Here is a 332,042-nt window from a genome sequence, read left to right as displayed (position 1 = left end):
CCCCGATGCATCGCCCGGGCGGATCGCAAAAACAGGACCCAAAACGCCCATGGCCGCGTGCACCAGACAGAGCGCGGGAGAACTCGGCTCCCGCGCGCGACGCGTACACACACGCACCAACGGTCGGCTCAATCCCGCCGCAGCACCGCGTTGAACACCAAAAACGCCAGGCCGACCAGCACGAAAAAGCCGATGAACATGCCACCCTGCTCAACAGCAAGGCGTTCCCACCCCGTCATGCTTGCTTCGCCCCTTTCCTGCGGTCTAATCCTCATCGGAACCGGCGGCGACTCGTGCGACCGTGGCGACCTCTTCGCCCTCGGGCACATTGATGAGTTTCACGCCTTGGGTGAGGCGCCCCAGGGTCGAGATGTCCGCCACATGGATGCGAATGGTGACCCCCGCGTTGGTGATGATCATCAGGTCGTCTTCATCCTGCACCATCTTCAGACCGATGACCGCCCCATTCTTTTCGGTGCAGTTCACGGTGCGGATGCCCTTGCCGCCACGCGTCTGCACGCGATAGTCAGACACGGGCGTCTTCTTCCCGTAGCCGCGCGTAGTCACGACTAACACATCCGCGTCTTCGTCCACCACATCCATGCCGACCACCTCGTCGCCCTCGGCCAGCTGGATGCCTTTCACGCCAGTGGCGCTGCGTCCCATCGGACGGACATCTGTCTCCGTGAAGCGGATGGACATACCCTTTTGCGTCGCCAGGATGATGTCCCGCTGCCCGTCTGTCAATCGAACGCCAATCACCTTGTCGTCGTCCCGCAGGTGAATGGCAATCAATCCGGACTTACGGATGTTCTCGAATTCCTTCAGGCTCGTCTTCTTGACGATGCCCTGTTGGGTCGCAAAAAACAGGGACTTGCCGTGGGCCTCTTCCGTGTCGAGGCTGGGCATAGGTATGACCGTCGAAATCTGCTCCCCCGATTCCAGCTGCAGCAGGTTGATGATGGGAATGCCTTTCGCCTGCCGGCTGAACTCCGGGATCTCGTAGGCCTTGAGACTGTACGCCCGCCCCTTGTCGGTGAGAAACAACAGGGAATCGTGTGAGGATGTGATGAACATGTGTTCGACAAAGTCCTCTTCCCGCGTCCCCATCATCGTCATGCCCCGGCCACCGCGGCGCTGCGTGTGATAGGTGGCGACCGGCAGGCGCTTCACGTAGCCCGCGTGCGTCAGCGTCACCGCCACGTCCTGAACGGGAATCAGATCTTCTTCGTTGATCTCCCCTTCGGCGGCGACGATGCGGGTCCGCCGCTCATCCCCGTACTTGTCACGGATTTCCAGCAACTCCTGGCGGATGACGCCCAGCAGCTTCTGTTCGTCCGCGAGGATGCCCTGCAGTTCCGCAATCAACGCCAGCAGCTCCTGATACTCGTTCTCAATCTTCTCCCGCTCCAAACCGGTCAGGCGCTGCAGCCGCATGTCGAGGATGGCCTGCGCCTGCTCCTGGCTGAGTCCAAAGCGACTCATCAGACCATCACGTGCCTCTTCGGTCGTGCGGGAGCCGCGGATGAGGGCAATCACCTCGTCCAGGTGGTCGAGCGCCACCCGTAGACCTTCCAGGATGTGCGCCCGCGCCTGGGCCTTTTGCAGGTCAAACTCGATGCGCCGGCGGACCACGTCGCGCTGGTGGTCAATGTACAGGCGAATCATGTCGGCCAATCCGAGCACCTTCGGCTGGCCGTCCACCAACGCCAGATTGATGATGCCGAAGTTGGTCTGCAATCCGGTGTGCTTGAACAGGTTGTTGAGCACCACCTGCGGCCGCACGTCCCGGCGCAATTCAATCACAATGCGCATCCCGGTTCTGTCCGATTCGTCGCGCAAATCGGTGATGCCATCTATCTTCTTGTCCCTGGCCAGCTCCGCAATCTTCTCAATCAACCGGGCCTTGTTCTGCTGGTACGGGATTTCGTTGACCACGATGCGGGTCTTCCCGCCTGACATCTCCTCAAATTGCGTCGACGCGCGCACTGTGATGGATCCGCGGCCCGTGAGATACGCTTGGCGGATGCCGTCCCGCCCAAGGATGATGCCCCCCGTCGGAAAGTCGGGCCCCTTCACAGCCCGCATCAATTCCTCCAGCGTGACGTCTGGATTGTCAATCATCATCACAACGCCGTCAATCACTTCGCGCAGGTTGTGCGGCGGGATGTTGGTCGCCATGCCCACCGCAATCCCGGACGATCCGTTCACCAACAGGTTGGGGAACCGAGACGGCAGGACCAGCGGTTCTTGGTCACTCTCATCGTAGTTCGGCCCAAAATCGACCGTTTCCTTGTTGATGTCGCGCAAAAGCTCCATCGCGATGGACGACATGCGCGCTTCGGTGTAGCGCATCGCCGCCGCCGCATCGCCGTCCACCGATCCGAAGTTGCCATGCCCGTCGACCAACGGATAGCGGGTCGAAAAATCCTGCGCCAGCCGCACCAGCGCGTCGTAGACGGCGGCATCGCCGTGCGGGTGGTACTTGGCCAGCACGTCGCCGACCACGCGCGCCGACTTTTTGTGCGGCTTGTCCGGCGTCATGCCCACCTCGTACATCGCGTACAAGATGCGCCTGTGGACCGGCTTCAATCCGTCGCGCACATCCGGTATGGCCCGGCTGACAATCACGCTCATCGCATAGTCGATATACGAATTGCGGATTTCCTGGGTGATGTCGACCGGTAGGACCTTGTTCGCAAACTCCTCCGCCAAACTGTGTCACTCCTCGCCGCTTGTCCTGCCTTAGATGTCCAGGTTGCGCACGTACTTGGCGTGTTCCTCGATGAACTCTCGCCGCGGTTCCACCTTATCGCCCATCAGGGTGCTGAAAAGGACATCGGCTTCCATGGCGTCTTCCATCGTCACCTGGAGGAGCGTGCGAAATCCGGGATCCATCGTCGTCTCCCACAACTGTTCCGCGTCCATCTCGCCGAGACCTTTGTAACGCTGAACAGCAATTCCGGTACGGCCGATCTCCTGCAGCGTCGACTCCAACTCCCTGTCCGTGTACGCGTAGCGGACCGTCTTGCCCTTTTGAATCTTGTACAGAGGCGGCTGGGCGATGTAGACATACCCCGCGTCTATCAATTCACGCATAAAGCGGTAAAACAGGGTCAACAACAGCACCCGGATGTGGCTGCCGTCCACATCCGCGTCCGTCATGATGACAATTTTATGGTAACGCGCCTTGGCAATGTCAAACTCGTCTCCGATGCCCGTGCCAATCGCGGTGATGATGGATCGAATTTCGGCGTTGGACAGGATCTTGTCCAGCCGCGCCTTTTCCACGTTGATAATCTTCCCCCGCAGCGGCAGGATGGCCTGAAAGTTTCTGTCCCGCCCTTGCTTGGCCGATCCGCCCGCTGAATCGCCCTCAACGATGTACAATTCGCAGACGGACGCGTCTTTGGACGAGCAATCGGCCAGCTTGCCCGGCAACGAACTGACCTCAAGGGCGCTTTTCCGCCGCGTGACTTCGCGCGCCTTGCGGGCCGCCTCGCGTGCTCTCGCGGCCGTGATCGATTTGTCGACAATCCTGCGCGCAACCGACGGGTTCTGCTCCAAAAACGCGTAGAACTTGTCGGAGAAGAGGCCATCGACGATGCCGCGCACCTCGCTGTTGCCCAGCTTGGTCTTCGTCTGGCCCTCGAACTGCGGATCGGGAACTTTAACGCTGACAATCGCCGTCAGCCCTTCCCGGACATCATCTCCGGTCAGGTTGCTCTCGTTGTCCTTCAGCAGATTCATCTTGCGTGCGTAGTCGTTGATCACGCGGGTGAGCGCCGCCTTGAAGCCGGCCTCGTGGCTTCCGCCCTCGTGCGTGTGAATGTTGTTGGCAAACGAATACAGGACCGCCGCGTACCCGTCGTTGTACTGGAGAGCAATCTCCACCGACACGTCCTGGCGGACACCTTTGACAAACACCGGGTCTTCGTGCAGCACGTCCTTGGACTTGTTGAGAAACCGGACAAACTCCGAGACTCCGCCGGAGTAGCAATATGTACGGGACTTGCCCTCGCACTCGTCGTTGTACACAATCTCCAACCCGGCGTTCAGAAACGCCAACTCGCGCAAGCGCCCTTGGAGAATGTCCGATTGAAACTCTGTGGTCTCCGTGAAAATCTCCGGGTCAGGCCGAAAGGACACAATCGTCCCCGTGTGATCCGTTGTGCCAACCACCTTCAAATCGTACAACGGCACGCCCCGTTCATACTCCTGCACGTGAACCTTGCCATCTCGGTGCACTTCGACGCGCAGCCACTCCGACAGGGCGTTGACCACCGACGCGCCCACGCCGTGCAGACCGCCGCTCACTTTGTAGCCGCTGCCGCCAAACTTGCCGCCAGCGTGCAGCACGGTCAGCGCCGTCTCCACCGCGGGGCGGCCGGTTTGGGGGTGAATGCCCACAGGAAACCCGGCACCGTTGTCTTCTACGGTGATACTGTTATCGGCGTGCACCGTCACGACAATCCGCGTGCACCGACCCGCCAACGCCTCGTCCACGGAATTATCTACGATTTCCCAGACCAAATGGTGTAAACCCCGAGAACTGGTGGATCCGATATACATTCCGGGACGTTTGCGGACCGCCTCCAGTCCTTCCAGGACTTGAATTTGCGATTCGTCATACGTCTGTTCCGGCAAACGAGTCCCCTCCGTCCAACTGTCCTGCCCGCTTTTTTAAGGTCAAGGAGGATATGGGTGAAACATACACGGTATCTGCGGTGACGATGCAGGATTTCACCTCGCCGACCGCCTCGTCCTCAGCCGCGGCGAGCGAGACCGGCAGACTCTCCATGAGGTTGGAGGTCTGTGCGTTGAAGATGCCAACCACGTCGCGCAGGCGCACCATGGTGTCGCTCCCGATGTGCAGGAACATGAAAAAAGCACCTACCCCTCCATCTGTATTATACCAGAACGAACATGAAACAAACGTGAACGTCCGGTGAGCTTCTCGGCCAGTTGGTAGAGGCCGGTGCTGGTGACCAGGGTTTGCACCTTGTCGCTCATGGACAACAGAAGCTGCCGCTGCCGGTTATCGTCGAGCTCCGAGAGCACGTCGTCGAGCAGCAGCACCGGATACTCCCCCACTTCCCGCCGAATCAGCTCAATCTCGGCCAAACGCAACGACAGGGCAATGGTCCGCTGCTGACCTTGGCTGGCGTGGGCCTGTACCGGGCGGTCGTCGAGCAGCAGCACCAAGTCGTCCCGGTGCGGGCCGACGCTCGTGTAACCAAGTTGGGCGTCACCGCGGACCCGGGCTACCAGTTGCTCATGAAAAGCGCTGGCAAGGGCGCCAGCATCCAGTGCCCCCTCCTGTTCACCGCCAAGATGCGCATGCCCCTGCAGAGCGGGCTGATAACGAATCTCCAACTGCTCGCGGCCGGAGGAGATGCTGGCGTAGATTTCCCGCGCAATGTCGCGCAGAAGACTGACGAAGCGATGGCGGCGGAGCATCACCTCGGTACCGTGTTCGACGAGCGGATCGTCAAAGGCAAGGATGGAATCGACATCCAAGGCCGGCCGCTTCAACAAGTGATTGCGCTGCTGAAGGGTGCGGTGGTACAGGCTCAGGTGATGCAGGTAACGGGCATGGGTCTGCCCCAGTTCCATGTCGATGAAACGGCGGCGAACGGCCGGACCGCCCTTGACCAGCTGCAGGTCTTCCGGTGCAAACAGGACAACCTGGAAGCGCCCGACGAAGTCGCTCATCCGCGATTGCAGGACGCCGTTGACCTGGGCCTTCTTGCCGTACCGGCCAAACTCCAGGTGCAACTTCAAAGGCCTTGACTGCTGGGCGACAACGGCGGCCAACTCGGTGCGCTCCGCGCCGTGGCGGATGAGATCCCCGTCGCGGCTGGTGCGGTGCGATTTGCCTACGGCGAGAAGGTAAATCGCCTCCAGGACGTTGGTCTTGCCCTGCCCGTTTTCGCCCAGCAGCACATTGACACCCGGAGAAAACTCCAGTTGCTGCCGGGTGTAGTTGCGAAAGTCGGACAGAGTCAGCTGTTCAATCACCATGATGGGCCGATTCCTCAATCACGTACACTTGGCCGGCCACCTGCACCCGGTCCCCCGGACGCAATTTGCGGCCCCGCCGCTGCTCGCGCTCCCCGTTGACGAGCACCGGAACTTCCTGCAGGAAGACCTTCGCCTGGCCGCCGGTGGCGATGGCCTGGACGCGTTTGAGCAGTTGGCTCAGGGTGATGTAGTCCGTTTCGAGACGGACGCGGGACATTTCTCTCACCTCGTCAGCATGGGCGAAATCAGCTGCAGACCATCATCCTGCCCCTGCCTGCGAATGACAAACGGCTGTTGGGACCCGTTGAACTGCACCTGCACCTCCGGTGTCTCGCACACCCGGAGGGCGTCAAGGACGTAGCGGGCGTTGAAGGCGATGGTGAGGTCCTCCCCTTCTTTGGCCACAATCGGGAGGCTCTCCGAGACGTTGCCGACCTCGGGCGAACTGGATGCGATGGTCAGAGAGTCATCGCTGACGCTGAGGCGCACCATGTGGTTTTCGCGTACCGGCGCAATCAGGGCGGCACGATCCACCGCGTTCGTCAAAAGTTCCGCATCGACGACCACCTGTGTGCGGTGGTCGCTGGGAATGATGCGGCTGGTGTCAGGATACGCACCATCGATAAGCCGCGTGTAAAACAGAGTGGTGGCCTGCGCGAACAGGCAATGGCTGTTCGTGAACTGGACGGTGACGGGCAATTGTTCGTCGGGCAGGATTTTCAGCAACTCAAGCAAAGACTTCCCCGGAATGACGGCATCCCATTCCGTCGCCTGGGCCGTCGTGTGCTTGACGCTGCGGGTGGCCAGGCGCAGGCCGTCAGTGGCGGTGAAGGTGAGGGTGTCGGCAACCGACTGGACGTGGATGCCCGTCAACGTCGGCCTTACCTCCGTATTGGCCGTGGCGAAGACGGTGGATTTGATAAGAGCGGATAACAAATCGCTTGTAACGGTCAATGAGGCCGCGCCCAGGAAAGCCGGCAAGCGAGGGAATTCGGCCGCGTCGATGCCGTGCAGATGAAACTCGACCTGATCCGAGCGAATGGCCGTCATATAGTTGTGCGTGGTCTCGATGGTCACCGGGCGGGCCGGCAGTTTGCGGACCGCGTCGAGAAAGTACCGGGCCGGCAGCACAATGGCGCCTGGTTCGTCGATGTGAATTTTGGTCTCCTCATCCGTCCAGTTCTGAATCCCCAGTTCCAGATCATAGGCTGTGGCAGTGAGGCGTTCGGCGGATGCTTCCAAGAGAATTCCGGTCAAGACCTGCCGCGGGGAGCGGACGGCGACCGCCTTGGATACCGTGCTGAGCATGTGCAGGAGGTCCTGCTGCGAAATGGTGAGTTTCATCCGGTGCTCCAACTCCTTCTCCGTCCCGTGTCTCGCGTCTGGCGTGACTTGGCGCTGTAGGTAGTAGGTGTATAGAGTAGATCAAGTCACTAGTAGTAATCGTAATAGTTCCGGTGAATATGTGGATAAGTGCATGAAATACTTTTCTGGCAAGAAAAATGCCTGTGTATAACATGTGGACAAATGACGGTGTAAAGTGTGAGGTTGTCCACATGTGGAAAAGCTGCCTGTGCAGAGACCATCGACGGATTCGCCGCTGATCATCCGCACAGGGTGCGAATGGCCTCCGCCAGCCGGTTGACCGTGGTCTGGAGACTGGGATCCCGCTGAAGACTTTGGCTGATACGGTCACAGGCGTGCAGCACCGTGGTGTGGTCGCGGCCACCGAACTCCTCGCCGATGCGCGGCAGCGACAGTTCCGTCAGCTCGCGCGCCAAGTACATGGCCAGCTGGCGTGGCAGCACGACATTCTTGGTGCGCCGCTTGGCTTTCAGTTCATCGACCTTGAGGCCGAAATGATCGCCAACCACCTTTTGGATCTGCGCGACAGTGATGGTGCGCTGCTTGTCCGGACGGATCATGTCCTTGAGCGCTTGTTCTGCCAATTCGACGGTGATGTCCTGATTGACCAGCGACGAGTACGCGATGACCCGAATCAGGGCGCCCTCCAGCTCGCGGATGTTGGAGTCGAACTGGGTGGCGATGTAGTAGTACACGTCGCTCGAGATGTGCAGGCCATCGGCTTTCGCTTTGCGCTGCAGGATGGCGACGCGGGTCTCCAGGTCAGGTGTCTGGATGTCCGTCAGCAGGCCCCACTCGAAACGCGAGCGCAACCGGTCTTCCAGGGTCTGAATCTCTTTGGGCGGCCGGTCACTGGAGATGACAATCTGTTTGCCGTTTTCGTGCAGGGTGTTGAAGGTGTGGAAGAACTCTTCTTGTATTCCTTCTTTCTTCGCCAGGAATTGAATATCGTCAATCAACAGGACGTCGATGGAGCGATAGTGGTTGCGAAAGTCCCGGGTTGTGTTGTCGCGGATGGCGTGGATGAAGTCGTTGGTGAACCGCTCCGACGTGATGTACAGCACCTTGGCGTGCGGGTGGTTCTGCTGCACGAAGTGGCCAATGGCGTGCATCAGGTGGGTCTTACCCAGACCCACACCGCCGTAGATGAAGAGCGGGTTGTAAGCGTTTGCGGGCGCTTCAGCGACGGCCAGGCAGGCGGCGTGCGCAAACCGGTTGCTGGCTCCGATGACAAACGTCTCAAAGGTGTAGCGCGGGTTTAGGCGAGAGGGTTCGGAGCTGGAAAACGTGTCTTCTTCTTCCTCCGCAGGTAGGATGGTTTGCCTCTGGCGGGCTTCCATTGCTGGCAAATCCGGGTTGGTGGTGAAGCGCAGCATGAAGTCCTGACCGGTGGCGGCCAGCAGCAGGTCGTGAATCTGGGCGGTGTAACGCTGTTCCAGCCAGCTGCGGGAAATTTCAGTTGGGCAGAGCACCGTGATGAGGTTCTTTTCCTCGTTGTAGTCGATGATCTGCGTCTCGCCGAACCACGTGTCGTAGCTGGGGCCGCTCATGGTGGACTGCATGTGCTCCAGAACGTGCTCCCAGGCGCGATTGAAAAAGAGGGCATCGTACTCGGAACTCATCGACGCGAGAAACCTCCCCTTGCGGATTGACCAAGAGAAATACCGGTGGGAATGAGAAAAGGCGAAGCATGCGGTTGTGGATTTCGGTGCCCACTTGTCAACAGGTTGGCTAGTGTGAACAAACTTATCCACAGGGTGTGCATAAGTTTGTGGATAAAGTTCAGTTATACACAAGTCCGCTACGCGTGGCACCGCAGATTATAGCAGAGCTTGTCGAGGAAAGGCAATCGTGGTCGAGAACTTATCCACAAGGTGAACAGTATGCACGGGGTCTTCCGCACAGGGTGTGGGGATGTGGATAAGATGTGGACAGGTTGTGAATGGAGGGGGAAAAACGAAATAGGCGAAATAGCGAGTTGTGGATAATTCTGTGGATAAGGCGGATAAGACGGGGGCCTGGGGAGAGGGGATTGCGAAACGGCCGGGCGGGGCGTGCCTGGACCGGGATTAGGGCCACAGGCGTAGGAGAAGCGGGGTGAGGAGCACGCCGAGGAGAGCCGCGAGAACCATGGCGAGGGTGGAGGCGGTGCCCGCTTCCAGACCGAAAGCGAACGCCCGGTTGGTGCCAATGCCGTGTGCGCCCATCCCCATCAGGATGCCCTGGCCGATGGGGGAGCGAATGCGCAGGATGCGAATCAGCCACGGGCCGACGGTGGCCCCGAGGATGCCGGTCCAAAGGACGAATACAGAAGTCAGGACCGGGTTGCCGCCGATGGCCTGGGATATCTGCATGGCTATCGGAGTCGTGACAGACCTGGGCGCCAGACTGAGGGCCACCGTGCGCCCGAGGTGGGCCGCCTGGGCGAGGCCAAAGGAGGACCAGATGGCGCTCACGCTGCCGGCTGCGAGGGCGCACGCGATGGGCGCGGCGCAGCGCAGGAGCAGCCGTCGGTGGCGATACAAAGGGATTGCGAAAGCGACGGTCGCGGGCTGAAGAAAGGCTGTCAACCAGTGGGCGCCCGCGATGTAACGGGGATAGGGCACCCCCGCCGTCACCAGGATGAGGATGAGCGCGCCCGGGCAGGTCAACATCGGCGACAGAACGGTCAGCGGCCAGCGCATATAGAGCCGCCGGCACAGGAAATACAGAGCGACGGTCAGTGCGAGATAAAGGATTCCGGTCATGGCTGCCTTCCTTCCTTTTCGGGTGGAGTCTTTGCAGCGGTCTCTGTGGGCGGGGTGGACCGTCGCAAGGAATTGGAGCGCGCCGCCAGGATTGATTCGGCGGCAGATCCGGCAACGGGTAATCCGGCCGGGTGGGGAACGCGCTCGGCGATCAGACCGGACAGGCCCATCACGAGCAGCGTGCCGATGGCCATGACCGCGAACAAGCGCCAGCCATCCGCCCAGACCAAATGCCGGTACTGGATAACGCCGACAGCCGATGGAACGAAGAACAACAAGAGCTGGGCGAGCAGCCAATTGGCCCCCTGTTCGAACCAAGCCAGGCGGACGACGCGCAGGGACAGCAACAGAAACAACAGCAGGCAGCCGACCATGCTGCCCGGCAGAGGAATGTGCAGGTACGCGACAAGCAGGTTGGAGACTCCGTCGATGGCCCACAGCGCGGCCACCTGCAAACCTATGGTGGCCGCACGCAGTGCAATGCGCATAGGCGATTTCCCTCCTCAAGGCGGCATGTTGCGTGTGCAAGCGCGGTTGCATGTTGGTTGAATGATGAAAACGCCGCCCAGCGGGAAACACGGCGGCTTCACGGGAAAATCTAACGCAGCTGCCACCATTCGTCCAATATATAATGGATGTGACTTTGATTCGAATTACGAATGATTGCAGGGGATGCAGCGTGGAACTTCGTCACTTGGAATATTTCCTCGCCGTTGCGGAGGAGCGTCACTTTGGCCGGGCGGCGCAGCGGCTGTGCATGACGCAACCGCCGCTAAGCCAGCAGATCCGCCAGTTGGAGCGGGAGGTGGGGGCGCCGCTTTTCCTGCGCGGCCACCGTGGCGTCGAGCTGACGGCCGCTGGCCAGGTGATGGTAGAGGAGGCGCGTAAGGTGATTGCCGCGGCCCGTCACGCGCTGGAATCGGCGCGGCGCGCCGGGCGTGGCGAGATTGGCCGGTTGTCGGTGGGATTCGTCGGTTCGGCGACGTACGACATCCTGCCGGCGGTCCTGCGCGAATACAGCGCGCGGCATCCGGGTGTGGCGGTATCCCTGTTCGAGTTGTCCACCCCTGATCAAGAACAGGCGCTATCACGCGGAGTGATTGACGTTGGGTTGGTGCGGCCCCCGCTTGGCTCGCGGGGGCTGGTGGTGGAGGTGGTGCAGGAATCTGATTGCGTGCTGGCGGTGCCCCGCCAGCACGCGTTGGCGCAGGCGCCGCTCATCCGGCTGTCCGACCTGAAAGACGTCGCTCTGGTGGCCTTGGCCCGCAGCACCTGGGAGGGGTTGTACGACGCTGTGATTGGGCTGTGCCGCGACGCCGGCTTCAGCCCGGCCATCCGGCAGGAGGCCAAGGAGTTCCAGACGGTGATTGGTCTGGTGGCCGGGGGTCTCGGTGTGGCCTTTGTGCCCCGATCCGCTCGCAACCTGCACGCGCGCGAAGTGATCTATCGGGAGTTGTCCGGTCCGGCGCCCAGAGCGGCGATGGGGCTGGCGTGGCGGCGGGGAGACGAGTCGCCGAGCGTGCGCGCGTTTATCGAGGTGGCGCGGGCGGTGGGACGGACGGACCGCTTGGGTTGACAGAAGGGAATGCACATCGGTATAATTTTGCGCAGTGTGTCTTTGCAAAAGGGGGTGGCTTGGGTGAAGCCGACCTACAATCCCAATGTACGCAAGCGCAAAAAGGTGCACGGGTTCCGCAAGCGGATGAGCACGAAAAATGGCCGCAAGGTGCTGGCGGCTCGGCGTCGCAAGGGAAGAAAGGTTTTGTCCGCATGAGGCCACCGAGGTGGCCTTTTTTGTTGACGAGCTGACTTTCGGGCGGATGGTGCAGGAGAGGAGCGCCGGCGGCCCAAGCGAGGCGGATGTGGCGTGGATGCGGTGCATCGGTTAAAACAAAATCGCGACTTTCGCCGTGTGTTCAACCGTGGCCGTTCTGCCGCGGCGCGCCGCCTGGTGGTATACTGGTGTCCAAACCGGCTGGGCACATTCCGGGTGGGTTTTTCGGTGAGCAAGAAGGTCGGAAAGGCGGTCGAACGCAACCGGCTCAAGCGCCTCTTGCGCGAGTGCTTTCAACTCCGCCAGGAAGAGTTGGCGGGGCAGAGCGTGGACTTTGTCGTGGTGTGCCGTCCTGCCGCTGCTGGCGCCAAATTCCAAGAACTGAACGAAGAATTGACGAAGTTGCTCCGCAAGGGCAAGTTCATGGTATGATGAGGCTGAACAAGCTGGGGGTTGCCAACCAGTGAAAACGTTGTTGGTTGCGCTGATTCGATGCTACCAAGCCGTGATCTCCCCATTGTTGCCGGCGCGCTGCCGTTTTTATCCAACGTGTTCCGAGTACTGCGCAGAATCAATAGCCCGATTTGGGGTGGTTCGAGGCGGCTGGTTGTGTGCCATTCGCCTGGCCAAATGCGGACCGTGGCATCCTGGCGGGATTGATCCAGTTCCGACACGGAAATAGGAGGACGTGTGGTTGGCTCAAACGTCGCATTCGCATCGTAAATGGCTGTGGTTGACAAGCGGATTGCTCGTGCTGCTGGTCTCTGGCTGCGGCATGTACCCGAGCGCTCCGGGCAAGTGGCCGCAGGGGGCGTGGGGGGACATCCTGCAATTCGTCTCCCACCTTCTGGACATCTTCGCCCAGTTTTTCGGCGGCGACTACGGCCTGGCGCTGCTGGTTCTGACGGTATTGGTGCGGCTCTTGATTATGCCGTTTTTCCTCAAGCAGCTTCGTTATTCCAAGGCGATGCAGCAGATGCAGCCCGAAATGGCGAAGATCCGGGACAAGTACCGGAATGACCCGCAGAAAATGCAACAGGAGATGCAAAAGCTGTGGCAGCAGGCGGGGGTCAATCCGATGGCCGGGTGTTTGCCGATGGTCCTGCAACTGCCCGTGCTCTACGCGCTGTTTGGGGCGATTGAAGGCAATGTGAACATGAGCCACAGCACGTTCCTCGGTATTTTTCAGCTGGGGCAGCCGGACCACTACTTTATTTTGCCGTTTGTCGCAGCGGTCACAACGTTTTTGTCGTCGCGGGTGATGATGATAGGGCAGGACATGCAGCAGAAGTGGATGCTGTTTGTGATGCCGGTGTTCATCTTCCTGATGGCCACCCGTTTTGCTTCCGGCCTGGCGCTGTACTGGGTGTACACCAACCTGTTTACGGCGGTGCAGGCGTATTTTGTGCGGGTGAGGCCGCAGGCGAAGTCCCAGCCCGCGGCGGCGACGGCCGGCGGCGCGGGAGCGGTGGCGCCAGAGACAAAGCAGCCCAAGGCCAAGCAGGCGAAAAAGAAGGCCGGGGATGCGGAGGCCGCTAATCCAGGCGGATTGACAACCGAGAAGAAACCGCAGACGCAGAAAAAGTCCGCAAAGTCGGGGAAGACCGGCAAAAACCGGAGATAGGATGGATATATTTTTGTGAGGGGATTTCCAGACGATGAAGCGGGTTATTGCGACGGGGCGGACGGTGGAGGACGCCATTGCTTCCGCGTTGGTGCGGTTGGGTGCCACCCGTGAACAGGCGCGGGTGAAGGTTCTCGCAGAGCCGGTAAGGGGTTTGTTTGGTTGGTTTGGCGCCCGCGATGCCGAGGTGGAGGTGACAGTGGCCTCGCCGCCGGAAGAAGAGGCGGTGGAGTTTCTCACCGAGGTTCTGGAGAAGATGGGCGTATCGGGCAGCGCTCGTGTGCGCCGCGGCAGGGACCGGAAACCCGGAGGCCACGGGGATTGGCGTGATCGGCCGGGGCGGGACGAGGTCATCGAGTTGGAGCTGGTCTGCACAGAGAGGGACCTGCCCGTGGTGATTGGACGCCACGGCAGCACGTTGGACGCGCTGCAGGCCCTGGTCAACGCGGTAGTGAACCAACGCAGCGAACGGCGGGTGAGGCTTGTCCTCGATGCAGGCGGCTACCGGCGTCGGCGTCAGGAACAGCTCTTGCAGGCGGCGGACAGGGCCGCGGCCAAGGCGCTGCGGACACGCCAGCCCGTGTCTTTGTGGCCGATGCCGGCGCCCGAGCGAAAGCTGGTGCACACGCGCTTGCAGCGGCGGGGCGACGTGCGCACGGTCAGTGAAGGGGAGGATCCGCACCGGAAAGTGGTGGTCATTCCGCTCAAACTGCCGACGCGGGTATGGCCGGCGGCGGATTCGACATCGGCGACCAAAGAGTGACGCGGCCGCAGACGATGAGCGGCCGGCGTGTGGATAAATGGAAAGGCGGCCCTTCTCGTGCTGGGAGAAGGGTTTTGTTCGTAGATGGCTTGCGGAGGGGGTGTGGTTGTGGAGACGGATACGATTGCCGCGATTGCCACCGCTCCCGGTGAGGCGGCGGTTGGCATTGTGCGCGTGAGCGGGCCGGATGCGCGGCGCATTGCCGATGGCGTTGTGCGCACGCCCAGCGGGCGGAAGGTTCTGTGGCGGGAGAAGGCCCTGGTCTACGGGCGGGTGGTCCACCCCCAATCGGGGGAGACGGTGGACGAGGCTATCATCTTGTGGATGCCGGGACCGAAGAGTTACACGGCGGAAGACGTGCTGGAGCTTCAGGTGCATGGCGGGATGCGCCTGGTGCAGAGTGTGCTGGGGTGCGTCCTCGACGCCGGAGCGCGCCTGGCCGAGCCTGGCGAGTTTACGCGCCGCGCGTTTGTGAACGGGCGGATTGACTTGTCGCAGGCGGAGGCAGTCATGGATCTCATCCGATCGAAGACGGAGCGCGCCTCCAGATCCGCTTTGCAGCAGGTGCGTGGCCGGTTGGGCGACAAAGTGCGCGACCTGCGGCAGCGGCTGCTGCGGCTGCAGGCGCAGGTGGAAGTGACGATTGATTACCCGGAGCACGACGTGGAGGATGTGGCGGCCCAACAGGTGTGGGAGACGGGGCAGCAGGTCCTGGCCGAGCTGGATGAGCTGTTGGCCGCATCCCGCTTGGGCCAGGTGCTGCGCGACGGGCTGTCGACCGCGATTGTGGGCCGGCCGAACGTCGGCAAATCGTCGTTGATGAACGCGCTCCTGCAACGGGAAAGGGCCATCGTCACGGACATTCCGGGCACCACGCGGGATGTGTTGGAGGACTACGTGAACGTGCGCGGGATACCGTTTCGCCTCCTGGATACGGCCGGCATCCGCGAGACCGGGGACGTGGTGGAGCGCATCGGCGTGGAAAGGTCGCGGCAAAGCCTCCAGGAAGCCGAGTTGGTGCTGTTGGTTCTGGACGCCTCGGAGCCGTTGACGGAGGCGGACAGGCAACTGCTGGCGGAGACGGCCGGATTGCGCCGCATCGTGGTCTTGAACAAGGCCGATCTGCCGCTTTGCATCCATCCTGACGAGGTGGCTCAGGCGGTGGCCGGCGGCCGTGTGGTGAAGGTGTCGGCGCGCGAGCTGCAAGGCATGGCGGATTTGGCGGAGGCGATGGCTGAAGCGGCCGGTTGGGGCAGCGCCGAGGACTTGACCTACATGACCAACGAACGCCAGTCGCGGCTTTTGCGGTCCGCCCGGGAGGAGCTGCAGGCGGCGGTAGACGCGGCCCGGATGGGGGCGACGCTGGATGTTGTGGCAGTGCAGCTGCAAGCGGCCTACGCAGAGCTCGGGTTGGTGATTGGCGAAGAGGTCGGCGAGGAACTGCTGGACGAGATCTTTTCCCAGTTTTGCCTCGGCAAGTGAGGCCAGTGGAAGGGGTGATTGAATGCGCTATTTCGCGGGTGAATACGAGGTGATTGTTGTCGGCGCCGGGCACGCCGGGTGCGAGGCGGCGTTGGCGGCGGCGCGGATGGGGTGCCGGACGCTGCTGTTGACCATCAACCTGGACACGATAGCGTACATGCCGTGCAATCCGTCCATCGGCGGCCCGGCCAAGGGCATCGTGGTGCGCGAAATCGACGCCTTGGGCGGGGAGATGGCGCGCAACATCGACCACACTTACATCCAGATGCGGATGCTCAACACCGGCAAAGGGCCGGCGGTGCAGGCGCTGCGGGCGCAAGCGGACAAACGCCTGTACGGAGCGTTGATGAAACATAAGTTGGAGAATCAAGCGAACCTTGACCTGAAGCAGGGAATGGTCGAAGAACTGCTGACCAAAGGGGACCGGGTGTACGCGGTGGTGACCAAGACCGGCGCCGAGTACCGCGCCAAGGCGGTGGTGCTGACCACCGGCACTTACCTGCGGGGCCGGGTGTTCATCGGCGAGGTCTCGTATGACAGCGGCCCGTATGGGCAGATGCCGGCAGTCAAGCTCACCGACAGCCTGCTGGACATCGGATTTGAGCTGGTCCGTTTCAAGACCGGCACGCCGCCGCGCATCAATCGCAATTCCATCCGTTTCGACGCCTTAGAGGAGCAGCCTGGGGACGAACACCCGGGTCACTTCTCCTTCGACGTGGATGTCCCGGAGCGACCGCAGGTGTCGTGTTGGTTGACGTACACCAACGAGTACTCCCATTCCATCATCCTTGAGAACCTGGACCGGGCACCGATGTATTCTGGGGAGATCAAGGGCACAGGCCCACGGTATTGCCCGTCGATTGAAGACAAGGTGGTGCGTTTTCGCGACCGTCCGAGCCACCAGATATTCCTCGAGCCGGAAGGGCCGGATACTGCGGAGTGGTATGTGCAAGGCCTGTCCACCAGTCTGCCGGAGGATGTGCAGCTGCGGGTGCTGCGGACGATTCCGGGGCTGGAGCAGGTGGAGATGCTGCGGCCCGGTTACGCCATTGAATACGATGTCATCGTCCCGACCCAATTGTGGCCGACACTGGAATCCAAATTGGTGGAGGGATTGTTCACCGCCGGCCAACTGAACGGCACGTCGGGCTACGAGGAAGCGGCCGGGCAGGGAATTGTGGCGGGCATCAACGCGGCCCGCAAAGCGCAGGGCGAGGCGCCGATTGTGCTGGCGAGGTCTGACGCGTACATCGGCGTGATGATTGACGATCTGGTGACCAAGGGTACCAAAGAGCCGTACCGTCTGCTCACCTCACGCGCCGAATACCGGCTGCTGCTGCGTCACGACAATGCCGATTTGCGATTGATGGAGATTGGGCGGCAGGCGGGGCTATTGGCGCCGGAGAAGTATGAGCGGATGATGGAGAAAAAGCGGGCGGTGGCGGCGGAGTTGGAACGGCTGGCAAACACGCGGGTGCGGCCGGAGGTGGCCAACCCCGTTCTGGCCGCGGCCGGATCGCGCCCAATTGCGGACGCGGTGAGCTTGGAGCAGCTGTTGCGCCGGCCGGAGGTCGAGTACGCCCACATCGAGCAGATGGAAGGAGAGGCACAGACGCCCCGGCTGCCGCAAGAGGTGCGGGAGCAGGTCGAAATCCAGGTCAAATACAGCGGGTACATTCAAAAGCAGCTGCAGGACATCGAACGCCTGAAGCGTCTGGAAGAAAAGTCAATCCCATCCTCACTGAACTACGAGGCGGTGCGCGGGTTGTCGTCGGAGGGCCGGGAGAAATTGATGCAGGTGCGCCCGATGACGGTTGGGCAGGCGGCGCGGATTCCTGGGGTGACTCCGGCCGACATTTCCATCCTGCTGGTGCATCTGCAGCAGGCGCGGGGCAAGGCTGTCAATGACTGACGCGCGGATGCGCTTGGAGGCGCAGTGGTCACAGGCGCAGCGAGCGGCGTTTGCCCGCTATTTTGAGCTGCTGGCCGAGTGGAACGAAAGGATGAACCTGACGGCGGTGACGGAAGAGGCGGAGGTATACGTCAAGCACTTCTGGGACAGTCTCGCCGTTTTGGGTGTGCCGGAGTTTTCGGAGGCGCTCATGGGCGCGGGGAACATCGCCGACGTGGGCACCGGGGCGGGTTTTCCGGGGCTGCCGCTGGCAATTTGCCGGCCGCAGGCGAGGGTGGTTCTGATGGACGCGCTGCAGAAGCGGACGAAATTCCTGCAGGTGGTGGTGGACGAGCTGGGGTTGTCCAACGTCGAGGTGGTGCACGGGCGGGTTGAAGACCTGGCGCGCGCGCGTGCGTGGCGTCAGCGCTTTGACGTGGTGGTGTCGCGAGCGGTGGCTCGGTTGAACGTGTTGCTGGAGCTGACGGTCCCCTTGGCCCGCCGAGGTGGCCTGGTGGTGGCGTACAAAGGGCCGCAGGTGGACGAGGAGCTGGCCGATGGGCGGCGAGCGGCGGGAAAACTCGCGGCGAAGGTGGAGCGCGTGGTGCGCGCCGAGCTGCCGGAAGGGGCAGGGGAACGGGCGCTGGTGCTGGTGCGCGTGTTGGGCCAGGTGGCGCCCTCCTATCCGCGCAAGGCGGGAACACCCCAACGGCGGCCGCTCTGAGGGGTATGGAGTGTCGGATGCTGGCGCTTGCCGGCAACCTTTGTCGAGGGGCAGGAATTTGGCTGCGGCCGTGGAAATGGTGGTAGAGACACTGGTGTGGGGCGACTTCTGCAGGTGCGGCGGGGAGCCGCCGTGACGGATAGAGGGGTTGCGCATGAGGGAAACATGGGGAAGATGGTTAGGCACAAAGGATGAATCAACCAGCACTGCGGTGGTGCAGATAGGTGTCGATGAGATAGTCTCCAATCCGTTCCAACCGCGCACCGTGTTTGATGAAGAGAGTATCTCCGAGCTGGCCCGCACCATCCAGACCCATGGGTTGATTCAGCCGCTGGTGGTGCGGCGGCACAACGGCCGTTACGAGCTGATCGCCGGCGAACGGCGGCTGCGGGCCGCGCGGATGCTGGGTTGGACGACTGTCCCGGCCATTGTCAAGGAGATGAATGACGCCCAGACCGCTTCGGCAGCGTTGATTGAGAACCTGCAGCGGGAAGGGTTGACTCCGATTGAGGAAGCCGTCGCCTATCAACAGCTGCTTGAACTGCATGGATTGACGCAAGAGAGCTTGGCGCAACGGCTGGGCAAGGGCCAGTCCACCATCGCCAACAAGCTGCGTCTGCTTCACCTGCCGGAGGTGGTGCAAGAGGCGCTGCGGCGTCGCCAGATCACCGAGCGGCACGCGCGGGCGCTGTTGGCCCTGCCTTCGGAGGAGTGGCAGGTAAAGCTGTTTGAGGAGTGCGTAGAACGGGGTTGGAATGTCAAACAGATGGAGGAACGGGTGCGGCAGACGCTTGCCCGTCTTGAGCACGCTCCGGTGCGGCGCCCGCGTCGGCGCGGTCTGTCCAAGGATGTGCGATTGGCGGTCAACACCATTCGCCAGTCCCTGAGCATGATAGAGAAGTCGGGGCTGTCGGTGGTGTGCGAGGAGCAGGACGACACGGACTTCTATCAGTTCATCATCAAGGTGCCGAAGGGAACACCGGCAAACAGGCCGTCCTCGTCCGACGGATAGGCGCCGTGGCTGGGTGGATGCACAAGGATGCCAGGATGCGTGCGGGCAAGGGTGACCAGCCTGCTTTTTTTTTTGTGTTTCTTCCGGAGCTGGCGCGGGCGGGGTGGTGTCCCCCATGTTTCTGTTGGAGATGCACCTAGAAATAATATAGGTGAAGCCAGAGATTGTGAGATTCGGCGATCAAGCAGGTTGGATTTGAAGTAGAATGAATGGTAGCAGCGATGTCGTCGGGAATCGCGAATGAGGAGGGCGCTTTGTGGCCAGCGGGCGGATCATTGCAGTTGCGAATCAAAAAGGCGGCGTCGGTAAAACGACGACCGCGGTGAATCTAACGGCTTGCATGGCTGATTTGGGGAAGCGGGTGTTGTTGGTCGACATTGACCCACAGGGCAACTCGACCTCCGGCATCGGTGTGAATAAAGCGGACGTTCATTATTGTGTGTATGATGTCATTATCAACGATGTGCCTGTGGAGCGGGCCATCCTGCGCAGCGACGTGCCGAATCTGTCCGTGCTGCCGGCCACCATTCAGTTGGCGGGCGCCGAAATCGAATTGGTGCCCACCATATCCCGGGAGGTGCGGCTGCGGAGGGCGGTGCAGCCGCTGCGCAAGGAGTACGATTACATCATCATTGATTGTCCGCCTTCGCTGGGACTGTTGACCGTCAATGCGCTGACGGCAGCGGATTCAGTGCTCATTCCCATCCAGTGCGAGTATTACGCGCTGGAGGGGCTGAGTCAGCTGTTGAACACCATCCGGCTCGTGCAGAAACACCTGAACACGTCACTGGAAGTGGAAGGGGTGTTGCTCACCATGCTTGATGCACGTACCAATCTGGGGATCCAGGTGATTGAAGACGTCAAAAAATACTTTCGCGACAAGGTTTATCATACAGTCATCCCGCGCAACGTCCGTCTGAGCGAGGCTCCGAGCCACGGCCGGCCTATCATTCATTACGACGCCAAATCCCGTGGCGCGGAGACGTACATGGACCTGGCAAGGGAAGTGATTGGCATTGACTAAGCAGCAGAAGGGTTTGGGGAAGGGGTTGGGGGCGCTGCTCCCAGAGCTGAACATCTCGGAACAGGACCAGGTGTCAACGGTCGCGATCCGGGACCTGAGGCCGAACCCGTACCAGCCGCGCAGGGTGTTCGACGAGGATAAGTTGGGCGAGTTGGCCCAGTCCATTCGCGAGCACGGGATCATTCAGCCGTTGATCGTTCGCCGCAGCCGCATCCGCGGTTACGACATTGTGGCTGGGGAACGGCGGTTCCGGGCCGCTCAGATGGCAGGGCTGACGGACGTGCCCGCGGTGGTGCGCGAGTTTACCGATGTGCAGCTGATGGAGATAGCGGTCATTGAGAATTTGCAGCGGGAGGACCTGAACGCGATTGAGATTTCGGAGGCGTACGCCAACCTGATTGAGAAATGTCATTTGACGCAGGAACAATTGGCCAAGCGGGTTGGCCAGAGCCGTTCTCACGTCGCCAACATGCTGCGCTTGTTGCAGCTTCCCGAGGAGGTGCGGGAGTTGGTTTCACGTGGAACATTGTCGATGGGACACGCCCGGGCATTGTTAGCTGTACCCGATGAGAAGCGGCAGGTGGAACTGGCCCGCCGGGTGGTGGCGGAAGATTTGAGCGTGCGGACTTTGGAAACGCTCGTGTACCGTCCCACTGTTTCACGTGAAACAAGAAATAAAAAGCCGCTGCCAAGCCATTATAAGCGGTACGAAGAACAGTTCCGCGTTCGGCTGGGCACCTCTGTGCGCATACGACCGGGCAAGAAGCGGGGGAAAATCGAGATCGACTATTTTTCGGACGAGGACCTCGAACGAATCCTCAGCTTGGTCGGAGCGGAAGGTGAATCCTGAAGCGAGACGGTGGCGGCCCACGCGGGCGCGGCGACGGTCATTGATCTTCGTTCCCCGTCTCGTTTTCATCTGACCGCATAGGTTTTCTAGCGACTTTCGAATCGAACATTGTATACTGTGGACTCATCCGGTGGGAGAGAGGAGAAAACGGGTTTGTTGAACGGGCTTACATTGACGGAAGCCGAGCTCTATGCAGGTGCGGTCGGCGTGCTGGCGATTGCGGCCATCACTGTCTCCATCGTCGCGCTGGCCCGCCTGTCTGGTCTGCGGCGAAGGTTTCAAAAGTGGAAGTCGATTCACTCTAGTGCCGACTTGGATGCAGTCTATGAACAGACTCTCGAGGCGGTGAAACGCATGCGGCAGGAGGTGGACCGCCTGTCGGAGGAAAACCGGGCTCTGCGCCAGGCTTTGGCCGGCAAACTGTCGACCGCGCGGCTGGTTCGTTTCAACGCCTTTGCGGATGTAGGCAGTGATTTGAGCTTTTCGCTGGCCTTGCTTGACGATGACCGCAACGGGGTCGTGTTGTCGTCCATCTATGGACGCGACGAATCCCGGGTTTACGCCAAGCCGGTGCAGGCGGGGACTTCCTCGTATCCGCTCACCGAGGAGGAGCAGATGGCCATAGAAGGCCGCGAGTTGAGCGTGCATCGGTAAAAAGCGTGGAGCCCGCCGCAGGACAGCCGGCGGGCGCTTGAATTCATGGCACCATGTTCGTCTCGCTGTACGTGCGTCGCATCCAGACGGTGATCTGGCGTCTTGACGCCAAGCGAGCGAGACTTCTCCGCACAGCTTCAACGACCACGTCGCACATCCGCATGACAATCCCCAGCCGCGTGTTCTGCAAAACAAAATACTCCATAAAACCGGAGACATTGACCACACCTGTGAGGGTGTAGGCACCAAATTCGGGCAGCGTCTTTTTGACGCCTGCGCCTGGTCGGAGCGGACCGCGCTCCAGGATGATGTGGCCTACATGCTCGAACTTGCCCAGGCAGGCGTCGATGGCGATGATCAACGGATCGTCCTGATGGTGGCAGTGAATTCGGTTCAACACGTCGCTTAGATTGACGGCGTGGACCGGCTCATCCAGCGTGCCGTAGATGGTCACATTCGGCATGTCGACGGACGCCTGCAACCGCGATCCCACAATCGGCCCGAACGCATCCCCTGTGGATCGGTCTGTACCCACGCAGACGAGGACAATGGGGCGATCCTCTGCTGTGGCGAACACCTTGTCCAACACGCAGCAGAGTCGCTCTGCCGCTTGCTCATCGTCGTACGCCACCCGAAACAACTGGCCAAAACCAGGATCGGGATTCGAGTTGTGGTCCACATCAAATCCCCCTCGGCTGGAATAATCCCAGTATACGTCGACGTAATCTCAACTATACCTAGCAGGGCATGGACCCCACGGGCATAGCCTGGCGAGGGATCTCATTCAGGCTGCTCGACAATCGGCGACGAAGGGGATGCAGGACACACGTGGTGGATCTCGTCTTGTTCCTGGAAATTGCGTGGTGTAGTGTCTTTTTCGGCTGCCGCGGGCGCACGCGGGCGTTCCTGTGTGCCGGCGGGATGGTGGTGGCCGGATATGTGGCGGCACAAACCGACGACTGGTTGGCTGGGGTTCTGGTGCCGCCCGACAGTCGTGTTTTCGCCTGGATGGTTCAGCAGGTGGCGGCGCCACCCAACTCCGTGGCTGTGTTGTCCGCGTTTCTGCCGACTCGTGCGGTGACCGTTTACAATCCCCCAGGGCAGTGGCTGGCGGTCTCGCTGTTGCGTGGGCTGTTCTCGACAGCCATCACGCTGGCTGTGTTTCTGATGTTTGTCATCATGTCGTATCTGCTGGACGTGTACCGGCGTGCACCAGATGCGAAAGGACGGTTCCATGGCTGGTCGCTGGCGACCTTGTTGGTAGGCGCCGGATGCGGCATGTACTGCGCGTTTCTGAGCGCTGTGACAATGGCTGACTTGAGCTTCCTGCGGCCCTTTTCGTTCCTCGCCGCGCATGCCTCCGGGTCGCTCGGAGTGCACGCGGCGGCTGCTGTCTGCGAGGCCCTGCGCCGCGGCTGAACGTGCCGCACTCGGATGTGCTATAGTAGACAGGGAATCTGTCGGTGCGAGAACAACCGCATGTGGAGGTTGAACTGGTGGCAGGCGCGTCCTCGGCCTTGGCAACCCGAGTCAATACGTATCTTCAGCAGCATGGTGGGGAATTCTTCAAGCCGCCTCTGAACATTGTCACCCACATTGTCGAAGTTGTCATCCTGTTTTTCGTAATGAAACTGGCCAATCGCATCCTCTCGCGGGTGCTGAATCGGGTGCTCGATTCTCGTGCGGTGCGGATGGACGAGCGTCGGAAGAGCACGATGCACTCGTTGATGCAGAACGTTCTCCGCTACACCCTGTATTTCGTCTGGATATTGTGCGCCCTCGAGACTTTCAACTTTCACGTCGGAGCCCTTTTGGCTGGGGCCGGGATTGCGGGTCTGGCCGTTGGTTTTGGCGCGCAGAGCCTGATCAAGGACATCCTGACGGGCTTTTTCATCCTGTTTGAAGATCAATACGCGGTGGGGGATTATGTGACCATCAATGGCATCACCGGCGAGGTGGTCCAGATGGGGCTGCGGCTGACTCATATTCGGGTGTGGACGGGGGAATTGGAAATCGTCCCGAACGGACTCATCCAGCAGGTGACGAACCACTCGCGTCATAACAGCATCGCTGTTGTGGACATTGGTATTTCCCGCATGTCGGACCTCGAACGCGCGCTGGCCGTGTTGGAGGATGTGATGCGGCGGGTGGAGGATGAGAGTCAGGATGTGGTGGGCCCAGTGGCGGTTGCTGGGGTGCAGAGCCTCGACGCGCAACAGATCCTCATTCGCGCCACCGCCGAATGTGCGCCGTACACCCATTTTGGCGTGCAGAGACTGGCTCTGCAGAGGGCGGCGCAGGCCCTTGCCGAGGCAGGGATTGACATGCCTGCTCAGAGATCCGTGGTCACGCTGCAAGGCAGCGAGCAGCGTGAGGGTGTGCTGGGGAGGGAAGGATGAGATGAGCGCCGAGTACGGGCTGGAGGACGTCGTACAACTGAAAAAGCCGCACGCCTGCGGCGAGAACCGCTGGCGCATCATCCGCATGGGAATGGACATTCGCGTCAAGTGTGAGAAGTGCGGTCACAGCGTGTTGATTCCCAGGGCGCGGTTTGACCGGGTCTTCCGCCGCGTGCTGGCGACCAAAGGCGAGCAGGCAGAATGAAAGGAGCCCCTGCTCGCGGGCTCCACATAACATGAGACCGGTAATGACAGAGCTGCGCCCCCGCCCTGGGGCGCTTCGCGCCTCGCCCGCAGGTTCAGGCGCAAGTCGTGAATTCGCGCTTTGAGGCCGGCTGACGCATTTCTGCGGCCAACCCACGCACAACCAATCGGCGGCCTTTCAATCTGCGCATAAGCCGCTTCAACATACCGACACCTCCTCATGCACGAACGTCTAGTCTCCATCATAGCCAAAATCGACGCCACTGGCTATCGGCATCAACAGGTGTGACACGCGGTCTCATGGGACTGAATCCGTCCATCTCCGATCCGCTTGCACGTTCGCACCATAGCAACTGGATTTGTACCCGGCGTTATTGTGTCCCATGGCTACATTTCCTATAATGAGCCAAGCGGACTGATGGAAAGAGGTGTGGAAATGCCACTTCGCGCAGGGATTGTCGGTCTGCCGAACGTCGGCAAATCGACGCTGTTCAACGCGATTACCAATGCGGGCGCGGATGCGGCCAACTATCCGTTTTGCACCATCGATCCGAACGTCGGCGTAGTCGAGGTGCCGGATTCCCGGCTGCAGGGGCTGGCGGACGTGGTGCATCCACGCCGGATTGTGCCCACGACGTTCGAGTTTGTGGACATCGCGGGCCTTGTGGCCGGGGCCAGCCGCGGGGAAGGCCTGGGAAACAAGTTCCTTGGCCACATCCGCGAGGTGGACGCGATTGTTCACGTGGTGCGCTGTTTCGAAAATGGGGACATCACGCACGTCAGCGGCAAAGTGGACCCGGCTCGGGACATGGATGTCATTAACCTGGAACTGATTCTTGCTGACCTGGAGACGGTCACCCGGCGCCTGGAGCGGGCGCGCAAGAACCAAAAGAGCGGCGACAAGCGGTATGTGCTGGAGGCGGCGGCCCTGGAGCGGCTGGGGCAGCACCTGGAGGCCGGTCAGCCGGCCCGGACTTGCCCCTTGTCCGAAGAAGAGGCGCCGCTGTTGCGCGACTTGCACCTCCTGACCGCAAAGCCGGTCCTGTACGTGGCCAATCTGGGCGAGGACGAGTTGACCGAAGCCGAGACCCATCCCCACGTACGGACAGTGCGGGAGCGGGCGGAGGCGGAAGGAGCCGAAGTGGTCCCCGTTTGTGCGCAGTTGGAGGCCGAGGTTGCCGAGTTGGAGGGGGAGGACCGACGCGCCTTCTTGGCCGACCTGGGGCTTGCGGAAGCGGGCTTGGACCGGCTCATCCGCGCGTCCTATCACCTGTTGGGGTTGATCACATATTTTACGGCTGGGGAGCCGGAGGTGCGCGCTTGGACCATCCGACAGGGCACGCGGGCGCCGCAGGCAGCCGGTGTGATTCACTCCGACTTTGAAAAAGGGTTCATTCGCGCGGAAGTCGTCGCCTACGCGGACTTGGTGCAGGCTGGCTCCTTCGCGGCGGCGCGCGACGCAGGCAAGCTTCGCTTGGAAGGCAAGGATTATGTGGTGCAGGACGGAGACGTGATGCACTTTCGCTTCAACGTTTGATGGAATCCTCTTGTTAGAAATGGAACATTTGGAATTCGAGTGGGTTTTGTCTTGTGTTCGTAGCGTGGCCGTAGTAGAATGAATTCTTGGCACGTCCACATGAATGACGGCCTATCCTTGCTCTGCACACGGATGCAGGGCCGATGTCCAGAAGGAGGTGACTCGCATGCGCCAGTATGAGACCATGTACGTGCTGATCCCTGACCTTGAGCCGGAGCAGACGTCGGAGCTGGTATCTAAATACCAGGCCCTTGTCACCGAACGCGGCGGCCAGATTGACGAGTTGCAGGAAATCGGCAAGCGCCGCCTGGCGTACGAGATCAAGAAGTACCGTGAGGGTTACTACGTGCTCATGCGCTACACAGCGGACACGAGTGTCTCCAAGGAGCTGGAGCGCGTGCTGAGAATCGAGGACGCTGTGCTTCGATACCTCACCGTGCGCTTGGGCGAATAGATCCAAGTGGAGGGGTAGGTATGCTGAATCGGGTGATTCTGATTGGTCGTCTGACGGCGGATCCCGAGCTGCGCTACACCAACAACGGCACCGCGGTGGCTTCCTTCACACTGGCTGTGGACAGGATGCGCAACAACCAGAACGGGGAGCGCGAGACGGACTTCATCAACATCGTCGTGTGGCAGAAGCAGGCGGAGATCTGCGCGCAATACCTGCACAAGGGCAGGTTGGCGGCGGTGGATGGCCGTCTGCAGATCCGCAGCTATGAGAACCGGGAAGGGCAGCGTGTGCGCGTGGCCGAAGTGGTGGCGGAGAGCGTGCGCTTTTTGGATCGCGGAATGGATACGGCGGCCATGCCCAACCGGCCGGCGGCCGCAGCGGCCATGGGGAATCGTCCAGCAGCTCAGCGTACACCCAGCTTCGACGACGATCCGTTTGCCGATGACAGTGAGATGATAGACATTTCGGATGATGACCTGCCGTTTTGAGGCGGAAATCTGATCAGTCGGCCCGAAGCGGGCTGCGGTCGCAGACGGGGGTGAAGACGAATGCCGCGTAGAGGTCGTGGTGGCAAACGGCGCAAGGTGTGTCAGTTTTGTGTGGACAAAATTGACCAAGCGGACTACAAGGATGTCGCGCGTCTGCAGAAGTTCTTGACAGAGCGCGGAAAGATCCTGCCGCGGCGGATAACCGGCAACTGTGCGCGCCATCAGCGCCAGGTGACGGTGGCGATTAAGCGGGCACGCCAGGTGGCGTTGCTGCCGTACACAACCGAATGAAACCAGTTGTTGACGAAAGGCAACGATGCAAGGGGAACGCAGGCCGTTCCCCTTTTTTATGCCAACCCCAGTCGGAATCGCGGCGCTTGTCTGGCAGGATTTCCTCTGCATCGGGTGGAAGTAAAACACGGATTGCAGCCGTTAGGGTACAGAGCCGGAAGGAGGGTGTGCGTGGCGAGAATGGAACCCCATATGCACATCGCCCGTCGAATTCGCTCCATCGAATCCGCGAAGATAGAGGTGCTGCGTCACGTCACCGATTTATTCGAAGGACTTCAGACGGGGGACGAGCGCACGTACTCCCAGGCGCTGGCCGGCCTGGTTGGCACGGCGTATCTGATTGGCCAACAGGTAGGCATCCCTCCGGACAAAATGGACCAAGAGGTCGTGCGCCAACTCCCGCGCAGCGCGACGGGCAGCACGTCCGAATTGGCGGAGCTGGACGCAGTGCGCCGCCATTTTGACGTGAAGAGGTGAGAGCATGAACCGGCACGACAGCATGACCCGCGAGTACGTCTGGGCGGGAGTCTGGTTTGTCGGGTTGGTTGCCCTGAGCCTCACCCAAGTGGGCTCTGCTTGGAGCGGTTGGCTGTTCCCTATCCCGATAACGATGGTGTACTGTCTCGCTTCGCCCGGCCCGGCCGTCGTGGTGGCGGTTTTAGCCGGGCTGGCTTTGCTGGTGTCCGGGTTGAGAGGGTTGGCGGTTCTGTTTGTCGCTTGGATGATCTCGCTGGCGTGTATCCTGGGGGAGGCCCTGAGCCGGCGGGACAGTGTCTACAAGGCTTGGGTCAACGCGACGCTGAGCACGCTCATGCTGGAACTCGCTATTCTGGCGTCGTTCGGTGGGCGCACGGCAGACCTGTTCGAGTCGCTGCGCGGCCTGTGGATGCGCTGGTTGGACAACGGCCATGGGGTGAGCATTCCCGGCGCGGGCGGCGGCGCGCTTGTCGATGCGGCTATCGCCTGGCTGCAGGTGATGCTGCCTGGGGTGCTCGTGGTGCTGGCCTTTCTGTTGGTGGTCGTCTATTGGGGCTGCACGCGTTATCTGCTCAGGAGGCAGCGTCCGGCTGAGGGAGGGTTTGCTCACTGGCGGCTGCCACGCTCGGTCGTCACTGTCTACTTGTTGGCGTTGGCCTGCGTGTTGTTGGGTGTGTTTTCATCCCTGCCGCTGATGGGGCAGTTCGCGCGCAACGTGGTGTTTTTGGCCGGTTTTTTCATCGGCGTGCAAGGGTTGGTCTGTCTGACCCGGGGCATGGCGGGCGGCCGCCTGCGGGCGCTCTGGCTGAGCCTGCTGGTGCTGTTGGCCTCCGTCCGGTTGGTATCCGATTTTTACGTGCTCGTGGGCATCCTCGACGTCCTTAGATCGCCGCGCGGCCCCAAGGTGTAACCTCTGCCATCGTGTTTTGCGGCTGTGGACGGTAGAATGGAAGGTGGATGTGAAGGGGGTTTTCTGTTGTGAAGGTGATATTGCTGCAGGACGTGAAAGCTCAGGGGAAAAAGGGTCAAGTGATTGAAGTCTCGCCAGGCTATGCACGGAATTTCCTGTTTCCAAAGAAACTCGCCGTCGAGGCGACAGAGGCCGAGTTGCAGGCGCTGGCCGCGCGCAAACAGGCGGAAGAAAGACGACTGGCTCAGGAATTGGAGGCGGCAAAGCGGCTGCAGGCGGACTTGAATGAACGGAAAGTGGTCGTTCGGACGCAGGCGGGGGAAGGCGGGCGCCTGTTCGGGGCGGTGACGTCGAAGCACATCGCGCAGGCGCTGGCGTCCATGGGATACAAAGTCGACAAGCGAAAGATTCACCTTTCGGAGCCGATTAAGCACTTGGGCGCGCAGCGGGTTGAAGTGAAACTGCATCCGGAAGTCGCGGCCACCATCGTGGTCCACGTCGAGGCCGAGGCGTAGGCCGCGCGTGCGAGGGGAGCCATCATGCCGGATGTAGGAGCACCTGTTCAGAGTGGCCAGTCGGAAGACAGTCTGCTGCGTCTGCCGCCGCAGCACATCGAGGCCGAGCAGGCGGTGCTCGGCGCCATGTTAATCTCCGCCGACGCGGTCGCGGAAGCGGTCGAGTGGCTGCAGGCGGACGACTTTTACCGGCGCTCTCACCAGTTGATCTTCGAGGCCATGCAGCAACTGTATGAACAAGGGCAACCGGTGGACGTGGTGACCACCACAGCCGCCCTGCAGGCGCAGGAAGGCCGACTGGAGAGCGTGGGCGGCGTCGAGTACCTGGCCGAGTTGGCGGGCGCCATGCCGACCGTGCTGCACGTCGGCCATTACGCCAACATCGTGCGCGAGAAGGCGCTGCTCAGGCGCATCATCGCGGCCGCGCAGGAGATCGCCGAGGCCAGCTACCGGGCCGAGGAGGACGCCGGCAGCGTCTTGGCGGACGCCGAGCGGCGCATCCTCGAGTTGTCGCAAAACCGCCGCGTGCGCGATTTCACCCATATCAGCGACGTCCTCGAGGCGACGTTTGAGCGCATTGAACAGTTGTACGCCAGCGAAGGCAAGCTGACCGGCGTTCCCACCGGGTACAGCGAGCTGGACCGGATGACGAGCGGATTGCAAAAGTCGGACCTGATCATCTTGGCGGCCCGCCCCTCGGTCGGAAAGACCGCCTTCGCACTCAACGTGTCCCAGAATGTGGCGGTGCGGGCAGGGCTGCCGGTGGCGATTTTCAGCCTTGAAATGTCCAAGGAGCAACTGGTGCAGCGGATGTTGTGCGCCGAGGCGTACATTGACGGTCACAAGCTGCGCAACGGCACCTTGGAGGACGACGATTGGCCGAAGTTGTCGATGGGTGTCAGCGCGCTGGCGGGATCGCCCATTTACATCGACGACACCCCGGGCATCACGGTGCCGGAGATGCGGAGCAAGTTGAGGCGGCTGAAGTCGCAGGTTGGACTCGGCCTTGTGACCGTGGACTACCTGCAGCTCATCCGCGGTCGGCGCACGAACAGCGACAACCGGCAGCAGGAGATCTCCGAGATCTCCCGCTCGCTCAAGCAGCTGGCGCGGGAGCTGGAGGTGCCGGTGATGGCGCTCGCCCAGCTGAGCCGATCCGTTGAGCAGCGGCAGGACAAGCGGCCGATGCTCTCGGACATCCGGGAATCGGGCAGCATCGAGCAAGACGCCGACATCGTCGCCTTTCTGTACCGGGACGATTATTATGATCCAGAGTCCGAGCGCAAAAATATCGTCGAGGTATTGATTGCCAAGCAGCGCAACGGCCCCACCGGCAAAGTCGAACTGGTGTTTCTGAAAAACTATAATAAATTTGTCAACCTGGAGAAAGTACACACGGACTGATGGACGAATCATTGCCTTTGTTGACCCGCAAGGCGCGCCAGGAGCAGTTGCGGCGCAAACGGCGGCGCCAACGCCGGCGCAGACGCCGCCGACGCTGGCGGGTTCGCTGGCTGCGAGCGCTGCGGACTACCCGCTTTTGGACGAACGCCCTGTTTGTCTGCGTGGTGCTCTTGACGCTGACGTTCTGGGCGCGGTTTGCGTACGTGTACCACGTGCCGCCGGGGCTCAGGACGGGGCCGCTCAGCCGCGTCACGGCCTATGTGACGCTCAAGCCGTGGTGGTTTGGGCCGCCCACCTTCGATTTGGAGGATTACATGAAGGAGACCGATGTGGCCGGCTCGGTTTCCGACACGGAGCTGCTGCTTGCCAATCTGGGCCCGTTTCGGGCCATTGTCGAACATCCGGACCTGGTATGGGCGTGGTACACCGACGGATCGAACGGGCCCGTGTGAGCGATAATCTCCGCCGGCGGGTCGGCAATCACGGGTCGGCAATCATGCTTGGCGGCGGTGCGGAGCCGGGGCGAGTTGACGTTCGGGAAAGGAGGCTCATCCGCGTGGCGCTCATCCTGGTCGTGGAAGACGAAGAGCCGATTGCGAACATCCTCAAGTTCTCGCTGGAGCGCGAAGGCCATGAGGTGGTGGTCAGCTACGATGGCGTGGACGCCGTGGAGAAGGCGAAGCTCCACAATCCCGACCTGATGTTGCTGGACCTGATGCTTCCGGAGAAGGACGGCTTTGAGGTCTGCAAGGAGGTGCGCCAATTCAGCATGGTGCCCATCATCATGCTGACGGCGCGGGACTCGGAGCTGGACAAGGTGGTCGGCCTGGAAATCGGGGCCGACGACTACGTGACCAAGCCGTTCAGCACGCGGGAACTCTTGGCGCGCGTGAAGGCGAACCTGCGCCGCCACTGGCACCAGGGCGCGCAGGCGGGGGAACAGCTGGCGCTGGGCGACGTGCTCATCGATTTGGAGCAGTACCAGGTGCGCCGCGGGGATGAGCTGATTCCGTTGACACACCGCGAATTTGAACTGCTGGCCGTGCTGGCCGCCCGGCCGGGCGTGGTCTTCACGCGCGACCAGTTGCTCTCCGAGGTGTGGGGATCTGATTACGCGGGGGACGAGCGCACGGTCGACGTGACGGTGCGCCGGCTGCGCGAGAAACTGGAGCAGGACCCAAGCCACCCCGAGTATGTGTTGACCCGTCGTGGCGTCGGCTATTACGCGCGGAGGTAAGCGCATGTGGCGAAGCATACGCCTCAAATTCGTCGTCATCTATCTGCTCCTGATGCTGTTCACCCTGCAGCTGATAGGCGCCTACTTCGTGCGCACCTTGAACGCCTCCCTGGTGCGCGACGAGGTGCGCGGCGTGCAGAAGCAGGTGTCCCTGCTCGCTGCCATCGTCAAGCCTGAACTCACCTCGGGCGGGGGCCGGTCCGGGGACAAGCCGGGTGATGCCTCTTTATTGTCTGTCTTTCCCCAGCCTCAGGGCGGCGCCATCTACCTCCTCAACAGCAAGGGCGTGGTCGAAGACACCTCCGCCGGCAGCGCCCTCATCGGCCAGAAGCGAATTGACTCGGTGGCCACCCAGGCGCTGGTCGGGCATAAGTCGGTTTCCGCCGTCCGCTACGATCCGTCCGCGGACCAACACCTGCTGGCGGTCGCGATGCCGCTCTTTCAAGGGGATCGCTTCATCGGCATTCTCGAAGATGTCGTATCCATTCAAAGCACGTACTCCACGATGCGCCAGGTGACCACTATCTTCTACACCGGGAGCGCGCTGGTGCTGGCCTTCACGGCGCTGCTCGGGATTGGCCTGTCGCGCACCATTTCGCGCCCGATTCTGGATGTCACGCGGCAGACGGCGCGCATGGCCAAGGGGGATTTCAGCCGCCGCGTGCAGGTGGTGAGCGACGACGAGCTCGGCCAGTTGGGGCACGCGGTCAACGACCTGGCGGACAAGCTGCAGACAGCCCTGTCGGAAAACCTGCGCGAGCGCGAGCGGCTGCGCGCCATCATCACCTACATGGGCGACGGTGTGCTCACCTTCGACCGGGACCTGCGTCCGGTCTACGCCAACGAGGCGGCGTTGCGCTGCTTGCCGCGGGGGGCGGAGGACTTCTCCCGCGCAGGCAGGCTGCTCGGGGTGCAGAGGGAGTCGCTCGCGCCCGCGCAGGAGGAGTGGAACTGGGTGCGCGAGCTGGACGGGGCGCTGTTGCACGTGCACCTGACCGCAATCCAACGGGAAGCCGATACGGACGGGTACGTGGCGGTCATCCGCGACGTGACAGAACAGGAGCGGCTGTATCAAAAGCAGCGGGAGTTCGTGGCCAATGTGTCGCACGAGTTGCGGACGCCGCTCACAAGCATCAAGTCGTACCTGGAGGCGCTGGGGGAGAGCGGGGACCTGGATGAGCAGACCCGCCGCACCTTTCTTGACGTGTGCAGGCAGGAGGCGGACCGAATGGTGCGCATCACCCAGGATCTGCTGCAGCTCTCGGGCCTGGAGACGCAGGGCATCCGCTACGTGGAAGGCTGGGTGGACGCCGAGGAATGGCTGACCGCCGCGTGCCAGCGGCTGGAGATGCAGGCGAGACGGCAGGGAGTGGCGCTGGACCTGCGTCCGGTGCCCCAGCTGCGGTTTCGTGGCGACAAGGATCTCCTCGACCGAGTGCTCGACAACGTCATCGGCAACGCGATCAAGTACACGGCGGCTGGCGGCCAGGTGCGCGTGAGCGCGGAGTGCGAGCGGGACAAGCTGCGGGTGTGCGTGGAGGACACCGGGATTGGCATCCCGGAAAGCGATTTGCCGCACGTGTTCGAGCGCTTCTACCGGGTGGACAAGGCGAGGTCCCGGCGCAGCGGTGGCACCGGTCTTGGTCTGACGCTGGCGCGGGAGATCATCGACCTGCACGGGGGCCGCATCGGCATTGAGAGCAAACTCGGCCAGGGAACGAAGGTGTGGCTGGTGCTGCCGCTGACAGAGGGGGAACCGGCATGACAGCAAAACGTTTGCAGACGTTGGTGTTGAGCGTACTGGTGTTAATCAGCCTGGTTCTCAGCTACCTGTTGTGGCGCGGGGCCTGGTTGAGCAGCCCGGAGCCTGGACTGACTGCGCCGACGGTGCGCGACGTCTCCCCCTATCCGCAGGTGGACCAGGTGCTGGGACCGGTGGAGGTCGACGTGCAGCGCTTGCAGCCGGCGGGGGCAGCATTGGTTCCTATCGGATCGGCAGTGTACCGGCAGTGGGTGGGCGTACTGCATTCGTTGAAAGTCGAGCGCCTGCGCCGCGAATCGGCGCCGCCCGCGCACGCGACGGTGGACATTGTGTTCCACTTTGGCCTGGAATTGACGCGCTCGGACATCTCCCGCTGGCTGCCTGCCCTGCGCCTGTCGCCGCTGGACGTGTCCGGGGACACGATGGAGCTGTACCAAATGGCGGCGGACGGGCCGGTGCTGCTGATGGTGACGGGTGGGTCCGACGGGTATACGGCGGAGACGGACGTGGACCGGAAGCGGTTTGCGGAGCTGGTGGCCGGCTCGGTGCAGCGTTACCCGGCCGTGGTCTGGCAGGACGGGCAGGGCGACACCTCCTACCTGCCAGCGCAGGGCATGGAGATGGAACGCCTGTCTGTCAGTGTGGACAAGCCGCCGCTCTTGCCGTTGGTACACTCCTTTTTTGTGAATCCAGGAGCCCTGACGCGCATTCAAGAGAGCCGGCGCAAGGTCATCTGGACCGACGGGACGCGGGCCGTGCAGTGGGATCCAGAGGCGAGCGTGCTCACCTTTGACGATCCGAACACCTCCGCGCCAGCGACAGAGCAGACGGAGTTGCAGACGGTAATCTCGTACATTCGCAGCCACGGCGGCGCTCCGAGCGGGGATGTGCTGTTTGACAGCGACGACAGCGCGTGGCCGGGGATGCACACCTATCAGCTGAGGCCCCAGTTCGCCGGGTATGTGGTGTTTGGCAGCCGGTGGACGCAGAAGATAGAGGTGGACAGCGGCCAGGTGGTGCATTACCAGCGGCCGCTGGGCAACCTGACGGCTGGCGCAGAGAAGCAAAAGGTGACGGTTATGGGGGCGAGCGAGCTGCGCGAGGTGCTGCGTGACGTGGCGCCCAAGACGCGGCTCAGTGCGTATACAGCGCGCCTGGGCTACTGGGCCGTGCCAGACGGGGACGGGCAGATGGAGCTGGAACCAGCCTTCGCGGTGTGGCGGGACGGGGTGTCTGTGGGCGTCATCGACGCGGTCTCGGGTCAGGTGCTGGAGGGGATGAAGCGGCCATGAACTGGGAGACAGCGAAGACCTGGCTGATTGGCATGTTTCTCATTCTGGACGTGTTGCTCGGCTGGCAGTACGCCAGCGCACGCGCGGAAATGCGCGGGTACAGTGAATCGTATAGCGACCTGTTGGCAAACACGCGCACGCTGCTGGCGGAGCACAACTTCAGTTTGGCCGCCTCCGTTCCGACCAAGCACGCGGATATGGCCTCGTTTTCGGCGAGCTTGGGTGGGGCGAGCCCGGCCGAGGCGGCGAAGGCGGCCTTTGCCGGCAAGCCAGCGAGAGAGAGTGGACGGGGGCAAGTGGCGGGGGTGGACGGATCGGTCAAAGGGCTGGGACAGGGGACCTGGGAGGTGGAATACAGGCGGCCTGTGCCGTTTGAGAGCAAGCATCCGGAACAGCTTTTGGATAGGGTGGTGAGCGGGAGCTCGTACGCGCTGGACAGGGGCGCGGGGGCAGGGGGCGTGTTGGTGTTCGACCAGTTGTATGGGGGAAAGTACCCAATTTTCGACGCGAGTGTACTGGTCGATGCGACGAACCAGGCGATGACGGGCTACCAGCAGACGCTGCTGACCAAGATTCGCGCGACGAGCAGTCCGAAGCCGATTATCTCGGCGTTGGATGCGCTGAACAGCCTGGCCAATTCGGTAGACAAATCCAGCCAGGAAAAGGATAATACGATTGTCGGAATCGACCTCGGGTACCTGGGCAGCCCCTCGGGGTCCGCGGCGGGGGGCGGGAAGCGATACTGGTTCCCGGTGTGGCGGATTGTCACGGACGCGGGGGTCTATTATGTCAATGCATTCACGGGAGAGTTGAACTTGTGACAGGGTCTTGGAGCGGCCGCAAAAGGGGGATACATAGTGCTCGAATTTACGGTGCTGGCGAGCGGCAGCTCTGGCAACGCGTTATACATACGAACGGACAGGGTACAGGTGCTGTTGGATGCGGGCATCAGTGGCCGGCAGTTGCAGCAGCGGATGCGGGCTGCGGCAGGCGCTGAGTGGGCAGGCTTGGACGCGGTGTTGCTGACGCATGAGCATGTGGATCATGTGCGGGGGCTGCGGCAGGTGTTGCGCTCCTGCACAGCGCCCGTGTATGCGACGGAAGGCACGTGGCACGAGGTGGCGGCAGCGGACTCGGCCGCCGCGGAGGAGAGCGGGCGTGTGCACAGGGTGCGTGCGGGTGAAGGGTTTTCCATCGGGGACCTGCGCGTGATCCCGTTTGCTGTGTCGCATGACGCGGAGGAGCCGGTGGCGTACCGGTTTGACACGGACGGGGCGAGTCTGGCGGTGGTGACCGACTTGGGGTACATGAGCGACGGCATCAAGTCGGTGATTCAAGGGTGCGACGCTTACGTGCTGGAGGCCAACCACGACGTGGAGATGCTGCGCGCTGGTCGCTATCCGTGGAGCGTGAAACGGCGCATCCTCGGCGACAAAGGCCACCTCTCGAATGACGATGCGGCGTTTGCGTTGTTGGACGTGCTGGCGGACAGGCGCGTCGATGTGTACCTAGCGCACTTGAGCGAAGAGAACAATCTGCCCGAATTGGCGGAGCTGACGGTCTCGAGCGCGCTCGGGGAAATGGGTGTGGACTGCCTGGAGCGGGTTCGCCTGCACCGGACCAGCCGGCGAGAGGCGACGCGGTTGCACCGTCTGGGCTGCGGGGACATGGAATATGACGGAAGGGACCATAATAAGGAGAGTGAACGTGCCAACGGATAGGACACAAGCGGGTGCTTGGGTGAGCCTTGAATGAGCGCTGTACGGTCGCGAATGGCGCGGGTAGATGCAGGAAAGGCAGGCGACGGAGATGGGCTTTTACAAGGACAGCGGAGATTTCCACACGAACCGGGCGGACAAGTCCGCAGGGGCATGGCGGTGGCTGGCCGCCATAGTGGTATCCGCGCTGGTGGGATCCGTTGCCACGCTGGCCGCGTATCCCGCGTTGCGGGGGCAAGGAGCGGTAGCCACAGCCGCGGACGCGGCGACTGCGACCAGAACGACAGCCCCTTCCCTGCCGGCGGCGGTGAACGTGTCGGTGAACGACGGCATCGTGCAGGCGGTGAAGCGAGCCAAGCCGGCGGTGGTGGGCGTGGTGAACTACAAAGAGGTGGAGGACTTTTTCAGCCAGCAGTCGAAGCTGAAGGCGAACGACGTGGGCACAGGACTGTTGTTCCACAAGGACGGCAAGTACGGCTTCATCGTGACCAACAACCATGTGGTCGACGGCGGCGCGAAGGTGGAGGTCGTGTTTGCCAAGGGCAAGCATGTCACAGCCCAGGTGGTGGGGACGGACGAGTTCACGGACCTGGCGGTGCTGCGGCTCCCGGAGAAGTATGTGCGGGGTATCGAGCCCGCACAGTTCGCGAATTCGGAGCGGATAGAGGTCGGCGAGCCGGCCATTGCCATCGGATCGCCCATGGGGCTGGACTTTGCCGATTCGGTGACGGCCGGAATTGTGAGCGCGAAGCGGCGCATCATGCCGGTGCAGACGCCGGATGGTGAGCAGGTGCTGGATTACCAGGCGGTGATTCAGACGGACGCGGCCATCAACCCGGGCAACAGCGGGGGGCCGCTGTTGAACATCAACGGTCAGGTGATTGGCATCAACAGCAGCAAGGTTGTCGATCCGACGGTGGAAGGCATGGGCTTCGCGATCCCGTCCAACGAAGTGAGGGCGATTGCATCCGAGATCCTTGCCACCGGGCATGCGGACCACCCGGCGCTCGGCGTTGCAGGCTACTCGCTGCGGGCGGTGCCCGAGCAGTGGTGGCCGGACGTGCCGGTGGATTACGGGATCTTGGTGCAGGAGGTGCAGTCTGCTGCGGCTAAGCGGTCGGGGCTGAAGGCGGGCGATGTGATAGTAGCCATCAACGGCAGGACGGTGCAGACGATGCCGGACCTGCGGACATACCTGTTCCAGGCGAAACCGGGGCAGGTCGTGACGTTGACTGCGTATCGCGGGCACAAAAAGCTGGAGTTCAAGGTGACGCTCGGGAAGATGGAGACCCCGAACACGACCGCGGGCGCTTCAGGTTCCGGAAGCGGCGCGGACAATCCGTTCTCGGTGCCGAGCGGGTTTTTGAACTAAGGGAGCGCGGAGACATCGTGCAGGTTACGGTCATCGCAGTAGGGAAGTTGAAGGAGAGGTATCTGCGGGAGGCGCAGGCGGAGTACGGCAAGCGCCTCTCTGGTTATGTCCAGCTGCGGATTGAAGAAGTGGCGGACGAGCCGGCCCAGGAGAGCGCGGGGGACGGGGAGCGGCTGCGTGTCCTGCGCGTGGAGGGAGAACGAATTGCACGCCGGTTGCGGGAACGGGACGCGGTGGTGGCGTTGGACAGAGGGGGAGAGGCGCTGTCATCGGAGGCGTGGAGCCGTTCCTACCAGCGCATGGCCGGAGGCGGGTACGGGAGATTGGTGTTTTTGATTGGCGGCTCCTATGGCCTGGATGCGTCCCTGCTGAAGCGCGCCGAACTATGCTGGAGCTTTGGCCCGCTGACCTTGCCGCACCAGTTGGCGCGCATTGTACTGTTGGAACAACTCTATCGAGGCATTCGGATTGCCCGCGGGGAGCCGTATCATAAGTAACATGCGCGGTTTGTAACATGTCTGATGCGGCTTGGCCAGGAATCCGTACGTGTGTCTGCATGGCGCGTATGTCGCCGAGTCACGAAAAGGCCTGTTCCCCAATCAGGGGGGCTTCCTGGAGTGGTTCCCGGTAAGCGGTGGGCATCCTGACGGTCTATCAGTAAGCCCCTGCGGGTTTCCGCTCCCTTTCCTCCACTTCCTCGCTGCCAGGCCATTGGGTTACAGGCACATCACCGACCTGGGCAGGGCTGAGTTGGCTGTCCCAGTTCGGGCTGCGATTCGAGGTTACCGAATAGAATGAAGGGCGTGATTTGACGCGTTTTTCAGCGCTCGGTTGCTGGTTAAATGTTAAAGTTTAAGTCTTATGGCTTAAGCTCTAAGGTTTAACATTTGAACTGTAAAGTTTAAAGTTCAACATGCTAGGGTTCTAAGATTTAAAGTTTGAAGTGTAACGTTCAAAGCTTCAATTTGTGCGTTGGCGAGTGGACGAGAATCTCCTATACTGTGAAAGTAAGAACAGTGGGTTGGAGAGGGGAGCGCACTTGGCCAAATCGCAAGCACTGAACACGACGATCGCATTGTCCATAGACAACGGCAGCAGCCACATCAAGGGAATCTACGACACGCTTGAGAACGCCTTTATCTTCCCGAATGTGGTCTCCCAGCCGGTTGGGGAGCGGTTTCTCCTCACCGAACAGGGGAACCCGCTGGACTTTCTCGACGTTCGCATCACGTCTCCAGCCATCACAAGCGAGCAGTACCGCCACGTCTACGTGGGCAACTTGGCCATTGGGGACGAGGGGGTTGTCTACGAGATTGTCGGGGACAAGGCGGCCCAAAAGAAGGCGCAGCGACCGGAGACTATGGTCACACTGCTGACGGGGGCGGCCTACGCGGTCGCGCACAAGCATGAGGCGGACATTCGGGCCGGAGTGAACCGAATCAAGGCGCACGTGTACCTCGGCACAGGCCTCCCTATCAGCGAGATCGCCAAGTTCCGGGCGGAGTTTGCCGCCAAGATCACCAGCGGCGTGCACTCCGTCACGTTCGTGACGACGCCGGTCTACAAGGGTGTGACTGTCGAACTGGAGTTCTCGCTCCCCGTGGACATCGGCATTGACGACGTCTCCGGCGTCTACGACATCGAAGCGACGTCGAATTCGCCGCTGTCGCACAAGGGGTTTGGCATCGCCGACGTGGGTGGCGTGGATATGGACATCGCTTTCTTCCGGCCTGGATTGGAACTGGACCAGAGGCACTCTGTGGGTACCAAAATCCACTTGAACGACGCCCTGGAAAGCATCCGCAACGAAGTCAACGCCGAGGGAGAAGAACTGATAGCGAGCACAGCGGAACTGACCGACATGCTGGTGCACAAGGAATACGAGATCTACGCCGAGGGCAAAGTTGTGTTCGACATGACCAACCTGGTGAACCGGCACATGCGCATCCTGGCAGAAAAGGTGCTCAAGTCGGCGCGCAACGCGTGGAAACACGTGCGCTACGCGAACGAGTTCTGGTTCATCGGCGGCGGGGCCATTGTGCTGCAGCCCTGGATAGAAAAGCTGAACGCGGAGCTAGGCTTACCGATTCGCTTTGACGCGGCGGAGTACAGTCAGTTCCGCAACGCGCGCGGCACCTTTCTCCTGCTCTCCCACGCCCTCGAAACCCTGCCGCAAGCCGCGGCCGCCGCAGAGCCGGAGGCAGAGCCAGTGGCCGCTGAAGCCAAGGACGGGAAGGATGCGGGTTGAAAAAGCGCCGCTCTACCGTCTACGTGCGTCCTGGCAAGGACATTACGCTCTATATCCCGGCCGAAACACCGCCCGAGGTCATTGACTACCTGAACCGGCTCAAGGATGAGGGCAACTTTAGCCAGGGTGTCGTCGACATTCTTACGGAATACGTGACGGCTCACCTGGGACGCCAGCAGTTGAACGCCGGGGCGCCCAGCCCGGAGGCGCCGCAGGCGCAGGTTCATTCGTCCGCGGCGGCCGCTTCTGCCGTGGCCGCCGATGGAGCGGCCTCGCCAGGCAGCGATGGGACGGCCACCAGCGACGTCCGCGAGTTGGCGTCCGGGGCGCCGCATTCGGCCACAGCCCAGGCGGCCGACCCCGCGCATGCGCACAGCGCGGGTGAACCGGTCGCATCCACGGATAAGCTCCACGCGACTCCATCCGCTGTGGAACCTGCGCTTCCCACTCCCGCTTCAGCTGCGCCGGCAGCGGAGCCGCAGGCATCGCCGGTCCCGGAGCGGAAAAAGCTGAGTCTGGCGCAGATTTTCCGCCAGGCCCAGCGCAACGCCGGCCGATTGACCGACGGATAGGGCTTCTCAGCGCACCACCAATACCGGACGGGCGGCCCGGTTCAACACGCCGTGGCTGACGCTGCCGAGAATCACCCGGTCAATGGCGGACCGCCCGTGCGAGCCCATGACGATGAGGTCCGCGTTCTCCTGTTCCGCTAAGCTGCAGATGACCTGTACCGGATGCCCAGTGGGCGAGCGGAACGTGGCCCGGTCCAGCACTCCGTCCAAGGCCTTCTGCGTGCGCTCCCAGAGATTCTGCGCCTCTTGGTCCAGGATTTCAAACACGCTGGGTGGCACTGGCCCTCCGCCCGCGAAGGCGGGCGGATTGACGGCGTAGACGACAATCAACCGCGCTTCCGGGTAGTGCCTCAACAGGTCCGCGGCCGTCGCGACCGCCTTCTCCGACGGCTTTGATCCGTCGATTGCAAGAATCACTGTGTTCATCCCGCATTCCTCCCGTGTGTTCGATACTGTCTTGCCGACGCCAGTGCTCCCAGGTTCCGGAGAGGGACCGGGCACGTCCGGCACCCTAACGGGCCAAGAGCACGTCGACATCCAGATGCTGGAGCACCGCCCGCGCAACCCTGCCGACCGGCACCCGTTCCGCCAGCGCCCGGCCGTGCCGGCCCAGGATGACCAGGTCGACCGCTTCTTCGCGCGCCGCCTGCACGATGATTTGGCTCGGTACTCCTATCTCGTGACGCAACCGCACTCGTCCCGGCCAGTGGGAGAAGTGCTCGCGCACCAGCCTTTCCAACGCTTCGACGGTTTCCCGCTCCGGCTGCGACAGGTGCCGTGTGCTGCCCAGGTTTGAGCGCTGATAGAACGAGGTGTGCCCCTGGCTCACATGCAGGATGATGAGTTCCCTGTCTGGTGATGTGCGCAACACGTTCTCTGCGGCGTGAACGGCCCGGGCACTCAAATCTTTGCCGGAAACGGCCCACATGACCCGCATGTTCTTCCCTCCGCTGATCCGCTATGCGCGATTGGGCGGTCGCGTCTGGGCGCCCCAGGCTCCGCCGCTGGCCGCCCTTCTTCCGCTTGCGACTCCCGAATCCTCAGGCTGTCTTGCCCTTCTGCCGCGGCGCCACCCCCCACGGGCCGCTGCCGCGACCGGTCCACTGGGCCGCTTTCCGCCGCAGGTACGGGATCACCCAGTGGTCCAGCCCCACTGCTGCCGCGTTAAACCCGGCGACCAGAAGCAGCACCTGCCAGACCAGCATGTTCGGGTTGGTGCTGGTGGTGCCCGCCAGCAGGTAGGCCAGGTTCATCGCCGCGCCGAAAAAGGCGGCGGCGGTGGTCAAGCAGCCGAGGACGAGGCCGATGCCCACCAAAAGCTCACCGTAGCTGACCAGATAGCTGAAAGCGGTCGCGTGCGGCAGGGCGAACCCACGCAGGAACGAGGCGTACCAGCCCTGGACCGCCGGATGGTCCCCCTGGCTGAGTTTGACCGCATTGCCCAGGAAACCGGAGATGGCCGTTCCCGCTTTCGCCCCTGTCCATACGGGCGATCCGATTTTCTCTAAGGCCGCACGTATCCACTCGACACCAATCCACACCCGCAACACTGTCAGCAGCCAACGAGCGTATACATGATTGCGAAGCCAAGCCACCATGACCGTTCGCCTCCCCAGGGAAGGTTGTTGACGCAGGGCTCCTTGCGCAACCTCATCATGCCGCAGGCGGGGCCGGCGGCACAGACTCGAGCAGACCAAATCGAAGCGCAGGTCAGGACTAGTCCATCAGGGTTCCGACCCAGTCCGGACGGGCCTTGGGCCGTCTTCGAGCCTTGGCGTACAGTACAGTCAGGGTGGCTTCGCGGAACTCCGAGAGGTGTTCTATTATAGATTTCATCTGTTATAATACTGAAAACGACTCATGGCCGCTGGGCCGCCGCGGAGCGGGATCGCCGCCGCCCTTGCCAAGGTGGCGCCGCGCGGCAATGGCCAGGGCGGAGAGTGCGGGAGGTCGGCCAGGATGAAACTGACTGTCACGCCGGAAGCGGCGCAGTGGTTCCGGCGCGAGTTCGACCTGCAGGACGGGGATGCGGTGCGCATCTTTGTGCGGTACGGGGGCGGATCGGTCGTGGACCCGGGCTTCGCCCTGGGCGTGTGCGTGGAGACGCCGAAATCGGTCGCCGCGATGGTGGAGCAGGAGGGCACGCGCTACTTCGTGCGCAGCGGGGATGCCGCCTTTTTCGAGGGGCGCGAGGTGCGCGTGGTCTACAACGACCAGGAGGACGAGGTGGAGTTGCTTGTGAACAGGTGTCCTGGCACGGAATGAGGGCGGTCGAATCGCCGCCCTCACTTGTCCGCTTGGTCCAGCACATACCCCTCGCGCACCGCGTAAGCGGCCGCCTGCACGCGATTGGCGAGATGCAACTTCTCCAGGATGCTGCGAATGTGGTTGCGAACCGTGTTTTCACTGATGTACAGCGCTTGTGCGATGTCCCGGTTGCTGGCGCCGGTGCTCAGATGCCGCAGCACGTCCATCTCCCTCTCGGTCAACCGGTCGACGCCGTTAGGCCCGCCCGCAGCGCGCTCGCTGCGGCGGCCGTCGACCGTTGGGCTCGGCGCGGACATCTCGGCGATGATGCGCATCGCCAGGTTGGCGGGGACCACTGGCTCCCCGCGGCTGACGCGCTGGAGCGCATCCATCAGCGTGGCCGGGCTGGCGGTCTTCAGCACGTATCCGTCGGCACCCGCCTTGATGGCGTCGAACAACATCGACTCCGCTTCGCTTACAGTCAGAATGAGGATGCGGACGTCGGGCCACATGGCTTTGATCTTCCGCGTCGCCTCCAGGCCGTCGCAAACCGGCATGTTGATGTCCATCAGCACCACGTCCGGGACGTGCTCCTGCACCCGTTCGATGGCCTGCTGTCCGTTCTCCGCTTCCACCACTGCCGCCACGCCCTCCATGTGGCTGACAATCGACTGCACGCCTTTGCGGAACAGGGCGTGGTCATCCACCAGCAGCACCCGCAATCCGGGGCTTTTCTCTTGGTCCGCCACTTCGTTCATCTCCTCCCGGCGCGCCGGCCGCTACCCGGATGACACCGGGGGCGGGGCGCCGCCGCTTCTTGCACCATCGTACCCCAGGCACAACCTGTCGCGCAGGCAGGAAACAGCCATTTTTCATGGTAACGTGCAACTAGTCCGACCGGACTATGGCGGAGGATTTTCACAGATCCGCCGTTTCCCATACGGTATAATCAAGCCAGACAAGAAAGAGGGCTGCCGCACCGGCCGACAGGGGGTGAGGGAGACGTGCTGCAAGACGCCCTCAACAATCTGCAGAGCGCGCTGGACGCGCTGCTCACCATCAATCGCGCACTGGACGAGACGCTGATTGTCGCCATTACAGACAAACAGGGGCGCATCACGTTCGCCAACAAGAAATTTTGCGACATTTCCAAGTATACCAGAGACGAACTGATTGGACAGACGCACCGCATCATCAACTCCGGCTACCACCCGAAGGAGTTTTTCCGGCAGATGTGGCGCACCATCGGCAGCGGCCAGATCTGGCGCGGGGATATCCGCAACCGGGCCAAGGACGGATCGTACTATTGGGTGGATACCACAATTGTCCCCGTGCTTGACGAGCGCGGGAAACCGTATCAATACGTGTCGTTTCGCGTGGACATCACGGAGCGCAAGCGGGTGGAGGAGCACCTGCGGCGCTTGGACAGGATGGACGCGGTGGGGCAGTTGGCCTCCAGCATCGCCCACGAGATCCGCAACCCGCTGGCGGCCATCAAGATGGCGGTGCAGGGGTTGCAGCTGGACACCGACTCGGCCCAGGCGGACGTCCTCGACATGGTGGTGGCGGAACTGGACCGGATTGACAAGATTGTCGACCAGTTCATGTACCTGTCGCGCACGCCGGAAACGCACTTTCAAGTCCTCGACATCCGCCCGGTGCTTGACCTGGCCGTCAGGCTGATGAGCCTGCCGGCGCGCAAGCAGGGCGTCAGCATCGACTGGTCAAGCCCCCATCCGGTCGGTTTGGTGCGGGCCGACGCCCATCAACTGCAGCAGGTATTCATCAACCTGCTGAAGAACGCCATAGAAGCGATGCCGGACGGCGGCACGATTGCGATACGGCTGCAGGCCCAGGAGGGGCAGGCGTGGGTGCGCATCCAGGACCAAGGCTGCGGCATCCCGCCGGAGGCGCTGGCCCGCATCGGGGAACCGTTTATGACGACGAAACCCAACGGCACCGGGCTCGGTCTGACCGTCTCGCACAAGATCATTGAGGAGCATGGAGGCTCCATCCACTTCGACAGCCAGCCGGGCCAGGGTACCACGGTCGACATTCGCCTGCCACTGGTTCAGCCTGCGTAGCGGCCCGTCGACGGACGCTGCGGCGTCCGGTGCCCAGACGGCCGCCGGCGGCTGGCCTCGACTGCGAGCGGGGCTGTGAGTACCGCCTCCCCTGCCCGCCAATCGGCGGCGGAATCCTGGCGCCGGAACTGGTGCTTGCTCAGCAGCCGCAGACTTCTCCGGTTATCCCACAGCACACGCGCCACCGCGCGGCGATAGCCGTTTGCCGCGGCGGATTGCATGAGTTCGCTCAACAGCAGGCTGCCGATGCCACGGCCCTGTTCGGCGTCCGCCACGAGCGCGGCCAGTTCCACCGTCTGTGCGTCGACGGCTTGGTAGGAGCCGATGCCGACCATGCGCCTGCCCTGCAGGCAGACAAGCGTGCGGGAGGCGCGGCTGGGCTGCGGCAGGAGGCTGTCGACCAGGCGCTCGTCCGGTGCACGGACGGATCGGAAAAAGCGCAGGTACAGGCTCTCCGGCGATTCATGCTGCAACAGCTCCCGCAGGCGCCGGCGCTCGACAGGAGTGCGGCGGGCGGGGCGAATCTCCACCAGGCGTCCGTCAGCCAGTGTGCAGCGGCGAGCGGGTGTGGACAACGCTCACACCTCCTGCCGGGTCGGGGCCAGCATGGTGCCGGCGTTGCGGTAGCGGGCGTGCCAGGACAGCGCCTGTTCAATGAGGTGCGGCGTCTGGCCGCCGCGCCGGCACGCGGCCGCGAAGTAGGCGGCCAGTGCATCCCTGTAGGCCGGGTGGGCGCAGCGCTCAATCAACGCCCGCGCCCGCTCGCGCGGCGCCAATCCGCGCAGGTCGGCCAGCCCTTGCTCGGTCACGACGATGTCCACGTCGTGCTCGGTGTGGTCCACGTGGGCGACCATCGGCACGATGGACGAGACCCGCCCTCCCTTGGCCGTGGACTTGGTGAAGAACACGGACAGCAGGGCGTTGCGCGCGAAGTCGCCGGAGCCGCCGATTCCGTTGACAATCTCGGTGCCGCCGACATGGGTCGAGTTCACGTTGCCGTAGATGTCCACCTCCAGCGCCGTGTTCATGGCGATCACGCCGAGGCGGCGGATGACCTCCGGGTGGTTGGAGATCTCCTGCGGACGCAGGATGAGATGCCGGCGGTAGGCGGGCAGGTCGTTCATCACCCTCCTGGCGCGCTCTGGCGTCAGGGTGATGGAGCAGCTGGAGGCGAAGCGCAGCTTGCCGGCGTCAAACAGGTCGAACGCGCCGTCCTGCAGGACTTCCGAGTACATCTCCAGGTCCTGCAGCGGGGAGGCCGCGAGGCCGGACAACACCGCGTTGGCCACCGCGCCCACGCCTGATTGCAGCGGATACAGCGTCTTCGGCAAGCGCCCCCGCCGCACCTCGTGTTCGAAAAAGTCAACCAGGTGTTCAGCCATCCGCTTCGTGTCCGCGTCGGCGGGAGCGATTTCGACAAAGTGATCGTCCCTGTCGGTCACCACAATCCCCACGATCTTGTCCGGCTTGACTGGGATATAGGGCGTGCCGATGCGTTGGTCCACCTGGCACAGGGGAATCGGCTGCCGGTGCGGTCGCGGCCCGGGGATGAACACGTCGTGCATGCCTTCCAGCGACTCCGGTTGGTGGACGTTGAGCTCGACCACAATCCGGTCCGCGATCTGCGCGAAGGTCGGTGAATTGCCGACCGAGGTGGACGGCACGATGCAGCCGTCCTCCGTGATGGCGACCGCCTCCAGGATGGCGACATCCAGCCGCCCGAGTTCACCGGCGCGAATCCACTCTCCCATCTCGCCCAGGTGTTGATCCACATACATCACGTCGCCGCGATTGATGCACGCGCGCATGTGCGATTCCGATTGGAAAGGCAGGCGCCGGGCTATCACCCCGGCATCGGCCAGCACGCGGTCCACCTCTTCGGCGACAGACGCGCCCGTCCACAGGTTGATGCGCAGCCGCTCCCCGGTGCGCTGCGCCCGTTCGGCCAGCGCCATCGGCACCGCCTTGGCGTCGCCGGCCCGCGTGAATCCGCTGATGCCCACGGTCATGCCATCCTGAATATAGGCCGCCGCTTCCTCAGCCGATAGGATGCGTGACCTCAGCTGTGGGTTGCGAATCCTGTCTTCGTACATGGTGCCACCACCTGTGCCCGGGATTTGACTGCACGGCCGCCTGGCCGCGGTGCCACGCGTTTGGGCTGAACCGCGCGCGGCCATTCGGTCGTTTCACGTTCAGGCTAGCAGACGATGGCCGCCGCAGCATGACCCGCTTGAGCGAAGCCGCCGCCGGCAAAGATCAGTTCAACCGGCCGGTCCCTCTGATGCGCCTGGATGGTGGTCGGAGGCGGTCCATCCGGGGGGCGGGGGCCCGGATGGCCCATTGACGCGGGCCATTAGGACGGATAGAATACCTACTATACAAATCAAGATAATGCAGATGTGTGTCTACCGACTCCGACTCGACCACGAGAGGGGACATACTGGGTGTCCCTGCCCTTGGTTTGCCTCTTTTTGGGTTTTGCAGGCCGGGAAGCAGGCGGATCCGTTGGAGGGAGAGGACAAAATGCGCAAGTATCTGACGGGGGTCGTGACGCTGGGCTTGGTGCTCGTGAGTGGCTGCGGGACGGCAGCCAACTCCGGTAACAACGCGAGCCAAAGCAGTGGCAAGGCGAGCAGCCAGGCAAAAACCGTGACACTGACGTTCGGATCGTACAGCACGACGAAACAGGTCTACGAGGATCAAATTTTTCCGGCGTTCCAGAAGTACTGGCGGGCGAAGACAGGGCAGAACGTGAAGTTCGACGCCTCCTTCGACGCCTCGGGTGCCGAGGCGCGGTCCATCGTCAACGGCTTGCCGGTGGACGTCGCGGCATTGTCCCTGGCGGACGACATCGACAAGATTCAACAGGCCGGATTGATTACGCATAACTGGCAAGCGGACAAGTATCACGGCATGGTCACGGATTCGATTGTCGCCATTGGCGTCCGCAAAGGGAATCCAAAACACATCCACACTTGGTCGGATTTGACGAAGCCTGGTGTGGTCGTGGACCTGCCGAATCCGGAGACCTCCGGCGGGGCGAAGTGGGACATCGCAGCGATTTACGGGGCCGGCCAGGAGACGGGCAACGGCAAGGGCCTGCTGGCCTCGATTGTGAAGAACGTAAAAGTTCTGGATAAATCGGGCGAGGCTTCCATGAGCACGTTTGAGAGTGGGGTCGGCGACGCGGTGGTTGGCTACGAGGACGACATCCTGCGCGAGAGTCATCACTTGAAGTCGTTTTCGGAGGTTGTGCCCAGTTCCACATTGTTGATTGAAAATCCGGTAGCGGTGGTGGACAAGAACGTCGACCGACACGGCAACCGCAAGGTGGCGGAGGCGTTTGTGCAGTTCCTGCGTTCACCGGAGGCGCAGAAGATCTTTGTCCGCAACGGTTTCCGCCCGGTCAACCCGGCGGTCAAGGTGCCGCAGACATACACGACGCCGCCGCACCTGTTCACCATTGAATCGCTTGGCGGGTGGAGCAAAGTGGACGACAAACTGTTCTCTGACAATGGCCTCTTCAACCAGGTGTTGGCGGCCAAGAAATGAGTGATGCACATGACGACAAACCTGGCCACACCGGGATGGCGATGGATGGCCGGGGTGGTTTGTGGTTATCTGCTGCTGTTGGTGGTCTGCCCGGTTGGAGCCATCGTTCGGCAGGCGTTTTCCGGCGGGGTAGGGGGATTCTTTCAAGCGCTCGCCAGCCCGATTGGCGCTCATGCTCTGCTTTTGAGCTGTTGGACCGCGGCGGTCGCGGCGGTTGTCAACGCGGTCATGGGCACATGCACCGCGTATCTCATCGCCCGCAAACACCTGCCGGGGCGAAGGGTGGTCAGCGCCCTGATTGATTTGCCCCTGGCCGTGCCGACCACCGTCGGCGGCTTGATGTTGGTCCTGGCGTATTCGCCCGCCACGCGCATCGGGGGCTGGCTGGCGGCTCATCACGTAAATCTCGTCTATTCCCGCATCGGCATCGTGCTGGCGATGGCGTTTGTCACCTTCCCGTTCGCGGTGCGCACGGTGGAGCCTCTATTGGACTCCCTGGACGCGTCGGTGGAGGAAGCGGCTTTCACGTTGGGGGCGTCGCGCCTGCGCGTGTTTTGGCAGGTGCTGTGGCCAACGCTTTGGCCGGGGGTCGTGACCGGGCTGTCTCTTTGCTTCAGCCGCGGATTGGCCGAGTTTGGCGCCGTCGTTCTGGCGTCCGGCAACCTGCCCTTGCACACCGAGGTGGCGCCTGTGTACCTGTACGGGCTGTTGGAAAACAACGAAACCAGCGGGGCGGCCGCCGTGTCGGTGGCGCTGCTGGTGCTCTCGGTGCTGGGATTGGTGGTGCCGCTGTGCCGGCCGCGCCAGTGGTGGAAGCGCCTGGCGGAGCCGCGCGGCCGCAGGGCGCGCAACCATGCACGGGTGGGAGCGGCCAGGGTATGAAGATGCGAATGGCTCTCAGCGCTGGCGTGTACCTGTGGTTTTTGATTCTCATTTTGATCCCGGCCATCACCATGGTCGAGGGCGCGCTGTCGCACGGAGTGAACGGATTTTTTGCGCAGGTGCTGCAGCCGGAGGCTGTGTCTGCGCTGCGGCTGTCGTTTCTCATCACGGCGTTGACGCTCCTCATCAACCTGCCGCTTGGGGTCATCACCGCCTTGCTCATTGCGCGCAGGTCGTTTCCCGGTTGGCAGGTGGTGAACGCGGTGGTGGACCTGCCCTTCGCCCTCTCTCCGGTGATTGCGGGGTTGGCCCTGCTCCTGGTGTACGGGCCGAACACGCTGCTCGGCGCCTTCCTGCAGAATCACGGCGTGAAGGTGATGTTTGCCCTGCCGGGGATGGTGCTGGCGACGCTGCTGGTCACCTTTCCGCTGGTGGTGCGGGAGTTGGTGCCGCTGCTGCGCCAGCTGGGGCTCAGACAGGAAGAGGCCGCGTGGACGCTTGGGGCGTCGGCGTGGCGGACGTTCTGGTTGGTCACGCTGCCGCGCATCCGCTTCGGCCTGGGGTACAGCGCGGTTTTGACGATTGCGCGGGCCTTGGGCGAATTTGGCGCGGTCCTGGTGGTGTCGGGGAACCTGGTGGGCGTCACGCAGACCGCAACGCTGTATGTGTACCAAGCCACTGAAAACAACGACCTGCAGGCGGCCGACGCCGTGTCCACCGTGTTGGCTCTGGTCTCGTTTGTGATTCTCATCCTCATGCAGGTGTTCAAGGGTCGGGGGGAAGGACGGATCTCATGACGATTCAGGTGACAAACCTTGTCAAGCGGTTTGCGTCCGGGACGGCGGCGCTGCAGGATGTCAGCTTTTCCGTACGTGAGGGGGAAATGATAGGGCTGCTCGGTCCCAGCGGCAGCGGGAAGACGACGCTGTTGCGCATGATTGCCGGGTTGGACAGGCAGACCGCGGGGGAAATCCGCATCCGCGGCCAAGTTGTCGACAACCTGCCGGCCCAGCGGCGCGGGGTCGGTTTTGTCTTCCAGAACTATGCCCTCTTTCAACATATGACGGTATTCTCCAACATCGCCTTTGGCCTGCGGGTGAAGCGTTTGGGAAAGCGGGAGATCCAGGACCGGGTGATGCGCCTGTTGCGGTTGGTGCGCTTGGAGGGGTACGAAGACCGCTACCCACACCAATTGTCCGGCGGCCAGGCGCAGCGCGTGGCGCTGGCCCGCGCTCTCGCTCCGGAGCCGAGCGTGCTGCTCTTGGACGAACCGTTTGCCGCCGTCGACACGAAGATCCGCAAAGAGTTGCGCCGCTGGGTGCGGCAGATTCACGATGAGATCGGCATTACGAGCATCTTTGTCACGCATGACCAGGAGGAGGCGCTGGAGATAGCGGACAGAGTGCTGGTCATGCACCAGGGCCGGGTGGAGCAGTTCGCGACCCCGCAGGAGGTTTGGGAACGGCCCCTGAGCCCGTTCGTGGCCGGCTTTCTCGGGGATGTCAACGAGGGCGCAGCGACGGTGCGCGACCGGCAGGTGCGGCTGTGGGGCCACACCTTCCCCGCTGGCGAGTTCGCCGACGGGGAGCGCGTGCGGGTGTTCGTCCGGCCGTCCGACATTGAACTGGGGCCTGCCGCACCGGATGCCGTCCCGGCTCAGGTGCGCGAGGCGGTGTGGGCCGGGGAACGGACGCAGGTAAGGGTGCAGCTGGCGGACCAATCGACCCTGCAGGTGTCGTTGCCAAGCGACCGCAGCGTGGACCTTACACCCGGTCAATCGGTGTCTATGTGCATCCGCAAGTTCCAGATATTTGCCGAAGCGTAAAATCCACGCCTCGCTTTGTCTCGGCCGCCTTGCTCTCCTCGCCATTCGCAAGACAGTTCATGATATAATGAGATTAATTTCCCATACCAGGTTCTCGTGAGGAGCAGTGCGGAAAGTGAGCCGTCGAGACACTGTCCTGGCTGCAGTGGTCAATCTGACGCGGCAACGTGGGGCGCAGACGCGGGCATCGGACAGCGAAGGGTTCACCACCGCGGAAATCGCCGATGTGGCCGGGTGTTTGCGCGCCAACTGCAGCGCCGAATTGAATGCGCTCGTACGCGCCGGCCTGCTGGCCAAACGGCGGGGACGGCCGGTGCGCTATTATTTGACTGGGGAGGGCCTGGCCTCCACCGGTCTGTCCGGGCTGCACGGGCCTGTCGAAGGTGTTGGCGCGCCCCTGAAGAAACCGCTTACGTCCACGCGGTCGGATGTTTCGTCGCGGCGCCCGCACCTGGAGGATGACTTCGACTGGGGAGTCGGCGCCGAGAGAAGCCTGCGCGATGCCGTCCAGCAGGCCAAAATGGCCCTTACCTACCCCCCGCATGGAATGCATATCCTCCTGTTGGGCGAGACAGGGGTGGGAAAGTCGTCGTTTACGGAGAAGATGCACCGTTACGCCGCGTCGTTTGGGGTGTTGGACGAGGACGCCCCGTTGGTCGCGTTCAACTGCGCTGAATACGCCAACAATCCGGAGATTCTGTTGGATCAACTGTTCGGGCACGCCCGCGGCGCCTACACAGGCGCCCATCAGGACCGGCCCGGCCTTGTGGAACGGGCCGATGGCGGCATGCTCTTTCTCGACGAGGTGCACCGGCTGCCGCCCCAGGGCCAGGAGATGCTGTTCCACCTGTTGGATTACGGTGAGTTCCGGCGTATCGGCGAGACCGAGGTCTGGCGCAAGGCACGCGTGCTGCTGGTGGCCGCGACCACGGAGTCGCCGGAGTCGGCGCTGCTGGCGACATTTCGCCGCCGCATTCCGGTGGTGATTCGCCTGCCCGCGCTGCGGGATTGGGAGCTGAGCGACCGGTTTGATCTCATCTACCATCTCTGCCTGGAGGAGGCGCGCAGTCTCGGCCGCCCACTGCATTTGCCCGGGCCGTCGCTGGATATCCTGCTGTTCTCCCACTTCGCGTCGAACATCGGGGAGTTGAGGAACACCCTGAAGCTGGCCTGCGCGCGGGCGTACAACCGAGCGCTCAGCCGCAGGCCGCCCGCCGACGGGCAGGCGCCGGCCCCTGCGGAGCCAGGTTCTCAGGAGGCCATTGAGATCCTGCCGGAGCACCTGGTCACCGCCCCGGCTGACGGCGCCAACCGGCCGCTCTTCCGCACTCTGATGCGATCCGTAGACATGCGGGTGGACCCGGTCGTTGACCGGCCGCCGAGCTTCCCGATGATGGAGGCGGATTCCATCTACGTCAAACTGGATCGGCTCAGCCGGACGCTGCAGGAATTGGGGTTTGCGACGGAGGAGATCCTCGACGTCCTGGAGCGGGAGCTGAAGCGGCAGCGGGCGCCGTCCGGGGAGACCCCCGTGTCGGTTGACGAACTCCGGCAGTTTGTGGGCGAGTCGTTTTACTCCGCCGTTTGCCGGGCCTGGGAGGAAATTGAGCCGGAGTTTCCGTATCCGGACACCCAGGCCGCTTTCCTGCGCGTCGCCATGCACCTGTTCGGCGTGGTCCGATCCGACAGCACGGTGTCAACCGCTGCGTCTTCATCGCGTCCATCCTCGTTCGACATCGTCGAAGGGGTGCGCAAGGAGTCGCCTCACGCCTACCAGCTCTCGCAAAAATTTCTCGGCGCCTTCGAGACCTTCAGCGGGGTACAGCTGCCGCCCGAGGAAACCGCCATTGTGGCCATGCTGTTTCGCCCGTCCACCCCCGAGCAGGGCAAGGCGGTCGCGATAGTGGTGGCCCTGTTCGGCGATTCGGTTGCAACGGAGATGGTGCGGACCGCGCTGCAGCTGGTCTGCGACGAGGATATCGCGGCATTAAACATCCCGGTGCAGACACCCCAGGATGTCATGGAGACGATGCTGAACAAGACCCTGGAGACGGTGGACACCACCCGCGGCGTCCTTGTGCTCACCAACGTTCCACGCCTGGCGGAACTCGACGGGGCCACGGCGGCAGGCGGTGTGCCCGTCCGCGTCGTCACGCGGCCGGATCTGCACACGGTGGTGAGTGCGCTGCACATCCACCGGGATGACCGGCTGGAGTTGGACGATATGGCGGCATGGCTCAAGGCGTACAACCGCTCCCGGTCTTTGCCGACGTCGCAGACCACGCGCGTCGTCTGGGCCTGCTGCCTGACCGGGAAAGGAACGGCGCGGGCGGTGGAACGGTTGATTCGCGAGGCGCTCCCGGACGAGCTAAGGGGACAGGTGCGCGTGGTGGCGAAGGAACTTGGCCCCGCCCAGGGCCCGGACCTGGAACCGGAGGCGAATCTGGCGGCTGTGGTGGGGTCCATCAACCCAGGGCTGGTGGGGGTCCCGTTCTTCTCCGTGGAAACCCTGTTCAGCCGCGAGGGGATCTCCCAGCTCCTCGGCGTCCTGTCTCTCGGCCAGGCCCCGGCGGCGCCTGAGCGGGAGAATCAGGAGACCGGGGGCGCCGCCGATACAGACCCGTCGCCCAACCGGGATGCTTCAGCCAAAGCGGACGCTTCAGCGGCGCCCGTGCCGGGCGCCGGGGCCCCCCGGCCCAACCGCGCCAGCTCCGCCAGCGGCAACGGAGCGGGGGACTCTGCTGCGCTGTCCGAGTCCGAAGCTGAGGCCGCCCCGGCGCCGGACGAGACGACGGCCCGGCTGGAGCAGCACGTGCACAATCTCCTGAAGCGCAATTTGGTGTTCGTCAACCCGGACCTGGCGCTGGAAGTCGTCCGCGAAATGTGGCGCCGCATCGTCGAGGGGACGGCGGAGAGCGCCCTCAATGCGGCGCTCAGCCCGGAGACCTATGCCCGGTTTTGCCTGCATACCGCGTACGTGATTGAACGGTGTGTGCGCAACGAGCACGTCCCGCACCCGTACGCCGGCCAGATCGCGGCCCGCTATCCGAACGAGTGGCATCAGCTGCAGGCAGCGTGGGAACCGGTGCAAGAGACGTTTCGCGTGTCCGTGCACCCGGACGAGCTGGCCTACCTGTTCGAGCTGGTCTTCTCCGATCACGAAGTCGAGGTGTTTCAATCGTGAGCGGCCAGCAGAGTCTGTTCGTAAGAGTGGACGACCGGCTGATTCACGGCCAGGTGGTGACCACTTGGGTGCGGAGTCTGGGTGTGCGGACCATTTGGGTGATGAGTGATCGGGCGGCCAATGAACCGATTGAAGTGGTTCTGCTCAAATCGTCCGTCCCGTCCCATCTTGACCTGGAAGTGTTCACGGTGGAACAGACCGTGGACGCTTGGCAGCGGCGCCGTCCATCCGGCCCCGTGCTGCTGTTGGCGGAGTTCCTCCAGGACGTTCTGTATCTGTGCGAGAGAGGTGTGAACATCGACCAAATCAACCTCGGTGGCATGCGCTACAAGCCGGGGTACGCGGCGCTCAGCAAGGCGGTGTACGTCGGCGAGGCGGAAGCCGCCGCGCTGCAGGCCCTGGAGGCGCGCGGCGTGGAGGCGTATATTCGCGTGGTGCCGAGTGACACAAAAGTGGACGCCTACGAACGGCTCCGGCAAAGGTGGCATTGATGGATGGCGGTCTGGCAGGTCGCCGCGGTGGCCTTGATTGCCGCCGTGGCCGGAATTGAGAGCGTCTTGGACGAATGGCAGTGGCACCGGCCGTTGTTGGCTTGCACCCTCATCGGGCTGGTGCTCGGGCATGTGGGGACCGGCATGGCCGTCGGCGCCACCCTGGAGCTGACCGCGCTGGGCTGGATGAACATTGGCGCCTCACAGTCGCCGGACACGGCTCTGGCCAGCGTGATCTCGGCCGTGCTCGCCATCAGGGCGGGCAACGACGTGAACCAGGCCATCGCGATTGCCATCCCGTTGGCGGTCGCCGGCAATCTGCTCACCGTCTTGGTCCGCACCCTCACCATTTACTTTCAGCACCTCTCGGATCGCATGTCTATCGACAATGAACGGACCGCCCTGTTCCGCTTGAACTTCGCCGCCCTGTCCCTGCAGGCGCTTCGCGTGGCCGTGCCCAGCGTGTTGTTCACCATCTTTGTCAGCCCAACGATGATGGACAGGCTGTTCAACTTCCTGCCCAAAACCCTGACCGACGGCTTCACGGCGGCCAGCGGCTTCATCGTCGTCGTCGGGTACGCCATGGTCATCCGCTCGCTGCAGGTGGACAAGCTGATGCCGTATTTCTTCCTGGGGTTCTTGGCCGCCGACTTTTCCCATATCACGCTGGTCGCCATGGGCATCCTGGCGGTCGCCGTGGCGTGGCTGCATGTCCGCGTTTGGGCTCGGCACGATGCGCCCGGAGCCGATTTGCCGGCGGAGGAGGAATCGGCGCCCGCGTCCATTCGCCGCCTACCGTCTGCCGTCCTCTGGCGCGTGTTCTGGCGCAGCCAATTCCTGCAGGCCTCCTGGAACTACGAGCGCATGCAGGGGCTGGGTTACGCCTACATTGTGGAGCCGACGCTCAACTTTTTCTTTCCCGAACCCGAGGTGCGTCTGGCGCGCAAGCTGCGGCATGTCGAATTTTTCAACACCCAGCCGTACGTGGCCAACATCGTGGTGGGCATCAACCTGGCGCTGGAGGAACGGCTGCAGACGGGAGAGCCCAGATACGACCGGCTCGTCACGTCCATCAAGCTGGGCATGATGGGCCCTCTCGCTGGCGTCGGAGACTCCATCTTCTGGGGGACGTTGCGTCCGCTACTGGCCTCGGTCGGCGCCACCATCGCCCTGACAGGCAACCTCCTGGGCCCCATCTTGTTCTTTGCCGGCTGGAACATCCTGCGCCTGGCTGTGCGCTGGAGCCTGCTCCAGTACGGGTACCGGCTGGGCGTGCGGATTGTGAACGTCATCTCCACCGGCGTGCTGCGCCGGGTCACCGAAATGGCGACCATCGTCGGCCTGATTGTCATGGGCGCCCTGGTCGCCGACTGGGCGAGCATCCACTTCGCCATCCACTGGCAGGTTGGCCATGGCCAGACGATGAGCCTGACCCAACTGTTGAACGGGCTGTTCCCGAAGCTGCCTGAACTGTTGCTGGTGCTCGGGGTATTATGGCTGCTGCGCAAAGGCTGGAGCAGTGTCTGGGTTATCTTGCTGCTGTTCTTCCTCGCCATCGTCGGCGTCTACGCCCACGTGCTGTCCGCCTGAATCCGCCACCCCCATTGGTCTCCTGCCCCCCCATTCTCCATCTGCCTGCTTTGATCTGTCTCAATCTGTATTGAAGTGTATCGTTATGTATCAAGGCGATCCGTACGCCTTCGGCCATCCTGCCGGCATCCACCTTTCATCTGTATTGGCACGGCACTTGCTTAATACTGTCAGTAGAGCATCAATCCATTTCATACTCTTGATTCGAGGGGGCTGTCGAATGAAGCCAAGGCTATGGACAGCCGCAGGCATCGCCGCGATGATAACGCTTACGGTCACCGCCTGCGGCTCGGGCTCCGGCAACAACAGCGGAGGGAACAACACGTCATCCGGCGGATCCAGCGGATCCGGCGGAGCCAAGGGTACGATTGCCCTGCTGTTGCCGGACACCACATCCTCTCCGCGTTGGGAGACACAAGACAAGCCAGACTTTGAAAAAGAGGTCAAGAAACTGGACCCCAACGCCAAAGTGCTGTATGAGAACGCGCAGGCCAGCAGCAGCACGCAGCAACAGCAGGCGGAATCCGCCATGACCAACGGCGCCAAGGTGCTGGTAATCTGCCCGGTGGATTCCAAGGCGGCTGCGACCATTGTCAACGAAGCGCACCAGCAGGGGGTCAAGGTAATCTCGTACGACCGCATGATCACGAACTCACCCGTCGACTACTACGTCTCCTTCGACAACGAAAAGGTGGGCGAGCTGCAGGGACAGTACATCGCCGACCACACGAAGAAGGGCGGCACCATCGTGATGATTGACGGCGCCGCGACCGACAACAATGCGCTGCAGTTTAAAGCCGGCGCTCACAAGGTGCTCGACCCGCTGATTAAGAAGGGAACTTTCAAGCTGGGCTACGAGTCCATGACACCGGATTGGGACCCGTCCAACGCTCTGCGCGAGATGGAGCAGGCGATGACGCGGTTGAACAACCATGTGGACGGCGTCCTGGCTGCCAATGACAGCCTGGCGGGGGCGGTCATCCAGGCGCTCAAAGCGCAGGGTCTGGCCGGCAAGGTGCCGGTGACAGGCCAGGATGCCACCAACGCGGGGCTGCACGACATCATGCAGGGCACCCAGTCCATGACCGTGTACAAAGCGGTTCCCAAGGAGGCTTCCGCCGCAGCGCAGCTCGCTGTGGACCTGCTGGCCGGGAAGAAGCCGGCCTCCTCGCTGGTGAGCGGTTCCGTGAACAACGGGACCAGGGACGTGCCCGCCGTCCTGTTGCAGCCGGTGGCTGTGACCAAGTCCAACATCCAGAGCACCGTCATCAAAGACGGATATACGACCATGGACCAGATTGAGCACCCGTCCTCCTGAGCGGTTTCCGGCCTCTCCGCATGGGGAAGGCCAGACAGGCACAGGGCAGGGGGCGCGGACAAACAGCTTGGCTGCTACGACCGCGCCCCCGCGGGTTTACCATCAACAGGATTAAGGTGGTTTGACGATGGCAGAGACAGTACAGACGCAGAGCGGACAGGACAGGGACACGCCTCCCCTCTTGTCGGTGCGGCACTTGAAAAAACGGTTTGGCGCGGTGCAAGCCCTGCGCGACGTATCGCTGGACGTGCACAGGGGTGAGGTGGTCGCGCTCGTAGGCGACAACGGCGCCGGGAAGTCAACCACCATCAAGATCATTTCCGGGGTCGAGGTCCCCGACGAAGGGGAGATCTTCTTCGAGGGCAGCCGCGTCACGCTGTCCACGCCGGCTGCCTCTGAGGCGCTCGGCATTCAGACCGTGTATCAGGACCTGGCCCTGTGCGACAACCTGGACATCGTGTCCAACCTGTATTTGGGCCGGGAGTTGTATCGGACCATCATCCCGGGTGTCATCCGGGTGATGAACCACGCCGAAATGGAGAAAAACGCGATACCCGTGCTCAAGAGACTCGGCATCAACTTGCCTCCGTTGAACACATCGGTGGCCAGCCTCTCTGGTGGGCAGAGGCAGACGGTGGCCGTGGCCCGCGCCGTGCTCTGGGGCTCGAAACTGGTCATCCTGGATGAACCCACGGCGGCGCTCGGCGTGGCGCAGACGCGGGCGGTGCTCGACTTGGTCAAACGCCTGGCTGAGTCCGGCGTCGGGGTGTTGGTCATCTCCCACAACCTGTCGGACGTGTTCGAGGTCGCCGACCGCATCGTCGTTTTGCGCCTGGGGCAAACGGTCGCCAATTACGTCACATCCGAAGTATCCGGAGAAAAGGTCGTCGCTGCCATCACCGGCGCCACGGAAGAGGAGGTCGTTCCCTGATGAAGGTCGTCGCCGCCGATTCGGCCAATTCAACTGCAGAGGCTTCCGGGCGCCGTCTTCTCGCGGACCGGCTGAGGCTCCGGTTTGCATCCGGCGATCTCGGCCTCATTCCGGTGATCATCGCCTTGGTTGTCATCTGGATTGTGTTTGAGCTTATCAACAGCCACTTCCTCACCGGCCGCAACATCTCCAATCTCATTTTGCAATCGGTCGAGATTGGCCTGTTGGGCATTGGGGAAACGTTCATCCTGCTGCTGGGCGAGATAGACCTGTCCATCGCCGCAGTGAGCGGTGTCGCCGCCGCCATCCTGGTCCTGCTCTCTTCAGCGGGGGTGAATCCTTGGTTGGCGATTGTGGCGTCCCTGGCAGCGGGAGCGGTTCTGGGCGTCTTCCAGGGGGTCTGGGTGACCTTGGTGGGTGTTCCCGCTTTCATTGTCACACTGGCAGGTTCCCTCGGGTACCAGGGGTTTCTGCTGGCCATGTTGGGCGACGCGGGAACGGTTCCGATTGAAAACTCCACCCTGCTGGGCCTTGCCACCACCTACGTGTCCGGTGTGTACGCGTGGATCTTGGCGCTGCTCGGCGTGCTGCTTTATCTGTGGGTGCTCCTGCAGCGGCGGACGTCGCGGCTGCGTTACGAGCTGGACCGGGTTCCGGATTTGGGGTCCATCGGGGCGCGCGTGATAGCGCTGGCGGTGGTCAGCGCGCTCATTGTCCTGGCTCTCAACACGTACCGGGGCATCCCGGTGGCCGGGCTGGTGCTGATTGCGCTCATCCTCGTATTTTCGTATGTCACGCAGTCCACGCGTTTTGGGCGTCACGTCTATGCCCTGGGCGGGCACAGGGAGGCGGCGCGCAGGGCCGGCATCCGCGTGAAACACGTCCGCATCGCCGTCTTCACCCTGGCCGGGGTGTTCGGCGCCGCCGGCGGCATCATGGGCGCTTCGCGCCTGGGGTCCGCCTCGCCGGCATCGGGCGGCGGCGACCTGCTGCTGGACTCCATCGCGGCCGCCGTGATCGGCGGGACCAGTCTCTTTGGCGGTCGGGGCAGTGTTTGGAACGCGCTGGCCGGGGCGCTGGTCATCGGCAGCGTCGAAAACGGCATGGACCTGCTCAGTGCCCCGTCGAGCACGAAGTATTTGGTGGAAGGCGGCATCCTGCTGGTGGCCGTCACCATCGACACCTTGACGCGCCGCCGCCGCGCCAAAGCCGGGCGTTGAGGGGCGCCGTACTTAGGCTGGCTGCCGCGGCGCGCGGGTCCGCCCCCGCCGCGGCGGCGTTCACTTTGTGGTGTTGGTTTCCCATGCGCGAATTGAAAACGGTTGGGTGATAAGCTTTTGGCTCACCAAAAATTGTTCTATCGATGTCAAAGACCGCACAGCATCGCCGGGGAATGGCTTTGTGGCGTAGTCGGATATGGGCACCGACTCTTTGATAATGCTGACAGGGTATCCGTTGGCCCGTGACGCGAATTGATAGTATTGATTCGGATGCTGTTTGATGTCGGCCAGCGACGCTTGCGTCAAGCGCACCCACGCCTCGGCGAAGTGCGGATGACTAGCAAGAAAGTGGGGTGCGCCGACAACCACCGTGGTCCCGGTCAAGTTGTGCTTCGACGCTTGGTCGATGACTGGGAACCCCAGTTTCTCCAGTTGCGGACCGGTGTAGGTGGGTGCGGCGTAAGCGGCGATGCGACCGGACTGAAGCGCAGCCTGGGCATCCTCAGGATAGATGGGCACGACCTTAACGTCTTGTGAAATCCCCTCTTGTTGCAACAGCGTCAATAAGTAACGGCTCATGTAGGATCCTGGAGAGGTGGCGACTGTCTGGCCCTTGAGGTCGGCAACGGTTTTCGGCCCGTTATGTTTGGCGACCAGCCAGACATCCATGTCCATGGTCAAGAATTCAATCAACTGGCTCTTGTAGCCGTGCGCCCGCGCATTGACGGCGGGGGTGTCGCCGAGTTCCCCCACGTCGACCGATCCGCCCTGCATCGCCGCAGTCAGGTCCGGCCCGTTGACGAACGGTATGAACTGAATCCCCGACACACCCAGTTCGGACTCGTATTTCTTCAGCATCCCAGTGTGCTCGGCCCAACCAATCGGATCGGCCGGGGTGGTGCCTTTGGAGGTGATGAAGCCAAACCGGAGCACCTTGCCCTGGCCGGATGCCTGATGGGGGGAGGAAGCGCCCGCGGTGGACGCGGTCGTCTGGGACGCCCCGCAGGCGGTCACAGCAAGAGCGGCGCTGACGGCTGTCAGGGGCAGGAGCAGGCTGAGGCTATTCTTTCTTCTCCCCATGGTCCAGTATCTGAATTGACTCCTTTGTGGGATGATGCGCTTAAGGTGCATGAAGTCCGACTCCTTTTCGTTCTGTTTGTGCTCGCGGTCGTTCTTCGGCCGCCTTGGTTGCCTGGAACACCTTGGTCTCCCCAGGCAGCGGCAGACGGCCGGCAGAGCCGGGTCCCCAGCCGACAGCGGCGCGATAGCTGCCGAGGAGGTCGAGCTCGGCGACGGCGCGCTCCTCGACTCCCACGGTCTCGTCCGCATGCGGCGCCACGTACATCGCGTCCACCGGGCAGTACAGTTCACACATGAAGCAGGTCTGGCAATCGGATTGGCGTTCTATCGTCGGCACCTCTCCCTTCTTCTGGCTGAACACGTTCGTCGGACAGACGGCGACGCAAAGGCCGCAGCGCGTGCAGAGGGTTTCGCTGATGAGTTCAATCACGACGGCACCACCTCAAGGGGGTGCTGTACGGGTTCTGTATGAATGTGAATCTCATCCAGTCCGCTGACCACCAAGCGGTGCTGCTGCTCCTCATCGGCGGTTTGGAAATCCGTTCGTTTGTGCATGCCACGTGTCTCGGTTCGTTCCAGAGCGGCCGTGTACATCCACCGGGCCGTCGCTGTCATCGCCTCGGCTTCGCGCCGCTTCTGGAGCGATCCGGTGGGTGCACGTTCGTATCGAATCGTATGCCAAACCGCGTCCAGGCGGCGTAACGAATCATTCAGGTTGCGCTCGCATCGAAACAGGTTGCGGTCGCACGGCATAACCTCCTGTTGCACGGCAGAAATCACCTCGCCCGTGGATCCGGCGCTTTCGCTCGCCGCCTGTCGCGGCCCTGCCCCTGCATCCCATAACGGCGCCGGCCGGCGGAGGTGATGTTTGTCGCCCAAGCGATGCGCGTACCTGGCGGCCGATTGGCCGGCCCAGTAGCCGGACGACATCGCCCAAGCCGCATTGTGGCTGCCGCCGCCGGTAAATCCGCCGCAGATCAGCTCTCGGGTGGCCGCGTCGCCTGCGGCGTATAGACCCGGCACCCCGGTTGCGCATGTCTCATCCACCAAGCGAATGCCCCCAGTCCCGCGCACGGTGCCTTCCAAGCGGAGTGTAACCTCAAAGCGGTCCTGAAACGGGTTGATTCCCGCGCGGTCAAACGGGACAAAGAAATTCGGTTGGGCCTGCCGCATCCAGGTCTGCATTTCCTCTGATGCCTTGTCAATCCGGGCGTACACGGGCTGTGACAAAAGCGTCCTGGCGATGACGGATCTGCCGCGTTGCGATCCCGCGCCTTCGATGACCTCTCCCGATTCGTAATAAAATGTCGCCCAGTTGTAAAACAGAGTCTTCGTTACGGATGAGAACTTGGGGCAAATGGCGTACGCGTTGGAGAATTCCATACCGGACAACTCGGCCCCAGCCTCCGCCGACATCAACAGTCCGTCTCCTGTGAGCACATTGCAGCCCAGCGCTTTGCTGAGAAACGCGCATCCACCCGTGGCGATGACCACCGCCCCAGCGATGACAGTCCAAGCTTGGTCCGTCTGGGTGCGGATGCCTGTCGCGCCCCCGACGCCGTGCTCATCGACAAGCAAGGACAGGGCAGGGCTGTGGTCGAGGATTTTTACACCCGATTGCAGAACTTTGCGCCGCATCAGGCGCATATACTCAGGCCCCCGCAGGCTGCGGCGGAAGGGGCGGCCGTCGTCGTCGGTGGGGAATGGATAGCCCCAGTCGGCAATCGTGTTGACGTTGGCGTAGGTCTGCTCCAAAACCCGTTCCATCCAGACCCGCTCCGCCAAGAATCCCCCGAGCGCGTAACGGCTGCCCATCGCCGCCCTGCGCTCCTCCGGATGGGGTGGAACATACCAGACACCCGTGCCGGAGGGGGCGGTTGCCCCGCTCGTGCCGCAATAGCCTTTGTCCACGAGGATGACCCGGGCTCCTTGCTGCGCTGCAGCGACGGCGGCCCAAGTGCCCGCCGGCCCTCCGCCAATCACAAGCACGTCGGCGTGCAGTTCAACGGGAGCGTCATCGGTGACGCTGTGGGTGTTTGTACGCGGCAAATTCGTCCACCTCCAAAGCTGTTCGTTGGCCGGGACAGCAAAAAAGGCCGGCCACCGCGCGTAACGCGCGGTGAGCTCGGCCTCCGGCTGACCAGTCGGTCCCAAGCACTACATGGTATGTGACTTGTTTGCATTATTGGTTTGACGCGAACTATAGCATATGACAGAGAAGGCTGTCAACGAAAAAGTACAGTATACACATAGGAAAACCAAATATTGCTCATACCGGCTCACGACACCAAGGTGTCCGGGGCGTGCAGCTGCCCGGGTTTCACGCGGCGGACGTGCATCAGTACCATCAGCGCCAGGGACCCGACGAAGAACAGGCCGTGTACGCCGAGATTGACCCACGCGTCATGATGGCTCGGGAACGCAATCAGGTTGCGCAGGCCCGAAACCGCATAGGTCATCGGCAGATACGGATGAAGGGCCTGGAAGAACGAGGGCACCAGCTGGATGGGGAACGTTCCGCCCGACGATGTCAGTTGCAAGATGAGCACCACAATTCCGGCCACCCGCCCGGGGCCCGATTTGAGCACGGACAACAGCATGCCGATGACCGTGATGTCGGTCAGCGAGACACCGATGGAGAACAGGTAGAACCCAGGCACCGTGGTCACCGTCAGTCCCAGCCCGTACAGGACGACGGTGGCCGCGATGACCGCCTGCAGTACGCCGATGCTCCACAGCACGCACAGTTTCCCCAGTGTCACTGTCAGCGGCGAGACGGGGGACAGGCGCCACCGCGCCTCGCGCAGTGGCACCAAGAAGTACAGCAGCAGGGCGCCCACCCACAAACTGAGCGGCAGGAAGTAGGGGGCCAATCCGGGGCCGTACTTGCCCACCGGGTTTATCGGTCGCGTCTGCGCAACGACCGCGCCGCTCATCACGTCCGCCTGTTTCTCCGGCTGGCTCACCTTGCCCGGCACCGCGTCCTTCAGCTTGCCGGCCAGTTGATTCTGGGCGTCGTTCAGCTTCGCCATCCCGGAAGCGACCGAGCGGCCGCCTGAAGCTGCGTCGTCCAATCCGGAGGCCAGTGAGTCCGCCCCGCTGCGCGCACTGACGAGGCCGCCGTGCAGCTGGCTGGCGCCTGCCTGCAGCTGCCCCGCCGCCCCGGCAATTTGCGCCAACGAGGTGTGCGCGGTCGTCAGCCCCGTCTGCAGCTGTTCCAGCGCTCCGTCCAGCTGGCCGACGCTTTGGCTGAACTGGCGGGTGGCGCCGGCGGCCTGCCCTAGCTGGTTCGACAACTGGCCTAAGCCTTCTGTCAGCTGCGCCTGACCAGCCGTTTCCTGATTGAGTTTGGAGGCGAGCGTGTGCGCGCCGCTCTGCAGCCGCCCCAAACTGTCGTCGAGCTGTTGCGATCCGTCCCGCACCTGTTTCAGGGCGGAGAGGGCGGCTGTGACGTGCGGATCGTCCGCAGGCGCCTGCTCGAGGGCGGAGATGGCCGCTTCAATGCCGGACTGCACCTGGGCGGCGCCGCTGACGGCCTGGCCCAGCCCGGTGTTCAATCCGCTCGCGCCGCTGGCCGCGTCCGCGCTGCCCTGTTGCAGCTGCCGGCTGGCCGCTTGCATCTGCCTGGCGCTGCTGCTGGCCTGCTGCATGCCTCGGTCCAGCTGGCTCGAGGGCCCGGCAGCTGGCGCTATCTGTCGCCGAATCTGGCCGACGCTGCCGGCGGCTTGGGCGATGCCGGCGTTGACCTGATTGGCGCCGCTGGCTGTCTGCCCGGCGCCGCCGGCCAACGATTGGCTGCCCCTCTCCAGCTGGGCCAGCGCGGCGGCGAGCTGGTGCGCTCCGTCGTCAGCCTGATTGACCCCTTGGCTGAGCCGCCGGCTGCCGCTGACCAATGGCTTGCCGGCGCTGGCGATCTGCCCGGCGCTCTGCGCCGCCTTGCTGATGCCGCCGGACGCTTGGCCGACCACATCCAGCAGGCGGGAGATGAACTGCCGGCTGAACTGCTGCTTCAACTGCGCCGCGACGTCGTCCTCCACACGGGAGACAATCTGCCCGGCCAGATAGTTCTGGCCCTGGTTGGGGATGAAGAGCAGTTTCGCCTTGTGCGGATGGTCGCTGTTGACGCTGAGGACATCCCTCGTGAACGAGCGCGGGATGTCCAATTCCATGTAGTAACGGCCATGTTCAAGACCGTCTTGCGCCTGGCTGGCGCTGACCCGGTGCCACTCCAGCGTCTGCCCGTCGACGAGTGATTTGGCCAAGTCGGCGCCGTAGTTGACGTGTCGGCCGTCGAGCCGGCCCCCTTTGTCCTCGTTGACCACCGCCACCGGTAGACGGTCGAGGTGGCCGTACGGATCCCAAAACGCCCACAGGTACAGCGCGCTGTAGAGCAAGGGCAGCAGGCACATCGCCAGCAACCCCACGCGCATCAGGCGGTTGCGCCAGATGCGCTTGGCCTCAACGCGAATCACGGCCCACAGGTTCACCCCGGTGCACCTCCCCCTTCGCGATGTCCACCACCACGTCGGCCGCCGCCGCGTGCGCGCTGTCGACTGTCGTGTACAGGACGCCGACGCCTTCCGCCGCGATTTTGCGGAGCAAGGCGGTTGTCTGCGACCACTGCTCAACCGACAAGCCCTGGTCCGGCTCATCCAGCAGCACAAACTGCGGCCGGTGCACGCAGGTAATCGCGAGGGCGGCGCGCAGGGCCGTGAACGCGTCGAGGTCCTTGATGCGCCGGCGGGCGGCCGCCTCCAAGTCAAAACGGCGCAGCTCGTCGGCGACCCGCTGGCGGACAGCGGGGACCCGGTACAGGCGAGCCTGGAAGGTCAGGTGCTCCTGCACGGTCAGCGTGTCAAACAGCGGCGCCAGGACGGGGATGGGCCCCAGTCCCACCTCGCGCCACCCAGGGGGACGCGCGCTGTCGGCGTCCGGGCCAATGCCCACGCGGCCGGCCGCCGGCTTGAGTTGGCCGGCTGCGCACAGGAGCAGCGAGGACTTGCCGCTGTTGGAAGGGCCGACGATGGCCGCCGTCTGACCCTGCGCGAGAGCAAAGGACAGGTCTTCGCAAAAGCGGCGGGCAGGCGGCCCGAGCGTAAGGCGTTGCACGAACAACGGCAATTCAACCACCTGGCTTTCTCAGCCTGGACGCAAATCCGCCAGGACAAAATGACATAGTGTCAGTTTTGACGTTGAGCATCATACCACAGTATGTGAAAAAGTCCAGTCCCCTATCGGGACTGGACTTTTCCGGCAGGTGGTGGGCGGGGAGATCCCTACGCGGCCGATCCGCCCTCTTTCATGTCTGTCGACATTTGCTGCCGGCGGCGCGAGGAGATCACAAACGGAAAGAAGAGGATGCCGCAAAAGATGAGCCCTATGCCGAACAAGAATGTGTGTAGATCGGCGGTGCCCGCCTTGACCACCCAGGACGAGTAGATGACCCCGAGCGCCGCGATGACCAAGTCGCCGATGCGCTGCCTGCCCTGGCCGCCGTAAGTCTCTCCCGATATCGTCAGCTTGAGCTGGTACACGGTGGCGATGATGTAGGGAACCAGATAGGACAACGTGGCCACGAAGGTGACAAAGTCGAACGCCTTGGCGATAGAGTGCGAGATGGTTGAGAAGATGAACGCCTGTGCCATGGTATTGGTGATGGCCAACGACACGACCGGCGACTTGCGCCGGTTCTCGCGCCCAAACACACCCGGGAACAGCCCCTGGCGGCTGGCCTGGTACGCCACTTCGGCGCTGAGCAATACCCATCCCACGGTCGATCCGGCCAGACACACGATGCCCACGAGCGCCATCACGTAGCTGCCAGCCGGTCCGATGGCGACCGACAGCGCGTCCACCAGCGGCTTGTCGGTGTGCACCAGCTGCGACTGCGGCAGCACGCCCATGGTCAGAATCGAGATGCTCATGTAGATGATGACCGTCAGCACCAGCCCGAGCACCGTCGCCCGCTTGATGTCTCCCCGTCTGCGCGCCCGCGCCGAGAACACCACGGCCGACTCGACCCCGACAAACGCCCACAAGGTTGAAACCAGCGCGTGCCCCGCTTGGCCAAACAGGCCCAATGTCTGTCCGCCGTCGCTCTTGACTGCGGCGAACGGGACGATGTTCGCCTTTTGGAAGACGAACAGGCTCGCCGCGATGAAAAACACAAATCCAATCACCTTCGCGCTGGTCGCGACCAGGTTCAAGCGCCCCGCGCTTTCCACACCCCGCAGAATCAGCCCGTGCACCAGCCAAAGCAGGGCCGTGCAGACGAAAAACGTCACCAGGTTGCCCACGCCCACCGTGAACGGTCCCGCGAAAAACAAGGGCGTTGCATCGTTAAGGATGGGGAAAAAGGTGGACAGATAGCCGGCAAACGTCGTGATGATGGCGACGTTGCCCGCCCAGTTGGCCACCCAGTAGCCCCACGAAACCAAATAGCCGGCCAGCGTCGACGCGGTAGATCCGTCCCGAAACAACGCTTTGGCGTACATCTGCGGCCCACCGGCGAGTTCCGGCTTGCGCATCGCCAGGTTGCCGAAGACCAGGGCAATCATCATTACCCCCGCGCCGGTGAGCGCCCAGGCGAGGACGCTCCCGGCCGGGCTGGCCACCTCCGCCAACTGCCTGGGCAGCATGAAAATGCCTGATCCCACCATGTTGCCGACGACCAAGGCTGTCAGCAACCAAACGCCAAGCTTGCCGTCACGCATTGCGTAGACCTCCTGAAAAGCGGTCAGAGGTCGAACCTCTTTCGCCTGTTAAAGAAGTAACGTAGTACACTATACAACCTCGCGATGCGCACGGCAACGCTCAGCGACTGGGAATTGCAGTAAGCCGAGGATGGCATGAGGCAAGGCAGTGTCCGGAAGTCGCCCTCACTGTCGGCGGCGGTTGAAGTCGAAGCCGACGGCATTGAGGAAGGCCCGCGCCAGCACTGTATGCCCAGCCAGGTCGGGATGCACGCGGTCAAGCGCGATAGACGACGGGTACGTGTATGCCCACAGTGTGTCGAAAGCGGCCTGGGTATCGACGAACACGGCGTTCAAATCGTCCGCCACCCGCTTCACAATGCGGCCGTACTCGTCCATCCGCCGGCGCATCGCGTCTTCCTTGTTAGGCTCCAGGTAAAACGGTGTCATCAGGACCAGACCGGACAAGCGGTCGCGCACCTGACCGAGCAGGGTGCGCAAGGTCTGCTCGTACTCCTCAGGCAGCACGTGCGACTCGGGTTGCAGCGGGTGGTCAAACTGGCGCCAGACATCGTTGATGCCAATCATCACCGACAGCCAGTCCGGGTGGAGGTCCAGCACGTCCGTCTGCCAGCGGGTGGCCAGGTGGCGCACGGTGTCGCCGCTGGTGCCCATGTTCACGACGCGGATGCCAAGATCCGGATAGGCGGCGCGCAGCCACCCGTCCACGAGCGCCACGTAGCCGCTGCCCAGCGCCTCCGAGGAGCCTTCGCCGACCGGGCGCTGGCGCCCGCAGTCCGTGATGGAATCCCCAATCATGACCAGTTTCTGTCTCGCCTGCAGCCGCATATGTATATTCCTCCCTTTCGCCAATCGACAAATCTCTGTACTTTCCGACGTACTTTTCGACGCCCTGCGGGCTGTCTCCTGCCACTGCGCAGCCGTGTCCTCGCATGGATTCGCCTGCCGCAGCGAACCCTGAATGTAGGCAAACTCCAAGGAGGTGAACTTGATGGCGCATGTTGCCCAATCGGGCCTGCGGCGGCTCACCGCATGTGCGCTGCTGGCGGCTTTGGCCGCAGCTGGCTGCGGCGGCCAGGGCGGCGGTACGCAAAACCGTACGGCCAGCAGCGGCATGGCCGGCCGTTTCGGCAACTCCCTGACCCAGCCGGCGCCCCAGACCTCGACCGCTGTGGGTGGCTTCGTGGCACGCGTCACCGGCAAGGACTACAACGCCCACACCCACACCGCCCGCCTGCGGCTGCAGCGCGCAAGCGCCGTGGCGCCCGCTCCCCGGCCGGCGGGGACGGGGCAGGTGGAGGACACCGTGGACCTGTCGGATCGCTTTGGAATCATCAACTATGTCACCGCCAACTTTCCCACCCAGGACGTGCGCCACGTCCAGTTGATCTTTGAACCGGCGGGACCGCGCCGGACGCCGACGGGCTCGTTGGCCAGTCCGACAGCGGCCACGCAGTACGTGGTGACCAACCACGGCTGGGTCAGCTACCACCAACAACCGGGCATCGGCAGCGCCGTGCTGGGGCGATTGCAACCCGGGGACAAGGCGCCCTTGCTCCGCAAGGTGGGCGACGCGTGGTACGAGATCCGCTGGCAGGACCAAACCGTCTACATCACCGCCAACCCACAGTACACCCATATCATCAGCGACAGCTTGGGTGGGAGGACGGACGGATCGACCACCATCGACGTGCCGGCCGACCAAGCGGCGCCCGTCCCCCCGAGTCCGGCGACGACGCGGGCCAACGCGGGAACGCTGGGACACGCCGGCCATGCTGGCGCCGGCAGTACCGGCGTGGGGAACGTGCCGTCGGACATCCAAGGACGTGGGACGACCGCGCGCGTGCCCATCCCGCCGCCCGGGTGCACGCTGGACCCCAACCTGCGCCCGCTGGCTGGGACGAACGCCTCCGTCGAGGACAAGACGGACGCCGTCCTCTCGGTGGCCAAAAGCGAGCTCGGCACCCCCTATGTGTGGGGGCACAACGAGGACGAGGGACAAACCGGGTTTGACTGCAGCAACTTTGTCGAGTACGTGTTCCACCACGCCCTTGGGTACCGGTTCACGACGGCCAGCCGCAAGCAGTACCAGTCGGTGGGGGTGACCATCCCGGTGGACCAGATGCAGCCTGGCGACATCCTCATCTTCAACCAAGGCGGCCACGTCGGGATTTATGCCGGCAACGGGCAAATGATCCAAGAGGGCGGCGGCCTCGGCAAGGTCGGGTATTTAAGTGTGCAGCCGGGCAGTTACTGGCGGGGCCACCTCACAGTTGTGCGGCGGATGTATTGACCAGGGAAGCGGGCGCCGGCCCGGTGCATCCGGGAACGGACGCCGCGTCGGCAAGGCGGGGGATGTCGCCCGTGCCGCGCCGCTCCCAGACAATGAGGGTGCCGTCCCAGGCGGGTCTGGCCTCCGGCGCATCGCTGCGGAAGTGGGCGCCGCGGCTCTCCCTGCGCAACTGAGCCGCCCGCAAGATGAGCGTGGACAGGGTGACAGCCGGCGAATCCGGGTGGCGGGCGGCCAGGGCGGCCACTTGTTGCAGCCCGGCGGCGAGGGAGGCATCGTCGCGCACGATGCCGCCGGCGGTCCAGAGGACCTGGCGCACCTTGTTCAGCAGCGGCTCATCGTCCGGGCGGACTTCCACCTGTTCTTCTGCCTCGGGCAGGCCTGCACTGGCGGATCCGGCGGGCGCCCCGTGGGCACGCGCGTTCCGGTACGCTGTCATCCCCTCTCCGATCCGTCCGTCCACGTCCCCGCCTTCCGCGCCGCGCCAGTAAGCGGCACATTCGTGGGCCATCAGCAGGCACTCCAGAAGCGAATTGCTGGCCAAGCGGTTGGCTCCGTGCACCCCGGTGCAGGCGGCCTCGCCTAGCACGAACAACCCGGGCAGCGAGGTGCGCCCGGACAAGTCCGCCCGGATGCCGCCCATGAAAAAGTGGGCGGCCGGCGCGACGGGAATGGGATCTCTGGCGGGATCCATGCCGCATTCCGCAAGCCGCTCGGCGATGGTCGGGAAGCGGTCGGCGAATCCGGCCACCGTCCGTGCGTCCAAAAACACCCGCCCGCGGGTGAGCAGGCGCTGGTGGATCTGACGCGCCACCACATCGCGCGGTTCCAGGTCTCCGCGGGGGAAGGCGGCCATCAAGGGCTCGCCCCGCTCGTCGATGAGGCGGGCGCCGGCGCCGCGGACCGCCTCTGAGATGAGGAAGCGGGGGTTGCCGGGCACGTCCAGCACCGTGGGATGAAACTGCACAAACTCCATGTTGGCCGCTTCTGCCCCGGCCAGATAGGCCAGCGCGATGCCGCTGCCCACGGCACCTTGTGGATTGCTCGTGTAGGGGTAGAGCTGGCCGATGCCGCCGCTGGCCAGGATGACGGCGCGGCGCGCGTAGACAACGGCGGTCCGCCCCCCGCGCAGGCCGGAAACGCCGACGACACGCCCCCCGCACAAGAGCAGGCCGCGCACCTGCATGTCGGTCCAGCGGGCCAGATTCGGCTGGCGTGCGGCCGCTTCGCGCACGGCTTGGAGCAAGTGGCGCCCCGTGGCGTCCCCGCCGGCGTGCCAGATGCGCGGCTGCGAGTGAGCCCCCTCCAGGCCGAGCCGCACCCGTCCCGCCTCATCTCGGTCAAAGGCCGCGCCGATGCTGGCCAACCACGCCATCAGCTGCGGCGCCCGCTCGGTCAGGCGCTCGACCTGGCGGGTGTCGCACAGCCTCTTGCCGGCTGCGAGCGTGTCCAGCGCGTGCAGGCGCGGGGAGTCGTCACCCCGCGCGGCGGCGGCCACGCCCCCCTGCGCAGCCCACGAGTTGCTGCCCTCCGGCGGACTCTGGGAAACCTGCAGGACCTCGGAAAACTCGGCCAGCAGCCAACTTGCGGTGGTGCCGGCCAGCCCTGATCCGACCACGACAAAATCGCACACCTCGCGGGTCATAGTTCCACATCCAATCCCACATCGACGCTGACCGCCTGATGGGTCAGCGCTCCCATCGAGACGTAGTCGACGCCCGTCCGCCCTATCGCAGGCAGGCGTTCCAGGGTTACGTTGCCCGACGCTTCCAGCGGCACTTTGCCGGCCGTGATGGCGACCGCTTGGGCCAGCGTGTCGTTATCCATGTTGTCGAGCAGGATGATGTCCGCCCCGGCGGACAACGCCTCGCACAATTGTTCCAGGGTGTCCACTTCCACCTCAATCTTCGGCGCCAGGCCAATTCTTTGCCGGGCCAGAGCGACGGCAGCCGCCACCCCACCCGCCAGCGCGACGTGGTTGTCTTTGATGAGCACCATGTCGTCCAGTCCGTGCCGATGGTTGACCCCGCCGCCGACGGCAACGGCGTACTTCTCAAGCGCCCGCCAGCCGGGGGTGGTCTTGCGGGTGTCGAGCAGTTTCGTCCGTGTGCCGGCCAACTGTTCGACTGCCGTCCGGGTCAGCGTCGCCACCCCGGACAGGCGCGCCAGGAAGTTGAGCGCGGTACGCTCGGCGGTCAGAATGGAGCGGGCCAAACCTTCCACCCGGCACACCTGGGTCGTCCCCTCGACGTCCGTTCCGTCTTCGACCAGCCGGGTGACAGTGACGTTCGGATCGAACGCCGCAAACACGGCTTCCATCACCGGCAGCCCGGCCACGCGAGCGGGGCCTTGGACGCGAATGGTGGCAACAGCCGACAGGTCCGCCGGCACAATGACTTCCGAAGTGAGATCGCCACGGCCCGCGTCTTCCGCCAACGCCAGTTGAATCAACGATTGCACAGCTGCCCGTTGCCCGAGTCGAGTCAAGCCCATCGTCCCCTTTGCGCTGTCAGATCATTTGTAGAGAGATCGGGGATAAGACCGCTCCCGTCTGCGACACTTGCGAACACCCGTTGTTGAACCTGTATATACAATAGTCTTTACAGTCCTCCGGAGCAAGGCGTGCTATTGGCTGTCCAAGTGGGATCGCCCGTTTTTGGCGGCTGCCGGCGCATTTGGCGAACCGGGACCATAGAGTGAGGTGAGGCTCGCACGAGCGCTCGGCAGCGACAGAGGAGGGTGAGACGTGCAGAAAAAAGGTGGAAAGAAGCCGCGCAAGAGAGACCGTGCTCAGGCGCTCCAAGCCGCACCGGAGTCCCAGCCGACCTCTGCGGCGGCCGCGTCCGGCAGCGGGTCCGCGCTGGATACGCTGAAGCAGAACCTGTCGGGCAAACGCAAGGCCATCTTTGAAATTCTCGAGGACGTGAAAAAGGTCAAGCCGGAACAGTGGCAAGACCCGAAACACGTGGAACAGATGGCGAAAAACTTTGCCGACAGGCTGGGGCTGCCGGTCCCGGAGCAGCGCATCAAGCAGTTCGTGAGCGCCTACAAGGACGCCACGAAGAGCGGCCCCACGGCCAATGTCGATGAACTGGTGCACAAGTACGGTCATCACGTTGACGATAAGACGTTGAAGGAAATCAAAAAGTTTGTCCCGAAAAACGTCAAGTAAGCGGCAGAGAGAAGCAGGGCCGGCGTTCCGTTGGTCCTGCTTCGCTTTGTGCGGATGATCGCCGGGGCGTCAGGAGCGCGCGTCCGGCCCTCTGCCGTACGGGGGGGAACCTGGGTAGGGCGGGGCGCCGGGGTGCGTCTGTGCGGGGCTGGCCGGTCCAGTCTGGCTGGCGGGGCTGACCGTGTTCCCCTGGCCGCCGTCAGACTTCCCGCCCCCATCCCCTTCCTTGAGCACCCGGCTGCCCAGAGGCGAGTTGAGGAACGCCATCAGGATGTTGGTAAAGTCTTCGGTGTTCAGGTTTTTCCCGCGGTTCTTGATGATTTTGTCCAGCACCCCGCTCTCCCGCAACGAGTTCGAGGTGACATAGAGTGTATCCAGCAGCCGATCCGCCTGCTGCAAGTAGTTCAGCCCATTCTTGACGAAGTTGCGCAGCGTCCCCACGGTCTTCAACGACTCTTGGAGGTTCTTCGGGGACAACAGTTTGGCCAGGTCCCTGTTGGCGGGCCTTGTATTCACCCCGGCGCGCTCCCTGCGGGGCGCGGGCAAACCGCCTTTCGCTCCGCTTTTGCCCTTTCTTTTGGCCGCGGTCCTGCCGGTTGTCTTGGCGCTTCTGGCGGTGTTGCGGGATGCCTGCGCCATCGCCAGCACGAGGTCGGTCGCGAGTGCCTCCATCCCGTCAGCCCGCGGCGCGCGGCGCGTGCGGCTGCACGGGCTGTGGCGGGTGCGCCGTCTCCGCGCGCGGACTCCTGGGCGCGTTCGCCGGGATGTTGTCGTGCGCATGTCAAACCCTCCCATCTTCCGCACACAGGCCAACTTCTGTTTGCAGTGTATGGATGAGGGCCGGCAAAGGTGATGAAGAAGAAATTCGGCGCATCCAAATGGATGCGCCGAAACGCCAGGATGGACGGTGGGGTCTCAGGCCAACTCGCGGACGAAGCGGCCGATGCGCTCCAGTGCCGTCTCCACTTGCTCGTACGCGACGGCGTAGGAGAGGCGGATGTTCTCCGGAGCTCCGAAGGCGCCCCCAGGCACGGCGGAAACCAGCTCATGCTCAAGCAGCAACTCACAAAACGCGTTGGCGTCCGTGATGACCTGCCCCTTGTACGTCTTGCCGAACAGCGACGCGATGTTGGGGAAGGCGTAGAACGCGCCTTCGGGAACTTGGCAGGTGATGCCAGGCAGCTCGCGCAGCCCGGCCACCAGGCGGTCGCGGCGGCGATGGAATTCTTCCACCATGCCCGGGTCGAACGCCGACAGCGCGGCGATGCCGGCCGCCTGGGAGACAGAGGACGGGTTTCCGGTGGCGTGGCTCTGCAGGCTGGCCAACGCCTTCGCGACGTCGGCCGGCGCCGCCACGTAACCGAGCCGCCAACCGGTCATGGCAAACGCCTTCGAAAAACCGTTGACGACCAGGGTCCGGTCGGCTAGCTGGGGGTAGAGCGCCAGCAGGCTGACGTGTTCGACACCGTAGACCAGTCGCTCGTAGATCTCGTCGGTGACCAAGAAGATGTCCGCATCCAGCAGGACTTCGCCCAGCGCTCGCAGCTCGGCTTCGCTGTACACGGCGCCTGTCGGGTTGTTCGGCGAATTGAGCAGAAACGCCTTGGTCTTCGGGGTGATGGCTGCGCGCAGCTGGTCGGCCGTGATCTTGTAGCCGCTCTCTTCCCCGCACGGAACGATCACCGGGTTCGCTCCGGAAAGACGAATTTGTTCTGGATAAGAGACCCAATAAGGCGCCGGCAGAATCACCTCATCCCCAGGCTCGCAGATGGCCAAAAAGATGTTGAACAGGGAATGCTTGGCCCCGGACGAGACGATGATTTGCTCCGGCTGATAGGACAGGCCGTTCTCGACCATCAGCTTGTGCGCGATGGCCTTGCGCAGCTCCAGCAGCCCGGCGGCCGGCGTGTAGCGGGTCTGGCCGCTGGTGATGGCGCGCACGCCCGCGTAAGCGGCCGCAACCGGCGTATCGAAGTCCGGTTCGCCGACGCTCATATTGATGACCGGCTTGCCCTCGCGGATAAGGGCTTTGGTTTTTGTATCGACACTGATGGTGGCAGACGGCGCAATCTGGCGGACGCGACTTGATAGGCGTTGTTCCATGTGACACGCTCCCTCGCTAGGCTGCCCCTAATTTTAACATAGAAGCAAAGCGTATTAGGAGAGGGTGCTATCACATCGTTCCACAGCGTCCAAACTTGCCACGGCCGATGGAATTGTGTTTATCACGGCTTATGGGAGCCATATCAAGTTTTCCGCGCTACGCGATGAAGGCTCTGAACCAATGCTCCGTGCTGCTGTCGCAAGTCGGCCTCAGAGCGTTTTCGAAGGGAGTAGAAGGCTTGGCAAGAAAGTTTCAGGAACAACGTGGCGTCGCATGACCAAGCCTACGAAATCGTGGTATAGTCGAAGTAGAGGCTCATGTCTTATGGCATGATCAGCACTGATGCTTGATTGGGCACTCACCTCCCGAACGTAGGGGCCTGCGGACCGCGCTGCGGGTACCGGGAGGTGAGGCCCATGGAGCGTAGGTTTCTACTTGAACTGAAGATTCCGCTTCCGGCGACGCATCTGATGTTGTTACAGTTCAAGATGGAAATCGTCCTGAAAAAGGACAACAGCCACTCCGTCTAAAGGTTGGCCGACCTTCGGAGTGACTGCCTTCTGTTCTTAATCGGCCCGAGCGTTTGGTGCTGCAGGCCCCGTCCTACTGCCTGTCAGGTTCCCCCTGGCGGGCAGTATTACATTGTGCGTTGCTTTCAGTTACATTATGCCTCAATCATATCTGCGTGTAAACCGTTCGCAGGCGCCATATTCGTTGAGTGCTGGCAATGCGTTGCCCGGGCCCATTCCGCCAGCGGCCCTGGCAGGTCACGGGGCAGGCGCTGCGCGCTCCGCCCCGCCCCCTACGCGCCCCACAGCCGCCGCCACCAGGGTCGATTCGGCGGCTGGGGCGCGATGGACGCGTTGTGCAGCGGACAGAACGTTGTGGGTTCTGTGCCAGGCAGAAAGTAGTCGGTCTCGGTGCTACGGCAGCCCGGAGTGGCCAGCAGGCCGGAAGAGACGTCTATCGTTGCCCGTACAAGACCTGGAGGCGGGGTGTACCAAGGGCCCGGCAGGCGCTGTTGGGCGACGCCCATGAACTTCGCCCATATCGGCGCCGCCAGGTGCGATTCGCTGCGTGTAAGCGGGCGGTTGTCGTCATAGCCCACCCAGACCGCGCACACCACGCGCGGGGTATAGCCGACCATCCAGGCGTCCGTGTCGGTGGTGCCTGTCTTGGCCGCGGCCGGGGCGTGCAAGAAGCGGGTGAGCGGGTACGCCGTCCCGCCCGGTTTCAGCACGCTCGTCAGCAGGTCGGTCAGGATGAAGCTGCTGCCCTCTGACAACGCCCGCTCGCGCCCTGGCGCGGGGGCGCGCAGCTCTCCACCCGGGCGCGACACCCGCGCAACCGTGTGCGCGTGCACGCGCATCCCGCCGTTGGCCAGCGCCGCGTAGGCCGTGGCCAACTCCAGCGGGCTGGTGGGAAAGACGCCGAGCGCGAGTGACGGATAGGGCGCAAGCGGGGCGCTTATCCCCATCTGCCGCGCTGTCCGCACCACTGCCTGCGGCCCAACCTCAAGGTTGGTGGTCACCGCGTAGACGTTGTCGGAACGGGCCAGCGCCTCGCGCAGGGTGAGCGGCCGGTGCGCGTACATGTCCCCGAAGTCGTGCACGGTGTAGCGCCGCTGTGCGCCCGTTTCCTCATCCCCTTGGTCCTGGTAGAAAAAGGTCGTCTCCTCGCTGTCGACCTCCCGCGCCGGAGACCAGCCCCGCTCCAGCGCCGCCGCGTACAGGATGGCCTTGAAGGTCGATCCGCTCTGCCGCATGGCGAACGCGCGGTTGTACGCGCTCTCACGGTAGTCGCGGCCGCCGACCATGGCCAGAATCGCGCCCGTTTTAGGGTCCATGGCCACCAGCGCCGCCTGCAGACGGCTGCGGGCGGGCAGGGTGGTCGCCAACGCCTGCTCCGCCGCCTTTTGCAGCAGCGGATCGACCGTGGTGGTGATGCGGACCCCGCCTTGTTCGAGCAGGGCGTCCGTGAGGTGGAAGCGGCGTTTCGCTTCGGCCATCGCCACCTGCACGGCGTAGGGGGCCGGCGGGGCGAGCCGGGGCCGCGGTTGGAGGTGGAGCGGCTGGCGGTACGCCTCGGCCGCCGCGGCGGGGGTGAGGAAGCCCGCCGCCACCATGCGCTCCAGCACCTGATGCTGGCGCGTCTTGGCGGCCATGAAGCTGCGCAACGGCGAGTACAGTTCGGGGCCTTTCGGCAGGCCCGCCAGCAGGGCTGATTCGGCGAGCGAGAGCTGGCGGGCCGGCTTGCCGAAGTATAGTTCCGACGCCGCCTCCACGCCGTACGCCCCATGACCGTAATAGATGACGTTCAGGTACTTCTCAAGGATGTCCGCTTTGCTCGCGTGCAGTTCCAGCTGCAGGGCGTAACCGGCCTCGCGCAGCTTGCGCCACAGGGTGCGATCCTGGCTGAGAAAAAGGTTTTTGGCGAGCTGCTGGGTGATGGTCGATCCGCCCTCGACCACGCGTCCGTGCGCGACGTCCACCCACAGGGCGCGGGCCAGCGCGGTCAGATTGAGGGCGTGGTGGCGGTAAAAGTCGGCGTCCTCCACGGCCAGCGTGGCCTCCTGCAGGGCGCGCGGGATGTCGGAGAGCGGGACCTCGCGATGCACCGGCCCGCGCGTGGACCAATTGGCGAGCACCTGCCCATCGGCCGCGGTGATGGCGTTGCTGCGGGCAAACGTCCCGGCGGGCAGCGGCGTCTGCCGCAATGCCCACAGTGTCGCCGACATGCCGGCGAAGCCGAGGCAGACGGGCGCCAACAGGCAGGCCAGCAGCCGGACGGGCGCCCGCCGACGCGGCTGCGCGCCGTGTGGATGGGCTGAAGGATTTGCGTGCATCGGCACCAGCGTCAACCCCCATGTCCTCTTGCGGATTGGTCATGTGGAAACAATTGTATAGTGCCCGGCGGGACGGGAATGATGCGTGCGGAGAATCCGGTGTTCGCCTGGGGCGCGGACAGGAAGCAAGCTGACTATCGCAGCGCACATCGTGGTTCCACGGGGGATTGGACAACTATAAAAATTATGATTTGAACAAATAATTGTTGATTTATTGCTTGAGTAGGAATAAGATCAAAGAAACAAGATTTCTTGTTTCAAAACAGAATCCCATAAAGGAGATACAGGTCATTCAACATGCTACATGATACGGGCGAAGCCTGGAACCGAGTCATGACAAGGTCACTGGATGACTTTCTGGTCGTGGCGAAAGCGTTGTCCTCGGATCTCAGAGTGTCATTACTGAAAGAATTATTGAAGGGTCCAAAAAATATCACGGAAATATCCGCCATATTCGGAATACCTCCATCTACGGTTGCGATAAACGTAAAAAAATTAGAGGATGCGGGACTGATTCGCACGGAGTTGGTCCCAGGAACGCGCGGCACGCAGAAAGTTTGCGCGGCAGTGCTGGGGCGGATTGTAGTAGATATCTACAGTCCACCTAAAGAGCAGGGAAATCACGCCCTGGTTGAGATGCCTGTTGGGCACTTTTTTGAAGCCTGTGTAACCCCGACATGCGGCATGCTCAGCAGCCGTTCCATCATTGGCGAAATCGATGATCCAGCCTCGTTTTTTGAGCCCGAACGTACAGAGGCAGGGTTGATTTGGTTCCGCAAAGGATATCTGGAGTACCGTTTTCCAAAACGGGTGCCGAATGGCGCGGCTATCACGAATCTCGAGTTATCCATGGAGATCTGTTCAGAAGCGCCCCTGCACAATCCAAACTGGCCATCAGATATCACTCTCTCGATAAATGGCATTGAAGTGGGAACGTGGACCAGTCCAGGAGACTTCGGAGGGGAAAGGGGGTTGTTGACTCCGTCCTGGTGGGGAACCGGGAACACCCAGTTCGGGTTGTTAAAAACTTGGCGTGTCACTCAGCATGGCGCTTTCATCGATGGGAGGCAGATATCCGATGTGGACATTGAGAGCCTGCGACTCGACGACCACCCGTATGTCGCAGTGCGGTTGGAAGTCAAAGAAGACGCCTTGAACGACGGTGGACTGAACCTGTTCGGAAGGGGATTTGGAAATTACGACACGGACATCACTATGCGTCTGGACTACGACAGGTAGTTCATATGGTGGTCTTGCAATTTTGGGGCGTGGAGGGGTTTGCGATGAAGGTCGCGGGGAAGACTAAGGTTCTTGTCGCCGGAGTGCTCATTGCCGGTACACTAGCTACCGCCTGCAGTCCGTCCCAGACGCAAAGCGCGGTCCATCAATCTGGGACGACTATCGTGTTCTGGGATCTATTCGGCGGCGCTGACGGCACCACCATGAACCAAATAGTTAAAAAGTTCAATCAAACGCACCCTTCGATCCATGTACAGGAAGAGACTCAGGACTGGGGCCAATATTATACAAAGCTCATAACAGCTGTGCTTGGGGGTAAAGCACCGGATCTCGCGATTTCGCACGTTGATCACATAGGCATCCTGAAGACACAGGGGGTCATTGAACCATTGGACAAGGAGGCGGCCTCAGTCGGAATAAAGTGGTCGCAATTCTTTGAGCCCCCGATGAAGGATGCCGTCATAAATGGCAAACACTACGCGATTCCTCTGGACATCCATACGTACCTATTGTTCTACAACAAAAAAGTGTTACAAAGCGCGGGCATCTCCCCTAGCCAATTGAACATCAAGAGTTACAACGATTTCGTGAGCATTTGCGACAAAGTTAAGGGACACGGCTACGTCCCCTTGTCGTTCGGTGAAAGTGGCTGGGGACCGCTGGCCATTTGGGAGACGTTCTATTATCAAATGGGTGGCACAAGTTTACTCAATAAGGCTGGGACCAAAGAGACATTTACCGATGCGACCAACGACGCGGTGGCTATCAAGGCGATGCAAAAGCTCTACGACCTGTACAACACCTCGCACATCATTCCGTCGAATATTTCCAATCCGGATGAACTGTTCAAGTCTGGCAAGGCCGCCTTTTGTATTGAGGGGACATGGAGCGTGGACGACTTTCACAAAGCGCTGGGAGACCAACTCGGAGTGGCCCAGATGCCGGTCTTTTTTCAACAACCGGCTGCTTGGGCGGATTCCCATACATTCGTCCTGCCTGTGAATCCCAATCGGACACCGGAGCAAACCAAAGACGCGATGGTTTTTGTCAAGTGGGTCGAGGATCACGCGTGGATGTGGGCGAAAGCGGGGCACATTCCCGCGAATAAGACCGTACAAAACACGCCTCAATTTAAAGCGCTTCCATACAGGCGCAATTACGGCTCGCAAGCGAGTTTTGTCAAATATTTTCCTATGACCGGCACCGTTTGGATGATGAGTGACAACGAGATCCTAAACGAACTGCAGGGCATACTTCTCAAACAAACGCCGGTGGCACAGGGCGTACAAGAAATGGGTCAAATCCTGGATCGCCAGTTGCAGGAATAAAAAGCATCACCCAGTTGTGTCGACGCGTTTGGTTCAATGGGTGAAGGTGGGGGATAGTTATGGTAGGTGTGCGTAAGTACATGCCCAGTTACCTGCTCATGCTGCCGTTTCTCATACTGTACTTGCTGTTTACGTTTTATCCGATTGTACGTGGATTTATCATTAGTTTACAGAAATTTTATGTACTTGGGACAAAGGAATTCGTTGGGCTTGCGAACTATAATTATCTACTTCATGATTCAACATTTTTATCATCCGTTTGGCATACCGTGATTTTCGTTGTCTTTTCCGTCCCGCTGCTCGTTATCATTCCCTTTTGCCTTGCGCTGATTGTGAATGCACCCATCAAGGGAAGGAAAATCTATCAGGCGGTCTTCTTCCTGCCCATGATATTGGGTGTGTCCGTCGTATCGAGTGTTTGGAGCGCGATGCTCGGAAACTACGGGGGATTGGTTGATGCCGTCCTAAACGCCATAGGGATTCATCAAGAAATTAACTGGACAGCGCAGAGTACGCAACTGGCATGGATTTCCGTCCTGGCGGTTACCGTTTGGTGGACTGCAGGCTTCAATATGGTCCTGTACCTGGCGGCGCTGCAGGACATTCCCAAGGAACTGTACGAGGCAGCAAGCCTGGACGGAGCCAGCGGGTGGGCCAAAACGTGCTTTATTACCCTCCCCAGTGTGAAGCGCGTAACGATTCTTGTTGTGTTTCTCCAGTTCATTGCTTCCTTCAATGTTTTCGGGCAGATTTTTCTTCTCACGGGGGGAGGTCCTGCCGGGGCGACCACCACGATTGTGAGCTACATCTATGAAAAGTCATTCAGTGAATTTCTGTTTGGTCCCGGAGCAGCGGCTTCATACATTCTGTTTTTCATCCTGCTGATTGTATCACTCATCCAACTGAGGCTAATGAGCAAAACAGAGTAATCGCCTTCAAGAAAGTTGGGAAACCGTGACCCGAAAAGGAGGAGTGGCAAACATGCAGGTGCGAGAAGCGATGCCAACGTCCCCGGCTCCTGTATCAGCGCGTGCGGATAGCGCGTTAAGAATGGGCCGCTTGACGAGAGTGTTGTTGTACCTTGTGGCCATTGTCCTTTCCATCCTGTGGGTGGTGCCCTCTCTGTGGATTCTCTTGGTTTCATTTAAGCCCCAAGGCAGCAATGTGCTGAATGTTGCTTCTTGGTTTCAGGCTCCGTACTCTGTCGGCAACTACGTTTACGCATTTACCCATGCTCCGATTTTGTTATGGCTGCTCAATAGCTTCCTTGTCGCACTCATTGTCACGGTGCTTGTTCTCCTGTTGTCAGTCCTCTGTGCGTTCCCGATTTCACAAAATCGCTTTCCCGGTCGCGGATTGGTGGTTTTTTTGCTCGCTCTGGGTCTGATGGTCCCGGGAGAGGCGCTGCTGATTCCGTTTTATTTGCTGTTTCGGTCTCTGCATATGCTGGATGGGTATGGGGCGTTAATTTTGCCGAGTATCGCTGTGCCGTTCGGCGTCTTGCTGGTAAAGCAATTTTTTGACGGCCTTTCTCGGGAGTATTTTGAAGCTGCCAGAATGGATGGCTGTGGCGTGTTGAGAATGATTTTTATGATAGCCGTTCCGTTGGCCCGCCCAGCGTTGGCGGCCCTCGCTATTTTTACGTTCCTTGGCTCATGGAACAACTTCCTGTGGCCCTACATCAGCATCACTTCTCCTAACGTGATGACGGTTCCGGTCGGCATACCCTTTTTTAACTCGTCCTACCACACCGACTACACCCTGCCGGCCACTGCCGATGTCATTGTGTCGATCCCAGTCTTCATCGTGTACGTTCTTTTCCAGCGGCACATTATCAGGGGATTTGCATTCTCCGGCTTGAAATAAGGCGTCATCAAGGCGTAGTCGGCCGGGTTGGGGGGATGGAGAGAGGTGTACTCCGGCGGACTCCACCTGCTAGATAGCGCGATCAACAGAAGGAGAGTTGACAGCATGGGCATTCCCGAGAGCGACATTCTGAACACGACGAACATTCCGCGGCCAGAGTATCCGCGGCCGCAACTGGTTCGAGCGGATTGGTTAAACCTAAACGGAACATGGGAATTCGAAATGGATGGCGGCCGGACGGGCCGGGAGAGGAATTTTCCCGCCAAGAGCAGCTTTTCGCAAAGGATTCTGGTGCCTTTTTGCCCGGAGAGTAAGTTATCTGGAATTGAATACAAGGACTTTATGGCCGCGGTGTGGTACCGACGCACCTTCACCTTGCCAAGGGAGTGGGAAGGGAAACAGGTCTTCATTCACTTTGGTGCTGTGGACTATGAAACGGAGGTTTGGATTAACGGTAAATCTGTGGGTACGCATCGCGGCGGGTATTCATCTTTCTCTTTCAACATCACGCACCTGGTGCACCCGGGTGAAAACGTGATTACCGTCTGCGCCGAGGACGACAACCGTTCCCGTCTGCAACCCCGCGGCAAGCAGAGCGCTCTACTATATTCGCACGGCTGCGATTACACGAGGACGACGGGCATTTGGCAAACGGTATGGTTGGAATGTACGAACGAAACCTACATCTCTGGGTTGAGATACTTTCCCGATCCAGCCAATGCCTGTGTTCATGTTGAGGTGGGCGTTGCTGGACGCATCCAGTATGACGAAGACCTCCAGATTCACGTGAAATACAAAGGCAGGGCGGTCGGACAAGGCGCTGCGAAAGTGGGAATGAACAGCATCCGCATCACGATTCCACTATCTGAGGTGCATTTGTGGGACGTGGGCAAGCCTCGTCTGTATGACGTTCAGTTGACACTCTCTTGCCGCGGTGATGTCCGGGATCGCGTGGAAAGTTATTTTGGATTGCGCACGGTGTCGCTTGGCGAGAAAAAGATTCTCATTAACGGCAGACCCGTGTTTCAACGCCTGGTCTTGGACCAGGGATATTATCCAGACGGCGTCTACACGGCCCCAACCGATGCGTCCCTTCGTCGAGATATTGAGCTGGCCATGGAGCTTGGTTTCAACGGGGCACGACTGCATCAGAAAATGTTCGAAGAAAGATACCTCTATTGGGCCGACCAGCTGGGATATATCGTATGGGGGGAGCACGCAAGCTGGGGGCTGGATATTTCAACCGCAGTGGGACTGGAGCGATTTTTGCCCGAGTGGCTGGAGGGGATTCGGCGTGACTTCAACCATCCATCCATTGTCGGATGGTGCCCGTTCAACGAGACCTGGGACAGCATGTCGGCAAACCATGCCCGCCAGGATGACGAGGTATTGCGTATTGTCTACAACGTAACGAAGGCGTTCGATTGCACGCGGCCGGTCATCGACACGAGCGGGAACTTTCATGTGATGACGGATATCTTCGATATCCACGATTATGAACAGGACCCAGAGACGTTTGCGGAAAAATTTGCGCCGATGAAAGATGGAGGGGCGGTTTACAACACATTTCCGGAGCGCCAACGGTACGAGGGACAACCGTATTTCGTCAGCGAATACGGAGGAATCTGGTGGTATCCGGAGCAGGCGGATGACAAAGGCTGGGGGTATGGCGAGCGACCTAGGTCAAAAGAAGAATTTTTGCGACGCTATGAAGGATTAACCACAGCTTTATTAGAAAACCCAGCTATATGCGCATTTTGTTACACGCAATTATACGATGTGGAGCAAGAGGTGAACGGTCTATACACGTACGACCGTAGACCAAAGTTTGATGCGGAAGTCATCCGGCGCATCAACACGCGGGTTGCAGCGATTGAGAAACAACCATGAGCAAGCGGCGGGGGGTGAGAAGTGTGAGGGACCTCGCCAAACCGGGCGGTAGGCCCCCGGTTCGGGAAGGTCCCTCGCCTCACGATTGGGGGTCATAAGACACCTTGTTTGGGAATGCGGCCATCAAGGGCTGCAGTTCAATAGACTTGCGCAGGTCTACGTTGTCTGTAATGAGTCCATTGTTGCGCGACCATTGAAGAATCGCCTGCAGTTCATTGTAATCACCTCGCGTGAATCGCAACATGAAATCATAATCGTGTTCAATCTCAAGCAGTACCTCAGACTTGGGGATGTTCAGCTCGTTGTAGGCAATGTCCGCGGCTTGATTCGGATGTTCTCTGATAAACCGGTCAGCATCGTTGAGTGCTTTGAGGATGTTGGAGACGACAGTGGGATGAGAGGCAACAAATGATTCGTCTCCGACGAGATACCCGACCATGCGGAAATGAATGGCCGATAAGTCAGCCAGTTTCTTGACTCCGGGAAGTTTTTTAACCTTGCTTTCAAACGCCTTGTTGACCCATATGGCGTCGACATCGCCCTTGGCGAATGCCTCGACCAATTCGGCTTCAGAGGTGAGCGGCTCCAGTTTTACCTGGCTCTCGCCGACGTGGTACTGATTCAAATACCGTGCCCAGATGTACTCGTTCACAGTGCCGCGCTGTACACCGAGTCTTTTCCCTTTTAGGTCCGATGGTCTTGATATCGGGCTCCTCACGTACAGGATCTGATCACCGGAAGCTGGGGAGGCGATAACGGATGTCACTTTCATGTTTCCCTTGCCCAGGCGCGTGAGTAGGGCGAAATCCATCGCTTCACCAAAGTTGGCTTGCTTGGTAACGACGGCGTTGAGCGTGTCGATGCCAAAAGAATAGGTGGAGAGTTGCACATGGGCGCCGTATTTATCGAAGTATCCTTCATCCTGAGCAACTCGGAAGGGTAGGCTAAAACTCGACGAGTCCACGCCGATGGTTACAGTCGTGTTGTCTGCTGACGTGTTGCTGCCTGACGATTTTCCCGCCGGCTCGGCACCGCATCCAAATGCGGACGCCGAGATCATCGAGATCGTAACTACAGCGAGCAATCGCTTCATCCATGCGCGAGTGTCGATTGTCGGCGCGTGAGGCATGAGGACTCCCCTTTCTTAAACACAGTTGTGCTGACTGTGAAGAGTTCATTATGGCAGTTGCATCTCACCTTATAGCCGCATCTCGGCAGTCGCGCCATCCATGACGCCGTACCGTTTGAGAAAGACACGGCTGAGCACAGTGATGAGACGGTCTGCGACGAAGCCCATAAGGCCGAGAACGAACAATCCGACGAATATCCAATCGGTTTGAAAGTACAGCCTGGAGGTCCAAATCAGGTAACCCACGCCTTGTTGTGCGGCGAGCATCTCGGCACCGACGATGGCGGCGAACGAATTTCCCATGGCCAGCCGCATACCGTTTACCATGAACGGCACGGTTGCGGGTACAATTACGTAGAGGAAGATCTGAAACCTGGTCGCGCCGAGACACATGGAAGCACGGATCTTCTCTTCGTCCACCCGAACAACCCCCATCATCGTGTTCAACGCCACGATGAACAGCGTGGTGTAGGTGATAAGGGCAACCTTGAACCCTTCTCCAATGCCAAACCACATCATGAACACGGTGACAAACGCAATGGCGGGAATGAATCGGAAGAAATTGATGAAAGGTTCAATCATATGTCTCAAGACTTGAGACGTGCCGATAATCAAGCCCAGGGGTATTCCCACAAGGGTTCCCAAAAGCCAACCGGCGAGAATGCGCAGGGAACTAATGCCAATATCTTTTAGCAGCGCTCCGTTGCTCCACAATCGGATGGCGCCATCAAAAGTTTGCACTGGACTTGGAAAGAGATCCGCGTTGTGATACCCAAGAGCAACCAATTCCCAGATGACGAGCACCGCCAGCCACGACAGGATACCTCGTTCCAATATCCACTTGAAGAGAGCGCGTATGGCTGTGGTCATGGCAGTCCCCCCAATTTCGTCAGTGAAGGTGGGAATGCACCGACTTGGACGCCGTCAGATCTTCCCGTGACGTTAAAATGGGAGGCGATATCTTTGTACAATTCGACAAACTCAGTGCTTGTGGCGTCGCGAGGGTATGGCAAATCCACATGGTAAACAGCTTCTATGTGGGCCGAGGGGCTTCGCGACATCACGCCAATTTTCTGGCCAAGCAGGATGGCCTCGTTCAGGTCGTGCGTTACGAAAGCCACCGTCTTGTTCGTATGTAGCCAGATACGCACCAACTCCGCTTGCATGACGGATCGCGTCTGGGCATCAAGGGCGCCGAACGGTTCATCCATCAAAAGGATTTCTGGGTCATTGGCCAGAACTCGCGCCAGTTGCAACCGCTGCTTCATCCCTCCAGACAGTTCATGTGGGAATTTTGTCTCGTGTTCAGACAAGCCCACCATGTCAAGGAAACGGTTCGAAATCAACCTTCGTTCTTCGCGCTTCATGTGCTTCATCTTCAAGCCAAATTCCACGTTTTGGCGGACGTTGAGCCACGGGAAGAGAGACGCGTCTGGGTGTTGAAAAACCATCCCCCTGTCCGGCCCCGGACGGCGAACGGGTTGGTCGTGCACAAAGATGTCTCCGCGGGTTGGTTCGACAAATCCCGCCATCATGTTGAGGAGAGTGGATTTTCCGCACCCGCTTGGACCCAGGAGAATGAAGAACTCGCCCTGACGAATTTCGAGTTTAACGTCTTCGAGAACGAAGTCCGCCTCCACCGAATCACCGTACTTCTTGCTTACGCCGTTCGCACGGATGGTGATTTGTTGAAGTTTCCTTTCACTCACTCTTCGTCCCCCAATCCGCAGACTGTGTTCACAGGTTTGCAAGGCCAGTTTGGCTCTTCTCCGTGTCGGCAGACGTAGCACTTGCCCACGCGGAGAAACAAAAAATGGAGGCCCTGCTTGTTGGGAGCCTCCAGTGGTCTGGTTGGCAGGTCAGCTGTGGAACAGAGCTGACTGTGAAATTCAATATTTCCTATTTGAAAACTCAAGTAATCACTATTTTGAAGAGTCGACGGTAATTTGTCAACCGGTTCTTCCAAAATCACGTGGCGAACGTTTACATCCTTCATCCCGGGTGCTCAGCCTGATCTATTGACATTTGTGGCCTTCACGTTCTAATATAATCGCAATCCTATGAGGTTTATGGGTTTTTCACAAACGCGCTGACCGGTCAGCCGGAGGCTAGAAGACCACCTTGCGTGGGATTCTGGCCTCCTTCATTTTTGGACTCGGTCCGGCAGTTCCGAGGGGGTGGACGGAGGGATTTCAGAAGGAACAGGCATGGAAGCATCTCGGGCCGTCGCCACTCATATCAGAATTCACAGGAGGAGGTTTCATCGGAATGAGCCAGGATGTCGGCAAGGAATGGAACGCGAAGGAGCCTGAAATTGTGCCGGTTGCGGGACGCATTGGAGCCGAAATTCGAGGCATTCGTCTGTCTAAAGACCTGGATCCGTCCGCCATCGAGTTTATCCACCAGGCACTCCTGCGGCACAAGGTGGTTTTCTTTCGCGGGCAGCACCACCTAGACGACGCCGAGCAAGAAGCTTTCGCCAAGCTGCTTGGTGAGCCCGTCGCGCATCCGACCGTCCCGACTCGTGAAGGGAGCAACTATATCTTTGAATTGGATTCGGATCATGGTGGAGGTCGGGCGAATTCCTGGCACACGGATGTGACGTTTGTCGATGCCTATCCAAAGTTTTGCATCCTGCGCGCGGTCAAGGTCCCACCTGCCGGAGGAGACACGGTATGGGCCAATACCGCCGCAGCATACGAGACGTTGCCGTCTGAACTGCGAGACCTAGCCGACAAGTTGTGGGCGTTGCATACGAACGATTACGATTACGGCGCCCAACGCAATGATTTCTCGTCGGAGGCGTTGAGGCACCACAAGGAAGTCTTCACCCGGCGCTTGTACGCCACTGAACACCCGGTTGTCCGGGTTCATCCAGAAACCGGCGAACGCACGCTTGTGCTCGGTCATTTTGTGAAAAAGATCCTGGGTCTGTCCTCCGTGGATTCTGCCCATGTGTTCTCCGTGCTCCAGGGACATATCACGCGCCTTGAAAATACGGTCCGTTGGCGGTGGTCCGACGGCGATGTCGCGATTTGGGACAATCGCGCAACCCAACACTATGCCATTAACGACTATGGTGAACAACACCGAGTGGTGCGAAGGGTCGCGGTCGTGGGCGAAGTCCCGGTTGGCGTAGACGGCCGGCGGAGTATCGTGCGAGACCATGGCGCGCCTGCGCCCGCTAGGGCAGCCCAGGCGATTTAGCCGGGGGCACCACTTTGGCAAATTGGCCAAAGAGTCTGTCCGGTCCGCGGGCGTCTAGCCGGGAAACCACGCCGTTTATCCCGCCGTCAGCCTGCGGACGGCGCCGCACGGATCTTTCTGACCCTGTGCCACCACGCGCCGAGGATGGCCGCCAAGAGCAACAGAGCGCTCAAATAGGCTATGGCCCACCGTGTTAAACAGGGAAGACTCACGCTCCTCCACTACGCGCAGCGACCTACTGGCGAGAACATACCCGCCGCCGTTGCCGCCGTAGCTGACGACCACCGCGGCAATGCGGATGCCTGGTGCCGGCTGCCAGGTGATGCAATCCTCATGGTGCTGGCGAGTGAATCCCAAGACCCCTTGCGGGAGTGGCGGCACCTGTCCGTTTACATACCCGGTTGACTGTACGGACTTCTCCTCCCGGTTGTAGACAATCAGGAACGGTTGAAGGCTTTTATGCAGGTCCACCGGCGCAGGTAAATTTGCGTTTGCGCCGAGAGGCTCCCCATTTCCCAAGCGCTGGGCGAGGGACTGCCGCCATTTCTATCTGAGGATAGTTTGCTCCGGTCAACATCCTCTCAGCCCCCAATCCGCCTGCAACGAGAGCCGTCGTCTGCTGGTCGCGGCGATGCGTTCCAGCGTCTCTACTCGTTGCTGCAGCCACTCCCGGCCGGCATTCGTAATGCGATAGGGGCGCCTTCGTTCTTCCATTTCGCAGGCGGCGATGAGCCCGTGCTTCTCCAAGCGAGTGATGGCCCCGTACAAGGTGCCGGGTTCCAGTCGAGTCCCGGAAAAGGCGCGAATGTCCTCCATCATCGCGTAGCCGTGCTTCGGGCCGTCCGATAGGCTGACGAGGATGAGCAGGGGCGGATCGGAAAAACGGGTGCTCAGGTCACGATTCACAGAATCTCCCTCTTCCGGACCGGATTATTACGCATCACTTACTAAGTCAAACAGAATACTATCGCGATCCGCTCGCCGTGTCAATGCGATTCTCCTGAATATGCTCCGCCCAACGCCCGTCATCCACCGCCGATGAAGAAGATATTCGATCTCATTTCTAAAAACTAATGCTTGCAGTTAGTTAACACTAACTATAGAATAGTCGTAGCTAAACATGACCACAGAGGTCAACATTATCCGGCCAAGCCGTGGAACGTAGAGGGGGAAGTTCCTTTGCTTCGAAACAAGAAAAGGGTTGTTCAACTCACCGTGAGCGCGCTCGCCCTAGTGGGTATGATAAGCGCCTGCGGCCGTGACAACGTGGGCTCCAAGAATACTGCGCAAGCTTCACATTCATCGGCCGACGCTGCAACCCGCACCATCCAGACGGTGAAAGGCAAGGTGCAGATTCCGGCCCACCCCAAACGCATTCTCACCGATTACTACGCCGGTGAACTGTTGAGCGTGGGCGGCCACGTCATCGGCGCGGCGCCGCTGGAGTTCACCAACCCGTTCCTGAAGGACAAGCTCAAAGGCGCGGTGGATGTCGGGGATCCCATCAACGTCGAAAAGGCGTTAGCGCTCAAGCCCGACCTCATCGTGACCGACAGCGACAAGAACTACGACCAGCTGTGCAAGATTGCCCCGACGCTGTACATACCTTACGGCACCGCGCACAACATTGACGAAACTGTTCACTTGTTCAGCCGCATTGTCGGCCAGACCAAGCCCGGCGAGCGGCTGTTGGCGGAGTACCGGGAAAAGGCGGCAGCCGGGCGCAAGGCCCTCAAGGGCGTGGTCGCTCCCGGCGCCACAGCGGGCTTGTACGAGATCACGGACAAGGGAGACCTGTGGGTGTTCGGCCCCAACTGGGGGCGCGGCGGCCAGGCCATCTACAACGCCTTGAAATTCAAGTTGCCGCCTAAACTCGCGGCCAGCAACAAGCAGTACCTGCAACTGTCGCTGGAGGCCTTGCCGCAGTACGCGGCCGACTATATGTTCCTGACCTCGTACGATCCGGAGCACAAAGGTACGGCGCTGAAGAACCTGCGTCAGTCGCCTGTCTGGAAAGACCTGCCGGCTGTCAAGGAGCACCGTGTGTTCTACAACGACTTCAATACCTTCTATCCGTATGATCCCATCTCCATCACGAAGCAGATTGACCTGTTTGTGGACATGCTGAAGCAAAACGCGAAGGAGAACAAACCGGGGCAGGGGCAAGGGAGGTAAGAAGCGTGCGTGTGAACCTGGCGACGGATGACGACCGACATCTGATGACCGATGGCGACACGCAAGCGAACATCCAGGAGCGTACAGCCGCCATCCTGGGCCGGAGGCGATTGGCAGGTCCGGCCGTGCTGTTGGGCGGATTGCTGCTGCTCGTGGCAGCCGCCGTGGTGTCCCTCTGCGCGGGCGCGAGTCATCTTTCGTTGGGGACCGTCTGGCACGTCGTGATGGCGGGCCGGCAGGACACCATGGCCGGGCAAATCGTCCTTGGCCTGCGCTTGCCGCGCACCCTGTGCGCTGTTCTGGTCGGTGCCGCGTTTGCGGTGGCCGGCGCCATGATGCAGGGACTGACGCGCAATCCGTTGGCGGATTCCGGGCTGCTTGGCCTGAACGCAGGCGCCGGATTCGTCTTGGCGCTTTGTTTTGCCCTGTTTCGCGGGCTGCCGTACGTGTACCTGGCACTGTTCTCTTTCCTGGGCGCGGCGGCCGCCGCCGGATTGGTGTATGGCATTGGCTCTTTATCCAAGGCGGGGTTGACCCCGGTGCGGTTAACCCTGGCCGGCGCGGCCATCGGTGCCCTGTTCACCGCGCTCAGCCAGGCCATCGCCATTCGCTTTGAGGTCGGGCAAGACCTCGCTTTTTGGTCGGCAGGCGGCATATCGGGCGCCACCTGGCTGCAGGTGAAGCTGCTGCTGCCCTGGGTCTGCGGCGCCCTGGTGGCTGCGCTCTTCCTGGCGCGCTCCATCACCGTCTTGAGTCTGGGCGATGAGCTGGCCGTCAGTCTCGGTCAGCGCACCCGCTGGGTGAAGCTGGGCGCGGCCCTGACGGTGTTGGTCCTGGCAGGCAGTTCTGTCTCGGTGGTGGGCTCCATCAGCTTTGTGGGACTGATTGTACCGCACGTGGTGCGGTTTTTGGTGGGCGTAGATTATCGCTGGGTGATTGCCTGCTCGGCCGTATTCGGGAGCTTGCTGGTGCTCGTGGCCGACATTGCCGCGCGCTTGGTCAACCCGCCGTATGAAACGCCGGTGGGCGCCCTGATTGCCCTCATTGGGGTGCCGTTCTTTCTGTTCCTGGCGCGCAGGCGCGTAGGGAGGCTGGCGGAATGACCATTCGCTCCTTGTGGTCCGGCTCGTCGCAGTCACGGACGCGCAGGACGCGCACAGTCATGATCGCGCTCATGCTGCTCTTGGTCGCGGCATTGTTGGTCAGCTTGGACACCGGCTACATCCGGATGTCACCCGTGGAGGTCGTGCGTACCTTTGCCGGGGCGGGATCGACAGAAGACGAGCTCGCCCTGTACTCGTTCCGGCTGCCGCGGCTCCTCATCGCCGTGTTGCTCGGCGTCGGGCTGGCTGTCTCCGGGTGTGTGCTGCAGGGCGTGTCGCGCAACGCCCTGGCGGACCCGGGGATTCTCGGCATCAATGCGGGGGCGGGACTGGTGGTGATGCTGTTCACGTTCCTGTACCCAACCAACGATGCTGTGCCTACCTGGCTGCTGCCGTGTCTCGCCTTTGTCGGCGGAGGCTTCGCCGGGTGGCTCACCTACGCCTTGAGTTACCGGCACGGTGGTGTCTCCCCGGTGCGTCTTGTCCTTTCCGGTGTCGCCGTGGCGGCCGGGATTGACGCCGCGATGATTGTGTTGACCGTGCGCCTGAGCCCAGACCGGTATCAGTTTGTCAGCGAGTGGCTGGCCGGTAGCATCCTGGGTTCCAGCTGGGCGTTTGTGCTCGCCCTTCTCCCCTGGCTGTTGGTCCTGTTGCCGTTTGTGTACAGCCAGGCGGCCGTGCTCAACGTGTTGAACCTGGGCGAGGAGATGGCCGCCGGCCTGGGCATCCGGGTGGAGCGGGCACGCATCCGCCTGTTGGCGGGCGCGGTGGGCCTGGCTGCGTCCGCGGTGGCCGTAGGCGGGGCCATCAGCTTCGTCGGTCTTATCGCCCCGCACCTGGCGCGCCGCTTGGTGGGATCGAACCATCAGTCGCTGCTGCCAGCTTCCGCGCTGGTCGGGGGACTGTTGGTCCTGGTGGCCGACACGATTGGGCGCACTGTGCTCCAGCCTTCCGAGATCCCGACGGGTATCGTGGTGGCGGTGGTGGGCGCACCCTACTTCCTCTACTTGCTGGCGCGCTCAGAGACGTGAGGCTATCAGCGGGTCTCGGCCGTTGATGCGAGAAGAAGACAAGGAGGCGAAGGAGTTGGACAGACTGACGGCGCGAGGGGTGGCGATTGGATATGGCGGCGCGCTCATTGTCCAGGACTTGAACCTGACGATCCCGACCGGCAAGGTGACCGCTCTGGTGGGCCCGAACGGGTCCGGCAAATCCACGGTGCTGAAGACGTTGGCGCGAATCCTGCGCCCGCAGGCAGGGGAGGTCATCCTGGACGGCAAGGCCATTCACGCGCAGCCGACCCGGGAGGTGGCCAAGAAGCTCGCCATTCTGCCACAAAACCCAAGCGCTCCGGAAGGGCTGACGGTGGCGGAGCTTGTGGCCTATGGTCGGTTCCCGCACCGGCGCGGGCTGACCCTGACCCCATCGGATCGACGCGTCATCACGAGTGTGCTGGAGCTGACGGGCATGGACCCGTTTGCGGATCGTCCCGTGGATGCGCTGTCCGGCGGGCAGCGGCAGAGGGCGTGGATAGCCATGGCGCTGGCCCAGGAAACGGACATCCTGTTTCTCGACGAACCGACGAGCTTTCTGGACATCACGTACCAGTTGGAAATCCTGCAGCTGCTCCGGCGTCTCAACCGGGACCACAACCGCACGATTGTCATGGTGGTGCACGATTTAAACCTGGCTTCCCGTTACGCCGACCATATGGTGGTCCTCAAGTCTGGCCGGGTGGTCACGGAGGGCGCACCGAAGGCGGTCATCCGCCGCGAGGTGCTGCGCGATGTGTTCGGGGTGGAGGCGGACATCGTCGCGGACCCGAGGACGGGCGTACCGCTCTGCCTGCCCTTCGACCTGGCGGCGGGTGCGGGGCAGGCGTCGGTCCATCCTGCACCGTCAGAGGCCGAGTCTCTCGATGCTCTTGAAGCGGCCGAGGGTGGTGTTCGATGACTTGGGACGCTGAGCGGCTGCGAAATGACGCGCGCCTTCACCTGGACGTCCAGGGCCGGCAGGACGCGATGCTATCCATGCCAGCCCGGGAACTGCTGAGTCCAGAGGGCGCCGAGCGCTTGTTGACTGAGTACGCGGCTTGCATCCGGGCCCGGACTTTGCAGCCGGCGGCCGCGTATTTCAGCGGTTGGTTGGCCGACGTCGCGCTGGCGCAACAGTTTCTCCTCAGCATTGGCAACCGGAGCCTCGATTTGTCGTTGGACAACCTGCAAATTGAGTTGTACCAGGCGGAAGGCTATTACGCCTTCTCATTCCGGCTTCACCGTTGGGCAGAGAGCGCCCTGCCGGAGGATGCGGCGTCTCGCATGAAGGAGCTCAGGCGCGTTCTCGGCCAAGTCTACGCCGGGACGATGCGGCCGCTGCTGGAATCCCTGGCTGCGACATCGTCTTTGCGGGTCGGCCAGTTGTGGGGCCAGCTGCCTTCTCGTTTCTACATGTTTCGGGAGGTTCTATTCGCAAAGGCAAAGGACCAAGACACACAGCGCCGCGTGCAGGAAGACTTAGACGCGTTACGGGCTCTGCCTTCGGCAGTGTTTGGCAGGAACAAGAATCCATTTTCCGTTCGCATCCGGCTGATTGAAGACGGGACAGACGCCACTCGTTGTATTCCCATAAGGACGAGCTGCTGCCTGTACTACCAGACCGAAGGAGGGCAATATTGCTACACCTGTCCGCGCCTGCGCCCCGAGCAACGGCAGGCTCTGCGAGAGCGAGCGCGGGGCGGTTGAGCGAGGCTGCCGCGCGCGGTCTCCAGGCGTGTCCTGATTGGGAAGGGGAGGGAGGGCGCCGGACTCCCACGCTGCCATACGAATAGGGGCCGAGTGACGGCCCCTCTGTGTTTTGTAGAGAGAGGATCATTTAGTCCTCAATGCTTGAAGACGAACGAGGTAAGCACTCGTGGCCATGATGGCCAACGCATTGACCGGGTGCAGTGCCTCGACAAAAGGTTGGTTGATCTGTAACAGCAGGGGCTGGATGGACAAAAGCACGAACAGCAGTACGGAAAAGCCAATGGTCTTACGACCTGTTCTGCCCATCAAGGCGAACAAAACCAGCAGTGCAGATACCGCCCATAACAGTACGCCTGTCACTCTGTGCATCTGGAAATCTGTGGCATGGAATATCCCTGTACCTGCGAGAAAAAACTCTACAATTACACCTATCAGTATCAGGGTGCTGAGACCTTGATGCACAGCCGAGCCTATCCGTTTCATTTCACCTACTCCTTTGGTTGGGTCAAATCCTGACCATCCCTCCACGCGCCTGGTCTCCGCATTTTTCAAACCCATGCCGTCAGGCAGTTACTTTTTCAGGGCGTCTTTTAACTTCTGATACTCCGACTCGTCAATCTCGCCGTTGGCCAGCCGTCTTCTCAGGATGGCCTCGGCATCGTCAGGCCATCGCCGGTGGCAACGTCCGCAGGCGCCGAAGGCAAATGCGCGGACGATGAAAAACACAAGGATGAGAAACAGAAGCAGCGCCCCGAAGCACCAAAAACCGTGATGTCCCCACCACATGAGTGAGACCTCCTTCGATACGTTGTGTGCTCTGTTCCGTCCAGCACGCTACGAGCATAGGCGATGAATGTCTCAAACAAAGGAGCAGAAAGTCACGAAACGATCAACGACCGATCACAGTCCGTGTCATAACGCCAACATGGAAGCAAACAGCCACCGGCAGAGTGGTAAACTGACCATAGTTTCGGTGCGTGTGGCATCTGTGAACAGGAACCAGACGGCGGGGGACCGATGTATGGATCCGTTGCAAACGGTGTTGGTCGTGGACGATGATGAAGCCATCGTGGAATTGATGCGGGATTTTCTGGAGAACGACGGGTTTCACGTGGAAATGGCGCATAATGCGCATCAGGCGTGGGCGGTGGTGCGCGATAAACCGGTCGATTGCATCCTTCTGGATGTGATGATGCCGTGCCAGAACGGGTTTGAGCTGTGTCGGCAGATCCGAACCGAAAGCGACGTGCCCATTCTGTTCATCAGCGCGCGTGATGAGGACGTGGACAAGATTCGAGGGCTGGGGCTGGGCGGAGACGATTACATCGTCAAAACGGCTTCGCCAGCCGAGGTTGTGGCGCGTGTGAAAGCCGTGTTGCGCCGCTATCGTTCCCCGCAGACTTCCCGCAGGACCATCTTGCAGTACGGGCGGCTGCAGCTGGACCTGTCGGCGAGAGAAGTTCGGGTGGACGGACAGGAAGTCTCCCTGACCCCTAAGGAGTATGATTTGTTGCGCCTGTTTGCGGAGCATCCCCGGCAGGTCTTCACCTACGACGATTTGTTGGAAAAATTCTGGAGCGGGGTGGGGGATAAACACACCGTCAGGGTCCACGTCGCCCGGATTCGGGAGAAGATTGAAATCGATCCGAATAATCCGCGATACATCGTGAACGTGTGGGGAGTTGGGTATCGGTTTGAGGGGATCCCGAAATGAGGACAGTGCGGATCCGCAAGTACATGGTGGTCGGCGTACTTTCGATTGTCGTCTTCCCATGGCTGGTCTATTGCCTGGTACTGCAGCCGTGGTCGCAATGGCACAGTCCACGGCGGCAAGTTGCGCTCAACCAGGTCATGAACGAGATCGTCAAGAACCCGGAGGACTGGAAGAACCCTGCGTGGCAAAACCATTTGCGGGAGCAATTGGCGGATGCCCGAATGGAAGCGACCATCCTTTCGCCGTCGAATCACGAGGTCTTTTCATCCGGTCATCGGCATGGGCCACAGTGGATGCCGAGCCAACAGACTACGGTGGTCGAGAACGGACAGGTCCTGGGCACCGTGCGGGTCTTTGCGTCCACCACCAACGTAAACAGCGCGGTCGCCGCGATTTCCGCCCTGGCCGCGGTGATGCTCGCGATTTCCTTTGTCGCGTTCCAAATGGGTCGGCAGGTCGTCAAGCCTCTTGAGTCCATGAGCCGCGCCGCCCGACAAATCGCAGAGGGAGATTTCGATTTTCGTCTGCCGGTTTCCCGTGTCACGGAAATCGCTCAGGTGCGCAGCGGTTTTGAGATTATGGTCGCGGGCCTCCGGGAATCCTTTCAAAAACAAGCCAGATTGGAGGAGGAACGACGCTTTTTCATCGGCGCGATTGCCCATGACTTGCGTACACCCTTATTCGCTCTGCGGGGTTACCTGGAGGGTTTGGAACAGGGCATCGCCAACACCCCGGAAAAGATGGCGAAGTATGTGGCGGTGTGCAAGGAAAAGTCCGACCAGCTCGACCGTCTCGTCTCCGATCTGTTCGCCTTCACGAAGCTCGAGTTCATGGAGCAGACTCTCCACTACGACAAGGTGGACTTTGCCTCTGTCCTGGAGGGGTCTGTGGACAGCCTGCGTCCGCAGGCGCAGGACAAGGCCGTGTCTATCATCATGCAGCGGCCCGCCTATGAGTGCGTGGTCCGGGCAGATGCGCATTTATTGGAGCGTGCGATAAATAATCTGCTGGACAATGCACTGCGGCATACGCCATCTCGTGGCGAGATTTTCGTAAAGTGGTATAAAGCACCCGGAAAGATCATTGTCTCGGTCAGGGACACGGGGCCAGGTTTCTCTGGTGAAGAGCTGAATCACGTGTTCGATCCGCTGTACCGAGGCGAAGTCTCAAGGAACCGGGCGACGGGAGGAGTGGGGCTCGGACTCACTATCGCCCGACGCATATTCCGAGCCCACGGCGGCGATCTCGTTGCAACGAACCATCCGCAGGGGGGCGCCCTGCTTACGGGATGGGTTCAGGACGTTTAATCCGGGACCCGCATCAAGTTGGAGGATGGATTTCGCCGGCGCCGGGCCCCGCCTCGTCGGTGTACTTCGTCGGTGTACTTCGTCGGCGTGGTGGTATTAGTGACCCGCCTCGTGCTTGCGTCCGGAGAGAAAGAGTCCGGGAACCAACGCGAGTACGGCGAACCCATCAACGACCAGAAGGCGGCCTAAAAGTCTGTTTATAACACAGATTCATTAAGCAGTAATTGATTGAGTCAATTCCGTATTCGTTAAGAGCCGGTCGTTTGTATCAACCAAACCAAGTTTGTATGCTTTGACGAGATCCGCTAGGACTTTATCACCGATGGACTTACCATACTTCTGTCCAATCAATTGAGCAGACTTTACTAAGTAAGATGGTACCGTGGTTTTGTGACTGGATCGTACCATCTCATTTTTATCGAGTAGCTCCGCAAATTGGTTGTAGTTAATTGTAGGTTGTTTTACTGTTTCATGATCAAGCTCATGAATCCGTATATCTGCCACAATTGAAAGCAAATTGTAAGCATCCATAGTTGGGTCATTAGTTGATTCATTTGAATTCGAGATCACAGCAGAAGTTTGTGGTGCCGTGCTTGTATTGGTAGACGGGTTTATATCAACATCAATGTAATCATAATACGTGTTGTAAGGAAAAACCAAACTCCGGCAAGAAGTAAAAATGGTATCCAAACTATTTTGAGGTACTTGATTTAGTGTGAAGCCTCGATATGCAATCCAGCCCCATACTATACCTGCCGAATCTGTAAGAGGAGTGTCATCAGCAGCTATAAAACTTGTTAGTGTATTTCCTTCATAGGATAACTGAATGGTAGTGTCGTCCCCGCTACCATCTTCAAAGAGCGCGAAATAGCCTGTAGTCCCAGTCATAGGTTGAGCAGCTACATGTGGAGTGGGATCTCCATAAGGATAGTAGTAGTCCCATACATATCCTGCACCATCGGATGTGCCTGCGTAAAATGTAAAACTGGTTAACGGTGGAGCAGGTTCAGCAGAAGCAGTGGCAGTCAGTAATCCGATCGATGCAATGCAACTGACTAATCCGCAAATAACCTTGGATTGTTTCACGATTAATCCCCCCATTGCATCTGTCCTGAAGGACACACAGGATTTCTAGCCTTGAAGAGATTGATTGATACTGCCAGCCTGGGTGACAGATTGAATCAGTTGATCAATAAGATTCATCACGTGTTCTCTACCTTGAGTGTAACCTGCAACATTCTCATCATTGAGCACTGACTGCTTCATTTGATTTAAAAAGTCCCCGACGCTCAAATTCGATTGTTCATAAATATTCACGTATCCTGGATCAGTCGGACCAAGGATGGTGAGTTTACCGTCAACAACACGTGTGTTGGCTTTTGCCTGCATTCCCAATATCGTTGCCGCAATAGCAAATTTGTCGCTTTGGGATAATTTACTATAAGCTTGTTGCAATGTTTCAGGTGCGTCCTTTGGTGGGAACGACAACGTCGGGTCCCCAGATAGTTCGAGTGTGTCATTGATGACATTCGAAAATGTCGATCCCATCGCCGACGACGCTGATGATCCCTGAGCCCCTGTGGTTGTCGTGAACGTTTGTGGAATCCATTGTGTATTCCAATTCACTTGCATTTAAGGAACCTCCTCGCCAAGTTTGGTATCATGTACTAACGCGTATAGCTTCGCTACAAATATCGAATATCCTCCTGGATTTGGTGATTCTGAAAGCGTGCCGATGTGTTTGACTGGCTGCTATTATTGCCATCCTTGGGTCGCTTGGCTACAACCACTTGTATGCCACAACTACATTTGGGAATAGGAAGTGGCAGGGGCCTGTAAGCGTTTTATAACCGGGGTGATTCCGTACGGTAGAGGGCTTTTCGCTTGGTGCCTATATACAGGAGCAATGCTGTGGTGCGTAAGCCGACCGACAGCTTGCAGTCCGAACGTGTCATCGCCCGGTCCATGATGTCCACTCATCCGGGCCGATCTGAGACGCTCGAATCGGGTGCTGGTCCCATGACAAACGTACGAATGCCACCGAGCAACTCGAAATCCTCCTGTTCCAGGGAGGTAACGATCTATTGGATTCCACTGGATTCCAGGCCGGCTGGCGAAATTCTTGTCGAAAATAGAAATGTCCTCAACAGTGGGCACGAAATACGGGGGCTAAACTCGTCCTTGCGGCCATTCGCTGACATGGCCCCATCGTATCCGACTACGTCCCGGACACCGGCGATCTGCGCAGCGACGTCCTGGCCCTGCTCCGGCACGTGTCCCAGCGTGTACAGGCCATTGGCATGAGCACATTGCACGGCCTGATGGCCGAATACCTGGACGATGTTCCGGTCTCGGCGTATCTGTATATCCGACAGGTGAGTATGGAAACGATGATGACCATCCTGAAACGCGCCGCCGCTCGGGGAGAGGTCCGCGTGGACCACATCACGCCGCGGATGGCGTCTCTGCTCATGGACTTGGTCCGCCACGAGCTGTTCTTTACCAACTTGGAGCTGCCAGAAGAGGCCATCGTGGAAATTGTGGACGACATTTTCCTGCTTCTGGTCCGCTTGCGAGGATGAATGCGGTATGATTCGGAATGGGGGTGATTTTTTGACTCATCCTGCGGTGCTGTGCGACTACAATCCGGCCTGGGCGGAGGAGTTTCTCGCAGACAAGAACCGTATCCTCGCTGCCATTGGGAGCCGCGTCCGGAGAATCAAGCACGTGGGCAGCACATCCATCCCTGGCATGCCGGCCAAGCGCATCATCGACATTGCCGTGGCGGTGGACGATTTGTCGCTTGTTGATAATGAGGTCTCACCCGATTGGCCGACATTGGCTACGAATACGTACCGAAGCGGGAACTTCCCCACCGAAGATTCTTCACGGCGGGGTCCTTGGGGAGCCGGAACTTATCACCTGCATGTATATGAGCTGCAAAGCGAGGATTGGGTAAATTATCCTGCTCTTTCGCGACTACTTGGTCAAACATCCGGAGGCAGCGCAGGCGTACAAGAGGCTGAAGGCAGAGTTGGCGAGTGTGGCGCCGGACAGGCAGACGTACACGGACAGAAAGGCGCCGTTTATCCAGTCGGTGCTCGCGGCGGCGCGGACGGAGAAGATCCATCAGGAATCGTGATGTAGTCTAAAAAGTGGACACAGCGAATCGAGAATGTAAGAATATAGTCGATTCGAGGTGTCGACTCCCATGGCGCAGCACTATGACAAGGACTTTAAAACTCACGTAGTGGGAATGGTTTTGGAAGAGGGCAAGTCTGCGACACAGGTTGCTCGGGAGTTGGATATTCCGGTTAAGACGGTCTACGGGTGGATTGCAAAGTATAAGGAAAACCCGGAGCACCCATTCGTGGGCAGTGGGCATCTGCGGCCGGAGGACCAGAGGATTCGTGACATGGAACGAGAGCTCCGTGAGCTTCGTGAAGAGAATGCCATTTTAAAAAAGTCATTCGGTACTTTGCGAACGACCGGAGGTAAAGTACCGGTTTATCCATGAACACCGGTTTGAATTTCGAGTGCAGAAGATGTGTGACGTGCTTGGCGTGTCACGGAGTGGCTACTATACGTGGCTAAGGCGTCCTGTCAGTGGCCGCGCAAAGCGGCGGCGGCAGTTAACACGCCGGATTTACCCGATCTTTGTTCGAACCAGGCGGCTGTATGGGAGCCCGAAGATCACACAGCTTCTTCACCGTGAAGGGGTACGAGTCGGACAGAAGACAGTGGCTCGTATCATGCGGGAGCATGGGCTGAGAAGTCGCGTTGTGCGCAAATACAAGGCTACGACGGACTCCAACCACGCTTATCCAGTACATGACAATCGGCTGAACCAATCTTTTGAAGCCGAACGACCCAACCAGATTTGGATGGCTGACATCACGTACGTTCCCACAGAGGAGGGATGGCTGTACGTTGCAAGCATCATGGACCTGTTTACACGCAAAATTGTCGGCTGGCACGCGGATTCGAGAATGACGAAAGCGCTGGTCATTAAGGCACTCGAGCAGGCCGTTTGTCGCGAGAGACCGAAAGGCCTGGTGCTCCATCATTCTGACCGAGGTAGCCAATACGCATCGCATGATTATCAGCAAAAACTTCGGGAATACGGAATGATCCCGAGCATGATCCGGAAGGGAAACTGCTACGACAATGCGTGCATGGAGTCATTTCACAGCGTGTTAAAGCGCGAGTTGGTGTATCAAGAGAAGTTTAAGACGCGTGATGAAGCGAAGCGACGCATATGGGAATATATTGAGGTCAGGTACAACCGCCAGCGGATTCACTCGTCGCTGAGATATATGACGCCTATAGAATTTGAGAAAGCCTACAACCAGAAGAGGGTATCTCTTGCTGGTTGAAACCGACCCGGTACATTACAGAACATTCAGTTCCCTGCATTCTCGATTTTTCTGCGTCCTTTCTATTGACATAGCACCATCGTGAGGGGTGGTTGCCATGGGAGGTTACGGTGAAGCCGGTGGCGCTGACTTTGCGGAATTCGACGTTGTGGAATTCCAGGCTCCTCAAGACGAGAGCGACCTGGTTGAATTTCTCACCGCGTCGGCGTGGCCGTTCCACGTCTTGACTCGGCCATCTCCCGCGGACGTTCGCAGGTGGATGGATGGGTGGATGAGCGACACGGGAACGCGTGTGTTCTGGTTAGGTGTGCAAGAGCGCAAGGTGGGCCTCATTCGGCTGCATGATCTCGAGGACGATACGGCGATGTTTGACCTTCGCATCCGTCAGGGGGAGCGGGGCAAAGGGTATGGAACCCAGGCGCTATTATGGCTGACCGAGTTTGTTTTTGCCGTGTATCCGCATGTCAGGCGGGTGGAGGGTGAAACCAGGCAGGACAATGCCGCGATGAGGAGAACGTTCCGCAAGTGCAACTACGTCAAGGAGGCCCACCACCGGGTCGCGTGGCCGAAAGCGGACGGAACGTATGCCGATTCCATCAGTTACACTATGCTTCGGAGTGATTGGGCTCGCGGAACCGTGACGCCGGTGCAGTGGGACGATGAGGTCCGCCAGAAGCCGTTCGACGGGACGGGCCGACTGTCGGAATTACTGTTTGATTTTCGGAGTTTCTTCACCCAATATCAAACTGCGTGGAACGACTGTGACGCGGAACGCGTGAGCGCCTTTTGTTCTCCGGAATTGCGGGCTCGCTGGGCATATCCCGGAAACCAGATTTCCGATTGGGGCTATGACGAAGCCTACAGCGGTTGGCGCGAAGCGTTCCAGTCATACGCGGGAAGAAGCCCAAAGTGGCACTTCCACGAGGTTGTCGTCACTCCGGTCGATGAAGACGAAGTCCTCGCGGTGTATTGGGTGACGTTTGAACTGGATGGAAAGCCCACGAAGGAGGTCAATCTCTTCGTTGAAACGTTCCGCAGGGAATCGGCCGGCTGGCAGTTGATCCGCAGCTACGTTGAATCCTCTCTCTCAAAACAGCACGTGGAACTACACTGTGACCTCTAAAACTGCAGGTCATTAGTGTGTACAAACGAATATGCTTTACGAAGGAAAACAAGAGCCAAAAGATGATCAGACTGATCAACTTTTTGTGCTATAATCACAGATAACGAGTCGTCAGGATGAGCGGAAAAAGGGTTCCCGGTAAGGCAAGGGAGTGGCCATCTGGATGCGGACCGTGCGACTGTCACAACTGAGCGTCAACGCCGAGGCGGAGGTTCAGGACCTTGCGGGGCCACCGCAGTTTCGCAACCGCTTGTTCTCGCTCGGCATTACGCCGCGCAGCCGGCTTGTACTGGTGCGGCGCATGCCGCTCGGTGGGCCGCTGGAGATTGAAGTGCGCGGCACTCGGTTGGCCATCCGGCGCCACGACGCGGATAGGGTTTGGGTCTCCGTAGTAGGCTGACCGACTGGATTGAGGCAGGCTGTCGGGGACGCGGGAGTGGACGTTGGGTTGTTGGACGGTTCGCTCAGTGGATAGAGATCGGGGGCAGCTAGCGTGAGAGTTGCACTGGTGGGGAACCCGAACGTGGGCAAAACCACACTGTTCAACGCGCTGACGGGCGCTCATCAAGAGGTTGCCAACTGGCCGGGAACCACTGTGGAATACATCATCGGCAAAGTGCGTTCGGGAGCGGCGGGAGACCTCATAGAGTTGGTGGATCTCCCGGGCACGTACGCGCTGACAGCCTACGCGCGCGATGAACTCGTGACGCGCAACTTCCTGTTGTACGAGCCATACGACGCTGTGATTGTGGTCGTCAACGCGGCGAGTTTGGAGCGCAATCTGTTTCTCGCGCTCGAGGTGTTGGAACTGACGCCGCGCGTCGTAGTGGCCTTGAACATGGTGGACGTGGCCGAAGACCAGGGCATTACCGTGGATGCGGCCGCCCTGTCGCGGCGGCTCGGGGTGCCTGTGGTGCCGACGGTGGCGGCGCGGGGCGTGGGCCTCACGGAGCTGGTGGCGTGGATGGAACGCATCGGCGGGCGGGAAGTTGTCCCCATCAACACCTGGGTGGTCCCGTATCCGGAGGAGCTGCGCGAGGTGTTGGATCCGCTCGCGTCGCAGTTGGCCGCTGCGGCCCCGGGGCCCGGCATCGCCCTGGGTGCAGGGGATACTCGCGCCCGGGGCCTCACCGCATCGCCGGTGGTGGCGGGCGCACAGCCGGCCGCAGGTGTCGGCCGCTTCCGCCCTGAGTGGATGGCGCTGCGGCTGCTGCAGGGCGACGAAGAGGTGACGCGCGAGGTGCGCGTCATCCCGCAGGGCCAGGCGGCTGTGCAACTTGCGCTGTCCTGCTGCGCGCAGCAAGCGGGTGTCCAGGTGGAGCTGGGAAATCAGGCGTTGGCCCTGGAACCGGCGGTTCTTGAGCGCCTGCGCGCCCAGCACGAGGAGTTCGAGATGCGCATCGCCGACGCAAAGTACAACCACATCGCGAATCTTCTCGCCGACTGTGTGCGGCGGGATCCGCTCGCCAAACAGACCTTCAGCGAGCGGCTGGATAAGGTGTTGCTGCATCGGTTTTGGGGCTACCCGGCGATGGCGGTTGTATTTTTTGCTGCCTTTTGGCTGTCGTTTGTGGCCAGCGCGCCTCTCTCCGATTGGGTGGGCAACGGCATGGGGTGGCTAGGACAGCTTGTCGCCAAGGGGTTGGCGGCTGTAGGGGCCCCAACCTATGTGCAGAGCCTGACGGTCGACGGAGTGTTTGCCGGCGTCGGGGCGGTGTTGTCGTTTGTTCCCTACATGGCCATCTTCTTCGCCATCTATCAGCTTCTCCAGGACAGCGGCTATATGGCGCGGGCATCGGTGTTGGTGGACCGGTTGATGCAGGGGATTGGCCTGCATGGGAAAGGGTTTTTCGCGCTGGTCTCGGCGTACGGGTGCAATGTGCCGGCGATGGCGGCGACGAGGGTGATGGAAAACCATCGGGATCGCCTGTTGGCCAATTTGGTGATCCCGTTCATTCCTTGCAACGCGCGGCTCGGTGTTATGGCGGTCATGACGGCGGCGTTTTTCCCGGGCACGCGCGGCGCGTTTGTGATGATGGCGCTCATCCTCATCAGTCTCGGGGTGGTGGCGGGATCGGCTATGCTGTACCGCCGGACGGTGCTGCCGACCGATCCAGCGCCGCTGCTGATTGAGCTGCCGAGCTATCACGTGCCGTCCATGCGCAATATCCTGATTCCGACCTGGCACCGTGTGTGGATGTTCATCAGCCGCATCTGGATGTTCCTGATTTGGGCGACGCTCCTGACGTGGGCACTGACGTACTTCCCCATGGGCGCGCCGGTCGGTCAGTCGTACGCGGCGCAGGTAGGGCACTGGCTGGAGTCGGTGGGGCGGTGGTACGGGTTCGACTGGCGCCTGATGATTGCCATATTGTTCGGCTTTGTCGCCAAGGAGACGACGCTCTCCACCCTCGGCGTGCTGTATGGGGCGGGGACGGACGGATCGCTCGGGCATTTGCTGACACAAGCGATGACGCCGCTGGTGGCGTTCACCTACCTGGTGGTCTACATGCTGTATGTGCCCTGCTTGTCCACGGTCATCCAGATGCGTCGCGAGAGCGGCAGCTGGAGGTGGACGGCGGCTGGCATCATCGTGAACGTGGCGGTGGCGTTTGGGCTGGGGCTGCTGCTGGAACGCGTCGGGATGGTCTTCGGGCTGCAGATATGAAGCGAGTAATGCCGGTTGGCCGGCTGGGTGAGAGGGGCTACGGCGGTGCTGTCAAAGATCGAAGCGGCGTTTACCCAGTGCAGGGTGTGGACGATGGACGAGCTGGCGTCGTTTGTCGGTGTGTCGCCGGAACTGGTGCGGGCGGGGATTGAACAGCTCAAGCGCATGGGCCGCCTGAGGGAGAACGCGGTGGGGCAGATTGAGCACTGCGCCAACCCGACGCACCACTGCAACCGCTGCGCGTTCCAGGGCCTGTGCATGGAGGACGAGACGTCGCTGCGCAAGGTGGCGCACGCCTATGGGCGGGCCGGGGATGTGGCGAGATGACGGATGGCCACCGCTGCAGTGCGGGGGTTATGGAGGCGGATATAGACCCGTCCCTTCAAGAGCAAACCATGAAGTGCCGCAAGCCTCAATCGGGGATTGCAGCACCATGAATCCCTATTTCACCCTGGTTCCTGAACCAGAAAGGCAAAGAAACGTCGACTCCTTGGGTACGAGTCAGTTCTTGCGGAAGGCTTCAACCCGAACCAAGTGCTCCAGGGCGATCCGGATGTGTGCGAGTTTGAAGAGCCTCCACTCCTACACGGTCTGACTGCCGACAATGGACGTGTCTCCTCCGAACTCTGCCGCACCTGTCACATTCTCACCTTCACAGTTTGGTATAATACGGACGGCAATTTGACTGCACTGTGCTAGGAGGCGCGCCCATGCCGAAGCCGGAACTGTGGTTCACCGAGCTGCAGAACGAGAACCTGTCGCTCGGACTTCGGGTCAACCGGACCCTTCACAGCGAGCAGACGGAGTTTCAGTCGCTCGCCGTTTACGAAACCGCCCAATATGGTAACCTGCTTGTCCTCGACGGTTGCGTGATGACCACCGACAAGGACGAGTTTGTCTATCATGAAATGATTGCCCACGTGCCGATGCACACGCATCCCAATCCCAAAAGTGTCCTGGTGGTTGGCGGCGGCGACGGAGGCGCGGTGAGGGAGATCCTCAAACACCCCTCGGTCGAACGCGTCGTGCTGGCGGAGATCGACGGGCGCGTCATTGAAGCGTCCAAGCGATACTTCCCGCACATCGCAAAGGGCCTCTCGGATGCCCGCGTCGATGTGCAGGTGACCGACGGCATCCGCTACGTCGAGCAGCACCCCGGCGAGTTTGACGTCATACTGGTGGACTCGACGGATCCCGTCGGCCCCGCGGTCGGTCTCTTCGCCAGGACGTTCTTCCAGGCGGTCCACCGGGCGCTGCGTGAGGACGGCCTGTTTGTCGCCCAGACCGAATCTCCGTTTACCAACCAGGACCTCATTCGCCAGGTCTTCAGCGACGTCTCGAGCGTATTCGCGAAGACGCACCTGTACCTGGCGTATGTCCCGACCTATCCAACCGGCATGTGGAGCTTCACCATCGGCAGCAAGGAGTATAACCCGCTCGCGCCCCAGCCGGCCCGCGTGACGGATTGCAAGTATTATTCGCCGCAGGTGCACCAAGCCGCGTTCGCCCTGCCGCCCTTTGTCGAGGAGTTGACTCGGGGATGAGCCATCCCTGGGCACCCGGGCAGCCGGGCGGCATCGGCCGTCCGTTTGACCCTGCGTACAGCGGCAACGTGTTCATCGCCGCCAGCGACGACTTCGCCGCCGCGCAAGCGGTCATCTACGGCATGCCCATGGACTGGACGGTCTCCTTTCGATCCGGCACGCGTCTCGGACCGGCCCGCATCCGCGAGGTCTCGATTGGGCTTGAGGAGTACAGCCCATACCTCGACCGCGACCTCTCGGACATCCGGTACTTTGACGCCGGGGACATCCCGCTGCCTTTCGGCAATCCGCAGGCGAGCGTGGAGAAGATTTACCAGTACGTGCGCACGTTGTACACAGCCGGCAAGTTTCCGCTCGGCTTGGGCGGTGAGCACTTGGCCTCCTGGGGCGCCCTGCGCGCCGCCTGGGAGGCGTACCCCGATTTGCGCGTGGTGCACCTGGACGCGCATACGGATCTGCGTGAGTCGTACGAGGGCGAGGCGTACTCGCACGCCACCGTCATCCGCAAGGTGTGCGATGCCATTGGCCCGGAGAAGGTCTACCAGTTCGGTATCCGCTCCGGAACGCGCGAGGAGTTTCGGTGGGCCCGCGAGCATACCCACTTTTTCCCATTTGACGTGCTCACGCCGTTGCGACAGGTGTTGCCCGAGCTGATGGGCCACCCGGTGTACGTGACCTGGGATATCGACGTGTTCGATCCTGCTCACGCCCCCGGCACGGGCACGGCCGAGCACGGCGGCATCACCCCGCGCGAAGGGTTTGCGGTCATGTGCGAGTTGGCGAAGCTGAACGTGGTGGGATTCGACCTGGTGGAGACCTCGCCGCTGATCGATCCGTCCGAGCAGACGCAAATCCTGGCGGCGAAGCTGGTGCGTGAGGCCCTGCTCGCGTTTGTTCACACAGCGTAGGCTTCCTGCAGCCGTTCGGGCGCGTGAGGACAAGGCTGGCGGCTCAGGCGGAAACGGCAGGGCCTCGGCAACGGAAAAGGCCGCGGATGGCGCATTGCCGGCGGATGGACAAGGGGTAGATTCAGCATGTGGTGGTATGAGGAAGGCGCCCCCGAACGGCGCGTGCGCATCCGCTGGCGGCGCGTCGAGTCGGGTTCCGACGCCCTCGAAGCGTGCATCGAAGACGCACGGTGGCGGCAGAAGGGCGGATCGCACTGGTTTGTCTATCAGGAGCCGGTCGAGGCCGCACAGGGCGGGCCGGCCGGGCAAAGCGCCCTCAAGCTGGAGCCGGGCGCGCTGACCTGGGCGCGCCGGGGGCCGGTCACCTGGACACACCGCTTTGTCCCCGGCCGCACCACGTATTCCGAGCTGCGTGTGCAAGGGCGGGCCATCCCGGTCGCCGTGGCCGTGGAGGCCATGGACGTGCGGCTGCGCCCCGACGGCGGGGAGGCGCGCGTCCGCTGCCGGATGGGGCTGGGGCGGGACGCGGACCCAGCGCAGGCCAATCGGATTGACCTGGTGTTCACACTGGAGCCGCTGGATGCGTGCGCGAGCGCGCGTGCGAGCGAGGGTTCGGAGGATGCGCGATGAGCGAGCGCGAAAACACACCGGTCCAACCCCGGTCCGCGCGGGGGCCACAGCGTGGCCCGGCCCGCGCCGACGGCAGGCGGGCCGGCGGCACGCGCCCCGTCGAGGACTTCGTTGCGGGGAAGTGGCGTGCCGAAAGCGCCGCGCGCCCAGCCAACGAGCGGGAGGCCCTGGATGCGGAGCGCGCGCGCCTGATGGAGCGCATGCGCGCCGAGGTGGCGCGGGAAGTGGGCCTGCACGAGTACCTCCTCGGCGATCTCGGCCGCGCCACGACGGCGCAGTGCGGGAAATTTGGCGCCCTGTTGCGCCAGCGCGCCGACGAGTTGCTGCGTCGGCGGGCAGGGACAGAAGGCATCAACAGGGCTGATCCTCACCACTGAAACTGTCCTGCCGCGGCGCGCAACTGACCGGCCATGCGGCTGATCTCGTCCACCGTCGAGGCCACTTCTTCCATCATCGCCACCTGCTCTTCGCTTGCGGCGGCGACTTCCGCCACCGATTGCGACTGCACATCGGCCGCCTTCTGCAGCACCGGCATCTGTTCCGCAACCCGTTCGGTGTGGCTGCGGATGGCTTGCGCCGCCGTTTCGATGGTCCGCATCCCATCCTGGAGTTCCAGCACGTCCTGGGCCAGTCCCAGAAACGTGTTTTCGGAGGCGCGCACCGCTTGCGACGTGTGAACCACCGTGCCCGCCGCCTCCTCCATGGATGCGGCCGCCGCTTGCACGTGGCTGACCATGTCGGTCACCACCTGGCGCACGGTATCCGCGTCGCGGCGCGATTGTTCCGCGAGTTTGCGCACCTCGGCCGCGACCACGGCGAAGCCTTTGCCTTCGCCGCCGGCCCGCGCCGCCTCGACCGCGGCGTTGAGGGCGAGCATGTGCGTCTGCGCCGCGATGGACTGCATCGCCTGCACAATGTCTGTCACCTGGTGGGCGGATTGTTCCAGCGCCTGTGTACTCTGCCGCACCCGCGCCACCGCCTGCTCCATTTTCTTCATCTGGTCCGTGGCTGCGGACATCTGCGCCTTCCCTTGCTCCGCGTTCTCCATCATGGCGGAGGAAAGGTCTTGCGTCTTGGCAATCAAGGCCTGGATGGACGCCACACTCTGCATGGTCTCCTGCATCGCGGAGACGGTTTGGTTGGTCAGGGCTCTCTCCTCGTCCACGGCCGTCATGACTTGCGTCATCGCGGACGCGTTTTGTTCCGAGGCCTGGCTGGTGGTATGTGCGCTTTCACGCAGGGACTCTATCCCGTCGCTGATGTCGCTCGCCGCCTGCTGCATCTGCTCCAGGATGCGGCGCACACCCGCCTTTGCCTCCTGAAGCGCTTGCACCACTTGAACCAGGTCGGTGCGACCCGCGGCGTCCAGGTCCCGCGCGCGAAAGTCTCCCGTTCTTATGTACATCATTTCGTCATAGAGCGCCTGAATCGGTCGAAACAAGGCCCGGAACCGCCATTGGATGAGCAGAGCGAGGATGACGATGAGCAGAATGACAGAGGCCACGGACCAGGCCAATCCATTGTCATGTTCCCGATAGGCTATCCGGAAAAAGATGGCGTCGGCGGCGATGGCGCCAGCTGAAGCGCCCAGCCAATACAGGGTCACTTCACTGCGGACCCGGTGAAATCGTTGCGGTAATGGTTTGTCTTTTGCATGTTCTTCCATTTGACGACCTCCTCTTTTGCAAGGCCCACTGGACAACCGGTGATTGCGCCCAGTTCGTGCGCACCGCACGCACCGTCAGGGTACCTGGGAATAGCCCAACAAACCAGGTGAGACCGGGCTATTTTCCTGCTTCGGTTGCAACTAGTTCGAATGGACTATCCTAACAGCGGATCCAACCAGCGTTCAAACCCAGACAGCGCCCCAACCTGGTTCGCGTGGACGCCCGGACGCCTGGGGCCGCTGCCTGCTCAGTTCACATTCCAGACCGCCAATGGTATGGTAGAGTCAAGAGTCTGACGAAGGCAAGGGGGGCGAAGCCAGATTTTCTCCTTGGCTATTCAGGAGAAGTGTTATACCATAACCTAAACCGACCGGTCGGTAGGTTGTTCGGCAAACGTTTATCATCCCGGCACCGTTCGCCCCGCTTCATGCGTGCCGGCGGAGGGGAGGCATCCGCGTCGTGGTTTGGTACATTGTGCAAGGAATCATTTTTCTCCTCTTGTTTGCTGGGGCCGTGTATCTGTTTGTCAAGGCAGTTGCGGATCGCGTCCGTTATGTGCTGGCAGGGGCTCCGGACGGCAGCCGCCTGGGGGATACGGGCCAGCGTGTGCGGAGTTTTGTCGTGAACGTGCTGCTTCAGAAGAAGGTGTTGGCCCAGCCGTCGGGTTTGGCCCACTTTTTTATCTTTTGGGGGTTTTTGGTCCTGGTCTTCGGGGACCTCGATTTCATCGTCTTTCACCTGACCCGTTGGCATTTTCCGTGGGGGAACTCGAACGTCTACCTATTCATCCAGGAACTTCTGTCGCTGTGCGTGCTGGCGGCTGTCATTGTCGGGCTCATCCGCCGCTATGGACTGAGGCCGATGCGCCTTGACGGGGGCCTGGAAGGCGGCCTTATCCTCGGGCTGATTGGGCTCATCGTCCTGACCTATCTGGTGGCCACTGGGGCGGACGTCGACCTGGAGGGCAAGGCCCCGGGCTGGTGGTCCCCGGTGGTCAGTGCCATCGCCGGGGGATTCAGCGGCCTCGGGCGGGGCGCCTTGCTCGCCATCGCCGAGGCCTGCTTCTGGATCCATGTGTTCTGCATTTTCACTTTCCTCTATGTCATCCCGCGCTCCAAACACTCGCACATGCTGGGCGCCATGCTCAACTGGTACTTTCGCCGCCTGGGCCCTCCCAAACTGCGGCCGCTCGACCTGGAGGACGAGAGCGTCGAGGAGTTTGGCGTCGGGCGGATTGAGCAATTCACCTGGAAGCAGCTGTTGGATGGGTATGCCTGCACCGAGTGCGGCCGCTGCCATATCAACTGCCCGGCGACACTGTCGGGGAAGCCGTTGTCGCCGAAGTACCTGATTCTCAAGATGAAGGACGCGGTAAACCAGCAAGGTCCCGGCATGCTGGCCAACCTGGCGGTCGGGGCGGAGCCATTGACCCATCAGTCGCTGTTTGAGCTGGGGGTTTTCAGCGAGGAGGAGGTCTGGGCCTGCACCACCTGCCGCGCCTGCGAAGAAGCGTGCCCGGTGGCCAACGAACATGTGCAGGACGTCATTGATCTGCGCCGCTACCTGGTGCTGACCGAGGGCAGGGCCAGCCCCGAGGTGAACAAGGTGTTCACCCATCTGGAACGGCAATCGAACGAGTGGGGCATCAACCGCCGCGAGCGGGCCGCCTGGGCCAAAGACCTGCCGGTGCGCACGATGGCGGAGGTGAACGGGCAGGCGGAATACCTGTTCTTCGTCGGCACCGCCGCCTCGTTCGACCAGCGGGCGCAGAAGATTGCCCAGGCGTTCGCCAAGGTGCTGCTGGCCGCCGGCGTCGATTTCGCCATTCTCGGCGTCGAGGAGGAGTCGGACGGAGACTCGGCACGCCGGCTTGGCAACGAGTTTTTGTACCAGGAGTTCGTGCAGCGCAACATCGAGATCTTCCAGGCCTACGGCGTAAGGAAAATCATCACGACCGATCCGCACGCGTATAACACTTTCAGGAACGAGTATCCGGACTTTGGCTGGCAGGCGGAGGAGGTCTGGCATAGCACCCAGTTTGCGGCGAAACTGATTCAGGAGGGGCGCATCAAACCGGAGCGGCGCGTTGAACAGGTGGTCACGTACCACGACTCGTGCTACCTGGGCCGCTACAACGGCATCTATGATCCGCCGCGCTACATCCTCGAATCCATTCCCGGCGTCCGCTTGGTGGAAATGGAGCGCAGCCGGCAGCACAGCATGTGCTGCGGCGCCGGCGGCGGCGGGATGTTCAAAGAGGAGACGGGGACGCGCATCAACGTGATGCGGGCGGAGCAGGCGCTCAAAACCGGCGCCACCGTGCTGGGCACCGCCTGTCCGTACTGCATGACGATGCTGATAGACGGCACCAAGGCGCACGGCGCGGAGGATAAGATGCAGACCTACGATGTGATTGAGCTGCTGGCGATGTCGCTTGCGGGCACAGAGGCGGTGAACCCGAAGGAGGAAACCGCCTGAGGCGGATTGCGGTTGTGGCCTATGCGCAAACGCCGTTTGGCGCTGGACGGGGCGCATTTTGGAGGCGGTGAGCGATGGACTTTCAGTTCACACCCGAGCAGGAGCGGATGCGCCAGCTGGTGCGGTCCTTCGCGCGCGAGGTGGTTGCCCCCCGCGCACAGGAAATCGATGAACGGGACGAGTTTCCGCACGACCTGGTGCGGCAGATGGGGGAGATTGGGCTTCTGGGCCTGCCCATCCCGGAGGAATGGGGCGGCGTGGGCGCCGATTTTGTCTCCTACATCGCGGCTATGGAGGAAATCTCCTACGCTTCGGCGACGCTCGGAGTCATTCTTGCGGTGCACACCTCGGTCGCGACGCTCGCGATTCTGTACTTTGGCAGCGACGAACAAAAGCGGCGGTACCTGCCGCGGCTGTGCTCGGGCGAGTGTCTCGGCGCGTTCGCGTTGACGGAGCCGGATGCAGGCTCGGACGCGCGATCCATCCGTACACGGGCGGTGCGCGAAGGGGACACCTACGTGCTCAACGGCAGTAAGGTGTTCATCTCCAATGGCGGCGTGGCTGGCGTGTACTGCGTGTTCGCCGTGACGGATGGGGCTCAAGGCAGTCACGGGGTGACGGCGTTCCTCGTGGACAAGGACACACAAGGCTTTCGTGTCGGCAAGAAGGAGCGGAAGATGGGGCTGAACGGGTCGGCCACGTGCGAGCTGTTGTTCGAAGACGCTCGCATCCCGGCGGCGCAGCGACTCGGCGGCGAGGGGGAAGGGTTTGCCATCGCCATGCGCCTCCTGGATACGGGCCGCATTGGAATTGGTGCGCAGGCGCTCGGCATCGCCCGGGCGGCGCTCGACGCCGCCCGCGCCCACACCAAGACGCGGCGCCAGTTCGGCAAGCCTTTGTCCGAGTTGCAAGGGGTGCAGTTCATGCTGGCCGACATGGCGACGCGCGTCGAGGCGGCCCAGTGGCTGGTCTATCATGCCGCCTGGCTGCGCGACAAGAGGCAGCCGTGCGGGAAGGAGGCGTCGATGGCGAAGCTGTTTGCCTCCGACACCGCGATGCAGGTGACGACCGACGCCGTGCAGTTGTTTGGCGGCTACGGCTATATCAAGGACTATCCGGTGGAGCGGTATATGCGCGACGCCAAAGTGACGCAGATTTACGAAGGGACCAATCAGATTCAACGCATGGTCATCGCCCGCCACTTGACGAGGTGATCTTGGAGGCGGTGGGCGTCTGAAAAAATTCCTTCAGAGGGACGTGTGACAGGACGCATCGTGTGTTATAATGCTCATATTTGAGTTGACATAGTCAAGCCCCGTCGAACGGCGAGGAGGAATAGGCATGGCTGTGGCGCTGTCCAAGTCGCAAGACGAGATTTTGCAGATGCCCTTGGTCGAGCTGGCATGGGAGATCCTGCGCGTCCGCAAGGAACCGTGTTACTTCCGCGACCTGGTGGCTGAGGTTCAGGAGCTGCGCGGCATGACTGACGAAGAGGTGATGGAGGTCATCGCGCGGCTGTACACCGAGATCAACATCGACGGGCGATTCGTCTGCCTCGGGCAGAACACCTGGGGGTTGCGGCGCTGGTATCCGGTGGACAGAACCGCGGAGAAGGCGCTCTCCAACAAACGGTTTGTCCGCAAGAGCGGCGATGCGTTCAGTGACGACGACGAAGACGTCGATGTGGACGAATACGAGAACGATGAGGACGTCCTGGAAGACGATGAAGTCGCCGTGGACGACGAGGACCTGGAGGATGTGGACCTCACCGACGAGGACCAGGATTCGGACGACATAGAGACGGACGACTTGGACGCAGACAGTGACGAGGACCTCGGCGAAGACGAGGCCTCAGAGCTTTTGACGGAAGAAGACCTGGATGAGTCGCTGGATGGCGAAGACAGCAAATACTGACAGCAAATACTGATTGGAACCCTGGCTTGGTGCGCCAGTTTGCGTTCCAGCTGCGGCTGGGACGCTGTTTTTGTGAGAGAGGAGCAGAATGATGGCGAAGTTCATCTTTGTCACCGGAGGCGTTGTCTCGGGCTTGGGGAAAGGCATCACGGCCGCCTCGCTGGGCCGCCTGTTGAAGAGCCACGGCCTGAAGGTGACCATCCAAAAGTTCGATCCGTACCTCAACGTGGACCCGGGCACGATGAGCCCGTACCAGCACGGCGAGGTGTTCGTCACCGACGACGGGGCGGAAACGGACCTGGACCTGGGCCATTACGAGCGGTTTGTCGATGAAAACCTGAGCGCAGCCAACAACGTGACCAGCGGCCAGATTTACTGGTCGGTGATCACCAAGGAGCGGCGCGGCGATTACCTGGGCGCCACGGTGCAGGTGATTCCGCACGTCACCAACGAGATCAAGGAGCGCATTTTGCAGGCGGCGGCCCCGGGCATCGATGTGGTCATCACGGAGATCGGCGGGACCGTCGGCGACATCGAGAGCTTGCCGTTCCTTGAGGCCATCCGCGAGATGAGGACCGAGGTCGGCCGCGACAATGTTCTCTACATTCACGTCACCTTGGTCCCGCTCCTCCCGTTGACCGGCGAGGTCAAGACCAAGCCCACCCAGCACAGTGTGGCGGAGTTGCGCAGCATCGGCATCACGCCCAACATCATCGTCTGCCGCACGCAGGTGCCCCTGTCGCTCGAGGTGAAGAAGAAAATCGCCCTGTTCTGTGACACCGACGTGGAATCGGTGATTGAAAACGGGGACGCGGAGGTGCTCTACGAGGTCCCCTTGATGTTGCGCGAGGAGGGGCTGGACACGATTGTCCTTCGCCACTTCGGGTTCACTCCCGCGGTGCCCGACCTGGACGAGTGGAGGCGCATGGTGGCCCGAATCAAGGACCTCAAGCGGCGGGTGACGATTGCGGTGGTGGGCAAGTATGTGGCGCTGCCGGACGCTTACGCGAGCGTCATTGAAGCGCTCCGGCACGGCGGCTTTGAGAACGCCGCGTCGGTGGACATCCAATGGATTCACGCGGAAGAGGTCACCGAGGAGAACGTGGCCGAGTTGCTGGGCGGCGCCGACGGCATCCTGGTGCCCGGCGGCTTCGGCGACCGCGGCATCGAAGGCAAGATCACGGCTTGCCGTTACGCCCGCGAGCACAAGGTTCCGTACTTCGGGATTTGTCTGGGCATGCAGATTGCCGTCATCGAGTACGCCCGCCACGTGGCCAACCTGAAGGGAGCGCACAGCGGCGAGTTCGACGCCCACACCCCGTACCCGGTGATTGACCTGTTGCCAGAGCAAAAGCAGGTGGAGGACATGGGCGGCACCATGCGCCTGGGCGCCTACGAGTGCCGGCTTGTGCCGGGCAGCCGCGCAGCCCAGGCGTATGAGAGCCCGGTTGTGCGGGAGCGACATCGCCACCGCTACGAGTTTAACAACGCTTACCGGGACACGCTGACGGCTGCCGGCCTGTGCATCAGCGGCACGTCGCCGGACGGGCGGCTGGTCGAGGTCATCGAACTGCCGGATCATCCGTGGTTTGTCGCGGTGCAGTTCCACCCTGAGTTCACCTCCCGTCCCAATCGGGCGCAGCCGCTGTTCCGCGAGTTTGTGGCGGCGGCCCTGCGTTATCAGGAGCAGCCAGCGCAATCCTTGCGCCAGGTCTGAAGAGGGCTGGCACCGCTCTCTACCGGGCGGGCCGGGTGCAGCGCCTTGGCAGCGAACGGGACCGGATGACCGTACGGCCCGGATGTCGATCCGCCCGCGTCCCCGGCGAGGCGCGCGAGACGGTGCGCAATTTTCGCCTGTTTCAGTCCGTCCGCGGTTCGCGTTTGGGAGGATTTTCTGCCCTGCATCTCGAAATGTTGGAGATACCGACTGTCCTGAGGGAGGAATGGGGGGCTCCGCATTACATCGACGAGGGCGCCCGCAGGTCAGGACAGCCCCATTCGGGTTCTCTGGCCGTGCAGCGCGCCCGCTAAAGGGTGGGTTTCATTGGGCAAGAAAATCCTGATTGTGGATGACCAGTTCGGCATCCGTGTGTTGCTGCAAGAGGTGCTCAGCAAGGAAGGCTACCAGACGTTGCTCGCGCACAATGGACCGACGGCGTTGGAACTCGCAAGGACGGAGTCGCCTGACCTGATCCTGCTGGACATGAAAATTCCGGGCATGGATGGCCTCGAAATCCTTCGTAACCTGTGCAAGTTGGAGATCCCCAGCAAGGTCGTAATGATGACCGCGTACGGGGAACTCGACCTCATTCAAGAAGCGATGGAAATGGGAGCGCTTGCCCACTTTACCAAGCCGTTCGACATTGAGGAGCTGCGGCAGGTGGTGCGCTCATACCTGAACGAGGAGGACCATTCATCGTAGTTTTCGCGATGGACACGCGTGGCGCAGAGCGGGGCGGCAATGCCCGGACGCGACAGACAAGAAGGAACGCGTCGCAGGCGGGGGGCCGGCCGGACGCCGAGGCGTGGAAATCGAAACACCGCGCATACATAACCGACTCGGGCCATGCCTATGCCCCAGGGTTTTTCCCTGCTGCGTCAAGAAATGATATGATAAGTGCGGACTCTTGAGTGAGGTGACTTGTGCATGAAGATTTTCATCGATACAGCCAATGTGGCGGAAATCCGCAATGCGGCGGAGATGGGCATCCTGAGCGGTGTCACCACCAACCCGAGCCTCGTCGCCAAAGAGGGCCGTGACTTTATCGAAGTGCTGAAGGAGATTGTGCAGATTGTGGACGGTCCCATCAGCGCCGAGGTGGTCAGCCTAGACGCGGATGGGATGGTGGAGGAAGGCCTGCCGCTGGCTGAAATTCACCCGAACATCGTGATCAAGGTACCGCTGACGGCGGAGGGGCTCAAGGCGGTCAACCGGTTCGCCAAGCGCGGGATCAAGACCAATGTGACGCTGGTTTTCAGTGCCAACCAGGCGCTGTTGGCCGCCCGCGCCGGTGCGACGTTTGTCAGCCCGTTCATCGGCCGTCTGGACGACATCAGCTTCAACGGCGTCGAACTGATCTCCGACATCAGCACCATCTTTGACCTGCACGACATCGAGACGGAGATCATCGCCGCCAGCATCCGCCACCCGATGCACGTGACCGAGGCGGCCAAAGCGGGGGCGCACATCGCTACCTGCCCATACGCGGTCATCGACCGGATGATTAAGCACCCGCTGACCGACCAGGGCATCGAGCGCTTCCTGGCCGATTGGAGCAAAGTGCAGAAGAAGTGAGCCCTGGGGCACCAGGGCATGTAAGCATGGCCCCAGGCGCACCGGCAGGCGGGTCCGGGCGCGAACGCGCCGCCGGCTGGGGCACAGGCAGCGGCAGGCCCCTGGGGTTCGCCGCTGTTTTTGCATACATAGGAGGTGGACCGAGTGGACGCCAATCAGTTGATTGAGTTTATCCGCAGCAGTGAAAAGAAGACGCCCGTCAAGGTGTACCTGAAAGGGGACCTGGCCGGTCTTCATTTTGGTGAGGGCGTACGCGCGTTTTTGGGCGCCTCGCTGGGCGTGGTGTTCGGAGAATGGAAGGACATCGAGCCGGTGCTCAGGGCCGAGGCCGAGCGGATTGAGGATTTTGTCGTCGAATCGGACAGGCGCAACTCCGCCATCCCGCTGCTGGATTTGAAAAACATCCGGGCGCGCATTGAACCGGGCGCCATCATCCGCGACCAGGTTGAAATTGGCGACAACGCGGTCATCATGATGGGCGCGGTCATCAACATCGGGGCGGTCATCGGCCCCGGGACGATGGTCGACATGAACGCGGTCATCGGCGGGCGCGGCTTGATTGGCGCCAACTGCCACATCGGGGCGGGTGCCGTCGTGGCGGGCGTGATTGAGCCGCCGTCCGCCAAGCCGGTGGTGGTGGAGGACAACGTGCTGATTGGCGCCAATGCGGTCATCCTCGAGGGTGTCACTGTCGGCCGGGGATCCGTTGTGGCGGCTGGCGCCATCGTGACCGAGGACGTGCCGCCCGGTGTCGTGGTGGCCGGGGTGCCGGCGCGCGTCATCAAGAGCATCGGCGACACCGACCCGGCCAAGATTGAAATCAAGCAGGAACTGCGCCAGCTCTAATCCCCGCACAGGAGCGATGCACCATGGATTTCATCCAGATCCGCCGCCGTCTGCATCAGATCCCCGAGCCTGGGTTCGCCGAGCAGCGCACCCAGGCCTTGCTCCTTGAGGTCATCCGCTCCCTGCCGCAGGAGCACCTAGAGGTCAAAACCTGGCGCACCGGCATCCTGGTACGCGTGCGCGGGCGCTCCCCGCGCCGCACGCTCGCCTATCGCGCCGATATGGACGGGCTGCCGGTGGCGGAAGAGACCGGCCATTCCTTTTGCTCCCAGCATGCGGGGTACATGCACGCCTGCGGGCACGACGTGCATATGACGATTGCCCTGGGGGTTCTCGCCGCCGTTGCCGCCGAGCCTCTGGCAGACGACCTGTTGGTCGTGTTTCAGCCGGCCGAGGAGGGGCCGGGCGGCGCCCGCCCGATGCTGCAAAGTGCCGAATTCCAGGCCTGGCGCCCCGATGAAATCATCGCCCTGCACGTCGCTCCCGAATATCCGGTGGGCACCGTTGCCACGCGGCCGGGGATTTTGTTCGCCAATACCTCCGAGCTGTTTATCGATCTCCACGGCACCGGCGGGCACGCGGCCTTCCCCCATCGGGCGAACGACATGGTGGTGGCGGCTTGCCACCTGGTGACTCAACTGCAGACGATTGTGGCCCGCAACGTCGATCCCCTCGATGCGGCGGTCATCACCGTGGGCCGCATCCACGGCGGCAGCAAGCAAAACATTATTGCCGATCACGCCCGTCTTGAAGGCACCATCCGCACCCTGTCGGCGGAGACGATGAAAATCGTGAAATCCCGCGTCGAGGCGTGCGTGCGCGGCATCGAGCAGAGTTTCGACTGCCGCGCCGGCATTGACTACGGCGCCAATTACCGGCAGGTGGACAACGACCCCCGCCTGACCCGCGCGTTCCTCGACTGGGCCGCGCAGTCGCCTCAGGTGCGGGCGGTGGAGTGCGACGCGGCCATGACCGGCGAGGATTTCGGCTATTTTCTGGAGCGCATCCCGGGCTTTTTGTTCTGGCTCGGCGTGGACTCGCCTTACGGCCTGCACCACGCCCGCATGGATCCGTCCGAAGATGCGATTGCGGTGGGCATTCGCGTGGTCAGTGAGTACCTGCGCTGGCGGGCCGGTCAGCCGTAGCGTCGGCGCATCCACGCCGCCCACCAGCCGTTTCCTTCGCACCGACGCCGGCTGCGCGGCCGGGTACGCGTGCCTCACGTGCCCGGCGGCGCGTTTGGCGCCCTACCTGCCGCGGCAGCCTGTCTTCCCCGCGCGCCGCTGTGCGTGCTTGCCTTACGCCCGCAGCCGGGCCACAAAGCGCTCCATCCGATTCAACGCCTCGGCCAAGACCGCTTCGTCGCAGGCGTAGGAAATCCGTACATAGCCTTCCCCGTACTCCGAAAACGCGTCACCCGGGACCACGGCCACTCCCGCCTCCCTCAGCAGCCGGTCCGCGAACTCCCACGAGGACAGCGCAAACGGGTGGATTGACGGGAAGAGATAGAAAGCGCCGCCCGGACGCGCCACCTCCAACCCCATATCCACCAGGCGCCGGAAGGCGTAGTCCCGGCGCCTGGCATACGTCTCGCGCATCGGCCGGGAGTCGTCCGCCCCGTTTTGCAAGGCTTCGAGCGCCGCGTATTGGCTGACGCTGGAGGCGCAGGAGACGTTGTACTGGTGGACCTTGAGCATCTCCCGCGTCAGGTAGGCGGGGGCCAACGTGAAGCCGATGCGCCAACCGGTCATCGCGTGCGATTTGGACAGGCCGTTGATGACCACCGTTTGTTCGCGCAAGTCGGGGAAACAGGCGATAGAATGGTGCTCCCCGTCGTAGATCAGCTCGGAGTAGATCTCGTCGGCCAGGATGAACAGGTCCCGTCCTTTTAGGACCTCAGCGATGGCCGCCAATTCACTGCGGCTGAGGACGGCGCCGGTGGGGTTGGCCGGATAGGGCAGAATCACACACCTCGTGCGCGGGCTGATCGCCGCCGCCAGCCTGTCCGGGGCGAGCTTGAAGCCGGTGTCGCGGGTGTCGATGTACACCGGCCGGGCGCCGCACAGGCGTATCAGCGGATCGTACCCGGGGTACGCGGGGCCGGGCAGGATGGCCTCGCTGTCCACATCCAGGATGGTGCGCAGAGCGATGTCAATGGCCTGCGTGGCGCCGAGCGTGACAATCATCTCGGTGTCCGGGTTGTAGTGCAGGCCGTAGCGCGTGGCAAAGAAACCGGCTGCGGCGCGGCGCAGTTCGAGAATCCCGGCGTTTGCGGTGTAAGTCGTGCGGCCGGCATCTATCGCCCGCTTTGCCGCTTCGCCGACGTGGGCGGGAGTCGGGAAGTCCGGCTGCCCTATGGTCAGCGAGATGGCGTCCGGGAATTCGCGCATGCGGTCAAAGAAGCGGCGGATACCGGAGATTTGGATGTCCCGCACGCGCGGGTTGATAAGGTGTTCTTTGGTCTGTGTCAAAGTGGCATCCCCTCTTGTCCCATCTATCCTATCTTTAATTACGGCAATGGTCCGCACAATTCCTTTTCTCGCTTACTGCTGGCCGGGGCGGTGGCTTCCAGCGGCGTCCCTTCTTGAGAACGATATGTCACAAAACGAGAATTATGTTGTACTATATAAGAGCGTGCCTTGCAAAAGGTCCGTGTAATTCGAGCCAGGATAGGAGACGGATGCGGATGGAACGCGAACTGGCGCTGGAGATTGTGCGGGTGACCGAGATGGCGGCGTTGGCCTCCGCCCGTTGGATGGGCACCGGCCGCAAGATGGAGGCGGACGGCGCGGCGACATCGGCCATGCGGGCGATGTTCGACACCGTGCAGATGCGCGGCACGGTGGTCATCGGCGAGGGGGAGATGGACGAGGCGCCGATGCTGTACATCGGGGAACAGCTGGGCTGCGCCAAGGCGCCCGAACTCGATGTCGCGGTCGATCCGCTCGAGGGCACAAACATTCTCGCCAAGGGACTGTGGAACGCCATGGCGGTGGTCGCGGTGGCCCCGCGCGGCACGCTGCTGCACGCCCCGGATATGTACATGCAAAAGATTGCTGTAGGGCCGAGCGCCAAGGGGCAGATTGACCTGGACGCGCCCGTGGCGGATAACCTGCGCGCCGTGGCCAGGGCGCAGGGCAAAGACATCGGCGACGTGGTGGCGGTGATTCTGGACAGGCCTCGCCACCAACAGCTTATCCACGAGGTGCGGGCGGCTGGGGCGCGCATCAAGCTGATCAGCGACGGCGACGTGGCGGCCGCCCTGAACACCGCGTTCCCGGACACGGGCGTCGACATCCTGTTCGGCACCGGCGGAGCCCCGGAAGGGGTCTTGGCGGCCTGCGCGCTCAAGTGCCTCGGCGGCGAGATGCAGGCGCGGCTTGTGCCGGAGGACGAGGAGCAGCTGCGTCGCTTGCAGCGGATGGGCATTCCCGACGCCAGCCGGGTGCTGACGATGCAGGACCTGGTGCGGGGGGACGATGCCATCTTCGCCGCGACCGGCGTCACGGACGGGGAACTGTTGCGGGGCGTGCGCTTTTTGGGCAACGGGCGTGCGCGCACGCATTCCCTGGTGATGCGCGCCCAGACCGGGACGGTCCGGTTGGTGGAGGCCATTCACGACCTGAACCGGAAGCCTGTGCAGGCGGACCAGGCCGTCTAGCGGAATCATTCTGCCGCGCTGCAGCATAGGATCCAATTGTGCGGGTAAACATGATATAATGCAGAAGGCTCGACGCAGGAGGCAGGGTGCCCTTGTTTTGTGCCATTTTTGTGATGCTGCAGGCAGCCGGATCGGGCCGTGGGTCCGCACTCCGAGCGGATTGCTGAATGTGGGGGACGCCTATTGGACATACGCGACCTTGAATCAAAAAAGTTGACAGAACTCTACCAACTCGCGCGAGAGTTCCAAATCCCGTATTACGGGTCGATGAAGAAGCGCGAACTCATCTTTGCGATTTTGAAAGCCCAGGCCGAAAAAGACGGACTGATGTTCGCAGAGGGCATCCTGGAAATCATGCCAGACGGCTACGGGTTCCTGAGGCCGGTCGGATACCTGCCAAGCGCGGAAGACATCTACGTAGCCGCGTCCCAGATTCGAAGATTTGACCTGCGCACCGGAGATTTGGTCTCTGGGAAGGTGAGACCGCCGAAGGAAAATGAACGGTACTTCGGGCTCCTGCACGTGGAAGCTGTCAATCAGGTGAGCCCTGAGCAGGCTGCCGAACGACTTCACTTCCCCGCTCTCACTCCATTGTTTCCTCAGCGACGGATGATCCTTGAAACAGCGCCGGACCGAATCGCCACTCGCATCATTGACCTGTTCACCCCCATCGGGTTCGGACAGCGCGGTCTGATTGTGGCGCCGCCGAAGGCCGGGAAGACGGTTCTGCTCAAGGAAATCGCTAACAGCATAGCGGCCAATCATCCGGACAGCGAGCTTTTGATTTTGCTGATTGACGAGCGTCCCGAAGAAGTGACTGACATGCAGCGCTCGGTCAAAGGTGAAGTGATTGCGTCCACGTTCGACGAAGTGCCGGAGAACCACATCAAAGTGGCGGAGCTGGTGCTCGAGCGGGCTCTGCGTCTGGTGGAACACAAGCGGGATGTCGTCATCCTCCTGGACAGCATCACGCGCCTGGCGCGCGCCTACAACCTGGTGGTGCCGCCGAGCGGCCGCACGTTGTCCGGAGGCATCGATCCGGCCGCGTTCCACCGCCCGAAGCGCTTCTTCGGTTCCGCCCGCAACGTGGAGGAAGGTGGGAGTCTCACCATCCTGGCCACCGCCTTGGTGGAGACCGGATCGCGAATGGATGACGTGATTTACGAAGAGTTCAAGGGAACGGGCAACATGGAATTGCATCTGGAGCGCAGGCTGGCGGAAAAGCGCGTGTTCCCGGCCATCGACATTCGTCGCTCGGGCACTCGCCGGGAGGAGCTCCTGCAGAGCCGCGAGGAGTTGGAAAAGGTGTGGGCCATCCGCAAGTCGATGGGGGACAACCAGGACTTCACCGAGATGTTTATCCGCAAGTTCAAGCACTACAAGACAAACGCCGAGTTCCTGGGGAGTTTGGAACTTCGCAAAGAGAAAAGGGCCTGAGGGCCGCCTCTTCATGAATCCTCCACAGTGGACAATCTGATTGCGAGACGAAATCACCGCAAAGGCTTGTTGGCGGCGGTGGATGCAGACGGTCGTGGGCAGCGTCGCGCACGCTGGCAGCAGCGGTATGCCGTGGTACGCCAAGGGCAGGGAGCGTCCGGGTGTCATCGGGGCCCGCGGCGGGCGAGGGGGACGCCGTGGATCTCCCCACTCGCGCACCCCTGCAGCCCGCCCTGGGATGGCCGCTCCCTGGGGCGGGCTGTCCATTTCGGTATGTGCGTCGGGCATGCGAGTGGGGACGCGAAAGGTCTATAGTCTCACTGTGGCACGGCCGGTGTGTTCAGCCACTCGGGCTCCTCCAGGTCTCCGGCAGGTTGCGGGGAATGGATGGCCAGCTTTTCTGGCCATCCCAGATCCCGGTTTGGCTGTGGGGTGGCGAACGCGGTCATCCCGCCAAACACCATGCTGACGACTGCGCCGAGCAACACACGAGTCCACTTGTGCATTTCCATTTCCCCTTCCCCTGATATAGAAGTTTCATACAAAATAAGCATATAGATATTCATTTCCTATATCAATGAAATTTAGGATAAGTAAATTTCTTTTTGGCAAATCGATCGCAAACGGCGATGGGAGGTACTGGGGCGTGGAGGGAGTGCGTCTCTGAGGTTACGAAAAGATGCGATAACCGGCCACGGCCGGCCGGTTATCCGCGCTTCCAATGATCAATTTCCCACCTGGCATGGCGTTGTCCGCCGCGGGATGACACCGCCGCGGGAGCCGAGGGCGCATATCAGGTGGACGGTTTGAGCACGTCGTGGTCCACCCAACGCTCGCCGTTGAGTTCGCTGATGATGTTCACCGCGACGCGGGCGCCGTCTCCCGAGGTGATGATGGTGTGCACGCTGGTGCCGGCGACGGTGCCGGCGGCCCAGATGCCGGGGATGTTGGTCCGGCCCTCTCTATCCACAACAATCACCGTTTTGATGCGCGGTTCCGTGGCCGGCTTGGTCTCTAAGCCCACCTCTTCGGCTAGGTCGGTCCACAAGCCGGTCGCAAACAGGACGTGCCTGGCCTCAAAGCGTCCGTCTTCGGTGGTCAGGGCAAACCCTTCCGAGAGCCGTTCTATGCCGGTCACCTTGGCCTCAACGATGGTGGCCCCGAAGCGCCGGACCTGCTGCTTGCCCTGGTCCACCAGGTCGGGACCGGTGATGCGGTCGATGCCGTAATGGTTTTCAATCCAAGCCCTGCGGGTCACGCTCTGGCCGCTGTCGAACACCAGTGTCTTCTTGCCCGCCCGGGCGGCGAAAATCGCGGCGCTGGCGCCCGCGGGGCCGGCGCCGATGATGGCGATGTCGTACATTTTCACCCACTCCTCTCCTTTTGGATGTCTTCTATTCTGAAGAAACTTTACGCCGTTTTCCAGTATGTTCGGGCAACATGTCCGCGCTGATGATGGCGGCCTAGTGACAAACTCGCTTCGGCGTGATATACTGACCGTTAGTGTGTCAGGAACGAAAGAGGTGAGCACGGAATGAAGACAGGCATCCATCCGGATTATCATATCACGACGGTGACCTGTGCGTGCGGGAACTCCTTCGAGACGGGGTCCGTGAAGGAGAACCTGCGCGTTGAAATCTGCTCGAACTGCCACCCGTTTTTCACGGGCAAGCAGAAGTTTGTCGATTCTGGCGGACGCGTTGAGCGCTTCAACCGCAAGTATGGTCTCAACCAAAAAGAACAACAGTAGCCTGCTTCGGCAGGTTTTTTGGGAGCGGCCGCGCCGCTCCCTTATCGACGTTGCCCGGAGAACGCCCGCTTCTTCGGGCGTCTGTGTCTTTGCGTCCGTATGGAGACACGTGTGAAAGAAGCGGCGCCACCACATCGCCAGGCCGCGGCCTGGGCGCGTGGGAGTGGCAGCCACGAAGCGGAGAGGGGGTGTTCACCGTGTTTGACCGGCTGGACGCGATGGTCAAGCGCTACGAGCAGTTGAGCGCCTTGCTTTGCAGCCCGGACGTGATACAGGACGCCGACAAGCTGCGGCAATATTCCAAGGAGCAGGCCGACCTGCGCGAGACGGTGGAGACGTACCAGGCGTACCAGCGCGCACAGGCGGACCTGCAGGCGGCCAAGGAGATGCTGAATGAGCGCCTGGACGACGAGATGCGCGCGTTCGTCAACGAGGAAATCGAGCAGCACACAGCCCAAATAGAGCGGCTGCAACAGGACCTGCAGATCTTGCTTCTGCCCAAGGATCCGAACGACGACAAGAACGTCTTCCTTGAGGTCCGCGCCGCCGCCGGCGGCGAGGAGGCGGCGTTGTTCGCCGGCGACCTGCTGCGCATGTACACCCGCTACGCGGAGCGATGCGGGTGGAAGACCGAAGTCATCGATGCGCACTACACGGACATCGGCGGGCTGAAGGAAGTGACGCTGTCCATCCAGGGACGCGGCGCCTACAGCCAGCTCAAGTTTGAGAGCGGCACGCACCGGGTGCAGCGCGTGCCGGTGACCGAATCGGGCGGACGCATCCACACCTCGACGGCTACGGTGGCCGTCCTGCCGGAAGTGGAGGACATCCAAGTCGAGATCCACGAGAAGGACCTGCGCATCGACACCTTCTGCTCCACCGGACCGGGCGGGCAAAGCGTCAACACCACCCAGTCCGCGGTGCGCATCACCCACATGCCGACCGGCATCGTCGTCTCCTGCCAGGATGAGAAGTCGCAACTGAAAAACCGCGACAAGGCGATGCGGGTCCTGCGGGCACGGCTGTACGAGAAGTATCAGCAGGAGCAGCAGGCTGAAGTGGCCGCCAACCGGCGCAGCCAGGTGGGTACGGGCGACCGCAGCGAGCGCATTCGCACGTACAACTTTCCCCAGAGCCGCGTCACTGACCACCGCGTCGGCTTGACGCTGCACCGCCTGGAGGCGGTGCTGGACGGGGACCTGGACGAAATCATCCAGGCCCTCATTGTGGCGGAGCGGACGCAGATGCTGGAGGCGGCGGAAGCATGACGGATTGTCCAACGGGCGGCGCGCAGCCCGCGACAGTGCAGGAGGCCCTCGCCTGGGCCTCTTTTTGCTTGGCCCGGGCCTTTGCGGGCAAACACGTGGACGCGGCGGAGGCAACGGCCGTGGCTCGGGCCGAAGCGGAACAGCTGCTGCTGGCGGCTGCCGGGTGGAGCCGGACGGAACTCTTGGTCCGCCTGCGCGACCGGCTGGCGGCGGGCGTTTGGGACCGGTTTGCCGAGACGGTGGAGCAGAGGTGCAGCGGCCGGCCGCTGCAATACATCCTGGGCGAGGCCTGGTTTTACGGGCGCAGTTTTGCTGTCAATCCGGGGTGCCTGATTCCGCGCCCGGAGACGGAGGTGTTGGTGGCTTGCGCCATTCGTTGGCTGCGCCGCCACCCGGGCGCGCGCGTCCTCGACATCGGTGCCGGAAGCGGCGCCATCGCCATCACGCTGGCCCTTGAGTGCCCGGAGGCGGAGGTCCACGGCGTCGACATCTCCGAGGCCGCGCTTCGTGTCTGCAGGATGAACGCCCGGCGTCTCGGCGCCCGCGTGTGGTGGCATCATGCGGACGCGTCGGCTTTCCTGCGGGTGCACACGGGCCGCTGGAACGCCATCGCCAGCAATCCGCCCTACATCCCGAGCCCAGAGGTGGACCAGCTGGACGAGGAAGTGCGCCGGTATGAACCGCGCCTGGCCCTGGACGGCGGCCGGGACGGGCTCGACTTTTACCGGCGCCTGGCCAAGGATGCGAGCGCCGCTTTTGCGCCAGGTCCCGCGGCCTTGTGGCTCGAAGTCGGCAGCGGGCAGGCGGGGGCGGTCATCGACCTCATCCAGCGTGACGGAGGACACCTGTGGACGGGTTGGCAGTTTGACGCTGTTCCAGATCTGCGCAACATCCCGCGCGTGGTGGTGGGGGAGCGCGGCGCCACAGCGTCCTTGCTTTCGCCATGGTGACGCCCGGCCGCCAGCCATGCCAGGGCTGGGATGGCGGCTGCATGAGGGGGCAGCCGGGCCGGACGACCGGTTCCCCCGTTTAAACCTATCAATGCCTGGGCACACTGGTGCTAGACATGATAGGAACGGGGGATGCCGGATGCGTGCACGGCGATTGTGGGTGTTTCTGGCGTTGGTGGCGGCGTTGGTGGCGGCAGGCAGGATGCTGACTCATCTCCCCACCCGGGACAACGGCGAACTGGCGGAGCTGGCGCTGGCCGCCCCGCACGCCAAGCCGATCCCGCACGGGGCGCTGCGGCTGCGCATTCTCGCCAACAGCGACAGCCCAGCGGATCAAGCGCTGAAGCGCGAGGTGCGCGACGCGGTGGTGGTGCAGGTGGCCAAGTGGCTGGAACCGGCTAAAAACGAGCAGCAGGCAGAGTCCATCCTGCGTCAGCACCTGCCTGAGGTCCAGGCGCTGGCGGCTCACGTTGTGGAAGCGCACGGATTTCGGTACCATGTGAAAGCAGACATGGGGCGTGTTCCGTTTCCCACCAAGGTCTACGGCAACCAGGTGTACCCGGCTGGCGTGTATGAGGCCCTGCGTATCACCATCGGGCAAGGCGCCGGGGCAAACTGGTGGTGCGTCTTGTTCCCGCCGCTGTGTTTCGTCGATATCGCGGACGGGGACGCCGTTCCCAACACCGGCGGCTTCCCGGACTTGCCGCCGCTGGAGACGGTGGAGATCCCGAACGCGGACGGCGGGCAGACGAAGGTGGCCGTACGGCTGGCCTCCCTGGACTACGGTGAGGAAGTGTGGCGGGCCGTCCAGCACTGGTTTTCGCAGTTGAACTGAGGAGGCATCATCATGGCCAAGGTGTGGCAGGTCCATGCGGACGGCGATGCGCAGGCGGTCCCGCGCGAGGCCGCCGCGACTCCGCCTGCGGACGGTCCCACTTCGAATCTTGCAGAGGATACATACGCGAAGGACGATGCGGGCAAGCCCTCCCCAATCGGAGCTCAGAACGTGTCGGCCGTCGGCGCCCTGACGGAGGCGGCGCAGGTGCTCAGAGACGGCGGTCTGGTCGCCTTTCCGACGGAGACGGTATACGGCCTGGGCGCCAACGCGATGCTGCAGTCGGCAGTGGAGCGCGTTTTCGCGGTCAAAGGCCGGCCGGCGGACAACCCGCTGATTGTCCACATCGCGGATGTGGCCCAATTGGCGGATGTCGTCGCTGCCCCCGGGACGCTGCCGGCACCGGTCCGGCGCGCGATGGAAGCGTTTTGGCCGGGGCCGCTGACGCTGATTCTGCCGGCGTCGGAGCGCGTGGCCGAGGCGGTGCACCCGGGGACGGACACCGTCGGCGTGCGCATGCCCAACCATCCGGTGGCGCTGGAACTGATTCGCCGCGCCGGGTGCCCGGTGGCTGCGCCCAGCGCCAACAAATCGGGCCGCCCCTCGCCGACACGGGCGGCGGACGTGATGGAGGATTTGGGCGATGACATCGACGGCGTGGTGGACGGCGGGGCCTGCCGTTTGGGCATCGAATCCACCGTGGCGCACGTGACGGAGGACAAGGCGGTCATCTATCGCCCGGGTGGGGTGACGCGGGAGCAGTTGCAGGCGGCGCTCGGGATCCAGGTGGAGTTTGCCCCGCACCTGCTCGACGCCGAGGCCCAAGGGGACAAGGTGCCCTCTCCCGGCATGAAGTACCGTCACTACGCCCCGGACGCCCAGGTGCATGTGTGGTGGGGCGACGGCGCGAAGGTGCTGGTGGCGATGATGGAGTTTATCGACGCCCACCCGGGCAAGCGCCTGGCGGTCATCTCGGAGCGCCCGTTCGCCGGCCGCTGCAAGGCGTGGTCGCCTGCTCCAGGTGAGCGATACGAGACAGCCCTGGCGCACCACCTGTACCGGCTGCTGCGCGAGTTCGACCGGCATCAGGTGGACTACATCCTCGTCCAGGGCGTGGCCCCGGAGGGCGTTGGCGCCGCCGTCATGAACCGGCTGCAAAAGGCGGCCGAGGGCCGTCTCCACAAGGTCTGACGGCGACTTGATTCAGCCTGGGAAGGGGCGGATGTACGACGGCACCACTGCGGGTTCGGCGGGGGGCGTCGTGGCTCCGCGCAGGGGCAGTCCAAGCGCCTGCCAGAAGGCCGGGGCAGGCACGTAAATGCGCCCGCCGATGACCAGCGGCTGGGCGCGCAGGTTGGTGTCTTCGCCGTCAATCTTGACCAGGATGCCGCGCGTGCGCACCGTCACCGTCCGCTGCTTGGCCGTGTAGGCATGGACGCTGGGCAGGATGAGACGGGGCCTGGCGGCGGCCGGCTTGCTCCCTGCCGCGCCGGGGATGCCGGCGGCGATGGCGTCCTCCGCGGCGGCCTGCGCCTTGGCCGGGTCCTGGCTCAGATCCCAGGCCGCGACTTCGGGCGTCGTCACATCTGCTTCCCGGTTGGTTTCATCCCACGTCATTGTTTCTCCTGCCGCTCGTGCGAGGTCGGCTACAGGCGCGTAAATCCAGCCCGACCAGGCGAACCCGGAGACTTCGCTGATTCCCCCGCGCCCGTGCTCAATTTGCAGGCGAACGGGCGTCACCGGCGTGCGAAACGTCGCGAACGAATCGTTGTTCCACGGGCGGAGCAGCAGCCGCACCGACTTTTGTTCCACAAAGCCTGTTTTCCCCTCGGGCGTCACCACTTCCAACCACGATCCCGATTTGCCAATGACCACATCGGCTTGATCCCCGTGCAACCAGGAGATGCCGTTGGACCCTATGACGGACTGGGAGCGGACGATGGCCCCTTTGGGGGCGAGCGCGTAATACATCGGCTGGTGCCAAAGCGGGCTGTCGAGGGTGGTCAGCACCGCGTCCGCCAGCGCTTTTTGTCCACGCGCATTGGGGTGCATGTCGTCTTCCTGTAGGCGCACGTACTCGGCCTGCCTGTGGTTGAACTGCTCATAGGCGCTGGCGACCAGGCAGTGGGTCTGCGCGGCGGTGTTGAGCACAGTCTGGTTGCCGGCGGCCAACAGCGGCTCCGCAATGTCGTGCAGGATGGTGCCGTCGGGGAACGGATTGTACAGGTCGATGAGGACAATCGGCGCGTCGGTCTGCGCCTGCACGCGCGCTACAACCTGCGGCAGGGTCCGCGCGTAGGCGGCCAGGGCCGCCGAAAACAAGGCGGCATCGCTGCGCCCAGGCAATCGGCGGCCCGACAAGGCGTTGGTGAGCACGTCGTTCGCCGCGTGCAACAGGTCGTTGCTGCCGACATCAATGAGAACCACGTTGGCTTGCCGCAGAGCCGCTTTCAATTTGGCGCTGTTCAGTTGCCGCAGCAGGTCCTGCGAGGTGGCGCCGGGGACGGCCAGGTCCTGCACCCGGTAGCCGAGCCGCCGGCCGACCATATACGGGAAGGCATCGGGGGACGGGTGGCCGCTCGAGGCGTCGGGCAGCTGCCAGCCGAAGGGAATGGAATCCCCAAGGGCCACCAAGGTTTTCGGTTTCGCGGATGCCAATTGGCGGGGAATAGGGACGGTGCTGACCATGCAGGCGGCAAACACGGCGCCAGCCGCCAGCACAGCGCAGCCGGCACGCGCCCAGCCCATCCAGGTCCTGGCTGGGCCGCGGAGCGTCGCGTCTCCGCCCGGTCGGCGCATGGACTGCCTGCCGCGCGGCGTCCGTCGACTGAACCGCATCCTCCACACCCCTCTCCGTCTGTCTCTCTCGTTTCGACGTGTGGTGCTTTCATTCTACGGGCGCGGCGAGGCCTCGTCAAAACTCCGTTTCCGGGTACGCCCTCGCAATCATGTCCAGCTGGACAGGCGCATACAATCTGTAGGGTCTTGAAGAGGGGGATGGCGGTGGCCAATCACATCCACGACCTGATGGAAATCTTCGTCATGTCGCTGGCGCTCGGCATGGACGCGTTCTCGCTGGCGCTGGGCCTCGGCCTGCAGGGGCTGAAGCGGGACACCGCGGTCCAGTTGATGCTGTCCATCGGCATCTATCACGTCATGTTCACCGTCTTCGGGCTGTTGGCGGGCATGGTCCTGCAGGGCCTGATGGGCAATGTCGCCAAGTGGTTTGCCGCCTTGGTCCTGATCGGGCTGGGCGTGCACATGGTCTATGCCACCTTGTTCAAATCGCACGCCGATCCGCTCGTCGGCAGTTCGCTGACCGCGGTCACCGTCTTTGCCGCTTCCGTTTCGCTCGACGCGCTTTCCGTCGGGTTCAGCCTCGGGCTTCGCACCACCGGCTTCGGAGTCACCGCCGCCGTCAGTTTCGGGGTCTGGGGAGCCGCGATGTGCGGGCTGGGTCTGCTCATCGGCAAGCGCGCAAGCCGCTGGATTGGACTCTACGGCCAATTGCTCGGCGCCGCCATTCTCATCGGCTTTGGACTGCGCACCTTCATCCATTGATGCGCTCGGAAGGCCACGTTTACCCGCTCCCCGGCGCGTCCCGTCCTGCTTGCAGATTGCCTGCAAAAATGCGCACAGTATACTGGAGGTAGGCGCTTTGGCTTGCAGGAGGGAGGAACGGCCGTGCGCATCGTTTTCGTCTGTACAGGCAACACGTGCCGCAGCCCGATGGCGGCGCGTCTGCTGCAACAAGCGGCTCGTCAAAGGGGGCTCGATTGGGAGATCGAGTCAGCCGGGCTGTACGCGATGGCGGGGTCGCCGATGACCGAGCAAGCGGCCCAGGCGCTGCGCCGCCGAGGCGTGGCCGACACGGCGCACCGCGCACAGGTGGTGGACGCGGAGCTGGTGGCGCGGGCGGACTTGGTTCTGGCGATGACCAGCCAGCACGCTGCGGAACTGAAGCGCCGGTTTCCCGAGGCCAGTCAAAAAATCCATGAACTGGCCAAGTTCGCCGGCCACTCCAGCGCCGATGTGGCCGATCCGTTCGGCGGCGACGAAGCGGCCTACGACCGCTGCGCGCAGGAGATTGAACGGCACTTGCGGGATGTGTTGGAAAAATTGGCGCCTGGCCGCGAGCCGGTGAGCGCCGACAGCGAGGAGACAGGACATGAAGATTGCGATTGCCAGTGATCACGCCGGGTATCGGTTGAAGCAGGCGCTGCTGCCTGTGCTCGAGGAGATGGGGATGGATTACGACGATTTGGGCACCGTGGACGAGCAGTCGGTCGACTACCCCGATTATGCCCTCAAGGTGGCCACCGGGGTGGCGCGCGGCCAGTACGATCGCGGTGTCCTGGTTTGCGGCACCGGGTTGGGCATGTGCATCAGCGCCAACAAGGTGGACGGGATTCGAGCGGTCACCGCGCATGACACGTTCTCCGCGGAGATGGCCCGCCGGCACAACAACGCCAATGTGCTGACGATGGGGGAGCGCGTCGTCGGCCCGGGCCTGGCGGCGGAGGTCATGCGGGTTTTCTTGACAACCGAGTTTGACGGCGGCCGGCACGCCCGCCGCGTGGATAAGATGACCGGGATAGAGCGCACCCACGGCGGTTGCTGAGGAGGATTGCCGGTGGCCGATTTGCAACCGTTAAGGGACAAACCCATGGGAGATGAAGGCGTCTTGCCGCCTGTGGCCCATCCGTACGCCGCACCCACGGCGAAACGCGCCTGCACGGAACTGCCGCCCGGCGGGGGGGAGACGGCCGACGCGCCGCTGGACCTGGAGGCTGTCCGGCGCGAACTCGCACTGTGTTTGGACGAGCTGCTCCAGGCCGCGGCACTGGGGCCGGACGGGCTTTTGGTGGTTGGCGCCTCGACCAGCGAGGTGACGGGGCGGCGCATCGGTACCGCCACTTCGCTGACAGTGGGCCGCGCCCTGGTGGATACGGTGTTGGACGTGGCCAAGGGCACCGGCTGCGCGGTCGCCTTCCAGTGCTGCGAACACCTCAACCGCGCCCTCGTCCTACCTCGTGCGGTCGCGCAGCGGCGCGGCTATCGCGAGGTCAGCGCCATCCCCGTGCCTGGCGCAGGCGGGGCGCTGGCGGCTGTGGCCTTCGCGCGGATGGAGGAAGCCTGCCTGGTCGAGGCCGTCGAAGCGGAGGCTGGCATCGACATCGGCGACACGCTCATCGGCATGCACCTAAAGCCCGTGGCGGTGCCCGTGCGGCCGAGCCGGCCGCAGGTGGGGCGCGCCCACGTCACCATGGCGCGCACGCGGCCGCCTTTGATAGGCGGTGCCCGGGCCGTTTACGACCCGGTGGAGGCGCGCCGGCGTCTGGGCCTGGACCCCGAAAGATAGGAGCGGCCGCTCGGCGCACTGGCGTCTGGAGCCGGCTGAGTGGACAAAAAAATCCCTGCCAGTGGGCAGGGGACATGGGGGGTTGAAGCGGGTGTGCTCCGTGGGGTTGGGTTCCGGCAGCACACCGGGAATTGCCTCCCTCGCCGCTAACGATACGACGGGAACATCAAAATTTCCTTGAAAACGGATCAGCGCAGGGGGCCTTGGCGCTGGCTCGGGAACGGCCGGGCGCCTGGCCGCTCGTCTTGCATCGCCCGGAGGCGTGCCGCGGCCGGATCGACCGCGGCCGCAGCGGCAGCCCGCTGCCGCTCCCGGGCCGCGCGCTCAATCGGCAGCACCGCGTACAGCCCCGCTATCAGCACGATGACGGCGCCGCAGAACCAAAACGGAGCGTTGGGGCCAAAGCCGTCCCACAACAGCCCGCCCACGTACGGCCCGAGCGCCGACCCCATGCCCTCAACCGTCATGAACACGCCCCACACCGTCGCCTTTTTGTCCGGGTCTATGGAGTGGTCGAGCACCGAATTCCAGGCCGGCAGGATGAACGCGTAGCAGATGCCGACCACGCCGACCATGATGAAGGTCGCGAAAATGCGGTGGTAAAACGGATAGATCAGCAGGCAGGCGGCGCAGATGGCGAAGGCCGCCACCAAGAACCAGCGCGATCCAAACCGGTCCACCACACGCCCGCCGGGAATCATCAGCAGCACGGCGAAGGCGCCCCCGAAGATCAGCAAGCCGCTGTACATGCCGGCGCCCAGGTGGAGAACGACGCGCGCGTACAGGGAGAGGATGGGCACCAGCGTGGAGACGGCGAAGGTCTGGGCGAACATGCCGGGAAACAGGAAGGAGACGTCGCGCACATTGCGCCACAGGTCCTTCAATCCGGCTCGCGAGAGCCCCGATGTCGGTCCCGGCCCCGCCCGATGGGGGGCGGGGGCGGCCGTTGGGGCGCCGTGCGGGCGGCGGACCAGCAGCCAAATGACCGCGAAGGCGGCGCATTCGGCCAGCACCATCGCCCAAAAGGCGATGCGGTAGCTCTGCTCGACGACGAAATTGATGAGCACCGGTCCCAATCCCGCCCCCGCCAGCCAGAACATGTACATGTAGCTCATGAACGTGCCGCGTTTTTGCTCCGGGCTGGAAATGCCGATAGCCGCCACGGCGGACGGCCACACCGGCGTCACGCCGAGTCCGAACAGCGCGGCCGTGGCGAGCAGCATGCCGACGCTCGCGGCCCGCATCATGCCGTACATGGACACGGCGGCGAGCGCGAAGCCGGCGAGCAAAACCGGGCGCGGCCCCAATCGGTCCACCAGCCACCCTATCGGCGAGCGCAGGATGTTGTCGACAAAGTAGTGAACCGACAGGGCGAGGGTCACCCATTCCACTTCAAACCCCAACACCGTGCTGCCGTAGGTCGGCAGGACCGAATACACCAGCGCCCCACGGACGAATTCGGACAATGTCAGCGACAACAACACGCCGAGCAGAAACGGTTGCAACAACTCCGGCTCGAGCCAGCGCGAAAGCGAAAATCGGGATTCCTTGCGCACGCTCTTCCCTCCTGCTCTGCCACATCGCTGCCTACAGTCTGCCCGCAACACCGACTGGAATTACCATGCCAGGCGGTGGGGTTTGGTATAATGTCACCAAGCTGCCATGTTCGCTACGGCAGCCGCCGGTTCCTGCCGCGTGTTGTTGAAAAAAGAGGAGCGTGTGTTGTTGGGACAGGTGCATGTTCTGGATCACCCGCTGATCCAGCACAAATTGACGTATATTCGCAGCCGTGATACGGGCACCAAAGAGTTTCGGGCATTGGTCCAGGAAGTGGCCATGTTCATGGCCTATGAAATCACGCGCGACCTGCCGCTGGTGGAGACGACGGTGGAAACGCCGGTGGCCACGGCGACCAGCCGCGTGATTGCCGGCAAGACCCTGGCGCTGGTGCCGGTCTTGCGTGCCGGCTTGGGAATGGTCGACGGTATCCTCAACATGATTCCCAACGCCAAGGTCGGTCACGTGGGGCTCTACCGTGACCCGGAGTCGCTGCAGCCGGTCGAGTACTACTGCAAACTCCCCGCCCATCTTGAGGAGCGGGACGTCATCGTGGTCGATCCGATGCTGGCCACGGGCGGATCGGCCGCCGCCGCCATCACCGCGGTCAAGTGCCGCGGGGCCGCCTCGGTCAAGCTGATGTGCCTGGTGGCGGCGCCGCAAGGGATAGAACGGGTGCAGGCGGCGCACGCGGACGTGGACATCTACTGCGCGGCGGTGGACGAGGGGCTCAATGATCATGGATACATCGTGCCCGGGCTGGGAGACGCCGGGGACCGATTGTTTGGGACGCGCTGAGGCGGCTATGGGGAAAGCGCTGGTGACGGACCGCCCGGTGCGGGTGATGACGGTCTTTGGCACGCGGCCGGAAGCGGTCAAGATGGCGCCCTTGGTCAAGGAGCTGGAGCGCCACCCAAACGTGCAGTCGCTCGTCTGTGTGACCGCGCAGCACCGCGAGATGCTTGACCAGGTGCTGAAGGTGTTCGACATCACGCCGGACAACGACCTGGACATCATGGAACCCAATCAAACGCTGGGGACGATAACGCGCAAGGCGCTGGCCGGACTGGAGGAGGTCATCGCACAGCGGCAGCCGGACATTGTGTTGGTGCACGGAGACACCACGACCACCTTTGCCGCCGCCTTGGCCGCGTTCTACCAGCGGGTGGCCGTGGGGCACGTCGAGGCCGGCCTGCGCACCTACGACAAATACAGCCCGTACCCGGAAGAGATGAACCGCCAGCTGGCCGACGTGCTGGCCGACATGTACTTCGCTCCGACGCTGTGGTCGGCGAAGAACCTGTGGCGTGAGGGCAAGCCGCCGGAGTCGGTGTATGTCACCGGCAACACGGCGATTGACGCGATGCGCACAACCGTCCGCCGCGAGTATCGGCACCCGGTGCTGGAGCGGCTGCCGGAGGGCGCGCGCATCGTCTACATGACCTCGCACCGACGGGAGAACCTGGGCGCGCCGCTGCGCCACATCTGCGAAGCCGCGCGGGCGCTGGCCGACCGGTTTCCGGACGTGCATGTGATTTACCCGGTGCACCTCAATCCGCGGGTGCGCGAGACGGTGTTTTCCATTCTGGGCGGACACCCGCGCATTCACCTGCTGCATCCGCTTGGGGTTGTTGACAACCACAACTTCATGGCCCGCGCCGCGTTGATTCTGACCGATTCCGGCGGCATCCAGGAGGAGGCGCCGACGCTGGGCGTGCCGGTTCTGGTCCTGCGCGACACGACCGAACGGCCGGAGGGGATTGCGGCGGGGACGCTGCGGTTGGTCGGCACGGATCGCCAGCACATCATCGCGGAAGCCGCGCGCCTGCTTGAGGACCCGCGGGCTTACGCCGATATGGCGTGCCGGACCAATCCGTATGGCGACGGGGAAGCGTCGCGGCGCATTGTGGCGGCGATTTTGCACCGTTTCACCGGCGCGCCAAGGCCGACCCCGTTTGTCCACCGCCCGCACCGGCGCGCGTAGATCCTGCCGGTTGCCGGCGGGGCGCGGGCGGATCGGCTCCCAGATGAGGGGAGCCGCCGCCAAGGGAAGCCCCGTCGGTGCTCGGTCGGGTGCGTGTGGAGCCCGCCGGGTGGCGGGAGGAGCTGAGCAGCGACAGGGGAGACGAAAATTTCTTAAACTAAAATATTGGGGTATAAAATGAAAGGAGACGGCCGGATCAGAAGGAAAACGGCAGAATTATGAACAAACCGCCGGTATTCCCCGTTTTCGGCCCGATATCAGCCTTCGCGCGTTGACACAATGGAGTGTTGTTCGATAGTATTAGCGAGGGTTCCGGCTTTATCGCGGCGCAGCCCAGGCAAAAGACAAGCGGCACGCCGCAGCTCAGTACCATACCCCACCAGAGTCGATGGGTGGTGACAGCCGTAGCGGACAATGACGGAGAGCAAAGGCAGGCCAGTCCCTGGAAAACGTTTGCGTTTTTCTCGGGTGCGTCCCTGCAGTTGGCGGTCTGCATCGTTGTCTTCGGCTATTTGGGGCAGCGTTTGGCTGTCCACTGGCACCACGCATGGGTGACAGCCGTCGGCGTGTTTTTCGGAGTGTTCGTCGGCGCGTCCGGGCTCGCGTTCCTCGCCAAACAAGTCCTAGGAGATAAGTTATGAACGACATGCAGCAACTGGATGCACGGATACGTTGGATTGCCTATGTGGGTGCCGCAGGGTTGCTGTTGACGGCAGCGGTCTGGGCGGTTGCCTTGCCGTGGCGTTCGGTCATGAATGGTCTCCTGCTCGGTGAGGCGGGCGGTGCCTACGCAGTCTACAGCATGATCCGCTACGGCCACCGGCACGGTGGCTTGGAGGGCAAGGCCCTCTTCGCGTCGGGGATGCTGGGGATGTTCACGCGCTTGGCGGTATTGGCAGCGGTGATGGTTGCAGCCGTCAAACTGCCGCACGTCAATCCGTATGCCGCGCTGGTTGGCTACTTACTCGGTTTTGTCCTGGTGTTCGCGGGACTTTACGGATACGCCAGAAATCGTGGCGAGACTCCAAGGGAAAAGTAGGTGACAGCAGAGTGACGCCGTTCCCTACCCTATTCAAGGGAACCATGTGGGCGACCAACCTGACCACGGTCGCCATGACCATCCTGGCCGGTCTGCTGGTGCTGGTGTTCGTCCGTTTGGGCGTGCGCCGTATGGATATGCGCAGCCCGCGCGGGATGCAGAACGTTGTGGAATGGGCAGCGGATTTCGTCACCAACATGGCGCGCGAGACGATGCCCAATGAGCGGATTGTGCAGTGGGTGCTACCGCTCGCCTTCATGATGCTGGTGTTCTTATTCTTCGCTAACTGGCTCGGGTTGATTTTTGTCGTCGACTTGAAGATTGGCCACCCCATTCCTTGGCTTGGCATCACCGCCGAGGACATCGCGAAGGCTCATCAAAGCGGCAAGGAGTTCGCCATTGAGCTGTTCAACTCGCCCACGGCCAACATGAGCATGGCCCTCGGGCTGGCCATCATGGTCTGGGTCATCAGCCACGCCATCGGCCTTCGGCACCCGTTGCAATGGCTCAGGCACTACAAGAACCCGATGGCCATTCTGGAGGAGATCACGAATCCCTTGACGCACGGCATGCGTCTTTACGGCAACATCTTTGCCGGTGAGGCTTTGATTGGCGTGCTCGCGGGAGCCCCGATGCTGTTTGGCTTCATTCCGTGGAGTTTGCCGCTGCTTGTGGTCTGGGTGTTCTACAGCGCCTTTGTGAGCACGATTCAGGCCTATGTGTTCACCATTTTGATGACGCTGTATATCGGCAACAAGGCGCACGGTGATCACAACCATCAGGCGACGGCCTGACCCGGTTTCGGGAGCGGGCGGGAGCGCCCGTCCGCGGGCTGATTGCGAAAGGTTGTATTCATACACATCATCATCACACGCAAAGTGCAAGGAGGACAATGTTTCATGAGCCAAGTTATGGTCCAAGCCCTGTTTGATATCGCGGTGGCGTTGCTGTTGGGTCTGGCTGCCGTCGGTTCCGGTGTCGGTGACGGTCTGGTGATGAGCAAGTACGTGGAGGGCGTGGCCCGTCAGCCAGAGGCGCGCGGTTCCATCTTCGCCAGCGCTCTCTTGGGTGTCGCGTTGGTTGAGGCCTTCCCGGTCATCGCGCTGGCCTTCGGCATCATCATCCTGTTCACGCAGGGCGTCCTGTAAGCGGGCTGCGTGACGGCGTGACGGTGTTGGGGCAGAAATCGGGAAGGGGTGACGCAGGTGTTTGAATTCGGCACGATGATTGTCACGCTCCTGGCGTTTCTCATCATGCTGGCCATCGTCATCCGCTTCGGCTTCAAGCCGCTCAGCAACATGATGGAACAACGCCGTCTGTACATTGAGCGGCAGATCGCGGAGGCGGAAGAGGGTCGGGCGCAGGCCGAGCGGTTGCTGGCGGAACACCGCGAACTGGTCGACCAGGCCCGCAGGGAGTCCAAGCAGATGGTCGATGCGGCGCGTGCCCGCGCGGAAGAGCAGGCGCGGCAGATTGTGGCCGCGGCCGAAGCGGAGGCGGAGCGCCTGTTGGAAGAGAACCGCAAGCTGATTGAGCGGGAGCGGCAGGAGGCGCTGGACAGCGTCCTCAACCAAGTGGCCGGGCTGACGGTCGAGCTGACCGGGCGGCTGCTGCGTGAACGGGTGACGCCGGAAGTGCACCAGGAGATGCTCAAAGAGGCGGAGAAGCGCCTGGGTGAGTTGGTATGCTGAGCGGCGTCGTCACGAACCGGTACACGCACGGCTTGCTCGCGGTGGCCAAGGCGAAGGGCGCAGAGGAGCGGGTGGACCAGGGGCTGACCCTGGTCTCGACCTTGATCAACGCCGATGCGCGCCTGCGGGCGATGCTGGAGCACCCGCTGATTGGCCCGGAGGACAAGCTGAAGGTCGTCTCCGACCTTTTGTCCGAGGCGGCGAAGAGTTCTCTGCTCGGGCGCTTGAAAAGCCTGTTCAGCGAGCCCGTGCATCCCCTGGTTCTGCAGTTTCTCGGCGTGCTCTTCCGGCGTAACCGGAGTGAATACATCAGTGCGGTGGCCGAACGGTTTCACGAACTGGTGGAGGCGGAGCGGGGGCGCGTGCAGGTGAATGTGGAGTCGGCGCTGCCGCTATCGGAACAGGAGCAAGCGGAGCTCACGAACAAGCTCTCAGCGGCGCTGGGCCGCGAGGTGCGCGCCCGTGTTGAGGTCAACGCGGATCTCATCGCCGGTTACCGGATTCGGCTGGGCCATCGCGTCATCGACGCGACCGTCAAAGGGGCGCTCGCGCAGTTTGATGAGAGGCTGCTGGCTGGCGCAGCCGGCAAGGAGGGAACCCTTTGAGTATTCGACCGGATGAAATCAGTGCTCTGATACAAAAGCAGATTGAGCAATTTGAATCCCAGGTGCAGGTTTACGACACCGGCATTGTGCTGTCGGTCGGTGACGGCATTGCCCGTCTCTACGGCCTGGACAACGTCATGGCCGGTGAACTGGTCGAGTTCCCCAACGGCGTCTACGGCATGGTCTTGAACCTGGAGGAGGACAATGTCGGCGTGGTTGTCCTTGGCTCCGTCGAGGGGATTCAGGAGGGGGATCAGGTCAAGCGCACCGGCCGCATCGCCCAGGTACCAGTCGGTCCGGCGCTCTTGGGGCGTGTGGTCAATCCGTTGGGGCAGCCGATTGACGGCCGCGGGCCGATTGAAGCGGCAGAATACCGCCCGATTGAATCGCGGGCTCCCGGCGTGATTGACCGGCGCTCGGTGCACGAGCCGCTGCAGACCGGCATCAAGGCGATTGACGCGATGATCCCGATTGGCCGCGGGCAGCGCGAGCTGATCATCGGCGATCGGCAGACTGGTAAGACGGCCATCGCGGTCGACACCATCATCAATCAGAAAGGCAACGGCGTGAAGTGCATCTACGTCGCCATCGGCCAGAAGGCGTCCACGGTGGCGCAGGTGGTGGAGACGCTGCGCAAGCACGGTGCCATGGACTACACCATCGTCGTCAGCGCCAGCGCTTCGGACCCGGCTCCATTGCTGTTTATGGCCCCCTACGCTGGCTGCGCGATGGGCGAGTACTTCATGTACAACGGCGAGCATGCCCTGGTGGTGTACGACGATCTGTCCAAGCAGGCGGCGGCCTACCGCGAGATGTCGTTGTTGCTGCGCCGTCCGCCCGGCCGTGAAGCCTTCCCTGGCGACGTGTTTTACCTGCACTCGCGCCTGCTCGAGCGCGCTGCGAAGCTGTCCGACGAGCGCGGCGGCGGCAGCCTGACGGCCCTGCCCTTCATTGAGACGCAGGCGGGCGACATCTCGGCGTACATTCCGACCAACGTCATCTCCATCACGGACGGCCAGATCTTCCTTGAGTCGGACCTGTTCTACGCGGGCGTGCGACCGGCGGTCAACGTCGGCACCTCGGTCTCCCGTGTCGGCAGCGCGGCTCAGATCAAGGCAATGAAGAAAGTGGCCGGCACACTCAAGCTCGACCTGGCACAGTACCGCGAACTGCAGGCGTTTGCCCAGTTTGGCTCGGACCTGGACAAGGCGACGCAGGCGCGATTGGCGCGCGGCGAGCGGACGATGGAGATCCTCAAGCAGAACCAGTACGAGCCGATGGCGGCGGAGGAGCAGGTGGTCGCTATCTGGGTGGCGGTCAACGGCTATTTGGATGACATTCCGACGACCGCCGTACGCAAGTTCGAAAAAGATTGGCTGACTTTCATCCGCACGGACTACCCGCAGATTTTCCAGGCCATCGTCGACACCAAGGACCTGTCCGACGACACGGTCAATCTGCTCAAAGAAGCGGTGCAGAAGTTCAAGGCGACGTTCGTCGCGTAATCGGGGCGTCGGGCGGCCGGGCCTTCGGCCGGATCGACAGCCCGGCAACGCACGTCCGCCCGGAGGCGGGCGGCAGAAGGTGGTGATGACCGGTGCCGCAGAGCGCCAGAGACATCAAACGTCGAATCAAAAGCTCACGCAACCTGGCTCAGATCACCAACGCGATGGAGATGGTGGCTGCCGCCAACCTGCGTCGGGTGCAGGAGGCGGTGCAGCAGTCCAAGCCCTACCTGGCGAAGATGCGCCAGATGCTCGCTGGGGTGTCGCGCGACGCGCGGCACGTCAAGCACCCGCTGTTGGCGGAGCGACCGGTGAAACGCACCGGCTATCTGGTGATCACGGCCGACAGGGGCTTGGCCGGGCCGTACAATGCGCAGGTGATTCGCACAGCGTTGCAAGAGTTTCGCCGCAAGGACAAGTCTGCGTATTCCGTCTACGCTGTGGGCAGGCGCGGCCGCGATTTCTTCCGCCGCCATGGCTATCCCATCGGCGGGGAGATCATCGGGCTTCCGGACACGCCCACGTACGACAGTGTGCGCGGCATCGTGGAGCAGGTCGTCAAGGCCTACGAGGATGCCGAATTTGACGAACTGTACTTGGTATACAACGAGTTCATCAATGCCATGACGCAACGGCCAAAGGTGGAAAAGGTGCTGCCGCTCTCGCGCGTCGAGGGCGAGTCGGAGGGCAAGGTCGTTCATTACCTGTATGAGCCGGACGCCGAATCCCTGCTGCAGGCTTTGCTGCCTCGCTACGCGGAGACGCTCGTCTACCAGGCCATACTCGACGCCAAGGCGAGCGAGTTTGGCGCCCGCATGACGGCCATGGGCAACGCGACTGATGCGGCGGAAGACATGATTAAGCACCTGACCCTGGCGCTCAACCGCGCGCGCCAGGCGGCGATTACCACGCAGATTGCGGAGGTCGTCGGCGGTGCCGAGGCGTTGAAGTAAGAGGAGGGGAATTCGTGAACAAAGGTAAGGTAGTGAACGTGATGGGGCCGGTCGTGGACGTCCGTTTCCCCGAAGGGCAGCTGCCGGCCATCAACAACGCCTTGCGTATCGATTACGAAGGCGATGTGCCCGTTCACTTGACGCTGGAGGTCGCCCTGCACCTGGGCGACAACGTGGTCCGCTCGATTGCCATGTCGTCGACGGACGGGCTCGTGCGCGGCGCCGAAGTGATCGACAGTGGGCGCCCTATCAGCGTGCCGGTCGGACAGGGGACGCTGGGGCGCATCTTCAACGTGCTGGGCGAGACCATCGACGAGGCCGGCCCTGTGCAGGCCGATGAAACCTGGCCGATTCACCGCAAGGCGCCCGCCTTCACCGACTTGAGCACGAAGGTGGAGATCTTCGAGACCGGCATCAAGGTCATCGACTTGTTGGCCCCGTACATCAAGGGCGGCAAGATCGGCCTGTTTGGCGGCGCTGGCGTCGGCAAGACGGTTCTCATCCAGGAGCTGATTCACAACGTCGCTAAGGAACACGGTGGCTACTCGGTGTTTGCCGGCGTCGGGGAGCGCACCCGCGAGGGCAACGACCTGTACCACGAAATGAAGGAGTCCGGCGTCATCGACAAGACCAGCATGGTCTTCGGCCAGATGAACGAACCGCCCGGCGCCCGCCTGCGCGTCGCCTTGGCGGGGCTCACGATTGCCGAGTATTTCCGCGACGTGGAGCAGCGCGACGTGCTCTTATTCATCGACAACATCTTCCGCTTCACCCAGGCCGGCTCCGAGGTGTCCGCGCTGTTGGGCCGCATGCCGTCCGCTGTGGGTTATCAGCCGACGCTCGCCACGGAGATGGGCCAGCTGCAGGAGCGCATCACGTCCACCGTGCGGGGTTCCATCACGTCCATCCAGGCCATTTACGTGCCGGCTGACGACTACACGGATCCCGCGCCGGCGAACACGTTCGCCCACCTGGACGCGACTACCAACCTGGAGCGCCGGATCGCTGACATGGGCCTCTATCCCGCAGTCGATCCGCTCGCGTCCACGTCTCGTGCGCTGTCTCCGGACATCGTCGGCGACGAGCACTACCAGGTGGCGCGCGGGGTACAGCAGGTCCTACAGCGCTACCGCGAGCTGCAGGACATCATCGCCATCCTCGGCATGGACGAGCTGAGCGATGACGACAAGCTCACCGTGCAGCGTGCGCGCAAGATCCAGAACTTCCTGTCGCAGCCCAACTTCGTCGCCGAGCAGTTCACCGGCCTGCCGGGCAAATACGTGACGATTCAGGATACGGTGCGCAGCTTCAAGGAGATTCTGGAGGGCAAGCTGGACGAGATCCCAGAGACCTACTTCCGCTACCGTGGCGCCATCGACGAGGTCTACGAAGCGGCCGAAAAGGACGGCATCAAGGTCTCGTAACGCGGGCCCGGGCCGACGATGGGCGACGAGCCTGAGAATTGGCCGCCGCCCACGCGGCAACGCATCCAGGAAGGAGGTGGCGCAGTGAGTACGGTTCTGTTGGAAGTGGTGACGCCGGAGCGGCAGCTCTTGTCTCAGGAAGTGAGCATGGTGTCCCTGCGCGGGGGCGACGGAGAACTGGGCATCCTGCCGCGGCACGCACCGCTCGCGACCACCGTGAAGCCGGGAATTGTCAAGGTGAAGCTTGTGGACGGAGAGGACTTTATCCACGTCACCGGCGGTTTCCTGGAGGTCCTACCCACGCGCATCACGCTGCTGGCAGATACAGCGGAATTAGGCGGACACATCGATGTGGAGCGGGCCGCTCGAGCGCAGGAGCAGGCGGAGGAACGGCTGGCCAAGGCGTCCACCGCGGAGGAGCGGGCTGAGGCGGAGGCGGCTTTGCGGCGTGCCAGGCTGCGCCAGGAGGCTGCCGAAAAATCGGCGCAAGCCGGCCATCCGCTGGGGCGGCGCGCGGGCTGAGCCAGCTGCGCTTTCCTTGCCGGCTCGCCCCGCATCCGGTTTGGCCGCGTGCGCTAGACCGCGGCGGGGGCGCGGAGCGAGCTGCCTGTAATCGCCGTGAATGTACCGTGTGAATGTATTTTAGCCGTATGAAAAACTGAAACGACGCCCGTCAGCCGGCGGGCGTTTTGTTGTACTCTCCCAACCAGCTCTGTTATAATATTTACGTCTATATCGATATTTGTTGGAGTCGGAATCCTTCCGTCGGATCACATGTTTTCCATGCGTTGGCTCACACCAGTCGCCGGCTGCGGGGCGGATGAGCTGGCCGGAAGGGGAATCGGGAATGTCTCAGTACTTCAACGAGTACTTGTTCGTGATCTTGTTCATTGCCTTGGCGGTGCTGCTGCCGCTGGCGACTATCTGGATCATCGGGCCGATGCTGCGTCCCAGCCGACCGACGCGCGGGAAACTAGAGACGTATGAAAGCGGCGTCACACCGATTGGGGACTCGCACGTCCGCTACAACGCCCGCTATTACCTGTTTGCTCTGCTATTCGTCGTCTTTGACGTGGAAACCCTTTTTCTCTATCCGTGGGCCGTCAGCTACCATTGGCTGGGCAAGTTCGGGTTGGTGGAAGCGCTTTTGTTCATTATCATACTGGCCGTGGGACTCGGCTACGCGTGGCGAAAGAAGGTGCTCGAATGGAACTGAATGCCGACAGCCGTTTGCCGGTGATCGAGTACGAAGGGCTGACCCCGGAAGAGAATATGGAACTCCGGCGCGCTGGCGTCCTGTTGCAGCCGCTGGAACAGCTCAAGGCGTGGGCGCGCAGCAACAGCCTTTGGCCGCTGACGTTCGGTTTGGCGTGCTGCGCGATTGAGATGATGGGGGCCAGCGCTTCCCATTACGACATGGACAGGTTCGGCATCTTTTTTCGCGCTTCGCCGCGGCAGTCGGACGTGATGATTGTGGCGGGGACGGTGACGAAAAAGATGGCCCCGCTACTGCGCCGCCTGTACGAGCAGATGGCCGAGCCCAAGTGGGTGGTGGCCATGGGCGTCTGTGCGACGGCCGGAGGTCCGTATGTACGCAGCTACTCGGTGGTGAAAGGGGTTGACCAGGTGGTGCCGGTCGACATCTACATTCCTGGTTGCCCGCCGTCGCCGCCCGCGCTGATCTACGGCCTCAACCTGTTACAGGAGAAAATTCGCCGCGAGGCGCGCATGAGGAGGGAGCAGGCGTGAGCGAAGAGCAGCCCCAGCGACCGGCCGCGCCGACGAAGGCCGCCCGAGGTCAGGAGGCAGGCGGCAAAGCGGCTGCCGGGGCGGCGTCTGCGGCCGGACGGGCGGCGAACAAGCAGCCGCCGGCGCCCGACCCCCGCGTCCTGGCCGCCAGAGAGCAGGCGGAGCGGTTGAGCCAGGCGGTGGTCGAGCAGTTCGGGCCGGAGGCGGTCCTGGAGAGCGGAGCGGCGCACCACAAACCCATGTTGCGGATTGTCCGCGAGCGTTGGTTGGACGCGGTCGACTACCTGCGTACCCATCCCGATTGGCGGCTTAACTACGTCGAGTGCATGGCGGGGACCGACTATGCGGATCGGATTGAGGTCGTGCTGTTTGTCCAATCCACGGAGTTGGGCCATTTCGTCTGCCTCAAGACCCAGACACCGAGGGACGAGGCATGGCTGCCTTCCCTGGTCCCGGCCCATCCCGGGGTGAACTGGGAGGAACGGGAGATCTACGACTTGCTCGGGGTAGACTTTCGCGGCCACCCAGATCTCCGCCGCATCATGTTGGATGACGATTTTGTCGGGCATCCGCTGCGCAAGGATTACAGCGTCTGGGCAGAGACGGAACGGCCGCTGGTCGACGGACAGCGGCCGTGAACATGAGGCGGGGGGATGAGGACGATGGCGCTCCTGGACGAAGCCAACCAAGTTCGCACAGAAGAGATGCTGCTCAACGTCGGCCCGCAGCACCCCAGCACGCACGGGGTATTTCGGCTGCTGGTAAAGATCAGCGGCGAGACGATTCTCGACGCAGATCCGGTCATTGGCTACTTGCACCGCGGGACGGAGAAGCTGGCAGAGGACCTGCAGTACACCCAGATCATCCCGTACACCGACCGGCTCGATTACCTGGCGGCCATGCTCAACAACTACGCCTTCTGCCACGCCGTGGAAGAGGCGCTGGACATCCAGGTTCCGGAACGCGCCGAGTACCTGCGGGTGATTCTGATGGAGATGCAGCGTATCGCCTCCCATCTGCTGTTCATCGGCACGTACCTGCTGGACCTGGGCGCCATGAGCCCGTTTTTGTACGTGTTCCAGGAGCGCGAACGGATTGTCCAGTTGTTCAACGAGATCAGCGGGGCGCGCCTGACGTACAATTTCATGCGCATCGGCGGCGTGAAGTACGACGCTCCGCCGGGATGGCTCGACAAGGTGCGGGCGTTTGTGCCGTTCATGCGCGAGAAGATCAAGATGTACGACAGCCTGATCACGGGCAACGAGATCTTCCTCGACCGCACGCGCGGGGTTGGGGTGTACGATGCTGAAACGGCGCTGGCTTACGGGATGAGCGGCATCAACCTGCGCAGCACCGGCTTCGACTGGGACCTGCGGCGGAAAAAGCCGTACAGCATCTATGACCGTTTCGACTTCGCCGTGCCCCTCGGGCAACACGGCGACTGCTTCGACCGCTACTACCTGCACCTTTTGGAGATGGGGGAGTCGCTGAAAATTGTCGAGCAGGCGCTGGAGCAGATCCCCGATACGGGGCCGGTCCTGGGCAAGGTGCCGCGGCTGATTCGCATTCCGGCCGGCGAGTATTATTCGGGCATTGAGGGGGCGCGGGGCGAGCTGGGCTTTTTCATCGTCAGCGACGGCAAAGACAAGCCATACCGGCTGAAGATCCGCAAGCCGTCGTTTGTCAACCTGCAGCTGTTGCCGCGACTCCTGCGGGGACAGAACATGGCCAACCTGATTGCCATCCTCGGCGCCGTTGACATCGTGCTGGGGGAGGTGGACGCCTGAATGGCCTGGCTCTGGCAGTGGCACAACGCGGGGCTCTCCTGGCTGCCGTTCCTCGGCATGGTCATCGGCGCCATCGTTGTGCTGCTCATTGGTTTGGGCGTGGTGACTTATGAAATCTACTTCGAACGCAAGGTGCTGGGCTGGATGCAGGGGCGCATCGGCCCCAACCGCGTCGGCCCGCTGGGGCTGTTCCAGTCGTTTGCGGACATCCTCAAGCTGCTCATCAAGGAGGACGTGGTGCCCGAAAAGGCGGACCGCAGCCTGTTCCTGCTGGCCCCGGTGATTGCCTTTATCCCATCCTTCATGGTCCTGGCTGTCATTCCGTTTTCGCGCACGCACGTGTTCACAGCCAACCTCAGCATCGGGGCCCTGTACTACCTGGCCTTGTCCGCCATCACCATTCACGGGGTCATGCTGGGGGGATGGGCCTCCAACAACAAGTACGCCCTGATTGGCGGCATGCGCAGCGCGGCGCAGATGCTCAGCTACGAGATCCCGCTCGGGCTGTCGCTGGTCGGTGTCGTACTCATGGCCGGATCGCTCAACCTGAATGACATCGTCTCCGCGCAGCGCACCTGGTGGTTTGTCATCCCGCAGATTTTGGGCTTTCTGGTGTTCTTGGTCGCCGCGACCGCGGAGTTGAACCGGACCCCCTTCGACCTGCCCGAGGCGGAATCGGAGTTGGTGGCCGGGTACCATGTCGAATACACAGGCTTTCGCTTCGCCTTCTTCATGCTCACCGAGTACCTGTACCTGTTCGCCATGGCCGGGCTGGCGGCGACCTTGTTCCTCGGCGGGTGGCTGGGTCCGTGGCTGCCGGGATGGTTGTGGTTTGCTATCAAGGTTGCCGCGTTTATCTTCTTTCAGTTCTGGCTGCGTGCCACCATGCCGCGTCTGCGGGTCGACCAGTTGATGTCATTCAGTTGGAAAGTCCTGTTGCCGGTGGCGCTGCTCAACCTGGTCATCACGGCGGTGGTGAAGGCGTGGGTGTGAAAGTCAGCCATCTTGACGCCCTGCCGGGTGCAGGGAGAAAACGGGGTGAGGTCGCGTGTTTGGGTTTCTCAAAGGGATGAGCGTCACGCTCAGCCAGCTGCCGAAGAAAAAGGTCACGTTGCAGTACCCGGACGTGCGCCCGGAGTGGCCGGAGCGATTTCGCGGGGTGCACCGGTTCATCCCGGAGCTGTGCATCAACTGCAACCAGTGCGCCCGCATCTGTCCCACCGACTGCATCTCGCTGGGCGGGGAGCGGGACGCGAACAAAAAAATGCGCATCGACACGTTTGACATCAACTTTGACATCTGCATTCTCTGCGACTTGTGCACCGAGGTCTGCCCGACGGAGGCGATTCTCATGTCCGACACGTTTGAGATGGCCGCGGAGACGCGCGACAGTTTCTATCTGGATATGAACTGGCTGTACGAAAACCAGTTGCGCTACGAGCAGAACCATCCCGAACGCGTGCAAGCAGCCACGGCGGGTGACGACGCATGAGCCTGCACCCGGCGCTCATCGCCTTCTTTATCATTGCGCTGGCCATCCTCAGCGCCGCCATCTCGTTTCTCACGCTGCGCAAGGTCATCTACATGGCGCTGGCGATTGGGGCGGTGTTCATCGGCTGCGCCGCCGTGTACATCCTGCTTGGGGCGCCGTTCGTCGGCATCGCGCAGGTGCTCATCTACGCGGGCGCCATCACCATTCTCATCATGTTTGCCATCATGCTCACCAACCATGAGGAAATGGAACCACCATTTCGCTGGACGCTGCAAAACGGCGCCAGCGCCGCGTTTTGTGTCCTGCTGGCGGCCGCGCTGCTGTGGATTATCCGCAGCCAGGCGTGGCCGGCGCAGGGCGGTACCGACATCAACCACGGACGCTCCAACCCGGCCGCAATCGGCCTGGAGTTGTTCCAACACTACACGGTTGCTTTCGAGCTGGTGTCGCTGCTTCTGGTCGTGGCGCTGGTGGGCGCCGTGGTGCTGGCGCAGGCGCGAAAGGAGGATGAGTGAGTGGACAATCCGGTGGTCTCGGTGCCGACCGGGTCCCTGCTCGGTCTGGCCGCCATCCTGTTCTGCATCGGCCTGTACGGGGTGCTGACCAAGCGCAACCTCATCATGGTGTTGATCTCGCTGGAATTGATGCTCAACGCGGTCAACATCAACCTGGTCGCCTTCTCGCGTCTTGGGGTGGCGCCGAACCTCGACGGGCAGGTGTTTGCGCTGTTCACCATCACCGTGGCCGCCGCCGAGATCGCCGTCGGGTTGGCGCTGGTCTTGGCCGCGTTCCGCCTGCGCAAATCGACCGAGGTAAAGGACCTGAACACGGAAAAGTATTGACAGGCGGCCTCGCGGCGGGCGTCGCTGCCGAAAGGCGCAGGACGCGGCGCGCTGCCGGCTTGGGCCGGGCCGGGAGGAAGGTGAAGGTATGACAGATTGGGTGTGGCTGGTGCCGCTGTGGCCGCTGGCCGGGTATGTGTTTTTGCTCCTGTCCGGGCGGCGAACGCCGGAGGCGGTGGCGGCCGGGGTGTCCGTGGTCCTGACCGGCGTTTCGTGCGTGCTGAGCCTGGTGGTGTTCTTCCAGCTTGGGCCTGAACCAGCGAGCGGTGAGACGTGGCTGTTCCATTGGCTCACCATTGGATCCGCCCGCGTCGATGTGGGTATCTCGCTCACGCACCTGAACGCCCTGATGCTGGTGGTCGTCAGCCTGGTCAGCGTATTGGTGCTGCTCTTCTCGCGGGGATACATGCGCGGAGACGAACGGTTCTCCGTGTTTTACCAGTACCTCAACCTGTTTGTCTTCTCGATGCTGGGGCTGGTGATCTCCCCGAATCTATTGCAATTGTACATATTCTGGGAAATGGTGGGGCTGTGCTCGTATCTGTTGGTCGGGTTCTGGTATTTCAAGCCGGAGGCGGCGTTGGCCGCGAAAAAGTCGTTTATCGTCACCCGCATCGGCGACACCGGCCTGTTTATCGGCATGGTTTTGCTGTTCCTGGGCACGGGCGGATCATTCGATTTCACGGCCATATTCCAGGCGGTGTCGGCGCACACCCTGCACCTGGGCTGGATGGGCAGTCAGGGACTGACCACGTTGGCGGCGCTCTTGGTCTTTCTCGGCGCAGTGGGCAAGTCGGCCCAGTTTCCCCTGCATGTCTGGCTGCCCGACGCCATGGAAGGCCCGACGCCGGTGTCAGCTTTGATTCACGCGGCCACCATGGTCGCCGCCGGCGTCTACCTGGTGGCCCGCATGTTCCCGCTGTTTCAAGCCAGCCCGCCAGCGCTCACGACGGTGGCCTGGATTGGCGGCGTGACGGCGCTGTTGGCGGCTCTGATTGGCCTGACGCAACGGGATATCAAACGGGTGATTGCCTACTCGACCATCTCCCAGCTCGGATACATGATGCTAGCGCTGGGTATCGGCGCCTATACGCTGGGCGTGTTTCACCTGTTCACGCACGCGTTCTTCAAGGCGCTCTTGTTTTTGGCGGCCGGGTCTGTGATTCACGCGGTCGACACGCAGGACCTGTTCCAGATGGGAGGGCTCGGCCGCAAGTTGCCCATAACCCGCTGGTCGTTCCTGGCGGGCGCTCTGGCGCTGGCGGGCATCTTTCCGTTTTCCGGCTTTTGGTCCAAGGACGACATCCTGACCGCGGCGTGGCAGCAAGGCGACACGGCGCTGTATTGGCTGGGGCTGGCGGCGGCGTTCTGCACCGCCTTTTACATCTTTCGCGTCTACTTCCTCGTGTTCACGGGCCAGTCCCGGGATGAGGAACGAACCCGGGGCGCCCACGAGGGCTCCTGGGTGATGACGGTGCCGCTGGTGATTCTGGCCGTTCTGGCGACGCTGGCGGGGTTTGTCAACACACCGTGGAACGGGCACGCGCTGGAGCGGTACCTGGAACACGACGCCACGGCCAGCGCCGCCGCGGCGACGCCAGTGCACGAAAGCCTGCCGTTGATGGTGTTCAGTGTCGTCGTCGGACTGTTGGGCATCGGCCTGGCCTACCTGCTGTACGGGCGCGAGTCAGCGGCGCCGGCGCGGCTGGCGGAGAGATTCTCCATCCTGCACGCGGTCTCGTTCAACAAGTTCTACCTGGACGAGGTGTACTACTACACCGTGGTCGCCGCAGGCAAGGTCGTGGCGCGCTTCGTGCGCGCGCTGGACAGGTACCTTATCGACGGCATCATCGAGGTCGGGGCGCGGCTGGTGGGCGTCCTGGGCCTGGCCCTGAAATACACGCAGAACGGGCAGGTGCAGGCGTACGGCGTGATTGCGGCGTTCGGGCTGGTCGTCGTGATTGTGGTTGCGGTCTTGGGTGTCGGGGGGGTGCTGTAGAACATGGGCCTGAGTCTCTGGCTGCCAGGGGCGCCGGTGATTGCGGCGCTCGTCACCCTGTTCCTGCCGGCTCGCGCCGCGGGCCTGTCACGGCTTGTCGCCGGAGTCGGCTTTGCGGTATCCCTGGTGCTGGCCGTGCTGGCCTGGGCCGGCTATCCTGGCGCCGGGTATGCGCACGTCAGTTCGTTCAGCTGGTTCACGCTGCCCAACGTATGGTTGGGCCACAATCTGACCATCGGGCTGTCGTTCGGGGTGGACAGCCTGTCGCTGCCGCTGCTGACGCTGACGGCCGTGATCGCGCTGCTGGCGGTGGTCGGCAGGCCTTCCCCGGAGGGGCGCGCGCGCGTGTACCGCTTCTGGCAGAGCCTGTTTGCGGCGGCCATCCTCGGTGTTCTCGCGGCGCTGGACCTGTTCACCTTTTTGGTGGCGCTTGAGCTGGCTCTGTTTGCGGGGTTCTTCTTGATCCAGCAGTTTGGCGGCCCGCGCCGCCGGCACGCGGCTTACAAGTTTCTGTTGTATCGCGGGTTTGCCACCATCGGGGTGCTGGCCGCGTTTCTCGGCCTGGCCTACGGCCTGGCGGGCCTGTACTACCAAGGGGCCACCGTCGCCTCCACGCCCAAGCTGCCGGCGTCGGTCGGATCCCTGACGTTTTCGTTGCCCACCCTCCAACACGACATCGCGCACGCTGCGCCGGTGTTCGGCGGAACGCGGCCGGCCCTGTTCTTGGTCCTGTTGTTGGCCGTGTTCATCGAGGAGGCGTTTGTCCCGTTTCACACCTGGCTGCCCCAGGCGCACGAACAGGCGGACACCGCCACCAACATGTTGATGGGCGGCATCATGACGAAAATCGGCGCCTACATCCTGCTGCGCTTCGGCGTCGGCATGCTGCCCGACCAGGTGCACCGGTTCAGCCTGCTTCTGGCGGTCTTCGGTGTCATCAACATCCTGTACGGAGCGTTTGCCGCCTGGGCGGCGGACGGCTGGCGGCGATTGATAGCCTTCTCCAGCATCAGTCACATGGGCCTGGTCCTGCTCGGCATCTCGGCGATGAACGCGGCTGGGCTGCAGGGAGCCATGTTCATGATGGTCTCTTCCGGGCTGCTCACGGCGCTCTTGTTCTTCATCTCAGGGGCCATCGAGGAGCGCACGGGCACCAGCCAAATGGGGCAGCTGGGCGGCCTGTCCAAGCCGATGCCCATGCTCTCCGGGTTCTTGCTGTTTGCCGCGCTCGGGTCTCTGGGGCTGCCGCTCACCAGCGGGTTCGTCAGTGAACTCCAGGCGTTCCTGGGCGCCTTCGCCGGTCACCCATACCTGTCTCTGGTCGGCGCGCTCGGGCTCATTCTGTCCGCCACGTACCTGTTGTACGCGATGCAAAAGACCACGTTTGGGCCGGCCGCGCCGCCCGCCGCGGCGCTGACCGACGCCCGGCCGGTAGAGTACCTGCCGCTCGTTGTCCTGACCGCGCTGGTGCTGGTGGTCGGGGTCTATCCGGCCGTCATCGGCGACTTGTTTGGCCTGTCGGCTCACACGCTGCTCGGGATAGGGGGTTAATTCATGCCGGACCTCATCCATCAACCCTATTGGCTGACGATGGGCCCACTCCTTATCGTCTCGGTGACCGCGTTTGTGGTCATGATTTTGGAATTCATCTTTCTCAAAGGGCTCCGGCGCTGGCTGGTCTGGCCGGCTTTGGCCGGCGTCTTGGCGGCGCTGGTGCCGGCCGTGGAGCATCTGTGGGCCAAGCCGACAGCGGCCTTGAACACCGTGATGATTGACGGATTTGCCAGCGTCTTTACCCTGCTCATCCTCGTCTCGGCGGCGCTGATTCTGTTGTTTTCGTACGCGTACAGCGCCGAGCAGCCCTTGGCTGCTGAACACACGTATCTCATCCTGTTCGGCGTGGCCGGGGCGCTGGCGATGGCGTCCGCCGTGGACCTCATCACCCTTTACATCGGATTGGAACTCTTGTCTGTCGCCAGCTACGTCTTGGTCGCCGTCCGCCGAAAATCCGTCCGTGCCGTCGAGGGCGGAATCAAGTACTTGATCATGGGATCGGTCGGATCGGCCGTGTTGCTGTACGGGATGTCGTTCATCTACGGCATCTCCGGCACCACCAACCTGGTGCAACTGGGACAGCTGGGCGGTCAGTTGTACCAACAGTACCCGGCCATCGTGCTTTTGGGTTTCATCCTCATGCTGTGTGGGATGGGGTTCAAGCTGTCGTTGGTTCCGTTTCACATGTGGACGCCCGACGCCTACGACGGAGCGCCCTCGCCCATCAGTTCCTTCTTGGCCACGCTCTCGAAAGCGGCCGCGTTCGCCATGCTGCTGCGCATGCTGTTGTTCATCTTCAACGGCGTCGCGACAGAGGTGTTCTACTGGGCGGGCATCTTCGCCGCGGCGACCATGCTGGCGGGCAACCTGCTCGCTCTGCCGCAGCGGAACATGAAGCGCCTGCTGGCGTTCTCAAGTGTCGCCCAGGCGGGATACGCGCTGATTCCCCTGGCTCTCATTGGCCCCAGCTACACCGACTGGACGGGCCTGTTTGACAGCCTGGCGTTCTATCTGTTCGCGTACACCTTCATGACCATCGGCGCCTTCGCCGTGGTGTCGGTGGTGGGCCAATCCAGCCAGACGGCCACGGACGACGCGCTGCACGGCTTGTACCAAAGATCCCCCTGGCTGGCGGGGGCGTTGACTGTGTTTTTGCTCTCGCTCGCGGGCATGCCGCTGACCGGCGGGTTCCTCGGGAAATTTTACATATTCATGGAGACCATTCACTTCCAGGCGGTGTGGCTGGGCGTATTGCTGTTTGTCGCCAGCGTGGTCTCGTTCTATTACTACCTGGGTTGGGTGCGCCACATGTTCCGCCGCGATGCCGACGCCGCGGCCGTACAGCCGATACACGCCGGGCCGGTGATGAATCTGGTGGTCGCGCTGTGCGTGGCCGGTACTCTGGTGCTCGGCGTGGTTCCAGCGGCGCTGCTGCATCCGCTGCAGTGGGTGCAGTGGTTCTGATTCACACCATCTGGACGCCTGATTTCTTTAACCCCTCGGACAGGGTGTCATCGACGCCGTCGTCCATGACCGCGTAGTCGAAGGCGTGCAGGGGGGCGATGGTGGCAAACGAGACGCGGCCGAGTTTGCTGCTGTCGGTCATCAGCGCCGCCTGCAGGCTGCGCTCCATCATCGCCTGCTTGACCGACACCTGCTCCACGCGGGCGCTCATCGCTCCGTCTTTGAGGGTCAACCCGTCGCAGCCGATGAGCGCCAGGTCGGCGTGCAGCGAACGGATCATGCGCGTGGCGAAGGCGCCGCCGAAGCTGGCGGTGGCCGCGTCCACGAGGCCGCCGCAGGCGTACACCTGAAAGCGGGGGGTCTGGGACAGGAGCAGGGCAATCTGCAGATCCGGCGTACAGATTGTCAGCGGTTCCAGAAACGAGGCGGCCAGCTCCTTCGCGACTTCGTACGCCGTGCTGCCGGCATCCAGGAAGATGGAGCGGTTGGGCTTGAGCAGGGTCATCACCTTGCGCGCGATGGCCTGCTTCTGTTGGATGTTCGCCGTCGACTTGACCTCCAGGCTGTCGGGCGTCCACTTCTGCTCCCCGACAATGGCGCCCCCGTGCACCCGCCGCGCCTTGCCCTCCTGTTCCAGTTGCTCCAGGTCGCGGCGAATGGTCATCATGGACACCTGAAAGTACGCGGCGAGCTCCTGCAATTCGACCTGCCCGCGTGTCGCGAGCATGTGGTAGATCTCTTTTCTGCGCTGCGCGGCCAACATCCCCAAACACCTCTTGTTCTCCCGGCGTGTCTAATCCCATTATAGAGGGTCTCTCGGTCATCGTCACCACAAAGCAACAAGACCTATCTATATCGAACGTATGGCTGAAACAAAATGTGATCCCATGAACATAATCCATTGACATTGTGTTATTTTGTGTTATATATTGTGACTGCAGGTAAGCGCACACACCGCGCGCCGCTGGGAGGGGACGGGCATGGACATCCTGGTGTTTAGCGACGACCTGACAGGCTCCAACGCCGAGGCAGTACTGTTTCGCCACTTGGGTTGGCGGGCCCAAACCTTGCTGCGTCACGATCAGGCGCTGCCGCGGCCGCAGGGCGCGGCCACGATATGGAACACAGGCACCCGACTGTTGCCCCCGGAGAGGGCGGCGGATCGCGTGCGCTCCATGATGCGCTTGGTCCTCCAGCGGTGGGGAGAGAAGACCCACGTGGCGAAACGAATCGACAGCACGTTTCGGGGGCCGATTGGAGCGGAGGCCGAGGCCATGCTGGAGATGCTTCCGCCACGGGCCGTCGGGGTGGTGGTCTGCGCCTTTCCGGCTTCCGGACGCACCGTGCGCGACGGCCGCCTGTACGTGCACGGCGTCCCGGTGCACGAGACGGAAATCGGGTCCGATGTGCACACCCCGGTCACGACGTCCAACCTGACCAAACTGCTGCGCGCCCAGACCCGGCTGCCGATTGTGCGTCTGACGCGAGAGGAGGCCGCTCAAGGGTTTCAACACTGGGCCGAGCGTCTCGGTGGCACGGACGAGCGCCTGCTCATCGTCTGCGACGCGGAGAGCGACGAGGACATCGCGTCTCTGGCCCAGTCATTCGCCGCCTGGCCTGTGCCCATCCTGCCGATTGATCCAGGGCCATTCACCGTCCATTACTTCTCGGCGCTCGCCGCCCGGCAGAACCGCATCTTCGTCGTCTCCGGCAGCCTGATGCCGACCACCCGGCGCCAGCTCGCGTACCTGGAAGAGCACAGCGAAACCCGCCTTCTCCAGGTCGATCCGCTCGCATTGGCCGATCCGGACGCAGGCCCCGCGTATATCGAGCGGATCGCCCAACAGGTGGAGCGGGCTTTTTCCCAAGAGCGCGTTGTGGGCGTTCGTACAGACGGCAATCCGTGCGAAGGCCAAGCGGCCGTGGACGTGTCGCGCGCCCTGGCCGTGCTGACGGAGACGGTGCTGGCACGGGTGACTATCCACGGCCTGTACGTCAGCGGCGGGGAGGTGGCGTACGAGGTCCTGCACCGCCTGCAGGCGGAGGCTCTGGAACCCATCCTCGAGGTGTGGCCGCTGTGCATCCTCAGCCGCATCGTCTCCGGTCCGTACAGGGACCTGCGCGTCGTGACCAAGGGCGGATCAATTGGGCCTGACAGCGCTGTGTACGACAGTGTTCGAGTGTTATTGTCCGGAGCTTGACACCGGTATCGCAGGAAAACCGCACAGGAAGGTGAGCGCATGTCTGAACGTCCCGTTTTGGCTATCACCATGGGCGATGCCGCCGGCATCGGCCCAGAGATCACGCTGAAGGCGTTGGCGGACGCCACTCTGTACGACGAGTCGCGGCCGCTTGTCATCGGCTCCCTGGCCGCGCTGGAGGACATCCGAGCGCGGCTGGACATCCCGGTCTCGCTGCGGCGGGTGTCCGCCCCGTCCGAGGCCTCCTACACGGCGGGCACAGTCGACGTCCTGGACCTCGACAACATCGACGTGTCCAAACTGACGCTTGGTGAGGTGCAGGCGCAGTGTGGGCAGGCCGCGTTTGAATACGTGCAGCGTGCGGTGGAATTGGCGAACGCTGGCCAGGTGGACGCGGTGGTCACGGCCCCCATCAACAAAGAGGCGCTGCGCGCCGCCAATGTGCCCTACATCGGCCATACCGAAATGTTTGCCGACCTGCAGCATGTCAAGTCGGAGATGACCATGTTCCTCATTCAGAACGTGCGCATCTTCTTCCTCACCCGCCACGTGCCGCTCATTGAGGCCTGCCGTCAGATTGCGGACAGTGACTTTGTCCACGCCGGCATCGTGCGCGCCTACCGCGCGCTCGCAACCCTGGCCGCAGCCAAGCCGCGGCTTGCGGTCGCCGGACTCAATCCCCATTCCGGAGAGGGGGGACTGCTCGGCCGGGAGGAAATCGAGTCCATCCGCCCCGCGATTGAACGCGCGGTGGCGCAGGGGATGGACGTGGTCGGCCCCGTGCCCGCGGATTCGGTCTTCCACTTCGCGCGCCAGGGCCAGTACGACGCGGTGCTTTCACTCTATCACGATCAGGGGCACATCGCCGCCAAGGTGATGGATTTCGAGAAAACCGTGTCCATCACTCTCGGCCTGCCGACCCTGCGCACCAGCGTCGATCACGGCACCGCCTTCGACATCGCAGGCAAAGGCCTCGCGTCGGCCGTCTCAATGGTGGAGGCCATCCGCGCCGCTATCCGCTACGCGCCGAATTACCGGCCGGTTTGAGTTAGGAGCGAAGCAGTCTCGCCGCCGCCCGCGGTGTGCGCTAAGGGGATGCGGGCGGCAAAATCTCGGGTCGACATGTAACCGTCTACACAAATTGGCTATACGATGCACTGTTGGGGAGGGCTCGCCATGAATCAGATGCCAGTACGGAGATGGTGGTACATCATCCCGGTTGCTGTGGTCATGTATATGCTCGCGTACATGGATCGGATCAACGTGTCGATGATCCTTCCGTACATCGACGACTCTTTTCATCTCAGCAGTTCGGCCGCTGGGTTCGCTTCAGGTATCTTCTTCGTCGGTTATATGATCTTGCAAATTCCCGGCGGTTACCTCGCCAGTCGCTGGAGCGCCAAGAAAGTCGTGTTCATTTTGATGATCTTGTGGGGGCTGTCGGCCATGGCCACTGGTCTTGTGCAAACGTCTTCACAGCTGTACCTGGCGCGGTTAGTGCTGGGCATCTTCGAGGGTGGTGTGTGGCCCGGTGTGCTCGTCCTGCTCGCCTCTTGGTTTGCGGACGAGGAACGGGCCAGAGCGAACGCGCTGTGGATGACCTGCCTGCCCATATCGGCTGTGATCATGGCACCATTGACCGGCTGGTTGTTGACCTTCCTGAACTGGCGCGAGATCTTTCTGATTGAAGGGGCGCCTCCCATCATCTGGGCTATTGTGTGGCTGTTGGTGGTGCCGGATAAGCCGCGCATGGCTCGTTGGTTGACGGACGCCGAGAAGGAAGTCACTGAACGGACGTTGGCATCCGAAAATGCAGGAAAACCGGAAGACCAAGGTCTTCGTGTGGCCCTAAAGAACAAGACGGTGTGGTGGCTTATCGTCGCGTATTTCTTTTGGATGAGTGGCTTCTACGGTTTCTCCTTGTGGGAGCCGTCTGTCGTCAAGTCGTTTCAAGGCATTGCGTCGCCGGGGACCGTGGGATTTCTTTCGGCCATACCGTTTTTGTTTGCCCTGCTTTCCATGATTGTCACTTCGTATCTGAGTGACAAGACAGGAAACCGGCGCTTGTTCGTGGCTGTGCCCTTGATCATCGGGACAGTCGGTCTGGTCGCCGGGCAAGTGATTGGGAACAACCCCATTGTGAGCATGGTCTTTCTTGTCATCACGGCGATTGGGGTTTACGGTCCCTATGGTCCGTTTTGGGCGATACCCAGCCGCATCCTGCGCATCGAAATCGTAGGCGCAGCTATGGGCCTCATCAATGCCATCGGCAATCTAGGCGGCTTCCTGGGTCCGTACCTCGTCGGTTATTTGAAGGGTATCACGCACAGCAGTTTCGTCGGTTTCTATGTCTTGGCTGCGTTCCTGGTCATCGCCATGCTGGTCACACCTATGCTGAAATCGGATACCGACAGCAGCACCGACGCCATCGAGGAAGCCGTCCGTCTGTGACATCCCACCTGGTGAGGTCTTGCTTCCGGCTCTGCTCGGGATGCGTCCGGGGCAGAGCCGGAACGGTGTTCCCCCCCTCCCCACCACCCGCCCCTCCCCGCTTCGCGTGTTACAATACCCGCAAGACGACGCTCGATGCGAAATGAGGGATGCTTCCATGTCCACCACCATGATGGGTACGCTTCCAGGCGGCGCTGTGTGGGCAGCCGACGGCGTCCTGTTCATCCTTGCGTTCCTGTTCGGCACCTGGGTAACCTGGTGGGCGCTCGGGGCGCTCAAGTGGGATAAGTTTCTGTTCGATCCGTTTGGTACCCAGACCCGGGTGCTGCGCTTTCTGCTCGCTCTTTTGGGCGGCTTCCTGCTGGCCCTGGCGGCGGTGGCCTACATTCTGGCGTTTCAGCTGCTGCGCGTGCTGTTCTGACGTACGGGTTCTCTCCGTCCTTGTTCCCCTATCAATCTAGCAACAAGCTTCGTATAAACCTTTCCCGCCTGGTCGATACTGGCATGTATAGACGGCACGGCCAGCGGGGAGGAGTAAGTGATGAGGTTATGGCTGTGGCTGGCAGCTGGTATCGGGGCATTGACGCTGTTTCACCAGGTCTTTGCGTCCACGGCGGTGGTCGCAGACGTGCGTGCAACAAGTGAGGCGGGCGGATCGTCCATTCAATCGGGAGAACATGCGCAGGCGGGCACGGCAAACGAGGAGGAAACCGCCGATGCTGCCACCGCGGCTCGCTGTCTCACCCGGGCGTATGCAGCGAGCGGGGCACATCCCCTGGGCTTGGAGGTGCACAACTGGTCCGAGGTCAACCAGCAGTTTATGGGTCTCTCGCAGTTATCGACAATGGCCGACCGCATTCGGCAGGAAATGGCCCAGCACGGTGTGAACCTCATGCACGTGAAAACTTTGAGGAAGGCGGTGGACGGTGAAGCGTACGTCGCTACTGAAGGACAGACGAAGCAACGCGCGCGAGTGTCTATCATTCTGTCGAGTCTGCAGGCCAGCGAGGCGACGGCTGAAACTGTGCTGGTGATTCGAGCCGATGAACCGGGCACGGGATTGGGAGACGTGCAGAAACGGGTGTCTGCATGGTGGACGGTCGAGCGGGCGGCCGTCGAGAGTTTCCATGCTTCGCCACAAATCTCTGCTTGTATCTCGGGGTATCAAGATGGTAGGATATTGAATAGCAAACAAGGTGCCATGGTATCCCGTGTCTTGGAGTCCGTGTCTGCCCGCCGGGTGGAAGGTATTCATACGGGGTCATTGACAAGTGTTTCCGCATATAGTCCACTCGGTTCCGTCTGGATGACCAGCGACGGTCATAAAATGAACTTGCAAGTCGCAGTTCATTATGATAGCTATCACCATTACACACATGTCGTCATCGGAACGCCCATCATCACCGTCACGTATTAACACGACTCGAATCGCAGACATCGGCAATACATAAGCGGCTCGCCGTCAACGGTGTGCACTCGGGCGGTCCCGGCATCCGTTGGCGCGAGAGCACGTTTCGGCCCGTTTGTCGGCTGTTCGAATCGGACCTTCCGTGCGGGGACTGGCTTCCGTAGACCGACAGAAAATGGTAGAAGTCCGCCACTTCCACGGGGGTTGACGCATTGTCCAAGATGATGATTGAAGGCGGCCATCGCCTGCGCGGCAGGGTCCGGGTCAGCGGCGCCAAAAACGCCGTGTTGCCCATTTTGGCCGCGAGTTTATTGGCCGAGTCGGGAACCAGTCAAATTGAAGATGTGCCAGACTTGCTTGATGTTCGACACATGATGGAGACCATCCAGTCGCTCGGCGCGATTGTCGAGCGGCGCGGCCATACCGTGCGCATCAACGCGTCCCGCGTCGACAGTTGTGAACCCCCTGCTGATCTGGTTCGGCGCATGCGCGCCTCGTTTGTGGTGGCCGGGCCGCTTTTGGCGCGCTTTGGACATGCCCGCATCGCCATGCCGGGCGGTTGTAACATCGGCCCCCGGCCGGTGGACCTGCACATCAAGGGTTTCGAAGCGATGGGAGCCACAGCGGTGGTGGAAAACGGGGCCACTGTCTTCCATGCGCCTCCCGGCGGATTGCGGGGCGCCCGCATTTACCTGGACATCCCAAGCGTGGGGGCCACCCAGAACCTGATGATGGCCGCGTGTCTGGCCAAGGGCACCACCATCATTGAGAACGCGGCCAAGGAGCCGGAGAACGTCGATTTGGCCAACTACCTGAACGCGATGGGGGCGCACGTGCGAGGAGCCGGGACGGATATCATTCGCATCGAAGGCGTCCAATCGCTCACTGGTGCCACCCATAACGTCATCCCTGACCGCATTGAAGCGGGCACGTTCTTGCTCGCCGGCGCCGTCATGGGCGAGGGTGTCTATGTGGAAAACGCCGTCTCCCAGCACCTGATGTCGCTCATCGCGAAACTGGAAGAGGCCGGCGTGCAGTTGGAAGATGACGTCTCGGGCATCCAAGTCTGGCCGGTTCAGGGCGGGCGCTTGCGCGGGATTGATGTGAAGACCCACTACTATCCCGCTTACCCGACCGATCTGCAGGCGCAGATGGTTGCGGCGCTCACTCTCTGCCTGGGCACCAGCATGGTGACCGAGACGGTGTTCGAGAACCGCTTCCTGCATGTGGCCGAGTTGCGCCGCATGGGCGCTCAGATTCAGGTCGAGGGAAGGTCCGCCATCATCGAAGGGGTTCCGCGTCTGTCCGGTGCCCAGGTGACGGCGACCGACCTGCGCGCCGGCGCGGCGCTGGTCATCGCTGGTTTGATGGCCGAAGGGGAAACGGAGATCACCGGCCTGCACCACATTGACCGAGGCTACGATGACTTGGTCGGCAAGTTCCAGTCGCTTGGCGCCCACATCTACCGGATTGACGAGGAGGGGGCGGGAGCCCGGCTCCGCCTTGTGCCTCTGCGCAAAGAGGGCTGAAGCGCACGGAACAAGGCATCATCCGCGTTCGCGCTGAGTATGGAATCGCGAGCCGTTCTGTCTGCGAGCCTGTCCGCATATCCCTAGTACGGAGCCACTTGGCGTCCGAGCAGGGAGGTGGACAGGCTTTGTTCTTTTTTTCACGTCGCCGTGTTCTATCGCGGCGCGCCCCGTTTGCCCGGCGTCCGGGCCGCTTCCGCGCGGGAACCCGGGGCTTCTCGGCCTCGCCGTCCACCCGTGCCGTTGGAGGTGTCCGTGCTGCGGCGAAGGCAGCCGGCGGTATCGCCGCCGCGTCCGGGCGGCGGTTGTTTCTTCGCTGGTCCGAGGCGGACGCGCGCATCCAGGCCGGGTTCTTACTGCTCGCCGCCTTCTTCGCCATGGTCGTACTCCCCGGCGCTGTCGCGGCTACTGTACATCAAGTGCACAGCCGCGGCCCGAATCCGGTTGCCGCGTGGTCGAAAAGCCGGGACGCAGCCGTGAAGGTCACAGTGTACCGGGTGGGGACCCGGACGGTGGTGAGCATGCCGGAGAACGAGTACCTGTTGGGTGTCCTGGCCGCCCAGGTGAATCCGCACGCGCCGCTGGCCGCGCTGAAAGCGGCGGCGGTGGCCGCCCGCACGTACGCGGCCCACGCCATGCAGGCGCCTGCGGGGCAAACGGCGCTGGCGAGGGCCCACCACGCCGATGTGACCGACAATCCGGCCGTCGACCTGCCCTGGCTGCCGGAGTCGGCCTGGGACGAGCGGTTTGGCGCGGACGCCGGTTGGGTCAAGGCGCGCTTGGAACAGGCTATCTTGGGCACAGACGGTATCATCCTTGAGTACCGCCGGCAACCCATTATGGCCTTCATCACCACCATCACGAACGGGTGGACCCGGAGCGCGAGCGGATCGCTGAAAAAGACCGCGCCCTACCTACGCGCGGTGGCTTGCCCGGCCGACCGGGCCGCGGAGCGGACGAGCACGACAAGCGTCAGCCGGGCCCGATTGGCCCGGGCGCTGGGCGAGACGGCTGTCAATCTGGCGGGGGTGCGGGTTGCTGAGCGCGACGCCCAAGGGTATGTCGTGCGTGTGGAGGCGGACGGCAGGACCTGGACGGGGGAGTCGTTCGCCGCGGCGCTGGGTCTGGCTTCACCCTGTTTCACCTTGCGCGTGGACAAGTCCGGGCTGCGTGTCACGGTGCACGGGGAGGGGCCCGGGTTTGGTCTCAGCCTGCATCAGGCGAGCGCGTTCGCCGAGCAGGGGCGGGATTGGCAGTGGATACTTGAGAAGTTCTACCCCGGCAGCAAACCGGTCCGGGTATAACCGTCCGCCCGGGCGGAGGTGGCGACATCCGCACAAAACCTCGTGTGTCTGTGAAGGTTGCGGGTAGACAGGTATAGAACGCGGACAACGTGGCGACACTGGCCTAATGAGGTGAGCGCCACATGGAGGATAACAAGAATACCAATCCTTCACAGACAAAGCGAGAGACAGAACAGGCTAAGACGGCGCCCATGGCGCCTGAACCGACCGTCGTGTCCACACGCAAGGTGTTCTCGAAGCGTTGGGTTTACCCGGCCATCTACCTGGGGGCGGCTGCGCTGATCATTGGCCTGATGTACGCGCGCAGTCAGATGCACACGTCCCAGACCTCCGGCACCGTGGCCGACGAGGGGAATCTGCCGACTCAGGCCCAGACGACCGATGTCGCCTACACCTGGCCGGTGGCCGAAGGCACTCAGATTCAAGTCAGCATGGGGTTCTTCCCCGAGCATGGATCCCAGCGCGAGCAGGCCAAGGCACTCGTATCGTATGACGGAGGCTTTTATCCTCACACCGGCATCGACATCAAGGCGCAGGACGGCAAGCCGTTTGAAGTCGATGCGGCAGCCAGCGGTACGGTGACCGCGGTCAGGGACGATCCGCTCAACGGCAAGACGGTTGAAGTCACCAGTCAGGATGGCAATGTGGAGCTGTACGAGTCGCTGGGCAGTGTTTCGGTGCACAAAGGCGACAAGGTGACCATGGGCCAGGCGATTGGTCAGAGCGGCACCTGCCGGTTTGAAGAGAGCCAGGGCAACCACCTGTTCTTCGCGGTAGAGAAGGACGGCAAGACCCCGGTCGACCCCGCTTCGGTATTGCCCAAGCGGTAACCCACTAGATACGTTGCTAAACCCATCACGACGGACTGTGGCCGTTTCCAAAGGAGCGGCCTACTTTCTTATTATTTCCCCGCACGCAAATGAGAGAAAACAAAAGCTAGAATGACGAAAACTGCTCTGACAAGCCCTCATCCCGCTTTCTCAGGCATACCGTGTACACCCCCTCATATACTGTATCAGACCACCTGAGCAGAATGGGGAGGCGAGGGGAGTGCACGATTACATCAAAGAGCGCACCTTGAAAATTGGTGAGTACATCGTCGAGACCCGCAACACGGTGCGCACGATTGCCCGCGAGTTTGGGGTTTCCAAAAGCACCGTCCACAAAGACTTGACAGAGCGGCTGCCGGAGATCAACCCCGAACTGGCCAGCCACGTCAAGGAGATCCTGGAATACCACAAGTCCATCCGCCACCTGCGGGGCGGTCAGGCGACAAAAATGAAGTACAACAAAGAAAGTTCGACAGAAAATTACAAGCCGCAGACAGGAGTTTCCCAGAGTTTGTAGAACTTTAATTTGGGCTCGATGTGGTCATCGTGCACGTCCACAAACTGGCTCCACACAGCGGTTGCAGAGGATACGCCGAGTCTGATGCTCAGTTGGGGAGGATTCGTAGTAAATGTTTTCGAGGGAAATCGGAGTGGACCTGGGCACGGCCACCGTGCTGATCCATGTGAAAGGGCGGGGCGTTGTCCTGTTTGAGCCGTCTGTCGTGGCCATCGACCAAACGACCGGGCATGTCGTCGCGGTCGGCGAAGAGGCGCGGCAGATGCTGGGACGGACGCCGGGGAATATTGTCGCCATCCGGCCGTTGCGCGAAGGAGTCATCGCGGACTTCGAGGTCACAGAAATTATGTTGCGCCACTTTATCCGCAAGACCATTGGCAAGAGCATGATGGCCAGGCCGCACCTGATGATCTGCGTACCGGCCGGCATCACCTCGGTGGAGCAAAAGGCGGTGCGGGAAGCCGCCGAAGCCTGCGGTGCCAAAGGGGTCGACCTGATTGAGGAACCGAAGGCGGCGGCTATCGGTGCGGGACTCAACATCTTCGAGCCAAGCGGAAGCATGGTCGTCGACATCGGCGGCGGTACGACCGACATCGCGGTGCTTTCGCTCGGCGACGTAGTGACCTCGGCATCGTTGCGCGTGGCGGGGGACAAGCTCGACGAGGCCATTATCGCGTATATCAAGCGGGAGCACAATCTGCTCATCGGCGAGCGGACCGCCGAAGAGCTGAAGAAGGAACTGGCGACAGTATTCCCGGACGGCCGTACGGGGGAAATGGATGTGCGCGGTCGCGACATGGTCAGCGGCCTGCCGAAGACAGTCAACATCCACGCGGAGGAGATGCGTGAAGCCCTGGCCGATCCGGTCGCGCAGATCGTGGGCGCGACCAAGTCGGTGCTCGAGCGCACGCCGCCGGAGTTGGCGGCCGACATCTTCGACAAGGGCATCGTCCTGACCGGCGGGGGAGCGTTGGTGGACGGATTGGACAAGCTGATGGTCCGGGAGCTTGAGATCCCGGTGCATGTGGCCGAAGATCCGATGCGCTGCGTGGTTCGTGGAACCGGAATGTACATTGAGAGCCCCTACCGGCTGCGCAGCGCTCCGCGCCCGTCGCGCAGGCGCGTGGCGCGCTAGTGGGTCAAAAAATCTGCAGCGCGGGAGGGATGCGTGATGATTCGCGGTTTGACGACGGCAGCCGCCGGCATGCTGGCGGACGAACGGATGCAACAACTGCTCGCCAACAACCTGGCCAACCTGGAGACGCCCGGGTTCAAGGCGAGCGATGGGTCGATGCTGTCTTTTCCCAATCAACTGTTGGCCGCCCTGGATTACACCGGGGAAAACGGAGAGGGGTCTCCCATAGGTCAGCTGGGCACCGGGGTGGTGTTTCAAGAGGGGGTGCCGCTGTTCAGCCAGGGTGATCTCACCCAGACCGGGCGCAACCTGGATGTCGGCATCCGCGACCAGACTCCGGCCGGAACATACGCCACGGTGGCGGGCCCCGGCGGCCAGCCGGAATCGGCAGCGGGCACCGTGACTGTGGGCGCCGGAGGACGGCTGTCGCTGGGCGGCCAACCGCTGGCCGTGCTGGATGCCAACGGCAACGTGATCGCCGGTGTGTACGCGATTCGCAACCCCGCCTACCAAGGGCAGGCTCTCTATGCGGCCGATGGGGAGCCGGACTACGATGCAAACGGCAACCCCTCCTACCTGTTTGCCAACGCGGCTGGCCAGGTGCTGGCGTCGCCGCAGGACGCGGATTGGCAGAACGCCTCCATCCGCGTCGGCAACGAGCAGGACATGGGCTGGCACAGTTTCTTCGCCGTGGCTTACACGTCCCCGGAGGGCGCGGCGGGCATCGCGCTGACGCGCGACGGCCACTTTGAGGTCAACGCCCAGCACACCTTGGTCGACGCGGCGGGGCACGCGGTGCTGCCGGTGGATGCTAACGGCCGGCCTATCGTCGGAGCGCGCATTGTCATCAACCCGAACTACCAAGGAGACACCCTGTTTGCCGCCGACGGTGGGCCGGTGTTCGATGCGGCGGGGCAGCCCTCGTACGAAGTGGTGGACGCCAACAACCAGCCGGTAGCTGGAGCCCGTCTGGGCTTGGTGGACGCGGACGTGACGCAGCTGCAACCGTTGGGAGAGACGGAGTACATGCTCGGTACGCTCAATCCCCAGGCGGTGACTGCGGCGCTACGCCCGGGCACCGGATCCCTCAGCCCCGGCAGCCTGGAGCAGAGCAACGTCGACGCGGCGTCCACCGTGGCCAACATGATGATGGTGATTGGCCAGTACCAGGCCAACCAGCAGGTGATACAGACGGAAGACACCTTGCTCGACAAGGCCGTGAACGATGTCGGGAAAGTGAACCTGTGACGAGGGTAAGGGGGTAGACCGATGCAGTCGTTATGGACAAGCCTGTCCGGCCTTACCGCCGGGCAGGATTGGTTGACAGACATCGCCGCCAATGTGGCCAATGTGCAGACGCCAGGGTACGCACAGGAGGGCACGTCATTCGCCGACGAGTTGACGGCCGCGCTGCCTGCGTCCGCCACCGCGCCTATGGATGCCAATCGCTACACGCCGCCCGGGTGGCGTGGTGGCACCGGGGTGCATTCCACAGCGACCGACTTGGACTTCTCACAGACGTCCGTGGTTCAGACCGGCAATCCCATGGACGTGGCGGTGCAAGGTCCCGCCTTCCTGCTGGTGCGGGACAGCGACGGGAGGGAATTGGTGACCAGAGCGGGCAACCTGGCGTGGAGCCGGCAGGCGGACGGGCGCTTCGCGCTTGCGACCGCGTCCGGTCAATTGGTGCTGGATCGCAACCGCCAGCCTATTTACCTGCCTCCTGGTGTCGGCGCGGGCGAGGCGGAAGCGGATATGCAAATCAGCGCCGATGGACAAATCCGGTGGGGGAATCGCGTGGGCCCGACGATAGCGCTGGTGGACGTGCCGCTGCCCGGTCAATCGCTGCAGCCTGCGGGCGGTAACGCTTACGCCATTCGTCCCGGCTGGAATTATCGCCTGGCGGCCGCAGGCCAGGGGAACGGGCGGTCGATGTTGCAGCAGCAAGCCCTGAACCAGAGCAGCGTCGACCTTACCGACGAGATGACCCAGATGATACAGGCACAGCGGCTGTTCGAGTTGAACGCAGAGGCATTGCAGATGACCAACCGTATGATGGGCACGGCGGATGACATCCATGTGGGCTGAGGCGGCAGCGCTTGTGCGGGCGTAAAGGCCCGGCGGGTCTGGTAGATTCGGACAGGGTATTTGCAGTTGCGTCCTTTCAATATCCGGCGGTATAATTTCCATCGTATAGAAGAGGGGGCCGGGGAGTGAACCTGCCGAACACGCTGACCCTGTTCCGGTTTGTTCTTATACCCGTGTATTTGTGGGCTTTTTACAGCGTGGCCAGCCCGCACAAGGTGAGCGCGCTTTTTATTTTGTTACTGGCGGGGTTAACGGATATACTGGACGGATACATCGCGCGGCGAAAGGGACTGGAGACGCAGACCGGACAGTTGCTGGATCCGCTCGCGGACAAGCTGATGATGGTGGCTGTACTGTTCTCGCTCATCCAATCGAACCGGGTGTCGTGGTTGCTTGCCGGGTTGCTTGTCTTGCGCGATGCGCTGATGATTCTTGGGGCCGCATTTTTCTACTTTTTGGGCAAGCGCGCGGTGCCGAAGGCGAATCGTTGGGGCAAGACGACCACGGTTTTCTATTACGCGAGTATCTGCTCTATCATTCTGGCTTGGCCGGGTGATACGTTTTCTACGTGGCTGCTCAGTTTCACGTTGGTGTTCTCCTACGTGACCACCTTTCTATATGTGGCAAGCATGCAGATTATCGACGTGCACCGTCGCGTTTTGTAAACCATGGTGCAGTGGCCGCCCGCGCCGACACCGTGCACCTGTCCGTGCCTGTCGCCTTGGTGTCCGACGCGCCGACGGCCAGTGCACCTATGTCAACCCCGCGCCAGCTTCGGCCGCGGGGATTGCTTATATTTTGCGATCACGCCGACACACATATGTCGGCAGGATGTGGACCTGGAGGGAAACGCATGTCAGACTGGACGTTGCCGTTGTATGCGGAGGACATTCGCAAGATCCTGCCGCACCGCTATCCATTTTTCCTCGTCGACCGGGTGACCGAGCTGGAGCCCGGCAAACGTGTCGCCGGCTACAAGCTGGTGAGCGCCAATGAGCCGCACTTTCAAGGGCACTTCCCGGAATACAGCCTCATGCCGGGGGTGCTCATCATGGAGGCGATGGCCCAGCTCGGCGGGGTGGCGGTGCTGACGATGCCCGAGTTCGCGGGCAGGCTGCCGATGTTCGCCGGCATGGACGGCGTGCGTTTCCGCGGCCAGGTGCGCCCCGGAGACCGACTGGACATGGAGCTAACCATCGACCGTATACGCGGCACCATGGGCAAGGGCCAGGGCCGCGCGTTGGTCGACGGAAACCTGGTGGCCGAAGGCACCATACTGTTCGCGATTGGCTAATCCGTTAGTGTCCGTCGCCCGGTCGCAAGTGCTCGCGGAGTTTGCGCAGGGCGCGTTTGCGCACCGTCTTCACCGTTTCAGCGGAAACGCCAAGGGCCTGTGCCAGCTCTTTGATGCGCCAGCCACTGGCCATGGCTTCGGTGACCACTCGCTCTCGTTCACTGAGACCGGCAGCGGGGAGTACCAGCCGCCACTCTATAAGGCTGTACGGGTTGGCCGTCCTGTCTGACGAGAGGGCGGCTTGGCCATCGTCCCATGCGCGGGGGCGGTTTTTGTCTCTGTCTGTCCGTTCCAACCGGGCGTCGTGCGTCCACCATCGGCGCATCGCCGTGCGTACGTCGCCGTGCACCTTGCGCTGGGCGTAGGCCGCAAAAGGCACGCCGAAGGACTTATCGTAGTCGCGAATGGCAAGGAGCAGGCTGAGGTAAGCCTCCTGCAGGGCGTCAGCCTGCGAGAGACCCCGATAGCGGCGGGAAATCGCTTGCAGCATCCCTTCAAACTGGGCCAGCAACGCCTGCACGGCCACTTTGTCTCCTGTCTGCGCCCGTTCTATCCACGTCTCAACCGCCACATGCGTAGACGTCTCCGTCTCCATTTGCTTGTCTCCTTGTGGGAGACCGGTCTCCTCTTGGATTTGCGCGCAGGCCCAGGATAGTCTACCGGTGGCGCGGTAGGCGAACCCGGACATGTCCGCAAGTCCTCGACAATGGAGAATGGCAGGACACTCCGATTCCACCGGTCGGGGCCATTCGATGCGGAGAAATGGGAAATCCACTTGATATGTTCACTATTACATGTAAGTTCCATTTATATAAACCAATTAAGTCCTTAACTTTCAATTGAATTTATTGAATGTGAATGAAAACACTCATATACTTTCGGAATAGAAAATAATCCAATAGATCATTCTAGGGGGTGAGGAGATGGAGTTTTACATTCCAGGCCCCGGGGTGGCGCTTTATCTGCGGCGCGCCGAGGTGCCGGACAGGAAACTGTGGGTGCCCCGCATCGTCGCGTGGGCGCCCGTGTACCTCAAGGACTTTGGCAATTCGTCGGTGGTGTACGGCGAAGGCGGGTTGGAAATGGTGTTTGGCAGTAGCGCCGTGTGGATACGAAAGCAGGTAATGGGGTGTTACTGTATCAGCCAGGAGGATCTGCGCCTGGAGTTCCGCCGCCTGAACAACCGGTGGCTGTACATGCCCATCGTCATCCCACCGCGCAACTTGGTGTATGTCTGCCTCAAGATGCGCACCAAGCTGCGCGGGCGCAACGACGGGGCCGTTGGATACATCGCCGATACGTACATAGCGGATCTGGACACGCTCAACTCCCATACCACCCGCATCCTGCTGCTGGACGGGCGGATCATCGATGTGCCCATGAGCAGGGGGAGCGTCATGCAGCGTCTGGTGGAAGCCGAGTTGTTTCGGAGCCGGTTACATAGTGAGCACGTGCTGTGACGCCGCTACGCGTCTGCGTCCGTCTCTTTGCGCAGATCCCGATGGCCGCCCGGGATGTCGTCGTGGCTCTCGTCATCGCCCGATTCCAGGTGGTATGGGTACGGCACGTCGCTGGGTGGCGACTCCGTCTCCAGGTGCGAGAGCTGCGTGGAGCAGGCGTACGCGGGGTGTGATTTTGCGGGTGTCGCCCATCCGTGTGTCCCGCCCGTCGACACACTCGGCCCGGTTTTTGCCCACATACCGCCCAGCGGCGGGTGGACAGGCATCGGCATAGGTTTGTGTTTCATGGTGTGGTGGGAGGTCATCACCGGCATCGCCAGGGCCATCTTGGCGCTGCGGAAATCGTTTTGGATGATCTGGTCCGGGTGATGGACAGGATACAGCCCCCGCCTGTACATATAGTGAAACACTTTCGCGTGCAGGCGGATGGTCTTGCGCAGGTGGGCCATCAGCATGCGGCGCACCTGTGGTGTGGCTGTCTCGGTGATGGCGGCCGCAGTGTTGCGCACCGAGGCCTTCGCATAGCCCAAAAGGGCTCCGGCGTAGACTGGGTCTTGACCGGCATGGGTCATAAACGGTTCTCCTTTCGGTTTTTTGCAGCAGATTTTTGCGGAGGACGGGATAAAACCCGCCGCCAGGGTGAAGATCAGGTCATGTAAGCGCGAGCCTTGAGTGCGCCCATCAGCTCATAGATGCAGCGCTCGCCCGCTGCAATGGCTTCCAGGTAGAGTTCGCACAGAGCTGGGTCGTGGATTTTGGCCGCCGCCTTCTTATGACGGGCCAGATGATTGGCCTGGAACGCCAGCAGTTCGTGCAGTTCCAGGGTTTCATGCGGCGCGAGACGGTGTCCGCCGCGAGTCTTCCACTCAGGTTCAGCGGCAAGGTCCGAGTCCATCGTCATTCCAGACTCCGGTGGCAGTTTCATGCGGATCGTCACTCCTTCACTTTCACTGAAGGTTCCAGGCACCCGGGTACTTCAGCCTATTGCGCATCTGGGCCCGCTGCCACCACCCGCATGGGAAATAGGCACCTGCCCTTGCGAGCAGGATGGAGCAGCGGCGGGACGGGAAGGAGGTTACGTGGATGGGCCTGCGCCAAGTTATGGGGCGGTTTCTGCCGTGGTTTCTCGTCGTCCAGCCGCTCTTGGACGCCGCCACCACGGCCAGCCTGTACACCTTGCACGGCCCTGTCACCGTCGGCGTCCTGGTGCGCGTTGTCGCGCTCCTGGGCGGCATGGCGTATCTGTTCACCGGAGCCAGCCTGCCACAGCGGCCGAGACGCCTGTTGCAGGCCTATACGCTGCTGGTTGCGGGCTTTCTCGCGGCCAACTTTGTGGTCAACTACCTCTACAAGCCGGTGTTCTCGCCGCGCCTGGAACTGACGTATGCGGCCAAGGCCTGGTACTTTCCCACTCTCCTGCTCACCTTTGCCACTTTCCTCCGCTCATCTCGGCCAGGCTTCTGGCCGGCAGTCGCCCGGGCCGTGTCTGCGGCGGCGGGATTGACCGGCGCCGTCATGTTGACGGCCACCCTGACCGGCACCGCCCTGCCCAGTTACCACTACTTGGGGAAAGCGGGGGTGAGCGGGTGGTACTTCTCAGCCAACGAGGTCAGCGCCGCACTCGCCATGACCTTTCCGGTAGCGCTGGCCAGGGCGTGGGACGCCCCGTCGTCTATCGGTGCGTGGCAAAGTCTGAGGCGCTGGCTCCCGATATGGCTGGTGTGTTTTGGCCTGCTCGCGCTGGGCACCAAGACCGCGTATTTGGCGGGCGCCGCCGCGCTGCTGGTGGTGCCGCTGGCCTGTTTCGCGCGCACCCTGCAAGGGCGCCAGCGCCTGCCCCAGGCAGGTCGGGCATGGGCGTATGCCGCCACACTGGTGTTCTACCTAGGGGCCACGCCGTGGTCTCCGGTGGCGGCGAACACGCATACGCACATCGCCTGGATTCACCCGCTGGTTCACCCAGGCGCGACGGGCGAGGTAGGCATGGCCCAGGCTGCGGATACAGACGAACTCGTGTACAGCAGCCGCGATGTCTACCTGGCGCAGGCGCGCGCCCTTTTTTCCCACGATCCGCTCGTGCAAAAGGTGTTTGGGGCGGGGTTTGCGGGGAACTACGAGCAACGCCCGAAACTTGTGGAGATGGATTTTCACGATGCGTGGTTCAGCTTCGGAGCCATCGGTTTCGTGCTGTGGGTGCTGCCGTTGGCCGTCCTGCTGGGGGTGGCCGTCTATCGGCAGATGAGGGCCGTCCACAGCCTGCCCACGGCTGCCCCGTATTGGCTGTCCGTGTGTCTGGGCTTGGCCGTCGCCAGTTTGGCAGGCCACGTCCTCGCCGCGCCCGCGGCGAGCATCTACCTGGCCGCTCTCTTGCCTTGCCTCATCCGTATCTTGTCTGGTATCACAGATTCCGCAACGGATCAAGGAATCCCCTAAGCATTCATCCGCTCCACGAAATCCGGGTTGACGCGCGCCCGGCGGAGGCAAGCACAGTTTTGAAGGGAGAGGCGAATCGGGACTGGAAGTGACGTCCATCTGCCAAGTTACCGGTTTTTGCTCTCGACCACCCCAAACACCAACTCTCCCTGTTCATCCTCGCCCACATATTCAGCCGGCCCCACCTCAATCCGGGCCTGTCCGTCCGTCCAATCGGCGATTTGCTCTTTCAGCTTCAAGGTATCCCCTACAGGGGTCCATATCAGCAGTCGGACGTCTTCGGAAAACTGCTTGTCGCGGACCACCCAACCAGCCGACGCCAGCTCGTGCTCCAACTTGCCGAAACGTCCGTAGTCAATCGCGACGCTGACCGGCTGCATCCACCGACACGTGAGCCACTCTGCCTCGTCCAGCACGCGGGCGGCCGTGTCGGTGTACGCGCGCACCAGGCCACTGGCTCCAAGCAGCGTGCCGCCAAAATAGCGCGTGACGACAACCAGGGAGTTGCTCACCCCTCGCCGGCGCAACACTTCCAAGATGGGACGCCCGGCTGTGCCCGACGGCTCCCCGTCATCGGAAAACCGCTCCACCGGCACCCCAAGTCCCACGGTGTACGCATAGCAGTTGTGCGTGGCCGTTTTGTGGACAGCGCGAATCGCATCCAGGTCCGCCTCCGCCTGTTCGACCGAATTGACCGGCCGCAGCTGGCCGATGAAGCGCGACTTCTTGACGACAATCTCCACCTCGGCTGCACGAGCCGGGGTGACAAAATCCGGAGTTTCCTGCATTGGCCTTCGCCCCTTCATCTGCTCGACATGTCGACCGTTATCCATCTCCCACCAGAGCATTACACTAACATAATTCCCTGCCCCCGGCATCCTGGCGGTTACCAGGACTTTTGGGTTGAAAAAATATGTATGTGGTCTATAATGCAAATCATACAAGGGACATGATCCTGCAAGATTCTACACGCGCCCTTGAGGTTCTGAGATGACGCTTCGGTCTCACTTGTATCGATAGATTCCACCACTATGACTCAGCAGCTAGGATTGAGGGGGATAGGTGGGTGATCTATGCGGAGATTCTCGCAGCGGGCAAAGGGACACGGATGGGCAATGTGAACTTGCCCAAACAGTTCCTGACGTTGCAGAACAGGCCGATTGTTGTGCACACCTTGGAGAAATTCCTCGTTCACGATCGATTCGATAAGATCCTTGTCGTGGTTCCTCGTGAATGGATGAATCACGCACAAGACATCATCCGCAGGCACATCGGCACGGATGAGCGCGTGGTGGTCGTTGAAGGTGGCGAGGACAGAAATGGCTCCATCATGAGAGGCATTCAATACATCGAGGAGCATTACGGCGTCCACGACGACGATATCGTGGTCACGCACGACTCCGTGCGCCCGTTTGTTACCCATCGCATCATTGAAGAGAACATTGAGTGCGCACTCCGGTACGGCGCGGTTGATACGGCGGTACCCGCCATCGACACCATAATCCAATCGGAAGACGGTCGAGTCATCACGGATATTCCGCTGCGGTCCGAGATGTTCCAAGGGCAAACGCCGCAGAGTTTCAACATCAAGAAACTGGTTTCCCTCTACCAGCAATTGACGGGCGAACAAAGACGCGTGCTCACGGACGCCTGCAAAATCGTGTCTCTGTCCGGGGAGCCAGTTTATATTGTCCGGGGCGAGGTGTTCAATATCAAGATCACGACCCCGTATGATTTGCGGGTCGCCGAGGCGATGTGTGAGGAGAAGGAACCCGTATGATCAACCAGGTGTACCGCCTTGTCGCCGCTCGTCAATTCGAAATCGCTTACAAAGGGGTCGACCTGAGGGCGGACCACGTGGTGGTCCGGCCCACGTACTTATCCATCTGCGCAGCAGATCAGAGATATTACACCGGTTCACGCAACCAGGAGACGATGCGCAAAAAGCTACCGATGGCCTTAATCCACGAAGGCATCGGTCTTGTCGCCTATGATGCCGCCGGAGAATACCGTGCCGGAACGTCGGTGGTGATGATTCCGAATCAGCCCGTGGAGCAAGATCCTGTGATAGCCGAGAATTATCTCCGGACAAGCCGTTTTTGTTCGAGCGGGCATGACGGCTTTATGCAGGACTATGTCTTTTTGCCCCGAGACCGGGTTGTGCCTCTATTTCCCGGCTTCGATCCGCACGTCGCCGCGTTTACGGAACTGGTTTCCGTGAGCGTGCACGCCCTCGGCCGCTTCTCCCGCAAGGCCCATAGCCGAAGAGAGGCGTTCGGGGTGTGGGGAGACGGGAATGTCGGGTTTATCACGGCCCTGCTGCTCAAGACGTACTATCCGGACAGCCATGTCGCCGTGTTCGGCAAGACCGACTGGAAACTGGAGAATTTCTCTTTCGCGGACGCCGTGTACCGAGTGGACGCCGTTCCGGAGTCGGTCCACGTGGACCATGCGTTCGAATGTGTGGGCGGCATCGGCAGTCAGGCCGCTGTCAACCAAATCATCGACCATATCCACCCGGAAGGCAGTATAGTGCTTTTGGGGGTCTCGGAATACCCGATTGAAGTGAATACGCGCATGGTGTTGGAGAAGGGGCTGACGGTTATTGGGAGCAGCCGGAGCGGCCGGGACGATTTCGTGGAGACCGTCGATCTACTCAAGCGTCATCCGAATTTGATAGACTACTTGCAGCGCCTGGTCGGGGTGGTGAACGAAGTTCGATCCCTGCGCGACATTGTGGAGACGTTTGAGGTGGATCTAACCAGTCCATGGGGAAAAACGGTGATGAAATGGGCGATTTAGCGACGGCACCGTTGGATACAGATACAGCCAGAACGACGCGCCCAGGACCCAAACCTGCCCGTGTTGCCAACTTCAAAGTGTTGTCCACATGGCTGGCGAAGTGGATTATTCGTCTGGCCTATTACGGAGCGTGCGCTCTTTTTCCCGTTAGAAAGGACAAGGTGACCTTGGCGTCGTACCGAAGCGCGCGTCTGCACGGGAACCTGCGGGCGGTGTGCGATGAACTCAGGCGACGCAATCAATATCATGTGGTCGTGTTGGTGCGCAAGTATCAGGGGAGTTTGATGGATAAAATCAGCTACGTGTTTTACATGGTGCGAGCTGGATACCACATGGCCACATCGAGATACTTTGTGATTGACGATTACTACTTCCCCGTGTATGTCGTGAAATTGAGAAGAGGGACCGAAGTCATCCAGCTCTGGCACGCGGCCGGAGCGTTCAAGAAATTTGGCTACAGCATCATGGGCAGGACGGTGGGAACGAGCCCAGATTATGTGCAGCACGTGCCGATTCACTCCAATTACTCAACAGTGATTGTCAGCTCGAGCGAGGTGGTTTCTCACTATGCCGAAGCGTTTCGGATGTCGCCGCGACGTATCCTGCCGCTGGGTCTGCCGAGAACTGACAAGCTGCTCAACCCGGAAGTGCGCAACCAAATAATCAAGGAATTTTACGATGCATTTCCCGATTTAATTGGGAAGAAGCTGATTTTGTACGCCCCGACGTTCCGCGGAGAGAGTTACAATCAGAGCCGGTTCCAGTGTCCCATCGACATGGGCACCTTGTATCGAATGTTGGGAGACGAGTACCGGGTACTCGTCCATTTGCATCCATATATGAAAGGGATCGACTTCCCGGGGCCCGGGGATTTTTCGGATTTTGTTCGCGTGGACCTGCGGGGAGTGGAGATCGAAGACCTGATGATTGTCTCCGACTGTCTGGTGACCGATTATTCGTCTGTGATATTCGATTACAGTCTGCTGCTCAAGCCTATGGCTTTCTTCGCCACCGACTTAGATAGTTATGTGTTGGAACGGGATTTTTATTACGATTACAAAACCTTGATTCCCGGGCCGTTCTTCACAGAGACCCGAGATCTTGCAAGGTGGATTCTCTCTGGCGATTTCCAGTTAGATGTTATCCGTCGTTTTCGGGATCGATTCTTTGATGCGGTTGACGGGCGTTCCACGCAAAGAGTGCTGGATTTGTTTGAGACGCGTGCATAACCATAAAGATGAGGATTTGAGATGAGGCTACCTGTCTTGGGACGTGTCGTATCGCTGCTGCGCCGGCAAGGGTTATGGGCTGTGATGAAAATCATAGAACAGAGGTTTGTTTATCGGGCATTTCGTTCATACGGTTTCCGGATTTCCTACTCCCTGTTTAAAATCCTCCCCATTCAAAGAAAGATATTGTTTGCTTCCGACAGTCGGGGACAATTGGATGGGAACCTCAAATTCGTGTATGACGAACTGTTGCGGCGCGGCTGGGATTACACCTATGTATTCGCCCTTTCGCCGAGTATTGGCCGACGCAAGACGTATCGGGAACTGATTCGGTTGGCGTTTCATTTGGCAACGTCCCGGTTTATTCTGTTGGATGACTTTTATCCCATGGTGTATCCATTGAAGATTCGCAAGAAAGCGGAGCTGATTCAGGTCTGGCATGCGGCAGGTGCCTTTAAGAAATTCGGCTACAGCCGTGAAATCTACACAGGCCACAAACGAGGAATCAACCACCGCAACTACACGAAAGCCATTGTCAGTTCGAGGAATGTCATTCCCTATTATGCCGAGGGGTTTGGCATTTCTCCCGAACGCATCATACCCTGTGGTGTGCCACGCACAGACGTCTTCTTTGATGAGGGTTATCGCGAATCTGTGAGGGAAAAGTTTTTCAAGCAATATCCCGACTTGATGTCCAAGAAAATCATTCTCTACGCCCCGACATTCCGGGGCAGCGGGGAGAGTAGCGCCTACTTCCCGTTTGAGGTTGTTGACGTGGATAAGCTATACGAGGCTCTGAGCAATGAATATGCCTTTCTAGTCAAGATGCACCCGTTTGTCAAGGACAGATTCCCGATTCCAGATGCATATCAGGGATTTCTGCTCGATTTCTCACAGTACAGGGAAGTCAATGATTTGTTGTTTGTAGCCGATATCCTCGTCACCGATTATTCGTCGGTTTGTTTTGAATATGCACTACTACACAGACCCATGCTGTTTTTTGCTTTTGATCTCGAAGATTACACAACCAAGAGGGATTTTTATTTTAGTTATGAAGATTTTGTCCCCGGGAAAATCGTCAGAACTACGGAGGAAATGGTAGAGGCCATAAAAACACGCGACTTTCATACCGACATGTTGGACAAGTTCATCGAATACTTTTTTGATCACGTGGACGGGCGTTCAAGCGCCCGGTTCGTAGACATGGTTATGACGGGGGAAAGAGGCACCGCACGTCGGATGTCAGCTGTTCGGGCCAAAATGGTTACGCGGAACTGACTTTGAGTAGGTCCGACATGATCCTTTGGCCAATGGAGGTTGAGGCGCGATCGTCTCTGACGACGATCTTATGTAATTCTCTCAAAAAATCATGGTAATAGTTCATCGTATAATGAACGTAAAACGGCCCCCACGGGTGTTCTTCGTATGACAAATAATTATTGTTGGAAAAAAGATCGATAACATCGGTGCCGTATGTCTCAACGACGTATTCATCCATTCGTGACCACATCTCATTGTATGCCTCTACATCAATAGGCTGGACACGTCCAGAAGTGCTCAGCCGCTGAGGGGCACCATCTCTTGGGTAGAAATAATCCACGTTCCTTGCTTTGTGGATGATGATTTTGCAATCAGGAACGGTGCGATGAATAAAATGGAACAATCTATCTGCACACGTCTTCCACAGATTGAAATATGCCTCCGGAGTTTGTTGGAGGGAGAATTTGATGACACCCCCTTTTTCTTCTAGTTCCTTGTAATAGGAAGTTTTCCATAACTTCCACCTATTATTGGTGATATATTGTGTATCGCTCAATTGAATACAGCCAAAGTGTACATCCGCAAAGAAGTCTATGAGTAAATAATCCGGTGACAATCCCGGGAGCAGGTCCAAAAACTCCTTGGTGAACTCGGTTTCCACATTCCATCTATCGTAGTCAGACAGATTATTGATCTTACGTGGATCATATTCTATCCGGTCACTCATAAGGCTTATGATCGAAGATTGGTTCTGCGTCAACCCGCAGTTGTAAAAATCCCTGTAGTGAGGATTGAAACGGGAATTGAAAACGTCCCGCGTGGCACAACATCCGAGCACTGCAACGTTGATGAGCGTCATAAGACATCACTCCATTTCCGTGCTCAGGACCACGAGGATGGAAATCATACAGAATAACCCCGAACTCCGTTCGATGATTCATCCGCTCTCCTAGCTTTCAGTTTCCGGCGGAGCAGGTAGAGGAAAATTGGAAGTGTCGATTTCCATCGGGCCGCGGCCATGGCGGCTGGATAGAGATGATTGTGGCGCGACCGGTATTCCTGGAAAACATTATAATGCATGTTTGTCAGTATATGTGTCAAAATGCGCAAATGTTTCCGCCGGGTGGACCATGACAAGGACAGATAGCGATCAATCGTGTTTCGCACGAAATAATATGGAATTGAGGGTACAGAATTTAAGGTCCTTTTGTCCAGTGTGTTCAGCCACCTGTAAATTAGGGTAAGCATGACGGATTGCTCTTTCCGATTTCGCCTGCTCAAAACCTCTTGGTACAGGGGCCCAATGTAGCCGCTCATCAACTCCTCGCAGTAGTTTGCAATCAGTTCCATGCGAATGTATTTGTTTATATGGAGTCTGCCGACATTCTCCACGAAGCTGGAAAACTCTTCTGTGAACTGGTGGATAGCGGTCTCGATTTGGGTTAAGATTCTGGAATCAGAAGGCTCGTCCCCTATTGAGGGGATTTGGAGTAATGGCTGCCGGGAGAGAGGGTATACATGGATCCAGTCAGCGCTGAGCAAGGCGCGGGCCTTCCATTCATATGGGTCATATTGTCTGTTTGCGCTGTGGATTTCCCGTGACAGTTTCGCCAACAGGTTACGGTGAAACACCATATGGCTGATGTCGGCGTCGTGCAGCAGGGAGGGCACCTCTTCAAGCCGCGAATATTGCCTGTAGGAGTCGCCATGCGAACGAAAAACGATCACGTCGTGGTCATGGAGGCCGACCTCGGCAATCCGACGGACGATCTCCCCGATAGAATACTCGTTGTTATCCGTGCCCTGCTGAAACCAATAATATGCTGCTGACGTTTTGTCAAGCAACTGGGATAGGTTTTCTGCAATGTTATTCGGTTCGCTTGAAATAACAACCTTGCTTGAGTTTTTCACTGCCAATAGGTCACCATCATTCATCTCGGCCCCCGTGCGACACAGGAAGCAATATTCGCATGCAGGGGCGGAAGAATTTGCTGCGAGAAATTTGCCAATGACTGTGCCTGGTTCATCAACTGCGATGACCCAGCATAGGACTGGTTGCAGCTCGTCCACGGAGATCCTTCCCCTTCCATTTCGCTTCATCATGATGCGTGAACGCCTGCATGAACCGGTGCAATGAGAGCCCATCCCGGTGATCGAAGAAATGTTCCGAGAACCTTTCTATCCGATCCAAATCAAATGCCCCGGCTGAGATAAGGCGAATGACCTCATCGGTCGTTCGAGCGATAGGGCCGGGAACAAACTTTGTATAGTCATAATAAAATCCGCGCTCCGAGAGATACTCTTCCAAGTCGTAAGCGTAAAAGATCATCGGTCTACGAAGCAGGCTGAACTCAAACACGATAGACGAATAATCCGTTATCAGCAGGTCGGCAATCAACAACAGTTCATTAACGTCTTGGACCGAAGACAAGTCCAGGACAAAGTCCGTGAGTTCCTCATTCAGTCGAATGGCTTTTTTGACCACAGGATGGAGCTTCAGAAGGAGTCGGTACTCCGATGACAACTGTCTTTGCATGAGATGTAGATCAAGTTCCACATTGAATTTCGCCCGCTGACCGGGCCGACCGCGGAAAGTCGGTGCGTATAAAAGTATCTTCTTTCCTCGCAGAATCGGGTATTCACCTAGATACCGCCGCTTGGTATACTCAATGAGTTCCTTATCAAAGAACATGTCCGTGCGGGGTACGCCTATAGGCAACACGGTGCTCTCGGGCATGCCAAAGGCCTCGGCATAGTGCGGTACAACTGACCGGGAATCGGTTACCGCGGCTGTGTAAATCCGGTGAGCCCTTCTTTCGAATTCGTCAGAGTTGGAGTCGACCTGGCCTATGGCGCTGAATCCAAACTTCTTGAAGGCGCCGCAAGCATGCCAGGTCTGGACCACCGCTGTATCCTTTCTGGCCAGCAAGTTGTATAAGGGTCTATAGTAATCATCCAGGACGATGGTTGCGGCGCTTCCAAAGTTATAGAATTGGCAGCACTTCTGCAGAAATCCTCTTCTGTGTCCGCCGTACACTCGTAGCCGCGACACATCGTTGGTGTAGAAAATGTGGTCATAGATAGCCTTCAGGTTACCTCGTAGTTGATTCCCCTTGCTGGTTGCAAGAACAATTTTTCGCGATCTGCCAGGGAATATCTTCCCGAACGTGAAGACTACCCGCCGGAGAAAGGCGGATGTCAATTTTGCTCTTAGCTGCCTTCCTTTTCTTTGTTGGACGAACCACCAGAATGGCATCGTGCTGCGGTGCTGGATGGCCTTGGTCGCCACTTTGAATACCTTTCGATGTCGACTGCGAAATGCGTCTTTGGCAGAAGGGTCCAGCTTCGAGAATATGGTATTCAGCAGTTGCCAATATGGTCGGTAAGCACCAATTCGCACTTGGTGGAGTCGATCCATGATACCTTTCACGAACCAATAACGCACGCCGGGGACCAATGCCAGTACCTCATTGTCCCAATCACGAATCCAGTTATTGAGGGACTCAAACGTCGCTCTCTGGACATGAACATCCCGTGTCCGAAGAGCCGACGTGAGACGGGGCCAAATATCCATGGACACGACTCGCTCCAAATAATTGCACAACAAGTCCCGGTTGTGATTCAGAAGAGGCGTGATTAAGGACACCATTTCATACAGGTTGTCCAGGGCTGAAAGTGGCCTCGCGAGAGCTTCCTGCGTCAGTGAATGGGTTCCGTCCTCGCGGACGCGGTAATAATAAACGACCGACCCTACCGAGTATATTCGATGGGCGCGCAAATAGGCTTGAATTACAAACGGCTGGTCTTCGCCCAAGGTGATATGCTCGGGGAAACGGATATCTTGGACGAGGTCTCGTCTGTAGAGCTTTGCGCATGGGCCGACGGAGTAAAACAATTCTGGATTGTCAATGAGTTGTTTGAATCCAGGGATGGTAAGGCCCTTATCCACTTGAATTCGGACGGGCCAGCGCCCCTTGCTGTTGAAACGGACCATGGAACCCATGACCAAGTCGGCATTATACTTGCACGCCGCCGTGTACAGTACCTCAAGGGCGTTTTCTGGCAAAAGATCGTCAGAATCGACAAAACAGATGTATTGCCCCTTGGCCGCGGCCAAACCATGATTACGAGCCGACGCAGGACCTCCGTTTTTCTTTCGTAAAACGTGAAATCGCGGGTCCATGGCGGCATACCGACTGACGATGTCGTTCGTCCGGTCGGTCGATCCGTCGTCAACCAAGATAAACTCGATATCTTGAAGGGTCTGCTTCAGCAGTCCCTGTATCGTCTGTTCGATGTAATTCTCCACGTTGTAGATTGGCATTATCAGGCTAACCAAAACACTGCTCGTCCCTTTTGACGTCTTAACTTCCGGCATGGAGCCCATTCATCTCTTCGTCCCCTCAGTACAGCGGAATCCTGATGTCATGTTCACGTTGCCGAGTGTTTCGGATAAAATCGAACCGCTATTCCTGTCACGGAGCGGCAAACATATTAACATATCGTGTGCAGTTTGCCTGTCTACACGGGGTAGGCACGTGAACATTGTAAAGAACCTACTCGCTGTTAGACAAGCCGAGATTGAATATGGTCGATGTTTTGCCTTCACCCGGTTCGCTGCTGGCGACAAGAATGACCTTCGTCTCTTTCCTCACGCCTGCGAACTGCAGATTGGTGCGTATCATTCGATAAGCTTCTTTGATCGGCGATTTTGGATTTGCCAGCGCGAGGGCTGGGGAGAATGGTTGGATGACGCCACGCCCTTACGCTCCTTGCGTTTGTCGAATTGGGTGGATGCGACGCGGTGGTGCCTGTGAACTTATTGCGGGATTCGACAGAAACCGCAAGATGACACAACCTTACTTTACTATAAATCAGTGGCTTGGGGAAGGCAGGAAGCCGGGCCATACGGGGAGGGGAGACTGGGGCGCAAGACTCGCATTCGGACCCAGTCTCCGAGTTTCGGCCGCGGGTTCAGCCCAGCGCCGGCTCAAACACCGATTCAACCGCTTGATGTTCCGCGGGCAACGCCTCTTCCCGTTGCAGGTTGAACCGTTCCATGATGGGTAGATCGCTCACCGAGAACAAATAGGCGTCGGTCGATCCGGCATTGACATGCTCATGCCAGGCCCAGTTGGGCACGACAAAGTAATCGCCTTCGGCCCATTCGAATTTCTGCCCGTTGATAATGGTGTAGCCGCTGCCACGAAACACGTGATAGATGCTCGCGTAGGTATGCCGATGCGCGAGCGAGTGGAAGCCCTTGGGCAGGCGCTGCATCCACGACGCCACGTTGGGGTGGGCCGGCTGCCCGGTGGAGGGGTTGATGTATTCGACCGCATAGCCGTCAAACGGATCCGGCGGCGTGCCGTCCATGCCGAGGAGCGCTTGTTCGGTCGAGCGCCAGCGGAACCGGTTGAGCGGGGCCGCGGCCGGGCGCCTGTCGGATATCGGGCGCAGCATGCCGCCTTGGTAGCGCTGGGCCGAGTGGCCGTCCGGCACGGACGGGGACTCCAGGTGGTCGGGGTGCGGATCGAAAAACGTGCCGCCGATGGCGTAGATGAGCGGGATGTCGAGGCAGTCCATCCAGAACATCGGCTCCTCGCCCGTGTGTGCGTGCCCGTGCCACAGCCCCTGCGGGGTGGTGAGAAAGTCGCCCTCCTCCATGAACACCCGCTCCCCTTGGACAATGGTGTACGCGCCTTTGCCGTGCGTGATGAAGCGCAGGGCGCTCTGGGTGTGCCGGTGCGACGGGGCCGCCTCGCCGGGCAGAATCAGCTGCACGGCGGCGTACAGGGTCTGCGTGGTGGACGCCCAGCCCCACGGCTGGCGTTGGCGCAGGCCGGGGTTTTGCAGGTAAATGGCGCGCCGTTCGCCACCCCGGTCGGGTGTGAAGATTTCACGGGCTTTCATCAGCTTGTCGTGCAGGAGCTGCCGCTTCCACAGATACGGTACAGCCTGCGGCTGCGGCTCCCTCGGCATCAGGACGGGAATGGCGTGCCACAGTGGACCGAGGTGAACGCTTTCCAGCTCTTCGTTGAACTGTCGCACCTCCGGGCTGTCGAGGAACGCGTGCGTCTCCAATTAGAATCCCTCCTCGCGGGCCTGTTCGTACGCCGCCAGGTTGCGGCGAATCTGTCCAATGTGGCCCGAAATGTGTTCCACCAGGAAGTGATCGAGAAGAAACGACAGCGGCTGGTTGCCGAACTTCGGATTTACATGATCCGCCCGTACTTGCAGGTCCTGGTCGGTGATACTGGACAGTGTGCGGTCGATGAGGTCCTGCGTCGAGCGCACCCCTTCGACGACATCCTGGGTGCTCCGGTCGTGCGCTCGAGCGACGGCGCCCAGGCGGCTTTCGTGTTGCAGCGTGCGGCCCCATTTTCGGGCCGGATCGGCCAGAGTGGCCTTGAGTTCACTCATCCAGAACGTGTTCGCCTCCTCAACGTGGGCGAGCACCTGCAGGATGGTCCACTTGTCTGCCGCCGGTTGAAAACGGATGACCGTTTCCGGCAGCGGCGCGACGGTGTTCAGCATTTCGTCCAGCAGACCGCGAATCTGCTGCCGGTATGCCTCCACTTGGCTCATGGGGTCACCTCCTCAAACAGCCTGCACGCGGTTTGTGAGCGTGCCGAGCTTGTCAATCGTGATTTCAACGACGTCCCCGTCCTTCAGGTACTGGGGCGGGTTCATCGCGTCGCCGACGCCGCCGGGGGTGCCGGTGAGAATGACATCTCCGGGCTCCAGGGTAAGAATCTGCGAGATATACGCGACGAGGAAGTTGACGTTGAACACCAGCGTTCCGGTGTTGGCGCGCTGGCGGACGTCGCCGTTGACCGTCAGGGTGACATCCAGGTCATGCGGGTTGGGCACCTCGTCCGGGGTGACCAGGTAGGGGCCGAGGGGCAGGCTGCCGTCCAGGTTCTTGCCCTGCATCCACTGGATGGTGCGGCGCTGCAAGTCGCGGGCGGACACATCGTTGGCGATGGTGTAGCCGCCCACGTAGCGGAGCGCCTCTTCTGGCGGCACGTCTTTGGCGGTGCGCCCGATGACAAACGCGAACTCGGCTTCATAGTCCAGTTTCTGGGTCACGGGCGGCAGCGGGATGACGTCTCCCGACCCGCGCACGGTGTGGGCGAACTTGGCGAAGAGCACCGGGTATTCGGGGATTTCCCGCTTCATCTCCAGGATGTGTTCTCGGTAGTTATGGCCCACGCAGATGATCTTGCCGGGGCGTGGGATGGGCGCTTCCAACCGGACGGAGGCGGTGTCGACGCAGGCGTCGGCAAGCACCTGCGGCTGTTGGCGTGCGGCCTCCACGAGGCGTTGCAGTCGCTGGTGGCTGGCGTCCCCGGCGGCGAGGTACTCCAGCATCGAGCCTACGGGCTGGCCGGGGAGGAAGCCGTCTATGGCCCGCTCGGCCAGCTCCACGTCCAACAATTGTTCCTCAGACAGGACCACGCCCAGACGATGGCCCGCCCCTTTGCTGAATGTCGCAAGCTTCAAGCTATACCACGCTCCTTTACCAATAGTAAACAAAGTTATCGATTCGTTAACTCGACTATAGCAACGTCGGCTGGTTTTGTAAACGGTTGAATTCGGAGGGGATTGACAAGTCGGATGTTTGCCTCTTATGATAATCACAATCTCGTGAATCATATTTACTAATTGTTAATATGGTTGGGAGGTGAGGCAGAGGCTCCAATCTGGTAGAGTTAAGGGCTAGAGACGGTTCACGAACGGAGGCAGAGGATGTCCAATCGGCGTGAGATGACGGGTCTCGGCATCCAGTCGGTCGAGATAGCGATTGCGATTCTGAAACAGGTTGGAGCGGCGAACCGACCGTTGTCCATCACGGAGATCAGCGAGCTGTGTGGGATGTCGAAGAGCCGTTTGCACCGTTACCTGACCAGCCTGTATCGGACAGGGTTTCTCACGCGCGACGACGACTTGCGTTATTCGGTGGGACCGGAGCTGATGTCACTGGGACTTTTGGCATCCAACCGCTGGGACATCCGCAGACTGGCGAAGCCGGCGCTGGAGCGGCTGCGCGAGCGTATCAACGAGACGGTGGCGCTGTCGGTGTGGACCGAGCGGGGGCCGCACTTTCTGCAATGGGAGGAGAGCACGCGCGCCGTCAACATCGGGATTCGCATCGGAGCACAGGTGAGCGCGGTGAAGTCGGCGGGCGGCAAGGTGTTCCTCGCGTACCTGCCGCGTGCCCAGACGGAGGCGGTGCGCATCCGGGAACTGCGGGAGTACGGCATCGACGCCGAGGCGTTGGAAGTTGAATTGGCGGCCATTCGCAAAAACGGCTTTGCCACCACGGAGGAGAGTTTGCTGCCGGGGATTTTGGCGATTGGCTGCCCGGTGTTTGGGCGCGACGGCGAAGTGGTCGCGGCCATCACGGTGGTCGGGATTTTGGGCGTGTTGGACGGAAGCGCGGCCTCGCCGGTCGTGAAGGCGTTGAAAGAGGAGTGCCGCCGTCTGTCCCGGGAACTGGGCTGCGGCGACGCCTAAGGCGAAGGAGCCCAGGAGAGGGGCTCGGATTGATGGACAACGACAGCCCCTGGTGGGGTTTGGAGCTTGACGGATAACGAAACCCCTGGCGGGGGAGCGGAGGTGAAGGACGGATGCGCACTGTGAACGTGGATGAAGTGATTGGACGCGCTCGGGTTAATCGCTTTCATTGGTTCCTGATTATATGCTGTACGTTCATGATTATGTGTGACGGCTATGATCTGTTCATGTACGGGACAATTGTCCCGTCGCTGATGAAGGACTGGGGGATCTCGCCGGTGGTGGCCGGATCGCTCAACAGTTACGCGCTGGTGGGCATGATGATTGGCGCTCTCGCGCTGGGGCCAGCGGCGGACCGGTGGGGGCGCAAGAATGTGATTGTGATCAGCTGCGCCGTGTTCTGCGTATTCACCGGGTTGGCAGGATTCGCCGGCGGGCCGACGGCGTTTGCGGTGCTGCGATTTATCGCCGGCCTGGGCCTGGGCGGCATCATGCCGAACACGGTCGCTCTGGTGACGGAGTACGCGCCGGCGTCCGTCCGCAGCACATTGGTCGCCGTGATGTTCAGCGGCCACCCGTTCGGCGGCGTGGTGGCTTCACTTATCGGGATGTGGTTGGTGCCGACGGCCGGCTGGCAAGCCGTACTCTGGATAGGAGCCATTCCGTTGCTGGTGTTGCCGCTGTTTGTCTGGTGGGTGCCGGATTCCCTGCAGTTTTACTCGCAGAAACAGCGCACAGACAAGCTCGCCGCTGTGCTTGCGCGAGTGTCCGGGGAGACCTATGACGCACAGGATAGCTACGTGTTGACACGGCCTGTGGAGAGAGGGTTCCCGGTCATCCGGCTGTTCGGCGAAGGCCGGGGCGTATCGACGGTCCTGTTTTGGGTTTCGTTTTTCATGTGCTTGTTGACGATGTACGGCTTGACGACGTGGCTTCCGAAGCTGATGCAGACCGCCGGGTTTGCGGTGGCGTCGAGTCTCGGGTCTCTGCTGGCGCTGAATGTCGGGGCCATTGTCGGTGCGGTGGTCGGATCGCGCATCGCGGATTGGGTGGGGGCGAAACCGGTGCTGGTGGTGTCGTTTCTCATCGCAGCCGCCTCGCTGGTGGCGATGAGTCAAAGACCGTCCATCGGGCTGCTCTATGTTCTGCTGTTTGTCGCCGGAGCCACCACCACGGGCACGCAGATTACGTCCAACGCCTACGTGTCCCAGTACTATCCGACGGAAATGCGGTCTACCGGCATCGGATGGGCGCTGGGGGTGGGCCGCCTGGGCGGCATTTTGGGACCCACAGTGGGTGGCCTGTTGGTGGCCGGACACCTGTCCCTGACCGCCGACTTTCTCGCCTTTGCGCTGCCCAGCGTGGTGTCCGCTGTAGCCATGGCCTTGGTTCAGCAGCGTTACGCTGTGTGGCGGCAGCACTCAAGCCATCCCGCCGTGTGAGCGGGCGGCGCAGTCGCTCCTTGGTTCCCCTGCACGGCCCCTCTGCGCGGCCTCCCTGGTTGCAGTGGGGCCGCGGGGGAGGCCATACGGGCACTTATTGGGTCCAGTCTTCGACGCGCAACCCTTTCACCCGTTGAAACTTTCGCGTGTTGATGGAATGACTTGGCGAGTACGGAAGTGGGATATCCGTGCGTTTCGCAGGTGCATGCACGGTTTGCCGCAGGCCATCCCCTGTGCTAAGATGTCGGTCAGAGAAACCCGCAGCCAAAGGCCGCTGTGGGCGGGCGGGCCGCCATGCTGGACAGCAGGGGCGGTTTTTTATGTTCGCGGGGTGTGGTTAGGCCCTTTAGCCGCCCAATGGGACGGATGATACCGAAAGGGGAAGGTGCGCATGGCCATGTTTTATCCCGTCAAGTTTACGCCCATCGCCATGGAACGGATTTGGGGCGGGGGTGTGCTCAAGTCCTGGTTTGGTGTTGCCACCGAGGCGCCGATAGGAGAGTATTGGGTGCTCTCTGGCCACCCCAACGGCACGAGCGTGGTCAGCAACGGATGGCTTGCTGGCAAATCGCTGGTGGACCTGACGGCGCAGTATCCGGAGGAGTACCTGGGCGACTCGCCACAACCCCGCTTTCCGCTGTTGGTGAAGTTCCTGGAAGCGAGCACAGATTTGTCCGTGCAAATCCACCCGGACGACGCCTACGCGAAGGAACACGAGGGTGATTTTGGCAAGACGGAGGCTTGGTATGTGCTCAAGTGCCCCGAGCGGGGCCGGGTCAACTACGGGCACCGTTTTCAGAACCGCGAGCAATATCGGACGGCAATCCTGGAGGGCCGGGTGAAGGATTTCTTGGAGTACCGGCCGATTCAACCGGGAGACGTGGTCTACGTCCCGTCGCGCACCCTGCACGCGCTGTTGGGGGGAACGATGGTGATTGAGGTGCAGCAGACCTCGGACGTGACGTACCGCGTGTACGACTGGGATCGCGTGGGTAAGGACGGGCGGCCGCGGGAGCTGCATGTCGAGAGGGCGGCTGACGCCATGATCTACCGGGATGACGCGGACGAGCTACTGGCTCAGAAACGGCATGTGGAAGACGCCACCCAGCGCCGCATCCTCGGCCAAGGGAACGGCTGGACGATGCAGCGGTTGGTCACGTGTCCGTATTTCACACTGGACAAAGTGCAGCTGGAACAGGCATCGGCGGCTCTGCAGAGCGGCCGCCCAGGCAACCCGGACATTCTCATCTGCGCGGACGGATCAGGCGTGTTGCGCTGGCAAAAGGAAGAGCTGCCGCTCAAGGCAGGAGACACGCTGCTGGTGCCCGCGAGCATCGACGCTTATGAGCTGGCCAGCGACGGCCGGCTGACAGCGCTGCGCACATACTATTGACGCGGGGCCGCCGTGCGCAGCGGCTGCTGCAGACGCAGGGCTTGCATCAGGTTGGAGAACAAGAGGGCGGTGGTCACGGGTCCGACACCGCCCGGGACGGGGGAGCAGGCGGCCGCGCGGGCTGCGGCCGCCGGATGGACATCTCCCACCACGCCACCGTCCGGGGATTCGTTGATGCCGGCGTCAATCACCCACAGCCGCTCGTGCACCATGTCCTCACGAATCAGACCGGCCTTGCCGACGGCGACAAACAGGATGTCCGCTTGGCGCGTGTGCACCCGCAAATCGGGGGTGCCGATATGGCAGACAGTGACGGTGGCTCCTTTGCGCAGGAGCAGATGCAGCAGCGGCTGGCCGACGGTCTGCCCAAACCCGACCAGGACGGCGTGTCTCCCAGCCAGGGGATAGCCGTGGTACTCCGCCAGTTGCACGCAGGCCTCCGGCGTGGCTGGATAAATGCCGGGCGTGCCGCACAGGTTGGCCATGCGGTTGTGGGGCGTCAGGCCGTCAATATCCTTCTCCGGGCGGATGGCGGCGATAACGGTCTGGGTGTCGATGCTCGGCGGCAGCGGCAGCTCGACCATGATGCCGTGCACGAGCGGGTCCCTGTTCAACTGTTCCAGTACCGACAACAGCTGCGCCTGCGAGGTGTCCGCCGGCACTTGGCGCACCTCCAGTTCGATGCCGAGCTGGCGGGCGGTACGGCGCTTGGCGTTGGCGTAAAAATCCGAAGCCGCGTCGCCTTCCACCAACACCGTCACCATCCGCGGCGTGACTCCGCGGGCCTGCCACGCCAGCGCCTGCGCGCGCACGCGTGCGCGAATGTCCAAAGCCAAGCCACGGCCGCACAGTTGCATGGTCATCCAGCTGCCCCTCCTAACGAAAAGACCGTCTGAGCTGTACACACGCATCTCGTACGTGTTCGCCCAGGCGGTCGGCTGTCTTTTATCCACCATACTCCCTCGTGGTGCTCCACGTTCCGCCAGTCATATGGTGGTTCCTGTTCATTCTCGGCATGCGCGCCAGGAACTTCGCAGGGGAGCGGAGTCCGAGCGCGTGGCTTCCGGTCAATCCGTTCCCAGGATAACAAGGGTTGCGGAATTGGTCAAGGTGCCTTGCCAGCGTCGTCGAACGGATGCGATTCGTGGTATGCTAGGGCATATCGTGTCGAATTGGGGCGGCCAAGATCCGCAGATGACGGCAGAAGGTGGTACGGATAGGTGGAGTACCTGGTCTTCATTCGCTTCGAGGAATCCCCGGCGGTGGCGCGCCGACACATAGAAGCAGCGGAGGCCGCGGGAGCGGGCAATTACGTCTTGAATTCCCGCTACTACGCGCGCCCGGGCGAGGAGGCTCCGTGGCTGGAACAGGCACTTGCGGACGCGCGCGGGCGCGGCGTGTTCATCGCCTTGTATCGCGGCCGTCCGGTCGGTCACGACTTTGACGGCAACGCGTTGTTCTATCCCCTGGATTTGGTCTGGTGCAAAGACGATGTGGAATTGGCCGAGATGATTGGCGTACCGTTGAGCGAGCCTCTGGACACCGGCGCCTCCTACCGGAACGGGCGCAAGACGGATGAGCCGCCATCCGGCAAGCGCTGGGAGTCGTCTGGCCGCCAAGCGCCGTCGAGCGGTGCAGCGGTGGACGAGCAGGCGTGGGCAACGACGCCGCAGGTGTCGGAGGACACGCGGCCGATTGACGTGCCAGCCGGACGTTGGCGTGTCGATGCATCCGATATGGATTCGCCTATGGATTCGCCGCAGGCGCAAGCAGCCGAGCCTGAAGGCAAGTCCTCGGCGCTGCGCACGGCGGCCTGGTTTCTGGTTTGTCTGGTGGCATCGTTCATTGTGGCGTACTTTGCCGCGCGCTTGTTCCTGGGGGATTGACCGCCGGCCCAACCAGCCGGAATCACGTCGAAGTCTGTCGGGCTGACCTGCATAAACGCCCTCCGCCGGAAAGGGGGAGAGCGCTTTTCGGCAGCGGCAGATGGTCACCCGCTTATGGAACTTGGGCCACTCGACTCGTTGTCAATCCGCCCGACAAAGTGCTCCTGAATGATCTGGTGCAGCTTGGTTTTATCCAGGACAATTTCCGAGTTATAATTCTTGAGGATGTCGTCGTACATCGTCTCATTGGTCCCCGGTATCTGGTAATGGTGAATTTCACTGCTTGAATTGAAGTCCGATTTCACAGCCAACCCCAGGCTCAGAAAGTCCTCTGTGGACATGTTGGTCGCAATCAGGAATTTCGGCATCTCCTTGGCCAGCGCCGGCAGGCGTGGGATCTCCGCCGGGCTCATCGCCTTCTTGGCGATTGCCGCTAGGGCCAGTTGCTGCAGCCGTTGTCGGCCATAATCGGTTCCGGGCAGAGAATCGCGTTCATGCACCACTTCCGCGACGTCTCTGCCGGTCATGGTATGCACTCCCTTGGTGTACACCTTGCCCTGGTCTTGCTTATACCACGGGTGGGTCAGACGTACGTCAAACGGCAGGTCCATCGTGATGCCGCCGAGGGCGTTGACCAAGTCCTGAAGTCCCCAGTAGTTGGTTTCCGCATAGTAGTTGATAGGGACACCCGTCAGTTGACTCACGGCCGCGACGGCTTGGAGGATGCCCTCCTTGGTACCGTGCGTGGACTGGGCGATGTATTGCACGCTGGTCAGTTTCGTGTATCCGTATCCCTGCATGTATACCCGCGTGTCGCGCGGAATGCTGAGCATGTTGTACTGATGGCTCTGAAGGTCCACGTGCACCAGCACCATCGAATCGGTGTGGCTGGCCTTCTCTCCCGGGCGTTGGTCCGATCCGATGAGCAAAACGTTGAACACGCCGCTTGGCAGGGTGGTACTTTGCTTCGACTCTCCCGTTGGAGTGACAACGGGCAGGTTGCTGAAATGGTTCTGCGGTTGCAGTTTGTGGTACTCCCACGCGCCGACCCCGGCCGCCGCGCCCACGATGACCGCGATGGACAACAGGGTGTTGCGCAGGATGTGCCGCTTTTTTTTGCGCGGCTTGCCCGACACGCGTCGGGTTTCATGTTTCGCCATATTTTCCCCTCATCATAACAGAATGACCTCTTGGATATGTGTACACGTCAATCCCCTAGCGAACAGTCCGTCGCAAACCGTCCAAACGACATGGATAGACATACTCTACCATGGACAGCCGGCGATTTCTATAGGACCGGGTGTTCACCAATGACGAATTTGCGGATTCTTGGGGAATGAGGCGTATGCGCCTGGGGGGTTCGGGAAATCTATGGTTGAGGTGGTAACCATGCGTCGATTTTCAATATGGGGGCGCTGGGCTGTCGCGGCCGGCGCGTTGGCCCTAACCGGGCTCTCTGCCTTCTTTGCTCCGCAAGTCCAAGCCCAGCCGCGTACGCTGCAGATTGCCATCACGGATGCGGGCTTTCGCCCGCAAAACATCCTGGTGGCATTGAACCAGCCGTTACAGCTGCGGGTAGTCAACGTCGGCAAGAAGGCGCACCAATTTTCCATACCCTACTACCGTATTTACACGGAAACTTTGGCCCCCGGCCGGGTGTCGACAATCGGCTTCGCTCCTTGGACCAGCGGCCGCTTTGAATACATTTCCGATCCGGCCGGGGGCGGCGGGGCTGAATTCACGGGCTGGATGACCGTGGTGGATGCCACCCAGCGTCTGAAGTAGCACCCTCCTTATTCGGCGATCGGTTTTGCCCGCGGCGCGCGCGGGTTGGAGATGTGGATGCGTCCGAGGAACAGAGCGCAGACCACACCCAAGAGGACGAACAGCATGCCGATGAGAAAGACGCTGTGCAGCGAATCCACCAGGGTGGATTTGAGCACAGGCACGACCGCCGTTCGGATTGCGTCCGGCATCTGGGCCAGGGCCGATGGGCTCAAGAGCGACGAATACAGCCCCTGCGCATTGGTCGTGATCATGGATTGAATATGGGCAACGGCTGGGTTGCCGCCGGCCTGCTTGAGGAATGGTCCCAGCGCGTCTGTAAGCTGCGCACTGGAACGCGCGTTGAGCACGGCGCCCAGAATCGTCATACCAAAGGTCCCGCCAATCTGGCGGAAAAATTGGCTGGACGAGGTGACCACCCCAAGTTCGGTCTTGGGGAAGCTCTCCTGCAGCGCGATGGTCAAAAGCGGCATGACCAGTCCCAGTCCCAGACCCAGGATGATCATGTATACAGAAACCACCCAGCTGGCCGTATGCACGCTCAGGTGCGTCAGCAGGTAGAAGGACGCTGCCATAATCAACATCCCCGCCACCGTCTGGGTGCGCACGCCAACCTTGGTCACCAGGCGCCCGCCCACGATGCTGCCCAGCATAACCGTGAGCATCATAGGCGTCATGGCGGTCCCGGACGCGGACGGGCTGATGCCGGCGATACCCTGCAGAAACAGCGGGATGAACATGATGGAGCCGAACATGCCGACGCTCATGAGGAACCCGACACCGTTGATGAGCACGAAAATCCGGCTGCGAAACAGGCGTAACGGCAGGATAGGCTCCTTGGTCCTGGCTTCCGCCCAGATGAATGCGGCCAAGGCGACGGCCGTCAGGGCAAACAGGCCGAGGATCTTCCAGGACGTCCAGGGTGCGTCCTTGCCGCCGAATGTGAGCGCCAGCAGCAGGCTGACGACGCCGACAATCAAGGTCAGGATGCCGGGGATGTCAAACTGCACGCGCGTGTGCCGTTCATGCGCGGCCAGGCCGAGGGCGATGAACACGATGGCGATGAGGGCTATCGGCAGATTGATGTAAAACACCCAGCGCCAGCTCAGAGCGTCCACAATCCAACCGCCAATCTGCGGGCCGATGATGGACGACAGGCCGAAAATGGCGCCAAAGATGCCTTGCCACTTGGCGCGCTCGGCACCGGTGAACAGGTCGCCGATGATGACCATGGCCATTGGCATCATGATGCCGCCGCCGATGCCTTGAAAGCCGCGAAAGATGATCAGTTGGTCCATGGTCTGGGCCGTCCCGCACAGGGCGGACCCTATCATGAACAGCGCCAGCCCGGAAATGTAGACCACGCGCCGGCCGAGCAAATCGGCCAACTTGCCGGCGATGGGCACCACGGTGGTGGACGTCAGCATGTAGGCGGTGGTCAGCCAGGTCATGTAGGCGAGCCCGCCCAGGTCGCCGACGATGCGCGGCATCGCCGTACCCACAATCGTCTGGTCCAACGCGCCAAACAGCATCGCGATGATAAGGCCGGTGATGAGCATCGCGCGGTGGCGAATAAACGTGCCCGGTCGCTCCGCGGGCAGGACGTTCTCCTGTTCCAAACAGCATTCCTCCACTCTCGCCGCACAAAACGGCAACATTCCGTCTTGATGAATGGTTTAGTGACTATATTGTTTAGTCGCCGTAATGCAACTATGCCACATGGCCATCTCTCCGTCAACTGGCCACTCGAGATCACGCTCCATTCCCCATTATATCCACGCAGATTGGAACCGCGGGCTCTTTGCAGGAATTTGTTTCCCCATCACGAATCGTGGTAATCGTGGAAGAATCCGTGACACAGAGAGATCAGCGGGTGGGGTGGCGCTGTGACGGCAAGCCATGGGCATCGTTTGTTCGACTTACTCCTGCGGGAGCTTGACGAGCAGGTTCGACAATATCAAGACCAGCACGGCCAGTGGCCGAGCACCGTGGTTCTGCCCCGCGGCCGCTACATCTTGCTTGAGGATTACTGCCGCGAACTCGAGGTGGCACGGCTCACCGAGGCTATGACGCGGCTCGCCTCCGTGCGCGGCGGCGACGCGGCCCGTTGGCAGCGGCAGAAGCAAGCCGCCCAGGCCGCGCTGCAGCGATTGCGCCGGCAGGGTATCACCGAACTGGTGTGCAGCTTTTGCACCCTGGCTGTGCGGGTGGACGCGGGACGCGACGAACTGGGCCTGGAATAACCCGCAGGTCGTAGCCCCGTCCGCTCACAGCTTGCGCAGGTGCACCTGCTGCACGGTATGGCCCTCCCCTTTCTCCAGCACCAGGTCGGCCCGCGCCTTGGTCGGGGCGATGTTCTCGCGCAGGTTGGGCTCATTGATCTCGTGCCAAATGCGCCGCGCCATAGCCTCCGCCTCCGCGTCGGTCAGGGACGCGTAGCGGTGGAAGTACGAGTTCCTGTCCCGGAATGTCGTCCGGCGCAAGGTGTGGAATCTGTCCACATACCATTCCTCGATGTGGCGCACGTCCGCGTCTACGTAGATGGAAAAATCAAAGAAGTCCGAGAGGAATACCCGCGGACTGCGGCGCCCATCCGAGGTGCCGGTCTGTAGCACGTTCAGACCTTCCAGGATAACGATGTCCGGCTGGCGAATGACCTCATACTCCCCGGGCACGATGTCGTACGTCAAGTGGGAGTACACCGGCGCGACAACCTCCGGTTTCCCCGACTTGACATCGGCGACAAATTGGAGGAGACGGCGGATGTCGTAGCTCTCCGGGAACCCCTTGCGGTTCATCAGACCGCGGGATTCCAGCACGTGATTGGGGTAGAGAAACCCGTCGGTCGTCACCAGGTCGACCTTGGGGTGGTTGGGCCAGCGCTTGAGCAGCGCCTGGATGATGCGCGCTGTCGTGCTCTTGCCCACCGCCACACTGCCGGCGATACCGATAATGTACGGCACCTCGGCGCTCTGGCTGCCCAAAAAGCCGCTGGTGGCGCGGTATAGTTCCTGCCGGTTGGCCACGTACAGGTTCAGCAGTCTCGACAGCGGCAGGTAGATCGCCTCTACTTCCGCCAGCGATATGTTTTCGTTGAGCCCGCGCAAACCTTGCAGCTCTTCCTCGGTTAGCGGCAAGGGTGTGGTATCGCGCAGGCGAGCCCATTCGTCGCGGTCAAACGAGATGTATGGTGAAAACCCGACGCGTGGACTGAAGATGCCCATGGCCTGTCGTACTCCTATCTCGACGTGCATTGGTCGGCCTCCCCGCGGCCGCCGGCCACTCGTTCCGAATGGCCGTCGCTCAAGAACTTGTCAGCCGCATCGCAAGTTGCCCTGCTCATCGTGTGACCCGCAGTGATAGACACAGTCACGATTTTCACACACGGTCACTGATACATCTTGCCTTGCCGCGGCCGCGGATGCAAGTCATCCGGGCAAATTTCCACGGCGGGCGCGGTTTCCACTTGGCCTCCTCAAGCATAGAGAGGAAGCAGCGATCTCGCGCCAAAGGAGTGGACACCCTGAAAGTGCTGGTCACCGGCGGCGCCGGTTTCATCGGATCGAATGTTGTCGACGCGCTTGTCGCCAGTGGGCACGAGGTTGCCGTGCTGGACAACTTGTCCACGGGCCGGAGGGAGCATGTGCCGTCCGGGGTGGCCTTCTACCAAGCGGACTTGGTGACACACGACTTGCACGCGATTGTCACTGCGGAGCGCCCGCAGGTGGTCATCCACCACGCCGCCCAGATCTCCGTGCCGCTGTCGGTGCAAAACCCGGTCTGGGACGCGACCGTCAATATCCTTGGCACGCTGCGCCTGCTGCAGGCCTGTCGGCGCGCGGGCGTCGCCAAGCTGATCTACGCATCTTCCGCCGCAGTCTACGGAAATCCGGACTACCTGCCAGTGGATGAGCGCCACCCGATTCGGCCCATATCTCCTTACGGCGCTTCCAAATACGCTCCCGAACTGTACATCCGCATGTTTGCCGAGTCTGCCGGCATGCGTTACACCATCCTGCGCTACGCCAACGTGTACGGCATCCGTCAGGATCCAGAAGGGGAGGGCGGGGTGGTGGCGGTGTTTGTCGATTGCCTGTTGTCGGGCCGGCGCCCGGTCATCTTCGGCGACGGGGAGCAGACACGCGACTTCATCTATATCAAGGATGTGGCTGCCGCCAATGTGGCGGCGCTCACCACGGGGGATGGCGGCACGTTCAACATCAGCCGCAACGAACGCACGAGCGTCAACCAGCTGTTGCAGACCATGAGTCAGGTGTCGGGTCGGGTGCTGGAGCCTGAACACGCCCCGCCGCGCCCCGGCGACATCCAGCACAGCTCGCTCGCCAACGAAGCCGCCCGCGCGGGTTTAGGATGGGAGCCGCGGTACACGTTGGCCGCCGGCCTGGCCGAGACGCTCGATTACTATCAGCGACAGCGCCCCCCCACTCGTTGATCCGCCCGCACAACGCGCGGCCAAGGCTCAGGGACCTCCGCCCCGAAAGACGGAGCCGCTGGCCGCGCCCCTCGCCCGCACCGCGATGCCGCGTCCGGCCTAATGCGTCTCCTCTGGCTGCTTGTAGGCGGCCGACTGCTTCCAATTGGCCGGAATTGCCGTGTTCTCCCAGTCTTTCTTGGGGAAGAACGAGGCGTGGTGCTCCTTGAAGTACGAATCGAGGATCTTGCGCGCCACCGGCGCCGCCGCGTCAGCGCCCCAGCCCGCACCCGGGATCATCACCGCAATCGCTACCTGCGGCTTGTCGTACGGCGCGTAGGCGATGAACACCGAGTTATCAACCTTGTGCTGGTTGATGGTGATCTCCGCCGTACCCGTTTTGCCGGCGGCCTTGTACGGCGCGTCGTGAAAGACATCGTAAGCGGTGCCCCCTGGGCTGTTGAGCGCGTCCAGCATCCCCTCGCGGGCAATCTGCAGGTACTCCGGCTTGATCTTCAAGGTTGATTCCACGTGTGGCTTGACCACCTGCAACGGCTTGACGTTTTTGGGCAGGGTCGGCTTCATCACCGAAGGGTAGACCGCTTCGAGCAGGTGCGGCTGGATGCGCTGGCCGCCGTTGGCCAGCATCGCCGTATACTGCACCAGTTGTATGGGCGTGTACTGCTGCAGCTGCCCCATTCCGATGAACGCTGCGTCCGCGGGTAAGGCGGGGATGTCCACACGGCCCTTCTGCTTCAGTGTCTTGGCGACTTCAGCCGGAACGACCGTCGGTTGCGCTGGCTTGCTCCCCAATTCGTCCACCCACCAGTTGCCCATTTGCTCGCCGGGCAGGTCGATGCCGGTTTTCGGCCCCAGGCCAAAGCTCCACTCGCCCATCATCAGTTTCACGTACCCCTGCCAGAAGTCGGTCGTCGCCCAGGACATGAGCGATTTTCCGTCCTGCGGGGCGCCGGGGTTGTGCGCGGTCGAGCCGAACCACTTGGCAAAGTGCAGGCCAATTTGGTAGAAATACGTGTCGCATGAGACGGCGATGGCCTTGATGGGATCCACGATCCCGTGGTTCGCATCGTCATGCGCAGTGTACCCGCCCAGGTCCGTATAGTAGGAGTCCGCAATGGTCGTCCACGGTGTGATGATGCCCGCCTCCAGCGCGAGAATCAGGTTGGCCGGCTTCACGGTCGATCCGACCGTCTGCGGTCCTTGGATGACGTAGTTGGTCTGTGGCCCCCCGGGTTGGTTCAGGTAGTCCTGGTGTTTCAGGTAGCCGCCGTTGCCCGGCGTATACCAGTTGGGGTCCAGATATGGGTAACTGGCCATCACCAGCACCGCGCCGGTGTGCACATCCATCATCACGGCGGAGGCAAACGGAATCTCGCTCGCGTCTTTGGCGTGTAAGAGTTGCGAGTACAACGCTTCCTGGGCCACCGCCTGGAGGTGGCCGTCGAGCGTCAGCTGCAGCGTCTTGCCCGGCTGCGGCGCCGGATTGAAGCCCAACTGCTGCTGGCTGTTTCCGGACGGATCTACCAGGACTTCCTGCTTGCCGACTTTACCCTGCAACAGCCGCTCGTACTCCTGCTCGATGCCGCTCGTTCCGACCTTTTGGCTCAGCAGGTACTTCGGGCCGCCGTCCTTGGGGTGCAGGTACTGGTCCTCGTTGTCCTGGGTGATGGAGCTGGTGTAGCCAAGCACCTGCCCGGCCAAATCGCCGTACGGGTATTCGCGCATTCCGTCCGACTGAATGGTGACGCCGGGCAGGGAGTCCAGGTGCTCCTCGACGAACGACAGCTGTTTCTCGCTGATGTTCTTGAACAGGCTGATTTGGGCCAGGCGCTTACTTGTGGGTACACCCTTTTGTTCCATCGTGTCTTCCAGATCTTTGGCGTTCACGTGAAAGACGGGCGCCAGGAGCTGCGCCATCCTGTGAAAATCCTGCTTGGTGTCCGAAAACACGTCCAGGGTCACCGAGTATGATGGTTTGTTGTAGGCGAGCAGGTTCCCGTTGGTGTCGAAAATCCAACCGCGTGACGGCAGCACGGCCACCTTTTTCATGGACACTGTCGACGCCTGCTTGCGGAAGGATGCGCCTTCATTGATTTGCACAAAGCCAAGACGCAAGATGAGGCATCCCATAGCGATGAAGACGAAGCCATAGATAAAGTTGACGCGGGCCGTATGGGGGCGCCGCGCCCGCGCCGCCGGTTCCTCATCCGCAGGCTGCCGCTTTGGGTTTCGCGGCAGGCCCTGTTGTACGGACCGGCGTTTCTTTTTGTTGCGCGGGAGAAACCACGAGCGGGATCGATGTGCCAACCGGCCTTCACCCCTCATCAAGACGGAAAGTTCGAGATCGGACGACCAGACAAACGATGACGAAATCTAGGCATATCATAGCATTTCTGAGCAAACTGTGTCCGTGTTTCGACGGCGTCCGCAGGGGGGAAAAGAGGCCGGAACGGGACTTATTTCTCCTGTTCCGGCTGCTTGTAGGCGGTCGATTGCGTCCAGTTGGCCGGAATGGCCGTGTTCTGCCAATCTTTCTTGGGGAAAAACTGGTGGTGTTCCTGGAAGTAGGTGTCCATGATCTGGCGCGCGACCGGCGCGGCGGTGTCGGCGCCGTAGCCCGCGCCGGGAACCATCACGACCACTGCGATTTCCGGATGGTTGTACGGCGCGTAGCCGATAAACACCGAGTTGTCCATGCGCTGGTTGTGCAGGCTGATCTCGGCGGTACCCGTCTTGCCGGCCGCCACATACGGCGCGTCCTGGAACACCGTGTAGGCGGTGCCCCCGGGTGTGTTGCAAGTGCCCCGCATGCCTTCCTGGGCCAGCTTCAGATACGCCGGATTGATTTTAAGATTGGCCTGCACCTTCGGCTTGACGGTCTCAATCGGCTTGGCGTCCTTGGACAGGTGCTGTTGCAAGGTTGGGTTGTAAACCGCCTTCAACAGGTGCGGCTGCAGCCGCTTGCCGTTGTCGGCAATGGTCGCCACGTACTGCGCCAATTCAATGGGCGTGAATTGCTGCATCTGGCCGATGGCCGCCCAGGCCGCATCGGGCGGCGCGGCCAGCAGGTCGACCTTGCCTTTGTCCTTGAGCTCCTGGGCCACCTTGTTTAACTGAATGTACTGGGGTTTGCCCGTCTCAAAGTTGTCAATCCAGGCTTTGCCCGCAATCTCGCCCGGCAGATCGATGCCGGTCAGTTGCCCGAGGCCAAATCGCCACTCGCCCTCCAAGAGGCGCACATACCCTTTCCAGAAATCCGTCTCCTGCCAGTCGGTCAGGTTCTTGCCGGCGGGATGACCAGGGTTTTGTATGGTCGATCCGACCCAGTTCGCGAGCGCCAGCCCGACGCGATAGAAGAACACGTCGCACGACTCGGCGATTGCCTTTACCGGGGTCACCCAGCCGTGATTGGCGTCGTCCTTGATGATCTTGTTGGCCACGTCGAGATAGGGCACGTCCAGCCAAGCGGTTGTGGAGGACAGGACGCCCGACTCCAGGCCGGTGATGAGGTTGGCCGGTTTCACGGTCGATCCGGGCGGCTGCGCACTGCTGATGGCGGTGTTGATCTGGGCCAGGGTATTATTCAGGTATTGCGCGTGCTTCTGGTAGCCGCCGTTGCCCGGTGTGTACCAGTTCGGATCGAAATAGGGGTAGCTGACCATGGCCAGAACGCCGCCGGTTTTGACGTCCAGTACGACGGCCGAGGCCATGCTGATGTCATTTGCGTACTTGGAGTGTTGGACCTCGTTGATCACCGCTTCCTGCGCCATCGCTTGCAGGTGCCCGTCCAGCGTCAACTGCAGGTACTTGCCGGGCTCGGGCTCAGGAGCAAACCCCAATTGACTTTGCGACTTGTCCCGTGCGTTGACGGCGACAATCTGTTCGCCGACCTGGCCTTGGAGCAGCTTTTCGTACTCCTTCTCAATGCCCGTCCTGCCCACGTACTGTGTCATCTTGTACTTGATGCCGTTGTACTGGCCGTCCAGGTAGCTTTTGAGTTCCGTTTTCGGAATCTGTCCGATGTATCCAAGCACCTGGCCCGCCAGGTCGCCGTTCGGATAGGTGCGTTGGCCGTTGGTCTGGATTGACAGGCCCGGCAGTTGGCTCAGATGCTCCTGGATAAACGCCAACTGCCTGTCGTCGATGTTCTTGAACAGGGTGATGTCCTGGTATTGCTCGTTCTGGTACCGCATGGTATGCGCCAACTTCTCCCATGAGGTGTGGAAGACTGGCGCCAGGAGCTGCGCCATGCGGTTGAAGTCCTGTTCGTGGTTGCCAAACCTCGTCAGCGTCACGCTGTACGTCGGCTTGTCGTAGGCCAACAGGTTGCCATTGGTGTCGTAGATCCAGCCCCGCGGCGGCAGGACTGGCACCCGGTTGAGCGCGGCTGTGGCGGCCTGTTGGCGGAAGTAATCTCCCTCGTTGATCTGAACATAGCCCAATCGCAGGACGAGGGAGGCCATGGTGATAAAGACGACGCCATAAACAAAGTTGATGCGGCGGTTATGCGGCCGCGGCAAGCGCTCCGAATTGGCGTTGTCCTCGGCCTGGCCAGCTCGTCTGCGGTTGGCTCTGCGGGGGTTGAAGCGGGGGCGCTTCCAGCGGCTCATGCTGCACCTTCCTTCCCTGGGCCATTGCCACTGTCTATCATAGCATCCACCGCGGGCGGCAGAATTGACACATCTGCGACAGCTCTGTGTCGCTTAATGTCTGTGGAAAATGCAGGGCGCATGCGGGGATGGGCGCTCACCGCCGCCACGGGAGCGAAAAGTGGCGGCGCTTGCAGCCCGTCGCATCGGATGGCAGCGGACCAGGGACGAAAGCGCCCGAAACCGTTCTCCCCGGCCTGTGCTAGTCAGAAAAATACCGAAACAGCTATAATAGACGACAATAGCGAGAAGGAGGAATTCGGGGACGGTTCAACACGCCAAAAAGGGGGGCTCACCATGGCGATGGTCCTGCACGACCTCGATCACCTGGTGGAGACGGTGGCGAGTGACGTGGTGCGCTGGCGGCGGCACCTGCACCAGCACCCGGAGCTGTCGTTTGAAGAGCGCAAGACGGCTCAGTTTGTCTACCACACCCTGCAGGCATTCGGAGGCTTCGAGCTGACGCGCCCCACGCGCACCAGTGTCGTCGCGCGCCTGCATGGATTGCGCCCGGGCGGTGTGGTGGCGCTGCGCGCGGACATGGACGCGCTGCCGATTCAGGAGGAGAACGAGTTTGAATTCGTGTCGCAAAACCCGGGGGTCATGCACGCCTGTGGCCATGACGGGCACACCGCCGTCTTGCTGGCGGTGGCGAAGGTGCTCAGCCGCATGCGCGAGGAAATCGCCGGGGAAGTCCGGTTTATCTTCCAGCACGCGGAGGAGGTGTATCCGGGCGGCGCCCAGGAGCTGGTGGACCTGGGTGTGCTTGAGGGCGTGGACGCCGTTCTCGGCCTGCACCTGTGGGCGTCGCTGCCCTGTGGACAGGTGGCGCTCAGACCAGGTCACTTGATGGCCGCTCCGGACACGTTCTACCTGACCGTGCGCGGCCAGGGCGGCCACGCCGCACAGCCGCACCTGACGGTGGATCCCATCAGCGTCGCGGCCCAGGTGATCACCAACCTGCAGCATGTGGTCTCCCGCTACAACGATCCGCTCGATCCGCTCGTGCTCTCGGTCACGCAGATTGCGGGCGGCAGCACCACCAACGTCATCCCGAACGAGGTGCAGATGAGCGGCACCGTGCGCAGCTTCAAGCAGGAGCTGCGCGAATCGGCGCCCGTTTGGATGGAGCGCGTCATCCGCGGTGTGACGGAGGCGCACGGGGCCGACTACGAGTTTCGCTACGAATATGGGTATCGGCCGGTCATCAACGACGAGAAGTTGACGCAGACCCTGCGCCAGACGCTGACGCGTGTGTTTGGCCCCGGGGTCGTGGTGGATGCGGTGCAGACGATGGGCGGGGAGGACTTTTCCGCGTATCAGCAGGCGGCGCCTGGCACGTTCTTCTTCGTGGGCGCGGGCAACCCGGACAAGGGTATCCGGTACCCACACCACCACCCGCGCTTCACGGTCGACGAAGCGGCGCTGCCGATTGCCGTCAAGGCAATGCTCGCCGGCGCCTTGCGTGTGCTCGAAACCGCGTCGGCACGGACGGATCGGACGGAAGGGTGAGCCGTAGGCTCGTGGGCCCAGCGAGGGAGGCGGCCCCGGCGGGGCTGGTTCGGGCGCAGACAGTTTCTTTGATGTGACGCCGTGCTCGCCGGAGCCGCCCGGGCGTGGCCCGGTGTCGGCCGTCCGCGACGGGTTGCCGCACGGGACTGGATACGGCTTATATCAGCACCGCGCCAGTCTCGGTGACGTTCATCTGCAAGTTGTCAATCAACCTCGTCTCGCCGACATAGGCCGCCACCGCCAGCAGCACTTCGCCTTCTAGTTTGTCCACCGGCTGCAGATCGGAGAGGGACACGATATCCGCGTAATCCAAGCGCACGCCAGGCTCCGCTTCCACGCTGGCGCGCATCTCTCGCACCAATTTCGCCGCCGACCGTTCTCCGGCCAGGATGGCCTCCTTGGCCTGGTTGAGCGAGCGGTAGAGCACGGTCGCGTGCCGGCGTTCCTCCGGAGTTAAGTAGACGTTGCGCGAGCTTTTCGCCAGCCCATCCGCGTCGCGCACGGTCGGGACGGTGACAATCTGCACCGGCATGTTCAGGTCCTCCACCAGCCGCAGGATGATGGCCGCCTGCTGAGCGTCCTTGCGGCCAAAATAGGCGCGGTCGGGCTGGACGATATGCAGCAGCTTCGAGACCACGGTGGCCACGCCGCGGAAATGGCCAGGGCGGGACCGGCCGCACAGGGTCTCACTCATTCTCGGCAACTCAATCACCGTCTCCGGCGGTCTGGGGTACATCTCGTCTACACCCGGCATGAACACGATATCGCAGCGGTGCTCGGCCAGCATCGCTTTGTCGCGCTCGGCGTCGCGCGGGTAGCGATCAAAGTCCTCGTTGGGGCCAAATTGCAGCGGGTTGACAAAGATGCTGACCACCACCAGGTCGTTTTCCTGGCGGGCGGTGTCCACCAGGCGCATGTGTCCATCGTGCAAAAATCCCATGGTCGGGACCAGGCCCACCGTTTTGCCTTCACGCCGGGCTGTGGCCACCGCTTGTCTAATTTCAGCAATCGTCTCTATGGTCTGCATGCTATGTAGGCACCTCATCTTCGCTTTGACGGCTTGTCTTGCGCCGCCCGTCGGGTGGTTACGAGTCGCGCGTTTCGCCGCGCAGCAGGTCTTCCCATTCCGCGCGTTCCTCCTCTTTCAACTGCACGGTCTGGTCCGGGCCCGGGAATTGCCCGCTTGCCACCTCCTGCACGTACGCGGCGGCCGCGCTGCGAATCGTGTCCGCCAACTGGGCGAAACGCTTGTTGTGCTTAGGGATGTATCCGGTCGTGTAACCCATCGCGTCGTGGAACACCAGCACCTGCCCGTCGCAGTGCGGTCCCGCTCCGATGCCGATGGTCGGGATGGTCAGGCGCTCGGAGACGGCCTGGGCCACCTCGTCGGGGACCAGTTCCAGCACGACCGAAAACGCGCCCGCCTCCTGCAGCGCCAGAGCGTCGTCCAGCAGCCGCTTGGCGGCCGCGGCGGTCCGCCCCTGCACCTTAAATCCGCCGAACGCGTGCACCGACTGCGGAGTGAGGCCAATGTGCCCCATCACCGGCACCCCGGCGTCGACCAATCGCCGCACTGTCTCCGCCATGGCGGCACCGCCCTCCAGCTTGACCGCCTGCGCGCCGCCTTCGCTCATCAGCCGTCCCGCGCTGACCAGCGCCTGCTCGGGCGAGACTTGGTAGGTCATGAACGGCAGATCCGCGACCACCAGTGGCCGGGTCACCGCCCGCGCCACCATGCGGGTGTGGTAGATGACATCTTCCAGCGTCACCGGCAGCGTGGTCCCGTTCCCCTGCACCACCATGCCCAGCGTGTCGCCGATCAACAGGGCGTGTACCCCTGCCTCTTCCAACAACTGGGCAGACGGGTAGTCGTACGCGGTCATCATCGCAATCTTCTCGCCCGCTTGCTTCATCCTGAGGAACGTACGGATGGTCACCGGCTTTGTCATTCCAGATCCCCTCCAAACAATTCACCAAACGCCTTGTGCGCGTTGATATGCCCAGACCCTTTCTGCTGTGCCAGGCGCGCCGCCACGCGCCCCAGCGCCTTGTACGCCGCCAGCGCCTCTGGCAGTGCCGCGAGCGCCGCCAGGTGCCGCTCGACCGTCTGCACGTCGCCCCGCTCCACGGGACCTGTCAAGGCATTGGGCAGCCCGAGTTGCTCCAGGTTGCGCAGGGCGCCGCGCATCAGCGGCAGGTACGGCTCAATGCCGCCCGGCAGCGGGGAGACCTCGGCGACGACCGCCGCCAGAGCCACCAGGGCGTTGGACGCCAGCGCCGCCGCCGCGTGGTAACGGGCGCGGTCCAGTCCCGCGGAGACCACAGGCTGCCCGCCGATGTGCTGGACCCAGCCGATGACCTCGGCCAGGGCGCTTTCCTCGCCATCAAGGATGAACGAGATGCCGCGAAACACCCCTGCGTTCCCGGCATCTGCCACGGTCTGTAGCGGGTGCATCGCCGCCGTGCGCACCCCGCGGCACGCGAGCGGGTGCAGCACCTCCGCGTCGGCCGATCCGGCCGTATGCGCGACAATCGCTCCCTCGGCAAAGCGCACGCACTGGGCGAGCTGCTGGGCGGCCGTGGCCAGCAGCCGGTCCGGGAGGCACAGCAGGACCAGGTGCGCCTCGGTCAGGTCGATGACGGGCGCCGGCTTGCAACCGGCGCTGCCGGCTTCACCGCCGCCAACCGCATCCGGGGCGCCGGCCGCGATGGGAGACGGTTGGACCGAAACCCCCGTGAGCTGCTCAAACCTCTCTGCGCTCGCGCCGCCAGGCCGACCGTAGGCGGCCAACACCCGGTGCCCGGCGGCCTGCATGCTGCAGGCCAGCGCCGCACCGACACGTCCCGGGCCAAAGATGACCAGATTCGACAAAACGCGCTCCCCGCTTTCTGCAGTTTTCCTGTCCATGTTCATTGTATCAAAGAAGCATCAAAAAACCTGGGTTCACCCGGCCATCAGCGCATACACCCAGCTCGCGCGGAGCCACGAACCCGTTCCGGGCCCCAGTACATACAGAGGCCGATCCGCCCGGTTCACGGACGGATCGGCCTCTGTCGCCTCGCGCTTCCTGGTGCGGTGGGGTCAGATGAGGTCAAAAGAAGAACGGCCAGCTGCCGGCAGCGCCTCCCGTACCGGCACCTTGCCCGTACGCACCCGGGTCCCCGGCACCTGGACCGCTGCCCCACCCGCCAGGGCCCGGCCCAGCCCCGGCACCTGGCCCTGCGCCGAATCCGGGTCCTGCGTTAAAGCCTGGCCCAGGGTTAAATCCGGGCCCTGGTCCGAAGCCGCCAAAGCCAGGCGCCCTTATGCCGCTGGAGCCACCAGGTGGCGGATCGGCCGCCCCACCGCCACCGCCGAACCAGCCACGGCCGGCCCGCTTGGCGCCCCACAGCCCGCCGAGCAGCAGCAGGAGGGGCAGGAAGGTGGGCTCCGCTCCGATGTCTTCCCCGCGGATGTAAGAAACCGGCGCTTGCGGCCGGTGTGGGCGTGCGCGCTTGGATGGATGGCCTGGTCGCCCAGACGGGCTGCGCCTTGTCGCCTTTGCGGTCACACTCATTCCCCCTTGTCAGGTGCTTCCTCCAGCGTATGCGGGGGCGGGACAGGTTGGCTGGACCGCTGTTCCCCGGCCCAAGCCCGCTGCAGCAGCTTGCGGTAGCGCAAGGTGGGGGCGTCCGATGCGACGTGCGCCTCCGCCTGCGGCTGGGGCGCCACGCGGGGGCGTTGGCTTTCCACGACCACCTGGTCCTGCTCCATGACAAACCGCGTGTGTTCAAGGTGAAACGTGTCGAGCAGCGGCGCCGCGAAGTCAAAGTTGCGCATGGCCAGGCCAAAGATCTCGGTGTGCTCGTCGTCCGTCGGGGTGAAGGTCAGGAATGTGCACATAGAGAGGCCGTCTTCCATCGGCGTGCGGATGATCCACTGGTTGGGGAAGAGGAGTTCAATCTCCGTTCCCCGCCCGTCGCCTGTGTCCGCGTTGTCCTGCGGATAAGGCAGGGGTTCCATCGGGTGGGCGGGCGCAAACGGGGTCGGGTGTATCCATATGCGCCCATCTTCCACCCCGAACGCGGGCCCTTTGACCACCGGGGACACGTTGTGCCCGGTGGTCTCCGGGTGGACGAACGGCAGGTGGGAGACATCCAACACGCTTTCTACGACGCGTGAGAAGTGGGCCCGCCAGGTGCAGCGAAACGGCAGGCGGTGCCACCCTTCTTCCGTCAACTCCGGAAACAAGGGCAGTTGGGGAGGGAGGAATGGCCTGGGGCCGGCCGGTTGTCCGTCATCATGCGCCCCGGCGTCGGTGTCGGGGCGGGGGCTGGTCTCTGGCCCCGCCGCGTAGACCCAGACCAGGCCGGCGGCCTCCTGCGCCGGGTAGGCGGCGAGCCGGGTGCGGGGCAGCGGAGCCCCCTGCCGGTTGGCCGGGAGTGCGATTAGGCGCCCGTCTGCCGCAAACCGCCAGCCATGATAGGCGCACACCAAATCGTCGCCGTCCACGCGGGCCAACGCCAAGCTGCAGCCCCGGTGCGGGCAGTGTCCGGCGACCGCCCGTACCGCGCCGGTATCATCCCGATAGACAACCAACTCTTCTCCGTGCAGCCGCACGGCCTTGGGCGCGGCAGCGACCTCGTCGCCGGCGGCGACAGCGTACCACGCATGGCGAAGCACAGGCGACACCTCCGTCCGATTCGGAAGCCGGGTGCGCTGCAAACCCTGCCGGCGTCCGTAGCTTGCACCAGTATATGTGGGCGCCATCCACCGATGCGGGCCAAAGCCCAAAGGGGCGTGCGGTCAGGGTGCGGCGCCTGCCGGTTGCCCGCTGGCGATGCGCGGAGTACAGTTGGGAGCAACGGTGACAACAAGGAGATGGGGCTGTTGCAATCCGGGGCCAGACAGCGCAAGGTGATCATCGTCGAAGGTCCGAGCGACAAGCGGAGGCTTGAGCAGGTGTTGGACGAGCCCGTCCGCATCATCTGCACCCATGGCACGCTCGGCTATGAGAAGATGGAGTCGCTCCTAAAGAGTGTGCGCGACGACGAGGTGTATGTCCTGGTGGACGCAGACGAGTCCGGCAATCGCCTGCGCAATCAGCTGCGACGGGAGTTTCCCGGCGCCCGCCACCTGTATACGCGCAAGGTCTACCGCGAGGTGGCGACGACGCCGCTGGAGCACCTGGCGGACATCCTGGCGCGCGCCCACTTCGAGGTGAACGAGCGTTGGCTATCCCCGGACGTGTAGCGTCCCGGGCACCGTCGGCCTTTGCGCAGGTCAGCCTGCGCCCAGTTCCGCAGCCCGGCGGCGCGGGACCTCCTGCAGGGCGACCACGTGGCTGTGCACCGGGCTTTCGCTGTGTACACGAGCGTGACGCGGCCCGCCCGCGTCCCTGCACACAACTTGTCCAGCTGCTCGCGTTGGGGTGGATTGACTTCTCCCTTGGGTGCGGCGCGCGAGTCCGCCCGGCCCCCGGTGTGTATAATGCAGAGGTAGGCAGGCGAGACGAGCCATCAGCCCGCAGACGGGAGGTGCACCTTTGTCACAGACACAGGACAGGCGTTTGCTGGAGCGTACCCTGAAAGAGAGTTGGCGCCGCGAGTGGGAGGCGGCGAGGCTATACCGGTTGTGCGCGGAGCGGGAGACGGACGAGCGCCGGCGCAGGGTGTTTACGCGTCTGGCCCAGTTGGAGGCCGACCACGCCCGCTGGTGGCAGGAAAAGCTGCAGGAGCTGGGCGTGGCGCCCCCGGACGCGCCGACGGGCGACGATTTGGCCCAGCTTACACCCAAACAGGCGCTGGACAGGATAGAGGCAGTGGAGCGCGGCAATGCCGAGTGGTACCAGTCGTTGCGCCAGGTTTTGGACGATCCGTCCCTCACCGCCATCATCGACCGGATTGACCGCGACGAGGCGCAACATGCGGACCTCAACCTGTCGCCGGATGCTCCGGCGGAACCGGTGACGAGAGGGAGACGCAACCGCCTGCAGTCCATCTGGGGAGAGGAGCGTTGGCACCGCCAGAGCACGGGCGACTGGGTGGGAGACGCGATTTACGGCGTCAATGACGGCCTGGGCGCAATTTTTGGCATCATCGCCGGTGTGGCGGGCTACACCGACAGCAGCCAGACAGTGCTCATCTCTGGTTTCTTCGGGGCGCTGGCCAGCACGCTCTCCATGGCGGCGGGGGCGTGGCTGGCGACCAAGTCGGAAAACGAGCTGATGGAAACCGAGATGGCGCATGAGCGGGCGGAAATTGCCGCCAGCCCGGAGCATGAACTGGAGGAGTTGGCGCTCTTGTATGAACTCAAAGGCTTCTCCAGCCAGGAGGCCGCGGCTGTGGCCCGGCGCATCGCGGCCAACCCGGACCAGTTCTTGGAAACGATGGCGCAGGAGGAACTCGGCATCCACGAGACGAACAAGGGCAACCCGTGGAAGTCGGCCCTGTTCGGCGGCCTGTCGACGTTCATCGGGGCCATCATTCCGCTCGTTCCGTTCTTTTTCCTCTCGGGGCCGGTGGCCATGGGGGTGGCGGCCGCCGTCAGCTTGGCTGCGCACTTTGCGGTGGGCGCCGCCAAGAGCTTGATCACGGTGCGCCCGTGGTGGGCGAGCGGCTTCGAGATGACCATGGTGGGACTCATCGTCGGTGTGGTCTCGTACGGACTGGGGATGTTGGGGTCCGTACTGCTCGGCTGACTCTGTGGACACAGGGCGGCGCTTGCTGGCGCCGCCTTCTCCGCTCTGCGGGACCGGGCATCACAGTTTGGTCAAGATGTCCGGGCCGTTCTCGGTGATGGCGATGGTGTGTTCGTACTGAATGCTCAGGCTTCCGTCGGCGGTGCGGGCGGTCCACCCGTCATCGTCCACCGTGACTTCGTAGCCGCCGACATTGACCATCGGTTCGATGGTGAACGTCATCCCCTTCTTGAGCTTCGGGCCGCGGCCGGGCGGGCCGAAGTGTGGCACCTCCGGGCTTTCGTGCATCTCGCGGCCGATGCCGTGGCCGATGAAGTCCCGCACGACGGAGAACCCCTCGCCTTCCACGTACGTCTGGATGGCGTGCGAAATGTCGCTCAGCCGGTTGCCGATGACCGCCTGTTCAATCCCCTTGTACAGCGCGTTCTCGGTCACTTCCATGAGCCGCCGTGCCTCATCGCTGATCTCCCCGACCGCGTAACTCCATGCCGAGTCGGCGTGCAGCCCCTTGTAGAGGGTGACCATATCGACCGTGATGATGTCGCCGGATTTGAGCCGGTAAGGGCCCGGAAAGCCGTGGCAGACCACGTCGTTGACGGACGTGCAGGCGGCGAACGGGTACCCCTTGTAGCCCTTTTGGGCGGGGATCATGTTGTGCTTGCGAATGAACGTCTCGACAAAGTGATCAATTTGCTTGGTGGTGACGCCCGGGCGGATGAAGTCTTTCAGCGCGGCGTGGCATTCGGCGATGACCTTGCCCGCCTCGCGCATGATCTCAATCTCGTATTGGCTTTTCGTGACAATCACGCCGTCTCCCCCTAATCACAGGCCACCCCGGGAAGGCTGAAAACGGCTGCCTGCGCAGCACCTGCCCGAGGGCCTGGGTTCACGCTTTTCACTGTATCACAGCAGGCTGGAAAACCCTAACGAAGGGTTTCCACGAAACGCCGGATGCGTTCGAGCGCCCGCTCAATTTGGGTGACCGACGTGGCGTACGAACAGCGGACGAAGCCTTCTCCCGATTCGCCAAACACGTTCCCCGGCACCACCGCCACCCGCTCGCTGGTCAAGAGGCGCTCGGCAAACGCTTCGGAACTGAGCCCCGTCGGGCGGATGTCCGGGAACGCGTAGAACGCCCCCTGGGGCTCGTGGCAGGGCAGCCCGATGTCGCGCAATCCCTGGACCATCAGCCGCCGCCGCTGGTCGTAGCTGTGCACCATCTTCTGCTTCTCCGCTTCGCCGTGCTTGAGCGCCTCCAGCGCCGCCAGCTGGGCCATCACCGGCGCGCAGAGGATGGTGTATTGGTGGATCTTCAGCATGGCGTCGAGGATGTCCTCCGGGCCGGCCGCGTAGCCGATGCGCCAGCCGGTCATCGCGTACGCCTTGGACATCCCGCCGATGACGATGGTCCGCTCCCTCATGCCCGGCAGCGAGGCGATGCTGACGTGGCGGCGCCCGTACGTCAACTCCGCGTAGATTTCATCCGAGATCACAAATAGGTCGTTGCGGACAGCGACTTCGGCGATGGCCGCCAATTCCTCCTTGTTCATGGTCGATCCGGTCGGGTTGTTGGGGAAGCACAGTACGAGCACCTTCGCCCGCGGGGTGATGCGCGAGGCGAGCAGCTCCGGGGTGAGTCGAAACGCATCCTCGGCCCGTGTCGGCACGCTGACCACCTCCGCCCCGGCCAGCAGGGCGCACGGCCGGTAGGACACGTACGTGGGCTCGGGGATGAGCACCTGGTCCCCGGGACACACGAGGGCGCGCAGCGCCAGGTCTATCGCCTCACTGCCGCCGATGGTCACGAAGATTTCGCGCTGCGGACGGTAGGTCAGGCCGAAACGCTGCAGGTACACGGCAATCTGCTCGCACAGTTCAGGCAGGCCGCGATTGGAGGTGTAGCTGGTATATCCCTGCTCCAGCGAGTAGATGCCCGCCTCGCGAATGTGCCACGGGGTGACAAAGTCCGGCTCGCCGACGCCGAGCGAAATCACCCCCTCCATCTGGTTGGCCAGGTCAAAGAAGCGGCGGATGCCGGATGGGGGCAGGTTCTGCACAATCGGAGAGAGCCGGCTGGTCAGTGTGTTCACGGGCTGATCACCAGCCGTTTGTCGCCGTCCCGCTCGTCGAAGATGACCCCGTCCGTCTTGTAGGTCTTGAGCAGAAAGTGGGTGGTCGTCGAATTCACGTTCTCAATCGTGGACAGCTTTTCCGAGACAAAGCGGGCCGCCTCCTTGATGTCGTGGCCTTCCACAATGACCTGCAGGTCGTAGGTGCCAGACATCAAGGTGACCGACTTGACCTCCGGGAAGCGGTAGATCCGCTCGGCAATCGCGTCAAACCCGACCTCTCGCTGCGGCGTCACCTTCACGTCGATGACCGCCGTAACCCGTCGCGATTCCACCTTGTCCCAGTTGATGACCGCGGAGTAGCGGAGGATGATGTTGTCCCGTTCCAACTCGTCGATGGCCGTCGCCACATCCTCCGGCGACTCGCCCAGCATGTTGGCCATTGTCTCAATCGACAGGCGTGAATTTTCGTGCAGGATATGCAAGATCTCCAGTTTGCGGTGTTCCAGCATCTGTACACCTCGTTCTCTTCGCGGATGATGCCCACCATGCTCGCGCCGCGGCGAACGCAAGCAGGCACGGGAGTTGGCGAAAGATTGAGCAACTGCTATCGATGATCGATCATACCACGGATGAAAACCTCTACAGTAGAATAGAACCGACAGATACTAGCCGAAAGTTCGCAAACGGAGTGGTTTGTTGGCCGGCCAACGGCCATCGATTCAACCTGTGTGGGGGAGGCGCGCGAAGTGTTGGATTTTGATGTGTTGTACCATCCCCACCCTTCGCGGCGGGTGTGTGTGGTGGCCCAGGAGGGCATGGTGGCCACATCCCAGCCGTTGGCCGCGCAGGCCGGTCTCGGCGTGCTGGAGCGGGGCGGCAACGCTATCGACGCGGCTGTCGCCACGGCCGCCGCCTTGACGGTGCTGGAGCCGACCTCCAACGGCCTGGGTGGGGACGCGTTTGCGCTCGTCTGGGCGGAGGACCGCCTGCACGGCCTGAACGCGAGCGGCTACGCGCCGCGGGCCCTGAGCCGGGAACAGGCGGCGCGGCGAGGGCTGACGAGCATGCCCAGGTTTGGCTGGTTTCCGGTCACCGTGCCCGGCGCCCCGGCCGCTTGGGCGGAGTTGTCCGCCCGGTTTGGCCGCCTGCCTCTGACGGAGACGCTGGCCCCGGCCATCCATTACGCCGAGCGAGGCTACCCGCTGTCACCGGTGCTCAGCCACTTCTGGCATTTGGCCCACTACGCCTACCGGCACCACCTGCGGGACAGCATGTACGCCGAGTGGTTTCGCGTGTTTGCCCCGGCCGGCCGGGCGCCCCGCGTCGGCGAGGTGTGGCGGTCACCGGACCACGCCCGCACCCTCCGCCTCATCGCCGAGACGGACGCGCGGGCGTTCTACGGAGGTGAACTGGCTGCGGCCATCGTCCGTTTCTCCGAGCAGACGGGCGGGTTTTTCACGCTCTCCGACCTGGCCGAGTACCGGCCCGAGTGGGTGCGCCCGGTGCGCGTCCGCTACCGCGGCTTCGACGTCTGGGAGCTGCCGCCCAATGGTCAGGGGTTGGTCGCCCTGATGGCCTTAAACATCCTGTCCGGGTTCGAATTTTCGGCCCGGGAGGCAGTGGAGACGCAGCACCTGGCCATTGAGGCGATGAAGCTGGCGTTCGCCGACGGCCGCCAATTCATTACGGATCCGTCCGACATGCCGGTATCCGTGGAGGACCTGCTGTCGCCCGCCTACGCGGCCGAACGACGCAAGGAGATCGGCAAGACGGCCCTGACTCCGGCTCCCGGACGCCCGCCCGGGGGTGGCACCGTTTACTTGGCGGCCGCCGACGGAGAGGGCAACATGGTCTCCATGATTCAGAGCAATTACATCGGCTTCGGGTCCGGACTGGTGGTGCCGGGCACCGGCATCGCGCTGCAGAACCGGGGCCACAGTTTTTCCTTGCGCGCTGGCGACGCCAACTGCTTGCGGCCGCGCAAACGGCCCTACCACACCATCATCCCCGGCTTCTTGACGAAAGACGGACGGCCCGTCGGGCCGTTTGGCGTGATGGGCGGCTTCATGCAGCCTCAGGGGCATGTGCAGGTGCTGATGAACCTGCTGGACTTCGGTCTCAATCCGCAGGCAGCGCTGGACGCGCCGCGCTGGCAGTGGGTGGAGGGCCGGCGTGTCGACGTGGAACCTACGTGGCCATCGCACTTGGCGCAGGCGCTGGCCCGGCGCGGGCATGACATCCATGTCGCCCGCGATTGCGGATCGTTTGGGCGCGGGCAAATCATCCTCCGCCGTGACGGCGTGCTCATCGGCGGTACCGATCCGCGCGCCGACGGGGGCATTGCCGCCCGCTGATGGGCGCTCGCTGGGTTTCAGGACGTGCTGGTTTGGGTATACAGGGAATATGTGGACAAAAACAAGAGCCCAATCGCGATTCCGACGACCGCGCAGACGAACACGGTCGTCTTTTTGATGGGCGTGCGAGCGTCCGGGCGAATGGCCATGATGAGACAGAAGGTGGCGGCGATGACGAGGACAAACAGGGCCGTCCCGGCGTGGTCGAGGAGCGCGGAGAGTGTGCTTGGCATGTTGCAATCCGTCCTTTATCCCAAGGCATCTGCGCACTATTGTGCCACAAACGGGCATAGGTTGGAACCAAGGCGGGGGTGACAGGATGGCCGCAACACCAAAGACGCATGCAGCCGGGGATGGAGGCGCGCAGGTGGCCACGCTGCACATCGGGCTGTGGAACGGCGCCGCGACCCTCGGCGGTGTGCCCTTGTATCGGCGCTTGTTGCTGGAGGCAAAGGCTGGCGGCCTGATGGGGGCGACGGTCTGGCGCGGCGTGGAGGGCGGGCACGCGCGGGGCGCCTTTCGCAGCGTCGAGAGCGAGGTCGCCTCGAATGAACTGCCGCTGTTGCTCGACTTCGTCGCCCATCCGCAGCGGCTGCGCCCGTGGCTGCCGAGGGCCGCCAAGCTGGTGGGCGGGTACGGGGTGATGGTGATGGAGCCAAACGCGGGGCCACGGGAGGCCGGCCGCGGCGAAGGCGAATCCCGGTTGGGCCGGCGCGTGGACATCTATACTTTGGAACGGTGCAGGCACCAGGGCCGGCCGTTGTACCAGGCGGTCGCCGAGTTTGCGCGCCGCCGGGGCCTGCTCTGGCTTTCGACGACGCGCGGGCTGTGCGGGCTGGGGGACGGCGGCCGTTGGCACGAGCCCGGCTGGTGGCTGCGCAAGGACGAGGTGCCTATCATCATCACCATTCTCGACACCGCCGAGCGCGTGGATAAGCACCTGCCCGAACTGGTAGAATTGGTGGCGGAGCAAGGGGTGGTGGTGTCGACTGCCGTGCAGTGGCACCACCCCTGACGGCCAGTGGCACCCGCCCGGGTGACGCCGCCCGTTGCGGCTCAGCCGCCCGCCGGCGGGAGGGACTTCGCCTGCGGAGGCTGGTCGGACGCGGGGGCGGATCGCCAAGCGGAGAAGTACAGGTAGCGCGCGGTGACCATGTGCAAGAGCCAGGCCACCATCAGGCTGTACACCAACCCGGCGGCGAGCAGGCCAGCGTGGGACAAGCGCGGGGCGACGGCCGTCCCGGCATCCGCCAGGAGAGCCAGGCTCACAGCGTAGGGCAGCATCGGCACAAAACCGGCGAGCAAGGCCCGGGCCGCCTGCGTGATGGCGGCCAGCGCTCCAACGTGTCGCTCCGCCACCAGGGCCGCGTCGGCAAACAGAAACAGAAAGCGCAGGATGAGCACGGGCAGCCCGAAGATGATGTCAGCCCGGGGCAGGCCGCGCCCGAGGCTGCTCAGCGTTCCCAGCACCAGGTAGAGCGCCGCCCACAGCAGGTTCCACCAGAGCAGCCGCCAGAACGAGCGCAGGGCGTCGCTGAGGAAGCTGCCGGGGCCGACCGGGGACGCCAGGTTGGCCCGCACTAGCGATCCGTACAGCCCCCCGCTCAGCAGCACCTGGACAAGCAGCACCGCCACCGGCGCCGCCCAGCTCGCCGCCTGTGGCGACGGGCTCACGAGGTCCCAGAGCGACGGGAAGTCGGTCGGCAGGTGGGCAATCGCCATGGCTTGGTTGGGCCTGTTGAGCGGGAACCCGAGCGTGTCCAGGAGGAGCCAGGAGAGCAGGGTGAACACGGCAATCACCAGGAACAGTCCGACCATTGTGCGCCAGAACCGCTGCAGCACAGGCTCCGCCTCCTCCGTCCAGGCTCTTCACGCTCTTGTCAATGTTCATTGTACGCGGATGAAATCGGACTTTTCAACGCAATGGTGGACTGGACCCGCCGAGGGGGGATGGCCTGTGATCTGTGGCATCGGTACGGACGTGGTGGAGATATCCCGCATTGAGGCGGCGCTGCGCCGGCATGGGGACCGGTTTGTCCATCGCATCCTCCATCCGCTGGAGGAGGGCCTGGCTGCGGATTTTCCCGCGGGGCGGCTGGCCGAGTTTGTCGCCGGGCGCTTCGCGGCCAAAGAGGCGGTCGCCAAGGCGGCAGGGGTCGGCCTTGGCGTCATGGGCCTGCAGGATGTAGCCATCGTGCTGGGCGAGGGCGGCCTGCGCGTGCGGTTTTCGCCTGCCCTGGAACACGCCGCGTTTGCGCGCGGGCGCTGGTGGGTGTCGATTTCCCACAGCCGCACCGTGGCAATGGCCGTGGCGGTGCGCGAGGTTTGCGCAGACAACCCTTCATAAACGTCGGACAGGCGGAATATCCATATATCAATCCTCGGGGAGGGTACTTCGTGTATCTGGTGACGAGCGAGCAAATGCAGTTGTTCGACCGACGGACCATCTCAACCCTGTGTGTACCCGGGATTGTCTTGATGGAGCACGCGGGAAAGGCGGTGGCTGAACGGGCGGCGGCCACGCAGCCCAAGCGCGTGGTGGTGTTGTGCGGCAAGGGCAACAACGGCGGCGACGGCTGGGTGGCCGCGCGCTGGCTGCATCACAGGGGCGTAGCGGTGGAAGTGCTGACCCTGGCCCATCCCGCCGAACTTGCCGGAGACGCGCGGCTGGCGGCGCAAATGGCGCTGTGTGCCGGCGTGCCGCAGCGGCCGCTGACGCAATTGGAGTCGCCCCCGGAGGGTGGATCGGCGGACGCGGCGGCAAGCGGCTTTCGCTTGCCGCAGGCGGACGTGTACATCGACGCGCTGTTGGGCACCGGCAGCAATCGGCCAGTGGCGCCGGATTCGCGTATCGGACGCGTCATCGCGGCCCTCAATCAGGTCGACGGATGGGTGCTCGCGGTCGATGTCCCGAGCGGGGTCGACGCCTCGACCGGATGTGTCGGTGGCCTCGTGGTGCGCGCGCATGAGACCATCACGTTTGCCGCGCAGAAACTGGGCACCGCCGTCAGCCCCGGGTGTGAATACACCGGCCGGGTTCACGTGGTGGACATCGGCATCCGCGTTGAGCCAGGGGAGGAGACTGGACCCCTGGCCGCGTGGGTGACGGAAACGGCCATCCGCGATTGGCTTCCGGCACGCGCGCCGCTCTCGCACAAGGGAACGTACGGCCGGGTGGGCGTCGCCATCGGCCGCATGCAGGGAGCGGCGGTGCTGGCCGGCCTCGGCGCGGCGCGGGGCGGGGCGGGTTTGGTGGCGCTGGCGGGGCTCGACCTGCCCACCTTGGCCGTTCCTCCTGAATTCGTCGTTCGGGCGGGGGCACCAGACTTGGCGGCGGCCGTGTCCGACTGCCAGGCGTTGGTGCTGGGACCGGGATTGGGCGACGCCTTGGCCCCCTGGCGGCCGGTGCTGGACCAGTTTGAGGGACCGGTGGTTGTGGATGCGGACGGTCTGCGGCTTTTGGGGTCGCGGCCACCCGCGGAGGGCGCTCCCGTAGAGCCGCGTTGGGTGTTGACGCCGCATCCGAAGGAGTGCGCGCGTCTCCTGGGTTGGACAACCGCGGATGTGCAGGCGCGGCGCTTGGCGGCGGCCACCACCTTGGCCCGGCAGACGGGGGCCGTGGTCCTGCTCAAAGGCTACCACTCGATTATCGCGCATCCGGACGGGCGGATTGCGGTCAATCCGACGGGAGACGCTTCACTGGCCACAGCGGGCACGGGCGACGTGCTGGCCGGATTGATTGGCGGGCTCTTGGCACAAGGGCTGCCCCCGTTTGCCGCCGCCGCGGCCGGAGCCTGGATTCACGGGCGGGCCGGCGAACTGGCCGGGGAAGCGATGGGGCCGGCCAGCGTCATGGCGTCGGACGTGATCGACAACATTTCCCGCGCAATACACCTCCATTTCGACAGATAGCCGAGGTGCACCGTGTTGCACAGTTTGTCGAAGAGAGGCGAGGTGGAGTATGGGCAAAGCCATGGGCTGGGCAGCAGCCGTCGGCTTGGTGCTGGCGGTCGCGGCGGGTTGCGGGGCGCCTACGCAGCGGAGCGTCAACGCCAAGCTGCAGTCGCAGATGCAGGCACTGGCCGACAAAAACTACAAGAGCACCGCGACGATGACGGTACAGATGGACAACGGGGCGCAGACGTACTACATCGAGACTTGGTATGACGGCCCGGACGTCTATCTGATCAAGCTGGGGGATGACCAAAAGAACATCAACCAGGTGATTGTGAAAAACCAGACCGGGATGTTCATTGTCAGCCCGTCGCTGCAAAAGGTGTTCCGGTTCAACGGCAACTGGGCGCAGAACCAGGGGCATATCTATCTCTACAATCAGATCTTGCAGCAGATTCTCGCCGGCGATCATGTGAAGATGAAACACACAGGCGACGCCTGGACGTTTGACATGCCGGTCACGCCAAAAAACGACGTGGTCAGCCAGGAACGGGTGACGATTGACCCCAAGACCCTGCATCCGCGCCAAGTGGTACTGTACGATGGGGACGGCAAGGCGATGGTGACCATCAAGTTCACCCAATTCCGGACCGGCGTGCGCTTTGACGAGTCGGACTTCAACCCGCAGAAGATTGCGGACAGCGGGACGAAGCAGACGATGGCCGACGTCTCGGACCCGGACTTCGGCTACGTGCGGCCGGACATCGACGGGCTGGGGGATCGTCTGCAGGCGCTCATCGACACAAGGGACCAGGACACCGTCATCCTGCGCTACAGCGGATCGCACGCGTTCACGCTCAGCGAGCAGCGCCCGAGCCCTGGCGACAGCGGTCTGGCGGATGCCCAGCTGGTGGATTTGTACGGTGTACCCGCGTTGTACGACGGGTCCGGCGACAGCAAACGGCTGGTCTGGCTGCACGACGGCGTCGAGTTCGGGTTGGCCAGCCAAGACCTCTCGCTGGAGCAGATGGAGAGCCTCGCCGTGTCCACGCTTGACCAGGTCGGAAAATGACGCATCAGGATGGGAGCAGAAGGCGCTCGGCCTGAGAAGCCCGCCTGTCGGGCCAATCGCATAGTTGCCTGTCAGTCGATGGTCGACTCGCCCGAGTCGGCCATCGTGAGTTTGGGGGGCGTGTCACCCGTGTTTTTCGCGCCGGCGTTCAAACTGCTAGAATGGGGACAGACGAGGAGGCGCCCGGTGTGTACAGAGGGACTTTTGCGATTGTCGATCCGCTTGCAATTCGGGACAATGTGGCGCGTGTGCGGGCTTCTTTGGCCGACGGTGTGCGGCTGTTGGTGGCGGTCAAAGCCAACGGCTACGGGCACGGGGCGGAGGCGGCGGCGCGGGCGGCGCTGGCCGGCGGTGCCACGGACCTGGGGGTCGCGTCGCTGGAGGAGGCCCTCAAGCTGCGGAGGGCAGGCATTGCAGCCCCCGTTCTCGTATTGGGGCCGGTTCCCGAGACCGCGTTTCCGGTGGCGGCCCGTCACCGGGTGGCGGTTACGATGGCCGACTGGCCTCCCCCCGGCCGCGTTCTTCCGTGTGAATCCCCGTTACAGGTCCACATCAAGGTCGATACCGGCATGACCCGACTGGGCTTGCGTCGTCCTGAGGACGTGGTGCGTCTGGCGCGCTGGATAGAGGATCAGCCACAGCTGGAGTGGTCCGGCGTGTTCACTCATCTGGCCTGCGCCGACGCCGCTTCGCTGGAGCACAGTGAGGTGCAAATTCGCCGCTTTCGGGACGTCTTGGATGCGCTGCGCGCGGCCGGTCTGGAGCCGCCGCTCGTGCACGCCGCCAACAGCGCGGCCGCCGTGCGGCGGCCGGATTGGCACTTTGACATGGTGCGATTGGGCATCAGCGCATACGGTTACCCGGCCAGTGGGGATTACAGCCTGCCGTTCTCGCTTCAGCCCGCGATGCACGTGTACAGCTTCATCACGCGCGTACAAGAGATTCCGCCAGGGGAGACGGTTGGCTACGGCGCCACCTTCACTGCGCGCCGATTCACCCGTGTTGCCACCGTGCCCATCGGCTATGCGGATGGGTATCACCGGGTGTTGTCGAACCGGGCGCAGGCGCTGGTGCGCGGGCTCAGGGTACCGGTTGTCGGCAATGTGTGCATGGACCAATTGATGCTCGATGTGACGGATGTGCCCGAGGTGCGGGCGGGGGATTGCGTGACGCTGCTTGGGCGCGCCGCTCCTGATGAGTGGAACGCGGAGACGGTGCTGAAGGCCCAGCCCGGGGCGCGACAGTCCCTGATTGAAACAGGGTTTGCCGCTGCCAAGGGCGCGCGCTTGCCGGTGTTGCCGGCGGATGAACTGGCGCGTCTGGCCGGCACCATTTCTTACGAACTCTTGTGCGCTGTATCCGCGCGCGTGCCCCGCCTGTACATTGGACTCGGGGAAATCGAATAACGTATAATAACGGGTGGATATGGTAGTTGCAACGCAGTGTAGTGGAGGTGCCGTGCGTGTCGGAAACAAAGCGCATCGTAGTCTATGTTCCACAGAACTTGCTTGAGCAAGTGGATGGCATCGCAGAGCGAGCGCGCACCAACCGGAGCGAGGTCATCCGCGAGGCGATGCAGATGTACCTGGCGGAACAGTACAAGCGCGATATCCGGACGCTCATGCAACAAGGGTACATGGAAATGGCGCATCTCAACCTGCGCCTGGCGTCGGAGGCGTTTCCACTCGAACAGGAAGCGGGAGGTACCGTCGAGCGACTTGTGAGCGGGGTGTAACTGGTTGAACGTCAAACGCGCGGAGGGTGTCAAGCGGGGCGACATTTTTTTTGCAGATCTGTCGCCGGTCGTGGGCTCGGAACAAGGCGGTTTCCGGCCCGTGTTGGTGATTCAGAACGACATCGGCAACCGATTCAGCCCCACCGTCATCGTCGCAGCCATCACAGCCCAGATTCAGAAGGCCAAGTTGCCGACCCATGTCGAGATTTCGGCGGATCGGTACGGGCTGGACAGGGACTCTGTCGTGCTGTTGGAGCAGTTGCGGACGATAGACAAGCAGCGTTTGACGGACAAGATCACACACCTCGACGAAGCCATGATGAAACGGGTGAACGAAGCTTTGCAGATTAGCCTCGGACTTGTTGATTTTTAATTCGCAGGCTTTGTCCTCGGGGAATGGCGAAGCGCGTGGCCAGGGACCAGGGTCCATGACCCACCTGGCCACGCGCTTTTTTGCGGGCCGATGCGGCATTCACGGCATATGCCGCACCTTGTCTGCAATCGGGGTCCTGTCCTTGGCGTGCGGCACCTCCGCCGCGTAGCCGATGCCGAGGATGCCCAGCACATCGTACCCTTCCGGCACCCCGAGCAAGGCGCGGTTTTGCGGCTGCGCGCCGATGGACGTCCAGCGGGCGCCCAGTCCCACAGTGTGCGCGAGCAACAAGAAGTTCTGTATGAAGCATGAGGTGGCGACAATCTGCTCCACTCTGTCCTCGTCCTTCGCGGCGCCTTCCGAAAGGATGGCGACGACCAACGGCGCCCCGCCGAAGTCGGCCTTGTGGTTCAACTGGCGGCGCGTCTCTGGGCCGATAAAGACGATGTGCCACGGCTGGGTCATGCGGTGATTGGGCGCAAATTTGGCGATCTCCATCAGCGAGAGGACGAGCGATTCGTCCACCGGATCTGGCTTAAAGACTTTGATGTTGCGGCGGGTCAAGACCACCTCGCGCAGGTCTTCCAGGTTCATGTATCCAACACCCTCCTTCGCCTGCCTTATTTTCCCCGAAACCTCCACTGTCCGTCAACGCGGCGGGCCGGACTGCTTTCCTTGCCGCCCCTCCAGCCACTATCATGGGTTCAGGCGATCCGCACCGGATGCGTACCGGACTTTGCAGTGAACATTCCCAGCCATAAGGCCAAGAAGGGGAGAAACTGGATGAATCCCATCGAACAATCCTCCATTCGCGACATTTCACTGGCTCCGGAGGGTGCGCTCAAGATTGACTGGGTGTCCGCTCACATGCCGGTGCTCAACCGGCTGCGCCAGCAGTTTCAAGAGGACCGGCCGTTTGCCGGCAAGCGGGTGGCCATCTGCCTGCACCTGGAGGCCAAGACTGCGTACCTCGCGCTGACCATCCAGGCGGGCGGCGCCGAGGTGGCCGTGGCGGCAAGCAATCCCCTGTCCACCCAGGATGACGTGGTCGCGGCGCTGGTGGACCGCGGCGTCACGGCGTTCGCCTGGCACGGGGCCACGGCCGAGGAGTACCATCAGCACCTGCAGCAGCTGCTCGACTTTCACCCGCAGGCCATCATCGACGATGGCGGGGATCTGGTGGCCACCTTGCACCGTGAGCGGCCGCACCAGACGCAGGAAATCATCGGCGGCTGCGAGGAGACGACGACCGGCGTCATCCGCCTGCGCGCCATGGAGCGCCAGGGCGCGCTGCGGTTCCCGATGATGGCCGTCAACGACGCGTACTGCAAGCACCTGTTCGACAACCGTTATGGCACCGGGCAGTCGGTGTGGGACGGCATCATGCGCACCACCAACCTCGTGGTGGCTGGAAAAACGGCAGTGGTTGTCGGCTACGGCTGGTGCGGCAAGGGCGTGGCAATGCGAGCCAAGGGCCTGGGCGCCCGCGTGATTGTCTGCGAGGTGGACCCCATTAAGGCGCTGGAGGCGGTGATGGACGGGTTTTCCGTCATGCCGGTGGTCGAGGCGGCCAAGCAGGGCGACTTTTTCGTCACCGTGACCGGTGATCGTGACTGTATCACCAGGGAGGCGTTCGAGGCCATGAAGGACGGGGCGGTGCTAGCGAACGCCGGCCATTTCGACGTCGAGATCAACAAGCCGGACCTCGCCAGTCTGGCCGTCGGCGTGCGCACCGTCCGGCGCAACGTGGAGGAATACCAACTGGCCGACGGGCGGCGGCTGTACCTGCTGGCCGAAGGCCGGCTGGTCAACCTGGCGTCGGGGGACGGCCATCCGGCGGAGGTCATGGACCTCACCTTCGCTCTGCAGGCCCTGGCCCTGCGCGCGGTGGTGGAGGGACACTACCCGCCCGGCCTGCATAATTTGCCGAGGGAGATGGATGAACAGGTGGCCCGCCTGCGGCTCGAGGCGTGGGGCGTCCAGATTGACGAACTGACCCCCGCGCAGCGCCGGTACCTGGGCAGTTGGCAGGCCGAGTAGTTCATCCAATGATCGGATATTCAATCCGGCAGCGGGGGGATGGCGTGTGCCCAGCTTCCGTGGGTCCTTCTCGTCGCACACCGGGTGGCGGCCGCTGATTGGCATCACCGGCAGCAGGCACCAGATTGCCGTGCGGGTGGGGGCCCCGCTCCCGGCCCTCGTCTCCGCCGACGATTACGCCTGTGCGGTGGAGGCGGCCGGCGGCCTGCCGCTCGTCGTTCCTTATGTGCGCGATGGGGACACCGTCTTGCGGTTGGCGCAGAGGATGGACGGACTGTTGTTGGCCGGCGGGGAAGATCCGGATCCCGCCCTGTACGGGGAGGCGCCGCAGCGGGGCCTGGGCGCCGTGGTTCCGGAGCGTGACCTGCTGGAACTTCGCCTGTTGGCGGCGATGGTGGGCGCGGGCAAACCGGTGCTCGGGATTTGCCGGGGTGTCCAGGTGCTTGTCGTGGCCTTCGGCGGCACGCTTTACCAGGACCTCGGGCGGCACTGGCCGGGGCGGACGCAGCATATGCAGCACGCCCCGCGCGCCCACCGCAGCCACAAAATTCTGATTGATCCGTACAGCCGTCTCTATCGTCTGCTGGGCCGGCGCGCGAGCGTCTGGACGAACTCGTTTCACCATCAGGCTGTCAAGGACGTGGGCCTGGGGTTGCGCGCCGTGGCCTGGGACGAGGAGGGGTTGATAGAGGCGGTGGAGCACCCTGGCGCACCGTTTCTGCTCGGTGTGCAGTGGCACCCGGAAAACCTGTGGCGGGAACAACCGGAGTTTTTTGCATTGTTTCAAGGGCTGGTAGAAGCCGCGCAGAGGGGCGGATCGACGACCGAGCGGAGATCGGATTGACGAATAGAGGGGTGTTCCTGTAGACTGGATTCATAAAGTGAATCTATCAATTCACAATGTGAATTAAGCCGGAGGTGGATGCATGAAGCTTGCCTTGTTCAACGATTATCAACTCGGTGTTGTCAGCGAAGACCGCATCTATGACGTGGGGGCATGGGTGGACTGGCGGGCGGAAAGGCCGCAGGAGTCGTTGGTGCGCCTGATGGCGGCCTATGACCAGGTCTCCTCTCGGTTGCAGGGGTTTGCCGAGGCTCCGTCCCAGCCGCTTGCGCAAGTCCGGCTGCGCCCGCCGGTGCCGGCGCCGAGCAAAATTGTCGCGGCCCCCGTGAACTACTATCGCCACCAGGACGAGATGAATCGCCAGTTCAACAACGCCGAGCACACGATTGAAAAACTTGGCTTCTTTTTGAAAGCGCCTTCTTCCATCATTGGGCCAGGGGACGCGGTGCAGCTTCCCCGCGCGGATCGGCGATTTGACCACGAAGCCGAGTTGGCGTTTGTCGTCGGCCGCCGGGCGCGCCATGTCTCGGCCGCCGACGCGCACAAATACATTTTTGCCTATTTCGCCCTCATGGACATCACGATGCGGGGCATTGAAGACCGCCCTATGCGCAAATCGTTCGATACCTTCACCCCAATCGGGCCCTGGCTGGTGACCGCCGATGAGGTCGAAAATCCTCATGAATTGGGCCTGCGCCTGTGGGTGAACGACGACCTGCGGCAGGACGCGAACACGAGCGACCTGATCTACGATAGCTACCAATTCTTCGCCTTGGCCAGCAGCGTGATGACGTTGGAACCGGGCGACATCCTGACCACCGGCACGCCGGAAGGCGTGGGGCCGATACACCCGGGGGACACGGTGCGCATCGAGATTGAGCGCATTGGGGAGTTTTCGGTCGGTGTGGAGGCGGAGCAGAGTCAGCAGCGGTGAACCCGTGATGGTGGCGTGGAAACGAAAGGAGGAGCGGTTGTGGACGAACTGCAAAGCCTGCACGCGGAGATGGCCAAGGCCCATCTCGGCCCGTTGTGGGCATCCATCCAGCAGCTGAACACGGTGGAGCCGGTGTCTCGTCCCGTCCCGTATCTCTGGAAGTCGCAGTTGATTCGGCACTACCTGGAAGAGGCGGGACGGCGGCTGCAGGTCGGCAAGGACGCCGAGCGCCGGGCGGTGTTCCTCATCAACCCGGGCATGCAGGCCCTGGAGCCGGTGGGGTGGGGCGGCGCCACCCAGACCCTGTACGTCGCCGTGCAGGCGGTCCGGCCCGGCGAAGTGGCCCCGGCGCACCGCCATACCACGTCGGCCCTGCGGTTTGTCCTCGAAGGACACGGGGCAATGGGGACGGTGGATGGCGAACGTCTGCACTTTGCGCCCGGCGACTATCTCATCACCCCGGGGGGCAGTTGGCATGACCACATGAACCCGGGCAACGAGACGGTCCTGTGGATGGACTGCCTGGACACGCCGTTCACCCTGTATCTGGGCGTGTGCTTCACGGAGTTCCTTGACCAGGTGCAGCAGTCGCTAGAGGTGCCGGACAACTACAGCGTGCTCCGTTATGGAGGCGGCATGGTGCGTCCGATTTCGGATCGGAATCGGAAACGCTCGCCACTGACCGCCTATCGCTGGCAGCCGACCGAGCAGGCGCTGCAGCGCATGGCCGCCCTGCCTCCCGACGCGTGTGACGCCTACGCCGTGGAATACATCAATCCCGCCACAGGCGGCGATGCCGACGGCCGCATCGGCGCGCGCATGCAGTGTCTGCCCCCCGGGTTTGCCGGCAAGGCGCACCGCCACGTCCACAGCACCGTGTACTGCGCCTACCGGGGGCAGGGGTATACCGTGATCAACGGCGTCCGCTTTGAGTGGCAGGCCGGAGACTTCTTCGTGGTCCCGACCTGGGCTTGGCACGAACATGTCAACACCGGCAGTGAACCCGCTTACCTGTTCTCGGTCAATGACCTGCCCATCATGGAGGCGTTCGACTTTGAGCGTGAGGAGATGTTGACGGCGGGTGACGGGCATCAGGAGGTGCGGGAGACTTTTGTGCCGCTCCTGCCGGACGACGTGCCGTCCGCTCGGTAAAGAAGCCTGCCCCGCGTCCTCGCGGGTGGGAGTCTCTTATGTTCTTGTCTGTTCATGATGTGAACCAGAAGGAACAAGTTATGGTGTCCGGTTTTGGAGAAATTCACACAGAAACGGGTGATCCGATTGTTCAACCATCCTGTGGTGATTGTCGGCGCCGGCCCCGTCGGGCTCACGGTGGCGGAGATTCTCACTTCCCAGGGCATACCCGTGACCGTTCTGGAGAAAGGTTCAACCCCAAGTAAGGAGTGGCGCGCATCCACGTTCCACGCGGCCACCCTCGAACTGCTGGAACCCACCGGGTTGTCGGAGGCACTGGTCTCGCGCGGGCTGAAGGCTGAAACGGTGCAGTACCGGGATCGCGTGCGCGGGTTGTTCGCGGAGTTCGACTGTTCCCTCATCCGTGATGAGACCCGATACCCGTTTCGGCTACAGTGCCCGCAGTCGACCTACGTGCAGGTGGTCTACGAACGCCTGCAGCAGCGTCCGTCGGCTGACATCCGGTTCAACGCGGAGGTGGTCGATTTCACCCAGGACGGCGACGGCGTGACGGTTCAGGTGGACACGCCGAGCGGGCGGGAGGAAATCCGCGCCTCGTTTTTGCTCGGCGCGGACGGTGCCCGCAGCAGCGTGCGCAAACGGCTCGGGTTCGCGTTTTCCGGGTATACCCTTGAGCAGCGTTTCCTGCTCATCGGCACCCCCGTCTCATTCAACCAATATCTGCCTGAAATCGCTTATGTGAACTATATTTCCGATCCGGACCAATTCCTCTTCATTCTCCGCGTGCCGGAGGCCTGGCGGTTGCTGTATCCGGTGCCACCCGAGGTGTCGGATGAAGCGGCCCTGGCTGAGGAGCCGATTCAGGCCTCCATGCAGCAGGCGCTGGGCACTGAAGACCGCTTCCCGATTGTGGAACGCATGATTTACCGCGTGCACCAACGAGTCTCGGAGCGCTTTTACGACGGTCGCGTCATCCTGCTGGGGGATGCCGCGCATGTCAACAGTCCGCTTGGGGGACTGGGGCTCAACAGTGGCATTCACGACGCGGTGGACCTCGGGCGCCGGTTCCTGCGCATCGCCGAGTACCGGGATTTCGACCGGATCGTCGAAGAACTGGAGACGTACTCCGAGGTCCGCCGCCAGGTGGCGTTGGCTTATGTGCGTCAAATCAGCGAGCGCAACACCAATGTCCTCACCGAAAAGGACCCGGTGCGCCGGCTGCAGTTGCAGCAGGAGATGGCCGCGGAAGCGGCGGACCCTGTGCGCGCCCGGCAGTGGCTGTTGCGCTCGACGCTGCTGCAGGCGGTGCGGGAGCAGGGGATCGGCACGGCGCCGAAGCGCCAGGTGAGCTGAGAACAGCGGGCTTGTACTTGGACGGTTTTGGGCGGCCGGGTACGGACGCATGCGGATGCGGCGCGTGAGGCCGCCCGGATGCCCGGGCCTTGACTGGTGTTGCGATGCCATAGATGCGAGTTGGAAGGGGGATGTCAATGAGGCAGACGGAGCGAATCAACGTATCTGAGGTGATTGATAACAGCCCCATCAGCGGCTTTCAAGTCTTCATCATTGTTGTGTGCGCGATTGTCGCCATGCTCGATGGATACGACCTGCAGGCCATCTCCTTTGTCGCCCCGGTTCTCTCCAAGGAATGGGGATTGGCTGAGTCGGCCATGGCGCCGGTGTTCTCCATTGGTCTCTTTGGACTCATGCTGGGGGCGCTCATTTCCGGCCCGATTGCGGACCGGACGGGGCGCAAAACGGTGGTGACGTACTCCTCGCTGGCGTTTGGTGTCTTCAGCTTGCTGACTGTGTTGTCTCACAACACCACCGAGTTGATGGTATTTCGTTTTCTCACCGGACTGGGTCTTGGCGGTTCGATGCCGAATATTATCTCTTTGACTGCCGAATATTCGCCAGAGCGCGTGCGGAAGGCGATGATCTCTGCCATGTTCTGTGGTTTGCCGGTCGGGGCTGTCGTCGGCGGACTGCTGGCGACGTCGATGATCCCAGCTTGGGGTTGGCAGTCGCTGTTCTATCTGGGTGGCATCATACCTATGGCTATCGCTTTGTTGGTTGCGTGCGCCCTCCCTGAGTCCATTCGTTTTCTTGTAACCAAGCACGCGCAATCTCCCAAAATCGCTCGCATCTTGTCGCGGATCTCCCCGTCTGTGTCACGGGCCGACCAGGCGACGTTTGTCCTCTCGGAGCCCCAGCAGCAGGGCATGCCGGTCAAGCACCTGTTTCGCCGCGGCTACGCTGTCAACACCGTGCTTTTGTGGATTGTCTTCTTCATGAACTTGATGATCATCTACTTCGTCAGCAACTGGATGCCCACTTTGTTGGAGGACGCCGGCCTGCCGTTGGATAAGGCCATCATCGGCGTCGTCATGCTGCAGGGTGGTGGAGTGGTTGGAGGCATTCTCATCGGCAGCTTGGGAGACCGAAAGGGCCTTCGCGCCGTATTGGCCGTCGCTTTCCTGGCAGGAGCTGTGTCTCTCGCAGTGACAGGTACCATGCACACGCTTCCTAGTGTGATGACGATGGTATTCATTTCCGGGCTGCTCGTCGTGGGGACTCAGTTCGGGATCAACGCCTTGGCAGCGAGCATTTACCTGACCTCGGTTCGATCCACAGGGGTCGGCTGGGCCTTGGGCATCGGTCGCATCGGCTCGATTGTAGGCCCGCTGATTGGCGGCTCCTTGATAGCGGCGCACGCCAGCCTGCAGACCATCTTTCTTGTCGCGGCCGTGCCAGCGCTCATCGCTGGCCTTGCCACCCTCGGCATGCGTATGCGGCCTGCCGAAACGGCGGCAGCCAACATGTCGGCCGAGCAGCCAACACTCTAATCCGCCTCCTTGAAAGCGCTTTTCAGGCCGGCTCCGGTGGAGCTGGCCTGCTTTCCGTGGTATGTTCATGGTGTGCTCAGAAGTCACTCTGACGATGGCGAAGACAAATCTATCGAGGACAGAGAACATGCGCGAGCTTCAGTTGAATCCGATTCGCGTTCTGGATCGTGCTGTGGACGTCTTGCTGGCTTTTACGGTGGAACGTCCGCAGATGACCATTGATCAAGTGGTGGAAGCTACGAAGCTGCCGAAAGCCACCGCGTACCGCATTTTATACACGCTCGAACGGCGTGGGCTGATCCGGTATAACCCGGCCACCACTCGCTACACTTTGGGGCTTGGTCTGCTGGAGTTTGCGGGTGTCCTGTCGGCCACCTTCGACGTCAGCCGCGAGGCGGAAGACGTGTTGGTCGAGCTGCAGGCGCGCGTGGCGCAAACGGTGCTGATGGTGGTGCGCGAAGGGGATGAGATGGTCTATGTGTTTCGTCGCGAAAACGCCCAAGGGCTCAAGTATTCATCCCTGTTTGGGCAACGTCGCCGCATCCCCTACGGGGTCGTCGGACAGGTCATGCTCGCCTACCTGCCAGAACCGGACGCGGAGCGCATTCTGAGTCAGCCTCTGCTGGCCTGGACGGAAAAGACCCTCACGGACGTCGGCGCCATCCGGCAGCGGATGCGGCAGATTCGGCAGGATGGCTGGTTTGTCGACGTAGAGGAGACCACCATGGGCGTCAGCGGCGTCGCCGCGCCGGTTTTTGACGCCAACAGCCAACTCGCCGCCGTGGTTGGCATCATTGGGCCGGCCGTACAGTTTCAGGGCCCGGTGCTCGAAGAGGCCAAGCAACAACTGCTGAACGCGACGCGGGAGATTTCCCGCCGCCTCGGCTGCCCCGTGTCGAGTTGAGGCATGGATGCAAAATGGAATAAAAAGGAATATTCGTGAGGTGCCTTTTGGCCCGCTCGGATGGTACGATAGCACGGTAAGCTCTTTGGAGTCGAGATGAGCGGAGCAGGAGGAATTGTGAATGGCGACAGATGCGCATCCGTCCGCACCCGTTCGCGGCGCGGAAAATCCGTTTGAGGCACGCGAACAGGGTTTGCGGCGCGGTCTCGGGACGGGGCAGCTATCGATGATCGCGTTGGGCAGCGCCATCGGCACCGGGCTGTTTTTAGGCAGCGGATCGGCCATTGGCAGTGCGGGGCCGAGCATTATCGTCAGTTACCTGATTGGCGCCTGTGTGATCTTTGTGCTGATGGGATGCCTGGCTGAGATGAGCGTGGCTCATCCGACCGCCGGATCGTTTGGGGTGTTTGCTGAACAGTATCTGCACCCGTGGGCAGGCTTCATCATCCGATATTCGTACTGGGCGGCCAATGCAGTGGCTGTCGGCGGCGAAGTGACGGCGGTTTCCATCTACATGAAGTACTGGTTCCCCGACTCGCCCGGTCTGTTGTGGATTTGTCTGTTCGGGGCCCTGCTTTTGGCGGCGAATGCGTACAGTGTGCGTTTGTTCGGTGTATTCGAGTTCTGGTTCTCGATGATCAAAGTGGCGGCGATTATCCTGTTCATTCTTGTCGGTGCGTACGTTGTCTTTGTACTCGGCGAGCCCGGAACCGGCCCCGCCAACTATGTCAATCACGGCGGTTTTTTCCCGCATGGGGCGTGGGGGACGTGGGTTGGCGGGTTTGTCGCCCTGTTTAGTTTCATCGGCTTTGAGGTGGTCGCCATCACCGCCGGCGAAGCCAAAGACCCCGAGCGGGCGGTGCCCAAGGCGTTCCGCTGGACGGTGGTGCGGCTGGTCTTGTTCTATGTGCTGGCCATCGCCATCATGCTGATGGTGGTGCCCTGGCAGCAGGCGGGAACGGACGAAAGCCCGTTCGTGAAGGTGATGGAGATTCTGCGCATCCCCGGTGCCGCCGGTGTGATGAACTTCGTCGTTCTGACGGCGGCGCTCTCGGCCATGAATGCGCAATTGTACGCCACCACGCGGATGATGTTTTCCCTCGCGCGCGGCGGTTACGCGCCCAAGCTGTTTGGCCGCCTGACGCGGCGCGGGGTACCCGCTGCCTCGCTGGCCGTTTCGGCGTTCGGTGTCGTGCTGGCGGCGCTCTTGACGCTCAACACGTCAAGCGTCGCTTACACGATATTGATGGGGCTGGCCTTGTTTGGGGCGCTGATTACCTGGTTCATCATCTTGCTCACCCACCTGTCTTTCCGCCGGGCCTGGGCGCGGCAGGGGCGTCGCAGGCTGCCCATTCGAATGGCCGGCTATCCGTACCTTCCCGTGTTGGGTCTGCTCATGCTCTTGGCCGTGTTTGTCAGTATGTGGTTTACTGGGCCGTTTCGCGGGGCGATTGTGTTCGGGGTGCTTTGGCTGGTCCTCTTGAGCTTCCTCTATGGACTGTGGCATCTAGTGAATGGTCCCCAATCCGGTCTGCAGACGGGTTCTCCACATTCGGATTCACCGTCGAGCGATGCGTGAGGCGAACACCTGCATCGGTACCATCCGCCTGTGTCGTCAAGTTGACGCATACGCCAAGCGCACGGCCGCGCGCCGAGCGCTTGCTTGCAGTTAGGGCAATCGGTGCGACTGCACCGATTGGCGGGTTGCTTCCAAAACAGGATAGACTTCATCCTGGTGCTGGTTGACCAGATGGATGAACAACGTATCCACTACCACCAAGGCTGCTATGCGGGAGGCGGTGGCGGCGACTCGCGGCTTGGGTTCCACGGCGCTCACGTACAGGCGGGTATGGGCGATTTGGCTCAGCGGCGTGTCGCCAAAGCGCGTAATGGCAATGATGTGGGCCCCTGCCCTCGCAGCGGCCTGTGCCACTTCCACCACATCCGAGGTCTTTCCCGAGTCGGAGATGGCCACGAGCACATCGCCGGGGCGCAACGCGGCGGCGGTGACCGCGGCCGTGTGAAAATCGCACGCCGCTTGCGTCCAAAGCCCGATGCGTGTCAGTTTCTGGGCCAGGTCCGCGGCTACCATGCTGGACGCACCGACGCCGAAACACAGGATGTGGCGCGAGTTCCTCAGCGCCTCCGCCGCGGCATGCAGGTCATTCTCTTTGAGTAGACGCAGGGTGTTCTGGATGGAGGCGATATGACTGTCGTGCACCGACTGGACGATGGATGCAAACGAGTCGCCAATGGTTAATTCACGGTACGGTTCATGCATATGCGACTGCAGGTCGCTGGCGACCCGCAGCTTGAAGTCTTGATACCCATCGAAGCCCAATGATTTCCAAAGACGCACCGCCGCCGCTGTGCTCCCACCGCTGCGCTGCGCCAGTTCCTGCACGGTCAGGTGCAGAAACTCGGAGGGATGGGAAAGGATGTATTCTGCGATACGTGCTTCCGATTCAGCCAGGGAGCTGAGCGATTCCCTCAGGCGAACGAGCCCTCCACCGGGAATGTACATAGGATGACTGCCTCCCGCAGACAACGCGACGCTTTTCCGCTGAGTTCATCACTGAACTTTTATTTCAAAGGATTGCCCATAAATTATGAAACGAGTTACTATGAGTGTAGCGGTATTTTGCCGAAGTGTCAAAATAAAACCGATCCGGCTTGGGGGTGAACCCGGAATGGCCATATTCGTCGGGGTGGACGGCGGTGGCAGCAAAACCGAGGTCATGGCCGTGGACACCCACACATCTGTTGTGGCGACGGCCGTCGGCGCAGGGTGCAACCCGCAGGGAGTCGGCCTTGACCGCAGCTTGTCTGAGTTGAGCCGGCTTGTTGACGCCACGCTGTGCCAGGTCGGCGAGCATTACCCGGCCAAGGTGAAGCCGGATGCCGTTTCCTTTGCCTTGGCAGGCGTCGATAGACCCCAGCAGGCGGAGCGTATTCGCGCAGCCATGCAGGAGCAACTTGAGCCAGCCAAGCTGGAGGTTGTGAACGATGGTTTGGCTGCGCTCGCTGCGGGTACCGAAGGCCAACCCGGCACGGTCTTGATTGCTGGGACAGGGTCAATCGCGCTCGGAGAGACGGCGGACGGGACCGTCGTGCGCGCAGGCGGTTTTGGCAGCCTGATAGGCGACGAAGGCAGTGGCTTCGACATAGGCCGAAAGGGCCTGATGGCTGCCATTCAGGCCTTCGAAGAGCGGGGGCCCAAGACCATCTTGTGGGACATGGCTCAACGGTGGTTCCATGTACGCGAGGCCTCGGACCTGATTTCGCGTGTTTACGAATCCACCCAGCCAGTGGCCGCGGTGGCAGCCTTTGCTCGGGTCGTGCTTGAGGCTGCCCACGTTCATGCCGATCCGGTCGCCCAGGCTATCACGGACACCGCTGTGGTGGACCATCAGCACTTGATTGAAGCGGTGTGGCAAAAGCTGCCCCCGGATACACCGAGGAACGTGGTGCTCGCTGGCAGCCTGTTCACGCGAAGCGATGTCCTTCGGGAGCGGCTTGTCCGATTGTTGCCTGGAGGGGTCGTGTGCTCCGTCTTGCGGCGTGCGCCGGCTGCGGGCTCGATTCTGCGGGCCATTCGTCTATGGCAGGCGGCAAGCGAGGGTTCCGACGCCGCCGTGAGGGGTCAGGCTGACATCGCGCGACGATTGGCGCTTACGGCCCAACAGAGAGACGTCTGAACGGTCGTCATTGGGCAGGGAACAAAGGGACGGCGACGCCTATTGGCCGCCAACCCTTCACCCTGTTGCGTGCGTCAAGGCACAATGGCGCTGCCCGCTATGTTGTGCAACAAGCTTCTCAGCCTCACGATGGTCCGGTTCTCCCTTCCGTAATGGACGTCATTGGTCAGCAGTATCATCCATAGGCCGGTTTCCGGGTCGAACGCGAGGCTGGTACCGGTAAAGCCGGTGTGCCCAACGGCTGTTTGCGGCCACGTATCGCCCATGTGATCGTATCTGTCTCCTCGGCACACCCAACCCAAGCCGCGGCGGCCGTCCAGGTCTGCGGTGTGACAGCGGACGGCCACACGACGCACTACGGATGACAGCAGGGCGTACTGGAGGGACGTCCACATCTGGACGTAGCGGATGAGGTCCGTCATGGGGGCAAACAGGCCAGCGTGGCCAGAAATTCCGCCCATGGCCTCGGCGTTCTCGTCATGCACTATGCCGACTTTGGCCGGTCCGTTATGACTCGCTTCGGTTGCAGCACACAGGTTTTGCAACTCGCGTGATGGACAGTACGTCGTTCGATTCATCCTCAACGGTTGGAAGACGTGCTGGCGGGCGTATTCGTCTATCGGTTGACCGCTCACAACTTGGATGATCTGGGCCAGCAGCATGAATCCGACATCGCTGTATACGACGCGAGTGCCCGGTTGGTACTCCAGGGTTTCTGTCCGAACCCGATGCCAGATGTCATCTGGAGTCTTGCAGATTCGATGGTAGGGACGAGACGCGGGCAATCCCGAGGTATGGGTGAGCAGGTGCAGGACACAGACTTCGTGGTCAGGAAACTCGGGGATAAAATCCACCACCTTGTCTGAGAGACGCAGGCGCCCGTCGTCCATCAGCATGAGCAACGACGGCAGCGTGGCTACAACCTTGGTCAGAGAAGCGAGGTCAAACAGGGTATCTGGCGACATCTTCCGGACGGCGCCGTTGCGGTTTTCTGCGTATCCGAATGTCTCGAAATAAACGATCTCTTGCCGATTCCCCAGGGCAACGACTGCCCCAGGAATCCGAAATGAATCCACTTCCTGCTGCAAACGGCTGCCGAGAGCTGTGAGCCTGTCCCTGCGGACATACACTTCACCTCACCTGCCTGTCACATGCGGTTGACACAATGCCGGGAGACGCGCTCTATCGACTCAGTCTCTAGTAGAGATAGAACTGCACGATATTCTTGTTGAATGTCTCCAGGTCTTGAGCCGATTCGGAGAAATAGTCCAAGCTTCGCTCCTCCAGAACCATCTTTCGCAAGCTATCTGTTCCGGCCAGCAGGTCGAAGAAGCATCCCTTTTCACTCTGAGGTTCAACAAACCGGAATGCATCTGGATAGAGCTTGGCAAATGTCTCTATCAGCAGCAGCCCTGTCTTTACCGGTTGTATGGTGTTCGGGTCTGTCACGTGCAACCGTACGCCTTGACACAGTTCTCCAGTGTACTTCTGGTACGTCGGCACAAAGGAGACTGGCTGGGCGACGACACCAGGCAGATTCGCTTGGGCAAACACTTCAGCAACCCGATGGGCGTCGGCATAGGGCGCCCCAATGATTTCAAACGGGTGCGTGGTACCGCGGCCCTCGCTGAGATTGGTGCCTTCAGCGAGGCACGTGCCGGCATACAAAAGCGCCATGTCAAAGCATGTGGTGTTCGGGGATGAGCAAATGAAAGGGAGGTTGGTGTCGGGCAGTAGCACATCTCTGTCCCATCCTTCGGCGCGGACAATGGTCAAGTTGCACGGCTTCCTCAACTGGTGGTTGCAGTAATGCAGTATCTCACCCAGCGTGAGCCCGTGGCGATTGGGAATGGCCACTCTCCCGACCAGGGAAACAAACGGCGCCGATAAAATGTTTCCCTCCCGCGTCACTCCGTTAAGAGGGTTGGGTCTATCCAGCACGACCACTGGAAGACCCAGCTCCGCGCAGGCCTCCAGGCAATTGACAGCGATGCCGATGTTCGTGTAGTAACGCACCCCGATATCCACCAGGTCGATCACGAGAACGTCCACGTTCGTCAGCATCTCTCGGGTCGGCCTTTGGTGTTTCCCATAGAGACTGTAGGCTGTGAGACCGCTGTGAGCATCAGTTTGGGATTCAACGAACTCTCCCTCCTTCGCGCAGCCCACGAGGCCGTGCTCGGGGGCCAACAAGGTTGTCACTCGCCATTCCGTCGCTTCGATGAGCAGGTTGATCGTCGGACGGAAATGCCTGTCGGTGGTGGCGTAGTTGGAGACAATTCCGATTTGCTTGCCGCGAAGGAGATCAATTCGCTTGGACATAAGGACTTCGACTCCAAAGGATGCGTCCATGATTATCCTCCAATGTGATCGACAATTCCATATCAGAAATTATAACATTGATCTGATACTTTGAATTGACGAATCGAATTGACTATATGATAATATGTTTATAAATATGAGTCCATACAATGAAATTTAATTTCAAAAGAGGTGCCGAGTAAGGTTCATGCACGAGTGCGAGGCTGTTCGCAGTGAGTGTTTGTAGCAGTGCCTCTTTTACAAACGTGGTATTGCGTTGTTTGGATTCAAGATACACGAGAAGAGTCACAACATATGAAATTTAGGGGGGATAGGATTTGCAGCGTCGAACTCGTCTAGTCGTCATAACCTTTCTTGCACCTGCCGTACTCCTTTACGCATCCTTCATTGTCTATCCGTTCGTTTCAAGCATCCGCTACAGTCTTTACAACTACGACGGCGTCGGTCCGCTTACTGATTTTGTCGGATTTAAAAATTTCTCATATATCTTATTTTCCCATGCGTTTGCTGGGCAATTTTGGCGCGCTGTATGGCATAATTTCTACTTCTTTATATTGTCAATGGCGTTGACTACAGTCTTTGGACTGGGTCTGGCATATTTGCTGGTACGTGTTCGAGAGTCTATTTCACGCTGGTTTCAGGTCATCTACTTTGTACCGATGGTCGTTCCTCCAGTGGTAGTTGCTTATCTGTGGGCGATGTACTTAGAGCCCAATGATGGTGCGATCCCGACAATCTTGCAAGATCTCCATTTGTATAAATTAAATATTCCGTTTTTAGGAAGCGAAGTCTGGGCGCTGCCAACCATCGCCGTCATCACCGCATGGGCGGGCATGGGGCTGCCGATTCTCATTTTTGTAGCGGCCTTAATAGGTGTTCCCAATGAAGTGATTGAGGCAGCAAAGGCGGATGGGGCAAGTCAGTTTAGAACATTCGTGTCTGTGATCTTCCCCATCATCAAGCCCACCTTCTTGACGATCACGACATTAAATTTTGTCGGGGCTTTCGGGGCTTTTGATTACATCTACATAATGGAAGGCACACAAGCAGGACCAAATTATGCAACAGATGTAATCGGGACACTCTTCTACCGCACAGCTTTCGGGGGATTCGGTACAACCGCACAAGGTGTCGGTCTGGCCACGGCACTGGCTGTTCTCGGATTTGTCATTGTCATGGCTGTTTCTGCCATTCTTGTACTGTTGCAGAAGCGTGCTTCCGCGGATCTTTTTTAGAGAGGTGAAAGGAGTGCAACTATGCAGGCGAAGCGACCTGTCATCTCCTACTTGCTGCTCATTCTATGTGCCCTTGTGATAGTGCTGCCACTGCTCGATTTGGTATCCCTGTCCTTCAAAGACCTACCCGGAATCGTTGGACACCCGTTCAGCCTACCAGAAAAAATATACTGGTCGAATTATGCTACGGCTTGGTCCGACGGAAGACTCGGCAGATTTCTGATTAACACGGCGATTGTTTCGGTTGTCTCTGTGGCCGTCATAATCTTGTTCTCTTCTATGGCGGCATACGCCATAGCCAGGTTTCAATTTATCGGAAATCAATTGATTTACTTGGGGTTCTTAGCTGGACTGGCGCTTCCGATTCAGATGATTGCGGTTCCGCTGTTCATTTTAATGCGTCAACTCAATCTGCTCGATAATCTTATTTCCGTCATCCTCGTGTATTCAGCGAGCGGGATGTCATTTAGTGTCTTCCTGCTTGTCAATTTCATTCGATCAGTTCCGAAAGATATAGAAGACTCGGCATTGATTGATGGGGCTGGTTATTTCCATGTATTTTATAGGATCATTCTCCCGCTTATTCGTCCGTCATTGACGACGGTGGCGCTACTCAATTTTGTTTCGGCCTGGAATGGCCTGTTTTTTCCACTTGTTTTATTATCCAATCCCGACCATATGACCGTTGCGGTTGGGGTCCTTTCGTTTATCGGTCAGTACGCGACCCAATGGAATTTGCTCTTGCCGTCACTGGTCATAGTGATGCTGCCGACGCTCTTCGTCTTTATCTTCGCATCGCGTCAATTCATTCGCAACATGACAGCCGGCGCTGTGAAACTTTAGCACTCTGATCTCTCAAAGGAGTGATGCCCAGGGTCAGACGTTGATTTTGGCTACAGAGGCCCAGTCTTAGAGAGGATATATGGGAGGGATAATGTGATGAAAGGAATGGAAAAGGTATTGTGCGTCCTCGCTGTAGTGGGCATGAGCGGTGGGTTATTATCTGCTTGCGGAACGACGGGGTCTTCTGGATCGACAACAGTGACTGTTTGGTCGTGGCGTTCCCAAGATGCTCCATTATGGCAGAAGGTTCAGGACGCGTTGAACAAGAAAGGGGACAATATCAAAATTCAGTTTCGCTCCATCCAAGCGACGAACTACGACTCTGTGTTGCAAACGGCGATGGATGGTGGGCAAGGTCCTGACATCATGTATCAGCGCGCGGGAGAAGGTACAGAGCAATACGCAGCGGCCAACATGCTGAAACCTCTGGACAAGATTGTGAATTTCTCAAATATCACCAATCAATCTGCATTAGAAGCGGCTCAATACAAAGGGAAAACATACGGTGTACCTTTTGCAATTCAAACGATGGAAGTTTTCTATAACACGGATATTTTCAAGAAGTACGATTTACAGCCTCCGAAGACATGGGCCGATTTTATCAACATCTGCAAAGTGTTAAAACGGCACGGGGTTACCCCGCTAGAGGCCATGGGGATTCAGGGATGGATGTTGGCTTTGAACTTTGACGAGATCGGGGCAACGTTCCTCGGAAACAAGTTTACGCAGCAGTTGGTTGACAAAAAGGTCAATTATACAAATCCCGCTTTCGTGGATGCTTTGGCTCATTACCAGCAGTTGTCTGCCTACTTTGAGCCAAACTTTAAGGCTGTAGGATCAGCCGGGAATGAGCAGGAAACGAATTTTGCACTCGGGAAATCCGCGATGGTGATGGACGGGATCTTCGATATTCCGACCATTGAACAAGACAACAAGAATTTGCACATCGGCGCCTTTTTAATTCCACCCGAGAAACCTAGTCAACAGTCTCGAATTGATTGGTACGTGGATGGCAACATCTCAATGAACAATGATATCAAAAACCCACAGGTGGAGAAAGCGGCGGAAGAAGTAATCAAGTATGTAGCCACAACAGCTTTTGGACAGGACTTCTCAGATATTGCTGGAGAAATCTCGCCAATCAAGGGGGTTACCATTTCTCCTAAGTATCCACTATCCGTTCAAGCTTATCAATGGTATCAGACAAGGTCCATCAGCCCAGTGTTTGGAATTCGCAGTCCAATGGACACTCCGCCTCCTACACCAATCAACTCTAAGAAGGGAAATAAAAGTGTGAATGATACGAACGGGATTTTCTCCGCGGAACAAAAGGTTCTTCTACCCTTGCTCACTCACCAGATGACGCCAAAGCATGCCGCCCAGGAGATTCAGAAAACTGTATCTTGGTACTTTAGATAACGACCTTATAAACATATCGCCATGTAGAACAAATGAATGGTGGGAGCAAATAGTGAAACTTGCTAGTGCCTCCGTGGAAGTGGTCCGTTTGTCCTTGAGTACCACATTTCGGACAGCAGTTCGCCAGGCTGACACCATATCGGATATTCGGGTAGTCTTGCGAACGGATACAGGGCTCGTCGGCCTGGGTTCCGCTTCGCCGACGCCGGCCATCACGGGCGAAACCACGGCTTCCATCTGTTCAGTCATTGAGGATTTCATCCTGCCTCGTCTCAAGAGGCTCGACCTGTCCGACGAAGCGGCAGCGCGAGCCGAGGTGCAACAGGCTATTGTGCATAATTCATCTGCCAAGGCGGCGGTGGATATAGCGCTCCATGATCTCTACGCGAAGCAATTGGGCCTACCGCTGGCTAAGCGGCTCGGCAATGCAGGCCACTCACCTGAGACCGACTTCGTGAAAAAATCACTCATCACAGGTGGAATTGACTACGATGGACCGGTGATAAAACTTCCCGAGGGTTTAGGCCTCGGTGTATCGATTTCTAACGCGGAGGGAGTCCATGGTGGCTGAATGCATCCGGGGTGTCCGCGATGAACACCTCTGTCCTGAATACTGGCTTGACCGTCTTCCCTCGGACAGCCACTGCAGCGGCGACCGCGACGCATGCAACCAAGCCCTGGCTTGCTTCAGCGAGGGATTGACTGACCTGACGGCGGTGCTCGCTGCACCGGCGCTTGACCGGCCCATTCCACCGGTCCGACGAGATGCAAGGACGCTGTTTGACGAGACCGGCGAGCCTCTGGGCGATAGATTCTGGGCCGAAGTGGAGGACAACGCCTTAGCGTCCGTCTTGGCTTGCATACCTGGGGTCGCGGTCCGGCAGACGGATCTTCGTCGCTTTCCAACGGCTGCAAAGGCGTTTCGGACGCCGGAGGACCGTGTGGATGACCAGTTTCAGGATACCACACTGCACACTTTTGAACCGCTGCTGAGTTTTGGACTCAGCCGGGACCGAGAGTGGCGCTATGTGATATCGCGCACCTATGCCGGGTGGGTACGGGATCGCGATGTCGCCGATATGACCCAGGCGGAGTTTGAACGCTGGGCTCACCCGCAACACGTTTTCGTGGTGGCGGACACCGGGGTGGCTACGCAGCCTGATGCATATCATCCTGCTGTCTCCAACAAGGCGGTGGAGTTCGCGGCGGTTTTACCGCTGTGGGACGCGGAAAGGGAGTTTGGCAGTATCCATGTGGCCTGGCCGTGCCGGAGCGAGGCAGGGACACTCACCCCGATGATGGCGTCGATTCGTGATAACGGCAGGACCCAGGTCGGATACCTTCCGTTCACACGCGAGAGCATCGTACGTGTGGCCTTTCGACTGCTCGGCGAGCGTTATGGTTGGGGCGGCGCCTTTGGCATGCACGACTGTTCCAGCTTCGTCATGGACGTGTATCGCACCGTGGGCGTCCAGCTGCCGCGCGACGCCGCCATGCAGGAAGTCGCCCTGCCCAATCGGATCGTGTTTCCACAACACGTGTCCACCCCGGCGAGGGTGGACATCCTGGCCGGGCTGTCGGCGGGGGACCTGTTGTTCATGCCGGGACACGTCATGATGTACCTGGGTTCGGAGGGCGGCAAGCACTACGTGATTCACGATTTCGCCGGCTACGTGGACCGGGTGGGCGGCAGGGCACGGTATGTGTCCGTCGAGGCTGTCATGGTGTCGCCGCTAGAGATTGAAACCAGAACCGGAATGACCTTTCTGGAATCCCTTACGGGAGCGCTCGATCCGTTCGCCGAACGACTGTGGGAGGGGTGAGAAGATGGCGGAACGATGGGGGATTTCGATTCCCATGCGGGATGGTGTGCAACTGGCCGCGGATCTGTTTCTGCCCGCTGCCACTGAGGATGGAATGCCGACGATTGTCGTACGCACACCTTACGGTCGCCAGTCGCACGCTCTGATTCAACAGGCGCGTTTCTTCGCCAGCCACGGTTATGCGGTGCTCAACGTGGACGTGCGGGGCAGGGGCGACAGTGAAGGCGTGTTCACACCGTACCGCAACGAGGGCAGGGACGGGTACGATACGGTCGAATGGGCGGCTGCCCAGCCGTACGCGAGTGGACGGGTGGGGACGCTCGGCGGGTCCTACTTGGCCAAGAGCCAGTGGCTCTGCGCCTTGGAACACCCTCCGCACCTCCAGGCCATGGTTACCCTGGTTTCGCCGTCGGACGCGTTTGTCGAATGGCCCACCGGGACGCCTGTCCCCTCCCACCTGTGTTGGCTGTTCCTGGTCAGCGGGCGGACGGTGCAGAACACGCACGCGCTCGACTGGGAGAACATCTACTGGCACCTTCCGCTCTACACGATGGACGAGGCTGCTGGGCGGGTAATTCCCCAGTGGCGCGAAGAGTTCACGCATCCCACTTTGGATGCATGGTGGCAGGAAATTTCTTACCAACAGCGTTTTGGCGAGATCGACCTGCCTGTGTTGCACGTCTCAGGCTGGTACGACGACGAACAGGTGGGGACGCTGCGCAACTTTGTGGGCATGACGACGCACGCGCCGAGCGCGCGGGCGCGGGCCGCGCAGCGGCTTGTCATGGGGCCCTGGCCGCATCAGGTGAATGAATCGACCCGAATCGGGGATGTGGACTTTGGGCCAGAGGCGGTCATTGACTTGTCCGGCTTGGAACTGCGGTTTTTTGACCGCTGGTTGAAGGGCATCGACAACGGCGTCGACCGTGAGCCGCCTGTGCGCTATTTTCTCATGGGCAAGAATGAGTGGCGCGACGCTTCTGCCTGGCCGCCACCTGACACCGCGTACGTCCCCTGGTATTTCCACAGCCGGGGGAGTGCAAACGGATCGATCGGAGACGGAACCCTGTCGACACGGAAACCGAGTGTGGAGGAGCCGGCGGATAGATATAAGTACAATCCGCTCAATCCGGTGCCGTTTCTCACTCAACCCACGTCGGAACAGATCGGCGGCCCGGACGACTATCGCGAGGTGCATCTACGAGAGGATGTGCTGGTTTATACGAGCGATCCGGTCCATGAAGAGCTGGAAGTCACCGGGCCGGTTTGCGTGGAGTTGTATGCGGCAACCAGTGCGCCGGACACGGATTTTATGGCGCAGTTGCACGACGTGTGGCCGAACGGTTATGTGCAGCGCCTATGTGACGGGATGGTGCGCGTGCGGTATCGTCACGGGATGGACAAGGCCGTGTTCACGCAACCTGGCGAGGTGATGAGGCTGGCCATCGACTGCTGGAACACCAGCCATGTGTTTCTGCCCGGCCATCGGATTCGAGTACACGTCACGTCCAGTGCGTTCCCCAAGTATGACAGGAATCCCAATACGGAGGACGCGCTTGGTCTCTCCGAGCGGCTCGAATGCGCCGAGCAAACGGTGTATCACGACGCCCTGCGGCCGTCCGCCGTGATTTTGCCCGTGATCAAGCGGTAGGGTTTGTTAACGGGAAAGGGAGCGACAGCATCGTGTTTACTGTAGGAGACAACCTGGAAGCGTGGGGAGCAGTAACGGGATGTTTCGCGCGCTGAGTGATGCAGGTATTGTCATATTCATGGTCATCACTTCGGAGATCCAGATATCGTGTCTGATTCCTGGGGATCAACTGGGAACTGCCATCCAGGTGTTGCACGATGAGTTTTTTGCTTGCTGTCCGTAGTTTCTTCTACCCCTACACTTTGGGGCAACCGACGAAGATGACGAAATCATCCTTAGTCTAGATGACTGGCCACCGCAGTCTTGTAGAGAGCAGGTGGGGCATACGGGAGTGGGGAGCATGGACACGATTTGGACGCGGCTGCAAACGGAGCAGGCGAACGAACGGTACAGAGACCTGGATGAGCATTCCACACTGGGCGTTCTGCGCCTGATGAATGAAGCGGATAAACAAGTACCGCAGGCTGTGGAGCGGGCGCTGCCGCAGATTGCGCGGGCGGTGGACTTGATTGTGGAACGGATGCAGGGCGGCGGCCGCCTTATCTATCTCGGCGCCGGCACCAGCGGTCGTTTGGCTGTGTTGGACGCAGCGGAATGTCCGCCGACCTTCAACACTCCCCGGGGGCTGGTACAGGCGGTCATGGCCGGGGGGCGACAGGCCATGTTTGAAGCCGTCGAGGAATCGGAGGACCACCCGGAATGGGCGGAACGAGACCTTCAATCGTTGCCGCTAACCAACCAGGATGTACTCGTCGGGATTGCCGCGAGCGGCCGCACCCCGTATGTCATCGGAGGTCTTCAATACGCCAAGCGCGTGGGCGCGGGACGCATTTCGCTGTGCTGCAATCCGAACGCCATCGCCAGCCAGCATGCCGAAGTGGCGATTGAGGTCGTCACGGGGCCGGAGGTGTTGATGGGGTCCACTCGGCTGAAGGCCGGCACTGCGCAGAAGATGGTTCTCAATATGCTCAGCACAGCGACGATGGTGCGCCTGGGAAAGGTTTATCAGAACCTGATGGTGGACTTGCGGGCGACCAACGAAAAGCTGGTGGAACGCTCTAAGCGTATTATCATGCTGGCTACCGGGCTGGAGTACGTGGACGCCGCCAAGCTTTTGGCTGACGCCGGAGGCAGTGTGAAGGCCGCGATTGTGATGCACGAGAAACATGTGCCCAGGGAGCAGGCGGAGGATTTGTTGGCGGCTGCCCAGGGCCGCCTGCGCCAAGTTCTCGAGAGGCGCGAGTAAGGGTGGACTCATGACCAGGCAGCAAGTGCAGGAATTGGCTTTGTACGAATACGCACCCTAGATGGTGCGGGCCGGCATTGCCGCCTTGTTCGGTGCGCCGGCCGAGGGCCGTCTGCCCGTGGACATTCCAGGCGTTGCAGACGGCCGATTCGCCGGCTGACGCAGCCTACGCCGCGCGGACGATGCGTCACAACACCCGCTTGCCAAACAGGGACTCCACCAGTTCCACGGCCATGCGGCCGGTCTGGTTGCGGTGGTCGAGAATCGGGTTGACCTCCACCACGTCCACCGACAGCAGCTTACCCGAGGCCGCCAGCAGTTCCATCGCCAGGTGGCCCTCCCGGTAGGTCACGCCGCCGTTCACCGGAGTGCCCACACCCGGGGCGAACATTGGATCGAGCCCGTCCAGGTCGAGGCTGAGGTGGATGCCGTCCGTGCCGTCGCTGGCGATTTCAATCGCCTTTTGCATCACGGCGTCCATGCCCATGCGGTCAATTTCCGCCATCGTGAACACATGGATGCCGGCTTGGCGAATCAGGTTGGCTTCGTCGCCGTCAATCGACCGCGCTCCCACCAGCACCACCCGGTCCGCCTTGACCTTCGGGCTCACGCCCGCGAGCCGCGTCAACGATTCGTGCCCAAGGCCCAGACTCGCGGCCAACGGCATGCCGTGGATGTTGCCGGACGGAGTGGTCTCGTGCGTGTTCATGTCGCCGTGGGCGTCGAACCAAATAAGGCCAAAGTTCTTCCCGGCCGTGGCGAGACCGGCGAGGCTGCCGATGGCGATGCTGTGGTCGCCTCCCAGCACCACCGGTGTGCGGTCCGCCGCCACCACCTCGCGCACCTTGTCGGCCAGCGCCTCACACACCGAGATCACTTCGGACAGGTACTTCAACTTCTCGTGTTCAATGCGCCGCGTCTCCGGGGTGGGGACTGGCACGTCCCCGAGGTCTTTGACGGTGTATCCAAGCCGCTCCAGCTTTTCCTTCAACCCCGCATAGCGGATGGCGCTCGGGCCCATGTCCACGCCGCGCCGGCCCTGCCCGTAGTCGGACGGCACGCCGATGATGTGAATCTCCTTCATGCCTTGAACCTCCCGTACGTTCCGCGATCCGGTGGGGGCCCGCACGTTCGTGCGGCGCCCGCCGTGCCGGCCGCGCGTATGCCCTACAGCCAGCCGCGCAGGCGCAGGGCGGTCGCCGTGCGTTCAATGCCGGTCATGTATGCCGCCAGACGCATGTCGACGTCGTGCCGCTGGGCCGTCGTGTACACTTTGTCGAACGACTGGCGCATCGCCTGGACCAGCCGCTGCTCAACTTCCTCTTTCGTCCAGTAGTATCCCTGGTTATTCTGCACCCATTCGAAATAGGAGACTGTCACCCCGCCCGAGTTGGCCAAGACGTCGGGCACCAGCAACACGCCGCGCTCGCTCAGGATGCGGGTGGCCTCCAGGGTGGTCGGGCCGTTGGCCGCTTCCACGACAATCGACGCCTGCACCCGCTCGGCGTTGGCGGCGGTGATTTGGTTTTCAATTGCGGCCGGGACCAGGATGTCGCACGGCTTTTCGAGCAGCTCCTTGTTTGTGATGGTGTCATGGTAGCGCGTCGTGACCGTCCCGAACGAGTCGCGTTGCTCCAGCAGGTCGGGAATGGGCAGCCCCTTTTCCTCGTACAGCGCCCCGTAGGCGTCGGAGATCCCGACCACGCGCGCACCCAAGTCGTACAGGAACTTGGCCAGGTAGCTGCCTGCGTTGCCAAAGCCCTGAATGATGATGCGCGCGTCCGCGAGGCTGAGACCGCGCCGCTTGGCCGCCTCCTCAATGCAGATGACAACGCCGCGCGCCGTGGCCGTTTCCCGTCCTTCCGATCCGCCCAGCACCCGCGGCTTGCCGGTGATAAAGCCGGGCGAGTCGAACTCGCGCAGGCGGCTATACTCGTCCATCATCCAGGCCATGATCTGGGAATTGGTGAACACGTCGGGCGCCGGGATGTCCTTGGTCGGCCCCACAATCTGGCTGATGGCCCGCACGTAGGCGCGGCTCAGGCGTTCCAGCTCGGAGAACGACATCTCGCGCGGATCGCATACCACGCCGCCCTTGCCGCCGCCGTACGGAAGCCCGTTGATGCCACACTTAATCGTCATCCACAGCGACAGCGCCTTGATCTCCGCCTCGGTCACGTCCGGGTGGAAGCGCACCCCGCCCTTGGTCGGGCCGATGGCATCATTGTGCTGGGCCCGGTAGGCGGTGAAGACGCGCACGCTGCCGTCGTCCATATGCACGGGAAAGCGCACGGTCAGCATGCGCATCGGCTCTTTGAGCAGCTCGTAGTATTCGGGGCCGTACCCGAGTTGTTGCAACGCCTCGCGAATCACCTGCTGGGCGGATTGCAGCACGTCCAGCTCGCGGTTGGCCTGCTGCATGAGAGATTGTGGGTTCATTTGGACACCTCGCCGAGCACGCGGGCAATCCGTTCAAACGCCCAATCCAAGTCCTGCTCTTCAATGATGAGCGGAGGCGCGAAGCGGATGGTGTTCTCGTGCGTCTCCTTGCAGAGCAGCCCTTCATCCTTCAATCGTTCGCAATACGGACGCGCCTTCGTGTGCAGTTCCACGCCGATGAACAAACCGCGCCCGCGGATCTCCTTGATGGCCGGGTTACGGATGGTTTTCAGGCGCGCCAGGAACGACTCACCCAACCTGCGCGAGCGTTCCGCCAGGCCTTCCTCTTCAATCACGTCCAGCGCCGCCAGGGCCACCGCCGCGCCGAGCGGGTTGCCGCCGAATGTCGATCCATGCGATCCCGGTTCAAACACGCCGAGGATGTCCTTGTCCGCGGCCACGGCTGACACCGGGAAAACCCCACCGCCCAGCGCCTTGCCGATGATGTACACGTCCGGGATGACGCCCTCCCAGTCGCAGGCGAACAATTTCCCGGTGCGGCCCAGCCCGGTCTGGATCTCATCCGCGACAAACAGCACGTTCTCCTTCCGGCACAGTTCAAACGCCTGGCGCAGGTACCCTTCGGGCGGGATGATGATGCCTGCCTCGCCCTGGATGGGCTCAACCAGAAACGCCGCCGTGTTCGGGGTGATGGCCGCCTTCAGCGCTTCGATGTCCCCGTACGGGATGATGCGGAAGCCAGGGGTTAGCGGGCCGAACCCGCGCTGGTACTCGGCGTCCGAGGAGAACGAGATGATGGTGGTGGTGCGTCCGTGAAAGTTGCCGCTGCAGACGATGATCTCCGCCTTGTCTTCCGGCACGCCCTTGACGTCATACGCCCACCGGCGCACCGCCTTGATGGCCGTTTCCACCGCTTCGGCGCCGGTGTTCATCGGCAGCACCATGTGCTTATGGGTCAATTTGGCCAGCCGTTCATAAAACAGCCCCAGTTTGTCGTTGCAAAACGCCCGCGAGGTCAGCGTGATGGCATCCGCCTGGTCTTTGAGCGCCTGGATGACCTTCGGGTGGCGGTGGCCCTGGTTTAACGCCGAGTAAGCGCTGAGCATGTCGAGGTAACGGTTGCCTTCCTCGTCCCACACCCACACGCCTTCGCCTTTGACCAGCACCACCGGCAGCGGGTGGTAGTTTTTCGCGCCGTATTCCTCCTCCAGGCGCAACGCGTTGGAGGTATGCAATGATTCGGTCATATCGATTCATCCTTTCTGGCGGGCGGCTGATGTGCACGGGCCGCGGCACGCGTCCGCGCGCCGCGCCCTTCCCTTGCTCACAGCAGTTCGGAGCTGACCTTCGGCTGAGTGAACAGGAGCAAGTAGTCGGGTCCGCCCGCCTTCGAGTCGGTGCCAGACATGTTGAACCCGCCGAACGGGTGCGCGCCCACGATGGCGCCGGTACACTTGCGGTTGAAGTACAGGTTGCCCACGTGGAACTGGCGGCGCGCCAGCGCGATGTGCTCGCGGCTCTTGGTAAAGACGGACCCCGTGAGGCCAAATTCGGTCTGGTTGGCCACCCGGATGGCCTCCGCAAAGCTGGCGACCCTGGTGAACGCCACCACCGGGCCAAAGATCTCCTCCTGCATGATGCGCGCGTCGGCCGCCACATCGGCAAACACTGTGGGTTGCACGAAGTACCCTTTGTCCGCCGAGGCTTCGCCCCCGACGACCAGGCGCCCTTCCTGCTTACCAATTTCGATGTAACGGGTGACTTTGTCAAACGCCTTCTGGTCAATCACCGGTCCGGTGAAGTGCCCGGCGTCGCGCACGTCGCCGACCGACAGTTCCCGCGTCAGGGCCGCAACTCTGTCCACCAGGGCGTCGTAAATCGCTTCGTGGGCGATGACGCGCGAGCAGGCGGAGCACTTCTGCCCGGAGAAGCCGAACGCCGAGTTGACGATGGTGCGCGCGGCGTTCTCAAGGTCCGCGTCCGCGTCCACGACAATCGCGTCCTTTCCGCCCATCTCCGCGACAAACCGTTTGATCCAGCGCTGTCCGGGGATGCGCTTGGCGGCCAGCTCGTTCATCCGCAGCCCCACATCCTTGGATCCTGTGAAGGAAATGAAGCGGATATCCCTGTGCTCGACCAGAAAGTCGCCGATCTCCTCCGGATCGCCCGGGACGAAGTTGACGACGCCCTGCGGGAGGCCGGCTTCCGTCAGGGCTTCCACCAGCTTGTAGGCGATGACAGGCGTCTGGCTGGCCGGTTTGAGCAGCACGGTATTGCCGGCCACCACAGCCGACACCGTCATGCCGGTGACAATCGCCAGCGGGAAGTTCCAGGGCGGGATGATGGCGCCAACCCCGAGCGGGATGTACTCCATGTGGTTGTCTTCGCCGGCAAGCGGCGTCAAAAGGTCGTCCCCGCGTCGTGTCAAATCCAGCATTTGTCGGCCGTAGTATTCCAGAAAGTCGATGGCCTCAGCCGTGTCGGCGTCCGCTTCCGCGCGGCTCTTCCCGGCCTCCAGAAGCATCCAGGCGGAAAACTCGTGCTTGCGCCGCCGGAGGATGGCCGCCGTCTTGAACAAGACGCCGGCCCGCTCGAACGCTGGCATCTCCGACCAAGTGGAGAACGCCGTTTCCGCCGCGCGGATGGCCGCTTCAATCTGTTCTTTGCCGGCTTTGGCCACGCGGCCAATCAACTCGCTTTTCGCGGACGGGTTGTGCGATTCGAGGTAGCGGCCCGTGTCGATGGCCTCGCCCCCAATGAGGAGCGGATAGGTCCGGCCCAACTCCTGGCTTACGCGGGCGAGCGCCTCGTCGAACGCCTCCCGATTGGAGGCGACGGAGAAGTCGGTCAATGGTTCTGGGCGATATGGGATCATGAATGCATCCTCCTTCCCGATGCCGTGAGGGGAGGTGGAGTCCCGCGGGCGGGTCCTCCTACTTCCACCGCACATTTCACTCCAGATCTCAAGCAAGAAGCGTGCCAACCTTGAAATTCGGGGTTTGGCCCGGAATTCCTGCAGCCACGGCGGGAGACGGGGTGCAAAACGCATTTGCACGATCCGCCCGTACCCGTTACTCTGGCGATTGGAGTCGATGGATGGCGGACCCGGTCGCGTCATCCGATGACGGGAACGGTGTCGGGCCCCGTCGGCCTGGGTCAGGTGGTCGGATCTATCCGGCCGGGAGTGCCCCGGCCTGGGGCGCCGGCGGTCACCTGATGGGTCGCGGCGCCAGCGCAGACGTCGGTGCGGTCTGTGGAGGTCGGAGTCGGAAATCCTAAATGGGAACATGTCGAAGGGGGCAGCCAACATGCCGGGCCATGGCCCATTGGGCGCAGGAGACGACGGCGCCGCAAAGCAGCGCCTGCAGCTGCTGGAGGCGGTGCTGGACGCGCTTGAGGAAGGGGTGCACGTGGTCGACGCGGACGGGGTGACGGTCTATTACAACCAGAAAATGGCCGACATTGAAGCGATGCGGCCCCAGGATGTGCTCGGCCGCAGCATTGAGGACGTGTTCACCTTCCCGGATGCGTCGGGCAGCACCCTGCTTCAGGCCATCCGCCTCCGCCGCGCCAGCGAAAGTGTGAAACAGACGTATTTCAACAACCGCGGGGTGGCCATCACCACGGTTAACCATACGTACCCCATTCTTGCTGAGGACCGGGTGTTGGGGGCGGTCGAGATTGCTCGCGATGTCACCCGGGTTGAGCGCCTGCAAAAGCACATCATGGCTAAATCGGGGGTGCGCTACACGTTCGACAGCATTGTCGGGACCAGCCGCGCCATGGCGGACGTGCTGGAGCAGGCGCGGCGCGCGGCGCGGACCGATTCGTCGGTGTTGATTGTGGGCGAGACCGGCACCGGCAAGGAGCTGTTTGCGCAGAGCCTGCACGCCGCCAGCCGGCGGGCCAAGGGGCCGTTTGTCTCCCAGAACTGCGCGGCCCTGCCCGAATCGCTGATGGAAGGCCTCTTGTTCGGGACGGCGCGCGGCGCGTTCACGGGGGCCATCAACCGTCCGGGGCTGCTGGAACAGGCGGACGGGGGCACGCTCTTGCTCGATGAGTTGAACTCGCTCAGCCCGCAGCTGCAGGCGAAGTTGTTGCGTGTGCTGCAGGAGCGGACCGTCCGCCGTGTGGGGGAGCTGCAGGACAGGCCGATTGATGTGCGCATCCTCGCGGCCATCAATGAAGACCCGCTCGACGCTATTCGCGCGGGCCACCTGCGCAACGACCTGTATTATCGCCTGAGCGTGGTGACCTTGTTTCTCCCGCCGCTACGCGAGCGCGTGGAGGACATTCCGCGCCTGGTGGACACGTTCATCGCCAAGTACAATGAACGGTTTGGTCTGCGCGTCGAGCGTTTGGAGGCCAGCCTGATGCAGGCGTTTCTCCACTACACCTGGCCCGGGAACGTGCGTGAGCTGGAGCACACCATCGAGGGCGCGATGAACCTGGTGCAAGAGGAGCGCGTGATTGGGTTTGCGCACCTGCCTTTTCCCATGCGCCGGCGCCTGGAGAGCGCAACCCAGGATGGCGGTAGGCATCGAGCGCCCCATCCGTACCCGGCGGCCGGTTCTGTCCCGCCTGTAGGGTCCGGCGTCCATCCCGCCCCGCTTGTGGGGCCCGCGGTCCAACCTGCCTCGCCGGTCGGGGCGGCGAACGAGTCCAGTGCCGGGGGGATGCAGGCGGCAAAGGCGCGGTCTGGGTCCGCGGGTGCGGCGAGTTCCTTGAAGGCGCGGTTGGAGGCGGCTCAGCGCCAGGTGTTTGAGCAGGCGCTGGCCCGCAACCAGGGGAACGTATCCGCCACCGCGCGGGAGTTGGGGCTCAGCCGCCAGAATCTGCAGTATTGGCTGCGCAAGCTGGGCATCGCGCCGGAGCGGTATCGGGGATGAGGGGGATGGGCAGAAGCGCGGAGAATGGCTTTGCGCGAGCCTGGCGATGGAGCGCGGTGCCAGCGAGTTTTGCAGATGCAAAGGGAATTTGCAGGCAAATTCAGTGCGGACCTGCAGATTTCGCGCCGGTCCACGGCATGCAAGTTTTGGCACAAGATTTGCTAAAGAAAATCGTGTAGAATCACCTTACCGCCGTGGCGGCCTGTGAAAGCGCTACCTAAGATTCTGAAGGAGGATACTTGTGCAGCAACTGGAGAACATCGTCGAAAAGGAATCGCAGCTGCGACGCGGCATGCAGGGCCGTCACATGTTCATGATCTCGATTGGCGGCGTCATTGGCACGGGCCTGTTTCTCAGTTCCGGCTACACGGTCAACCAGGCGGGGCCCGGGGGCGCGGTCCTGGCGTACGTCATCGGCGGCATCATTGTATCCATCGTCATGATGTGCCTCGGGGAGTTGGCCACCGCCATGCCGGTGGCCGGATCGTTCAAGACGTACGCGCAGGAGTTCATCGGCCCCTCTGTGGGGTTTCTGAGCGCCTGGCTGTACTGGCTGAACGGGGCGTTCACCATCGGCGGCGAGTGGATAGCGGCCACCATCATCATCCACCACTACCTGCCGGGTGTGCCGTTGTGGGCCTGGTACGCGCTGTTTGCGGTCATCTACCTGGCGCTGAACGTGACCGCCGTCGGGGTGTATGGGGAGTCGGAGTTTTGGTTTGCCAGTGTGAAGGTGATTGGCATTGTGGCGGCTTGCATTGTAGGACTGGGCGCCATCTTCGGCCTGACCGGGCATGCGCCGATAGGGGCCAAGAACTACGTGGGCCAAGGCGGATTGTTTCCACACGGCCTGGGAGCGGTGGCGATGGCGCTGGTGCCGGTGTGTTTTGCCTACAGTGGCACGGAGCTTATCGGCATCGCCGCGGGGGAGAGCAAAGACCCGGCGAAATCGGTGCCGCGCGCCATCCGCAGCACGAGCGTGCGCACCCTCTTGTTTTATGTGGCGTCGATGATTGTCCTGGTGGGAATCATCCCGTGGCAGAAGGCAGGCGTCAACGACAGCCCGTTTGCGACTATCTTCCAGGTGGCGGGCATTCCGTACGCGCGCCTGGTCATGGACATCATCGTCATCACGTCCGCGTTGTCGGCCGGATCATCCTGGACATACGCGTCCTCGCGTCTGCTCTGGTCGATGGCGTTGGACGGGATGGCGCCGCGCTTTTTGACCAACCTCAGCCGGGCGAAGGTGCCGGTTTGGTCGGTGTTGGTCACTCTGCTGATTGGCACGCTCTCGCTTTGGCTGTATCAGGTTTCTCCGAACACGCTGTATTTGTGGATTGTCTCGGGCATCGGTCTGGTGGCGGTGGTGGACTGGGCGATTATCTGCATGGCGCAAATCGGGTTTCGCCGGCAGTACGTGCGCCAGGGCGGAGACGTGCGTGACCTCGCGTACCGCACGCCGTTCTATCCGTGGCTGCCCATCGCCGGGGTGGTGCTGAACCTGGCGATTGCCGTCAGCCTCATCTTCATCCCGGACCAACGCATCGCGATTTACGCGGGTGTGCCGATTATGGTCGTCATCATGGTCTGCTACTACCTGTTTTATCGGCCGCGCATGTCGCGCGGGGGTATCGGTTCCGCGCGTCCAGGCGGAGCCGCTTGAACACCTGCAGTGACAGTTGGCGTAAGGGAAGTTGGCGTAAGGGACAAAAAGGCGGTGACCAGCCTCATCCGCCGATGGGGCTGGCCTAAATGCCGCGGCCCACGTAGGCCTCGTTTGGGTATCCCCGCGCCTCCCAATAACCGACCAGAGGTTTGTCGGCGAATTCTATCCGATTGACCCATTTGATGGATTTATATCCGTACATCTTGGGAACGACCAGGCGCAACGGGAATCCTTGCTCTTGACGCAGGGGCTGGCCGTTCAGCCTGTAGGCCAAAAGAACGGTCGGATCCAGCGCTTCCGGCAAGGAGAGCGACTCTGTATACACCCCGTCAAACGAGTAAAAGTGCACATACTTTGCTTGCCGCGACGGCTTCACCAAGTCCACGAGAGTTTGCATGGATATGCCATGCCAGCGCACGTTCGCCACGCTCCAACCTGTCACACAGTGGAAGTCTGTCTTTTCCTGCTGGGCAGCCAGGCTCATGACATCGCTCCATTTGAGTGTCACCGGATTGGCCACCAAACCGTTCACGGTCAGGCGGTAGCGGGCAAGGTCCAGAGTGGGGTATCCGTTTGTCACCGTGTAATAGGCGCCAAAGTCAGCCGCGTTGCCGTCGTTTTTCTGCTCTGTGCCCAGGGAGGCGAACGAGCGCTTGAGTGTCCCCACCGGATCAATCACGGTCAAGACGGCGGCGCCGGCGATTCCGGTGCCCAACCAGCGCAAGAACATTCTCCGGGTGGGGTTGACCTGGGCGTTTATCCCCTCCTTTTTCGGCTGATAAGCAAACGCTTTGTAGACGGCATGGATGATCAGCCATGCGGACAGTGCGTAGGACAGCCATCCATGCCAGGTGAAAGCCCGACTGCGCCATGTCGTTGGAAACACGGCCACCAGCCAGAGGAGGACCCCTGTGGCTACAACCATGGCACCGAACACGAGCGGGAACAGCCAATCCAAACGGCGAATGAGTTTCCGGATGGGCAGGCGTACCAACAGCGGTACCAGCAGCGTTATGCCGAAGACAATGCCGAGCCCAATGTGAACATAGTAGAGTATCCTTAGATAAGGGATAAGCATGCTGTGCACACCGGGTGCATACAGGGCCACACCGGTCAGCATCAACAGGACAAAGGAAATGATAGTGTACGAATGCAGCCACACCATCCACCGCGGCCATTTTCCATGTTTGAACCAACGTTTACCCATATCTGCCCCCCTCCTCTGCGCGTGGCGCTTGGCCAATCGGGGTTGAGGCTCGAAAAATGCAAAAACTCAGCACAAGCACATGATAACAAACGGGCGGCCCCCGTGCCGGGGCCGAAGACGCCGTCCTGCCGGGGGAGGGGGAACCCTACGAATTTGGCGTGCGTCGATAGACAGCACGGAACCACAGCGTCGAGAAGAGTTGGGCTGAAGCGGCAACGCAAAACGGCAGCACATACTCGCCTTCCTCCAGCATCCGACCAAAAGCGCTCGGCCAGGCGCCTGTCGTCAGACTCAGGACAATCATCATGCTGACTTTCCGCTGCCAGGAACGCTGGCCGCGCGTGCCTGCGGCCGCGATGGCCGAACGGCTGCCGCGGCTGCCAAGGTTCAAAGCCATGCAGCCGATGTTCAAAACGGCCGCCAACCAGAACCATGGCGCCCAAGGCAAAGCCAGCACAAACAAGATGCCGCACAATTGCATGTACACCATCACTTGAACCGGGCCAAAACGATCCGCCAGGCGCACAGTGGCCATCGCCACCATCCCGGTGGCGATGTACGATGCGGATACCACCAGTCCGATGAGTGCTTCAGGGGCGTCAAACCGGACTGAAAACCAGTAGGAGGTCATCGTGCTGGCCAGCGCGACGGCTGCTCCGTTCATGACATTGGCCAGCTGCGCCAGAGCCTGCGTTCTCCCTGGTGCCGATGTCTGCGCAAGTGTGACCGAAGCGTGTGCCACGCGCCGTCGGGCCTCGTGTTTCGAGTGCCGTATTTTATCTACCACCAACTTCGCGCAAAAAATCACAATCACAACTGTCAATGGGACCAACGGGCGTATCCTGGCGGCATTCGGAAACCAGTGGTTCCACTCCGCCGTAGTGACGGTCACCAGCGCAGTCATCAGCATGATGAAGCAGAGCGCAGCCCAGACAGCCTGGGTATCGGTTTGGTGATTCCGAACAGACTGTTCGTGGCCATCTGGTGAGGTCCGTGCTGCCTGTCGGGAAGGTTTTCGACTACCGCCGGGAGCATTCGCGATGACCAATGTGCATGCCAACGCCAAGCCGGACATCAATGCGAACAGTGGACGGTACGCCAAGGCGCCCGGCAATATACCCTGGCAAAGCGACGGAAATGCGGCGGCGGCCGAGCCGACGCCCATCCCCAGATAGCCTAACGCGGCATGGATGCCAAAAACATAGTTGGCGAATGACTTGTCACGGCGCAACGCATAGGCGCCCAACCAACCACGTTCAATCGGGGTTATGGGCCCTCCCGAGCCACTGTGTCCGCGTCCGAATCCAGCAGTGCTGACAGCGAGGCAGATAACGATAGGATTCGCTGACAACGTCATCATCAGTGCTGCCGCTGCGGCAATCACTTCAAACAACATCACGAAGCGCTTGGGGCCGAGCCGCTGATTGATTTCGCCGGCAAATACCGTGAACAGGCTGCGCACGATTCCGGATAGCGCCAGCAAACCGCCGATGGCGGCCCCGTTCCAGCCAAGGGATTTCAGGTAGAGACTGACGTCAACAACAGCTATTCCTTGACAGATATTGCGCAGCAACGCTGCAATCTGTAGCATCCGTACCGCCTTGTGCGGCCCCAGACGCCCCCACACCGCCTTCAATCGCAGCCCTCCCGGAGGTAAAGAGACTTGAAGATGATATGCATCAATGTAGCACGCAATCGTTGACATCCTGTGTCAGGAATTGAAAATAGGATCAGGCACGATTCGGAATGGGGAGAATGTGAATGAGGGCGGATAGACTCCTGGGCATCATCATGAGCTTGCGGACTGAAGGCAGATTGACAGCAAGGGAGATGGCGCGCCGGTTTGAAGTATCGGAACGGACCATTTACCGGGATATTGACGCCCTGAGTGGCATGGGCGTGCCAATATTTTCTGCCCCCGGTGTCGGTGGCGGATTCACATTGTCCGAATCATTCCAAACCCAAATTGACGGCTTGACGACAGCGGAAGTCCAGGCGCTGTTCACCAGTCTTTCGAAAGGCTCGTTGCAGGAGCTTGGCATTGACCAGGCGCTGCAGACGGCCTTCATAAAGTTATTGCACGCATTGCCAGAGCACAAGCAGGCGGAAGCCAAGTGGATACAGGGGAGAATATATCTCGATTCGGTGGCGTGGTCCAGAGACTCCCGACAAACAGAGTTTGTGAGGGTCGTGCAGCAAGCCGTTTGGACCGAACGACAAGTGGAGATCATCTATCACCCGGCACACGGCGACACCGTGCAATTGACCGTCCAGCCGTATGGACTTGTATGCAAAGCCGGCATCTGGTTCATGGTGGGACCTGCGGTTGATTCCACGGTCAAAGGGATTCATGCGTATCGCATATCACGTATTGAAACCGTCCGGCTGACCGAGACACGTTTCCAGCGGCCGGGCGGTTTCGACCTGCAAACCTTCTGGGAAAAATGGGTCGCCGCATTTGACGCAAGGAGGTCTCAGTATCGCGCGGTGCCTCCATCCACCTGATGCGGCAGCCATCGCCCCCGGCCAAGTCGGGCGGGGGCGGCTGCAAGCTAGCGTGCCGGGTTCGCCCACGGCGGTGTGTCAGACCACCGCGGTGGTGTCCGTCTCAATCAGGTTGGCGCCCGCCTTGGCGACAATCTTGCCCTGGCTGAAGGCGAAGGCGGCGCTGTGCTGGACAACCTGGTCCAGGGCGTTGGTCACCGCCGTCGCATCGACCGGCTGCTTCGGGTTGCGGATGGAAATCCGCACCGTCTTGTCCTGGTCGGTGCGAAACATGAGCTGCAAAACGACCTTCTTGTCCACGAAACTTCACCCCCCTCGCTCGCTTCCATGCGCTGCCGGTCAAGCCGTGGCGCTGGAGAGCGCGTCCTGGTTCACCCGCACCACCTGCAGCAACGGCTCGGCGAACAATGCGCCCAGTGCCTGGCCCACCGCCAGTACGTCGTCATCCGACGCCTGGGGCGACACGTTGGCGAAGCTGTAGGTGCCAATCTTGGGCGATCCGTCCGCCATCGTCCCGGTCTGCACTTGAATCTGCAGCCGGGTGGAGAGTGGGTTCACGTTGGCCATCGTTGGCCCCTCCCTTCCGCGCGAAGCGTCGCGCACTTTGGGAAATGCAGCGATGGCCGCCTGCGGGGGGACAGGCTCTGCGGTGGGGCAAGCGGGAGCCGTCTCACTGTTCCTGCGGCACACACAGGAAGCGATCCCACCGCCTCCAGTGGCCCCAGCGTCCCTGCGGGGCGTGGGGGATGGAGCTTCACCCGCGCAGCGGGGGGAGGCGGCGGGTCAATTGCAGCCAGAGGTCGGCCGCGTCCCGGCCCGCCACCAATTCGTCGTCCAGCCAGAGAAACGGGCGGCGGGAGCACAGCTCACACTGTTCCGTGCAGGCGAGGTAGTGGACCTGCAGGTTCAGGCCGGCGGCCTTCAGGCGTGTCAAGGCGGCACCAGACCCCAGGTCGAGGTTTTCACTGCAGACTTCGACGACGGGTTGGCTGTTGCGATTTTCCACGGTCGCGATTCCCGCTTTCCAGTTCCATCATGACTTCATGGTACGGCGGTGCCACAGCCAATAGGCCGCGCCGATGGCCAGGGCGCACCCGGTGACGTACGCCAACGACGACTGGGCGATGTGCAAAATCCAGTCCAGGTGCTCGCCGAACCAGTAGCCGACGCAGACCCAGGCGGTGCACCACAGCGCCGCGCCAAGGCCAGTGTAAAACATAAACGGCTCCAATTCCATGCCGCCTATCCCCGCCACGTACGGGCTGACCGAACGGACGCCGGGGAGAAAGCGGCCGGGGACGAGCAGAAGCGGGCCAAAGCGGTCAATCAGGCGGGAGGTGCGCATCAGGCTACCGAAGCTAACCCAGCGCAGCCGGGTCAGTCTGTCGAGCACCCCGCGGCCAAAGCGGCGGCTGGCCGCATACGCCATGACGGATCCGAACATATAGCCGATAAAACTGCATGCGATGACGCCGTCCAAGCGGAAGTTGGCGTCAGCGGCGGCGAAGCCGTAGAACGCCATCACGGCGTCGCCGGGGAAAGGCAGCCCCAGGCCTTCGATGATGAGCGCCAGGACGATGCCCGGGTAACCGATGCGGAAGACGCCTTCCAAGACGTGGCTGAACCAAGCCAGCATAACGGGGTCACTCTCCAGGTTTGGCGTGTGCGCTGCGGCCGGCGGCGCGGGTTGGTCCTTTGTCATACATACGCCCGTCCACCGGCAAACATGTCCCGCCGCCGGTCATGCGCCGGTTGGCTTCGCCTGCTATCATAAGGGCACAAGGGACGAGGCAACGAGGATTCGGGGCAGACCGAGGGGGGAATGGCGGTGTGGATGTTGGTGGGGGCGAACGGCTACACCTTCAATCCCAGGCAGCCGCGCTTTGACGCGCTGATCGTGGAGGACGGGGTCATCATAGCGGTCGGGGAGCGGCAGGAGCTGCGGCTGCAGCTGGGGGCGCGCCTGGATGCCGTGTTAGACGTGGAGGGCGCCACCGTCCTGCCAGGCTTCGTGGACAGCCACCTGCACGTGAGCGCGGTGGGCGAGCAGGCGATGCAGCTGGATTTGACCGGCGTCAAGTCGCAACATGAACTGCTGCAACGGGTGCGTGAACGCGCGTCCGCGCTGCCGCCCGGCGCGTGGCTGCTGGGCGCGGGTTGGGATGAAAACCGCTTCGATGAAGCCCGCTGGCCGAGCAGACAAGAGCTGGACGAGGCGGCCGGGGGACGGCCGCTGGTTTTGACGCGCATCTGCCACCACGCGTACTTGGTCAATACAGAGGCGCTGTGGAAATCAGGCCTGGGACTGACGCCTCCTGATCCGAAGGACGGCCGGTTTGTCCGCGACGAGCGCGGCGAAGTCGCCGGGTTGGTGCACGACAACGCGATTCTCCCCATCCTGCGAGCCATTCCGCCGCGCTCGCGGTCGGAAGACAAGCAAATGCTGCGGCTGGGCATGGAGGCGGCTCTGGCCAACGGCATCACGGCTGTGCACACGGACGACACGCGCACGTTCGGCGGTTTCGCCGCCACGTGGACGCTCTACCATGAACTCATTCGCCAGGACGGGGTGGCGCTGCGCGTGCACCAACTGGTGGACAGCTCCTTTCTAACGGAGTGCCGGCGTGCCCTGGCCGATCTGCCGGCACCCGACGAGTGGCTGGAGGTCGGGGCCATCAAGCTGTTTGCGGACGGGGCGCTGGGAGCGCGCACCGCCTGGCTGGCAGCAGACTACACGGACGTCCCGGGGTGGCGGGGGATACCCGTGTGCAGCCCGGAGGAGTTGACCGCGCGCGTCCGGGCTGCACACGACCTCGGGTTTGCGGCCGCCGTCCACGCCATCGGGGATGCCGCGCTCGACATGACCCTCACCGCCTTCGAGCAGGGAGGAGGCAGCAGCCTTCCGGATCGCATCGTCCACGCGGAGGTGGTGCGCCCGGACCTGGTCCGCCGGATGCAAGCGCTTGGGGAGCGCATCATCGTCGACATTCAGCCTCGCTTTGCGGTCAGCGACTTCCCGTGGGTTGAGGAGCGGCTGGGCCCGGCAAGGCTGAGCGGAGTGTGTGCGTGGCGGACGCTGGCCGAGGCAGGGATTGGGTTGTGTGGCGGATCGGACGCGCCCGTGGAGCCCATCAACCCGCTGCTGGGGATTCACGCGGCCGTCACGCGACGGCCGCCGCATGCAAAGGGCCCTGGCTTCACGCTCTCGCAGGTGTTGGACCGGGAGACGGCCGTCCGCCTGTTCACACAGGGGGCTTGCCGCGCCAACCGGCGCGAGGCGGTCAAGGGGGTCATTCGGCCGGGAGCCTGGGCGGATTTGACCGTGCTCAGCCGCGATGTGTTGGCGGAAGCGGAGGACGCGCTGTTGGAGGCGCGGGTGTTGTGGACGGTGGTCGGCGGACGCGTGGCGTATGCACACAACGGGAGGACGGAGAGACTGCGGTGAACCTGGACGAGTTTGCTTTGATTCGCAGTTTGGCGGAGCGACTGGAACAGGCGGCGCCGGGGGTGGTGGCCGGGATCGGCGACGACGCGGCGGTGCTGGCGGGAGTGGACGGCGACGAGTGGCTGGTCAGCACCGACACCCTGGTGGAAGGGGTGCACTTTCTCGACGCCACGATGCGCCCGGAGGATGTGGGGTGGAAGGCGCTCGCCGTCTCTATCAGTGACATCGCGGCCATGGGCGGCCGGCCGCGAGGGGCGGTGCTGGCCGTGGCGGTCCCCAAACAGGGGAGTTGGCCCGCCGAGCGTCTGACGGCCTTGTACGACGGCGTGGCAGAGGTCTGCAAAACCTTCGCCTGCCCGCTGGTCGGAGGCGACACGGTCGGCACCGCGGGGCCGCTGGTGTTGACCAGCACCGTGTTCGGCACCGTCCCGGCCGGGGGCGCGCGGCTGCGTTCGCTGGCGCAGCCTGGGGATGTGGTGTTTGTCACCGGCTGGGTGGGTGTATCGGCCGCCGGCTTGGAGGTGCTCCGGCGCCTGGCCGGGTTGGAGCGGGCGGCAGCGGGCGGTGGGGTGTCGCCGGTTGGCGGGACACAAGGAGCCCAGCCCGCCATCGGACCGGCCGGGCTGGGCGGGCTGGCGCCGGACGAGGTGGAGTACCTGGTGCGGGCGCATCGCCGTCCCGTGCCCCAGGTGCTGGCCGGAGAGGTGCTGCGCAGGTGCGGATCGAACGCGTTGAACGATATCAGCGACGGGTTGGCGAATGAGTTGAACGAGATTGCGGAGGCCAGTCAGGTGCGGCTGCGGGTGCGCGCGGACAAACTGCCGCTGCACCCGGCGGCGATCAACGCGGGGCGCCGCTTTGGGGTGCCCGCGTCTGATTGGGCCTGGTACGGGGGCGAAGACTTTGAGTTGGTCGGCACGGCGCCGCCGTTAGCGTTTGCCCGCGCGCTCGCGCAGTTGGAGGCAGAGGGCGTGAGGCTAACCCAGATTGGCCGCGTCGAGGTGGGAGATGGGGTGATTGTCGAGCACCCGGACGGCCGTTTGGACATCCTGGAGCCGCGGGGCTACAATCACTTCAGAGAGTAGTGGCAGCCAGAGCCTGGTTCGACAGCCTGGCGGAAGGAGCCGGTCATGGTCGATGCGATGACCTTTACCACCCAATCTGCGCAAGAGACGAAAAAGTTAGGCCGCGTGTTGGGGCGCCTGCTCAAACCTGCGGACGTGGTGCTTTTGTCCGGTGACTTGGGTGCCGGCAAGACGACGTTCGCCAAGGGGGTGGCCGAGGGGCTCGGGATTGGTCAGGAGGTCACGAGTCCGACCTTCACCTTGATTGCCGAATACGAGGACGGCCGCATCCCGTTTGTGCACATGGACCTGTATCGTCTGTACGAGGAAGGCGGGACGATGGCCGCAGAGCTGGATGCGATTGGTTTTGCCGACTACCTGGAGGGGCGGGCGGCGGTGCTGATTGAGTGGCCGCAGGCGGTGCTGGGCGAGCTGGAGGACGCCCTGACCGTCCACATCGCCCAACAGCCGCTGCCGCGCGTCGACGAGCGGACGTTCGCGTGCCGGGCGCTCGGGCCGCGCAGTTGGCAGCGCCTGGATGAGTGGGTGAAAAGATGGTTGTTTTGACCATGGACACGGCCACTGACGCGTTGTCTGTGGCGGTCGGACGCATGGAAGACGGCGCGGTGGAGGTGGCGGCCGCCGCCGCATCGTTGGTGCAGCGCGGCCATTCCCGGCTGCTGCAGCCGCTGGCCATGCAGGTCTGCCAGACCGCCGGCGTCGAGCCCGGGGACCTTGAGGGCATCGTCGTCGGGGTGGGACCGGGATCGTACACGGGCGTGCGGCTGGCCGTCAGCACCGCGAAGGCGATGGCCCTGGTGTTGGGTGTGCCGGTGCTCCCCGTGTCGACACTGTGGGCTCTGGCGGAGGCGGCTTGCCCGGACCAAACAGCGGCTTCTTGGCTGGTGATGCCGCTCGTCTACGCGCGCCGTCGGCGCGCTTTTGGCGCTCTGTACCACAAACGGTTTGGCGTTTGGCGGACATTGGAGGAGGAGCGGGTGCGGCCTGTGGGGGAATGGTCGAGCCGGATGGCCGATGCGGCGGCTCACCTGTCTGAGCCCGAGGGGCCGCCGCTCTGCCTGGTGACCGACGACTTTCGCGAATCCCACCACGTGCTGCCGGAGTTAAGCATCGCCCCTCTGCACACGCGGGCGCCGTTGGCGGCCGTAGCAGGCGGCTTGGGCCCGGCGCTGCTGCGGCTTGCCGCCGCCGGGGCGGCGACGTGGAGACGCGGGGATGAGGTGCACGAGATTGAGCCGATGTATGGTTTGGCTGTCGAAGCTGAGGTCAAACTGGAGGAGGCGAAAGGGCGTGGCCATGGCCAACTATGAGTTCGAGGCCGGCGAGTTTCACCTGCGCCCGATGACCGTTCGCGACATAAGTCAGGTGATGCGGGTGGAGCAGCGCTCGTTCACGAGCCCATGGTCGCGCCAGGCGTTTCTGGCTGAGTTGCTGGACAACCAGTTCGCGCGCTACCTGGTCGCGGAACGGGAGGGAACCGTGGTCGGCTACGCCGGGGTCTGGTTGGTGGTGGATGAGGGCCATGTGACCAACATCGCGGTCGATCCGGATTTTCGCGGCCGCCATTTGGGGGAGGCCCTGCTCCGCGCGCTGATGGCCATCTGCGCGGCCAACGGCATCCTGCGCATGACGCTGGAGGTCCGGGTGTCGAACGCGGTGGCGCAGAACCTGTACAAGAAGTTCGGCTTTCACGGGGTCGGGGTGCGCAAGGGCTACTACACCGACAACCACGAGGACGCGCTCATCATGTGGGCGAATCTGCCGCCGCTCTCCAGCCTGGACGGGGCGGCCAAGAAAGGGTGAACGGCTTGCTCCTGTTGGGCATTGAGACGAGTTGCGACGAGACCGCCGCGGCCATAGTCCGCGACGGTCGCGTTGTTTTGGCGGAAAGCATTGCTTCGCAGATGGATGTGCACGCACGATTTGGCGGCGTGGTGCCGGAGGTGGCCTCGCGCCGGCATGTGGCCGTGGTCACGCGCGTGGTGGCGGACACGCTGTCCCAAGCCGGTCTTGCCTTTGCCGAGTTGGACGGGATTGCGGTCACTTATGGGCCGGGCCTGCTCGGGGCCCTGTTGGTCGGCGTGTCCGCCGCCAAGGGCATGGCCCTGGCCAGCGGGTTGCCGTTGGTGGGGGTTCACCACATCGCCGGCCATGTGGCCGCCGCCCTGTTGGCGGACGAGGCGGATGCGGGCGCGCGGCTGCCCGCCCTGGCCCTGGTCGTATCCGGCGGGCACACGGAGATCTTGCGGGTGGACGAGCGGTTCGGCTTCACCCGGTTGGGCGGCACCATTGACGACGCAGCCGGCGAGGCCTACGACAAGGTGGCGCGCCTCCTGGGACTCGCCTATCCCGGCGGCCCCAAGCTGGACCAGTTGGCTCTCACGGGCAATCCAGAGGCCTATGCTTTCCCGCGGTCGTTGATTGATGCGCCGAACTTCGATTTCAGTTTCAGCGGCCTCAAAACGGCTGTGGCCAACGAGTTGAACCGGCGGCGGCAACGGGGAGAGGCTGTGGACATTGCGGATGTGGCGGCGAGTTTTCAACAGGCGGTGTGCGACGTGCTTGTGGAAAAGACTGCGCGCGCGGTGGCTGCGACCGGACTGCACCGCGTCGTCGTGGCCGGCGGGGTCGCCGCCAACCAAGGGCTGCGCCGGGCGCTTGCGGAGCGGGCGGAGGCGGACGGATTTACGGTGGTGTTTCCGCCGCGCAGGCTGTGCACAGACAACGCGGCGATGATTGCCGCCGCCGGGTACTTCGCCATGCGACGAGGGCTGCGCCACGACCTGCACCTGAATGCGCACGCCACCGTGTCGCTGGCTGACTGGCAGTGCGGCCGGGTGGTATGAACGCTTTGCAGCGGCGGGCATGCGCTTGGGATGCCCTGCGGCCCGCGTTGGCGCTGGCCAAGGGCGGGGATGCCCGGACTTGGCCAGCCTGGGGGCAAGCTGTGGACAGCCCTGTGGATAACCTGTGCATACTGTGGATAGGCGTCCCTGTGGACGGTGTGAACAACTGGCACCAGGCCAACGTGGGCGGCCCTTATGCCTGTGGATAACCGTGTGGATATTGTGGATAAATCGGTGGATAACGGTTGTCCACAGGGTCGGGGGCGATGGGCCAAAGCCGCCCAGTGGGCCGAGTGGCCGAGCAGCCAAGATTCGCGCGGGCGCTCTCGCTCCGCCGCCATGGTGCCCCAGTCAGGGCTGGCGCGCCTGTCGCTCCAGCGCCTCCAACTCGGCCGCTGCCTGTTCCCAGGCTGTAAGCAGTTGCTGGTGCTGGGCTTGCAGCTGCTCATGTTGGGCCTGCAGGCGCTGCCCGGCCTCGTAGTCTTGGTCCCGCGCGGCTTGCACCAGGCCTTCGCCCACGCTCTGCATCCGCTCCTCGACGGTCGTGATTTGCTGTTCCAGTTCCGATACGCGCGCTCGCAGCTTGCGCAGGTCGGCCGAGCGCACCCGGGCGGGACCCGGCGCAGGCGCCGCCGGACCCGATGCGTTGGCGGCTGCTTGCGGGTCTATGCCCGGCCTTTGCGCTGTGGGGTCGATTTCACCTCTGTTGTCCGCCCCTTGGCCACCGGGCCCGGACGTCTTTGCGGCGGGCGTCGCAGCGGATGTCGCCGCCCATTTTTGCTCCTCGTTCCGCTTGTGCACGTACTCGCTGTAATTGCCCAGGTACAAGCGCACCCCATCGGCGTCCATGTGCAGCACATGGGTGGCGAGACCGTCTATGAAGTAACGGTCGTGCGAAACGAAGAGAATCGTGCCGTCATAGTCAGCCAAGGCATCCTCGAGGGCTTCCCGGCTGTCCAGGTCGAGGTGGTTGGTCGGTTCATCCAACACCAGCACGTTGGGCCGACGCAGCATCAACCGGCACAGGGCAAGCCGGCTGCGCTCACCGCCGCTGAGTCCGGCGACCGGCAGCTGGACGTCTTCGCCGCGGAACAGAAACCTCCCCAACGCAGTGCGCACGCTGGTCAGGTCGAGGCTGGGAAACTCGTCGTGAATCTGCGCCAAGACGGTTTTGCTCTCGTCCAAGTTTTCTTGCTCCTGGTCGTAGTACCCGATGTGGACATGCTGTCCCCAGTGGATGCGCCCCGCCAACGGCTGGGCTTGCCCGACGAGGGTTTTCAGCAGCGTCGACTTGCCGATTCCGTTGGGGCCGATGATGGCCAGGCGCTGCCCGCGCAGCAGGTGCAAGTTAATGGGCCCCGCCAGGGGCCGATCCGGAAACCCCACCACCACATCCTCCAACCTCAGCACATCGCGCCCACTCGCGCGGGCCGCCGAAAACCGCAGCCCCATCCGCCTGTCGTCGGCTCGCGGCGGTTCCAGCCGTTCCATCCGTTCCAGAAGCTTGCGTCGGCTCTGCGCCCGTCTGGTCGTGGACGCACGGGCGATGTTCTTCTGGATGAACGCCTCCATGCGGGCAATCTCCTGCTGCTGGGCGTCGTACCGCTTCTGCGCCTGTTCCATCCATTCCGCCCGCTGCTCCATGTAGCGGGAGTAGTTCCCTATGTACCGTGTCGTGCGGCCGTCCGCCAGTTCATACGTGACGGTGGCCACCTGGTCCAGAAAGTAGCGATCATGCGAGACCACGATCACCGCGCCGGGGTACCCGGCCAGGTACGATTCGAGCCAGGACAAGCGCTCCGTATCGAGGTAGTTGGTCGGTTCGTCGAGCACAAGGATGTCCGGCTCCGTGGCCAACAGCCGCGCCAGCGACAGCCTCGTCTTCTGTCCGCCGCTCAGGCTCTGCACGCTCTGGGTGTGCATCGCGGCGGGAAACGCCAGGCCGTCCAGCACCCGGCGCACCCGCGCCTCTACCGCGTACCCGCCCGCTTCCTCAAATTCCTGTTGCAGGCGCGCGTAGCGCTGGCTCACAGCCTCCAGGCGCAGCGGGTCCGCGTAGACGGACGGATCGGCCATTTGCGCTTCCGCCGCCCGCATCTCGGCTTCCAGCTGCCGCAGCCCGGCGAAGGCGCCGGCGACAAAGTCAAACACCGTCTGCCTGTCGTCCGCCTCCACATATTGCGCGACATAGCCGATGGAGACCCCGCGGCCGAGGCTGACGCTGCCGGCGTCGCACGGCTCCAGGCCGACGAGAATGCGGAGCAAGGTGGTCTTGCCGGCGCCGTTTTTGCCAATCAAAGCCACCCTGTCCCGCTCTTGCAGGACGAGATTGGCTCCCCGCAACACAGGGTGACCGTCGTATTGTTTTTCGATTTGATTCGCCTGCAGGACAATCATCGTTGCGCTCCCACCTTTGGTCTCGCCGGCGCGCCGCCGCAACGCGGGCACGCAGCCGGCGTTCCCTTCTACTTAACCAATTTTCGTGCGGCCGGACAAGGCGAACCTGGTTTGCGGTACAATGGATGCACAAGCTCTGCGGGGTGAAAAGGGATGCAGACGGCGCAAACTCCGATGCAGTCGGACAAGGCGGCGGCCCGGCAACGCTTCCTGCAATTGCGGCGGGCCCTGCCCGCGGACGAGCGTGCGCGCGCGGCACGCGCCATCCAGGAGCGCCTGGCTGGCGTGATGGCAGAGATGCGGCCCATTCAGCAAGGCGTGGGCACGGCCGGTTTTTTCGCCGCCATGCGCGGGGAGCCGGACGTATCCCCCGTGGCGGCAGCCTGGCGTGAACGAGGTGGTCTCGTCGCCTATCCGCGCGTGGAAGGGCCGCGCCGGATGACGTTCCGTCGCGTGGCCCACGAGCGGGAACTCACGCCCGGAGCGTTTCATATTTTGGAACCGCCAGCAGAGGCGCCGGTGGCGCCGCCGGCGGAGTTGTCGGTCCTGGTCATTCCCGCTGTGGCCTACACGCAATCGGGTTACCGCCTGGGCTACGGCGGCGGCTATTACGACACCTACCTGGCCCAGCCGGGCGTGCGCGCGCTGCGTGTCGGTGTCGCGTTTTCCGTGCAGGTGACGGCGTCGGCCGCCTGGCCGGTCGATCCGTTCGACCAGCCTGTCGATATCCTGGTTACGGAGGATGGGGTTGTGCGATGCAACCGCGCGCGCTCATCTTAGCAGGCGGAGCCAGCCGCCGGATGGGAGCGGACAAACTGGCGCTGCCCTGGCGGCCGGGAAGTCAGCTCACGGTGCTGGGGGCGGTGTTGGCGGCGGTGCGCCCGTTGGCACGCGAGGTGGTGGTGCTGGCGGCGCCTGGGGCGGACGTGCCGGCGGTCATCCGGCAGGCGCGTTTGGCTGGGCTGGCCGACGTCCGCGTGCACCTCGATGCGCGTCCACAGCAAGGACCGCTCCCCGCCCTGGCGGCTGTGTGGCCGCAGCTGGAGGGGGAGGAAGGCCCAGGGGCCGCATCGACTGGGGCGGCGCCCGGCGTCCGTCCCGCGGTAGCCGCCGGACCTTGCGGCGCCGCACTCTGCGGAGGGGGGACGCTGGCGGTCGAGGATGCGGTGTTCGTTTTGGCGGGGGATCTGCCGGGCTTGGCGCCGCGCGTGTTGGAGGTTCTGTGGAAGCGCTACCAGGTGTTGTCGGAGAAACGCGCGTGCGATGCGGTGCTGGTGATACGAGAGGGGCGTTGGCAGCCGCTCCTTGGGTGTTACTGTGCGGCCGTGGGCCGGATTTGGCGGGCGGCGGCGGCAAGCGGGGAGACGCGGCTGATGCGGGCGCTGGCCGGTCTGCGCCTGGCCGGCGTGGACGCGGATGCGCAAGGCTGGCCGTCTTGGTGGACGCGGCCGCTGCACACCCCGGCGGATTTGTCAGCTTGGCGAGAGTACACAACGAGGCGTGGAGGTGGAGTCACATGAAGCGGGAGGTACCAGTCGAGCAGGCTGTCGGCATGGTGCTGGCACACGACCTGACGCAGATTATCCCCGGGCAGTTCAAGGGCGTCGCGTTCAAGCTGGGGCACGTCATCCGCGAGGAAGACATCCCCAGGCTGCTGGACATGGGCAAGCGCCACATTTATGTGCTGGAGCCAGATGACAATGAGCTGCATGAGAACGAAGGGGCGCTGCGCATGGCGCAGGCGGTGACCGGTCCCGGGGTGCGGTTGAGCGAGGTGCACGAGGGTAAAGTGACGATGTACGCCGCAACGCGGGGCCTTTTGTGGGTGAATGTGGAGACGGTCACCGAGATGAACAAAATCCCCGACATCGCGGTCATCACCCGCACGCCCTTGGTCGATGTAGCCGAAGGGGAATCGATTGGCGCGGTGCGGCCCATCCCGTTGCTGGTAGAGCGGGCGAAAGTGGAACGGGTGGAGGCGCTCGCGGCGGCCGTCGCCGACAGGAAAGTCATCGACGTGCTCCCGTACCAGCCGCACCGGGCGGCCATCGTCACCACCGGCACCGAGATTCAAAGCGGCCGTGTCGCCGACAGGTCGGGTCCGGTTTTGCGCGAGAAGTTCGCCCGCTTTGGCGTCGAGGTGATAAGCCAGGTGTTTCCTGGTGACGAGGTGGAGGCGATTGCGGCGGCCATTGTCGAGGCATGCCAGGGCGGCGCCAGCATCGTCTGTGTGACCGGGGGCATGTCGGTCGATCCGGACGACCGCTCGCCGGGCGCCATCCGCCGGGCGGTGGACATAGTTGTGCGCTACGGCATGCCGCTGTTGCCCGGTTCCATGACGATGTTGGGGTACCGTGGACAGACGGCTGTCTTTGGCCTGCCCGGCGCGGTCATCCACGACGCGAAGACGGCGTTCGACGTGCTCCTGCCGCGGGTGCTCGCCGGCGTGCGCATCACCGAGGACGACATTGCCCGGCTCGGTGTGGGCGGCTGGTTGAACGCATAACGGAAGTGAAGACGCGGCCCGAGTTTGGCCGCGTCTTGCCGCATCTTATGGAAGCGTGAAGTCGATGCAAAGGATTCCATTGCCGCCACTCTGGACGGTCACTTCTCTAATGTTTCGAGGATTTCCAGGTGAATTTCTCTTGCTCGAGCCGGGGTGATGACCTCTTCCGGATCGACCTTTTCGACATGAACGCTGGTCGCATCGACATAGAGGTGCTCCCCTTGCAGTCTCGCATGTTTGTCATATGGCCAAACGAAAGCCTGACGAGTGCGATAGTGATAAACGGCTTCTTTGTCCTCCACGTCGATTCCCAATTCCGTCAGGTCCCTGCCTGTGACGAGAAAATTAAACGTGAGTTCGTCGCACAAACCCCAGTCTGCAACCGCAATCCGGTCGTCCGTATTCCACATCACGGCATCTTTTACGGACCGATAGAAGTCAATGACGCCTTGTTTGCCGCGAATCACACTCGGCTTCCCCCAATTGATGCGATAAACCGGTTCCTCGGTCATCATGTCGGGCGCCACGATGTCGTCAAACAACCCCGCACCTTCCAAGTGAATGTGCCTGCGGTAGTTCTTGAGGATGGCACGATGTAACGGATTCTCGGTTGTCTCGATGAGCTTCGTGATCACGTCCGTACAATGATAGATCTCTTCTTCAAAGCGATTCATATGGGCGCTCCTTCCTTAGATTTAGTTGACCAATGCGTCCGCTGTGACTTCCATTCTGGCGCGCAGTCTCGGTGCCGTTTCGGTGAGGAAGAAGGAGACGAGCATGGCCATCAACGCGAATCCTGTGGACATCAACAGGGGTGCCACGAGGCCAAAGTGGTTCGCCATCACGCCGCCAGCGGAGACAATCCCGACGCCGCCGATAAATTCCCCCGTGGCCATCGCCAGTCCAATCGCTGCTCCAACATTTCTCCTCGGTACCGTCTCTGCGGGAATGACCGACATATAGAGTGCCATCGGTCCAGGGCCAGCGCATCCAATGAAAACAACCACCATAAGCAGCCAGAGCGGACCATGCAGATACAGGATGGACAACGGTCCCAGGCTGGAGATCAAACAAAACAGAATCATCATCGGCTTCCTGCCCCACCGGTCCGACAGAGTCGGCACAACAAAACCCCAGACGGCCGCACTGATGCCGACTATTGACATGACATAGCTCATGATGTTGGGAGGCATTCCTCGCACCTGTGTCAAATAGAGTGGAGCATATGTGAACAACAATGTGTACCAGGGGATCAGGCAGACCGAAATAATCATGCACAGCACAATATTACGATATTTAAACACAACCCATGGCTTGATCTTTGGCTCCGTGGACTGTTTACCGTTCGACGTCGCATCCAGCGAATCGTCGGCCAGCAGGTTCGGCTCCCTTAAGAATAGCCACATAAGGATGGCTACGAGAATGCCTGGGATGACGGTGAAGAAGAACGTGTATCGCCAGCCGAACGCTGTGGCCAGCGCCACAATAATGATGGGCCCGAGCATGCCGCCCAATATGTTGGAAGAAAAATTTTGGAGAAACCCTAAATTGAATCCGCGACGGGAATATGTGGATTCCGCAAGGAGTATAGAGCTTCCGAGCGGAAAGAATGGTCCTTCCAGCAATCCCATCACCATTCGGAACACGACCAAGAGAAGAAAGCCTGTAGCGAGACCCGTGATGAAGGAAAAAAAGGAGAAGGCCAGGACACAAATGATGAGGAGCAGCTTGCGTTTCCCCAAGAGATCTCCAACATACCCTCCGAAATAGCCCGACAACGACCATGTCAATGAAAAACCAGCCGCGATGAATCCGACCTGGGCGTTGGACAGATGAAGGTCCTTGACCATAAAGGGCATTAAGTAATTGATGTCCAGTCTCTCGAGAAAGAGAAACCCCCAGCCGAGTGACAGAATTGCCAGGACAGCGTTTTCATACGACCACAGCCGTCTTATGACGTGCAAAGTCAATCCACCTCTCTGCACCGCCCAGTTTCTCTCTCCCCGAGAGGGGATAGGGGATTGCAGAGGCCGTTGTTCGCATCACCCTCCCGGAGAGAGCCCCGAACGGATGAAATGAAAATGAGGTTCTTGTGGTCTGAAACCGAATTCATAAACCGGAGAAGCTACCGTTCTGGCCAATCAGAGATACATTTGCGGGTTGATCGGGATACCGTGCTCGCGGCAGTAGGTTTCGTAGTGGTGGATATACCACCAGACATCGACCGTCTCTAAGAAATTGGCGTTCTCGTCGTAAAACTCGATGGGTCCCTGAAGCCAGCCAAACAGCTTGACGCCATTCGGATCGTCACTGACGAGCGTATGGGAAAGTCCCGGTGTTTCATAGATAAAATCTCCGGGATGTGCCACCCAATCATATTCGAGATACCGGCAACTGCCTTCCAGGCACACCATGACGACGGTCCCCCTGTGTTTATGGGTGCCGATTACTCCCCCGGACTTAATCCAAAGAATGTTGCTGGCAATGTTGTTGCGCACATCGAAGGCAAGGTGCCGGATGGAAGCGTTTTCACCGAACGGCACCCATGGGCTCTCCTGCGAATTGACAAATTTTCCGGGGACACTGTGGCGGTCGATAACATGCTTATAGGGCTCGGGAATATCAATGATCTTGTAAGCGGATGAGTAAGCGGCCGAGGGTGTTGTTACCTTCGGATTGGGCGTTCCGGACATACTAGTCTTCCTCCTTCATTGCACTATTATTTTTCTATTTAGAGTAATGATAATAATACATACGAACAATAATATTGTCAACAAAGTTGTATCATTATTGTCAACGCACAGGAAGGGCTGTGACACCGGCGGTTTCACTATTTCCCGATTCAACTTTTAAAGTCCATAAGCGGTTGAACTATGAAGCCAAACAACTCCACGCGCCGGTCTGTCCGTGTCCCTGAGGCACAGGCGCCCACAAGGGCGCCTGGATGGGGAATGAGCAATCGTGCGGATCAGCGGTGAACATCAATACGGGAATGTGAATCCCAGGCATTCCAGTGCGGAGCGCGGTACCTCCATGCGGGCCGTTTTGAGCGGATCGACCACTTGACAGACGCGCAGTTGCCCGGTCGCACTGAGCAAAAGCGCCGCCTCCGCCAAGTCGAGGGAGAACTCTTGCGCCAGCCAGTACACCATGCGCTTGGTCGCCAGCGTCGATGCGTCGTCGAGCAGTTCGGCTGACGCAATCGTCATCACGGCCTCGTCATCCACGATCATCGGCACCGGCCACGGGCGTTCCTTGAGCACATGCAGCTTAACCTGCACCGTTCCCGCAATCTCGACGCCGCACACGGCCACCTCGCCGTCGCCCATCGCGGCGTGCAGGTCGCCCAGCGCCAACAGGGCGCCAGGAACATTGACCGGGAGAATCAGGCGAGCACCCGTGGTGATGCGGGTGCAGTCCATGTTGCCGCCGTGATCTCCCGGGGTCCCGCAGGCCACTCGGCCTTCGGCGGGAGCTGTGCCAATGACGCCAATCATCGGGCGCAGGGGCAACTGCACGCGGTCGGAAAAGACAGCCTTGCCGTCGAGGATGGGGATCATGCGGATGACGTTGGAATAGAGTTCGTCGCCAAACACCCCCAGGTCGGGGCCGGTGGTCATCACGCCGCGCTCCGCGAGGCGAATATCCTGGATGTGCACCACCAACAAGTCCCCGGGCTCGGCTCCTTCCACGTAGATGGGGCCGGTGGCGGGATTGATGCGCTCCCAATCGAGGGTCCCGAAGTCTTGGTGTTCGTCGGTGATCTGGTTCTCAAAGCAATCGCAGGTCGCGATTTCCACAGTCTCCCCATTCGCCACCCGCAACGCCGGCGGGTTGTCTGGAGCCATGGCGTAAATCAGGTGTGCGTTGGACAAGCGGGTTGTCACGGGGCATCCTCCTCCGTATGGTCGGGTGTATCCTGCGCCGCGCCGGGCGCACCCGGCACGGGCGAAGAGAGAAAGTCTATTCTTCCAGCCGCATCGCCTGGGGCGCCCGGCGAAAACCGCGACTGCTGATGGCCAGCACGATGAGCCCCACAATGGCCCACGTGGCGCCGAGGCGCAGCGTAAAGCGGTCGAAGTTGAGCCACACGTACAGCAGCACGGCAAACCCGAGCAGCGGCATGACCAGGTGGGCAAACCAGCGTCCAGATCGGCTCTTGATGAAATGATAGATCACCACGGTCAGATTGAGCAGCAGGAAGGTGGTCAGAGCGCCGAAGTTGACCAGTGAGCTGAGCTGGCCGATGGAGCTGGAGACACTGACCGCAATCGACACCACGGCCACCAGCAAGGTCGACGTGTACGGCGTCTGGTAGCGCGGGTGGACTTTCGCGAGAAAGCTAGGCAGAACGCGGTCGCGGCCCATGCTGAAGAGCAGCCGAGAGATGGCGGCTTGGGCAGCCAGCGCGTTGGCGATGCCCCAGGCAATGACCGTCGCCACCAAGCATAAGACCTTCAGCCAAGTGCCCCCGACGCGTTCGGCGACAAAGTAAAAGGCGACATCCGGATCTGGAAAGTGCCTGAAGTCGGGATACGCGGAGGCGGCCAGGTAGGTCAGCAACATGAACAGTACCGCAACCACGACCAAGGCCGTCACCGTGGCGCGGCCCACCGTGCGTCGCCCGCCGCGGGTCTCTTCGGACAGCGTGCTGATGCCGTCAAAGCCCAGAAAACTCAGCACGGCGATGGATGTGGCGGCGCCCACCATGCTCCAGCTAAACGCGTGCGGCCTGAGGACGGGGGCGGCCGTGAAGGCGGTGTGGCCTTGGCCGCTCGCCACATAGACAAACGCCATGATGCAGAACAAAGCGAAGGTGATCAGCTCGAAGACCAATATCACCCAATTGGCGCGGCTGGTGAGCTGGATGCCGAGCACGTTGATGACGGTGTTGATGGCGACAAACACGACAATCCAGACCCAGGTGGGGACACCCGGGACCAGCTCGCCCAGCCAGGATGCGGAGACCAGGTATAAAAGCGAAGGAATCAGGATGTAGTCGAGCAGGATCATCCAGCCGGCAAAAAAGCCGATGTACGGGTTCCAACCCCGCTGCACATAGGCGTACGCCGATCCAGAGACGGGGAACGCTTCCGACATTCGCGCGTAGCTGTAGGCGGTAAAAATCATGCCGACAAGTCCGATGAAGTAGGCGAATACCACCATTCCGTTCGCGGTCTGCACGACCTGTCCGTAGATGCCCATGGGTGCGATGGGGACCATGAAGATGAGACCGTAGACGACCAAATCCCAAAACGACAGGGACCGCTTCAATTCCTGCTTGTATCCGTATTGTTCCACAGATGGAAATGTATCGTCCGTTCCCTGTTGATGCGAGTTCATAAGGTGCCTCCCTTCAAAACACGTCTTGGTACGTCTGCCACTCCCAATCGGTGATGGAATCCAGGAACGATTCGTAGTCTGCCTCACGCAGCGAAATCAGCATGTCTACGGTAGCATCGCCCAACACTTCGCGCAGCCATGCATCGGTACGCAGCACCTGCAGCCCCTGTTCGAAGGTGCGGGGGAGCTGCGGCAAATCCGGCGACTCGTAGGGATCCGCCCGCACGGGCGGGGGCGGCTCCAACTTTCGATCTATGCCATCCAGGCCGGCGGCCAGGATGACGGCGAGGGTGAGGTACGGATCGGCGTCCGCGCCTGGCACGCGGTTTTCCAACCGGGTCTGTTCGCCGCGCGCCCGGGGCACACGGATCATCGCGCCACGGTGTTCATACCCCCAGCAAGCACGGGTTGGGGCGAAGGAATGGGCGCGCAGCCGCTTGAACGCGTTGATTGTTGCGCAGGTCACGGCCGCGATGGAGGAAGCGTGATCGAGTTGTCCGGCCATGAACCAACGGCAGATGGCAGACAACCCGTCCGGTGCTTTCTCGTCGTAAAACAGGTTGGTTCCATTCGCGTCGTGAAGGCTGTGGTGCAAATGTGCACCACTTCCGCTCATGCCGGCTCGAGGCTTGCTCATGAATGTGGCCAGGTACCCGTGTTTGGCCGCCACTTCCCGGATACTGGTGCGGTAGTAGAAGGCCATGTCGGCAATTTCGATATCCCAGAAGGGGGCGTTGGAAACCTCGAACTGGCCCGACCCGTACTCGGTGTTGGCCACCTCGGGGCCGGCCCCCAGTTCCTGCAGCGTCTGCAGGATGTCCAGCAGCACAGGCTCCAGCTGTGCTTGCACGGTCTCGGAGAAACACTGCAGACCGCTCCATGCCGGCGCCCATCCGTCGTCCGTCCGGCGCAGCAGGTAAAACTCGTACTCGTAGGACCCGCACAGCCGCCACCCCCGTTCCGCCAGGCGCTTGAGCGCGCGGCGGAGCACCTCGCGCGGGGCATGCGGCAGGGGAAGGCCGTCAGGGTTGTAGATGTCGGCGATCACCCGGGCGACGCCCGGCGCATAGGGGAGCACCGAAAACGTGCTCAGGTCTGCCCGCAGCGGCCAACTGGGGAAGCCGGCGGGAAACGAGGTCCCCTCCGGGCCGGACACCAGGCGTGACGAGGCGGGCAAGCCGAACAACGCCGACGGGAAGGACAGTTGGTCGGCCTCCAACTGTTCGAGAAAGTGGCGCGTCGATACGTAACGGGCGCGCGCCACATTGGCCAGGTCCTGCACGCACACGCGGACAGCCTGGATCTGATGCTCGCGCACCAGCGCGTGCACATGGTTGCGCCATTCCTCCGACGTGGCTGGCTCTGTCGGCCGCATGTCTGTTCACCTCCTGTCGAAAAGACCGGGGCCTGCCGTGAAGTTCGACAGGTCTCCGTGATGTGGAGACTTGATTAGCAAATTTCGTGCCAGTGTTCCCGACAACGGTGAATCCGGGGCCTAATGCTGCGGACAAGTGGATTTCGGAACAAAGACGGGCATTTACAAACCGTGTCGGTTATGCGATAGTTCAGGGCAAGTGGTTCACCAGCGGCGGGAATGGTGCAATAGTGCACCGGGTGGCAGGGACAGCACACAGCCCGGCGCCGCTCGGAGCGGCACACTGCGTACAGGAAGGGGCGTGCAAGGGATGGAGCCGGTCGCGGAGAGTGAACAGATGCGCGCGTTGCTGAAACTCGCGCGCAAAGTGGCCTCGTTTCCGACCACCCTCTTGATTGAGGGGGAAACCGGGAGCGGCAAGGAAGTGCTGGCGGACTACCTGCACGAGCACAGTGCGCGGCGGAACCAGCCTTTCGTCAAGGTGAACTGTGCGTCGATTCCGGAGCAACTGTTTGAATCGGAGTTGTTCGGGTATGAACGGGGAGCCTTCACGGGCGCCAAACGCGAGGGCCATGCTGGTCTGTTTGAAATGGCCAATCAGGGCACCCTGTTGCTGGACGAGGTCGGTGAGCTGTCGCCGGCCATCCAGGCGAAGCTCCTGCGCGTCTTGCAGGAGCGGGAGATTCGCCGGGTAGGCGGGAGTTGGTCGAAGGCGGTGGACGTGCGGGTGCTGGCCTGCACCAATCGAGACCTGCGGGCGTTGGTCGAGCAGGGGCGGTTTCGCGAAGACCTGTACTACCGGCTGCAGGTGGTGCACCTGCGGGTGCCGCCCTTGAGGCATCGCCCGGCCGACATTGTGCCGCTCTGCCACGCGTTCCTGGAGGAATTCTGTCAAGCCTATGGCCTGGTCCGGCGGCTGTCGCGAGCGGCGGAGCGTCTCCTGGTGGCGTACCCGTGGCCCGGGAACGTCCGCGAGTTGCGCAACGTCATGGAGAGGCTCTGCGTGACCATGGATGGCGAGCGGATTGACGCGGAAGACGTGGCGGCCGTGTTGCCGTCAACCGCCACGGCCGCGGAGCCCAAGATGGCCCGAGGAGCGGTAGCGGGCGCTGGCAACCCGGCGCCTACCACGGCCAGCCAGCGGGTCGGCGGTGGGGGTGTGCGCTCTTTTCAGGAGGCAATGGCCGCGGCTGAAAGACAGATTGTGATGGAGGCTTTAGCTTCCACGGCCAGCATCCGGCAGGCTGCGGCGGCGCTGGGGCTGAGCCACTCCACACTGCTGCGGAAAATGGCGCGGCATGGGCTATCGAGATCGCCAAGCCAGGGCATGTCCTCCCGCTAACAGTCTCGCCCTCCCCTGCGGCGTTTGTGCGCGAGCCAGCCTGCGCCGGACGAGCCTCGCTTCGCCTTGCTGGGCTTCTGCCGCCCGTGTATGATGGGGGTGAGTGGCGTCCCTGATGGAGTCTTGGGCACAAGTCGGGCGCTTCGGGCGCTCGGAGGTGAGACGGTATGCTGTCCAACATCGGTTGGTCGGGGCTGGTCATCATCCTGGTCGCCCTTTTGCTCATATTCGGCCCCAGCAAACTGCCGGAAATTGGCCGCGCCTTTGGGCGTTCGCTGCGCGAGTTTCGCAACGCCACCAGCGGCCTCGCGGAAGGGTTTCAGGAAGGCAAGGGAGAGGAAAGGGGCAAGGGCAATCCGTCCGCGTTCAGCAAGGACGGGGAGGCCCATGGCGCGGCAGGGAATGTTGAGCCGATAGAACTTCAGGAGTTGGAAGACGAGACGCCCGACGCTGGCGGGGGCAAGCAGCCGCGCCCATAGTCGGAAGGGTGCGGTGAACGGTGTGTCACGACGGCGAGAGTACGAGCCCTGGAGGCTTCCACCTTGCAAAAGATGACGTTTGTCGAACACCTGGCCGACCTGCGCAGGCGCCTAATCTACATCTTGGTCACCCTGGCCGTGATGTTTGCGGCCAGCCTGACATTCGTTTCCTATATTTATCGTTACCTCACCCGGCCGGTGGCTGAGGCGGGGCTGCGGCTGATGGTCATCTCGCCGGGCGAGGTGATCACGGTCTACTTCCTCATCAGCATTCTCGTCGCCGTCGGGTTGACGCTGCCGTTTGCGCTGTACCACATTTGGCGGTTTGTCGCCCCAGGGCTCACGCCCACAGAAAGACGGTACACTCTGCGTCTGTTGCCGGCGGCGCTCATCATGTTTGTGCTCGGGGTACTGTTCGCGTGGTTTTTGATTTTCCCCACTATATTCCATTTCCTTGTGCACCTGAGCGAGGCCAATTTCAATGTGCAGCTTCGGGCCCAGGCGTATTTCGGTTTTGTCACCGACATCTGTCTGCCTTTTGGGTTCATTTTCGAACTGCCGATTGTGGTCGTGTTCCTCACCCGCATCGGCGTCATTGGTCCCCGGTTCCTGCGCCGCATCCGCCGGTACGCTTACTTTGTCTGTTCGGTCATCGGCGTGCTCATCAGTCCGCCGGAGTTGGTTTCCCATCTGTCGGTGGTGCTGCCGATGATTGCGCTGTACGAGGCCAGCATTCTGCTCTCGCGGCTGGTGGAGCGCCGCAAGGCCCGGCGCGCCGGGGCGGCCGAGCACGTGTTGCCGTAACGGGCGCGCCGCGCGGGCATGCTGAAAACGGGTGTGGCCTCATCTTTTCCTCCGCGCTCGGACACACTATCAGCGAAATTTGTCCGCGTACGGGGGAGAGCCATGCCGCAGGTTGTTGAAGTCGCCGCCCAATCCATCGTTGCGTTCGTCGTCCTGTTCCTTCTCGCCCGCCTCATGGGCAAACGCCAAATTGCGCAACTGACGTTTTTCGATTATGTCGCAGGTATCACCATCGGCAACATCGCGGCGAGTTTCTCTTTGGACGACACCAAGATTGAACACGCCGTGATCAGCCTCGTCGTCTGGACGGTGCTGACGATTCTCCTCGCCGTGGTTCAACGCAAATGGTACAAGCTGGGTGTGCTGTTGGACGGCAAGCCGCTGGTTTTGATTCAAAACGGGCAGGTGCAGGAACAGAACCTCAAACGCAGCAACCTCTCCCAGGAGGAGATGCTGTTGCTGTTGCGGGAAAAGGACATCTTCGACGTGTCGGACGTGGAATATGCCGTCTTCGAGAACAACGGCAAGGTGAGCGTCATGAAAAAGCCCGACCTCAACCCATTGACCCCGCGCGACATCGGCATGGTCAAGTCGCCGCAGGCGTTGCCCCAGATGGTCATTCGCAACGGGAAAGTGCTGGAGAAAACCCTGCACCACATGGGCTACAGCAAAGACTGGCTGCTGGCGGAGATCCGCAAACAGGGCGCCAACAACTTCAGTGATGTGGCAGTGGCCCAGTTCGACTCGGCCGGCAATCTGGTGGTGGACCTTTACCACGACTCGGTCGCCCAGCCGCAGGTCAAGGAAAAGCCGCTTGTGCTGGCCAACCTGAAAAAGATGCAGGCGGATATCGAGTTGTTCTCGCTGCAGACGCAAAGCGCAGAGGCCAAGCAATTGTATGCCGACACGGCTAAAACGCTGCAGGAAATGATCGAGAAGGTGGAGCCGTACCTGCGCGAGTAGGGACCCGAATACGGATGTCCGCGGCTTGTTCCTCGCTTGCAATCCCCGTGAAGACCCTTTAATATAATCAGTGGCGTTAGCACTCGTGGGTCTTGAGTGCTAATAATGTGGCCGGCCCGTCTGCCGACTCGTCCACAGCGGGATGCCGGTCGCAGCATCCTTCATGACACTATCGAGGAGGGTTTTACATGCTTCAACCACTCGCAGATCGCGTCGTGGTGCGCCCGCTGGAGCGGGAAGAGAAGACCGCGAGCGGCATCGTGCTGCCCGACACCGCCAAGGAGAAGCCCCAGGAGGGCGAAATCATCGCCGTCGGCCCGGGCCGTGTCGAAGACGGGAAGCGGGTTGAGCTGGAAGTTAAAGTCGGTGACCGCGTCATTTACTCCAAGTACGCCGGCACCGAAGTCAAGGTGGATAACGAAGAACTGCTCATCCTGCGTGAGAGCGACATCCTGGCTGTCGTACAGAAGTAAGCGGCTGTGGCTGACACCTACATAGGCAAACAGGAGGGGTTTCCGAATGGCTAAGGAGCTCAAGTTCAGTGAAGAAGCCCGTCGCGCCATGCTGCGCGGTGTCGACGTGTTGGCGGATACCGTGAAAGTCACGCTCGGTCCGAAGGGCCGCAATGTGGTGCTTGAGAAAAAGTTCGGATCGCCGCTCATCACCAATGACGGTGTGACCATCGCCAAGGAGATTGAGCTGGAAGATCCATATGAGAACATGGGTGCCCAGTTGGTGAAGGAGGTCGCGACCAAGACCAACGACGTTGCGGGTGACGGCACCACCACGGCCACCGTCTTGGCGCAGGCGATGGTGCGCGAAGGCCTGAAGAACGTGGCGGCGGGAGCCAACCCGATGGTCTTGCGCAAGGGCATTGAGAAGGCGGTCAACGCTGCCGTCGAGGAAATCCGCCGCATCTCCAAGAAGGTCGAAGGCCGCGAGAACACCGCTCAGGTGGCCGCCATTTCCGCTGGCGACGAGGAGATTGGCGCGTTGATCGCGGACGCCATGGAGAAGGTCGGCAACGACGGCGTCGTCACGGTCGAAGAGTCGAAGGGCTTCACCACTGAACTGGAAGTCGTCGAAGGCATGCAGTTTGACCGTGGCTACATTTCCCCGTACATGGTCACGGATACGGACAAGATGGAAGCCGTTCTGGAAGACCCGTACATCCTCATCACCGACAAGAAGATCGGCAACATCCAGGAGATCCTGCCGGTTCTGGAGCGCGTCGTCCAGTCCAGCCGTCCGCTCCTGATTGTGGCGGAGGATGTCGAGGGCGAGGCACTGGCGACCCTGGTCGTCAACCGTCTGCGTGGCACCTTCACCGCGGTGGCGGTCAAGGCACCGGGCTTTGGTGATCGCCGCAAAGCGATGCTTGGCGATATTGCCACCCTGACTGGCGGCCAGGTGATCTCCGAGGAGCTTGGCCTTGAGCTGAAGAACACCACGATTGATCAACTTGGCCGCGCTCGCCAGGTGCGCGTCAGCAAGGAGAACACCATCATCGTCGACGGAGCGGGCGAGAAGAAGGAAATCGAGGCGCGCATCCAGCAGATCAAGAACCAGATTGAGGAGACCACGTCCGACTTCGACCGTGAGAAGCTGCAGGAGCGCTTGGCCAAGCTGGCCGGTGGCGTGGCGGTCATCAAGGTCGGCGCGGCTACCGAGACCGAGCTGAAGGAGAAGAAACTGCGCATCGAGGACGCCCTGAACGCGACCCGCGCGGCGGTCGAGGAAGGCATTGTCCCGGGCGGTGGCACGGCTCTGGTCAACGCCATCAAGGCGTTGGAGAACGTGCAGGCTGAGGGCGACGAGCTGACCGGCGTCAACTTGGTCCGTAAGGCGCTGGAAGCTCCGGTCCGGCAGATTGCCGAGAACGCGGGTATCGAGGGCTCCGTTGTCGTCGAGCGTCTGAAGAAGGAATCGGTTGGTGTTGGCTACAACGCCGCCACCGGCGAGTGGGTCGACATGATTCAGGCTGGCATTGTCGATCCGGCCAAGGTCACGCGCTCTGCCTTGCAGAACGCGGCCAGCGTGGCAGCCATGTTCCTGACCACCGAAGCGGTGGTTGCCGACAAGCCGGAGAAGGAGAAGGCCAACCCGGCGGCCGGTATGGGTGGCATGGACGGCATGATGTAATCCTCGGGTCCACCGAGGTTTTCCAGGGCGGCGCCCGCCGCCCCGGCGAAGCGCCCAAGCGTGGAGGTTTGTCCGCGCTTGGGCGCTTTTCCTTTTGAACCGGGCAGGATTCCACCCATTCACGTCGAACTAAAGACAGGCGTGTCGATCCAAGTCATTGGAACGTCAGCCAGTCCGCTGGCAAGTTAGACTGAAGGGTGGGAACGCGGCGATGGCGCCCAGCAGATACCTGTCGATGTGGGCCGCGGCTGCCCTTACGACGGCTTTGCTCGGGCCGGCTGTGGTGCAAGCGGATGACCTGTCCGCCGCCAAGGAAAAAGCGGCCGGATTAAGCCAGAAACAGCAGGATACAAAGGCCAGGATTGCCAAGCTGTCGGCCAAGGAGCGAGCCATTCGGGCGCAATTGGCCCAGGTGGAGCAGCAGCTGTCTTCACTCCATCAGAACATCGCGGGTCTCCAGCAGGACCTTGCGGAGCGGAATCAGCAGATAGAAGAGCTTCAGAGTCAAATCGGCGAAACCAAGAAGCAGTTGAAACAACAATACCAGCAGCTGAAAGAACGCGTACAGGTGATGTACGAGACCGACCACACCAGTTATTTGAGCGTGCTGTTTCAATCCACCAGCTTCTCCGAACTCATCAGCCGTCTCCAGTTGCTCTCCGGGATTGCGGAGGAAAACCAGCGGATGATGGCGCAAATTCAAGACCGGCAAGAAGAACTGAAGTCCCAGAATGAAGACCTGCGCGCGCAGCAATCAGCGCAGCAGCGAGTCTACAAAGCCTTGCTGGAAAAACAGCAGGAGCAGAAGGCCAAGGAGGCGCAGGAGCAAAAGCTCCTCCAGCAGGTACACACTTCCAAAGTGTCGGCGCAGAAAGACCTAGAGGACGAGCAGTCGGCGCTGGCCGTCATCACTGCCACGATTGAGAAGATGGAGGCGGAACAAAAGCGGAAGGAGGAGGCAGAGCGGAAGGCGCAGGAACAGGCGGCATCGCGGTCGTCCACCCCGCCGACCACCCAGATGGCGCCGACGGGCGCATCCGGCCATTCTTCCACATCCGCGCCTGCGACGTCCGCTCCGCAGGCCTCCGGCTGGGTTTGGCCTGTGCCCAGTTGTCACAGCATCAGCTCCGGTTACGGCTATCGCACGCTGAACGGACAACAGGAATTTCACCCGGGAATCGACATCCCTGGTGCGTACGGCGCGCCGATTGTCGCGGCCACCGGCGGCACTGTGTGTTACGCGGGTCCGGCGAGCGGATACGGCAACTGGGTGGTGGTCCAGTCGGCGCCCAATCTGTACGAGATCTACGGCCACATGACGGCTTCGTCGATTCTTGTGTCGCCTGGGCAGACGGTGCACGCTGGCCAGCAGATTGCGAGCATCGGCGACGAGGGCGAATCCACCGGCCCGCACCTGCACTTCGAGGTGGCCACGAATCTGGTCGGCAGCAACGGCTTGCCCGTCCCGACCAATCCGCTGAACTACGTGCACCCGTGATTCGGAAGACGTCTGGGCGCCAACCGGGGCCGTCTTGTGCCATCTGTCCATTCATATCCACATATAGTATCCTGATGCTAGGAATATGGGGATGGAGGGACACACTTGGCGAAACCGTACGCCCAGACCACCGATACGTTCGAATGGAACCCGGTCTTTCTACCCTTATACGAAAACATCTCCAAAGCTGTTGTGGGAAAAGAAGAGGTCGTCCGCCTGGTGCTTGTCTCGCTCTTGGCGGGGGGCCATTGCCTGATAGAAGACGTCCCAGGTGTCGGGAAGACCGTCTTGGTGCGGGCGGTCGCCCGCACCCTCGGCTGCGAATTTCGGAGGATCCAGTTCACCCCCGATCTGCTGCCTTCCGATGTCACTGGGACCTCCATTTACAACCAAAAAACGCAAGAGTTCGAATTTCGTCCCGGCCCCATCTTTGGTCAGGTGGTCTTGGCGGACGAGATCAACCGCACTTCCCCGAAGACTCAATCGGCGCTGTTGGAGGCGATGGAGGAGCAGGGGGTGTCGGCGGACGGGCAGCGGCATGAACTGCCGCAGCCGTTTTTCGTCCTGGCCACGGAAAACCCGATTGACTTCGAAGGCACGTTTCCCCTGCCCGAAGCTCAACTGGATCGGTTTCTGCTGAAGCTGTCCATGGGGTATCCGAGCCTGGCCGACGAGATGGCGATTCTGGATCGCCAACAGAAGCAAAACCCCATTGACCAGTTGGAGCCCATCGCTGGGCCGGACGATGTCTTGGAGTGGCGGCGGCAGCGCGCGGACGTGTACGTGGAGACGGCATTACGGGAGTACCTGGTCCGCATCGTCCAGGCCACGCGCGCCCACGACAGCGTCTACCTGGGTGCCAGCCCGCGCGCCAGCCTGGCCCTCTTCAAGGCAGCGCAGGCGCTGGCGCTGCTGTCCGGGCGCACGTTTGTGGTGCCGGACGACATCCGCTACCTGGCGCCATACGTGTTGGAGCACCGCATCCTGCTGACCCCGGACGCACGGTTGTCGGGAGTGCAGGCGCAACCTCTCATCCTGGATCTGGTGGACAGCGTACCTGTGCCGATGCCGAAAGGGGCAACCTGGCGATGATTCGCATCCCCTGGCGGCACGCAGCGGTGGGTGGCTCTGCCCTGGCGGCTTTGGTCGGCCTGTTTGTGTTTGCCCGCGTGCAGGGTGGGTTTTTCCCGTGGTTCCTGCTCTATGTGTGCATCTTGCTCGCCCTGTACGAGTTGGGGACCTGGGGGCTGTCGCTGCGCGGGTTGTCGGTGTCCCGCCGGGTGCACGCAACTCGTCTCGCTGCCGGCCAGACGCTGTCCGTCGAGCTGACTGTGCAAACCGGAAGCCCCGCCTGGCCGTTCGTCTGGCTGGCGGTGGCCGACCAGCTTCCTGGCCGCTGGTGGTCTGCCGCCGGCGCCGAGCGCCGCTTTGTGCCGTTGTGGACGCGACGTTTCACCTTCCGCTATGAAGTGTCTGGGCTCACGCGCGGCTGTTATATCATCGGCCCGGCTGTCGTCCGTTCGGTGGACCTGTTTGGCCTCGTGCACAGGCACCGCTTGCTGGCCGGTCAGACGGAGGTCGTGGTCTATCCAAAGGCAGTTCCCGTCCGCGGCTGGCAATCCCTGCGGCCGGAGACGCTGGGCCTGCGCGAGGCCACGCGGCAGCGCAGTGAAGACTCCACCACCGTGTTGGGGGTGCGCGACTATACGCCGGGAGACCGCTTCAGCCGCATTCACTGGCGTGCCAGCGCTCGGCGTGGCATCCTGCAGGCCAAGGAGTTCGAGCGGCACGTCAGCGACGAGATCCTGTTTTGCATCGACGCAACCCGGGGCAGCTACCCGGACGCCGCTTCCCTCCAGTTCGAGTTGGCGATGACAATCGCCGCCTCCCTTGTTAAACACACCTACGACATGCGGCGCTCGTTTGCCTGGGTTCTCTGCGGCGCCAGCCTGGACACCAGCAGCAAGGGTCTGGATGAAGCGCACTACCGGCATTGCCTGGATGCCTTGGCGCGCGCCAACCCGGGCGGAGACACTCCGTTCGCCCAGGGCTTGCGTCATATCGGTCGTACCTCGCTGACCGGCACTGCGATGGTGGTCATCTCCCCAGCCTTGGACCCCGAGTCGGCAGTGGCCGCGGGCGAGCTGGTCGGCCGGGTGTCGGTAGAGTGGTTTGTCCCGCTCGCCCAGCCGACGCTGGATGCATCCTTCCAGCGCGCACTGCGTCTGCTGCGGCAAGCCGGGGTGAGCGTGCACCTGTTGGCGTCGCCGGACGCCTTGGAGCGGTTGGGGCGGGGAGGTGTGGGGCGTGCGCACGGCGTTTGAACGGGTGATGGCGGATGGCCTTCATATCCTGCGGGCAGTGGCGGCCGGGGTCTGGTTGGAGCTATTCCTGCCGCCGTTTACACAGCTGCACCTGTTGCAGGGACAGCCCACGCTGTACCCGATCCTGGCCGCCCTGGTTCTTGCCCAATGCCTGCCGTGGAAGACCATTCGCCCGTTGACGGCTCTGTTGGCGTCGACCTGGTACATGGTCCACTATTTCAGCCCCGCACACACACTGACGGCCGGCATGGCGTGGCTGCTGCACGCCGACCTGGTGCAGCTGCGCGCCCGGCTGGCCGGTCGACCCGCGGCCGATCCGCTCGTCACCCACGCCTTCCTGTGGACGCTGGCCATTCTCTACTGGCTCGTCGCTTACGCGGCCAAGCGCCCGCGCCTGTGGTGGCTGTACAACGCGCTCGGTGTGTGCGTACTGGCCGTGATTGACGGCAACACGAGCGTTCACCCGGACGGCGCCCTGGTCGCGCTCTGCGTGCTGGCGCTGTTCGTGGGCGGCTTAGGCACTGTGCCTTCGTTAATCCGCCCCCCTACGGGTCATCCCCCGGTCCGCGCTGGCCGACAACACCTTTCCAGGTCGCATGACATCCCAGGGCGCTCAGCGTCTGCCCAATCTTCGGCTCAGCCATGGCTCCGGCGGTCGGACAGGCCCGCGAGGGGCCTTGGGGGGATGGTGCCGCTTGCCGTGGTGACGGCGGTCGTGACCCTGGTGGCGCTGGTGTTGCCGAAACCGGACGCCGCTTGGGCCAACCCGTTTCAGCGCATCAAACCCAGCGGGCAGGGAGCGGGAGGGGACACGCCCAAGGTCATCGGGTATCAGACTGACAGCTCGCACCTGGGCGGATCGTTCGTGTTGAACGACGACCCTGTGCTCTCCGTTGTCGCTCCCTATCCGTCCTACCTGCGCGGCCAGGTGCTGTACGTGTATACAGGGAAGGGATGGGAGAAGGGGGAGAATTCCTTGCAACCGCTTGATGAGGACGGGGGCGTGCCTTTGCAGCCGGACGCGTCGTTCTCCCATTCGCTTCCTGACCGTTCTGTGCAGCAGACGGTGCACATTCTGTCCGGAACGTTTCACGCGGGGGTGGTGTTCGGCGCGTATCAGACAGTGCGGGTGAATTCGGGCAGCCGGGGCGAACGGGCCGCGTTTGAGGCGGCCGATGCGGACGACGGGACGGTGCTGGGCCCCTGGGACCACAAAGGGAACACGTATCGTGTGATCAGCCTGGAATTGGTGGATCCCACGGCGGCGCTGAAAAAATTGCCGCCGTTGCCCAGGGATGTGAGTCAACGTGTGCAGATGTGGCCGACGTCGGTGCGCGTGGAGGGCCTGCAGATCCCACGGGACCTGCCGCCGCGCGTGGCACAGCTGACGCGGGCGGTGGTCCACGGCGAGACGCGCGAGTATCAATTGGTTGAGCGGATTATCAGCTACCTGCAGGACAACTACGTCTACCAAACGGACGACATTCCCGTGCCCGGGCCGCACACCGACTACGTGGATCAGTTCCTTTTCGACACGCACCGTGGCTATTGCAACAACTTTGCCTCCGCCTTGGCCGTGATGCTGCGCACCATCGGCATCCCGACGCGGTTTGTCACCGGGTTTGCCAGCGGCGACCTCGATACCTCCTACACGGGCAAGGATGAGCGCTACATCGTCCGCAACGACGACGCGCACTCCTGGGTGGAGGTGTATTTCCCGCGAGCCGGGTGGATCCCGTTTGATCCGACGCCCGGTTTCACAATGCCGTTTGCTCCGCCGAAGGTCACGCCGGCGAAGACCAGTGGCCAGACCAGTCCCCAATTGCCGGTGCCGGCCCCGAAGCAGCCCACCGCGCCGGCGCAGGCCGATACCCCGCAAACGGCTGGGAGTGGCGGAGGCGGCTTGTCGCTGACCTGGCCGTGGTGGGCCAACGACGTGCTGATGGGCCTGGCAGCTCTCGTCGTCGCGCTGATGGTCGTCCTGCATCGGCGTTTGCTGCTGGCATGGCGGTTGTGGCGTTGGCCCAAGTCGGCGCCCTTGGCCGGCTTTACCCCGGCGATGCGTGTCTTGATTCGCTCTTTGTCTGTGCACCCGGCGGAGAGCGGCCGCGTGAGCGGGTGGCACCAGCGCACTTTGCGCGACCTGGCGGATGAGGCTGAGCGCTGCCAGATCCCGAGCGAAGACAGCCACCTCCTGCTGCGCCTGGCCGAGGCTTATTGGTACGGCGGCATTACCCCGACAGCGGAGGAGCTAGCGGCCGCGCGGCAGATTTGGCAGCGTTGGTTGACAGCCAGCTACCGGCAGAGAGCGCGGCGGCGCCGGCGGCTTTTCCGCCTCAGGATTCCCGGTTTCGCCTTGCTTCGCCCCCGCGGCATCGCCGGCGGGAAAGTAGAAAAGCGGTAGCACGGGGCCAAGGCCTCATGCTGCAAACGGAAATGTGCAGGATACGATTGTATCTTTCCAGTGGTTTTATCTCCTCCGCCATTCTAACTACGAATCCGCGGTATAGAGTGGCCGAGTACCCCAGGTGCGGCAAGAGGTCTGCGCAAATGTTTCCCCTAACCAAAAGTATTTCTTAGAAGAAATTTTTTTAGTCACATGCAACTTTAGTCCCGTGCGGGTGTATAATAACGACGTCGAAGTTTCCTTTGGCTAAAATTGTTGCTCTGAAGAAACTTTTTTCTAGAAGGGGAAACATGCAATATCACGAAAGGTGGTGTCAACGGTGAGTACACCGTCGTTACAGTTGCGGAAGCAGAGTAAAGCCCTCATGGCCGCACGTGCGTCAATCTCTCAGCAGAGAAAGGGATTCCGTGCCCTGTTGCCATTCCTTGGCCCCGCATTCATCGCTTCAATCGCGTATATGGACCCAGGGAATTACGCAACTAACATTCAAAGTGGCTCCGAATTCGGATACAAGCTGCTGTGGATTGTGGTCTTAGCGAACTTGATGGCGATGTTAATCCAGAACATGTCCGCCAAGTTGGGGATTGCGACGGGCAAGAACCTTCCGGAAATGTGCCGCGCTTATTGTCCCAGATGGTTGTCTTACACTATGTGGATATTCTCTGAAGCAGCTGCGATGGCAACGGATATTGCCGAATTCCTCGGCGCAACCCTCGGATTAAATCTGTTGTTTCACATTCCCATGCTGGTCGCAACGTTCCTGACAGGGTTGACAACTTATCTCCTGCTCGCTCTTGAGCGTTTGGGTTTTCGACCGTTAGAGAAGTTCATCGCAGCCTTTGTATCGGTTATTGCCGCCTGCTATGTCGTTGAAACGGTACTCGCGAAACCGCAATTCAGCCAAATTGTGTATCACAGCGTTGTTCCCTGGCTGGGAAACAGTGACGCAGTTTTGTTGTGTGTAGGTGTCATTGGTGCAACCGTCATGCCGCATGCGGTTTATTTGCATTCAAGCCTGACGCAAAGCCGCGTGGTCCCCCGAAATGACGCAGAAAAACGCAGCATCTTCCGATTCCACACAAAAGAAGTCGTGATTGCAATGAGTCTTGCGGGGCTGATTAACCTGTCCATGATGTTCATGGCTGCTTCCGCATTTCATGGCTCAGGTCAAACCCAAATTGCGGATATACCTTCCGCTTATCAAACTCTGACTCCGCTCCTTGGTCCAGCTTCCGCGGCCGTGTTTCTGATTTCGCTTTTGGCTTCCGGTATCTCCAGTTCAGCAGTTGGCACGATGGCAGGGCAGGTTATCATGCAAGGCTTTGTCGGCTTCACCATCCCGTTGTGGCTCAGGCGCGTGCTGACGATGGTACCGACAGTGATCATCGTTGCACTCGGCATTGACCCCACCCAGACGCTGGTCATCAGCCAAGTCGTTCTAAGCTTGGTGTTACCAATGCCAATCATTTCTCTGATTTATTTCACAAGACGACGCGATATCATGGGGGTTCTCGTCAACAAGCGAATTGTAACCCTCACCGCAACACTCTGCGCCATCGTCATTCTGACTCTAAATGTTCTGCTTCTGTACCTGTCATTTGGCGGCTCGTTACCGTTCTGATGCGGAGATCATTCAGGGATGTTGTCTCTAAAATTAAGCATTCGGATCCTTCCCTTGGATTTATTGTGGGAGGTGGTTCCTTCGTACTATGCTGCGTGTTTGCTGCATGGTTGAGACTGAAGAACGAGGAAAGCAGTTTTTGAACCAGCATCCTTGGCACAGGCGATTTCTTATTGGACGCCGTGGAGGATGCACGTGGTTTTTACCGAATAGTTATGATCATGAGCAAACTTCTGGGTGTGACTTTATCCTTCGTGTCTCGTTGAGCAGGGGACGTCTGAAACACGAGGGTGGGGATGAAGTGTGAGCGGCCCATTCTTGTCGAAGCGCATCTGGAGGCGATTTGTCGAAGAAGGTGTATTGGATTCATACCGGGTCAGCAAGAGCATCGCGGAGTCTTGGATGAGGTGTCGGCAGAGTGGGGTGAACCCATACGACGGGCGAGGGCGGAAAATCTTGACGGGGGAGGCGCTGCTTAAAAGGAAACAGCAGGCCGCCGCGTTGCAGAGCGTGGCCGCCCCGCATCTCCGGTCGCTTTATGGGACCCTCCGTGGTGCCGATGTGATGGTCCTGTTGATTGATGCGGATGGATACGTGTTATCGGTGGTGGGAGACGGAGGCATTCTGGCAAAGGCGCGTGAGATCAATTTCGTCGAAGGAGTGCGCTGGACGGAGAGCGAAGTGGGCACGAACGCCATTGGCACGGCGCTCATCGTCGGGCACCCGATAATACTGGTGGGTCCCGAACATTATGCCGTGGCGTCGCAGGACTGGAGTTGCACGGCCGCTCCGATTCACGATACGGACGGGCAGCTGTTGGGTGTCATCGACGTATCCGGATCGGCCGAGAGCGCTAAGCTGGACACCCTCGCTCAGGTGACGCTCACCGCATACGCCATTGAACAGGAGTGGCGAGTGCGGGAACAGGAGATTCTCTCCGAACTCCTTGAGAAATCCCGCCGACTGCTGGTGAAATCCGCGGTCACGCGAACGGTGGTGACGGATGCGCGCCGGCGCATTGTGCACATGAGTCCAGACCTGGAGGTCATCGGTTGGCACTGGTTCCGCGTTCCTCTGGATGAATTGTTGAATGAAGGCTTTGTCGTTCGGCACAGCGAACCCATATACGCTTCAGGAAGAGCGAATGGGGAAAACCCTATCGGTTACCGTGTAAGCGTTTTACCGAACGCAGAGGCCAGTCGGCGGGCCTTTTCCCGGGATGAATTCCGCTTTGCAGGCGAGACGGGAAAGAGTGAAGCGTTTGCCGCAGTCCTTCTTGATGTTCGCCGGGTGGCCGAGACGGATGCGCCCGTCTACATCTCGGGGGAGAGTGGTACGGGGAAGGAGCTTATCGCCCGAGCCATCCATGACAACAGTCAGCGGCGCCGGGGGCCGTTTGTCGCAGTGAACTGCGGGGCTGTGCCGGACAACCTGATTGAGAGTGAACTGTTCGGTTACGTGGAGGGGGCGTTCACTGGAGCGCGCAAAGGGGGTTACAAGGGCAAACTGGCGCAGGCGCACGGGGGAACGCTGTTCCTCGATGAGGTGGAGGCAATGCCCCATACCCTGCAGGTGGCCCTGCTGCGGGCGTTGCAGGAACGGGAGGTCACACCGATAGGCGGGACCAAGCCAGAGCGCGTCGACTTCCGGGTGGTCAGCGCGAGCAATCGGAACCTCTGGGACCTGGTCAAGGCGGGCCGGTTCCGCGAGGACCTCTATTACCGCATCTGCGTGTACCCCCTGACCGTTCCACCCCTGCGGGACCGAAAGGAAGACATTCCTCAGCTGGTCCGGTACTACTGCAGGCGCCACGACTGGTCGGTCAAGATGCCGGAGGAAATCCTGCAGCGATTGACAGCGTACGATTGGCCGGGAAACGTCCGGGAGTTGTTGAACGTCCTGGAACAAATTCGCATCCGGGCTGGATCCGGAGTTCCCCATGTTGCTCATTTGCCTCCATTCCTCCGAGACGTGGGGCAGGACGGCATCGTACGGGCGGATCGCAAGCCAATCGTAGAGCGAGAGGAAGAAGGGCTGTCGTACCGTCAGCGCGTCCAGAAAACGGCCATGATGCGCGCCCTCGAGCAGTCGGGAGGCAATGTCACCAAGGCCGCATGGCTGTTGAACATGCCACGCAGCACGTTTTATCGCAGGATGCGGAAGTTTGGCCTATGATTGAGATGGAATGAGACAAAACGAGACAAAGTGGGACGGACGTCTCATCTTGTCTCGTTTTTTCTGTCGGTACAGACTCGGCGGCACTCGTTGTGGCCTTTGTGGAGCGGGAAGTCGGCTTCACTCGGCATTGGCATAAACTTTGCTGAATAAATAAGGCAGCAGGATGGGAAGCGCTTTCAGCAAGGCGGTGCATCACGGTGAATGACCAGCCAATCGGACATCACCAAGGAGGAGAAGGAACTATGAGTATGGTGCAAACGGCGAAACCCGTGCTGACGCACGAAAAGGCACTCTGGATGTATCGCAAGATGGTCGAGATTCGCCGGTTCGAGGATGCGGTGCACGACCTGTTCGCCAAAGGCAAACTGCCCGGCTTTGTTCATCTGTATGCCGGCGAGGAGGCGGTCGCGGTTGGCGTCTGCGCGCACCTGTCGGAGGCGGACAGCATCACAAGCACGCACCGGGGACATGGTCACTGCATCGCCAAAGGGTGCAATCTCGATGGCATGATGGCCGAGATCTACGGCAAGGCCACCGGGTTGTGCAAGGGCAAGGGCGGATCGATGCACATTGCCGATCTGACCAAAGGGATGTTAGGGGCAAACGGCATCGTCGGCGGTGGGTTTCCGCTTGCCTGCGGGGCGGCATTGACCGCCAAGCGCAGGGGGACCAACCAGGTCGCCGTCTGCTTTTTCGGGGACGGGGCCAACAACCAAGGTACCTTCCACGAGGGATTGAACCTGGCGGCCATCTGGAAACTTCCCGTCATCTTTGTGGCAGAGAACAACGGGTACGCCGAAGCCACCCCCTTCACGTACGCATCCAGTTGCCAACGCATCGCAGACAGAGCGGCGGCGTATGCCATTCCGGGCCTGGTCGTCGACGGCAAGGACGTCGTCGCGGTCTATCAGGCGGCGGAAGAGGCGGTGCGACGGGCGAGAAGTGGCGAGGGCCCGACGCTCATTGAGTGCATCACCTACCGGAACTACGGCCACTTCGAGGGCGATGCCCAGACGTACAAAGCCAAGGAGGAGCGCAAGCGCCACCTGGAAGAACTGGATGCCATTGTGCGCTTTCGTAGCTACCTGCTGGACGGTGGGATTGCGACCGGGGAGGACTTGTCTCGCATCGAAGAAGAGGCCCGCGCGGCCGTCGAGCAGGCGATTCAGTTCGCGGAAGAGAGCCCGCTCCCGTCGCCAGCAGATCTGTTCGACGACGTCTATGTCTCATATTGATTGATGATTGATTGAAGGATGGAGGGATTCCTATGGCGCGATCCATCAGTTTTTCCGAAGCCGTCAACGAAGCGCTGACCATCGCCATGGCGGCGGATGAAAACGTGATTCTCATGGGAGAAGATGTGGCGGGCGGAGCCCAGGTGGATCACCTGCAGGATAACGAGGCGTGGGGAGGAGTCCTCGGGGTGACCAAGGGACTGGTGCAGCGGTTCGGCCGAGACAGGGTACTGGATACGCCCATCAGTGAGGCGGGATACATCGGCGCTGCGGTGGGGGCGGCTGCGACGGGACTTCGGCCGGTGGCTGAGCTGATGTTCAACGACTTCATCGGCAGCTGCCTGGATCAGTTGATGAACCAGGCGGCCAAGCTCCGCTACATGTTCGGCGGCAAAGCCGAAGTGCCGTTGACCATCCGCACCATGCACGGCGCCGGATTCCGCGCGGCCGCCCAGCACTCGCAGAGTCTATACGCACTGTTCACGCACATTCCAGGCCTCAAGGTGGTGGTGCCATCGACGCCCGCCGACGCCAAGGGGCTCTTGCTCACGTCCATCGCCGACAACGATCCGGTCGTGTTCTTCGAGGACAAGACCCTCTACAACGTCAAGGGGGAAGTGCCGGAAGGGGACTACCGGATTCCACTCGGCAAGGCGGACGTCAAACGCGAAGGGCGGGACCTGACCATCGTCGCCATTGGCAAACAGGTGCACACCGCCTTGGCCGCCGCAGACACCTTGGCCGCGCAGGGCATCGACGTGGAAGTCGTCGATCCGCGCAGCCTATCCCCGCTCGACGAGGACACCATCCTCGCGTCCGTCGCCAAGACGAACCGCCTCGTTGTGATTGATGAAGCCACCGCTCGCTGCGGCGTGGCGGCGGATATCGCAGCGCTGGTCGCCGATAAAGGGTTTGACAGCCTAGACGCTCCCATCAAGCGGCTTACCGGTCCCCATACACCGGTACCCTTCTCGCCTATTCTCGAAGACTTGTACCTGCCGACGCCGACAAAGGTTATCCAGACCGTCGCCGAGCTCCTTGGGGACAGTTCCATCGCTGCGGCAGTGTCGTGAGGGTTCAAGGGTCGGTCATTGAGCGCCTCGCCGTCTCAACAGGTTTCGGAAGGAGGGATGCAGGGTGTCCGTAGAAGTCATCATGCCCAAATTGGGCATGGGAATGGAAGAAGGGACCGTGGTCGCGTGGCGAAAGCAAGTCGGCGATCCTGTGCAAAAGGGAGAATGCTTGGTCGAAATCCGGTCGGAAAAGATTGAATATGAGGTGGAAGCACCGGAAGACGGCGTGCTGCTGGACATCTTGGTCCCGGATGAAGGCGTCGTCCCCTGCGGTACGGTGATTGGGTACGTCGGTCAAGTCAGAGAGCGTGTAGCAGTCGGGGCGGGCGATGCTCGAGGTGCCACCGGCATGGCGTCTTCGGCAGGTTCAGGGTCAGCCGTCTCAGTCTTGAGGGCGGATATGAGGGATCTCCACTTCGCAGAGGATCCAAGCCCTTCACACCCTGTCAATCAGCCCCGGAAGGCCTCACCGGCGGCACGGAAGCTGGCGCGGGACTTGGGTGTTGACATCCGCCAGGTTGCGGGAACCGGACCTGGTGGACGGATTACGAAGGAGGACGTCGAACGAGCGGCAGCCAATAAGGACAAAGGCCGTTCATCGGCTGCAGCGGTATTGGGGACGGGCGGATCGCCACACGAACGTGTCGCTCAAGAACGTTTTGTTGATACGAAAACGGCAATCGGGTTGGGTATCGACGGCGACGCGGTGGGGCACCCACCTGCTCCACGCGCGGAAGCGAAGTCCGCTGTGCTTCCGATGACGGCCATGCGTCGTGCCATCGCCACGCGAATGATGCAGAGCTTGCACCAGTCAGCACAGTTGACCATTACAATGACCGCAGATGTGACGGACGCGGTTGCTCTGTTGAATAAGCACGCGGATTGGGTGCGCGATAGGTATGACGTGAAGTGTACACTGACCGATCTCGTCGCGCGCGCTGCGGTGCTGGCGTTGATGGATCATCCCGCCGTCAACGGCCACATCACGGAAGAAGGGATTCATCCATATCCAGTTGTCCACCTCGGCGTCGCAGTGGCGCTCGATGCTGGCCTGTTGGTGCCCGTGGTTCGTGACGCTGGCAAGATGTCGTTCATCCAGTTGGCCAAGGCCATCAAGTCCGTCAGCCGCCGGGCCCGCTCCGGCAAGCTTGAGTCCGCGGAAACGGGGGGATCGACATTCACCGTCACGAATCTCGGCGGGTATGGCGTCGAATTCTTCACGCCAATCCTCAATCCGCCAGAGATTGGCATCCTTGGTGTCGGCGCGGTGCAGGACAGCGCCAAGTATGTCAGTGGTGAATGGCAGCCGCGTGCCTTGCTGCCACTGAGTTTCACGTTTGACCATCGTGCGTTGGACGGTGCACCGGCGTCTGGGTTTCTCAGGAGTGTGAAGAAATACTTGGAAGATCCGATAAGAATGCTTGTATAACGGTGCATCGGCTGGTTGGAGTCGGCTGCAGAGACCTGCGTGGAGTTGATTGGGGCAAGTAGGAAGCGAGAGACCCCGGTCACTTGCCCACAACAAACAGTTGTACAGCCACCACCGGCATCCGAATCCAGCGTATGTTTCAGCTGGATTCGACGGCGTTTGGTGGCTGTCAACACAATATGACTCCATGGGTCTGACGAAGTTTTACTTGTGCTTTGAATCAACCCAAAGATACTGCAAAGGATCCCGTAAGGATGGACTCACATAGTAGCCGTGCACCCAAGGCTGCACGGCATCTGTCCGGACCGAGTAATACAGAGGGACGATGGGTGCATCTTTCATGACCTGAATAGTGACCTTCTTGTATAGCTCCATGCGCTCCGACGTATTCGTGTCGGTCTGCGCTTTGTTCAGCCACTGATCTACTGACGCATTGGAGTAGAGCGTCGAGTTGTTCTGTGGCTGCTGGTTCGTGTTGAACAGAGAGTTCAGGAAGTCCGACGGGTCTGGATAGTCCTGTCCCCAGTCGGTCAGGAACGCTTGCGTCTTGCCGTTCGTGTTCAAGTCCATGTAAGCTCCGAGGGCCAAGGACTTGACTTTGGATCGGATGCCTACCCGGGACAGGTCATATTGGATGCTTTGCAGGATCTTCACCATGTCTGGGTCTTCGTACGTGTACAGGGTGATGGTAACCCCTTTCGGGTATCCCGCTTCCTTCAGTAATTGCTTTGCCTTGGGCGGGTCGTATGTATAGTTTACTTCCGACGGCAGATGTTGCAGGTATCCTTGGATGCCTGGGGGGAGCGGTTGGTTGGCGATTAGCCCCCGTCCTCCAATGAGTTGGACAATCTTCTTCTTGTTAATTGCGTACTCAATGGCCTGGCGCACCTTCACGTTGTTCAATGGTGCCATGTGGGTGTTCAACCCTAGGTAAAAGGTTGCATTGCGGACCGTCCGGACGATATCTTTCCGCAATTTGGGATTGCTCATGAAGCTTGCGTAAGACGAGGAAGGGATCCCGTCCGTCAGTTGCCCCATCAGTGCGGTCGTGCCATTTTGGAAATTAATGGCATCCAGTTGAGCGTTCGGGTTCACATTGATTGTCACCTTATCGAGATACGGCAGGCGGTTCCCGTACTGGTCTTTCTTCCAATAATTTCGGTTCTTCGTCAGCACCACTTGGTTGGACGAGATTTGACGTAGCTTAAACGGGCCGGTTCCCATTGGCGACGTGGAATCGAACGCATTCTCGCCTACAGATTGAATGTACTTACTGTCCACGGCGGAAAATGTGGGCATGGCCAGGATTTGCAGGAAGAACGGTTCCGGCTGGGTCAGGTGAATCACCAAGGTGTACGGATCCGGAGCCTCCAGGCCCTTAACCGTCTTTGCTTTTCCCTTGTGATACGCGGAGGATCCGACAACAATCGGATCGATAAAACCTTCCACAGGAGAATTCACTTTCGGATTTAGGACACGCTCAAACTCATCAATGAATGATTGCGCTGTGAGTTTGTCTCCGTTCCAGAAGCGGATGCCCTTGCGAAGATAAAATGTATAGGTCTTTCCGTCTGGGCTAACGGTCCATCGCTCCGCCACGGATGGCACAATGGTAGATGTCGAGCCCTTGTATGTCACCAGCTGGTCGTACAGTTCCAAAACGACCTCTTCCGAGACCCCGTCAAACGCTTTGGCTGGATCCAATTGATGCGGGGCGGCGGTGCTGTCAATCTCAATCGCGCCGCCTTCGGTGGGATGATTGCCTGTCGAAGTCGAATGGGTGGATATGGGTTGCGATGTGGCTCCGCACCCTGTCAGGGCGGCTGCCAAAGTTGGTATCGATAGGAGGAGAACAGCGGTCTTCTTCAGCGTGCTCACAGGTTGCACCTCTTATTCTTATGGATTTATGTCACAGTATAACACGGGGTTTAGTGGTATATGGTAGACCCAGAAATAATGCTCGGATACAGTTCCTCCGGTTGGGCAGGGTACATGCGAACGGGCACCTGCGGGCCGACGCGTGAGTGTGACGCGTGAGTGTATTGATGCCCCTCGCAATGACCATGATATGCCTGGACGGGCGGAGGGGCCGTTTGTCTGCGTCGGGCGCTTTTCACCTTAATCACCGGAGGAAATCTCAATGCAGGAGCAGAAAACACAGCAGGAATCCTTGCACAAAGCGTTGCGAATGCGTCATATGACCATGATCTCGCTGGGCGGCGTCATCGGCGCGGGGTTGTTTGTCGGCAGTGGGGCTGTCATCCAATCGACTGGGCCGGCTGCTGTTTTCTCCTATGCGCTTGCCGGCGTTTTGGTCATCCTGATCATGCGCATGCTGGGGGAGATGGCAGTGGCGCATCCGTCCGTGGGATCGTTTGCGGAGTACGGACGGATCGCAATCGGAGATTGGGCCGGTTTTCTGATAGGTTGGTTATACTGGTACTTTTGGGTAATAGTCGTGGCGGTGGAGGCCACTGCTGGTGCGCTGACGTTGCACAACTGGCTGCTCCCGCAAGTGCCACTGTGGTTGCTGTCACTCATTCTGCTGGTGTTGTTGACGGCGACGAACGTCTTCTCGGTCCGTGCGTACGGCGAATTTGAATACTGGTTTGCTTCCATCAAGGTCGGGGCCATCACCGTGTTTATCATCCTGGGTTCGCTGTATGTGCTCGGACTGTGGCCGCATGCCAGGCTGAATTTCTCAAATCTCACGGCGCACGGGGGGGTCGCGCCGTTCGGGGTGCTCGCGTTGTTTGCGAGTGTGACGACGCTCATCTTCTCCTTCTTTGGGTCTGAGATTGTCACTATCGCGGCGGCTGAATCGGCCGAGCCAAGCCGGGCAGTCGCGAGAGCCACGAACTCGGTAATCTGGCGTGTGCTCGTGTTTTACGTCCTGTCCATCTTCCTCGTCGTTACAATCCTGCCGTGGAACGATTCGAAAGCGATGATGAACCCGTACGTCAGTGCGTTAAATGTGCTTGGTATTCCGGGAGCGACGACCATCATGAACCTGGTCGTGGTGACGGCTGTCTTATCCTGCCTGAATTCAGGTCTGTACACGGCGTCCCGGATGCTGTTTGCCCTGGCACACCAGGGTAACGCGCCGCGAGGCCTGCTTAGACTCAATCGCCGCGGCGTGCCGATGCGGGCCATCTTGACTTGCACGGTGGTCGGTTACCTGTCTGTCATCATGGACTACGTCTCGCCACAACACGTTTTTATGTTTCTGCTCAACTCGTCCGGCGCGGTCGGATTGTTCATCTACCTGTTGATTGCCGTGTCGGAACTTCGCATGCGCCGGCAGTTGGAGCAAGAGGCGGCGGAGCAGTTGCGGGTCCGCATGTGGGCGTATCCGTACCTGACTTACGTCTGCATACTGGGCATGGTGGTGGTGATGGTGTCGATGGCCTTTCACCCAACGGATCGATCGCAGCTCGTCCTCAGCTTGGTCAGTGTTGCGGTGCTGCTGGTCCTGTACGCGCTGAAACCGTGGTTCATACGCCAGCGTAACTAATCTCTCCCGTGTGGAACGATGGGGTAAGGGTGTGAAAAAGGGCCGATTTTCTAGGACAGATATCCTTTAACATGATGATCCCCAAAACATTAAATGTATCGACCGACGGAGGGGGGGAGTTGAATGTACGGGGTCTTTGGCGTCTATACCCGTTGGGCCGTGGTGTTCCTGATTATCTTCGTTCTGTTCTTCTTGTTCGTTCCCGGATACGGGTATGGAGGAGCAACAACGACTTCCGTGTGCTAATTGAAAAACCGCGCCAATCCATATGTCCAATCTGACCAACTGATTACGCATAAAGTACACGAGTTGATGGACAGACCTTAACGGGCGCCTGTTTATCAATGAAGGGGGAGGGAAATTGTGATTACACGTGCCCATTGCATGCGGTTTATTGGACAGCATGTCGTCTTCCGGACGAAAGACGGCGCAACTCACCATGGAATTCTCCATTCCGTGACCCATGATGGCATTTATGTACGTCCGGTGGGTGGCGGAACGACCCGCCTCGCGGCTGCCACAAGCGTCAATACGGAAGACACGGGTATACTACAGAACATGTCTCAGTCCATGGAGGACGTTCAAGAGGCCTGGTTTCCATTTCTATTCTTCCCATTTCTCGCACTCGCTGCGCTCGGTCCGTGGGCCTGGTGGTGGTAAAACTCATACTTATCCGTGTGCGGAGCAGCGACAACGATTCCTGTTGTGTGCTAACATATATAAGAAAGAGGCATCCATTTATGGGTGTCTCTTTCTTTTTTTGGTGGCGCGATATCGGTAGATATGTATGCACTTATGCGCTATATCAATAAATATTGTTAGTTTAAATTTGGAGTTGACAAAGAATCATGTACCGTCTATCATTCAGCTATAGTTAGTTCGAACTTAGTTCAAACAAACGAGGAGTTATAGTTGTGGACCTGAAGAAGGGCACTTTATCTGACATAAGAAAATTTAACCGTTCCGCCATTTTGCAATTGATCAGGGAGAATTCTCCTATCTCACGAGCGGATCTCGCACAGAAATTGAATATGAGCCGTTCCGTCGTATCGATTATCGTCGATGAGCTGCTGGCGGAAGGGATGATACGGGAAGCTGGAACCGGTGAATCGACCGCGCATGGAGGGAGGCGTCCGATTCATCTACAGTTTGTCCCAGATTCGAGGTTCGCCCTCGGGATCGATGTGGGGGGGACAAAAACTATTTTTTCGTTAGTAAATCTGGCCGGCGACATCGTGGCTAAGAAGAAGATATCGACCTTATATCGTGGTGTGGCGGCCGTGGAGTACATAGCTTCGGAAGCTACCGCATTTGTCTCGGAAACACAGATCCCCGCAGACAGAATTCTAGGCACGGGGATTGGTGTTCCAGGATTTGTAGATCCGCACACGGGACTTTTGACCAATGCACCTGGACTCGCCATTGATGAACTCGATGTCAGGAATGTGGTTGCAGGTATTCTCCCCAATCCCATCCTTATTGAAAACGATGCCAATATGGCCGTGATTGGTGAAAGATGGCGTGGCGCCGCCAAGGATGCGTCGAACGCCATCATGATCACAATCGGTACGGGCATCGGCGCAGGTATCATTATCGCCAATCAGCTGTATCGAGGGAGCAGAGGGTATGCAGGGGAAATTGGGTACTTTCAAATATTCGACAACTCATCGGAAAGAGAGGTGCGCTTTCTCGAGTATGGCTCTCTCGAGACGTTCGCTTCTGGCGTTGGGATTGCCAACATGGCCCGGAAGTTGCTTGGAGAGTATCCGTCCTCTGTATTGCAGGCGTTTTCACCAGTCACTTCGGAGCATGTCTTCGCGGCGGCGGGATCAGGGGATGAGCTGGCGGTTCGCGTCATTGACACGGTTTCGGAGTATCTGGCTGCGGCGCTGAGCAATGTCTTAGTACTGCTCGATCCGGATGTTGTGATTATTGGAGGTGGGGTTGCTGGTGCAAAAGATATGTTGATGGATAGGCTCCGCAAAGGGGTGGCGAGAATGTCGCCGATAGAGTGTCCAATCGTCTTGGCCAGTTTGGGCGAGGATGCAGGTGCCGTCGGCGCGGCGGGAACCGTGTTTATGGAGAGCGAGTATCTGAAATTATTGTAGGACACCAATTCGAATTCGCTAAGGAGTGAAGCGATATGAGGCCTTCAAAAATCGTGATTATCGGTGCTGGAAGCGTTTCCTTTGGACCGGGTTCGCTGCGGGACGCCATTCAAATGAAAGAGTTGAAAGACAGCGAACTGGTCCTCGTTGATTTGAACGAGGAAAACCTGGACATCGTGACGAGACTCGCAAAGCGGATGAATGAGGAAGCGGGAACGGGTCTCAAGATCTCCTCAACGACGAATCGAGAGGAGGCGCTGCCGGAGGCGGACTTTGTCATCATCTCGATCGCCGTAAAACGGGATGAACTCTGGAAAAAAGATTGGGAAATTCCACGCAAGTACGGCATTCGGCAAGTGCTCGGCGAAAATGGAGGCCCTGGCGGCCTATCGCATGCGTTGCGTAACATACCGCTGATTTTAGACATTTGCGCGGATATGGAGCGGCTGTGCCCGAACGCGCTTCTGATCAATTTCTCGAATCCTGAGAGTCGTATCATCATGGCGGTCAGTAAGTATACAAGCATTAAAGCTGTAGGTCTTTGCCATGGTGTGTACATGGGGCGTGACCGGGTAGCGGAGTTGTTAGGTAGAAAGAGTGAAGACATCGACGTCAAAGCGGCAGGGGTCAATCACCTGTTGTGGCTGCTCGACATTCGCGACAAGAACACAGGTGAAGATCTGTACCCGGCCCTGCGCAAAGCGGAGGCTGAATTGGGAGAATCTCATGATCCCTTGACCCGGGCGATGTTCCGCCGTTTCGGTTATTGGCCAGCGCCGAGCGATGATCACATCGGTGAGTACCTATCGTATGCCTACGAGAAAACAGGTTTGCATGGTTATGACTTTAAATGGGCGGCTGACTACCGCGAACAGCTATGGACGCGACTGAAGTCCCTGGCTAGAGGCGAAGGGGATTTGGGGGATCTGTTGACGAAACCGTCTGGGGAGGTGGCATTTACCATTATCCGCGCCATCGTGGAGAATCGTAACGAGTACGTGCATGCGGTGAATATCCCGAACAACGGCTGTATCGAGAACCTACCGCGGGATGCAGTGGTAGAAGTGCCAGCCCTCGTAAGCGGTTTTGGGATTCAGGGACTTACCATGGGCCGTCTGCCGGCGGGCATCGCCGCGCTTTGCGAAATGCAGGTCTCAGTGCAGCGATTGGCAGTGGAAGCTGCTGTGAAGGGTGACCGCCAGGCAGCCCTGCAAGCGCTCTTGGTTGATCCGGTGGTAGACAGTATGGATGCCGCGGAGAAGACGCTCGATGAGCTGCTTTCCGTCCACAAAGACTATTTGCCGCGTTTTTCTTGATGCCTGGGTATTGTGCGACAGATGCGGTCGAAAGAGTGGATTACGAATTCAGGGGGATTTTCAAGTGAAGACGAAGGATAGCAAGCGCGTGGCTGCGAAACTCGCGACAATGGCAGTAAGTTCTGTTTTTGCCGTTTCTAGCATCGGGTGTGGCATGAATCCGGTTTCGAATCAATCTCAACAGGCAAATGGGACTTCTACATCGGATCAATCTCGGCGGATAGGAGGGACTCTTACATTTGTGTGGGCCCCCAACGGTCCTTTTGTCGATGATTTTAACCCATGGTCGCCTGCCAATCCTGTGTCGGGTGGCATAATGTGGGTGTATGAGCCGCTGTTCTATTACAATCAAAGCACTGGGCAGACAATTCCGAAACTCGGGACGTCGTTCTCCTATTCAAAAGATCATAAGTCCATCACGGTGACGCTGCGTTCCGGTGTCAAGTGGTCTGACGGTGTACCGTTTACTTCGAAAGACGTCGTGTACACGCTGAACATGCTCGTCAGCCATCACAGCATTGACGTGAACAATCTCAGCGGGATGATCCAGTCGGTGAAGGCGAAAGGCCCGTACAAGGTTATCATCAACCTAAAGGCGGTCAATAACACGGCCTGGTATTACATTGGCGACGATACGCCTATCTTGCCCGAGCACATCTGGGCGAAGCAAAACCCTGTCACATTCAAGGACAGCAATCCTGTCACGACAGGCCCATTTTTGGTACAGTCGGTGACGTCGTCGCTGATCACATTCAAGCGTAATCCACATTACTGGAACGCGCCGGAGCCATACGTGCAGCAGGTACGCATTCCACTGTACCTGGACAACAACACGGCAGCGATGGCCATGGCGCAGGGCAAATTCGACGCGGGCGCTCAGTTTATCACGAGTATACAGTCCACCTTGTTAAGCCACAGTGCTAACTACCACGACTGGTTCTCGCCCATCGGTTCGGTCGTGCTGGAGACCAACGATGCCGCTTATCCCACTAATCTGACTGCCTTCCGGCAGGCATTGAGTGCTGCGATTAATCGTTCACAGGTGGCACGGCTTGGGGAGTTCGGTTATGAGCCGGTAAGTAACAGTGTTGCGCTTCCGAATAACCTGGCCAGTCAGCAATACCTGGATAAGTCCATTCTGGACAAGCATCCGCTGACGTACAATCCCCAAAAGGCGAAGACTATTTTAAAGCAGGCAGGGTTCACTTGGAATCAGGCCGGGAAGTTGGTTGATCCAAAGGGACATACAGTCTCGTTGACCATTGATGTCGCATCTGGAGTAACAGACTGGATTGCGGATGCTGGCGTCATCGCGGGCAATCTGCGGGCGATTGGTATCGACACGCAGGTAAAAACGCTGTCCGCCTCCACCCTCTACAGCCTCATGGCAAACGGCAACTTCCAATTGACCTTTGGTTGGGTGAACCAGGGCCCGGCATACATCGGGTATAACCAATTACTGAACAGTAAGTACACGGCTCCGATAGGCAAACAAGCCATGAGCAACACCGAGCGTTGGAGCGACAAGACGACGGATCAACTCTTGAACGAGTATCCTCTCACCTTCTCGACTGCTCAGCAGAAGGCGATCATGCACAAACTCGAGAACATTTTCGCGACTAACCTGCCGGTTATCCCGCTGCTCAACGGCGTGGCATGGGATGAGTACAACACCACCAATCTGGTCGGTTGGCCTTCAGCGCAAAATCCGTACGCGACTTTTGCTGGTCCCATTGATCAAATGTACATCTTCTCACAGGTATATCAGAAGTGACGAGAAGCGTGCAGGAGCGAGCTTTTCTCCTAGCGCCTTGCTGGTAGACGTGATGGCAATTCCTGATTTCACTTCATTTCGAAGGACTGTGAGTGACATTGAAATACCTAGTTCGAAAAATAGTGTTTTACGTCGTGGCGTTGTGGGCTGCTATCACACTCAACTTCGCTCTGCCGCGCATGATGCCGGGCAACCCCATGCTCGTGCTAGTTGCGAAGTTTAAAGGCCAGATCAATCCGCACGCCCTGTCCTCGTACGCGCAACTGTTCGGCCTTGACCAGCATACGAGCATCTTGACCCAGTACTTTCAGTATATCGGTCAGGTATTTCACGGGAACCTTGGGTACTCGTTTGGTCTTTACCCTGAGACCGTGACACAGGTGCTGATGCAATCCCTGCCGTGGACGCTGTTTCTGCTCGGCACGTCAACCGTTATCAGCTTTGTCATCGGCACACTCCTCGGCATCGTGTCGGCTTGGCGCAGAGGCTCCGTGCTCGATTCGGTCGCACCGACGGTGTTCACGCTGTTAGGCGCGTTTCCCTACTTTTGGCTTGCCCTCGTCGCCCTGTACTTTCTCGCCTTTCGGCTGCGGTGGTTTCCCATCGGCCATGCCTACAGCGACACCGTCATGGGATGGAGTTGGGCCAATTTGCCTGACATTCTGTATCACGCCATCTTACCGGCCCTCACCATCGTCGTCACGTCCATCGGCGGCTGGCTGCTCGGCATGCGCAACAACATGATCACGACGCTGTCCGAAGAATATGTGAAGGTCGCCAAGGCCAAGGGCTTAGCCAATACGCGCGTGATGCTGAGATACGCGGCACGTAACGCTATCTTGCCCAATATCACGAGCTTTGCGCTATCGCTAGGGTTCATCTTGAGCGGCGCGCTTCTGACCGAAATCGTGTTTTCCTATCCGGGGCTCGGATATGAGCTGTTCCAGGCGGTAGGCAACGAGGATTACCCGATGATGCAGGGGGCGCTGTTGTTGATCGCGATTGGGGTACTGGTTGCCAACTTCCTGGCCGATCTGGTGTACGTGAGACTGGATCCGCGGGCCAGACGTGCGCAATAGACTGAGGGGATCCGCATGCAAACGGAACTTACAGTGCAGGAGGGGGCTAACGTGCAGCCGGAAGCATCACCGGTCCTTACCAATGTGAGTACGCGCACGCAGGGGAGGCGTAAGAATCCCTTACTTGGCACGGTCAGACGTTTCTTTCAGAACAAAAAGGCGGTAGTGGGTGCCAGCCTGATTACGCTGTTCATCGTTCTCGCTATCATCGCTCCGCTGTTGACGCACTTGAGTCCGAATGCCACATCATTTTTGCCATTACAGGCGCCAAGCGGCGCGCATCCACTCGGGACCACGTCGCTCGGCCAAGACGTGTTCAGCCAGTTTGTGTTCGGGACGCGTGAGACGCTGTCGGTGGCGATTATCGCTGGAGCTGGAACGACCGTGTTGTCAATGCTGGTTGGCATGGTGTCGGGTTATGTGGGTGGGCTCATGGATGAGGTCTTGCAGCTCGTCACGAATGTGTTTTTGATCATCCCCGGGCTCCCGCTGGTCATCGTACTGGCGGCCGTACTGCCGAAGTCCGGGGACTTCACGATGGTCATGGTCATCATTCTGACGGGTTGGGCGTGGGGGGCGCGGGTGCTGCGCGCGCAGATCATGGCGATGCGCAGTCTCCCGTATGTCGAGTCGGCGAAGATGGGCGGGGAGTCGATGTTCAGCATCGTGTTTCGGGAAATCATGCCGAACATGTTCTCTCTTATCTTCGCGAATCTACTGTTTAGCATTATCTACGCCGTGCTGACCGAATCGGGGTTGCAGTTTCTGGGTCTTGGGGATCTGAAGGCGGTGAACTGGGGAACGATGCTGTACTGGGCGGACACAGAGGGTGCGTTGCTCAGCGGCGCGTGGTGGTGGTTCGTCCCGCCGGGACTGGCAATCGCGCTGTTCGGGGCGGGGCTGGCCCTGCTCAACTACGCGGTGGATGAACTCACCAATCCGAAGCTCCGTTCACAGTCACGCAGGCGGCGACGCTTACAAAGGAGTTGACGCTCAGTGAGCGTGTTGTGTGAGATCTGTGACCTGTCGGTGACGTATTTTGGCGATGTGGACGTCAAAGTGATTGAAGGCCTAAACATGACGATTGAAGAAGGCGAGATCCTGGGACTGGCTGGCGAATCGGGCTGCGGCAAGAGCACATTGGCGATGGCGCTAACGCGACTGTTGGAGAACGGAGAGATCAGCGGAGGTAGGATCCTGTTCCAAGGACAGGATCTCGTGCGGGCGTCAGAAGAAGAGCTGCGCAAGATCCGCTGGAGCCGGATATCGCTGGTGACGCAAAGCGCGATGAGTTCCTTAAACCCAGTGCTGACAATCGGTGAGCAGATTGTGGATGCAATCCAAGCGCACACGAATACGAAGACGCGCGAAGCGTGGAAACGAGCAGAGGAGCTCCTCAGCATCGTGGAAGTGGATCCTGGGCGTGTGCACAGTTTCCCACACGAATTATCCGGGGGCATGCGCCAGCGGGTGATGATTGCGATGGCTTTGGCGCTGCAACCGGACCTCATTGTCATGGACGAGCCAACCACGGCGCTCGACGTGGTCGTGCAAAAGCAGGTGATCCGCAAGATCAAGGAACTGCAGGCGAAGTTCGGGTTTTCGGTGTTGTTCATCACGCATGACATGTCGTTGTTGCTGTCCATTGCGGATCGGATTGCGATCATGTACGCCGGTAGGCTGGTGGAGATTGGGACCTGCCAGGAGATTCGCACGGCGCCCCGGCACCCGTATACGCGGGGACTGCTCAACTCGTTTCCGTCGGTTTTCGAGCGCCGTGAGCTCACTGGCATTGGCGGGAGCCCGCCGAGCATGCTGGCACCGCCGAATGGTTGTAGGTTTCACGAGCGCTGCACGTTGGTCACGGAGCGGTGCCGGACAGAGGTGCCGAGAGTGACAAACCTATCTGCGACGCATGCGGCGCATTGTCATCTGCTTGAGGAAGGTGTTACGAGTGGCTGAGACGCCTGCCCTGCTCGAAGTTGAGCATTTGCAAAAGACGTTCGAAGTGCGTGCTGGGCTGCGGACGCGCAAACTGCACGCCGTCACAGACGTGTCGTTCACGGTTTCTGATGGTCGGGCAACGGTAATCGTGGGCGAGAGCGGTTGCGGGAAGTCGACGGTGGTACGGCTGATTGCCCGACTGCTTACGCCGACAGGCGGCACCATCCGGTTTGGCGGGAGCAGCTATGGGGGGCGCTTGCGCCGTCGCGAGTTGCTGAGGCTGCGCAGCGAAGTGCAGATGATCTTTCAGGATCCGTTCGGATCGCTGAACTCGTCGCACAGCATCGGTTACCACCTCAGCCGCCCGCTATTCAACTACCGTAAATGCCGGACGGCGAGCGAGGCGCGGGAGCGGGCATTGCAGACGCTCGAATCAGTGGGGTTGACGCCGGCGGGTGACTATATCGATAAATACCCGCATGAACTGTCGGGCGGGCAGCGACAGCGCGTGGTGATTGCGCGGGCGCTCATTGTCGAACCGAAGCTGATCCTGGCCGACGAGCCGACGTCGATGCTGGACGTGTCGATTCGCATGGACATCTTGAACCTGATGCGCAAGTTGCAGCGCGAGCGGGGTCTGGCGTTTTTGTTCATCACGCACGACCTGGCGAGCGCGCGCTACATTGGCGACGATTTGCTGGTGATGTACGCGGGCGAGTTGGTCGAAGGCGGACCTGTGGACGACGTGGTATCGGCACCCGCGCACCCGTACACGCAGTTGCTCTTGTCGGCGGTACCGGACGTGGAGCGCAACACAATGTTGGAAGGGGAGACGGCGCCAGGAGAGCCGCCCAATTTGTCGCAACTGCCGCCAGGCTGTCGCTTTCACCCGCGGTGTCCGCTGGCTATGGACGTCTGCCGGAAGGAGGCGCCGAAACGCGTACAAGTGGGAGAGAATCATTGGGCGGCCTGTCATGCCGTTCAAGGGAACCCGGGGCCCAAAGTGATTTGATTTTAGGAAGATAATCCATTGAGAAAACAACCGGAGGAAGTGATCAGCAACGTGGAACGGGTCGGAGTGGGCATCATTGGGTGTGGAAATATTAGTGGCATATACTTAAAAAATTTCCATTCATTCAAGTCCGTGAAAGTCGTTGCCTGCGCGGACATAGACATAGAACGTGCCAGGGCAAAGGCGCAGGAGTTTAACATTCCGAAAGCCTGCAGTGTCGAAGAGTTGCTGAGCGATCCCGATGTTCAAATCGTAGTGAATCTCACAGTTCCCACCTCCCACGCACAGGTTTCGATGGCCGCGCTTGAAGCGGGTAAGCATGTGTACACTGAAAAGCCTCTGGCTGTTTCTCTCGAGGATGGGAAAAGGATTCTAGAAGCGGCTGCCTCAAAAGGCCTGTTGGTGGGTGGTGCCCCCGACACGTTCCTCGGCGGAGGACTCCAAACTTGCCGGCAAATCATTGACGACGGACTGATTGGCAAGCCTATTGGAGCTACCGCGTTTATGGTGGGCCGAGGACCCGAAGACTGGCATCCGAATCCCGCGTTCTTTTATCAAGAAGGCGGCGGTCCGATGTTTGACATGGGCCCTTACTACTTAACCGCGCTGGTCGCATTGATTGGTCCGGTGAAAAGAATCGCGGGCTGTACCAGTACTCCCTTTGGGGAGCGAACGACAATGAGTGGTGTGAAGATCCCGGTAAGCATTCCGACGCATGTTGCCGGATTGTTGGAGTTCGAAAACGGGGCAGTGGGGACGATTATCACAAGTTTTGATGTTTGGGGATCAAAGCTGCCGCACATCGAGATCTATGGAGAGCGGGGTACGATTTCCGTTCCGGATCCAAATACGTATGACGGTCCCGTGTTCCTGAAACCAGGGAGTGGGGACTGGAGAGAGATACCTGTGACCAAGGGATACACGGACAACAGCCGAGGCATTGGATTGGCGGATATGGTCGATGCCATGAGGACCGGACGAGAGCACAGAGCGAACAGTGCCCTGCTGTATCATGTACTGGAAATCATGCACGGGATTCACATTTCCTCAAACGAAGGCAGGCACTATGAAGTGTCCACTTTATTGCAACGCCCAAACCCTCTGGATCCGACAACCAGATTCTAAAACTTGACCTGGTGTCGTTTTGAGGAATATCTCTACAATACAAATTAAGGAGACTTTTATGCACCTGTATGTGGCAAATGATTATCAGGAATTAAGCCGGCGCGCTGCCCAACTGTTTATCGAGGCGGTCAGCCGCAAGCCCGATTCCGCAGTGGTGTTAGCGACAGGTGATACACCAATGGGGATGTATCGAGTGTTGACGGAGCACATCCGGGCGGGAAAGCTGGATACGTCGCAACTCCTTCTTTTCCAGTTGGACGGGTATCTTGGCGTGTCTCTGGACGACCCGCGTTCACTGGAAGGATGGCTAGTCCGATCAGTGCTCAAGCCTTGGGGAATCCCGTCAGACCGCTTTGTCCGTCTGCCAGAGGATGCGACAGATACGGACCTTGTATGTAGTCAATATGACGAGGCAGTAAGGAGGATTGGCGGATTCGATTTGGCGGTTCTAGGTTTGGGTCCGAATGGACATCTTGGGTTTAATGAGCCTCCAGCCGCAGCTGATGCTCCTACGCGCGTGGTAAGTCTTACTCCCGAAAGCTTGAAAAGCAATGCGCGGTATTGGGGTTCACAGGAGCAAGTTCCACGCAGAAGCATCACGGCCGGGATGGACGTGCTGCTGCAGGCGCGTCATATTTTACTGCTCGTTTCCGGTGAACGAAAGCGTGAAATTTTAAGGAAAACGTTGTTTGGGCCGGTAACCGAACAGGTACCATCATCCTTTTTGCAACTCCATCCAAATGTTACGATTTTCGCTGACAGGGCTGCACTCCCAGACGAGGCGGCGTTATCCCGCTCTTCGTAGATTTTCGTGACTGCTTATTTCTTTGTGTCAATGCCCAGCTTTGGAGAGGGGAGGCGACACACACGGAAGAACTGGATGCCATTCTGGAATTGCTGTGCGATCCGTTGACGAAAGAGCCACTGCAGCCCATTATCGGCGGCGATGGAAGCCTCCAATTGCGAAGCCGCAATTCCCAGGCATCATACCGGCAAACAGGCGGGATTTTCTCGTTTGCGCCGGAAGAAGTGCACGGGTTGAACAAAAAGTACCAAGAATTGTACGACCGCGTCGCGCCGGTTTACAACCTTGCGAACAAGGTCTACCATGCCATCAAATGGAACGGAGAGAAGGCATACCGAAAGGTTCCCTGGATGAGGCGCTATTTTTCCGGCAGAAGCGCGCCCGTGAACGGCGCAGCCATCGCCGAATTGCTGCCGGACAACGTGGCGGACGTGCGGCTTAAGGACATCTGCGGAGGGCGCTTATACTGCCTCACCTTCCGAAAAATCGGTTGAACAATGCTCACTCCTTCAATGCCCGCTCCTTCGTTGACGTACGTGTCCGTGAAGCTGCTTATTCTATCATTGACCTCATCCGATTCCATTGAGTAGAATTGTGTCGGAGTTCGTCTTGCTGTCTCGTATAATGCCGGGAATGGGCTCGGCAGTCTCTACCGGACAACCGGAAATTGTCCGACTACGAGGCCGATGCGTAAACTCGCCGTACGGATGCGCCCGCCATGCTGGCGCACCCGCTTGGCTTGTTTGTCCCGTCAGCCTCACAATCAGGCGGAGCATATGGCACAGGTTCCGTCGGTTCAGGTTTGTGAGGTGGCGGGGTTTTCTTTTTGTCCGATGGGTGGCCGTCTGTCCAATCGGCGCCCGTGGCTTCGCGGCTCACGGCCACGCAGTCAATCCCTTGAAGGGATGTGGCCTTGGACAAAGAGCGGCTTCGATTCAAATGGTCGGCTCGGTTGAATACTAGGTGGACAAAGGGGTGTGGGGCGTTGCAACACGAGACTGTGGTGGTGCTCGATTTCGGCAGCCAATACAACCAGTTGATAGCCCGGCGCATTCGCGAGCAGCATGTCTACTCCGAACTGGTGCCGCACAGCACGCCGGCGGCGGAACTCCGGCGCAGGAACCTCAAGGGCATCGTCTTTAGCGGCGGGCCCAACAGTGTGTTTCAGCCCGGGGCTCCGGATGTGGATGCGGCCATCTTCGAGCTGGGGGTGCCGGTGCTCGGCATTTGCTACGGCATGCAGTTGTTGGCCAAGCACTTCGGCGCCAAAGTGGAGCGAGGCCATGTGCGAGAGTATGGGCGGGCGAGCCTTGAGGTGACAAGGGCCGACCACCCACTGTTCGCCAGGCAGCCGCGACAGCAGACGGTCTGGATGAGCCACAGCGACGCGGTGGTGGAGGTTCCGGCTGGGTTTTCTGCCGACGCGGTGACGCCGGACGGGACCATTGCCGCGATGAGCGACGCTAGCCGGCGCCTGTACGCGGTACAGTACCATCCCGAAGTGCGGCACAGCGAACACGGACAGGAGCTCATTGCCAACTTCCTGTTCCAGGTCTGCGGCTGCCGGGGTGATTGGACGATGGATTCGCTGGTTGATGAGGCGGTCTCCCGCATTCGCCAGCAGGTGGGCCGGGAACGGGTGCTCTGCGCGCTATCCGGCGGGGTCGATTCGTCCGTGACCGCCGCGCTCATGCATCGCGCCATCGGATCCCAGCTGACGGCGGTATTTGTCGACCACGGTCTCCTGCGCAAGGGCGAGAGCGACGCGGTGATGGACAGCCTCAAGGCCCGGCTCGGCGTCGACGTGGTGCGCATTGACGCAGCGGATCGATTCCTCGGCCGCCTCCAAGGTGTGGCCGATCCGGAGCGCAAGCGCAAGATTATCGGCGAGGAGTTCATCCGCGTGTTTGAGGCGGCGTCCGAGGAGTTGGGACCGTTTGCGTACCTGGCGCAGGGGACGCTGTACACCGACGTCATCGAGAGCGGGACTGCGACTGCGCAGACCATCAAGTCGCACCACAACGTCGGGGGTTTGCCCGAGGATATGCAGTTTGAGGTGATTGAGCCGCTGCGCGAGCTGTTCAAGGATGAGGTGCGCTCGCTCGGCGAGGCGCTGGGCCTGCCGAGGGAACTGGTCTGGCGGCAGCCGTTCCCGGGCCCGGGGTTGGCGATCCGCATCCTCGGCGAGGTGACGGAGGAGAAGCTCGCGAAGGTGCGCGAGGCCGATGCAATCCTGCGCGAGGAAGTGGCGAAGGCCGGGCTGGACCAGGAGATTTGGCAGTACTTCGCCGTCCTGACCAACATCCAGAGTGTCGGCGTGATGGGGGATGAGCGCACTTACTCGAACGCTATAGCGATTCGTGCCGTGGTCTCCGAGGAGGGGATGACGGCCGATTGGGCGCGCGTGCCCTACGATGTGCTGGAGCGAGTGTCGACGCGCATCGTCAACGAGGTCCCGGGCATCAACCGGATCGTGTACGATATCACATCGAAGCCTCCGGCGACGATTGAATGGGAGTAATGGGGGATATGGAAACTCTGTTTCGCTTGACGCAGCACCAGACCACGGTTGGTCGCGAGATTGTGGCGGGTATCACCACCTTTGTCACGATGGCGTACATTCTTTTTGTCAATCCGCAGATTTTAAGCAGCACCGGGATGAACGAGCAGGCGGTGTTCCTGGCGACCGCGCTGGGGGCGGGCATTGTCACGCTGCTCATGGGCCTTTTTGTCAATTATCCGATTGCCCTTGCCCCCGGCATGGGTCTGAACGCTTACTTTGCCACCGTGGCTGCGACGCACGGCGGCCAGATGAGTTGGCAGACGGCGCTTGGCTGCGTGTTCATCTCCGGCATTGTGTTCATCATCCTGACGGTCACGAAGATCCGCCAGCTCCTGGTGGTGGCGGTGCCCGATTCGCTGAAGCTGGCCATCACGGTCGGTATCGGTCTGTTCATCACCATCATCGGGTTGAAGGACGGCGGCATCATGACGATGCAGTTTGTCGGAGCGGCCCCGGGCAAGTTCAATCCAGGCGTGCTCATCAACAACTCCGATTGGCTGCCTGGGCTGGGCTCCTTGCGGGATCCGGGCGTAGACCTGACGTTTATCGGCCTGCTCCTGATTGCGGTGCTGATGGCCCTGCGCGTGCCGGGCGCCATCATCATCGGTATCCTGGTCACCACCCTTATCGGCATCCCCATGGGCGTGACCGACGTGTCGGGGCTCGGCAAAGCATCCTGGGTGCCCGACTTCTCGCAGATGAACTTTGCTGCGTTCGATTTGGCATCGGTGTTTCACTACGGCCTCATCAGCGCCTTGTTCACGTTCACGTTTGTGGAGTTGTTTGACACCTTCGGCACCTTGGTCGGGACCGCGAACAAGGCGGGCCTGCTCGAAGGTGAGGAGGGCGAGCGACGGCTCGGCCGCGCCATGCTCGTCGATGCCACCGGCGTCAGCCTGGGCGCGCTGTTTGGCACCAGCACCATCACCGCGTTTGTCGAGAGCGGATCTGGCATCGCGGCAGGGGGCCGCACCGGCTTGACCGGGGTGACGACCGGCGTATTGTTCTTGCTCTCGCTGTTCATCGCCCCGATTGCGCTCATCATCCCGTCCCAGGCTACCGCGCCGGCGCTGGTGATTGTCGGTGTGCTGATGATGCAGGCGGTGCGGCAGATTGACTGGGAGAACATGGGCATCGCCATCCCGGCTTTCCTGACCATCGTCACGATGCCCTTAACCTACAGCATCTCCAACGGCATCGCCGTCGGCTTTACCGCGTTTGTCGTCATCAACGGCATTCTGTGGCTGTTCCGGCGCAGAGAGTATACGCGCATCCACTGGCTGATGATCATTATCGTCATTCTCGCTTTGTGGCGGTATATTTTCTACGTCTGAGGCGCTTTGCAGGGTTAGACGGCGTGCCTCATACAATCCTCCTTCACGGCTCATACTGAAGGCGAGAGGGTTGATGTTGGGGGGATTCAGGATGCTGCGGGGGAAGACGCCGGCGGCCGAGCGATGGGCGGTCAGCTTTCCACTGGCTGTAGTCGTCTTCGGCGTGATTGGCTGGATTGTCACGACATGGATTCGTTTTCAGCAGTCGGATGATCGGTACCATTCCTGACCAGCTATGGACAAGGACGGCCGCTCCGGGGGCATAGCCCATGGGGCGGCCGTGTGTGTTTAACGGCGTCTCTGGGATGGTTGTGGCTGGTGGGACCCACTTCTTGGTTTCGGCATGAACACGGTAGCCGCAATTTCGCGCGGCATTTCCTGAATCAGGCGGTTTATTGCAGGATAACACCGAAATCAGCCACTGTCTTGCTGGCTTGAAAGTGATTTGATCCAAATATAATATTAGTTATATATCATATATAAAAATAAAACCATGTGTCCCAAGTGGAGGTTTCGGGCAAGGGTCATGTTGGAAAGATAGACAACTTGTCGAAGGTGCCAGAGGAGGGGGCTGAATGGCGGACGACAAGCGAGGCAAGAGCCGACGATGGTTGCGCGGAATCGTTCATTATGACCCAGAGAATCGAAAAACCTTTGTCAAACGAACAACGGGGTTCGGTTTCACCATTAATTTTGCCACACCTTTTGGGAAGGTATTGGGTGCCGTCCTTATTCTGGTCATTATCGCGATTGTTGTCTTTCAACATCGCTGAGCATCGCGGTGCATGCGCGCGTAGCGGATTGGATTAGCGCGGATGGACGTGATTCTTCGCCTATGCGCATGAAAATTATGATATTCGTTTACGGTCACGGCGCTGCGATTGATTGGACCATGGCGACGGCGCCCATGAATGGTTTACATGCAGGTATGGCTGAAGCATAATGTAACTGAAAGCAACACAAAATGTATTCTGCCCGCCATGGCGATATCTGACGGGCAGTAGGGCGGGGCCTGCAGCACCAACGCTCGGGCCGAATCAGAACGAAGGGCAGTCAATCCCTTGGCGGGCCAGCTTTAGTGGGATTGGCTGTCGGTCTTTTTGGAGACCACTTCCACCTTGAGCTGTAACAACACCAGGTGCGCTATCTGGTATCGTCAGTTCAAGCAGAAATCTCCGCTCCATGGGACTCACCTCCGGTACCCGCAGCGCGGTCCGCAGGCCCCTACGTGCGGGAGGTGAGGGCCCATGCAAACATCAGTGCTGATCATGTCATAGGACATGACAACCAGCGCAATGAGGCAGCGCCAGAATTACTCTCGGTTCGGCCGATTGTACAATTACACCAGCCCATCGACCGCGCGACCGAAGCGTCCCTCAAACACCGTCTCGGCGAGCGGACGACGGCCGTTTGGCTTCTCGCGCTCCTGCAAAGCGGGCGGCAAATCGGCGGCGTCGCCCTGGTAGCCGAGGGCAATCACCACCTGCGGCTCGAATCCGTCCGGAAGGGCCAGCAACTCGCGGGCCCTGTCGCGGTCAAAGCCGCCCATCGCGTGCGCGGCCAGACCCTTCATCTCAGCGGCCAGCGCCAAAGAGGCCCAGGCAGCGCCCGCATCAAACGCGTGCATCCGGTTGTTGCGGCCATCCTCCGTCGTGGTCTGGGAAGCCAGCAGCAAGAGCACCGGCGCTTTTTGGCACCAGGTCACATTGCCTTCGTTGATGAACTGACAAAACAGGTCTCTGTCCACATCCGTACGGGCTATGATGAAGCGCCAAGGCTGCAGGTTGTTGGCCGAAGGCGCAAAGCGGGCCGCCTCCAGCACCGCGAACAGCGTTTCCTCATCAATCGGCCGTGGGGCAAACGCCCGGGGCGACCAGCGGTTGATAAACACAGCTGGCGCGTCATAGTTGGGTTGGCGATGCGCGGCCACCTGTTCCTTGAGTCCTTCGACAAGCTGTTTCACTTGGGCATCCCTCCCTCGTAACGAAACACACCCTTTATCATACCCGCTGTGGCGGACGGAGCCAAACCACCCCGATGGACGAACATTCTTGTGCATAATTTCTTTCATCGTTCGGATTTTGGTTGACACCCCAGCAGACCGGGGTTACACTGGCAACGGATACAGGTGGACGGGAGGCGTCCACCGCTGGCTGGAGGAGGAGCAATCCTGTGATTGACCGCTATACCCGCCCTGAGATGGGCAGGCTTTGGACGTTGGAACAGCGGTACCACTGGTGGTTGCAGGTGGAAATCCTCGCCTGCGAGGCGTGGGCCCAGTTGGGGGTCATTCCTGAGGAAGACGCGGCGGCGATTCGTGAGAAGGCCCGGTTCTCTGTGGAGCGCGTCCTGGAAATCGAGGAGACCACACGTCACGACGTGGTCGCCTTCACGCGCGCTGTGTCCGAGTCGCTGGGCCCGGAGCGCAAGTGGGTCCATTACGGCCTGACCTCGACAGACGTCGTCGATACCGCCCTGTCCGCGCAGTTGCAGCAGGCGATTGCCATCATCCGGGCGGATCTGCAGGACATCCTTGAGACCCTGCGCACTCTCGCCGACCGGCACCGCCACACCATCATGATGGGCCGCACGCACGGCGTGCACGCCGAACCCACCACGTTTGGCCTCAAAGCGGGGCTCTGGTACGCCGAGATGGACAGGAACTTGGAGCGCTTCGAAGCGGCCGCCGAGCGCATGCGCTACGGCAAGATCTCCGGGGCGGTCGGCACCTACGCCAATGTCGATCCGTTCGTGGAACGATACGTCTGCCAGCGCCTGGGGCTCAAGCCGGCGCCCATCAGCACGCAGACCCTGCAGCGAGACCGGCACGCCGAGTTCATCTTCACGCTCAGCCTCATCGGCACCACCCTGGACAAGATTGCGACCGAAATCCGCGGCCTGCAGAAGTCGGAGATCCGCGAGGTTGAGGAGCCGTTTTACAAGGGGCAGAAAGGATCATCCGCGATGCCGCACAAGCGCAACCCGGTGGGCTGCGAGCAGATAAGCGGGCTGGCGCGCGTGTTGCGCGGGTTTGTCGTGCCGGCGTTGGAGGACGTGCCGCTGTGGCATGAACGGGACATCAGCCACTCGTCGGTCGAGCGCGTCATCCTCCCGGATGCCACGATTTTGACCGACTACCTGCTGCACCGGATGAACCGCATCTTGAAGGACCTGCGCGTCTATCCGGAGAACATGAAACGGAACATGGAGCGTACCCACGGTCTGACGTATTCCCAGCGCGTGCTGACCGCCTTGATTGACAAGGGTGTCGCGCGCGAAGAGGCGTATGACACCGTGCAGCCAGCCGCCATGCGCGCCTGGGAAGAGGAGCGCCCGTTCTACGACATCATCCGCGAGGCGCCGCTCGTCCGGGAGCGGCTCAGCGAGGAGGAGCTCAAGGCGTGTTTCGATCCCGCCTGGCACCTGCGCCGGGTGGACGAGATTCTCGCGCGCCTCGGCATCTGACGGCCGCCTCCGCGCCCGGCGCGTTTGCGGCACAGCCGTGGCCCTGACAAGCAGAGACAACGTGCGCCAACAATCAAATACGGGTCACTCTCGTATATCCTCAGGGATACGGCCTGAGAGTTTCTACCCGGACCCCGTAAAGGTCCGGACTACGAGGGGAATCAGGGCACCAGGCGTCATTTTGGCCGGCTTGCCCGCGCCAAGCTGGCAGCTGCCGGCTCGGGCGAGGCAGACGGTCTGCGCCAACCCGGCGCACAGCGGTTTGCGCCGGTTTGCGCGCCTCGGTGCCGCCAGCCAGCAACGGCTCGCATTCCCCGCGTAGGTCGGGGAGCGGGCCGTTTATCGTTCCGGGCCTTCGACATACCACAGTGAGGGAGAGGTACCATGGCCGCCAAATGGGAACTGCTCTACGAAGGCAAGGCGAAAAAGGTCTATCGCACAGACAACCCTGAGCAGTACATCGTCGAGTACAAGGACGATGCGACCGCCTTCAACGGGCAGAAGCGCGGGTCCATCGCCGGCAAGGGGGTTGTCAACAACCGACTGTCCAATCTGTTCATGCGGCTGCTCGCCAAGCACGGTGTGCTGACGCACCTCATCGAGCCGCTCAGCGACCGCGAGACGCTGGTGCATGCTGTGCGCATCGTGCCGCTGGAAGTGGTGGTGCGCAATCTGGCTGCGGGCAGCATGGCCAAGCGGCTCGGCGTCGTCGAGGGCACGCCGCTCGCGCGCCCGATTGTCGAATTCTATTACAAAGACGACGCCCTGGGCGATCCGCTCGTCACCGATGATCACATTGAGGTGTTGGGCCTCGCACCGGCGGCCGAGCGCGATGAGATGCGGGAGACGGCGCTGCTTGTCAACGACATCCTGGGCGGTTTTTTGCGCCGCATCGGCATCACCCTGGTCGACTTCAAACTGGAGTTCGGCGTCGACGCCGAGGGCAGGCTGCGCCTGGCGGATGAAATCTCGCCGGACACCTGCCGGTTTTGGGACGCGAAGACGCAGAGGAAACTGGACAAAGACCGCTTTCGCCGTGACCTGGGCGACATTGAGGCGGCCTACCGGGAAGTATTAAGCCGTGTGGAAGAGGGGATAGAGGCATGACGAAGTGGCGTGCGACAGTTCGGGTGTGGTTGAAGCCGAGCGTGTTCGACCCGCAGGGGCACGCGGTGCTGCAGGCACTCACCAGCCTTGGCCACGAGGGCGTGGAGCAGGTGCGCATCGGCAAGTCCATCGAGTTGACGGTGGCGGCCGACAATCGCGACGAGGCGGAGGCGAAGGTGCGCCGGGCCTGTGAAGAGCTGCTGTGCAATCCGGTGATGGAGACGTACGCCGTGCTTGTGGAGGAGGAAGCCCAATGAGATGGGCGGTCATCGTCTTCCCCGGATCAAATTGCGACGAGGACGCGGCTCTGGCGATTGACCGGGTGCTCGGCGACGCGGTCGACCTCGTCTGGCACGACCAGCGCGATCTGTCGGCGTACGACGCCATCATCCTTCCCGGCGGCTTTTCTTACGGCGATTACCTGCGCAGCGGCGCCATCGCCCGCTTTGCGCCGGCGGTTGCCGGTGTCCGCGAGGCCGTCCAGCGTGGCGCCCTGGTGCTGGGGATTTGCAACGGGTTCCAGGTGCTCACTGAGGCGGGGCTTTTGCCCGGAGCACTGCTCGTCAATGATCACCTGCAGTTTTGCTGTGAGCTGGCTGAACTGCAGGTGGAGAACACAAAGACGCCGTTCACGCTCGACTACGCTGCCGGCGAGCGCATCCGCATCCCCATCGCCCACCGCGACGGGCGCTACCATGCGGACGCGGCGACGCTGACGCGGCTGCGGCGAGAACAGCGAATCGCCTTTCGATATGTGCAGAATCCAAACGGATCGGCCCAGGACATCGCCGGTGTGCTGGGGGCCAACGGCCGCGTTCTGGGCCTGATGCCGCACCCGGAGCGGGCGGTGGCCGAATGGATGCGTTCGGCCGACGGAGCCCGCATGTTCACGTCCATGCACCGCTTTGTGGAACAACAGGGGGCGTCACTGGCGGCGTCCGCGGAAGGAGTGGGAAGGCTTGGCTGAGGTGCGCGTAAAGACGAAGGCGGCCGTACCAAGCGGCCAGCCGGCGCCCGAGGAGATAAGGGAGCAGCGCCGGTACCTCGATCTCGGCTTGACCGATGCCGAGTACGAGCGCGTCTGCGAGCGGCTGGGGCGTCTGCCCAACTACGTCGAGGCAGGTCTGTTCGGCGTGTTATGGTCGGAACACTGCAGCTACAAAAGCTCGAAAATCCACCTGCGCAAGTTCCCGACCAGCGGTCCGCAGGTCCTGCAAGGCCCGGGTGAGAACGCGGGCGTCGTCGACGTGGGCGGCGGTCTGGCGGTGGCGTTCAAGATGGAGAGCCACAACCACCCCTCGGCCGTGGAGCCGTACCAGGGCGCGGCCACTGGTGTCGGCGGGATTTTGCGCGACGTGTTCACGATGGGAGCGCGCCCGATTGCGTTTCTCGACAGCCTGCGCTTTGGCCCTTTGACAGACGAGCGCACGCGCTATCTGTTCGCCAACGTGGTGGCCGGCATCGGCGGTTACGGCAATTGTGTCGGCATCCCGACCGTCGGCGGCGAGACGGCGTTTGACGAAAGCTACCGTCATAACCCGCTCGTCAACGCGATGTGCGTCGGCGTGTTGGAGGCCGACAAGATGGCCAAGGGCGCGGCGCGCGGCGTGGGCAACCCGGTGTTTGTGGTCGGCGCGCGGACGGGGCGCGACGGCATCCATGGCGCCACTTTCGCGTCGGCCGAGGACCCGACGGAGAAGGAGCGTTCCGCCGTGCAAGTGGGCGATCCGTTCCTCGGCAAGCTCCTGATGGAGGCCTGCCTGGAACTCATTGCGACGGGCGCGGTGGTCGGCATCCAGGACATGGGCGCGGCCGGGCTGGCCTCCTCCTCGGCGGAAATGGCGGCGCGCGCCGGCGGCGGTTTGGAGCTCAACCTGGACCTGGTGCCGGTGCGCGAGGAAGGCATGACCCCGTACGAAATGATGCTCTCTGAATCGCAGGAGCGGATGCTGGTGGTCATGGAGAGGGGCCGGGAAGAGCTGGCGTTTTCCATCTTGCGCAAGTGGGGCCTGGAGGTCGCGGAGATCGGGCGCGTGACCAGCGACGGTCGGTTGCGTCTTCGGTTCGCCGGGGAGGTGGTGGCGGATGTGCCGGTGGCGGCTTTGGTGGACGAGGCGCCGGTGTACGACCGCCCGGCGGACACAAAGTACGCGAAACCCGGTTTGGCGGTGGCCAAGCCTGATCTGCCGGCGGGGGACGCAGATGCCTGGGCGCAGCACCTGCTCGCTCTGCTCGCGCACCCCTCGATCGCCGACAAGCGTTGGGTGTATCGTCAGTATGACACCAGCGTGCGCACGGCGACGCAGGTCGGGCCGGGCAGCGACGCGGCGGTGCTGCGCCTGCCGGGCGCGGCGCGCGCCGTGGCGCTGGCCACTGACGGCAACGGCCGCTACGTGTACCTCAACCCGCGCCGGGGCGGGGCGATTGCCGTGGCCGAGGCGGCCCGCAACCTGGTGGCCAGCGGCGCAAGACCGCTCGCCATCACCGATTGCCTGAACTTCGGCAACCCGGAAAAGCCTGCCGTCATGCGCCAGTTTATCGACGCTGTGGAGGGGATGGCTGAGGCCTGCCGGGCGCTCGACACGCCGGTGGTCAGCGGCAATGTCAGCTTCTACAACGAGAGCCAGGGGCAGGACATCTTCCCGACGCCGGTGGTCGGCGCAATCGGCGTGATTGACGACCTGACGCGCGTAACCGAGGCGGCGTTTCGCGCGGCCGATTCCGCCGTCATCCTCGTCGGTCCCATCGACGCCGCGCTCGACGGCAGCTTGTTCTGGCAGTTGCTGGCCGGCCAGCCGGCCGGCGACGCCCCGCCCCTCGATTTGGCGCTGGAGCGGCGCGTGCAGGACTTGGTGCGAAGCCTCATCCGGGCCGGCCGTGTCCGCTCCGCGCACGACGTCTCGGAAGGCGGCCTGGCGGTGGCGTTGACGGAGATGGCCATCGCAGGCGGCGTTGGCGCCACGGTGACTCTGCCCGTGACGCCCCGAGACGCCCTGCAGCGGGCCGGGCTGTTGTTCTCGGAGGCGCAGAGCCGGATTTTGCTCGAGGTGGACTGTGCGTCGGCACAGGACATCGTCCAGGAGGCGGGGCAGGCAGGTGTAACGGCGCTCGTGCTCGGCAAAACCGGCGGAGACGCGGTGAGCATCGGCGGCGACGACGGGGTTTGGTTGACGCTGCCGTTGGCGGCGGCCCAGGCCGCCTACGAGGGCGCGCTGCCGCAGGCCATGCAGGCGCCCAGCGCGCGAGGGGAGGCGGATGCGTGATGAGGCTGGAACGGACAGATGGCCTCCATGAGGAGTGCGGCGTCTTTGGCATTTATGGCCATCCCAGCGCGGCGCAGATCGCGCACGTGGCGCTGATTGCGCTGCAGCACCGCGGCCAGGAGGCGGCCGGCATGGCTAGCGTGGACGGGGAACGGATGTACAACCACCGCGGCCTGGGCCTGGTCTCCGACGTGTTCACGTGCGAGGACTTGGCGCGCCTGCGCGGCCACGCGGCGATTGGCCACGTCCGCTACTCGACGGCTGGGCAGAACACGCTCGAGAACGCGCAGCCGCTGACCTTCCGCACGCACCGCGGCAGTCTGGCGTTGGCCCACAACGGCAACCTGGTCAACGCGCCCGCCCTGCGCGTGCTCCTGGAGCGCCAGGGGAGCCTGTTTCAGTCGACCAGCGACACCGAGGTGGTGGCGCACCTGATTGCCCGCTCCGTGCAGACCAACCTGATTGAGGCGGTGCGCACCAGCGTGAGCATGGTCAAGGGCGGGTACGCGTTTGTGCTGTTGACCGACGAGCGGCTCATCGCCCTGCGCGATCCGTACGGCCTGCGTCCCCTGGCTCTGGGCCGGTTGGGCGAGGCGTACGTGGTGGCGTCCGAGTCGTGCGCGTTTGAGACGATTGGTGCCGAGTTCGTCCGCGACGTCGAGCCCGGGGAAACGCTGGTCATCGACGCGGGCGGGCTGACCGCCATTGCACCGGCGCAGCCGACGCGGCGGGCGATGTGCACCTTCGAGCATATCTATTTTGCGCGCCCGGACAGCGACATCGACGGCTGGAACGTGCACGCGGTGCGCAAGAAGCTGGGCCGCATCCTGGCCGAGCGCCACCCGGCGGCGGGCGACATCGTGATTGGCGTGCCCGACTCCAGTGTCTCGGCGGCGGCCGGGTTTGCCGAGGCCAGCGGCGTCCCGCTCGAGATGGGGCTGGTGAAAAACAAGTACGTGGCGCGCACGTTCATCCAGCCCTCCCAGGCCCTGCGCGACCTGGGTGTGCGGCTGAAGCTGAACGCGGTGCGTTCGGTGGTGGACGGACGGCGGGTGGTGCTGATTGACGATTCGATTGTCCGCGGCACCACCAGCCGCCGCCTGGTGCAGCTGCTGCGCGAGGCGGGAGCGACGGAGGTGCACGTGCGCATCTCCAGCCCGCCATACAAACACGCCTGTCACTACGGCATCGACACTTCCTCGAAGGGCCAGCTGATTGCAGCGGACCATTCTGTGGAGGGGATCTGCCGCGAGATTGGGGCGGATTCGCTCGAATTCCTGACGGTGGAGGAGACGATGGAGGCGTTTGGAGTGCCTCAGGATGCGCCCTATCCGTTTTGCAACGCTTGTTTCACCGGTCGCTATCCGACCGAGGTGTACCCTATCAGCAAGGAGCAGTACGACGTCAGCCAGCAGGAGGTCGGGGTGTGATGAGCGACGAGTACCGCGCGGCCGGGGTCGACATCGCGGCGGGCAACGAAGCGGCGCGGCGCTATGCCCGTCTGGCCGCAGAAACGCGCCGGCCGGAGGTGATGGCGGCCATCGGCGGCTTTTCCGGCGGCTTCCGCATCGACGTCAACCGCTTTCCGCAACCGGTGCTGCTCTCGGGCGCCGACGGCGTGGGGACAAAGCTGAAACTGGCGTTTGCCACCGGACGCCACGGCACCATTGGCATCGACTGTGTGGCGATGTGCGTCAACGACATCCTCACCTCGGGCGCCGAGCCGCTGTTCTTTCTCGATTATCTGGCGACAGGCAAACTGGACGTGGAGGTGGCGGAAGCGGTGGTGGCAGGCGTCACTGTTGGCTGCCGGACGGCTGGCTGCGCCCTGTTGGGCGGCGAGACGGCGGAGATGCCGGGGATGTACGCGCCCGGCGAATATGATCTGGCCGGATTCGCCGTGGGGGTGGCCAACCAGCCGGACATCATCGACGGCCACCGCGTTCAGGCGGGCGATGCCCTCATCGGATTGGCCAGCGATGGCCTGCACTCCAACGGCTATTCGCTGGTGCGCAAGCTGATTGCCGAGGTGGGCGTCGATCTGGCGGATCCGCTGCCGTTTGCGGCCGCCCGCGGCCCGCAGGTCCTGGGCGCGACAGCAGCCAAGCGCCCCTGGACCTGGGCGGATGAACTGTTGTGGCCCACCCGCATTTACGTGCGGCCAGTGTTGGCGGCTTTGGCCGACGGAATGGATATCCGCGCTATGGCGCACATCACCGGCGGGGGACTGGTGGAGAACGTGCCGCGCTCGCTGCCGGACGGCCTGACCGCGGAGATCTGGCCGGGGCGCTGGTCGGTGCCGCCGGTCTTCTCCTGGTTGCTGGCGCAAAGCGGTATGGACTTGGCGCGGGCGGCCCGCGTCTGGAACCTGGGCGTCGGCTACACGCTGGTCGTTCCGGAGGAGCAGGCTGATGGCGCGGTGCGGTGGTTTGCCGAGCACGGGGAGCGCGCCTACCGGATTGGGCGCATCATCCCCGGCGGCGGGGATGCGCGGCTTGTGAAGGAGGGCGGCCGGTGAAACCCTGCGCATGGTCACAGGTTGGCCAGAAGACGCCCACCACGCCAGTCGGTGGCCATCGAGCGCGCCTGGCGGTTTTCGCCTCGGGCAACGGCAGCAACCTGCAGGCGCTGCTCGAAGAACCGGCGCGCAACCCCGCCTGGCCGGCGCGGGTGGTGGCGGTGGTGTCGGACAAGCCGGACGCCTGCGCGGTGTCGCGGGCGCAGCGGGCGGGAGTGCCGGTGTTCGCCAGGCGCCCGCGCGAATACCCGGACAAGCCGGCGTTTGAACGGGACGTGCTGGCGTTTTTGCGGCAGCATGAGGTGGAATGGGTGGCTCTCGCCGGGTACATGCGGCTGGTGGGCGACGTGCTGCTGGGCGCGTATGCGAATCGCATCCTCAACATCCACCCGTCCCTCTTGCCGAACTTCCCCGGCCGTCAGGCGGTGAAAGACGCTCTGGCCGCGGGGGCGCGGGAGACCGGGGTGACGGTGCACCTGGTCGATTCGGGGGTGGATACGGGGCCGATTTTGCTGCAGGCGCGCGTGTCCATCCCGGAGTGCAGTAGCGAGGAGGATTTGCTGACGCGCATCCACGCGGTCGAACATGGGTTGTACCCGCTGGCCATCAGTCTGGCGGTGCGCGGGCTGCTTCGTGGAGAAACCTGGGAAAGGAAGACGTGCACGTGAACAAGTGGGCTCTTGTCAGCGTTTTCGATAAGCAAGGCGTCGCCGATTTCTGCCGCTGCCTGGTCGCGGCCGGGTTCGGCATCCTCTCGACCGGGGGCACGGCCCGCCACCTGCGGGAGGCAGGCCTCGCGGTGACGGAGGTGTCGGATTACACCGGTTTTCCGGAGATGCTGGAAGGGCGCGTGAAGACCCTGCACCCACGCGTCCACGGCGGTGTGCTGGCGCGCCGCGACGACCCCAGCCACATGGCGGCGATTGCCGAGCATGGCATCGATCGGATTGACGTGGTGGTTGTCAACCTGTACCCGTTCCGCGAGACCGTCGCGCGGCCGGACGTGACGTTTGCCGAGGCGGTGGAGATGATTGACATCGGCGGACCGTCACTCCTGCGCGCCGCCGCGAAGAACCACGGCGGCTGCCTGCCGGTGGTCGATCCGGCCGATTACGTCTGGCTGGGCGAAGCGCTCGCGAGCGGGCGGGAGCTGACGGCAGCCGAACGGGCGCGTTTGGCGGCCAAGGTGTTCGCGGAAACGGCAGCCTACGACGCGGCGATTGCCGCCTACCTGGAGGCGGCCGCGACGCGGGACGGACGTTCCGAGCAAAAGGGCGAACCGCAAGGGCGGCCGCTGGCGGAGCAGGGGCCTGACCAACCGGCGGGTGCGCCCGCCGACGCGCCTTGGCCGCCACTTTATCAGGTGTCGTTTGTCCACAAGCAGGCCCTGCGCTATGGGGAAAACCCGCATCAACGGGCGCACTTCTATGCTGATGCGGACGCCAGTCCGGCGACAATAGCCGGGGCGCGCCAGCTGCAGGGGAAGGAGCTGTCCTACAACAACATCCAGGACGCGGACGCCGCGCTGCAAATCCTGCGCGCCCTGGACGACCTGGGGCAGCCGGCGGCGGTGGCGGTCAAGCACATGAACCCGTGCGGCGTCGGCCTGGGCGCGACGCTCAATGAGGCGTTTGATCGCGCCTACGAGGCGGATTCCGTCTCCATCTTCGGCGGCATCGTGGCCCTCAACCGGGCCGTCGAGGCCGAATTGGCGGAGAGGCTGGCGTCGATGTTCCTGGAGATCGTCGTGGCGCCCGGCTTCAGCGAGCAGGCGCGGGAGCGGCTGGGGCGGAAAAAGAACCTGCGCCTGCTGGAGATTGATGTGACCAGGCCGCTTTGGCGGCCCGGGGATCACCTGCTGCGCCGCGTCTCGGGTGGTCTCTTGGTACAGGAGGTCAACATCGGCGACGCGGGGGCGGACGCGTGGCGAGTGGTCACGCGCCGCCAGCCGACCGAGGAGGAGTGGCGGGCCCTCCGGTTTGGCTGGCGCATTGTCCGCTTCGTCAAGTCAAACGCGATTGTCTTGGCTAACTCGGTGATGACGCTGGGGATTGGCGCTGGGCAGATGAACCGCGTCGGCGCCGCCAAGCTTGCCATCGAGCAGGCCGGACCGCGTGCAGCGGGCAGCGTGCTGGCGTCGGACGCGTTCTTCCCGATGCGCGACACGGTGGACACCGCCGCCGCGGCTGGCGTCACCGCCATCGTGCAGCCGGGCGGATCGATCAAGGATAAAGAGAGCATCGAGGCGGCGGACGAGCACGGGATTGCCATGGTGTTCACCGGCCGGCGCCACTTCTTGCATTGAGAGGAGAGACAAGATGGCACTCGAAATCCCAAACCAGCCACGGGTCTTGGTGGTCGGCGCGGGCGCGCGCGAACACGCCATCGCTTGGAAGCTGGCGCAAAGCCCGCTGGCGCCGCGCCTGTATGCGGCGCCGGGGAACCCGGGACTGGCCCAGGTGGCGGAGTGTGTGCCGCTGGGCGCGGACGATGTGGGCGGCTTGGTATCGTTTTGCCGCGCGCAGGGCATCCAGCTGGTGGTGGTGGGGCCGGAGCAACCGCTCTCTGTCGGGTTGGTCGACGCCTTGACCGAGGCGGGCGTCCGCGCCTTTGGCCCGACGAAGGCGGCGGCGCAGTTGGAAACGTCGAAGGCGTTCGCCAAGGCGCTGATGGAGGAGGCCGGCGTGCCGACGGCGGCGCACCGGACGTTCACCGACGCGGAGGCGGCGAAGGCGTACATCCGGCGGCAGGGGGCGCCCATTGTTGTCAAGGCGGACGGTCTGGCGGCCGGCAAGGGCGTCACGGTGGCCGGGACGGTGGAGGAGGCGTGCCGCGCCGTCGACGGCATGATGCAGGCGGGCCGCTTCGGCGAGGCCGGCCGGCGCGTGGTGATTGAGTCGTTCTTGGTTGGGCGCGAGGCGTCGCTTATGTTCTTCATCGACGAGAGCGCCGTCGTGCCCATGCTGCCGGCGCGGGATCACAAGCGCATCGGTGAAGGGGACACCGGACCCAACACGGGTGGCATGGGCGCCTACGCGCCGCTGCCGGACGCGGACAGCCAGGCGCTGGCGGGGGAGGTGGAGCGGCGCATTGTCCGGCCCACGCTGGCGGCGCTGCGGGAGCGGGGCAGCGTTTACCGCGGTGTGCTGTACGTTGGCTTGATGCTGACGGACGACGGGCCGCAGGTGGTGGAGTTCAACGTTCGTTTGGGCGATCCGGAGGCGGAAGTGGTCCTGCCGCTTTTGGCGTCCGATTTGTTGGAGATAGCTTGGGCGGTCAGCGAAGGCCGCCTCGCGGAGGTGAAGGTGGCCTGGAGGCCGGACCACGCGGTGTGTGTGGTGTTGGCCGCGGCCGGGTACCCGGACTCGCCGCGCAAGGGGGACGTGATTTCCTTCGCCCCCAAGCTGGGCGCATCCGTGTCTGTGCCAGGACCGGGCTTGGCGCAGGGAGGACCGGAGGGATGCATCGTGTTTCATGCCGGAACCGCGTGGGAGGCGGAGGGATTGAAGACGGCGGGCGGCCGCGTGCTGACGGTGACAGGCGTCGGACAGACCCTCTCCGAGGCGCGGGATACGGCCTATGGCGGAACCGACGGCATCACGTTTGCCGGCAAGTATCTGCGGCGCGACATCGCGCACGGGTTGTAGGGTTGGCGCCGAGGGGAAAAGGGCGGTATACTGGGAATGGCTTGCAGTGAGCCAGCCAGACAGACAGAGATCCGATGCGGACAAAGACAAGGGCTGGTGGGAGAGCGAAAGCCCTGGAGGGTATCTCCCTACACCTTGTGGGACCGGGCAATGCCCGGTCTTTTCGCGTGGCGGAGGCGTTGCGGAGTGACGCATAGGCACGTCGGGGAGGTCGAGAGCGTTGGCACAGCGGGCGGTGTTTGCTGTCTTGATGTTGGTGGCCGGCAGTTGCTATGGCGTCGTGTCTCCTTTGCTGAAGCTCGGGTACGCCCACGGGTTGTCAACGCAGCAAATGACTGACGCTCAATACGGCTTTGCCGCGTTGATCCTGTGGGCGCTGGGGATCTGGCAGGCGCGTCGCCTGCGTATGTCCGCGTCTCAATGGCTGATTTTGGCTGTTCTCGGCGTGTGCGGCGCAGGCACGAGCTTTTGCTATTACCTGTCGTTGACGCGGATGCCAGCTTCCTTGGGCATCATCATGCTGTTCCAGTTCGCCTGGATGGTGTTGGTCATCGACATGTTGGTGACCCGTCGCCTGCCGGAGGCGCAAAAGTGGCTTGGGATGCTGATGATAGTCGTCGGTACCGTGCTGGCGGTCGGCATCTTTGGCCAGCGGATACCGGCTGTGCCCGGGTGGGCTGTGGGGCTTGGACTGTTGTCGGGGTTGTTCTACGCCCTGACGCTGTACCTATCTAGCTACGTCGACACCAGTACGCCACCCATCACCAGGGCTGCCGTCACCGTGACCGTCTCCGGATTGGTCATCCTGCCGCTTTTCCCGCCGAGCTTTCTGTGGGACGGATCGGCCAACCGGGGGCTGTGGCTTTGGGGAGGATTGATTGCCGTGTTCGGCCAGGTGCTCCCGATGCTGTTGATGCTCGTGTCCACGCCGCGCACCGGCGGCCGTATGGCCGGGGTGCTCGCGTCGATTGAACTGCCTGTCGCGGTTCTGTCGGCCCATCTCATTCTGGCGGAACCGGTGCATTGGTTGCGCTGGGTGGGGGTCGTTTTGATTCTGATGGGCATATGCATCAGCGAGTGGCCGGGTTGGCCGCGCCGGTCGGAGGCAGCGGGGAATCCGGTGCATACGGCGAAATTTTGATGGATTATATTTACATTTGATCTCTCGCAGCAATCGTAGTATAGTATTC

Annotated in this window: 318 protein-coding genes, 1 pseudogene and 3 riboswitches; of the genes and pseudogenes, 226 read left to right on the top strand and 93 right to left on the bottom strand. The window is 61.6% G+C overall.

The window, feature by feature from the left end; all coding sequences use genetic code 11:
* Positions 1–264: 264 nt before the first annotated feature.
* The 9 genes from gyrA to AK2_RS01540 all read right to left on the bottom strand — a co-directional run bounded on the left by gyrA (position 265) and on the right by AK2_RS01540 (position 10,624).
* The gene (gene gyrA / locus AK2_RS01580; RefSeq protein ID WP_067930459.1) at positions 265–2,715 is read right to left on the bottom strand and encodes a DNA gyrase subunit A; all 2,451 of its coding nucleotides are present in this window, start codon (positions 2,713–2,715) and stop codon (positions 265–267) included.
* A 30-nt stretch (positions 2,716–2,745) separates the two neighbouring features.
* A complete protein-coding gene (gyrB, locus tag AK2_RS01575; RefSeq protein WP_067930456.1) occupies positions 2,746–4,647 on the bottom strand; it encodes a DNA topoisomerase (ATP-hydrolyzing) subunit B in 1,902 nt (633 codons plus the stop codon).
* Positions 4,628–4,882, bottom strand: a complete 255-nt coding sequence (gene remB / locus AK2_RS01570; protein ID WP_067930453.1) for an extracellular matrix regulator RemB — start codon at positions 4,880–4,882, stop codon at positions 4,628–4,630. The genes gyrB and remB overlap by 20 nt, the downstream gene beginning before the upstream one ends.
* An 11-nt stretch (positions 4,883–4,893) precedes the next feature.
* Positions 4,894–6,024 (bottom strand): DNA replication/repair protein RecF, encoded by a 1,131-nt coding sequence (gene recF / locus AK2_RS01565; RefSeq protein ID WP_067930450.1) that lies wholly within the window; start codon positions 6,022–6,024, stop codon positions 4,894–4,896.
* Positions 6,014–6,241 (bottom strand): S4 domain-containing protein YaaA, encoded by a 228-nt coding sequence (gene yaaA, locus AK2_RS01560; RefSeq protein WP_067926086.1) that lies wholly within the window; start codon positions 6,239–6,241, stop codon positions 6,014–6,016. The genes recF and yaaA overlap by 11 nt, the downstream gene beginning before the upstream one ends.
* 5 nt (positions 6,242–6,246) lie before the next feature.
* Positions 6,247–7,368, bottom strand: coding sequence for a DNA polymerase III subunit beta (gene dnaN / locus AK2_RS01555; RefSeq protein WP_067930447.1), 1,122 nt, complete (start codon positions 7,366–7,368; stop codon positions 6,247–6,249).
* 260 nt (positions 7,369–7,628) lie between these two features.
* Positions 7,629–9,011, bottom strand: coding sequence for a chromosomal replication initiator protein DnaA (gene dnaA / locus AK2_RS01550; RefSeq protein WP_067930444.1), 1,383 nt, complete (start codon positions 9,009–9,011; stop codon positions 7,629–7,631).
* 447 nt (positions 9,012–9,458) lie between these two features.
* A complete protein-coding gene (locus AK2_RS01545) occupies positions 9,459–10,136 on the bottom strand; it encodes an LrgB family protein (protein ID WP_083520727.1) in 678 nt (225 codons plus the stop codon).
* Positions 10,133–10,624: a CidA/LrgA family protein gene (locus AK2_RS01540; RefSeq protein WP_083520726.1), complete on the bottom strand. Its 492-nt coding sequence runs from the start codon at positions 10,622–10,624 to the stop codon at positions 10,133–10,135. The genes AK2_RS01545 and AK2_RS01540 overlap by 4 nt, the downstream gene beginning before the upstream one ends.
* Before the next feature lie 191 nt (positions 10,625–10,815).
* Here AK2_RS01540 and AK2_RS01535 point away from each other — a divergent pair, with 191 nt between their 5' ends.
* The 13 genes from AK2_RS01535 (at position 10,816) to AK2_RS01480 (ending at position 21,934) form a co-directional block, all read left to right on the top strand.
* On the top strand, positions 10,816–11,712 hold the full coding sequence (locus AK2_RS01535) for a LysR family transcriptional regulator (RefSeq protein ID WP_067930441.1): 897 nt from the start codon (positions 10,816–10,818) through the stop codon (positions 11,710–11,712).
* A gap of 63 nt (positions 11,713–11,775) precedes the next feature.
* Positions 11,776–11,910 carry a 50S ribosomal protein L34 gene (gene rpmH, locus AK2_RS01530; RefSeq protein WP_026962695.1) on the top strand — a complete coding sequence of 45 codons (135 nt, stop codon included), beginning with the start codon at positions 11,776–11,778 and terminating at the stop codon, positions 11,908–11,910.
* Between the two features lie 93 nt (positions 11,911–12,003).
* The gene (rnpA, locus tag AK2_RS01525; protein ID WP_067930438.1) at positions 12,004–12,342 is read left to right on the top strand and encodes a ribonuclease P protein component; all 339 of its coding nucleotides are present in this window, start codon (positions 12,004–12,006) and stop codon (positions 12,340–12,342) included.
* Between the two features lie 31 nt (positions 12,343–12,373).
* The gene (yidD, locus tag AK2_RS16310) at positions 12,374–12,592 is read left to right on the top strand and encodes a membrane protein insertion efficiency factor YidD (protein WP_083520725.1); all 219 of its coding nucleotides are present in this window, start codon (positions 12,374–12,376) and stop codon (positions 12,590–12,592) included.
* Between the two features lie 12 nt (positions 12,593–12,604).
* Positions 12,605–13,534 (top strand): YidC/Oxa1 family membrane protein insertase, encoded by a 930-nt coding sequence (locus AK2_RS01520; RefSeq protein ID WP_067930433.1) that lies wholly within the window; start codon positions 12,605–12,607, stop codon positions 13,532–13,534.
* Positions 13,535–13,568: 34 nt separating this feature from the next.
* Complete coding sequence (locus AK2_RS01515; RefSeq protein WP_067930430.1) at positions 13,569–14,297, top strand: Jag family protein; 729 nt, start codon at positions 13,569–13,571, stop codon at positions 14,295–14,297.
* A 108-nt stretch (positions 14,298–14,405) separates the two neighbouring features.
* Positions 14,406–15,779 carry a tRNA uridine-5-carboxymethylaminomethyl(34) synthesis GTPase MnmE gene (gene mnmE / locus AK2_RS01510; RefSeq protein WP_067930425.1) on the top strand — a complete coding sequence of 458 codons (1,374 nt, stop codon included), beginning with the start codon at positions 14,406–14,408 and terminating at the stop codon, positions 15,777–15,779.
* Positions 15,780–15,801: 22 nt separating this feature from the next.
* Entirely contained in the window at positions 15,802–17,691 is a 1,890-nt protein-coding gene (gene mnmG, locus AK2_RS01505; protein WP_067930422.1) for a tRNA uridine-5-carboxymethylaminomethyl(34) synthesis enzyme MnmG, read from the top strand.
* Positions 17,684–18,394: a 16S rRNA (guanine(527)-N(7))-methyltransferase RsmG gene (rsmG, locus tag AK2_RS01500; protein WP_067930419.1), complete on the top strand. Its 711-nt coding sequence runs from the start codon at positions 17,684–17,686 to the stop codon at positions 18,392–18,394. Before mnmG ends, rsmG begins: the two co-directional genes overlap by 8 nt.
* Positions 18,395–18,548: 154 nt before the next feature.
* On the top strand, positions 18,549–19,406 hold the full coding sequence (noc, locus tag AK2_RS01495; protein ID WP_067930415.1) for a nucleoid occlusion protein: 858 nt from the start codon (positions 18,549–18,551) through the stop codon (positions 19,404–19,406).
* A 256-nt stretch (positions 19,407–19,662) separates the two neighbouring features.
* On the top strand, positions 19,663–20,430 hold the full coding sequence (locus AK2_RS01490) for a ParA family protein (protein ID WP_067930411.1): 768 nt from the start codon (positions 19,663–19,665) through the stop codon (positions 20,428–20,430).
* On the top strand, positions 20,423–21,280 hold the full coding sequence (locus AK2_RS01485) for a ParB/RepB/Spo0J family partition protein (protein ID WP_067930408.1): 858 nt from the start codon (positions 20,423–20,425) through the stop codon (positions 21,278–21,280). The genes AK2_RS01490 and AK2_RS01485 overlap by 8 nt, the downstream gene beginning before the upstream one ends.
* A gap of 153 nt (positions 21,281–21,433) precedes the next feature.
* A complete protein-coding gene (locus tag AK2_RS01480; protein WP_067930403.1) occupies positions 21,434–21,934 on the top strand; it encodes a DUF4446 family protein in 501 nt (166 codons plus the stop codon).
* Between the two features lie 43 nt (positions 21,935–21,977).
* On the opposite strand, the gene yyaC is transcribed toward AK2_RS01480, so the two are convergent.
* Positions 21,978–22,613, bottom strand: coding sequence for a spore protease YyaC (yyaC, locus tag AK2_RS01475; protein WP_067930400.1), 636 nt, complete (start codon positions 22,611–22,613; stop codon positions 21,978–21,980).
* A gap of 149 nt (positions 22,614–22,762) precedes the next feature.
* On the opposite strand from yyaC, the gene AK2_RS01470 reads away from it, so the two are divergent.
* The 21 genes from AK2_RS01470 (at position 22,763) to AK2_RS01370 (ending at position 40,814) form a co-directional block, all read left to right on the top strand.
* Positions 22,763–23,353 carry a hypothetical protein gene (locus AK2_RS01470; RefSeq protein ID WP_067930398.1) on the top strand — a complete coding sequence of 197 codons (591 nt, stop codon included), beginning with the start codon at positions 22,763–22,765 and terminating at the stop codon, positions 23,351–23,353.
* 44 nt (positions 23,354–23,397) lie between these two features.
* On the top strand, positions 23,398–24,333 hold the full coding sequence (locus AK2_RS01465; RefSeq protein ID WP_157076173.1) for a mechanosensitive ion channel family protein: 936 nt from the start codon (positions 23,398–23,400) through the stop codon (positions 24,331–24,333).
* 1 nt (position 24,334) lies between these two features.
* Positions 24,335–24,538, top strand: coding sequence for a DUF951 domain-containing protein (locus tag AK2_RS01460; RefSeq protein WP_067930391.1), 204 nt, complete (start codon positions 24,335–24,337; stop codon positions 24,536–24,538).
* Positions 24,539–24,973: 435 nt separating this feature from the next.
* Positions 24,974–26,074 carry a redox-regulated ATPase YchF gene (gene ychF, locus AK2_RS01455; RefSeq protein ID WP_067930389.1) on the top strand — a complete coding sequence of 367 codons (1,101 nt, stop codon included), beginning with the start codon at positions 24,974–24,976 and terminating at the stop codon, positions 26,072–26,074.
* A 166-nt stretch (positions 26,075–26,240) separates the two neighbouring features.
* Positions 26,241–26,528, top strand: coding sequence for a 30S ribosomal protein S6 (gene rpsF / locus AK2_RS01450; protein ID WP_067930387.1), 288 nt, complete (start codon positions 26,241–26,243; stop codon positions 26,526–26,528).
* Positions 26,529–26,548: 20 nt separating this feature from the next.
* On the top strand, positions 26,549–27,016 hold the full coding sequence (locus tag AK2_RS01445) for a single-stranded DNA-binding protein (protein ID WP_067930382.1): 468 nt from the start codon (positions 26,549–26,551) through the stop codon (positions 27,014–27,016).
* A 60-nt stretch (positions 27,017–27,076) separates the two neighbouring features.
* Positions 27,077–27,307, top strand: a complete 231-nt coding sequence (rpsR, locus tag AK2_RS01440) for a 30S ribosomal protein S18 (RefSeq protein ID WP_067930378.1) — start codon at positions 27,077–27,079, stop codon at positions 27,305–27,307.
* A 180-nt stretch (positions 27,308–27,487) separates the two neighbouring features.
* Positions 27,488–27,784, top strand: coding sequence for a MazG-like family protein (locus AK2_RS01435; RefSeq protein ID WP_067930375.1), 297 nt, complete (start codon positions 27,488–27,490; stop codon positions 27,782–27,784).
* A gap of 4 nt (positions 27,785–27,788) precedes the next feature.
* Positions 27,789–28,694 carry a DUF2232 domain-containing protein gene (locus AK2_RS01430; protein WP_067930373.1) on the top strand — a complete coding sequence of 302 codons (906 nt, stop codon included), beginning with the start codon at positions 27,789–27,791 and terminating at the stop codon, positions 28,692–28,694.
* A gap of 68 nt (positions 28,695–28,762) precedes the next feature.
* Positions 28,763–29,209 carry a 50S ribosomal protein L9 gene (gene rplI / locus AK2_RS01425; protein ID WP_067930370.1) on the top strand — a complete coding sequence of 149 codons (447 nt, stop codon included), beginning with the start codon at positions 28,763–28,765 and terminating at the stop codon, positions 29,207–29,209.
* A 24-nt stretch (positions 29,210–29,233) separates the two neighbouring features.
* Positions 29,234–30,613, top strand: coding sequence for a replicative DNA helicase (dnaB, locus tag AK2_RS01420; RefSeq protein ID WP_067930367.1), 1,380 nt, complete (start codon positions 29,234–29,236; stop codon positions 30,611–30,613).
* Positions 30,613–31,065, top strand: a complete 453-nt coding sequence (locus AK2_RS01415; RefSeq protein WP_067930363.1) for a hypothetical protein — start codon at positions 30,613–30,615, stop codon at positions 31,063–31,065. Before dnaB ends, AK2_RS01415 begins: the two co-directional genes overlap by 1 nt.
* Before the next feature lie 104 nt (positions 31,066–31,169).
* Positions 31,170–31,850 carry a response regulator gene (locus AK2_RS01410; RefSeq protein ID WP_067930362.1) on the top strand — a complete coding sequence of 227 codons (681 nt, stop codon included), beginning with the start codon at positions 31,170–31,172 and terminating at the stop codon, positions 31,848–31,850.
* A 4-nt stretch (positions 31,851–31,854) separates the two neighbouring features.
* Positions 31,855–33,615 (top strand): ATP-binding protein, encoded by a 1,761-nt coding sequence (locus tag AK2_RS01405; protein WP_067930360.1) that lies wholly within the window; start codon positions 31,855–31,857, stop codon positions 33,613–33,615.
* Positions 33,612–34,904 (top strand): two-component system activity regulator YycH, encoded by a 1,293-nt coding sequence (locus AK2_RS01400; protein WP_067930357.1) that lies wholly within the window; start codon positions 33,612–33,614, stop codon positions 34,902–34,904. The genes AK2_RS01405 and AK2_RS01400 overlap by 4 nt, the downstream gene beginning before the upstream one ends.
* Positions 34,901–35,725: a two-component system regulatory protein YycI gene (gene yycI, locus AK2_RS01395; protein WP_067930355.1), complete on the top strand. Its 825-nt coding sequence runs from the start codon at positions 34,901–34,903 to the stop codon at positions 35,723–35,725. The genes AK2_RS01400 and yycI overlap by 4 nt, the downstream gene beginning before the upstream one ends.
* 36 nt (positions 35,726–35,761) lie before the next feature.
* The gene (locus AK2_RS01390; protein WP_157076171.1) at positions 35,762–36,625 is read left to right on the top strand and encodes an MBL fold metallo-hydrolase; all 864 of its coding nucleotides are present in this window, start codon (positions 35,762–35,764) and stop codon (positions 36,623–36,625) included.
* 88 nt (positions 36,626–36,713) lie between these two features.
* Positions 36,714–37,994, top strand: coding sequence for a S1C family serine protease (locus tag AK2_RS01385; protein WP_067930587.1), 1,281 nt, complete (start codon positions 36,714–36,716; stop codon positions 37,992–37,994).
* A gap of 17 nt (positions 37,995–38,011) precedes the next feature.
* Positions 38,012–38,491, top strand: a complete 480-nt coding sequence (gene rlmH / locus AK2_RS01380; protein ID WP_067930352.1) for a 23S rRNA (pseudouridine(1915)-N(3))-methyltransferase RlmH — start codon at positions 38,012–38,014, stop codon at positions 38,489–38,491.
* Between the two features lie 542 nt (positions 38,492–39,033).
* Positions 39,034–40,242: a ParM/StbA family protein gene (locus tag AK2_RS01375; RefSeq protein ID WP_067930348.1), complete on the top strand. Its 1,209-nt coding sequence runs from the start codon at positions 39,034–39,036 to the stop codon at positions 40,240–40,242.
* Positions 40,239–40,814, top strand: coding sequence for a hypothetical protein (locus tag AK2_RS01370; RefSeq protein WP_067930345.1), 576 nt, complete (start codon positions 40,239–40,241; stop codon positions 40,812–40,814). Before AK2_RS01375 ends, AK2_RS01370 begins: the two co-directional genes overlap by 4 nt.
* Before the next feature lie 6 nt (positions 40,815–40,820).
* Here the strand turns inward: AK2_RS01370 and AK2_RS01365 are convergent, their stop codons facing one another.
* The 3 genes from AK2_RS01365 to AK2_RS01355 form a co-directional block, all read right to left on the bottom strand.
* The gene (locus tag AK2_RS01365; protein WP_067930343.1) at positions 40,821–41,240 is read right to left on the bottom strand and encodes a universal stress protein; all 420 of its coding nucleotides are present in this window, start codon (positions 41,238–41,240) and stop codon (positions 40,821–40,823) included.
* Positions 41,241–41,325: 85 nt separating this feature from the next.
* Positions 41,326–41,751 carry a universal stress protein gene (locus AK2_RS01360; protein WP_067930340.1) on the bottom strand — a complete coding sequence of 142 codons (426 nt, stop codon included), beginning with the start codon at positions 41,749–41,751 and terminating at the stop codon, positions 41,326–41,328.
* Positions 41,752–41,854: 103 nt separating this feature from the next.
* Positions 41,855–42,412, bottom strand: a complete 558-nt coding sequence (locus AK2_RS01355; protein ID WP_083520720.1) for a DoxX family membrane protein — start codon at positions 42,410–42,412, stop codon at positions 41,855–41,857.
* A gap of 361 nt (positions 42,413–42,773) precedes the next feature.
* Between AK2_RS01355 and AK2_RS01350 the strand changes: the two genes are divergently transcribed.
* Positions 42,774–43,079, top strand: a complete 306-nt coding sequence (locus tag AK2_RS01350) for a HesB/YadR/YfhF family protein (protein ID WP_067930337.1) — start codon at positions 42,774–42,776, stop codon at positions 43,077–43,079.
* Between the two features lie 20 nt (positions 43,080–43,099).
* On the opposite strand, the gene AK2_RS01345 is transcribed toward AK2_RS01350, so the two are convergent.
* A complete protein-coding gene (locus AK2_RS01345; protein WP_067930334.1) occupies positions 43,100–43,819 on the bottom strand; it encodes a response regulator in 720 nt (239 codons plus the stop codon).
* A gap of 246 nt (positions 43,820–44,065) precedes the next feature.
* Here AK2_RS01345 and AK2_RS01340 point away from each other — a divergent pair, with 246 nt between their 5' ends.
* Positions 44,066–45,145 (top strand): two-component system sensor histidine kinase NtrB, encoded by a 1,080-nt coding sequence (locus tag AK2_RS01340; protein ID WP_067930331.1) that lies wholly within the window; start codon positions 44,066–44,068, stop codon positions 45,143–45,145.
* Here the strand turns inward: AK2_RS01340 and AK2_RS01335 are convergent.
* On the bottom strand, positions 45,133–45,720 hold the full coding sequence (locus tag AK2_RS01335) for a GNAT family N-acetyltransferase (RefSeq protein WP_067930328.1): 588 nt from the start codon (positions 45,718–45,720) through the stop codon (positions 45,133–45,135). The two genes, AK2_RS01340 and AK2_RS01335, sit on opposite strands and share 13 nt — an antisense overlap.
* A gap of 3 nt (positions 45,721–45,723) precedes the next feature.
* Positions 45,724–47,238 carry a succinyl-CoA:acetate CoA-transferase ScpC gene (scpC, locus tag AK2_RS01330; protein ID WP_067930325.1) on the bottom strand — a complete coding sequence of 505 codons (1,515 nt, stop codon included), beginning with the start codon at positions 47,236–47,238 and terminating at the stop codon, positions 45,724–45,726.
* A gap of 430 nt (positions 47,239–47,668) precedes the next feature.
* On the opposite strand from scpC, the gene AK2_RS01325 reads away from it, so the two are divergent.
* The 10 genes from AK2_RS01325 to AK2_RS01280 all read left to right on the top strand — a co-directional run bounded on the left by AK2_RS01325 (position 47,669) and on the right by AK2_RS01280 (position 60,138).
* Positions 47,669–48,697 (top strand): sulfate ABC transporter substrate-binding protein, encoded by a 1,029-nt coding sequence (locus AK2_RS01325; protein ID WP_067930584.1) that lies wholly within the window; start codon positions 47,669–47,671, stop codon positions 48,695–48,697.
* Positions 48,698–48,706: 9 nt separating this feature from the next.
* Positions 48,707–49,579: an ABC transporter permease gene (locus AK2_RS01320; RefSeq protein ID WP_169794709.1), complete on the top strand. Its 873-nt coding sequence runs from the start codon at positions 48,707–48,709 to the stop codon at positions 49,577–49,579.
* A complete protein-coding gene (locus AK2_RS01315) occupies positions 49,576–50,376 on the top strand; it encodes a sulfate ABC transporter permease subunit (protein WP_369406106.1) in 801 nt (266 codons plus the stop codon). The genes AK2_RS01320 and AK2_RS01315 overlap by 4 nt, the downstream gene beginning before the upstream one ends.
* The gene (locus AK2_RS01310) at positions 50,373–51,404 is read left to right on the top strand and encodes a sulfate/molybdate ABC transporter ATP-binding protein (protein ID WP_067930318.1); all 1,032 of its coding nucleotides are present in this window, start codon (positions 50,373–50,375) and stop codon (positions 51,402–51,404) included. The genes AK2_RS01315 and AK2_RS01310 overlap by 4 nt, the downstream gene beginning before the upstream one ends.
* A 115-nt stretch (positions 51,405–51,519) precedes the next feature.
* Positions 51,520–54,588, top strand: coding sequence for a sigma 54-interacting transcriptional regulator (locus AK2_RS01305; RefSeq protein WP_067930314.1), 3,069 nt, complete (start codon positions 51,520–51,522; stop codon positions 54,586–54,588).
* Complete coding sequence (locus tag AK2_RS01300) at positions 54,585–55,079, top strand: PTS sugar transporter subunit IIB (protein ID WP_067930312.1); 495 nt, start codon at positions 54,585–54,587, stop codon at positions 55,077–55,079. Before AK2_RS01305 ends, AK2_RS01300 begins: the two co-directional genes overlap by 4 nt.
* A gap of 3 nt (positions 55,080–55,082) precedes the next feature.
* The gene (locus AK2_RS01295; RefSeq protein ID WP_067930309.1) at positions 55,083–56,669 is read left to right on the top strand and encodes a mannose/fructose/sorbose family PTS transporter subunit IIC; all 1,587 of its coding nucleotides are present in this window, start codon (positions 55,083–55,085) and stop codon (positions 56,667–56,669) included.
* A gap of 220 nt (positions 56,670–56,889) precedes the next feature.
* On the top strand, positions 56,890–57,987 hold the full coding sequence (locus AK2_RS01290; RefSeq protein WP_067930306.1) for a sugar ABC transporter substrate-binding protein: 1,098 nt from the start codon (positions 56,890–56,892) through the stop codon (positions 57,985–57,987).
* 127 nt (positions 57,988–58,114) lie between these two features.
* Positions 58,115–58,918: an ATP-binding cassette domain-containing protein gene (locus AK2_RS01285; protein ID WP_067930303.1), complete on the top strand. Its 804-nt coding sequence runs from the start codon at positions 58,115–58,117 to the stop codon at positions 58,916–58,918.
* Positions 58,918–60,138, top strand: a complete 1,221-nt coding sequence (locus AK2_RS01280; RefSeq protein ID WP_083520717.1) for a sugar ABC transporter permease — start codon at positions 58,918–58,920, stop codon at positions 60,136–60,138. The genes AK2_RS01285 and AK2_RS01280 overlap by 1 nt, the downstream gene beginning before the upstream one ends.
* A gap of 60 nt (positions 60,139–60,198) precedes the next feature.
* Here the strand turns inward: AK2_RS01280 and AK2_RS01275 are convergent, their stop codons facing one another.
* The 7 genes from AK2_RS01275 to AK2_RS01245 form a co-directional block, all read right to left on the bottom strand.
* Entirely contained in the window at positions 60,199–61,269 is a 1,071-nt protein-coding gene (locus AK2_RS01275; protein WP_067930301.1) for an ABC transporter substrate-binding protein, read from the bottom strand.
* Positions 61,259–61,648, bottom strand: a complete 390-nt coding sequence (locus AK2_RS01270; protein WP_067930298.1) for a 4Fe-4S dicluster domain-containing protein — start codon at positions 61,646–61,648, stop codon at positions 61,259–61,261. The genes AK2_RS01275 and AK2_RS01270 overlap by 11 nt, the downstream gene beginning before the upstream one ends.
* Positions 61,645–63,267: an FAD-dependent oxidoreductase gene (locus AK2_RS01265; protein WP_067930296.1), complete on the bottom strand. Its 1,623-nt coding sequence runs from the start codon at positions 63,265–63,267 to the stop codon at positions 61,645–61,647. Before AK2_RS01265 ends, AK2_RS01270 begins: the two co-directional genes overlap by 4 nt.
* Positions 63,268–63,497: 230 nt before the next feature.
* A complete protein-coding gene (locus tag AK2_RS01260) occupies positions 63,498–65,705 on the bottom strand; it encodes a YhgE/Pip domain-containing protein (RefSeq protein ID WP_067930294.1) in 2,208 nt (735 codons plus the stop codon).
* Complete coding sequence (locus AK2_RS01255; RefSeq protein ID WP_245632715.1) at positions 65,677–66,327, bottom strand: ATP-binding cassette domain-containing protein; 651 nt, start codon at positions 66,325–66,327, stop codon at positions 65,677–65,679. The genes AK2_RS01260 and AK2_RS01255 overlap by 29 nt, the downstream gene beginning before the upstream one ends.
* Before the next feature lie 167 nt (positions 66,328–66,494).
* The gene (locus AK2_RS01250; RefSeq protein WP_067930291.1) at positions 66,495–67,931 is read right to left on the bottom strand and encodes an amino acid permease; all 1,437 of its coding nucleotides are present in this window, start codon (positions 67,929–67,931) and stop codon (positions 66,495–66,497) included.
* A 165-nt stretch (positions 67,932–68,096) separates the two neighbouring features.
* On the bottom strand, positions 68,097–68,759 hold the full coding sequence (locus tag AK2_RS01245) for an SGNH/GDSL hydrolase family protein (protein WP_067930289.1): 663 nt from the start codon (positions 68,757–68,759) through the stop codon (positions 68,097–68,099).
* Between the two features lie 163 nt (positions 68,760–68,922).
* Between AK2_RS01245 and AK2_RS16305 the strand changes: the two genes are divergently transcribed.
* Positions 68,923–70,224: a C40 family peptidase gene (locus AK2_RS16305; RefSeq protein ID WP_245632710.1), complete on the top strand. Its 1,302-nt coding sequence runs from the start codon at positions 68,923–68,925 to the stop codon at positions 70,222–70,224.
* On the opposite strand, the gene AK2_RS01235 is transcribed toward AK2_RS16305, so the two are convergent.
* Together AK2_RS01235 and nadC are read right to left on the bottom strand one after the other, a co-directional pair.
* The gene (locus AK2_RS01235; RefSeq protein WP_067930287.1) at positions 70,199–71,866 is read right to left on the bottom strand and encodes an L-aspartate oxidase; all 1,668 of its coding nucleotides are present in this window, start codon (positions 71,864–71,866) and stop codon (positions 70,199–70,201) included. The two genes, AK2_RS16305 and AK2_RS01235, sit on opposite strands and share 26 nt — an antisense overlap.
* Complete coding sequence (gene nadC, locus AK2_RS01230; RefSeq protein ID WP_067930284.1) at positions 71,863–72,714, bottom strand: carboxylating nicotinate-nucleotide diphosphorylase; 852 nt, start codon at positions 72,712–72,714, stop codon at positions 71,863–71,865. The genes AK2_RS01235 and nadC overlap by 4 nt, the downstream gene beginning before the upstream one ends.
* 253 nt (positions 72,715–72,967) lie before the next feature.
* Between nadC and AK2_RS01225 the strand changes: the two genes are divergently transcribed.
* The gene (locus AK2_RS01225; protein WP_245632708.1) at positions 72,968–73,393 is read left to right on the top strand and encodes a hypothetical protein; all 426 of its coding nucleotides are present in this window, start codon (positions 72,968–72,970) and stop codon (positions 73,391–73,393) included.
* Positions 73,394–73,462: 69 nt separating this feature from the next.
* Here AK2_RS01225 and AK2_RS01220 read toward each other — a convergent pair whose 3' ends face one another.
* The 3 genes from AK2_RS01220 to AK2_RS01210 all read right to left on the bottom strand — a co-directional run bounded on the left by AK2_RS01220 (position 73,463) and on the right by AK2_RS01210 (position 78,342).
* Positions 73,463–74,173: a hypothetical protein gene (locus AK2_RS01220; protein ID WP_067930282.1), complete on the bottom strand. Its 711-nt coding sequence runs from the start codon at positions 74,171–74,173 to the stop codon at positions 73,463–73,465.
* A 135-nt stretch (positions 74,174–74,308) separates the two neighbouring features.
* Positions 74,309–75,496 (bottom strand): pyridoxal phosphate-dependent aminotransferase, encoded by a 1,188-nt coding sequence (locus AK2_RS01215; RefSeq protein WP_067930280.1) that lies wholly within the window; start codon positions 75,494–75,496, stop codon positions 74,309–74,311.
* A gap of 803 nt (positions 75,497–76,299) precedes the next feature.
* On the bottom strand, positions 76,300–78,342 hold the full coding sequence (locus AK2_RS01210; protein WP_083520738.1) for a transglycosylase domain-containing protein: 2,043 nt from the start codon (positions 78,340–78,342) through the stop codon (positions 76,300–76,302).
* Between the two features lie 333 nt (positions 78,343–78,675).
* Here AK2_RS01210 and AK2_RS01205 point away from each other — a divergent pair, with 333 nt between their 5' ends.
* The 5 genes from AK2_RS01205 (at position 78,676) to AK2_RS01185 (ending at position 84,665) form a co-directional block, all read left to right on the top strand.
* Positions 78,676–79,581, top strand: coding sequence for an ArsR/SmtB family transcription factor (locus AK2_RS01205; protein WP_245632707.1), 906 nt, complete (start codon positions 78,676–78,678; stop codon positions 79,579–79,581).
* A gap of 44 nt (positions 79,582–79,625) precedes the next feature.
* Positions 79,626–80,909, top strand: a complete 1,284-nt coding sequence (locus AK2_RS01200; protein ID WP_067930278.1) for an ABC transporter substrate-binding protein — start codon at positions 79,626–79,628, stop codon at positions 80,907–80,909.
* Positions 80,910–80,968: 59 nt separating this feature from the next.
* Positions 80,969–81,838: a carbohydrate ABC transporter permease gene (locus tag AK2_RS01195; RefSeq protein WP_067930277.1), complete on the top strand. Its 870-nt coding sequence runs from the start codon at positions 80,969–80,971 to the stop codon at positions 81,836–81,838.
* A gap of 52 nt (positions 81,839–81,890) precedes the next feature.
* Positions 81,891–82,775, top strand: a complete 885-nt coding sequence (locus AK2_RS01190; protein ID WP_083520713.1) for a carbohydrate ABC transporter permease — start codon at positions 81,891–81,893, stop codon at positions 82,773–82,775.
* A gap of 105 nt (positions 82,776–82,880) precedes the next feature.
* Positions 82,881–84,665, top strand: a complete 1,785-nt coding sequence (locus AK2_RS01185; protein WP_067930276.1) for a glycoside hydrolase family 2 protein — start codon at positions 82,881–82,883, stop codon at positions 84,663–84,665.
* A 79-nt stretch (positions 84,666–84,744) separates the two neighbouring features.
* On the opposite strand, the gene AK2_RS01180 is transcribed toward AK2_RS01185, so the two are convergent.
* From AK2_RS01180 to AK2_RS01170, 3 genes are all read right to left on the bottom strand, one after another.
* The gene (locus AK2_RS01180) at positions 84,745–85,794 is read right to left on the bottom strand and encodes an ABC transporter substrate-binding protein (protein WP_067930273.1); all 1,050 of its coding nucleotides are present in this window, start codon (positions 85,792–85,794) and stop codon (positions 84,745–84,747) included.
* Between the two features lie 69 nt (positions 85,795–85,863).
* Positions 85,864–86,664, bottom strand: a complete 801-nt coding sequence (locus tag AK2_RS01175; protein WP_067930272.1) for an ABC transporter permease — start codon at positions 86,662–86,664, stop codon at positions 85,864–85,866.
* Entirely contained in the window at positions 86,661–87,503 is an 843-nt protein-coding gene (locus tag AK2_RS01170) for an ABC transporter ATP-binding protein (RefSeq protein ID WP_083520712.1), read from the bottom strand. Before AK2_RS01170 ends, AK2_RS01175 begins: the two co-directional genes overlap by 4 nt.
* Before the next feature lie 559 nt (positions 87,504–88,062).
* On the opposite strand from AK2_RS01170, the gene AK2_RS01165 reads away from it, so the two are divergent.
* A complete protein-coding gene (locus AK2_RS01165) occupies positions 88,063–89,001 on the top strand; it encodes a TauD/TfdA dioxygenase family protein (RefSeq protein WP_067930271.1) in 939 nt (312 codons plus the stop codon).
* A gap of 75 nt (positions 89,002–89,076) precedes the next feature.
* Here the strand turns inward: AK2_RS01165 and AK2_RS01160 are convergent, their stop codons facing one another.
* Both AK2_RS01160 and AK2_RS01155 read right to left on the bottom strand, forming a co-directional pair.
* Positions 89,077–89,472 carry a hypothetical protein gene (locus AK2_RS01160; RefSeq protein ID WP_067930270.1) on the bottom strand — a complete coding sequence of 132 codons (396 nt, stop codon included), beginning with the start codon at positions 89,470–89,472 and terminating at the stop codon, positions 89,077–89,079.
* Positions 89,473–89,571: 99 nt separating this feature from the next.
* Positions 89,572–89,907 carry a PadR family transcriptional regulator gene (locus AK2_RS01155; RefSeq protein WP_067930269.1) on the bottom strand — a complete coding sequence of 112 codons (336 nt, stop codon included), beginning with the start codon at positions 89,905–89,907 and terminating at the stop codon, positions 89,572–89,574.
* A gap of 333 nt (positions 89,908–90,240) precedes the next feature.
* Here AK2_RS01155 and AK2_RS01150 point away from each other — a divergent pair, with 333 nt between their 5' ends.
* Genes AK2_RS01150 through AK2_RS01130 form a run of 5 tightly spaced genes read left to right on the top strand, consistent with a single transcriptional unit; the run spans position 90,241 to position 95,020 of the window.
* On the top strand, positions 90,241–91,176 hold the full coding sequence (locus AK2_RS01150; protein WP_067930567.1) for an ABC transporter substrate-binding protein: 936 nt from the start codon (positions 90,241–90,243) through the stop codon (positions 91,174–91,176).
* A gap of 44 nt (positions 91,177–91,220) precedes the next feature.
* A complete protein-coding gene (locus AK2_RS01145) occupies positions 91,221–92,279 on the top strand; it encodes a FecCD family ABC transporter permease (RefSeq protein WP_067930565.1) in 1,059 nt (352 codons plus the stop codon).
* Positions 92,276–93,310: a FecCD family ABC transporter permease gene (locus AK2_RS01140; protein ID WP_067930267.1), complete on the top strand. Its 1,035-nt coding sequence runs from the start codon at positions 92,276–92,278 to the stop codon at positions 93,308–93,310. The genes AK2_RS01145 and AK2_RS01140 overlap by 4 nt, the downstream gene beginning before the upstream one ends.
* A gap of 55 nt (positions 93,311–93,365) precedes the next feature.
* Positions 93,366–94,232, top strand: a complete 867-nt coding sequence (locus AK2_RS01135) for an ABC transporter ATP-binding protein (protein ID WP_245632705.1) — start codon at positions 93,366–93,368, stop codon at positions 94,230–94,232.
* Positions 94,229–95,020: a (2Fe-2S)-binding protein gene (locus AK2_RS01130; protein ID WP_067930262.1), complete on the top strand. Its 792-nt coding sequence runs from the start codon at positions 94,229–94,231 to the stop codon at positions 95,018–95,020. The genes AK2_RS01135 and AK2_RS01130 overlap by 4 nt, the downstream gene beginning before the upstream one ends.
* 126 nt (positions 95,021–95,146) lie before the next feature.
* Here AK2_RS01130 and AK2_RS01125 read toward each other — a convergent pair whose 3' ends face one another.
* Both AK2_RS01125 and AK2_RS01120 read right to left on the bottom strand, forming a co-directional pair.
* Positions 95,147–95,506, bottom strand: coding sequence for a DUF6220 domain-containing protein (locus AK2_RS01125; RefSeq protein ID WP_067930260.1), 360 nt, complete (start codon positions 95,504–95,506; stop codon positions 95,147–95,149).
* 87 nt (positions 95,507–95,593) lie between these two features.
* The gene (locus AK2_RS01120; RefSeq protein ID WP_067930258.1) at positions 95,594–95,809 is read right to left on the bottom strand and encodes an SHOCT domain-containing protein; all 216 of its coding nucleotides are present in this window, start codon (positions 95,807–95,809) and stop codon (positions 95,594–95,596) included.
* A 235-nt stretch (positions 95,810–96,044) separates the two neighbouring features.
* Between AK2_RS01120 and AK2_RS01115 the strand changes: the two genes are divergently transcribed.
* On the top strand, positions 96,045–96,737 hold the full coding sequence (locus AK2_RS01115) for a response regulator transcription factor (RefSeq protein ID WP_067930256.1): 693 nt from the start codon (positions 96,045–96,047) through the stop codon (positions 96,735–96,737).
* Positions 96,734–98,044 (top strand): sensor histidine kinase, encoded by a 1,311-nt coding sequence (locus AK2_RS01110; protein ID WP_067930255.1) that lies wholly within the window; start codon positions 96,734–96,736, stop codon positions 98,042–98,044. The genes AK2_RS01115 and AK2_RS01110 overlap by 4 nt, the downstream gene beginning before the upstream one ends.
* A 213-nt stretch (positions 98,045–98,257) precedes the next feature.
* Here the strand turns inward: AK2_RS01110 and AK2_RS16745 are convergent, their stop codons facing one another.
* Positions 98,258–99,130 (bottom strand): YolB family phage-derived protein, encoded by an 873-nt coding sequence (locus AK2_RS16745; RefSeq protein ID WP_157076168.1) that lies wholly within the window; start codon positions 99,128–99,130, stop codon positions 98,258–98,260.
* A 45-nt stretch (positions 99,131–99,175) separates the two neighbouring features.
* Positions 99,176–99,676 carry a hypothetical protein gene (locus tag AK2_RS01100; protein WP_067930249.1) on the bottom strand — a complete coding sequence of 167 codons (501 nt, stop codon included), beginning with the start codon at positions 99,674–99,676 and terminating at the stop codon, positions 99,176–99,178.
* Between the two features lie 575 nt (positions 99,677–100,251).
* On the opposite strand from AK2_RS01100, the gene AK2_RS01095 reads away from it, so the two are divergent.
* The 11 genes from AK2_RS01095 (at position 100,252) to AK2_RS01040 (ending at position 109,670) form a co-directional block, all read left to right on the top strand.
* A complete protein-coding gene (locus AK2_RS01095) occupies positions 100,252–100,626 on the top strand; it encodes a TetR-like C-terminal domain-containing protein (RefSeq protein WP_083520711.1) in 375 nt (124 codons plus the stop codon).
* Between the two features lie 7 nt (positions 100,627–100,633).
* Positions 100,634–101,191 (top strand): GrpB family protein, encoded by a 558-nt coding sequence (locus tag AK2_RS17905; protein WP_067930247.1) that lies wholly within the window; start codon positions 100,634–100,636, stop codon positions 101,189–101,191.
* Positions 101,192–101,255: 64 nt separating this feature from the next.
* Positions 101,256–102,420, top strand: a protein-coding gene (locus AK2_RS01080) for an IS3 family transposase (RefSeq protein ID WP_217994660.1) whose coding sequence is annotated in 2 segments (ribosomal slippage) — positions 101,256–101,527 and positions 101,526–102,420 — 1,167 coding nt in all. Because the reading frame shifts where the segments join, the coding sequence is not laid out codon by codon here.
* 97 nt (positions 102,421–102,517) lie between these two features.
* Complete coding sequence (locus tag AK2_RS16300) at positions 102,518–103,543, top strand: GNAT family N-acetyltransferase (protein ID WP_083520710.1); 1,026 nt, start codon at positions 102,518–102,520, stop codon at positions 103,541–103,543.
* 163 nt (positions 103,544–103,706) lie between these two features.
* On the top strand, positions 103,707–103,943 hold the full coding sequence (locus tag AK2_RS01070) for a FeoA family protein (protein ID WP_157076167.1): 237 nt from the start codon (positions 103,707–103,709) through the stop codon (positions 103,941–103,943).
* A 93-nt stretch (positions 103,944–104,036) separates the two neighbouring features.
* Positions 104,037–106,211, top strand: coding sequence for a ferrous iron transport protein B (feoB, locus tag AK2_RS01065; protein WP_083520709.1), 2,175 nt, complete (start codon positions 104,037–104,039; stop codon positions 106,209–106,211).
* A 45-nt stretch (positions 106,212–106,256) separates the two neighbouring features.
* Positions 106,257–106,538, top strand: coding sequence for a FeoC-like transcriptional regulator (locus AK2_RS01060; RefSeq protein ID WP_067930243.1), 282 nt, complete (start codon positions 106,257–106,259; stop codon positions 106,536–106,538).
* A 383-nt stretch (positions 106,539–106,921) separates the two neighbouring features.
* Positions 106,922–107,755, top strand: coding sequence for a polyamine aminopropyltransferase (speE, locus tag AK2_RS01055; RefSeq protein WP_067930237.1), 834 nt, complete (start codon positions 106,922–106,924; stop codon positions 107,753–107,755).
* A complete protein-coding gene (gene speB / locus AK2_RS01050) occupies positions 107,752–108,663 on the top strand; it encodes an agmatinase (RefSeq protein ID WP_067930235.1) in 912 nt (303 codons plus the stop codon). The genes speE and speB overlap by 4 nt, the downstream gene beginning before the upstream one ends.
* Positions 108,664–108,789: 126 nt before the next feature.
* Positions 108,790–109,293, top strand: a complete 504-nt coding sequence (locus AK2_RS01045; RefSeq protein WP_067930231.1) for a DUF1934 family protein — start codon at positions 108,790–108,792, stop codon at positions 109,291–109,293.
* A complete protein-coding gene (locus tag AK2_RS01040) occupies positions 109,290–109,670 on the top strand; it encodes a small, acid-soluble spore protein, alpha/beta type (protein WP_067930230.1) in 381 nt (126 codons plus the stop codon). Before AK2_RS01045 ends, AK2_RS01040 begins: the two co-directional genes overlap by 4 nt.
* Here the strand turns inward: AK2_RS01040 and AK2_RS01035 are convergent.
* On the bottom strand, positions 109,661–110,959 hold the full coding sequence (locus AK2_RS01035; RefSeq protein ID WP_067930229.1) for a methyl-accepting chemotaxis protein: 1,299 nt from the start codon (positions 110,957–110,959) through the stop codon (positions 109,661–109,663). The genes AK2_RS01040 and AK2_RS01035 overlap by 10 nt on opposite strands.
* A 460-nt stretch (positions 110,960–111,419) precedes the next feature.
* Here AK2_RS01035 and AK2_RS01030 point away from each other — a divergent pair, with 460 nt between their 5' ends.
* The 9 genes from AK2_RS01030 (at position 111,420) to AK2_RS00990 (ending at position 120,638) form a co-directional block, all read left to right on the top strand.
* The gene (locus AK2_RS01030; RefSeq protein ID WP_083520708.1) at positions 111,420–113,438 is read left to right on the top strand and encodes a (Fe-S)-binding protein; all 2,019 of its coding nucleotides are present in this window, start codon (positions 111,420–111,422) and stop codon (positions 113,436–113,438) included.
* A gap of 74 nt (positions 113,439–113,512) precedes the next feature.
* Positions 113,513–114,652, top strand: coding sequence for an acyl-CoA dehydrogenase (locus AK2_RS01025; RefSeq protein WP_067930226.1), 1,140 nt, complete (start codon positions 113,513–113,515; stop codon positions 114,650–114,652).
* A gap of 127 nt (positions 114,653–114,779) precedes the next feature.
* Positions 114,780–115,352 (top strand): DNA-directed RNA polymerase subunit delta, encoded by a 573-nt coding sequence (rpoE, locus tag AK2_RS01020; RefSeq protein ID WP_067930225.1) that lies wholly within the window; start codon positions 114,780–114,782, stop codon positions 115,350–115,352.
* Positions 115,353–115,443: 91 nt separating this feature from the next.
* Positions 115,444–117,069, top strand: coding sequence for a CTP synthase (gene pyrG, locus AK2_RS01015; protein WP_067930562.1), 1,626 nt, complete (start codon positions 115,444–115,446; stop codon positions 117,067–117,069).
* 35 nt (positions 117,070–117,104) lie between these two features.
* Complete coding sequence (locus AK2_RS01010; protein ID WP_067930224.1) at positions 117,105–117,383, top strand: hypothetical protein; 279 nt, start codon at positions 117,105–117,107, stop codon at positions 117,381–117,383.
* Between the two features lie 13 nt (positions 117,384–117,396).
* A complete protein-coding gene (locus AK2_RS01005) occupies positions 117,397–117,774 on the top strand; it encodes a response regulator (RefSeq protein WP_067930222.1) in 378 nt (125 codons plus the stop codon).
* Between the two features lie 225 nt (positions 117,775–117,999).
* Positions 118,000–118,647 (top strand): fructose-6-phosphate aldolase, encoded by a 648-nt coding sequence (gene fsa / locus AK2_RS01000; RefSeq protein WP_067930221.1) that lies wholly within the window; start codon positions 118,000–118,002, stop codon positions 118,645–118,647.
* Positions 118,648–118,782: 135 nt separating this feature from the next.
* The gene (gene dapD / locus AK2_RS00995) at positions 118,783–119,493 is read left to right on the top strand and encodes a 2,3,4,5-tetrahydropyridine-2,6-dicarboxylate N-acetyltransferase (protein WP_067930220.1); all 711 of its coding nucleotides are present in this window, start codon (positions 118,783–118,785) and stop codon (positions 119,491–119,493) included.
* A 23-nt stretch (positions 119,494–119,516) separates the two neighbouring features.
* Positions 119,517–120,638 carry an N-acetyldiaminopimelate deacetylase gene (locus AK2_RS00990; protein WP_067930219.1) on the top strand — a complete coding sequence of 374 codons (1,122 nt, stop codon included), beginning with the start codon at positions 119,517–119,519 and terminating at the stop codon, positions 120,636–120,638.
* Between the two features lie 153 nt (positions 120,639–120,791).
* On the opposite strand, the gene AK2_RS00985 is transcribed toward AK2_RS00990, so the two are convergent.
* The gene (locus AK2_RS00985) at positions 120,792–121,964 is read right to left on the bottom strand and encodes an aminotransferase A (protein ID WP_067930218.1); all 1,173 of its coding nucleotides are present in this window, start codon (positions 121,962–121,964) and stop codon (positions 120,792–120,794) included.
* Positions 121,965–122,179: 215 nt separating this feature from the next.
* Here AK2_RS00985 and glpX point away from each other — a divergent pair, with 215 nt between their 5' ends.
* Together glpX and rho are read left to right on the top strand one after the other, a co-directional pair.
* On the top strand, positions 122,180–123,154 hold the full coding sequence (gene glpX / locus AK2_RS00980; RefSeq protein ID WP_067930216.1) for a class II fructose-bisphosphatase: 975 nt from the start codon (positions 122,180–122,182) through the stop codon (positions 123,152–123,154).
* Positions 123,155–123,337: 183 nt separating this feature from the next.
* On the top strand, positions 123,338–124,591 hold the full coding sequence (gene rho / locus AK2_RS00975) for a transcription termination factor Rho (RefSeq protein ID WP_067930215.1): 1,254 nt from the start codon (positions 123,338–123,340) through the stop codon (positions 124,589–124,591).
* Positions 124,592–124,908: 317 nt separating this feature from the next.
* Here rho and AK2_RS00970 read toward each other — a convergent pair whose 3' ends face one another.
* Together AK2_RS00970 and AK2_RS00965 are read right to left on the bottom strand one after the other, a co-directional pair.
* Positions 124,909–125,097: a hypothetical protein gene (locus tag AK2_RS00970; protein ID WP_157076165.1), complete on the bottom strand. Its 189-nt coding sequence runs from the start codon at positions 125,095–125,097 to the stop codon at positions 124,909–124,911.
* A 287-nt stretch (positions 125,098–125,384) separates the two neighbouring features.
* Positions 125,385–125,954 carry an FAD-dependent oxidoreductase gene (locus AK2_RS00965; protein WP_067930559.1) on the bottom strand — a complete coding sequence of 190 codons (570 nt, stop codon included), beginning with the start codon at positions 125,952–125,954 and terminating at the stop codon, positions 125,385–125,387.
* 171 nt (positions 125,955–126,125) lie between these two features.
* On the opposite strand from AK2_RS00965, the gene rpmE reads away from it, so the two are divergent.
* The 5 genes from rpmE (at position 126,126) to AK2_RS00940 (ending at position 130,585) form a co-directional block, all read left to right on the top strand.
* On the top strand, positions 126,126–126,341 hold the full coding sequence (gene rpmE, locus AK2_RS00960; RefSeq protein ID WP_067930213.1) for a 50S ribosomal protein L31: 216 nt from the start codon (positions 126,126–126,128) through the stop codon (positions 126,339–126,341).
* 197 nt (positions 126,342–126,538) lie between these two features.
* Positions 126,539–127,609: a peptide chain release factor 1 gene (gene prfA, locus AK2_RS00955; RefSeq protein ID WP_067930212.1), complete on the top strand. Its 1,071-nt coding sequence runs from the start codon at positions 126,539–126,541 to the stop codon at positions 127,607–127,609.
* Complete coding sequence (prmC, locus tag AK2_RS00950) at positions 127,606–128,559, top strand: peptide chain release factor N(5)-glutamine methyltransferase (protein WP_067930211.1); 954 nt, start codon at positions 127,606–127,608, stop codon at positions 128,557–128,559. The genes prfA and prmC overlap by 4 nt, the downstream gene beginning before the upstream one ends.
* Before the next feature lie 139 nt (positions 128,560–128,698).
* Positions 128,699–129,394 carry a stage II sporulation protein R gene (gene spoIIR / locus AK2_RS00945; RefSeq protein ID WP_067930210.1) on the top strand — a complete coding sequence of 232 codons (696 nt, stop codon included), beginning with the start codon at positions 128,699–128,701 and terminating at the stop codon, positions 129,392–129,394.
* Positions 129,395–129,406: 12 nt separating this feature from the next.
* Entirely contained in the window at positions 129,407–130,585 is a 1,179-nt protein-coding gene (locus AK2_RS00940; RefSeq protein WP_083520707.1) for an L-threonylcarbamoyladenylate synthase, read from the top strand.
* A gap of 12 nt (positions 130,586–130,597) precedes the next feature.
* On the opposite strand, the gene AK2_RS00935 is transcribed toward AK2_RS00940, so the two are convergent.
* Complete coding sequence (locus tag AK2_RS00935) at positions 130,598–132,232, bottom strand: SGNH/GDSL hydrolase family protein (protein ID WP_067930209.1); 1,635 nt, start codon at positions 132,230–132,232, stop codon at positions 130,598–130,600.
* A gap of 165 nt (positions 132,233–132,397) precedes the next feature.
* Here AK2_RS00935 and AK2_RS00930 point away from each other — a divergent pair, with 165 nt between their 5' ends.
* From AK2_RS00930 to AK2_RS00915, 4 genes are all read left to right on the top strand, one after another.
* The gene (locus AK2_RS00930) at positions 132,398–132,955 is read left to right on the top strand and encodes a manganese efflux pump MntP (protein WP_245632703.1); all 558 of its coding nucleotides are present in this window, start codon (positions 132,398–132,400) and stop codon (positions 132,953–132,955) included.
* A gap of 123 nt (positions 132,956–133,078) precedes the next feature.
* Positions 133,079–133,585: a low molecular weight protein arginine phosphatase gene (locus AK2_RS00925; RefSeq protein ID WP_067930208.1), complete on the top strand. Its 507-nt coding sequence runs from the start codon at positions 133,079–133,081 to the stop codon at positions 133,583–133,585.
* A complete protein-coding gene (gene rpiB, locus AK2_RS00920; protein WP_067930207.1) occupies positions 133,563–134,015 on the top strand; it encodes a ribose 5-phosphate isomerase B in 453 nt (150 codons plus the stop codon). The genes AK2_RS00925 and rpiB overlap by 23 nt, the downstream gene beginning before the upstream one ends.
* Before the next feature lie 12 nt (positions 134,016–134,027).
* Positions 134,028–134,756, top strand: a complete 729-nt coding sequence (locus AK2_RS00915; RefSeq protein WP_245632702.1) for a TIGR01440 family protein — start codon at positions 134,028–134,030, stop codon at positions 134,754–134,756.
* Between the two features lie 188 nt (positions 134,757–134,944).
* Here the strand turns inward: AK2_RS00915 and AK2_RS00910 are convergent, their stop codons facing one another.
* Positions 134,945–136,312 (bottom strand): MFS transporter, encoded by a 1,368-nt coding sequence (locus AK2_RS00910; RefSeq protein WP_067930205.1) that lies wholly within the window; start codon positions 136,310–136,312, stop codon positions 134,945–134,947.
* A 169-nt stretch (positions 136,313–136,481) separates the two neighbouring features.
* Between AK2_RS00910 and upp the strand changes: the two genes are divergently transcribed.
* The 23 genes from upp (at position 136,482) to AK2_RS00795 (ending at position 156,401) form a co-directional block, all read left to right on the top strand.
* On the top strand, positions 136,482–137,111 hold the full coding sequence (gene upp, locus AK2_RS00905) for a uracil phosphoribosyltransferase (RefSeq protein WP_067930548.1): 630 nt from the start codon (positions 136,482–136,484) through the stop codon (positions 137,109–137,111).
* A gap of 7 nt (positions 137,112–137,118) precedes the next feature.
* Complete coding sequence (gene wecB, locus AK2_RS00900; RefSeq protein WP_067930545.1) at positions 137,119–138,297, top strand: non-hydrolyzing UDP-N-acetylglucosamine 2-epimerase; 1,179 nt, start codon at positions 137,119–137,121, stop codon at positions 138,295–138,297.
* Positions 138,298–138,584: 287 nt separating this feature from the next.
* Positions 138,585–138,938 (top strand): AtpZ/AtpI family protein, encoded by a 354-nt coding sequence (locus AK2_RS00895; protein WP_245632701.1) that lies wholly within the window; start codon positions 138,585–138,587, stop codon positions 138,936–138,938.
* Positions 138,935–139,336 (top strand): ATP synthase subunit I, encoded by a 402-nt coding sequence (locus AK2_RS00890; RefSeq protein WP_245632700.1) that lies wholly within the window; start codon positions 138,935–138,937, stop codon positions 139,334–139,336. Before AK2_RS00895 ends, AK2_RS00890 begins: the two co-directional genes overlap by 4 nt.
* A gap of 11 nt (positions 139,337–139,347) precedes the next feature.
* Complete coding sequence (atpB, locus tag AK2_RS00885) at positions 139,348–140,130, top strand: F0F1 ATP synthase subunit A (RefSeq protein WP_157076164.1); 783 nt, start codon at positions 139,348–139,350, stop codon at positions 140,128–140,130.
* A gap of 105 nt (positions 140,131–140,235) precedes the next feature.
* Entirely contained in the window at positions 140,236–140,484 is a 249-nt protein-coding gene (gene atpE / locus AK2_RS00880; protein WP_026962827.1) for an ATP synthase F0 subunit C, read from the top strand.
* A gap of 57 nt (positions 140,485–140,541) precedes the next feature.
* Positions 140,542–141,027, top strand: a complete 486-nt coding sequence (atpF, locus tag AK2_RS00875) for a F0F1 ATP synthase subunit B (RefSeq protein WP_245632699.1) — start codon at positions 140,542–140,544, stop codon at positions 141,025–141,027.
* Positions 141,021–141,632: an ATP synthase F1 subunit delta gene (atpH, locus tag AK2_RS00870; protein WP_067930204.1), complete on the top strand. Its 612-nt coding sequence runs from the start codon at positions 141,021–141,023 to the stop codon at positions 141,630–141,632. Before atpF ends, atpH begins: the two co-directional genes overlap by 7 nt.
* A complete protein-coding gene (gene atpA, locus AK2_RS00865) occupies positions 141,629–143,137 on the top strand; it encodes a F0F1 ATP synthase subunit alpha (protein ID WP_067930199.1) in 1,509 nt (502 codons plus the stop codon). The genes atpH and atpA overlap by 4 nt, the downstream gene beginning before the upstream one ends.
* Before the next feature lie 92 nt (positions 143,138–143,229).
* Complete coding sequence (atpG, locus tag AK2_RS00860) at positions 143,230–144,090, top strand: ATP synthase F1 subunit gamma (protein ID WP_067930197.1); 861 nt, start codon at positions 143,230–143,232, stop codon at positions 144,088–144,090.
* 14 nt (positions 144,091–144,104) lie between these two features.
* Complete coding sequence (gene atpD / locus AK2_RS00855; protein ID WP_067930195.1) at positions 144,105–145,514, top strand: F0F1 ATP synthase subunit beta; 1,410 nt, start codon at positions 144,105–144,107, stop codon at positions 145,512–145,514.
* 84 nt (positions 145,515–145,598) lie between these two features.
* Complete coding sequence (locus AK2_RS00850; RefSeq protein WP_067930193.1) at positions 145,599–146,036, top strand: F0F1 ATP synthase subunit epsilon; 438 nt, start codon at positions 145,599–145,601, stop codon at positions 146,034–146,036.
* Positions 146,037–146,361: 325 nt separating this feature from the next.
* On the top strand, positions 146,362–146,730 hold the full coding sequence (locus AK2_RS00845; RefSeq protein ID WP_067930191.1) for an NADH-quinone oxidoreductase subunit A: 369 nt from the start codon (positions 146,362–146,364) through the stop codon (positions 146,728–146,730).
* Positions 146,721–147,263 carry a NuoB/complex I 20 kDa subunit family protein gene (locus tag AK2_RS00840; protein WP_067930190.1) on the top strand — a complete coding sequence of 181 codons (543 nt, stop codon included), beginning with the start codon at positions 146,721–146,723 and terminating at the stop codon, positions 147,261–147,263. The genes AK2_RS00845 and AK2_RS00840 overlap by 10 nt, the downstream gene beginning before the upstream one ends.
* Positions 147,260–147,901 carry an NADH-quinone oxidoreductase subunit C gene (locus AK2_RS00835; protein WP_067930189.1) on the top strand — a complete coding sequence of 214 codons (642 nt, stop codon included), beginning with the start codon at positions 147,260–147,262 and terminating at the stop codon, positions 147,899–147,901. Before AK2_RS00840 ends, AK2_RS00835 begins: the two co-directional genes overlap by 4 nt.
* A 24-nt stretch (positions 147,902–147,925) precedes the next feature.
* Complete coding sequence (locus AK2_RS00830) at positions 147,926–149,050, top strand: NADH-quinone oxidoreductase subunit D (RefSeq protein WP_067930188.1); 1,125 nt, start codon at positions 147,926–147,928, stop codon at positions 149,048–149,050.
* Entirely contained in the window at positions 149,051–150,043 is a 993-nt protein-coding gene (nuoH, locus tag AK2_RS00825) for an NADH-quinone oxidoreductase subunit NuoH (protein WP_083520705.1), read from the top strand. It abuts the gene before it with no gap.
* Between the two features lie 55 nt (positions 150,044–150,098).
* Positions 150,099–150,542, top strand: a complete 444-nt coding sequence (locus AK2_RS00820; protein WP_067930186.1) for a NuoI/complex I 23 kDa subunit family protein — start codon at positions 150,099–150,101, stop codon at positions 150,540–150,542.
* Positions 150,539–151,057, top strand: coding sequence for an NADH-quinone oxidoreductase subunit J (locus AK2_RS00815; protein WP_067930184.1), 519 nt, complete (start codon positions 150,539–150,541; stop codon positions 151,055–151,057). The genes AK2_RS00820 and AK2_RS00815 overlap by 4 nt, the downstream gene beginning before the upstream one ends.
* A gap of 12 nt (positions 151,058–151,069) precedes the next feature.
* Positions 151,070–151,384, top strand: coding sequence for an NADH-quinone oxidoreductase subunit NuoK (gene nuoK / locus AK2_RS00810; RefSeq protein ID WP_067930527.1), 315 nt, complete (start codon positions 151,070–151,072; stop codon positions 151,382–151,384).
* An 88-nt stretch (positions 151,385–151,472) separates the two neighbouring features.
* Positions 151,473–153,383, top strand: a complete 1,911-nt coding sequence (gene nuoL / locus AK2_RS00805) for an NADH-quinone oxidoreductase subunit L (protein ID WP_067930183.1) — start codon at positions 151,473–151,475, stop codon at positions 153,381–153,383.
* Positions 153,384–153,386: 3 nt separating this feature from the next.
* Complete coding sequence (locus AK2_RS00800) at positions 153,387–154,934, top strand: complex I subunit 4 family protein (RefSeq protein ID WP_067930181.1); 1,548 nt, start codon at positions 153,387–153,389, stop codon at positions 154,932–154,934.
* 3 nt (positions 154,935–154,937) lie between these two features.
* Positions 154,938–156,401, top strand: a complete 1,464-nt coding sequence (locus tag AK2_RS00795; protein WP_067930179.1) for an NADH-quinone oxidoreductase subunit N — start codon at positions 154,938–154,940, stop codon at positions 156,399–156,401.
* A 1-nt stretch (position 156,402) separates the two neighbouring features.
* Here the strand turns inward: AK2_RS00795 and AK2_RS00790 are convergent, their stop codons facing one another.
* Positions 156,403–157,164: a DeoR/GlpR family DNA-binding transcription regulator gene (locus tag AK2_RS00790; RefSeq protein WP_067930172.1), complete on the bottom strand. Its 762-nt coding sequence runs from the start codon at positions 157,162–157,164 to the stop codon at positions 156,403–156,405.
* A gap of 217 nt (positions 157,165–157,381) precedes the next feature.
* Between AK2_RS00790 and AK2_RS00785 the strand changes: the two genes are divergently transcribed.
* The 14 genes from AK2_RS00785 to fabZ all read left to right on the top strand — a co-directional run bounded on the left by AK2_RS00785 (position 157,382) and on the right by fabZ (position 171,158).
* Positions 157,382–158,602: a four-carbon acid sugar kinase family protein gene (locus AK2_RS00785; RefSeq protein WP_067930169.1), complete on the top strand. Its 1,221-nt coding sequence runs from the start codon at positions 157,382–157,384 to the stop codon at positions 158,600–158,602.
* A gap of 39 nt (positions 158,603–158,641) precedes the next feature.
* Entirely contained in the window at positions 158,642–159,649 is a 1,008-nt protein-coding gene (gene pdxA / locus AK2_RS00780; protein ID WP_067930167.1) for a 4-hydroxythreonine-4-phosphate dehydrogenase PdxA, read from the top strand.
* Between the two features lie 129 nt (positions 159,650–159,778).
* Positions 159,779–161,053 (top strand): MFS transporter, encoded by a 1,275-nt coding sequence (locus AK2_RS00775; protein WP_245632698.1) that lies wholly within the window; start codon positions 159,779–159,781, stop codon positions 161,051–161,053.
* A gap of 157 nt (positions 161,054–161,210) precedes the next feature.
* Entirely contained in the window at positions 161,211–161,474 is a 264-nt protein-coding gene (locus AK2_RS00770) for a DUF1146 family protein (protein WP_245632697.1), read from the top strand.
* Between the two features lie 120 nt (positions 161,475–161,594).
* The gene (locus AK2_RS00765) at positions 161,595–162,470 is read left to right on the top strand and encodes a YwmB family TATA-box binding protein (RefSeq protein ID WP_067930164.1); all 876 of its coding nucleotides are present in this window, start codon (positions 161,595–161,597) and stop codon (positions 162,468–162,470) included.
* A 203-nt stretch (positions 162,471–162,673) separates the two neighbouring features.
* Positions 162,674–163,990: a UDP-N-acetylglucosamine 1-carboxyvinyltransferase gene (murA, locus tag AK2_RS00760; RefSeq protein WP_067930163.1), complete on the top strand. Its 1,317-nt coding sequence runs from the start codon at positions 162,674–162,676 to the stop codon at positions 163,988–163,990.
* Positions 163,991–164,118: 128 nt separating this feature from the next.
* Complete coding sequence (locus AK2_RS00755) at positions 164,119–165,294, top strand: SpoIID/LytB domain-containing protein (protein ID WP_083520704.1); 1,176 nt, start codon at positions 164,119–164,121, stop codon at positions 165,292–165,294.
* 122 nt (positions 165,295–165,416) lie between these two features.
* The gene (locus tag AK2_RS00750; protein ID WP_067930162.1) at positions 165,417–166,124 is read left to right on the top strand and encodes a M23 family metallopeptidase; all 708 of its coding nucleotides are present in this window, start codon (positions 165,417–165,419) and stop codon (positions 166,122–166,124) included.
* Between the two features lie 220 nt (positions 166,125–166,344).
* Positions 166,345–166,641, top strand: coding sequence for a sporulation transcriptional regulator SpoIIID (gene spoIIID / locus AK2_RS00745; RefSeq protein WP_067930161.1), 297 nt, complete (start codon positions 166,345–166,347; stop codon positions 166,639–166,641).
* A gap of 112 nt (positions 166,642–166,753) precedes the next feature.
* Positions 166,754–167,776, top strand: a complete 1,023-nt coding sequence (locus tag AK2_RS00740) for a rod shape-determining protein (RefSeq protein WP_067930157.1) — start codon at positions 166,754–166,756, stop codon at positions 167,774–167,776.
* Positions 167,777–167,812: 36 nt separating this feature from the next.
* On the top strand, positions 167,813–169,024 hold the full coding sequence (locus tag AK2_RS00735; protein ID WP_067930155.1) for a flagellar hook-basal body protein: 1,212 nt from the start codon (positions 167,813–167,815) through the stop codon (positions 169,022–169,024).
* Between the two features lie 21 nt (positions 169,025–169,045).
* Entirely contained in the window at positions 169,046–169,864 is an 819-nt protein-coding gene (locus AK2_RS00730) for a flagellar hook-basal body protein (RefSeq protein ID WP_067930152.1), read from the top strand.
* 125 nt (positions 169,865–169,989) lie between these two features.
* A complete protein-coding gene (locus AK2_RS00725) occupies positions 169,990–170,529 on the top strand; it encodes a CDP-alcohol phosphatidyltransferase family protein (RefSeq protein ID WP_067930151.1) in 540 nt (179 codons plus the stop codon).
* Positions 170,530–170,717: 188 nt separating this feature from the next.
* A complete protein-coding gene (gene fabZ / locus AK2_RS00720) occupies positions 170,718–171,158 on the top strand; it encodes a 3-hydroxyacyl-ACP dehydratase FabZ (protein ID WP_067930149.1) in 441 nt (146 codons plus the stop codon).
* A gap of 4 nt (positions 171,159–171,162) precedes the next feature.
* Here fabZ and AK2_RS00715 read toward each other — a convergent pair whose 3' ends face one another.
* Positions 171,163–171,753 (bottom strand): sigma-70 family RNA polymerase sigma factor, encoded by a 591-nt coding sequence (locus AK2_RS00715; protein WP_067930146.1) that lies wholly within the window; start codon positions 171,751–171,753, stop codon positions 171,163–171,165.
* Between the two features lie 328 nt (positions 171,754–172,081).
* On the opposite strand from AK2_RS00715, the gene AK2_RS00710 reads away from it, so the two are divergent.
* A complete protein-coding gene (locus tag AK2_RS00710) occupies positions 172,082–172,618 on the top strand; it encodes a hypothetical protein (protein ID WP_067930144.1) in 537 nt (178 codons plus the stop codon).
* A 5-nt stretch (positions 172,619–172,623) separates the two neighbouring features.
* On the opposite strand, the gene AK2_RS17360 is transcribed toward AK2_RS00710, so the two are convergent.
* Both AK2_RS17360 and AK2_RS17355 read right to left on the bottom strand, forming a co-directional pair.
* Positions 172,624–173,190, bottom strand: a complete 567-nt coding sequence (locus AK2_RS17360; protein ID WP_067930143.1) for a spore coat protein — start codon at positions 173,188–173,190, stop codon at positions 172,624–172,626.
* Positions 173,191–173,264: 74 nt separating this feature from the next.
* A complete protein-coding gene (locus AK2_RS17355) occupies positions 173,265–173,543 on the bottom strand; it encodes a hypothetical protein (RefSeq protein WP_245632696.1) in 279 nt (92 codons plus the stop codon).
* 158 nt (positions 173,544–173,701) lie between these two features.
* Between AK2_RS17355 and AK2_RS00695 the strand changes: the two genes are divergently transcribed.
* Positions 173,702–175,051, top strand: a complete 1,350-nt coding sequence (locus tag AK2_RS00695) for an O-antigen ligase family protein (protein WP_067930141.1) — start codon at positions 173,702–173,704, stop codon at positions 175,049–175,051.
* A gap of 107 nt (positions 175,052–175,158) precedes the next feature.
* Here the strand turns inward: AK2_RS00695 and AK2_RS00690 are convergent, their stop codons facing one another.
* On the bottom strand, positions 175,159–175,839 hold the full coding sequence (locus tag AK2_RS00690; protein WP_067930139.1) for a YigZ family protein: 681 nt from the start codon (positions 175,837–175,839) through the stop codon (positions 175,159–175,161).
* 278 nt (positions 175,840–176,117) lie between these two features.
* Between AK2_RS00690 and AK2_RS00685 the strand changes: the two genes are divergently transcribed.
* The 4 genes from AK2_RS00685 to AK2_RS00670 are packed head-to-tail and all read left to right on the top strand — an operon-like array spanning position 176,118 to position 180,360.
* Positions 176,118–176,831: an IspD/TarI family cytidylyltransferase gene (locus tag AK2_RS00685; RefSeq protein ID WP_067930137.1), complete on the top strand. Its 714-nt coding sequence runs from the start codon at positions 176,118–176,120 to the stop codon at positions 176,829–176,831.
* Positions 176,828–177,853: a ribitol-5-phosphate dehydrogenase gene (locus tag AK2_RS00680; protein ID WP_067930136.1), complete on the top strand. Its 1,026-nt coding sequence runs from the start codon at positions 176,828–176,830 to the stop codon at positions 177,851–177,853. Before AK2_RS00685 ends, AK2_RS00680 begins: the two co-directional genes overlap by 4 nt.
* Positions 177,820–179,082, top strand: a complete 1,263-nt coding sequence (locus tag AK2_RS00675) for a CDP-glycerol glycerophosphotransferase family protein (protein WP_083520700.1) — start codon at positions 177,820–177,822, stop codon at positions 179,080–179,082. Before AK2_RS00680 ends, AK2_RS00675 begins: the two co-directional genes overlap by 34 nt.
* 36 nt (positions 179,083–179,118) lie before the next feature.
* Positions 179,119–180,360 (top strand): CDP-glycerol glycerophosphotransferase family protein, encoded by a 1,242-nt coding sequence (locus AK2_RS00670; RefSeq protein WP_169794705.1) that lies wholly within the window; start codon positions 179,119–179,121, stop codon positions 180,358–180,360.
* Here AK2_RS00670 and AK2_RS00665 read toward each other — a convergent pair.
* From AK2_RS00665 to AK2_RS00655, 3 genes are read right to left on the bottom strand one after another with little or no spacing between them, the layout of a single operon-like run.
* Positions 180,347–181,201, bottom strand: coding sequence for a DUF6270 domain-containing protein (locus tag AK2_RS00665; protein ID WP_067930134.1), 855 nt, complete (start codon positions 181,199–181,201; stop codon positions 180,347–180,349). The two genes, AK2_RS00670 and AK2_RS00665, sit on opposite strands and share 14 nt — an antisense overlap.
* A 44-nt stretch (positions 181,202–181,245) precedes the next feature.
* Positions 181,246–182,412, bottom strand: a complete 1,167-nt coding sequence (locus AK2_RS00660; RefSeq protein ID WP_157076162.1) for a hypothetical protein — start codon at positions 182,410–182,412, stop codon at positions 181,246–181,248.
* Positions 182,369–184,729 (bottom strand): bifunctional glycosyltransferase/CDP-glycerol:glycerophosphate glycerophosphotransferase, encoded by a 2,361-nt coding sequence (locus tag AK2_RS00655; protein WP_067930129.1) that lies wholly within the window; start codon positions 184,727–184,729, stop codon positions 182,369–182,371. The genes AK2_RS00660 and AK2_RS00655 overlap by 44 nt, the downstream gene beginning before the upstream one ends.
* Before the next feature lie 151 nt (positions 184,730–184,880).
* On the opposite strand from AK2_RS00655, the gene AK2_RS16740 reads away from it, so the two are divergent.
* On the top strand, positions 184,881–185,159 hold the full coding sequence (locus tag AK2_RS16740; protein ID WP_157076161.1) for a hypothetical protein: 279 nt from the start codon (positions 184,881–184,883) through the stop codon (positions 185,157–185,159).
* 157 nt (positions 185,160–185,316) lie between these two features.
* On the opposite strand, the gene AK2_RS00650 is transcribed toward AK2_RS16740, so the two are convergent.
* From AK2_RS00650 to AK2_RS00640, 3 genes are read right to left on the bottom strand one after another with little or no spacing between them, the layout of a single operon-like run.
* Positions 185,317–186,426 carry a cupin domain-containing protein gene (locus AK2_RS00650; protein ID WP_067930127.1) on the bottom strand — a complete coding sequence of 370 codons (1,110 nt, stop codon included), beginning with the start codon at positions 186,424–186,426 and terminating at the stop codon, positions 185,317–185,319.
* On the bottom strand, positions 186,427–186,930 hold the full coding sequence (locus AK2_RS00645; RefSeq protein WP_067930125.1) for a DinB family protein: 504 nt from the start codon (positions 186,928–186,930) through the stop codon (positions 186,427–186,429).
* A 12-nt stretch (positions 186,931–186,942) separates the two neighbouring features.
* Complete coding sequence (locus tag AK2_RS00640; protein ID WP_067930124.1) at positions 186,943–187,848, bottom strand: fumarylacetoacetate hydrolase family protein; 906 nt, start codon at positions 187,846–187,848, stop codon at positions 186,943–186,945.
* A gap of 246 nt (positions 187,849–188,094) precedes the next feature.
* On the opposite strand from AK2_RS00640, the gene AK2_RS00635 reads away from it, so the two are divergent.
* The 3 genes from AK2_RS00635 (at position 188,095) to AK2_RS00625 (ending at position 191,697) form a co-directional block, all read left to right on the top strand.
* On the top strand, positions 188,095–188,862 hold the full coding sequence (locus tag AK2_RS00635; protein WP_067930123.1) for an IclR family transcriptional regulator: 768 nt from the start codon (positions 188,095–188,097) through the stop codon (positions 188,860–188,862).
* A gap of 113 nt (positions 188,863–188,975) precedes the next feature.
* Positions 188,976–190,304, top strand: coding sequence for an MFS transporter (locus AK2_RS00630; RefSeq protein WP_067930122.1), 1,329 nt, complete (start codon positions 188,976–188,978; stop codon positions 190,302–190,304).
* A gap of 391 nt (positions 190,305–190,695) precedes the next feature.
* Positions 190,696–191,697, top strand: coding sequence for a type I phosphomannose isomerase catalytic subunit (locus tag AK2_RS00625; RefSeq protein ID WP_245632695.1), 1,002 nt, complete (start codon positions 190,696–190,698; stop codon positions 191,695–191,697).
* On the opposite strand, the gene AK2_RS00620 is transcribed toward AK2_RS00625, so the two are convergent.
* Entirely contained in the window at positions 191,691–192,560 is an 870-nt protein-coding gene (locus AK2_RS00620; RefSeq protein ID WP_067930121.1) for a bifunctional 5,10-methylenetetrahydrofolate dehydrogenase/5,10-methenyltetrahydrofolate cyclohydrolase, read from the bottom strand. The two genes, AK2_RS00625 and AK2_RS00620, sit on opposite strands and share 7 nt — an antisense overlap.
* Before the next feature lie 54 nt (positions 192,561–192,614).
* Positions 192,615–192,697, bottom strand: a riboswitch (ZMP/ZTP riboswitch).
* A 220-nt stretch (positions 192,698–192,917) separates the two neighbouring features.
* On the opposite strand from AK2_RS00620, the gene AK2_RS00615 reads away from it, so the two are divergent.
* On the top strand, positions 192,918–193,583 hold the full coding sequence (locus tag AK2_RS00615) for a hypothetical protein (protein ID WP_067930120.1): 666 nt from the start codon (positions 192,918–192,920) through the stop codon (positions 193,581–193,583).
* Between the two features lie 104 nt (positions 193,584–193,687).
* On the opposite strand, the gene AK2_RS00610 is transcribed toward AK2_RS00615, so the two are convergent.
* Positions 193,688–194,743 carry an LCP family protein gene (locus tag AK2_RS00610; protein ID WP_067930113.1) on the bottom strand — a complete coding sequence of 352 codons (1,056 nt, stop codon included), beginning with the start codon at positions 194,741–194,743 and terminating at the stop codon, positions 193,688–193,690.
* 211 nt (positions 194,744–194,954) lie between these two features.
* Between AK2_RS00610 and AK2_RS00605 the strand changes: the two genes are divergently transcribed.
* Entirely contained in the window at positions 194,955–195,368 is a 414-nt protein-coding gene (locus tag AK2_RS00605) for a cupredoxin domain-containing protein (RefSeq protein ID WP_067930111.1), read from the top strand.
* A gap of 8 nt (positions 195,369–195,376) precedes the next feature.
* Here the strand turns inward: AK2_RS00605 and AK2_RS00600 are convergent, their stop codons facing one another.
* Positions 195,377–196,927, bottom strand: a complete 1,551-nt coding sequence (locus tag AK2_RS00600; RefSeq protein WP_067930513.1) for an MDR family MFS transporter — start codon at positions 196,925–196,927, stop codon at positions 195,377–195,379.
* A gap of 327 nt (positions 196,928–197,254) precedes the next feature.
* Here AK2_RS00600 and AK2_RS00595 point away from each other — a divergent pair, with 327 nt between their 5' ends.
* Positions 197,255–197,611 carry a hypothetical protein gene (locus AK2_RS00595; RefSeq protein WP_067930109.1) on the top strand — a complete coding sequence of 119 codons (357 nt, stop codon included), beginning with the start codon at positions 197,255–197,257 and terminating at the stop codon, positions 197,609–197,611.
* 24 nt (positions 197,612–197,635) lie between these two features.
* On the opposite strand, the gene coaA is transcribed toward AK2_RS00595, so the two are convergent.
* Positions 197,636–198,592, bottom strand: coding sequence for a type I pantothenate kinase (coaA, locus tag AK2_RS00590; protein WP_067930510.1), 957 nt, complete (start codon positions 198,590–198,592; stop codon positions 197,636–197,638).
* 305 nt (positions 198,593–198,897) lie between these two features.
* Here coaA and AK2_RS00585 point away from each other — a divergent pair, with 305 nt between their 5' ends.
* Positions 198,898–199,821, top strand: a complete 924-nt coding sequence (locus AK2_RS00585) for an NAD-dependent epimerase/dehydratase family protein (protein ID WP_245632694.1) — start codon at positions 198,898–198,900, stop codon at positions 199,819–199,821.
* A 99-nt stretch (positions 199,822–199,920) separates the two neighbouring features.
* On the opposite strand, the gene AK2_RS00580 is transcribed toward AK2_RS00585, so the two are convergent.
* Together AK2_RS00580 and AK2_RS00575 are read right to left on the bottom strand one after the other, a co-directional pair.
* On the bottom strand, positions 199,921–202,128 hold the full coding sequence (locus AK2_RS00580; RefSeq protein ID WP_067930108.1) for a penicillin-binding transpeptidase domain-containing protein: 2,208 nt from the start codon (positions 202,126–202,128) through the stop codon (positions 199,921–199,923).
* 149 nt (positions 202,129–202,277) lie between these two features.
* Positions 202,278–204,431, bottom strand: coding sequence for a penicillin-binding transpeptidase domain-containing protein (locus tag AK2_RS00575; protein ID WP_067930107.1), 2,154 nt, complete (start codon positions 204,429–204,431; stop codon positions 202,278–202,280).
* Between the two features lie 342 nt (positions 204,432–204,773).
* Here AK2_RS00575 and AK2_RS00570 point away from each other — a divergent pair, with 342 nt between their 5' ends.
* Complete coding sequence (locus AK2_RS00570; protein WP_067930505.1) at positions 204,774–205,982, top strand: M20 family metallopeptidase; 1,209 nt, start codon at positions 204,774–204,776, stop codon at positions 205,980–205,982.
* A 157-nt stretch (positions 205,983–206,139) separates the two neighbouring features.
* Here AK2_RS00570 and panC read toward each other — a convergent pair whose 3' ends face one another.
* From panC to AK2_RS00545, 5 genes are all read right to left on the bottom strand, one after another.
* A complete protein-coding gene (gene panC / locus AK2_RS00565; protein ID WP_067930105.1) occupies positions 206,140–207,009 on the bottom strand; it encodes a pantoate--beta-alanine ligase in 870 nt (289 codons plus the stop codon).
* A gap of 58 nt (positions 207,010–207,067) precedes the next feature.
* A complete protein-coding gene (gene panB / locus AK2_RS00560; RefSeq protein WP_067930103.1) occupies positions 207,068–207,931 on the bottom strand; it encodes a 3-methyl-2-oxobutanoate hydroxymethyltransferase in 864 nt (287 codons plus the stop codon).
* Positions 207,928–208,890: a DUF2520 domain-containing protein gene (locus AK2_RS00555; protein WP_169794704.1), complete on the bottom strand. Its 963-nt coding sequence runs from the start codon at positions 208,888–208,890 to the stop codon at positions 207,928–207,930. Before AK2_RS00555 ends, panB begins: the two co-directional genes overlap by 4 nt.
* Before the next feature lie 174 nt (positions 208,891–209,064).
* Positions 209,065–209,274, bottom strand: a complete 210-nt coding sequence (locus tag AK2_RS00550) for a hypothetical protein (protein WP_067930094.1) — start codon at positions 209,272–209,274, stop codon at positions 209,065–209,067.
* Positions 209,275–209,535: 261 nt separating this feature from the next.
* Positions 209,536–210,645: a Rieske 2Fe-2S domain-containing protein gene (locus tag AK2_RS00545; RefSeq protein WP_245632693.1), complete on the bottom strand. Its 1,110-nt coding sequence runs from the start codon at positions 210,643–210,645 to the stop codon at positions 209,536–209,538.
* Positions 210,646–210,843: 198 nt separating this feature from the next.
* Between AK2_RS00545 and AK2_RS00540 the strand changes: the two genes are divergently transcribed.
* Positions 210,844–211,215: a toprim domain-containing protein gene (locus AK2_RS00540; protein WP_067930092.1), complete on the top strand. Its 372-nt coding sequence runs from the start codon at positions 210,844–210,846 to the stop codon at positions 211,213–211,215.
* Between the two features lie 292 nt (positions 211,216–211,507).
* On the top strand, positions 211,508–212,662 hold the full coding sequence (locus tag AK2_RS17350; RefSeq protein ID WP_245632692.1) for a VIT1/CCC1 transporter family protein: 1,155 nt from the start codon (positions 211,508–211,510) through the stop codon (positions 212,660–212,662).
* Between the two features lie 60 nt (positions 212,663–212,722).
* Here AK2_RS17350 and map read toward each other — a convergent pair whose 3' ends face one another.
* From map to AK2_RS00520, 3 genes are all read right to left on the bottom strand, one after another.
* Complete coding sequence (gene map / locus AK2_RS00530; protein ID WP_083520694.1) at positions 212,723–213,469, bottom strand: type I methionyl aminopeptidase; 747 nt, start codon at positions 213,467–213,469, stop codon at positions 212,723–212,725.
* Positions 213,470–213,585: 116 nt separating this feature from the next.
* Positions 213,586–214,752 carry an aminotransferase class I/II-fold pyridoxal phosphate-dependent enzyme gene (locus tag AK2_RS00525; protein WP_067930090.1) on the bottom strand — a complete coding sequence of 389 codons (1,167 nt, stop codon included), beginning with the start codon at positions 214,750–214,752 and terminating at the stop codon, positions 213,586–213,588.
* A complete protein-coding gene (locus tag AK2_RS00520) occupies positions 214,749–215,243 on the bottom strand; it encodes an Lrp/AsnC family transcriptional regulator (protein ID WP_067930088.1) in 495 nt (164 codons plus the stop codon). Before AK2_RS00520 ends, AK2_RS00525 begins: the two co-directional genes overlap by 4 nt.
* 306 nt (positions 215,244–215,549) lie before the next feature.
* Here AK2_RS00520 and AK2_RS00515 point away from each other — a divergent pair, with 306 nt between their 5' ends.
* On the top strand, positions 215,550–217,088 hold the full coding sequence (locus AK2_RS00515; RefSeq protein WP_067930497.1) for a gamma-glutamyltransferase family protein: 1,539 nt from the start codon (positions 215,550–215,552) through the stop codon (positions 217,086–217,088).
* 17 nt (positions 217,089–217,105) lie between these two features.
* Here the strand turns inward: AK2_RS00515 and AK2_RS00510 are convergent, their stop codons facing one another.
* Positions 217,106–217,321: a hypothetical protein gene (locus AK2_RS00510; RefSeq protein ID WP_067930086.1), complete on the bottom strand. Its 216-nt coding sequence runs from the start codon at positions 217,319–217,321 to the stop codon at positions 217,106–217,108.
* Between the two features lie 86 nt (positions 217,322–217,407).
* Between AK2_RS00510 and AK2_RS00505 the strand changes: the two genes are divergently transcribed.
* Positions 217,408–218,103, top strand: coding sequence for a DUF190 domain-containing protein (locus AK2_RS00505; RefSeq protein WP_083520693.1), 696 nt, complete (start codon positions 217,408–217,410; stop codon positions 218,101–218,103).
* A 41-nt stretch (positions 218,104–218,144) separates the two neighbouring features.
* Here the strand turns inward: AK2_RS00505 and AK2_RS00500 are convergent, their stop codons facing one another.
* Positions 218,145–218,930, bottom strand: coding sequence for a hypothetical protein (locus AK2_RS00500; protein WP_067930084.1), 786 nt, complete (start codon positions 218,928–218,930; stop codon positions 218,145–218,147).
* A 115-nt stretch (positions 218,931–219,045) separates the two neighbouring features.
* On the opposite strand from AK2_RS00500, the gene acpS reads away from it, so the two are divergent.
* The 6 genes from acpS to AK2_RS00470 all read left to right on the top strand — a co-directional run bounded on the left by acpS (position 219,046) and on the right by AK2_RS00470 (position 224,162).
* Complete coding sequence (gene acpS, locus AK2_RS00495) at positions 219,046–219,435, top strand: holo-ACP synthase (RefSeq protein ID WP_067930083.1); 390 nt, start codon at positions 219,046–219,048, stop codon at positions 219,433–219,435.
* 50 nt (positions 219,436–219,485) lie between these two features.
* Positions 219,486–221,000 carry a bifunctional ADP-dependent NAD(P)H-hydrate dehydratase/NAD(P)H-hydrate epimerase gene (locus AK2_RS00490; RefSeq protein WP_067930082.1) on the top strand — a complete coding sequence of 505 codons (1,515 nt, stop codon included), beginning with the start codon at positions 219,486–219,488 and terminating at the stop codon, positions 220,998–221,000.
* 49 nt (positions 221,001–221,049) lie between these two features.
* Complete coding sequence (locus AK2_RS00485; RefSeq protein ID WP_067930081.1) at positions 221,050–222,054, top strand: LolA family protein; 1,005 nt, start codon at positions 221,050–221,052, stop codon at positions 222,052–222,054.
* Positions 222,055–222,242: 188 nt separating this feature from the next.
* Positions 222,243–223,460 carry an alanine racemase gene (gene alr / locus AK2_RS00480; RefSeq protein WP_169794703.1) on the top strand — a complete coding sequence of 406 codons (1,218 nt, stop codon included), beginning with the start codon at positions 222,243–222,245 and terminating at the stop codon, positions 223,458–223,460.
* A gap of 56 nt (positions 223,461–223,516) precedes the next feature.
* The gene (locus AK2_RS00475; RefSeq protein WP_067925602.1) at positions 223,517–223,789 is read left to right on the top strand and encodes a CopG family ribbon-helix-helix protein; all 273 of its coding nucleotides are present in this window, start codon (positions 223,517–223,519) and stop codon (positions 223,787–223,789) included.
* A 4-nt stretch (positions 223,790–223,793) separates the two neighbouring features.
* Positions 223,794–224,162, top strand: coding sequence for a type II toxin-antitoxin system PemK/MazF family toxin (locus AK2_RS00470; RefSeq protein WP_067925600.1), 369 nt, complete (start codon positions 223,794–223,796; stop codon positions 224,160–224,162).
* A 99-nt stretch (positions 224,163–224,261) separates the two neighbouring features.
* On the opposite strand, the gene AK2_RS00465 is transcribed toward AK2_RS00470, so the two are convergent.
* Positions 224,262–224,756, bottom strand: a complete 495-nt coding sequence (locus AK2_RS00465; RefSeq protein ID WP_067930079.1) for a nitroreductase family protein — start codon at positions 224,754–224,756, stop codon at positions 224,262–224,264.
* A 189-nt stretch (positions 224,757–224,945) separates the two neighbouring features.
* On the opposite strand from AK2_RS00465, the gene AK2_RS00460 reads away from it, so the two are divergent.
* The 8 genes from AK2_RS00460 (at position 224,946) to AK2_RS00425 (ending at position 234,461) form a co-directional block, all read left to right on the top strand.
* On the top strand, positions 224,946–226,202 hold the full coding sequence (locus AK2_RS00460) for an adenosylhomocysteinase (RefSeq protein ID WP_067930078.1): 1,257 nt from the start codon (positions 224,946–224,948) through the stop codon (positions 226,200–226,202).
* A 46-nt stretch (positions 226,203–226,248) separates the two neighbouring features.
* Positions 226,249–227,046, top strand: coding sequence for a gamma-glutamyl-gamma-aminobutyrate hydrolase family protein (locus AK2_RS00455; RefSeq protein WP_067930074.1), 798 nt, complete (start codon positions 226,249–226,251; stop codon positions 227,044–227,046).
* Between the two features lie 82 nt (positions 227,047–227,128).
* Complete coding sequence (locus AK2_RS00450) at positions 227,129–227,980, top strand: fumarylacetoacetate hydrolase family protein (RefSeq protein ID WP_067930073.1); 852 nt, start codon at positions 227,129–227,131, stop codon at positions 227,978–227,980.
* A 39-nt stretch (positions 227,981–228,019) separates the two neighbouring features.
* Positions 228,020–229,132, top strand: coding sequence for a cupin domain-containing protein (locus AK2_RS00445; RefSeq protein ID WP_245632691.1), 1,113 nt, complete (start codon positions 228,020–228,022; stop codon positions 229,130–229,132).
* Positions 229,133–229,225: 93 nt separating this feature from the next.
* Complete coding sequence (locus AK2_RS00440) at positions 229,226–230,485, top strand: FAD-dependent oxidoreductase (RefSeq protein WP_067930072.1); 1,260 nt, start codon at positions 229,226–229,228, stop codon at positions 230,483–230,485.
* Positions 230,486–230,622: 137 nt separating this feature from the next.
* Positions 230,623–231,978, top strand: coding sequence for an MFS transporter (locus tag AK2_RS00435; RefSeq protein ID WP_067930071.1), 1,356 nt, complete (start codon positions 230,623–230,625; stop codon positions 231,976–231,978).
* Between the two features lie 127 nt (positions 231,979–232,105).
* The gene (locus AK2_RS00430; protein WP_067930070.1) at positions 232,106–232,882 is read left to right on the top strand and encodes an IclR family transcriptional regulator; all 777 of its coding nucleotides are present in this window, start codon (positions 232,106–232,108) and stop codon (positions 232,880–232,882) included.
* A gap of 121 nt (positions 232,883–233,003) precedes the next feature.
* Entirely contained in the window at positions 233,004–234,461 is a 1,458-nt protein-coding gene (locus AK2_RS00425) for an amino acid permease (protein WP_067930068.1), read from the top strand.
* Positions 234,462–234,551: 90 nt separating this feature from the next.
* On the opposite strand, the gene AK2_RS00420 is transcribed toward AK2_RS00425, so the two are convergent.
* The gene (locus AK2_RS00420) at positions 234,552–235,406 is read right to left on the bottom strand and encodes a MurR/RpiR family transcriptional regulator (protein ID WP_067930066.1); all 855 of its coding nucleotides are present in this window, start codon (positions 235,404–235,406) and stop codon (positions 234,552–234,554) included.
* A 166-nt stretch (positions 235,407–235,572) separates the two neighbouring features.
* Between AK2_RS00420 and AK2_RS00415 the strand changes: the two genes are divergently transcribed.
* Entirely contained in the window at positions 235,573–236,580 is a 1,008-nt protein-coding gene (locus AK2_RS00415; RefSeq protein ID WP_067930064.1) for a BadF/BadG/BcrA/BcrD ATPase family protein, read from the top strand.
* Positions 236,581–236,654: 74 nt separating this feature from the next.
* Here AK2_RS00415 and AK2_RS00410 read toward each other — a convergent pair whose 3' ends face one another.
* The gene (locus tag AK2_RS00410; protein WP_067930062.1) at positions 236,655–237,710 is read right to left on the bottom strand and encodes a serine hydrolase domain-containing protein; all 1,056 of its coding nucleotides are present in this window, start codon (positions 237,708–237,710) and stop codon (positions 236,655–236,657) included.
* A 67-nt stretch (positions 237,711–237,777) separates the two neighbouring features.
* Positions 237,778–238,932, bottom strand: a complete 1,155-nt coding sequence (locus AK2_RS00405) for an exo-beta-N-acetylmuramidase NamZ family protein (protein WP_067930056.1) — start codon at positions 238,930–238,932, stop codon at positions 237,778–237,780.
* A 287-nt stretch (positions 238,933–239,219) separates the two neighbouring features.
* Here AK2_RS00405 and AK2_RS00400 point away from each other — a divergent pair, with 287 nt between their 5' ends.
* From AK2_RS00400 to murQ, 8 genes are all read left to right on the top strand, one after another.
* Positions 239,220–240,137 carry a carbohydrate ABC transporter permease gene (locus AK2_RS00400; RefSeq protein ID WP_067930054.1) on the top strand — a complete coding sequence of 306 codons (918 nt, stop codon included), beginning with the start codon at positions 239,220–239,222 and terminating at the stop codon, positions 240,135–240,137.
* A gap of 21 nt (positions 240,138–240,158) precedes the next feature.
* Positions 240,159–240,980 carry a carbohydrate ABC transporter permease gene (locus AK2_RS00395; protein ID WP_067930053.1) on the top strand — a complete coding sequence of 274 codons (822 nt, stop codon included), beginning with the start codon at positions 240,159–240,161 and terminating at the stop codon, positions 240,978–240,980.
* Between the two features lie 96 nt (positions 240,981–241,076).
* A complete protein-coding gene (locus tag AK2_RS00390; protein ID WP_067930052.1) occupies positions 241,077–242,399 on the top strand; it encodes an ABC transporter substrate-binding protein in 1,323 nt (440 codons plus the stop codon).
* A 52-nt stretch (positions 242,400–242,451) separates the two neighbouring features.
* Positions 242,452–242,970, top strand: coding sequence for an enolase-like domain-containing protein (locus AK2_RS00385; RefSeq protein WP_067930051.1), 519 nt, complete (start codon positions 242,452–242,454; stop codon positions 242,968–242,970).
* On the top strand, positions 242,963–244,222 hold the full coding sequence (locus AK2_RS00380; protein ID WP_169794702.1) for a C40 family peptidase: 1,260 nt from the start codon (positions 242,963–242,965) through the stop codon (positions 244,220–244,222). Before AK2_RS00385 ends, AK2_RS00380 begins: the two co-directional genes overlap by 8 nt.
* A 4-nt stretch (positions 244,223–244,226) precedes the next feature.
* Positions 244,227–245,873: a CocE/NonD family hydrolase gene (locus AK2_RS00375; protein WP_067930048.1), complete on the top strand. Its 1,647-nt coding sequence runs from the start codon at positions 244,227–244,229 to the stop codon at positions 245,871–245,873.
* A gap of 61 nt (positions 245,874–245,934) precedes the next feature.
* Positions 245,935–246,096: an ACT domain-containing protein gene (locus AK2_RS17585; protein WP_157076159.1), complete on the top strand. Its 162-nt coding sequence runs from the start codon at positions 245,935–245,937 to the stop codon at positions 246,094–246,096.
* Between the two features lie 117 nt (positions 246,097–246,213).
* The gene (gene murQ, locus AK2_RS00370; RefSeq protein WP_067930046.1) at positions 246,214–247,119 is read left to right on the top strand and encodes an N-acetylmuramic acid 6-phosphate etherase; all 906 of its coding nucleotides are present in this window, start codon (positions 246,214–246,216) and stop codon (positions 247,117–247,119) included.
* 187 nt (positions 247,120–247,306) lie between these two features.
* On the opposite strand, the gene rocF is transcribed toward murQ, so the two are convergent.
* The 4 genes from rocF to pruA form a co-directional block, all read right to left on the bottom strand.
* Complete coding sequence (gene rocF / locus AK2_RS00365) at positions 247,307–248,203, bottom strand: arginase (RefSeq protein WP_067930044.1); 897 nt, start codon at positions 248,201–248,203, stop codon at positions 247,307–247,309.
* 83 nt (positions 248,204–248,286) lie between these two features.
* The gene (locus tag AK2_RS00360; protein WP_067930043.1) at positions 248,287–249,558 is read right to left on the bottom strand and encodes a Glu/Leu/Phe/Val family dehydrogenase; all 1,272 of its coding nucleotides are present in this window, start codon (positions 249,556–249,558) and stop codon (positions 248,287–248,289) included.
* The gene (locus tag AK2_RS00355) at positions 249,555–250,766 is read right to left on the bottom strand and encodes an ornithine--oxo-acid transaminase (RefSeq protein WP_067930041.1); all 1,212 of its coding nucleotides are present in this window, start codon (positions 250,764–250,766) and stop codon (positions 249,555–249,557) included. The genes AK2_RS00360 and AK2_RS00355 overlap by 4 nt, the downstream gene beginning before the upstream one ends.
* 77 nt (positions 250,767–250,843) lie before the next feature.
* Positions 250,844–252,394, bottom strand: a complete 1,551-nt coding sequence (gene pruA / locus AK2_RS00350) for an L-glutamate gamma-semialdehyde dehydrogenase (RefSeq protein ID WP_067930039.1) — start codon at positions 252,392–252,394, stop codon at positions 250,844–250,846.
* 433 nt (positions 252,395–252,827) lie between these two features.
* Between pruA and AK2_RS00345 the strand changes: the two genes are divergently transcribed.
* Entirely contained in the window at positions 252,828–254,408 is a 1,581-nt protein-coding gene (locus AK2_RS00345) for a sigma-54 interaction domain-containing protein (protein ID WP_067930035.1), read from the top strand.
* Between the two features lie 241 nt (positions 254,409–254,649).
* Positions 254,650–256,071 carry an amino acid permease gene (locus tag AK2_RS00340; RefSeq protein WP_067930033.1) on the top strand — a complete coding sequence of 474 codons (1,422 nt, stop codon included), beginning with the start codon at positions 254,650–254,652 and terminating at the stop codon, positions 256,069–256,071.
* A gap of 85 nt (positions 256,072–256,156) precedes the next feature.
* Here the strand turns inward: AK2_RS00340 and AK2_RS00335 are convergent, their stop codons facing one another.
* Both AK2_RS00335 and AK2_RS00330 read right to left on the bottom strand, forming a co-directional pair.
* Positions 256,157–257,281, bottom strand: coding sequence for a molybdopterin-dependent oxidoreductase (locus tag AK2_RS00335; protein ID WP_067930031.1), 1,125 nt, complete (start codon positions 257,279–257,281; stop codon positions 256,157–256,159).
* A gap of 145 nt (positions 257,282–257,426) precedes the next feature.
* The gene (locus AK2_RS00330) at positions 257,427–258,908 is read right to left on the bottom strand and encodes an MFS transporter (protein ID WP_369406107.1); all 1,482 of its coding nucleotides are present in this window, start codon (positions 258,906–258,908) and stop codon (positions 257,427–257,429) included.
* A gap of 134 nt (positions 258,909–259,042) precedes the next feature.
* Here AK2_RS00330 and AK2_RS00325 point away from each other — a divergent pair, with 134 nt between their 5' ends.
* Positions 259,043–259,786 carry a helix-turn-helix transcriptional regulator gene (locus AK2_RS00325; protein ID WP_067930028.1) on the top strand — a complete coding sequence of 248 codons (744 nt, stop codon included), beginning with the start codon at positions 259,043–259,045 and terminating at the stop codon, positions 259,784–259,786.
* Between the two features lie 78 nt (positions 259,787–259,864).
* Here AK2_RS00325 and AK2_RS00320 read toward each other — a convergent pair whose 3' ends face one another.
* The 4 genes from AK2_RS00320 to AK2_RS00305 all read right to left on the bottom strand — a co-directional run bounded on the left by AK2_RS00320 (position 259,865) and on the right by AK2_RS00305 (position 261,488).
* The gene (locus AK2_RS00320) at positions 259,865–260,086 is read right to left on the bottom strand and encodes a DUF2922 domain-containing protein (protein ID WP_157076158.1); all 222 of its coding nucleotides are present in this window, start codon (positions 260,084–260,086) and stop codon (positions 259,865–259,867) included.
* 39 nt (positions 260,087–260,125) lie between these two features.
* A complete protein-coding gene (locus AK2_RS00315; RefSeq protein ID WP_067930026.1) occupies positions 260,126–260,353 on the bottom strand; it encodes a DUF1659 domain-containing protein in 228 nt (75 codons plus the stop codon).
* Positions 260,354–260,540: 187 nt separating this feature from the next.
* A complete protein-coding gene (locus AK2_RS00310; RefSeq protein WP_067930024.1) occupies positions 260,541–260,792 on the bottom strand; it encodes a DUF1450 domain-containing protein in 252 nt (83 codons plus the stop codon).
* Positions 260,793–260,819: 27 nt separating this feature from the next.
* Positions 260,820–261,488, bottom strand: coding sequence for a DedA family protein (locus AK2_RS00305; protein WP_083520686.1), 669 nt, complete (start codon positions 261,486–261,488; stop codon positions 260,820–260,822).
* Between the two features lie 132 nt (positions 261,489–261,620).
* Here AK2_RS00305 and AK2_RS00300 point away from each other — a divergent pair, with 132 nt between their 5' ends.
* The 7 genes from AK2_RS00300 to AK2_RS00270 are packed head-to-tail and all read left to right on the top strand — an operon-like array spanning position 261,621 to position 267,371.
* Positions 261,621–263,231, top strand: a complete 1,611-nt coding sequence (locus AK2_RS00300) for an amidohydrolase (protein WP_245632711.1) — start codon at positions 261,621–261,623, stop codon at positions 263,229–263,231.
* On the top strand, positions 263,228–264,316 hold the full coding sequence (thiL, locus tag AK2_RS00295; RefSeq protein ID WP_067930018.1) for a thiamine-phosphate kinase: 1,089 nt from the start codon (positions 263,228–263,230) through the stop codon (positions 264,314–264,316). The genes AK2_RS00300 and thiL overlap by 4 nt, the downstream gene beginning before the upstream one ends.
* A 45-nt stretch (positions 264,317–264,361) precedes the next feature.
* Complete coding sequence (gene tsaE / locus AK2_RS00290) at positions 264,362–264,862, top strand: tRNA (adenosine(37)-N6)-threonylcarbamoyltransferase complex ATPase subunit type 1 TsaE (RefSeq protein WP_067930016.1); 501 nt, start codon at positions 264,362–264,364, stop codon at positions 264,860–264,862.
* A gap of 2 nt (positions 264,863–264,864) precedes the next feature.
* Entirely contained in the window at positions 264,865–265,626 is a 762-nt protein-coding gene (tsaB, locus tag AK2_RS00285; protein WP_067930014.1) for a tRNA (adenosine(37)-N6)-threonylcarbamoyltransferase complex dimerization subunit type 1 TsaB, read from the top strand.
* Entirely contained in the window at positions 265,613–266,119 is a 507-nt protein-coding gene (gene rimI / locus AK2_RS00280) for a ribosomal protein S18-alanine N-acetyltransferase (protein WP_067930488.1), read from the top strand. The genes tsaB and rimI overlap by 14 nt, the downstream gene beginning before the upstream one ends.
* A gap of 5 nt (positions 266,120–266,124) precedes the next feature.
* Positions 266,125–267,162: a tRNA (adenosine(37)-N6)-threonylcarbamoyltransferase complex transferase subunit TsaD gene (gene tsaD / locus AK2_RS00275; protein ID WP_067930485.1), complete on the top strand. Its 1,038-nt coding sequence runs from the start codon at positions 266,125–266,127 to the stop codon at positions 267,160–267,162.
* Positions 267,159–267,371: a hypothetical protein gene (locus tag AK2_RS00270; protein WP_067930012.1), complete on the top strand. Its 213-nt coding sequence runs from the start codon at positions 267,159–267,161 to the stop codon at positions 267,369–267,371. Before tsaD ends, AK2_RS00270 begins: the two co-directional genes overlap by 4 nt.
* Before the next feature lie 142 nt (positions 267,372–267,513).
* On the opposite strand, the gene AK2_RS00265 is transcribed toward AK2_RS00270, so the two are convergent.
* Positions 267,514–269,559: an ABC-F family ATP-binding cassette domain-containing protein gene (locus AK2_RS00265; protein ID WP_083520682.1), complete on the bottom strand. Its 2,046-nt coding sequence runs from the start codon at positions 269,557–269,559 to the stop codon at positions 267,514–267,516.
* Between the two features lie 153 nt (positions 269,560–269,712).
* Here AK2_RS00265 and AK2_RS00260 point away from each other — a divergent pair, with 153 nt between their 5' ends.
* Genes AK2_RS00260 through AK2_RS00250 form a run of 3 tightly spaced genes read left to right on the top strand, consistent with a single transcriptional unit; the run spans position 269,713 to position 272,065 of the window.
* Complete coding sequence (locus AK2_RS00260) at positions 269,713–270,339, top strand: 5-formyltetrahydrofolate cyclo-ligase (protein ID WP_067930010.1); 627 nt, start codon at positions 269,713–269,715, stop codon at positions 270,337–270,339.
* The gene (gene mobA, locus AK2_RS00255; RefSeq protein ID WP_067930008.1) at positions 270,315–271,079 is read left to right on the top strand and encodes a molybdenum cofactor guanylyltransferase; all 765 of its coding nucleotides are present in this window, start codon (positions 270,315–270,317) and stop codon (positions 271,077–271,079) included. Before AK2_RS00260 ends, mobA begins: the two co-directional genes overlap by 25 nt.
* Positions 271,076–272,065, top strand: coding sequence for a molybdopterin-binding protein (locus AK2_RS00250; RefSeq protein WP_067930006.1), 990 nt, complete (start codon positions 271,076–271,078; stop codon positions 272,063–272,065). The genes mobA and AK2_RS00250 overlap by 4 nt, the downstream gene beginning before the upstream one ends.
* Positions 272,066–272,163: 98 nt before the next feature.
* On the opposite strand, the gene AK2_RS00245 is transcribed toward AK2_RS00250, so the two are convergent.
* The 6 genes from AK2_RS00245 to AK2_RS00220 form a co-directional block, all read right to left on the bottom strand.
* Positions 272,164–272,739, bottom strand: coding sequence for a hypothetical protein (locus AK2_RS00245; RefSeq protein WP_067930004.1), 576 nt, complete (start codon positions 272,737–272,739; stop codon positions 272,164–272,166).
* A gap of 21 nt (positions 272,740–272,760) precedes the next feature.
* On the bottom strand, positions 272,761–274,029 hold the full coding sequence (locus tag AK2_RS00240) for an MFS transporter (RefSeq protein WP_067930003.1): 1,269 nt from the start codon (positions 274,027–274,029) through the stop codon (positions 272,761–272,763).
* 177 nt (positions 274,030–274,206) lie between these two features.
* The gene (locus tag AK2_RS00235; RefSeq protein WP_067930001.1) at positions 274,207–274,758 is read right to left on the bottom strand and encodes a 2,4'-dihydroxyacetophenone dioxygenase family protein; all 552 of its coding nucleotides are present in this window, start codon (positions 274,756–274,758) and stop codon (positions 274,207–274,209) included.
* Between the two features lie 288 nt (positions 274,759–275,046).
* Positions 275,047–275,913 carry an acetamidase/formamidase family protein gene (locus tag AK2_RS00230; RefSeq protein ID WP_067930479.1) on the bottom strand — a complete coding sequence of 289 codons (867 nt, stop codon included), beginning with the start codon at positions 275,911–275,913 and terminating at the stop codon, positions 275,047–275,049.
* A gap of 115 nt (positions 275,914–276,028) precedes the next feature.
* Positions 276,029–277,408, bottom strand: a complete 1,380-nt coding sequence (locus tag AK2_RS00225) for an APC family permease (protein WP_067929999.1) — start codon at positions 277,406–277,408, stop codon at positions 276,029–276,031.
* Positions 277,409–277,421: 13 nt separating this feature from the next.
* Positions 277,422–278,783: a glutamine synthetase family protein gene (locus AK2_RS00220; protein WP_067929998.1), complete on the bottom strand. Its 1,362-nt coding sequence runs from the start codon at positions 278,781–278,783 to the stop codon at positions 277,422–277,424.
* A 310-nt stretch (positions 278,784–279,093) separates the two neighbouring features.
* On the opposite strand from AK2_RS00220, the gene AK2_RS00215 reads away from it, so the two are divergent.
* The 15 genes and pseudogenes from AK2_RS00215 (at position 279,094) to AK2_RS00145 (ending at position 298,278) form a co-directional block, all read left to right on the top strand.
* Positions 279,094–280,125, top strand: a complete 1,032-nt coding sequence (locus AK2_RS00215; protein WP_067929995.1) for a sigma-54 interaction domain-containing protein — start codon at positions 279,094–279,096, stop codon at positions 280,123–280,125.
* A 167-nt stretch (positions 280,126–280,292) separates the two neighbouring features.
* Positions 280,293–280,469 (top strand): annotated as a pseudogene (gene tatA, locus AK2_RS17900) (twin-arginine translocase TatA/TatE family subunit); the annotation flags it as partial.
* Positions 280,470–280,676: 207 nt separating this feature from the next.
* A complete protein-coding gene (gene tatC, locus AK2_RS00205) occupies positions 280,677–281,408 on the top strand; it encodes a twin-arginine translocase subunit TatC (RefSeq protein ID WP_083520731.1) in 732 nt (243 codons plus the stop codon).
* Between the two features lie 102 nt (positions 281,409–281,510).
* A complete protein-coding gene (locus AK2_RS00200) occupies positions 281,511–282,371 on the top strand; it encodes a DUF421 domain-containing protein (RefSeq protein ID WP_067929991.1) in 861 nt (286 codons plus the stop codon).
* 188 nt (positions 282,372–282,559) lie between these two features.
* Complete coding sequence (gene groES / locus AK2_RS00195; RefSeq protein ID WP_067925472.1) at positions 282,560–282,844, top strand: co-chaperone GroES; 285 nt, start codon at positions 282,560–282,562, stop codon at positions 282,842–282,844.
* A gap of 46 nt (positions 282,845–282,890) precedes the next feature.
* Entirely contained in the window at positions 282,891–284,513 is a 1,623-nt protein-coding gene (gene groL, locus AK2_RS00190) for a chaperonin GroEL (protein WP_067929989.1), read from the top strand.
* Between the two features lie 211 nt (positions 284,514–284,724).
* Positions 284,725–286,011 (top strand): murein hydrolase activator EnvC family protein, encoded by a 1,287-nt coding sequence (locus AK2_RS00185; RefSeq protein ID WP_067929988.1) that lies wholly within the window; start codon positions 284,725–284,727, stop codon positions 286,009–286,011.
* A gap of 105 nt (positions 286,012–286,116) precedes the next feature.
* Entirely contained in the window at positions 286,117–287,103 is a 987-nt protein-coding gene (locus tag AK2_RS00180; RefSeq protein ID WP_083520679.1) for an AAA family ATPase, read from the top strand.
* Positions 287,100–288,335, top strand: coding sequence for a DUF58 domain-containing protein (locus AK2_RS00175; RefSeq protein ID WP_067929986.1), 1,236 nt, complete (start codon positions 287,100–287,102; stop codon positions 288,333–288,335). Before AK2_RS00180 ends, AK2_RS00175 begins: the two co-directional genes overlap by 4 nt.
* Positions 288,319–290,739: a transglutaminase-like domain-containing protein gene (locus AK2_RS00170; protein ID WP_067929984.1), complete on the top strand. Its 2,421-nt coding sequence runs from the start codon at positions 288,319–288,321 to the stop codon at positions 290,737–290,739. The genes AK2_RS00175 and AK2_RS00170 overlap by 17 nt, the downstream gene beginning before the upstream one ends.
* 322 nt (positions 290,740–291,061) lie before the next feature.
* Positions 291,062–292,363 carry an Nramp family divalent metal transporter gene (locus tag AK2_RS00165; protein WP_067929982.1) on the top strand — a complete coding sequence of 434 codons (1,302 nt, stop codon included), beginning with the start codon at positions 291,062–291,064 and terminating at the stop codon, positions 292,361–292,363.
* Between the two features lie 303 nt (positions 292,364–292,666).
* Positions 292,667–294,538, top strand: coding sequence for a sigma-54-dependent Fis family transcriptional regulator (locus AK2_RS00160; protein ID WP_067929980.1), 1,872 nt, complete (start codon positions 292,667–292,669; stop codon positions 294,536–294,538).
* A gap of 251 nt (positions 294,539–294,789) precedes the next feature.
* Positions 294,790–295,776 carry a thiamine pyrophosphate-dependent dehydrogenase E1 component subunit alpha gene (locus AK2_RS00155; protein WP_439645072.1) on the top strand — a complete coding sequence of 329 codons (987 nt, stop codon included), beginning with the start codon at positions 294,790–294,792 and terminating at the stop codon, positions 295,774–295,776.
* Between the two features lie 32 nt (positions 295,777–295,808).
* Entirely contained in the window at positions 295,809–296,849 is a 1,041-nt protein-coding gene (locus tag AK2_RS00150; protein ID WP_067929976.1) for an alpha-ketoacid dehydrogenase subunit beta, read from the top strand.
* A gap of 64 nt (positions 296,850–296,913) precedes the next feature.
* Positions 296,914–298,278 (top strand): dihydrolipoamide acetyltransferase family protein, encoded by a 1,365-nt coding sequence (locus AK2_RS00145; protein WP_067929974.1) that lies wholly within the window; start codon positions 296,914–296,916, stop codon positions 298,276–298,278.
* A gap of 204 nt (positions 298,279–298,482) precedes the next feature.
* On the opposite strand, the gene AK2_RS00140 is transcribed toward AK2_RS00145, so the two are convergent.
* Positions 298,483–300,156: an ABC transporter substrate-binding protein gene (locus tag AK2_RS00140; protein ID WP_067929972.1), complete on the bottom strand. Its 1,674-nt coding sequence runs from the start codon at positions 300,154–300,156 to the stop codon at positions 298,483–298,485.
* Positions 300,157–300,418: 262 nt separating this feature from the next.
* On the opposite strand from AK2_RS00140, the gene AK2_RS00135 reads away from it, so the two are divergent.
* From AK2_RS00135 to AK2_RS00065, 16 genes are all read left to right on the top strand, one after another.
* Positions 300,419–301,792 carry an amino acid permease gene (locus AK2_RS00135; RefSeq protein WP_067929970.1) on the top strand — a complete coding sequence of 458 codons (1,374 nt, stop codon included), beginning with the start codon at positions 300,419–300,421 and terminating at the stop codon, positions 301,790–301,792.
* A 123-nt stretch (positions 301,793–301,915) separates the two neighbouring features.
* Entirely contained in the window at positions 301,916–302,038 is a 123-nt protein-coding gene (locus AK2_RS17580; protein ID WP_281180603.1) for a hypothetical protein, read from the top strand.
* A 668-nt stretch (positions 302,039–302,706) separates the two neighbouring features.
* On the top strand, positions 302,707–303,900 hold the full coding sequence (locus AK2_RS00125; RefSeq protein WP_067929966.1) for an ROK family transcriptional regulator: 1,194 nt from the start codon (positions 302,707–302,709) through the stop codon (positions 303,898–303,900).
* A gap of 35 nt (positions 303,901–303,935) precedes the next feature.
* On the top strand, positions 303,936–305,216 hold the full coding sequence (locus AK2_RS00120) for a family 4 glycosyl hydrolase (protein ID WP_067929964.1): 1,281 nt from the start codon (positions 303,936–303,938) through the stop codon (positions 305,214–305,216).
* A 64-nt stretch (positions 305,217–305,280) separates the two neighbouring features.
* Positions 305,281–306,990, top strand: a complete 1,710-nt coding sequence (locus AK2_RS00115) for an ABC transporter substrate-binding protein (protein WP_169794701.1) — start codon at positions 305,281–305,283, stop codon at positions 306,988–306,990.
* Positions 306,991–307,082: 92 nt separating this feature from the next.
* Entirely contained in the window at positions 307,083–308,069 is a 987-nt protein-coding gene (locus tag AK2_RS00110; RefSeq protein WP_245632690.1) for an ABC transporter permease, read from the top strand.
* 51 nt (positions 308,070–308,120) lie between these two features.
* Positions 308,121–309,059, top strand: a complete 939-nt coding sequence (locus tag AK2_RS00105; RefSeq protein ID WP_169794700.1) for an ABC transporter permease — start codon at positions 308,121–308,123, stop codon at positions 309,057–309,059.
* 6 nt (positions 309,060–309,065) lie between these two features.
* Entirely contained in the window at positions 309,066–310,031 is a 966-nt protein-coding gene (locus tag AK2_RS00100) for an ABC transporter ATP-binding protein (protein ID WP_067929961.1), read from the top strand.
* Positions 310,024–311,025 (top strand): ABC transporter ATP-binding protein, encoded by a 1,002-nt coding sequence (locus AK2_RS00095; protein WP_217994658.1) that lies wholly within the window; start codon positions 310,024–310,026, stop codon positions 311,023–311,025. The genes AK2_RS00100 and AK2_RS00095 overlap by 8 nt, the downstream gene beginning before the upstream one ends.
* A gap of 51 nt (positions 311,026–311,076) precedes the next feature.
* Positions 311,077–312,150: a Gfo/Idh/MocA family protein gene (locus AK2_RS00090; RefSeq protein WP_067930468.1), complete on the top strand. Its 1,074-nt coding sequence runs from the start codon at positions 311,077–311,079 to the stop codon at positions 312,148–312,150.
* A 58-nt stretch (positions 312,151–312,208) separates the two neighbouring features.
* Complete coding sequence (locus AK2_RS00085) at positions 312,209–312,955, top strand: 6-phosphogluconolactonase (RefSeq protein WP_067929957.1); 747 nt, start codon at positions 312,209–312,211, stop codon at positions 312,953–312,955.
* Positions 312,956–313,110: 155 nt separating this feature from the next.
* Positions 313,111–313,449, top strand: a complete 339-nt coding sequence (locus AK2_RS00080) for a hypothetical protein (RefSeq protein WP_169794699.1) — start codon at positions 313,111–313,113, stop codon at positions 313,447–313,449.
* A gap of 103 nt (positions 313,450–313,552) precedes the next feature.
* A riboswitch (purine riboswitch) is annotated at positions 313,553–313,653 on the top strand.
* Between the two features lie 287 nt (positions 313,654–313,940).
* The gene (guaA, locus tag AK2_RS00075; protein WP_067929953.1) at positions 313,941–315,476 is read left to right on the top strand and encodes a glutamine-hydrolyzing GMP synthase; all 1,536 of its coding nucleotides are present in this window, start codon (positions 313,941–313,943) and stop codon (positions 315,474–315,476) included.
* A gap of 8 nt (positions 315,477–315,484) precedes the next feature.
* Positions 315,485–316,852 carry an NCS2 family permease gene (locus AK2_RS00070; RefSeq protein ID WP_067929951.1) on the top strand — a complete coding sequence of 456 codons (1,368 nt, stop codon included), beginning with the start codon at positions 315,485–315,487 and terminating at the stop codon, positions 316,850–316,852.
* Between the two features lie 91 nt (positions 316,853–316,943).
* Complete coding sequence (locus AK2_RS16735; RefSeq protein ID WP_157076157.1) at positions 316,944–317,081, top strand: hypothetical protein; 138 nt, start codon at positions 316,944–316,946, stop codon at positions 317,079–317,081.
* Between the two features lie 346 nt (positions 317,082–317,427).
* On the top strand, positions 317,428–317,625 hold the full coding sequence (locus AK2_RS00065) for a hypothetical protein (protein ID WP_067929949.1): 198 nt from the start codon (positions 317,428–317,430) through the stop codon (positions 317,623–317,625).
* A 566-nt stretch (positions 317,626–318,191) separates the two neighbouring features.
* Here the strand turns inward: AK2_RS00065 and AK2_RS00060 are convergent.
* Positions 318,192–318,815 carry a nitroreductase family protein gene (locus AK2_RS00060; RefSeq protein WP_067929947.1) on the bottom strand — a complete coding sequence of 208 codons (624 nt, stop codon included), beginning with the start codon at positions 318,813–318,815 and terminating at the stop codon, positions 318,192–318,194.
* Positions 318,816–319,024: 209 nt separating this feature from the next.
* Between AK2_RS00060 and purB the strand changes: the two genes are divergently transcribed.
* The 11 genes from purB (at position 319,025) to AK2_RS00005 (ending at position 331,993) form a co-directional block, all read left to right on the top strand.
* Positions 319,025–320,317, top strand: a complete 1,293-nt coding sequence (purB, locus tag AK2_RS00055; protein ID WP_067929945.1) for an adenylosuccinate lyase — start codon at positions 319,025–319,027, stop codon at positions 320,315–320,317.
* A gap of 70 nt (positions 320,318–320,387) precedes the next feature.
* Positions 320,388–320,489: riboswitch (purine riboswitch) on the top strand.
* A gap of 212 nt (positions 320,490–320,701) precedes the next feature.
* Positions 320,702–321,424: a phosphoribosylaminoimidazolesuccinocarboxamide synthase gene (purC, locus tag AK2_RS00050; protein WP_067929943.1), complete on the top strand. Its 723-nt coding sequence runs from the start codon at positions 320,702–320,704 to the stop codon at positions 321,422–321,424.
* Positions 321,421–321,681 carry a phosphoribosylformylglycinamidine synthase subunit PurS gene (gene purS, locus AK2_RS00045; protein ID WP_067929941.1) on the top strand — a complete coding sequence of 87 codons (261 nt, stop codon included), beginning with the start codon at positions 321,421–321,423 and terminating at the stop codon, positions 321,679–321,681. Before purC ends, purS begins: the two co-directional genes overlap by 4 nt.
* A complete protein-coding gene (purQ, locus tag AK2_RS00040) occupies positions 321,678–322,391 on the top strand; it encodes a phosphoribosylformylglycinamidine synthase subunit PurQ (protein ID WP_067929939.1) in 714 nt (237 codons plus the stop codon). The genes purS and purQ overlap by 4 nt, the downstream gene beginning before the upstream one ends.
* 1 nt (position 322,392) lies before the next feature.
* Positions 322,393–324,687 (top strand): phosphoribosylformylglycinamidine synthase subunit PurL, encoded by a 2,295-nt coding sequence (gene purL, locus AK2_RS00035; protein ID WP_067930465.1) that lies wholly within the window; start codon positions 322,393–322,395, stop codon positions 324,685–324,687.
* The gene (gene purF / locus AK2_RS00030; protein ID WP_067929937.1) at positions 324,687–326,117 is read left to right on the top strand and encodes an amidophosphoribosyltransferase; all 1,431 of its coding nucleotides are present in this window, start codon (positions 324,687–324,689) and stop codon (positions 326,115–326,117) included. The genes purL and purF overlap by 1 nt, the downstream gene beginning before the upstream one ends.
* Positions 326,117–327,205, top strand: coding sequence for a phosphoribosylformylglycinamidine cyclo-ligase (purM, locus tag AK2_RS00025; protein ID WP_067929936.1), 1,089 nt, complete (start codon positions 326,117–326,119; stop codon positions 327,203–327,205). The genes purF and purM overlap by 1 nt, the downstream gene beginning before the upstream one ends.
* Positions 327,202–327,873, top strand: coding sequence for a phosphoribosylglycinamide formyltransferase (gene purN / locus AK2_RS00020; RefSeq protein ID WP_083520674.1), 672 nt, complete (start codon positions 327,202–327,204; stop codon positions 327,871–327,873). Before purM ends, purN begins: the two co-directional genes overlap by 4 nt.
* A complete protein-coding gene (gene purH / locus AK2_RS00015) occupies positions 327,870–329,510 on the top strand; it encodes a bifunctional phosphoribosylaminoimidazolecarboxamide formyltransferase/IMP cyclohydrolase (protein WP_067929934.1) in 1,641 nt (546 codons plus the stop codon). Before purN ends, purH begins: the two co-directional genes overlap by 4 nt.
* Positions 329,511–329,523: 13 nt before the next feature.
* Positions 329,524–330,852 carry a phosphoribosylamine--glycine ligase gene (gene purD, locus AK2_RS00010; RefSeq protein ID WP_067929932.1) on the top strand — a complete coding sequence of 443 codons (1,329 nt, stop codon included), beginning with the start codon at positions 329,524–329,526 and terminating at the stop codon, positions 330,850–330,852.
* Positions 330,853–331,072: 220 nt separating this feature from the next.
* Positions 331,073–331,993, top strand: a complete 921-nt coding sequence (locus AK2_RS00005; RefSeq protein ID WP_067929930.1) for an EamA family transporter — start codon at positions 331,073–331,075, stop codon at positions 331,991–331,993.
* Positions 331,994–332,042 lie beyond the last annotated feature (49 nt).

The organism is Alicyclobacillus kakegawensis NBRC 103104 (assembly GCF_001552655.1).
GTDB lineage: Bacteria > Bacillota > Bacilli > Alicyclobacillales > Alicyclobacillaceae > Alicyclobacillus_G > Alicyclobacillus_G kakegawensis.
This window is presented reverse-complemented; position numbering and strand designations above follow the sequence as displayed.

Excerpts from the sequence above, each read along its gene's own strand:
- AK2_RS00185 (WP_067929988.1), top strand. The coding sequence starts at position 284,725 with ATGGCGCCCAGCAGATACCTGTCGATGTGGGCCGCGGCTGCCCTTACG.
- AK2_RS17355 (WP_245632696.1), bottom strand. The coding sequence starts at position 173,543 with ATGAAACTGCCACCGGAGTCTGGAATGACGATGGACTCGGACCTTGCC.
- AK2_RS00970 (WP_157076165.1), bottom strand. The coding sequence starts at position 125,097 with ATGCACAAGTGGACTCGTGTGTTGCTCGGCGCAGTCGTCAGCATGGTG.
- AK2_RS01190 (WP_083520713.1), top strand. The coding sequence starts at position 81,891 with ATGCAGGTGCGAGAAGCGATGCCAACGTCCCCGGCTCCTGTATCAGCG.
- speE (WP_067930237.1), top strand. The coding sequence starts at position 106,922 with ATGCCGAAGCCGGAACTGTGGTTCACCGAGCTGCAGAACGAGAACCTG.
- AK2_RS00555 (WP_169794704.1), bottom strand. The coding sequence starts at position 208,890 with ATGGACAGGAAAACTGCAGAAAGCGGGGAGCGCGTTTTGTCGAATCTG.
- AK2_RS00770 (WP_245632697.1), top strand. The coding sequence starts at position 161,211 with ATGTCCACCACCATGATGGGTACGCTTCCAGGCGGCGCTGTGTGGGCA.
- AK2_RS00600 (WP_067930513.1), bottom strand. The coding sequence starts at position 196,927 with ATGCTCATCACCGGCCTTATCATCGCGATGCTGTTTGGCGCGTTGGAC.
- AK2_RS00460 (WP_067930078.1), top strand. The coding sequence starts at position 224,946 with ATGAATCCCATCGAACAATCCTCCATTCGCGACATTTCACTGGCTCCG.
- AK2_RS01125 (WP_067930260.1), bottom strand. The coding sequence starts at position 95,506 with ATGAAACGGATAGGCTCGGCTGTGCATCAAGGTCTCAGCACCCTGATA.
- speB (WP_067930235.1), top strand. The coding sequence starts at position 107,752 with ATGAGCCATCCCTGGGCACCCGGGCAGCCGGGCGGCATCGGCCGTCCG.
- AK2_RS00715 (WP_067930146.1), bottom strand. The coding sequence starts at position 171,753 with ATGGAGACGGAGACGTCTACGCATGTGGCGGTTGAGACGTGGATAGAA.
- AK2_RS01285 (WP_067930303.1), top strand. The coding sequence starts at position 58,115 with ATGGCAGAGACAGTACAGACGCAGAGCGGACAGGACAGGGACACGCCT.
- AK2_RS01320 (WP_169794709.1), top strand. The coding sequence starts at position 48,707 with ATGACGACAAACCTGGCCACACCGGGATGGCGATGGATGGCCGGGGTG.
- AK2_RS00845 (WP_067930191.1), top strand. The coding sequence starts at position 146,362 with ATGTCTCAGTACTTCAACGAGTACTTGTTCGTGATCTTGTTCATTGCC.
- rsmG (WP_067930419.1), top strand. The coding sequence starts at position 17,684 with ATGACTGACGCGCGGATGCGCTTGGAGGCGCAGTGGTCACAGGCGCAG.
- AK2_RS01350 (WP_067930337.1), top strand. The coding sequence starts at position 42,774 with ATGAAACTGACTGTCACGCCGGAAGCGGCGCAGTGGTTCCGGCGCGAG.
- AK2_RS00265 (WP_083520682.1), bottom strand. The coding sequence starts at position 269,559 with ATGATTGTCCTGCAGGCGAATCAAATCGAAAAACAATACGACGGTCAC.
- AK2_RS00630 (WP_067930122.1), top strand. The coding sequence starts at position 188,976 with ATGCGCACTGTGAACGTGGATGAAGTGATTGGACGCGCTCGGGTTAAT.
- AK2_RS00675 (WP_083520700.1), top strand. The coding sequence starts at position 177,820 with ATGGGGAAAAACGGTGATGAAATGGGCGATTTAGCGACGGCACCGTTG.
- AK2_RS00390 (WP_067930052.1), top strand. The coding sequence starts at position 241,077 with ATGAAAGGAATGGAAAAGGTATTGTGCGTCCTCGCTGTAGTGGGCATG.
- rpoE (WP_067930225.1), top strand. The coding sequence starts at position 114,780 with ATGGCTGTGGCGCTGTCCAAGTCGCAAGACGAGATTTTGCAGATGCCC.
- rimI (WP_067930488.1), top strand. The coding sequence starts at position 265,613 with ATGGCCAACTATGAGTTCGAGGCCGGCGAGTTTCACCTGCGCCCGATG.
- tsaB (WP_067930014.1), top strand. The coding sequence starts at position 264,865 with ATGGACACGGCCACTGACGCGTTGTCTGTGGCGGTCGGACGCATGGAA.
- AK2_RS00235 (WP_067930001.1), bottom strand. The coding sequence starts at position 274,758 with ATGTCCGGAACGCCCAATCCGAAGGTAACAACACCCTCGGCCGCTTAC.
- coaA (WP_067930510.1), bottom strand. The coding sequence starts at position 198,592 with ATGGGCATCTTCAGTCCACGCGTCGGGTTTTCACCATACATCTCGTTT.
- AK2_RS01280 (WP_083520717.1), top strand. The coding sequence starts at position 58,918 with ATGAAGGTCGTCGCCGCCGATTCGGCCAATTCAACTGCAGAGGCTTCC.
- AK2_RS00325 (WP_067930028.1), top strand. The coding sequence starts at position 259,043 with ATGAGGGCGGATAGACTCCTGGGCATCATCATGAGCTTGCGGACTGAA.
- AK2_RS01165 (WP_067930271.1), top strand. The coding sequence starts at position 88,063 with ATGAGCCAGGATGTCGGCAAGGAATGGAACGCGAAGGAGCCTGAAATT.
- AK2_RS00935 (WP_067930209.1), bottom strand. The coding sequence starts at position 132,232 with ATGCGGTTCAGTCGACGGACGCCGCGCGGCAGGCAGTCCATGCGCCGA.
- AK2_RS00420 (WP_067930066.1), bottom strand. The coding sequence starts at position 235,406 with ATGTACATTCCCGGTGGAGGGCTCGTTCGCCTGAGGGAATCGCTCAGC.
- AK2_RS01115 (WP_067930256.1), top strand. The coding sequence starts at position 96,045 with ATGGATCCGTTGCAAACGGTGTTGGTCGTGGACGATGATGAAGCCATC.
- AK2_RS01205 (WP_245632707.1), top strand. The coding sequence starts at position 78,676 with ATGACAAGGTCACTGGATGACTTTCTGGTCGTGGCGAAAGCGTTGTCC.
- AK2_RS01435 (WP_067930375.1), top strand. The coding sequence starts at position 27,488 with ATGGAACCCCATATGCACATCGCCCGTCGAATTCGCTCCATCGAATCC.
- AK2_RS01145 (WP_067930565.1), top strand. The coding sequence starts at position 91,221 with ATGACCGATGGCGACACGCAAGCGAACATCCAGGAGCGTACAGCCGCC.
- AK2_RS00575 (WP_067930107.1), bottom strand. The coding sequence starts at position 204,431 with ATGAGCCGCTGGAAGCGCCCCCGCTTCAACCCCCGCAGAGCCAACCGC.
- AK2_RS00890 (WP_245632700.1), top strand. The coding sequence starts at position 138,935 with ATGAACGACATGCAGCAACTGGATGCACGGATACGTTGGATTGCCTAT.
- scpC (WP_067930325.1), bottom strand. The coding sequence starts at position 47,238 with ATGTACGAAGACAGGATTCGCAACCCACAGCTGAGGTCACGCATCCTA.
- rpsF (WP_067930387.1), top strand. The coding sequence starts at position 26,241 with ATGCGCCAGTATGAGACCATGTACGTGCTGATCCCTGACCTTGAGCCG.
- AK2_RS00610 (WP_067930113.1), bottom strand. The coding sequence starts at position 194,743 with ATGGCGAAACATGAAACCCGACGCGTGTCGGGCAAGCCGCGCAAAAAA.
- AK2_RS00815 (WP_067930184.1), top strand. The coding sequence starts at position 150,539 with ATGAGCCTGCACCCGGCGCTCATCGCCTTCTTTATCATTGCGCTGGCC.
- purD (WP_067929932.1), top strand. The coding sequence starts at position 329,524 with ATGGCACTCGAAATCCCAAACCAGCCACGGGTCTTGGTGGTCGGCGCG.
- panC (WP_067930105.1), bottom strand. The coding sequence starts at position 207,009 with ATGCAGACCATAGAGACGATTGCTGAAATTAGACAAGCGGTGGCCACA.
- AK2_RS00505 (WP_083520693.1), top strand. The coding sequence starts at position 217,408 with ATGGCCGCAACACCAAAGACGCATGCAGCCGGGGATGGAGGCGCGCAG.
- tatC (WP_083520731.1), top strand. The coding sequence starts at position 280,677 with ATGACGTTTGTCGAACACCTGGCCGACCTGCGCAGGCGCCTAATCTAC.
- AK2_RS01220 (WP_067930282.1), bottom strand. The coding sequence starts at position 74,173 with ATGCGCACGACAACATCCCGGCGAACGCGCCCAGGAGTCCGCGCGCGG.
- AK2_RS00070 (WP_067929951.1), top strand. The coding sequence starts at position 315,485 with ATGGAAACTCTGTTTCGCTTGACGCAGCACCAGACCACGGTTGGTCGC.
- AK2_RS00785 (WP_067930169.1), top strand. The coding sequence starts at position 157,382 with ATGGACATCCTGGTGTTTAGCGACGACCTGACAGGCTCCAACGCCGAG.
- AK2_RS17580 (WP_281180603.1), top strand. The coding sequence starts at position 301,916 with ATGTACGGGGTCTTTGGCGTCTATACCCGTTGGGCCGTGGTGTTCCTG.
- AK2_RS00345 (WP_067930035.1), top strand. The coding sequence starts at position 252,828 with ATGCCGGGCCATGGCCCATTGGGCGCAGGAGACGACGGCGCCGCAAAG.
- yycI (WP_067930355.1), top strand. The coding sequence starts at position 34,901 with ATGAACTGGGAGACAGCGAAGACCTGGCTGATTGGCATGTTTCTCATT.
- AK2_RS01385 (WP_067930587.1), top strand. The coding sequence starts at position 36,714 with ATGGGCTTTTACAAGGACAGCGGAGATTTCCACACGAACCGGGCGGAC.
- AK2_RS00175 (WP_067929986.1), top strand. The coding sequence starts at position 287,100 with ATGATTCGCATCCCCTGGCGGCACGCAGCGGTGGGTGGCTCTGCCCTG.
- rpsR (WP_067930378.1), top strand. The coding sequence starts at position 27,077 with ATGCCGCGTAGAGGTCGTGGTGGCAAACGGCGCAAGGTGTGTCAGTTT.
- spoIIR (WP_067930210.1), top strand. The coding sequence starts at position 128,699 with ATGCGTGCACGGCGATTGTGGGTGTTTCTGGCGTTGGTGGCGGCGTTG.
- AK2_RS00515 (WP_067930497.1), top strand. The coding sequence starts at position 215,550 with ATGGTGGCCACATCCCAGCCGTTGGCCGCGCAGGCCGGTCTCGGCGTG.
- tsaE (WP_067930016.1), top strand. The coding sequence starts at position 264,362 with ATGGTCGATGCGATGACCTTTACCACCCAATCTGCGCAAGAGACGAAA.
- AK2_RS00735 (WP_067930155.1), top strand. The coding sequence starts at position 167,813 with ATGATTCGCGGTTTGACGACGGCAGCCGCCGGCATGCTGGCGGACGAA.
- purS (WP_067929941.1), top strand. The coding sequence starts at position 321,421 with ATGACGAAGTGGCGTGCGACAGTTCGGGTGTGGTTGAAGCCGAGCGTG.
- murQ (WP_067930046.1), top strand. The coding sequence starts at position 246,214 with ATGGACACGATTTGGACGCGGCTGCAAACGGAGCAGGCGAACGAACGG.
- AK2_RS00510 (WP_067930086.1), bottom strand. The coding sequence starts at position 217,321 with ATGCCAAGCACACTCTCCGCGCTCCTCGACCACGCCGGGACGGCCCTG.
- prmC (WP_067930211.1), top strand. The coding sequence starts at position 127,606 with ATGACGGATTGTCCAACGGGCGGCGCGCAGCCCGCGACAGTGCAGGAG.
- AK2_RS16300 (WP_083520710.1), top strand. The coding sequence starts at position 102,518 with ATGGGAGGTTACGGTGAAGCCGGTGGCGCTGACTTTGCGGAATTCGAC.
- AK2_RS00245 (WP_067930004.1), bottom strand. The coding sequence starts at position 272,739 with ATGAATCGCTTTGAAGAAGAGATCTATCATTGTACGGACGTGATCACG.
- AK2_RS00335 (WP_067930031.1), bottom strand. The coding sequence starts at position 257,281 with ATGGGTAAACGTTGGTTCAAACATGGAAAATGGCCGCGGTGGATGGTG.
- AK2_RS01400 (WP_067930357.1), top strand. The coding sequence starts at position 33,612 with ATGACAGCAAAACGTTTGCAGACGTTGGTGTTGAGCGTACTGGTGTTA.
- panB (WP_067930103.1), bottom strand. The coding sequence starts at position 207,931 with ATGACAAAGCCGGTGACCATCCGTACGTTCCTCAGGATGAAGCAAGCG.
- AK2_RS00425 (WP_067930068.1), top strand. The coding sequence starts at position 233,004 with ATGGCGACAGATGCGCATCCGTCCGCACCCGTTCGCGGCGCGGAAAAT.
- dnaA (WP_067930444.1), bottom strand. The coding sequence starts at position 9,011 with ATGAGTTCCGAGTACGATGCCCTCTTTTTCAATCGCGCCTGGGAGCAC.
- AK2_RS01185 (WP_067930276.1), top strand. The coding sequence starts at position 82,881 with ATGGGCATTCCCGAGAGCGACATTCTGAACACGACGAACATTCCGCGG.
- recF (WP_067930450.1), bottom strand. The coding sequence starts at position 6,024 with ATGGTGATTGAACAGCTGACTCTGTCCGACTTTCGCAACTACACCCGG.
- AK2_RS00520 (WP_067930088.1), bottom strand. The coding sequence starts at position 215,243 with ATGCTGGAACACCGCAAACTGGAGATCTTGCATATCCTGCACGAAAAT.
- AK2_RS00135 (WP_067929970.1), top strand. The coding sequence starts at position 300,419 with ATGCAGGAGCAGAAAACACAGCAGGAATCCTTGCACAAAGCGTTGCGA.
- AK2_RS00800 (WP_067930181.1), top strand. The coding sequence starts at position 153,387 with ATGGGCCTGAGTCTCTGGCTGCCAGGGGCGCCGGTGATTGCGGCGCTC.
- AK2_RS00465 (WP_067930079.1), bottom strand. The coding sequence starts at position 224,756 with ATGAACCTGGAAGACCTGCGCGAGGTGGTCTTGACCCGCCGCAACATC.
- atpH (WP_067930204.1), top strand. The coding sequence starts at position 141,021 with ATGCTGAGCGGCGTCGTCACGAACCGGTACACGCACGGCTTGCTCGCG.
- AK2_RS01540 (WP_083520726.1), bottom strand. The coding sequence starts at position 10,624 with ATGCGCATTGCACTGCGTGCGGCCACCATAGGTTTGCAGGTGGCCGCG.
- AK2_RS17360 (WP_067930143.1), bottom strand. The coding sequence starts at position 173,190 with ATGACCCATGCCGGTCAAGACCCAGTCTACGCCGGAGCCCTTTTGGGC.
- groES (WP_067925472.1), top strand. The coding sequence starts at position 282,560 with ATGCTTCAACCACTCGCAGATCGCGTCGTGGTGCGCCCGCTGGAGCGG.
- AK2_RS00620 (WP_067930121.1), bottom strand. The coding sequence starts at position 192,560 with ATGACCATGCAACTGTGCGGCCGTGGCTTGGCTTTGGACATTCGCGCA.
- rocF (WP_067930044.1), bottom strand. The coding sequence starts at position 248,203 with ATGAAGGAGATTCACATCATCGGCGTGCCGTCCGACTACGGGCAGGGC.
- AK2_RS00395 (WP_067930053.1), top strand. The coding sequence starts at position 240,159 with ATGCAGGCGAAGCGACCTGTCATCTCCTACTTGCTGCTCATTCTATGT.
- AK2_RS01035 (WP_067930229.1), bottom strand. The coding sequence starts at position 110,959 with ATGGAAGAACATGCAAAAGACAAACCATTACCGCAACGATTTCACCGG.
- AK2_RS01025 (WP_067930226.1), top strand. The coding sequence starts at position 113,513 with ATGGACTTTCAGTTCACACCCGAGCAGGAGCGGATGCGCCAGCTGGTG.
- AK2_RS00690 (WP_067930139.1), bottom strand. The coding sequence starts at position 175,839 with ATGCAGGAAACTCCGGATTTTGTCACCCCGGCTCGTGCAGCCGAGGTG.
- noc (WP_067930415.1), top strand. The coding sequence starts at position 18,549 with ATGAGGGAAACATGGGGAAGATGGTTAGGCACAAAGGATGAATCAACC.
- AK2_RS00665 (WP_067930134.1), bottom strand. The coding sequence starts at position 181,201 with ATGACGCTCATCAACGTTGCAGTGCTCGGATGTTGTGCCACGCGGGAC.
- AK2_RS01130 (WP_067930262.1), top strand. The coding sequence starts at position 94,229 with ATGACTTGGGACGCTGAGCGGCTGCGAAATGACGCGCGCCTTCACCTG.
- AK2_RS01405 (WP_067930360.1), top strand. The coding sequence starts at position 31,855 with ATGTGGCGAAGCATACGCCTCAAATTCGTCGTCATCTATCTGCTCCTG.
- AK2_RS00360 (WP_067930043.1), bottom strand. The coding sequence starts at position 249,558 with ATGAACCCACAATCTCTCATGCAGCAGGCCAACCGCGAGCTGGACGTG.
- purM (WP_067929936.1), top strand. The coding sequence starts at position 326,117 with ATGAGCGACGAGTACCGCGCGGCCGGGGTCGACATCGCGGCGGGCAAC.
- AK2_RS01100 (WP_067930249.1), bottom strand. The coding sequence starts at position 99,676 with ATGCAAGTGAATTGGAATACACAATGGATTCCACAAACGTTCACGACA.
- fabZ (WP_067930149.1), top strand. The coding sequence starts at position 170,718 with ATGTCAGACTGGACGTTGCCGTTGTATGCGGAGGACATTCGCAAGATC.
- pdxA (WP_067930167.1), top strand. The coding sequence starts at position 158,642 with ATGTCTGAACGTCCCGTTTTGGCTATCACCATGGGCGATGCCGCCGGC.
- AK2_RS00485 (WP_067930081.1), top strand. The coding sequence starts at position 221,050 with ATGGGCAAAGCCATGGGCTGGGCAGCAGCCGTCGGCTTGGTGCTGGCG.
- AK2_RS00065 (WP_067929949.1), top strand. The coding sequence starts at position 317,428 with ATGGCGGACGACAAGCGAGGCAAGAGCCGACGATGGTTGCGCGGAATC.
- AK2_RS01345 (WP_067930334.1), bottom strand. The coding sequence starts at position 43,819 with ATGAACGAAGTGGCGGACCAAGAGAAAAGCCCCGGATTGCGGGTGCTG.
- AK2_RS01140 (WP_067930267.1), top strand. The coding sequence starts at position 92,276 with ATGACCATTCGCTCCTTGTGGTCCGGCTCGTCGCAGTCACGGACGCGC.
- AK2_RS00830 (WP_067930188.1), top strand. The coding sequence starts at position 147,926 with ATGGCGCTCCTGGACGAAGCCAACCAAGTTCGCACAGAAGAGATGCTG.
- AK2_RS00430 (WP_067930070.1), top strand. The coding sequence starts at position 232,106 with ATGCGCGAGCTTCAGTTGAATCCGATTCGCGTTCTGGATCGTGCTGTG.
- rpmE (WP_067930213.1), top strand. The coding sequence starts at position 126,126 with ATGAAGACAGGCATCCATCCGGATTATCATATCACGACGGTGACCTGT.
- AK2_RS00305 (WP_083520686.1), bottom strand. The coding sequence starts at position 261,488 with ATGACAAAGGACCAACCCGCGCCGCCGGCCGCAGCGCACACGCCAAAC.
- AK2_RS01460 (WP_067930391.1), top strand. The coding sequence starts at position 24,335 with ATGAGCGCCGAGTACGGGCTGGAGGACGTCGTACAACTGAAAAAGCCG.
- AK2_RS01290 (WP_067930306.1), top strand. The coding sequence starts at position 56,890 with ATGAAGCCAAGGCTATGGACAGCCGCAGGCATCGCCGCGATGATAACG.
- AK2_RS01545 (WP_083520727.1), bottom strand. The coding sequence starts at position 10,136 with ATGACCGGAATCCTTTATCTCGCACTGACCGTCGCTCTGTATTTCCTG.
- AK2_RS01250 (WP_067930291.1), bottom strand. The coding sequence starts at position 67,931 with ATGCGTGACGGCAAGCTTGGCGTTTGGTTGCTGACAGCCTTGGTCGTC.
- ychF (WP_067930389.1), top strand. The coding sequence starts at position 24,974 with ATGCCACTTCGCGCAGGGATTGTCGGTCTGCCGAACGTCGGCAAATCG.
- AK2_RS01310 (WP_067930318.1), top strand. The coding sequence starts at position 50,373 with ATGACGATTCAGGTGACAAACCTTGTCAAGCGGTTTGCGTCCGGGACG.
- AK2_RS01215 (WP_067930280.1), bottom strand. The coding sequence starts at position 75,496 with ATGGAACAACGCCTATCAAGTCGCGTCCGCCAGATTGCGCCGTCTGCC.
- AK2_RS00965 (WP_067930559.1), bottom strand. The coding sequence starts at position 125,954 with ATGTACGACATCGCCATCATCGGCGCCGGCCCCGCGGGCGCCAGCGCC.
- yaaA (WP_067926086.1), bottom strand. The coding sequence starts at position 6,241 with ATGTCCCGCGTCCGTCTCGAAACGGACTACATCACCCTGAGCCAACTG.
- AK2_RS01180 (WP_067930273.1), bottom strand. The coding sequence starts at position 85,794 with ATGCCTCACGCGCCGACAATCGACACTCGCGCATGGATGAAGCGATTG.
- purQ (WP_067929939.1), top strand. The coding sequence starts at position 321,678 with ATGAGATGGGCGGTCATCGTCTTCCCCGGATCAAATTGCGACGAGGAC.
- AK2_RS01295 (WP_067930309.1), top strand. The coding sequence starts at position 55,083 with ATGGCGGTCTGGCAGGTCGCCGCGGTGGCCTTGATTGCCGCCGTGGCC.
- AK2_RS17905 (WP_067930247.1), top strand. The coding sequence starts at position 100,634 with ATGATTCGGAATGGGGGTGATTTTTTGACTCATCCTGCGGTGCTGTGC.
- mobA (WP_067930008.1), top strand. The coding sequence starts at position 270,315 with ATGCAACCGCGCGCGCTCATCTTAGCAGGCGGAGCCAGCCGCCGGATG.
- AK2_RS01365 (WP_067930343.1), bottom strand. The coding sequence starts at position 41,240 with ATGAACACAGTGATTCTTGCAATCGACGGATCAAAGCCGTCGGAGAAG.
- AK2_RS00740 (WP_067930157.1), top strand. The coding sequence starts at position 166,754 with ATGTTTTCGAGGGAAATCGGAGTGGACCTGGGCACGGCCACCGTGCTG.
- AK2_RS01040 (WP_067930230.1), top strand. The coding sequence starts at position 109,290 with ATGAGCGAGCGCGAAAACACACCGGTCCAACCCCGGTCCGCGCGGGGG.
- AK2_RS00415 (WP_067930064.1), top strand. The coding sequence starts at position 235,573 with ATGGCCATATTCGTCGGGGTGGACGGCGGTGGCAGCAAAACCGAGGTC.
- AK2_RS00270 (WP_067930012.1), top strand. The coding sequence starts at position 267,159 with ATGAACGCTTTGCAGCGGCGGGCATGCGCTTGGGATGCCCTGCGGCCC.
- AK2_RS00215 (WP_067929995.1), top strand. The coding sequence starts at position 279,094 with ATGGAGCCGGTCGCGGAGAGTGAACAGATGCGCGCGTTGCTGAAACTC.
- rpiB (WP_067930207.1), top strand. The coding sequence starts at position 133,563 with ATGAAGATTGCGATTGCCAGTGATCACGCCGGGTATCGGTTGAAGCAG.
- AK2_RS00540 (WP_067930092.1), top strand. The coding sequence starts at position 210,844 with ATGGGGCTGTTGCAATCCGGGGCCAGACAGCGCAAGGTGATCATCGTC.
- AK2_RS00730 (WP_067930152.1), top strand. The coding sequence starts at position 169,046 with ATGCAGTCGTTATGGACAAGCCTGTCCGGCCTTACCGCCGGGCAGGAT.
- AK2_RS00120 (WP_067929964.1), top strand. The coding sequence starts at position 303,936 with ATGAGGCCTTCAAAAATCGTGATTATCGGTGCTGGAAGCGTTTCCTTT.
- AK2_RS00225 (WP_067929999.1), bottom strand. The coding sequence starts at position 277,408 with ATGAACTCGCATCAACAGGGAACGGACGATACATTTCCATCTGTGGAA.
- AK2_RS00300 (WP_245632711.1), top strand. The coding sequence starts at position 261,621 with ATGTTGGTGGGGGCGAACGGCTACACCTTCAATCCCAGGCAGCCGCGC.
- AK2_RS00405 (WP_067930056.1), bottom strand. The coding sequence starts at position 238,932 with ATGGACGCATCCTTTGGAGTCGAAGTCCTTATGTCCAAGCGAATTGAT.
- AK2_RS00645 (WP_067930125.1), bottom strand. The coding sequence starts at position 186,930 with ATGAGCCAAGTGGAGGCATACCGGCAGCAGATTCGCGGTCTGCTGGAC.
- nadC (WP_067930284.1), bottom strand. The coding sequence starts at position 72,714 with ATGGGCTTGACTCGACTCGGGCAACGGGCAGCTGTGCAATCGTTGATT.
- AK2_RS01120 (WP_067930258.1), bottom strand. The coding sequence starts at position 95,809 with ATGTGGTGGGGACATCACGGTTTTTGGTGCTTCGGGGCGCTGCTTCTG.
- purC (WP_067929943.1), top strand. The coding sequence starts at position 320,702 with ATGGCCGCCAAATGGGAACTGCTCTACGAAGGCAAGGCGAAAAAGGTC.
- AK2_RS16305 (WP_245632710.1), top strand. The coding sequence starts at position 68,923 with ATGGCGCATGTTGCCCAATCGGGCCTGCGGCGGCTCACCGCATGTGCG.
- glpX (WP_067930216.1), top strand. The coding sequence starts at position 122,180 with ATGGAACGCGAACTGGCGCTGGAGATTGTGCGGGTGACCGAGATGGCG.
- AK2_RS01245 (WP_067930289.1), bottom strand. The coding sequence starts at position 68,759 with ATGCGGCTGCAGGCGAGACAGAAACTGGTCATGATTGGGGATTCCATC.
- AK2_RS01150 (WP_067930567.1), top strand. The coding sequence starts at position 90,241 with ATGATAAGCGCCTGCGGCCGTGACAACGTGGGCTCCAAGAATACTGCG.
- nuoH (WP_083520705.1), top strand. The coding sequence starts at position 149,051 with ATGGCCTGGCTCTGGCAGTGGCACAACGCGGGGCTCTCCTGGCTGCCG.
- AK2_RS00940 (WP_083520707.1), top strand. The coding sequence starts at position 129,407 with ATGGCCAAGGTGTGGCAGGTCCATGCGGACGGCGATGCGCAGGCGGTC.
- AK2_RS01355 (WP_083520720.1), bottom strand. The coding sequence starts at position 42,412 with ATGGTGGCTTGGCTTCGCAATCATGTATACGCTCGTTGGCTGCTGACA.
- wecB (WP_067930545.1), top strand. The coding sequence starts at position 137,119 with ATGGGGAAAGCGCTGGTGACGGACCGCCCGGTGCGGGTGATGACGGTC.
- AK2_RS01315 (WP_369406106.1), top strand. The coding sequence starts at position 49,576 with ATGAAGATGCGAATGGCTCTCAGCGCTGGCGTGTACCTGTGGTTTTTG.
- AK2_RS00230 (WP_067930479.1), bottom strand. The coding sequence starts at position 275,913 with ATGGCTCCAGACAACCCGCCGGCGTTGCGGGTGGCGAATGGGGAGACT.
- nuoL (WP_067930183.1), top strand. The coding sequence starts at position 151,473 with ATGACAGATTGGGTGTGGCTGGTGCCGCTGTGGCCGCTGGCCGGGTAT.
- AK2_RS00155 (WP_439645072.1), top strand. The coding sequence starts at position 294,790 with ATGGTGCAAACGGCGAAACCCGTGCTGACGCACGAAAAGGCACTCTGG.
- AK2_RS00570 (WP_067930505.1), top strand. The coding sequence starts at position 204,774 with ATGGTCCTGCACGACCTCGATCACCTGGTGGAGACGGTGGCGAGTGAC.
- AK2_RS00695 (WP_067930141.1), top strand. The coding sequence starts at position 173,702 with ATGGGCCTGCGCCAAGTTATGGGGCGGTTTCTGCCGTGGTTTCTCGTC.
- AK2_RS01200 (WP_067930278.1), top strand. The coding sequence starts at position 79,626 with ATGAAGGTCGCGGGGAAGACTAAGGTTCTTGTCGCCGGAGTGCTCATT.
- AK2_RS00150 (WP_067929976.1), top strand. The coding sequence starts at position 295,809 with ATGGCGCGATCCATCAGTTTTTCCGAAGCCGTCAACGAAGCGCTGACC.
- AK2_RS01110 (WP_067930255.1), top strand. The coding sequence starts at position 96,734 with ATGAGGACAGTGCGGATCCGCAAGTACATGGTGGTCGGCGTACTTTCG.
- AK2_RS01430 (WP_067930373.1), top strand. The coding sequence starts at position 27,789 with ATGAACCGGCACGACAGCATGACCCGCGAGTACGTCTGGGCGGGAGTC.
- AK2_RS00790 (WP_067930172.1), bottom strand. The coding sequence starts at position 157,164 with ATGTTGGCCGCGCAGCGCAGAAAAGAGATCTACCACATGCTCGCGACA.
- dnaN (WP_067930447.1), bottom strand. The coding sequence starts at position 7,368 with ATGAAACTCACCATTTCGCAGCAGGACCTCCTGCACATGCTCAGCACG.
- AK2_RS00435 (WP_067930071.1), top strand. The coding sequence starts at position 230,623 with ATGAGGCAGACGGAGCGAATCAACGTATCTGAGGTGATTGATAACAGC.
- AK2_RS00220 (WP_067929998.1), bottom strand. The coding sequence starts at position 278,783 with ATGCGGCCGACAGAGCCAGCCACGTCGGAGGAATGGCGCAACCATGTG.
- remB (WP_067930453.1), bottom strand. The coding sequence starts at position 4,882 with ATGTTCCTGCACATCGGGAGCGACACCATGGTGCGCCTGCGCGACGTG.
- purF (WP_067929937.1), top strand. The coding sequence starts at position 324,687 with ATGAGGCTGGAACGGACAGATGGCCTCCATGAGGAGTGCGGCGTCTTT.
- mnmG (WP_067930422.1), top strand. The coding sequence starts at position 15,802 with ATGCGCTATTTCGCGGGTGAATACGAGGTGATTGTTGTCGGCGCCGGG.
- AK2_RS01175 (WP_067930272.1), bottom strand. The coding sequence starts at position 86,664 with ATGACCACAGCCATACGCGCTCTCTTCAAGTGGATATTGGAACGAGGT.
- AK2_RS00260 (WP_067930010.1), top strand. The coding sequence starts at position 269,713 with ATGCAGACGGCGCAAACTCCGATGCAGTCGGACAAGGCGGCGGCCCGG.
- AK2_RS00775 (WP_245632698.1), top strand. The coding sequence starts at position 159,779 with ATGAATCAGATGCCAGTACGGAGATGGTGGTACATCATCCCGGTTGCT.
- dnaB (WP_067930367.1), top strand. The coding sequence starts at position 29,234 with ATGCCGGATGTAGGAGCACCTGTTCAGAGTGGCCAGTCGGAAGACAGT.
- AK2_RS01045 (WP_067930231.1), top strand. The coding sequence starts at position 108,790 with ATGTGGTGGTATGAGGAAGGCGCCCCCGAACGGCGCGTGCGCATCCGC.
- AK2_RS00450 (WP_067930073.1), top strand. The coding sequence starts at position 227,129 with ATGAAGCTTGCCTTGTTCAACGATTATCAACTCGGTGTTGTCAGCGAA.
- AK2_RS00655 (WP_067930129.1), bottom strand. The coding sequence starts at position 184,729 with ATGGGCTCCATGCCGGAAGTTAAGACGTCAAAAGGGACGAGCAGTGTT.
- groL (WP_067929989.1), top strand. The coding sequence starts at position 282,891 with ATGGCTAAGGAGCTCAAGTTCAGTGAAGAAGCCCGTCGCGCCATGCTG.
- AK2_RS00840 (WP_067930190.1), top strand. The coding sequence starts at position 146,721 with ATGGAACTGAATGCCGACAGCCGTTTGCCGGTGATCGAGTACGAAGGG.
- pyrG (WP_067930562.1), top strand. The coding sequence starts at position 115,444 with ATGGCGAAGTTCATCTTTGTCACCGGAGGCGTTGTCTCGGGCTTGGGG.
- AK2_RS00710 (WP_067930144.1), top strand. The coding sequence starts at position 172,082 with ATGGAGTTTTACATTCCAGGCCCCGGGGTGGCGCTTTATCTGCGGCGC.
- AK2_RS00795 (WP_067930179.1), top strand. The coding sequence starts at position 154,938 with ATGCCGGACCTCATCCATCAACCCTATTGGCTGACGATGGGCCCACTC.
- AK2_RS00635 (WP_067930123.1), top strand. The coding sequence starts at position 188,095 with ATGTCCAATCGGCGTGAGATGACGGGTCTCGGCATCCAGTCGGTCGAG.
- AK2_RS00680 (WP_067930136.1), top strand. The coding sequence starts at position 176,828 with ATGATCAACCAGGTGTACCGCCTTGTCGCCGCTCGTCAATTCGAAATC.
- AK2_RS16735 (WP_157076157.1), top strand. The coding sequence starts at position 316,944 with ATGCTGCGGGGGAAGACGCCGGCGGCCGAGCGATGGGCGGTCAGCTTT.
- AK2_RS00315 (WP_067930026.1), bottom strand. The coding sequence starts at position 260,353 with ATGGCCAACGTGAACCCACTCTCCACCCGGCTGCAGATTCAAGTGCAG.
- AK2_RS00250 (WP_067930006.1), top strand. The coding sequence starts at position 271,076 with ATGAAGCGGGAGGTACCAGTCGAGCAGGCTGTCGGCATGGTGCTGGCA.
- AK2_RS00625 (WP_245632695.1), top strand. The coding sequence starts at position 190,696 with ATGGCCATGTTTTATCCCGTCAAGTTTACGCCCATCGCCATGGAACGG.
- pruA (WP_067930039.1), bottom strand. The coding sequence starts at position 252,394 with ATGATCCCATATCGCCCAGAACCATTGACCGACTTCTCCGTCGCCTCC.
- AK2_RS01360 (WP_067930340.1), bottom strand. The coding sequence starts at position 41,751 with ATGCGGGTCATGTGGGCCGTTTCCGGCAAAGATTTGAGTGCCCGGGCC.
- AK2_RS01275 (WP_067930301.1), bottom strand. The coding sequence starts at position 61,269 with ATGCACCTTAAGCGCATCATCCCACAAAGGAGTCAATTCAGATACTGG.
- AK2_RS01070 (WP_157076167.1), top strand. The coding sequence starts at position 103,707 with ATGCGGACCGTGCGACTGTCACAACTGAGCGTCAACGCCGAGGCGGAG.
- AK2_RS00200 (WP_067929991.1), top strand. The coding sequence starts at position 281,511 with ATGCCGCAGGTTGTTGAAGTCGCCGCCCAATCCATCGTTGCGTTCGTC.
- AK2_RS01210 (WP_083520738.1), bottom strand. The coding sequence starts at position 78,342 with ATGCACGCAAATCCTTCAGCCCATCCACACGGCGCGCAGCCGCGTCGG.
- AK2_RS01195 (WP_067930277.1), top strand. The coding sequence starts at position 80,969 with ATGGTAGGTGTGCGTAAGTACATGCCCAGTTACCTGCTCATGCTGCCG.
- AK2_RS01235 (WP_067930287.1), bottom strand. The coding sequence starts at position 71,866 with ATGACCCGCGAGGTGTGCGATTTTGTCGTGGTCGGATCAGGGCTGGCC.
- AK2_RS01415 (WP_067930363.1), top strand. The coding sequence starts at position 30,613 with ATGGACGAATCATTGCCTTTGTTGACCCGCAAGGCGCGCCAGGAGCAG.
- AK2_RS00765 (WP_067930164.1), top strand. The coding sequence starts at position 161,595 with ATGAGGTTATGGCTGTGGCTGGCAGCTGGTATCGGGGCATTGACGCTG.
- AK2_RS00990 (WP_067930219.1), top strand. The coding sequence starts at position 119,517 with ATGGATTTCATCCAGATCCGCCGCCGTCTGCATCAGATCCCCGAGCCT.
- AK2_RS01445 (WP_067930382.1), top strand. The coding sequence starts at position 26,549 with ATGCTGAATCGGGTGATTCTGATTGGTCGTCTGACGGCGGATCCCGAG.
- AK2_RS01325 (WP_067930584.1), top strand. The coding sequence starts at position 47,669 with ATGCGCAAGTATCTGACGGGGGTCGTGACGCTGGGCTTGGTGCTCGTG.
- AK2_RS00375 (WP_067930048.1), top strand. The coding sequence starts at position 244,227 with ATGGCGGAACGATGGGGGATTTCGATTCCCATGCGGGATGGTGTGCAA.
- AK2_RS01515 (WP_067930430.1), top strand. The coding sequence starts at position 13,569 with ATGAAGCGGGTTATTGCGACGGGGCGGACGGTGGAGGACGCCATTGCT.
- AK2_RS00355 (WP_067930041.1), bottom strand. The coding sequence starts at position 250,766 with ATGACCGAATCATTGCATACCTCCAACGCGTTGCGCCTGGAGGAGGAA.
- fsa (WP_067930221.1), top strand. The coding sequence starts at position 118,000 with ATGAAGATTTTCATCGATACAGCCAATGTGGCGGAAATCCGCAATGCG.
- atpE (WP_026962827.1), top strand. The coding sequence starts at position 140,236 with ATGAGCCAAGTTATGGTCCAAGCCCTGTTTGATATCGCGGTGGCGTTG.
- AK2_RS00085 (WP_067929957.1), top strand. The coding sequence starts at position 312,209 with ATGCACCTGTATGTGGCAAATGATTATCAGGAATTAAGCCGGCGCGCT.
- AK2_RS00605 (WP_067930111.1), top strand. The coding sequence starts at position 194,955 with ATGGTTGAGGTGGTAACCATGCGTCGATTTTCAATATGGGGGCGCTGG.
- AK2_RS00750 (WP_067930162.1), top strand. The coding sequence starts at position 165,417 with ATGGAGGATAACAAGAATACCAATCCTTCACAGACAAAGCGAGAGACA.